We start from the raw sequence: 461,373 nt of genomic DNA on the forward strand, positions 1-461,373 counted from the left end.
CGCCATAGGGCACATGGCCACAATCGGCCACGTAAAGCAGCGACTCGTTGGGCAGCAGGCGCTGGATCTCGGCAAGCACCGACAAGCCGCCGACCCCCGAGTCCATCACGCCGACCGGCGCCCAGCGCTCAGCCATCGCGCTTGCCGCACACGGCGCAGGCCGGGTCACGCTTGACCCGCAGCTCACGCAGGCGCGTGCCAAGGGCATCGATCAACAGCAGGCGGCCAACCAGTGGCTCGCCAAAGCCTGCCAGCAGCTTCATCGCCTCCAGTGCCTGCAAGCTGCCAACCAGGCCTACCAGCGGGCCGATCACGCCGGCTTCGCTGCAGGTCAGTTCGTCTTCGCTGCCGTGGCCGTACAGGCAGTGGTAGCAAGGGCTGTTGTCACGGCGCGGGTCGAATACCGACAGCTGGCCTTCCAGGCGGATCGCCGCGCCGCTAACCAGCGGTTTGCCAGCCGCGAAGCAGGCCGCGTTGACCGCCTCGCGCGTACCGAAGTTGTCGGAGCAGTCCAGCACCAGGTCGACCGCTGCCACGGCGGCGGCCAGGGAGTCTTCATCCAGTGCGTGGCGGTGGGCGACCAGGGTGATCTCAGGGTTGATCGCCTGCAGCCGCTGCAGCGCCGAATCGACCTTGCTCATGCCGACGCTGTCGCTGTCATGGATGACCTGGCGTTGCAGGTTGGTCAGGTCGACGGTGTCGAAGTCGGCCAGGTGCAGTTCACCCACACCAGCGGCCGCCAGGTACAACGCCACCGGCGAGCCAAGGCCACCAAGGCCGACGATCAATGCCTTGCTGTGCTTGAGCCGCAGCTGGCCGTCGATGTCCACCTGGGCCAGCAGGATCTGCCGGCTGTAACGCAACAGTTCCTGATCGGTCAGCATGGCAGGCGCCCCAGTGAAATACGCTCATGGCCACCCAGGTCCTTGCAGCTGGCCACCTCGGTGAAGCCTTGTGCGCTCAGCAGGGCACGCACATCGGCGGCCTGATCGTAACCGTGTTCGAGCAGCAACCAGCCCCCCGGCAGCAGATGCTGCGGCGCCTGGGCGACGATCACCCGCAGGTCATCCAGGCCATCGGTACCGGCCACCAGCGCGCTGCTGGGCTCGAAACGCACGTCACCTTCGACCAGGTGCGGGTCTTCGGCGCGGATGTACGGCGGGTTGCTGAGAATCAGGTCGAAGCGCTGCCCGGCCAGGCTGCCGAACCAGTGGCTGGCAAGCACCTGAACGTTATCCAGGCCCAGGCGCTGGCGATTGCGCTCGGCCAGGGCCACGGCTTCCTCGACGCGGTCCACGGCCGTCACTTGCCAGGCCGGGCAATCGCTGGCCAGGGCCAGGGCGATGGCGCCGGTGCCAGTACCCAGGTCGAGGACCTTGGCGGGCGATGCGGGCTGCAACTGCAGGGCCGTTTCGACCAGCAGTTCGGTATCCGGGCGTGGGATCAGCGTATGAGGCGCCACTTCCAGGTCGAGCTTCCAGAAGCCCTGCTGCCCCAGGATGTAGGCCACCGGCTCACCGCCACGGCGGCGCTGCAGGTAGCCGGCGTAGGTTTCGGCATCCTCGCTGCTGACAATGCGCTCGGGCCAGGTGTGCAGGAAGCTGCGCGACTTGCCGATGGCGGCAGCCAGCAGCAGTTCGGCGTCCAGGCGCTCGCTGGGCGAATCGGGGAGCTGCGCGTTGCGCAGGAGGCTGGCAATGATGGTCATCAGTCCCCCAGGGCAGCCAGTTGGTCGGCCTGGTATTCGGCCAGCAACGGTTCGATCACGGCCTCCACGCCACCGGCAAGGATGTCGTCGAGGGAGTACAGGGTCAGGTTGATGCGGTGATCGGTCACCCGCCCCTGTGGATAATTGTAGGTACGAATGCGTTCGGAGCGGTCACCGGAGCCGACCAGCAGCTTGCGCTCGCTGGCGATGGCGTTCTGCGCGGCGCTGGTCTGCATGTCGTTGAGCTTGGCCGACAGCCAGGACATGGCGCGGGCACGGTTCTTGTGCTGCGAACGCTCTTCCTGGCACTCGACCACGATGCCGGTAGGCAAGTGGGTGATGCGGATCGCCGAGTCGGTCTTGTTCACGTGCTGGCCGCCGGCGCCCGAGGCGCGGTAGGTATCGACGCGCAGGTCTGCCGGGTTGATCTCGATGGCCGCTTGCTCGTCGGGCTCGGGCAGCACAGCCACGGTGCAGGCCGAGGTATGGATACGGCCCTGGGATTCGGTTTCCGGCACCCGTTGAACACGGTGCGCACCGGACTCGAACTTGAGCTTGCCGTACACATTGTCGCCTTCGACTCGGGCAATGATCTCTTTGTAACCGCCGTGCTCGCCCTCGTTCTCGGAGAGGATCTCCAGGCGCCAGCCGCGCTTCTCGGCGTAGCGCGAGTACATGCGGAACAGGTCGCCGGAGAAGATCGCCGCCTCGTCGCCGCCAGTACCGGCGCGGATCTCGAGGAACACGTTGCGGCCATCGTTGGGGTCCTTGGGCAGCAGCATACGCTGAAGGTTGGACTCCAGTTCGACCAGCTGTTCCTTGGCTTCGCGCACTTCCTCCACGGCCATCTCGCGCAGGTCGGGGTCGGCGTCCTTGAGCAGCGCCTGGGCGCCTTCGAGATCGTCCTGCACCTTGCGCCACTCTTTATAGGCGGCGTACACCGGCTCGACTTCGGCATATTCGCGGGAATAGGCGCGGAAGCGGGTCTGGTCGGATATGACTTCGGCGTCACCAAGCAGCGCGGTGAGTTCCTCGAAGCGGTCCTGGAGAATCTCCAGTTTGTTCAGCAGCGACGCTTTCATTGCGGGGATTTGTCCGTCGAGCCCTCGTTGAGGGCAAAGAGTTCCTGGGCCATGGCCAGCGCATCGAGGCGGCCCTCGGCCGAGAGCTTTTTCAGCTGCACGCTGGGCGCATGCAGGAGTTTGTTGGTCAGGCCCCGGGCCAGTTGCGCCAGTACATCCTCGGGGTTGCCGCCATTGGCCAGCAAACGCTGAGCCTTTTGCAGTTCTTCGTCACGCAGGCGCTCGCTTTGCTGGCGGTAGGCACGCAGCACATCGACAGCGGCCAGTTCGCGCAGGCGCAGCATGAAGTCTTCGGCGCCCACCGAAACCAGCTCTTCGGCGGCCTGGGCCGCGCCCTGGCGGCTCTTGAGGTTTTCCGCGACCACTTCGTGCAGGTCATCGACGGTGTACAGGTAGACGTCGTCGAGTTCGCCCACTTGCGGCTCGATGTCGCGCGGCACGGCGATGTCGACCATGAAGATCGGTTTGTGCCGGCGCTGCTTGAGCGCGCTTTCCACCGCCCCCTTGCCAAGGATCGGCAGCTGGCTGGCGGTGGAACTGATGACTATATCGCTGTTGGCCAGTTCCTGCGGGATGTCGGCCAGCAGCACGGCATGGGCACCGAACTGCTCGGCAAGAATGCTCGCCCGCTCCAGGGTGCGGTTGGCCACGACGATGCGGCGCACGCCTTGTTCATGCAAGTGGCGGGCGACCAGGGTGATGGTTTCACCGGCACCGATCAACAGGGCCTGGCTGCGGCCCAGGTCGGTGAAGATCTGCTTGGCCAGGCTGACTGCGGCGAATGCCACGGACACCGGGTTTTCGCCGATCGCGGTGTCGGTACGCACCTGCTTGGCAGCACTGAAGGTGGCCTGGAACAGGCGCCCCAGCAGCGGGCCGATGGTGCCGGCCTCACGCGCCACGGCGTAGGCGGACTTCATCTGGCCGAGGATCTGCGGTTCGCCGAGCACCAGCGAGTCGAGCCCGGAGGCCACCCGCATCATGTGCTTCACCGCATCGTGCTCTTCGTGGATGTAGGCGCTGGCGCGCAGCTCATCCAGGCTCAGCCGGTGATATTCGGCCAGCCATTGCAGAACGGCGTCGGCGGACAGGTGGTCCTGCTCTATATAAAGCTCGCTACGGTTGCAGGTCGACAGGATCGCCGCCTCACGGCTGGCGGTCAGTCGGCAGAGCTGCTGCAGGGCGTCGACCAGCTGCTCTGGGGTAAACGCCACGCGCTCGCGTACGTCTACCGAGGCAGTCTTATGGTTGATACCAAGTGCAAGAAAGGCCATGCAAGGTCGCTGGTTGTGACGGGAAGCCGATAATTGTCCTCTTTCGCAGGTTTTAGAACAACCACCGTTCGCTATTGTCGTGATAGGCCGCGCCGACCCGGCCCCGGGGAGCCCCGGTCCAAGGCCGAGGCAAGCACGAAACCTGTGGGAGCGGGCTTGCCCGCGAAGAGGCCGGAGCAGGTCAAACCAATTTCTCGTGAGTCCCCCTCCCTCACCAGTCTGCTCGCCCCGAGCGATTGCACTGCTGGCGGGTAATATTTCCTACAAAAACACCTTTCAATGAAATCTTTCGACATATTCACAGCGGAGTTATCCACAATCCTGTAGTCCATTTCCCAAATACTGCCCTCTCTATTGCCTTCCCAGATATCAGTGCCTAGCCTTGCCAATCACTGACCGGGCCAAGTTCCCCGTCAGCACTTCAGACCCTGAATAAATTGCCAAGGAGAGGTAAGCATGGCATTTGATGCATATATAAAAATCGACGAAATTTCAGGTGAAGCCCTGGATGAAAAATATAATAAATGGATTGAGGTTACCGGCTACGACTTCGGCGTAAGTCAAAGCACCTCAGCCACTGCAAGCTCCGCCGGTGGTGCCACCTCAGGCCGCACCGCCGTCAGCAACTTCAGATTCACCAAGTTTCTCGACAGTGCCAGTTGCAAACTGATGGAGGCCAGTTGTGCGGGCCTGCATCTGAAAGAAGTGAAACTCGCGTTGTGCCGTGCAGGCGGCGACAAGCTCAAGTATTACGAGGTCATTCTCGAAGAAGTGATCATTGCCGACTACACACAGAGCGCTGCCGATGGTGTGCCGATCGAGGTAGTGCAACTCGATTACGGCCGAATAAAGACTACCTATACTCAACAGAAACGCATCGACGGCTCTGGCGGCGGTAACATCGCTGGCGGCTGGGACCGGATCAGCAACAAGAAATACGCGTGAGGATAACGCCATGACCGAAGCCCGCGCGTTCATCAACCCCAAAATGCAGAACTACCACACACTCAAGGCCGGCCTTGCGCTCAGTGGGCATTCGGCCAGCAAGTTCGACATTCTGAATGCTCACATCTACAACAATGTGGTCAGGAGCGGCGAACTGGTCATTGTTGGCGACTGGTCGACGCCTTCGTGTACCAGCCAGGAGGCGTATCTGATGGCAAAGGCTGCCAGGACGCATATGGGACTGATGCGTAGCGGGCAAGGTGCCGACGAGTTCTTTCTGGAGAATTTCGAGTTGCTCAAAAGTCTGCTTACCCATGCCGCTACAGGCGCAGGCGTGGTCAGCGATGGCTGGAGCAGGCACCTGAAGGCTATTCAGGGCACGTTGCTGGAAATTGAAAAGCTGTATCAGGAGCATATGAGTTCAGGGACGCTCAAGGCTCGCGATCAGTTTTATGCCAGGCGCGCGGCGCTGTTCGCCAGGCTGGATGAGCAGTTGAGTAAAATGGCAGCGTTTGGTGCCGGCTTGCGAAACAAAGGGTCGATCAAAAGAACCCTTGGCCTTTCCACGAAAAGCTATTTGAACGCTGGTGAAATTGCAGGGTATGCCGATAAGGTCGCAGGTGTCGGCAAGGCTGCCAACCTGATAAAAAAAGGAACGTACATTGGAATTGCGCTGGAAGTCGCGAGCACAGGCCTGTCAATCAAAAAAGCATGCACAGAAGGGAGAGAGGAAGAGTGCAGAAGAGCCAAAATTGTCGAGAGTAGTTCCTTGGCAGGTAGCGTAGGTGGAGGCGTGATTGGTGCATATGCAGGCAACATGTTTGGCGTAGCAGCTTGCGGCGTGGTTCTCGGAATCGCATCGGGTGGGCCGGGCGCGTTCGCTTGCGGCGTAGCGGGCGGAGCCTTTGGGGGGATGCTAATCGGGGAGATTGGAAGCCGTGGAGGAGAAATCATGGGTGATTTATTTTACGAGCGAGTGATGAATTGACTACAGCTCATGAAATTTTGGGAGTGGTATTCGCCATACTCATCACCGCGATATTCGTCTCCATGTCGATAACGTTTTATTTATCCCATCGCCTGACTGAAAAAATAGAATCGCAGCTAACCCACTGCAAATTGATCTGCGACAACAAAAAAATATACGCCGGGCTTGGATTTATGGGAAAAGTCTTTCGATTCGGAACAATATCTTTAGTATTGGTTTTCCCTGAGGCCTATGCGCGCAGAGGCCTCGTAGACATCAGGGAAATTGATCAACTGCCAGGCCACACAAAAAAGTTACTTAGCAGACTCGTAACTGTGTGCCTGGCGCTATTTTTTGCACTTCTATTATTTAGGGCATGCCTCTATCTCGCTGACCATCTTCAAAGCCTTTGAATCCATCGTAGAGCCCCGACATCGGGACCGAACCTAACCCCCCACTCCGTTGTCCGACGCTTGCACCACCAAGCTGTAAACCACGACCTTCGCAGGTGGGTTTGCCCCCGCGCTTGTGTCATCATGCTCCGACCGCCGGTTAGTCTTTTTAAGCCTCTCTATGAACAGACCCTACGCATTGCTGCTTGCCTTCGCCCTGCTCCAGGGCTGCCAGAGCCTGGCCCCGCAAAAGGCCGAGCCTCCCGCCGCCGAGGCCGAGGCGAAGAAGCCCGAGGTGTATGGGTCGTTCACGCAAGACACCCTTTATAGCCTGCTGGTGGCCGAGCTGGCCGGCCAGCGCAACCGCTTCGACATCGCCCTGGCCAACTACGCCGACCAGGCCGAGAAGACCCAGGACCCGGGCGTCTCCGAGCGCGCCTACCGCATTGCCGAGTACCTCGGCGCCGACGAGCCGGCCCTCGACAGCGCCCTGATCTGGGCCAAGAACGACCCGGAGAACCTCGACGCCCAGCGCGCCGCCGCCATCCAGCTGGCCCGAGCCGGTCGCTACGACGACTCCATGACCTATATGGAGAAGGTGTTGCAGGGCCAGGGTGACACCCACTTCGACTTCCTCGCCCTGTCGGCCGCCGAAACCGACCAGAGCACCCGCGACGGTCTGATGCAGAGCTTTGACCGCCTGCTGGTCAAATACCCGGACAACAGCCAGCTGGTGTTCGGCAAGGCATTGCTGCTGAACCAGGACGGCAAGTCCCAGGAAGCCCTCGACCTGCTCGAGGCCCACCCGGCGCAGAATGGCGAAATCGCCCCGATCCTGCTGCGCGCCCGCCTGCTCCAGGCCCTGGACCGCGGCCCGGAAGCGCTGCCGCTGCTGCGCGGGGCGATCCGTGACAACCCGGACGACAAGCGCCTGCGCCTGACCTACGCACGCACCCTGGTCGAACAGGACCGCATGGCCGATGCCAAGGCTGAATTCCTCAGCCTGGTTCAGCAGTACCCGGATGACGATGAGTCGCGTTACTCCCTGGCCCTGGTGTGCCTGGAGATGAAAGACTGGGACGAAGCCGAGGTCTACCTGCGCGAGCTGATCGAGCGCGACAGCAACGTCGACGCCGCCCACCTGAACCTGGGCCGCATCGCCGAAGAACGCCACGACCCGGCAGGTGCCCTGCGCGAATATGCCTTGGTCGGCACTGGCCCGGACTACCTGCCGGCCCAATTGCGCCAGGCTGACATCCTCATTGCCAACGGCCGCGGCACCGAAGCATCGCGCCTGCTCGCCGAGGCCCGCGAAACGCAGCCGGACCTGGCCGTGCAGCTGTACCTGATCGAATCGGAAAGCTACAGCAACAACAACAAGGACGCCCAGGCTGACCAGGTGCTGCAGCAAGCCCTCAAGCATTACCCGGACGACCTCAACCTGCTTTATACCCGCGCCATGCTGGCCGAAAAGCGCGATGACCTGCCGCTGATGGAAAAGGACCTGCGCGCCATCATCGCTCGCGAGCCCGAAAATGCCATGGCGCTGAACGCCCTCGGCTACACCCTGGCCGATCGCACCACCCGCTACAGCGAAGCCAAGGTCCTGATCGACAAAGCCCACCAGCTGACCCCGGACGACCCGGCAGTGCTCGACAGCATGGGCTGGATCAACTACCGGCTGGGCAACCTCGCCGAGGCTGAAAACTACCTGCGCCAAGCCTTTGCCCGCTTCCCCGACCATGAAGTGGCCGCCCACCTGGGCGAAGTCCTGTGGGCCAACGGCAAGCGCCGCGAGGCCCGACAAGTCTGGGCCAAGGGCTTCGAAGCCCAGGCCGACAGCCCTATCCTGCGCAAGACCCTCCTGCGCCTGACCGGATCCGAGACTCTTTAACGCCATGTTCCTGCGCCATTGCATTACCTTCACCCTGATCGCCCTGCTGGCCGGTTGCGCCAGCTTCGGGAGCCGCGAAGCCCTGCAGGGCCATGGCGACCCGCAGCAGTGGCGCGCCCATAAAGAGCAGTTGAGCAGCCTCGACGGCTGGCAGATCAACGGCAAGGTCGGCATCCGTGCCCCGCGCGACTCCGGCAGCGGCACGCTGTTCTGGCTGCAACGCCAGGACTATTACGACATCCGCCTGGCCGGCCCGCTCGGCCGCGGCGCTGCTCGCCTGACCGGCCGCCCCGGTGGCGTGGTGCTGGAAGTGGCCAACCAGGGCCGCTATGAAGCCGCCAGCCCCGAAGCCCTGCTGGAAGAACAGCTCGGCTGGCAACTGCCGGTCTCGCACCTGGTCTGGTGGGTGCGCGGCCTGCCCGCCCCCGACAGCAAGAGCAAGCTGACCCTGGACGGCGACAGCCGCCTGGCCAGCCTCGAGCAGGACGGCTGGCAGGTGCAGTACCTGAGCTACACCGAGCAGAACGGCTACTGGTTACCCGAACGCCTGAAGCTGCACGGCAAGGATCTCGATGTGACCCTGGTGGTCAAGGACTGGCAGCCGCGCCAGCTGGGGCACTGACCCCATGTACACGCTCACCCTGCCCGCCCCGGCCAAGCTCAACCTGTGGCTGCACATCATCGGCCGCCGCCCCGACGGCTACCACGAGCTGGAAACCGTGTTCCAGTTTCTCGACCATGGCGACGAACTGAGCTTCGCCCTGCGCGAAGACGGCGTGATCCGCCTGCACACCGAAATCGAAGCGGTGCCCCACGACAGCAACCTGATCGTGCGCGCCGCGCGTAAATTGCAGGAACAGTCCGGCACGCAACTGGGCGCCGATATCTGGCTGACCAAGGTGCTGCCCATGGGTGGTGGCATCGGCGGCGGCAGCTCCGATGCGGCGACCACCCTGCTGGCACTGGCGCACCTGTGGCAGCTGGACTGGGACGAAGACCGCCTGGCCGCGCTGGGCCTGAGCCTGGGTGCCGACGTGCCGGTGTTCGTCCGTGGCCACGCGGCATTTGCCCAGGGTGTGGGCGAGCAACTGACCCCGGTCGACCCCGAGGAACCATGGTATGTCGTGCTGGTGCCGCAAGTGTCTGTCAGCACAGTAGAAATTTTTTCACATCCACAGTTGACACGTGATTCGCTCCCCCTTAAGATGCGCCCCGTTCCCGAGGGAAACAGTCGAAATGACTGCCAACCGGTGGTAGAGCAGAGTTACCCAGAAGTTCGCAACGCGCTGAATTCATTGGGTAAATTCACAGAGGCTCGGCTTACCGGTACTGGAAGTTGTGTGTTTGGGGCCTTCCCAAGCAAAGCCGAAGCTGATAAAGTTCTGGCCCTTCTTTCAGTGACCCAAACAGGGTTTGTGGCGAAAGGAAGCAATGTTTCGATGTTGCATCGCAAGCTGCAAAGTCTGGTCAAGAAGTCGAGCACATAAGTGTTCGCAGCAACAGATACAGGGGCGTCGCCAAGCGGTAAGGCAGCAGGTTTTGATCCTGCCATGCGTTGGTTCGAATCCAGCCGCCCCTGCCATTTTCCTTATACTCATCCAGGTATACCCTCAGCCTTCAGGTACTGCGCGTGTCCAAGATGATGGTCTTTACGGGGAACGCTAACCCCGATCTGGCTCGGCGTGTCGTACGTCAGCTGCATATCCCTCTCGGTGATGTCTCTGTCGGTAAATTCTCCGACGGTGAGATCAGTACTGAGATCAATGAAAATGTCCGCGGTAAAGACGTCTTCATTATTCAGCCGACCTGTGCCCCGACCAACGATAACCTGATGGAACTGGTAGTGATGGCCGATGCCTTCCGCCGCTCCTCAGCATCCCGAATCACCGCCGTGATTCCCTACTTCGGATATGCCCGCCAGGACCGCCGTCCGCGTTCGGCACGTGTAGCCATCAGCGCCAAAGTCGTTGCTGACATGCTCACTGTCGTGGGTATCGACCGTGTTCTCACCGTCGACCTGCACGCTGACCAGATCCAAGGCTTCTTCGATATTCCAGTCGACAACATCTACGGCTCGCCCGTACTGGTCGACGACATCGAAGACCAGCGTTTCGAGAACCTGATGATCGTTTCCCCGGACATCGGTGGCGTTGTGCGCGCACGCGCCGTTGCCAAGTCCCTGGGCGTCGATCTCGGTATCATCGACAAACGCCGCGAAAAGGCTAACCACTCCGAGGTTATGCACATCATCGGCGACGTCGAAGGGCGCACCTGCATCCTGGTAGACGACATGGTCGACACCGCCGGCACCCTGTGCCACGCGGCCAAAGCCCTGAAAGAACACGGCGCTGCCAAGGTTTACGCCTACTGCACGCACCCTGTCCTGTCGGGCCGTGCGATCGAGAACATCGAGAAGTCGGTACTGGACGAGCTGGTAGTGACCAACACCGTTCCGCTGTCCGCCGCTGCTCAAGCCTGTGACCGTATCCGCCAGCTGGATATCGCACCGGTTGTCGCTGAAGCGGTCCGCCGCATCAGCAACGAAGAATCGATCAGCGCGATGTTCCGCTAAGCGGAACGCGTGTTGATGTGAAGCGCCCCGCCCCAGCATTTGTTGGGGCGGGGCTTTTTTGCCATCCCCGTCTGGCGCTGGTCGCAAACGCCTTTCGGGAGGCTATTTTGGAGAAGCAAAATGACTGATTTCATCCTGAACGCCCAAGCGCGTACTGACCTGGGGAAAGGTGCGAGCCGCCGCCTGCGTCACTCCGCCAGCATCCCAGCCGTTGTATACGGTGGCGATAAAGAAGCCCAATCCCTGACCATCGTGGCCAAGGAAATCGCCAAGCTGTTCGAAAACGAAGCTGCCTTCAGCCACGTTATCGAGCTGAACGTCGACGGCGCCAAGCAGAACGTCGTGGTCAAGGCCATGCAGCGTCACCCAGCCAAAGGCTTCATCATGCACGCTGACTTCGTTCGCGTCGTTGCTGGCCAGAAGCTGACCGCCAAGGTTCCAGTTCACTTCGTTGGCGAAGAAGCTCCGATCAAGAAAGGCGGCGAAATCTCGCACGTTGTTTCCGAGATCGAAGTTTCCTGCGAAGCCAAAGACCTGCCTGAGTTCATCGAAGTCGACCTGGCCAACGCTGAAATCGGCGCCATCATCCACCTGTCGGACCTGAAAGCTCCGAAAGGCGTAGAGTTCGTAGCTCTGGCCCACGGTGATGACAAAGCTGTTGCCAACGTTCACGCTCCACGCGTTGCTCCAGAAGCAGAAGGCGCTGCCGAGTAATCCACTCGCGCGCCGGTGTTGATCGGGTTACAGTGCGCCCCGCGCCCTGTAACCCACCAACTCCAAGGAAGAGCCCCTGACGTGACCGCCATCCAGTTGATCGTTGGCCTGGGTAACCCCGGCCCCGAATACGAACAGACCCGGCATAACGCAGGGGCTCTTTTCGTTGAACGCATTGCCAGCGCCCAGCGTGTATCGCTGACCGCTGACAAAAAATATTTCGGCCTGACGGCTAAGTTCAGCCATCAGGGCAACGACGTTCGTTTGTTGATCCCCACCACCTACATGAACCGTAGCGGCCAGGCCGTGGCGGCATTGGCCAATTTCTTCCGCATCAAGCCGGAAGCGATTTTGGTGGCACACGACGAACTCGACCTGCCTCCGGGCGTTGCCAAGCTCAAGCGCGGCGGCGGCCATGGGGGGCACAACGGCCTGCGCGACATCATCGCGCAGCTCGGCAACCAGAACGACTTCCACCGCCTGCGGCTTGGCATCGGCCACCCGGGTGACGCCAAACTGGTCTCCAACTTCGTCCTGGGCCGCGCGCCGCGCGCCGAGCAGGAGAAGCTCGACGCCAGCATCGATTTTGCCCTCGGCGTGCTGCCGGACGTACTGGCCGGCGACTTCGCCAAGGCCATGCGCGAGCTGCACAGCCAGAAGGCCTGATTTCCTAGAGAGGGGAATACCCATGGGTTTCAATTGCGGCATCGTCGGCCTGCCCAACGTCGGCAAGTCCACCCTGTTCAACGCCCTGACCAAGTCTGGCATCGCGGCGGAGAACTTCCCTTTCTGCACCATCGAGCCGAACAGCGGCATCGTGCCGATGCCCGATGCGCGCCTGGCGGCGCTGGCGGAAATCGTCAAGCCTAACCGCATCCTGCCGACCACCATGGAATTCGTCGACATCGCAGGCCTGGTGGCCGGTGCGTCGAAAGGCGAAGGCCTGGGCAACAAGTTCCTCGCCAACATCCGCGAGACCGACGCCATCGCCCACGTGGTGCGCTGCTTCGAAGACGAGAACGTGATCCACGTTTCCAACAGCGTCGACCCCAAACGTGACATCGAGATCATCGACCTTGAGCTGATCTTCGCCGACCTCGACAGCTGCGAGAAGCAACTGCAGAAGGTTGCCCGCAACGCCAAGGGCGGCGACAAGGACGCCCTGGCGCAGAAGGCGATCCTGGAAAAACTGATTCCGCACTTCACCGAAGGCAAGCCTGCGCGCAGCCTGATGAAGAATATGGCAGACGACGAAAAGGCCGTCATCCGTGGCTTCCACCTGCTGACCAGCAAGCCGGTGATGTACATCGCCAACGTCGCCGAAGACGGCTTCGAAAATAACCCGCACCTGGACGTGGTCAAGGCCATCGCCGAGGAAGAAGGCGCGGTCGTGGTGCCGGTGTGCAACAAGATCGAAGCAGAAATCGCCGAGCTGGATGACGGCGAAGAGAAGGACATGTTCCTCGAGGCCCTGGGCCTGGAAGAGCCTGGCCTGAACCGCGTGATCCGTGCCGGTTACGAGCTGCTCAACCTGCAGACCTACTTCACTGCCGGCGTGCAGGAAGTCCGCGCCTGGACCGTACGCGTTGGCGCCACCGCCCCGCAGGCAGCCGGCGTTATCCACACCGACTTCGAAAAAGGCTTCATCCGCGCTGAAGTGGTGGCCTATGACGACTTCATCCAGTTCAAGGGTGAAGGCGGTGCCAAGGAAGCCGGTAAATGGCGCCTGGAAGGCAAGGACTACATCGTCAAAGACGGTGATGTGATGCACTTCCGCTTCAACGTCTAAGCGGCAGTTCACAGTACTGACAAACCCCTTGATGCCTATGGCTTCAAGGGGTTTTGTTTTATGGGGCACACATGCCTTTCCACAATCTCTGGCATCAATGCCAGGTGATCTCCCCCGCCTCCCGGCTCAGTACCAAATCTGCCAACGCCCTCCCCATCTGCACGTTATGCACGCTATTCACCAGCATGCCGATGCCCGGCTCGCCAGCATTGCCGCAGATGTACTCGTCGAGGGTGTCTTCAATTCCGCGTAACAACTGAATGACATAGAGCAATGCCTCGGGTGAAGGCATGTCTTTGTTGATGGTGTAGAACGGCTGGGATGTAACTTTGGTGGGTGGTTCTGGAACAAGTTTTTTCATGATTTCTCTCTCGTTTGTTTGCATGGGCTGCCTTCCCTTTCCCTCTCACAGGATTAGGTGGCAGCTGTACGCGGGGTGAGAGACCGGCCAAACAAGAGCGAAAACCGGCCAGGCACGGGGCCTGCCCGCGCACAGCTACCATGACGGCAATCTCTTGCTTGTGAGCGGGCTCTCACACCCGGTCGTCAAACCACGACGACCCGGGGAAATTAGCCCTGATGCTCATCATCGACAACAGAGAAACGGCAGCGGCGTGCGTAGGATAATTCCCAAGCTATCTTCAACAGAAGCATTTGGTTTCAAGTTCGGAATTGTCTTACACCTGAGGGATTGCCGGGGCTGCTTTGCAGCCCTTTCGCGACACAAGGCCGCTCCTACAAGGGAACGCGATCGCCTGTAGGAGCGGCCTTGTGTCGCGAAAGGGCCGCAAAGCGGCCCCCGACTCCGGAGCCTACCCCATGCACGAACGCCCGCCCCGCCAACGCTTCGACTGGCAACGCTGGCTCCCCGGCCTGGCCACCCTGCTGCACTACCAGCCCGCCTGGCTGCCCAAGGACATCGCGGCCGGCCTGGTGCTCACCACCATGCTGGTGCCAGTCGGCATCGCCTACGCCGAAGCGTCCGGGGTACCGGGCATCTATGGCCTGTATGCCACCATCATTCCGCTGCTGGCCTATGCCCTGTTTGGCCCCAGCCGCATCCTGGTACTCGGCCCGGACTCGGCGCTGGCCGCACCCATCCTGGCAGTCGTGGTGCAATACGCCGCCAGCGACCCACAGCGCGCGATTGCCATTGCCAGCCTGATGGCCCTGGTGGCCGGCGCCTTCTGCGTGATCGCCGGGCTGCTGCGCCTGGGCTTCATCACCGAGCTGTTGTCCAAACCGATCCGCTACGGCTACATGAACGGCATCGCCCTCACTGTGCTGATCAGCCAGCTGCCCAAGCTGTTCGGCCTCAAGGTCGACAGCCAGGGGCCCTTGCGTGACCTCTGGCACCTTGGCCAGGCACTGTTCGCAGGCAATGGGCACTGGCCAAGCTTCATCGTCGGGGCCAGCAGCCTGGTGCTGATCATGCTGCTCAAACCCTTCAAGCGTATCCCCGGCATCCTGATCGCCGTGGTGCTGGCAACCTTGGCGGTGAGCCTGTTCAACCTCGACCAGATGGGCGTCAAAGTGCTCGGCCAGCTGCCCCAGGGTCTGCCCAGCTTCGCCTTGCCGTGGGTCACCGACATCGACCTGGTCGAAGTGGTACTGGGCGGGATCGCCGTGGCGCTGGTGTCGTTCGCCGACACCAGTGTGCTGTCACGCTCCTATGCCGCGCGGCTGAAAACACCCGTCAACCCCAACCAGGAGATGTTCGGCCTGGGTGTGGCCAACCTGGCCTCCGGCTTGTTCCAGGGCATCCCGATCAGCAGCAGCTCGTCGCGCACGCCGGTGGCCGAGGCGGCCGGCTCGAAAACCCAATTGACCGGCATCATTGGCGCGCTGGCGGTGACCCTGTTGCTGCTGGTCGCCCCCAACCTGATGCAGCACCTGCCCAACAGCGCACTGGCTGCTGTAGTGATCGCTGCGGCCCTGGGGCTGTTCGAGTTCGCCGACCTCAAGCGCATCTTCCGCATGCAGCAATGGGAGTTCTGGCTGTCGTTCACCTGCTTCGTCGGTGTCGCGGTGTTCGGCGCCATCCCGGGTATCTGCATTGCCGTGGCAGTGTCGGTGATCGAATTCCTGTGGGATGGCTGGCGCCCGCATTACGCGGTACTCGGGCGGGTCGACGGTACCCGTGGTTACCATGACGTGAAACGTTATCCACAGGCGCGGCGGATTCCTGGGCTGGTGCTGCTGCGCTGGGATGCGCCGCTGTTCTTCGCCAATGCCGAGCAGTTCCAGGGCACGGTGCTGGCCGCGGTGGATGAATCACCGACTCCAGTGCAGCGGCTGGTGATTGCGGCAGAACCGGTCACCAGCATCGATATCACATCGGCGGACATGCTCGCCGAGCTGGATCGGGCGCTGGAGGCGCGTGGCGTGGAGCTGCAGTTTGCCGAAATGAAGGACCCGGTGAAGGACAAGATGAAGCGCTTCGAGCTGTTCGAGCCTTTGGGCGAGAAGGCATTTCACCCCACAGTCGGTGCTGCGGTGGATGCCTATCTGGCGGATACCGGGGTTGACTGGAAGCCTTGAGTTGCCTGTACCGGCCTCTTCGCGGGCAAGCCCGCTCCCACAGGGTTAGGGTGACCCCATGGGCGACGCTGTACCCGCGAAAGGGCCGGTGCAGGAGTGCTATGCAGCCCGAACCCGACCCCGGTCGATCCAGATCAGCATGGCGCTGGCATACAGCGACACCGCCACGAACAGTGCCATACGCACGGCAAAGGCCTTGTACACATCCTGCCCGCCGGCACTGTCCTGCACCGACTGCCCGAGCAGGATCAGCATGGTCGTCAGGCAGCTCACCCAATACGCCGGGCTTTGCTTAGTGTCCACTGCACGGTAGAGCCTGCGCGCCTGCCAGAGGACGAACAGCAGCACCCAGAGGAAGAACATCCACAGGTGCACGAACAGGCTCAACGCCCCCCACAACAGCATCGCCAGCACCCCGGCCAGCAAGGTCGAGCCAATCAGTTCACGGCTGGCATGCCGCGCCCGCGTCTCCCCCGCCTGCTGCCCCAGGCTCACCGCCTTCATGATCAGCGGCATGAACTGGTCCGGGGCGATTAGCGCCAGCAGGAACGCCGGCATGACGATGAGCGTGGCGCGCAGGGCAACCCAACCGACATCCGCACTGTCGGGCAGAGGTGGCGAAGGCTGTACCGGCGCGCCGGCAGGTTCCGGAAACAGCACATGGGCCAGCGCCGTGCCCAGCACCGCCAGCAGCATGCCCTTGGCCAGGGCCTCGACCACCGACAGCGCCAGGCTGAAATCGCTGGTGCCGGCTGCCGCGATCATGGTCAGGCCGATCACCAGCAGGTTGGCCAGCAGGCCATTGCCGCCCTTGAGCGCATAGCGCAAGACCACGAACACCCCCACGCCGACCAGCAATACCCCGCTCACCGGGGCATGGCGCAATAGAGGAATCAGCAGCAGGCCGCTGCCGCAGCAAAGCAACACCAGAATCGCCAGTGCAGGCGCCGCCTTGACCGGCAGCGGCTGGCTGCGCATGGCCAGCAGCAGCACCGCGAACACCGGCGCCAGGATCGGCACCGGCAGGCCCAGGCCGAAACTGCTCGCCAGGCACAGCGCCACGCCCCAGGCCAGGCGCAGCGCGCGCAGGCGACGCAGCTCAATAGGCATACGACAGCCAGCTCATCAGCCACATGAACACGCGGCCCAGCAGGTTCAACGGGTTGCCTTCGCTGGGCAGGGCCATGACTTCGGCCTGGCCACCCACGCGCAAGCCGGAGGTGTCGGCCAGCTGATCACGCTCGAGTTCGACGATCACCGGGAAGCGCTGCGCCGAGCGCAGCCAGTCGCGGCTGTTCTGCACGGTCGGCAGGCTGCCTGGCGGCGCGGGCTGGCCGACGCTCACGCCATAGCCGATGCTGCGAACCTGCCCTTTCAGCACGGTGCCGGGCATGGCGTCGAGCACCACCAGCACCGGCGCACCGGGGCGCAGGCGGCCGAGGTTGTTCTCGGTCATGTCGGCACTTATCCACACGTCGTGGATGGTGATCAGGGTCATCATCGGGCTGCCAGCACCCACGTAGTGGCCCACGTCGGTGCGCAGATCGGTAATCAAGCCGTTGGCATCGGCGCGCACCACGGTACGCGCCAGGTCCAGGCGGGCCTTTTCCACGTTGGCTGCCGCGCTGCGCAACTGCGCGTTGTCGGCATCGGCACCGCCCTGCTGTTCGCGGGCCCGTACCACTTCGGCGCGGGCGGCCGCCACCTGGCTGATGGCCTGATCACGGGTGGCCTGCGCCCCTTCCAGGCGGCGGACCGATACCGTGCCCGGGTCTTCGTCGATCAGCCGCTTGAGCCGCTCGGCATCCTGGCGCGCCTTGCGTTCGTGGGCCTGGGCTGCCACCAGCGCGGCCTGGGCCGAGTCGATGCCTGCGGTACTGGCGCCGATCTGCCGGCGCACGGTATCCAGGTCGGCTTCGGCGCGGGCCAGGGCGATGCGGTACTGCTCCTGATCGAGCTCGAACAGCACATCGCCCTGGCGCACTTCCTGGTTGTTGCCCACGGCCACGCGCTTGATCTGCCCGGCCACTTCGGCGGCCACCGGCACCACGTAGGCCTGTAGCCGGGCTTGTTGGGTGTAAGGCGTGAAACGGTCAGCCAGCAGGTACCAGACCAGGCTGACGACGATCAGGATCAACACCCAGCGCATGCCGCGGTCGGGGGCTGACGGCGTGTCTGCGGCGTCACTCATTTCGGCTCACCTTGTGCGGGGTCGGCGGGGGCTGGCTCGTCGAGCAGGTCGCCCCAATCGGTTCGGTTTTGCATCTGCTGGCGGGTGGCGCGGTCGATCGGTTTGCGCTGGTTGTCCCAGCCTCCGCCCAGCGCCTTGTACAAGCTCACCAGGCTGCTCACCGCATTGCCACGGCTGACCAGGTAACCGTCCTGCTGCTGCAACAGCAGCTGCTGGGCGTCGAGCACACGCTGGAAGTCGGCAAAGCCCTCCTGGTACTGCGAACTGGCCAGGGTCAGCGAACGCTGGGCAGCCTGCGAAGCATCCTGTCGAATGCTGGCGCTCTGCAGCGAACGCACCAGGCCGCTGGCAGCGTCGTCGGCCTCGTGTGCGGCTTCGCGCACGCTTTGCTGATACAGCTCGATCAATTGCTGCAGGCGGGCGTCCTCGACCCGCACGGCGTTCTTGCGCCGGCCGTAGTCGAACGGGTTCCAGATCAGGCTCGGCCCGGCAGCCAGGTCGAAGGTGTTGGGCAGGTGATTGGCCGACAAGAACGTCCAGCCGATGCTGCCAAGCAGGCTCAGCTGTGGATAAAGGTCTGCCTCGGCCACACCTACCAGCGCCGATTGCGCCGCCACTGCCTGCTCGGCGGCGCGGATGTCCGGGCGCCGTTGCAACAGGCTGGCGGGCACGTCCTGCAACACCGCGCGGTCCGGCAGCGGCAACTGCCCGTGGCGCGCCGCAAGCTCGGGCAGCGGCCCCGGCGGCCTGCCGAGCAGCGAGCAGAGCACGTTGCGCAAGGCATTGAGCTGGTTCTCGAACTCGGGGATGGTGGCCAGGGTCGCCAGGTACTGGGTACGCGCCTGTTGCCAGTCGAGTTCGTCGTTCTCGCCGTGACGGAACAGCCGCTCGGTGATCTCCAGGCTGCGCGCCTGGCGCTTGGCGTTGTCTTGCGCAATATCCAGCCGCGCCTCAGCCGTGCGCAGGGCGAAGTAGGTATCAGCCACCTGCGCACGCAGCAGCAGCATGGCATCGGCGTAGTTGGCCTGGGAGGCGAAGTAGACCGCATCGGCGCTTTCGATGGCGCGGCTGAAACGGCCCCAGAAGTCGATTTCCCAGCCGATGTCGAAGCCTGCACTGGATTGCCAGAACACCGAGTCTCGGGCAGTGGAGGTGCCAGACTGGTCCTGCTTCAGGTACAGACTCTGCGCACGCAGCTGCTGCAGCTGTGGATAACGCCCGGTCTGCACGATGGCCAGCTGCGCCCTGGCCTCGGCGATGCGCAGGCCGGCCACGCGCAGGTTGGTGTTGTTGGCATCGGCTTCGGCGATCAGCCCTTCGAGCGTCGGGTCGGCAAAGATCAGCCACCACTGGCGCAGGTCCGGTACCGGCGCAGAGCGCCCGGCCTGCTCCAGCAGTGGCGTGCTCCAGCTGTCCAGCCATGGCTCCTGAGGCTTCTTGAAGTCCGGGCCGACCTGGGTGCAGCCGGCCAGGACCATCAGCAACCCCAGGCCATAGCAACGATTGGGCATGGCGGGCCCTGGCTCAGGTGGCAGGTGGTGCCGGCTGCTCCGGCACCTGCAGCGCGACCCATTGCCAGAACAGCACGTAGGTCACGCCGAGGATCACCGGGCCGATGAACAGCCCAATGATGCCCTTGACCACCATGCCCCCCAACGCCCCGATCAGCACCACCGGCATCGGCACATCCACCCCGCGTCCCAGCAGCAGTGGCTTGAGCACGTTGTCGGCAAGCCCGGCGACGAAGGTGTAGATGGCGAAGACGATGGTCGCCACCGTGAAGCCCTCGACATTGAACACGTAGATGATCACCGGCACCGTGACCAAGGTCGCCGGGGCCTGGGCTATCCCCAGCATGAGGATGACGATGGCCAGCATGCCGGCACCTGGCACACCCTTGACCACGAAACCGACACCGATCAGCAGCATCTGGATGAAGGCGATGCCGATCACCCCTTGGGCAACGGCGCGAATGGTCGCGGTGCACAGCCTTGCAAGCGGTTTGCCCCGTTCTTCGCCGGAGACCCGCATGGCGATGCGCTGCGCGGCGACCTCGCCACGCTCACCAAACGCCATGATGATGCCCGAGACGATGATCGCCCCGACAAACAGCAGGAACGCACCACCGGCACTGGCCGCAGCGCCCAGCACGGTGCGCCCGGCGCCCTTCAGCTGGGGCATCCACTGGTTGAGCACATGTGCCATGTTTTCCGAGGCCGATAGCCACAGCGCATAGACCTTGGGCCCGATCAGTGGCCAGGCCGCCACCGACTCGGGGGGGGCCGGCACACTCCAGGCGCCGCTCTTGAGCAAGGTCACCATGCTGTCCACCGACTCACCAATGGACATCACCACCAGGTAGATCGGTACCAGCAATACGATCAGCACCAACAGCACCACCAGGGTTGCCGCATAGCCGTCCTTGATGCCGGCGCCGCGCTTGATCCGCAAGTACAACGGATACAGCGTCACCGCCAGAATCACCGACCACAGCATCAGTTCCAGGAACGGCTGGAAAACCTGGAAGGAGAAAACCACCAAGGCGGCCACCAGGCCCGCCTTGATCAGCACGTCGAGCAGGCCCCGCGACAGGGCGCTGTCCAGCTTCAAACCCGGCTGCATGCTTCACCTCCGAACGTTAGGTGCGCCCTCATGGCGCTAATCGGTGCCTGCTCCAGGTGTCGGCTGCGGGCTGTTGCCATCTCTCATTTGCCGCGCCAGTGCCATCATCACCAATGGCACCACTGCCATCGACAGGGTGATGGCAAGCACCAGCAGGTCATGCACCTGCTGGGTCAGTACCTGATGCCCCAGCGCCAGCTTGAACACCACGAAGGCAAATTCACCGCCGGACGCCAGCACCACCGCCAGGCACAGTGCCTGGGCATGGTTGAGGCCGCCCACCGTACGCCCGAGCACCAACAGCAGCGGCAGCTTGACCACCACCAGCAGCAGCGTCAGCCCCAGTACGATCAAGGGCATGCCGAACAGCAACTGCAAGTCGGCGCTCATGCCGACACCAACGAAAAACAGCCCGAGGAGCAGGCCCTTGATCGGTTCGATCTGGGTTTCCAGTTCATGCCGAAAGGGCGAATCGGCCATCAGCACACCGGCAAGGAAAGCCCCCAGTGCCATGGACACCCCCACATGCTCCATCAACCAGGCGGTGCCCAGCACCACCAGCAAGGCCGTGGCGGTAGAGAGCTCGGGCAAGCCCGAGCCGACTGTCCATTTGAAAACCGGGGTCAACAGATAGCGGCCAAAGACAATTACCACACCAATACCGCCCGCCACTGCCAGCAGCGGCCAGGAGCCTTCGTCGGCGGTGCTCACATCGCCACCGAGCAACGGCACCACGGCAATCAGCGGAATGGCGGCAATGTCCTGGAACAACAGGATGGCGATGGCCAGGCGACCGTGCGGCTTGCCCAGGTCCTTGCGCTCGGCCAGCACCTGCAGGCCAAAGGCCGTCGATGACAGCGCCAGCCCCAGGCCAAGCACGATGGCCGCCGCTTTTGACTGGCCAAACAGAAAGTAAGCCAACAGGCCCAGTACCACGGCAGTCAGCCCCACCTGCAACGAGCCCACGCCGAACAGCGCCCTGCGCATGGTCCACAGCCGCCGTGGCGACAGCTCCAGGCCGATGACGAACAGCAGCATGACCACGCCCATTTCCGACAGGCGGGCGACGTTGTCGGGGTTGCCCAGCAGGCCCAGCACCGACGGCCCGATCAGGATGCCAGCCAGCAGATAGCCGGGCACCGCGCCCATTTTCAAACGTTGCGCCAGTGGTACCAGAAGCACCACGGCCAGCAGGAACACTACCGTGGCCTGCAGCAGGCTGCCGTCATGAGGCATAAGTTCGCACCCTTGCTACGCACTGCCGAAAGGGATCAGAAGCGTTCTTCGATCACTTTGAAGGGATAGGCCACAGCCTTGTATTTGCCGATCTTGCCGCGCTTGGGCAGCTTCACTACCTGTTCGCGGGTGATGTCCTTGTAGGGGATGCGCGACAGCATGTGGCTGACGATATTCAGCCGGGCGCGCCGCTTGTCGTTGGAATGCGCCATGAACCACGGTGCCCAGGACGAATCCGAGGCGGCGAACATGTCGTCGCGGGCGCGGGTGTAGTCATCCCAGCGGGTATATGACTTGAGGTCCATGGGCGACAGCTTCCACAGTTTGCGCCCGTCGCTGATACGGTCTTGCAGGCGCTTGGTCTGCTCTTCGGCGCTGACTTCCAGCCAGTACTTGATGAGGATGATCCCCGACTCGACCATCATCTTCTCGAACAGCGGCACCACGGCGAGGAACTTGGCGCTCTGCTCTTCGCTGCAGAAGCCCATCACCCGCTCGACACCGGCGCGGTTGTACCAGCTGCGGTCGAAGATCACCACTTCGCCCGCGGCGGGCAGGTGGCGCAGGTAGCGTTGCACGTACATCTGGGTCTTTTCCCGCTCGGTCGGTGCCGGCAATGCCACTACCCGGAACACCCGCGGGCTGACCCGCTCGGTGATGGCCTTGATGGTGCCGCCCTTGCCGGCACCATCGCGGCCCTCGAACACGACGCAGACCTTCAGGCCCTTGGCCACGACCCACTCCTGCAACTTCACGAGCTCCACGTGCAGCTTCCTGAGCTCTTGCTCATACGTTTTGCCGCCCAGTTTTTCTGGCTGCTCTTTCGAATCCTTCTTCTTGGACGGCTTGGCCATGGCGCTCTCCTGAGGGCGAATGAAGAGTCAGTATGGTCGATCCATGACAATTTGCCGTTTCGCCTGTTAGGCAAATTGCCGCGCCCCGTCCCCCTTACTTCGCCAGCTTGTTGTAGCTGGTCATCAGGTTGCGATAGTCCGGAATGTGGTTGGAGAACAGCGTGCCCAAGCCTTCGATATCGTTGCGCCAGTCACGGTGCAGCTCGCAGGCCACGCCAAACCAGGTCATCAGCTGGGCACCGGCTGCCTCCATGCGCCGCCAGGCCGAATCACGGGTCAGTTCGTTGAAGGTGCCGGAGGCGTCGGTGACCACGAACACCTCGAAGCCCTCCTCCAGCGCAGACAACGCCGGGAAGGCCACGCAGACCTCGGTCACCACGCCGGCGATGAGCAGTTGTTTCTTGCCGGTGGCCTTCACCGCCTTCACGAAGTCCTCGTTGTCCCAGGCGTTGATGTTGCCAGGGCGAGCGATGTAGGGGGCGTCGGGGAACTGCTCCTTGAGCTCGGGTACCAGCGGGCCGTTGGGGCCGGTCTCGAAGCTGGTGGTGAGGATGGTCGGCAGCTTGAAGTATTTGGCCAGGTCAGAGAGGGCCAGGACGTTGTTCTTGAAACGGTCCGGGTCGATGTCGCGGACCAGTGAAAGCAGGCCGGTCTGGTGGTCGACCAGCAGGACGGCGGCGTTGTTCTTGTCCAGTCGCTTGTATTGGAAGGCCATGCCGAATCTCCTTGCAACAAAGGTTGGGAGCTTCAGCGTAGGCAAGTATCAGGGGCGGATGGGACCGTCAGTCGGTTTGGCTGGGCAAGCCTGTGCTGGCCTTTTCGCGGGTAAACCCGCTCCCACAGGAGTTTCACCGGGCTTGAGTATGGTGCAGTACTTGTGGGAGCGGGTTTACCCGCGAAGAGGCCAGCACAGGCTCAATACTCGCGCCGCTTGCTGAACGCCCAGCGCCCCGCCAGGAAGGTGAAGGTCGCCACCAGCGCCACCAGCAGCCAGAAGCCGTTCGGGTCGTCCGAGAGCGGCACACCGCCGACGTTCATGCCGAAGAAGCCGGCGATGATGTTGATCGGTAGCGCCAACACGGTGACCACGGTCAGGGTGAACAGGGTGCGGTTGGTCTGTTCGTTGAGCTTGGCGGCGATTTCTTCCTGCAGCAGCTTGATCCGCTCACCCAGGGCGGTCAGGTCGCTGATCACCAGGGTGAACTCCTCGGTGGCCGCACGCAGCTGACGCATGTCCTGCTCCTGCAGCCACTCGGGCGGGCGGTTGAGCAGGCGCAGCAAGGCGCCGGGTTCGAGGGCCAGCAGGCGCTGCAGGCGCACCAGCACCCGGCGCATGCTGCTCAGCTCGGCGCGGTTGTCGCTCAGGCGCTGGGACAGCAGCTGGTCTTCGATGCGGTCGACGCTGGTGGTGGTCTCACGGACGATCTGGGTCAGCAGGTCGCCCTGGTCACGCAGCAGGTGCACCAGCAACTCGATCGGTGAATGGAAGCGCTCGCCCTGCTTCACCGACGAGCGCAGCTTGTCTACCGAATGCAACGGCTGCAGCCGCGCACTCACCAGCAGCCGGCTGCTGGCGCAGGCCCACAAGGTAGACACATCCGACGACACCAGGCCGAAGTTGAACACCACGTCGTTGACCACTGCCAGCAGGGTCGAATCGGCGTGTTCGATGCGCGTCGAGCGCGAGCCTTCGCGCAAGGTTTCGAAGAAGGCGTCCGGCAGCGCCAGGTGCGAACGCAGCCAGCGCTCGCAGGCGGCGTGGGCGAGGTTCAGGTGCAACCAGAGGAATTCGTCCGGGTCTTGCGGCTCGCTGAGCTTGCGCAATACCTGGGCCGAGTCAAGCTCGCGGCCAGGCTGGCCGGGATGGAACGAGAAGCCGTACAGCAGGCCGAACAGGTCGTGTTCCTGCTGGGGATATAGCGCGTGATGGCCCATTCGAACTCGCAATGAGGCAGTGGGGCGAAGACTGAAAGGGTGCGCGCTGCAGATTGCAGTTCAATGACAGTAATTCCAGGTGCGAGGGCCCTTCGAGTCATTTCAGGACGCGGCGATATTGCTGAGTCGGGCTACGGGGTGATACGACTTGCTGAAAGTGGGCCGGTGCGAAAGCCCGAGCCGCTGCATCAATTCGCTGGCTCTCACCGCTTTGCCTGGCGGCAGGACACTCAATAGGCTGGTTACTTGATCGGTCACTTGATCGGTCACTTGATCGGTCACTTGATCGGTAGAGTTCGTCTCAACCAGAGCACCGGTAAAGGATGCTGGAGCAATGGTTCATAAATTCCTGAACTAATTATTTCCCCCCAGCGATTTTTCCCCTGGCCCGCCCCCACCAGAATCGCTTCACCACAATCACAATAACCGTGAGGCCACTCCCGTGGACCAGACACTCCAGGTACGGCAAGCCGCCGCCGACCTCGTCGCCGCCTTTGCCAGCAACGACACCGCCCGCTACTTCGCTTGCTTCAGCGAAGACGCCACCTTCCTTTTCCACACCTTGCCGCAACCCCTGCTGTCCCGCCGTGCCTATGAAGACCTTTGGGCCCAATGGCAGGCCGAAGGCTTTGCCGTGCTCGGCTGTGAGTCCAGCAACGTGCAGGTGAGCCTGCAGGGTGACGTGGCGATCTTCATGCATGACGTGGCCACGCATATCCGCATTGCCGGCGAGGAGCACCAACTGGCCGAGCGCGAGACCATCGTCTTCCGCCGCCACGGCGAACAGTGGCTGGCATGCCACGAGCACCTGTCGATCGTCACCGCAGCCTGATCCGAACTTACGCGGCCTTGCCGCACTGCCATCGCACCCACAAGAGGGCCCGCGCACCGCGCCGGGCCTACAACAACCGCGCTGGAGCATCACCATGAGCCACTCGACCGGTATCGAGACCAATGGCGTCGAACAGATCCCCGACGATCAACGCGACGCCTCCCCGCTTGACCTGTTCCGCCTGATCTTCGGCGGTGCCAATACCTTCGCCACTGCCGTGCTGGGCAGCTTCCCGGTGCTGTTCGGGCTGTCGTTCCAGGCCGGGGTCTGGGCGATCCTGCTTGGCGTCGGCGTGGGCGCGCTGATCCTCGCACCGATGGGCCTGTTCGGCGCGCTCAACGGCACCAACAACGCGGTGTCGTCAGGTGCGCATTTTGGCGTGCACGGGCGCATCGTCGGCTCGTTCCTGTCGTTGCTCACTGCCGTGGCGTTCTTTTCGCTGTCGGTGTGGAGCTCGGGTGATGCCCTGGTCGGCGGCGCCAAGCGCCTGGCCGGGCTGCCGGAAACCGACCTGACCCTGGGCCTGGCCTATGGCCTGTTCGCGGTGCTGGTGCTGGTGGTGTGCATCTTCGGCTTCCGCTTCATGCTGTGGGTCAACAAGATCGCCGTGTGGGCTTCGAGCTTGCTGTTCCTGCTGGGCATCTTCGCCTTCGCCGGGCCGTTCGATGCGGGCTTCGCCGGTAGCGTCAACCTGAGCCAGCCAGGCTTCTGGGCGGCATTCGTAGGCGCCGCGATCCTGGCCATGAGCAACCCGGTGTCGTTCGGTGCTTTCCTCGGCGACTGGTCGCGCTACATCCCGCGGCAAACGCCGAAGTCGCGCATCATGCTGGCGGTGATCGCCGCCCAGGTGGCCACGCTGATCCCGTTCCTGTTCGGCCTGTGCACCGCCACCCTGGTGGCCACCCAGGCACCCGACTACATCGCCGCCAACAACTACGTCGGCGGCCTGCTGGCAGTAGCGCCGAGCTGGTTCTTCCTGCCGGTGTGCCTGATTGCGGTGATCGGCGGCATGTCCACCGGCACTACCGCGCTGTATGGCACCGGCCTGGACATGTCCAGCGTGTTCCCGCGCCTGCTCAGCCGCGCGGGCGCCACCTTGCTGATCGGCGTACTGGCGATCGGCTTCATCTTCATCGGCCGCTTCACCTTCAACCTGGTGCAGAGCGTGTCGACCTTCGCCGTGCTGATCATCACCTGCACCAGCCCATGGATGGTGATCATGATCCTCGGCCTGATCACCCGTCGCGGCTTCTACCACGCCGACGACCTCCAGGTGTTCACCCGCGGCCAGCGTGGCGGCCACTACTGGTTCCTGCATGGCTGGAACTGGCGCGGCATGGGCGCGTGGATCCCTAGCGCGATGGTCGGCCTGTGCTTCGTCAACCTGCCGGGGCAGTTCGTCGGCCCGATGGGCGACCTGGCCGGCGGCATCGACCTGAGCCTGCCGGTAACCCTGGGCCTGGCCGGCGTGCTGTACCTGCTGCTGCTCAACCTGTTCCCTGAACCTGCTGGCGTGTATGGCCCCAATGGCCCGCGCTGGGTGCGCTGCAAAAGCGCCCCGCGCACGCCGGTGACCACCGCCGAATTGGCCTGACTGGATACCGACCATGACCACTTCCCACTACATTGCCGGCCGCTGGGTCGAAGGCCTGGGCAGCGACTGCATCAGCGTCAGCGAACCTGCGCTGGGCCTGCCCTTTGCCGAACTGATGGCCGCCAGCGTGGCCCAGGTCGACCAGGCTGTGGCCGCTGCTCGCGAAGCCCTGCCCACCTGGAAAAAGGTCAGCGCCAGCACTCGCGCGGCCTTCCTGCGCGGCTTTGCCGAACAGCTCGGGCAACGCCGTGAAGCGTTGATCACGCTGCAGATGCGCAACAACGGCAAGCCGCGTCACGAGGCCGAAATCGACCTGGATGATGCGATCGCCACCTTCGCCTACTACGCCGAGCTGGCCGAACAACTGCCGTCGAAAAACCGCGACGTACCATTGGCTGCGCCCGGTTTCACTGCGCGCACCCGCCTGGAACCGGTTGGTGTGGTCGGCCTGATCGTGCCATGGAACTTCCCGCTGGTGACCAGCGCCTGGAAGCTGGCCCCGGCGCTGGCGGCCGGTTGCACCGTGGTGCTCAAACCGTCGGAAGTGACCCCCCTGATCGAACAGGCCTACGGCCAGATCGCCGACACCCTGGGCCTGCCGGCTGGCGTGCTGAACATCGTCAACGGCAAGGCTGAAACTGGCGCCGCGCTGAGCAACCACAACGGCCTCGACAAGCTGTCGTTCACCGGCAGCAACAACGTCGGCAGCCAGGTAATGCGCAGTGCGTCGGCACAGTGCCGGCCGGTGACCCTGGAGCTTGGCGGCAAGTCGGCGATCGTGGTGTTCGACGATTGCGACCCGGACCAGGCGGTGGAGTGGATCGTTGCCGGTATCAGCTGGAACGCCGGGCAGATGTGCTCGGCCACCTCGCGCCTGCTGGTGCAGGACGGCATCGCCGATGCGCTGCTGCCGCGCTTGCAGGCGGCACTGGAAAAACTGCGGGTCGGTAACCCGTTGACCGAAGAGGTCGACATGGGGCCGCTGACCAGCCAGGCGCAGTGGTTGAAAGTTGCCAGCTACTTCGCGACAGCCCGCGAAGAGGGCCTGCAATGCCTGGCGGGCGGGCAGGCGCTGGATCGTGAAGGCTGGTTCGTGAGCCCTACGCTGTATGCCGATGTGCCCAAGGGCAGCCGCCTGTGGACCGAAGAAATCTTTGGCCCGGTGCTGTGCGCACGTCGTTTCAGCACTGAAGAGCAGGCGATTGACGAGGCCAACGACAGCCGTTTCGGGCTGGTCGCCACGGTATGCTCCGCCGACCTGGAGCGCGCCGAGCGCGTGGCCGATGCGCTTGAGGTCGGGCATGTGTGGATCAACTCGGTGCAGGCGGTGTTCGTCGAGACTTCGTGGGGCGGCACCAAGGGCAGCGGGATTGGCCGTGAGCTGGGGCCTTGGGGGTTGTCGGCTTACCAGTCGGTGAAGCATGTGACCCGGTGCCTGGGCTGATGCCTGAAGGCGCCTGCCGCAACATTTTCAGCGCCTGTGAGATCGAGCGCCGCCCGCGCGGCGCATCGCGGATAAATCCGCTCCTACATCTGTTGTAACGTGGCCATGCCTGTGAGGCCATGGTTGTCAGCCTGGTTTGTAAGGCTCAAGACATGCGCCAAGGCATACGACCATGGCGTAACAGGTTCGGTACGTTGCAACAGATGTAGGAGCGGATTTATCCGCGATGCGCCGCGCGGGCGGCGCTCGATCTCATAGCCGCTGAAACGCTCATGGCAAACACATGATGGTCCTCACCCAATCTTCCGCCATTCACTTGCGAGCAAGCTCTCGTAAGAAAATTCCCAACCTGAAACCAAATGCTTCAGCTTAAGCTCGCTTGGGAATTATCCTACGCGCTGCGCTGCCCTTTCTCTGTTGTCGATGTTGAGCATCAGGGCTAATTTCCCTGAGTCGTCATAACTGGCGATTGGGTGTGAGAGCCCAGCTTCATCAGAGATTTCAGTGCTGCTATGGCGGCTGTGCGCGGGCAGGCTTTTAGCCTGGCCGGGTTTTGCTGACTCTACCGGACTCTCACCCCGCGTACGGCTGCCACCCTCGTTCCGTGAGAGGAATGTTGGCGGTGGCTCTTTCAACACTAATAGAGAGAGTCATGCAATGAAGAAAGCAGTCCCCGATCCCCCCACCAAAACCTCTCCCCGCGCGTTCTACACCATCAACAACGACATGCCCTCGCCCGAGGCTCTGGTGTACGTCTCACAGTTGCTGCGCGGTATCGAAGACACGCTGGACGAATACATCTGCGGGAATGCTGGCGAGCCTGGCATCGGGATGTTGGTGAACACCGTTCATAACCTGCAAATGGCCAGGGCGCTGAATGAGCTGCTCCTGAGCCGGGATGCAGGAGAAATCAACCAGCGCTGAGGCTCCTCGGGAGAATGCAGCGGGGCTGCTTTGCAGCCCATTCGCGGGCAAGCGCGCTCCCACGGGAATATCACGGCGTCCCGGACGGCGCTGTACCTGTGAGAGCGGGTTAATCGAGCTGTCGAACCAACGCGAAGAGGCCAGCACAATCCATAGAAATTTCCCCCGCGTGACTTTCCCCTCCCCCAGCAAAGTCCCACTCCCTGGTACCCCCACAATCACAACACCAGGCCGGACCACCATGCACCCCCAACGCACCGCCTTGCACAACGAGTTGCACGCCCGCCCGTCGCTGTACTTCGACGGCCCGGCACATGTCTTCCACCTGGCCCTGCTCGGCGGTGATGCCGCTTGCGCCGCACTGTTGCAACGCTGCTGCCCGGAGGCGATCGACGCCGAGGCGGCTCAAGGCATCACCCACCTGGATGGCCACCCGTTCAAGTGGGAGCGGCACACCGAATTCTTCACCCTGACCCTGGTGGTGCCTTGCTCCGCTGCCAACGCCGAATGGCAAGCGCTGCCGCCGGTACTGGCTGAGGCCATCGCACCGCAAGCCGCCCAAGTGATCAATGCCGTGCAGGTACTGGTGCGCGACGAGCAGGATCTGGACCTGCCGCACTACGGGTTCAGGGACCCGTGCGGCTCCTGCGTTGGCGGTGGCGATGCGGTGGTGTGGAGCGATTTTCGCCTGACCGAGGATGGCACCAACCGCTTCCTGTTCATCAACCGCCGCCTCAACGCGTACCGCCAGGGCCGGATGATCCGCCGCCTGCTGGAGATCGAGACCTATCGCATGATGGCTTCGCTGACCCTGACCACGGCCAAGGCCTTGAGCCAGGAACTGGATGCCTTCGACAAGACCCTGGTGCAACTCTCGGAGCGCAGCGCTGGCGGGGATGGCCACGATTCCAAGGCCCTGCTCGAAGCCATCGCCCACCTGTCGCGGCAGGTGGTCAGCCGCACGGTCAAGACCCGCCACCGCTTCGGTGCCACCCAGGCTTATGCACAGTTGGTGTTCGAGCGCCTCGGCGAGTTACGTGAGAGCCATGTGGGTGACTGCCAGCGCCTGGGGGTGTTCATCGAGCGGCGCTTCAAACCGACCGTGCGTTATAGTGCGGCGACCGAGCAGCGCCTGGAACAGCTGGCGAAGAATGTCGCCAACCTGGGCGACCTGCTGCAAGCACGGGTGCAGGTGGAGATGGAAGAGCAGAATGCAGCAATCCTGCACAGCCTCAATGCTCGCGCCGATGCTCAGGTGAAGATCCAGCGGGCGGTGGAGGGGCTGTCGATCATCGCCATCACCTATTACCTGCTGAACCTGTTCAAGCTGTTGTACGGCGGGCTGAATGTGCTGGGGCTGGGGTTGACGGCGCGGGATGCGCTGCTGGGGATGGCGCCGCCGGTGCTGCTGGTATTGCTGGTGATTCTGATGCGAATCAGGCAGGCCAAACAGCATTGAAGCCGGGGGCGCTGTGCGCCCCTTTCGCGACACAAGGCCGCTCCTACAGGGGATCGCGTACCTCTGTAGGAGCGGCCTTGTGTCGCGAAAGGGCTGCGCAGCAGCCCCCGAAGTCACGCCGATTCGTCGGCCGGACGCGAACCTTCCTGCACCAGCACCATGCTCTGCGGCGACGACAAGGCAATCCCTTCATCACGCAAGCGGCCAAGAATGGTGAACAGCAAGTCACTGCGGGTGCTCGACACCTGCCGCGGCCCCGCCACATACCCACTCACGCCAATGACCATGCCCGCTGAAGTCAGGTCCTTGAACGTCACCGAGCAAGCCGGCGCATCAAGAATCGCTTCATGCTCGTGATAGGCCGCCAGCAGCAAATCACGCACGTGGTTGGCATCGGTCTCCAGCGGCAAGGTCAGGGTGATACCCACCACACCCAGGGCATTGCCCATGGTCACGTTGCGCACGTTCTGCGAAATGAACTGCGAGTTCGGCACGATCACCGTGGAGCGGTCGGACATCTGGATCTCGGTGGCACGCACATTGATCCGGCGGATGTCACCCTCGACCCCTGCCAGGCTGACCCAGTCGCCCACCTTGACCGGGCGCTCGGTGAGCAGGATCAGGCCGGAGATGAAGTTCTGCACGATCTGCTGCAAGCCAAAACCGATACCGACCGACAGCGCACTGACCACCCAGGTCAGGCTGGTCAGGTTGATGCGCAGGGTCGACATCACCAGCATGGCCAGGAACAGGAAGCCGAGGTAACCGACCAGGGTCACCAGCGAGGCCCGCATGCCCGCATCCATGTCGGTTTCCGGCAGCAGCCGCTCGCTCAGCCAACGCTTGACCACACGGATGGCGAACAGCCCACCGAAGAAGATCAGCACCGCCAGCAGGATGTCCTGCGGCACGATGTTGAGGTTGCCGAGCAGCTTGCCGCCGGTGCCATCCCAGTCCCCCAGGCTCAGCAGCAGCTCGCCGGGGCTGGTGCCCGAAGGCATCAATGCCAGCAGCACCGCCACGAACAGCAGCACCGTGCGGCTGATGCCGACCAGGATGGTGCTGGCCTGAGCCTGGTGGCGCGGCGCCAGGCCCAGGGTCGCGGCCAGTGCCAGGCCCCCGGGCTGGCGTGGCGACAGCAAGGCTTCGCAGAGGTCGCTGAGAAAGGTGGTGAGCAGGTAGGCGCACACCGCCACCACGCTGATCCACAGCAGCTTGGCGGTGAGGAAGTAGGCCAGGGTCAGGTAGCCGGCGAGCAGTGCCAGCACAATCAGCCCGACCCACACCACGGTCACGAACGGGATCAGCCCGGCAAGCCCGCTCGGGCGCTCCAGGCCGTGCTTGCGCAGGGTACGGCGATAGCGCAGCAACGCCACCGAGAAGATCACCGCCACCACCAGTGCAGTCAGGCCATTGGTGGCCACGGTCAGCGCCAGGCTGGTGCCGATCACGCTGTTGATGCGCTCCATGGTCAGCATGACCATCAGCGCCAGGGCCAGCAGCTTGGGGAACCAGCCCAGCGCACTGGCCACTTCGTCGTGAATCGGCGGCAGGCGCCAGGACGGCCGTTGCAACATCAGCATGGCGCGGCCCAGGCCGGTGATGAAGGCGCTGAAGACCACCAGGGTGAGGAAGTGATTGGTCAGGCTGGCGACGTCGGAACCCAGCTCAGAGCTGCTTTCCAGGCCCCAGCGCAGCAGCGACACAGAGCCGGAGATGGTACCCAGCGTGGCCAGGCTCACGCTCAGGGCCAGGGCACTGCGCCGCAGGCGGCCTTCTGGCAGGCGATGCACCATGATGCTGGCCAGCAGGCGCTCGAGCAGGCCGCGGACCACGGTCCAGACCAGGATCGCCGCCACCAGGCTGGTGAGGAAGAACCAGCGATGCTTGGCACTGAAGGCGCTGGCGACAGCGTCGATGGCCTCCTCGCGCAGATCGCGCAAGCGCGATACATCGTCGGTGGTGGGGCGGATCAGGCTTTGCCAGAAAGCCGGGCTCAGCGGCGTGGTTGCACGGCTGAGGATCTGCGAGTTGAACTGGCTGCGGCGCAGGTTGACGATCTGCGTGGACAGATCACGGGCCGATTGAGTCAGCTTGGTGGCCTGCTCTTGCTCGGCAACCATCGCCTTCTTTTCGGCATCCAGCTGCTGGCGCTGGCGAGCAAGGGCTTCGGCTTCGTCCGGCTGCACCGGGCCGAGTACCTTGAGCTTGTCGTCGAGTTTTTCCACATCGGCGGTGCGCAAGGTGGCCAGTGCCTCGGCCTGGCGTTGCACCTGCACGGCGGACAAGCGCAACTGCGACAGCAGGTCGTCGTTGGCATTGCTGGTGACGCCCTGGCGGATCTGGTCGAGCCGATCGCTCAGTTGCTCGTAGCTGGCATTTTCTTCCAGCACCGGTACTTCCGCCGCAGCCAGGCTGGACACCGGTGTGGCCGGTGCCGACCACGCCGGCGCAGCCAGCGACAACATCAGGGCCATCACAGCCAGGTAGAATCGGGCAAGGCTGACTCGCCTCATCGAATGTTCCTCTTTACACATCGATCTGGCGGGGGATTCTACGCGGCTTCAGGCAATCAGGAGAGTGCCGTTTCTCGCGCCAGCAGTTGCCGTTTGCGTTCCACACCCCAGCGGTAGCCGCTAATGTCGCCATCACGGCGCACCACCCGGTGGCAAGGGATAGCCACGGCGATGTGGTTGGCCGCGCAAGCCATGGCCACGGCGCGCACAGCCTTCGGTGCGCCGATGCGCTCGGCGATGTCGGTATAGCTGACCCGGCTGCCTACTGGCACTTCGCGCAAAGCCTGCCAGACCCGCTCCTGGAAGGCGGTGCCCTGGACATCCAGCGGCAGGGCCAGCCCCAGTGCCGGCGCCTCGACAAAGCCCACAACTTCGGCGACCAGCCGCTCGTAACCGGCATCTCCGCCGATCAGGTGCGCTTTGGGGAACTGGTCCTGCAATTGTTCGAGCAACACCTCAGGATCATCGCCGAGCAAAATCGCGCAGATGCCCTTCTCGCTCTGGGCCACCAGAATCGCACCCAGTGAGCACTGGCCGATGGCGAAGTGGATGCTCGCGCCAGCGCCACCTGCGCGGAACTCGCGGGGGCGCATGCCCAGGCGTTGGTCGGCGCTTTCGTAGAAACGGCTGTTGGAGTTGTAGCCGGCATCGTAGATGGCATCGGTCACCGAGCTTAGCCCATCGCCCAGCCGCTCGCGCAGGCGCCGGGCGCGAAAAGCGCTGGCGTAAGCCTTGGGCGTGAGGCCGGTTTCGGCTTTGAACAGACGGTGCAGGTGGAAAGGGCTGACAGACAGTTGCGCACCGAGCTGGTCGAGGCTGGGTGGAGTGTCGCTGCTTTCCAGCAGGCGACAGGCGCGGGCAACCAGGTCGGAGCGGCGGTTTTCGCTGGTTTTGGCCGTGCAGCGGCGGCAGGCGCGGTAGCCAGCGGCTTCGGCGCTGGTGGCGTCGTTGAAGAAATCGACGTTTTCACGCTTGGCCATGCGCGATTTGCAGCCGGGGTTGCAGTACACACCAGTGGTGCGCACGGCGTAGACGAAGTGACCAGCGGCAGAAGTGTCACGGGACTCGACGGCTTGCCAGCGTTGGGAGTCAGTTGTGAAGGCTTGCATCGCGGTTTACCTCAGCTTTCTGTTTCGTCTGTTCCGGCCCTTTCGCGGGCAAGCCCGCTCCCACAGGTACAGCGCATGCCCGCAAGCTGGTGATAATCCTGTGGGAGCGGGCTTGCCCGCGAAAGGGCCAGTAAAGCCAGCCCGTCAGTTTCAGGCCCGCCACAGGTACCAGGCAGCCACAGTCCTGTAGGGGCTCCACCCACCACCGAGCGAGCGCATCTGCGCCGGTGTCGGTGCCTTGTCCAACCCCTTCAACCGGCGATATCCCTCGCGTACGCCAAAATCGTCCACCGGCAGGATATCCGAGCGCTCCAGGCTGTAGATCAACAGCATCTCCACCGTCCAGCGCCCGACGCCGCGCAGCGCCACCAGCCGCTCTATCAAGGCATCATCGGCAAGCCTCAGCGCCTCTTCCCGGCACGGCACCACGCCCTCCAGGCTGGCCTGGGCGATGCCGTGTATGGTCGCCAGCTTGCTTGCCGAAAAGCCACACCCGCGCATCACCTCGGGGCTGACCGCCAGCAGTTGCTCCGGGGCCGGAAACGCCTGCTCGGGGAACAGCGCCAGCAACCGCCCAAGGATTGCCTCGGCCGCCCGTGCATGCAGCTGTTGATAGGCAATTGCCCGCACCAGCGCCTCATAAGGTTCACGCCCTGGCGTCGCCTGATGCAGGCACGGCCCGATCGCCTCGATATGCCGCGCCCAGTCCGGGTCCAGCGCAGCCAGGTGGCCAGTGGCTGCGCGGTAGGCGTCAGGCGAAAGGTCGGCGAGGATCATCCGTAGCTCCTGTAGATGCGAGGCAGGTCCAGCTTAGCCCAACCGCTGATCGGGCAAACCCCGGATCTTGCGCGGCTAATTTCTGGTATGCCTTGCCTGCGCCCCTGTGGCAGCAGGCTTGCCCGCGAAAGGGCCGGTACAGGAAAACCCAGATAACTCAGTCAGCAACCGCCCGCAACTTCCCCACCCGCCGATACGACTGCCGGGCAAAGCACACGAACAGCCCCGCCATCAGCGCCAGCGCCATCGGCAAACCATGCGGTGCGACATCCATCGCCGCCCCGCTCACCAGCGGCCCGACCAGGCTGCCGACGCCCCACAGCAGGCCCACGCTGGCATTCGCCGTGACCAGGTCCTGCCCTTTGAAGCGCTGACCGATCAGCACCAGCGCCAGGGTGTAGATACCCCCCGCCACCGCGCCCAGCAGCACCAGCATCGGCCACAGCAGCCAGGTCACCTGCAGCAGCCACGGCAGGGCGATGCCGATGGCCATTGCCACCAGCCCGCACACCAGGTGCAGCCCGGTGCGCTCGACGCGGTCGGCCAGCCAGCCCAGAGGGAGCTGGAACACCATGTCGCCTGCGAACACCACGGTCACCATCAGTGCTGCAACGGCCACGGCAAACCCATGGCTGCTGGCGTACACCGGCAGCAGCGACAGCACTACGGCATCGAAGAACGAGAAGAACAGCACCGCCACACACAGCGCCGGCGCCACGCGGAAGAAGCCCGCCAGGCCGAAGCTTTTCTCGCCCTCATCACCATGCTCCACATGGTCGTTGGGCACGGTCAGCAGGATGCACAGCAGGGCCAGGCCATAACCAATGGTGACCACACCGACGATCCACGGGCTATCGGCGCCAATCAGCGCGATCAATGCCGGGCCGAGCACCTGGAAGCCAGTGAAGCTGGTGGCGTACAGGGCCATGATCTTGCCGCGGTTGTGGTCCGGGCACAGCTCGTTGACCCAGGATTCGCCGAGGATGATCGCGATGCCCATGCCGATGCCCAAGCCCAGACGCAGCACGGCCAGCATCCACAGCGAATCGAACGCCGAATCGAGCAGGGCGATGCTCACGGTGCACAGGCTGAAGCACAGCAGGTAGATGGTGCGCCGGGTCAGGTGCCGGCAGCAGGCGTCGACCATGAACGCCGAGAGCATCATGCCCGCGGCAGGGATAGCCGAGATGATGCCAATTTCAAGGGTACCGGCACCGGCCTCGTGCAGACGCAACGACACCAGCGGCAGGCTGGCCCCCAGGCTGAAGCCCACTACCGATACGGCGAACAGAAGGCCCGCCAGCAAACGCATGTTCATGTACCACTCCAGGCAAAACTGAAAAGACGCGCAGATACAGGCGCCCACACGCACACCGGGAAGGCGGGCGACGCAAGGGCGCGGGGTCAGTTCAGGGCTTGGTGTGGCGAGAAGGTGAAGGCGAACAGCACGCTGCGGCGACGCTTGAGCACCGTATCGCTCGGCCACGCACGACGCATGGCCTGAAGAGCAGGCTGGCGGGCGTGTGGGAGGGATTGGGTACGGCGCATTGCTGTGGCTACTACGCAGGTGAGTTGAAAAGAGAGGCGGCACTCTAGGCGAAGGCAGGCGGAGTCGTCAATTGCCCAGGGGCCTCTGCGAGGCCCTTTCGCGACACAAGGCCGCTCCTACAGGCATCGTGTCAGCCTGACGGTGTGCAATACCTGTGGGAGCGGCCTTGCGTCGCGAAAGGGCTGCACAGCAGCCCCAGCGATATCAGCGCTTACCGGTATTTGGCAGAAACACCGCCAACAGTCCGAACAACGGCAGGAACGAGCACAACCCGTAGACGTACTCGATACCGCGCAAATCAGCCAGGTAGCCCAGCAGCGCCGCACCGATGCCGCCAAAGCCGAACATCAGCCCGAAGAAGACCCCGGCAATCATGCCCACGCTGCCCGGCACCAGCTCCTGGGCATAAACCACGATTGCCGAAAACGCCGAGGCCAGGATGAAACCGATCACCACGCTGAGCACGGTAGTCCAGAACAGGTCGGCATACGGCAGCACCAGGGTGAACGGCGCCACGCCAAGGATCGAGAACCAGATCACCGCCTTGCGCCCGATACGGTCGCCGATCGGCCCGCCAAAGAAGGTACCCGCCGCCACGGCGCCGAGGAACAGGAACAGATGCAGCTGCGAGCTGGCCACCGACAGGTCGAACTTTTCGATCAGGTAGAAGGTGAAATAGCTGGTGAAGCTGGCCATGTAGAAGTACTTGGAGAACACCAGCAGCCCGAGCACGATCAGCGCCGCGATCACCCGCCCGCGCGAAATACCGTGGGTGGCCTGCACCGCCTTGCGCGCCTTGGCCTGGTTCAGGTGTTCCTTGTACCAGCGGCGCAGCATCAGGGTCACGGCAAAGAAAAACAGCGCCGCCACGCCGAACCAGGCCACGTGTGTCTGGCCGAACGGGATGACGATGGCCGCCGCCAGCAGTGGGCCAAAGGCGGAACCGGTGTTGCCGCCAACCTGGAAGGTCGACTGCGCCAGGCCGAAACGGCCACCCGAGGCCAGCCGCGCGATACGCGAGGTCTCCGGGTGGAAGGTCGACGAACCGATGCCGACCAGCGCAGACGCCAGCAGAATCATTGGGAAGCTGCCGACAAACGCCAGCATGACGATCCCCACCAGGGTGCACAGGGTGCCCAGCGGCAACAGGTTGGGCGTCGGCCTGCGGTCGGTGAAGAAACCCACCCAAGGCTGCAACAGCGAGGCCGTGATCTGGAAGGTCAGGGTAATCATGCCGATCTGGGCGAAACTCAGGTCGTAATTGGCCTTGAGCATCGGGTAGATCGCCGGCAGCACCGACTGGATAAGGTCGTTGATCAGGTGCGCCAGGGCGCAGAAGGCGATGATGCGCATTACCAGCGGATTAGCTTGGTTCGCCGAACCTGTGCTGGCGGTGGGGGTGCTGCTGATGGCCATGGGCTTGAATTCCGTCCGCAGGTTTGGGATCCGATTATCAGGAAACAAATAGATACATAGCTACCTTTTTTATTTGGCGGACATCACGTACTTGTAAATGGTTCTCAATATATTTAGCATCTTCAGCCTAACTTCCCCGTAATCGTTGGGCGAAACCGCCCTCATGCGAGCACACTGACCCATGAGCCCGATGCCCGCCACGCAGATTCAGGCCGATCCTCAGCAGGAAGCGCTGGAGTGGTTTTCGCGCCTGCGCCAGCCTGGCTGCGATGAAGGCGAACGCCAGGCATTCGGCCGTTGGTGCCAGGATCCGCTGAATGCACACGCCTATGCCGAACTGGAAGCTTGCTGGCAGCAGTTGCAAGCCCCCCCTGCCCGGCCGCGCCCGCGTTTGCTCAAGGTCCGCCGCCGCTACTTCGGTAAAGCGCTGGCCGTACTATTCCTGCTAATGCTTTGCGCACTGGCTTACCTGTATTGGCCCCTCATGCAGCGCCTGGCCAGCGAACTGCACACCGATATCGGCGAGCGCCGCAGTACACGCCTGGCCGACGGTTCGACCTTGCACCTGGACAGCGCCAGCGCGATGAATGTCGACCTGCGCGGGCGCACACGCCAATTGCACCTGGTACAAGGCCAGGTGTACCTGGATGTAGTGCTCGACGGGCGCGCCATGGAGGTTCAGGTGGACGATGCCCGTATCCAGGTGTTCGGCACCCGCCTGATGGTGGCGCGGCATGGCGATCATGACGAACTGCTGGTGCTCAATGGCAAGGCCATGGTCATCCTGGGCGGCGACCAGCGCATGGTGTCGGCGGGTGAGCGAGTGACCTTCACCGAGGCGCGGATCAACCCGGTGCAGAAAGCCGATGTGAAAACTGCCGATGCCTGGCGCACGGGCCAACTGCATGCCAGCGAAATGCCCCTGGGCCAGGTCATCGAACGCCTGGCTAGCGCCCAAGGCCGAAGGGTCTGGCTAATGGATGAGCAGACCGCTTATCGACGCATCAACGGCGACTTCAACCTCGATCACCCCGGCCAGACCCTGGACGCGCTCGCTGCCGAGCAGCATTTGCAGCTCTACGACGTGCTCGGGCAGTGGCTGATCGTTCGCTAAAACCGGGCTCGGCCGCTAAGTTTTTGAAAGCGTGCAAATTTTTTTGAAAAAGAGTGTTGACACAGGTCCATCACAAGGGAATAATGCGCGCCATCGGCTACATAGCTCAGTTGGTTAGAGCATAGCATTCATAATGCTGGGGTCCGGGGTTCAAGTCCCTGTGTAGCCACCAAACCTGAAAAGGGCTTACCGCAAGGTAAGCCCTTTTCTTTTGCCTGTAAAAAATCCCCTCCCTCTCAGCGCACCCCGGCGACCGCCACGGCCAGCCCCAGGCTGATCAGTGCAAGACCGATCACCCGGTCGACCAGCCGCTGCCTTGCGATCATCAACGCACGCAATCGCGCACTGGAAAAGAACACCGCCACCAGGCTGAACCAGGCCCAGTGGGCGAACGACATGAATGCGCCATAGGCGAAATCCAGCGTCAGCGTTGTACCCGGTTGCACCACCTGGGTGTAGGCACTGATCACGAAGAGCATGGTCTTGGGGTTGAGGGCGTTGGTCAGGAAACCGGTACGCAGTGCCGACGGCCAACCTGATTGCTGCCCTCCCCCCTCCAAGTCGATGCGGGAAGTATTGGTCAGCGACTGGTAGCCCAGGTAGATCAGGTAACCGGCGCCCAGCACCTTCATGCCAAGGAAAAGACCCGGGCTCTGGCTGATGATCACCGCAACGCCGAATACCGTGTACAGCACATGCACCTGCACACCCAGCGCGATACCCACCGCCGCAGCCAGGCCAGCCTTGCGACCCTGGGCGTAACTACTGCGGGTGACCATGGCGAAGTCGGCGCCGGGGCTGACGACGGCAAGCAGGGTGAACAGGGCGACAGCGATGAGTTCGGTCATTGGAAAGGGCCTTCGATAATCGATGAAAATGCACGGATGCGCTGATTATCGATGGCGTGATGAGGCGGCAAAAACGATTTATAGTGCAGAGAATCTGATAGTTTTCCTGACAGATAAGCGCAGCCTTATAGAGCCTTCGCGGGCAAGCCCGCCCCCACAGGCCATGTCAGGCTGAAAGGGATGCCATGAAACTGCCCCCACTCACCGCCTTGCGCTACTTCGATATCGCTGCCGAAACCGAAAGCTTCGTGCGCACCGCCGAGCGCCTGCATGTCACCCACGGCGCAGTCAGCCGCCAGGTGCGCCTGCTCGAAGAAAGCCTGGGCATTGAACTGTTCGAGCGGCGCAACCGGGCGATCTTCCTCACCCCCGCCGGCCGAGAGCTGCATGGCACAACCCAGGCGATCTTCGAACAGCTCGAAGGCACCGTGCAGCGCCTGCAGCAGCAGGAACGCAACAATGTGCTGGTGCTGTCTTGCGAGCCGACCATCGCCATGCGCTGGCTGATCCCGCGCCTGCCGCGCTTTCACGCCGCACACCCGGACCTGCAAATGCACCTGGTGGCTGCCGGGGGCCCGGTGGACTTCGCCCGCGGCGGGGTCGACCTGGCGCTACGTCGCGACGACTTCCATTGGCCGCCGACGCTGCACAGCGTGAAAATCTGTGATGAATGGATAGGCCCTGTCAGCCGCGCCCGTTGCGATAACCTCGACGGCCAACGCCTGTTGCACAGCAGCACCCGCCCCAGCGCATGGCCTACCTGGCTGCGCCTGAGCGGGCGGCAGGCAACCCACAACGAACGCAGCGACTTCGAACACTTCTACCTGTCGCTACAAGCCGCCAGCGCTGGCCTGGGCCTGGCCATCGCCTCGGCATTGATGGTGCGCGACGAGCTCGACAGCGGCCAATTGCAGGCCCCATTCGGTTTCCTGCGCGATGGCTCTGCCTATCACCTGCTCAGCCCGCAGCCACTAAGCGATGGCGGCAAGCGCCAGCGCTTTGCCGAATGGGTGCAGAGTGAAAGCCAGGCCTGCCTCACTCACCTGGGCTTGCTGCAGAATGACGAGGCCGCGCTGCCATCACCGCCCCAGGTGCGATAACCCGCGGTATCGATGTGGATACGCCCGCTCGGGTAGCGCCCCAACCCCATGTTCCAGGCCTGGCCGTACTGCTGCCAGAAGCGGCACAGCGGATTGGGATCGGCCCAGGCCGGCAGCAGAATATCGACTGCGAAAGCGCGGGTATGGGCACTGCCCACGGCGCCACCGGCGCAACGATTGAGATCAGGATCGCGATAGGCGGAGACCACTTCGAACTGGCGCAGCATGTTCCGTTCGTCGAGGGTCTTGATCAGCGAAAGGGTGGAGCGCACTGCCGGCCAGTTACTGGCAGGCGGCACCGCGAACGGCGAGGCATGGCACAGCTTCCAGTCCGAGGCCGAACGCAGCAGCTGATGGATGGGCACCACACCATATAGACGAGCATCCACCAGCATCTCGCGAAACGGCCGGGTCTGATGGTCACCTGCCCACTGCGCGAACATCCACAGGTCACGCTCGTCGGCCAACACCACTGTGCTCCACAGCACACCTGCAGCCAGCAGCATCCCGCTTGCTCTTCTCATCCCCACGCTCCCTGCTCCAGTATGAGCGCGGCCGCCACCCCGGGCGGCCACTTACAAGGAGTTAAGCATGCACAAGACTGTCGCAACGAGCCTCGCCGCCCTCGCCTTCAGCGGCCTGACCATGGCGGATGCACGCATCGACCTGGGCGATGCCCAGCGCGTCACCCGTCTGTTCGCCTTCCCCAACAACTGCCACGTGATCTGTTACCGCGACTGGACGCTGGAGCAGACCGTGGAGCACTACCTGACCCAAAGCGTACGCCGCGACGGCCATGCCAACGCCAAGGTGCACGTCGGCCGCGACAACGGCCGGTTGCATGCCACCATCAGCGATGTACCCGGCAACTATGCCGAGCCCCTGCGCAAGCTGCTCGACAGTGGCGAGTTGGCCTATGACGGTGCCACCCAGCTGAACAAGGACGGTAAATGGTCCTACGACTGGTACCTGTTCCTGCCGCTGGGCATGGCCCTGCAGAACCGCCGCAGTATAGAACTGCTGCACTTCCCGCCGGACTATTCGTTGACTCAAGCCCAGGATTACCTGCGCTCCAACACCACCGACCGCTGGGCCGAACTGCTGACCTTCAATGGCATCGATGCCAGCCAGACCCCGGCCTACCAGACGATCATCGACATCGCCCCGATTGCCGCCCCGGCCAGCGCGGGTGATGCCCTGACAGGCACCTACGGCTACTTCAAGGACTACCAGCTACGCATGGTCCGCGAGATGACCCTGCAAAGCGCCACCAAACCCCTGCCGATGGTCGCCTTTGGCGCCCCGGTGCGCAGCTGGATCCAGCAACAGTACGGGCCGCAGGTGGGCGTGCTGGGCCTTGTCAGCATCAGCCCGCAACCGGGGGCGCAGGTGCCGGTGCTGGGGTCTAACCATCCCAGCGCCATCTGGTATGCGGCGGATAAGGACAGCCATGGTGGCGATCAGGATGCGGCGGATGCGGCGGGCTTGAAGATGATGGGGCAGGACCTTACGGCAGCCTGCTGGCAGGCGGGGATGGGGCGTAATCCGGGGGCCGAGCCGAAGATGACCCTGGATGCCTGCTCGAGCAAATGGCAAGTGACGCAGAAGAAGCAGACCTGCGAGCTGTTTTTCCGCACGATACGCAAGTACACGCCGGAGCAGGCGGCGGCCAAGTGCAATACCGGGGAGATGACCCGAAGCCTGAGGGACCTGCGCAAGCCGGTCGAGGTTGTGCCGCGGGAGCTGTGATCGACTCGCTGGCCTCTTCGCGGGCAAGCCCGCTCCCACAGGAAAGCACCAGGCCCGAATCTGAGGCAGCACCTGTGGGAGCCTCTTCACACGTCCCCCACACATTTCGAGTGCTGCGCTGTAGCTGTGGGGGCCTCTTCACAGGGTCCCCACACATTTCAAGTGCTGCGCTGTACCTGTGGGAGCGGGCTTGCCCGCGAAGAGGCCAGTACTGGTTTACTCAGTCTTCAAGCAGCGTACAGGCCATCACCAAGGCATCTTCACGCCCGCCGGCGACCGGGTAGTAGTCACGGCGGCGGCCGATCTCGTTGAAGCCATAACGCTCATACAGGCGATAAGCCGACTGGTTGCTGGCCCGCACCTCGAGGAAGCACTCACGCCCATTGAGCTGATAGGCCCGCGCCATGAGGTGCTCAAGCAAACGCAGACCAAGGCCGCAGCCCTGATTCTCCGGCTTCACGGTAATGTTCAGCAGGTGCGCCTCGTCGATGATCACATTGATCACCCCATGGCCCACCTGCTGCTGGCCATCGAACATCAACCACACTTCGTAGGATTTGAGCGCATCCTGAAAGATGCCCCGAGTCCAGGGATGACTGAACGCGGCATATTCGATCTTAAGCACGGCATCCAGATCCGCCTCGGTCATCGGGCGGAAACTGATCGAGTCACTCATTCAACGCTCTTCCAGCGCGCCATCAGCTGGCGCATCGCTTGCCAGACGTCCGCCTTGCGCTGCGGCTCGTCCATCAACAGTTCAAGGCCCGGCAAAGCCCAGGCATCGCCCAGGACGTCGACCTTCAGTACTTGGTAATAGGCTTCAGCGTCTGCGCTGGCGGCATAGCGCATGGCCGGCAGGCCAATCAGCCACAGCACGCTGCAGGGGGTTTCTTCAAGGCGCGCCTGGATAAAGCCCTGGACGAAATCACGCGCTGCATCCGGGCCCTGGTCCATGTTGCCGCGCACCAGCAGCGGCCAGCGCACCGGCTCACCGATGATCTGCGGCGCATCCGGCAAGCCGGCGGCGCGCAACATGTCCTTGAGCAGCAGGTAGGACGGATCGCGGCTCTGGAAAGGCTGCCCCGTGGCCAGCTCGACCAGCAACAGACAGTTGCCGGCGCGCAGCAGTTGCAACGAGAAACGCGGCGGCGGTACCGGTGCCGGACGTGGCGCGGGGGCTTCCTGCTCGGCTTCGACCGGCTTGGCAACGGCCTTCGGCGTGCTGCCAGGGCGCGGAATCTCGATTTTCGGGCGCTCGCCGGAACGGGCCTGGGGCGTGGCTGCCGCCTCGCTGGCCGCCGCCACGGATGGCCGGATGTCGAAATCGGCCTCCTCGACCGGTACTTGCGGCAACAGCAGCTCGGGGCGCGAAGGTGCGGCGAACGGCAGTTCGGCACGCGGCAGCCAATGCACCACTTGCATGGCGGAAAGGTAGGCGCGGCGGCGGGGTTCGGTCAGCAAGGCTCGGGGGTCCGGGGTTTGAAACGTCGCACATTCTAACGTGTAAGCCTCGGTTTTTGCAGGGTCTGTCCGACCGAGCGCCGCCCCCGCGGCGCATCGCGGATAAATCCGCTCCTACATCTGTTGCAACGTGCCGAACCTGTTATGCCAAAGTCGTCTGCCTTGGCGCATGACATGAGCCTTAAAACAAGGCTGACAACCATGGCCTCACAGGCGTGGCCACGCTGCAACAGATGTAGGAGCGGATTCATCCGCGATGCGCCGCGCGGGTGGCGCTCGGCCTCACATCCAGCATAAACCTCAAGCCAAACATCTCTCATTACAGACCAAGGGGTGAAATCCTCCCCCCCGGATGAAGTACAATCGCCCCCTTTTTACTTGGCAACGAGTAGACGCCAATGATCGAACCCAAGCGCGTCCTGCGCGCCCTAGCCGAACACTGGGCCCTGATCGAGCCGCTGTGCGAGCGTTTCGACCAGGGCACCCTGAGCCTGGTGGAGCTGCGCCAGCAACTGGGCCGCCAGCAGGTGGAAAGCACGCCGCAGGACATCACCCAGCTGCTCGACGTGTGGATCCGCCTGGATATCCTGGTGCCGGTGGCCAAGAGCCCGAACCGTTTCGAGCTCAACGCCCAGATCCACGACTTCCTCGCCTACCTGCGCCGCGAGCACCGGCTGGGCCTGTGCCTGGAGATCGAGGCCTACCTGCGCCACCTGGAGCGCCTGGCCGGGCACATCCAGGATGCCTTCGACAACCGCGACAGCGACGACCTGGCGCGCCAGCTGCGCTTGCTCGACATGCGCGTGCGCGACGTGCTGAAGAAGCTCGACAACGACGAGCAGGCGCTGGTCGCCGTGGCCGAACGGGCCAAGACCAGCAACCGCCAGATCCCGCTGCGCCAGCGCTACGCTGAAGTGCTGGCGACCTGGGACGAGTACGTCGAGCCGATGATTCAGCTGGTGAACGCCGACGGCGCCTTCGAACAAGGCGTGCGCAAGGTCGAAACCGTGCTGCTGAAGCTGCTCGGCGAACAGGCGCGCCTCGGCCACCTGGTCGATGATGACATGCTGCTGCGCACCCACGCGCGCATCCTGGAAATGCAGACCAGCGCCCAGCTGACCCTGCGCCACGCCCGCGAACTGCTGCTGCCGCTACGTGAAGAAGCGCGCCGGCACAACGCCGTGACCCGCGGCGCCGCGCTGGCGCTGTCGGTGATCCGCCGCAAGGGCATCGACGCCGTGCCGCAAGCCGCCATGCCGCTGTTCACCCGCCCGCAAAGCACCTTCCTCGGCAGTGCCAGCCAGGTCGAGGCCTACGTCTATGCCCTGGCCCGCTTCGAGCCCAAGCCGGCCAAGTTCCCCAAGGCGCACAAGACCCAGAAAGGCCCGCTGCCGCGTGCCCCGCGCACGGTCAAAGAGATGCTCGAACGCTGCGAAGACGCCCTGCCGCTGCCAGACCTGATGGTCTGGCTGCTGGACCAGGAGCCCGAAGGCGCCACCGACGAACTGCTGTACTGGTTCTCGCGCCTGTCGCGGGAAAAGCGCTTCAAGCGTGAACGCCTGGAGCGGCGCGAGTACACCACCCACGAACACCTGGTCAGCCTGCGCTCGTTCGCCCTGACGTCCAGCCGCGAAGCGCAACCTGAAACCAACGCGAGCCCAGCCAATGCATCTTGATCTTTCCGAACTGTCCCAGCTCGCGCCGATCTTCCGCGAGCTGTTCAAGGGCTTCCACGTCAGCCGCCGCGACCCGGAAATGTACGCCCAGCTGTCGAACTTCCAGGACCAGTACCGCACCCTGTTCAAGGCCCTGGGCTTCGAGCTGGTGTGCGACACCCGCGGGTTCTACTACTTCGTCCCCGAGCAGGCCGCCGCGCAGGTCAACAAGACCGCCCAGCGCCTGTCGCTGTTCACCTTCATCATCGTCGAACACCTGGCCGACCAGGGCCGCGACCCGATGGCCGTGCTTGACGGCGGTAGCATCGGCCGCGACGAGCTGCCATCGCTGCTGGACAAGTACCGCGACCTGTTCCTGCAGGCCGAAGTACAGACCGTCGACGAGCTGGAAGAAAAGATCATGCGCCGCATGACCCAGCTCGGCTTTGCCCATGAAGAAGGCGGCATCTACCGCTTCCTGCCACCGATGCACCGCTTCCTCGACGTGTGCCTGTCGGTGCAGCAGGACCGCGACCTGGCTGCCAGCCTGCACAGCGACCTGCCGCTGCCAACCCCGGTACTGGTGGAAGAAGAAAGCCCGGAACAACTCAACCGCACCGACGACCCGCTCGACCTCACCCCGTTCGACGGCGAAGAGAGCGAAGAGGATGCCCTGGCCCGGGCCATCCGCGAAGAGCAACAGGAGATTGACGCATGAGCCAGGAACGCTACGGCATCCGCCGCTTCGCACTGCTCAACACCGCCGGCTACAGCCTCGGCCTGTTCCCGCTGGAGCACCCGCTGTCGGTCTACGGTGCCAACAACCTGGGTAAATCGGCGTCGATCAACGCCCTGCAGTTCCCGATCCTGGCGCGCATGTCCGACATGAGCTTCGGCAAGTACAGCCTGGAGCAGTCACGCCGCTTCTACTTCGCCAGCGACACCTCGTACATCCTCTGCGAACTGAACCTGCCCCACGGCCCGCACGTGATCGGCGTGGTCGGCCGCGGCCCGGGCGGCGGTTTCGGCCACCAGTTCTTCGCCTACAAGGGCGAGCTGGACCTGGCTCACTACCAGAAGAACGACACCTGCCTGCGCCAGAAAGAGCTGTTCACCAACCTTGAGCGCCTGGGCCTGAAGGCCTATGAGCTCAAGCCCGACGAACTGCGCCGGCTGCTGGTCGGCGGCCACACCTCGTGCCCGCTGGACCTGACCCTGATCCCGCTGCGCTCGACCAGCGAGCAGAGCCTGAAAACCTTCCGCGCGCTGTTCATCAACCTGCTGCACATGCGCGAAATCACCGCCGCCAAGCTGAAGCAGCTGTTCCTCGACGCCTTCGAGCACAGCCTGCGCTCGGGCAGCGTCGACTACATCGCCGCCTGCGAAGAAGCCTTCCGCGACGTGCGCCGCATGGAGCAGGACTACAACGCCCTGGTCGCGGCCGGCCCGCTGGTCGAGGCGCTGGCCGGCGGTGTGGCCCAGCGCGACATCTTGCGCGGCAAGCTGCACCGCCTTTCGCCGCTGCTCGACAACCTGCTGGGTACCTGGCAGGAATACGCCATGGCGCGCAAGGAAGAGCTGGTAATCCAGGCCGAGCACTTCCGTGGCGAGCAGGACCGCCTGCAGAACGACCAGCGTGGCGGCACCCAGGAGCTGATGCGCCTGGAGCGTGAAATCACCGGCATCCAGCGCTGGCTCGGCGAGCTGTCGGTGCTCAAGCACCGCTTCGCCCTGGTCGATGACGTCAAGGTTCTGGAACAGCAACTGCTGGCCGCCAAGGACGCCCACGACGAACTGGCCGGCGCCCTCGCGCAGTCGCGCCAATTCAGCGCCGAAGACCTCGACGAGCGCGTGCGCGACCTGGAAAAACGCCTGAAGCAGGTCAAGCAGCAGCTCGACCACGCCGACAACAACAGCTACGCCCGCCTGCGCGAAGAGTTCTCGCAGCAAGACGTCGATCGCCTGATGCGCCTGTTCAACGGCGCGCTGTTCAGCCTGCCGCTGGGCGACCGCGGTATCGAGCTGGACGACAGCGACCTGTGGGTAAAATCCCTGGAGGCCGTGCTCGACGGCTTCAAGGGCGAGCGCTTCGAAGCCCCCGGTCTGTCCATCGATATCTCCAATATCGACCCACCGGCGCTGCAGGCCCTGGCTGACCGCGCAGCCCTGCGCGACCAGAAAGAGCGCCTTGAAAAAGAACTCAAGCAGCTCAAGACCCAGCAGCAGGTCGCCGCCGACCGCACCGCCTCCAAGGCTCAGACCGAAGCGCTGTACCAGGAAGTTCTGGACGCCCAGAAGGCCCTGGAAGACTACCGCCGCAGCGAAACCCTGAGCGCCGAAGAGCCGGAGAAGATGGAGCAACTGGCGCAGCTGGAAGCCGCCCAGGATGAGCTCAAGCGCTCCAGCGACGCCTTCACCGAACGCGTCCAGCAGCTGTCGGCCAAGCTGCAGCTGGTCGGCCGCCAGATCGGTGACCTGGAATCCAAGCAGCGCACCCTGGAAGACGCCCTGCGCCGCCGCCAGCTGCTGCCGGCCGACCTGCCATACGGCACGCCGTTCATGGAAGCGGTCGACGATTCCATGGACAACCTGCTACCGATGCTCAACGACTACCAGGACAGCTGGCAGGCCCTGCAACGCGTCGACAACCAGATCGAGGCGCTGTACGCCCAGGTACGCCTCAAGGGCGTGGCCAAGTTCGACAGCGAAGATGACATGGAGCGCCGCCTGCAACTGCTGGTGAATGCTTACGCGCACCGCACCGACGAGGCCCTGACCCTGGCCAAGGCGCGCCGCGCCGCGGTCACCGACATTGCCCGGACCTTGCGCAACATCCGCAGCGACTACGACAGCCTCGAACACCAGCTGGCCCTGTTCAACCGCGAGATCAACAAGCGCCAGGTGTCCAACCTGGAAAGCTTCCGCGTGGTCCTCGCACCGAACAAGGAAGCGCTCAAGCACATCGACCAGATCATCCACAGCGCTGGCCAGTACGAGGAAGGCGAAACCCTGTCGGTGTTCGACCTGACCCAGAGCGCCGATCAGGACAACAAGAACGAAGAGGCCAAGGAATACCTGGCGCGGCTGGTGGCGGCCAACCACAACCAGCTGGGCCTGAAGGACCTGTTCGAACTGGCGTTCGAGATCACCAAGGTCAATGGCCAGCCGATCATCCACGCCGACATCGACGGCGCGGCGTCCAACGGCACCACCATGACCATCAAGGCGCTGACCAACATGTACCTGTTGCTGCACTTGATGGACCGCGACCTGGCCGGGCGCATTCGCCTGCCGTACTACCTCGACGAGGCGGCGGACATCGACGAACGCAACCAGGCGGCACTGCTGGAGACCAGCCTGCAGCTGGGCTTCGTGCCGATTCTGGCGAGTGTAAAGCCGCAGGTATCGGCGCGCGTGGCGATCGACCTGGAAGGTGGCAGCGGGCCGAATGGCATCTACATCGACGAGGCGGACTGGAAGTACATCAGCCGGCTGGATGAGGTGAAGGCGGTTGTGCGTGAGGATCAGGCCGAAGAGTTGGCCTGAGGAACCTGGGGCCGCTCTGCGGCCCTCCTCGCGACACAAGGCCGCTCCTACAGGGGTATGCGTTCCCTGTAGGAGCGGCCTTGCCGGGGCGCCGGACCGGTCGGAAAGGAGGCCAAAGGCCTCCCGGCAATCTACCAGGCTATCAATGAGCCCAAGGCAAAATCGGAATAGCCGTTACCGCATTCTGCGGGCTGCCCTCGATCATGCGGTCGCTGTACACCAGGTACACCAGGGTATTGCGTTTCTTGTCCAGGAAACGCACCACCTGCATGGTCTTGAACACCAGCGAGGTGCGCTCCTTGAACACCTCCTCGCCATCCTTCAAATCACCCTTGAAGTTGATGGGCCCGACCTGACGGCAGGCAATCGAAGCCTCCGCGCGATCTTCCGCCAACCCCAATCCACCCTTCACGCCGCCGGTCTTGGCCCGCGACAGGTAGCAGGTCACACCCTCGACCTTGGGGTCGTCAAAGGCCTCGACCACGATGCGGTCGTTTGGTCCAAGGAACTTGAACACGGTGGAAACCTGGCCGATTTCCTCGGCCCCAGCCAGCATCGGCAGGGCAAATACTGCCAGGGCGAGCGCCCGCTTGAGCCGCTTCATACCAGCACCAGGTTGTCGCGATGCACCAGCTCCGGCTCGGCGATGTAGCCCAGCACAGCCTCGATCTGATCGGACGGCTGGCCAATGATCTTCTGCGCTTCCAGCGCGCTGTAGTTGGCCAGGCCACGGGCCACTTCGACGCCGTCCGGACCGACGCAAACCACCATCTCGCCACGGCGGAAGCTGCCCTGCACGGTCTTCACGCCGACCGGCAGCAGGCTCTTGTGCGCTTCGCGCAGCGCCTGCACGGCACCGGCGTCGAGCACCAGGGTGCCGCGGGTTTGCAGGTGGCCTGCCAGCCACTGCTTGCGTGCCGCCAACATGCCGCGCTCAGGCGACAGCAGCGTGCCCAGGCGCTCGCCGGCCTTCAGCCGGTCCAGCACGCGCTCGATGCGACCACCGATGATGATCGTGTGAGCGCCGGAACGAGCTGCCAGGCGCGCGGCGCGCAGCTTGGTCTGCATGCCACCACGGCCCAGTGCACCACCGGTACCACCGGCCACGGCATCGAGCGACGGGTCGTCCGCGCGGGCTTCGTAGATCAGCTGGGCTTCTGGGTTGTTGCGCGGGTCGGCATCGAACATGCCGTCGCGGTCGGTGAGAATCACCAGCAGGTCGGCTTCCACCAGGTTGGCCACCAGCGCGGCCAAGGTATCGTTATCGCCGAAACGGATCTCGTCGGTGACCACGGTGTCGTTTTCGTTGATCACCGGCACCACACCCAGGTCGACCAAGGTACGCAGGGTGCTGCGGGCGTTCAGGTAACGCTTGCGGTCGGACAGGTCGTCGTGGGTCAGGAGGATTTGCGCGGTGTGCTTGCCATGCTCGCCGAAGCTCGATTCCCAGGCCTGCACCAGGCGCATCTGGCCAATCGAGGCCGCCGCCTGCAGCTCGTTCATCGCACTCGGTCGCGAAGTCCAGCCCAGCTGGCTCATGCCGGCAGCCACGGCCCCGGAGGAGACCAGTACCAACTCCACGCCTGCTTCACGCAGCGCGACCATCTGCTCGACCCATACGGCCATGGCGCCGCGGTCGAGGCCCTTGCCATCGGCGGTCAGCAGGGCACTGCCAATCTTCACGACCCAGCGCTTGGCGCCCGTCACCTTGCTTCGCATCTTCTTCCAACCTATGTCGAATCTGTAGATACCGTGGATACAAAAACGCCGCTCCTGAGAGCGGCGTTTAGTGTACTGCAACCGATCAGTCGCGCACGTAAATGATTTCCGGGCCGTCTTCGTCGTCCTCGAAATCATCGTCCCAGGCGTCGTCGTCGTCGCCGATGTCGTGCACGCTCTTGACGCCAGTGCGACGCAGGGTACGGGCGTCGTCCAGGGCCTGCAGCTGGGCACGGGCTTCGTCTTCGATGCGCTGGTCGAGGTCGGCCAGCTCTTCGGCGTATGCCGGGTCGTTGGCCAGGCGGTCGGCGCGGTCTTCGAGGTAGCGCATCAGGTCGTGGCTGAGCTTGTCGGTGCCCTGCTTGGAGATAGCCGAGATCACGTAGACCGGGCCTTCCCACTCCAGGCGATCGATCACTTCCTGAACACGCTCATCACGCTCGTCGTCCATGACCATGTCCGACTTGTTCAGCACCAGCCAACGCTCACGCTCGGCCAGCGACGGGCTGAAGCGGGTCAGTTCGTTGACGATCACTTCAGCGGCATCGGCCGGGCTGCTTTCGTCCAGCGGCGCGATGTCCACCAGGTGCAGCAGCACGCGGGTACGCGCCAGGTGCTTGAGGAAGCGGATGCCCAGGCCGGCACCGTCGGAAGCGCCTTCGATCAGGCCGGGGATGTCGGCGATGACGAAGCTCTTCCAGCGGTCGACGCTGACCACGCCCAGGTTTGGCACCAGGGTAGTGAACGGGTAGTCGGCCACTTTCGGCTTGGCCGCCGAAACCGAACGGATGAAGGTGCTCTTGCCGGCGTTTGGCAGGCCCAGCAGGCCAACGTCGGCCAATACCTTCATTTCCATCTTCAGGTCGCGCTGGTCACCCGGCTTGCCTGGAGTGGTCTGGCGCGGCGCACGGTTGGTGCTGGACTTGAAACGGGTGTTGCCCAGGCCGTGCCAGCCGCCTTGGGCGACCATCAGCTTCTGCCCGGGGGTGATCAGATCACCGATCACTTCCTGGGTCGAGGCGTCGATCACGGTGGTGCCGACCGGTACGCGCAGGAACAGGTCATCGCCCTTCTTGCCGGTGCAGTCGGTGCTGCCGCCATTGGAGCCGCGCTGGGCTTCGTGGTGACGGGTGTAGCGATAGTCGACCAGGGTGTTGAGGTTTTCGTCGGCCACCATGTACACCGAACCACCGTCACCACCGTCGCCGCCGTTGGGGCCGCCGTTCTCGATGAACTTCTCGCGGCGGAAGCTCATGCAACCGTTACCGCCGTCACCGGCTTTGACCCGAATGGATACTTCGTCAACAAACTTCATTGGAAACCGCCTCTCGCCTGCGGGCGAGTTGAATACTGAAAAACCTGAGGCTCTTGCAAAAATGAGCGCGGCGGCCCCGTACGACCGTAGAAACCCACGCCGGCAGCCCATACAAACAGCTTTGCAAGAGGCTCACCACAAACGAAAAAGCCCCGTCGCATGACGGGGCTTCTGGAGCGACGTCGCGATTAAGCGGCGACGATGCTCACGTAACGGCGCATGAACTCGCCTTTCTTCTCGAACTTGATCACGCCTTCGATCTTGGCGAACAAGGTGTGATCCTTGCCCATGCCAACGCCGTAGCCAGCGTGGAATTCGGTGCCGCGCTGACGGACGATGATGTTGCCTGGCTTGATAACCTGGCCGCCATACATCTTCACGCCAAGGCGTTTCGATTCTGAGTCGCGACCGTTACGAGTACTACCACCAGCCTTCTTGTGAGCCATGGTTCAATCTCCAAATAAATTCAGGGGAACCGGGCGATTAAGCCTGGATACCGGTGATTTTGATCTCGGTGAACCACTGGCGGTGGCCCATACGCTTCATGTGGTGCTTACGACGACGGAACTTGATGATGCGAACCTTGTCGTGACGGCCTTGCGAAACGACTTCGGCAACCACTTTAGCGCCGGCGACGACTGGTGCGCCGATGGTGACTTCTTCACCGTTGGCAACCAGCAGAACGCGATCGAAGGTCACGGATTCGCCAGTGGCGACTTCCAGTTTTTCGATCTTGAGGAATTCACCTTCAGCGACTTTGTACTGCTTGCCGCCGGTAACGATTACTGCGTAAGACATGGTATTTCTCCGATAATCCTGCTCACCCAGCGCTTTATATGATGAGTATTGGCTGGCATGGCTGCATGGGGCTGGAACGGCCCTGTGCAATTGCGTAAGGCAGGTGCTGCCCAGGAAGTTAGGGTGCGCGATTGTACGCAACCCAGGTTTTGCTTGCAAGTCCCGGCCCCGGGCGGCCGGCACCGCGCCTTGACACACCGGAACCCGCGACCTAGCATGCCGCGCAACCTCACTGGAGCAGCCGATGCAACCCCAAACCTTCTACCGCGCGGTAGCTGAAGATTTCAGCGCCGTCGACGAGATCATCAAGAAGCAGCTGACCTCGCGCGTGCCGCTGGTATCGAAGATCGGCGACTATATCACCTCCGCCGGGGGCAAGCGCCTGCGTCCGCTGCTGGTCCTGCTGTGCGGCAAGGCCCTGGGCCGCGAGGGCGCCGACCTGCGCCTGCTGGCCGCGACCATCGAATTCCTGCACACCGCCACCCTGCTGCACGACGATGTGGTCGACATGTCTGGCATGCGCCGTGGCCGTTCCACCGCCAATGCCCTGTGGGGCAACGCGCCAAGCGTGCTGGTGGGCGACTTCCTCTATTCGCGCTCGTTCGAAATGATGGTCGAACTGGGCTCGATGCCGGTCATGCAGATCCTCTCCAAGGCCACCCGGGTAATCGCCGAGGGCGAAGTGCTGCAGCTGTCGCGGGTACGCGATGCCAGCACCACCGAAGAGGTCTACATGGACGTCATCCGCGGCAAGACCGCGATGTTGTTCGAGGCCTCGACCCACAGCGCCGCAGCGCTGGCCGAAGCCAGCGAAGAGCAGCGCGAAGCCCTGCGCACCTTCGGCGACCACCTGGGCGTGGCCTTCCAGCTGGTCGACGACCTGCTCGACTACGAAGGCGATGCCGAAGCCCTGGGCAAGAATGTCGGCGACGACCTGGCCGAAGGCAAGCCTACCCTGCCACTGATCTACACCATGCGCGAAGGCACGCCTGAACAGGCTGCACTGGTGCGCAAGGCGATCCAGAAAGGTGGCCTGGAGGACCTGGAGCAGATTCGCGAAGCCGTCGAGGCCTCGGGCGCCCTGAAGTACACCGCCGAGCTGGCGCGTGACTACGTCAAACGCGCCATCGCTTGCCTGGAAGTACTGCCAGCCAGCGAATACCGGGATGCGCTGGTCGAGCTGAGCGAGTTTGCCGTCGCGCGTACTCACTGACAGGCCGAGTCGCCATATTCTTCGCGGGCAAGCCCGCTCCCACAGGTACTGCACACGCCTCAATGGCCGCGCAAATTCTGTGGGAGTGGGCTTGCCCGCGATGCTTTTGTCCGGACAAAAACACTTCGTGCGCAAAACCTCATACAATGTGGGCTTTTAACCGCCCGTCTGTTTTAAGGATCCGAAGTGAGCACTCTGCCTCCCTGCCCCAAATGCAACTCCGAATACACCTACGAGGATGGCACCCAGCTGATCTGCCCGGAGTGCGCCCACGAGTGGTCGGCCAATGGCGAAGCCGAAGCCGCCAGCGATGACGTGGTGAAGAAGGATTCGGTCGGCAACGTCCTGCAGGATGGCGATACCGTTACCGTGATCAAGGACCTCAAGGTCAAGGGCTCGTCCCTGGTGGTCAAGGTCGGCACCAAGGTCAAGAACATCCGCCTGTGCGATGGCGACCACGACATCGACTGCAAGATCGACGGCATCGGCGCCATGAAGCTGAAGTCGGAATTCGTGCGTAAGGTCTGATTACAAAATCCGCCAATTGGCGCTTGCTATTCTGATAATAAGAATTATTCTCATTGGAACCGCTTTCCAAGGAGAATAGCCATGACTTATCTGATCGACGCCTGGCTGGACCGCCCCCACCCTTACCTGCGCATCCTCCACCGGGAAACCGGTGAGGTGTGCGCGGTGCTCGAAGAAGAAGCACTGGACGAACTGCGCGACCAGGGAGACCTGGATCTGTACGGGCTGAATTCGAGTGAGCCAGTGGTGCTCAAGGAGCTGGTGCGGAATTTGTTTCTGTTCTGCTATGCACGGGCATTGCGCCCTGGGGGAACCGACTGGAATTGAGGCTGGCAGCGCCGGCCACTTCGCGGGCAAGTCGGAGCGGCGGTTCGGCGCCCCGACTTGCCCGCGAATGGGCCGCAAAGCGGCCCTAGCGGTATTACAGAACGTCGAGCAGCTCGACGTCGAACACCAGGACGCTGTGCGGCGGGATGCTACCAACTCCTTGGGCGCCGTAGGCCAGCTCGCTTGGCACGTACAGGCGCCATTTGCTGCCGGCGTTCATCAGCTGCAGGGCTTCGGTCCAGCCGGCGATCACGCCACCAACCGGGAATTCAGCCGGCTGACCACGGTCGTAGGAGCTGTCGAACACGGTGCCGTCGATCAGCGTGCCGTGGTAGTGGGTGCGCACGTTGCTTTCGCGGGTCGGCTTGGCGCCTTCACCTGCGGTCAGCACTTCGAACTGCAGGCCCGAAGCCAGGGTGGTGATGCCGTCACGCTTGGCGTTCTCGACCAGGAATTCCTTGCCAGCGGCAGCGGCGGCTTCAGCCTTGGCGGCAGCTTCGGCTTGCATCAGGTCGCGGATGACCTTGAAGCTGGCCGACAGGTCGGCTTCGCTGACGCGGCTATCGGCGCCGTTGAAGGCGTCGGTCAGGCCGGCCAGGATGGCTTCCAGGCTCACGCCTGGTGGCGGGTTGTCACGCAGCTGGCCGCCCAGCTGACGGCCGATGCCGTAGCTGACGCGAGTTTCGTCGGTAGACAGGTTGAGTTCGGACATTGTCGTGCTCCACTGCAGGGCGCAGTGCAGCCGCGCCCTTGATGAAAAGGGCGAGCAGCCTAGCACACTGGGGCGCCGCGAGCAGCTACCAGGCCGAACGCTGGGAAATCGGCACCTTCAGGTCTTCTTCCGGGTGCGTGCCCATGCCGCACATCTCGTCCTGCACCGACCAGTGCACGAGGTTCATCGACACCATCGGGATGGTCTGCAGCAACTTGCGCGCATCCTCCACCGAGTGCACGCGCAAGCGCTCACCGCGGGTATCGGACAGGGGGTGGGGATGGCCTTTGACCCGGGCCTCGAGGAGATAGTCGCCACCTTCGATGGCGATCAGGTTCACTTCGTCGACATGGCCGGCCCTGGCCTCGGTATTGAGCTGATGCAGGTTCATGAGAGCACCTCGCTTTGGGAACCACGCATGAGTGCTCATTTTTTGTACGGATCCAGAGATTGCACAAGGCATTCCTGACGCCGCTCGTCAGTTGAACGCTGCGCACGCCCTGCAGGAGCGGCCTTGCGTCGCGAACGGGCTGCGCGGCAGCCCCGGTTTTTCAGCTTCGCAACAGATATTGCCGGGGCCGCTTTGCGGCCCTTTCGCGACGCAAGGCCGCTCCTACAAGGAGTGCGCCAGCCGTCAGTGCTTGGTCAGCTTGTCCAGGTAGCCCATGCAGAAGGCCGAGACCACGAAGGTCATGTGGATGATCACGTACCACATCAGGTAATCAGTGGAGATGTTCTGCGCATCCATGAACACCCGCAGCAGATGGATGGAAGAAATCGCCACGATCGAAGCGGCTACCTTCATCTTCAGCGACGAAGAGTCCATCTTGCCCAGCCAGTTGAGTTTCTCCTTGCTCTCGTCGATGTCCAACTGCGAGACGAAGTTCTCGTAACCGGAAATCATCACCATGACCAGCAGGCCGCCAACCAGCGACATGTCGATCAGCGACAGGATTACCAGGATCAGGTCGGCTTCGCTCAGGGCGAAGACGTTGGGCAGGACGTGGACAACTTCCTGGAAGAACTTCAGCGCCAGGGCCAGCAGGCCGAGGGACAGACCGAAGTAGATGGGAGCGAGCAGCCAGCGCGAGGCATACATCGCGTTTTCGAGAATACGTTCCATGGAGGGTTTTGGACTCGTCAGGTGACTGGAAAATCGGCCGCGAGTATAGCCAGCCACCTGTGACAGCAAAAGCCTGCGGCTGGATGCCGCACCGCCAGGAATGTGTTCAGGTTTCAGGGTGGAACTGATAATCCCCCAGGTTCCGGCAGCGCTCGCCGTTGATCCGCCGCAGCTGAGCCTGCAAGTGCAGGCACCAGATCTGTGGATCATCGGCTACCTGGTACCCATGCAGGGTCAGGCTCTCGACGATGGCACTGAGCACGGACTCGGCCACCATCGGCCCATGGAACGGTCCCTGGGCCTTGATCGCCGAAGGTTGTTCACCGGCCATGCCGGCGGCAAACAGCAAGGTCCACATGCCATTGTCGCCGGCCAGTGGGCGGATGCTGCATTCGATACGGGTCACCAGGCCCAGGCACTGGCGAGTAAGGCTGAGGTTGCGCATGGCCGCGTCCCCCTCCAATAAGCCCTGTTCAGCCTGAAAACCAGGCTGTTTCCATCCTGAACCCTGATACCGTCCTTAAGTTCCAGCATAGAAGAACAGCACAGAAAGATGGAAAACCGGCGCTGAACGGTAGCACATGGCCGCCAGCGCCGTTTTATTGACTCAGGCCGGTTTGGCCTGGGCAATCACCTCTTCCAGGCGTTCCTTTTCTGCCTTCTCGATTTCTTCCTCGCTGATCATTTCGGCAATCTCACGCAGGCGCTCGACCACTCGGGCGTTGACGCTGCCCTCGGTAAACACGCCCTCTTCGTTGAGCTCGCCCGCATCCTGGCCCACCAGCAGGCTCAGCGCCTCGTCAGCCTGGCTCACGGCATAGACGTGGAACATGCCGTTCTCCACCGCCTGCAGCACGCGCTCGTCGAGCATCAGCGTGGCGACGTTGGCGCGCGGGATGATCACCCCTTGCTCGCCCGTCAGGCCACGTGCCTCGCAGAGGCGGAAGAAGCCTTCGATCTTCTCGTTGACCCCACCCACCGCCTGCACTTCACCAAACTGGTTGATCGAGCCGGTGATGGCGAAGCACTGCTTGAGCGGCGTGCGCGACAACGCCGAGATCAGCGTGCACGCTTCGCCCAGCGACGCACTGTCGCCATCGACATAGCCGTAGGACTGCTCCAGAGCGATGCTCGCGGAAATCGCCAGGGGGAATTCCTGGGCATAACGGCTGCCCAGGTACCCGGTGAGGATCATCACCCCCTTGGAGTGGATCGGCTGGCCGAGGTTGACCTCGCGCTCGATATCGACGATGCCGCTGCCGCCCGGGTAGACGGTGGCGGAAATGCGCGCCGGCATGCCGAACGCCGAGTCGCCGACTTCCAGCACGGTCAGGCCGTTGCACTTCCCGATGGCTGCGCCTTCGCTGTCGATCAGAATGATGCCGGCGAGCATGTCATCGAGCACCCGCTGCGAGACACGCCCGGTGCGCGTGGCCTTGGCCTTGAGCGCACGCTCGATGTGCCCGGCGTCGGTCATCTCGTCGCTGGCCAGCTGGCGGATGAAATCGGCCTCGCTGACCAACTGGAACAGGTCACCGATGCGTGCCGACAGGCGCGACTGGTTTTCCGCCAGCCGTGCGCTGTAGGTGGCCAGGCGCGCCACCGCATCGCTGGTCAGCGGCGCCATACCTTCTTCATTGGTGCGGGTGCGCAGCAGCTGGGCAAACTGCTCGAGGTTCTCGTCGACCATCGGCATGTCTTCGTCGAAGTCGACCAGCACCCGGAACATCTCCTGGAAGTCCGAGTCGTGGTCCTGCAGCGCGTAGTACAGCTGGCGCGAACCGATGATCACCAGCTTGACGTTCAGCGGGATCATCTGCGGCGTCAGGCTGACCGTGGCGACACGCCCCAGCTCGCCCAGCGGCGACTCCATTTTCAGCTTGCGCGATTGCAGGGCACGCTTGAGGGCGTCCCAGACGAATGGCTCGCCCAGCATTTTCTCAGCTTCGAGAATCAGGAAGCCGCCATTGGCGCGGTGCAACGCACCTGGGCGCAACTGCCGGTAGGAAGTGTACAGCGCCCCTTGGTCGGTGCTGTATTCGATGCGGCCGAACAGGTTGTCGTAGGTCGGGTGCGGCTCGAACACCACCGGCGCACCACCGTCAGCGTGGTGGCCGACCACCAGGCTCGGCGCGTACTGCTCTTCGAGCAACTTGCGCGCAGCCGCGTCGGTCTTGCTGTCTTCAACCAGCTGCTCGACCACGGTACGCAGCAGGTTGAGCTGCACGGACTGCAAGTAGGCGCAGACAGCCGCGTTCTCGGCGTACTTTTCCGACAGCGGCGCCAGCAATGGCTGCAGGGCCAGGGTGATGGTTTCTTCGTTGAGCTGACGCAGCTGGTTGTTCGACTCGCGTTTCCATTGCGGCAGGCTGGCCAGTTCCTCGTTGAGGCGCTCTTCGAGCAGGGCGATATCCTCATGGAACTGCTCGCGGACTTCTTCTGGCAACTGGGCGAATTCGGCTTCGTCCAGCGCCTTGCCGTCGGCCATCGGGGTAAAGGCGACGTTGCTGGCATCGCGGTACAGGGCCACGTCCTTTTCCAGCGAGGCGCGCTCGATCACATCCAGGGCACGGTCGTAACGCTGGTTGAAGGCGCGGTCGATGGCGCCCTTTTTCTGCTGGTACGACGGGTGCTCGAACACCGCCGGGAAGGTTGACAGCAGGTTGTCGATCAAGCCGCCCATGTCGCTGATGAACTCGGCCGCGCTGCCAGAAGGCAGCTCCAGTGCACGCGGCTCGCGGGTGTCGTCGAAATGGTTGACGTAGAGCCAGTCGGCCGGGGTCTGCTGGCGCTTGCCCTCGGCCTTGAGGTAGCGCTTGACGAACGAGAAGCGACCGGTGCCTGGCTCGCCCATCACATACACGTTGTAACCAGGGCGCGGCATGGCCACGCCGAACTGCAGGGCCTCGACAGCACGCTCCTGGCCCAGGACTCCGCGAAACGGCTCCAGATCGTCGGTATTGGTAAAGGCAAACTGCTCGGGGGAGAAACGCCGGGTCAGGGCTTCAGGCGCGAGACGCAGGCGCGCAGCGACAGGATCGGGCATTGGGTTTCCTTACTTCGGCGGGGCAGATACGCAGCATTCTGGCGCTGCCCGCGCGCGCCTTGCAAGGCTCCACGGGACTTTATGTCGCAGCTGCGACGCTGTCATGGACAAGCAAATTTTTCGCAATCAACAACGCAACCTTTAGATCATGCCTAAACTCCAAGCTGCGCGGGTGGGTGAAACGCTTTCCCGACCTGGCAACCGCGTTGCCAGACAACCCTGACCCTTGGTTAAGACAAAGAGAACAATGCTATGAAACGGATTCTTCTGGGTACTCTGTTCACCGTGGTCTCGCTCAACGCCCTCGCCGAAGCGCCGGGCGGCCCGAACTGCGGCTGGGGCAACATGCTGTTCGAAGGCCAGCGCGGCACGCCGGCCCACTTCCTGGCTTCCACCACCAACGGCACCTCCGGCAACGCCACCTTCGGCATGACCTCCGGTACCAACGGCTGCTCGACCAAGGCTTCGCTGACCTACGGCGGCAAGTCCTGGTTCGCCATGAACGGCATGATGAACGAGCTGTCGGAAGACATGGCCATGGGCCAGGGCGAAGCCCTGACCACCTACGCCGTGGTCCTGGGTGTGGCGCCGGAAGATCGCGGCTACTTCGCCTCGGTCACCCACCAGCACTTCAACCAGATCTTCAGCAGCGCAGACGTGACTGCCGAAACAGTCCACAGCAACACCCTGGCTGTTCTGAAGAACGACCCACGCCTGGCCAAATACGCCACCGAGGCCTGAGTGCAGCTGCTCCCGCCCCTCACGGGGCGGGTTTCGCCTTTTTTCGGCATCGTTAAGAAGTAGTTGCCCGATATGCTCAAACGCCTCGCTTCCCTGGCGCTGTTTGCCTGCGCCCCCGTATATGCCATGCCCGTGCTGGACCCAGGCCGTATCCAGCAACTGGCCAACACCCCTTACTGGATTGCCCTGGGCCACTACGAAACTGCCAAGCTCGGTGGCTGGCGCAGCTATGTGGACGATGACGCCTTCTTCCTCGCCGAGGACGGTGCACACCACCCCGACCAGGAGCTCAAGGCCACCGTCGAAGCGCTGTATGCACCTGCCAGCCTGGGTGACAAGCACGCCCAGTGCGTATTCCCCGCGCGTACCCGCTGGCTGCGTGAACAGCTCGGCCTGCAAGGCCTGCCGCAGCCGGACTGCCAGGAATTCAAAACCTGGTACCAGTCGATCGACCCGCACAGCGCGGCGCTGATTTTCCCGGCGGCCTACCTGAACAGCCCGTCATCGATGTTCGGCCATACCCTGCTGCGCATCGACCAATCCACCACCCGCAGCGACGACACCACGCTGCTGAGTTACGCGATCAACTTTGGCGCCTACATCGAAGGCAGCGACAACAGCATCCTGTATGCCTGGAAGGGCCTGATGGGTGGCTACCCTGGCCTGTTCGCGCTGATGCCTTACCAGGAAAAGCTCTCCGAGTACCGCAGCCTGGAGAACCGCGACCTGTGGGAATACCAGCTGGACCTGACGCCGGAAGAAACCGGGCGCATGGTCGAGCATGTCTGGGAGCTGAAGCAGATCCAGTTCGATTATTTCTTCTTCGACGAAAACTGCTCCTACCGGCTGCTGGAGCTGTTGCAGGTGGCGCGGCCGAGCCTGGACCTGACCTCGCAGTTCCCGCTCACCGCCATCCCCACCGACACGGTTAAAGCGGTGAAGCAGTCCGGCCTGGTGGCCAGCGAGACCTACCGCCCGTCACGCGAACGCGAGCTGCTGGCCCGCGCCGAGCCGCTGGACCATGACGAGAAGCGCCAGGTACTGGCCGTCAGTGCCGATACCGCGCAATTGCAAAGTGCCGAATTCAAAGCCCTGCCCCGCGAGCGCCAGGCGCTGGTGCAGGATGCCGCTTACCGCCTGGAGCGCTACCGGGCCAACGGCCAGGAGCGTGACCCTGGGCAGGCCAAACGCAGCTTCGAGCTGCTGCGGGCGATCAATAGCAACCCGCCGCCAGCGTTGCAGATCGAACGCCCTGGCTTGCCTGAGGACGGCCATGACTCGCGCATCTGGCAACTGGGCGTCGGTACCCGAGAAGACCGTGCCTACGCCGAATATGGCCTGCGCATGGCCTACCACGACCTCAACGACAACGCTTATGGCTTCCCGCTGGGCGCGCAGATCGAGATCCTGCAACTCAAGGTGCGCCAGTACGAAGGCAACGACTGGCAGGTACAGCGCCTGGACCTGGCCACCATCCGCTCGCTGACGCCGCGCAACGAGTTGCTCAAGCCTTGGTCCTGGCAAGTGGCCGGAGGCCTGGAGCGGGTGCCAGGCAAACACGACGACGAGGTGCTGGTGAGCCATGTGAATGGCGGCGCCGGCGGCACCTGGCAACTGGCCGATGGCTTGCTGGGTTTTGCCCTGGGCACGCTGCGGGTCGAACACCACAACGACTTCGCCCAGTTCATCGCCCCGGCGACAGGGTTCAATGGTGGGCTACTGTGGCGCAACGGCCTGGGCAACATGACGCTGGAGGCCAAGGGCGATTACTTCACCAATGGCGAGGTGCGGCGCAGTGTGAGCCTGAACCAGCAGTGGGAGATTAGCCAGAACCTGGGGCTGAGGTTGAGTGCTTCGCGCCAGTTCAGCCACCTGGCGACAGCGCAGAATGAAGTGATGCTGGAGCTTAAGTGGTATCACTACTGACACGGCACTTGCAGGAGCGGCCTTGCCGGGACGCCGGATCGGTCGGAAAGGGCCGCATAGCGGCCCCGGCGATATCAGCTTGAATGCAGAAATTCTGGGGGCTGCTGCGCCCCCCTTTCCGACCGGTCCGGCGTCCCGGCAAGGCCGCTCCCACATTGATCGCATGATGGCCGACAGATGTGAACCAACCGACTCTTTGACACTGTTTTGACAGCTCCCCGACAAATCGCCACCTAGACTTTCCGGTATCTCCCCAAAGGTCCAGGTGGTCATGTCGCGGTACTGGTTCGGCTTGTGCATTGCGTTGTTGCTGGCGGGTTGCGAAACCACCCACGATCAGATGGTCAACCACGGTTATCCCCCCGCCTACGCCGACGGCTACCAGGACGGTTGCAGCAGCGGCCGCCAGGCGGCTGGCCTGATGGTTGGCGACTTCAAGAAGGACGTACCGCGCTACCTGCACAATCGCCAGTACGAAACCGGTTGGGACGATGGTTTCCGCCAATGCCACGCGATGCAGAACAGCGAGGAGCAGCGCCAGTACCATGAGCGCTTCTGGGACGAGCGTGACCGCGAATGGCAGCAGGAGAAAGACCAGGGCGCCGCCCGTGCCTACCGCCGCTGATTTTCACGGCGCCTGCGTCGCAAACTGACATCCACTGAAACCGCCAGCCTGCCATGCTGGTCTCCAGTACAAGGAGGCCATTGCATGAGCCGTGCATTCGTCAACGAAGACCAGGCCGCCGCCCAAGCCGACCAACCGGTAGAGCGGCGCGTCAGCGAGCAGCCCAATTACGTGACCGCCAGCGGCCTGCGCCAGCTGCAACAACGCGTGAGCGAACTGAATGCCTTGCGCAGCGAGTTGCAGGCCGAGGGCGAGCGCGGCGACAAGCAGCGCCTGGCCGATGCCGAGCGGGATTTGCGTTATTTTAGCGCGCGGGTGCAGAGCGCGCAGGTGGTGCCGGCCGCGACTTCACACAGCAAGGTACAGATTGGCAGCCGGGTCAGGTTCGTCGACGAGCAGGGCCAGGAGCAGGTGGTGCAGCTGGTGGGCGAAGATGAGGCGGATGCCGGACGCGGGATGATCAACTGGGGGTCACCACTGGGGCGGGCGCTGCTCGGGGCCGGGCCTGGGGATGAAGTGCTGTGGCGGCGGCCGGCGGGGGATCAGATGATCGAAGTAATCGAGATCGGTTGAGGCCTTGGGGCTGCTTCGCAGCCCATTCGCGACGCAAGGCCGCCCCTACAGGGATCGCGGTCCCTTGTAGGAGCGGCCTTGCGTCGCGAATGGGCCGCAAAGCGGCCCCAGCAGTCTCGGATCAGACCACGCCCTGAGCCAGCATGGCATCGGCAACTTTCACAAAGCCGGCAATGTTTGCACCCTTGACGTAGTTGACCTTGCCATCGGCCTCTTGACCGTAATGCACGCAAGCATGGTGAATCGACTGCATGATGTTGTGCAGCTTGCTGTCCACTTCACCGGCGGTCCACAACAGGCGCATGGCGTTCTGCGACATCTCCAGCCCCGATACGGCCACGCCGCCGGCATTCGATGCCTTGCCAGGGGCGTACAGGATGCCAGCCTCGATGAACAGGTCCACGGCAGCCAGGGTGGTCGGCATGTTGGCACCTTCTGCCACACAGATGCAGCCGTTGCGCAGCAGGGTGCGGGCGTCTTCGATGTCCAGTTCGTTCTGGGTGGCGCACGGCAGCGCGATGTCGCACGGCAGGCTCCACGGCGTCTGGCCCTTGCGGAATTCCAGGCCGAACTGGCCAGCCAGCTCGCTGATGCGGCCGCGCTTGACGTTCTTCAGCTCCATCAGCGCATCCCACTGGGCATCGGTCAGGCCGGCTTCGGCGTACAGGGTACCTTCGGAGTCGGACAGCGAAATCACCTTGCCACCCAGGTCCATGACCTTGCGTGCAGCGTACTGGGCGACGTTGCCGGAACCGGAGATGGCCACGCGGCGGCCGTCGATGCGCAGGTCCTGGCGCTTGAGCATTTCTTCAGCGAAGTACACACAGCCGTAGCCGGTGGCTTCAGGGCGGATCAGGCTGCCGCCGTAGGTCATGCCCTTGCCGGTCAGCACCGAAGTGAACTGATTGGCCAGGCGCTTGTACTGGCCGAACATGAAGCCGATCTCGCGGGCACCAACGCCGATGTCACCGGCCGGCACGTCGCAATCGGCGCCGATGTGGCGGTACAGCTCGCTCATGAAGGCCTGGCAGAAGCGCATGACTTCAGCATCGCTCTTGCCTTTCGGGTCGAAGTCCGAGCCACCTTTGCCGCCGCCCATGGGCAGCGAGGTCAGGGAGTTCTTGAACACCTGTTCGAAGGCCAGGAACTTGAGCACGCTCAGGTTCACCGACGGGTGGAAGCGCAGGCCGCCCTTGTAAGGGCCGATGGCGCTGCTCATCTGGATGCGATAGCCGCGGTTGACCTGGACCTTGCCCTGGTCATCGACCCACGACACGCGGAACAGCACGGCACGCTCAGGTTCGACCATGCGTTCGAGGATACCGGACTGCAGGTAGTGAGGGTTGGCTTCGAGGAACGGCCACAGGGTGCGCAGCACTTCTTCCACAGCCTGGTGGAATTCCGGTTGGCCCGGGTCGCGTTGCTGCAGGCGTGCAAGGAAATTGTCGACAGATTCGATCATGGTAGACATCTCACCAAGAGGATTGGACTTATTGGTTTTTTCTGGAATGTACCAAGAAGCAATCGCACCGGAATAGGGCGAAATGTCGTTTTTTTGAAATTATTTGGTGCGTTTTATATAAATGTATACAAAATCACCCTTCAGTGGTGGCCTCTTCGCGGGTAAACCCGCTCCCACAGGTGTCATGCAAACCTTGGGTACAGCGCCTTACCTGTGGGAGCGGGCTTGCCCGCGAATGAGGCCAACAGCACTTTCCAGCCAGGCACAAAAATGGGGCCGCTAAGGGCCCCATTCTTGTGCATCAGAAAACCGGCTTACTGGGCCAGCTTCTTGTGCCGTACACGGTGCGGCTGGGCAGCGGCATCGCCCAGGCGCTTCTTGCGATCGGCTTCGTACTCGGTGTAGTTGCCCTCGAAGAACACCACGTTCGAGTCGTCTTCGTACGCCAGGATGTGAGTGGCCACACGGTCCAGGAACCAGCGGTCGTGGGAAATCACGATGGCGGCGCCCGGGAAGTCCAGCAGGGCTTCTTCCAGCGAACGCAGGGTTTCGACGTCGAGGTCGTTGGACGGTTCGTCGAGCAGCAGGACGTTGCCGCCCTCCTTCAGGGTCAGGGCCAGGTGCAGGCGGCCACGCTCACCACCGGACAGGTCCTTGACGAACTTCTGCTGGTCGCCACCCTTGAAGTTGAAGCGGCCGACGTAGGTACGCGACGGGATCTCGTAGCTACCGATGCGGATCTGGTCGGAACCGTCGGAGATCTGCTGGAACACTGTCTTGGAACCGTCGAGGTCTTCGCGGCTCTGGTCCACGCAAGCCAGCTGCACGGTTTCGCCGATCTCGATGCTGCCCGAGTCCGGTTGTTCCTTGCCCATCAGCATGCGGAACAGGGTCGATTTACCGGCACCGTTACCACCGATAACGCCGACGATGGCGCCTTTTGGCATGGCGAACGACAGGTTGTCGATCAGCACGCGATCGCCGTAGCCCTTGGTGACGTTCTTGAACTCGATGACCTTGTCGCCCAGGCGCGGGCCGGCCGGGATGTAGATCTCGTTGGTCTCGCTGCGCTTCTGGAATTCCTGCGACTGCATTTCCTCGAAGCGCTGCAGACGGGCCTTGGATTTGGACTGGCGGGCCTTGGCGCCTTTGCGCACCCACTCCAGTTCCTCTTTCATGGCCTTCTCGTGGGCGCTCTGCTGCTTGGATTCCTGCGCCAGGCGGTCCGACTTGGCTTCCAGCCAGCCCGAGTAGTTGCCTTCGTACGGGATACCGGCGCCGCGGTCCAGTTCGAGGATCCAGCCGGCGACGTTGTCGAGGAAGTAACGGTCGTGGGTAATCGCTACCACGGTGCCCGGGAAGTCGTGCAGGAAGCGCTCCAGCCAGGCTACCGAGTCGGCGTCCAGGTGGTTGGTCGGTTCGTCGAGCAGCAGCATGTCGGGCGCCGACAGCAGCAAGCGGCACAGGGCCACACGGCGCTTCTCGCCACCGGACAGGTGTTCGATGCGGGCATCCCAGGCCGGCAGGCGCAGGGCGTCGGCAGCGACGTCCAGCTGACGCTCCAGGTTGTGGCCGTCAGCGGCCTGCAGGATGGCCTCGAGCTTGGCCTGTTCGGCGGCCAGCTTGTCGAAGTCGGCATCCGGCTCGGCGTAGGCAGCGTAGACCTCGTCCAGGCGAGCCTGGGCGTCCTTGATCACGCTGACGGCTTCCTCGACCACTTCACGCACGGACTTGTTCGGGTCCAGTTGCGGTTCCTGTGGCAGGTAACCCACGTTGATGTCGGGCATCGGACGGGCTTCGCCGTCGAATTCCTTGTCGACGCCCGCCATGATCCGCAGCAGGGTCGATTTACCGGCGCCGTTCAGGCCGAGCACGCCGATCTTGGCGCCTGGGAAGAACGACAGGGAAATGTTCTTGAGAATTTCCCGCTTCGGCGGCACGACCTTGCTCAGCCGATGCATGGTGTAGACGTATTGAGCCAAAACCAAGCCCTCTAATCAGATAGGTAAAGACATCGACGATCGCCCCGGCAGTGTGGCCAGGGGGATGTGTTTACGGGGTGTATTGAACAAAGTCGACCATTCTACGCCAACGCGCGGCGTTGCACAGGGTGGTCGGACGGTGGGGTGGGAGCGGTGTGATCCAGAAGGGGCTTTTATTGCCCGTGCCGGCCCCCTTCGCGGGCAAGCCCGCTCCCACAGGTACAGCACATGATTGAAGCCTTATGCAGTAACTGTAGAACCACTACAGCCCAGGACTCAGGCCTCATGCTGTAACGGTATAGCCACAGGTACAGCTCAAGACTCAGGCCTCGCGCAATACCTGTGGGAGCGGGCTTGCCCGCGAAAGGGCCGGCATGGCAGCCGCAGATGGCTCAGACGTGGCGCTGCTTGCCAGCCTTGCCCCGCGGCAGGCGGCAACGGTCGCCCTGCTCGGCCAGGCGCGCGGCATAAGCGGCCTTGACGCTGAAACCACCACTGCGGGCCGGTTGCTCGGCAACCTTGGCAGGCTTGGCTGCAGCAGGCGTGCTCACCACCTTGCTTGCCGGCTTGACGGCAACGGCCGCTGGCGCTGCTTCTACCGCCGGCACCGCCCCCTTGGCGGTCTTGCGCAGTTCAGCCAGCGATGGCGTCTTGTTTTTCGAGGCCGCAGCCGCGTCTGGTTTGACCAGCGAGCGCTGGCACGATTTGCAGGATACGTCCGCGGTCACGGCAGTGCTGACAAGGGTCTGACTGCTGCGCCCACAGGCGGAATCGAGGCCATTGGTGGAAAAGTGAGTAACCAAAACCGAACATCTCCGATGCGTTGTCATTGAAGCGGGCGGCATTCTCGCACAGGATGCAGGGTCTTGCCGAACGGGCCGGCCGCACCACGACCATCGGTGGCGGACAACAGGGCTGGCACATTGCCATAATCACAGGCATGCTAGCCCGTTCGGATGTCCGGCTTTATAGTGCGCCGCCGCGGTCCAGGCTTGTGCAGATACCGGCATACACCGTGCATGTTCCCACCCTGCCATCGCCAGCCCAATCGCAGGACCAACGCTTGACCAATCTCAATCATCCGACTCTGCTGCGCCCCGCTTCGACGGCCCCAGTCGCTTCGCTGCGTGGTTCGGTCAAAGGTGCGCTGGCCCTGCTGGCCTTGATCCTGCTGGGTTTGCTGCTGTGGCAACTGTTCTCGCAGTTCCGCCACACCCAGGCCGACCAGCGCCAGATGAACCTGGACGCCAGTGCCGAACTGGCCGACCACCTGAGCCTGAACATGGCGCTCAAGGCCCAGCAGGCCCTGAATGTGGTCCAGCCCTACGTCAAAGCACCGACGCCCGCCGCCCTGCCGAGCCTGTTGGCAACCCTGCGCGAACGCCTACCCGCCTTGCGCGACGTGGCCTGGCTGGACCATGCCGGGCAACTGCGCAGCGACAGCCTGGCCGGCAGCCCCGACCGCCAACTGATTGACGAACTGGTCGGGCTGAACCAGGGCCGCAACTACTACTTCGCCAACGCGGCGGATAACCGCACCATCTACCTGCTGTTGCGCCAAGCGGCCGAACAGGACCGTGGATACTGGCTACTGCGCCTGTCCCCTGACTATTACCAGGCGCTCACCGTGCACCTGGACGGCCCCGGGCACCCGCTCTGGCTGCTGGAAAACAGCCGCAGCGGCGAGGTACTGGAGCGCCACGCCCCGGTACAGACCAGCGGTGAACCGCTGCAAAGCGTGATGCTCGCGTTCATCGACAACAGCGCCTGGCAATTGCGTGGCCTGTTCGACGCAGGCCTGGCCCAGCAGAAACTGCTGCCGGCACTGATCGGCAAGTGCCTGCTGGCGCTGTTCTGCGCCCTGCTGCCGGTGCTGGCACTGATCAATATGCGCCGCCGCCAGCGCGCCTTGCAGGAAGACCGCCGGCGCTACCACGAAATCTTCGAAGGCACGGGCGTAGCGTTGTGTGTACTCGACCTGTCGAGCCTGCCCGGCCAGCTCGACCGCTATCACCTGCGCAACCTGGCCGGGCTCAAACAGAGCCTGGCGCTGGACCCTAACCTGCGCCGCTCGCTGCTGCTGGAACTGAAGATCACCGAGATCAACCAGGTGGCGCGCCAGCTGCTCAACGTCGAGTGCCACGAAGGGGCCTGGCAACGGCTGATCGACGGCAGCGGTGTGGGCCGCGACAGCATCGGCATGCAACTGATCGACGCCTTGATCGAGCAACGCCCGTCGCTGGAACTGGAAGTGCGCCTGCCGGCACCGCTGGGTGGCGAACTGCACCTGTGGCTGATGGCGCGCCTGCCGCAACAGCGTCGCGACTACCAGGCGGTGATCCTCAGCATCAGCGACATCACCAGCCGCAAGCAGGTGGAGTTGTCGCTGCTGGAGCGCGAAAGCTTCTGGTCCGACGTAGTGCGTACCGTGCCCGACCAGCTGTACGTGCAGGACGTGCACAGCCAGCGGATGATCTTCAGCAACCGCCACCTCGGCCAGACGCTCGGCTACGACCGCACCGAGCTTGCACAGATGGGCGACCGCTTCTGGGAGTTGCTGCTGCACCCTGAAGACGCCGCGCACTACCAGGCTTTGCGCCAGCAACAGCGCGACAGTGCTCACGCCCAGTCGCTGCACACTCAGTTGCGCTTCCGCCACCGCGACGGCGGCTGGCGCTGCTACGAAATCCGCGAGCAGGTGCTGACCCGTGACGAAGATGGCCTGGTCACACGCATCATCGGCGTGGGCAAGGATGTCACCGTGCAGATCGAGGCCAGCCAGTCGTTGCGCGACAGCGAGCAGCGCTACCGCATGCTCGCCGAAAGCATCAGCGACGTGATCTTCTCCACCGACAGCCGCCTGCAACTCAACTACCTCAGCCCCTCGGTACAGGCCGTGCTGGGCTACCAGGCCGACTGGATCTTCGACAACGGCTGGCAGTCGATCATCGCCAACCCCTCCCAACTCACCGGCATCTACAGCCTGATGGAGCGGGTCAGCAAGGCCATGGGCGACAGCGAGCAACTGGCACAACTGCGCAGCCAGCTGCCGACGCAACTGTTCCTGTTCGACTGCCTACGCGCCGATGGCCGCAAGATCCCCATCGAATTGCGCCTGGTGCTGGTGTGGGACGACCAGCAACGCTTCGAGGGCGTGCTCGGCGTGGGCCGCGACATCAGCCAGCAACGCCGTGCGGAAAAAGACCTGCGCATGGCCGCGACGGTTTTCGAACACTCCACTTCGGCGATCCTCATCACCGACCCGGCCGGCTACATCGTGCAGGCCAACGAAGCATTCAGCCGGGTCAGTGGCTACGCGGTCAGCGACGTGCTCGACCAGCTGCCGGCCATGCTGGTGGTCGAGGACCAGCAGGAAAGCCACCTGCGCTACGTGCTCAAGCAACTGCACCAGCGCGGCAGCTGGGAGGGCGAAGTGTGGCTCAAGCGCCGCGACGGCGACCGTTACCCGGCCTGGGTCGGCATTACCGCGGTACTCGACGACGAAGGCGACCTGGCCAGCTATGTATGCTTCTTCACCGACATCAGCGAGCGCAAGGCCAGCGAACAGCGCATCCACCGCCTGGCCTACTACGACGCCCTGACTCACCTGCCCAACCGCACGCTGTTCCAGGACCGCCTGCATACTGCGCTGCAGCAGGCCGAGCGGCAGAAGTCGTGGGTGGTGCTGATGTTCCTCGACCTCGACCGCTTCAAACCGATCAACGACTCCCTTGGCCACGCCGCGGGCGACCGCATGCTCAAGGACATGGCCCTGCGCCTGCTGGCCTGCGTCGACGATGACGACACCGTGGCGCGCATGGGCGGCGATGAATTCACCTTGCTGCTGCAGCCCCGCGCCACCCGCGAGATGGCCCTGAACCGCGCCATCCACGTGGCCGAGAGCATTCTTGGCAGCCTGGTGCGGCCGTTCGTGCTGGAAGGCCGCGAGTTCTTCGTCACCGCCAGTGTCGGCATCGCCCTCAGCCCGCAGGACGGCAACGAGCTGAGCCAGCTGATGAAGAACGCCGACACCGCCATGTACCACGCCAAGGAGCGCGGCAAGAACAACTTCCAGTTCTACCAGACCGAAATGAACGCCAGCGCCCTGGAGCGCCTGGAGCTGGAGAGCGACCTGCGCCACGCGCTGGAACAGAACGAGTTCATCCTCTACTACCAGCCGCAGTTCAGCGGTGACGGCAAGCGCCTGACCGGCGCCGAAGCGCTGCTGCGCTGGCGCCACCCGACCCGCGGCCTGGTGCCGCCGGGGGACTTCATCCCGGTGATCGAAGAACTGGGCCTGGTAGTGGATGTCGGCGACTGGGTGCTGCGCGAGGCCAGCCGCCAGCTCAAGGTCTGGCACAAGAACAAGGTACGCGTGCCGAAGGTGTCGGTGAACATCTCGGCGCGGCAGTTCTCCGACGGCCAGCTGGGCACGCGGATCGCCACCATCCTTGAGGAAACCGGCCTGCCGCCGGCGTGCCTGGAGCTGGAGCTGACCGAGAGCATCCTGATGCGCGAGGTCAACGAGGCGCTGCAGATTCTGGCCAGCCTGAAGAACCTCGGCCTGAGCATCGCGGTCGACGACTTCGGCACCGGTTATTCGTCGCTGAACTACCTCAAGCAGTTCCCGATCGACGTGCTGAAGATCGACCGCACCTTCGTCGACGGCCTGCCCGAAGGCGAGCAGGATGCGCAGATTGCCCGGGCGATCATCGCCATGGCGCACAGCCTTAACCTGGCGGTGATCGCCGAGGGCGTGGAGACCCATGAGCAACTGGAGTTCCTGCGCGAGCATGGCTGTGACGAGGTGCAGGGCTACCTGTTCGGGCGGCCGATGCCGGCCAACCAGTTCGAGGCGCAGTTCGCCAACGAAACCCTGTTCATGTTCCAGTGATGACGCGCTCCTTGTGGGAGCGGCCTTGCGTCGCGAAAGGGCTGCAAAGCAGCCCCAGTCAGTTGTGCTGCGCTGCATAGATCCTTGGGGCCGCTGCGCAGCCCTTTCGCGACGCAAGGCCGCTCCCACAACGATCATGTCCGATGCTGAGACTTCCACCTCTGAAACCGGACTTTCGGGTCAACTCCCAACCCCAGCCAGCCCAGACACGGCGCGGGATGCAACATGAGCCCCATTGGTCCGCGACTTGATGCCAGTTCATATGCCAGGCGCGGATCAATCGGTTAGAATGCCCCCCCAAATTACCCCGATCCTTGAGGACCGCCATGTTCAGCCGTGATTTGACCATTGCCAAGTACGACGCCGAGCTCTTCGAAGCCATGCAGCAAGAAGCCCTGCGCCAGGAAGAGCATATCGAGCTGATCGCTTCGGAAAACTACACCAGCCCGGCAGTCATGGAAGCCCAGGGCTCGGTCCTGACCAACAAGTACGCCGAAGGCTACCCAGGCAAGCGCTACTACGGTGGCTGCGAATACGTCGACGTGGTCGAGCAACTGGCCATCGACCGTGCCAAGGAACTGTTCGGCGCTGACTACGCCAACGTCCAGCCGCACGCTGGCTCGCAAGCCAACGCCGCGGTCTACCTGGCCCTGCTGTCGGCCGGTGACACCATCCTGGGCATGAGCCTGGCCCACGGTGGCCACCTGACCCACGGCGCTTCGGTAAGCTCGTCGGGCAAGCTGTACAACGCCATCCAGTACGGCATCGACGGCAACGGCCTGATCGACTACGACGAAGTCGAGCGCCTGGCGGTCGAGCACAAGCCGAAGATGATCGTTGCCGGCTTCTCGGCTTACTCGCAGGTCCTGGACTTCGCCCGCTTCCGCGCCATCGCCGACAAGGTCGGTGCCTACCTGTTCGTCGACATGGCCCACGTTGCCGGCCTGGTTGCCGCTGGCGTGTACCCGAACCCGGTGCCATTCGCCGACGTGGTCACCACCACCACCCACAAGACCCTGCGCGGTCCACGTGGCGGCCTGATCCTGGCCCGTGCCAACGCCGACATCGAGAAGAAGCTGAACTCCGCCGTCTTCCCGGGCGCCCAGGGCGGCCCGCTGGAGCACGTGATCGCCGCCAAGGCCATCTGCTTCAAGGAAGCGCTGCAGCCTGAGTTCAAGGCTTACCAGCAGCAGGTCGTGAAGAACGCCCAGGCCATGGCCGAAGTGTTCATCGAGCGTGGTTTCGACGTCGTTTCCGGCGGCACCCAGAACCACCTGTTCCTGCTGTCGCTGATCAAGCAGGAAATTTCCGGCAAAGATGCTGACGCTGCCCTGGGCAAAGCCTTCATCACCGTTAACAAGAACTCGGTGCCGAACGACCCACGTTCCCCGTTCGTCACCTCGGGCCTGCGTTTCGGCACCCCAGCCGTCACCACCCGTGGCTTCAAGGAAACCGAGTGCCGCGAACTGGCCGGCTGGATCTGCGACATCCTGGCTGACCTGAACAACGAAGCGGTGATCGACGCCGTACGTGAGAAAGTCAAGGCCATCTGCAAGAAGCTGCCGGTCTACGGCAACTGATTGGCGAAAGCCTGATGTGAAAAAGCCCGGCCTGGTGCCGGGCTTTTTCATGCCTGCCGCCAGGCTCCGGAACTGCTTCCGGATGGGCTGAGCGAACCAGGCCGCCTAACCTGCCGCCTCCTCTGAAAACGAGCAGGAGGCTACACATGGCGAACCACAAAAACCTATCCTTCACTGCCACGCTGCTGGTCAACGGCCATCCGCTTACCGTGCTTAGCGAAGCGGCAGCAGGCATCATCGAGGTGCCCCACCCCGACTCAAGCCTGGGCTCGATGGATGTTTCCCAGGCACTCGGGGTATTGAGCAGCCCGGACGAAGCCTGGGATGCCGCCCGCGAAGCCGGGCACGTCAATTTCCACCTCACCGGCGAAATGTCCACCCCCCGTTTCTACTTCCGGCACAGCGAGCAAGGCTACCGCCTGTACATCCGTGGTGGTGCGCATGACGGGCAAGCTGTGTTCAAGAGCAAATATGGCGTTGCCAGCGTTGCCCCGGTGGCCAGCGCCGCCCCTTCACCATGGCTACTGCGCCTGGCCCATACAGGACAAATCGTCACCCTCGCCGACCTGGCCAACGACTTTGCCATCCTCAACTTCGAATGCGCGGCAAGCGGGCAAGCCCTGGCCACCAACCTGATCGCTGACGGTGAAGGCGGCTACCTCATCACCCGCAGATCAGTGCCTGCTACATCCTTACGCCTGAACATCATCGAGCGCGGAGTTGATTGGGCTCGCCGCTGATCACTACCACTTTCTCAAGGAGGCCAGCCATGGCTGACCACGTCGCATTATCTTTCACCGCCACTCTGCAGGTCGCTGAGGCGCCGATCAACGTTCTGGGCCACATGACCACCGGGCCCGTCACGTTGGCGAGCCCGCACCAGGTGCCGGCATACGCCGTTGAAGGTGCCACCACCCTCGGCATGTTGAACGGCACCGACTCGGACTGGCATCACGGCCAGGAGATCGGGCTGATCACATTCGAGCAAGCCCCCCAGCCAGCGGCGTTGTTACTGTACTTCCGCCATGGCGAAGCGGGTTATCGCATCTATCTGCGCAGCGGCCCCCATTTTGGCGAAGGTGTGTTCACCACCGACGATGGCCTGGTGAACGTACAACCGATCAAAGCAAAAGACCCAAGCCTGTGGACGCTGACCGATGCACAGACGGGTGAGGCATTCGACCTGACGCAGCTTGAAGACGGCCGCAGGGAAATTCAGCTGGCAAGCGCGGACGGGCATCCACTGGAACTCCACAATCTTTACCCAGTAGGGGGCTTTCTGGCTTGTTACCCGGCTGCAAGCCAAGGGACCTTGAGCCTGATCATTCACGAACGCGATGTCGATTGGCTCAATCCGGCCTGATTTGCCGTGCTCACGCCATCAGAGCTGGCGCAATCTCTATGGAAGCGGGCTCACCCGCCACTGTTCGCGGGTGACCCTGGGCCCCTACCGGTGCATGCAAAGCATGCAGCCCCCATTGTCACGTATTAACCTGTGCCACCCTAAGCGCAACAAGCCACAGGCCCCGTCTTGACCAGAGAGCAACTCGAAACCCACCAGATCCCGGTCTACTTTGCCGCAGTACTTGCAGCGATCGCCTTCGGCCTGCTGGCCAGCGATAGCGCCCGCCACCTGCAAAGTCTGGTCACCCCTGCCATCGCCGTGCTGATGTACGCGATGTTCCTGCAAATTCCCTTCCTCGACCTGCGTCAGGGGTTGGGCAACCGCCGCTTCATGGCCGCGCTGCTGCTCGCCAACTTCATTTTCGTGCCATTACTGGTCTGGGCCCTCACGCGCGGCCTGGCCGACCACCCGGCGGTTCTCATCGGCGCCCTGCTGGTACTGCTCACGCCATGCATCGACTACGTGGTGGTGTTTACCCACATCGGCAAAGGCGACTCGCGCCTGACCCTTGCCGCCACACCCGTACTTTTGCTGGTGCAGTTGCTGCTACTGCCGGTGTACCTGGCCTTGATGCTCGGCGACAGCAACGGTGTCACCATCAGCATCGCCCCGTTCATTGAAGCCTTCATGCTGCTGATCGTGCTGCCAATGCTCCTCGCCGTGCTCACTAGCGCCAGCGCCCGACGCTCCCGCGCGGTATCGGCCTGGAACGACGCCTGGGCATGGATGCCGGTACCGGCCATGGCATTGGTGCTGGTGGCGGTGATCGGTTCGCAGATTGCCGTGGTGTTGCGGGACTTCGACCAGTTGCTGCCGGTGATCCCGGTGTATGTCGGCTTCATGCTGCTAGCGCCGCTGCTCGGGTTTGTTTCGGCACGGCTGCTGCGCCTGCCAGTGACCGAGGCACGCTCGGTGACCTTCAGCGCTGCAACGCGAAACTCGCTGGTGGTGTTGCCGTTGGCGCTGGCATTGCCAGAGGGCCTACGTGGGCTGGCAGCGGCTGCCGTGATCACCCAGACGCTGGTGGAACTGGTGAGCGAGTTGATTTACGTCCGCGCCATTCCGGCGCTGATACGACCCCGGTAGGCCATTACGCAATCGTTGTAGGAGCGGCCTTGCGTCGCGAAAGGGCTGCAAAGCAGCCCCAAATTCTCGCCCGCATAAGCCGCACGTCCTCACTCACAACGCCTTCATCTCCGCAATATCCCGCGCCACCTGATCTGCCGAGTGATCAAACATCGCCTGCTCCTGCGCATCCAGGGGCAGTTCGATCACCCGAGCGATCCCCTCCTCTGCCAGCACACAGGGCACCCCCATGGCGATATCGGTGCGCCCATATTCACCTTCAAGAATCGCAACCGCCGGCAGAATGCGGTGCCGCCCATTACCGATCGCATCCACCATCTGTGCTATGGCCACGCCCGGCGCATCGCAAGCACTGCCGAGCTTTTTCAAGCCCAGAATCTCGCCGCCACCTTTACGTGTGCGCTCCACAATCCGCTCGATCTGCTCATCAGACAGGAAGTGCGACAACGGCACCGAGCCGATCTGGCAGTAGCGCATCAGCGGCACCATGCTGTCGCCATGCCCGCCCAGCACCAGCGCCGAGATATCCCGGGCAGAGAACCCCGTCTCCTCGGCAATGAAACACTTCATGCGCGCGGTATCCAGCACCCCGGCCTGGCCGAACACCCTGCCCCGCCCGAGCGGGCTGAGCGACCAGGCCCGATAGGTCAGCACATCGACCGGGTTCGACACCACCAGCACCGTCGCTGCCGGCGCATGACGATTGATGTCCTGCATGATGCCATCGAGAATTGGCAGGTTGATGCTCAAAACATCCTGGCGCGACTGGCCAGGCTTGCGCGGCACGCCCGCAGTGATCACCACCAGCTCCGAACCCTGCAGCATTTCGGCCTTGGACCCGCCGACAACCCGGGTATCAGAACCAGACTCGACCGCCGCCTGCCAGACGTCCAGCGCCTTGCCCTGCGCCATTTCACCCTGCACATCCATCAACACCAGTTCACGGCACAACTCATCCCGGGCGATGATCTGCGCCGCCGCCTCGCCGACCAGGCCGGCACCCACGATTGTCAGTTTGTTCACCAGACACCTCCCAGCGGCGCGCGCCACCAGGTACACGCCTGCGTATAGGAAGAAGTATTGCCCGCCGTGGCCAAAAGGCCACCGGAAGGCGATGCCTGGCTGTAGACACGACCACCTGCGCTTGACAGCGTCCCGTCGCACCGCGAATACTCTGGCCAGATTCATATAGATGACCAAATAACAAGGTGAATCGCTCCATGAACGCTCTGCCTAGCGATGCTCGTTTACCCGGCGCGGCACCTCCGTCCGTCGGCCTCAGCTCCATTCCTCCCAGCTCCGAATCTTCCCTCTCAGGGCAACAGCCTGCGAGCGGCAGTTTTTGGAACGCCGCTTTCTCTCCCGCGAAACCCTAGCTGCACCTGCAACTGTCCCCCTAGCTTGGCATTGCCCGTAGAGGCGCCTGCCACTCCAGCAAAATTCGAGTGCAGATCGAGCGCCAGCCCAACCGAGATTTGTTGAATGACTCCGTTAGATATACAGCTGTTACTGACTGCCTTGATCAGCGTCCTGGTGCTGGTGACGCTCATCGTGTCGCGCCTCAAGATGCACCCGCTGCTGGCCTTGCTGGTGGTGTCCATCGGGGTAGGTTTTGCCACCCGTATGGAGCCAGGCAGCATCGTCTCCCACCTGCTTACCGGCGCCGGAAAGACCCTGGGGGCCGTTGGGGTAGTGATCGCGCTTGGCGCAATGCTAGGCAAGATACTGGCGGACGCTGGCGTCACGGAGCAGGTTGCTGACGTCATCCTCAAGCGCACCTCGGACCGCATGATCCCGTGGGCGATGATGCTGGTTGCCTTTGTGATCGGCATCCCCATGTTCTTCGAGGTAGGCCTGGTGATCATGCTGCCGCTGATCTTCAGCGTGGCGCGCAAGCTGGAAGGCAAGGCTCGCTTCAAAGGCTCGGCGTACGTGTATGTAGGTGTGCCGGTGATTTCGGCGCTTGCCGCCATGCACGGCATGGTACCGCCGCACCCTGGCCCCTTGACCGCCATCGCCGTGCTCAAGACCTCGGTTGGGCCGACCATGCTCTATGGCTTCCTTGCGGCTGTGCCTGCAATGATCCTGGGCGGCCCGCTGTATGGCCTGTTCATTGCGCCGCGCATGAGCACGCGGCCCGACCAGGCGTTGCTGGACCAGTTCACCCTGACTGAAAAAGCCGACGACCAACCCCGCCCCGGCGTATTGATCGGCATGCTGGCCGCGTTGCTACCGGCGCTCCTGATGCTGGTGCACGCCGTGGCCGAGATGGTGCTGCCCAAGGGCAATGCGATGCTGGAAATGGCCAGCTTCCTGGGCAACCCGCTGATCGCCATGCTGCTGGGCGTGCTGTTCGCCGGTGCGAGCCTGGTGCTGGCGCGCGGCGGCGACGCCGAACAGCTGCGCGATGCGCTGGGCAAAAGCCTCAAGCCTATCGCCTCCATCATCATGATCATCGCCGGCGGTGGGGCGTTTCAGGAAATGCTGACCAGCGCCAAGGTTGGCGATGCCATTGTGCACCTCACCCAGCAGTCGGCCTTCCCGCCATTGCTGCTGGGGTGGCTGATCGCGATGTTGCTGTCGGTGTCTACCGGTTCCGCCACGGTGGGTATCGTAGGGGCTGCCGGCTTGCTGGCGCCGCTTGCAGGTGCAGACCCTAGCCTCAACCTGCCTTTGCTGGCCTTGTCCATCGGCTGCGGTTCGCTGTTCTTCAACTATGCCAACCATGCAGGATTCTGGATGGTGAAAGAGTCGTTCGGCATGACCATGGGCGAAGCGACCAAGACCATCTCGGTGGTGCAGTCCATCGTGGCGGTGGTTGGTTTGATCGTGGTGTTGGTGTTGAACGCGGCGATTACAGTGGGTTGAAGCGGATTTAGAAAGGGCCTGGCCGCCGTATTACTCCTGCATACTTTTCGTGAAGTGCGCGCCAGGCTGCCTGAAACCAGAGTACAACACCCGTGATCGCGCCGCCGACCCTGTGGGAGCTGGCTTGCCTGCGATGGGCTGCATAGCAGCCCCCTGCTGCCTCACAGTTTCTCTGCTACCAGGGCATAACACATGGGTATCTGCGCCTCTCCCTGCGTGTAGACGTCGTAAAGATCTTCCCGATTGGAATGCGCGTACTCCTTGAATGCGCAAAGCCTCAGCCCCGCGCCGATGACACCCATGAGCTGATCGCTCAGCCGGTGCATATGCCAGTAAGACTGCTGCCCATTCGCCTCACCCTTACCTTCGTAAACAATCGCGACGGACTCGACCAGCGGCTCGGTCTGGAAGTAGGAAGTGCTGATGCGCCAAGGGTCGCTGGCTTCGGGATCGAGCATTTCCAGAAACGGGTGCGTCTCGTATATCACCAACTTCCCGCCCGGTTTCAGCGTCCTGGCAACGTTGCTGAAGAACACACCAAGGTCAGGCATCCAGTTCACAACACCGATGGTGATCAAGGCGACATCGAAGCGTTCGTTGAACGTTGCCGGCAACTCGTGAATATCGGCCTCAACGAACTCGGGCGAGTACTGGGACCTCTCGGCCAGCTCATGCGCCTGCTTGAGAAATTCCGAAGACTGATCGACACCCACCACTTCCAATGCGCCAAGGGCAAACAGCGATAACGCTTCACGGCCATTGTTGCAGCCCAACTGGATAACGGCCTTGCCCGATACGCCCACCTGTTCCAGGTGTTCAGTCAGGGTCGAATCCAGGCAAGAAAAGCCTTTGTCCGCCACTGCATCGACAAGCCGCGCCCACTCAGCGCTGCGCCGGTGGTGGTCGGCGGAGGCATTCCAGGCGTCACGGTTTCTAGCGATGACATCCTTGTGCGAAATCATCTTGAACCTCAGCTTTGATTGTTGAGGGGTCTGACATTAGCAGCTGCGCCAGCGCTTGGCTGGCGGCAGCGGTGCCTTCTTCAATCGGCTGGATCGCGCACGTCGTTGGGATCGATCATCTTGCCGCATTGCTCACTGGCCAGCCGGCTGATGATCCGGATTGCCTGGTGAATACCTGCAGTGTTGCGGAAGCTCAGTTGAGGGTTGTGTTCGCACTCCAGCACTTCATCGTGCTGGACCAAGGCTTCGCCGAGCAGTTCGAGGGTCCAGGCGTAGCTTTGGATGGTGGATAAGCGTTCCTGGTCAGTCATGGGGCACCTGCCTGGGTTGGGAGGTGGGGCGAGCCAGGTCGCAGATCGGGTAGAAGCGGTGAGGTTTGGGGGCCGGCGCGGGGCGGCGGCGGAGAACGGATGCGAGGATCCTGATCGGATTTCTGGTGGTCATGCATGAGTTCCTTTCGTTGTGGAACTGCCACCGCTCGCGGCCAAGCAAGTTTAGGTGGCAGCAGTACGCGGGTTGGCCGACCGGGACGAAAGGAGCCCGGCACACCCGAAGGTGTCCCGCGCACCACCGCCATAACGCGACATCGCGGGCACAAAAAAAGCGCCTGCGATGAAGACTGGGCGCTGCTGCGCCTTTCGATTCCGACCGGCCAAGGTCGCATCGCCGATGCTTCGACGACTGGGGCAATTTATCCCTATGGGCCCGCTTGCGCAAGGGCGCGTGGGTTGTTCTGAGGCGAGACGTTTTGTAGGAAGAATGCGGGCCTTTATGTCCCTCAGGCGGGACAGATAAGCCTCAACGAGGTCGGCGGACGTCAGGGCTGTTTTTTAGGATTATCCCCAAGTGGCAAAATCATTATCTATAAAATTTTGAGTTTCTTCCCCGTAAACACTGGGCCAAACCGAAGCTCTGGAGATCAGTTATCTTAAAAGCTGCCGATTCTTAAATGGAAAATTGCGGGCTCGAAACCGAGCTGGTGAGGGGGGGAGCGACGGGAGGAGCCCAGGGTGTACAGTCCCAAAAACCTGCGGAAGCTGAGTATTCCTAGATTCCAGATAGCGAGGCGGCGGCGTGGATTTCGACCGTATGCCGGGAAGGTCAAACCACCTGCTTTCGGCAATTTGTTTCAGAAGGCGGCTGAAGTCTTCGCAATCATCCAGGCACAAAAAAGACCTGCATCGCTGCAAGCCTTGATATGTGGTGCGGAGACAGACGGACGGTTGCTGATCATAAGGGCCCGGTTTTCGCGGGGCTGGAATTTGGTGGATTTTATAACTTACCTCATAGGGTATCTATAAACAAATCAGCTCGTTTTAGTCTTCAATGGAATCGAACTGGGAATTCTTGGTTCCAGTGCGGGATACAACCACTCGCTTCAAATGCTAGACGAGCAGAAAACGACCAATAGCTCACAACCATCCAACCAATATAAGCCGTGGCCACCCTAGTTTACTCAGCTTTGCGGCTCCGCTCCTGCATGTTCATCCACGCCGAATACGTCACCATTAACCTATCCCACTCGGCGGAATGCTGATCTCGAAATATGCCCTAATTCCCCGTGGCCTGAAGACTGGTCATAAATCAGTATGATCCTGATTGGTAAGCACCAGTATTCGGGTTGAGCCAGACCTCGGCTATGTTCTGGCGTGCGAGTACCTCATCCGCTGCTGAACCAGCATATTGCCCTAACCTCTTACACCTAGAAATTCTAAAAATCCAATATGGTGATTGTCTCTTTCGCCAGAGTCAATTTGGCGCTTTTCCCACACTTCAACTTTTAGCTAATTGGACTGCTCGGCTCTCAAATTCGGAATTATGGAATTTCATGAACTCTGAGACCTCCCTATAATTGGAGGGAGTAATACTCCCTAAGTTTAGTGTTTTCCGAGCAAGCTTGAAATTTGTTAATATAAAACTATTAATTTCTGGAGATGCATCGAGCTCAAACCGACCACAGCGCTCCCTGAAAGTAATCAAAAAACCATCAAACAACTTATCTATATGACTAGCAAGGATTACTCCATTGCATCCATTTAAATGCTCACCGTCCGCACACTTCGCCCAAGGCTTTATGTGCGATGCTATCAACATTTCCGGCAAATCAATTCCAGTGATCGCGCAATTTTTATAACCCCACACACGCGTGACATTTTTTTTGAACTGCCCTTGACCGAGGCGACATAAAACCTCACGAACAATATTAGATTGAGACTTATTGCCTGCTGACGCACTAATTCTTTCGATATCAGTTTCTAGCTCATTTGCGTACTGACCACTAGCATCTATTAACTCCAGATAAAGCTCACTATAAACAAACGGAACATTGCTTAAGGAAGTAGTTTGACTACCGATGAAAGTATTGAACGTATGCCCTTCCGGCAGCATCTCTCGAGTTATTTCAACAGGGGGAACTAGGGGCACAAGAGGAGCAATAATATATTTTCTTCGCCCAACTTTATCGCTATTAACCTCCCGAATGTAAGTATAAGCACCATGATAATAGTATCGCTTGGGATTAGTGGCGGACCCGGATACAACCTGAATACTATCACCAACTGTAAGCTTAGTAGGCCTTGCCGAGTAGATTGCGACCCCATTAAACGGCCCAAACTCCACGAGCTCATCTTTATTGTATAAATGTCGCTCCATGATAAAGCCTTCTAATATATTGGAGGGGAAGCGCATTTGGCCATGCAAACTTTTACCAGCCCTTTATTAAGACATTGAAAAAACCCAAGTACAAAAACTTAGAAAACTTTTACCGCTCACACTTTTACAGAAGATCAAAAATTTTCTCCACACCTAAACCGCCAGCCAAAAAAACATGCGGAGAGCTACGTCAATAAAAGCACGCCGGCACCACGCACCATCAACCTCTCTTCTTTAGGGACACGTCCAAGTATTCCTTCATGTTCAATATCTCATTGAAATATGAGCCTCGAACCTCATCACTTTTGTCGACTGCAGAAGATAGTGTGAATGGGACAAAAGTTCGCATCGATTTTCCGAACCTCTCCAGTCTCTCCTTCTCCAGCCAGTCAGGAAACAGATAATAGTTGCTATCAATGAACTTATAAAAAAGATCAGTGGAAGTCTTATTATACCTTTCAATTTGCTCCCATAATTTCAAATCATGCTTCTTTAAATCTTCAAAACTCCACCCCATAGACACCATAGTATGTTTTATTGAAGGCATATAGTAAAAATCAAAAAAAACCGACTGCAAAGAACTTCTTATAGATCCTAACTCTTCCAACTGTCTCTTTGAAAGCTCACTCCTGAAAAAATCTTTGCTTTTATAGATGGCCGCCCACAGAGCTAGTAACAAACTACAAAGCCCAAAAAGGAACTGCCCAATTTTTGCAAGAAAATCTGCCCAAGATAGCAACTCTGGTGGCAACGACATAAATTACCCCCTATTTAAATTCGGTTTTCATGACTGAGCATCAACAATCAAAATTGGCAGAACCTTGAAACAATAAGTACATTCTAACACCCCCTCATTCAGGACTAGAAAAATCTTGCCACTTAACAAGTGTTTAGCCATCATTTATTCCAGCCTTATTGCAAAACCACTTGACTCTCAGTGGACAACGGATAATCGTTGACCGTAACGCCTCGAATATCACATGAATGCAACTTACGCACTTCCGAAGTAAGATTTAAGAGCCCAGTAAGCAAGTTGGCTTATCATGCTCTTCAAGGACATCGCTTTTATAACTACTCCACTGCTAGCGATAAACCCTCATGGGCTTTCAGCGTAAGCCCCAGCCATCTAATTATATCTCCACGCAACGACGAATAGAAAACATCAAACTTATGCCACTTACAACTTAAACCATACCACTCAAAACCGGAAGCTCAAACCATACAAACTCATACTATTGCTTGTCACGAGATTTTAGGTGCATTCCTCCCTGAACAACACCTAACCTCAACTACCAAATAGCCTCTTTTACCGCGCTGCTAAAATCTTGGATGTCTTCAGACTCAACAATATCTTCAAAGGGCCCCTCATGAAGCTTCAGTAATCTCGACCGGTCATTATCATCAACAAATGCTTCAGATATAGCCTTGCGTACGTCTTCTTTGAGATTAACAAACTCATTCCATTCATCTTCAAGCCTCTCATACCCTCGAATACTATACTGATATTCGTAATACGCACGATCAACACGCAGTAAACATACAGCTCTACGTTTCCAAAGCCCCTTTCCTGAACCTACGACTTTAACGTCAGTAATACCTGCACACTCAAGAACTTCACTCCAAGTATTTGCCTCGTTGAGAATCTTAATATGATCTTCCATAGGCAAAGCCCAGATGAATGTCACCACATGTCTAAATTGAACGGCGGCCTTCGCAATCTCGCGAGTATCCGGAGTAGCAATAGAAGCCAGCACTGCCGTCTTCAAATCCTCTAGACGCTCTGAGAAATCCTGGTATCGCTTCACTTCATTTGAGCGCTCTTTGCTCTCAAACAATAGTCGTTGAAACAAGTGAGCCCATTGAGCTGTCAAATTGTTACGAATATCCTCCAACCTGGCAAATGGAGTAATACTATTGTTTTGCACTCTATGACTCAAATAATTTATAAACTCAAAAATATATTTTGCAGTCTCATTCCTTTGAATTGATGGAAACTTAATCCTATCAATAACCTCCTTGTTGCTTTTGTTTTTTTCATAAACCAGATGGTCATGATATACCTTCTCGTCGACAAAAGCATAAATTGGAATTCCACTCTCAATCGCCTTCAAAACTTCAAGCTGCGTGATTGAGAACTTTGAGTCAGCAAGCTCAAACAAAGTTGAAGTACTACTTGTTTTTGCTAACACATCAAAATCGAGACATTCTAGAGCTGCATCCACAGCAGTCCCACCAAACCTTTGGCCCAAAATTAGGACCAAAACATCACAATTCACAACCTCATTAACACAGCTGACATGAGTATGAGAGCGCGGATCATATAATATGTCAGAATACTCACTCATGATTGGCTCATACCCATACATCGAGATGAAAGGTCGCAACTCCGACCTCAGCAGCCCCAGATCAAAACACGTTGACGAGATAAAAACTCGAGGTTTGGCCATCTTTTTCCTTGCCCATATAAACGACACACTGAACCTGATTGCAATTTGCCATCAAATTACTACTGAGTCCAGATAGCCTTGGCTTTAGATGAGAGGTAATGCCATAGACACCGATGTCATCAGGCCGGTGCAGGGTGATCTCACTGGCTTGCAGGGCCGGCGCGTTAACAGTGGAAGCAATGCATATAGCTAGACGCTCGAATGCCTGTGACCGATCACAGTACGCCTTGACCATGCCGTAATGACCACTGCCGAACATGTCCTCCAGCGCCTACGACCCTGCGTAACTGAATTGCCTGCCGTTACCGAAATTGCGGCGATCGCGTCTACCCACCAATACCATGTCGGTCACCCCATCTTCCGCCCTCCAGTCCTCGCCCCACGTCATCCCGCCAAGAATGCTGAGTGTTATCAGGGATCAAGGCCCCTGCGACCTGTGGGGATGTCCTTTAACGCGGGACTGGCGACTCCTTACGACCGGGAGCAAGGGCAACTCATGATCTGGCCTCCTGAGCACCGTTACCGGTGGGCGGGTGGAGGCAGCAATGGCTGACGAGACCAGCGCCTGAAGATCCTGAGCCGGGTGCAAGCAGCAATGCGATGACTGGGGCATGCCTGACTGTCAGTCAGGTGCAGTCCATTCCCTGGTCTGCGGCACCATCATCTACATCGCTGTTGCTGGTGACATCGGCGTTTGTCACGCCGATTGTCACGAGGGGGATTGCCGCAAAGCCTTGTGCGATCAGGGCTGCAGCAGTGGTAGAAGTGCCCGTCTCTTTCCAGAAGAAAGAGACGGGCACAGGTTGGCGCAATATTCGGCCAAGCGGATAGGTTGCTGCAGGGCAGCGAGGTACGGTGTGTCTGGCGCACAAGGGCCAAATGTGTAAGAGCATCCATCACATGGGTAGTGACCGGGCGAGCTGCCGGATGCTAATCGCCCTTGGGGAGAACCACCGCAGGAGCGGCGTGACCTTGAAGGTTCGGGTCACCTGGGGTGCTGTCATCGACAGCGCTTGCACGGCCAGTTCTACGCCTGTGGATAAACCCGGTCAAGGGCCGAAACTCAGTGCTCTTGGGGACGTGAAAAGCGCTTATCCATCGGTGGAATTCCGTGGTACCCCCGGACAACGTCGTGGCTTTTGCTTTTCAAAGTGAGGTCCATCCAAACAGGGCGGCTTTGCAGCCCTGTTTGGATGGACCTGCGTGAAAGCGCAGCCAGCGCCGATCTCGTAGGCTCACCCGCGATTGAATGCGCCATGACCATTTGGCAAGACTGTGACGTTGTCGCCTACCGGATGGGCAAACTCATGCGGGGTGACATGGCCCGATCTGTTGGCATCGATGTAGTTACTCCACCACGCCATGATCAACCGACGTTGCTCCAGAAACTGGGCCTTGTGGATGTACGCAGCGCGCACGCGGTTACGCTCCTGATGGCTCATCTGCCGCTCAATCGCCGCATCCGTCCAAAGCCCCGATTCGAGCAAGGCACTACAAGCCATGGTCCTTAAACCATGCCCGCACACGTCTTTGGTGGTGTCGTACCCCATATTGCGCAGCACCTGGTTAACCGTATTCTCCGACAAGGGTTTCCAGTACCTGTGGTCACCAGGCAACACGAGTTCAGAGAAGCGATTCAAGCTGCGCAGCCGTTCAAGGATCTCGATGACTTGAGGCGACAGCGGCACTATCTGAATGTCCCCACTCATCTTGGTCCCGCGTGTGGAATAGCGGACGCCTTCAATCGGCTTACGGGTATCGGGGATCTCCCACATCGCCCGTTGCAGGTCGAATTCATCCCACCGGGCGAAGCGCAGTTCGCTGGAGCGCACAAACACATGCAGCGTCAGCAGCACTGCAAGCCGGGTCAGCTCGCGACCGGTGTAGTTGTCGATCCGATCCAGCAGTTCAGGAAGGCGGTTTAGCGAGAGTGCAGGACGGTGCACGGTACGCGGCGCTTGAATCGAGCCGGCCAGATCGAGCGCCGGATTTTGAGTGATCTGCCGCGCCCGCTTCGCACCCCGCATGATCGTGGAGAGATAGTTCTGCACACGCAGCGCTACATCCATGGTGCCGCGATCCTTGATCCGCTGGGTGACCTCAAGGAGATCATGGGTGTCGAGTCCGGCGATAGGCCGCTGGCCGATTAGTGGAAACACATGGGTACGCAACTTGCTCAGCACCGTCTTGGCGTGCCCCTCAGTCCAGCGCCGGGACATTTCGACATGCCACTCCAAGGCGACAGTTTCAAAGAGAAGACTCGCCCGCTGGGCAGCAATCTTGGCCTTCTGCTTTTCTTCCATCGGATCAAGGTTATCGAGCAACAGTGCCTTGGCCTCATCGCGCTTGGTCCTCGCGACGGCCAACGAAACGATTGGGTACTTGCCGATAATCAGCGTGCCTTCCTTGCCGTTGGGTTTGAAATACCGTAACCGCCAAGTCTTCGAGCCACAGGGCGTGACGTACAGGTACATACCCCCGCCGTCGAACAGTTTGTAGGCGCGATCACGCGGTTTGGCCGTGCGGCATTTGAGGTCGCTGAGCGGAATGGCTAGGCGTGGCATAGGGGTACGTTCTCCATTCAGGAAAGACGCTGTACCCCAAAAATACCCCCGGTTATTGGGGATTTTGTTGGTTCCCGACGGAGGGTCGTGGAAATAAAAAACCGGCCAGAGGGCCGGTTTAGAGGGCTTCCAAAGCATTCAGCGGAATGCAGTGGAGCTGGATGTGGTGCCGGAGACAGGAATCGAACCTGCGACCTTCGCGTTACGAGTGCGCTGCTCTACCGACTGAGCTACACCGGCGTGTAGCGCAACGTACCACTGCCACACCCGTCGCGTAAACCCCTGTTTCCCCGGCCTTATTCCCCTCCCCTCAGGGCGCTTTGCAACCCTTCGGCGCGAGGTCTTCCTCGATATCGGTAGTGCAGGTCCAGCCAGTTGGCGAGCGCGTCAGGGCAAGGCTCTTTCCAACCACATTGGCCGGCGCATCAACCAGAGCGCATGCAATCGTGCCAATCCCGTCAGCCGCTTTGCTGCTCACCGCAATCGCACAGTTCGCCGTCGCCGGCTGGCCGCCCAGGTCGGCCACGTTGTTCACATCCTTGCCTTCGTTCAAGCGCACTTCCATCGCCGTTTTCAGCGCGCTGATTTCCAGCAACCCGGCCGCAGCCTTGGTGCGGGACTGGTGGTTGGTGTACATCGGGATGGCGATGGTCGCCAGAATGCCGATGATCGCGACGACGATCATCAGTTCGATCAGGGTGATACCGCGTTGCCCTTTCATGAACGATTTCCTTTTTGATACGTGTACTCGTGGAGGTCAGGCTCGCCCCCAGATGGCAGCGGCGCAGTAGGCCTGAACAGACACCTTTTGTCACCCCTGCCCGCCAGGGCGTCATCTTCGCTGAACTACTCTAGTGAGCATCACGGACGCACGCCCGCTCATGGACGCGGCAAGCTGTTTCCAGGCTTGTCGCACGAGCACAAAAGGACCTTTGCATGAACTCATCGACGCATCTTTATTCGTGGCGCGGCACTGATGCCAGTGGCGCCACGGTCAGCGGCCAGGTCAGCGGGCGCAGCCTGGCTTATGCACGGGCCGGCTTGCAGCGCCAGGGCATTCGCGTGGTCAGCCTGCGGGCGGCCGGCGGGTTTGAATGGCGTATGCCGAAGGCTCGGGAAAAGGCCGACCCGACGGGCTTCAGCCGCCAGCTGGCGACCTTGCTCAAGGCCGGGGTGCCGCTGTTGCAGGCCTTCGAAGTGATGGGCCGCAGTGGCTGCAGTACGGGGCAGGCAACCTTGCTGGATAAATTGAAACGGGATGTGGCCTCGGGCCTGGGGCTGGCCGATGCGCTGCAACGCCATCCGGCGTGGTTCGATGGGTTGTACTGCAACCTCATTCGTGTGGGCGAGCAAGCCGGCACGCTCGATCGGCAGCTGGAGCAGTTGGCGGGGATGCTGGAGCAACGCCAGCTACTGCGTAAAAGGGTGCGCAAGGCGATGCTCTACCCATTGCTGCTGTTGCTGACCGGTTTGGGGGTTTCGGCGATCTTGTTGCTGGAGGTGATTCCGCGCTTCGAAAGCCTGTTTGCCGGTTTCGATGCGGCGCTACCGGCCTTCACGCAGTGGGTGATCGACTTGTCCACAGGGCTGGGGCGCTATGCGCCGCTGCTGTTGATAACCGCAGTTGGCCTGGGATTCGCCTTTACCCGGCTGTATCAGAGGCATGCGCCAGCACGGCTGTGGATAACTGCACAGGCTTTGCGCCTTCCTGTATTCGGCAGGCTGTTGAGCCAGGCCGCCCTGGCGCGCTTCGCCCGCACCCTGGCCACGTCTTATGCTGCCGGGGTGCCGATGCTGGATGCGCTGGTCACCGTGGCCAAGGCTTGCGGCGACGATCTGCACGAACAGGCGGTGCAGCGCTTGCGCCAGGGCATGGCCAACGGGCAGGCGCTGAATCAGGCGATGGCCAACGAACCACTGTTTCCGCCATTGTTAGTGCAACTCACCGCCATTGGTGAATCCAGCGGCACGCTGGACCAGATGCTGGCGAAGTCCGCCAGCCATTACGAGGAACAGGTCAGCCAGGCGCTGGACCAGTTGACCAGCCTGCTGGAGCCGGCCATCGTGCTGATCCTGGGCTTGCTGGTCGGTGGCCTGGTGGTGGCGATGTACCTGCCGATCTTCCAGTTGGGTAGCTTGATCTGAACATGACTTCATGGACTTTGCTGGCCGAACAGCCGGCCTACTTCATCACGCTGGCGGCTGTGCTCGGCCTGCTGGTGGGCAGCTTCCTCAATGTGGTGGTGCATCGCCTGCCGATCATGCTCGAGCGCCAGTGGCAGCGTGAGGCGCAGGAGGTGCTGGGCTTGCCGACCACCGAGCACGAGCGCTTCAATCTGTCCCTCCCCGCTTCCCACTGCCCCCATTGCAACCACGCGATCCGCGCCTGGGAGAACATTCCCGTAATCAGTTACCTGGCGTTGCGTGGGCGCTGCTCGGCGTGCAAGCAGCCGATCAGTGCACGTTATCCGCTGGTCGAGGTGGCCTGTGCGCTGTTGTCGATGGCAGTGGCCTGGCATTCCGGCACAAGCACCGAGGCCCTGGCACTGCTGCTGCTGACCTGGAGCCTGCTGACGCTGAGTCTGATCGACCATGACCAGCAGCTATTGCCCGATGTGCTGGTGCTGCCGACGCTGTGGCTGGGCCTGATCGTCAATGCCTTCGACACTGTGGTGCCATTGCCCGATGCACTGTGGGGCGCAGTGGCCGGGTACCTGAGCCTGTGGTCGGTGTACTGGGTGTTCAAGCTGGTCACTGGCAAGGAAGGCATGGGCTATGGCGACTTCAAGCTGCTGGCGCTGATCGGGGCCTGGGGTGGCTGGCAGGTATTGCCGGTGACCTTGCTGCTGTCATCGGTGATCGGCGTGGTGGCGGGCCTGTGCCTGCTGCGCGTGCGCAGGCAGTCCGTCGGCACTGCCATACCCTTTGGCCCTTATCTGGCCATTGCGGGGTGGATTGCTGTGCTCTGGGGTGATGAAATATACGCCTCCTACCTGCAACTGTTTGGAATGTGATGACCACCAAGGCCTTCACCCCCTGGATTCTCGGGCTGACCGGCGGCATCGGCAGCGGCAAGAGCGCAGCCGCCGAACGCTTCGTCGAACTTGGCGTGCACCTGGTCGATGCCGATCAGGCGGCGCGCTGGGTGGTCGAACCCGGCCGCCCGGCACTGGCCAGCATCGTCGAGCGCTTCGGCCCCGGCGTGCTGCTGGACGATGGCCAGCTTGATCGCGCGGCCTTGCGCCAGCTGATCTTTGCCGACCCGGCGCAGCGCAAGTGGCTGGAACAACTGCTGCACCCGCTGATCGGGCAGGAGATCTTCAGTTACCTGGCCAAGGCCGAATCGCCCTATGCGGTGTACGTGTCGCCGCTGCTGATCGAGTCGGGCCAGCACCAGAAGGTCCAGCGCGTGCTGGTCATCGATGTGCCGCAAGAGTTGCAGGTGGCGCGCACCCTGGCACGTGACAACACCAGTGCCGAGCAGGTGCAGGCCATTCTCAAGGCCCAGCTGGGCCGGGAGGAGCGCTTGGGCCATGCCGACGATGTGGTGGTCAATGACGGCAACCTGGCCGCACTGCACGAGCAGATTGACCGCCTGCACCACTTTTACCTGACTTTACGAGGAGGCCAGCCATGAGCCAGCCATTGACCGTCGATTGCCCGACCTGTGGCGCACCTGTGGAATGGAACGAGAAAAACACGTTCCGGCCATTCTGTTCCGATCGCTGCAAGCTGATCGACCTGGGGGCCTGGGCGGCGGAGGAGCACAAGATTCCGGTGGCGCCGGATGCCGAGGATGAGCTGTTTTCCGGGGAGCTGGAGCCGCGGCACTAAACTGAGCACGGTCGTTGTAGGAGCGGCCTCGCCGGGGCGCCGGACCGGTCGGAAAGGGCCGCGAAGCGGCCCCGGCAATCTCTGCATGTGTGCTGAAATCCTGGGGCCGCTTCGCGACCCTTTCCGACCGGTCCGGCGCCCCGGCGAGGCCGCTCCTACAACGACCGCACACGTCGACTCAGCGCTCATCATCCTTCCACGGCGCCTGCAGATACCGGGTACGGTTGAATGTTTCCAGCCACTCCGGGCAAAACACCACCAGCGCACTGATCACCATGCCGTTGATGAACGCCTCCGGGAACATCATCAGCCACAGGTAGCCGATAAAATCGCTGAGCCACTCCGGCATCGCAAAGCGACCATCCAGCCATAACACCCCCAACGCCACCGGCACGCAAATCAGCACCGTCAGTGCAGCGGGGAAGAACCCTGAACAGAAGATGTAAACGAACAGGTTACGCGGCTGCGCCCGCTCGACCAGGATCGCGCACACTTCGGTGATCAGCACCGGCAACCCCACCAGCAGCAACCCGTTGACCCCGAGCGCCGCGAAGTCCTGCCGCCCCAGCGCCAGCAAGCCGAGCTGGGCGAAGAAGCCACCGAGCACTGCCAGTGGCCAGTCCAGCAACAAGGTCACCGCCGTCATGCCGATGAAGTGATACGACACGCCTGTATCGAAATCGCGCCTGACCAGCCATAGGGCAAACAGGCAGAACACCGTACCAAACAGCAGGTGCTGGCGGCGCCGGTCGGTCACCAGCTCGACCCAGCGCGTGCGGCTGGCGGCCCAGATCAGCAACGGCACGTAGCCAAGCCAACCTATGGCCAGGCTGGTTGTGGATAAAACCTGCGCGCTGATCACCCGAACAATGCCCCTGTCTGGCCTGTGGATAAAACTGAGTCTACATCGATTCTCGCCAACGCCCGCAGCGGTGGCCGACATTGGCCTGATTCCCACGCACAAACAGCATCTTACCGTCATCGATTAGCGGCTAAGCTTGTTCCCATGGATGACTCAGACTACCTGCGCCTGCTTACCATCCAGGCCGAACAAGCCAATGCCTTTCTATCCAACGCCCGCAAGTGGGAGCGGGAGCGGTGGGTGTGCCAGCGCCTGTTGCAGGGGCTGAACATCCCGTACCGCAGCGAGGACTTCACCCCGGCCGGCCAGGAGCCCCCGGATGTGCTGTTCCGCGATGCCGCCTTTGAAGTGTTTTTCGTGCTCGACGAAGGCCGCCGCCTCAACGACGAATGGCGTGAAGAGCTGCAGCGTCGGCGCAGTGCCTTTTCCCTGGCCCAGCTGGTGCGCCGCGAAGCCCGCCCCCGGCGCATCGCCGCCGCCGAGCTGCTGGGGCGCCTGGCGCCGACCTTGCGCAAGAAGGCGCACAACTACCGCGAGCGCGGGCTGGACCTGAGCGAGCTGGACATCATCGCCTTTGCCAGCCTCAAGCGCGAAGTGCTCGACCTCAACACCCACTTCCCGCCACCCACCGAATACCTGCGCCAGGGCTGGCGTTCGCTGTCGCTGGTCGGGCCGACCTTTGCCCGTGTACTGTTCGCCCACCCCGATGCACCGGACTTCCTGCGCGGTAACCTGGGGCGCAGCATCGTCTTCGACGTGGGGATCAGTCTTTGATCCAGTGCCGAGAGTCTTTGCGATGGCGTAAACTCGGCGCCAGGGATAGAAAGCATTATCATTTGTTTGAAGCGCTTGCATGAACGCTGTGGCGTTCGTGCAGTCACAAACGTCTACCTGACGAGGCCCACCATGACCAGCCGCCTGAACCCGGAAGATCAGCGTCGTGTCGATGAGTATCTGCGAGCCCCCCAGCACCAAGTCGAGCGCCGGCCATTTCGGCCCTGGCTGCTCCTTGCGCTGGTACTGGCCGTGACCATCGGGTTGGGTCTCATCAGCCGCCTGCTGAGTGGACTGGTGCTATGAGCTGCCTTGCGCTCGCCCTCCCCTCACGCAGTTTGCGGCCGGCCCTTGGGGCCACGAATTCCGTAAACCTTATGAGATATTCCCATGACTCATCGCATCGTGATTGTCGGCGGCGGCGCCGGCGGCCTGGAACTGGCGACCCGCCTGGGTAAAAGCCTGGGCAAGCGCAAGCAGGCCGAGATCACCCTGGTCGACGCCAACCTCACGCACATCTGGAAACCGCTGCTGCACGAAGTGGCCGCCGGCTCGCTGAACTCCTCGGAAGATGAACTGAACTACGTGGCCCAGGCCAAGTGGAACCATTTCAACTTCCAGCTGGGGCGCATGAGCGGCCTGGACCGTGAAGGCAAGCAAATCCAACTGGCCGCCACCCTTGATGAAGAGGGCCGCGAGCTGCTGCCTGCGCGCACCCTGGGCTACGACACCCTGGTGATCGCCGTCGGCTCCAACACCAACGACTTCGGCACCTTGGGCGCGGCGCAGCACTGCCTGTTCCTCGACACCCGCAAGCAGGCCGAGCGCTTCCACCAGCAGCTGCTGAACCACTACCTGCGTGCCCACGCTGGCGATGTGGCCAGCGAGCAGATCAGCGTGGCCATCGTCGGTGCCGGTGCTACCGGCGTGGAGCTGGCGGCAGAGCTGCACCACGCGGCCCACGAACTGGCGGCCTATGGCCTGGACCGCATCCAGCCCAAGGACATGCACATCACCATCATCGAGGCTGGCCCGCGCGTGTTGCCTGCGCTGCCGGAGCGCATCAGCGTGCCGGTGCACAAGACCCTGGAAAAACTCGGGGTCAAGGTGCTGACCAACGCCGCCGTCAGTGAAGTGACCGAAGATGGCCTGAAGACCAAAGACGGTGAAGTGATCCAGGCCAGCCTCAAGGTGTGGGCGGCGGGTATCCGTGCACCGGGGTTCCTCAAGGATATCGACGGCCTTGAAACCAACCGTATCAACCAGCTGGTGGTGCGCCCTACCCTGCAGACCACCCGCGACGACAACATCTTCGCCTTCGGTGACTGCGCTGCTTGCCCGCAACCGGGTAGCGACCGCAATGTGCCGCCACGGGCCCAGGCCGCGCACCAGCAGGCTTCAATGCTGGCGCAGAGCCTGAAGGCGCGATTGGAGAACAAGGAACTGCCGACTTACGAGTACAAGGACTACGGTTCGCTGGTGTCGCTGTCGCGCTTCTCGGCGGTGGGCAACCTGATGGGTAACCTGATGGGCAGCGTGAAGCTGGAGGGCTGGCTGGCGCGGATGTTCTACGTGTCGCTGTACCGCATGCACCAGATGGCGCTGTATGGGTTCTTCCGCACGGCCTTGATGATGCTGGGTAGCAAGATTGGTCGGGGCACAGAGCCGCGCCTGAAGCTGCACTGAGGATCGCCGGGGGCGCTTTGCGCCCCTTTCCGACCGGGGCGCCGGACCGGTCGGAAAGGCCTGCGAAGCAGGCCAAAGGATCTGGCAGGATAAATCGAGGCAAAGAAAAAGGGCATCTCATTTGAGATGCCCTTTTTACATGGTGGGTCGTGTAGGATTCGAACCTACGACCAATTGGTTAAAAGCCAACTGCTCTACCAACTGAGCTAACGACCCAAAAATGGTCGGGGTGAGGGGATTCGAACTCCTGACATCCTGCTCCCAAAGCAGGCGCGCTACCGGACTGCGCTACACCCCGGGTCTTTCAAAAAAAAGGGCATCTCATTGGAGATGCCCTTTTCTACATGGTGGGTCGTGTAGGATTCGAACCTACGACCAATTGGTTAAAAGCCAACTGCTCTACCAACTGAGCTAACGACCCGGAAAATGGTCGGGGTGAGGGGATTCGAACTCCTGACATCCTGCTCCCAAAGCAGGCGCGCTACCGGACTGCGCTACACCCCGAGATTGGCTCCGCGACCTGGACTCGAACCAGGGACCCAATGATTAACAGTCATTTGCTCTACCGACTGAGCTATCGCGGAACTGAACTTCGGTACAACTCCGAAGACTGTGTTCGCTTCGGACCCTTTAGCTTCTGCGCTTTCGCGTTGTCGCTGCTGAGGCCGGCTATTCTACATTCTTCGTTTTGCTTGTCAACCACTTTTTTTCATTCAACTTACTGATTTGTAAGTTGTTTTGCGGCCACCGATGTTGCTGGTGATTCGCTTAGTGCCTGACAACGCGGCGTATATTAGGGGCACTCGATTTATGATGCAAGCAAAAAATTCAAAATTTTCAGCAAGTTAACCAACAAGCCCGGAAAGCCCCGATTTTACTGGGCCTGTGCCGGCCCCTTCGCGGGCAAGCCCGCTCCCACAGGTACTGCACAGGCCTTGAAACGGTAGGTAATCCTGTGGGGGCAGGCTTGCCCGCGAAGGGGCCGGCACAGGAAATCACACAAAAAAAAGCCCCGCAGATGCGGGGCTCATTTGCAGCCTTGATCAGGCAAAGACGATTTCGTCGCCTTCGACCTTGGCGGTAATCGCCGCCCCTGGTACGAACTTGCCAGCCAGAATCAGCTGCGCCAGCGGGTTTTCGATCCAGCGCTGGATCGCCCGCTTCAGCGGACGCGCGCCATAAACCGGGTCGTAACCCACGGCGATCAGCTTGTCCAACGCCTCTGGGCTCAGGCTCAGCGACAGTTCGCGCTCGAGCAGGCGGCTGCGCAGGCGGCCAAGCTGGATCTCGGTGATACCGGCGATCTGCTCGCGGCCCAGTGGCTCGAACACCACCACTTCGTCGATACGGTTGATGAACTCCGGACGGAAGTGCGAGCCCACCGCGTCCATCACCGCCGCACGCTGTGCCTCGCGATCCCCCACCAGCTCCTGGATCTGCGCCGAGCCCAGGTTGGAGGTCATCACGATCACCGTGTTGCGGAAGTCCACGGTGCGGCCATGGCTGTCAGTCAGGCGGCCGTCTTCCAGCACCTGCAGCAGCACGTTGAACACATCCGGGTGGGCCTTCTCCACTTCGTCCAGCAGCACCACCGAGTACGGCTTGCGGCGCACGGCCTCGGTCAGGTAACCGCCCTCTTCATAACCGACATAGCCTGGCGGGGCACCAATCAGGCGAGCCACGGAGTGTTTCTCCATGAACTCGGACATGTCGATACGCACCATGGCCTCTTCGGTATCGAACAGGAACTCGGCCAGTGCCTTGCACAGCTCGGTCTTGCCCACACCGGTCGGGCCGAGGAACAGGAACGAACCACTCGGCCGGTTCGGGTCGGACAGCCCGGCACGCGAACGGCGCACGGCGTTGGCAACCGCGGTCACCGCTTCGCCCTGGCCGATTACGCGCTGGTGCAGCAGCTCTTCCATCTTCAGCAGCTTCTCACGCTCGCCTTCGAGCATCTTCGCCACCGGGATACCCGTCCACTTGGACACCACTTCGGCAATCTCTTCCTCGGTCACCTTGTTGCGCAGCAACTGGTTCTCGGTCTTGCCATGCTGGTCGACCATCTGCAGGCTGCGCTCCAGGTCCGGGATAACCCCGTACTGCAGTTCGGCCATGCGGCTCAGGTCGCCTTTGCGACGAGCGGTCTCCAGTTCCTGGCGAGCCTGCTCGATCTTTTGCTGGATCTGCGCCGAGCCTTGCACTTCGGCTTTCTCCGACGCCCAGATTTCCTCCAGGTCGGAATACTCGCGCTCCAGCCGCTCGATTTCTTCGGTGAGCTTCTCGAGGCGCTTCTTGGCCGCCTCGTCTTCTTCCTTCTTCAGCGCCTGGGACTCCACCTTCAACTGGATCAGGCGACGGTCAAGGCGGTCGAGCACTTCCGGCTTGGAGTCGATCTCCATGCGGATGCGGCTGGCCGCTTCGTCGATCAGGTCGATGGCCTTGTCTGGCAGCTGGCGGTCGGTGATGTAGCGGTGGCTGAGCTTGGCTGCGGCAATGATCGCACCGTCGGTGATGGCCACCTTGTGGTGCACTTCATAGCGTTCTTTCAGGCCACGCAGGATGGCGATGGTGTCTTCCTCGCTCGGCTCTTCCACCAGCACTTTCTGGAAGCGCCGCTCCAGCGCCGCGTCCTTCTCGATGAACTGGCGGTATTCGTTGAGCGTGGTAGCGCCAACGCAGTGCAACTCGCCGCGGGCCAGGGCCGGCTTGAGCATGTTGCCGGCGTCCATGGCGCCCTCGCCTTTGCCGGCGCCGACCATGGTGTGCAGTTCGTCGATGAACAGGATGATCTGGCCTTCCTGCTTGGACAGCTCGTTGAGCAGGCCTTTGAGGCGCTCTTCGAACTCGCCACGGTACTTGGCACCGGCGATCAGCGCGCCCATGTCCAGCGCCAGCAGGCGCTTGCCTTTCAGGCCATCGGGCACTTCACCGTTGATGATGCGCTGGGCCAGGCCCTCGGCGATGGCGGTTTTACCCACGCCAGGCTCACCGATCAGCACCGGGTTGTTCTTGGTACGACGCTGCAGCACCTGCACGGTGCGGCGGATTTCGTCGTCACGGCCGATCACCGGGTCAAGCTTGCCTTCTTCGGCGCGCTTGGTCAGGTCGACGGTGTACTTGTCCAGGGCCTGGCGCGACTCTTCGGCATTGGCGTCATTCACCGCCGCGCCGCCGCGCAGGTTGTTGATGGCGTTCTCCAGGGCCTTTTTGCTCACACCCTGGCTGAGCAGCAACTTGCCGAGCTTGCTGTTCTCGTCCATGGCAGCGAGCAGCACCAGTTCGCTGGAAATGAACTGGTCGCCCTTCTGCTGGGCCAGGCGGTCAGCCTGGTTGAGCAGGCGTGCCAGGTCCTGCGACATGTTCACGTCGCCGGTGGGGTTCTGGATTTTCGGCAACTGGTCGAGTTCTTTCACCAATGCCTGGCGCAGGCTGTTGATGTCGAAGCCAACCTGCATCAACAGCGGCTTGATCGAACCGCCCTGCTGTTCGAGCAGTGCCTGCAACAGGTGCACAGGCTCGATGGCGGGGTGGTCCATGCCAACGGCCAGGGATTGGGCATCGGATATTGCAAGCTGAAGCTTGCTGGTCAAACGGTCTATTCGCATGGTGTACCTTCCTTTAAAGGGCAGGTCGGAGCGATGGACAGCGCCTGTTTATGAAGAAACCTGCCTGAGATGACCTTATAGATAAGGCTGATTCTGGAAGATTCAAGCGTAGCGGGGTTGACCGGGGTCAGCTTTCTGGATCAGCGCTGGGGCATTCGCGGATGAATCCGCTCCTACAGGTTTCGCGTTCCCGTGTAGGAGCGGATTTATCCGCGAGAGGCCAGTACAGGCTAGCGCGGGGCCAGCCAGACCAGCGAGGCGAAGCGCCCACCTTGAGGGGTGCGGCGATAGGAGAAGAAGCGGGCATCACTGACCGTGCAGTAGCCACCGCCATAAACAGCCGTCACCCCACGCGCGGCCAGCCGAATGCGCGCCAGCTCATAGATGTCGGCCATCAGCTTGCCCGGCCGCTCGCCGTCGACAAACGCCCTGGCCGCTTCAGGATGCACGGCGGTAAAGGCATCGCGCACTTCCAGCCCGACTTCGAACGCCTTGGGGCCAATGGCCGGCCCGAGCCACACCAGCACCTCTTCTGGCGCCAGCGCCAGGCGATCGAGGGTAGCCTCGAGCACGCCGCCTGCCAGCCCGCGCCAGCCAGCATGGGCTGCGGCCACTCGCGTACCGGCGCGATCGCAGAACAGCGCCGGCAGGCAATCGGCAGTCATCACGGTGCAGGCAATGCCCGGCTGGTTGCTCCAGCTGGCATCGGCCTCGGCCACCACGGCTGGGTCGGCATCGGCCACCACCAAGCCATGCACCTGCTTGAGCCAGGCTGGCTGGATGGTGAATGCGTCGCTCAGGCGACGGCGGTTCTCGACGACTGCGGCCGGGTCATCGCCCACGTGGTCGCCGAGATTGAAGGTTTCATAGGGTGGCAGGCTGACCCCGCCCTCACGGGTAGTGACGCAGGCGCGAACCGAGGCCGGAGCTGGCCAGTCGGGGATCAGCAGCGACTGCGTCAGGCCGTTCATCCGATAAAGCTCTCGCGGTCCTGGTTGAGCAGCGACAGCAGCCAGACGAAGTCATCCGGCAACGGCGATTCCCACTTCATGATTTCACCGGTGATCGGGTGAGCCAAGGCGAGGAAACGCGCATGCAGCGCCTGGCGCGGGAAGGTCTTCACCGCCTCGACCATGGTTGGGCTGGCAGCCGGCGGAATGCGGAAGCGCCCGCCGTAGGTCTGGTCGCCGACCAGCGGGAAACCGACATGGGCCATGTGCACACGAATCTGGTGGGTACGGCCGGTTTCCAGCTTCACGCGCACGTGGGTGTGCGAGCGGAAGCGCTTGAGCACACGGTAGTGGCTGACTGCCGGCTTGCCGCCGTCGGTGACCGCCATGCGCTGGCGCATACCACCGTGACGGCCGATCGGCGCATCGATCTTGCCACCGGCGGTGACCACGCCGATGACGATGCATTCGTAGATGCGGCTGACTTTACGGGCCTGCATCTGCTCGACCAGCTTGGTCTGCGCCTGCAAGGTCTTGGCCACCACCATCAGGCCGGTGGTGTCCTTGTCCAGGCGGTGCACGATGCCGGCGCGCGGCACGTTGACGATGTCTGGCACGTGGTGCAGCAGCGCATTGAGCAGCGTACCGCTGGCATGCCCGGCAGCCGGGTGCACAACCAGCCCGGCAGGCTTGTTGATCACCATGATGTGGTCGTCTTCGTAGACGATATCCAGTTCGATATCTTCTGCGATCCACTCACCCTGGGCCTCTTGCTCGGCCTCCAGGATTAGTTGCGAGCCACCATGGACCGGGTCCCGAGGGCGCACGACCGCGCCATCGACCGTCAGGCGGCCCTCTTTGATCCACGAAGTAAGCCGTGAACGCGAATACTCGGCGAACAATTGGGCGGCGACCTGGTCGAGGCGTTGACCGCCCAGTTCGGACGGGACCTCTGCGCTAAGTTGAATGATCTCGGACATGCTCGATTCGGCGGGCGCACAGCCTTTGGTTTCGGCTGCGAGCTTGTGGTTAAATACGGCTTCTTTTGTCCCGGGGTTGGCCGGGGCGCTCATCATAACAGGACGGCACCGCCCAAGACAGCGGCCGTCAAAGGGACGCAAGCCGCCATGCAAGTGAAACACCTGCTGCTGATCGCCATCCTCGGGCTCACCGCGGCCTGTTCCTCCAATAAGGAAGTCATTGACGAGAACCTCAGTGAGGCCGAGCTGTATCAACAGGCTCAGGCTGACCTGGACAACTCCAGCTACACCAGCGCCGTGAACAAGCTCAAGGCCCTGGAGTCGCGTTACCCGTTCGGCCGCTACGCCGACCAGGCGCAGCTCGAGCTGATCTACGCCAACTACAAGAACTCCGAGCCTGAGGCTGCCAAATCGGCTGCCGAGCGCTTCATTCGCCTGCACCCGCAGCACCCGAACGTCGACTACGCCTACTACCTCAAGGGCCTGACTTCGTTCGACCAGGACCGTGGCCTGCTGGCGCGTTTCCTGCCGCTGGACATGACCAAGCGTGACCCGGGCGCCGCGCGCGACTCGTACAACGAGTTCGCCCAGCTGACCAGCCGCTTCCCCAACAGCCGCTACGCGCCAGACGCCAAGCAGCGCATGATCTACCTGCGCAACCTGCTGGCTTCCTACGAAATCCACGTGGCTGATTACTACCTGAGCCGCCAGGCTTACGTGGCCGCTGCCAACCGTGGCCGCTACGTGGTCGAGAACTTCCAGGAGACCCCATCGGTCGGCGACGGCCTGGCCGTGATGGTCGAGTCGTACCAGAAGATGCACCTGGACGAACTGGCTGCCACCAGCCTGGAAACCCTCAAGCTCAACTACCCGGACCACCCAAGCCTGGTCGATGGCCAGTTCCAGCCCAAGCAGACCGAGTCTGACGGCCGCGGCTGGCTGTCCAAGGCCACCCTGGGCCTGATCGAGACCGAGACCCCGCTGCCGCCGGGCGAAACCCGCGCCAACCAGGACGTGGTCAAGCAGTTCCAGGACGCGCGCGACGAGATGCCGCAAGAGCTGCTGCCTAAGGACGAGAACGGCGACCCGATCGTGCCGGCAGGCCCGAAAGAAGCTGAGAAAGACCGCTCTTGGTTCAGCTACATGACCTTTGGTCTGTTCGACTGACCCAAGCGCAATGAGAAAGGGAGGCCTGAGGCCTCCCTTTTTTTATGGCTGCGTCCTAGACTGTCGGCTTCTACAACCAACAAGCTGGACACCATGGTTCGCCTACTTTTCTGGATCGCCCTGATCGCCGCCGCGTTCTGGCTGTGGCGCAAGTTCAAAGTCAGCCAGCAATCGCACTCCGAGCCGAAGCTCGACGCGCCGCTGAAGATGGTGCGCTGCGCCCACTGTGGCGTACACCTGCCCGATGACCGGGCGCTGCAGCAAGGTAATGAGTGGTATTGCAGCCAGACGCACCTGCAGCAAGGGCCTGGCCAATCGCAGTGATCTGTTAGCTTGGTGAAATTGGGGCTGCTGTGCAGCCCTTTCCGACCGGTCCGGCGCCCCGGCAAGGCCGCTCCTACAAGAGACTGCGATCCCTGTAGGAGCGGCCTTGTGTCGCGAAAGGCCCGCAAAGCGGGCCCAGCAATCTCAGCCCAAACGCCCCTCTGGCTTATAAGGCGCAGGATCAATGATCGGCTCGGCCCCGGTCAGCAAGTCGGTGAACAGCTGACACGAAGCCGGCGCCAGCACCAGCCCGTTGCGGTAGTGCCCGCAGTTCAGCCACAAACCGTCATGCCCAGGCACTGGCCCGATGTACGGAATGCCTTCAGGCGAGCCTGGACGCAGTCCGGCCCAGTGCGCCACCACCGTGGCATCCTTGAGCTCAGGCAGCAGTTCGATGGCCGACGCCTTGAGGCTGGCCAGCGCCTCCTCGGTCGGAGTCTTGTCGTACCCGGCATGCTCCAGCGTACTGCCCACCAGAATGTGCCCATCACGACGCGGAATCGCATAGCGCCCCCTGGCCAGCACCATGCTCGGCAGGAAGTCTTCGGCACATTTGAACAGGATCATCTGGCCCTTTACCGGCTCTACCGGAAGTTCGAGCCCCAAAGTGCGCAGCAGGTCGCCACTCCAGGCACCGGCACTGAGCACCACTTCATCGGCCTTGAGCACACCGTCAGCCGTTTGTACGCCAGTCACGCGGCCGTTCTCATGAACGAAGCCGCTGACCTGGCAGTGCTCGCGCAAGGTCACATTGGGCAGCGCCTGCAACGCCGCCTTGAGCGACTTCACCAGCCGCGGATTGCGCACGTTGGCCACACCGGCCATGAAGATCGCGTGCTTGAAGCCTGGGCCAAGCACCGGCACCGCATCGTAGGCGGCCGAGATGTCCACGGCGCGGAGGGGCCGCTGTTCACGCTCGGCCCAAGCCAAGGCCTCGGCTTCGTCGTCAAGATCGAGCCAATAGAGGCCAGTGGTGTGCACCTCGGGGTCGATGCCAGTGGTTGCGGCCAGGCGCTCGCCCAATTGTGGATAAAAGTCCTGCGACCAGTGCGCCAAAGCGGTCACCGCCGGGCTATAGCGCCAGGGGTACAACGGCGAAACGATACCGCCACCGGCCCAGGAAGACTCGCGCCCAACTTCACCCTGGTCACACACCACCACCTGGCCGACCTTCGCCGCCAGGTTGAACGCGGTCAGCAGGCCGATCACCCCGCCGCCGACCACCACTACTTGCTTGCTCATCTGTCGATCCAACACCTGAAGTAAAACCGCGATGCACGGGCATCATTCAACCTTCAGCTTCCCCAGCAGCGCTCGCTGCTTTCAGTGGCGCCCGGATTGCCCTGCACACCGGCCTGGTCGAGCTGGAAGTCACCACAGCGATCATCGGCCATCAGGCCATCGGGCAGCCGGTGGGCGGTCAGCGTGAAGGTATCGCTGTCGCGCTGGGCCTGCAGGCGGTAATGACGGTTGGCGGCGGGCAACTGCGGGTCGCCTTCGGCGTAATGGCCGGTGCGCACGCGATGGCGTTCCAGGCGCAAGGCGGCGTCATGCAGCAGGCCAACCACTTCGCTGCGTGCGGCTCGCCTGAGCTGGTCGCTGTAACTGGGGTAGGCAATGGCTGCCAGAATGCCGGTCACGGCCACGACAATCAACAACTCGATCAGGGTGATACCTTGCTGCATGTCAGTCTTGCCTCAGTCTTTGTCGCCAGAGAATGCGCTGGGGGGCTTGTGGTTGAGCGGTCGGGATGGCGTAGACGGCTTCGAGGACTTGCCGGGCTGCCAGTTGCTGGCTGACGGCTGTTATTCGGTACAAGGTGACCCACTCACCCTCGGGCATGTGTGCGGCTCGGTCGGTTTCACCCAGGTTCTGTAGCTGAAAGTAACCGCGTTCGTGGTTTTGCCATTGGCCTTGCAGGTCGTGCGGGCGTGGCGGTGGTTTGCAGTCGTTGCACTTCCCTGGCGGCGCGCGCATTAACGCCTCAACGCCAGCTAGCAGCACGGCGTCCGCGTCCTCAAAAGCCTGCAGGCCATCCGTCATGGCGCCGGTCATTCGGGTTTCGATCAGCGCGTCGCGTAAAGCCGAGGCTGCCAGCAAGGCCAGCAGCAGGCTTAGCACCAGAGACAGCAGCAGAACCATCCCGCGTTGACGGCTCACGAATCGGACTCCAGATTACGTAGGGCCACGCTTAGTTCATGGCGCTGCTCAAGTTGTAGCGTCGGTTCGAATAACGTCAGCTTCAGGTCAACCCTTCCCCCTTTGGGCGTATCAACGCGGGTTACCTGTAACTTGCGTACATGCTCGATCAGCGACTGGGACCTTCCTTTCCAGATGAACTGCAGGGTGGAACCACGTAGCTCATAACTATGACGGCTGATTCGCAAGGCCATGAGCGTGCCCGGTTTCGACGGTAAATCATTTTTCACGAGGGCTTCGGTATGGCAATCAGTCAGCAGTGCCCAGTCAGGCTCGCCTGCATGCTCTGATGGCTCGGCGACCACCAACTCCAGGCTGGACGGGCCAATCACCAGTGGCTGGGCAAATGCCTGCCGAGCAATCAGGTCTTCGAAGTCGTCGGGGTTCAGTCGCAGGCAACCGAACATGCCTGCCATGCGGATATCCTGAGCCATACGCAGCAACGCCAGGCGTGCATCATCCTGAAGGCGCAGCGCTGCGCCTTGAAGCCGCCATGCCTGATGGGCAGTGGCAAAGAGCTGACTAGCAGCCGCCAGCACCATCAGCCCGATCGCCAGCGCCAGCATCACCTCCAGCAGGCCGAAGCCGACTTGCATGCGCTTCATGGTCGGCCCCGCTCGTTTTCGCTGTGCACCGCAAATGCCGCCTGCCCATCGCGGCGCGCACTGTCAGTCGCTTGCAATGCCTTCAGTTGCATGGCTGCCGAGGCAAATATGCCAACAGCCACCACAACGACCGACAACAGCACCTCCAGAAGCGTCATGCCCCGCTGTTTCTTGTGCATCCCTGCACCTCCTGCGCCTTTTCCTGCAATTGCCTGGAACTTGGTCGACTGGACCTCATGCCCCATGACCGTGAAGCTATAGCCAAGCACTTCCAGGGAGGAATGCACGGTGAGGCAACGTGGTGTAACACTGATTCAAATGATGTTCGCCCTGGCCATGGCCGCTTTGCTGACGCAACTTGGCATGCCGGCCTACGCGAGGCTGAGCGATGATCTGCATAGAGCGGCCGCAGCCCGGGACCTGGCCCATGCACTGCGCAGCGCGCGCAGCCACGCCATGCTGCAAAGCCAGGCCGTGATTGTGCGACCATTGCAGAAAGATTGGAGCAAGGGCTGGGTTGTACTGCTCGAACATAATCAGCAAGTGCTGCGCGAATACAGGCTGACGCGTTCAACGAGAATCGTCGAAAACACCAAGGGACAGGTGAAATTCAGCGCCCTGGGAATGCCAGTGGGGCGACTAGGCGCGACATTGAAAGTTTGTGAGGGTTCTTCAGCGAGCTGCAAATACGAAGTAGTGATATCAAGTGCAGGCAAGGTCGACCTGCGCACAAATGAAAAAACAAACTCATCGTACGCAGGCCCCTGACTCAGATCAGCGAGCGAACCCGCAGCTCTTTGGGCATGGAGAACGTGATGTTCTCCGGACGCCCATCCAGCTCTTCGGCGCCGGTAGCCCCCCAGGCCTTGAGCTGTTCGATCACGCCTTGCACCAACACTTCGGGGGCCGAAGCACCGGCAGTGATGCCTACCCGTTGCGCCTTTTCAAACCAGACACGCCGCATGTCCTCGGCACCATCAATCAGGTAGGCCGGGGTACCCATGCGCTCGGCCAGCTCACGCAGGCGGTTGGAGTTGGAACTATTAGGGCTGCCAACCACCAGCAATACATCACTCTCGCCAGCCAGCTGCTTGACCGCATCCTGGCGGTTTTGCGTGGCGTAGCAGATGTCGTCCTTGCGCGGGCCGCCAATGTTCGGGAAGCGCGCACGCAAGGCGTCGATGACGCGACTGGTGTCGTCCATCGACAACGTGGTCTGGGTAACGAAGGCCAGGTGGTCCGGGTCGTTCACCTGCAGTTGGGCAACATCGTCTTCGTCTTCGACGAGGTAGATGGCGCCGCCGTTGCTGGGGTCATATTGCCCCATGGTGCCTTCGACTTCCGGGTGCCCTTCGTGGCCGATGAGAATGCACTCACGGCCATCGCGGCTGTACTTGGCCACTTCGATATGCACCTTGGTGACCAGCGGGCAGGTCGCGTCGAACACTTTCAGGCCACGGCCGGCGGCTTCCTGGCGCACAGCCTGGGAAACGCCGTGGGCGCTGAAGATGACGATGACATCGTCAGGCACCTGGTCCAGCTCTTCGACGAAGATGGCGCCACGGTTACGCAGGTCTTCCACCACGAACTTGTTGTGCACCACTTCGTGGCGCACGTAGATCGGCGGGCCGAAGACTTCCAGCGCACGGTTGACGATCTCGATCGCCCGGTCGACCCCTGCGCAGAAACCGCGAGGGTTGGCGAGTTTGATTTGCATGCTCGGCTCCAGGCTTACAGGGCCTTCACCTCGAGGATTTCCACCTCGAAGGTCAGGGTCTTGCCAGCCAGTGGGTGATTGAAGTCGATGGTCACCTGGTCGTCGTCGAAGGCTTTGACCACACCCGGCAGCTCGGTGTTGGCAGCGTCGTTGAAGATGATCAACAGCCCTTCGGACAGCTCCATGCCTTCGAAGTTGGAGCGTGGCATGACCTGCACGTTCTGTGGGTTGGGCTGACCGAAGGCGTTCTCCGGGGCCACTACCACAGTGCGCTTGTCACCGGCCTTGAAGCCGAACAGGGCGCTCTCGAAGCCTGGCAGCAGGTTGCCGTCGCCGACCTTGAAGGTGGCTGGGGCTTTGTCGAAGGTGCTGTCGACGGTGTCGCCGTTTTCCAGGTGCAGCGCGAAGTGCAGGGTGACTTCGGTGTTCTGGCCGATACGGGTGTCAGTCATGGACCGGATCCTCAGACTTCTTGCTCTTGAACATATCCAGCGCCAGCATCACCGCACCAACGGTGATGGCGCTGTCGGCCAGGTTGAAGGCCGGGAAGCGGTAGGTGTTGTGCCAGTGCACCAGGATGAAGTCGACCACGTGGCCAAGCACGATGCGGTCGTACAGGTTGCCGATGGCACCACCCAGCACCAGCGCCAGCGCCACGGCCAGCCAGGTCTCGTTGCGCCCCAGGCGCTTGAGCCAGACGACCAGCACCGAACTGACCACCACGGCAATCAAGGCGAACAGCCAACGCTGCCAGCCAGAGCTATCGGCCAGGAAGCTGAAAGCCGCGCCGGTGTTGTAGGCCAAGGTCCAGCTGAAGTAGTCAGGGATGACGACGACCTGCTGATACATGGTCAGGGCATTGTTGAAGTACAGCTTGGTGGCCTGGTCAAGGACCAGGACCAGCAAGCTCAGCCAAAGCCATGCAAGGCGCCCGAAGCGCCCCGCCGTAGGGTTAGGCATAGTGACGCACCTCGCCTTCGCCGGTCAGGTTGTCGACGCAACGGCCGCAGATTTCCGGGTGCTCCGGGTGGCTGCCGACGTCGGCGCGGAAGTGCCAGCAACGGCCGCACTTGGCGTGACCAGACTTGACCACCTGCAGTTTGAGGCCTTCGACTTCGGTGGCCACGGCTTCGGCCGGCGCCTGGGCAAACGGCACCACGCTGGCGGCCGAGGTGATCAGCACGAAGCGCAGTTCATCGCCCAGCTTGCTCAGGTCGGCGCTCAGGCCTTCCTCGGCGAACAGGGTGACTTCAGCCTGCAGGTTGCCGCCGATGACCTTGGCGGTACGCTGGTTTTCCAGCTCCTTGTTGACCGCGGCTTTGACGGCCATTACGCGGTCCCAGTAGGCGCGGTCCAGCTCGGTGCCTTCCGGCAGCTCGCTGAGGCCCTGGTACCAGCCGTTGAGCATCACCGACTCGTTGCGCTCGCCCGGCAGGTACTGCCAGATTTCATCGGCGGTGAACGCCAGGATCGGCGCGATCCAGCGCACCAGCGCCTCGCTGATGTGGTACAGCGCGGTCTGGCAGGAACGACGGGCAACACTATTGGCGCCGGTGGTGTACTGGCGGTCCTTGATGATGTCGAGGTAGAAGCCGCCCAGCTCCTGCACGCAGAAGTTGTGGATCTTCGAGTAGACGTTCCAGAAGCGGTACTCGCCGTAGTGCTCTTCCAGTTCACGCTGAAGCAGCAAGGTACGGTCCACCGCCCAGCGGTCCAGGGCCAGCATGTCTTCCGGGGCCAGCAGGTCGCGGGCCGGGTCGAAGCCGGACAGGTTGGAGAGCAGGAAGCGCGCGGTGTTGCGGATACGGCGGTAGGCATCGGCGCTGCGCTGCAGGATCTGCTCGGAAACGGCCATCTCGCCCGAGTAGTCGGTCGCGGAAACCCACAGGCGCAGGATGTCGGCCCCCAGGGTGTTGTTGACCTTCTCCGGCTCGATGGTGTTGCCCAGCGACTTGGACATCTTGCGGCCGCTTTCGTCCACGGTGAAGCCGTGGGTCAGCAGCTCGCGGTACGGCGCGTGGCCGTCGATGGCGCAACCGGTCAGCAAGGACGAGTGGAACCAGCCGCGGTGCTGGTCGGAACCTTCCAGGTACAGGTCGGCGCGCGGGCCAGTGGCGTGGCCGATGTCGTGCGAGCCACGCAGCACGTGCCAGTGAGTGGTACCGGAGTCGAACCAGACGTCCAGGGTATCGGCGATCTTGTCGTACTGGCCGGCTTCGTCACCCAGCAGTTCGGCGGCGTCCAGCTTGAACCAGGCTTCGATGCCCTCTTGCTCGACGCGCTTGGCCACGGCCTCCATCAGTTCGACGGTGCGTGGGTGCAGCTCGCCGGTCTGCTTGTGCAGGAAGAACGGGATCGGTACGCCCCAGTTGCGTTGACGCGAGATGCACCAGTCCGGGCGGTTGGCGATCATCGAATGCAGGCGCGCCTGGCCCCAGGCCGGGACGAACTTGGTCTCTTCGATGGCTTTGAGTGCACGCTCGCGCAGCGGCTCGCCGGTGCTCGGCTGCTTGTCCATGCCGACGAACCATTGCGCGGTGGCGCGGTAGATCAGCGGGGTCTTGTGACGCCAGCAGTGCATGTAGCTGTGGCTGATGGTTTCGGTGTGCATCAGCGCGCCGACTTCGCTCAGCTTGTCGACGATGGCCGGGTTGGCCTTCCAGATGAACTGGCCGCCGAAGAATGGCAGCGACTCGACGTACACGCCGTTGCTCTGCACCGGGGTGAGGATGTCGTCGTTGACCATGCCGTAGCGCTTGCAGGTGACGAAGTCGTCTTCACCGTAGGCAGGTGCCGAGTGCACCACGCCGGTGCCGGCGCCCAGTTCGACGTAGTCGGCCAGGTAGACTGGCGACAGGCGGTCGTAGAACGGGTGGCGGAAGTTGACCAGCTCCAGGGCCGAGCCCGGGGCGGTGGCGATCACCGAACCTTCCAGGTTGTAGCGCTTGAGGCACGATTCGACCAGTTCTTCAGCCAGCACCAGCAGGCGCTCGCCGGTGTCGACCAGGGCGTATTTGAACTCCGGGTGGATGTTCAGCGCCTGGTTGGCCGGGATGGTCCACGGGGTGGTGGTCCAGATCACGATGGCAGCTGGCTTGGCCAGCGAGGCCAGGCCAAAGGCGGCGGCCAGCTTGGCCTCGTCGGCGACCGGGAAGGCCACGTCGATGGTCTGGGACTTCTTGTCGGCGTATTCGACTTCGGCTTCAGCCAGGGCCGAACCGCAGTCGAAGCACCAGTTCACCGGCTTGAGGCCCTTGAACACGAAGCCTTGCTTGACCATCTCGGCCAGGGCGCGGATTTCACCGGCCTCGTTGGCGAAGTTCATGGTCTTGTACGGGTTGTCCCAGTCACCCAGCACGCCCAGGCGGATGAACTCGGACTTCTGCCCTTCGATCTGCTCGGCGGCGTACTCGCGGCACAGCTCGCGGGTGCGGTCGGCGGTCAGGTGCTTACCGTGGGTGACTTCGACCTTGTGCTCGATCGGCAGGCCGTGGCAGTCCCAGCCCGGTACGTACGGCGCATCGAAGCCCGACAGGGTCTTGGAGCGGACGATCATGTCCTTGAGGATCTTGTTCAGCGCATGACCGATGTGAATCTTGCCGTTGGCATAGGGCGGGCCGTCGTGCAGGACGAACTTCGGACGATCCTTGCCAATTTCGCGCAGCTTCTGGTACAGGCCAATGCTGTCCCAGCGCTGCAGGATCTGCGGTTCGCGCTGAGGCAGGCCGGCCTTCATGGGGAAGGCGGTGTCCGGAAGGTTTAGCGTGGCTTTGTAGTCGGTCATTTCAGGCTCTTCGTTAGCGGTTGAGCGTGCCAATGTGCACGTGCGGCGGCGATATCCGCATCGATCGCCGACTTCAGCGCCTCCAGGGAGGCGAATCGCTGCTCTTCACGCAGCTTGTGGTGGAATTCCACCGTCAGGCGCCGGCCATACAGATCGCCGGCATAATCCAGTAGATGAATCTCGAGGTGCGGGCGGCCGTCACCGGCCACCGTCGGGCGCACACCAATGTTGCCGACACCCGGCCAGGCCTTGCCGTCGATCTCGATGCTGGCCAGGTAGACCCCGGACAGCGGCACACGGCGGCGCTTGAGCTGGATGTTGGCGGTCGGGGTGCCGAGCTGGCGGGCCAGCTTCTGGCCGTGCAGCACACGGCCAGTAATACGGTATGGGCGGCCCAACAGATGCTCGGCCAGCTCGAAGTTGCCTTCGGACAGAGCCTTGCGTACTTCGGTGCTGCTGACCCGCAGGCCGTCCTGGATCACGGTGTTGGCGGCTTCGACGGTAAACCCGTACTGCTTGCCGGCAGCGACCAGGAAGGTGAAGTCGCCGGCGCGGTCGCAGCCGAAGCGGAAGTCGTCGCCCACTTCGAGGTGACGCACGCCCAGGCCGTCAACCAGGATCGCCTTGACGAACGCATCGGCGCTGAGCTCGCTCAGGCGCTGGTTGAACGCCAGGCACAGGACCCGGTCGATGCCTTCGGCGGCCAGCAGCTCGACCTTGTCGCGCAGGCGTGCCAGGCGGGCGGGTGCAGTGTCCGGGGCGAAATACTCGCGCGGCTGCGGTTCGAAGATCACCACGCAAGTCGGCAGGCCCAGCTCTTGGCCGCGCTCGCGCAGGCGCGCCAGGATAGCCTGGTGGCCGCGGTGAACCCCGTCGAAGTTGCCAATGGTGGCGACACAGCCCCGGTGCTCGGGGCGCAGGTTGTGAAGACCTCGAACCAGCTGCATAACGCGCTTCTTGCTCATAAAGTGGCCGATTATAACCACACCCGGGCGCTGGTGACAGGCAGCAGCGCCAAGGGGTGGCGTGGAATGCGAAAAACCGACGCCTGACCCGCCTTCTAGCTCAATGCAGGGCGTTGCGGGCGAAGTGCCGGGGCCGGAAACCGCACAGGTACAGGCAACCGAAATAGGTCACCACACCCGCTGCGATCAACGCGCCCAGGCGCAGGAACCGTTCAAGCATGTTGCCCTGTTCCCAAGCCGGCAGATAGTGCATGCCTACCAGCAGCACCGCTGCCATCAGGGTGACTGCCAGCACCAGCTTGAGCAGGTACATCGCCCAGCCCGGTTGCGGCTGGAACAGCTGCTGGCTGCGCAGTTTCCAGAACAGCAGGCCCGCGTTCAGGCAGGCGCCCAGGCTGATCGCCAGGGCCAGGCCGGCGTGCTGCAGCGGGCCGACCAGTGCCAGGTTGAACAGCTGCGTGCAGACCAGGGTGAAAATCGCGATCTTCACCGGGGTACGGATATTCTGCTGCGCATAGAAGCCTGGTGCCAGCACCTTGACCAGAATGATCGCCAGCAGGCCGACCGAGTACGCAATCAGCGCGCGCTGGGTCATCGCGGCGTCGAAGGCGCTGAACTTGCCGTACTGGAACAACGCCACGGTCAGCGGCTCGGCGAGGATCGCCAGGGCCAGGGTACACGGCAGCACCAGCAGGAAGCACAGGCGCAGCCCCCAATCCATGATCCGCGAATACTCCTCACGGTCCTTGTTGGCGTAGGTCTTGGCCAGGGTTGGCAGCAGGATGGTCCCCAGGGCCACGCCCAGCACGCCGGACGGCAGTTCCATGAGGCGGTCGGCGTAGTACATCCACGACACCGAACCGGCCACCAGGAAGGAGGCGAAGATGGTGTTGATGATCAGCGAGATCTGGCTCACCGATACCCCGAGGATCGCCGGCAGCATCTGCTTGAGCACCCGCCATACGCCGGCATCGCGCAGGTTCAGGCGCGGCAGCACGAGCATGCCGATCTTCTTCAGCGCTGGCAGCTGGTACAGCAGTTGCGCCAGGCCACCGGCCAGCACGCCCCAGGCCAGGGCCATGATCGGTGGATTGAAGTACGGCGTGAGCAGCACGGCGAAGATGATCATCGCCACGTTGAGCAGGGTCGGCGTGAACGCCGGGACGGAAAAGCGGTTCCAGGTATTGAGAATCGCGCCAGCCAGGGAGGACAGCGAAATCAGCAATATATAAGGGAAGGTCACCCGCAACAGGTCTGTGGTAAGCGCGTACTTCTCGGCACTGTCGACAAAGCCTGGGGCAGTGGCCCATACCACCCAGGGCGCGGCGAGAATGCCGACGGCCGTGACCAGGGCCAGCACCAGGGTCAGCAGGCCGCTGACGTAGGCGATGAAGGTGCGCGTCGCCTCCTCGCCTTGCTGGGTCTTGTATTCGGCCAGGATCGGCACGAACGCCTGGGAAAATGCCCCTTCGGCGAAGATCCGCCGCAGCAGGTTGGGCAGCTTGAAGGCGATGAAGAAGGCGTCGGTGGCGATACCGGCCCCGAAAACACGGGCCAGGATGGTGTCGCGCACGAAGCCCAGCACCCGCGAAATCATGGTGATGGAGCTGACTGCAGCCAGGGATTTGAGCAGATTCATCGAAAAGATTCACGCCAGGGACAGAGGGCGCTGCCAGACAGCGTCCGAATGTGCGATACTCCCGCGCCTTCGCAGGGGAGCCAAAAAATCCCGAGTTTACAGGTAGCACGGCAGAAAGGAATATTTCCCGCCTGTTGCTGCACCACTCGGCGGAACCCTGCAGGTGGCCTTGACATCCGGTCGACTCATCGGCATGATTCGCGGCCTATTTTGTTTGCTATTTACCTAAAGTCTTTCGAGGAGCTCGACGGTGGCCAACACACCTTCCGCCAAGAAACGTGCAAAACAGGCTGAGAAGCGTCGCAGCCACAACGCCAGCCTGCGTTCCATGGTCCGCACCTACATCAAGAATGTAGTTAAAGCCATCGACGCAAAAGACGCCGAAAAAGCGCAAGCCGCTTACGTTCTGGCTGTGCCTGTAATCGACCGTATGGCCGACAAAGGCATCATCCACAAGAACAAAGCTGCTCGCCACAAAGGCCGTCTGAATGGCCACATCAAGGCGCTGAAAGAAGCTGCAGCTGCCTAAGCGACGTTCTTGTCGAAAAAACCGGCCCTAGGGCCGGTTTTTTTATGCCTGTGATTTCTCGCTGATACATCGCACTCCTGTAGGAGCGGCCTCGTGTCGCGAAAGGGCCGCACAGCGGCCCCAGGATTTCAGCTTCGCAGCTACTGATGCAGGGGCCGCTGCGCGGCCCTATCGCGACACAAGGCCGCTCCTACAATCACTTGGCGATCTGGATCTTCGGTGCCCATTGCAGCCAGGCATCTTCCGGCTTTTCGAACAAGGCGAAGGTCTGCTGTGGCCGCGCTGGATTGCCCATCTGCTCGCCCTCAGGCGTGGCGAAGGCAATACCGCCATCGATGAGCGTCTCAAGCGACTCGGTACGTACCGTAGCGCCCTTGAACAGCCCCCAGTCGAAGCCGAACCCACTGCTGTTCCAGAACCGGCTGCCACCGCGCACCAGGGCCGCATAACGCGGTTCGATCAGAATGTGGATCAACACCCGATCCGCGGTCTGCCCCAGCTCGAAACCGGTCACCTTGCCCACCGCCACTTCACGATAGGTAACAGGCACCCCCGGCTTGATCGAACCACGGCGCGGTGCGCTCAGTGTCAACGGCAGACCCACTTCCTCCCCTGCGACTTCAGGCGCTTCGCCCAGCGCAATGAAATCACGCTGCGGCCCCTTGTCCTTCACCGCCGGCTGCACTTCGATGTACTGCCCGCCAATCAAGGTATCGAGGTTCTCGGTACGCACCAGCCCAAGTGCCGGTTTGACCACCCAGAACTGCGTGCCTGCCCGGGCAATGCGATCAGCCGCCTCGGTAATGCGTGCTCGCAGCAGTACCGCCTGCAAGTCTTTTGTCAGGTCCACGCTCTCGACGCTACCGACATCCAGGCCACGGAAGCGGATTGGAGTGCCAGGCTTGAGGCCATCGGCACGCTCTACCCTTATGGTGACCAGGGTACCGGTGCGGTTCACCGCCTCTTGGCTTTCCAGCAGGCGGAAGCGTGGGATACGGCGTTTGAGCGCAACATTGGGCGTGGGCGTATCGAAGGCGATGCCCCCGGCCATGAGCGTCTGCAGCGACTCACTCTTGATCTTGATGCCCGACAGGCCGCCGGTCAGGGTAATACCGCTGACGTTCCAGAACCGCGAGGAGCCGTTGACCAGGTTTTCGTATTCCTTTTCGATATGCACACCAATCAGGATACGGTTGCTGTTGCGAGCAAACTGGTAGCTCTGCACGCTGCCGACCTTGACCTGGCGGTACATCACCGGGCTGCCGATCTCCAGCGAGCCCAGCGTATCGGCGAACAGCACCAGGTGCAGGCCTGGAGCCTTCAGGTCCAGCGGCGGCGCCTTGGGCCGGGCCTCGAACTCGCGCTGCGGCTTGGCGCCTTTTTCGCCCGGGCGAATGGCGATGTAGTTACCTTTGACCAACGCTTCCAGGCCGGTGATACCAGCCAGGGAAATGGACGGTTTGACCACCCAGAACTGCGTACCCTCGACCAGATAGTCCTCGGTCAACGGGTCCAGCGTCAGCTCGGCCGTGGCGCTGCCCAGGTTGTCTTCCATCTTCAGGGTTTTCAACGAACCGACCTGAATACCCTTGTACATGACCGGCGTACGACCGGCCTGCAGGCCTTCATAGTCGCTGAGCTTCACCTTGACGCGGATACCTGCCTGGGCCGCATCGAAGTCTTCATACAAGCGGAACGGCAGGCTCGGGTCGGTTGGCGGGCTGTCCTTGCGATACTCCGGCGTGGCGAAGGCGATACCGCCAGCAACAATGCTCGACAGTGACTCGCTGCGTACCTTCACACCCGACAGGTCAGCGTCGATGCTGATGCCGCTGGCATTCCAGAAACGCGTGTGTTTGCGCACCAGGCTGGCGTAGGCCGGCTCGATGAATACCTTGACCTCGACTGTGCTCTGGTCGTCAGACAGGCGATAGCTTTTTACCCGGCCAACCTGAATCTGCTTGTAGAACACCGGGCTGTCACGGTTGAGCGAGCCCAGGCGGTCGGCCTTGAGCGTGAGGTGCAGACCAGGCTCGCTGTCGGACAGTGGTGGCGCAACCTTAAGTGCAGTAAAGCGCTTGGTCGGCTCGCCTTCACCCGGGCTGACAGCGATGTAATTGCCAGATACCAGCGTCTCCAGGCCCGAGATACCCGCCAGGCTGACACTTGGCTTGACCAGCCAGAACCGTGTGCCCTTGGTCAGGTGCGGTTCGGCGGCCTTGTTCATTTCGATGGTGGCGATCACTCCCTGGTTTTCACCCTTTGCATCCAGCACCAGCTTCGTGACCTTGCCAACCGACATACCCTTGAAGATCACCTCGGTCTTGTTGGCGACAATGCCCTCGCCTGTCTCGAAACGCACTTCGATTTCCACGCCAGCATCACGGTAGGCCTGCCAGGCCAGCCAGCCACCGATCATCAGCGCGATCAGCGGCAGGATCCAGATCGCCGACCAGTTCGACGCTGGGCGGGTTTTAGCCGTTGGCATGTCACTCATGGTCGTCATCCGACTCCGTGTTATCCCAGATCAGTCGGGGATCGAAAGTTAAAGCAGCAAGCATTGTGAGGATCACCACAGTAGCGAAGGCGACAGCGCCCAGGTTGGCTTCGACACTGGCGATACGGCCAAAATTCACCACCGCCACCAGAATGGCGATAACGAAGATGTCCAGCATGGACCAGCGCCCTATGAACTCGATGAAGCGGTACATCAGGATCCGTTGCCTTGCCGACAGCGGCTGACGGCGCTGGACCGAATACAGCAGCAGGCCGATACCCACCAGCTTGAAGGTAGGCACCAGGATGCTGGCAATGAACACCACGGCGGCAATTGGCAGCATGCCGTGCTTGAGCAAGGTGATGACGCCGGACATGATGGTGTCGCCGCTACCCTGCCCCAAGGTACTCACAGTCATGATCGGCAACAGGTTCGCCGGGATGTATAGAATCGAGGCAGTAATCAGCAGCGCCCAGGTGCGGATGATGCTGTTGGGTCGCCGCGCGTGCACGATGGCGCCGCAGCGCGTACAGGTCTGCGAATCGCTTTCTGCATCCTGGCGGTTCAGTTCATGGCACTCATTGCAGACCAAAATGCCTGCATCAATCGCCCGCATGGAGATCCTCCCCCGACAACGCGCTCCAGATCTGGTGTGGCGACATCACCACTTCGAGCCAGACCTGGATCAGCAACAGGCTGATGAAACAGAACAGGCCAAGGCCAATAGTCAGTTCGGCCAGATCCACGAGTTTGACGATCGCCACCAGCACGCCCATGAAATAGACCTCGAGCATGCCCCAGTCCCGCAGGTGGTGATAGATGCGATAGAACAGCAGCCCGTAACTGCGCCCGACATTCAGGCGGATGCTCAGCAGCACGGCCAGCTGGCACAGCAACTTGAGCAAGGGGATGGCCATGCTGCACAGGAACACCACCACGGCCACGCCGCGCATTTCCGAGTTGTACAGACCCAGCACTCCACTCCAGACGGTATCGTCCGAAGTCTGACCAAGCAGGTGCAGCTGCATGATGGGCAGGAAGTTGGCTGGCACGAACAGCAGCAAGGCCGTCAGCACCAAGGCCAGGCTGCGGTTGACCACATTGTGCCGGTGGGCATACAGCTCGTAGCCACAGCGTGGGCATTGGGCTTTTTCGTCATGCTGCAGCACCGGCTTGCGCATCAGCAGGTCGCACTCGTGGCAGGCGACCAGTTCGTCCAGCGGCAACTGCTCTAGGGCTTGGGTTTCGACAGGATCGGGCATCTCGAGATTCTGAATAGGTACGTCGGCTCTATTCTAGTGGTCTCAGCTCAAAATGTGGGAGACGACTAACGCCTGCCATGGATCCAGAAAGACAAAACCCCTACCTGCATACGCAGATAGGGGTTTTGCGAAATGAATCTTGACGATGACCTACTCTCACATGGGGAAACCCCACACTACCATCGGCGATGCATCGTTTCACTGCTGAGTTCGGGATGGGATCAGGTGGTTCCAATGCTCTATGGTCGTCAAGAAATTCTGTAGCCAGATTGTCCAGATGGACAGCCCAGCGAATCCGGATATGTGATGTTGTGGTTCGTTGCGAACTTTCGGTTCGTATCATCTTCACCACCACAATTTGGCGCTTACGCTCAAATTGCTTGGGTGTTATATGGTCAAGCCTCACGGGCAATTAGTATTGGTTAGCTCAACGCCTCACAGCGCTTACACACCCAACCTATCAACGTCGTAGTCTTCGACGGCCCTTTAGGGAACTCAAGGTTCCAGTGAGATCTCATCTTGAGGCAAGTTTCCCGCTTAGATGCTTTCAGCGGTTATCTCTTCCGAACATAGCTACCCGGCAATGCCACTGGCGTGACAACCGGAACACCAGAGGTTCGTCCACTCCGGTCCTCTCGTACTAGGAGCAGCCCCTCTCAAATCTCAAACGTCCACGGCAGATAGGGACCGAACTGTCTCACGACGTTCTAAACCCAGCTCGCGTACCACTTTAAATGGCGAACAGCCATACCCTTGGGACCGGCTTCAGCCCCAGGATGTGATGAGCCGACATCGAGGTGCCAAACACCGCCGTCGATATGAACTCTTGGGCGGTATCAGCCTGTTATCCCCGGAGTACCTTTTATCCGTTGAGCGATGGCCCTTCCATACAGAACCACCGGATCACTAAGACCTACTTTCGTACCTGCTCGACGTGTTTGTCTCGCAGTCAAGCGCGCTTTTGCCTTTATACTCTACGACCGATTTCCGACCGGTCTGAGCGCACCTTCGTACTCCTCCGTTACTCTTTGGGAGGAGACCGCCCCAGTCAAACTACCCACCATACACTGTCCTCGATCCGGATAACGGACCTGAGTTAGAACCTCAAAGTTGCCAGGGTGGTATTTCAAGGATGGCTCCATGAGAACTGGCGTCCCCACTTCAAAGCCTCCCACCTATCCTACACAAGCAAATTCAAAGTCCAGTGCAAAGCTATAGTAAAGGTTCACGGGGTCTTTCCGTCTAGCCGCGGATACACTGCATCTTCACAGCGATTTCAATTTCACTGAGTCTCGGGTGGAGACAGCGCCGCCATCGTTACGCCATTCGTGCAGGTCGGAACTTACCCGACAAGGAATTTCGCTACCTTAGGACCGTTATAGTTACGGCCGCCGTTTACCGGGGCTTCGATCAAGAGCTTCGCTTGCGCTAACCCCATCAATTAACCTTCCGGCACCGGGCAGGCGTCACACCCTATACGTCCACTTTCGTGTTTGCAGAGTGCTGTGTTTTTAATAAACAGTCGCAGCGGCCTGGTATCTTCGACCGGCATGGGCTTACGGAGCAAGTCCTTAACCCTCGCCGGCGCACCTTCTCCCGAAGTTACGGTGCCATTTTGCCTAGTTCCTTCACCCGAGTTCTCTCAAGCGCCTTGGTATTCTCTACCTAACCACCTGTGTCGGTTTGGGGTACGGTTCCCAGTTATCTGAAGCTTAGGAGCTTTTCTTGGAAGCATGGCATCAACCACTTCGCGCTCTAATGAGCACTCGTCATCAGCTCTCGGCCTTAAGATCCCGGATTTGCCTAAGATCTCAGCCTACCACCTTAAACTTGGACAACCAACGCCAAGCTGGCCTAGCCTTCTCCGTCCCTCCATCGCAATAACTGGAAGTACAGGAATATTAACCTGTTTTCCATCGACTACGCTTTTCAGCCTCGCCTTAGGGACCGACTAACCCTGCGTCGATTAACGTTGCGCAGGAAACCTTGGTCTTTCGGCGTGCGAGTTTTTCACTCGCATTGTCGTTACTCATGTCAGCATTCGCACTTCTGATACCTCCAGCAAGCTTCTCAACTCACCTTCACAGGCTTACAGAACGCTCCTCTACCGCATCACCTAAAGGTGATACCCGTAGCTTCGGTGCATGGTTTGAGCCCCGTTACATCTTCCGCGCAGGCCGACTCGACTAGTGAGCTATTACGCTTTCTTTAAAGGGTGGCTGCTTCTAAGCCAACCTCCTAGCTGTCTAAGCCTTCCCACATCGTTTCCCACTTAACCATGACTTTGGGACCTTAGCTGACGGTCTGGGTTGTTTCCCTTTTCACGACGGACGTTAGCACCCGCCGTGTGTCTCCCATGCTCGGCACTTGTAGGTATTCGGAGTTTGCATCGGTTTGGTAAGTCGGGATGACCCCCTAGCCGAAACAGTGCTCTACCCCCTACAGTGATACATGAGGCGCTACCTAAATAGCTTTCGAGGAGAACCAGCTATCTCCGAGCTTGATTAGCCTTTCACTCCGATCCACAGGTCATCCGCTAACTTTTCAACGGTAGTCGGTTCGGTCCTCCAGTCAGTGTTACCTAACCTTCAACCTGCCCATGGATAGATCGCCCGGTTTCGGGTCTATACCCAGCGACTAAACGCCCTATTAAGACTCGCTTTCGCTACGCCTCCCCTATTCGGTTAAGCTCGCCACTGAATATAAGTCGCTGACCCATTATACAAAAGGTACGCAGTCACCTAACAAAGTAGGCTCCCACTGCTTGTACGCATACGGTTTCAGGTTCTATTTCACTCCCCTCTCCGGGGTTCTTTTCGCCTTTCCCTCACGGTACTGGTTCACTATCGGTCAGTCAGTAGTATTTAGCCTTGGAGGATGGTCCCCCCATGTTCAGACAAAGTTTCTCGTGCTCCGTCCTACTCGATTTCATTGATAAGAGATTTTCGTGTACGGGGCTATCACCCACTATGGCCGCACTTTCCAGAGCGTTCCACTAATCTCAAACCAACTTAAGGGCTGGTCCCCGTTCGCTCGCCACTACTAAGGGAATCTCGGTTGATTTCTTTTCCTCAGGGTACTTAGATGTTTCAGTTCCCCTGGTTCGCCTCTTGCACCTATGTATTCAGTACAAGATACTCAGCTTATGCTGAGTGGGTTCCCCCATTCAGAGATCTCTGGATCACAGTCTGTTTGCCGACTCCCCAAAGCTTATCGCAGGCTACCACGTCTTTCATCGCCTCTGACTGCCAAGGCATCCACCGTATGCGCTTCTTCACTTGACCATATAACCCCAAGCAATCTGGTTATACTGTGAAGACGACATTCGCCGAAAATTCGCACGTCGCTCTTTCGAGCAGAACTCACAAATTTTACCTTAGCCTGATCCACCAGCAGTGAAACTGGTGTTCAGTCTATATCTATCACATATCCGAATTTTTAAAGAACGGTCTGACAAAAGTCAGAAATCAACATTCGACCTGAATGCTCATTTCTGAGTTCTGATCAAGTGCTTCTTCAACCATGAATCAAGCAATTCGTGTGGGAGCTCATCAGCAGGCTGATGTCGTCGATTAAGGAGGTGATCCAGCCGCAGGTTCCCCTACGGCTACCTTGTTACGACTTCACCCCAGTCATGAATCACACCGTGGTAACCGTCCTCCCGAAGGTTAGACTAGCTACTTCTGGTGCAACCCACTCCCATGGTGTGACGGGCGGTGTGTACAAGGCCCGGGAACGTATTCACCGCGACATTCTGATTCGCGATTACTAGCGATTCCGACTTCACGCAGTCGAGTTGCAGACTGCGATCCGGACTACGATCGGTTTTGTGAGATTAGCTCCACCTCGCGGCTTGGCAACCCTCTGTACCGACCATTGTAGCACGTGTGTAGCCCAGGCCGTAAGGGCCATGATGACTTGACGTCATCCCCACCTTCCTCCGGTTTGTCACCGGCAGTCTCCTTAGAGTGCCCACCATTACGTGCTGGTAACTAAGGACAAGGGTTGCGCTCGTTACGGGACTTAACCCAACATCTCACGACACGAGCTGACGACAGCCATGCAGCACCTGTGTCAGAGTTCCCGAAGGCACCAATCCATCTCTGGAAAGTTCTCTGCATGTCAAGGCCTGGTAAGGTTCTTCGCGTTGCTTCGAATTAAACCACATGCTCCACCGCTTGTGCGGGCCCCCGTCAATTCATTTGAGTTTTAACCTTGCGGCCGTACTCCCCAGGCGGTCAACTTAATGCGTTAGCTGCGCCACTAAAATCTCAAGGATTCCAACGGCTAGTTGACATCGTTTACGGCGTGGACTACCAGGGTATCTAATCCTGTTTGCTCCCCACGCTTTCGCACCTCAGTGTCAGTATCAGTCCAGGTGGTCGCCTTCGCCACTGGTGTTCCTTCCTATATCTACGCATTTCACCGCTACACAGGAAATTCCACCACCCTCTACCGTACTCTAGCTTGCCAGTTTTGGATGCAGTTCCCAGGTTGAGCCCGGGGCTTTCACATCCAACTTAACAAACCACCTACGCGCGCTTTACGCCCAGTAATTCCGATTAACGCTTGCACCCTCTGTATTACCGCGGCTGCTGGCACAGAGTTAGCCGGTGCTTATTCTGTCGGTAACGTCAAAACAGCAAGGTATTAACTTACTGCCCTTCCTCCCAACTTAAAGTGCTTTACAATCCGAAGACCTTCTTCACACACGCGGCATGGCTGGATCAGGCTTTCGCCCATTGTCCAATATTCCCCACTGCTGCCTCCCGTAGGAGTCTGGACCGTGTCTCAGTTCCAGTGTGACTGATCATCCTCTCAGACCAGTTACGGATCGTCGCCTTGGTGAGCCATTACCTCACCAACTAGCTAATCCGACCTAGGCTCATCTGATAGCGCAAGGCCCGAAGGTCCCCTGCTTTCTCCCGTAGGACGTATGCGGTATTAGCGTTCCTTTCGAAACGTTGTCCCCCACTACCAGGCAGATTCCTAGGCATTACTCACCCGTCCGCCGCTGAATCAAGGAGCAAGCTCCCGTCATCCGCTCGACTTGCATGTGTTAGGCCTGCCGCCAGCGTTCAATCTGAGCCATGATCAAACTCTTCAGTTCAATACTGCTTGGGTTTTTAAGAAACCCTAAACTTGGCTCAGCAATCTCAAATGACTATGTGATTTCTCGCATGGTCACTTGTGATGCTGATAATCTTTGTGACTATCAGTCCGTACTCACAAGCACCCACACGAATTGCTTGATTCGATTTGTTAAAGAGCGTTTGGTTAAGAGATTTTCGTCTCAACCGAGGCGCGCATTCTACGCTTTCCTCAGAGTCTGTCAAGCGTTTATTTTGAAGTTTTTTGCGAGAAACTCGTTTAGCTTCAAACACTTGGCTCGCTGCGATCTCTCGTAGCGGGAGGCGAATAATACAGCGTTTAAAACCGCTGTCAACCTTCATCTCACCCGCTATCGATCACTCGATCGAAGCGCCTCCAACCTCACCTTAACTACCTAACTCATTGAATCTCAAGGAGTTTGTCGTTCCGATGTCGCTGGAAGTGGGGCGCATTATAAGGGGATTCGAAACCCCGTCAACCCTTAATTTCAAGAAACTTCAATATCGCTAAAAAACAAAGCGGGGAGGCCTGTCGGCCTCCCCGCTTCATCTCATCCCTTACAAGCTAGGGAATGCAAACTGCGATGCCTCATGGCTGGCCCGCTGCGGCCAGCGCTGGGTGATCGCCTTGCGACGGGTATAGAAACGCACACCATCCGGGCCGTAGGCATGCAGGTCACCGAACAGCGAACGCTTCCAGCCACCGAAGCTGTGGTAGGCAACCGGCACCGGCAGTGGCACGTTGACGCCGACCATGCCCACTTCGATCTCATCGCAGAACAGGCGCGCCGCTTCACCGTCACGGGTAAAGATGCAAGTACCGTTGCCGTACTCGTGGTCGTTGATCAGCTGCATGGCCTGCTCCAGGCTGTTCACACGCACCACGCACAGCACCGGGCCGAAGATCTCTTCTTTATAGATGCGCATCTCTGGGGTCACGTTGTCGAACAGCGTGCCACCGACGAAGTAGCCATCTTCATTCCCTGCCACACGGAAGCCACGGCCATCTACCACCAGCTTGGCGCCAGCGGCAACACCATCGTCGATGTAACCGACAACCTTGTCTCGGGCTGCAGCAGTTACCAGCGGGCCCATGTCCAGGCCGCACGACGTGCCAGCGCCAATCTTCAGCGCCTTGATCTGCGGCTCCAGCTTGGCGATCAGTGCATCGGCAACCTGATCACCTACACACACCGCCACCGAGATAGCCATGCAACGCTCGCCGCACGAACCGTAGGCTGCGCCCATCAGCGCGCTGACCGCGTTGTCCAGGTCGGCATCAGGCATCAGCACCGCGTGGTTCTTCGCACCACCCAGGGCCTGCACGCGCTTGCCGCGCTTGGTGCCCTCGGCATAGATGTATTCGGCAATCGGGGTCGAACCGACGAAGCTCAGCGCTTTCACTTCCGGTGCTTCGATCAGTGCGTCGACCGCTTCCTTGTCACCGTGCACCACGTTGAGGATGCCCTTCGGCAGACCAGCCTCCAGCAGCAGTTGGGCGATGAACAGGGTGGAGCTCGGATCGCGCTCGGATGGTTTGAGGATGAAGGCGTTACCGCAGGCAATGGCCAGCGGGTACATCCACAGCGGCACCATGGCCGGGAAGTTGAACGGAGTAATACCAGCAACTACGCCCAGCGGCTGGAAGTCGGACCAGGCATCGATGTTCGGGCCGACGTTGCGGCTGTACTCACCTTTGAGCACTTCTGGCGCCGCGCAGGCAAACTCGACGTTCTCGATGCCACGCTTCAGTTCACCAGCAGCGTCTTCCAGGGTCTTGCCGTGCTCTTCGCTGATCATCTGCGAGATACGGGCTTCATTCTGCTCCAGCAATTGCTTGAAACGGAACATCACCTGGGCACGCTTGGCCGGCGGGGTGTTGCGCCAGGCCGGGAAGGCGGCTTTGGCAGAGTCAATGGCCTCCTGCACGGTCGCGCGGCTGGCCAGTTCGACCTTGCGTACTGCCTGGCCGGTAGAGGGGTTGAAGACATCGGCGGTGCGCTCACCCTTGGTAACCAGTTCGCCGTGAATCAGGTGCTGAACAATGCTCATGCAAAACTCCAGATAAAGAAGGTTGAGGCAGGCGCGTAATTGGCTACGCGCCCTACGTCAAAATCGGAAAGATCAGTCGATCTTGTTCAGGGCTTCACCGACCGCGTCGAACAGGCGGTCCAGTTCCTGTGGCTGGGTATTGAAGGTTGGGCCGAACTGCAGGGTGTCACCACCGAAGCGTACATAGAAGCCGGCTTGCCACAGCTTCATGGCCGCTTCGTAAGGACGCACGATGGCATCACCGTCGCGGGCAGCGATCTGGATCGCGCCGGCCAGGCCGTAGTTACGGATGTCGACGATGTTCTTGGTGCCCTTGACGCCATGCAGCAGCTTCTCGAAGTGCGGCGCCAGTTCGGCAGCCGACTGCACCAGGCTTTCCTTCTGCAGCAGGTCGAGCGCGGCGAGGCCGGCGGCACAAGCTACAGGGTGAGCCGAGTAGGTATAGCCGTGGGGGAATTCCACAGCATATTCCGGGGTCGGCTGGTTCATGAATGTCTGGTAGATCTCGCTGGTGGCGATCACCGCGCCCATCGGAATGGCACCGTTGGTGACCTGCTTGGCGATGCACATCAAGTCAGGGGTGACACCAAAGGCCTCGGAACCGGTCATGGCGCCCATGCGACCGAAACCGGTGATGACTTCGTCGAAGATCAGCAGGATGTTGTGCTGGGTGCAGATTTCACGCAGACGCTTCAGGTAACCCTTCGGCGGTGGCAGCACCCCGGCAGAACCGGCCAGCGGCTCGACGATCACCGCCGCGATGTTCGACGCATCGTGCAGCTCGATCAGCTTGAGCATTTCATCTGCCAAGGCGATACCGCCCTCTTCCGGCATGCCTTTGGAGAAGGCGTTCACCGGCAGCACGGTGTGAGGCAGATGGTCGACGTCAAGCAGTTGGCCGAACATCTTGCGGTTGCCGTTGACGCCACCCAGGCTGGTACCGGCGATGTTCACCCCGTGGTAACCCCGGGCACGGCCAATGATCTTGGTCTTGGTGGCCTGGCCCTTCAGGCGCCAGTAGGCACGCACCATCTTCAGCGCGGTGTCGCAGCACTCGGAGCCGGAGTTGGTATAGAAGACGTGATTCAGGTCACCCGGCGTCAGCTCGGCGATCTTCTCGGCCAGCTGGAACGACAGCGGGTGGCCGAACTGGAACGCCGGGGAATAATCGAGGGTACCGACCTGGCGAGCGACCGCTTCGGTGATTTCCTTGCGGGTATGCCCGGCGCCACAGGTCCACAGGCCAGAGAGGGCGTCGAATATCTTGCGCCCCTTGTCATCGACCAGGTAGTTGCCTTCGGCCGCCACGATCAGGCGCGGATCGCGCTGGAAGTTACGGTTGGCGGTGTAGGGCATCCAGTGGGCATCCAGCTTGAGCTGGCTGGCGATACCGGTGGGAGCGGTTTCGGGCATGTTCATCGGCGGTTCCTCGGAAGACGATTAGGCAACGATGGATGTTGTTGCAGCTAAATTCGCACGCGGATAAAGTCTGAAAAAGCCTACATTTCTAATCTTCAGGTAGCGCAAGACTAAACTTATGAGCCGACGTCCCGACCCCCTCGCACAAGTCAGCGATTTCGACATCCGCCTGCTGAAAATCTACCGGAGCGTAGTTGAGTGCGGCGGCTTCTCGGCTGCGGAAAACGTGCTGGGGATCGGCCGCTCGGCCATCAGCCAGCAGATGAACGACCTTGAGCAACGCCTGGGTTTGCGCCTGTGCCAGCGCGGCCGCGCCGGTTTCTCGTTGACCGAAGAAGGCCGCGAGGTCTACCACTCTGCCCTGCAGTTGCTCAGTGCGCTGGAAACCTTCCGCACCGAGGTCAACGGCCTGCACCAACATTTGCGCGGCGAGCTCAACATCGGCCTGACCGACAACCTGGTCACCCTGCCGCACATGCGCATCACCCATGCCCTCGCCGAACTCAAGGACCGCGGTCCGGATGTGCGCATCCAGATCCGCATGATTGCCCCCAGCCAAGTCGAGCAAGGGGTATTGGATGGCAGCCTGCACGTCGGCGTGGTACCGCAGACCAGCCCACTGTCCGGCCTGGAATACCAACCGCTGTACAGCGAACGCTCACAACTTTACTGCGCGGTTGGCCATCCCTTGTTTTACGCCGACAACCAGCAGATCGACGATGAGCGCCTGAACAGCCAGGAGGCGATCGCGCCGACCTTTCGGCTGCCTGCGGAAATCCAGGCGCACTACCAGGCACTCAACTGCACCGCCAGCGCCTCGGACCGCGAAGGCATGGCGTTCCTGATCCTCACCGGGCGCTACATCGGCTACCTGCCCGACCACTACGCGACCTTCTGGGTCCAGCAAGGTCGCCTGCGTGCACTCAAGCCGGCGCAACGCTTCTACGACCTCAGCCTGAGCTGGGTTACCCGCAAAGGGCGGCGGCCGAACCTGGTGCTGGAAAGCTTCCTGGAAAGCCTGGCTGCGACACGCTGATGCCAGCTTCTGACGCTAAGGCTTGTCACGCCAGCACAGGCAGGTAATCTTGTCCGACATTCGTTGCCACAGACCCGTCCGGAATCGTCCATGACCCTAGAAGTCCCTGCGCATCGCCTCGCCGCCTCGGGCAAGCCCGCCGGCCGCATCCGCCAGAAGAACGAACAGGCCATCATCCAGGCCGCCGAAGACGAATTCGCCCGCCATGGGTTCAAAGGCACCAGCATGAACACCATCGCGCTGAAAGCCGGCTTGCCCAAGGCCAACCTGCATTACTACTTCACCAACAAGCTCGGCCTCTACATCGCCGTGCTGAGCAACATCATCGAGCTGTGGGACAGCACCTTCAACGCCCTGAGCGTCGAGGACGACCCAGGCGAAGCGCTGAGCCACTACATCCGCACCAAGATGGAGTTCTCCCGGCGCAACCCGCAGGCCTCGCGCATCTTCGCGATGGAAGTGATCAGCGGTGGCACCTGCCTGACCGAGTACTTCAGCGCCGACTACCGTGAATGGTTCCGCGGCCGGGCCGCCGTGTTCCAGGCGTGGATGGAAGCCGGCAAGATGGACCCGGTCGACCCTGTGCACCTGATTTTCCTGCTCTGGGGCAGCACCCAGCACTATGCCGACTTCGCCACCCAGATCTGCGAGGTCACCGGCCGCAGCCGCTTGACCAAGCAGGACATGGAAGATGCCAGCAACAACCTTATCCACATCATTCTCAAGGGCTGCGGCATCAAGCCGAGTGCCTGACGTTCACCTATGCCTTCTACCCTGCTCGACCTCTGCGAATTTCGCGAGGAAATCCGCAAGAGCCGTTTCATCACCCTCGCCGGCCCGATCAACAGTGCCGCCGAGGCGATGAGCTTCATCGAACGCCACAGCGACCTGGCCGCCACGCACAACTGCTGGGCCTGGAAGATCGGCGGGCAATACCGCAGCAATGACGATGGCGAGCCGGGCGGTACCGCCGGAAGGCCAATACTTGCGGCAATCGAAGCCCAGGACTGCGACCAAGTGGTGGTGCTGGTGATCCGCTGGTACGGCGGCATTCAGCTGGGCACCGGCGGGCTGGCTCGCGCCTATGGCGGTGGCGCCAACAAGTGCCTGCAACAAGCGCCGAAACGCCTGTTGATTCAACGTAGCGAATACCACTGCAGTTGCTCTTTCAGCGAACTGGCACTGGTGAAACTGCGCCTGGCCGATGTGGATGGCCTGGTGCTGGACGAGCAATTCACTGCCAATGGCGTCGACCTTCAGATTGCCGTGGGTGCCGAGCATCAACCTGCCCTGCAACAGCAGCTGGCCGATCTGAGCCGCGGCCGGATCATCCTCGAAGCGCACTGAAACTTGCCCACATCTACTGTGGGCCGGCCTGTGGATAAGCTTGGGGCATTCCCTTACAGCCTACGTCCTGCAAGGCCTGCAGAGCATTGAGCATATTTTGATCACTGTTTGATGACAGCCGTAAACGACTGACCTTTGGCGAGTTATCCCAAATGCGTCAGCCCCGTTACAGCGCGGTCTCCACTGTGCTTGCGCACATTTACTGTGGACCAGCCTGTGGATAACCCGTTAGCCAACACGCCGGACGCCCGCCAGCTAACGGCCAAGTGACACTGTACGTTTTTTAACCAATGGTTAAACAGGCGCATTCAGTAACTCTGCAGTATGCTCAATTCCTTTTTCCTACACCGATAAAGGAATGTTCCTATGGCAACTTCAAGAACTGCCCTCATCATCGGCGCCTCCCGCGGCCTCGGCCTCGGCTTGGTGCACCGCCTGCACGAAGATGGCTGGAACATCACCGCAACAGTACGCAACGCGCAGCAACCTGGCGGCCTTGCCAATGTGCCCGGCGTACGTGTCGAGCAATTGGAAATGAACGACACCGCGCAACTCGACAGCCTCAAGCAGCGCCTGCAAGGCCAGGTGTTCGACCTGGTGTTCGTCAACGCCGGAGTCATGGGCCCCTTGCCGCAAGACCTGGAAAGCGTACAGGCCCAGGCCATCGGCGACCTGTTCATGACCAATGCCGTGGCGCCGATCCGTGTAGCCCGCCGCCTGGCCGGCCAAGTGCGCGAGGGCAGTGGCGTGCTGGCGTTCATGAGCTCGATCCTGGGCAGCGTGACCATCCCGGACGGCGGCGAGATCTGCCTGTACAAGGCCAGCAAGGCTGCGCTCAATTCGATGATCAACAGTTTCGTGGTCGAATTGCAGCGCCCCGACCTCTGCGTGCTGGCCATGCACCCAGGCTGGGTGAAGACCGACATGGGCGGCGAAAACGCCGAAATCGACGTACTCACCAGCACTCGTGGAATGCTCGAACAGATCAAGGCACAAAGCGGCCACGGTGGCCTGCGCTTCATCAACTACAAAGGCGAGCCGCTCACCTGGTGAGGTGAATACCGACCGGCCGGGCGCAATGCCCGGCCAGGCCCTGTAGAATGGCGGCAACCGTACCTGATTTGAGACATCCCCCTTATGTATGACTGGCTGAATGCCCTGCCCAAGGCAGAACTGCACCTGCACCTTGAAGGTTCGCTGGAACCGGAACTGCTGTTCGCCTTGGCCGAGCGTAACAAGATTGCCCTGCCATGGAACGACGTAGAAACGTTACGCAGCGCCTACGCCTTCAATAACCTGCAGGAATTCCTCGACCTGTATTACCAAGGCGCGGACGTGCTGCGCACCGAGCAGGATTTCTACGACCTGACCTGGGCCTACCTGCAGCGCTGCAAGGCGCAGAATGTTATCCACACCGAACCGTTCTTCGACCCGCAGACCCACACCGACCGCGGTATCCCGTTCGAAGTTGTGCTCAACGGCATCAACCAGGCGCTGAAGGACGGTCGCGAGCAGCTGGGCATCAGCAGCGGCCTGATCTTGAGCTTCCTGCGCCACCTCAGTGAAGACGAAGCGCAAAAAACCCTCGACCAGGCCCTGCCCTTCCGTGACGCCTTCATCGCCGTCGGCCTGGACAGTTCGGAAATGGGCCACCCGCCGAGCAAGTTCCAGCGCGTGTTCGACCGCGCCCGCAGCGAGGGCTTTGTGGCCGTGGCCCACGCCGGTGAGGAAGGCCCACCCGAGTACATCTGGGAAGCCCTCGACCTGTTGAAGATCAAGCGCATCGACCACGGCGTACGCGCCATCGAAGATGAACGCCTGATGCAACGCATCATCGATGAGCAGATCCCGCTCACCGTCTGCCCGTTGTCGAACACCAAACTTTGCGTATTCGACCATATGAGCCAGCACAACATCCTCGACATGCTCGAGCGCGGCGTAAAGGTGACGGTGAACTCAGACGACCCGGCCTACTTCGGCGGTTACGTCACAGAGAACTTCCACGCCCTGCACACCCACTTGGGCATGACCGAAGACCAGGCCCGCCGCCTGGCGCAAAACAGCCTGGATGCGCGCCTGGTCTGAAGCCGCTAACCGACCTGCAAGGTCGTCACGCGGGCTATGCGGTTGATCTGCTGCACACCCTCGGCGGAAATCTGCAATACCCGCGTGCCTTCGGGCTCGCGTATCCAGCCAGACTGCAGAAACAGTGTGAGCAATGCCCGGCCAAGGCTGCCGCCCAAGTGCGGCCCTTGGTCGCTCCACTCATTGCAATGGCAGATCACACAGCTGTGCTGCTGCCGCGATGCCAGCGCGTCGATGTAGACCCCTATGGCAGCCAGCTGCGTTCGCCCGTTGTCGCTGACCATCAGCTCCCGCTCGTTGCCCTCCAGCCAGCCCGCCACCACCATCCGGTGGTACAGCTCACCCGCCAGTTCGCCGCCCAGGTGATCACCACAGCGGCGTGCCCTGCGCATCGACATCGGCAGTTGCAGCACCTCTGTACGCGACCCTTTTTCCGACGCCAGCTGGACACTGGCCAACGCCTCGACAGCTACCCCCACCTGCGGGGTAGCGAGGCGGAAGTAGCGTTTGCGGCCGCGCGCCTCAAGCCTGAGCAGGCCCGCCGAAGACAGTAACGAAAGGTGAGCGCAGGCCGAAGACGAGGTAAGCCCGGTCATCATCGCCAGCTCATCGGTCGGCCGCGGTGTGCCATCGATTAGCGCCCATAGCATCGCGCTACGCTTGGGGTCGGCCATCAGGCCGGCAATCTGACTGATACTGCTGACTGCATTCATGTCCCTGTATCTCCCCGCATGATCACGTCTGGTTTCCAGAGGCCAGCCTTGGATACGCTGATCGCCCCCAGTCCAACTGCTCAGAGGGCAGTATAAGCCGCACCCGCGCCCCTTCCGGCAACCCAGCTCATACCACGAAAGGCTCAAGCGGCGTTGGGTGGGGCAACCCTCAAGCGAGTCAAAACTGTACTTGAAGCCACGACAACGTGACGCAGGAAGGAAAATACAGGGCATGGGGAAGAACAGCCCAGGGCGGGCAGCGACTCTGCCGACAGCGCGCTTCCTCAAATAGCGCAAATCAAAGCGAAGCTTCCACAGCAATCCAGGTACTCCCCCTGGAAAGGGCAGACAAGCTTTTGAGAATGTGCCCTGACCGCCAGTCAGAACACCGATTCAGGCCGTGGCGACAAGGGATGGCGGCGCTACACTTGATCCGCTCTCTCCCTCATTCGGAGGTATGCCACGATGAAGATTGTCGTCTGTGCGTCGAACCGCAACCCCAACTGCCCCTGGCAGGTGAGGCTCGACCAGCATGTGGTGAGTTTCCGCAGCGAAGCCGAAGCACGCGCCTTCGTCGCGACCCTGGAAACCCGCCTGCAAGCACCTCACCCACTCATGCCGGACGCGTGGCCTGCAAACGCCGGGTCAACAGCGCGACACTGACCACCAGCGCCCCGCACAAGCTGATCACCAAGGTCATGGGCACTGCGCTACCGTCATGCAGCACGCCGACCAGCGACGCCGCGCCGGCCGCTACACTGAACTGCACGCAACCCATCAGTGCAGAGGCACTGCCTGCCCGAGCGCCCTGGCCGCTCATGGCGCAGGCCGAAGCGTTGGGGATAATGCAACCCAGGCTTGCAATGCAGACGAACAGTGGCACCAGCAATGGCCACAACTGTGCTGGGCGCAAGGCTGCCACGCCCAGCAAGACCAGCCCCGCAGCGAGATAGAGCCAGACTGCACGCACCAACAGGAACGCAGGGCCTCGCTTGGCCAGCAGGCGCGCATTGACCTGGGCTACCAGAATGAAGCCCGCAGCGTTGGTGCCGAACAGCCAGCCGTAGTGTTCCGCTGGTACACCATAGAGCTTGATGAATACGAAAGGCGAACCGGCGATGTAGGCAAACATGCCAGCAATGGCGATACCGCCGGTCAAGGCGTGCCCCATGAACACACGATCGGCCAACAACCGCAGGTATTGGCGCAATGCACCTGACAGCGGCTGGCGCGGCATGTGCGCCGGCAGGCTCTCCGGCAGGCCCAGGCTAACCGCCAACAGGCTGGCAGCGCTGAACAGGCTCAGCGCCAGGAAGATCGACTGCCAACCAGACACGTTCACCAAGACCCCGCCAAGCATCGGCGCAAGGATCGGTGCCAGGCCCATCACCAGCATCAACTGCGAGAACACCTTGGCCGAAGCCACCGGGTCGCACTTGTCACTGACAATGGCCCGCGACAGCACCATGCCGGCGCAACCGCCCAGGGCCTGTACAAAGCGCGCCACGATCAAGGTATCGAGGTTGGGTGCATAGGCACAGGCCAGCGAGGCCAAGGTGAACAGCGCCACGCCGAACAGCAGCGGCTTGCGCCGGCCAAAGCGGTCGGCTACCGGCCCGTAGGCCAACTGGCCGATCGACAAGCCGAGGAAGTAGGCCGCCAGGGTGGCCTGTATGTGTTTTTCATCGGTGGCGAACGCCTGCGCCATGGCCGGGAAGGCGGGCAGGTAGAAGTCGATCGCCAAGGGCCCGAACGCACTCAGTGCGCCCAGAATCAGCACCATTCGCAGGTTCATCAGGAATCCATAGCAGGCTAAGCAAGCCGCCAAGTCTACCTGCTGTGACTACCCTCGGCATGAAAACATTTGCAATAAAATAGCGCCGCTTTGCATCCCGTTCGCCAGCAAGCCAGAGGCCATCCCGTGGCAACGGCTTGCCGACGATGAAGCCAGCTCAGACCACTTCGGCCTGATAGCCTTCTTCCCGGATCGCTGCCAGCACCTGTTCCGGCGCCAGCGCGCTCAGTACCCGCACCTGTTTGCCAGCCAGATCGACTTCTACCTTGGCCTGCGCATCCTGCTCCTGTACCGCGCGAGTCACTGCTTTCACACAATGGCCACAGGTCATGCCTTGAACATTGAACACTTGCATGGGTACTGCCTCCTTCAGGGTTTGAGCCAGTTTCAAGCTTGCCATCGGGGCAAGGTCAAGTTCTGCGTGAAACGGCCGGGCTGGAAATCCGCGCGGACCTCAGCCAAGCTGCGCCTTTGACGATTTGTGCAAGCAGGAGATTCTTCATGTTCAGGACAGCAGTGGGCGTCGTCGGGCTGTTGGCCGCGCTGGCAGCAGTGCCACCGGCCAATGCCGAGGGCAACTCGGACTACAGCGTGCTGATCATTTCCCGGGAGCGCCTGGAAGTGGCAACCAGCTGCGAGATCGGCGTGTACCTCAACGATCAGCTCTCCGGCCGCGTATTCCAGGAACAGTCCACGTCCTTCAACCTGCCGCCCGGCCCGGTCGACGTGCGCCTGCGCCTGCTGCCCGGGCAAATGCCTGGCTGTGCCCCCGGCATCGAGGATCAACGCAGCACGCGGCTCAACCTGCAAGCGGGCCAGATCAGCAAATACCGTATTGCCATGGGCCACAATGGCCTTGAGTTGAAGCGCGCCAGCCTGGGCTATTGACCTTCCCTGCGTGGCAAGGTTGATGCTGATGCTGAAGCCCTGCCAAGGAAGAGAGCCATGCCCGCATCTACCACGTTCGACCTGCCGATCTCCGGCATGACCTGCGCCAGCTGCGCTGGCCGTGTCGAGCGCGCCCTGCGTAAAGTCAGCGGCGCTGATCAGGTCAGCGTCAACCTCGCCACCGAACAAGCCAGGGTCCAGGCCCCCGCCGATAGCCTGCCAGCCCTGGTCGAAGCCGTGCGCGGCGCCGGCTATGGCGTGCCGACCCGAACCGTGGAGCTGCAGATCGGTGGCATGACCTGCGCCAGTTGCGTTGGCCGAGTGGAGCGCGCGCTTGCCAAGTTGCCGGGGGTCGAACAGGTGAGCGTCAACCTGGCCAGTGAACGTGCCCACCTTGAAGTGCTGCAGGCGCTCGATGACTCGCTGCTGATTACCACCGTCGAAAAAGCTGGCTACAGCGCCAGCCTGCCGCAAGTGGCCAAGGATGATCAGCAGGATGCCCAACGGCGACTGCGCAACGAGCGCCTGGCTGTCGCTGCCGCGCTGTTGCTGGCCCTGCCACTGGTGCTGCCGATGCTGGTGCAGCCATTCGGCCTGCACTGGATGCTCCCCGCCTGGGCGCAGTTCGTGCTGGCCACTCCTGTGCAATTCATTCTCGGTGCACGCTTCTATAAAGCCGCCTACAAAGCCGTGCGTGCCGGTGCCGGTAACATGGACCTGCTGGTCGCCCTGGGCACCAGCGCGGGTTATGGCCTGAGCCTGTACCAGTGGGCCAAGGCCCCGGCCGGCATGGCACCCCATCTTTATTTCGAGGCTTCGGCGGTGGTCATCGCCTTGGTATTGCTGGGCAAATACCTCGAAAGCCGGGCCAAGCGCCAGACCGCCAGCGCCATCCGTGCCCTCGAAGCGCTGCGCCCGGAACGTGCCGTGCGCGTCATCGACGGCCGCGAAGAGGACGTGGCAATCGCCCAATTGCGCCTGGGCGACCTGGTCCTGGTCAAACCCGGCGAACGCTTCCCGGTCGACGGCGCAGTGGAAGAAGGCAGCAGCCACGCTGACGAAGCACTGATCAGCGGTGAGAGCCTGCCGGTACCCAAGCAACCCGGCGACAGCGTCTCCGGCGGTGCCATCAACGGCGAAGGCCGGCTGCTGGTGCGTACCCAGGCGCTGGGCACGGAGACCGTGCTGGCCCGGATCATCCGCCTGGTCGAAGACGCACAAGCCGCCAAGGCGCCGATCCAGAAGCTGGTCGACCGGGTCAGCCAGGTGTTCGTGCCGGCAGTGCTGGTGCTGGCACTGCTCACCTTGATTGGCTGGTGGCTGGCCGGTGCACCGCTGGAAACCGCGCTGATCAATGCGGTCGCTGTGCTGGTGATCGCCTGCCCCTGCGCCTTGGGCCTGGCTACGCCAGCAGCGATCATGGCCGGCACCGGCGTCGCCGCCCGCCACGGCATACTGATCAAGGATGCCGAAGCACTGGAGCGTGCCCATGCGGTCAATCGCGTGGTATTCGACAAGACCGGCACTCTCACCTCCGGCAGCCCGCGCGTGGTCCACAGCCAGGCACTGGCCGTTGATAGCGCCGAGCTGCATCGTCTCGCTGGCGCCCTGCAGCGCGGTAGCGAGCACCCGTTGGCCAAAGCGGTGCTGGACGCCTGTACCGAACAAGGCTTGGAGGTACCCGCCGTCAGTGCCAGCCAGTCGCTTACCGGTCGCGGCATTGCCGGGCGCGTCGAAGGCCGCGAACTGGCGCTGGGCAACCGCCGCCTGCTCGACGAAAGCAACCTGCAACCCGGCGAGCTGACCGCCAAGGCTCAAGCCTGGGAAGCCGAAGGCCGCACGCTGTCGTGGCTCATCGAACGCGGCGCGGCTCCTCGCGTGCTAGGTCTGTTCGCTTTCGGAGACAGCCTCAAACCCGGTGCCGAGCAGGCCATCGCCGCCCTGCACGCCCGCCACATCAGCAGCCACCTGCTGACCGGTGACAACCGCGGCAGCGCCAAGGTGGTGGCCGACGCGCTCGGTATCGACGATGTGCATGCCGAAGTGCTGCCGGCCGACAAAGCCGCCACCGTGGCCGCCCTGAAAAAGGACGGCGTGGTGGCGATGGTCGGCGATGGCATCAACGATGCCCCGGCCCTGGCCGCCGCCGACATCGGCATCGCCATGGGCGGTGGCACCGACGTGGCCATGCAGGCTGCAGGCATCACCCTGATGCGTGGCGACCCGCGCCTGGTGCCCGCGGCGTTGGAAATCAGCCGCAAGACCTATGCGAAAATCCGCCAGAACCTGTTCTGGGCCTTCATCTATAACCTGATCGGCATTCCCTTGGCCGCACTGGGCTATCTCAACCCGGTACTGGCCGGCGCCGCCATGGCGCTGTCCAGCGTCAGCGTGGTCAGCAATGCCCTGTGGCTGAAGACCTGGAAACCCACCAGCACCTCCCAGGAGGCCCGATGAACATTGGCCAGGCCGCCCGCCGCAGCGGGCTCAGCACCAAGATGATCCGCTACTACGAATCCATCGGCCTGCTCAAGCCGGCCACGCGCAGTGACAGTGGCTACCGCTTGTACCAGGCCGAGGACTTGCACAGCCTGGCCTTCATCAAGCGCTCCCGTGACCTCGGGTTTTCCCTGGATGAAGTGGGCAAACTGCTGACCCTGTGGCAGGACCGCGGACGGGCCAGCGCCGACGTCAAGGCGCTGGCCATGCAGCACATCGATGAGCTGAATCGGCGCATTGAGGAACTGGTCAGTTTGCGTGACACCCTGGGTGATCTGGTCGCCCACTGCCAAGGGGACGACCGGCCGGATTGCCCGATTCTGAAAGACCTGGCCAAAGGCGCAAGCTGCTGTCAATGAAGGCGTATGGCGTGCTGATATCAGTCCGCCATACTATTTTGGTATGCCATATTAGCCCAAAGCCGACCGAATAGTCGCCAAATGCGACTTCGCCCAATAAATACGGGCACTTTCCCTAAGAATTCCCCGGATGCTGCCGATGTAGTTGTACCTGCCTCGCGTGCAAAAAAATAAATTCCGGGAGCGTCGATGAACATCAAACAGAAACTGACTTGGGCATTCGCGGTCATCGCCGGCTTGCCCATTGTCCTCGTGGCCACCTTGGTGGTGATCAACCTGCGCGGTGAAGCCCGCGACGGCTTCCTCGACAGCAGCAGCCGGGAAATCCGCCAGGTCAGCAACGCGATGAACATCTTCTTCCAAGGCATCGACCAGAACGTCGCCTACCTGGCTTCGCAACCGATGGTGGCGACCACCGGCGGCAACCTGAACAAATTCATGAGCGCCAACCCGTCCTACGAGCTGGGCGATCAGGACAAGCAACTGCTGGAATTCTTCACCCGTCTGGCTGAGTCTCACCCAGGCTATGCCTATGTTTCCTACGGCGTAAGCGATGGCGGCTACGTCGGCTGGCCGGCCGGGCAGAAGTTCGTCAACTACGACCCGCGCCCACGCCCGTGGTACCAGTTGGCCATGGCCAACCCCGGCAAGACCGTGCGCACCGGTGCCTACTACTGGGCCGCCGACGATGCCGTGCTGATCAGCACCGTGCGCGCCGTGGCCAACCAGCTCGGCAACCCGGGCGGCGTGGTCAACATCGACGTTTCGCTCAAGGGCCTGACCGAGATCGTCAAGCAGATCAAACTGGGCGAAAGCGGCTACCTGATGCTGGTGGAAAACAACGGCAACGTGATGGTCGACCCACGCGATGCCAGTCACAACTTCAAGCAACTGGCCAGCTTCGGTGATGGCTATGCCGAACTGGCCAAGGCCGGCAAGGGCCTGGTCGAGGTCGAAATCAACGGCCAGCGCTACATGGCCAACGTCTACCCTGACGAGAAGCTGGGCTGGACCTTCATCGGCCTGATCCAGCAAGGCGAAGTGATGCAGACCACCACCCGCCTGACCTGGCTGATCGGCATCATTGCAGTGGTGCTGGCAGCACTGTTCGCCGCGGTCGGCGCAGCCTTCGCCAAACTCATCGTGCGCCCGATCAACAGCGTCACCAGCGGCCTGGAAGACATTGCCCAGGGCGAAGGCGACCTGACCCGCAACCTCGACGTGCGTGGCCGTGATGAAACCGCGCAGCTGGCCAACTGGTTCAACCAGTTCCTGGGCGCCATCCGCAGCCTGATCCAGCATATCGGCTCGGCCGCCAGCAAGATCCTCAGCACTTCCAGCAGCTCTACCCGAGTTTCCAGCGACATGGCCGAGGCTGCCGGGCGCCAGCGTGAAGCCGTGGACATGGTCTCTACTGCATTCCACGAAATGGTCGCCACCGCCAACGAAGTTGCCCGTTCCTGCAGCCAGGCCGCGCAATCGGCTGACAGCGGCCAGCAACAGGCCCGCGAAGGCCAGCAACAGATCGACGCGGCGGTCAACAGCGTCGACCGCCTGAGCCAGGAGATCGAGCAGTCGGCCCAGTCGATCCAGCAGCTGGAGCGCGACAGCAACGCTATCCAGTCGATCCTCGGCACCATCCGCTCGATTGCCGAGCAGACCAACCTGCTGGCACTCAACGCGGCCATCGAAGCGGCCCGGGCCGGCGAACAGGGCCGTGGCTTTGCCGTGGTGGCCGATGAAGTGCGGGCCCTGGCCAAGCGCACCGCCGACTCTACCGCCGAGATCGATGGCTTGCTGGGCAACCTGGCCAGCCGCACTTCGGAAGTGGCCGAGCAGATGCATGCCAGCCTTGAAGTGTCGCAGCAGTCGGTCAGCCGCATCGGCTTGGCCCGTGACAGCTTCGGGCAGATTCGCGAGTCGGTGGACATCATCCGCGACATGAACACGCAGATCGCCACGGCGGCCGAGGAACAGCACCAGGTGGCCGAGGACATCAACCGCCATATCAGCCAGATTCACGGGGATGCGCAGTTGGTGGCCGAACTGGCACAGGCGGCGCGTCAGGACTCCGAGAGCCTGGCGGGGCTGTCCAATGAACTGGATTCGCTGGTGCGCCGTTTCCGCACCTGAGTCCTGCTGTACCGGCCTCTTCGCGGGCAAGCCCGCTCCCACAGGAGTGTCACTGCCGTTGGGCTATGTGATATCCCTGTGGGAGCGGGCTTGCCCGCGAAGAGGCCGGTATTGGCAACATCAAAACTTCAGTTCCCCAGGCGTCGCCCCGAACAATTGCTTGAAGGCTGCGATGTAAGCCGAAGTCGAATCATACCCACAGCCCAGCGCCGCCTCGGTCACACTGTCCCCCGCCTCCAGCAACGCCAGCGAAGACAGCAGCCGCATCCGCTGCCGCCAATTACGGAAACTCAACCCGGTCTCTCGCTGGAACAAACGCATCAACGTCTTTTCCGAGCAGCCCAGTTGCACCGCCCATTGCTGCAGGGTCTGCACCTGGTCCGGCTCGGCGATCAGGCCATTGCACAGCGCCAGCAACCCTGGGTGACGTGGCAGCGGAAGCGAGAAACCCACCTCGGGCAACGTGCGCAACTGATCGAGCAACACCGCCACCAGGCGCCCTTCGACGCTGTCGCCTTCCGTGTATTCAGCCGGCAACAGGCAGAACTGCTTGATCAGCTCCCGCGCCAAGGGCGTCACCTCCAGCACCCGACATTGCGCCGGCGCCCAAAGGCACGCATCACGGCGGATATACAAGCTGCGCATTTCAGCTTGCCCGGACGTCACTACCTCATGTTCGGCATCGGCCGGTATCCATACGCCCCACTGCGGTGGGGCGAAGTAGCTGCCATCGTCGGTATACACGCCCAATACGCCACTGATAGCGTAGGAAAATTGCACCCAGTCATGGCTGTGGCGAGTGGTCCAGGACCCGGCGCCAAGGCTTTCGGCGCGGGCATAGACGGGCCGAGGTAACCGGTCCAGGGCAGGAATGGCACGGGGATGTCCGATCGTCTGCATAGCGAATTCTTGTAGTTCTGAGCAGACAAGCCTAACAGTTGATTCGTGTTCAGGTCAGGCTCGCTCCATGTGGGAGCGGCCTTGCGTCGCGAAAGGGGCGCGAAGCGGCCCCAGGTTTCAGCACCGCAGCAAATATTGCCGGGGCCGCTCTGCGGCCCTTTCGCGACGCAAGGCCGCTCCCACAGGGTCCGGTTTCAGCGCTCTACGAGCACTGTGATCCCTTGCCCACCCGCAGCACAGATAGATATCAAGCCACGCCCTTTTCCGGCCGTTGCCAGCAACTTCGCCAGGTTGGCCAATATCCGCCCGCCAGTAGCCGCGAACGGGTGCCCTGCCGCCAGCGAGCTGCCCTTGACGTTGAGCTTGCTGCGGTCGATGGCCCCAAGCGGCGCGTCCAGCCCAAGCCGCTCACGGCAATATTCGGCATCCTCCCAGGCCTTGAGGGTGCACAAGACTTGCGCAGCAAAGGCTTCGTGGATTTCGTAATAATCGAAGTCCTGCAAGGTCAGCCCATTACGCGCCAACAGACGGGGCACGGCGTACACCGGCGCCATCAGCAATCCCTCGCGCCCGGTGACGAAATCCACGGCGGCGGTCTCGCCATCGACCAGGTAGGCCAGCACTGGCAGGCCTTGCTGCTGTGCCCATTGTTCACTGCCAAGCAGCACCATCGAGGCGCCATCGGTCAACGGCGTGGAGTTGCCCGGCGTCAACGTGCCCAAGCCGCTGCGGTCGAATGATGGTTTGAGCCTGGCCAGTTGCTCCAAGGTCAGGTCAGTACGCAGATTGTTGTCACGGGTCAGGCCCAGGAAGGGCGTCAGCAGGTCATCTTGCCAACCCTCGCCATACGAGGCCGCCAGTTGCTGATGGCTGTGTAGCGACAGCGCGTCCTGCTCAGTGCGGTCAATCGCCCAGGTTTGCGCCATGCGCTCGCAATGCTCGCCCATCGACAGCCCGGTGCGGGGCTCGCCATTGCGCGGTAGTTCGGGTATCAGGTGACTCGGGCGCAATTGCAGGAACGGCTTGAGTCGCTCGCCCAGTGTCTTGCCGCGGTTGGCCTGCAAGAGGATACGCCGCAGCCCCTCGTTGACGCCGATAGGGGCGTCGGAGGTTGTGTCTACTCCACCGGCGATGCCGCAGTCGATTTGCCCGAGGGCAATCTTGTTGGCCACCAGCAGCGCCGCTTCCAGGCCCGTGCCGCAGGCCTGCTGGATGTCGTAGGCCGGCGTCTGCGGCGACAGGCGCGAGCCAAGCACGCATTCGCGGGTCAGGCTCATGTCCCGCGAGTGCTTGAGCACGGCCCCAGCCACTACTTCACCCAGGCGCAGCCCATGCAGGCGATAACGCTCGATCAAGCCTTCCAGGGCTGCGGTCAGCATCGCCTGATTGCTGGCAGTGGCATAGGCGCCATTGGAGCGGGCGAAGGGGATACGGTTGCCGCCCAGGATCGCGACCCGGCGAGTTGAACGCATGCGCTTGTTCCTCCGGAAACAATTTGATCCGTACAGCCTAGGTGTTTTTACCGCATTCGAACGACCTTGCCACAAAGTTGGTCCACACTTGCAAGCTTGCCTTCAGGGAGACCCGCACATGAGCGATCGCTATCTCGGCTTTGCCAACTCCAACCTCGGTCGCCGCCTGGTCGATGCCCTTGGCCTGCCGCGCCCGGCACCGCTGGAGCGCTGGCAGGCGGGCCGCCTGCGTCCGGTGGAGGGCGCGCTAGTGCTGGGTGGCGGGCCACTGGCGAACCAGGTCGAGGCCATTGCCCCTCGCCTGACCGAAGCGGTGTACAGCTTCAATGGCGACGGCCTGCAGGCTCCCGCCTGGGTCGCCGGACTGGGGCCGAAACTCAAGGCCGTGGTATTCGACGCCAGCCATCTGTCCGACAGCGACCAACTGAAGCAGTTGCGCGAGTTCTTCCAGCCCTTGCTGCGCAGCCTCGCAGCCTGTGCCCACGTGGTGATCCTTGGGCGTGCGCCAGAATCCCTCGACGACCCGCTGGCCAGTGTCGCGCAGCGCGCTCTGGAAGGCTTCAGCCGCTCGCTGGCCAAAGAGCTGCGCAATGGCGCAACCGCGCAGTTACTGTACGTGGCAACGGGCGCGGACGCTCAGCTCGAAGGTGCCTTGCGCTTCTTCCTGTCACCCAAGAGTGCCTTTGTTTCCGGGCAAGTCCTGCGCCTGCAGGCCTGTGCCGCCCAGGTCGAAGACTGGACCCGCCCGCTCGGTGGCCGTCGCGCGCTGGTCACCGGCGCCGCACGCGGTATCGGCGCCGCCATTGCCGAAACCCTGGCGCGCGATGGTGCCGAGGTGATGCTGCTCGACGTGCCCCAGGCCCAGCAGGACCTCGATGCCCTTGCCGCGCGCCTGGGTGGCAAGGCCCTGGGCCTGGACATCTGCGCCAGCGATGCCCCGGCCAGGCTGCTCGAAGCACTGCCAGGCGGCATCGACATCGTTGTGCACAACGCCGGCATCACCCGTGACAAGACCTTGGCCAACATGACGCCGGAGTACTGGGACGCGGTGCTGGCGGTCAACCTCAAAGCCCCGCAGCTGTTGACCCAGGCCCTGCATGACGGTGGCGCGCTGGGCGACAACGCGCGTATCACCCTGCTGGCATCGGTCAGCGGCATTGCCGGCAACCGCGGGCAAGCCAACTATGCCGCGAGCAAGGCCGGCCTGATCGGCTTTGCCGAAGCCTGGGCGGCGAAGCTTGCCGAGCGCGGCGGCAGTATCAATGCCGTGGCGCCCGGCTTCATCGAAACGCACATGACCGCCGCCATGCCCATCGGCCTGCGCGAGGCCGGGCGGCGCCTGAGCTCGCTGGGCCAGGGCGGCCGCCCGCAGGATGTCGCCGAGGCCATCGCCTGGCTCAGCCAGCCGGGTTCGGGGGCGGTCAACGGCCAGGTGCTGCGCGTTTGCGGCCAGGCCTTGATGGGGGCCTGAACATGAGCCGCCAATGGCAAGACCTGCACAGCACGGAATCACGCGTCAGCCTCTACCTGCGCGCCGTCAGCAAACGCAAGATCAGCGGCGATACCCTGCCCACCAGCGGCCTGCGCAGCTTCATCCGCGTACAGCCCGGCAACCTCGCGGCTTACCGCCGCCTCTGCCACTTCACCGACGATGGCCGCTTGCCCGGCACTTACCCGCATGTGATGGCCTTCACCCTGCAACTGCAACTGCTGACCGGCCACGACTTCCCCTTCCCGTTGCTCGGGCTGGTTCATCTGCACAACCGCATCGACGTGCTCCGCCCGCTGGGCGGCATCGACGGGCTGCGCTTTGCTGTGTACGCCGACAATCTGCAGGCGCATGCCAAGGGCGGCACCTTTGACCTGGTCACCGAAGCCGAGGATGGCCTTGGCCTGCTCTGGCGTGAAACCAGCCGCATGCTGGTGCGTGGCCTGAAGCTCGATGGCCAGCAGAACGACAGCGAAGAGAACGAGCCTGGCACCCTGGCGGAAGTTACCCGCTGGTACGCCGACGGTGATATCGGCCGGCGCTACGCCAAGGTCTGCGGCGACTACAACCCGATTCACCTCAGTGCCCTCAGCGCACGCTTGTTCGGCTTCCCCAAGGCCATCGCCCACGGCATGTGGAGCAATGCCATGGCGTTGGCGGCCTTGCGTACGCACATGCCGAACAGTGGCTATCGCTTCGAGGTTGGCTTTCGCAAGCCAGTGCGTTTGCCATCGGAGGTTGTTCTGAGTGCCAGCGAAGCGGGGCCAGCGGGTGAACTGCGGCTGGATGGGCATGGCGGGTTGCTGCACATGGCAGGGCGCTGGGCAGTGCTCTAGCGCCCTGATTGCACTTGCTTTGCATCGGGCCTGCGCAGAAGCTATGCAGCCTTAGGAGACCCCCGATGAACCTGCAAGAACTCACCGAACGCCTGCATCAGATCCGCGACAGTAACGACTGGCGCGGCTTCCACAGCCCGAAGAACCTGGCGATGGCCGCCAGCGTCGAAATGGCCGAGCTGGTGGAAATCTTCCAGTGGCTGAGCGAGGACCAATCGCGTCAGTTGCCCGCCGATCAGCTGGCCCACGCCGGCCAGGAAGTCGGCGATGTAGTTCTGTACCTGTTGCTGCTGTGCAGCGAACTGGGCCTGGACATGGAGCAGGTGGTACGGGCCAAGCTGGCCGATAGCGAGAGGCGTTTCGCGCGATGAACGACCGTCACTTCGATGAACTGGCCACACGCTTTGCCGAGAAGATCTACGGCGGCGCCAAGGGCGCGATCCGCCTGGCTGTGCTCCAGGCCGACCTGGCCGAGGCCCTGCCCGATCGACCGCTGCGGGTGCTCGACATTGGCGCCGGCCTGGGCCACATGGCCTTGTGGCTGGCCCAGCGTGGGCACGCAGTAACGCTGGCCGAACCCGCCGCACCGATGCTCGAAGGTGCCCAGGCGCGCTTCGCAGAAGCGGGGCAAACGGCAACATTCATCCAGGCACCGTGGCAAGAGCTGCTTGGCCAGCTCACCGAACCTTATGACCTGGTGCTGTGCCACGCCGTGCTGGAATGGCTGGCCGAACCGCACAGCATCCTGCCGGTGCTGCATCAACTGACGGCCCCGGGTGGCTGGCTGTCGCTGGCGTTCTACAACCGCGACGCCCTGGTCTACCGCAACTTGCTCAAGGGCCATTTCCGCAAGCTGCGCAGTAACCGCCTGGAAGGTGAAAAGCAGAGCCTGACCCCGCAAAAACCGCTTGATCCACGGGAGCTCAAGGCGCAACTTGAAACCATGTGGCAAGTCGAAAGCGAGAGTGGCGTGCGCGTCTTCCACGACTACATGCCCAAGGAATTCCAGGACAAGGCCGAGCTGCTCGACCTGCTGGAAATGGAACTGGCCCACCGCCGTCACCCAAGCTTCGCCGGGCTCGGCCGCTACCTGCACTGGATGTGCCGCCCCTGCTGATTGCGCCCCTCCGGGAGGGATACATGCCGTACCGTCTGTTGTGCCTGGCCCTGCTGCCGCTCACCCTGGCCGCCTGCCAGGCCAGCAACCCTTACGTGGCCAGCAGCCGCCCATTGCCGCCCGCCCCTGCGCAAGCGGCCAACACTTTCGACGCCAGTGCCTACCCGGCGGCGCCGCGCGATTACGGGCACTACCGCAGCTGGAGCTGGCGCGGCGGCCAGCTGCCAAGCGGCAATGCCGACGCCGACCCGGCGCAAATTGCCGATGCCGTCAGCGGCGCCCTCGACCAACATGGCCTGCGCCCTGCCCGGGGCACCACCGGCGACCTGCTGGTGAGTGCCGACATGCGCCTGGAGCGGCGCCTGCGCCAGGTGCGTGACTATGACACCTACGACCCTTACTACGGCCCGTACCCCTATGGTGGTGTCGGCTTCGGCGGCTACCGCAACGGTTACGGCGCCTACGGCAGCGTGCCGATCGTGCGCACCTACGAAGTGGAGGTGATGGTGGTGCGCATCGACCTGTTCGATGCCCGCAACGGCCAGCCGGTGTGGAGCGCCAGCGCTGAAAGCGGCAGCGACAAAAGCTCGCCGCGCGATCGCGAGACCGCCTTGCGCGAATCGGTTCACAAGGCGCTCAGCGGCTATCCTCCCAGTTAACGCCTAACGGAGAACCATCATGTTGCGCCGCCTCGTTCTACTGTCATTTGCGTTGTTGCTCGCCGCCTGCTCAAGCAACAATGTTCAGCAGGATTTCGACGCCAGCCGCGATTTCGCCGCCTATCGCAGCTGGGCATGGCAGGAGCCGGGCCTGCAATACCGCCCGGACGATCCGCGCATCAAGAGCGACCTGACCGAACAGCGCATCCGCGCGGCAGTCGCCGACCAGCTCGACCAGCGTGGCCTGCGCCCCGCCCAGGGCAACGCCAGGCCTGATGTCACGGTCCGCGCTTACCTGATCGTCGAACAACGCCAGCAACAGATCACCACCAACTATGGCGGCGCCTGGGGCGGGTACTGGAACGGTTACTGGGGCGGCCCGATGTACAACGAAACCCGCAGCGTCGACTACAAAGTGGCAACCATTCAGATCGACATGTTCGATGGCCGTGACGGCAAGCTGGTCTGGCGCGGCAGCGCCGAGCAGATCATGAACAACTACCCGCCTAGCCCCGACGAGCGCAACAGCGCAATCCAGAAGACCGTTGCCCAGGTGCTCGGCAACTACCCACCGGGCCGGGCGAAATAAACCAATCGCATGGGGCCGCTCTGCGGCCCTTTCGCGACACGAGGCCACTCCCACAACGACCTTTTTGCCACCCTACCATGCCCGTTCGTCAGATCGCGTCTACCCTGATTGGGAAACCTGACTGACCGGGTAGAAGTGTTCAACGAACGGGAAAGGCGACTTGCCGATGCAAAGCATTGTTCTCCTGATGTGGCTTGCCTTGTGCACTGAACAAGATATCCGCGAGCGCCAGATCGCCAACCTGCTGACCCTGGGTGCCGCCGCTGGCGCCCTGGTCTGGCTGTTCGCCACTGGCCACAGCTGGATTGGCGCCGATGCCAGCGACGCCGGCTGGGCCTTGGCCATCGTCATGCTACTGACGCTGCCAGGCTACATGCTGGGCCGCTTTGGCGCCGACGATGTCAAGCTGATGGGCGCACTGGCCTTGGCGACCAGCCCGCAATACGTGCTCGGCACCTTCATCGGTGCTGGCGTCAGCGTGGTGCTGTGGCTGCTGACCCGCAGGCGGCTGTGGACGCTGCTCAACCCTAAAGTGAAGAAGCGCCTGGCCACCCTGACCGAGCAAATGGGCGACAAGCAAGCCTTTGTCCCCTACGTACTGGCGGGCTTTCTGCTCACGGCTGTATGGATCCAATGATCATCCCTGTTGTCCGATCTCTTGTACAAACCTTGTACAGAATCGCGAGCAGCGTCTATTTTTAAGCTGCCAGAGCGTCTGGCCCGGGAGCAGGGCCGCTTACGAACAGGGAGTTGATCGTGAACAAGCCATACAGTGAGGTGAAGGTCCTGGTTGTAGATGACCAACCGCTGATAGTCGAACAGTTATGTGAATTCCTCGAAGCCCAGGGCCACCACTGCGTTGCGGCCCACTCCACCGACGAAGCCATCGAGCGCTTCATTGGCGACGCAGCCATCGGCCTGGTGTTGTGCGACCTGCACATGCCCGGTCGCGATGGCATCGAACTGGTTCGTGCCCTGAAGGACATTGCCGGGCGCCAGCGCATGTTCGAAGCGATCATGCTTACCGGCCGCGCCGACAAGCAGGACGTGATCCGCGCCCTGCGCGAAGGCTTTGCCGATTATTACCAGAAGCCCATGGACCTCGACGAACTGCTCGAAGGCCTGCGCCGCCAGGAGCAATTGATGCTGGAACGCAAGGCCAACGTCCAGGACCTGGGCAACCTCAACCAGCGCCTGCAAGACCTGGCCGGCTCCATCGATGAGCTCTACCAGGACCTGGAGAAAGCCCGCGGCCAGGGCGTTCACCGCCGCGCCACGGATGTCGTAGAAGAGGTAGAGGGCGATCTACCGGCGGCCTTCGAGAAACTCTCACCACGGCAACTGGAAGTCGCCAGGCTGGTGAGCAAGGGCAAGACCAATTACCAGATTGCCTGTGAACTGGGGATCACCGAGAACACCGTAAAGCTGTATGTGTCACAGGTGCTGCGTTTGACCCACATGCACAACCGCACCCAGTTGGCGCTGGCGTTGACACCAAGTTCATCGCCTGTGCATCAGCGGTTTACCACCCATTGAGTTCAAGCTTTGCATGACTGCCAATGGTCTAATCGCCGGCAAGCCAGCGCCCAAAGGGATAGCGCTGGCTGGTGGCTGGTGGTAATTCCAAAGGGGCTGATCAGCCGGCCGGCGGAGGCTGCATTCACTCCAACAAGTAGCTGAAGTTCACCATCCAACGCGGCTTTCGGCTCATGCTATCCAACGCCACGTCCGCCAGAGGCTTGGCCACTTCCAGTGCCACATTGCCGTATCGCCCATCCCCAAGCCGCACACCCAAGGCTGCCGAGCGCATCCTGGCATCTTCGAATGGCCCACCGTTGTACCAGGCCTGGGCAGCATCCAGCAGCGCATAAGGCTGCACCAGCCTGACCCAACCAGCGCCGGGCCGGATGCTGTAGTTCAGCTCATACGCCACACCCCAACCTTTGTCCCCAGCGGCCTGGTCCTGCGGGTAGCCATGGCCGAAGTACTGCCCGCCAAAAACCGCACGTTCACTGTCGGGCAGCCGGTCGTCGGTCCAGTACAAGGCGCCTGACAGCACGCCCTTCCAGCGCTGCAACAGTTGGTCGCTCTGCAAGCCGGCGACGCGAAAACGCAGAAAGTCCATGTCGTAATCGGCATCGCTGCGTGCGCCCAGATAATCCAGCCCCTGATACACCCCAGCGCTGACCATGCGTAGCCGCCCGGGCTCGATCTTGCGCCAATCGCCTTCGAACGACAGCGCACGTACGTAGGTGTCGTTGCGCCCCAGGCCACCAGAGCGATCTTCGTCATGCTCACTGACCGAATAAAGATGCCCAGTCACCGCCAGCCATTCATCTGGTGTGACGATCACCGGCTGGCCAAGCCCAATCGCATAACGCTCGCTTTCAATCTGCTGGAAGAACTGCGAACCGTGCTCCAGGCGCACAGGCGTGCGCGGCTCGCTGCGATAGCGCGCGGCCGATAACAGCAACTGGCTGCCCTGCGCATCCAGGTGCTGGCTGTAATCGAGACGCTGGTATTCGGTGTGATCATTACCCGGTGGCAGCAGCACGCTGGCCGTCAACTGCTCGGCAAAGCGGGTCTGGGCATTGCTGGCAACCTTGATAAGCCCCTGCAGGCTGTCGCGGCTGCCATCGCCGAGGGTCAGCGCCGCATCGAAGGGCCTGCGCCAGGCTTTGACGGTAAGCCGCGTGGCGCTCTCGCCGCGCTCGGCCTGGGTCAAATCTGCCTGCAGCGTCACGCCGGGGATGCGCTGGGCCAGGCCGATGAACCGGTCGAGCGTCGCTCGGGTCAGCGGGCGCTCTGCCTGCAGGCGCTGCAGCAACTGGTCGAGATAAGCGCCAGCGGGCCCGATATCCCCGTCACGCCGCACGTCGTGGACATACCCCTCGACCAACACGATGTGCACGCGGCCATCGGCAAAATCCTGATCAGGCAGGTATGCCTGCGAAAGCAGGTAGCCATCGTGCTGGTAGCGCTGGGTCAGGCGTTCGGTGAACTGCTGCAACTCGCCGACCGTCACTTCGCGGCCGATCAATGGCTGATAATGCTCGCGCAGCTCACTCAACGGATAGACCGTACCGCCCTCGAAGCGCACCTTGTGCAACACGAAGCGGGTCTTCAGCGGCAACGTGTCGATCGCAGCCCTGGGCGGTGCCAGGTGCAGGCTTGGGGCAAGCGGGCGGTAGGCCTCGATCGGCAGGTTCGCACCGGGCAGGCGGCGCTCGTATTCATGGCCATCGAGAAACACCGGCAAGGGCCCGGCGATCACCAGGCTAGCCCAGGGCGACAGCATAAGAGGCATCAGCAGAAGACGCATAGGACGCTCCACAATCCCTTGGGTAGCGGGGGCGTCGGCCGGCCTTACCCGTCACTGCAAGCGTAGGTGTTGCCCCGTTAAACGTCGAACGCCTACTCGTTGACCTGAAACGCTACTCGCGCCGTTTCTCCACTTTCATCCAAGGCACTGAGCTCGAACTGCCCGGCCTGTTCAAAGCGAACCAGCACGCTGTCTTGCCCCTCGCTTTCGCCGAGCGGCTGGCCATTGAGGAACCACCAGCGGCGCCCGCCACCGCCGAGGGCAGAGACGTGCAACTGCAAAGGTTCGCTGCTGGTGGCCGGGCGCCGCAGGTTGTCGCCGGGGCGCACACCAACGATGGACAGCGGCGGCGCGCTGGCCGGTACCTGTGGCGGGCAACTGGGGTCCACCGCCGGTAGCCGCATCGCCCGCCGCTCGACGCGGGGCAACCAAGGCTCCAGCGGTGCCGGCCACAAGGCAACGTCGAGTACCTTGGCGCCTGGGCAACTGCCATCCACGCGCAGGCCCTGGGCATTGACCCAGATACGCTCGCGCAGCCCCAGGCCGAGCGGCTGATCGGCTGCCTGCAGGGTTGGCGGTGTGGTGCCATCAAGGGTCCAGGCAAAACGCTGGCGCCGGCAGTTCGGGTCCTGCCGGTTCATGGGCTGGCCCAGCGGCCAGCAAATGGCAGCCACACCAACGCTTGCGGGCACGGGCTCCACCGGCACCCGGATACCCCGCTGGCTGTCGCGGTTGCTCAGCAAGTCATGCACCTGCAGCATCAGCGGGGCCGCCGAGGCCAGGCCGAACTGCCCGGGCACCGGTGTACCATCGGGGCGGCCAATCCACACCCCGATCAGGTAGCGCGGCCCTACGCCGATCGACCAGGCATCGCGAAAGCCATAGCTGGTACCGGTCTTCCAGGCCAGTTGCGGGCGCTGCACCAGCTCGGCATGCGGGTCGCGGTCGGGCCGCGCCTGGCCACTGAGGATGCGCCGGATGATCCAGGCCGCTCCCGGTGACATCAGCCGCCGCTCCAGCAACGGATCCTGCGGTTGCAGGCGCACCTGTGCGCTGTTGCCGCCTCGGGCCAATGCCGCATAGCCGCCGACCAGGTCCTCCAGGCGGCTACCGGCACCGCCCAGAATCAATGCCAGGTTGGGCTCGGCCAGCGGCGGCAGCGCCAGCGGTACACCCGCCATGCGCAACTGCGCGGCGAAGCGCTTGGGCCCGTAGGCTTCGAGCAACTGCACTGCCGGCAGATTGAGCGACAGCGCCAGCGCCGAACTGGCGGACACCGGGCCGCTGAAACCCATCGAGAAATTACCGGGGCGATAGTCGCCGTAACGCCGCGGCACATCCTGCAGCAGCGATTCGGAGTGGATCAGGCCATCATCCAGGGCCAGGCCGTACAGAAACGGCTTGAGCGTCGAGCCTGGCGAGCGCAACGAGCGGACCATGTCGACATGGCCAAAACGGCGCTCGTCGCTCAAGTCGATCGAGCCGAGGTAAGCGCGTACCGCCATGGTCTGCGCCTCGACCACCAGGATCGCCGCCGAAGTGCGCTCCGGCAGGCGCGCGCGCCAGCCCAGCAGCAGGTCTTCCAGGCGCCGTTGCAGCGAGGCGTCGAGGGTGGTGCGAATCAAGGTCGGGCTGTCGGCGGTGTTCAGCCGGCGAGCCAGCAATGGCGCCAGCGCAGGCTCCTGACGCGGGGCCAGCAGCAGCGGCTCTTCGGCGGCCTCCTTGATCTGTTGCGCTGGCCACACCTGATACTCGTCCAGGCGCTGCAGCACCTTGTCGCGGGCACGTTGGGCACGCGCGGGATGGCGGTCCGGGCGCAAGCGGCTCGGTGCCTGCGGCAACACCGCCAGCAAAGCTGCCTCGGCCGGCGTGAGCTGTTGCGGCGACTTGCCCAGATAAGCCCAGCTGGCGGCGGCAACGCCCTGCAAGGTGCCGCCGAACGGCGCACGGTTCAGGTAGATTTGCAGGATCTCGCGCTTGGACAGGTGCCACTCCAGTTGCGCGGTGCGCCACAGCTGCCGCAGCTTGCCGGCCAGGGTGCGGTCGTGTGGATCGAGCAGGCGCGCCACCTGCATCGACAAGGTACTGCCGCCAGACACCACCCGCCCGCCGCGCAGGTTGAGCCAGGCCGCGCGCACCAGGGCCAGCGGGTTGACCCCCGGATGCCGGTAGAACCAGCGGTCCTCGTATGTCAGCAGGGCCTGCAGGTATAACGGCGAAACGTCTTCCGGGGTGATCGGGTAGCGCCATACGCCATCGGCATCGGCAAAGCGCCACAGCGGCGTGCCGTCCTCGGCCAGCACCACCCGTGCCAGGTCGTTGCCCGGCATCGGCAGCGGCCAGATGCGGTCGGCCAGCCACAGCAGGCCGAGCAGCAACAGCAGGCTGATCGCCACTGCGCGCACAACCCTTCCCGCTCGGGTGCGTGGCCGCGCTAAGCTTGGCATCGGGAACCGACCTGGCCAGGTGATGGCCAAAGGCTTGGGAACGGCAAACTCGCCGATTCGTTCATCAGGAAGCAACTATGCATGTAGAAGGTTTTTTCGAGTGGCTTGGCCAGGCACTGGGGTCGTTGATCCGCTTCATCGTCGATGCCCTGAGCGGCCTGTTCAACCTGCTGGCCAATGCCGGGGGCAATTTCATCGATGGCCTGGCGCGCACGTTGGGCATGGACACCTCGCTGGTCAGCATCCTCGCCCTGATCATCGGCCTGATGCTGCTGTACTCGGCAATCCGCGCCTTCATGCGCGCCTCGATCATTCTCGGGATCATCTGGCTGGTGCTGGGGCTGTGGGTGATGAGCTGGGTCATACATTGAACGGCATGGCTTTTGTAGGAGCGGCCTTGTGTCGCGAAAGGGCCGCAAAGCGGCCCCGGCAATATTGGCGACGCCGCTGAATCCGTGGGGCTGCTGCGCAGCCCGTTCGCGACACAAGGCCGCTCCTACAGAAGCGCAACTGCTCTATCTGGCTTTCACGGTCATCTCGCCTTGCCCATCCCCCACCGCCTGCAGGTTCGGCCGGTACATCGATTCCACCTGTGGCGGCGGCACCCGGTAGGTACCTGGGGTTACCGCCCGCGCCAGGTACAACAGGTGCGTGGTGCCATAGCCGTCGAGCTTGAGCGCTGCGACGTAGCGGTCATCACGGTACTCCTGGTGCACCACGCTGGCGTTCTGCATCGATTCACGCCATTGCTTCACCGCGCTGCTGGCGTTATCCAGGCTGGCAGCACTCTGCGCCAGGTTCTGGTTCTCAAGCTCAAGGCCCGCAGGCAGCAGGTCGACTACCAAGGCGTCCGGCACGCGATCGGTGGCCTTGAGTGCCAGGTGCACCAGTACCAGGTCGCCGCTGCGCAGGTTATGCAGGTCCAGCGCCTGGCCGTTCATGCCCAGGTACTCACGGCGGATCTCCATGCCATTGCCACCTGCGACAGGTGCCTGACGTGGGTAACCCGACAGGGTCAATTGCTGATAGAGCGTTTCACTGCCTTCGTTCTGCACGCTCAGCGGCGAAGCCAGCAACGGCCCTTCGAGCTTCATGCCTGCTTCGACGTTGTTGAACTCACGCACTTCACCGGCACTGTCCAGGCGTGCCTTCCACGGCGCTTCCGGCTTGCCCAGCAGGCCACGGCCTGCCAGATACAAGGCGTTGCGCTCCTGGGTCGACAACCAGCGGTTGGCCGCCAGTTCGTCCGACAGGGCGAACAGCCGCTGATCGACCTGGTTGCCGGCCAGCTTGCTCTCCTGCAGCAGCGCCAGGATCAGCGCCTGGTCGCGCAGGCTGCTGCCGTAGTCGGCCATCCAGCCTTTGCTGCGGCTGATACCCAGGCCAGCTTGCAGCGCCTGCTCGGCACGGGGTTTGTCGCCCATGGCGTCCAGCGCCACCGCCAGTTGTACCAGCGGCAAGCCGGAGCGTGCATCGGCACGGCGCTCGAACAGGCTGCGCAGGGCGCCCAGCGGTGCCTGCTGACTGCGCGACAACACCAGCGCGGCATAGGCTTGCACGGCAAAGCGGGTGTGCTCGGCATTCTCGCTGTAGTCGACTTCGATCAGGTTGCGTTCCTGCAGGTAGCGCAGCAGGCGTTCGTTGGCTTTCTTCAAGGCCTCGGCCGGTACGCCATAGCCCTGGTCGCGAGCACGCTGAAGGAAGTCGGTGACATAGGCGGTCAGCCAATATTCTTCTTCACCATCCGAGCTCCACAGGCCGAAGCTGCCGTTATAGCGCTGCATGCCCAACAAGTGCTCGATGCCCATCTCGATCTTGCGCTTGCGCACCTCGGCCGGTTCACCCTTGATGCCCAGGCGCTTGAGGCTGGCGGCATCGGCGTACAGTGATGGGTAGAGGCCGCTGGTGGTCTGCTCCAGGCAACCGTAAGGGTAGGCTTCGAGGGCGCGGATCTGCTCGGCCAGGTTCAATGGCGGGCGGCTCGACAGCGCCAGGCTGGCCTCCAGGCCCGCTGGCTCGAAGGCGGCCAGGTCGCTTTCCGGCAAGGTCCATGGCTGGTCCTTGAGGGCCACGCGGTAATGCTTGAGCACCGCCGGGTAAGCCGGGCGCACACCCAGGGTCCATTGGCGTTCGAAGGTGGTCGCCGGCTCGCCCGGCAGTTGCAGGCCATTGACCCGCACCTGCACCTTGCCCTGCCCCAGGCCACCCAGGGCCTGTACCGGGATCAGCAGCGTGCTGCGCTGGCCTTCGGCCAGGGCGACAGCCTGCTGGGCGCTGGCCGTCAGGCTCAGCTGGCCCTCGGTACTGACCTCGACATTCAACTGCTGGGCACGCCCCGACAGGTTGGCCAGGTCCAACGCCAGGCTGGTGCGGTCACCGCCGGCCAGGAAGCGCGGCGCCGACAGTTCGGCGATCAGCGGCGCAGCCACCACCGTCTTGCCCTCGGCCATGCCGAAGTGTTCATCGGTCCAGGCCTGGGCCATCAGCCGCAGCTCGCCATTGAAGTCGGGAATATCGACCGTCGCCTCGCCTTCACCCTGGTCGTTCAGGGTCACCGGCAGGCTTTGTTGGGCAACGATGGTCACCGTGGTATTGGGGCGCTTGCCACCTTTGGCCATCGCCGCGTCACCGCCGAAGGCCAGGCTGGCCAGGCGGCCCTGGCCGGCTTCGATCAGCTGGCCGTAGATGTCCAGCTGGTCGGCGCCGTAGGCCTTGCGGCCGAACAGGCTGGCGAACGGGTCGGGGGTCTTGAAGTCGGTGATGTTGAGGATGCCAACGTCGACCGCAGACAGCAGCACATGCACCTGCTTCGGCACGCTGCCGTCGGCATTGGCGGCCTTGATCTTCACCGTCAGTGGCTGCTTGGGCCGCATCTTTTCCGGCGCCTGCAGGCTGACCGCGAGCTTGCGCTCGGCACGCGCCAACGGCAGGTGCAGCACGCCGACAGCGCGCTTGGGCGTGGCATTGGCCTTGCGCTCACCCGGGCGGATCACCAGCGCGCTGATGTACAGGTCGTGGCGTGCCCACTGCTTGTCCAGCTGCACATCGAAAGTCTTGCCCTCGGCGGGCACCTCGATTTCCTGCCACCACAACGGGCCATCGCTGGACTCGACCATCAGGTAGCCGCTACCAGCTGCTGGCGGGGTCACGGTGACCTTGGCGGTAGCGCCATCGGCATAGGCGGGCTTGTCCAGCGCCAGCTTTACCTGGTCCGGGCGCACCGCGCCGCCTTCGGCGTTGTCCTGGGCACGATAACCGGCCCAGAAGCGCTCGCTGGAAACCAGTCCGGTCTCAGGGTCTTCCACCTCGACGCGGTACGGGCCCCACTCCACCTGGAAGCTCAACTTGGCCGTCGAGCCTGCTTTGACGCTGATGGTCTCCTCGCTCTGGGTAAGGAACTTCTCGTTGTAGTTGTAGCTCCAGCCATCGCTCTGCGAGTAGTTCCAGTAGTAATCGCGGCGCTCGCGAATCAGGCGCACTTTCAGGTCGTTGGCGGCAAGCTTGTTGCCAGCGCGGTCGGCCACGAGGAATTCGAATTCCACCGGGCCGTCGCTGTCGGTTTCCTCACCGTCGAACAGGCCGCGCAGGCCGGGCAGGCGCTCGGCTGGCCAGATCGGTTGTTCGAGGCGGCGGGTGATCGGCCGGCCACCGGACTCCTGCAGGCTGGCCTGCACGGTCAGTTGCAGCGGAGAACGTGCTTCGGCCCAGTGGCTTTCGATATCGACCACTGCCTTGCCAGCCTGGTCGAGGGTGACTTCGTCGAGCTCCAGGTCCTGGTTCAGTTCGGTTTCGGTGACCGAGCCGAACTGGTAACCCGGCAGTGCCGGCACCGCTTCACGCAGCGGGCGTACATAGGCTTGGCCGCTCAGGCGATTGCCGGCAGCCGGCGCACCATAAAGGTAGCGGCCATTGACCTGGATGCGCGCATCCTCCTCAGGCGACAGCGGTGTATCGCTGCCCTTGAGCTCAAGTGCCAGGCGCTCGGGCAGGAAGTCTTCGACCAGGAACTCGTACACCTGCTTGCGGCCGCCACCCAGGTCGAGCAGCAATTGCCAACGGCCGGTCGGGGCCTCCGTGGCCAGTTGCAATTGATACTGGTACAGGCCGTTGGCGTCGGCCTCCCAGACGAACTTGCGGCTGACCTGCTCATCTGGGCGACGCACTTCCACGCTCACCGGTTGAGCCTTCACCGGCTTGCCATCCTGGTCGCGCAGCAGACCGTTGAGCAGCACCGTTTCACCCGGGCGATAGAGGTCGCGCGGGCCGAAGATGAAGAACAGCAGCGGGTTGGCCTGGGGGCCGGTGATATCGAACTCGGCCAGGTCCAGGGCCGCGGTGTTCAGGCGCAGCAGGGTGGTGTGCACGCCCTGGGTGGCGATCAGGGTGTCGGCCTTGGCCGTGATCGGCAGCTGGGCATGGCCGGCGCCATCGGTCTTGGCCTGGGCCAGCAGCTTGCCCTTGTCGTCATGCAGTTCGAGGTTGACGTCCTTGAGTGCCTTGCCGCCTTCCAGGGCCTGGGCAAACACATCCAGGCGGTCACGGTAGCGGTGGGCGGACACGCCGATGTCGCTGAGGGTGAACAACGTGGCCGGCTGCGAATAGTCGTAAGTGCCCGAGGCACGCATCACTGCCAGGTAAACACCCGGCTCCTGCAGCGGCTTGATCCCGGCGATGGGCAGCAGCACGGTCTCGCGGGTGTTGCGCGCCGGGTTGAGGTCGAATCGGCCGCTGTAGACCAGCTCGGCCATGTCCAGGGTTTCCTTGGACTGGTAGTAGTACAGGCTGCTGTTGCGCCCCCAGCTGGCCAGGAAGTTCGAGAGCATCTCAGGCTTGACCCGGAAGAACTCGACATCGACCTTGGCAACGTTCAGCGCGATCACTGGCAGGCCTTCGGCCAGGCGCGTGGGCAGCAAAGAACCGCGGCTGGCGAAGCCGACGGTGGGTTGCATGTCGCGGGTTTCAAGGCGGCTTACCGAGTCGCTGTCGAGCTTGTTGCCGTTGACCGCCAGCAGGCCCTTGTCGACGGTCAGCACCAGCTTGCGCTGCGGTTCCAGGTGGCGCAGGCGCAGTTCCATCTGGTTGTCTGCGAGTTCCCAGGCACCGTCGACCTTGCCTTTGACGGTGTCGACCAGGTGCACCTTGGAGGCGAAGTCCTGCTTGGCGTCCAGCGGGGCCGAGAAGCTGATCGACAGGGTGCTGGCACCGTCGAGCTGCACTTCCGAGACGTCCAGCACGCTGAGCTCGCGCCCCTCGTAACGCTTGGCAAGGACAGCAGGGTCCTCGCGCTTGGGCGCCGAGGCCTCGACCGCAGCGCTGGCTGCCGGTTTTTCGGCGGGCGCGGGTTTGCCCGGCGTCGAGGAATCACAGGCACTGAGCAAGGCCAGCGCGCAGGCCAGCAACAATCCTTTGTTGAACATGGAGTGGGAACTCTTCGGCAGCGTGTACGTGAGGGCAGCAACTATAGCGCAACGGCGCATTCGGCACTTTCATCGATGCGGCAAGTGAGACCGTGTTCGCGTGGATAGGTTGCCTTGCCGTTACAATGCGCCCAGCCGAATACTGGGGCGCGAAGCGGCCCCCGCAGCCTCAGGAATTGCAATGTCGCAACTGACCACCGACTGGCAGCACCGCCCCACCCACCGCAAGGTCTGGGCCTTGGCCGCGCCGATGATCCTCTCGAATATTTCGGTACCGCTGGTGGCCCTGGTCGACAGCACCGTGATCGGCCATCTGCCCCACGCCCACCAGCTCGGTGCAGTGGCCGTGGGCGCCACGCTGTTCACCTTCATGGTCGGCCTGATGGGCTTCCTGCGCATGGGCGCCACCGGCTTCGCCGCCCAGGCCGCCGGGCGTGCCGACGGCGCGGCGCTGCGCCAGGTGCTGGTGCAGGGCCTGCTGCTCGCCGCAGCCTTCGCCCTGCTGATCGGCCTGCTTGCCCTGCCCTTCAGCCAACTGGCGCTGCACGCCATGCAACCGAGCGAGGCGTTGCAGCAGTCCACCGAAGACTTCTTCCACACGCGCCTGCTTGGCCTGCCGGCGGCGCTGGCCAGCTATGCACTGGTCGGTTGGTTTCTCGGCACCCAGAACGCTCGAGCGCCGCTGGCGATTTTGCTGACCACTAATCTTCTGAACATCGCCCTCAACCTGTGGTTCGTGCTGGGCCTGAACTGGGGCGTACTGGGTTCGGCACGGGCCTCGGTGATCGCAGAATGGAGCGCCGCGCTGCTTGGCCTGGCCCTGACCCGCCCAGCCTTGCGCCACTACCCCGGGCAGATCGCCTGGGCCGCGCTCAAGCACTGGCAGGCCTGGCGGCCTTTGCTGGCGGTGAACCGAGACATTTTCCTGCGCAGCCTGGCGCTGCAGCTGGTGTTCCTGCTGATTACCGTGCAGGGCGCGCGCCTGGGCGAGGCCACGGTGGCAGCCAATGCCCTGCTGCTCAACGGGCTGCTGCTCACTGCCTACGCCCTCGATGGCCTGGCGCATGCCGTGGAGGCCTTGTGCGGGCATGCCATTGGTGCCAGGGATCGAGATACTTTGCGCCGGTCACTGGTGGTGGCCTGCGGTTGGTCACTGATCACCAGCGTGGTGTTTGCCGGCGTGTTCCTGCTGGGCGGGCACCTGTTCATCGACGTGCAGACCAATATCGATAGCGTGCGCGAGGCGGCCTATCCGTACCTGCCTTACCTGGCGCTGCTGCCGTTGATCGCGGTGTGGAGTTACCTGCTCGACGGGCTGTTCATCGGCGCGACCCGGGCGCGGGAAATGCGCAATGCGATGGTGCTGTCGGTGCTGATTGCATTGCCTTTGGGCGTGCTCATGAGTGGGATTGGCAACCATGGGTTGTGGTTGGCGTTCCTCGGGTTCATGGCGTTGCGGGCGGTGACATTGGGGTTGGTGGGGTGGCGGCTGCAGGAAAGAGGGCGCTGGATTGAGTGAAGCCGGGGCCGCTTTGCGGCCCTTTCGCGACGCAAGGCCGCTCCCACAAGGCCTTGCGTACGCTGATCAATGTGGGAGCGGCCTTGCGTCGCGAAATGAGGGCGCAGCCCTCACCTGCAGACTCAAAGCCACACACAATCCCAATGTGGGTAGTCACCCGCATGCTTTACCAGCCCGGCGCGAATTGGATTAGCGATGATGTAGCGAGCCACAGCTTTCACATCCTCCTCCCGGCGAAGGGCCCGATCATGAAAACTGGGCTGCCAGATATGACGCCGGTCAGCGCCCGCCCTGTATAGCGCACAGCTGCTTCGCGACTTGAATGCGCACATCAGTTCACTAAGACTGCTGCCTCTCAATTCGATCAACCAATGCAAATGATCAGGCATCAGCACCCAGGCCAGAGACCGGCATGCCTTGTCTTCGTCACTTTTGCGCAACTGCTGCACAACAGTCCTGGCAAGGTATAGATGAGTGAACAGTGGAAGGCGATTTCGTGTGTTGGTGGTGATGAGGTAAAGGCGTCCGGATTCGGACCAGCGGCCGCGGCGCAATAGGTTTGAGCTGGGACATTCCATGTCGCTCTCCTTTGAACATTGCATCCAAAGGTAGACTCGCTGGGGTTGAGCCTTGGGATAGGATCATTACCGGGTGTGAATTCGGTGAGGGCTTCGCCCTCATTTCGCGACGCAAGGCCGCTCCCACAAAAAAAAGCCATACAATTTTTTGCAGGAGCGGCCTCGCCGATCAGGAGGAGAGGTAGGACGAGCGGGTCAGGCCCAGGCGCAACGCATCGAGGTACTGGGTGCGCTCACGCGCGCTGATCTTGGCGCTGGCCACCTTGTCACGGTAGTGAGTCATCAACTCCTCCGGCGACAGGTGCACGTAGCGCAGCATGTCTTCGATGGTGTCGTGGGTCTCGATACCGGCGTGGTACACGCTGCCATCGGCGTTCTGGTAGATGTTCACCGAGTCGGTGTCACCGAACAGGTTGTGCATGTCACCGAGGATTTCCTGGTAGGCGCCCACCAGGAACACACCCAGCAAGTAGTCTTCACCTTCGTTGACCGCGTGCACTGGCATGCTGGTCTCGATGCTCTGTTCGTCGACGTACTGGTTGATCTTGCCGTCAGAGTCACAGGTCAGGTCCTGCAGCACCGCACGACGCATCGGCTCCTCGTCCAGGCGGTGCAACGGGATGATCGGCAGTACCTGGCCGATGGCCCAGGTGTCCGGCAGGCTCTGGAACACCGAGAAGTTGCAGATGTACTTGTCGGCCAGCTTGTCGTTGAGCTCGTCCAGCACCTGACGGTGCGAGCGCTGGCGGGCTTTCAGCGAGTTGTGCAGGCGCCGGCACACGGCGAAGTAGCACTGCTCGGCCAGGGCCTTTTCCGCCAGGCTGAGCTTGCCATCAGCGTACTGCGCTGCCACGTCGCCCATGTAGTGGGTGGCACGCCAGTAGGTTTCGGTGACCATCTCGATGTCGGTCGGGCCCAGAAGGTCGACCAGCCATTGCACGGTTTCCGGCAGGGCTTCCTTGTTCTCGATGGTCGGCACGTCGTCGTTGTGCCGCTCGACGTCAGTGACCTGAATCACCAGCATGGCGTGGTGCGCGGTCAGCGAGCGGCCGCTCTCGGAGAAGATGTGCGGGTGCGGCAGGCCCTGCGCGTCGCAGAACTCCTTGAGCATGCCCACCACCACGCCGGCGTAGTCGTCCATGTCGTAGTTGATCGAGCTGGCGTTGCGCGAGTGGGTACCGTCGTAGTCCACGCCCAGGCCACCACCGACGTCGATGTGATCGACCGGCAGGCCCAGTGCACGCAATTCGCCGTAGTAACGGATCGCTTCCTTGAAGCCGTGCTGGTAATCGGCCAGGTTGGCGATCTGCGACCCCATGTGGAAGTGCAGCAAGCGGATGCCCTGGTCCAGGCCTGCATCGCGGAAGCGCTGCACCACCGAGATCAGCTGGGCGGCGGACAAACCGAACTTGGACTTCTCACCACCGGTGTCGGCCCACTTGCTCGAAGCCAGCGACGACAGGCGAACGCGCAGGCCGACCTGTGGCTTGACCTTGAGCTCAGCGGCCTCATCGATCACCAGGGCCACTTCCGACTCTTTCTCGATGACGATGAATACGTTGTGGCCGAGCTTCTGGCCCATCAGCGCCAGGCGGATGAACTCGCGGTCCTTGTAACCGTTGCAGACGATGGTGCCGCCCTTCGGCGCCAGCGCCAGCACTGCCAGCAGCTCGGGCTTGGAACCGGCCTCCAGGCCGATCGAGACGTTCTGCGTGGCGATGATGTTTTCTACCACCGCTTCCTGCTGGTTGACCTTGATCGGGTACAGCGCGGTGTACTGGCTCTGGTATTCCAGGCGCGCGATGTTGGCATCGAAAGCGCCGGTCAGCTGGCGCACGCGGTCCTGCAGGATGTCGGGGAAGCGCACCAGCAGTGGCAGCGACAGGCCGCTCTGACGCAGCTCGTCGACCTGCTCGAACAGGTCGATCGGCGCGCTGCCGGGGCCGTTGGGGCGCACTTCGACGCGCCCGGCTTCATTGATGGCGAAATAACCAGCGCCCCAATGGCGGATGCCATAAACACTGCGGCTGTCGGCCACGGTCCATTGGCTACCATCGTCTTTGCGTGTGCGTCGTACGGACATTCAAGTCCCCTATAGGTAAGTCGAAGACACTGCCCCACAAGGAGGCGGGCGCAGTGTAAAAGCCGAAAATGACGATTCGTCCATGCCCTGGGGTAGACCCGGGTCATGGCAACGAGTTTAGAAAGCGTTGGGCAAAAAATCGCGTGGGCGTATCAGCCGCCGGACTTTTTCGCCTTGAAGCCCTGTTTGATCAGCTCGGCGATCAGCAGCTCGACGTGGTCGCCCTGGATCTCGATGACCCCATCCTTCAGCGCACCGCCGGTACCGCAGCGGCGCTTGAGGGTGGTGGCCAGCTCCTTGAGCTGGTCGAGCGGCAGCGGCACACCGGTGACGGTAGTCACGGTCTTGCCGCCACGGCCTTTGCTTTCACGGCGCACACGGGCGATGCCGTCACCTTCGGGGATGACTTGCTGCTTGCAGGTGCAGGCGTCCACCGGCTGGCCACAGTCGGGGCAATGCCGACCGGCATCGGTGGAGTAAACGAGACCGCCAAGGGCGGCGAAGGAAGAAGCTTTCTTGGCCACTTTTGTTCCTCTGTGCTGAGGACAAAAACTGGTCGGCGGGAGCCGACCGCGAAGCCCCACTCTGGCAGGGGCGGCGCTACTGCCGCAAGATCCTGCGACAGCCCGAAAAGGGCGCGCAGTGTAACGATAAATCAGGCCGTTGCTAAGTACTGGAATGCGCCATTTTGCGAATGTTTTGCGACCTTGGGGCTGCTGCGCAGCCCTTTCGCGACGCAGGGCCGCTCCTGCAAGGCTTACGCGCTCACCTGCAGGAGCGGCCTTGTGTCGCGAAAGGACCGCAAAGCGGTCCGCGGCGTCACCTCAAGCTAGCCTTGTAACGCTGCAGTGCCGCCAGAGAATCCGGGCAATACGGCATGCTCCGGCTTTCCTGCTCGGCCTGCTCAACGCTCATGAATTTCGCCTCGATCACCTCTTCCGGCTGCAACTGCAATGGCGCGTCCGACACCGCCGAATACACCGCGCACCACAAGTGGTTGTCCGGCTGGTCGAAATAGAAGCGCTCATGAAAGCGCAATTCGACCCCATCGATGCCCAGCTCTTCGGCCAGCTCGCGGGCCGCCGAGTCGGCATACGCCTCCCCAGCTGCCACCATGCCACCGGCTGCCACATCCCAATACCCCGGATACAGCGCCTTGCTCAGGGCCCGACGGTGTACGCACAGTTCACCGGCACTGTTGAACAACAGAATGAACGTGCAGCGACCGATCAGGCCGCGCTCTCGCAGCTCGGCCCTGGGCAGCGCACCGAGCACCTGGTCGCCAGCGTCTACCCAGGCGACCAGTTCTCGGTCGGAAGCCGCCCGGTGGGCGGCCTCGCTGGCGCTGATGGCCATGCTCAACCCTGCGACAGCAGCTGGCGCAGGTCGATGACCGCGGCGTTGGCCCGGGAAATGTAGTTGGCCATGACCAGCGAGTGGTTGGCCCACATGCCGAAGCCGCTGCCGTTAAGCACCATCGGGCTCCACAGCGGTTCCTGCGAGGCTTCCAGTTCACGAATGATCTGCCGCACGCTGACCGTGGCGTTCTTCTTCGCCAGCACGTCGGCGAAGTCGACCTCGATGGCGCGCAGCAGGTGCGACAGCGCCCAGGCCTGGCCTCGGGCTTCGTAGAACACGTTGTCGATTTGCAGCCACGGAGTTTCCACCAGCTCTTCATCCACCTGCGGCGCCTGGCCGGCGACCACCGACTCGGTCTTCAGGGTGGTATTGAGCTTGACCCGGCCAACACTGGCCGACAGGCGCTGCGACAGCGAACCCAGGCGGGTGGCCACGTCACCCAGCCAGTTGTTCAGGTTGTCGGCACGGGTGTAGAAGATCGCACCCTTGTCGCCAGCTGCAAGGCGGGCCTGATAACGGGAAAGCGACTTGATGCCCTCTTCGAATTCCGATTCGCTCGACGGCAGGATCCAGCTCTTGTTGTCGAAGTTGAAGCGCGGTTCGGCCTTGGCCAGGTCGGCATCTTCGGTGGACTGCGACTGCGAACGGGCAAAGTCCTTGCGCAGGGCCCGGGACAGGTCGCGCACCTGCACCAGCACGCCGTACTCCCAGCTCGGCATGTTGTCCATCCACAGGCCTGGCGGGAAGCGGTCGTTGGAAATGTAACCGCCCGGCTTGTTCAGCAGGGTGCCGGCCACGGTCTTGAGGGTTTCGATGGTGGTATAGCCGACCACCATCTGCTGGCCGTTGCGTTCAGCGGCAGCCTGGGCATTCTGCTGCACCGGGAACAACGCCGGCTCCTCGCTCCAGTACCAGCCCAGACCGATGCACACCAGCAGGTACAACCCGATCAGGGTCCCCAGGGCACGGCTCCAGAGCCCGCCAAAATAGCTACGGGCAGCGGCGCGGCGGCCATCGACACGCTCGCGGGGCTCGGCTTTGGCCTCGCGGTTTTTCCAGTCCAGCATGGCTTTGTCCTTAATCAGTCACGACGGTTCAGGGCTTTGACCACAGGCCAGCGCCAGGGTGCCACGGCAAGCCCGCGTCGCAGCACTATAAAGCAGACACTGCCTTACGCATAAGCGACCAATGAGTCAGTAACTGAATATTCGTTCGCAAGCCTTTGTTGATACGGCGCACGTGCGAGTAGAAAAAGTAGTGCTAGCATACAGCCATCATCGAACCTGCATAGCCCACTAATAAGTAGCCAGGACATGACCCAAGCCGCGGAGCCGAGCCAGGAGCGCCTTTCGCAGGAGCTCGAACAGCTGTTGCAGCGCCTGTCGCGCACGCGCCTGCGCCATGGCGACCAGCCCGATCAGCTGGAGTTGCCACCTGTGCGCAAACCGGTCTACCTGCTGCTGCACGACCATGAGCGCGCCGAGCGCCTCGCCCAGCAGCTGGAGTTCTTCGGCCTGAGCGCGCAGCCGCAGCCCTGCGCCAGTGCCTTTCTGGCTTCGTTGGCCGAGCAACCTCCGGCAGCCATCGTCATGGATGTCGATTTCGCCGGCGCTGGTACTGGCCTGCCGCTGGCGTCACTGGCGCAGCAAGGCCAGGAACAGCCCATACCGCTACTGTTCTTCAGCCTGCACGAAGCCGATACGCCGACCCGCCTGGCCGCAGTGCGCGCTGGCGGCCAGGCGTTTCTGACCGGTACGCTGGAGGCCTCCAGCCTGCTGGAAAAACTCGAAGCCATGACCAGCCACGCACAGCAAGACCCCTTGCGCGTGCTGATCATCGACGACTCACGCACCCAGGCCTTGCATACCGAACGGGTACTGGCCAGTGCCGGGATGCTGACCCGCAGCCTGAACGACCCGATTGGCGCCATGGCGGAGCTTGCCGACTTCCAGCCCGACCTGATCATCCTCGACCTGTACATGCCGACGTGCTCGGGCCCTGAGCTGGCCAAGGTGATCCGGCACAATGACCGTTACGTCAGCGTACCGATCATCTACCTGTCCGCCGAGGACGACCTGGACAAGCAGCTCGATGCCATGAGCGAAGGCGGTGACGACTTCCTGACCAAGCCGATCCGCTCGCGGCACCTGATCACCACCGTGCGCAACCGCGCCGCGCGTGCGCGCCACCTCAAGGCCCGCATGGTCCGCGACAGCCTGACCGGGCTGTACAACCACACTCACATCCTGCAATTGCTCGAAGACTGCAGCTACCGTGCCCGCCGCGAACGGCAGCCGCTGAGCTTCGCCATGCTCGACATCGACCATTTCAAGAAGATCAACGACCGCCACGGTCACCCGATGGGCGACCGGGTGATCAAGAGCCTGGCGCTGTTCCTCAAGCAACGCCTGCGCAAGACCGACTTCATTGGCCGCTATGGTGGCGAGGAGTTCGCCATCGTCATGCCCAACACCTCGCTGGAAGCTGCGCACAAGGTGCTTGACGATATTCGCCGGCGCTTTGCCGAAATTCTCTACCCGGCGCAGCCCGAGGATCTGCAGTGCACTTTCAGTGCCGGGGTGGTTCAGCTGGACGAGGAACTGGATGCGCTGAGCATGGCCAGTACCGCAGATGAAGCGTTGTACCGGGCCAAGCATGCCGGGCGTAACTGCGTGGTCCGCGTCGAGCCTTAGATTGTTGCCACCTGTGCTGGCCTCTTCGCGGGTAAACCCGCTCCCACAGCGTGATCGCTGCCCCATACTCTGTAATATCCCTGTGGGAGCGGGTTTACCCGCGAAAGAGTCAGCACAGGAAAAAGGGATAGCGGCACAGTGCCACTTTTTTTGGCGCCAGCCCCATGTCGTCATCACCCGGTCATGAAACCGCAATAACTTCAGCCACCTACCTCCACTCCCCCGCAGGAAGTTCGCGGCTATGCGCCTGAAGTGGCTGACCAATTTCAACACCCTCTTACTGGTAACCGTGTGTATCGCCCTGGCTGCGACCTTGTGGTGGTCGCAACGCGCCCTGGAGCGGCCCTATCAGCTGATGGAGCGCTACCTGGGCCTGTCGCAGCAGTTCCAGAACCAGACAGCGCGCAACATCCAGGCATATCTGGACAGTGGCGACGCCCTGCGCCACGCCGCTGCCGTTGAGGCCAACAAGCAGCTCGAAGCCTCACTGACCGACTGGCCACCAGCGCTCGCCGGCAAACTGCGCCCGAGCCTCGACACCCTGCAGGCCTTCACCGCCAACGAACTGCTCGCCGCTGGCAAGCTGGCCGGCGACCCACATGCCCTGCTGCTGCAGGCCGAACGCGAGCTGGGGGCCAACTTCGAACAGCTGGCCGCCTATGCCCGCGACAGCGGCAGTAGCGAAGCCGGCCGTTACCTGCTGCCACTGCTCGACGCCAGCGTGCACCTGGGCCGCCTGTCGCTGGCCCGGGACAAACTGGTCAGCAGCGGCCGCGCCGAACTGGCCGACGAAGTCGAGCGCGAGCTGCAACTGATCCGCACCCAGGCCCAGGTCATCGATGGCCTGCCGCTGCTGGGCGTCACCCGTGCCGCCGAATCCAACGCCGACGACTTCGCCGCCATGATGGGCCTGGAATCCCAGGCCAGCGAGCAACAGGAAGACGTGGCAGTCGGCCTCAAGCGCGAGCTGCAAAGCCTGCTCAACCGCTACCCAGCCGAACTGCAGCGCACCCGCGAGCAGATTGAACGGCGCACGGCCCTGGCCGCCAGCACCAACCAGCGGCTGGAAGCCGTGCAACAGGCCATCGCCGGCCTGGAGCCGGAAGTGCGCGGCCAGCACGCGAAGATTGCCGGCGAAGTACGCATCATGCAGGGGTTGATGATCGGTCTGATCCTGCTGATCGCCCTGCTCATCGACACCTTGCAACGGCGCCTGGCCCGAACACTGACCAGCCTGGCCCCAGCCCTGTCGCGCTGGGCCGAAGGCGACTTCGCCGCACCCATTGCGCTGGGCAAGACCAATCGCGAGCTGCACGACATCCAGGAATCGCTCAACCGCTTGCGCCAGTACCTGGTGGAACTGGTCGGCACCATTCGCCATAACGCCGAGCAGGTTGCCGGCAGCAGCCACGCCCTGGCCGGCATGAGCGCCGCCCTGCATGACGGCGCCGAGCGCCAGGCCGGTGATACCGGGCAGATTCGCGATGCGCTCGGCGAGCTGGAGGCGACCATCCAGCAAGTGGCCGGCGACGCCAGCTCCGCCGCCGATGCCAGCCGTGATGCCGGGCGTGCGGTGGAACAGGGCCAGACGGTGATCGGCCAGAGCTTGTCGGGGCTGCGTGCGCTGGTCGACGAGGTGCAGGGCAACGCGCGGATGATCGAACAGCTGGCCGAAGAGTCGGCCACCATTGGCGGCGTGCTGACGGTGATCCGTTCGATCGCCGAACAGACCAACCTGCTGGCATTGAATGCTGCCATCGAAGCGGCCCGCGCGGGTGAGATGGGCCGTGGCTTTGCGGTGGTGGCCGATGAGGTGCGCTCACTGGCACAGCGCACCACCGGGGCAACCGGTGAGATCCAGGCCCTGATCGACCGCCTGCAGCAGGCGGCGCGGGAGTCGGTGGCAGGGATGCGCACCCAGCTCGAACATGCCGAAGCCACTGCCGACCAGGCCCAGGCCGCCGATGGCGCGCTGGATGAGATCGTCAGCGCGATCCGCACGATTGCCGATACGGCAGTGCGCATTGCCGATGTCACCGCGCAGCAGAGTGGTGCGGTGAGCGAGATTCGGGACCACAGCGAGCGGATTCACGAGTTGGGCGAAGACAACCTGCAACGCATTGGTGAAGGGCGTGAGCAGGGTGAGCAACTGCTGAGCCTGGGCGGAGAGCTGAGCAAGGCGGTGCGGGCTTTCAGGGTCTAGCAAGCTGTGGGAGCGGCCTTGTGTCGCGAAAGGGGTGCATAGCGCCCCCAGGATTTGTGCATCACAATTGAAATTGCTGGGGCCGCGTTGCGGCCCTTTCGCGACACAAGGCCGCTCCCACAGGTACGGTGCATGTTTCAAAGTTGCAAGAAGCCTTGCGTCGCCATCCCTTTCAACCTGCGCCAACTCCGTTATCATGCGGGCACGTTCCACCTCGCGAGTCCGCCATGCGCCGCCTGTTTTTCCTGCTGTTCCTGCTGCTGGCCAGCCCTGCCTTCGCCTCGGGCCTGCTCGACAACCGCCCCAGCGCCACCCTCGGCGCCGCTTCGCTGTCCAACAATGCCGATTTCCTGCCGGTGCACGAAGCCTTCAAGCTCAGCCTGGTGCAGGCGGATGCGCAAACGCTCAAGCTGCGCTTCGTTGCCACAGATGGTTACTACCTGTACCGCCACCGCTTCCACTTCCGCACGGAACCGGCAGACATTGCCCTGGGCACGCCGAACATTCCCAAGGGTGAAGCCAAGCACGACGAGTTCTTCGGTGACGTCGAGGTGTACCACGGTGTGCTCGACATCGAGATCCCACGCACAGACGCCCGCGCCTTCACCCTGCTGGTGGGCTACCAGGGCTGCGCCGACAAGGGGCTTTGCTACCCGCCCGAAACCGAGCGACTGAGTATCGATGGCGAAGGTGCCGCCGCAGGCATTGCCTTGCCGGCAGGCAGTGAGCAGGGCTGGAACTGGAAGTCGCTGCTGCTGTTCTTCCTCGCAGGAGTCGGCCTGACCTTCACCCCCTGCGTACTGCCGATGCTGCCAATCCTCTCCGGAGTGGTCCTGCGTGGCCAGGTTGGCGGCCTGCGCGGCCTGGCCCTGTCACTGGCCTATGTGCTGCCGATGGCCGCCAGCTTCGCCGTGCTCGGCGCGCTGATGGGCCTGTTCGGCGCCGGCCTGAACCTGCAGGCACGCCTGCAGTCGGCCTGGGTGCTGGTGCCGTTCGCGCTGTTCTTCGTGGTGTTCGCCCTGGCCATGTTCGGCCTGTTCGAACTCAAGCTGCCACAAGCCCTGAGCAACCGCCTGAACAACGTCGCCAACCACACCAGGGGCGGCTCGCTGCTCGGTGCGGCGGTGCTCGGCGTACTCTCCAGCCTGCTGGTCTCGCCCTGCGTGTCAGCGCCGCTGGCCGGTGCCTTGCTTTATATCAGCGCCAGCGGCGATGCCGTGGGCGGCGCGCTCAAGCTGTTCGCCCTGGGCCTGGGCATGGGTGCACCCTTGCTGTTGATTGCCACGGGGGGCGCAACCTGGTTGCCGAAAAGCGGCCCTTGGCTGAACACCGTGAAAAACGCCATCGGCGTGTTGCTGCTGGGCTTGGCCATCGGCCTGCTCAGCCGTGTGCTACCGGGGCCGGCAACCTTGTTGCTGGTCGGCTTCCTGGCTGCTGGCGTGGCCCTGTTCCTCGGTGCCCTGGAGTTCGTGGTCAAAACACCGCGCCAACGGCTGGCGCAACTGCTGGGCCTGGCTTTGCTGGTTTATGCCCTGGCCTGCTGGTATGGCGCCCTGAATGGCCAGGGTGATCCGCTGCGCCCATTGCCAGCCCCCGTAGTGGCAAGCGCCAGCAGCCAGACGGCGGCAACATCAAGCGCCTGGCAAACCGTGACCACACCGGCCGCGCTGGATGCTGCCCTGGCCGACGCCAAGGCCGCCGGCCAACCGGTGCTGCTGGACTGGTACGCCGACTGGTGCATCAGTTGCAAGGTGATCGAGCACGAGGTGCTCAATGCACCGCAGGTACAGGGCCAGTTGAGCGCCTTCAAGTTGCTGCGTTTCGACATCACCGAGAGCAGCGCCGAACAACGCACCCTGCTCGACCGCTATCAGTTGTTCGGGCCGCCAGCACTGCTGTTCTTTGCGGCGAACGGCAGCGAAATGACCACCGATCGGGTGATTGGCGAGATAAACGCCGGGGAATTTGCACAGATTCTGACGCGCGTGCGCAGCAAACTCGGTCTATAACTTCCCGCGTGCGGGGAATTTTCTCCAAATGAGTGACCAGATTTAATTATTTGGTCACATACTTCGCGCGAACCTCGGGCAACGTGCTGGCTATTGCCGGGAACTGGACACTTGCCGTCGCTTTGCGGCACACTCGCCGCGCTGTGTCGAATTGCCCTACAAATCCAAGGAAACCGCAGATGGCAACCCTACTGGTGCTTCACGGCCCCAACCTGAACCTGCTCGGGACTCGCGAACCGGGCCACTACGGCGCCGTGACCCTGGCCCAGATCAACCAGGACCTGGAGCAGCGTGCCCGCGCCGCTGGCCACCATCTGCAGTACCTGCAGAGCAATGCCGAGTACGAACTGATCGAACGTATTCACGCTGCACGCAACGAGGGTGTGGACTTCATCCTGATCAATCCGGCTGCTTTCACCCACACAAGCGTCGCATTACGTGACGCATTGCTCGCGGTGAGCATCCCATTCATCGAAGTGCACCTGTCCAACGTGCACAAACGCGAACCGTTCCGTCACCACTCCTACTTTTCCGATGTTGCCGTAGGAGTGATCTGCGGCCTGGGCGCCAGCGGTTATCGCCTGGCTCTGGAGTCTGCACTGGAACAACTGGCTGCCAACGCACAGCCCTGATAACGAAAACCCTGGCCTCAGTGGGCCGGGGTTAGAGAGAAACGTTCAGATACGTTTTTAAATTTCGCCCCCTGACCGAACCTTTGGGAGTTGATGATTAATGGATATCCGTAAAGTCAAGAAACTGATCGAGCTGCTGGAAGAGTCTGGCATCGACGAGCTGGAGATCAAGGAAGGCGAAGAGTCGGTCCGTATCAGCCGCCACAGCAAGACCCCGGCTGCCCAGCAGTTCTACGCACCTGCGCCAATGGCTGCCGCGCCTGTCGCAGCTCCAGTTGCCGCCGCTGCTCCAGCCGCCGAAGCCGCTGCTGCTGCACCAGCCCTGAAAGGCACCGTGATCCGTTCGCCGATGGTCGGTACTTTCTACCGCAAGCCTTCGCCGACCTCGCCGAACTTCGCTGAAGTCGGTCAGTCCGTGAAGAAAGGCGACACCCTGTGCATCGTCGAAGCCATGAAGATGATGAACCACATCGAAGCCGATGTCGGCGGTGTCATCGACGCCATCCTGGTGGAAGACGGCCAGCCGGTTGAGTTCGACCAGCCGCTGTTCACCATCGTTTGAATCGCGGAGAGCCAACGATGTCTGGGAAGCTCGAAAAAGTCCTGATCGCCAACCGTGGGGAAATTGCCCTGCGGATCCTGCGTGCCTGCAAAGAGCTGGGCATCAAGACCGTCGCGGTGCACTCCACCGCCGACCGTGAACTGATGCACCTGGGCCTGGCAGACGAGTCGGTCTGCATCGGCCCTGCATCGTCCAAGGATTCCTACCTGCACATCCCGGCGATCATCGCTGCCGCCGAAGTTACCGGCGCCACCGCGATCCACCCGGGCTACGGCTTCCTCGCGGAAAACGCCGATTTCGCCGAGCAGGTAGAGAAGTCCGGTTTTGCCTTCATCGGCCCGAAAGCCGACACCATTCGCCTGATGGGCGACAAGGTTTCGGCCAAGGACGCGATGATCAAGTCGGGCGTTCCAACCGTACCGGGCTCCGATGGCCCGCTGCCGGAAGACGAAGAGGTCGCCCTGGCGATCGCCCGTGACGTCGGCTACCCGGTGATCATCAAGGCCGCCGGTGGCGGTGGTGGTCGCGGCATGCGCGTGGTGCACAAGGAAGAGGACCTGATCGCCTCGGCCAAGCTCACCCGTACCGAAGCCGGTGCTGCCTTCGGCAACCCGATGGTCTACCTGGAAAAGTTCCTGACCAACCCACGTCACGTGGAAGTTCAGGTGCTGTCCGACGGCCAGGGCAACGCCATCCACCTGGGCGACCGCGACTGCTCGCTGCAGCGCCGTCACCAGAAGGTGCTGGAAGAAGCCCCGGCCCCAGGCATCGACGAGAAGGCCCGCCAGGAAGTCTTCAAGCGTTGCGTCGATGCGTGCGTCGAAATCGGCTACCGCGGTGCCGGCACCTTCGAGTTCCTGTACGAGAACGGCCGTTTCTACTTCATCGAGATGAACACCCGTGTGCAGGTTGAGCACCCGGTGTCGGAGATGGTCACCGGTATCGACATCGTCAAGGAGATGCTGAGCATCGCCGCTGGCAACAAGCTGTCGTTCCGCCAGGAAGACGTGGTCATCCGTGGCCACTCGCTGGAGTGCCGGATCAACGCCGAAGACCCGAAGAAGTTCATTCCGAGCCCAGGCAAGGTCAAGCACTTCCACGCCCCGGGCGGCAACGGCGTACGCGTCGATTCGCACCTGTACAGCGGCTATTCGGTTCCGCCGAACTATGACTCGCTGATCGGCAAGCTGATCACCTACGGCAAGGACCGCGACGAAGCCATGGCGCGCATGCGCAATGCCCTGGACGAGATCGTCGTCGACGGCATCAAGACCAACATCCCGCTGCACCGCGACCTGGTGCGTGATGAAGGTTTCTGCAAAGGCGGCGTGAACATCCACTACCTCGAGCACAAACTGGCCAACCAGGAGTGATCGCGTTAGCGTGATGCATGAAAACCCCGGCCCAGTGCCGGGGTTTTTATTGGCCCTCACGGCGGGCACACGACCCTCGCAGCGTCAGCGCTCGCTTGTAGGAAGCACCTCCATGGGCTGCTGCCTCCACCACTTGGCCTGCAGGTCGAGAAAAACATCAATCTCCGTGTTTGCGTCCAGAAACTCACCGAGCTGCTGCAAATGTGCGTTCAGTAATTGCGCAATACGTTTGTCATAGGACGATACGTCGACAAGGTCTTTCGGCCTGCCCTGCCAGTGCCGCAGCAGATAATCTTCATAGGCATGCAGCAACCGGCTGCGCACACTCTCTATAACGATCTCGGCCACGTCATGCTGGTCGATTGCGATTTCAGCCCGCCAGGCTTCATCTTCTCGGTTTAGAGCAGCCCCTCGCATAACGGCAAGCTGGCCAGGTGTAATGGCTGCCCCCATCAGCGTTTGAAACCCGACCGCCAGGTGTTCGTCTAGAACGTCCATAAAAGTGGCCTGAGACTGCAGGCTGGCAGTGAAGGCCTCGCTCCATTGGAACAGTCGCTGTTGCAAGTCATCGTTTTCGCTCATGTCCAGACACCCGAGTCATTGAAGAGGAGCTACAAATTAGTGCCCTCAAGCGCGCGACAAGGGATAAATACTGCTTGGGTTCCTGTGCAAGCGCTGATCATCCTCCACTGCCTGTCCGGCCTGCTCTACAAACCCCCCGCACTCGCGTAAACTGCCAGCCTTCGCGCAGCCTCGGGCTGCCCCTGTCAGATTTACCAAAGGTGCCCGCCATGCCTTGGCTGCAAGTACGCCTGGCCATCAGCCCGGAACAAGCCGAAACCTACGAAGACGCCCTGCTCGAAGTAGGCGCCGTATCGGTCACGTTCATGGATGCCGAAGACCAGCCGATCTTCGAACCCGACCTCAACACCACCCCGCTGTGGTCGCACACTCACTTGCTGGCACTGTTCGAAGCCGACGCCGAGCCTGAAGCGGTGTTCGCCCACCTGCAATTGCTGACCGGCGCCGAACTGCCCGAGCACCAGGCCGAGGTGATCGAGGACCAGGACTGGGAACGCAGCTGGATGGACGGTTTCCAGCCGATGCGCTTCGGCCAGCGCCTGTGGATCGTGCCGAGCTGGCACGATGCCCCGGAAAAGGACGCAGTCAACCTGCTGCTCGACCCGGGCCTGGCCTTCGGCACCGGCACCCACCCGACCACCGCGCTGTGCCTGGAATGGCTCGACGGCCAGCAGTTGCAAGGCACCCAGGTGCTGGACTTCGGATGCGGCTCGGGCATTCTCGCCATCGCCGCCCTGCTGCTGGGCGCTCGCGAGGCCGTGGGTACCGACATCGACGTGCAGGCCATCGAGGCCTCGCGTGACAACGCCCAGCGCAACGGCATCGCCGACGACAAGCTGGCGCTGTACCTGCCCGAGCACATGCCGGCCATGCAGGCCGACGTGCTGGTCGCCAATATCCTCGCCGGCCCGCTGGTTTCGCTGGCGCCGCAGTTGTCCGGCCTGGTTCGCCCAGGCGGCCTGCTGGCGCTGTCGGGTATCCTCGCCGAACAGGGTGAGGAAGTGGCCGCAGCCTACGCTGCCGACTTCGACCTGGACCCGATCGTCGTGCGCGACGGCTGGGTGCGCATCAGTGGTCGGCGCCGCTAAGCGGGCCTAGAATACTTCTCTGCACAGCTCCCGGATTGCCGCATGACCGACAGTTTCGTCACCCAGTGCCCGCATTGCCAGACCAGCTTTCGCGTCACCCATCACCAGTTGAGCGTGGCTCGCGGCGTCGTGCGCTGCGGGCACTGCCTGCAGGTGTTCAATGCGGCCAAGCAGTTGCTGGAGCAAAACCGTGCCGGAGCCAGCGTCGCCCCTGCGTCGCCACCGCCTGCGGTGGTCGAACCGGTCGCGGCGCCAGAACCGGTCGCCAGCGAGCCTCCGCCGGTCGAGGAACAAGACTGGGCCATTACCGCACAGGCGCTTGATGAGCTCGACCTGGACCAGGAACTCGCCCGTCTGGAACGCCGTGGCGAGCCTGGCGAACCGCGCGCGGACGCCAAGGCCGATGCCTTGCAGGCCCGCCGCGACGAACCGGCAGCCGATGAGGCTGGCGACGAACTGTTCGGCACCGCTACCGACGACCGCCATGAGCCGCTTGCGGCCCACGAACCGGCGCCGGTGCTGCTGGACGAGCAGCCACTGGAGCCCGAGCCTGGTGATCGTACCGAGCCGACCCTCGGTGGCAACCTCGACCTCGATCTGGACGACGAACCGCCCACGCAACGTGCTGCCGAGCCAGAGCCTGCACAGCGGTTCGACGAACCCGATGACGATGTCATCCACGAAAAGGGCCTCAGCGCCCGTGATGACGACGACACCGACCTCCATCTGTCGGCCCGCGACGACGACCCGCTCGAGCCAATGCCCGGCGAACGCCTGGAGCCCGGCTTTGCCGCCAGGCCCGAGCGCCCGTCGCGCAAGGAGCCGCTGGTCGACGTGGTTGACGACCCACTGCAACTGGGTTGGGAGAAACCGCAGCCCAACTGGGGCAAGCGCCTGCTGTGGGGTTTCCTGACCCTGCTGGCCGCCGGCCTGCTGGCCTTCCAGTACGTGTGGTTCCATTTCGACGAGCTGGCCCGCCAGGACCAGTACCGGCCGATCTTCCTGCAACTGTGCCCGATGCTGGGCTGCGAAGTTCCGACCCGCGTCGATATCGGCCGGATCAAGAGCAGCAACCTGGTCGTGCGCAGCCACCCGGATTTCAAAGGTGCGCTGATCGTCGATGCGATCATCTACAACCGCGCACCGTTCGCCCAGCCGTTCCCGCTGCTGGAGCTGCGTTTCGCCGACCTCAACGGCCAGTTGATTGCCAGCCGTCGCTTCAAACCCAGCGAGTACCTGTCGGGCGAACTGGCCGGGCGCGGTGAGATGCCCAGCCAGACACCGATCCACATCGCCCTGGATATTCTCGACCCAGGCCCGAAGGCCGTGAACTACAGCTTGAGTTTCCGCTCCCCCGAATGAGCTGCAAGCTGCAAGCTACAGGCGGCAAGAACCCGATAGCCGGCCTGCCCCCTCTTGCAGCTTGAAGCGTGCGACTTGCAGCTCAACGGCATAAGCCGACAGCTGTACAGAATTTATCCAAATCCTTCTTTATCCGGTCACCGAGAGCGGGTATCATGCCAACCCTTTTTCGGACTCCAATGATTCGGCCCCACAACAGGGAACACCTATGTCGGCGGTACGCATCGGCCCATACACACTACGCAACAACCTGATCCTCGCGCCCATGGCCGGGGTCACGGACCAGCCTTTCCGTACACTTTGCAAGCGCCTGGGCGCAGGCATGGTGGTGTCGGAGATGGTCAGCAGCGACATGAGCCTGTGGAACAGCCGCAAGTCCAGCCTGCGCCGCATCCATGAAGGTGATCCCGAGCCGCGCTCGGTGCAGATCGCCGGCGGTGATGCGCAGATGATGGCAGCAGCAGCCCGGGCCAACGTCGAGGCAGGCGCCCAGATCATCGATATCAACATGGGCTGCCCGGCAAAAAAAGTCTGCAACAAAGCTGCAGGCTCTGCTTTATTGAGAGATGAAGCTCTGGTCGCCGAAATCCTCCACGCCGTGGTCGGCGCGGTGGATGTACCGGTGACGCTGAAAATCCGCACCGGCTGGGACCGGGCGAACAAGAACGGCCTGAACGTGGCGAAGATCGCCGAACAGGCCGGCATCCAGGCGCTGGCGGTGCACGGCCGTACACGCGCCGACCTGTACACCGGCGAAGCCGAATACGACACCATCGCTGCCATCAAGCAGGCGGTGTCGATCCCGGTTTTCGCCAATGGCGATATCACTTCGCCAGAAAAGGCCCGGGCGGTGCTGGATGCCACCGGGGTCGACGGCTTGCTGATTGGCCGGGCTGCTCAGGGGCGGCCATGGATCTTTCGCGAGATCGAACATTTTTTGGGGACTGGCCAGCATTTGCCGGCCCCGCAGTTGGACGAAGTGGAACGTATCCTGCTGGAGCACCTGGCCGCGCTGCATGCCTTCTATGGCGATGTGATGGGCGTACGTATCGCCCGCAAGCACGTTGGCTGGTACCTGGCAACACGACCCGGCGGCAAGGAGTTTCGCTCCCGGTTCAACGCTTTGGAAGACACACAAGCGCAGTGCGCCAACGTTCGCGAGTACTTCAGCGAACGTCGACAGAGCCTTGAGACAGAGGACGGACAAGGGGTGGCCGCATGACGATGATGACTGAGACATTAGTGAGTGGAACAACGCCCGTGAGCGACAACGCCAACCTCAAACAGCACCTCAACACGCCGAGCGAAGAGGGCCAGACCCTTCGCGACAGCGTCGAGAAGGCGCTGCACAACTACTTCGCACACCTGGAAGGCGCGACCGTCACCGACGTGTACAACCTGGTGCTCTCCGAAGTCGAGGCGCCCCTGCTCGAAAGCGTGATGAACTACGTGAAGGGCAACCAGACCAAGGCCAGCGAGATGCTCGGGCTCAACCGTGGCACCCTGCGCAAGAAGCTCAAGCAGTACGACTTGTTGTAAGCCAGAATCCCAATCAGAAAAGGCGGCCTCTGCGAAGAGACGCCTTTTTTGCTGACTCCACCGCGTTATTGGAACCCGAAATGACCGACCAGACTACCCGCCTGCCAGTCCGCCGCGCCCTGATCAGCGTCTCCGACAAGACCGGTATCCTCGAATTCGCCCGTGAGCTGCAACAGCTCGGTGTCGAGATCCTGTCCACCGGCGGCACCTACAAGCTGCTCAAGGACAACGGTGTGAACGCGGTGGAAGTGGCCGACTACACTGGCTTCGCTGAAATGATGGATGGCCGGGTCAAGACCCTGCACCCGAAGATCCACGGTGGCATCCTCGGCCGTCGCGGCACCGACGACGCCATCATGAACGAGCACGGCATCAAGCCGATCGACCTGGTTGCAGTCAACCTGTACCCGTTCGAAGCCACCATTTCCAAGCCGGGCTGTGACCTGCCGACCGCCATCGAGAACATCGACATCGGCGGCCCGACCATGGTCCGTTCGGCTGCCAAGAACCACAAGGATGTCGCCATCGTGGTCAACGCCAGCGACTACGCCGGCGTGCTGGAAGGCCTGAAGGCCGGTGGCCTGACCTACGCCCAGCGCTTCGACCTGATGCTCAAGGCGTTCGAGCACACTGCTGCCTACGACGGCATGATCGCCAACTACATGGGCACCATCGACCAGGCCAAAGAGACCCTTTCGACCTCCGCACGCAGCGAATTCCCGCGCACCTTCAACAGCCAGTTCGTCAAGGCCCAGGAAATGCGCTACGGCGAGAATCCGCACCAGAGCGCGGCGTTCTACGTTGAAGCGAAGAAAGGCGAAGCCAGCATTTCCACCGCTGTCCAGCTGCAAGGCAAGGAACTGTCGTTCAACAACGTGGCCGACACCGACGCCGCGCTGGAGTGCGTGAAGAGCTTCGTCAAGCCGGCCTGCGTCATCGTCAAGCACGCCAACCCGTGCGGCGTCGCCGTTGTGCCTGAGGACGAAGGCGGCATCCGCAAGGCCTACGACCTGGCCTACGCCACCGACACCGAGTCGGCGTTCGGCGGCATCATCGCCTTCAACCGCGAACTGGACGGCGAAACCGCCCAGGCCATCGTCGACCGCCAGTTCGTCGAAGTGATCATCGCGCCGAAAATCTCCCAGGCTGCCCGCGACGTGGTGGCGGCCAAGCAGAACGTGCGTCTGCTGGAGTGCGGCGAGTGGCCAGCCGAGCGCGCTGCCGGTTGGGACTTCAAGCGCGTCAACGGTGGCCTGCTGGTGCAGAGCCGCGATATCGGCATGATCACCGCCGATGACCTGAAGATCGTCACCAAGCGTGCCCCGACCGAGCAAGAAATCCACGACCTGGTGTTTGCCTGGAAAGTGGCCAAGTTCGTCAAGTCCAACGCCATCGTCTACGCCAAGCAGCGCCAGACCATCGGCGTCGGCGCCGGCCAGATGAGCCGCGTCAACTCCGCCCGCATCGCCGCGATCAAGGCCGAGCATGCCGGCCTGCAAGTGCAGGGTGCGGTCATGGCGTCGGACGCGTTCTTCCCGTTCCGTGATGGCATCGACAATGCAGCTAAAGTGGGTATCAGCGCCGTGATCCAGCCGGGTGGTTCGATGCGTGACGCCGAAGTCATCGCTGCTGCCGACGAAGCCGGCATCGCCATGGTCTTCACCGGCATGCGCCACTTCCGCCACTAATCAGATGCCGGGTCGATCCCCGGCCTTGTTTGTGGGAGCGGCCTTGCGTCGCGAAAGGGCTGCGCAGCAGCCCCAGATTTTCAGCTTCGCAGCAGAAATTGCCGGGGCCGCTTTGCGGCCCTTTCGCGACACAAGGCCGCTCCCACACGAAAACGGGATCGGCGCCAAACAGAATTCGAGGTTTTGACATGAAAGTTTTGATCATCGGCAGCGGCGGCCGTGAGCACGCCCTGGCCTGGAAAGTCGCCCAGGACCCACGCGTCGAGAAAGTCTTCGTTGCCCCGGGCAACGCCGGCACCGCCATCGAAGCCAAGTGCGAGAACGTCGCCATCGACGTCTGCGCCCTGGAGCAACTGGCCGACTTCGCCGAAAAGAACGTCGACCTGACCATCGTCGGGCCTGAAGCCCCCCTGGTGATCGGCGTGGTCGACCTGTTCCGCAGCCGCGGTCTGGACTGCTTCGGCCCAACCAAGGGCGCAGCACAGCTGGAAGGCTCCAAGGCCTTCACCAAGGACTTCCTGGCGCGTCACAAGATCCCGACTGCCGACTACCAGAATTTCACCGAGATCGAGCCGGCCCTGGCCTACCTGCAGGAAAAAGGCGCACCGATCGTGATCAAGGCCGATGGCCTGGCTGCGGGCAAGGGCGTGATCGTCGCCATGACCCTGCAGGAAGCCGAAGACGCCGTGCGTGACATGCTCGCTGGCAATGCCTTCGGCGAAGCCGGTTCGCGCGTGGTCATCGAAGAGTTCCTCGACGGCGAGGAAGCCAGCTTCATCGTCATGGTCGACGGCCACAACGTGCTGCCAATGGCAACCAGCCAGGACCACAAGCGCGTCGGCGACCAGGATACCGGCCCGAACACTGGCGGCATGGGCGCCTACTCGCCAGCCCCGGTGGTCACCCCGGACGTTCACCAGCGCGTGATGGACCAGGTGATCTGGCCGACCGTGCGTGGCATGGCCGAAGAAGGCAACGTCTACACCGGTTTCCTGTATGCCGGCCTGATGATCGACAAGGCGGGCAACCCTAAGGTCATCGAGTTCAACTGCCGCTTCGGCGACCCTGAAACCCAGCCAGTCATGCTGCGCCTGGAGTCGAGCCTGGTGCTGCTGGTGGAAGCCGCCTTCGCCAAGGCCCTGGACAAGGTCGAAGCGCAGTGGGACCCGCGTCCGAGCCTGGGCGTGGTGCTGGCTGCCGGCGGTTATCCGGGCGACTACGCCAAAGGTGACGTCATCAATGGCCTGGAAGCTGCGGCCAAGATCGAAGGCAAGGTGTTCCATGCCGGCACTTCGCTCAAAGACGGCCAGGTCGTCACCAACGGCGGCCGCGTACTCTGCGCCACCGCCATGGGTGCAAGCGTTGCCGATGCCCAGCAACAGGCTTACCGCCTGGCCAAGGAAGTGAGCTGGAACGGCAGCTTCTACCGCACCGACATCGGCTACCGGGCCATTGCCCGCGAGCGCGGTGAACACCAGCAGTAAGTTGTACCGGGTTACCGCAGCACGCCAAGGCACTTTGCGTCTGCGGTATCCGGCTCGTCGACAGGGCCCTCTGGGGCCTTGCCTTCGGCTTGGCGCGCCGCGCATAGTTAGTATCTGGCACATCGGCTAGGAAGGGATCTCGTAGTGCGTCGGCTTCGGATTGCCACAGCTCTGATCGTCAGCTTGCTGACTTTGCTCTGCCTGTTCCCCGCTTCGGCCGAACAAGGCGGAGGCTGGTCCGTTCTGCTCGATGAACAGGCCAACCTGCAATTGAGCGACGTGCGCTCCGACCGCTATCGCAGCCAGTTCAGCCCAACCACCCTTGCCGAGCTCGATGCCGCACCGGCCGAACAGGCCCTGTGGTTGCACTACCGCCTGGAACCGGGCGATCAGGAGCAACTGCTGCGCATCTTCGCCCCCGACCTGTCCCGCCTCGACCTCTATGCCCTGGATGGCGACAGGCTGCTGCGCCAACTGCACCATGGGCGCCAGGCCGGCAACGCCAGCCCGACCCTGCGCGGCAGCGACCACGTTTTACCCTTGCCCAACAGCCAGCATCCACTGGACATCTACCTGCGCCTGGTCTCGGAGCACCAACTGCGCCCGGCCATCAGCCTGGAGTCCGCAGCGGTAGCCGCGTCCGACCATAGCCAGCCATTGCTGTTCGGCATGCTGTTCGGCGGCCTGGTGATGCTCATCCTGCACAACCTGATCCGCTTCCTCTACACCCGCTCCAGCACCACCTTGTATCTGGCCCTGTATCACGGCCTGATGATGCTCAGCGGCCTGATCCTGCTCAACCTCAGCGGCCCTTGGTGGCACCTGTGGCACAGTGCACAAACCCCGGCCGCCTACCTGACCCTGGTGCTGGCAGGGCTGTCAGGGCTGTATTTCACCCAGCATTTCTTCTCACCCTGCAACTCACCGCGGCTCAACCGCATGCTGCAGGGCGAGATGCTGGTCGCGGCGGTCAGCGGGCTGATCCTGCTGTTCGTCGACACCCTGCCACTCAACCTGATGACCTATGCCCTGCTGGCCATCGGCAGCGTGAGCATGCTGCTGGCCAGCAGCTACCACTGGTACAAGGGCTATGCGCCTGCGCGGCTGTTCACCATCGCCATGCTGGTGTTCAACCTTGGCGGCCTGGTGCTGCTGCCCGCCCTGCTCGGCCTGACTCGTGCCTCGACACCCTGGCTGCTGTGCATCCTTCTGGGCCTGACGGTGGCCAGTGGCCTGCTGCTCAACCTGGCCGTCAGTGAACGCCTGCGGCGCATGAGCGAAGAACGCTTCAGCGCCAGCCGTGCCCTGGCTGCCAGCGATGCCGAGATCAACGCCAAGGCGGAGTTCCTGGCGAAGATCAGCCACGAAATCCGCACTCCCATGAACGGTGTGCTAGGCATGACCGAACTGCTGCTCGGCACTCCGCTGTCGGTCAAGCAACGCGACTACGTACAGACCATCCACAGCGCCGGCAACGAGCTGCTGACACTGATCAACGAGATTCTCGACATCTCCAAGCTCGAATCCCGGCAGATCGAACTGGATGACGTGCAGTTCGACCTCAACGCCCTGATCGAAGACTGCCTGAACATTTTCCGCGCCAAGGCCGAGCAGCAGAACATCGAGCTGATCAGCTTCACCCAGCCGCAGGTACCACGGGTCATCAGTGGCGACCCGACGCGCCTGCGCCAGGCGCTGTCGAGCCTGCTGGAAAACGCCCTGAAGAACACCTCGCAGGGCGAGATCCTGCTGGTGGTGGCACTGGACCAGCGCGGCGAGATCCCACGCCTGCGCATTGCCGTGCAGGACAGTGGCGAGCCGCTGCCAGCTGCCGAGCGCGAAGCCCTGCTGCAGGCCGAACTGCATAGCCACCACTTCCTCTCCAGCAACAAGCTCGGTGGCCACCTCGGGCTGGTCATCGCCAAACAGCTGATCGGCCTGATGCAAGGTGAGTTCGGCATCAAGAGCAGTACCAGCATGGGCAATACCCTGTGGCTGACCTTGCCGCTCGACCCGTCACGCCTTGAGCAGCCACCGGCAGACCTCGACGGCCCACTGCGCGACGCCCGGGTGCTGGTGGTGGACGACAACGACACCTGTCGCAAGGTGCTGGTACAGCAGTGCAGCGCCTGGGGCATGAATGTCAGTGCAGTGCCGTCCGGCAAGGAAGCGCTGGCCCTGCTGCGCACCAAGGCACACCTGCGCGACTACTTCGACGCCGTGTTGCTGGACCAGAACATGCCCGGCATGACCGGGATGCAGCTGGCGGCCAAGATCAAGGAAGACCCGAGCCTGAACCACGACATCCTGGTGGTGATGCTCACCGGCATCAGCAACGCGCCCAGCAAGGTCATCGCGCGCAACGCCGGGGTCAAGCGCATTCTCGCCAAGCCGGTGGCCGGCTATACGCTGAAGACCACCCTGGCCGAAGAACTGGCCCAGCGCGGCCGCGAGCAGGCCGTCCCGGCACCGCTGCCCGGCGCACCTGGTGTGCTTGAGCTGCCGAACGACTTCCGCGTACTGGTGGCCGAAGACAACAGCATCTCGACCAAGGTCATCCGCGGCATGCTTGGCAAGCTCAACCTGGAGCCCGATACCGCCAGCAACGGCGAGGAGGCCTTGCAGGCGATGAAGGCGCAGCGTTACGACCTGGTGCTGATGGACTGCGAAATGCCGGTGCTGGACGGATTCTCCGCGACCCAGCAGCTGCGTGCCTGGGAAACCAGCAACCAGCGCCAACGCACCCCGGTGGTGGCGCTCACCGCGCATATACTGGCAGAGCACAAGGAACGCGCGCGGCTGGCCGGCATGGACGGGCACATGGCCAAGCCGGTGGAGCTGTCGCAGTTGCGCGAGTTGATCCAGTACTGGGCCAACCAACGCGAAGCCAAGGCAGACCCTGCGCACACCTCGTAACCAAACCGGTCGCTCAGTGTAGGAGCGGCCTTGTGTCGCGAAAGGGGCGCGTAGCGGCCCCAGGTTTTCAGCTTCGCTGCCGAAATTGCCGGGGCCGCTCTGCGGCCCTTTCGCGACACAAGGCCGCTCCTACACACCACCCTTATCCCTCAAGGATCATCCCATGCTCCATGAGTTGTTCAGTGTGTACCTGAAGATGCTGGTGCTCTACAGCCCGTTCTTCGTGCTGTCGTGCTTTATCAGCCTGACGCGCGGTCACTCCAGCAAAGAGCGCAAACAACTGGCTTGGAAGGTCGCCTTCGCCGCCCTGGTGGCCAGCGTGCTACTCTATCTGTTCGGGCGGGTGATCTTCGGCATCTTCGGCATCACCGCCGACGCCTTCCGTATCGGTGCCGGCAGCGTGCTGTTCATCTCGGCGTTGGGCATGGCCCAGGGCAAACCGGCCGTGCAGGCCGACAACGTACAGCAGGACGTGACCATCGTGCCGCTGACCATTCCGCTCACCGTGGGCCCCGGCACCATCGGTGCACTGCTGGTGATGGGCGTGGGCCAGCCACACTGGGACGACAAGCTGCTGGCCATCGTCAGCATCGCGCTGGCCAGCTTCACCGTAGGCCTGGTGCTCTACCTTTCGCACGGCATCGAGAAACTGCTCGGTGACCAGGGCCTGCAGATCGTCAGCCGTCTGATGGGGCTGTTCGTCTGCGCCCTGGCGGCGCAGATCATCTTCACCGGGATCAAGGGCTACCTGGTCAGCTAGCCCCTGAGCTCAAGGCGCGACCGGGTACCAGCGCGGGGTGTAGACCCATTGCTCGCCATTGGCACGGTCGAAGGTGCAGGTCGTGGACGAACCGACCAGCACCATCGTGCGCATGTCGACCATCTCCGGCGTCAGCTCGGCCAGGGTCACTACCCTCAGCGTCTGCCCCGGCCGGCCGATGTCGCGCCCCAGTACCACCGGCGTCTGCCCATCCCGGTGCCGGCGCACGACCTCCAGTGCCGTGCCCAGCTGGTGTGGCCTGGACTTGGAGATCGGATTGTAGAAGGCCAACACCAGGTCGGCCTGGGCTGCCAGGTCCAGGCGTTTCTCGATGATCGACCACGGCTTGAGGTTGTCCGACAGCGACATCACGCAGAAGTCATGCCCCAACGGCGCACCGGCTTGCGCGGCGGTCGCCAGCGAAGCCGAGACGCCCGGCAGGATTTCAAGGTCGACGCGGTGCCACGCGGGGTCGCTTGCCCCATGCAGGGCTTCGAGCACCGCCGCCGCCATGGCGAATACTCCCGGGTCGCCCGAAGACACCACCACCACCGAACGGCCCTGAGCTGCCAGCTCGAAGGCATGCCGGGCACGCTGCATCTCTTCACGGTTGTCGGTGCAGTGCTGCACCTGATCGTCACGGAATGGCCCCGCCATGCGCACGTAGGTCTCGTAGCCGAGAATGTCCTCGGCACGCGCCAGCTCGGCTTTTACCGCCGGCACCATCAGCTCGGCAGCACCAGGCCCCAGGCCGATCACCGCCAGGCGGCCACGCTTGCGACCCAGGCGAGCCGTGTCGACCGGCACTGCGGCCGATGCGATGACCAGGCCCGGCTGCTCGATCAGGCGAGCTTCGGGCAAAGCCTCGGCCACCATGCTGGCCAGCGTGCCGTGCATTGCCGCGAAGCGCAGCACAACGCCCAGCTCCGCGGCGGCCTCGTGCAAGGACGGCTCGGCCATTGCCTGATCGGCGACCAGCAGGCAAGCCAGCGAGGGCTCGGCAATGCCGGCCTCACGCAAGGCGCCACGCACCTGCTCGGCCAGCCCGGGGCCGCCTGCAGCCAGAGCCACCACCACGGAACGCGGGTGGATCAACAGCTCATCACGGCTGGCCTCGCGTGCGTCACAGCCGACATGGATGGTACGCCTGGCTGCGTCACTGGCCGGCAGTTGAACCTGCTCAAGCCAAGGCGCGTCACCCTCGATACGCACGCTTTCACCGGCCAGTAGATCGGAGACAAAACGCTTGCCCTGCTCCAGGTCCGCCAGGGCATAGCCTTCTGGCGGGTTGAGCAGGCAGGTGCCGAAGCGCAGTTCACCACTGGTGGTGATCGCTGCAGCCACACCCAGCGCCTCGCCGAGTTCGCGCGCCATGACGTTGACCCCGCTCAGGCCACCCAACAGCGGCACCACCGCGCTACCGTCCTCGGCCACGGCCAGTACGGGCGGCTCTGCACCTTTCTCATCGAGCAGGCTGGCCAGGCTGCGAATGACGATACCGGCGGCGCACAGCGCGATGATCGGCGTGGCCTGCTGGTACAGCGATCGCAGGGTATCGCCGAAGCCGTCGTAATACTGATCGGCGCCCTCGACCCGGCCACGCAGGCCATGAATCGTCGCCTGTGGATAACGCTGCTGTATACGCTGCGCCGTGGCCAGGCTGCCGGCCCCAAGAATGACGATGGCCGGTGCCTGTTGACTGTTCAACCCTGCCATTTTTCCCCCGGCACGATGATCAGCGAGAAGTACGGCGACGACTGCGGGTCTACCTGATCCAGCGGCACGATCTTCTGGTTGGCCATGGTCGCCCGCTCGACATACAGCGCGCGCCCGTCCAGGCCCAGCTCGCCCAGCACCTGGCGTACCTTGGGGAAGTTGCGGCCAAGCTTCATGATCACCGCCGCATCGGCATCTGCCAGGCGGCGCTTGAGCTCTTCGGCAGGCAGCACGCCCGACAGCACCGACAGGCTCTGGTTGCGATACACCAGCGGCGCACCCAATACCGAGGCGCCGCCGAGCATCGAGCAGACGCCCGGGACCACTTCGGCTTCATGCTGCTGGGCGAGGCGGTCGTGCAGGTACATGTACGACCCGTAGAAGAACGGGTCACCTTCGCAGATCACGGCCACATCGCGACCGGCATCCAGATGCTCGGCCACCTGCACGGCAGCCTCATCGTAGAAATCGCTGATCACCTGCTCGTAGGACAATGGCGCGGGCAGCACCTCGGTGGTCACCGGGTACACCAGCGGTAACAGGGTCTGCTCGGCCTGCAGGTGCGCCTCGATGATACCGAAGGCGTTGCCGCGCTTGCCCTTGGCCACGAAATACGCCACCACGGGCGACTCGCGCAGCAGGCGCAGCGCCTTGACGGTGATCAGTTCAGGGTCGCCGGGGCCTACGCCCAGGCCTAGCAGACGTCCGCGCGGCGCCATCATTCCACCTCCGTGGCCAGGGCGTTGACCGCGGCAGCGGCCATCGCGCTACCGCCCAGGCGGCCCTGCATGATCACGAACGGTACGCCGCGGCTGTCGGCGGCCAGCATCGCCTTGGACTCGGCAGCGCCGACAAAGCCGACCGGGAAACCGAGAATCAGCGCAGGTTTAGGTGCACCGGCATCGATCATCTCCAGCAAGTAGAACAGCGCGGTCGGGGCATTGCCGATCACTACCACGCTGCCTTCCAGGTACGGGCGCCACAGCTCCAGGGCCACGGCCGAGCGTGTGTTGCCGGCGTCCTTGGCCAGGCCCGGCACGCTCGGGTCGCGCAGGGTGCAGATCACCTGGTTATTGGCGGGCAGGCGCGCACGGGTGATGCCTTCGGCAACCATGTGTGCATCGCAGAGGATCGGCGCGCCATTGGCCAAGGCTTCACGACCGGCACGGCCGGCACCTGCGGAAAACTGCAGACCGTCGATGGCCTCGACCATGCCGCAGGCATGAATCACGCGCACGGCGAGCTTTTCCAGGTCTGCGGGAATCCGCTCGAGGCGGGCTTCCTCGCGGATGATCCGGAAGGAATTGCGATAGATCTCCTGACCATCGCGGATGTAGTCAATCATCAAGGTGCTCCGTCGGCAGGGCGAGCATGGCGCCTGCTTCATTCAAGGTAAGGTCGGTGCCGCGCAGGGCACCCAGGCCCGGCAGGTGCGCGTCACGCAAATAGAGGTCATAGCGGCCCGGTGAACGGGCCAGCAAAGTGGCCGGGGCAACATGGGCCACGGCACAGGAACGCGGGCAGCCGGACAGGTGCACGCTGGCAGGCGCGCCGCTGCCCAGCAGCGCTGCCAGCTCGACGGCATCGGCCTTGGTCTCGGCCTGGCCCTTGGCGCAGCCACTGCTGCCGGTGCAGGCGACCATGCGCGCCAATGGCTCGGCAGGCTGGCAGAGCAGGCCCAGAGCCGATAGCTCGACACGGGCCTGTTCGAGGCCGGCAGCGGCGATGTTGGTCAGCATCAGGCTTTGCCACGGGCTCAGGCGCAGGCTGCCGTCACCCCATTGCCGGGCCACCCGGGCAGCCCCACGCAACATGGCGGGCGACAGCCGGCCCAGCGGTGGCGCTACGCCCAACGCCAGGCCCTGCTGTTGCGTCACGGCACCCAGCCATGGGCTTTGGCTGTCTTCGCGCTGCCATTCGAGCACGGCCGCATCGCGGCGGACCTGCAAGCCGAGGCCGTTGATAAACGTATCGGCCGGGCAATCTTGCAGCAGCTGGCGCATGCGCGACTGCTCCGGGCTGGCCAGATCGAGGAAACGATCAAGCACCGCGCGCACCAGCGCCAGCCCTTGCTCCAGCGGCACTGCACCCAGTACCTGGTCGTCGGCAGGGCAGCTGGCCAGGCCGAATGCCAGCCATTCGCGCTGCTCCAGGCGCAGTGCCGAGAGCCACAGGTCGTGGGGGTGCTCGAGCATCGCCACGCCTTCACCACCGTCCAGTTGCACGGCGAACTTGGCCGACAGCTGATGGAAGCGCGGCGTGCCTTGCAGCAGGTCGAGGATTTGCCCGGCCAACGGGCGTACATCCAGCAGCATGGCCGGGTCATGCCCGGCCAGCGGGCTGAGCATCAGGTTGCGCACATCATCACTGGCCGCATCACGTGGCCCGAGGCCTGCAGCCAACAGGCTTTCGACCAGCCCGGCATGATCGCTGCCGATGCCACGGATCTGCAGGTTGCCGCGGTTGGTGGCCTCGATCACTCCGCCGGCGAAGCGCTCGGCTGCCGCCGCCACCGCCTCGGCCTGGTCGGCCAGCAGCAGGCCGCCGGGCAGCTTGATACGGCAGATGCCGCCGTCAAGGGCGCGGACGATGCGCCACAACCCCGGGCAGGCCGAGGGACGGGGTGAGGCTACGGGTGTGTTGGCTGGCGTCAAAGGGGCGTCCGGCAATCGCTGAAAATGCGCTTGAGTGTAGAAGGCGCGGTATTATGCCTGCTTTGTCCGGCGGCATGAAAAGCCGGTGGTCGAGCATCAACAGCGATTGAGCAGAAATTTTGGGGGCGCTGTGCGCCCCATCGCGACACAAGGCCGCTCCTGCAGGAAACACCGCACCCTGTAGGAGCGGTCTTGTGTCGCGATGGGCTGCACGGCAGCCCCAGATCCCAAAGAGGTAGCAATGACCCCCTGGCTGACAGTAGTAGGCATCGGCGAAGACGGCTTCAGCGGCCTGGGCAAACAGGCCCGGCGCGCCCTGCTGGGCGCCTCGCGGATCATCGGCAGCCCGCGGCAACTGGCCCTGTTGCCGCGCTGCATCGGCGCCCAGCGACAGGACTGGCCAACCCCGTTCTCTCTCGCCCCGGTACTGGCCCTGCGCGGTGAGCCGGTCTGCGTGCTGGCCAGCGGTGACCCGATGTTCTTTGGCGTCGGCGCCAGCCTGGCGCGGCAACTGCCGGCTGCAGAAATGCAGGTGCTGTCGATGCCCTCTTCCTGCGCCCTGGCCGCCGCGCGCCTGGGCTGGCCACTGCAGGACGTGCACGTGGTGTCGGTGGTCGCACGCCCTTTGGCCGCGCTCAATGCGCACCTGTACAGCGGCCAGCGCCTGCTGGTGCTGAGCAACGCTGGCGATAGCCCTGCGGCCATCGCTGCACTGCTGCGCGAGCGCGGCTTCGGGCCCAGCCGTCTGCACGTACTGGAACACCTCGGTGGCGCGGCCGAACGGCACCTTTGCGCCATCGCCGATGACTGGCCCGCCACTGAAGTGGCCGACCTCAACCTGGTGGCCATCGAATGCCTGGCCAGCCCTAATGCCGTGCGCCTGTCGCGTGTGCCCGGGCTGGCGGACAGCGCCTTCCGCCATGACGGCCAGCTGACCAAGCGCGACGTGCGCGCCATTACCCTGGCGCGCCTGGCGCCGCAGCCCGGCGAACTGCTGTGGGACGTCGGCGCCGGTTGTGGATCGATCGGTATCGAATGGATGCGCGCCCACCCTGCCTGTCGCACCCTGGCCATCGAAGCCGACGAAGGCCGCCAGGGTTTCATCGAATACAACCGCGATGCCCTGGGTGTCCCCGGCCTGCAACTGGTTCGTGGCAAGGCCCCCGAAGCCCTCGCCGAGCTGGAACGCCCTGACGCCATTTTCATTGGCGGCGGCGTCACCCGCGAAGGCGTGCTGCCCCTGTGCTGGGAACGCTTGCGCCCCGGTGGGCGGCTGGTGGCCAATGCGGTCACCCTGCAGAGCGAACTGGCCTTGGCGCATTTCCGTGAACAGCATGGCGGCGAGCTTACCCGCATCCATGTCGCCCAGGCCCAGCCTTTGGGCGCCTTCGATACCTGGCGCCAGGCGTTGCCGATTACCTTGCTCGACGTGGTGAAACCCCTCGATGCGTGAAGAAACCCACGAGCAACCCGCGCCCCTGCGCAGCGGCCTGACCACCGGCAGCTGCGCCACCGCCACCAGCCTCGCGGCTGCCAAGCTGCTGCTGACCGGTCAGTGCGACGACGCCGTGAACATCACCTTGCCCAAGGGCAAGGTGGTGCAGATGCGCCTGGAGTTCTGCCGCCTGGTCGGCGAGCGCGCCGAAGCCGGCACCCTCAAGGATGCCGGCGACGACCCGGACGTCACCCACGGCGCCCTGCTCTACAGCCAGATCCGCTTGCAGGAACAACCCGGCATTCGCTTCGTCGCAGGCTTCGGCGTCGGTACCGTCACCCGCCCCGGCCTGGTGCTGGCGGTGGGTGAGCCCGCCATCAATCCAGTCCCTCGGCGGATGATCAGCGAGCATTTGCAGCAGCTGGCCGACGCCTGCAGCTATCCGGGCGGCTTCGAGGTCACGGTTAATGTACAAGGCGGTGAGGCGCTGGCGCTGAAGACCATGAACCCACGCCTGGGCATCCTTGGCGGGTTGTCGATCCTCGGCACCAGCGGCATCGTCCGGCCCTTCTCTTGCTCGGCCTATATCGCCTCGATCCACCAGGGCATCGATGTCGCCCACACCAATGGCTACACCCATATCGCCGCCTGCACCGGCAACGCCAGTGAAGACACCATGCGCCGGGTCTACAACTTGCCGGAGATCGCCCTGATCGAGATGGGCGATTTTGTCGGTGCCGTCCTCAAGCACGTGCGCAAAGTGCCAGTGCCACGCCTGACCTTGTGCGGTGGTTTCGGCAAGATCAGCAAGCTGGCGGCCGGCCACATGGACCTGCACAGCCGCCATTCGAGCATCGACCTGCCGCAACTGGCCGGCTGGGCAGCGGACATCGGCGCCGACGCCGAGCTGCAAGCGGCGATCATTGCCGCCAACACCAGCCAGCAAGCCTTGGCCCTGGCACACGCCGCAGGCATCGCCCTGGGCGATGCGGTGTGCGCCCATGCCCTGGCCTTTGCCCGCAGTGTGGTGCCGGCACAGGTACACGTCGAAGTGTTCGCCATCGACCGCCAGGGCGGCATCGTCGGCAAGGCCGGTGTGCAATGACGCCCCGTATCCTCCTGCTCGGCGGTGTCACCGAAGCGCTGGCCATCGCCCGCCAGCTCGGCCCCGAGCACATCTACAGCCTGGCCGGTATTGGCCGCGTACCGCAGGACCTGGCCTGCCAGGTGCGGGTCGGTGGCTATGGCGGTGCGCAAGGCCTGGCCGCCTACCTGCGTGAAGCCGGCATCACCCTGCTGATCGACGCCACCCACCCCTATGCCGCACAGATCAGCCGTAACGCTGCCAGCGCCGCGCAGGCAGCCGGCATCCCCTGCTGGGCCTTGCGCCGCCCGGCCTGGCAGGCGCAGGCGGGGGACGACTGGCGTGAGGTGGATGACTGGGCTGCGCTGATCGAGGCACTCAAGCCGTTTCGGCGGCCATTGTTCACCCTTGGGCGCGAGCCGCTGCAACATCTTGAGGAGATTCCGCCAGAGCAGTTCTGGACCCTGCGAGCCCTGGAAGCCTGCCCTGGCAATGAACGCTGCGAGGTGATCGGCGCACGCGGGCCGTTTCAGATCGCAGACGAGCGGGCACTGTTTGAACGACGTCGCATCGATGTGCTGGTGAGCAAGAACAGCGGCAGCGTGGCGACTGAGCCGAAGCTCGAGGTGGCCAGGGACCGCGGTGTGCCGGTACTTGTCCTGAAGCGTCCGCCGCTACCGGAAGTTGACCTTGAGTTCACCCAGACAGGCCCGCTGCTGGCCAAGTTGAAGGCTATGCTTGAAATGGCATGAGAACGTATATCCCGTTGACATATACGCTCGCCAACTTAAACTTCAGTCACAGTTTGCTGCTTCCAAGGAGGCCCATCATGGAGCAAGGTGCAATCTTCAAAAGCAACCGCAGCCAGGCCATCCGCTTGCCGAAATCCGTCGCCCTTCCCGATGAAGTAACCCGTGTCGACATCGTTGCCGTTGGCCGTACCCGCATCATTTCACCTGCAGGGGAATCATGGGACAGCTGGTTTGACAGCAATGACGCAAGCACGGACTTCATGGCCAGCCGCGATCAACCTGCCGACCAGGAACGCGAAGGGTTCTAATGCTCAGGTACATGCTCGACACGAACATTTGCATCTTCACTATCAAGAACAAGCCACAAGTGGTTCGCGAAGCCTTCAACCGCCACCACGGTCAGATGGCAATCAGTACCGTTACGTTGATGGAACTGGTGTACGGCGCAGAGAAGTCAGCACACCCCGAGCACAATCTTTCGATAGTGGAAGGCTTCGCTGCCCGCCTTGAAGTGCTCGATTACGATAGCCACGCTGCGGAGCACAGTGGGCAATTACGTGCAGAGCTGGCACTGGCTGGCACACCAATCGGTCCATTCGACCAGCTGATAGCGGGCCATGCCCGAGCTCGGGGGCTGGTGCTCGTGACCAACAACCTGCGTGAATTCCAACGAGTTCCGGGGTTACGAGTTGAAGACTGGCTGGTTGCTCCTGCAGGCCGGACCTGAAGAGGCGAAATCCCCTACTCATCCCGCCCTCGACGGAAACGAAACGCTCAGAAACTTCCGAGTGGCCATTCGCCCACTCAGCACTTTAGACTCTGCCCTCCCCTCGGAAGGCGTCACTCATATGGAAATGCAATGGTGGATCTGGCTGGTCTTCGGCATCGGCCTGATCCTGCTCGAACTGGTCCTGCCCACGTTCTTCATCATCTGGTTCGGCATCGGTGCCGTGCTGGTCTCGCTCATCGCCCTGGCCGCCCCCGCCCTGCAACTGGACATGCAGGTGCTGCTGTGGGTGCTGTTCTCCTCGGTGACCACGTTCCTCTGGTTCAAGCTGTTCAAGCGCAAGCAACCCGACGTGCGCTGGACTGCCGACAGCGTGATCGGTGAAGTCGGGCTGCTGACCAGCAGCGTCTCGCAATTCCAGAAAGGCCGCGTGCGCTTCCAGAAGCCGCTGCTCGGCAACGAGGAATGGACCTGCGTCGCCGACGGCGACATCCCCGCCGGCGAGCGCGTGCGGCTCGTCGCCATCGAAGGCAACACCGCCCGGGTCGTCCGGGCCTGAATTGGCATTTAAAAGGAAGTTTGCATCATGACCAGTCTCATCGTCGTCGGCGCCATCGCCCTGTTCGTCCTGATCACCGTGTTCAAGGGGGTGCGTATCGTGCCCCAGGGCGAAGAGTGGATCGTCGAGCGCCTGGGCCGCTACCACAGCACGCTCAAACCCGGCCTGAACATCGTTATCCCGTACATGGATGTGGTCGCCTATCGCCTGCCGACCAAAGACATCATCCTCGACGTGCAGGAACAGGAAATCATTACCAAGGACAACGCGGTGATCGTCGCCAACGCCTTGTGCTTCGCCAAGGTGGTCGACCCGCAAAAGGCCTCCTATGGTGTGCAGAACTTCTCGTTCGCCGTCACCAGCCTGACCATGACCTCGCTGCGCGCCATCGTCGGTGCCATGGACCTGGACGAAGCACTGTCTAGCCGTGAGCAGATCAAGGCGCGCCTGCGCGAGGCGATGTCCGAGCAGACCGAAGACTGGGGCGTGACCGTGCGCTCGGTGGAGATCCAGGACATCAAGCCTTCGGAGAACATGCAGCTGGCCATGGAGCGCCAGGCGGCCGCCGAGCGTGAGCGCAAAGCCGACGTGACCCGCGCCGAAGGCGCCAAGCAGGCAGCAATCCTCGAAGCCGAAGCGCGCCTGCAGTCGGCCAAACTGGATGCCGAGGCGCAGATCAACCTGGCCGAAGCTTCGGCGCGGGCGATTTCGCTGGTCAAGGAAGCGGTGGGCAACGAGACCGTGCCGGCCATGTACCTGCTGGGTGAGCGTTATGTGGGCGCCATGGAGAACCTGGCCAACAGCAGCAATGCCAAGGTCGTGGTGCTGCCAGCGGACCTGCAGGAGACCGTACGTGGCCTGATGGGCCGCAACAAGGCTTGAACATTGCCGGGGCTGCTACGCAGCCCCAAACCGCCCCACCTGCGTCACTTCACCGCACCCCGTCATTTTTACCTATACTCCGCCTTACAATACCGCCCACGATTCCTGACCGGATCTCTCCATGCCCCCACGTCGGCACATTGCCTGGATAGCCTGCCTTGCAGTGCTGTTCAACCTGCTGGCCATGCCGCTGTCTTCTGCCGCGCCCAAGGGCCCGGCAGAGCAGCTGCTGTGGGGGGCTTTCTGTTCCAGCCTGGCCGGCAAGGCCAAGCCCGATGTCCAGGCCCTGGCCAAGATCGACCTCGGCACGCAAGGCGATCAGCACTCCAACATGCAGCACTGCTGGTGCTGTTCGGGCGCTGCACCGCTGCTGGCCCTGCCGGGTTACCCGCCGCAACTGCACAACCCGCCCACACTGCTGGCCGGGCATGCACCGCCGCTGATCGATTACCAGCCCACGCCGCGCCAGCTATGGCCTGCGCTCAATCCCCGTGCCTCTCCCCTGGTCTGAGTTCATTACGCTGTCTGCCTGAACCTGAACAGATCGGAGACTCACCATGCTCAAGCAAGCTCTTGTACTGGCTGCCCTGCTGCTGCCCGGCGCCTACGCCAACGCACATGAATACACTGTGGGCGACCTGCACATCGCCCACCCTTGGTCGCTGCAACTACCGCCCAACGCACCTAACGTCGCCGCCTATTTCGTCGTGCACAACAACGGCAAGGCCGATGACCGCCTGCTGAGCGTCGACAGCCCGATCAGCGATGACGCGCAACTGCACGAGCATGCCATGAGCGCCAGCGGCGCCATGAAGATGCAGCAGGTGCAGAGCGTGGTGGTGCCCGCTGGCAAGGACCTGACCTTCGCCCCCAGCGCCTACCACGTGATGCTGATGCAGCCCAAGGACCGCAGCCTGCTCACCGACGGCAAGCGCTTCCCGCTGACCCTGCACTTCGAGAAGGCCGGCGACATCACCGTCGACGTGGCCGTACAGAAGCAGGCGCCAGCGGACCAGCCCCAGGCCCACGAACACGCGCACTGATACCCGCTGACAAGCGCTCGCCAGCATGAGCCTGCCGCGCAACAGCCTCAGCCGTACCACCCGCCCTGAACGCAGGCGCGTCGGTGGCGGCTGGCTGAGCCTGTTCGCCATGTGGATGATCTTCATCGGCCCATTGATTTCCCAATCGATGCCGATGGACCACCACGCCGGCATGAGCATGCCGATGGACATGTCGATGTCCATGCCGGCCGCTCACGCCCATGCCAGCGACAGCCATCACGGCCACGGCGACGATGGCCAACTGCATGTAATGTGGGAAAAGTGTGGCTATTGCAGCCTGCTGTTCAACTGCCCCGCCTTACCGCAAACCCTCAGCCCGCTCAGCGTCGCCAGCGCAGTTCCCCCTACCCTCATCCCCGCCCCCACGCGCCAGGGCCATGCCCGGCAGGCCGTGTTCCCCGGTGCGCGCAGCCGCGCGCCGCCCCTCTCGATCAGCGTCTGACACCACCGTTATCGCACGGAGCCAGGAGGCTTCGCGCACACTCATGACTGATCGACTGGAATCACTATGTCCGGCTGCACCCCTGTTTTAGCCACTTCCCTGCGTGGGACATTCGCCGCACTGTGCGGCTCGCTGCTCGCGCCCATGGCCCTGGCCGCCGACCCTGGCCATGAAGGCCCCGAGGCCGAGCTGAGCCCGATGGTAATCACCGCGCTTGCGCCTAGCTCGCCGCTGACCGTGGTCACCAACCCCAAGGACCCGCGCCAGCCAGTGCCGGCCAGCGATGGTGCCGATTACCTGAAAACCATCCCCGGCTTCTCGGCCATCCGCGCCGGTGGCACCAACGGTGACCCGGTGCTGCGCGGCATGTTCGGCTCGCGCCTGAACATCCTCACCAACGGCGGCGTGATGCTCGGCGCCTGCCCCAACCGCATGGATGCCCCGACCTCCTACATCGCACCGGAAACCTACGACCGCCTCACCGTGATCAAAGGCCCGCAAAGCGTGATCTGGGGGCCAGGCGGCTCAGCGGGCACGATCCTCTTCGAGCGCGAGCCGGAAAAGTTCGGCACCCTCGGCAGCCGGGTCAACGCCAGCCTGCTGGCCGGCTCCAATGGCCGCTTCGACAAGGTGCTCGACGCTGCCGCCGGCAACAGCCAGGGCTACGCGCGCTTCGTCGGCAACCAGTCGCATTCGGACGATTACGACGACGGCAACGGCGACACCGTGCCTTCGCGCTGGGAGAAATGGAACGGCGACGTGGCCCTGGGCTGGACCCCCGACCAGGACACCTTGCTTGAACTCACCGCAGGCAAGGGCGACGGCGAGGCACGCTATGCCGGCCGTGGCATGGATGGCGCGCAGTTCAAGCGCGAAAGCCTGGGCCTGCGTTTTGAAAAGTCCAACCTCGGCGAAGTGCTCGACAAGGTCGAGGCGCAGGTCTACTACAACTACGCCGACCACGTGATGGACAACTACAGCCTGCGTACCCCCTCGGGCACCGGCATGATGGCCGGCCCCATGGCCGCCGCCGTCGACCGCCGCACCTTGGGCGCACGCATCAAGGCCACCTGGCGCTGGGCCGACGTGCAACTGGTCAGCGGCATCGACGCGCAGACCAACGAGCACCGCGCACGCAGCGCCATGGGCATCGACACCTACAAGGACAAACCCTGGGAAAAGGATGCCGATTTCCACAACTACGGTGCGTTCGCTGAACTGACCTGGTACGCCACCGGTGAAGATCGCCTGATCACCGGCGCCCGCCTGGACCGTGCCTCGGCTCGGGACTTCCGTGATGACAGCGCCACCAACGGCAACACCCGCGCCGACACGCTGCCCAGTGGCTTCGTCCGCTACGAGCACGACCTGGCAGCACTGCCGGCCACCACCTACATCGGCCTCGGCCACGCCCAGCGCTTCCCGGACTACTGGGAGCTGTTCTCCCCGGACCAGGGCCCAGCCGGCTCGGTGAATGCCTTCGACAGCATCAAGCCCGAGAAGACCACCCAGCTCGACTTCGGTATCCAGTACCGCGACGAGCGCCTGGAAGCCTGGGCATCGGGCTACGTCGGGCAGATTCGTGACTACATCCTGTTCGACTACCGCACCGGGATGATGGGCATGAGCAGCACGCAGGCGCAGAACATTGACGCCCGCATCATGGGCGGCGAACTGGGTGCGGCCTACAAATTGAGCGAGCGCTGGAAGGCAGACGCCACCCTGGCCTATGCCTGGGGCAAGAACAGCAGCGATGGCAAGGCACTGCCACAGATGCCACCGCTGGAAAGTCGCCTGGGCCTGACCTACAGCCGCGACAGCTGGAGCGCCGGTGCCCTGTGGCGGCTGGTGGCAGCGCAGAACCGCATTGCCGAAAACCAGGGCAACGTGGTCGGCAAGGACTTCGACAAGAGCGCCGGCTTCGGCGTGTTCTCGCTCAACGGCGCCTACAAGGTGAACCACAACCTCAAGCTCAGCGCAGGGGTCGACAACCTGTTCGACAAGGCCTACGCCGAGCACCTGAACCTGGCCGGGAATGCCGGGTTCGGCTACCCGGCCAGTGATCCACAGCCGGTGAACGAGCCAGGCAGGACCTTCTGGACCAAGGTCGATTTCAGCTTCTGACAACAACAACGGGCGCAACTTGGGTTGCGCCCATCTGCTGGTCACACAGGAGGTTCCCATGAGAGGAACACGCATCAATTTCTATAACCTGGCCTGGCGTTGGCACTTCTATGCGGGGCTGTTCGTGGCCCCGTTCATGATCCTGCTGGCGATCACCGGGATCATCTACCTGTTCAAACCGCAACTCGACCCGCTGCTGTACCGTGACCTGATGGTGGTCGAAGCCGGCCACCATCGCCAGGGCGCCGATACGATGCTGGCCGAAGTGCGCCAGGCTTACCCGCAAGGCCATGTCGGCCAGTACCTGCCGCCGATCAATGCCGAGCGCAGCGCGCAATTCGTGGTGCATGACGCTGGCCGCGAACTGAACGTCTTCGTCGACCCGTACAGCGGCAAGATACTTGGCGAGCAGGACGGCAAGCAGAACCTCCAGGCCATCGCCCGCGCCCTGCACGGTGAACTGATGGTCGGCACGGTCGGTGACCGCCTGGTGGAGCTCGCCGCAGGCTGGGGCATCGTGCTGGTGGTGTCGGGCCTGTACCTTTGGTGGCCACGCGGGCGCAACGGTGCCGGTGTGCTGTGGCCACGCTTCGCGGCAAAAGGCCGAGTGTTCTGGCGTGACCTGCATGCGGTGACCGGCTTCTGGGGTTCTGCCCTGCTGTTGCTGATGCTGGTCAGCGGCATGACCTGGACCGGCATGTGGGGCAAACAGTACGCCGATCTGTGGAACCGCTTCCCGGCGGCCATGTGGAACGACGTGCCCAAGTCGGACCAGGAGGCCCGCGTGCTCAACAACGCCCATCGCCAGACCGTGCCGTGGGCGATGGAGAACACCCCCATGCCGCAATCCGGCGCGCATGCCGAGCATGCCGGGCATCACATGATGGACAGTGCGCCAGCCGCGCCACAGGTGACCCTGCAGCAGGTGCAGGACATCGCCACTGCGCGCCAGGTGGAGCCGGGCTACAGCATCACCGCGCCGACCACTGCAGAGGGTGTGTACACCATTGCAGTGTTCGCCGACGACCCGCGCAACGATGCCACCCTGCATGTCGACCAGTACACCGGCAAGGTGTTGGCCGATGTGCGCTGGCAGGACTACAGCCCGGTGGCGCGTGCTACCGAGCTTGGCGTGATGCTGCACGAGGGCAAGATGTTCGGGCCGCTGAACCAGATCATCATTCTGCTGGTATGCCTGATGATCCTGCTGGGTTCGGTGAGCGGGCTGGTGATGTGGTGGAAACGCCGGCCTGAAGGTGGGCTGGGGGTGCCACCGCTGCGCCATGACCTGCCGCGCTGGAAGGCAGCGGTGGGGGTCATGCTGGTGCTGGGCGTGATGTTCCCGCTGGTGGGGGTGTCGATGGTGGTGATGTGGGTGGTGGATAGCCTGGTGGTCCGGCGCCGTCGGGTGCTGGCCAGCGCCTGAGTCTTAACCTGCACTGGCTTCTTCGCGGGTAAACCCGCTCCCACAGGGATAGCACAATACCTGTAGGAGCGGCTTTAGCCGCGAAGAGGCCGGTACAGGAGAATGTTGCACCCCAAAAGTCGAGTCGATCTGTCGCGCCCCTATCTGGCACGAGCGTGTTAGCCTAACCGGCTACCTCTGACAAGAAGACTGACCTTTCAAGGGAATGCAGCTTGATGACGCAAACTCAACCCACCACGCCAGATGACCAGCATCTGCAGCGCAACCTGACCAACCGCCACATCCAGCTGATCGCCATCGGCGGCGCGATCGGCACCGGCCTGTTCATGGGCTCGGGCAAGACCATCAGCCTGGCGGGCCCATCGATCATCTTCGTCTACATGATCATCGGCTTCATGCTGTTCTTCGTCATGCGCGCCATGGGCGAACTGCTGCTGTCGAACCTCAACTACAAGTCGTTCATCGACTTCTCCGCCGACCTGCTCGGCCCCTGGGCCGGCTACTTCACCGGCTGGACCTACTGGTTCTGCTGGGTGGTCACCGGCATTGCCGACGTGGTGGCGATCGCCGCCTACACGCAATTCTGGTTCCCCGAGCTGCCCCAGTGGATACCGGCGCTGACCTGCGTGGCGGTGCTGCTGTCGCTGAACCTGGTCACCGTGAAAATGTTCGGCGAGATGGAGTTCTGGTTCGCCCTGATCAAGATCGTCGCCATCCTCGGCCTGGTCGCCACCGGCCTGTACATGGTCATCACCGGCTTCACCTCGCCCAGCGGTCGCACCGCGCAGCTGGCCAACCTGTGGAACGACGGCGGCATGTTCCCCAATGGCCTGATGGGCTTCTTCGCCGGTTTCCAGATTGCCGTATTCGCGTTCGTCGGTATCGAACTGGTGGGCACCACCGCTGCCGAAGCGAAGAACCCCGAGCGCACCCTGCCGCGTGCGATCAACTCGATCCCGGTGCGGATCATCGTGTTCTACGTGCTGGCACTGATCGCGATCATGGCGGTAACCCCATGGCGCGACGTAGTACCGGGCAAGAGCCCGTTCGTTGAACTGTTCGTGCTGGCCGGCCTGCCGGCGGCGGCGAGCATCATCAACTTCGTGGTGCTGACCTCGGCGGCCTCGTCGGCCAACAGCGGCGTGTTCTCCACCAGCCGCATGCTCTACGGCCTGTCCCAGGAAGGCGATGCACCCACGGCGTTCGAGAAGCTGTCGAGCCGCTCGGTGCCAGCCAACGGGCTGTTCTTCTCCTGCGCCTGCCTGCTGCTGGGCGCGGTGCTGATCTACCTGGTGCCGAACGTGGTCGAAGCGTTCACCCTGGTGACCACCGTGTCGGCTGTGCTGTTCATGTTCGTGTGGACGCTGATCCTGCTGTCGTACCTGAAGTACCGCAAACACCGCGCGGCGCTTCATCAGGCGTCGAACTACAAGATGCCGGGCGGGCGCTTCATGTGCTACGTGTGCCTGGTGTTCTTCGCCTTCATCCTGGTGCTGCTGAGCCTGGAGGCGGATACCCGCTCGGCGCTGATCGTCACGCCAATCTGGTTCCTGCTGCTGGCAGTGACCTACCAGTTCGTGCGTAGTCGCCGTCATCCACGCACCGCCGTGCGTAACGGCTAATGGCCTCGGGGGCTGCTTTGCAGCCCTTCGTAACACGCGTGCAAGCGGGTAAAACGCCCGGCGGGCCAAGCGCTTTTCCTGCACCTGCCTGCTGCTGGGGGCGGTGCTGATCTACCTGGTACCGAACGTGGTCGAGGCGTTCACAGTGGTGACTACCGTTGCGGCGGTGTTGTTCATGTTCGTCTGGGCGTTGATCCTGCTGTCGTACCTGAAGTGATACTGAGTGATACACGGGATAATTGATTGGCAGGCAGGGGCTCTCGATGCAAGAGCGCTCCTGCCACACTCTCCTTAGCGGTGCACTGCCAGGCTCACCAGGATTGGCAGCGACCAGTTCGGATCATCGGCATTACGCGCTTCAAGCTTCACTGTGCCGTTGTACCAACCTGGGGGCAGTTGCGGGTTGTCTTCACGGGCGAAGCGAAGGAGCAACTGCGCACCACCAGAGCCGGGATTGCAGACAACGTAGCTGTTCATGGTGGTGAACCCGGGGCATCCCGCTACTTCCCTCTGTGCCCTGAATTTGACGGACCGCACACTCCCATCCTCTGCAGTCAGTTTTACGGCCAAGGTCGTGGTGCCTTCTCCACCGAAGGTCAGTGCGGTCGGGCCCACGTCACTGGAAAGTGCAACCACTCCTACCCGTAGCCTCGCCTGGGAAGGTGCCACGGTCACACGCGCCTGTGCCTGGTCGGATACATAGATCAGTCGGGCGCCTTGGAACTCAGGGCTGTACCCGCTCAACCGACCTGCCTGCTCACGCCAGAGCCTGGCCATGTCGGCGGTTCTTGAATTACCTAAAGGCCTGCCGTCATAAGTGACTTGAGGATTCGAATAGTACGGCACGTTGTTACCGCACAGGAACGTGTGAGCGCCACCTGCGGTCTGGTAGCCGAAGCGATAATCGTCTCGGCCATCTTCGTTACAGTGGTCACCCCCCGCGTTATGGCCAACTTCATGCCGAAATGCCAGCGGATAATGAATACTATTGAGGCTGTCCCAGCCAGGCTTGTAGGCCATGCCGGCATAGGGTGAGGCGTCGAAGTAACCCACGTTGATATCCTGCTGATAGTCCGGGCGCAGTGGTGTCAACATGCTTTGAACTTGTTTCAGGCCAGTACCATCGACGGGGAGATCGGTTTCGGTCACGCGAACACCTGCCAGGCGCAGTTGCACCCCTGCCACCTGTGAGTTTCGCAACCCCAGGTTGGCCGTTTCCAGTTGTGCCAGCGCGAATGCCACTGGATCGGCATTCAGCACTGCCAGCGCCTTGGTCGAGAAAAGTACCAGGGCATCGATTATTTCTGTGTTGTCAGGCGTATTTGCAGCAGGTGCGGAAGCGGACTCTGCAAGCCCCTCCACGGTATCCGGCTTCATATAATCATAAGGCGGCTCTTCTAGAAATCGGCGCCCACCCGCCTTATCGACATGCAGCGTACCGCGCCGCCCGGGCCGGTCAATGATCGCCGTTATCGCCCCATCCTGGTCAGTGACCACGACCAACGAGCCGTCGACCCTGTCCGTGAGGGGCCCCGAAAGAGTGCCGCTCTCGATCGTATAACCCTGGGTATTGCGTTCCGAATGGCCTTTGATGAAGTGGCTGCCTCCCAGTTCATTTGCAACCGCTGCCACCACCGGACTTTCGCCCTGTGCCAGTTGTGCATCCTGCGTACACCCGCTCAGCAGCATGGGCAGAAGTGATGCCATGAACATGACAGGCTTTGCAGCACTGTAAGTTGTGCCTCTCATTTTTGATCAACTCCGGATATGGGTTCGGGTCAGCACACGATAGCCACGCCATACCCTTGCGCCTACTGGCAAAAATGTCAGGTACAGCCGACTCCTACAGGCGATTGAGGTCCATGAGAGGTGCGCCAGCGACAGGCGCGAACGGGATCTGGAGCGATCGTCTGTCAAAAGTGATCACCCACCCCAGGCCCCAATACTGTGCAGGCCAGAGCGGCAAGCACCATGTTGAACGCACCAAACGCTCCGATTCGTCGCACAAACGCTCTATGACAAGCCTTCCGGCGCTCGGCACAGCCTTTGCAATCTCCGACCTGCCAGCACCACAACCCTCACATCGGAGTGACCAAATGAAGCGACGCAGTCTGATCAAGGCTTTTACCCTCAGCGCATCAATCGCGGCGATGGGCCTGAGCTGGAGCATCCAGGCCGCCGAAACCATCAAGGTCGGCATCCTGCATTCGCTGTCGGGCACCATGGCCATCTCCGAGACCTCGCTCAAGGACATGGCGCTGATGACCATCGACGAGATCAACGCCAAAGGCGGGGTCAACGGCAAGCTGCTTGAACCGGTGGTGGTCGACCCGGCCTCCAACTGGCCGCTGTTCGCTGAAAAGAGCCGCCAGTTGCTGACCCAGGATAAGGTCGCGGTGGTGTTTGGCTGCTGGACCTCGGTGTCGCGCAAATCCGTGCTGCCGGTGTTCGAAGAGCTCAACGGCCTGCTGTTCTATCCGGTGCAGTACGAAGGTGAAGAGATGTCGCCGAACGTGTTCTACACCGGCGCTGCGCCCAACCAGCAAGCGATCCCAGCCGTCGAGTACCTGATGAGCGAGGACGGTGGCAGCGCCAAGCGCTTCTTCCTGCTGGGCACCGACTACGTCTATCCGCGCACCACCAACAAGATCCTGCGCGCCTTCCTGCACAGCAAGGGCGTGGCCGACAAGGACATCGAAGAGGTGTACACGCCGTTCGGTCACGCTGATTACCAGACCATCGTCGCCAACATCAAGAAGTTCTCCGCGGGCGGCAAGACGGCGGTCATCTCCACCGTCAACGGCGACTCCAACGTGCCGTTCTACAAAGAGCTGGCCAACCAGGGCCTGAAGGCCACCGACGTACCGGTGGTGGCGTTCTCGGTGGGCGAAGAAGAACTGCGTGGCATCGACACCAAGCCGCTGGTGGGCCACCTGGCGGCGTGGAACTACTTCGAATCGGTGGATAACCCGGTCAACCAGAAGTTCGTCGCCGACTGGAAGGCCTACGCCAAGGCCAAGGGCCTGCCGGGCGCTGACAAGGCGGTGACCAACGACCCGATGGAAGCTACCTACGTGGGCATCCACATGTGGGCCCAGGCCGCCGAGAAGGCCAAGTCCACCGACGTCGACAAGGTCCGCGAAGCCTTGGCCGGGCAGACCTTCAAGGCACCGTCGGGCTTCACCCTGACCATGGACAAGACCAACCACCACCTGCACAAGCCGGTGATGATCGGCGAGATCCAGGATGACGGGCAGTTCAGCGTGGTCTGGGAGACCGAGCAGCCCCTGCGGGCACAGCCGTGGAGCCCGTTCATTCCGGGCAACGACAAGCGGCCTGACTATGCAGTGAAAGGTAACTGAGTGCATTGGGGCTGCTTTGCAGCCCTATCGCGGATAAATCCGCTCCTACAAGGGCTGCGCAGAACCTGTAGGAGCGGATTTATCCGCGATGAATCCACCGCCGATTTTCAGGACTGCCCGAATGCTCAGACTCCTGCTCATTTTATTCCTGCTGCTACCCCTGGCCACCCAGGCCAGCGAGGGCGAATTCTTCCTCACCGCCAAGCCCGCCGAGCAGGCCAGCCTGCTCGAAGGCTGGGCGGCGCAACCCGATGCCGCACGCCTGCCATTGCTGCAAAACCTGCGCGAGGGCCGCATCGCCGCCGATGACACGCGCAAGGTGCGCCTGAACAACCGCCTGCGCGGCCTGATCGATAACGCCCTGGCCAGCCACCAGTTGCTCAGCGACAACAGCGCGACCCGCCTGGCCGCCGCCCAGCAACTGCAAAAGAGCGCGCAACCGGCGCAGATGGCCTTCCTCGACCGGCGCTTCGCCAGCGAACCGGACGCCGCCGTGCATGCTGCCCTCGGCCTGGCACTGGCCAACCTGCAACTGGGCGCCAGCGAGCCAGCAGTGCGCCTGGCTGCCGTGCGCCTGCTCGGCGAAACCGGTGACCCGCTGGCCCGTACCCGCCTTGAAGCCCTGCTGCAACCTGATGCCGAGAGCGACCCCGGAGTGCGTACCGCCGCCGAAACCAGCCTCGCCCAGGTCAAGCGCAAGCTGCTGATCGGCGAACTGCTTGGCCAGGCCTTCAGCGGCCTGTCGCTGGGCTCGATCCTGCTGCTGGCAGCGCTAGGCCTGGCAATCACCTTCGGCCTGCTGGGGGTGATCAACATGGCCCATGGCGAGATGCTCATGCTCGGTGCCTACAGCACCTACATGGTCCAGGTGCTGCTGCAGCGCTACGCCCCCGGCGCCATCGAGTTCTACCCGCTGATCGCCCTGCCGGTGGCCTTCGCGGTCAGCGCCGGGGTCGGCATGGCCTTGGAACGCACGGTGATCCGCCACCTCTACGGCCGCCCGCTGGAGACCCTGCTGGCCACCTGGGGCATCAGCCTGATCCTGATCCAGGCCATTCGCCTGCTGTTCGGCGCGCAGAACGTCGAAGTCAGCAACCCGGCCTGGCTGTCCGGCGGCATCCAGTTGCTGCCGAACCTGGTGCTGCCCTACAACCGCCTGGTGATCATCGGCTTCGCCCTGGCTGTGGTGCTGCTGACCTGGCTGCTGCTCAACCGCACGCGGCTGGGCCTGAACGTGCGCGCAGTCACCCAGAACCGCAACATGGCCGCCTGCTGCGGCGTCTCCACCGGGCGTGTCGACATGCTCGCCTTCGGCCTCGGCTCTGGCATCGCCGGCCTTGGCGGCGTTGCCCTGAGCCAGGTCGGCAACGTCGGTCCGGACCTGGGCCAGAGCTACATCATCGACTCGTTCCTGGTGGTGGTGCTCGGCGGTGTCGGGCAACTGGCCGGTAGCCTCTGGGCAGCGTTCGGCCTCGGCATCGCCAACAAGCTGCTGGAGCCGCAGATCGGTGCGGTGCTCGGCAAGATCCTCATCCTTGCGTTGATCATTCTGTTCATCCAGAAGCGCCCGCAAGGCCTGTTCGCCCTCAAGGGACGGGTAATCGACTGATGAACCAGCCACTGCTTGTCACCGCTACGCAAAAGGCCGGGCCACGGCTGTCGCTGGCCATTGGCGCGGTTGTCGTCCTGCTGCTGGTGGCCCTGCCACTGCTGTCGCTGCTGCCGGCTGATCACTCGCTGCAAGTCTCGGCCTACACCCTGACGCTGGTCGGCAAGATCCTTTGCTACGCCATCGTCGCCCTCGCACTGGACCTGGTCTGGGGTTATGCCGGGTTGCTGTCGCTGGGCCACGGCCTGTTCTTCGCCCTCGGCGGTTACGCCATGGGCATGTACCTGATGCGCCAGGCGGCAGGTGACGGCCTGCCGGGGTTCATGACCTTCCTGTCGTGGACCGAGCTGCCCTGGTACTGGGCCGGTACTCAGCACTTCGCCTGGGCCCTATGCCTGGTGGTCCTGGCACCTGGTCTTTTGGCGCTGGTGTTTGGCTTCTTTGCCTTCCGCTCGCGGATCAAGGGCGTGTACTTCTCGATCATGACCCAGGCCCTGACCTTCGCCGGCATGCTGCTGTTCTTTCGCAACGAGACCGGCTTTGGCGGCAACAACGGTTTCACCAGCTTCCGCACCATCCTCGGCTTCGACATCGCCGCCCAAGGCACCCGCGCGGTGCTGTTCCTGCTCACCGTCGGCCTGTTGCTGGCCAGCCTGTACCTGTGCTGGCGCCTGACCCAGAGCAAGTTCGGCCGCCTGCTCACCGCTGTGCGCGACGCGGAAAACCGCCTGATGTTCTGCGGCTACGACCCACGTGGCTTCAAGCTGCTGGTGTGGGTGCTCAGCGCCGTGCTGTGCGGCCTGGCCGGGGCGCTGTACGTGCCGCAGGTGGGCATCATCAACCCCAGCGAAATGTCGCCGACCAACTCCATCGAAGCCGCCGTCTGGGTAGCCCTGGGCGGGCGCGGCACGCTGATCGGCCCGCTGCTCGGCGCCGGCCTGGTCAATGGCATGAAGAGCTGGTTCACCGTGGCCTTCCCAGAGTTCTGGCTGTTCTTCCTCGGTGCGCTGTTCATCCTCGTCACCCTGTACCTGCCCAAGGGCGTGGTCGGCCTGTTGAAGAAAAGGAGCCAGCCATGAGAGGCGTGCCCCCGGTACATCCCGAATTCATGCTTGAACCGGTATTCGACAACCTCGGCAACGGCCGCGAAGCGATCGGCCTGGGCCAAACCCGCAAGGCCGGCCTCGACACCCGCCACGGCACGGTGCTGAGCCTTGAGGACATCAGCGTCAGCTTCGACGGCTTCAAGGCCCTCAACGCGCTGAACCTGTACATCGGCGTTGGCGAACTGCGCTGCATCATCGGCCCCAACGGCGCCGGCAAGACCACGATGATGGACGTGATTACCGGCAAGACCCGCCCCGACACCGGCAGCGCCTTCTTCGGCGACACCCTCGACCTGACCCGCATGAGCGAATACCAGATCGCCCAGGCGGGTATCGGCCGCAAGTTCCAGAAGCCCACGGTATTCGAGGCATTGTCCGTGTTCGAGAACCTGGAGCTGGCACTGAAGACCGACAAGTCGGTGTGGGCCAGCCTGGCCGCGCGCCTTGGCGGCGAACAGCGCCAGCGCATCGAAGAAGTGCTGACCACCTTGCGCCTGCTGCCCCTGGCCCAACGCCAGGCGGGCCTGCTGTCGCACGGGCAGAAGCAGTTCCTCGAGATCGGCATGCTGCTGGTGCAGGAGCCACAACTGCTGTTGCTCGACGAACCGGTGGCGGGCATGACCGATGCCGAGACCGAATTCACCGCCGAGCTGTTCAAGGGCCTGGCCGGCACGCATTCGCTGATGGTGGTGGAGCATGACATGGGTTTCGTCGGCAGCATCGCCGACCACGTGACCGTGCTGCACCAGGGCAGTGTGCTGGCGGAAGGCTCGCTGGAACAGGTGCAGGCAGATGAGCGGGTGGTCGAGGTGTATCTGGGCCGCTAGACATGGATACCTGCGCCGGCCTCTTCGCGGGCAAGCCCGCTCCCACAGGTTCGGCGCTGGTCTCGAGAACTGCGCGGTCCCTGTGGGAGCGGGTTCACCCGCGAAAGGGCCGGCACAGGCAACGAAGAATTCCCAGGAACCCAACATGCTAAAGATCGACACCCTGCACCAGTACTACGGCGGCAGCCACATCCTGCGCGGCCTGTCCTTCGAAGCCAAGGTCGGCGAAGTCACCTGCCTGCTCGGCCGCAACGGTGTGGGCAAGACCACCCTGCTACGCTGCCTGATGGGCCTGGTGCCAGCCCGCGACGGCAGCGTCGAGTGGGAAGGCAAGCCGATCACCACGCTCAAGCCCCAGCAGCGGGTCCACGCCGGGATCGCCTACGTGCCCCAGGGCCGCGAGATCTTCCCGCGCCTGACCGTCGAAGAAAACCTGCTGATGGGCCTGTCGCGTTTCCCGGCCCGCGAAGCGCGGGAAGTGCCTGCATTCATCTACGAGCTGTTCCCGGTGCTGGAGCAGATGAAGCAACGCCGTGGCGGCGACCTGTCCGGCGGCCAGCAGCAACAGCTGGCCATCGGCCGCGCCCTGGCCAGCCGCCCTCGGTTGCTGATTCTCGACGAGCCGACCGAAGGCATCCAGCCCTCGGTGATCAAGGAAATCGGCGCGGTGATCCGGCGCCTGGCCGAACGTGGTGACATGGCGATCCTGCTGGTCGAGCAGTTCTACGACTTTGCCGAAGAACTGGCCGACCAGTACCTGGTCATGGCCCGTGGCGAGATCATCCAGCGCGGCCGCGGTGAAAACATGCAAGCCGAAGGTGTGCGCGGGCTGGTAACCATTTAATCTGCCACCAACGACCCTGCGAGACGCTGTCATGAGTTACCTAATCCGCGACGCCCTGCCCGCCGACGTGCCGGGCATCCTCGACATCTACAACGACGCCGTGCGCAACACCACGGCAATCTGGAACGAAACCCCGGTGGACCTGGGCAACCGCCAGGCCTGGTTCGAAGCACGGGCGCAACAGGGCTATCCGATCCTGGTGGCGGTGGATGAGAGCGGTGTGCTGGGTTATGCATCGTTTGGCGACTGGCGGCCGTTCGAAGGTTTTCGCCTGACCGTGGAACACTCGGTGTATGTCCGCGGTGACCAGCGCGGCAAGGGCCTGGGGCCGGTGCTGATGGAGGCGCTGATCGAGCGTGCGCGTGGGTGCGGCAAGCACGTGATGGTCGCGGCCATCGAAAGCGGCAATGCCGCTTCGGTGCGCATTCATGAGCGGATGGGCTTCGTGGTGACCGGGCAGATGCCGCAGGTGGGGGTGAAGTTTGGCCGCTGGCTGGACCTGACCTTCATGCAACTGGTGCTGAACCCAGGTGCTGATCCAACCTGAAATGCGGTCCTTTGTAGGAGCGGCCTTGTGTCGCGAAAGGGCTGCGTAGCAGCCCCAGCAATCTTGCAGAGGGGCAAAAATCTGGGGCTGCTACGCAGCCCTTTCGCGACACAAGGCCGCTCCCACAAGAGGACCTGTGAGGTGCCTTACATCTGGGTAAACCTGCCCAGCCGCTGCCTCAACATGCTGTTCTCACTGCGCAGCTGCTGCACTTCCTGCAGCAGTTCCAGCGCCAGCGCCACCCCTTCCCACTCCAGTTCCAGCTCCTGATGCAGCTTCGCCGCGCGCTTGGCCAAGAGCGGCGCCTGATCGTCGAACAGCCAGTCCTCCGGCGTTCGCCCCGAAGGTTCGACAATGCCGTGTTCGACAATCTCGATCACGTAGTCAGCCGTGATGTCGGCTTCCTGACACAGGGTACGCATGTCCAGTTGAACGATCAGGGTGCTGCTCATGATCACTTACTCCATTGTGTCCTCGGGTCGAACGCCGCTTTCTCGGAAAGCTGGGTCCATAGTTCACGGGTAGCAGCGTCGGACGCTGGCGGCATGACCACTTTCAGCTGCGCGTAAAGGTTGCCGCGCTCGCCGTTCTTGTTGGCCAGGCCCATACCCGGTACGCGCAGGCGCTGGCCGCTCTGGCTGTCGGGGCGGATGGTCAGGTTGATCTTGCCGGTCAGGGTCGGTACCGCCACCTTGGTGCCCAGGGCAGCCTCCCACGGTGCCAGCGGCACGGTGATGATCAGGTCATGGCCTTCGACATCGAACAGCGGATGCGGTGCCATGCGCACGGTCAGGAACAGGTCGCCGTTGGCGCCGCCACCAACACCGGGCGCGCCCTGGCCCTTGAGGCGGATGCGCTCGCCGTCGGTGACCCCGGCCGGGATCTTCACGTTCAGGGTCTTGGTGGTGAACCCGGTGCGCTGGCCGGCCGCATTGGTTTGCGGCACCTGGAAGCTGATCTGCTTGGATTCCTTGCTCAGGGTTTCTTCCAGGAAGATCGCCAGTTCCAGTTCCACGTCCTGCCCTCGCCTGCCGGCGCTGCGTTGTTGTTGCCGGGCACCGCCACCGAACGGGTTACCGCCGCGGGCACCGAAGATCGAGCTGAAGAAGTCAGAGAAGTCGCCGCCCTCGAAGCCACCGCCAGCTGCACCTGCGCCGCCACGGCTCTGCCAGCCTGGCGGGGCCTGGAACGGCCGGCCATGCTGGCCGCCGTACTTGCGGATCTCGTCGAATTCGGCGCGTTTCTGCGCGTCACCCAGCACCTCGTAGGCCTCGTTGGCCTCCTTGAACTTGTCCTCAGCGTCGCGCTCCTTGCTGACGTCAGGGTGATACTTGCGCGCCAGCTTGCGGTACGCGGCCTTGATCGCCTTTTCGTCCGCCGTGGGCTCTACGCCGAGTATCTTGTAATAGTCTTTGAAGTCCATCGTTGGATCACCAATGTGAATTTGCGTGTTGCATCTGAAGATAGGGGTCAAGCATAGCCTTTCAAGGTTCGCTTGGGGTTGCCTCGAGGCAGACGATCGGTCTTGATTCTGTAGCCAACTGGCATAAACTGCGCGGCCGTTTTGCCTCCGGAAGCTTTTTCCCATGTCTGACGTATCGCCGGCCCGCGCTCTGGGTATCGACTTCGGCACCTCCAACTCCACGGTCGGCTGGCACCGCCCGGGCGTCGAGTCGCTGATTGCCCTGGAAGACGGAAAGATCACCCTGCCGTCGGTGGTGTTCTTCAATATCGAGGAGCGCCGCCCGGTGTATGGCCGCCTGGCGCTGCACGAGTACCTGGAAGGCTACGAAGGCCGGCTGATGCGCTCGCTGAAGAGCCTGCTGGGCTCCAAGCTGATCAAGCATGACACCAGCGTGCTGGGCAGTGCCCTGCCGTTCAAGGACTTGCTTGGCATGTTCATCGGCGAGCTGAAAAAACGCGGCGAAGCGGCCGCCGGTCGTGAATTCGACCAGGTGGTGCTGGGCCGCCCGGTGTTTTTCGTCGACGAAGACCCGGCCGCCGACCAGGAAGCCGAGGACACCCTGGCCGAGGTAGCGCGCAAGATCGGCTTCAAGGACGTGTCATTCCAGTACGAGCCGATTGCCGCGGCGTTCGACTACGAGTCGGGCATCAGCCGTGAAGAGCTGGTGCTCATCGTCGATATCGGCGGTGGTACTTCGGACTTTACCCTGATCCGCCTGTCGCCCGAACGCCACCTGGTGGCCGAGCGCCAGAGCGACATCCTCGCCACCGGCGGCGTGCACATCGGCGGTACCGACTTCGACAAGCAGCTGAGCCTGCAGGGCGTGATGCCCCTGTTCGGCTATGGCAGCCGAATGAAGAGCGGCGCGCTGATGCCCACCAGCTACCACCTGAACCTGGCTACCTGGCACACCATCAACGCCCTGTACTCGCAGAAGTCGCAGCTGGCGCTGGGCAGCATGCGCTACGACATCGAGGACACGCTGGGCATCGATCGCCTGTTCAAACTGATCGAAGAGCGCGCCGGGCACTGGCTGGCGATGGAAGTGGAAGCCAGCAAGATCGAGCTGACCGAGCAAGTCAGCCGTCGCGTCGACCTCAGCCGCGTGGAACGTGAACTGGGTGTGGACCTGACCCGGGAGCTGTTCGAGCAAGCCATCGAAGGCCTGCTGGAGCGGGTGCGCGGCAGTGTGACCGAGTTGCTGGGCAAGGCCGGCGTGAGTGCAGGCCAGGTCGATACGGTGTTCTTCACCGGCGGTTCGAGCGGGATTCCGGCGTTGCGCAACAGCGTGGCGGCAATGCTGCCGAATGCGCGGCATGTGGAAGGCAACATCTTCGGCAGCATTGGTAGCGGGTTGGCTATCGAGGCGCGCAAACGCTACGGCGCGGCCTGAGCCATTTTTGGGGCTGCTGCGCAGCCCTTTCGCGACACAAGGCCGCTCCCACAGGATTACCTACAGCCCAGCAGCCATGGTGATCCTGTGGGAGCGGCCTTGTGTCGCGAAAGGGCCGCAAAGCGGCCCCGGCGATCTGTCAGACCAGCTCAGCCCGTCGCAGCTCACTCTTCAGATAGGCGTAATACACCGGCCCCGCCACCACTCCGGGCAGCCCGAACGCCGCCTCAAACACCAGCATCGCCAGCAACAGCTCCCAGGCCTTGGCGCTGATCTGCCCACCGACGATCTTCGCGTTGAGGAAATACTCGACCTTGTGGATCACGATCAGGTAACCCAGCGCCGCCGCCGCCACCCAGATCGACAATGACAGGCCGACGATGGTGATCAAGGTGTTGGACATCAGGTTACCGATCACCGGCAGCAGCCCAAGCAGGAACGTCAGCACGATCAGCGTCTTGGTCAGCGGCAGGTGCACGCCGAACAACGGCATCACCACCACGAGGAAAATGCCGGTGAACGTCGTGTTCAGCAGTGAAATCTTGATCTGCGCGAAGACGATATTGCGAAACGCCTGCACCAGTAGGTTCAGCCGCTCGAACAGGGCTGCAGCCAGCGGCTTGCGCCGGGAAAGGTCGGGGATGCGCTGCAAGGCGATGATCGCGCCGAGGATCATGCCGATCAGCAGCGTCACGAACATGTGCGCCATGCCCTTGCCTACCAGTTGCAGGTCGCTCAGGTGGCTCTTGATCCAGTCGCCGATGGCTACCTTGAACTCCGCCGCGCTGGCCGGCAGGTAAGCCTCGATGAAGGGTGGCAGCTGGCTGCGAGCGCGCTCGACCAAGCCCATGAACTTGTCCAGCGACGCGCCTGGGTTTTCGGCTTCGTGCAGCAGGAAGCTGAAGGCACCGGCAATCAACAGGGTCAGGACACTGACCACCAGCGTGCCGAGCAGCGCCACCGCCAGCCAGCGCGCACGCTGCCCGGCGATCAGCGGCTGCAGGCGTGGGGTGAGCATGTTGACCAGCTCGAACACCAGCAGGCCGGCGAGCAGGCTGGGCAGCAACTTCAGGGGCAAGGCCAGCAGCAGCCCGGCCATGACGATGATCAAGCTGGCCAGGGTGACCTGACGGGGGGTGAAAGTCATACAGCCTCGACGGCAGACGGCGGGAATGCCCGCAGTCTGCCAGCCTTCAGGGCACAGGCATAGGCGCAGGTCACTTCTTCTTCAGGCAGTCGCTCATGAACGCCTTGCGCTCGTCGCCCTTCAAGGCTTTGGTGCTGGCGTCGGCGTTGCAGGTCTTCATCTTGTCCTGCTGCGACTGCGGCACGTCCTTCTTCAGGCAGGTGCTCATGAACGCCTTGCGCTCATCACCCTTGAGGGCCTTGGTAGTGGCGTCGGCGTTGCAGGTTTTCATCTTTTCCTGTTGCGCCGTGTTGGCGGCAAATCCTTGTGCGCTGAACAATACAGCTAACACCAGCAGTGGCATTTGCAGCATTTTCATGGAGTAGTCTCCTTTCTCCGCGCCCTGTGCACGGGGTCAGGCTGAGTGTAGACAAGAATTCTTACATCCCCTGCCGGGCCTGCCGCCGGTATTGCTCCGGGGTACAGCGGGCCTGGCGCTGGAACATGGCGATGAACGCCGAGGCGCTGCTGTAGCCGAGGTCGAAGGCTATCGCCTGGATCGGCAGGCCGGCTTCCAGAGCCTCGATGGCGCGCAAGAAGCGCAGGCGCAGGCGCCATTCACCAAAGCTGATACCCAGCTCGCGCAGGAACTGACGGGCCAGGGTACGCTCGCTGACATGCACCCGCGCGGCCCAGTCGGCCAGCGGGCGATTGTCGCCAGGGTCGGCCGCCAGGGCATCAAGCACTTGGCGCAGTCCGTCGCTGCGGGCGAAGGGCAGGTAGCAGGTCTGGGTCGGCGCCAGCAGCAACTGGTCGAGCAGCACCTGTACCAGGCGCTGGTCACGTTCGTCCTGGGCCACCCGCAGGTTGCGGCGGGCAAAGTCGCCGAGGATGGCCTTGAGGATGTCGCTGATCACCAGGCTGCACGGTTGCGCCGGCAGCGCCGCGCACAGGCTGCTTTGCAGGTAGACCGAGCGGTAGACGATGGCCTGGGGGTTGTAGCACCCGTGCTCGGTGCCCGGCGGTACCCACACGGCGTAGTGCGGGGGCGACAGGAAGCGCTGGCCGGCTACGTCCAGATGCATCACCCCGTGGGCGGTGTAGTTGAGCTGGCCCCAGGCGTGACGATGGGGCGCACTGTGGGTGTCGGCGCCGAACTCGTCGTGGCGGAAGTACACCGGGGCCGGTAGTTGGGCGAACTGGGGGATGTCGAGGTATTTGCGTTGCATGCTGTCTGCTTCACGGGGCAGGTTGTCTGGATGCAAGTATAGGCTTGCGAACAGACAACCGATAATAGCCCTCCATCGGGGCCTGCTGCGCAGGCCTTTCGCGACGCAAGGCCGCTCCCACATCTGCAATCGATCATCACCTGTGGGAGCGGCCTTGTGTCGCGAAAGGGGCGCACAGCGCCCTCAGTACACTCCGCGGCACTTCAGAGAATCACAGCAACATGAATTACCTGTTCCCCCTCACCGCCATCCTCATCTGGGCCGGCAACACCGTGGTCACCAAGCTGTCCGCCGGTGCCATCCACCCCGCCGAAATCGGCTTCTACCGCTGGCTTCTGGCTGGCGCGCTGTTCACCCCGTTCCTGCTGCCCGCCGTGTGGCGCAACCGTGCGGCCATCCGCCCGCACCTGGGCAAGGTGGCCATCCTCGGCGTGCTGGGCATGGCCGTGTACCAAAGCCTGGCGTACTTTGCCGCCGGCATCACCAGCGCCACCAACATGGGCATCATCCTTTCGCTGATGCCGCTGATGTCGCTGGCCCTGTCCATCGCCTGGCTGGGCCAGCGCTTGAGCTATGGCGCCCTGGCAGGTGCGGTGGTGTCGTTCGTCGGTGTGCTCGAAGTGGTGTCTGCCGGCCAGCCCGGCATCCTGCTGGAACAAGGCCTGAACAGCGGCGACCTGCTGATGCTGGTGGCGACCCTGGCCTACGCGCTGTATAGCTTCCTGTTGAAGAAATGGCAGTTGCGCCTGCCACCGTTGCAGCTGCTGTACCTGCAAGTGCTGGTGGCCATCCTGGTGCTGCTGCCGTTGTTCCTGCTCTCGGAAAAAACCGGCCTGAACGGCCACAACATCGGCCTGGTGCTGTACGCCTGCGTGCTCGCCTCGATGATCGCCCCGTTGGTGTGGATGCAGGCCGTGCATCGCCTGGGGCCAAGCCGTACCACGCTGTTTTTCAACCTGCTACCGGTGGTGACCGCGGTGATCGCCGCCGTGGTGCTCGGCGAGCAGCTGGCCAGCTATCACCTGATCGGTGGTCTGCTGACCTTGGTCGGGGTCATTCTGGCCGAGCGCTGGACCACGCCGGTACGCCGCTAGAGCCCGGCTGCCTTGAGCCGCGCCGCATGTTCGGTGAACAGCCGCAGCGGCTCGGCGCCCTTGCCCACGGCGCCCAGCGACTGGTTGACGATGTCCAAGTGATCAAGCGGGAAGTCATCACCGATCACCTGACCCAGGTGCGAACTGAAACGCCCGACCATGCCATCGCAATGGCCCCTTTCCTTGACGAAACTGCGCGCGAACAGCCGGCAGAAGCGGCTGCTGCCGTCGAACCGATTGCGCCCCTGGTCGGTCAGCCCGGGCTGCAAGGTGCCGGACCAGGAGTAGTAGCGCACGCCGTTCACCTCATACGCCCCCTCCCCGCCCCAGGTCTGCGGTAGCCCCTGTGGATAAGTCTGGTTGAACAAGGCCACGCCGGCGCTGGTCAGGGACTGGTGCGAAGCATGCACATCGACCGGCAGCGGGTCGCGGCGCCAGCCGGTTTCCAGCCATACCAGCAACACCGCCAGGCCATGCAGGATGGCCTTGAGGATGCGCCCCTGGGGTGAATCACCAGGCGCCGTACGCTCAAGGTGATCGGCCAGCTCCGAGCCATGGTTGGGCCCCGCCACCGAAGTCACCGATGCCACCCTGTCGGGCCGCTTGGCCGCCGCATATCGGGCGCTCAGCGCCCCCTGGCTGTGGCCGATGAGGTTGACCTTTGCCGCACCGGTGCGCTGGCAGATGTCTTCGATGATCGCCAGCAACTGTTCACCCCGCACTTCGCTGGAATGCAGCGGCGAGACCTGCACCGGGAACACTTGCGCGCCGCCCTTGCGCAGGGCCCGGACAATGCCGAACCAGTATGGATAGAGCAGCACCCGGACGAACCCAAGCATGCCCGGCACCAGCACCAATGGGTATCGCGTGGCCAACTCCTGCTGCATGGCTTGAGCCCCTTTGCGTGGACGATCGGCCAACACTAGCGCCGCTTCGATGACGATCGCAATCGAACTCCTGACGCGCCGCGCGGTTCCAAACCAGAACAGACCCTTTGCAAGGAGCGGGACCATGTACAAGCAGACCCTGGCAGTCCTTCTGGCGAGCGCGGCCCTGGCCGCCTGCAGCAGCCACCCGGAAAACCCGGTGGACCATGTCACCTACCGCGACGAGCCGCTGGTCAAGCAAGTGGAAAACGGCATGACCATGCAGAAGGTCATCGCCATCGGCGGAAGCCCGTCGAACGTGATCGACTTGCCGCACGGGGGTACCTGCAACGACTACATCCTCAACCGCGACGGCCACCAGCAGCCGTATTACGTGCGTTTCGACGCCACCGGCCATGTCGATGCCAAGGGTTTCAAAACCTGCAAGCAACGAGAAGAGGACAGCAAAGCCGCCCACGGCGCCTGAACCTCCCGCCTACCTTGACCCACCGTCCTGATCTGTTTGGAGACAATCATGAGCAACGTTGAACTGACCGATGTGCAAACCCTGCGCAAGCGTGCCCGCCAGCATGTCGAGCAAGGTGCGGTGACCGAGGGTTACCATGCCGACCGCAAGGAAATCCTGCGGCTGCTCAATGAGTCGCTGGCCACCGAGCTGGTCTGTGTGCTGCGCTACAAGCGCCATTACTTCATGGCCAGCGGGATCAAGGCCAGTGTGGCGGCCAGCGAGTTCCTGGAGCATGCCAACCAGGAAGCCGAGCACGCCGACAAGCTGGCCGAACGCATCGTGCAGTTGGGCGGCGAGCCGGACTTCAACCCGGACAACCTGACCAAGAATTCCCATGCGCAGTATGTAGCCGGCAGCTCGCTGAAGGAGATGGTGCTGGAGGACCTGGTGGCGGAGCGGATTGCCATCGACAGCTATCGCGAGATCATTCAGTACATTGGTGATAAAGACCCGACTACCCGCCGCATCTTTGAAGACATCCTGGCCCAGGAAGAAGAGCACGCGGACGACATGTCCGATCTGCTTCAAGGGTTGTAATTGTTGGGGGCGCTTTGCGCCCCCTGCTATTTCTGCTTTTTCACCGCAGCCGGCGCCTTGCCGGCTTTCATCTGCTCCAGCAGCGGCGTGCACTGATTAGGCTGATCGCCACTGCTTGGCGCCACTAGCGCCAGCAACCCTGCAGCCGGCCCGGCAATCACGCCCAGCGCAACCATCCCCGCGCCGCGCAGCGCCAACGGCACCGCCTGCACCCCGGCACTTGGCTTGGCGAATGGACCACGCACATACAAGGGCGAACGCAGCGAGAACAACCGCAGCCCTTTGGATTCCGGGGTGATCTTCAAATCCAGCTGCTCGCTGGCAAAGTTGGCCGTACCGTTGATGTAGATGATCGCGTTCTCGGTATCGAAGATGAACAACCGTGTGGTCGCCAGGCCGTCCTTGATCCCCACGTCCGCCGCCGCGCAGTTGATCTTCACGTCTTCATCGCCGAACAGCTTGCCAACCACGTAGTTGCCGACGTTGAGCCCGGCAATCTCCATCAGGCTGCGGCTGATGGCGCCGTCATTGATCAGCATGCGCAAATTGCCGTTGGCCGTGCCCAGCAACGCCGCCACCGAGTTGCCACGGCCACTGATGTCGGCATCGCCGTTAAGCTCGCCGAAACTGGTCTGCATCGGCGCAAACCCCGGGAACAGCTGCTTGAGCTTGAAGCCACGCGCAGTCAGCTGGGCGCGACCCTGCAGCGGCACGTTGCGGCCGTCCAGGCGGATGTTGGATGCCAGGCTGCCGCCAGCCACACCAAAGCGCAGCGGCTCCAGGCGCAGCAGGCCGTCTTCGAGGATCACGTGGGCAGACAGGTCGTTGAATGGCAGCTTTTCACTGTGCACGATGCGCTTGCCGGCAAAGCTGACGTCGGCGTCCATGGCGCGCCAGCGTTCGGTGCGGAACTCCTCCACCGGCAGCACTTTGTCGGCCGGCTGCTTGCTGGCACCGCCGCGGGCCTTCTGTTCGGCATTGGAGTCGGCACCGATCAGCGGGGCCAGGTCCTTGAACAGCAGCTGGTTGGACACCAGATTGCCAGACAGCTTGGGCCGTGGCTGGCTGGCGACGAAGGCCAGGTCGCCATGGATGTCGCTGTCGCCGATCTTGCCGTTGAAACCCTGGTAATTGAAGGTCGCGCCTTCGGCTGCATGCAGGTTGGCGCTGAGCCGGCCATCTGTGGAATAGGCCGGGGTGTCGGGCAGCGTCACACCGGTCAGCGGGTAGAGGTTGCCCAGGCTGGCACCAGACAAGCGCAGGCGCAGGTCCAACGCGCCGAGGTTGCGTGGGTCGGTCAGGGTACCGGCGAGCACCACATGGGTATCGGCGATGCGCACATCAGCCTGCAACGGGAATGGCTGGCTGGCGTCCTGCAGCGCCAGCAGGCCGCCGATCTTGCCGGTGCCGGATACCGGCTGGCCTTTGTAGCGGCCTTCGGCCTTGAGCCCGAACGCGTAATCCTGGGCGCCTCCGGCCTTTTCGGCGCTGGCCTTGCCGACGATGTCACTGAAGGGGATCGGTTTTCCGAGCGGGTCGATCTGCACCTTCATGCTGGTTTTCAAGGTCTGGTCGTCGAAGCTGACATTGCCTTGGTCAAAGCCGATGGCACCGATGTCCAGCTGCCACTTGGATGGCTGCTCGTTGTCGTCCTTGGGCCCGAAGTCGAAGTTCCAGTTGGCGCGGCCATCGGCCTGGCGCACAAGGCTGGCAGTGGGCTTGGTCAGGTCGATGCGCGGGATGCTGATTTGCTGGAACAGCAGCGGCAGCGGCGCCAGGCGCAGTTCAACACGCTCCAGGCCAACCATCTGCGGCGTCTTGAGCCAGTCTGGGTTGCCCAGGGTCAGGTCTTCGGCAATCAGGTGCGGCCATGGCACCCAGGCGCGCCAGCCACCTTCCTCCGGCTCGGTACGCCAGTGCACGGCGAGGTTGCCGTTGATCGCGAATGGCCGGTGCAATGCCTCGGAAACTTTCTCGTTGAGCAGCGGCTTGACGCGGTTCCAGTCGAAGGTGGCGATGATCACCACCAGGATCGCCAGCAGGGTCAACAGGGTGGTTAAGGTCCAGATGAGGATTCTGGCGGGACGCGTCATTGCGTGATTCTCCTGACGGCATGGCACAAAGCAGGCGTAACGATGGCACTCAGTATCTCGGACTCATGAAAACCCGCTGGGTTTTATTGGAGACGGTCATGATAGCGAGTTTTTTCGGGTTTCTTGCTCGGCTTCTGCGCTTGGCCGGGGGCTTGCGCCACCTCGCGTCATTAATGGCAAATAGCCTTATCAGCCTCTGAAATAGCCGAGATAGAGCTACCGAGGAACGCTATCAATACTGTCGATTGTTACCATTACCCGTATGAACTTCTCTCTGGCGGCACCGGGCGTAGCATTGGCTTCGTACCCACTTTCCAGCCCCCGAGAGGAGCACCGAACCATGAAACGCACACTGCTGAGCCTGACCCTGTCCATCCTTGCTGCCAACGCCTTTGCCCTGCCAGCTGCCGATCAGCACCTGACCGCCGAATCGCGCTCCAGCGCCGCAGAAATCGCCCAACCGCTGAACACCGTTGCCGAAGGTGGTTCGGATCGTCTGATCGAACGCAGTGGCCGTGTTGCCGAAGGTGGCTCGGACCGCTTGATTGAACGCAGTGGCCGCGTCGCCGAAGGTGGCTCGGACCGTCTGATCGAACGCAGTGGCCGTGTTGCCGAAGGTGGCTCGGATCGTCTGATCGAACGCTCTGGCCGTGTTGCCGAAGGTGGCTCGGATCGTCTGATCGAACGCTCTGGCCGTGTTGCCGAAGGTGGCTCGGATCGTCTGATCGAACGCTCTGGCCGCGTCGCCGAAGGTGGCTCGGATCGCCTGATTGAACGCTCTGGCCGTGTTGCCGAAGGTGGCTCGGATCGCCTGATCGAACGCTCTGGCCGCGTGGCTGAAGGTGGCTCGGATCGTCTGGTTGAAATCAGCCATGTGAGCTGATCGCCATGACCGAAAAGAACAACCTCTGTCACACTGCTTGCTCCCCTCCCAGCCCGGTCCATTGACCGGGCTTTGTTTTTTTATCTAGAGTGCCCAGCCTCACCCTCACAGAAGCCCGCTCCATGCTGCCGCGCGCCGAACAGAAGCTACAGACCCGCCAGGCCCTGCTGGACGCCGCCTGCCAGCTCATGGAGAGCGGCCGTGGCTTTGGCAGCGTCAGCCTGCGCGAAGTGGCCAAGGCCGCAGGCATCGTGCCCACTGGCTTTTATCGGCACTTTTCAGACATGGACGCCCTGGGCCTGGCATTGGTGGCCGAAGTCGACGCCACATTCCGCCAGACCATCCGCCTGGTGCGGCAAAACGAATTCGAACTCGGTGGCATCACCGATGCTTCCGTGCGGATCTTCCTCGACGTGGTCGCCGCCCACCGCGCCCAGTTCCTGTTCCTCGCCCGTGAGCAGTACGGCGGTTCGCACGCCGTGCGCCAGGCCATCGCCCGCCTGCGCCAGGACATCAGCGACGACCTGGCCACGGACCTTGCGCGAATGAAGCGCTGGCAGCATCTGGACAACGCTGCGCTGGCGGTGATGGCCGACCTGGTGGTGAAGACCGTATTCGCCACCCTGCCGGAGCTGATCGACAGCCCCGAGCCGGGTTATCCACAGGTGCTGAGCGCTCGGGAAAAGATCACCCAGCAGTTGCGTTTCATCTTCGTCGGCGCGCGCCACTGGCAAGGGCTGGGCAACCCACAACCCTAGTTCTGCTACCATGGCGCCCTGCCCGAAAGCGACGAGCGCCAACATGCCCAACCCCCGCCCCACCCTGCCCGAACTGGCCCGCTTCAACCAGCACTTCGCCGAACGCATCGTGCCGCTGTGGCAAGGTCCGGGCTGGAACGCCGATATGGCCCTGCCCTACGAGGCGCTGGACGCCCAGCACCGTCCGTTGCCGGTGCAGCGCTACCGGGCCATGGCCTGTGCTCGTCAGCTTTACCTGTTCAGCTGCCGCATCGAACAACCGGGCGCGGCCGAGCGGGCGGCGGCGCTGTTCCGCTCGTTGCAGAAGCACTTCCACGATGCCGAGCATGGCGGCTGGTTCTACAGCATCGATGCCGAGGGCAAGCCGCTGGACCGGCGCAAGGACCTCTACACCCACGCCTTCATCGTCTTTGCCTGCGCGCACTACTGGGGCAAGGTCGGCGAAGGCTTGGTGGAGGCCACCCTCAATGCCGCACTGGAAGTGGTAGACGAACAGTTCGCCCGGGATGATGGCTTGTATGAAGCCAGCCTCGGCGAAGACTGGGCCGACCTCGGCAGTGGCCCGCTGCAGAACCCGCAAATGCACCTGGCCGAGGCCTTCCTGCAGGTGCTGGCAGTACGCGAGGACGAGCACGTGCAGCAATCGCTGCTCAAGCTTTGCGAATCGTTGCAGGCGCACTTCATCGAACCGCAGCATGGGCTGATGCTGGAAAAGCCACGGGGCGCTGTGGATAACTGGTTTGAACCAGGGCACCAGTTCGAATGGTTCTACCTGCTGGAGACCTCGCCGCTGCTGCGGGGGATACCGCTGCATGCATCCATTGACCAGGCCTTCGGCTATGCCGAGCTATGCGGGGTGAACAATGCGGCAGTGTTGGCCACGCTCGATGTGGAAGGCAACGTGCTCGATGCGACTCAGCGGATCTGGGCACAGGCAGAATATCTGCGTGCGCTGGCGCTGCGCCCTGGCAATGAGGCGAAGCTGCTGGTGCAGTTGAAGGCGATGGAACAGCAGTTCCTGCATGCAGGTGGCTGGTATGAGTGCCGGGATGGTGAAGGGGCGGTGAGCCGGCACGATATGCCTTCGACGACCCCCTATCACTTGGCAACCTGCCTGGAAGGCTTGCAGCGCCTGGCTTGAGGCATTCCCTGTAGGAGCGGCCTTGCCGGCGCCCCGGCAAGGCCGCCCCTACAATGCTCAGCCCTTGGCCGAACGGTCGATCGAGAACCCTGCCCAGTCCTGGCTCACTGGCATCAACTCAAGGCTGTTGATGTTGATGTGGGCCGGCTGATTGAGGATCCAGAAGATGGTCTCGGCGATGTCTTGCGGCTGGATCGGCTCGGCGCCAGCGTAGGTGGCATCGTACTTGGCCTGGTCACCGCCGAAGCGCACCAGCGAGAACTCGCTCTCGCACAGCCCCGGCTCGATGTTGCTCACCCGCACCCCGGTGCCGCGCAGGTCGCAGCGCAAGCTCAGCGAGAACTGGCCGACAAACGCCTTGGTCCCGCCATACACGTTGCTACCCGGGTACGGATAATTGCCCGCCACCGAACCAACGTTGAGGATCGAGGCGCCACGGCCGTGGGCGATCAGGCGCGGCAGCAGCAAGCGAGTGGTGTACATCAGCCCCTTGATGTTGGTGTCGACCATGGTTTCCCAGTCGTCCAGGCTGCAGTTCTGCGCCGCATCCACACCCAGCGCCAAGCCGGCATTGTTGACCAGGCCACGAATTTTTTCGAAGCCTGCCGGCAGGTTGGCGATGGCCTGCTCCATGGCCTTGCGGTCACGCACGTCGAGTACCAGGCCGTGTACTTCGGTCTTGGCCGACAGTTCGGCGCACAGGGCATCCAGGCGGTCCTTGCGACGACCGGTGAGCACCAGTTTCCAGCCAGCTTCGGCGAAGCGCCGGGCAGTGGCCTCGCCAAAACCGGAAGTCGCGCCAGTGATGAATACGGTGGACGTCATGCTCTGTTCCTCGCGGTAGGTTGTCATCGGCAGGTTTGCAGCATGCCCGCGCCGGGCGCCGGCAGCAAGCCGTTCAGGTCGCTGTTCATTTTTTGTTCATATGCGCCAAACCCTTGCGGCAGAGGGCTCGGCGCCATCTATGCGCATGTTATCCACAAGGCTTTCCCCACAGATTGGGGGCAACTTGTCCACTGCGCGGAACCCTTTCAGCGAGTTGCGGTCGGTGGATATCTTCGCGGTGATGGCGCAACGCTTTCAAGCATGCTGGCTACAGCGGTCTGTCCAAGGCTTTCCCACAGATTTATCCACAGGTATTGATGCACTTTCGGCGAGGCGTGGCCTGCGCAGAAAATGCCTGTGGAATCATCCACAAAGGGCAACTGATCAAATTATGACCAGACCCTTGCAGGCCTTGGAAATAAAGGGATGGAGCGAGGTGCCACCATGTTTTCCACAGGCGGTTCCACATTAATGGTGGAAAAGATTCAGCCTGTGGAAACAAGGGCTTGCGAGGGGATCGTAGAGTGGCTCGAGAAAGATACGCGACAAGTTGTCCACATCGTGAACGGGGTAGCTTTGCAGCCCTTTCCGACTGCTCCGGCGCCCCGGCAAGGCCGCCCCTACAGGGGATCGCGCAATTCTGTAGGAGCGGCCTTGTGCCGCGAGGCCGCAAAGCGGCCCCAGAATCGACTCAGTGCCCGCCCAAGTACGCGTTCCTCACCTCTTCGTTGACCAACAACTCCTGCCCCGTCCCGCTCATGCGGATCTGCCCGTTGACCATCACATACGCCCGGTCCGACAACTTCAGTGCATGGTTGGCATTTTGCTCCACCAGGAAGATGGTCATGCCGGTCTTGGCCAGTTCACGCAGGGTCGCAAAGATCTGCTTGACCACGATCGGCGCCAGCCCCAGCGATGGCTCGTCCAGCAGCAACAACTTCGGCCGGCTCATCAGCGCACGGGCAATGGCCAGCATCTGCTGCTCGCCACCGGACATGGTCATGGCCCGCTGGTTGCGGCGCTCCTTCAAACGCGGGAACAGTTCGAACATGCGCTGCATGTCTTCAGCGGCGTATTTGTCGCCGATGGGGATAGTCCCCATCATCAGGTTCTCCTCGACGGTCATGTCGGGGAACACCCGGCGCCCTTCCGGCGACTGGGCGATGCCGTTGGAGGCGATGTAGTGCGACGATTTGCGGGTGATGTCGGTGCCACGGTAGACGATATGCCCCGACGCCGCCCGCGGCTGGCCGAAGATCGACATCAGCAGGGTCGACTTGCCGGCGCCGTTGGCACCGATCAGGCTCACCGTCTCACCCTCGTTGATGTGCATCGAAACCTTTTTCAGCGCCTGGATCGGCCCGTAGAACACATCCAGGTCCTTCAGTTCGAGAATGGGTGCACTCATACCAGTTCCTCTTCGTCGGCACCCAGGTAGGCGGCGATCACCGTCGGGTTGTGGCGGATTTCCTGCGGCGCGCCTTCGGCGATCACGTTGCCGTGGTCAAGCACGACAATGTGGTCGGAAATGCTCATGACCATGCCCATGTCGTGTTCGATCAGCACCACGGTGATGTCGTGCTCGTCGCGCAGCACGCGGATCATGCCGCTCAGGGCTTCGGTTTCCTGCGGGTTGAGGCCGGCAGCCGGTTCGTCCAGGCAGATGATCTTCGGCCGGGTGCACATGGCCCGGGCGATTTCCAGGCGGCGCTGCTGGCCATACGACAGCTCACCGGCCAGGCGGTTGGCGCAGTCGACCAGGTCGACCACCTCCAGCCAGTAGAACGCGTGGTCCAGGGCATCGCTCTCGGCCTTGCGGTAGGCCTTGGTGTTGAGCACCCCGGCCAGCAGGTTGCGGTTGACCCACATGTGCTGAGCCACCAGCAGGTTTTCCACCACCGACATTTCCTTGAACAGGCGAATGTTCTGGAAGGTTCGCGCCAGGCCTGCGCGGTTGACCAGGTGGGTGCCGCCGAACATCTTGTAGTACAGGCGGTTGGCAAAGCGCGCCGGGGACACGAAATCCGTCGCCTGGAAGCGCTCGCCGAGCAGCTGGATGACATTGGTGTGGCTGCCGCGCACGTTCAGCTCGATGCGCCCGCCGCTGGCCTTGTAGAAGCCGGTCAGGCAGTTGAACACGGTGGTCTTGCCGGCACCGTTGGGACCGATCAGGGCGAAGATCTGGTTGCGTTTGACCTTCAGGCTGACGTCGCTGAGCGCCTTGATGCCGCCGAACTGCATCATCAGGTTGTCGACCGAGAGAATGATTTCGTCGCTCATGGCGCCACTCCTTTACGCGGGGTCACACCGGTACGGCTGATGCGGATCAGCCCACGCGGTCGCCAGATCATCATCAGCACCATCAGCACGCCGAACAGCAGCACGCGGTACTCCGAGAAGCTGCGCAGCAGCTCCGGCGCCACGGTCAGCACGAACGCCGCGATCACCACGCCGACGGTCGAGCCCATGCCGCCGAGCACGACGATGGCGAGGATCAGCGCAGACTCGAAGAAGGTGAACGACGACGGGTTGACGAAGCCCTGGTAGGTGGCGAAGAACACCCCTGCCAGGCCCGCGGTGGAAGCACCCAGGGTGAAGGCCGAGAGTTTGACCAGCACGTGGTTCAGGCCCATCGAGCGGCAGGCGATCTCGTCTTCGCGCAGTGCTTCCCAGGCCCGGCCTACAGGCATGCGGGTGAGCCGGTGCTTGATGTACAGCACCGCCAGCACGACCATGAACAGCACGGCGTAGATGAACACGAACTTGAGGTTGGCGTTGTAGTCGATGCCGAGGAACTCGTGGATCGGCACCCCGCCGTCCTTGGCCCTGCGGCCGAACTCCAGGCCAAAGAAGGTCGGCGACGGCGCCGGCATGCCGTTCGGGCCGCCGGTGAAGGACAGCCAGTTGTTCAGCACCAGGCGGATGATTTCGCCGAAGCCCAGGGTCACGATCGCCAGGTAGTCACCGTGCATCCGCAACACCGGGAAGCCGAGTATGCACCCCGCCAGCGCGGCGGCAATGGCCGCCAGCGGCAGCACGCTCCAGAAGCCCAGGCCGAGGTACTGGTAACCCAGTGCCAGGCCGTAGGCACCGATGGCGTAGAACGCCACGTAACCCAGGTCGAGCAGCCCGGCCAGGCCGACCACGATGTTCAGGCCCAGGCCCAGCAGCACGTAAATCAAGCCGAGGATGACCACGGTCAGCAGGTACTTGTTGGCGAACACCGGGAACACGATGGCGATCACGATCAGCGCCGGAATGATGTAGCGCAGCCGCGACTTGTAGTTCGGGGCATTGACGTGCACCCCCGAACCGCCGCTGTCGAAGCCTTCGAGCATGCGCCGCCCGGGGCCGGTCTGCACGTACAGGCTGAGCAGGAAGCGCCCGAGCATCACCCCGCCGACCAGCCACGCCACCCGGCGCGGTTCGGCGTTGAAGGTGTAGCCGTCGAGCACCACGCCGACGATCGGGCCAAAGACGATGAGCGCCAGCAGGCCGGCGACGATGGTCTCGAGCAGGCTGCGTTTGATATCGAAACCTTTGGTTTCAGAGGCAGAGGCAATTTTGGCAATCGACATGTTCACACCTTAGCCACGAGCGGGCGACCCAGCAGGCCTTGTGGGCGGAAGATAAGGATCATCACCAGCAGCGAGAAGCTGAACACGTCCTTGTAGTCGGAGTTGATCAGGCCAGAGAACAGCGACTCGGAAATACCCAGGATGATCCCGCCGAGCATGGCCCCGGGCAGCGAGCCGATGCCGCCCAGTACCGCGGCAGTGAACGCCTTGATACCGATGATGAAGCCGGCGTAGAAGTCGAAAGTGCCGTAGTTCAGGGTGATCAGCACGCCGGCCAGGGCGGCCATCACCGCACCGATGACGAACACGTAGGAAATCACCCGGTCGGTGTTGATCCCGAGGATCGAGGCCATCTTGCGGTCTTGCTGAGTGGCGCGGCACATGCGGCCGAGCTTGGTGTACTTGATCACGTAGGTGAGCAGGCCCATGCCGACGAACGCCGCCACCAGGATGAAGATCTTGGTGTAGGTCAGTTGCACGAAGCCGGTGCCGACTTCGATGCGCATGGCGCCTTCGAGCAGGGTTGGCACGCCTTGCTGGCGGGCGCCCTGGCTGATCTGTGCGTAGTTCTGCAAGATCAGCGAAATGCCGATGGCACTGATCAGCGGTGCCAGGCGGGTGGAGTTACGCAGGGGTTTGTAGGCGATGCGCTCGATGGTGAAGCCATACACACCCGTGACGACGATGGTGAACAACAGCGTGCCCAGCATCAGCAGGGGGAACGACTCGATACCGAAGTAAGCCAGCAATGCCAGGCTGATCGCCGCGAGGTAAGCGGAGATCATGTACACCTCGCCGTGCGCGAAGTTGATCATGCCGATGATGCCATAGACCATTGTGTAGCCGATGGCGATCAGGCCATAGACCGACCCGAGGGTCAGGCCGTTGACCAGTTGCTGCAGGAAAATACCATCCATAACGCAATCTCACCTGAGCGAGACTGCACGAGCGCTGACTACGACAAGCCACGGATGAAGCGGCCCTAGCAATGCAGAACCGTGCACGTCTCCGAATAAGGACAGGTACCGCAGGGGCAATGGCCCGGACGGGCGTCCGGGCCAGGTGCCGTTATTATTTTTGTTTTTCCAGCTGGTGGTACTTGCCGTCCTTGTCCCACTGGTAGACCACGTAGTCGGAGACTTTCAGGTCGCCCTTGCTGTCCCACTCCTTCTTGCCCATGACGGTTTCGACCGGGTTGGCCTTGAGCCACTTGGCGGCGTCTTCGCCCTTGTTCGACTTGGCGCCGTTGAAGCCGGCGGCCAGGGCCTGAACCGAGGCGTAGGCATACAGGGTGTAGCCTTCCGGCTCGGTACCAGCCTTGCGGAACTCCTCGACCACTGCCTTGCTTTCCGGCAGCAGGCGCGGGTCGGCGCCGAAGGTCATGTACACGCCATCGACGTACTGCGCGCCGCCGGCGGTGGACACCAGTTCGTCGGTGACGATGCCGTCATCGGACATGAACTTGACGTCCTTCAGGCCCTGCTCGCGAAGCTGGCGCACCAGCGGGCCGGCTTCTGGGTGCAAGCCACCGAAGTAGACCACGTCAGCTCCAGCGGCACGGATCTTGGTAACCACGGCGCTGAAGTCCTTCTCGCCACGGGTCAGGCCTTCGTACAGCACCGGCTTGACGCCACGCTTCTCCAGCTGCGCCTTGGTGGCATCGGCCAGGCCTTGGCCGTAGGTGTCCTTGTCGTGCAGCACCGCGACCTTCTTGCCCTTGAGCACGTCGACGATGTAGTTGCCGGCAACGATGCCTTGCTGGTCGTCACGGCCGCACATGCGGAACATGGCGGAAAGGCCACGCTCGGTGACCTGCGGGTTGGTAGAGCCCGGGGTAATGGCGATCACACCGGCTTCGTCATAGACCTCGGAAGCGGGGATGGTGTTGGAGGAGCAGAAGTGACCGACCACGCCGATCACCTTGTCCTGGTCTACCAGGCGGTTGGCCACGGCCACGGCCTGTTTCGGCTCGCAGGCATCGTCGCCTTTCACCAGGACGATCTTCTCGCCATTCACGCCACCGGCGGCGTTGATCTTGTCGGCCGCTGCCTGCGCACCTTTCATGTACTGCTCGCCAAACGCTGCGTTAGCCCCGGTCATGGGGCCCGCGACGCCGATCTTGACGTCGGCCTGAACATACGAAGAAACACCCAGTGCCGTAGCTACGGCCAGAGCCAGGAAACCTTTCTTGTAAAACGTCTGCGACATGAGGTGGTGCTCCTAGAGTTTTTTTTGGTTGGCACTACAACTTCTCAGCCCTGTGCTCAGAGCAAGGGCCGTGCCATCGGTTTTGTCTTCCGGGAAAACACACTGTGAAGGTCGCCACCAGGCGACCGACGGCCTTTTCTTTATTGAGCGTGCAACCGTCTGCCACGCGGCAGGCGCCACCACACGTACAGACAAGGAGCAACCGTCGAGTGCCATCATTGCAACCCTGGCAAGTGTTTACGTGCAACCGCCCTGTAACAGTGGACGTCACCGAAGTGCACACCGCTGGTGCGCGACTGCTACAGGCGGCACTGTTTCAAGGCTAGCTGGTGCACGGAAAAACACCTGATTTGGCCATTACGCGGCCTCTGGGGCTGCAGGCTCGGCCGTGAAGAGGCCGGCCCAGACACAACAACGGCAAAAAGACTGGCACAATGTTCACCATTCGCCGTTTCCGGAGCCCCTTTGATGAGCGAGAGCGCATTCGCCGAGCGCATCGTGCACAACCTGCTCGACACCGACTTCTACAAGCTCACCATGATGCAGGGCGTGCTACACAACTACCCAGACGCCGACGTCGAGTGGGAATTCCGCTGCCGCAACGGCGAGGACCTGCGCCCCTTTCTTGGCGAGATCCGCCATCAGCTCGACCTGCTTGGCGACCTGACCCTGGATGATGGCCAACCGGCCTTCCTCGAACGCATCAGCTTCCTCAAGCCCGACTTCCTGCGCTTTCTGCGCCTGTTCCGCTTCAACCTGCGCTATGTGCGCATCGGCATCGAGAACGACCAGCTGTTCCTGCGCCTGAAAGGCCCATGGCTGCACGTGATCCTCTTCGAAGTGCCGCTACTGGCGATCATCAGCGAAGTGCGCAACCGCCACCTGCACCCACGCATGCGCCTGGCCGAGGCCCGCGATCAGCTGTATCGCAAGTTCGACTGGCTGCGCGCCCACGCCAGCGATGACGAACTGGCCGACCTGCAGGTGGCCGATTTCGGCACCCGCCGGCGCTTTTCCAGCCGCGTGCAGGAGGAAGTGGTGCGGGTGCTGCGCGACGACTTCCCAGGCCGCTTCGTCGGCACCAGCAACGTCGACCTGGCATGGAAACTGGATATCAAGCCGCTGGGTACCATGGCCCACGAGTGGATCATGGCCCATCAACAGCTCGGCCCGCGCCTGATCGACAGCCAGATCGCCGCACTGGACTGCTGGGTCCGCGAGTATCGCGGCCTGCTCGGCATCGCCCTGACTGACTGCATCACCATGGATGCCTTCCTCAACGATTTCGACTTGTACTTCGCCAAGCTGTTCGACGGCCTGCGCCATGACTCGGGTGAGCCGGTGGCCTGGGCGGAAAAGGCCATTGCCCATTACCAGAAGCTGGGTATCGACCCGATGACCAAGACCCTGGTGTTCTCAGATGGCCTGAACCTGACCCGCTCGCTGGAAATCTTCCGTGCCCTGCGCGGGCGCATCAACGTCAGTTTCGGCATCGGCACCAACCTCACCTGCGATATCCCGGGTGTGGCGCCGATGAACATCGTGCTTAAAATGACCGACTGCAACGGCTCGCCGGTGGCAAAGATCTCGGACGAAGCCGCCAAGACCCAGTGCCGCGACGAGAACTTCGTCGCCTACATGCGTCACGTATTCAAAGTCCCCAGCAAGGAGTAACCCATGCAAGCGGTTCAGCAAGAGATTGCCCAGGCGCTGAAGGTACAGCCGCCGTTCGCCGACGCCGCTGCGCTCCAGGCCGAAGTCGCCCGGCGCGTGGCGTTCATCAAGGACTGCCTGGCCAATGCCCGGCTCAAGACCCTGGTGCTGGGCATCAGCGGCGGCGTCGACTCGCTGACCGCCGCCCTGCTCGCCCAGCGCGCCGTCAGCGAGCTGCGCGCCGAAACTGGCGACAAGGCCTACACCTTCATCGCCGTACGCCTGCCGTATCAGGTGCAACATGACGAGCACGATGCCCAGGCCTGCCTGGAGGTGATCAAGGCCGATGAAGTGCACACGGTGGATATCGCCCCGGCAGTGCGGGCATTGGCGGCTGAAGTGGTGGAACTGAAGAATGGCTCGCCGACCCTGGTGGACTTCGTCGTCGGCAACGTCAAGGCGCGCACGCGCATGGTTGCCCAGTACACCATCGCCGGTGCCCGTGCGGGCCTGGTGATCGGGACCGACCACGCTGCCGAGGCGGTGATGGGCTTCTTTACCAAGTTTGGCGATGGTGCCTGCGACCTGGCGCCGCTAAGCGGGCTGGTGAAGAACCAGGTGCGGGCGATTGCGCGCAGCTTTGGTGCGCCGGAGTCGCTGGTGGAGAAGGTGCCGACTGCAGACCTTGAAGACCTGGAGCCGGGCAAGCCGGACGAGGCCTCCCATGGCGTGACCTACCAGCAGATCGATGCCTTCCTGCATGGGCTGCCGGTGGATCAGGAGGCGTTCGACATCATCGTCGCCACCTACCGCAAGACCCAGCACAAGCGCGAACTGCCGTTCGCTCCGTGAAAACAACCGGGGCCGCTATGCGGCCCCGGTCTTCACTGCATGCTTACTTGAGCGTGACAGTGCCTTTCATCATCGAGATGTGGCCAGGGAACGAGCAGAAGAAGCCGTACTTCTGATCAGCCGCCAGCTTGGACACATCGAAAGTCAGCTTGTCTGTCTCGCCAGCGCCAATGATCTTGGTATGAGCGATGATGCGCTCATCACCGTCCTTCAGGTAGTTCTTCTCAATCCCTGCGGCCAGACCGTCGGTAGCGATCGGCTGCATGTCAGCTTCCTTGCTGATGACCACGTTGTGCCCCATGACGTTCTTCGGCAGGTTGCCGGAGTGAGTCAGGTTGACGGTGAATTCCTTGCAGCTCTTGTCGACGACGATGTCCTTGGTGTTGAAGGACATCTGGTCGGTGGAGTCGACAGTCACCGAGCACTCGGCGGCGAAGACAGAGGCGCTGGCGAGGGTCAGCAGGGATACCGCTACAGCTTTCGCAAACATCATGAATCTCCTTGGCAGGGTTTTATCAATTGCGAGACTGCCTGAACCCGTTCAGCCCCCTGCTGATATGGGTCAAGGGGGTGTCAAGTGGCCAGCCAGTTGAATTGTTCAATGGATTGTATACAACCAATCTAAGGGCACATCATGCCCTTTTAATAGACGATGGGACAACCTCTCATTTAGGAGCAATCGCAATGTCCCTTTCAAGTTTCATGAACAGCCTGCTCGCCGCCTACGCCCAAGGGGCCACGGGCGCCAGCTGTGAATTCTCCCGCCCCGAGTGAAGCCGGCATTGGAGACGATAGACAATTCGCTTTACCCTGTCAGCGATATGACTGGAGAAGCACGATGTCTGTACGTTCCGTTTGTGTGTTCTGTGGTGCCAGCATCGGCGCCAACCCCGCCTACCGTGAAGCGGCCGTTGCGCTTGGCCAAGCCATTGCCCGCCGCGGCCTGACCCTGGTCTACGGCGGTGGCGCAGTCGGCCTGATGGGCACTGTCGCCGATGCGGCCATGGCTGCTGGCGGCGAAGTGATCGGGATCATTCCCGAGAGTCTGATGAATGCTGAAATCGGCCACAAAGGCCTGAGCCGACTGGAAGTGGTCGACGGCATGCATGCGCGCAAGGCGCGCATGGCCGAGCTGAGCGACGCGTTCATCGCCCTGCCGGGCGGCCTGGGTACGCTGGAAGAGTTGTTCGAGGTATGGACCTGGGGGCAACTGGGCTATCACGCCAAGCCGCTGGGGCTGCTCGATGTGAATGGCTTCTACGAGAAACTCGGCGGGTTCCTCGACCATATCGTCGAAGAAGGCTTCGTGCGGCCACAGCATCGGGCCATGTTGCTGCTGGCGCAGCAGGCGGATGAGTTGCTGGACGGAATGGAGCGCTTCGAGTCGCCGGTGCTGCCGAAGTGGGTCGACCAGAAGCCTGATTGACGGCTGAAATCCCGGGACCGCTTTGCGGTCCTTTCGCGACACAAGGCCGCTCCTACAAGGGATATGCATTTCGCTGTAGGAGCGGCCTTGTGTCGCGAAAGGGCTGCGCAGCAGCCCCAAAATGGATCAGTTAACGCGGGATGACCGGCTGACGCGGCTTCTTGCCCTTGCCGCCACCACCTTTGGCCGCTTCCTTGCGCTCCTTGGCCGCCTGCTGGTTGCGGGCAAACGCCTCGGCCTTGGCCTTCTCGCGCTTGTCCCACGGCTTGCTGCCATCGCTGCCACGTGGCGGCAGGCCGGTGTGCTGGGTCAGGATCTTCTGCTCCTTGCCCACTTTGTGGCTGCCAGCCGGGGTCGAGTTCTTGCGGCGCGCGCTCTGGTAGGTGTCGGTCTGCGGCTGGTGCAGCGGGATCAGCTGGTGCTTGCCCGGCCCGATCAGGTCGGCACGGCCCATGCGCTGCAGGGCTTCACGCAGCATCGGCCAGCCTTTCGGATCGTGATAGCGCAGGAACGCCTTGTGCAGCCGGCGCTGCTCGTCGCTCTTGACGATCTCCACCCCTTCGCTCTTGTACGTGACCTTGCGCAGCGGGTTCTTGCCCGAGTGGTACATGGCCGTGGCCGAGGCCATCGGCGACGGGTAGAACGCCTGCACCTGGTCAGCGCGGAAGCCGTTACCCTTGAGCCACAAGGCCAGGTTCATCATGTCTTCATCGGTGGTGCCCGGGTGCGCGGCGATGAAGTACGGGATCAGGTACTGCTCCTTGCCCGCCTCTTTCGAGAACTTCTCGAACATGCGCTTGAAGCGGTCGTAGGTGCCGATGCCCGGCTTCATCATCTTGTCCAGCGGGCCACGCTCGGTGTGCTCCGGGGCAATCTTCAGGTAGCCGCCAACGTGGTGGGTGACCAGCTCCTTGACGTACTCCGGCGATTCCACAGCCAGGTCGTAGCGCAGGCCCGAGGCGATCAGGATCTTCTTAACCCCCGGCAAGGCGCGGGCCTTGCGGTACAGCTCGATCAGCGAGCTGTGGTCGGTATTGAGGTTCTCGCAGATGCCCGGGAACACACACGACGGCTTGCGGCAGTGCTTCTCGATGTCGTGGCTCTTGCAGGCGATGCGGTACATGTTGGCGGTCGGGCCGCCAAGGTCGGAGACCACGCCGGTGAAGCCCGGCACCTTGTCACGCATCTCCTCGATCTCGTGCAGGATCGACTCGTGGGAGCGGTTCTGGATGATGCGGCCTTCGTGCTCGGTGATCGAGCAGAAGGTGCAGCCACCGAAGCAGCCACGCATGATGTTGACCGAGAAACGGATCATCTCGTAGGCCGGGATGCGTTCCTTGCCATAGGCCGGGTGCGGCACACGGGCGTAGGGCATGCCGAACACGTAGTCCATTTCCTCGGTGCTCATGGGAATGGGTGGCGGGTTGAACCACACATCCACTTCGCCATGCTTCTGCACCAGGGCGCGGGCGTTGCCGGGGTTGGTCTCCAGGTGCAGCACGCGGTTGGCGTGAGCGTAGAGCACCGGGTCGTTACGCACTTTCTCGAACGACGGCAGGCGGATCACCGACTTTTCCCGGGTCACGCTCGGGCTGTCGAGAATCTGCACCACCTTGGCTTCGTTCGGGTCTTCCTGGTCGCCCTTGGCCTGCTCGATGGCACAGGCCTGGGTGTCCTGGGTGTTCACGTACGGGTTGATGATCTTGTCGACGCGGCCCGGGCGGTCGATACGGGTAGAGTCGATCTCGTACCAGCCTTGCGGCGTGTCACGGCGCACGAATGCGGTGCCGCGCACGTCGGTGATGGTTTCGATCTTCTCGCCATTGGACAGGCGCTGGGCCACTTCGACCACCGCGCGCTCGGCGTTGCCGAACAGCAGGATGTCGGCGCTGGCGTCGATCAGGATCGAGTGGCGAACCTTGTCCTGCCAGTAGTCGTAGTGGGCAATGCGGCGCAGTGAAGCCTCGATGCCGCCGAGCACGATCGGCACATGTTTATAGGCTTCCTTGCAGCGCTGGCTGTAAACCAGGCTGGCGCGGTCCGGGCGGCTACCTGCCAGGCCACCAGGGGTGTAGGCGTCGTCGGAACGGATCTTCTTGTCCGCGGTGTAGCGGTTGATCATCGAGTCCATGTTGCCGGCGGCCACGCCGAAGAACAGGTTCGGCTCACCGAGCTTCATGAAGTCGTCTTTGGACTGCCAGTTCGGCTGGGCGATGATGCCCACGCGGAAACCCTGGGCTTCCAGCAGGCGGCCGATGATGGCCATGCCGAACGACGGGTGGTCGACGTAGGCATCACCGGTCACGATGATGATGTCGCAGGAATCCCAGCCGAGCAGATCCATCTCCTCCCTGCTCATTGGCAGGAAAGGTGCTGGCCCGAAGCATTCGGCCCAGTACTTGGGATAGTCGTAGAGTGGTTTGGCTGCTTGCATGTCAGTGACCGGTTCTGGTGTGCAGGGAAATCGCGGGCGCGGAATATAGCACAAATTTTGACCAAATCCGACGATAGCTGTCGGATTCTTTAGGATCGCAAGAGCACACGGCCCACCTGTGGGAGCAGGTTTACCCGCGAATGCGGCAGCGAGGCTGACATCGCATTCGCGGGTAAATCGCAGCGGCGAACCGCCGCTCCCACAGGGAACCCATTGCGGCTCAGGGCTTATTCGTCGTCGTCGAAGTTGTACATGCCCGGGGCGAGGTTCTCGAAGCGGGTGTACTTGCCGATGAACGCCAGGCGCACAAAGCCGATGGGGCCGTTACGCTGCTTGCCGATGATGATTTCCGCCACACCCTTGTGCTCGGTCTCGGGGTGGTACACCTCGTCGCGGTAAACGAACATGATGACGTCGGCGTCCTGCTCGATTGCACCGGATTCACGCAAGTCGGAGTTCACCGGGCGTTTGTTTGGCCGCTGCTCCAGGGAGCGGTTCAGCTGCGACAGCGCGATCACTGGGCAGTTGAATTCCTTGGCCAAGGCCTTGAGGGAACGGGAGATCTCGGAAATCTCGTTGGTCCGGTTGTCACCAGCCGAACCCGGGATCTGCATCAACTGCAGGTAGTCGACCATGATCATGCCGATTTCACCGTGCTCACGGGCCAGGCGGCGGGTGCGCGCACGCATTTCCGACGGGCTGATGCCGGCGGTATCGTCGATGAACAGCTTACGATCGTTGAGCAGGTTCACCGCCGAGGTCAGCCGCGGCCAGTCGTCGTCATCCAGCTGGCCAGAACGCACCTTGGTCTGGTCGATACGGCCCAGCGACGAAAGCATACGCATGATCAGCGATTCACCTGGCATCTCGAGGGAGAACACCAGCACGGCCTTTTCGCTGCGCAGTACGGCGTTTTCCACCAGGTTCATGGCGAAGGTGGTCTTACCCATCGACGGACGGCCGGCGACGATGATCAGGTCCGCAGCCTGCAGGCCGCTGGTCTTCTCGTCGAGGTCGGTATAACCGGTCGAGATACCCGTGATGTCGCTGTCGGAGTTGAACAGCGTGTCGATGCGGTCGATGGCCATGGTCAACAGCTCGTTGACACCCACCGGGCCGCCGGTTTTCGGCCGCGCCTCGGCGATCTGGAAGATCTGCCGCTCGGCATCATCGAGGATTTCTTCGGCGTTGCGCCCTTGCGGGTTGAAGGCGTTGTCAGCGATGTCGGTACTGATGCTGATCAGCTGGCGCAGCGTAGCCCGCTCGCGAATGATCGCGGCGTAAGCCTTGATGTTGGCTACCGACGGGGTGTTCTTGGCCAGTTCGGCCAGGTACGCCAGGCCGCCGATCTGGGACGACAGGCCTTCCTTGTCGAGCTGCTCGTGCAGGGTCACCACGTCGAATGGCTGGTTGGCGTCAGCCAACTTGTGCACGGCACGGAAGATCAGGCGGTGGTCATGCCGGTAGAAATCGCCATCCGACACCTGGTCCAGCACCCGCTCCCAGGCGTTGTTGTCCAGCATCAGGCCACCGAGCACGGCCTGTTCGGCCTCGATGGAATGCGGCGGCACCTTCAGGGCAGCGGTTTGCAGGTCGAGCTGTTCGGAGTTGGTGATCTCGTTCATGGCCACGAAAGAATTCTGGAGGATGAAAAAGACAAAGGGCACGGCCTGAATGAACAGGACCGTGCCCGATGTTAACCGGCTATCCCGTTAGGGACCACCAGTCAGCGCAGCTTAGGCAGCTACGACGACCACACGTACGGTGGCTTCAACGTCGCTGTGCAGGTGCACGGCTACGTCGTATTCGCCAACCTGACGGATGGTGCCGTTCGGCAGACGAACTTCAGCCTTGGCCACTTCAACGCCGGAGGCGGTCAGGGCGTCAGCGATGTCGTGGGTGCCGATCGAACCGAACAGCTTGCCTTCGTCGCCAGCGGTGGCAGTGATGGTCACTTCCAGCTCGGCCAGTTGGGCAGCGCGGCTTTCAGCCGACGATTTACGGTCAGCAGCTGCTTTTTCCAGCTCGGCGCGACGCTCTTCGAACGCAGCCAGGTTGGCGGCGTTGGCAACGGTGGCCTTGCCGAATGGCAGCAGGAAGTTACGGCCGTAACCAGCCTTAACTTTAACTTTGTCGCCCAGGTTGCCCAGGTTAGCGACTTTTTCCAGCAGGATCAGTTCCATTTGGTAAAACCTCTTAACTTTTAACCTTCACCGTTCGCGGAGTCTTTCCCCGGAGGGGACTTGCGACCGCGAAAATCAATCAGGCTGTCGACAATGGCCAGGACCATCAGCAACGGGTAGATCAGCTGCATGATCAGCGGCAACGTCACGTACATGCCCACCAGCCAGAACCCGGCCAGTCGCCCCTGTGCCACCAGCCCGTGCATCAAGGCGATGCCGGCCAGCACCAGAACCAGGCTCGACGCCGATGCCAGGATGATGAACTGCGACCCGATAAACGGAGCCACCACCATCACTGCCACCAAGACCGCCATGGTCTGTTTCGGCAACTTCAGCTCGCGAAACTCGCGGCCGAAGCCTCCAGGGTTGTACAACGCTGCCTGCCAATAACGCGCCAGCACCAAGGCCAACACGCTGAACAATTGCACCGTCACTGCTGTGGAAGCGACCAGCACAGGGCGGATCAGCTCACCGGAGAGCACCGGCTCCCCTTCGATCTTCGGCATGGCTTCGGCAAACGCCTTGACCAGCACATCGAAGGTCTGCGCCAGGGCCATGTCGAGCACGAGGCTGAAAACCACGGCTAACACGGCACTGGCGACCAGCACACGGCTCCAGGGATGCTCGGCGCGCAACAGCGCAGCCAGGCCCAGGGCACCGGCAATCACCAGGAAGGTGATCGGATCGCCCATGAACCACACGGCCAGCCCGGCCAGCAGGCCGCCGGCGATGACCGTTGAAGCATCCTTGAACCCACGCCGCAGCAGCACAAGGCTGCCGGCAGCGGCACTCAACCAGAACAGCAGCGGCAGTACCGCGCTGATGACCACCACCAGGGTGGCCTGCACACGACCGCGCATGATGAAACTTGCTAACGCTCGCATGCTAATCCCTTACTGCTTGTCGACGACCCGGTCTCAGCGGCCGTGGCTGTCGGTGTAGGGCAGCAGGGCCAGGAAGCGGGCGCGCTTGATAGCGGTAGCCAGCTGACGCTGATAACGAGCTTTGGTACCGGTGATACGGCTTGGAACGATCTTGCCGGTTTCGGATACGTAAGCTTTCAGGGTGTTGAGATCTTTGAAGTCGATCTCTTTCACGTCTTCAGCAGTGAAGCGGCAGAATTTACGACGACGGAAGAAACGTGCCATTTAATAGGCTCCTCTAAAGGTCCGTGGATTACTCGTCAGCGTTATCGCTGGAGTCGCTGTCATTGCTGTCGTCGCCATCGGCGGATTCAGCATGCTCAGGACGCTCACGACGCTCACGGCGCTCGCTGCGGTTTTCTTCAGCCTTCAGCATCTCGGACTGGCCGGTTACGGCTTCGTCGCGACGGATGACGAGGTTACGGATAACGGCATCGTTGTAGCGGAAGTTGTCTTCCAGCTCGGCCAGGGCCTTGCCGGTGCACTCAACGTTCAGCATCACGTAGTGAGCCTTGTGAACATTGTTGATTGCGTAGGCCAGTTGACGACGGCCCCAGTCTTCCAGGCGGTGGATTTTGCCGCCATCTTCTTCGATCAGCTTGGTGTAACGCTCAACCATGCCGCCGACTTGCTCGCTCTGGTCCGGGTGAACCAGGAAGATGATTTCGTAATGACGCATGAATGCTCCTTACGGGTTAGTAGTCTGCCAGGGAATCTGGTCAGACAAGGAGTGAATGACACTGTATGTCTTGCACGGAGGGGAGGCACATGAGCGCCTGCCAGCTCGGCAAGGGGCGCAATTGTAGAGAAGGCGGGACGCACAAGCAAGGTGATTGGTGATTATTTGAACAGCCTGAAACATATTCACAGGCTACCGGCTCTTTCGCGGGCAAGGCCGCTCCCACAGGTACTGCACAGGGCTCACGCATTGTGCGCCCCCTGTGGGAGCGGGCTTGCCCGCGAAGACGCCGTTACAGGCTGAAAATCAGCGCTTGGCCTGACGCTGGCGTACGGCTTCGAACAGGCAGACGCCCGTCGCGACCGACACGTTAAGGCTGCTCACGCTACCGCTCATCGGCAACTTCACCAGGAAATCGCAATGCTCGCGGGTCAGCCGGCGCATGCCCTTGCCTTCTGCACCCATGATCATCACCAGTGGGCCGGTCAGGTCCTGCTGGTAAATCTCCTGCTCGGCCTCGCCAGCGGTACCCACCACCCACAGGCCACGCTGCTGCAGTTTCTCCAGCGTACGCGCCAGGTTGGTCACGGCCACCAGCGGAATCACCTCAGCCGCCCCGCAGGCCACCTTGCGCACCACAGGCGTCAAGGTTGCCGACTTGTCCTTGGGCACGATCACCGCTGTGGCGCCGGCCGCATCGGCAGTACGCAAGCAGGCACCAAGGTTGTGCGGATCGGTCACGCCGTCCAGCACCAGGATCAGAGGCGGTGTTTCGCTGCGCTCGAGCAACTCCTCGAGCATCAACTCGCCCCACACCTGGCTCGGGCTGACCTCGGCAACCACGCCCTGGTGCACGCCCTCGACCCAGGCGTCCAGCTCACGGCGCTCGGCCTGACCAACCGGCACGCGGTTTTCTGCGGCCAGCTCCAGCAGCGCCTGGATGCGCGGCTCACTGCGCCCTTCCGACAGCCAGATCTGCTTGACCCGCTTCGGATGGTGCTGCAGCAATGCCTGCACGGCGTGCACGCCGTAGATCTTTTCCAGCTGACTCATGACTTGCTCTTGCTCTTGCGTGGCGCACCGGATTTCGGCGGGCCTTTACGATGCTTGGTCGGCTTGCCCGAAGGCTTGCCACCCTTCTCTGCCTTGCTGCCTGCGCTGCTGCGGGCGTCAGTCATCAACGCCTTTTTCATCTCACGGCTTTTGCGCACTTCAGCGTTGCGTTGCACGGCATCTTTGGGGAAGTACGCCTCGGAGGCCTCGCCCTTGCGGCTGCGCGGCTTAGGCGTGGCTTTCGCTTCCATGGCTGGCTGCGGCTCGGCCTTGTCGGCCTTGCCAGCGGCTGGAGCCGGGGTTGCGCTTGCACCGCGCTGCTTGCGACCAATCGGGCCGCTGAGGGTCGCCTCGGCGACTTCGAAGTCGATCTTGCGTTCGTCGAGGTCGACGCGCATGACCTTCACTTCGATGGTGTCGCCCAGGCGGAAGCTGCGCCCGGTACGCTCACCCGACAGGCGGTGGTGCACCGGGTCGAAGTGGTAGTAGTCACCCGGTAGCGCACTGACGTGCACCAGGCCTTCGACGTAGATGTCGGTCAGCTCGACGAACAGGCCGAAACCGGTGACCGCGGTGATCACACCCGGGAAGGTCTCGCCGACGCGGTCCTTCATGAACTCGCACTTGAGCCAGTTGACCACATCACGCGTGGCTTCATCGGCACGGCGCTCGGTCATCGAGCACTGCTCGCCCAACTGCTCGAGGGCATTCACATCGTACGGGTAGATACGCGCCTTGGGGATGCTCATGGCGCCAGCACGCTTGACGTGCGGGGTATCGACCTTGGAACGGATGACGCTGCGGATGGCGCGGTGCACCAGCAGGTCCGGGTAACGACGGATCGGCGAGGTGAAGTGAGTATACGCTTCGTAGTTCAGACCGAAGTGGCCATTGTTGTCGGTGCTGTACACCGCCTGGCTCAACGAACGCAGCATCACGGTCTGGATCAGGTGGAAGTCCGGGCGGCCGGAGATGCTCGCCAGCAGCGCCTGGTAATCCTTCGGCGAAGGATCCTTGCCTTTGTGCAGCGACAGGCCCAGCTCGCCGAGGAAGGCGCGCAGTTTTTCCAGACGCTCTGGCGGCGGACCATCGTGCACGCGGTACAGCGCCGGCACTTCGTGCTTCTGCAGGAACGCTGCAGTGGCGACGTTGGCCGCCAGCATGCACTCTTCGATCAGCTTGTGGGCATCGTTGCGCACGGTCGGGCGGATTTCCGCGATCTTGCGGTCCTCACCGAAGATGATGCGGGTTTCCTGGGTCTCGAAGTCGATGGCGCCCCGGGTATGGCGGGCATCCACCAGCACCTTGTACAGGTTGTACAGGTTCTTCAGGTCTGGCAGGACCTCCTTGTACTCCTCGCGCAGCGCCTTGCCCTCACGGGTGCGGGCATGTTCGAGCATGCTGCTGACCTTGTTGTAGGTCAGACGGGCGTGGGAGTGGATAACGCCTTCATAGAACTGATAGTCGACCATCTGGCCGGCTTTGTTCATGGTCATTTCGCAGACCATGGCCAGGCGATCGACGTGCGGGTTCAGCGAGCACAGGCCGTTGGACAGCTCCTCGGGAAGCATCGGCACCACGCGCTCGGGGAAGTACACCGAGTTGCCGCGCTGCTGGGCTTCGTTGTCCAGGGCCGAACCCAGGCGCACGTAGCTGGATACGTCGGCGATTGCCACGTACAGGCGCCAGCCACCGGAGAACATGCGCAATTTGCCCAGCGGTTCGCAGTAGACGGCGTCATCGAAGTCGCGGGCGTCCTCGCCGTCGATGGTGACGAACGGCAGGTGGCGCAGGTCGATGCGCTTCTCTTTGTCCTTCTCTTCGACTTCGGAGCGGAACTTGCGCGCTTCCTTGACCACATCGTTGGGCCAGACATGTGGAATGTCGTAGCTGCGCAGGGCAACGTCGATTTCCATGCCGGGCGCCATGTAGTTGCCAATCACCTCGACCACATCGCCCTGCGGCTGGAAGCGTGGCGTGGGCCAGTGGGTGATCTTGATTTCGACGAACTGGCCGATCTTGGCGCCACCGTTACGCCCGGCGGTGACCAGCACTTCCTGCTGGATCTTCGGGTTGTCCGGGGTCACGTAGCCAATGCCGCCTTCTTCGAAGTAGCGGCCAACCACGCTTTCATGGGCGCGGGAGATAACTTCAACCAGCACGCCCTCGCGGCGGCCACGGCGGTCGACGCCCGAAACGCGGGCCAGGCCGCGGTCGCCGTCGAACACCAGGCGCATCTGCGCCGGGCTGAGGAACAGGTCTTCGCTGCCGTCATCCGGGATAAGGAAGCCAAAGCCGTCACGGTGACCGGAAACGCGGCCACAGATCAGGTCCAGCTTGTCTACCGGGGCATAAGTGCCGCGCCGGGTATAGATAAGCTGGCCGTCACGCTCCATGGCACGCAGGCGGCGGCGCAGGGCTTCGATCTGGTCTTCTTCGTGAAGACCGAACTCTGCCGCCAGCTCCTCGCGCGCGGCCGGCTCACCACGGTCGGCGAGGCGCTGCAGGATCAGCTCACGGCTGGGAATGGGGTTGTCGTATTTTTCCGCTTCGCGAGCGGCCTCGGGATCGAGGGATTGCCAATCGGCCATCAGAAGGGGTTCACCTTGGGGTATATAGATAGGAATTCTGGCATGTGTGTATTGAAACCGGAAATGTCAGCCTTGGACAGCCCCCGCTGCTGTGTATAGAGAGGGGGAATAGGCCTTCGGAATCAACAAGTTGAATTTTTTGAAATTTTTTTTGCCTGGGGGGTTTACAGCCCCACGGACCGTCCGTATAGTGCGCACCACAACGACGGACAAGCCCGAAGTTGTAGTAGAGATGAACGGCGCTGTAAAGCATCTTTTAATCTCGAATGTGTGCCCAGGTGGCGGAATTGGTAGACGCGCTGGTTTCAGGTATCAGTGACCGCAAGGTCGTGGAAGTTCGAGTCTTCTCCTGGGCACCAAATATTTTCAAGTAACAGATGACCAAGGATCTGTTACTACTGTGTGAAAGCGAACGATAGTCGCCTTCTCCAGATGATGTAAAGCTTTGCCCAGGTGGCGGAATTGGTAGACGCGCTGGTTTCAGGTATCAGTGACTTAACGGTCGTGGAAGTTCGAGTCTTCTCCTGGGCACCATACAAAAACCCACTAGCTTGCTAGTGGGTTTTTTCTTGCCTGCGATTTTTATATCCCCTCCCCCAATTGCCACCACAACCCCTGCGGAAGTGGCGGTTCGGCGCCCCGACTTGCCCGCAAAGAGGCCAGCACTGCAGACAAACCTTTACAGGTTAAACCTTGGTCTGCCCATGAATTTCTCGTCACTCGGCCACTTGAGAAACGATTTCGTTTACCATTGTTTCCGAATATGTAGCCGTAAGCGAGGAAGTACCCGCATGACGATCCGCCCGCAACCGCTGATGCGTACCCTGGCTGCCGCAGTTCTGAGCCTGGTGATCGGCGCTCCGGCCGCCCTGGCAGATGAACCGGTCACCCTGACCATGTACAACGGCCAGCACAAGGAAATCGGCGAAGCCATCGCCAAGGCCTACGAGGCCAAGACCGGCATCCACATCAATATCCGCAAGGGCAGCAGCAACCAGCTGGCCAGCCAGATCATCGAGGAAGGCGACCGCTCGCCGGCCGACATCATCTATACCGAAGAGTCGCCGCCTCTGAACAACCTGGGCGAGCTGGGCCTGCTGGCCAAGATCGATGACGCCACTGCGAACATGATGCCCAAGGAGTACGTAGGCGCCAACGGCACCTGGATGGGCATCACCGCCCGCACCCGCATCGTGGTGTTCAACCCGAAGAAGGTCGATGAGAAAGACCTGCCGACCACCGTCATGGACTTCGCCAACCCGGAGTGGGAAGGCCGCGTAGGCTATGTACCGACCAGCGGCGCCTTCCAGGAGCAGGCTGTGGCCATCCTGAAGATGCACGGGCGTGAGGCCACCGAAGAATGGCTGACCGGCCTGAAAGCATTCGGCAAGGCTTACACCAATAACATGGTCGCCCTCAAGGCCGTGGAAAAAGGCGAAGTCGCCGCGGTACTGGTGAACAACTACTACTGGTATGCGCTTGAACGTGAGCGCGGCAAGCTGGACACCAAGCTCTACTACCTGGCCGATGGCGATGCCGGCAACCTGGTTACCATTTCCGGCGCCGCCGTGGTCAAGGCCAGCAAGCACCCGAAAGAAGCCCAGGCCCTGCTCAACTGGATGGCCAGCGAAGAAGGCCAGCGCGTGATCACCCAGACCACCGCCGAGTACCCGCTGCACAAGGGCATGGTCTCTGACCGCGGCCTGAAGCCATTCGAAGACCTGCGCCCGCCGAAGATCTCGCCAGCCGACCTGGGCAATGCCGAGGAAGCGATCGAGCTTGAACGCGAGGTCGGCCTGCTCTGATGACTGCCGCCCTGTCCGAGCCGGTGCCGGTACGTTTCGTGCCGCGCCGCAAGCGCCCCTCGATCTGGGTGGTGCTGCCTGTGCTGTTCCTGGTGGCGATGAGCTTGCTGCCGCTGCTGTACGTCGCCATGAAAGCCTGGGAAGCCGGCTGGCGGGAAGCCCTGCACCTGCTCTGGCGCCCGTTCGTCTGGGGCCTGATGCGCAACACCCTGATGCTGATGGCCGGGGTGACGCTGGCGTGCATGGTGGTCGGCCTGGCCCTGGCCTGGTTGCTCGAGCGCAGCAACCTGCCCGGCCGCCGGCTGTGGGGCGTGGTGCTGTGCCTGCCGTTCGCCGTGCCGTCGTTCGTCAGCAGCTTCACCTGGGTGTCGCTGAGCTCGGACTTTGAAGGCTTGGGCGGGGCGATCCTGGTCATGGCACTGTCCAAATACCCACTGGTGTTCCTGCCGGTGGCAGCGACCCTGCGCAACCTGGACACTTCGCTTGAAGAGTCGGCGCGCACTTTGGGTTACAGCCGTTGGGGCGTGTTCCGCAAGATCACCCTGCCGCTGCTATGGCCGTCGATGCTTGGCGGCGCGCTGCTGATCGCCCTGCACATGCTGGTCGAGTTCGGCGCACTGTCGATCCTCGGCCTGCAGACCTTTACCACGGCGATCTACCAGCAGTTCGAGCTGGAGTTCAGCAACGCCAACGCTGCGATGCTCTCGGCCGTGCTCTTGGCACTTTGCCTGCTGATGCTGTGGCTGGAACTGCGCGTGCGCGGCAAGGCCCGCCATGTGCGTATCGGCCAGGGCGTGGCGCGTCGCGGGCAACCGGTGCGGCTGCGTGGCTGGATGCCGTTGGCGCAACTGTTCTGCCTGGGCCTGGCGATTCTCGGCAGCGGTATTCCGCTGGCCATGCTGGGTTACTGGCTGAGTGTGGGGTCGTCGGCAGCCTTCCCGGTGGCGGCGATAAGCAAGGCGCTGCTCACCTCGCTGTCGGTGTCGCTGGGCGGTGCAGGCTTCTGCGTGCTGCTGGCGCTACCGGTCAGCTTCCTGGTGGTGCGCTACAAGGGGCGCCTGGCATTGTGGGCCGAGCGCCTGCCGTACCTGCTGCACGCCCTGCCCGGCCTGGTGATCGCCCTGTCGCTGGTGGTGTTCTCGCTGCACTACGTGCCGGCGCTGTACCAGACCACCGCGCTGCTGCTGCTGGCTTATGCGCTGTTGTTCCTGCCACTGGCCCAGGCGCCGGTACGCACCGCGCTGAACAAGGCTTCACCGACCCTCGAAGAAGCGGCCCGCACCCTGGGTGCCAGCAGCTTCGCGGCGTTCTGCCGGGTGACCCTGCCGATCATCTTCCCGGCCATGGCGGCGGCATTTGCTCTGGTGTTCCTCGATGCCATGAAGGAGCTTACAGCTACCCTGCTGCTCAGCCCGACTGGCATGACCACCTTGGCTACAGAGGTCTGGGCGCATACCGCTAACGTCGAGTTCGCCGCAGCGGCACCTTATGCAGCGTTGTTGATCGTGGTGTCGGGGTTGCCGGTCTACCTGCTGACCACACGGATGTATCTCAACAAGGCGTGAAAACGAAGCTCAGGCTGCCTCGCGGCCTGGGCTACTTCCTTTGATATTGCGCAGCATGCGCTTCACGATCGCCCCATGTGCTAACCCGACTGGCAGCATGTACAGGCGTCCAAAGGTATTGAAGCACTTTACCGACGTTGTCACGCTCAAGCGCTGCCCGTCCACGCCCATGCAGACCATCACCGCCAGGTGCGTATCGCGAGAAGTCAGGACCAGTTGCTGATCGCTGATGGCCTCGATGGTGAAGAAGTCCAGGCGCTCGCCGACAGCTGGTACACGCGCTGGATCGCAGGGAGAGAAGCCGTGGATATCGGCGACGTTGAAACGACGTGAGATGAAGTCGCGAAGGCGAAAGGCCTTGGCCAACCAGCCCGGGACATGCGAGGTCATGGCGCAGTAGGCTTGCAGGGCGGTCATCGGGGCAGTGAGCTGTACGCTGTCACTGTGTAGGAAATCGAGGTCAGCCTGGGCGGCGACCAGCTGGGCGGACATGAGCAACTCCCTTTGTCATGTGTCGCCGACAGCATAGCAACATGACTCGCTATAGGAGCGGCCTTGCAGGGGCGCCGGACCGGTCGGAAAGGGCCGCAGGGCGGCCCCGGCAATTTCAGCTTCGACACAGAGATCCTGGGGCTGCTTCGCAGCCCTTTTCGACCGGTCCGGCGCCCCGGCAAGGCCGCTCCCACAAGAAACCGTGCAGGTTTCAAGCCCTGAACTGACCCAGACTGGCGCGTAATTGGGCCGCCAAGTCATCCAGCACCTTGCTGCTGGCCGTAGTCTGCATTACCACCTCAGCCGAACGCTCGGCCTGGGCATGGATGTTTTCCACTCGCCCACGCACTGCCTGAGCGCCGTGGGCTTGCTGCTCGGCTGCACGGGTGGCCAGGCCGATAGCCGCATGCACCTGCTCCACTGCGGCCTGCACCGACTGCTGGCGACGCTCGTTGTCACGCAGCACCAGCAGCCCTTCGCTGGCCTTGAGCCCGGCCTGGCCGATGGTCGCAACCGCTTCCTTGGCGCCTTTCTGCAGGGCGGCAATGTGCGCCTGAATATCGCCGGTAGAGCTTTGGGTCTTGCTCGCCAGCGCCCGCACTTCATCGGCCACTACAGCAAACCCGCGCCCAGTCTCGCCAGCGCGCGCGGCCTCGATTGCAGCGTTGAGGGCCAGCAGGTTGGTTTGCTCGGCAATCCCATGGATGACGGTCAGTACCACTTCGATCTGCTCGCTCTGCTTGGCCAGGCGCTCGATCACCTGCGAGCCCGTTTCGACCTGCCCGGCAAGGTTCTCGATCAGGCTTGCCAGTTGCGTCGAGGAACGGCTGTTCTCATCAGTCGCCTGGCGAATGTCCACCACCTGCTGCAATGCCGCCTGCATGGCATGACTTTCGGCCTGGGCCTCGTCAGCCATGCTCGACAGGTCGCGCAGGCTGGCAGCCACTTCGTCACGCTGCATCGCCGCCGCAGCATCGGCCCCGGCGTTGCGCTGGGCCATTGCACCGATCTCGACTCCGGTACGCTGGGCCACCTCGCCCGCCTCGCGGACGATGGGCTGCAGCTTGTCGACGAAGCGGTTTACCGCTGAAGCCATGTCGCCGATCTCGTCGCGGCTGTCGAGGGTCACGCGCTTGGTCAGGTCGCCTTCGCCGGCAGCCAGGTCATTGAGTGCGGCGATCAGCAGGCGCAACTTGCTCAGCACCTTGCGACCTAGCACCAAGGCCACCACCAGAAGCACGCCCAGGCCCACCACCACCAGCCCCAGGCCAATGCGCCAGCGCAGCTCGGCAGCCGCATCACGCACGGTCTGCGCGGTGTTGGCCTGCATTGCAGTGGCGCTGGACTGTGCGGTTTCCAGGCGCTCACGTAGAGCCTTGCCACTGTCGGCAGCGGCAGCGCCCAGGCTATCGCCGACCAGTTGCTCACCGCTGGCGATCAGGGCATTGAAACGCTGGTCGAGCGCCTTGAGCTCCTGGTCAACGCCGGCGGTGGAAACACCCATCAGGACTTTGCCGATCTCGGCACCGTTGGGGTTGATCGAGGCTTCGACGAAATACACCGACGGATCGCGGCGTGCAGCCTCGAGTACTTTGTCCAGTGCACGCTCGCCCTGGCCCTTCTCGATAAGCGCCTGGTTGATCGGGTTCTGCCGATTCAGGTAGCGGGTCAGGTGCTGGCCCTGGGCGTCGTCGTAGATCACGAAAAGCACGTTGGGGTTGCGCTGGGCGCGGCGGGCGAAGTCCGAGAGCATCGGCACGTCATTATCCCAGATCGCCCGCGGGGCGACCGAGGCCAGCAGTTCGGCCATGTCGTTGGCCGAGTCCTTGAGGTTTTTCTCCAGAGTTGCGCGCAGTTGCTGCTGTTCGTCCTGCAGCCGCGTGGAAAGGCCTGCGCTCAGGCGCTGACGGGTGCTGCTGGAAAGGCTTTCGAGCCCACCGCGCACATCCTGCCCGGCCTGCTCCAGCTCGCCAGCGAGTTGGCGGCTGTCTTTGCCAAGGCGCTCGCCCAGGTCGGCCTCCAGGGCAGTCACGGTGCTGCGGGTCAGCGCAACGGCAACCAGCACTTGCACCAAAAGGGCGATACCAAGGGCAACAAACACAGGCCGCAAGAGGCGGCTTCGTAACAGTGAAAGGATGGCAGACACGGTCTAACCCTCGTGTTTTCTGGCGCCACTATTTTGATGGCATCTACAGAAACTTCTTACAGCAAGGGTTGTGCCGTACACAGCAGGGAAATGTGCCAAGGTCTAGCAGGTCGCCAGCCCCACACCACAAATGAAAACGCCGCGATCCTTTTCAGGACCGCGGCGTCAGATCAGCCTGGAGGGCAGATCAGGCGAACGGATGACGCAGAACGATAGTCTCGTTACGGTCCGGGCCAGTCGAAATGATGTCGATCGGCGCGCCTACCAGCTCTTCGATGCGCTTGATGTAGTCACGCGCAGCTTGCGGCAGCTCTTCCAGGGTTTTCACACCCAGGGTCGATTCGCTCCAGCCTGGCATCTCTTCGTACACCGGCTCCAGGCCGATGTAGCTGTCGGCATCGGAAGGGGCGTCGATGACGGCACCGTTCTCGTTCTTGTAGCCAACGCAGATGTTGATGGTTTCCAGGCCGTCCAGCACGTCCAGCTTGGTCAGGCAGATGCCCGAGATGCTGTTGACGTCGATAGCGCGACGCAGGATAACGGCATCGAACCAGCCACAACGACGGGCACGGCCGGTGGTCGAACCGAACTCGTGGCCACGCTTGGCCAGGGCGGCGCCAGTCTCGTCGAACAGTTCGGTCGGGAACGGACCGGAACCAACGCGAGTGGTGTAGGCCTTGGTGATACCCAGGATGTAGTCCAGGTACATCGGGCCAACGCCGGAACCGGTGGAGATACCGCCAGCGGTGGTGTTGGAGCTGGTGACGTACGGGTAAGTACCGTGGTCGATGTCCAGCAGCGAGCCCTGAGCGCCTTCGAACATGATGTCCTTGCCGGCGCGGCGCAGGTTGTGCAGCTCTGCGGTGACGTCGAGCATCATCGGCTTGAGCTGTTCAGCGTAGGCCATGCACTCGTCCAGGGTTTGCTGGAAGTCGATGGCCGGCTCTTTGTAGTAGTTCACCAGCTGGAAGTTGTGGTAGTCCAGCAGCTCACCCAGCTTCGCGGCGAAACGCTCGCGGTGGAACAGGTCGCCAACGCGCAGGCCGCGGCGTGCGACCTTGTCTTCGTAGGCTGGGCCGATGCCGCGGCCGGTGGTGCCGATCTTGGCTTCGCCACGGGCTTTTTCACGGGCCTGGTCCAGGGCCACGTGGTACGACAGGATCAGCGGCGCAGCCGGGGAGATACGCAGGCGCTCGCGCACCGGTACGCCTTTCTCTTCCAGCTTGGTGATTTCACGCATCAGGGCGTCCGGGGCAACGACCACGCCGTTGCCGATCAGGCACTGTACGCCTTCACGCAGGATGCCCGAGGGAATCAGGTGCAGAACGGTTTTTTCACCGTTGATCACCAGGGTGTGGCCCGCGTTGTGGCCACCTTGGTAGCGCACTACGGCGGCAGCATGTTCGGTCAGCAGATCGACGATCTTGCCTTTGCCCTCATCACCCCACTGGGTGCCCAGGACGACGACATTCTTACCCATTACATTGGTCCTCATTCACGCAAACTTGGTTGCCGGCCTGTTGCCGACGCAGAAACTCACTGGGCCAGCGGCAGAACCTGCCAGCGCCCGTCTTGCTGAATCAATTGCCGATCACAATCCGCCTCGAGAGCAGCACTCAACGGTTGGCCAGGCAGAGCCTGGACCACACGCTGGCCCTCGCTGCGCAACTGGCAGACCTGCTGCCAGAGGGCCGCGTCGCCACTGTCCGGCATCCAGATGCCGCCAGTTGGCAATACGACCTCCGCTCGCCCCAGTGTGACCAGGGTCTTCAAATCCGTGGAGAAACCGGTGGCCGGACGTGCCCGGCCAAAATCGGCGCCGATGTCGTCATAGCGGCCGCCCTGAGCGATCGATTGACCCTCGCCCGGGACGAACACAGCGAACACCACGCCAGTGTGATAGTTGTAGCCGCGCAGCTCGCCCAGGTCGAAGTACAGCGGCAGGTCCGGGTAGCGCGACGCCAGGCGATCAGCGATCGCCAGCAGGTCGTCGAGCGCTGCCAATACGCTGGCCGGGGCACGCCCCAGACGCACGCGGGCTTCGGCCAGCACTTCGCGGCCACCGCACAGTTCGACCAGGGCGCGCAGCATGTTGCCCAGGTCTTTGGGCAGGTCGGCGGTCAGCGCCTGCACTTCATCGACCGACTTGCGCTGCAGGGCGTCGAACAGCTGCTGTTCGACCGCGCCGGACAGGCCGGCGGCACGGGCCAGGCCGCGGTAGATACCGACGTGGCCGAGGTCCATGTGCACATCGGCAACATCGGTCAGTTGCAGCGTGGCGAGCATCAGGCTGATGACTTCGACATCGCTGGTCGGGCTGGCGTCGCCGTACAGCTCGGCACCCAGCTGAATCGGGCTGCGCGAGGTGGACAGGGCACGCGGCTGGGCGTGCAGCACGCTACCGGCGTAGCACAGGCGGCTCGGGCCTTCGCGGCGCAGGGTGTGGGCGTCGATGCGCGCCACCTGCGGGGTGAAGTCGGCGCGGAAGCCCATCAGGCGGCCCGACTGCGGGTCGACCACCTTGAAGGTGCGCTGATCCAGGTCCTGGCCGGCGCCGGTAAGCAGCGACTCCAGGTACTCGATATGCGGGGTGACGACCAGCTCGTAGCCCCAACTCTGGAACAGGTCCAACACCTGACGGCGCGCGATCTCGATACGCGCAGCCTCAGGTGGCAGTACTTCCTCGATGCCATCTGGCAGCAGCCAGCGGTCTACCGTTGCCATTACGCCATTTCCCCTCTGGTCCGGGCGGCTTGCCAGCAGGCGAGCCGTCAGTAAAGCCGGTATCGCGCACAGCAGCGGGCAGCACTGATCCCAGCGCAGCCACCGTACCCGATACCCTCGAATTGCCTTGCGAGCTGACCAATCCGTCAACTGGCGCTTTGCCAATCAACCTTGCAGACGCAAAAAAGCCGGGAAATTTCCCGGCTGCCTCATCATACACCCCTTTTCATTCAGGATGCACCCCGCCTGGTGTTTTAGCTGCCAGGCGGGGCGCCCCTGCACGAAAATCAGGGCCTGAGCATCACGGCTTGCTCTTGTCCAGGAAGCGGAAGAACTCGTTCTTCGCGTCCAGGACCAGCACGTCGCTCTTGCTCGAGAAGCTCTCGCGGTACGCCTGCAGGCTACGGTAGAACGCATAGAAATCGGCGTCCTGGGTGTAGGCCTTGGCGTAGATGGCGGCCGACTGGGCATCACCATCACCGCGGGTCTCTTCCGCTTCGCGATAGGCCTCGGCCAGCAGCACACGGCGCTGACGGTCGGCATCGGCGCGAATACCTTCGGCCAATTCGTTACCTTTGGCGCGGTGCTCGCGGGCTTCACGCTCACGCTCGGTGCTCATGCGGTCGAACACACTGCGGTTGACTTCCTTCGGCAGGTCGATGGCCTTGACGCGCACGTCGATGACCTCGATACCCAACTCCTTGCTGGCCATGCGGTTCAGCGAAGCGGTGATGTCAGCCATCAGCGCGTCACGTTCACCGGAAACCACCTCGTGCAGGGTACGTTTACCGAACTGGTCACGCAGGCCGCTTTCCAGACGACGCGACAGACGCTCGTCGGCGATCTGCTTCATGCCGGAAGTGGCAGTGTAGAAGCGCTCGGCATCCTTGACGCGCCACTTGGCGTAGGCGTCGACCATCACTGCCTTCTTCTCCAGGGTCAGGAACCGCTGGGTCGGGGCGTCGAGGGTCATCAGGCGTGCGTCGAACTTGCGTACCTGGTTCACGTACGGAATCTTCACATGCAGGCCCGGCTGGACATCCGCCTGGACCACCTTACCGAAGCGCAGCAATACCGCACGCTCGGTCTGGGACACGATGTAGAAGCTGTTCCAGGCCACAATGGCCAAGACCACAGCGGCGATCAGGGCGATCAGCGATCGGTTGCTCATCAGCGGCTCTCCCTAGTACGCAGCGGCTGCTGTTGCTGTTGCAGGTCCTGCGCCGCACGCGAGGCCGCATCGTTGACCGACGGGCTGACGCTGGTGCTTGGCGCGGCCGCGTTGCGGCTGCCTTCGACCATCTTGTCCAGCGGCAGGTAGAGCAGGTTGTTCTGCCCATCCTTGGCCGTGACCAGGACTTTGCTCGAATTGCTGTAGACCTCTTGCATGGTCTCCAGATACAGGCGTTGACGGGTCACGTCTGGCGCCTTGCGGTACTCGCCAACCAGTTTGGTGAAGCGGTCGGCCTCACCCTTGGCACGGGCGATGACTTCGTCGCGGTAACCGTTGGCGTCCTCGATGATGCGCTGGGCCTGACCACGGGCTTCCGGCACCACGCCATTGGCGTAGGACTCGGCCTGGTTGCGGGCACGCTGCTCGTCTTCGCGGGCGCGGATCACGTCGTCGAAGGCTTCCTGCACTTCACGCGGGGCTGCCGCGCTCTGTACGTTGACCTGGGTGACGGTGATACCGGTACGGTAGTTGTCGAGGAAGCGCTGCAGGCGTTCGCGGATATCCACGGCCATCTGCTCACGACCTTCGGTCAGTACCTGGTCCATCGAGGTGGAACCCACCACATGGCGCAGGGCGCTGTCGGTCGCATGCTGCAGGCTGACCTCAGGCTGGTCGACGTTGAGCACGAAGTCCTGCAGGTTGCTGATCTTGTACTGGACGGTCAGCGGCACCTCGACGATGTTCTCGTCCTCGGTGAGCATCTGCCCCTGCTTGGTGTAGGCACGCTCGCGCGTGACGTTTTCCATGTACTTGCGATCGATTGGCGGGAAGTAGATGTTCAGGCCGGGACCGACCGTCTCATAGTACTTGCCGAAGCGAAGCACCACGGCCTGCTCCTGCTCGTCGACCACGTACACGGCGCTGTACAGCCAGATTGCGGCGAGCACCGCCAGGCCGATGCCCAGCAGGCCGAAGCCACCACCTTTGCCGACATTGCGGTCACCGCCGCCACGTTTTTTGCCACTGCCGAACATGCCGTTCAGGCTGTCCTGCAGCTTGCGGAAGGCCTCGTCCAGATCCGGTGGACCCTTCTTGTCGCCACCACCGCCGCCACCGCGACGGCCGCCCCAGGGATCCTGATTGTTCGAGTTGCCACCCGGCTCGTTCCAAGCCATAGCGCTCTCCATCTGATAAAGCAAAGACGCGCCCACGGCGCGCCGTCCAATGCTACAGAATGCCTGCCACTGCTGCCCGGCGACCTCACCGAGCATTTATTGCAAAGTGTGTTGCTCGACAAACACTTGCGGCTCCATGCCTTCACGACTGACCAGGCGATTCAACTCGACCCTGGGCAGCCGAACACTCAGCAGGCTGCGCCCTTCTTCGTCATGCTCTTCACTCCGCACGGCACCCAGGGCAAAGAATTGCGCGCGCAAGCGGGCAAAACGCTGCTCCAGACACAGGGTACCGACAAACAGATCATCCCCCAGCAACTCGGCAATCGCCTGGCCGACCAGCTCCAGGCCACGTCCATCTCGGGCCGATACCCAGACCCGCTGCGGCTTGCCATCGGCATCGCGCTGAATCTGCGGCTCGACATCTTCAAGCAGGTCGAGTTTGTTATAGACCTCGAGGATCGGCAAGCCTTCGGCACCGATCTCACCCAACACGGCCAGCACTTGCTCGATCTGCTCCATGCGCTCAGGCTCATGGGCGTCGATCACATGCAGCAGCAGGTCCGAGTTGCTCGATTCTTCGAGCGTAGCCCGAAATGCCTCGACCAGCTTGTGCGGCAGGTGGCGAATGAAGCCCACGGTGTCGGCCAGCACGATCGGCCCCAGGTCGGCCAGTTCGAGCCGGCGCAAGGTCGGGTCGAGCGTGGCGAACAACTGGTCAGCTGCGTACACCTCGGATTCGGTCAGCGCATTGAACAGTGTGGACTTGCCGGCGTTGGTATAGCCGACCAGCGACACCGAGGGGATATCCGCCCGCTTGCGGCCACGACGGGCCTGCTCACGCTGGCTGCGTACCTTTTCCAGGCGCCCCTTGATCTGGCGAATACGTACCCGCAGCAGGCGGCGGTCGGTTTCCAGCTGGGTCTCACCCGGGCCACGCAGGCCGATACCACCCTTTTGCCGCTCAAGGTGGGTCCAGCCGCGCACCAGCCGCGTGCTCATGTGGTCGAGCTGGGCCAGTTCGACCTGCAGCTTGCCTTCATGGGTACGCGCCCGCTGGGCGAAGATATCGAGGATCAGCCCCGTACGGTCAAGCACGCGACACTCGAAAACTCGCTCGAGGTTGCGCTCCTGACTGGGCGTGAGGGTGTGATTGAAAATCACCAGGTCTACCTGTTCGGCTTTGACCAGGTCGCGCAATTCCTCGACCTTGCCGCTGCCAATCAGGTATTTGGCCGTAGGCTGATGCCTGGCTACCGTGGCCAACGAGACGATGTCGGCTCCGGCCGACAGTGCCAGTTCCTGAAACTCCTGCGGGTCTTCGCGCGCCTCAGGGTTCTGACCTTCCAAGTGAACGAGCAGCGCCCGCTCACCACCACCGTGGCGCTCAAAGAACAATGCAGGCTCCTATCAGGCGTTGCCTGGCTCGCTGTCGCCGTGTTCGGAATCGGACGGGCTTGGCAGGCGAACCGGACGGGCAGGAACCACGGTCGAGATAGCGTGCTTGTAGACCATCTGGCTGACGGTGTTCTTCAGCAGTACCACGAACTGGTCGAAGGATTCGATCGAGCCCTGCAGCTTGATCCCGTTGACCAGATAGATCGATACCGGGACCTTTTCTTTTCTCAGTTGGTTCAAGTAAGGGTCTTGTAGCGAATGCCCTTTTGACATATGCCGCACTCCTGTAAGGATAAATAATAGAAAATCAGAAAAATTGATAAGTCAGGCCGCCCCTTCGCAAGAATAGACGGCTATCAGCAGGGACTCAGCTCAATATGGAGACGGCCCCAAGGTATTTCAAGGTGCGGGACAGATTGTCGCAGGCCAGGCTGTCGAGCCAATGCACATCAGGCCAGCCACGCAACCAGGTGAACTGCCGCTTGGCTAGCTGTCGAGTGGCAATGATACCGCGTTCTCGCATCTCATTCTCAGTCAGCTTGCCGTCGAGGTAGTCCCAGACCTGCCGATACCCCACTGCCCGTATAGACGGCAGCCCGGCGTGCAAGTCACTTCTGGCTCGCAGCGATCGGACCTCGTCGACGAAGCCCTGTTCCAGCATCTGCGAAAATCGTAGCGCAATTCGCTGATGCAAAATGTGACGATCCGCAGGCGCAATTGCCAAACTCGCGACAGTATAGGGCAAATGCCCGCCCGCGCCTGCGTCTGCGCCGCTACTTTCCGCGAATTGACGCTGGCGATGAGCCGTCATGCTCTCGCCACTCACCCGATACACCTCCAGCGCCCTGATCAGCCGCTGCGGGTCGTTAGGGTGAATACGCGCTGCCGACTCCGGGTCCACTTCCGCCAGTTGCCGATGCAATTCGGCAAGGCCCAGCGCCTCGGCCTGGGCCTCGAGTTCTGCGCGCACCGCGGCATCGGCTGCCGGCATGTCCGCCAGGCCTTCGATCAGGGCCTTGTAATAGAGCATGGTGCCGCCGACCAGCAGCGGAATCTTGCCACGCGCGGTGATTTCGGCCATCGCCTCCAGGGCGTCAGCACGAAACTGTGCCGCAGAGTAACTCTCGGCCGGGTCGCGAATGTCGATCAGCCGGTGCGGATAGGCCGCCAGAATCTCTTTGGAAGGTTTGGCCGAACCAATGTCCAGGCCGCGGTAGACCAGCGCCGAGTCGACGCTGATCAGCTCGCAAGGCAGGACCTTGGTCAGCTCGATGGCGAGATCGGTCTTGCCGGCCGCCGTCGGGCCCATGAGGAATATCGCAGGGGGCTTGCCGCTCATGTCATCGACCGCGCAGGAAAAGTTTGTCCAGATCGTCCAGACCCATCTGGGTCCAGGTCGGGCGACCATGGTTGCACTGACCGCTGCGCTCGGTGTTTTCCATGTCGCGCAGCAGGGCGTTCATCTCGGGAATGGCCAAGCGCCGGTTGGCGCGCACGGCGCCGTGGCAGGCCATGGTGCCGAGCAGTTCGTTGAGGTGCGCCTGGATACGGTCGCTGGTGCCGTATTCCATCAGGTCGGCGAGCACATCCTGCACCAGGCGATTGGCCTCGGCCTGCTTGAGCAGTGCCGGAATCTGGCGAATCGCCAATGTTTCAGGGCCCAGGCGCTGCAGTTCGAAGCCCAGGCGCTGGAACCACTGGCTGTGCTCTTCGGCACAATCGGCCTCACGCTGGCTCAGCGCCAGGGTTTCCGGCACCAGCAACGGCTGGCCGCTGAGGCCTTCGCTGGCCATGGCCACCTTGAGGCGTTCGTACATGATGCGCTCGTGGGCCGCGTGCATGTCTACCAGCACGAGACCCACGGCATTCTCGGCGAGGATGTAGATGCCCTTGAGCTGGGCCAGGGCATAGCCCAACGGCGGGATATCGCCTTGGCTTTCCGGCAGCGCCGATGCGGCTGGCGCGCCCTCGTTCAACGGCTTGTAGAACTCGCGGTAGACCGCCTGGGACTCGGCGGCCGGCAGCGGCTGCGACGGGCGCGGTGTGTACTGGTACTGGTAACCGGCGCCACTGCCGCCATTGGAAATGGAATGCTGCGGGGCCTGCGGCTGTTCAAGCACCGGCGAGGCCAGGCGCATTTCGCCCTGAGGGCCGAACTCGCCCACCTGCAGGCCTGTCGGGCGAGCCACCTCAGGCACGGCGGCAGGCGCTGCCAGCTGGTCTTCCGGGCGCACGTCAGCCAAGGCACGGTGCAGCGTGCCATAGAGGAAGTCGTGAACCGAGCGGCCCTCGCGGAAGCGCACTTCGTGCTTGGTCGGGTGCACGTTGACGTCGACACCGTTCGGCTCGAGCTCGAGGAACAGCACGAAGGTCGGGTGCCGGCCATTGAACAGCACGTCGCGATAGGCCTGGCGCACCGCATGGGCAACCAGCTTGTCGCGCACCGCACGGCCATTGACGAAGAAGTACTGCAAATCGGCCTGGCTGCGCGAGAAGGTCGGTAAACCGACCCAACCCCACAGGCGCAGGCCGTTGCGCTCGACATCGATCGGCAGCGCCTGCTCCATGAAGCCCGGGCCGCAGATGGCACCGACCCGTCGCGCACGGGCTGTTTCGTCATGCGCCTCATGCAGGCTGAGGATGCTCTTGCCGTTGTGGCGCAGATGGAAGCCGACATCGAAGCGGGCCAGGGCCAGGCGACGGATGACTTCCTGCAGGTGGTCGAATTCAGTCTTCTCGGCCTTGAGGAACTTGCGCCGGGCCGGGGTATTGAAGAACAGGTCGCGCACTTCCACCGAGGTACCGACCGGATGTGCCGCGGGTTGCACACGCGGGGTCATGTCTCGGCCTTCGGTCTCTACCTGCCAGGCTTCACCAGCACTGGCGGTACGCGAAGTCAGGGTCAGGCGCGCCACCGAGCTGATCGATGCCAGGGCCTCACCACGGAAGCCCAGGCTCAGTACGCCTTCAAGGTCTTCCAGTTCGCGAATCTTGCTGGTGGCGTGACGAGCCAGGGCCAGCGGCAGGTCGTCGGCGGAAATGCCGCTGCCATCGTCACGCACCCGCAGCAGCTTCACACCGCCCTGCTCGACTTCCACATCGATGCGCCGAGCACCGGAGTCCAGGCTGTTTTCCAACAGTTCCTTGGCCACCGACGCCGGGCGCTCGACCACCTCACCCGCGGCAATCTGGTTAGCCAGCCGCGGGCTGAGCAGCTGGATGCGCGAACCACCACTCATTGCGCAGCCAGCGTGGTAGCGGGGATATCGAGGTGCTGGCCGACTTTCAGCTCATCGGTCTTGAGGCTGTTGGTGCTGCGCAGGCTGGTCACGCTGACCTGGTAGCGCACGGCGAGCATCGCCAGGGTTTCGCCCGGGCGCACGGTATGCTCACGCGGGCCCTGGGCGATCTTGCCACTGTCACGCAGCCAGGCAACGTAAGTGCCAGGCGGCGGGTTCTGCTGGAAGTACTGGCGTACGCCGGTATGAATCGAACGCGCCAACGCTTGCTGATGGCTGGCAGTGGCCAGTTTGGCAGCTTCGTTGTTGTTCGAGATGAACCCTGTTTCAACGAGGATCGACGGGATATCCGGCGATTTCAACACCATGAAGCCTGCCTGCTCCACCCGCTGCTTGTGCAGCGACGTCACGCGGCCCATGTTGCCAAGCACCTTCTGCCCGACGTTCAGGCTGGAGCTCAGAGTGGCAGTCATCGACAGGTCGAGCAGCACGCCCGCGAGCATGCGGTCCTTGTCGTCGAGGCTGACGTTGCCGGCGCCACCGATCAGGTCGGAACGGTTTTCCGTGTCGGCCAGCCAGCGCGCAGTCTCGGAGGTGGCACCACGGTCGGACAGGGCGAACACCGAGGCGCCGAATGCGGCGCGCGACGGTGCGGCGTCGGCGTGGATCGAAATGAACAGGTCGGCGCCCTTCTTGCGGGCGATCTCGGTGCGCTTGCGCAACGGGATGAAGTAGTCACCGGTGCGCGTCAGCTCGGCACGGTAGCCCTTCTCGGTGTTGATCTGGCGCTGCAACTCCTTGGCGATCTGCAGCACGATGTCTTTCTCGTGCTGGCCGCGCGAGCCGGAAGCGCCCGGGTCTTCACCGCCATGGCCGGCATCGATGGCGACCACGATGTCGCGCTTGCCGCTAGGCACCGGCGGCAGCTTGATCGCAGGCTGGGCCGGGGTCACTGGTACGGCAGGCGTGGTCGCCGGGGTTTGCACCGGCGTTGGCGGCGGGGTCGGCGCCGTGGCGGCGATGGCGTCGGCTTCCTGGTCGTACAAGTCGACCACCAGGCGGTTGCCATACTGGGCATTCGGCGCCAGGGTAAAACTCTTGGGCGTGACCGATTTCTTCAGGTCGACGACCACACGCAGGTCAGTTGGGGTACGTTGCGCCGAGCGCACGCTACTGATCGGTGTATTTGCGGTCGACACGTTCAGCGGCGCGGCCAAGGTCGCACCATTGATGTCGATCACAAGGCGATCGGGTGCGCTCAGGGTGAAGACGCTATGCTGCACGGGGCCAGACAGATCGAAGACCAGCCGCGTGTTGTCCGGCGCGCGCCACAGGCGCACGCTCTTGACTTGAGTGACGGCCAGAGCGTCAACGGTCACCGCTGTCAGCAGCAATCCAACCACAGCGACCAGTGCGCGTATGCGCATACCTACCCCACTTACTGTTTATAGTGTTCGGCCAGTGCAGTGCACCAGGCCTCGCCGCGAGCCCCCTGCGGCGTAAGGTCAAGCGAGCGGCCGCCCGCTTGGGGGCTTATGGTAATGGTCAGGTCGGGCTTTGGCAAAACGCCCGCACCCTTTTGTGGCCATTCGAACAGGCACAGCGGATCGCCCTCGAAATAGTCACGAATACCCATGAACTCCAGTTCTTCAGGGTCGACCAGGCGATACAGGTCGAAATGGAAGGCGCGCACATCACCGATTTCGTAGGGTTCTACCACGGTGAAAGTCGGACTTTTCACTGCACCAGTATGGCCCAGGCCACGGATCAAGCCACGAGAGAGCGTGGTCTTGCCCGCCCCCAGGTCGCCTTCCAGAAAAATCACGCCACGACCGCCGGTCACCTCGGCCAGTTTTGCGCCGAAATCGACCGTGGCCGCTTCATCGGCCAGAAACAGGGTTAAGCCAGACACGCAGAATGCTCCTCCAACAACTCACGAATGACCGGCGCCAGATCACTGGCTGCCAGGCCTCTACCTTTGACGCCCAGACGTTCGCCTGCACAGGCGTGCAGCCATACCCCCAGGCCCGCCGCGCTCCAGGCGTCCAGCCCCTGGGCCAACAACGCTGCCAGCACACCAGTCAGCACGTCACCCAAGCCGGCACCGGCCATCGCCGGGTGGCCTCGCTCACACAGCGCCAGTTGGCCGGAGGGGTTCGCCACCAATGTACCGGCGCCCTTGAGCACGCAGACACTGGCATAGCGGCGTGCCAGCTTGCGCGCCGCGCCTGGGCGATCGGCCTGCACTGCCTCGGTGGATATGCCCAACAGCCGCGCCGCTTCCCCCGGGTGCGGGGTGAGGATGCTGCCGCTGGGCAGTGCCAGCGGCGTGCGGGCCAGCAGGTTCAGGGCATCGGCGTCCCATACCTGTGGCCGCTCGGCGTTGGCCACTGCCGACAACAGGCTGCGGCCCCAGGCCGCCTGGCCCAGGCCGGGGCCCACCACCAACACCGTGGCACGCTCCAGCACGCCGACCAACTGGTTGGCCGAATCAACGCCCAGGCACATGCTTTCCGGCATGCGCGCCAGCCCGGCCACGACGTGCTCCGGGCGCGTCGCCACGCTGACCAGCCCTGCTCCACAGCGCAGCGCGGCCTCGGAACTGAGCAGTACCGCGCCACCGGTGCCCAGGTCGCCACCGACGACCAGCACATGGCCGAAGTCGCCTTTATGGGCATGCGCATGACGTGTCGGCAGGCGTGCGACGGTCACGCTGCTGAGCAATTGCGGGGCATTGCTGGGGTGTTTGGTCTGCGGCATGGGGTCAAAGGCTCCAATGTCTGGCAGAATTATACGCACCTGAGCCCGTATTGCCTGCCCATCCATGTCCGTCTGTACTCCTGACCTCGCCCAACTGGCCCAATCCATCAAGACTTGGGGCCAAGAACTCGGTTTTGCCCATGTCGGCATCGCCGGTGTCGACCTTGGCGAACACGAACAGCACCTGCAACGCTGGCTCGACGCTGGCTACCAGGGCGAAATGGAGTACCTCGGCGCCCACGGCAGCAAGCGCGCCCACCCCGACCAGCTGATTCCCGGCACGGTACGCGTGGTGTCGCTGCGCATGGACTACCTGCCCGGCGACACACAGATGGCGCAACGCCTGGCCCAGCCGGAAAAAGCCTACGTGTCGCGTTATGCCCTGGGGCGTGACTACCACAAGCTGGTGCGCAAGCGCGTGCAGTTTCTGGCAGACCGCATCCAGGAAGCGATCGGCCCGTTCGGCTACCGCGCCTTCGTCGACAGCGCCCCGGTGCTGGAGAAGGCTCTTGCCGAACAGGCAGGGCTGGGCTGGATCGGCAAGAATACCCTGCTGCTCAACCGCAAGGCCGGCAGCTACTTCTTCCTTGCCGAACTGTTCGTCGACTTGCCGCTGCCGGTGGACGAGGCGCATACCAGCGAACACTGCGGGCGCTGCCAGGCGTGCCTGGATATCTGCCCGACCAAGGCTTTTGTTGGCCCCTACGTGTTGGATGCGAGACGCTGCATCTCTTACCTGACCATCGAGTTGCGCGGGCCTATCCCGGTCGAATTGCGTTCCATGATGGGCAATCGAGTATTTGGCTGCGATGACTGCCAGATCGTCTGCCCATGGAACCGCTTTGCCAATCACAGCAAGGAGCAGGACTTCCAGCCGCGGCACGGGCTGGAAAATGCCGAGTTGGCTGAAATGTTCCTGTGGGACGAGCGCACGTTCCTGCGCAAGACCGAGGGCGGGCCGCTGCGCCGGGCGGGGTATGAGCGGTTTTTGCGCAACCTGGCGGTGGGGCTGGGAAATGCGCCTTCCACGATTCCGGTCATCGAGGCGTTGAAGGCTCGACGGGAAGATGAGTCGGAGCTGGTGCGCGAACATGTGGAGTGGGCGCTGGACCGGCACGGCATCCACTAGGCACCGCCATACTCTGCTTTCAAAGCCGTCGCGCCCCCTGTGGGAGCGGGTTTACCCGCGAAGCAGACAACGCGGTGCATGGCACCAGCTGCGCCGGTGTTCGCGGCTAAAGCCGCTCCCACAAGGATTGCATTCAGGTTACTGCTGGTCGTTGTAGTGGAACTTGGGCATTTCCCAATGGAAACGGATCGCCAGCAAGCGCACCAGGAAGCCACCGAACAAGGTCAGAAGCATCGCCTGCTCCGCCGGGAGCTTGAAATACACGCAGCCCAGATAGAACCACGCCGCGGCGAACGACACGCTGGCATAGAGCTCGCGACGGAACACCAGCGGGATGTCGTTGCAGAAGATATCCCGCAGGATCCCGCCAAACACCCCGGTGATCACCCCGCTGATCGATGCCACCAGCATGCCTTGCCCCATCTCCAGCGCGGTCATGCAGCCGATCAGGGTAAAGGCCACCAGGCCCAACGCATCCAGCACCAGGAACAGCGAGCGCAAACGGCGCATCATCGGCGCGATGAAGATCGTCAGCAGCGCAGCGAGGCTGGTCAACACCAGGTACTCCGGATGTTTCACCCAGGTCAGCGGGTAGTGCCCGAGCAGCACGTCGCGCACCGAACCGCCACCCAGGGCGGTCACGCAGGCAATCAGCACCACGCCAAACCAGTCCATGCCGCGGCGGCCGGCGGACAGGGCGCCGGTCATGGCCTCGGCGGTGATGGCGATCAGGTAGAGCATCAACAACATGGCGCGGGTCCGTGCGGGAAAGGCGCGCAGTCTAACCAGTTGCCGTAGGCACCAAAAGAGGGCGAGAGCACATTATCTGCGCCCTTTCGGCTCATACCTTGATGAAATGCTCGCGGTAGTGACGCAGTTCGGCGATCGACTCACGGATATCGTCCAGCGCCAGGTGGGTGCTGCCCTTCTTGAAGCTGTCACGCACATCCGGCGCCCAGCGCGCGGCAAGCTCCTTCACGGTGGAGACATCGAGGTTGCGATAGTGGAAGTAGTTCTCCAGGCCGCGCATGTGACGATAGAGAAAACGACGATCCTGGCAGATGCTGTTGCCGCAGATCGGCGACTTGCCTTTCGGTACCCATTGCTCGAGGAAGGCGATGGTCTGCGCTTCGGCTTCGGCCATGCTGACCTTGCTGTCGCGCACGCGCTGGGTCAGGCCCGAGGCGCCATGGGTGCGGGTGTTCCACTCGTCCATGCGCGCCAACACTTCGTCACTGTGGTGGATGGCGATCACCGGGCCTTCGGCCAGGGTGTTCAGCTCGCTGTCGGTGACGATAGTGGCCATCTCGATGATGACGTCGTGGTCCGGGTCCAGTCCGGTCATTTCCAGATCGATCCAGATCAGGTTCTGTGGGTTCTGCATGAAGGGGCTCCTCGTATAGGCCGTCATATTAGCCTAGCGACGTCAGCCTGCGCATGCGCGGCGCAAAGGTAACCAGAATGGTCCGTGGCCTGGCGTGCTAAACTGCCTGCCGTTTTCAACTTGCCCCACCTTGGAAGGTCCATGGCCAAACGCCAGCTCAATCGTCGCCAGAACTGGCGTATCGAAAAAATCCAGAACGAACGCGCCGCTCGCGCCGCCAAACGCGAGCAGCACGTGCTGCAAGAGCTGGAGGGCGGCGACCTGGGGCCGGAGCAACTGGGCCTGGTCATCGCCCACTTCGGCGTGCAGGTCGAGGTGGAAGCCCAGGACGGCGAAGTCGCCGGCCAGGTATTCCGCTGCCACCTGCGGGCCAACCTGCCGGCGCTGGTGACGGGTGACCGCGTAGTCTGGCGTGCCGGCAACCAGGGCATTGGCGTAATTGTCGCCCAGATGCCACGCAGCACCGAACTGTGCCGGCCGAACAACCATGGCCAGCTCAAACCGGTTGCGGCCAACGTCGACCTGATCGTGATCGTCTTCGCCCCGGCGCCGGAGCCGCACCCGAACCTGATCGACCGTTACCTGGTGGCTGCAGAGCATGCCGGTATCCGCCCGCTGCTGCTGCTGAACAAGGCCGACCTGATCGACGCCGAAAACGGCCCGGGCCTGCATGCGCTGCTCGAGGTCTACCGCGAACTGGGTTACCCGCTGCTGGAGGTGTCTGCGCACCACGGCGACGGCATGCAACGCCTGCAGCAGATGCTCGACGGGCACATCAGTGTGTTCGTCGGCCAGTCGGGCGTGGGCAAGTCGTCGCTGGTGAACAGCCTGCTGCCGGATGCCGGCACCCGCGTGGGAGACCTGTCCGAGTGGTCTGGCCAGGGCCAGCACACCACCACCACGGCGCGCTTGTATCACTTCCCCAACGGCGGCGACCTGATCGACTCGCCGGGCATCCGCGAATTTGGCCTGGGCCACGTCAGCCGAGACGACGTGGAAGATGGTTTCATCGAGTTCCGCGACTTGTTTGGCACATGCCGCTTCCGCGACTGCAAGCATGATCGCGAACCAGGATGCGCACTGCTCAAGGCCCTTGAAGATGGCCGCATCAAGCCGCAGCGGATGAACAGCTACCGCTCGATCATTGCCAGCCTGCCGGAAGATAGTTACTGATTTGTAGGAAATATTACCGGGGCGCGTAGGACGCCTCCGGTTTTTCTGCCATCTCTTGCCCTATCCCTCACTTTCCCTGAAGGTCATGTCTTCTATCAGGGAGGGCAACCGCGATGCCGGTTTTTATCAGTTACCGCCACGAAGAGCGGCTTGACGCCTTCATCCTCAACGAACGCCTGCTACTTGAGGGCATTACCGCACAGCTGGTGGAGTTTGGCGCCGACGGGCACACTCGCGAAGACGCGCATGGCAGCGCCTGCCAGCAGATAAACGATGCAACCCACTGGATCGGCCTGCTACCCACAGAAACATGCGATGACTGGTGGACTGTCCGGCTACTGGAGGCGGCAGTGGCAGCCAATCGGCGGGTGAGTTTCTACCATTGTAGGTGCGGCGAGCCACCCGAGCACCTTGGCAGGTGGCCAGTGATGCGAGAACGTAAGCATATCGACCTGTTCGTGCGGGCCTATCACGATGAGTGCACGTTTCAGCGGGCGATGATTCTGCCAGCGGAGCATAGGTCGAGTGTCGACCGGGATAATGCGGATTTCTTTCATGCCGATCTCAAGGCCAAGATCAGGCGGGGATTTTGAGTTTTCTGGGGTTTCTCTGCAGCCCTTCGCGGGCAAGTCCGCACCCACAAGTATGCGATTCATGTGTGGGAGCGGGTTTGCCCGCGAAGGGCCGCAAAGCGGCCCAGGCGGTTACTGATCCTTCTGCTCGTCCATCTTCAAGGTCCCATCCTCGAAGATGTTCAGCTTCTGGCGCAGTTCACGCGGCTGCATCGGGGCCTGGGCAGCGGCGTCCCCAGCCGCCGGTGCTGCCGGAGCTGCCGCCCCGGGTGCTGCACCCGCTGGCGGTGCCGGCTGGGCTGGCGCGTCGGGCGCACCCTGCTCACCCTCGATGTTGCGCTGCGCCTTCTTGGTCAGGACGATGATGTCGATACGGCGGTTGACCGGGTTGAACGGGTTCTTGCGGTCGAACAGCGACGACGAGGCATAGCCCACTACCCGCGCCACCTGGTCATCCGGGTAGCCGCCGGCAACCAAGGCACGACGCGCAGCGTTGGCCCGGTTGGCCGACAGCTCCCAGTTACCGAAGTCGCCAGTGCCGGAGTACGGCTTGGCATCGGTGTGGCCACTGATGCTGATCTTGTTCGGCACTGCCTTGATGGTGTCGGCCATGGCCAGCAGGATGTCTTCGAAATAAGGCTGCAGGCGTGCGCTGCCGATGTCGAACATCGGCCGGTTCTCTGCATCCATGATCTGGATCCGCAGGCCGTCCTGGGTGATCTCGAAGAGAATCTGGTCCTTGAACTTCTGCAGCTGCGGGTTTTCCTCGACCTTGTTCTGCAGTTCCTGCAGCAGCAATTCGAGGCGCTCGCGCTCGACCTGTTCGGCCATGGTCTCGACCTGGTCCTTGTCCAGCTGAATGCTGGTATCAGGCGTAGGCTCGGACTTCACTTCCGGGTTGATGGTCTTTTCCGGCGCCATCTGCGGCGAACCGCCCAGGTCGATGACGTATGGTGTGCCACTCTCGGAAAAACCGATCGGGTCCTTGAAGTAGCCGGCAATGGCGATCTTCTGCTCAGGCGTAGCCGTGGATAGCAGCCACAACACCAGGAAGAACGCCATCATCGCCGTGGCGAAGTCGGCGAAGGCGATCTTCCAGGCGCCACCATGGTGCCCGCCACCGAAGCGCTTGACGCGCTTGATGATTATCGGCTGATTGTTCTCCATGACTCAGCGACCGCGAACCGCTTGTTCCAGCTCGGCGAAGCTTGGGCGATGCTTCGGATACAGCACCTTGCGCCCGAACTCGACGGCCAGCGAAGGCGGCATGCCAGAAGCCGAGGCCACCAGCGAGGCCTTGATCGATTCATAGAGGTTTAGCTCCTCCTTGGCATCGTGCTCAAGGCACTTGGCCAGTGGGCCGAAGAAGCCATAAGCGGCGAGAATACCGAAGAAGGTACCGACCAGCGCCGCACCCACGTGCATGCCGATGGCCTTCTGGTCGCCATCACCCAGCGACGCCATGGTCACCACGATACCCAGTACCGCCGCCACGATACCGAAACCAGGCATGCCGTCGGCAATACCGGTGACCGCGTGCGACGGGTGCTCGAGCTCTTCCTTCATGCTCAGCAGCTCCATGTCGAACAGGCCTTCGAGCTCGTGGGGTGCCATGTTGCCGGTGGACATGATGCGCAGGTAGTCGCAGATGAATGCGGTCATGCGCTCGTCCCCCAGTACTGCCGGGTACTTGGCAAAGATCGGACTGGCTGCGGCGTCTTCGATATCGCTCTCGATCGCCATCATGCCTTCGCGACGGCTCTTGTTGAGGATTTCATATACCAGGCCCAGTACTTCCAGATAGAAAGCATGGGAGAAGCGCGAGCCGAACATCTTCATCGACTTCTTGATTACATGCATGGTCATGTAACCAGGGTTGGCCTGCATGAAGGCGCCAAAGGCTGCACCGCCGATGATCAGCACTTCGAACGGCTGGATCAGCGCCGCGATCTTGCCGTGGGAGAGTACATATCCGCCGAGCACGCTCGCGAATACGACGATGATGCCGATAATTTTAGCCATAGGTTCAAAGCACTTGCTGTCGTGGTCAGGGTGAGGGACGGGAGCTTTAAAACTCTTCTTCTACTTATCGGCAGAACTGCGCCAGACTATAGCCACTAAAAGCGAAAAGCCAGTTCGGACTGATGTCAAAATGCCAATGGAATCCAAGGTGCCCACTCAGAATCCGCGTACGGTAGAAGCCTGGGTCAAGCTGCTCGACGGTGTCCGTGTACCGGTACCGAAGCAGAGTTACGACCGGGTCATGAGCGCCATCAACGACAATCGCCGCTCGTTGCGCGACATCGCCGAACTGATGCAGGACAGCCCCGCCCTGGTGCTGTCGGTGATGCGCGAGGCCAATCACTCCGCCAACGCCAGCCAGGCCGAGCCCGCCGAAAGCCTGGAGGTCGCCCTCAACCGCCTGGGCCTGGCACGCAGCAAGGAACTGCTGATGCGCCTGCCGGCCCTGCCGGAAGACGACATTCCGCCAGTGCTGCGCCAATTTCTGTTGATCAGCCAGCACGCCGCGCAACAGGCCAGCGGCCTGTTCGCCAGCCGCCTGGCGCGCCTGTGGCAGGAGATCCACTGGGGCAGCCTACTGTTCCTCGCCCCTCTTTGGCCGCTGGCCCTGGCCCACCCCAAGCTGTTGGACGCCTGGGAGCTGCGGGTTATCCACAAGGGCGAGATCGCAGCCGACGTGGAGCAGGAATTGTTCGGCGTGCGTATCTTCGCTCTATGCCAGGCCATGGCCGAACACTGGCGCTTGCCCAAATGGGTGACCCAAGGCTATCGCCTGCTGCTCGAAGAACGCGACCAACTGGCCATGGTTCTTAGCATCGCCCGCGAAGAAGACCTGCTCAGCCAGCAGCATCGCCTGGACGAGGCACCCGGCTTGCGCCGCTGGTTCAACGAGCCGGCCAACACCGTACTACTGGCCAATAACCTGGCCCTGGCAGCCCAGGTCGGTTGGGACAACCCTCATTTGTTACGCTGGCAGCAGCTGACCGCACTGTATCTGCAGACTTCACTGGAAGACGTACAACAGCAGGTGCACCAACAGGCTGCCGCCAGCGCCCGGCGTCACGCCAGGCATGCGCTGTTCCACCCGGCCGAAGCACTGATCTGGCCTTGGCACCAGCGCCGCCCGCACCCGGACATGCTGACGCCACCGCCCCCCTCCAGCGAAGACCTCGGGCGCTGGCGCAAGCTGTGCCAGGAGTTGCTGGCCCAACCAAGCCCGTTCACCAACGCGGTACACCTGGCGACCCAGGCGCGCGACGCCATGCTCGCCTGCGGCATGCAGCGCATCATGCTGCTGACACTGGACCGTGCCAGCGACTATCTGCGCGTGCAGCAAACCGCCGGCCTGCCCAAGGAGGCCGCAGCCATGGCCTTGCCTGTCGCGCAGAACAAACTGCTGCAAAAGCTCGTGAGCAAGGCCGGGCAGTTGCGCCTGACGCCTGACAATCACGCCCAGTTCTCGGCATTGCTACCCGCGCCGCTACGGGCTTTCTTCCGCAGCGAACACGTGCTGCTGCGTTCGTTGGCGGTCAGTGACCAGGTGCTGATGCTGGCCGTGGCCGACCAGGGCGGCAAGCCGCTGGCCGATGTCAGCGTGCAGGCTTTCGGCAAGACTTCGCAATGTATCGAACGTGCGCTGGCGGTGTTTGCCAACCGCGGCGCCTGAGCCTTGCGCTACAATCGCCCCTCTTTCCACACTGGAGAACGTGGATGACTGATTTTTCCGGCCTGCCTTTGGTGATCGAAGCCGAAGACCTGCTGCCGCGCCTGGATTCACCTCAGCTGATCCTGGTCGACCTGAGCAGCGCCAACCGCTATGTCAGCGGGCATATCCCCGGCGCCCGCTTCGTCGAGGGCAAGCGCACCCAGCTTGGCCTGCCTCCGGCACCCGGCCTGCTGCCGGCCCTGGCCGACCTGGAAAAACTGTTCAGCGAGCTCGGCCACCGCGACGACGCAGTCTACGTGGTGTACGACGATGAAGGCGGCGGCTGGGCCGGCCGCTTCATCTGGCTGCTCGATGTCATCGGCCATACCCGCTACCACTACCTCAACGGCGGCATCCAGGCCTGGTCGGCGGACAAACTCTCCACCGACGTGCCAGCACCTGGCAACACGCCCGTGCACCTGCATCTGCACGGCGAACCGACCGCTACCCGCGAATACCTGCAAAGCCGCCTGGGCGCCGATGACCTGGTGATCTGGGACGCCCGCGGCCCGCAGGAATTCAACGGTGAAAAGGTCCTGGCCGCCAAGGCTGGGCACATTCCCGGCGCCATCAATTTCGAGTGGACTGCCGGCATGGACCTCAACGATCACCTGCGCATCCGCGCGGACATCGCTGAAGTACTCCAGCAAAAGGGTATCACCCCGGACAAAGAAGTGATCACCCACTGCCAAACCCACCGCCGCTCCGGTTTCACCTACCTGGTGGCCAAGGCCCTCGGCTACCCACGCATCAAGGCTTATGCCGGTTCGTGGAGCGAATGGGGCAACCACCCGGACACGCCTGTCGAAGTTCAAGGACAATCAACACAATGAAATCCCGTCTGTTCATCCTCAGCCAGTACCTGCTGCCGCACCACTTGCTGTCGCGCCTGGCTGGCTGTGTCGCCGAGTGCCGTGCACGCTGGTTCAAGAACGCCTTCACCGCCTGGTTCGCCAAGCGTTACCAGGTGAACATGAGCGAAGCGCTGGTCGAAGACCTCACCGCCTACGAGCACTTCAACGCCTTCTTCACCCGCGCCCTGAAGCCAGGCGCCCGCCCGCTGGACGAAACGCCGGGCGCGATCCTCTGCCCGGCCGACGGTGCCGTCAGCCAGCTGGGCCCGATCGAGCACGGTCGTATCTTCCAGGCCAAAGGCCACAGCTACAGCGCCCTCGAACTGCTCGGCGGCGACCCTGCACTGGCTGCGCCGTTCATGGGTGGCGAGTTCGCCACCATCTATCTGTCGCCGAAGGATTACCACCGCGTGCACATGCCGCTGGCCGGTACCCTGCGCGAGATGGTCTATGTGCCGGGCCGTCTGTTCTCGGTCAACCAGACCACTGCCGAGAACGTGCCGGAGCTGTTCGCCCGCAACGAGCGTGTGGTGTGCCTGTTCGATACCGAGCGCGGGCCAATGGCCGTGGTGCTGGTCGGCGCAATGATCGTTGCTTCGATCGAGACCGTGTGGGCCGGCCTGGTCACGCCGCCGAAGCGCGAGCTGAAGACATTCCGCTACGACGAAAGCAGCCGTGCACCGATTCACCTGGAGAAAGGCGCCGAGCTGGGCCGCTTCAAACTGGGCTCGACCGCGATCGTGCTGTTCGGACCAGAGCAGGTGAAATGGGCCGAAAACCTGGGCGCAGCTTCGGCTGTGCGCATGGGTGAACTGCTGGCTAACCCTGCCCAGGCTTGACCCTGGACGAAAAAAAAGGCCCTGCATGTGCAGGGCCTTTTTTTGTCCGGCGTATCAGCCTCGGGCGTCGCGGTCGCGCAGGCCCAGCAGGTACAGCACGCCATCCAGCCCCAGGGTGGAAATCGCCTGCTTGGCCGACTGGCGCACCAGCGGCTTGGCGCGGAACGCCACACCCAGGCCGGCCAGCGACAGCATCGGCAGGTCGTTGGCGCCATCGCCCACGGCGATGGTCTGGTCCAGCTGCAGGCCTTCTTCGTTGGCCAGTTGCTGCAGCAGGTCAGCCTTGCGCTGGGCATCGACAATCGGCTCCACGGCCACGCCGGTCACCTTGCCATCGACCACTTCCAGTTCATTGGCGAATACGTAATCAATGCCCAGGCGCGCCTGCACCTGCTTGGCGAAGTACGAGAAGCCACCGGACAGGATCGCCGTCTTGTAGCCCAGGCGCTTGAGCTCGGCGAACAGGTTTTCAGCACCTTCAGTCAGGCGCAGGGAAGCACCGATCTCGTCGAGCACACCGACATCCAGGCCTTTAAGCAGCGCCATGCGCTCCTTGAAACTGGCGCGGAAATCCAGCTCGCCACGCATGGCGCGCTCGGTGATCGCGGCAACCTGTTCGCCCACACCGGCCGCCTTGGCCAGCTCGTCGATGACTTCAGCCTCGATCAGCGTCGAGTCCATGTCGAATACCGCCAGGCGGCGGTTGCGGCGGAACAGGTCATCCTTCTGGAACGCGATGTCGATGTTCAGCTCTTCGGCCAGCGCGAAGAAGTCGGCACGCAATGCCTGGGCGTCGCTCGGCACGCCGCGCACGGAAATTTCCAGCGCCGCCTTGCCCTTCTCGCTCGGAGCACCCAGCGCAACCCGCGCCGACAGGCGCTCGATGCGCTCGATGGTCAGGTCGTACTGGCTGATGACTGCGCTGACGCGTTGCAGTTGCTCGGGGGTGATCTTGCGGCTGAGCAAGGTCACGATATGCCGCGCTTCGCCCTGGGCATCGGCCCAGTGCTGATAGTCGGCCTCGGAGATCGGCGTATAACGCGCTTGCAGGTTCAGCTCGTGGGCCTTGGACTGCACGCTTTGCAGTAGACTGGTGGCCACTTCGTTGTCGGGGATATCGACCAGAATGCCGAACGACAGGGTGCCGTGCATCACCGCCAGGCCGATGTCGAGGATGTTCACACCGCCCTGGAGCAGGACGCCGGTAATGGCGGCGGTAAGACCGGGACGGTCCTCACCGGTGATGTTGATCAGAACGATTTCGCGCACAACCTGGCTCCGACTTCGATGAAAAATGCGCATTCTACCGATTTTCCATGACCATCGGGCGCCAACTCTACTTTGCCGACAAAACACTGCTCGCTATACTGCCCAACACTTTTATGCCATTAAGAGCCGAGCTCTGTGAACCGGCCCACGCCCGTCAAAACCGACAACTTCTTCATCATGATCTTCCGAGCCCTGCGCCAACGTCGCGTGCCCCTGGCACTGCGCATCGCCACCACCAACATTTTCCTGGTGGCGCTGGCGCTGGTGATCTACGCCTGCGTGATGGGCCTGCAGTTCAAGCAGGCCATGCACGAGCAGGCTGACGCCCTCGGCCAGAGCCTGACCACCCAGACCGCCACCTCGGCAACCGAGCTGCTGGTGTCCAATGACATCCTCAGCCTCAACGTGCTGTTGGGTAACCTGGTGAAGAACCCGCTGGTGGCCCATGCGGCCATCTACAGCGTGGACAACCGCATCCTCGCCGAGGCCGGTCAACGTCCACGCAACAGCCTGCTGGGTGAAGCTGAAGGCCTGTACCAGACCAAGATCACGTTCCAGGACGTGACCGCCGGTCAGCTGCGCATCAGCCTGGACATGAGCCAGTTCCAGCAGCCGATGCTGATCAGCCTGCAAAGCATGGGCATCCTCGCCGCCATCCTGCTGGCCCTGGCGCTGAGCCTGAGCCTGCGCCAAGGCCGCCACATCACCCTGCCGCTGTTGCAGCTACGGGTGTGGCTGCGTGACCCGCACCCATACACCCCGGCCATCGACCGTCAGGACGAGATCGGCGACATCGCCCGCCAGCTGCACGCCCGCCTGGCGCCGCCACCTCCGCCCGAGCCGGAACCGGAAGAGGAAGAGTACGAAGACGAGTTCGACGCGCCGCACGACGAAGCTCCAGCCAAGCCGGCCCAGCGCGCCAGGGCCGTGGTCCAGGCGGACGAGGATGACGACGAAGCCTTCGCCGGGCTGCTGGATGACGAGGAGCAACCGGCGCCCAAACCTGCCGTGGTCGAATCCGACGAGCCACAGAATACCGCCGTGCTAGCCGTTCAACTGGGCTCCCAGGAGCAACTGCGTCGCTTGCCGCGCACGCGCCTGACCGAGCTGCTGGAGCGCTACCGTGGCTGCCTGGAGCAGGCTGCATCGCTGTATGAGGGCGAAATCCACACCCTCAACGATGGCAGCACCCTGGTGCTGTTCCACAGCCGCGACTGCGGCGAGGATTACCTGACCAACGCAATCTGCTGCGGCGAGCTGCTACGTGCGCTGGGCCATGCCCTGCAGATCGAAGTGGCCGACAGCGGTATCACCCTGCAACTGCAGCTGGGCCTGGCCCTGGGCGACGATCTGCAAGGGCTGGAGCAGGTCGACCTGCTGATGGCCGAGAAGGCCCAGGATGCCCTGGCGCTGTCGCAGCACAGCCGCAACCTGCTGCTGGTGGAGCGGCAGATCAGTGATGACGAGCTGATCCGCAAGCGCGCCCGTATTCGGCCGATTGCCAGCCCTGAAGGCGCTTGCTGCGTGGAGCGGTTGATGGAGCCTTACCCGTCGATGCTGGAGCGCCAGCTGGCGCGGATGCACGAGCGCCGGGCTTGATTTGAGATCCTTGGGGCCGCTCTGCGGCCCTTTCGCGACACAAGGCCGCTCCCACAAGGGATCGCAGTCTCTTGTAGGAGCGGCCTTGTGTCGCGAAAGGGCTGCGGAGCGGCCCCAGCAATTTCAGCCATGTCTAGTCCTGAAATAGGTTTACACCTGTTCAGGTAGGCCGACAGGCCTCAAAACGCCCGATGCACTGCATCGGGCGTTTTGTTTTTCAGGGCCATATAGGGCCGTTCTGTGTTGTAGATCTGCACTGCCTCGTCAACCATCTGTCTCGCCTGCTCAAGATCTTCAGGGCTGCTCAACAGCAGCTCCATCTTGAGGATTCCGTTGATTCGCTCGGCCAGCGCGTTCTGGTAGCAGTCATACCCATCAGTCATGGAGCACTGAACATCGTGCCGTTGGTGCAGTGACTGGTACAGCGCCGAGCAATATTGGATGCCTCGATCCGAATGGTGGACTAATGGCTGGCGACGACGTCGCTTTCGTAATGCCTGCTTGAAGGCTTGCGCCACTGACTCGGCATGCAGGCTTTCATGGACGTGGTGGCCAACAATTTTCCTGGAGTACGCATCCGTTACCAGGCTCAGGTACAGCGGGCCGTTACGTGCGGGCAGGTAAGTAATATCGGCAACCCAGACGTGCTCCGGCCTTGTCGGAACGACTTGGCTTGGGCCCGGCTTGAGTAAGTTGGGATGGCGGTAGAAGCGATGAAAGCTTTGTGTTGTCTTGTGGTAGGCCCGCTTAGGCAGCACCAGCAAACGGCGCTCTCCCAAGACTTGGAACAGCCTATCTCGGCCAACTTGGAACCGTTTGTCAGGTTGGCAATGCAGCAGATAGTGCAGCTTGCGTGTACCCAGACGAGGCTGGCGCATCCGGACTTGCTGAACAAACTCAACCACCTGATCTGCCTGGCGCTCTTTGCCATCAGCAGTTCGGTTGCGCTTGTAGTAAGCCTGTCGACTGATGCCTAGAAACTGACAAGCCCTGGCAATGCTCAGTCCTGCGACTTGACCTTGCGAGAGGACTTGCCGGATCGCTTTTTTACGACCGAAACACCATAGTCATTTTTCAGAACATCAACGACCGTCTCAAAAAACTGGGCCTTCTGGCTCATCAGTTCCAACTGTTGCTCAAGCTCTTTGATCCGCTGCTCTGGAGTGAGCGTTTTGGGGTCAGACATCGCGCAGCTCCTCTCGTCGCGGATCGAGGCCCCCTGGCTCCAATCCTGCCGACCGTGCTTACGCAACCATACCAGAACCGTCGACCGACCCTGGATGCCATACCGCACCTGGGCCTGTTTGTAGGTCAGTTCGCCTTTTTCAATCTGATCAACCACCGCCAATTTAAAAGACAGTGAGTAATCTCTCTGTGTGCGCTTTACACCTTGCTCCATCTGACTCTCCGGAAATTCGGGATGGGAGGTGTAAACCTTATTCAGGACGGGACACCACCCACAAAAAAGCCCGCGAAGATGCGGGCTTTTTTGTGGGTGGCTACTCGATCAGAACCGATAGACTTCCATATCGGTGCGAATCGGCGAAGCCATCGGGATCTTCGACTTCTCTGGCTCTTTCTTGACCTGTACCGGTGCTGCCTGTTTCTTGGGTGCTTCTTCAGCAACCGCAGGCTGATTGGCCAGCGGCTTGACCGCCACGCTCAACTGTTCGGCCAGTTTCTGCAGCAACTGCCCCTGGGCTTGGACCTGGGACGATTCGCTACCCTCATGCGGCTGCTCAAGGTGAACGATACGGTTGTCACGCACATGGCCACGGCGGTCGAGCAGGCGCCATTGCGCATCGAGAATCGCCGGCTGGTTCTTGCCCGAGTCCAGGCGGGTGATCGACAGCAGCACCTGCACGTCCGGGGAGAAGCCAGTGCTGGCCGGGGCCAGCACCACACGCTGGCTGTCCAGGCGCCAGGCCAGCTGACGCACCAGCAATTGATCGATGTCCGCCGACAGGCTACCGGCCCAGCGACCGTCAGTGGCAGAACTCAGGCTGCCATCAGCCTGACGCTGCAAGAAGGTTTCGCGCTGCAGATAATCGGCAACCGAGACCGGGCCGAGCACCACGGCCATGCCCGCACTCTGCGAAGGCTGGCCAGGATCACCGCTGTCGAGTTGGTACAGGGCAACCGGCTGGTGCATGCTGCACCCGCTCAGCCCCAGCAAACCCGTCATCAACAGCGCAAATGGAAGGCGCAGGAATTTCATTCAACCCATCCAGGCGGTCGCTACCAGGCAAACCGCAGTGATACTGATAGAGATTCAATCGGGCACACGGCCACGCCGGCACCGCAGGGGCACTATCATCCGCGAAATATCGGCTCGACTCCAGCATTTCTGCCTGGAACGGCGTTGAAATTGCCGTTCCAGACATTTCGTCGGATTATGCCGGCATTTCCACCTGCAAGCTGTCGACCCGCTGGAAGCCGCGTGGCAGCTTGCTACCGCGCCGGCCACGCTCGCCCTTGTAGTGTTCGAGGTCGTCGGCTTTAAGAGACAGGGTACGCTTGCCGGCTTGCAATACAAGGGTTGCACCCTCGGCAATCACCGCCAGATCGGTGACAAATTCTTCACGACTGGCAACCCGATCACCGGGCACACCGATGATCTTGTTGCCCTTGCCTTTGCCCAGCTGTGGCAGGTCGGAAACCTTGAACACCAGCAAACGACCTTCGGTGGTCACCGCCGCCAGCCAGTCCTGCTCACGGTCGGCCACCGGGCGCGGGGTCATGACCTTGGCACCGTTGGGCAAGCTGAGCAGCCCTTTGCCGGCCTTGTTCTTGGCCTGCAGGTCTTCACCTTTGACCACGAACCCGTAACCGGCGTCCGAAGCCACCACATACAGTGCATCATCGTCAGGCAGCAGCACGCATTCGAAGGTCGCCCCAGGCGGTGGCGTCAGGCGGCCGGTCAATGGCTCGCCCTGGCCACGCGCCGATGGCAGGGTATGCGCGGCCACCGAATAACTGCGCCCGGTGGAATCAATCAACACGGCAAACTGGTTGGAGCGCCCGGCAGCGGCGGCCTTGAAGCCGTCGCCGGCCTTGTAGGACAGGCCGGTAGCGTCGATGTCGTGGCCCTTGGCGCAACGCACCCAGCCCTTTTCCGACAGCACCACGGTGACCGGCTCGGTCGGCATCAGCTCGTTTTCAGACAAGGCCTTGGCTTCGGCGCGCTCGACGATTGGCGAGCGGCGGTCGTCGCCATAGGTTTCGGCGTCCTTGATCAGCTCGCTACGCACCAGCTTGCGCAGCTTGGCGTCGCTGCCCAGCAGCGCTTGCAGCTTGGCCTGCTCCTTGAGCAGTTCGTCCTGTTCGCCACGGATTTTCATCTCTTCCAGACGCGCCAACTGCCGCAGGCGTGTCTCAAGGATGTAGTCGGCCTGGATCTCGGTGAGCTGGAAACGTTCGATCAGCGCCTGCTTGGGGTGCTCTTCGGTACGGATGATGTGGATCACTTCATCCAGGTTGAGGAACGCGGTGAGCAAACCTTCCAACAGGTGCAGGCGCTTCTCGACCTTGTCCAGGCGGTGCTGCAGGCGGCGGCGAACGGTGTTGGTGCGGAACTCCAGCCACTCCAGCAGCAGCGCGCGCAGGTTCTTCAGCTGCGGGCGGCCGTCGAGGCCGATGATGTTGACGTTGACCCGGTAGCTGCTTTCCAGGTCGGTGGTGGCGAACAGGTGCTGCATCAGTTCGTCGGCATCGACGCGGTTGGAGCGTGGAATGATGACGATGCGGCAAGGGTTCTCGTGGTCCGACTCGTCACGCAGGTCGGCGACCATCGGCAGCTTCTTGGCCTGCATCTGCGCGGCGATCTGCTCCAGCACCTTGGCCCCGGAGACCTGATGCGGCAGCGCGGTAACCACAATGTCGCCATCCTCGACGCGGTACACGGCGCGCATGCGGATAGAGCCGCGGCCGCTTTCGTAGATCTTCTGGATTTCCGCACGCGGGGTGATGATTTCGGCCTCGGTCGGGTAGTCCGGGCCCTGAATGTGTTCGCACAGCTGCTCGATGGTAGCCTTGGGCTCGTCGAGCAGGCGCACACAGGCGCTGGCCACTTCACGCAGGTTGTGCGGTGGCACATCGGTGGCCATGCCCACGGCGATACCAGTGGTGCCGTTGAGCAGGATATTCGGCAGGCGCGCCGGCAATACCGCAGGCTCCTGCAGCGTGCCGTCGAAGTTCGGCACCCAATCGACGGTGCCCTGGCCCACTTCGCTGAGCAGCACTTCCGAGTAACGCGACAGGCGTGCCTCGGTATAACGCATTGCGGCGAACGACTTCGGATCGTCCGGTGCACCCCAGTTGCCCTGGCCGTCTACCAGGGTGTAGCGGTAGCTGAACGGCTGCGCCATCAGCACCATGGCTTCGTAGCAGGCCGAATCGCCGTGGGGGTGGAACTTGCCGAGCACGTCGCCGACGGTACGGGCGGACTTCTTGTGCTTGGCGTCGGCATCGAGCCCCAACTCGCTCATGGCGTAGACGATGCGTCGCTGCACCGGCTTCAGGCCGTCGCCGATGTGCGGCAAGGCCCGGTCCATGATCACGTACATGGAGTAGTTGAGGTAGGCCTGTTCGGTGAAGTCAGCCAACGAGCGGCGTTCGACGCCGTCCAGGCTGAGTTCCAGTGAGTCGCTCATGCGGGCCTCGTCATTTCAGGTTCTGGCGCAGCAGCATGGTGCCGCCGCGCTGGGTAAATTCAAGTTGTTTGAGGGCGCTCATGCCCAGCAACACGGTCTGCCCGTCCAGGCCCGGCACCACCAGGGCGCGTACATTCTGTAGCCGGATATCGCCCAGTTGCAGGGTGCCCAGCCGCGTTCGGTAGCCTTCGGTACGGCCGTTGGCGGTGCTCAGCACCACCGGGCTACCGCGCTGCAGGTTCAGGTCCTTGGCCAGCGCCTCGGGTATCGCCACGTCGGTGGCACCGGTGTCGAGCATGAAATGCACCACCTGGCCGTTGATCGCGCCGTCCACCACGAAGTGGCCCTGGCCATTACCCAGCAAGCGCACTTCGATGAAACCGTCGCCATGGGACGACTGCACCTGCGTGTTCGGGTTGCGCTCGTGTTCTTCCCATTGCCCGAAGAAGCGTGTGGCCAGGAACAGCCCCGCCGCCCAGGCGACGATCATCAGTACCTTGCCCGCGCGCTTGCCCGGTGGCTGGCTCATGGAGTGGCGCTCCAGCCGCCTTGTGGCGCTTCAAAGCGCCAGACGATCGGCCGGCTTTCGCCATCGGCACGGTCGCCATTGTTGTTGTCCAGGCCGATCCAGGCGCCTTTGGCATCGATCACCAACGCTTCGGCCAGGCCGTACGGCTGGTCGTAGCGGCGCTCTGGTACCAGGGCCTCGGCGGCGAATGACCAGCACTGCTCGATCTTGCCGCTCGTGGCATCACGCCGGCACACGCGGTAGGCGTTGCGTTCGAGGGTAAACAGCTTGCCCTCGAACCAGGCGAGGTCGGCGAAATCGCGGGACAGCGCCCGGGGGTTGGGCATCTGCGGCGGCTGCATTTCGACCCCAGCTTCGCTCAGCAACACGCAACTGCGCCCGCAGGTCCACACCGACTGCTGGCGCTCGATGGCCACGAGGCCGCGCCGTTCGCGCTCGGCTGCCAGCCAGAGGCGGTCGCCCGCCGGGTTAATTGCCAGGCCCTCGAACAGGGCATTGAAGTTGAGCAGCATGCCGCTGGCCCGGGCCTGACGCACCATCGCCGGGTCAATCTTCAGCCACGCCGGCTCACCCTCGGCAGGCAACTGCAGCACCGCCGCATGGGCCTCGCTGACCAGGTAGAGGTTGCCCGCCTGGTCACAGGTGATGCCTTCGTAATCCAGTTCGCCACCACGCACGTAGGACGCCGCCCAGCTACGCGACTTCAACCCCCACGGCAGGCCGCTCTCGGGCACTGGTGGTGGTGTGAAGGTCAGCGGCTGGGCACGCCATACGGGGCTCTGCTGGTCGAAGCGGTAGATGCGGTCGTCATCACGATCGGATACACCCCACAGCCCGCCCCGGCACTCGGCCAGGCCGGACAGGTTGCCACCGCGCATGCCCTCGATCGGGTACTCAGAGGCAAGCTTCAGTTCCGGCCAGTTGCCCGCCAGGCTCGGCAGGGCAACCAGCGCCAGGCAGGCCGCGACCAGCAGACGAATCAAACCAGGACCTCAGCCAGGTTGCCTTTGGTTTCCAGCCAGTTCTTGCGGTCGCCGGCGCGCTTCTTGGCCAGCAGCATGTCCATGATCTCGGTGGTGCCCTGCACATCGTCCAGGGTCAGCTGGACCAGGCGCCGGGTGTTCGGGTCCATGGTGGTTTCACGCAGCTGCGGCGGGTTCATCTCACCCAGCCCCTTGAATCGGGTGACCTGCGGCTTGCCGCGTTTCTTCTCGGCTACCAGCCGGTCGAGGATGCCATCACGCTCGGCTTCGTCGAGGGCGTAGTAGATTTCCTTGCCCAGGTCGATACGGTACAGCGGCGGCATGGCGACGTAGACGTGGCCGGCCTCGACCAACGGGCGGAAGTGCTGGACGAACAGTGCGCAAAGCAAGGTAGCGATGTGCAGGCCGTCGGAGTCGGCGTCGGCGAGGATGCAGACCTTGCCGTAGCGCAGCTGCGACAGGTCGGCCGCGCCTGGGTCGACACCGATGGCAACGGCGATGTTGTGCACTTCCTGGCTGGCCAGCACTTCGCCGCCGTCCACTTCCCAGGTGTTGAGGATTTTGCCGCGCAGCGGCAGGATGGCCTGGAACTCCTTGTCACGGGCCTGCTTGGCCGACCCACCGGCAGAGTCACCCTCGACCAGGAACAGTTCGGCGCGCATCGGGTCCTGCCCGGCGCAATCGGCCAGTTTGCCTGGCAACGCCGGGCCCTGGGTGATGCGTTTGCGCTCGACCTTCTTGCTGGCCTTGAGACGCCGGCCAGCGTTGCTGATGGCCAGCTCGGCCAGTTGCATGCCCAGCTCGGGGTGGGCGTTGAGCCACAGACTGAAGGCGTCCTTGACCACACCGGAGACAAACGCCGCAGCCTCGCGAGACGACAGGCGCTCTTTGGTCTGGCCGGAGAACTGTGGTTCCTGCATCTTCATCGAAAGGACGAAGGTGATGCGCTCCCAGACGTCTTCCGGTGCCAGCTTGACCCCACGCGGCAGCAGGTTGCGGAATTCGCAGAACTCGCGCATGGCGTCGAGCAGGCCCTGGCGCAGACCATTGACATGAGTACCGCCCTGGGCGGTAGGGATCAGGTTGACGTAGCTTTCCTGAACGCTGTCGCCGCCTTCAGGCAGCCACAGCAGGGCCCAGTCCACAGCCTCCTTGTTACCCGCCAGGCTGCCGCAGAACGGCTCGTCGGGCAGGCGCTGGAACTCGCTGACCGAGTCGACCAGGTACGAACGCAGGCCATCTTCGTAGTGCCACTCGACCTTCTCGCCGCTAGCCTTGTCCTCGAAGCTGACCAACAGGCCCGGGCACAGTACGGCCTTGGCCTTGAGCACGTGCTTGAGGCGGCTGATGGAGAACTTCGCCGAATCGAAATATTTCGGGTCCGGGCTGAAGTACACGCTGGTACCGGTGTTGCGCTTGCCGACCGTACCGACCACTTCCAGCTCGCTGGCCTTGAAGCCATCGGCAAAGGTCATCTGGTACTCGTTGCCGTCACGTTTGACGCGCACGCGCACCTGGGTCGACAAGGCGTTGACCACCGAAATACCCACGCCGTGCAGGCCGCCGGAGAACTGGTAGTTCTTGTTGGAGAACTTGCCGCCGGCGTGCAGCTTGGTGAGGATCAGCTCGACGCCCGACACGCCCTCTTCAGGGTGGATGTCCACCGGCATGCCACGGCCATCGTCACTGACTTCCAGCGAATGGTCGGCGTGGAGGATGACCTGCACCGAGCGGGCGTGGCCGGCCAGGGCTTCGTCAACGCTGTTGTCGATGACTTCCTGGGCCAGGTGATTAGGCCGGCTGGTATCGGTGTACATGCCCGGGCGTTTACGCACCGGGTCGAGGCCGGAGAGGACTTCGATGGCGTCTGCGTTATAGGCGCTAGCGCTGGGATTGGCCATGGGTTCTCGTCGTCAGTCTGGTGAATGCAAAAAGATCAAAATACAGAAAAATCGAGTGCCGCATACTGCTGCCGGGCAATACCGGCAAACGCCAGCAGGCCTGGCAGTTGTTCGGCAAAGCCTTGGTAACTGTGGTCGCCACCGGCCTGGATGCGTAGCGCGCAAGCCCGGTAATAATGCTCGGCGTGACGGTAGTCCAGTGTTTCATCGGCTGTCTGCAGCCACACTTGATAGCGGCCTGGGTCGGTCGGTGCCGGGACTTCCAGCTCGGCCAGGGCTTGCACATGGTCCAGGGTCAGCTCCCACGTCTCGCCAGTGTAGTGGTTGCGCTGGGCACCCAGATAACCGTCGAAGCGCTTGTGCGGGGTGACTGCCGGGTTGACCAGCAGGGCTTTCAGCCCATGGCGCTCGGCCAGATGGGTGGCATAGTAGCCGCCGAGCGAACTGCCGACCAGCAGGGGCGCCCCGAGCTCGGCGATGGCGGCTTCGAGCTGGACCATGGCCTGGCGCGGGTGGTGGTGCAAGCTCGGGACGCGCAACTGCTGCGACAGGCCCATCTGCCGCATGACAGCCTCGAGCTGGCGCGCCTTGGTGGAAAGCGGTGAGCTGTTGAAGCCATGGATATAGAGGATGGAACCCGACATGCTGCCCCCGGAATCTTTGGCTTCGCGCCCGATCGAGTGGGCGCAGGGACGCGCAGTGTAGCGTGTTCGCCGGGCTTTGGCGCCAGATGGCCAATTTCGCAACAATTTCTTCAAAAAGCTGGGACTGCTACGCAGTCCCACAATCATCAATATCCCGAGCTGTTGAAGTCGAGCCTCACTTCGAAATCAGCGGCTCGCTCCACACCGGTCTCCACACGCCCATCGGCATGCAGGCGCAACCAGCGATACCCCGGCTGCTCTTCGCTGACCTTGAAGTCCTCGCTACCTGCCGCGAACTGGATGCAGGTCGACGGCGTGGCCAGCAGGCGCAAGCCATCGCGTTCTTCATCCCATTCCTGGTGAATGTGCCCCCAAAGCAATGCCTTCACTTGTGGATAACCGTGCAGGCGCTGCAGGAGTTGATCGGCATTACGCAAACCGATCGGGGCGATCCAGGCACAACCGATATCCACCGGCTGATGGTGGCAACACACCAGGCAATGGCGCTCACCGGCCGACGACAACGCATCATCGAGGGCCAACAGCTGATCCGGTTCGAGCAACCCGTGGGTAGCACCAGGCACTGCCGTGTTCAGCATGACCACGCGCCAGGCGCCAATGTCAGTGACGGCCTGTACCAGCGCCGGGGCCACCTGGGCCATGACCCTCGCTTCATCATGGTTGCCTGGCAACCAGCGGGTTGGCGCGGCAAACTCGCAGGTCAACTCACGAAACGCTTCATACGACCCGACGCTACCATCCTGGGACAGGTCTCCGGTACACAGCAGCAGGTCGACCTGCGGCTGCTCACGGCGCACCTGGGCCACCACATGGCGCAAGCTGTCACGGGTATTGAGGCCCAGCAAGGTGCCCGCCGGGTTGGCGAACAGGTGGGCATCGGTCAGTTGCACCACATGCACGGGCGCAGGGGAAGGGTCTGGGTGCGGCAACGGCCGTCTCCTCGAACGGGTACTGCACGAATTATGGCGCTGGAACGGTTGCGAGCAAACACTCGCAGCCGACCCAGGTCACATTTCAGCGCACACTTGCCAGTTCGTGGCCGCAGGCCAGGCAATGGCTGAGCCATTCCCCGAGGAACAGATTGAGCTGAGCCTTCTCATCCGGCTGGTGCATGGCCTCGTTGGGGTACGGGTAAATGCTGCGCAGGCGGCGGGTGTGCTCGGCGCTGACCACTTCGGCCATGCGCGCATCGTGATAGACCTGCACCTCAAGGTGAGGCACTGGCAGCCAAGGCAGGCTGTGCTCCTGGCGCACCCGCAAGGTGGTGGTATAGGGGCAGGCCAGCAGCACATCAAGCACCAGCACACCGAGCATCTGGTCGCCCTGGGTCATGCCGATGCGCCGCGAACTCTGGGTGGTACGCATATCGGGCAGCAAGCGCATGAGCCGGGCATAGTTGGCCTCGCAGGCTGCTTGCAGCCCGGCCAGATCGACCCGATAACGCTCACGCAGCAGGTTCACTTCCACATACCTCGGACTTCGTCTTTGTTCAGCGCCAGCCATTGCAGGCTGATGATGGTCGCCGCGTTGCAGATATGCCCGTCGCGTACCGCCTGCAGCGCATCGTCGAACGACCACACCCGTACCCGGATGTCCTCGCCCTCTTCTTCCAGGCCATGCAGCCCGCCGGCACCTTCACTGGTGCAGCGGCCCAGGTACAGGTGGACGTACTCATCACTGCCACCTGGCGAAGGGAAGTAGCGGGTTATCGGCCACAGGGCGCCTATTGCCAGCCCGGCTTCTTCCTCGGCTTCGCGATGGGCGACTTCTTCCAGCTCTTCTTCCCTGTCGATCAGCCCCGCGACCATCTCGATCAGCCAAGGGTTTTCGATCTTGCCCAGGGCGCCGACACGGAACTGCTCGATCAACACCACCTCATCACGCAGCGGGTCGTAAGGCAGCACACAAACCGCATCGTGACGTACGAACAGCTCGCGGCTGATCTCACGCCCCATGCCGCCAGCGAACAATTCATGGCGTAGCTGCACCCTGTCGAGCTGGTAGAAGCCCTTGAAGCAGTTGGCCCGCTTGACGATCTCGACCGCCTTGGGCACCGAATTCAACGTGTCTGACATGGAAATCCTCATTTACCTCAATTACCGCATCGCGCCATCCTACTCTGCACGGTTGCCCGTTTCACCCCTTTCCGGCAACCGTTCGCGCACTCGGGACAGCACGCCTTCACTCTGTTAGCTTAGTGGCGAACTGAAGGCCGCGCAGACGGTCAAAGGCCGACTTTTCCCTGTTCTGCAAGGATCATCATGACACTTGTCAAACTGACTTCCGTGGCCGTGCTGGCACTCGCTCTGGGTGCCTGCCAGAGCCTGTTCGCACCCAATTACCGGACCCCACTCGAGGTCAAGCGTGATGCCTGGGAGCACGTCAAACCCGGCTGCAGCGCAAGCGACTGCCCGCTGGTGAACATCGACACCGTCCACTTCCCTGCTCAGCCCAAGCTCGATGCCATTGTCGAAAAGCGCCTGCTGCAACTGACCGAAGACAATCAGCATGGCACCGCGCCAAGCACCCTGCAGGCCTACGAGCAGCAATACCTGGCCAGTGCCGACAAACGCAACAGCAGCTACCTGCAAGCCAAGGTACGCGAGCAGCATGACGGGCTGGTGATCATCGAGCTGTCCAGCTACCTCGACAGCGGCGGCGCCCACGGCATGCCGGGGCGCGGCTTCATCAACTATTCGCGCAAGCTGGACAAGGTGCTGACACTGCAGGACATGCTGGTGCCAGGCCAGGAGGAGACCTTCTGGAAGACCGTGGAAGAGTCTCACCGCGCCTGGCTGATCAGCGTGGGCATGGACAAGGACGCCGAGTTCGTCAAGACCTGGCCCTTCAAGCGTTCGCCGCACATCGCCCTGACGTACGGCGCGCTAGTGGTGAAGTACGAGGTCTATGCCATTGCGCCCTACTCCATGGGCCACGTGGAGCTGAAGATCCCTTACCCACGCCTGAACGGCGTACTCAAGCCTGAGCTGTTTCCCGGCCGCGGCTGAAGCTCAGCAGACCATGCAGACCACCTGCCAGCAGCAGTGCTGGCAGGGTAGCCCCCAGCTCCGGGGCCTTGGCGGCGATCACGTGATAGGCCGCCACGCCCACCACCCAGGCCAACAGCGCCTGCCAGTGCAAACCATCGACCTGTACCGGCAGGCGGCGGCGACGGATCACGTAGTGGTCCATCAGCACCACGCCGAACAGCGGCGCGAACACCGAGCCGATCAGCAGCAGGAAGTTCTCGTACTGGGCCAATGGCGCCAGCAAGGCGATCAGCGTGCACAGCACACCAATGGCCAAGGCCAGGTGCTCGACCTTCAGCGGCAGCAGCACGCCGGTGGAAACAGCCGCCGAGTGGATGTCGGCGAACGCCTTTTCCGACTCGTCCAGCAGAATCAACAGCAGCGGGATACCCATGCCGGCACCTGCCAGGGCGAGCAGCAGCGCATTGACTTCGCCACTGGCGGCAAAGGCCAGGGTATAGGCCACGCCCAGGCTCATCAGCCAAGTATTGCCGATGAAGTAGCCCACGACGGTTCCGCCGAATACATGCTTGCCGTTGCGGGCAAAGCGCGAGTAGTCGGCAATCAGCGGCAACCATGACAACGGCATGGCGATGGCGATGTCGAAGCCTACCGCCAGCGACATCGAACCATCCCCGGCGCGGCTCCATAGCTCAGTCAGGTCGGCCTTGGCGAACAGGTTCCAGGTCAGCCACAGGCACGCCCCCAGCAGCAGCCAGATACCCCAGGCGCGCAGCACCTTGCGCACGAACGCCAACGGCCCGCTGACCGCCAGCAAGGTGGCCAGGCCACCGAAGCACAGGGTCCAGAGCATCGGGCTGTTCCAGGCACTGTCTTCACCGAACGCACGGGCACCCAGCAGACTGGCGGCATCGCGCATGACGATGATCTCGAACGCACCCCAGCCCACCAGTTGCAGCAGGTTGAGCAGTGCCGGCAAGCGCGCGCCATGGCGGCCCAGGCTCAGCTTCAGGGTGCCCATGGCCGACAGGCCGGTGTCACTGCCGATGACCCCGGCAGCACCCAGCAACAGCACACCGACACCGGTGCCAAGGGCGATGGCCAGTATTGCGCCAGCCAGGCCAAGGCCTGGGGCCAGCATGGCGCCGACCTGCAGGACCATCAGGCCAATGCCGAGGGAGAACCATAGCGAGAACAGGTCACGGGCGCCGAAGATGCGCTGGTGGGTGGGGACCGGGTGGTCGGGGGAGAATTGGCTGGGTGATGTCATTTTTGGCGCTCGCCGGCAATGTTGTTGGTGTTCTTGGCGAGGACTTCGTCCTCGAATCGCGACACAAGGCCGCTCCCACAAGAACAGCGCAGGCATCCAGCCTTGCGCAGCCCCTGTGGGAGCGGCCTTGTGTCGCGAAAGGGCCGCAAAGCGGCCCCAGCGTTCTTACACTTTGTGGTAAAGCTGGCTGCCTTCCTGGCGGAACCGCTCGGCCTGCTCGCGCATGCCTTGCTCGACCGTCACGTCCACGGCCTCGATCTTGGCCGCGTACTCACGCACTTCCTGGGTGATCTTCATCGAGCAGAACTTCGGCCCGCACATCGAGCAGAAGTGCGCGACCTTGGCCGATTCCTTCGGCAAGGTCTCGTCATGGAAAGCGCGCGCGGTATCCGGGTCCAGCCCGAGGTTGAACTGGTCTTCCCAGCGGAATTCGAAACGCGCCTTGGACAAGGCATTGTCACGAATCTGCGCACCCGGGTGACCTTTGGCGAGGTCCGCAGCATGGGCGGCGATCTTGTAGGTGATGATGCCCGTCTTGACGTCATCCTTGTTCGGCAGGCCCAGGTGTTCCTTGGGCGTGACGTAGCAGAGCATGGCGCAACCGAACCAGCCGATCATTGCCGCACCGATACCCGAGGTGATGTGGTCGTAGCCCGGGGCGATATCAGTGGTCAGCGGGCCGAGGGTATAGAACGGCGCCTCGTCGCAGCATTCCAGCTGCTTGTCCATGTTCTCCTTGATCAGCTGCATCGGCACGTGGCCGGGGCCTTCGATCATGCACTGCACGTCATGCTTCCAGGCGATCTTGGTCAGCTCGCCGAGGGTTTCCAGCTCACCGAACTGGGCCGCGTCGTTGGCGTCGGCGATCGAACCTGGGCGCAGGCCGTCGCCAAGCGAGAAGCTGACGTCGTAGGCCTTCATGATTTCGCAGATCTCGTCGAAGTGCGTGTACAGGAAGTTTTCTTTGTGATGCGCCAGGCACCACTTGGCCATGATCGAACCACCGCGGCTGACGATACCGGTGACGCGCTTGGCGGTCAGCGGCACATAGCGCAACAGCACACCGGCGTGGATGGTGAAGTAGTCCACGCCTTGCTCGGCCTGTTCGATCAAGGTGTCGCGGAACAGCTCCCAGGTCAGGTCTTCGGCCACGCCGTTGACCTTTTCCAGGGCCTGGTAGATCGGCACGGTACCGATCGGCACCGGCGAGTTGCGGATGATCCACTCGCGGGTTTCGTGAATGTGCTTGCCGGTGGACAGGTCCATGACGGTGTCCGAGCCCCAGCGGATGCCCCAGGTCAGCTTGGCCACTTCTTCCTCGATCGAGGAGCCCAGTGCGCTGTTGCCGATGTTGCCGTTGATCTTCACCAGGAAGTTGCGGCCGATGATCATGGGCTCCACTTCCGGGTGGTTGATGTTGGCCGGGATGATCGCTCGGCCACGGGCGACTTCCTGGCGGACGAACTCTGGGGTGATTTCTTTCGGAATGTTGGCACCGAAGCTGTGGCCGGCGTGCTGCTCGTTCAGCAGGCCAGCAGCGCGGGCTTCCTGCAGCTTCATGTTCTCGCGGATGGCCACGTATTCCATCTCGGCTGTGATGATGCCCTGGCGGGCATAGTGCATCTGCGAGACGTTGGCGCCAGCCTTGGCACGGCGAGGGTTGCGCACGTGGGCAAAACGCAGCTTGGCCAGTTCCGCATCGTTCAGACGCTGCTGGCCGAAGTCGGAGCTCAGGCCGCCCAGGCGCTCGGTGTCACCACGCGCCTCGATCCAGGCCGAACGCACGTCAGCCAGGCCCTTGCGCACATCGATGATGACGTTGGGGTCGGTGTACGGGCCGGAGGTGTCGTAGACCAGCACCGGCGCATTGCTTTCGCCACCGAAGTCGGTCGGGGTGTCGTCCAGGCTGATTTCGCGCATGGGTACGCGGATGTCCGGGCGCGAGCCTTCGACATAGACCTTGCGCGAACGCGGAAACGGTTGCACGGACTGCTGATCGACTTGCGCCGATTCGCTGAGGTTGATCGTTTTTTCTTGTTTGGTCATCACAGGCTCTCCAGACGGCTTCCTAGCAGTGGAATGTCGGGGTGAACCTGAACGACGCGGACGCACCCTTGACGGATGCAGTGCCGGATATGGGGGTGCCTGAAGCTGCATGCAGCTGCGACATTCCCGGACCTGGCACAAGAGGCTCCCCGGGAAGGCGAGCAATCTTGTTCCCTACGCAGGCGCTAACCTGATCAGGTTCAACGGGATCCGCACCTCTGCGATCTCAGCCTTTGCTTCAAGGCACCCCGACAAGAACATGCGCAGTCTAGACTGGAGTGGTCGGCAAAGCCAAGCGGGTAAAACGCAGGGGAGATGAAAGGCGCAACCTATGATTGTTGGCGGATGCGCATGGCACTACACTGGCCCGTCGCTCGATACTCAACAGTTCAGTAATTAAATTTCGTACAAGGATTGCCTCTATGCTGCGCAAACTTTCACTGGCGATAGCCGTGTCTTGTGCGTCCAACGGAGTGGCCTGGGCAGCGGATTTGCCGACTCCGGTAAAAACCGACCTGGTCAGTGTTTATCAGGAAGCGGTCGACAACAACGCCGATCTTGCAGCCGCCCGTGCCGATTATGGCGCCCAGAAAGAAATCGTGCCGCAGGCCCGTGCCGGCTTGCTGCCCAACCTCTCGGCCGGTGCCGAGATGCTCAACACCCGCACCAAGATCGACCAGCCGTCGGCCACCGCCAACCGCAGCGGCAACACCTGGAGCGCGACCCTCGCGCAGCCGATCTTCCGTGCCGATCGCTGGTTCCAGCTGCAAGCCGCCGAAGCGGTGAACGAACAGGCAGCCCTGCAATTGTCGGCTACCGAACAAAACCTGATCTTGCAGACCGCGCAGGATTACTTCTCGGTACTGCGCGCCCAGGACAACCTGGCGGCTACCAAGGCCGAGGAAGCTGCCTTCAAGCGCCAGCTGGACCAGTCCAACGAACGTTTCGATGTCGGCCTTTCCGACAAGACCGACGTGCTGCAGTCCCAGGCCAGCTACGATACCGCCCGGGCCAACCGGATCATCGCCGAGCGCCAGGTACAGGACGCCTTCGAGGCCCTGGTCACCCTGACCAACCGCGAATACAGCTCGATCCAGGGTGTGGTCCACACGCTACCGGTTAAAGTGCCGACCCCCAACGACGCCAAGGCCTGGGTAGAAACCGCAGGCCGCCAGAACCTCAACCTGCTGGCCACCAACCACGCCGTTGCCGCCGCCGAAGAAACCCTGCGCCAGCGCAAGGCCGGCCACGCACCGACCCTGGATGCGGTGGCCAAGTACGAAAAAGGCGACAACGACAGCCTGGGCTTCACCAACCCGTCACCGTTCGGCCAGCGCTACAGCGGCGATGTGGAACAGACCAGCGTCGGCCTGCAGCTGAACATCCCGATCTACAGCGGCGGCCTGACCAGCTCGCAGGTCCGCGAGGCTTATCAGCGCCTGAGTCAGAGTGAACAGCAGCGTGAGAGCCTGCGCCGCCAGGTGGTGGAGAACACCCGCAACCTGCACCGTGCGGTGAATACCGATGTGGAGCAGGTGCAGGCGCGCAAGCAGTCGATCATTTCCAACCAGAGTGCGCTGGAAGCCACTGAAATCGGCTACCAGGTCGGTACCCGCAACATCGTCGACGTGCTCGACGCCCAGCGCCAGCTGTACACCTCGGTGCGTGACTACAACAACAGCCGCTATGACTACATTCTCGACAACCTGAGCCTGAAGCAGGCTGCCGGGACCTTGAGCCCGCAGGACCTGCAGGACCTCAAGCAGTATCTGAAACCGGACTACAACCCGGACAAGGACTTCCTGCCACCGGACCTGGCTGCCGCAGCAGCCAAGAACTTCGAGCGCAGGCCTTGAGATGAGCGCTGGATTCTTCGCGGGTAAACCCGCTCCCACAGGTATCACACAGGGCCTGAGGCCAATGGTGAACCTGTAGGAGCGGGTTTACCCGCGAAGAAGGCCACACAAAAATCAGCGGATGAGCGTGCCCAACCCATCCAGCAAGCGCTGCAAGGCGCCCTGGTTGGCCCGCATCACCGCCCTGCCCGCTTCGCCCATGCGCTGCGCATCCTGCGGCAGTTCGATCAAGCGCCGCACCGCCTCGGCCAACCCGTCGGCATCATCAACCTGCTGCAACGCCCCCGCCTCGCGCAGCATGGCGCTGATTTCGAGGAAGTTGAACACATGTGGCCCCATGAGCACCGGCAATGCCAATGCCGCAGGCTCCAGTGGGTTATGGCCGCCCGTGGCCACCAGGCTGCCGCCGACAAAGGCGATATCGGCCAGGGCATAGAGGAACAGCAACTCGCCCATGGTGTCGCCGAGCAATACGCGGGTCTGAGCTTCGACCGCAGTTCCGGCAGAGCGGCGCACAGTGGTGAACTGGGCGGCACACAAAGCATGTACCGCATCGAAGCGCTCGGGGTGGCGCGGCACCAAAAGCAGTAACGCATCACCATGTACCTGCAGCAACTTCTGATGCGCCTGCAGGATCAGTGCGTCTTCACCTTCGTGGGTACTGGCGGCGATCCACACCGGGCGCTGCCCTGCGCCCCATTGTTCGCGCAGCGCCTTGGCGCGCGGCAACAGTTGATCGTCTATTTTCAGGTCGAACTTGATCGAGCCGGTTACCTGCACGCATTCAGCCCGTGCCCCCAGAACACGAAAACGTTGCGCCTCGGTTTCGGTCTGAACCGCAATCAGGCTCATCTCGGCGAGCATTGGGCGGGTCAGGTTGGCGAAACGCGCATAACCACGGGCGGAACGCTCGGACAAACGGGCGTTGGCCAGGGCCACCGGAATGCCACGTTTGGCGCACTGGTGAATGTGATTGGGCCACAGCTCGGTTTCCATGATGATGCCCAGCCTGGGCTTCACATGATCCAGAAAACGCCCCGCTGCCCACGGCAGGTCGTAGGGCAGGTAGCAATGCTGGACGCGCGGCTCATCGGCGAACATCGCGCGAATGCGCTCGGAGCCGGTCGGGGTCATGCAGGTAAGCGTGATCGGCAGGTCCGGGTAGGCCTTGAGCAGCGCACGCACCATCGGTGCGGCGGCGATGCTTTCGCCAACCGACACTGCATGTACCCAGATCCCACCCTGGCGCATGGCCGGCAGGTTGCGGGCAAAGCGCTCGCCGATGCGCTGGCCGTAGGCCGGTGCCTTGCGAGCGCGCAGGTACAGGCGCAGCGCAACCAGCGGCAGGCCCAAGTGAAACAGCAAGGTATAGAGTGTTCTGTTCATGGCGGCGGAGTTTACCCGATCGCGCGCAGGTGCACCGCAAAGCGCTCGGCCAACCATTGCGCGGCCGGGCCCAGCGGTTCATCGCGGCGCCAGGCCAGTTCCGCCACCAGCGCTGGCGGGCGCCATTCGCTGTCGAGTTCGACCATGTGCGCCTGGTAGGTTGGATACTGCACCACATGCCGCGGCAACCAGGCCCAACCCAGCCCACGCATCAGCAATTCGGCCATGGCATAGAAGCTGTCGGCGCGCCACACGTGCGGGCTGATCGCCTCCCCGCCAGGGTAGCCACTTTGCTGCGGGGTGATCAGCAGTTGCCGGTGCCGGGCCAGTTGCTGACGGGTAACCCGGCCCTCGCGCGCCAGCGGGTGGCCGACCGCGCACACCGTGACCATTTCCACGCTGCCCAAGGCACGCCGCTCCAGCGCCGCCGGCATGCGCTCGTGATGGAAGAACAACCCCAGGTCGGCACGCCGCTCGGCCAGCTTGCGCGCCACGTCGCCTTGGGCGCCGCTGGCCAGTTGCACCTCCAGATAGGGATAACGGCTGGCCAGTTCGTCAAGGCTGTCGATCACCGGCTGATAAGGCATGGCCTCATCCTGGGCGACCCTGAGCAGTGCTTCCTGGCCACGCATCAGCGCCAGCGCGCGGCCATCCAGGCGCTCGCACTGACGCAACAGTTCACGGGCATCCTCGAGCAACGCCGTACCGTTTTCGGTCAGTTTTGGCTGCCGCCCGCTACTGCGCTCGAACAGCGTGACACCCAGGTCGGTTTCAAGCAGTGCGATGGCATTGCTGATGGCCGACTGCGCCTTGCGCTGTTCGCGTGCCACCGCGGAAAACGAGCGCAATTCGGCAACACGCAGGAAAGTACGCAGCTGCTCAAGGTTCCATTGCTCAGCCATCAACCTATCTCCCAGTAAGATAGGTAATGACTTTACCGCATCTGGGCAACCGCTAGAATGCCTAGCCAGTAACCGGAGGATCCTGCCATGAACGCCTATACCTATCTCGCCATCGCCATCTGCGCCGAAGTCATCGCCACTGCCTCCATGAAGGCGGTCAAGGGGCTGAGCACGCCGTTGCCGTTGCTGTTGATGGTGGTCGGCTATGGGATCGCGTTCTGGATGCTGACCTTGGTGGTGCGCAGCATTCCAGTGGGCATCGCCTATGCGCTCTGGTCCGGGCTGGGCATCGTGCTGATCAGCGTGGCTGCGCTGGTGGTCTATGGGCAGAAGCTGGATGTGCCGGCAATGCTGGGCATGGCCATGATCGTCGGCGGCGTGGTGGTGATTCAACTGTTCTCCAAGACTGCCGGGCACTGAGGCAGGCTGTATACTTGCCAGCTGTCCCAGTCTTCGAGGTACCGCCATGCCATCCGCCATTTCCACTGACGTGCTGATCGTCGGCGCCGGGGTCGCTGGCCTCTGGCTCAATGCCCGCCTGCGCCGCCTGGGTTACTCGACAGTGCTGGTGGAGCGCGCCAGTCTTGGTGGCGAGCAGACCATCAAGTCCCAGGGCATCATTCACGGCGGTACCAAGTATGCCTTGCACGGTGCACTGACCGGCGCCTCGGAAGCCATCGCCGACATGCCGCGACGCTGGCGCGAAGCGATCAGTGGCAGCGGCGAACTAGACCTGACCCGCACCCGCCTGCTTTCGGATGCCCATTACCTGTGGTCGCCAGGCACCCTGGCCGGTAACCTGACCAGCTTCTTCGCCAGCAAGGCCGTGCGTGGCCGGGTCGATCAGGTAAAAGGCGAGCAATTGCCGCCAGCCCTGCAGGACCGCGCCTTCAAAGGCAAGGTCTACCGCCTGGCAGAACTGGTGGTCGATGTGCCCAGCCTGCTCGCCAACCTGGCCGAACTGGCCGGTGACAGCCTGCTCGCAGGCGAACATATCGAACCGTTGCGCGAGGGCGACGAACTGGTCGGCCTGTGCGTCGACGCCCGCGAAATCCGCGCCCAGCGCATCGTTCTCAGCGCCGGTGCTGGCACCGCAGACTTGCTGCATGCCCTTGGCCTGCAGCAACCTGCCATGCAGACCCGGCCGTTGCACATGGTCCTGGCCAAGGGGCCAAACCTCAAGCCGTTGTATGCGCACTGCCTGGGCGGTGGACCAAAACCGCGTGTGACCGTCACCACCCACCCTGCCGCGGATGGCCAGTGGGTCTGGTACCTTGGCGGCGATATCGCCGAGGCCGACGGCGTAGCCCGCGAACCCGCCGCGCAGATTGCCGCGGCGCAGAAAGAAATCGCCAGCCTGCTGCCCTGGGTCGATCAAAGCCAGGTGCGCTGGGCGACCCTGCGCGTCGATCGCGCCGAGCCCGCGCAGTCCGGCCTGGTCCGCCCCGACAACGCCTTCCTCGCCGAGCAGCAGCGCCTGCTGGTGGGTTGGCCGACCAAACTGGCATTGGCACCGGACTTCAGTGACCGCGTACTGGCCAGCCTCGAGCGCGATGGTGTGCGCCCAACGGCCCAGGCCGACCTCGCCGGCTTGCCGCGCCCGGCCCTGGGTGTGCCAGCCTGGGAGCAACTGCTGCCATGACCTTGCCAACCTTGCATGGCTTGCACCGCCCCCTGGGCAGCACCGGTTTCAAGGTTTCGCCGCTGGGTCTGGGCACGGTCAAGCTGGGCCGCGACCAGGGCGTCAAATACCCCAATGGCTTCACCATCCCTGGCGATGACGAAGCCCGCCTGCTGCTGGCCCAGGCCCGCGAACTGGGTATCAACCTGATCGACACCGCCCCGGCCTATGGGCGCAGTGAAGAGCGCCTTGGGCCGCTGCTACGCGGCCAGCGTGATGAGTGGGTGATTGTCAGCAAGGTGGGTGAAGAGTTCGACAACGGCCAGTCCAGCTTCGACTTCAGCGCCGCCCACACCCGCCGCTCGGTGGAGCGCAGCCTGCGCCGCCTGGAAACCGACCGTATCGAACTGGTGCTGGTGCACTCCGATGGCAATGACCTGGAAATCCTCGAGCAGCAGGAGGTCTACCAGACCCTCGCCGAACTCAAGCAGGAAGGCAAGATTCTCGGTTATGGGCTTTCCGGCAAGACCGTCGCCGGTGGCCTGAAGGCGCTGGAACAAGGCGATTGCGCCATGGTCACCTACAACCTCAACGAGCAGGCAGAACGCCCGGTGCTGGACTACGCTGCCGAACACGGCAAGGCCATTCTGGTGAAGAAGGCGTTGGCCAGCGGGCATATCTGCCTTGCCCCAGGGGTCGACCCGGTGCAGGCCAGCTTCGAGCTGTTGTTCGCCCACCCGGGCGTGAGCAGTGCTATCGTCGGCACCATCAATCCGTTGCACCTGGCCCACAACGTGGCCACCGTCGCCCGCATCCTGGGCCGGCATTGAGTTGCCACCCAGCCAAGCTGGGCCTGGAGACTGACCCGACGCAAGGAGGAGCCTCGTGGCGCGTACGCTGATCCGCAAGAACCCGAGCAACTTCAAGACACTGCCGCTGCATGTCGAAGCCACCCCCGAAGGCCTGGTCTACCAGAGCATCGGCATGCCCCTGAACTTCGCCCAGACCCAACAGCGACGGCGCGCCATCCAGCTGGCCGACCAGCAGCGCTTCGTGGTCGAACTGGCCAACCTGGGTGTTTCCGTGCGCCTGACCCTGCATTGGCAGCACCGTGATTACTGGGTGCTGGTGAGGCAACGCCGCCAGGACCGCGGTGACGTGGTACTGAAGCTGATTTCCGGGTATGTCCCCGCCCAGGAGCTCAACCTGCCGCTGCACACCGCCGTCCAGGAAGTGGCTGAAGAATGCTTGCTGGAGACCCCGGAAGGCTGGTTGAGCGGGCGCTTCAACGACACCTGGCTGCCAGCACCCTATGCCGCCGCGCTGCATTACCGCGAAGCCTTGCCCTTCGTGCTGACGCCGGAGTCGGGGGCTGCCCGCCCGGTGCACTGCGGCAATCTGATGTTGCTGGAACGGCCACGGGCCTATGTGCACTTGCCGACCGCTTCACTGCAGCTGATCTACGACATGCGCCTGCAGGTACCCAGGGAAGCCAAGAAACTCAGCCTGTTCCACGTCGATGAGCGGCTGGAGGGCGACCAGCTGGTAGCGCGGCTCAACCGCAAGCGGCCGGATCTGTACCTGATGCCGGTACAGGATGGGCAGCCGTTGGCCGAGCTGTACACGCTGAAAAAAGATGAGCTGGTGCCGGCGAGTACCCGCGGGCTGTACCTGGCCGAGAGCTTTGCCAGGCAGGAAGGCTGGGTGGTGGCCGATGAGCGGGTTCGCTGGAAGGACTGGGTCAAGCAGCAAGGGCTGGTGGAGCGCAAGGTGGCGCCGGCTTCGCATTTGCAGCGCTTTGGCGACAAGGCGCGAGCACTGCTGGAGCGCGCCCGCACTTCACTTCATAAGTAGCTGTTGGGGGCTGCTTTGCAGCCCCAAGGCTTGATCAGTTCTTGCGGATCTTCTCGACGATGGCCGTGGTCGAGCTGTTCTCGACCAGCCCCAGCACCTTCACGGTGCCGCCATAGCTCTTGACGATATCGGCACCCACCACCTGATCGATACCATAGTCGCCACCCTTGACCAGCACATCCGGCTTGACCTGGCTCAGCAGGTTTTCCGGCGTGCCTTCAGGGAAGCTGATCACCCAGTCCACCGCCCCGAGGCCGGCCAGCACAGCCATGCGCCGGTCAACGCTGTTGATCGGACGGCCCGGCCCCTTCAGGCGGCTGACCGACGCATCGTCGTTGACCGCGACGATCAGGCGATCACCCTGTGCCCGCGCTTGCTCCAGGTAGGTGACATGCCCGGCGTGCAGAATATCGAAGCAGCCGTTGGTGAAGACGATCTTCTCGTTGTGCGCCCGTGCATCGTCGATGGCCAACAGCAGTTGCTCCAGGCCCAGCACACCGCGCTCGGAGCCTTCCTCACGCTGGATCGCCCGGCGCAGCTCCGGGGCGCTGATTGCCGCGGTCCCCAGCTTGCCGACCACGATGCCTGCAGCCAGGTTGGCCAGGGCCACGGCGTGCGGCAGGTCTTCGCCTGCGGCAATGGCTGCCGCCAGGGTAGAGATCACGGTATCGCCGGCACCGGTCACATCGAACACTTCGCGCGCCCGGGCTGGCAAGTGCAGCGCAGGCTGGCCGGTGCGCAGCAGGGTCATGCCGTGCTCGCCACGGGTCACCAGCAGCGCCCCAAGGTCCAGGTCCTGCAGCAATTGCAGGCCTTTTGCGACCAGCTCGGCCTCATCGGCGCAGCGGCCGACGATGGTCTCGAACTCGCTGAGGTTCGGGGTGATCAGGCTGGCGCCACGGTAGATGGAAAAATCCTTGCCCTTGGGGTCCGCCAGCACCGGGATACCCTTGGCACGTGCGGCCTGGATAAGGCTCTGGTGGTTCTTCAGCGCGCCCTTGCCATAGTCGGACAGTACCAGGACCTTGACGCCTTCAAGCAACGTGTCGACTTCAGCACCCAGCGACAGCGGGTCGGTGGCGAACGGCTCTTCGAAATCGATGCGCAGCAATTGCTGGTGACGGCTCATGACCCGCAGCTTGACGATGGTCGGCTGGTGCGCGATGCGCTGGAAGACCGAACGTACGCCAGCGGCCTGCAGGCTGTTGGCGAGGCTGTCGGCGGCTTCGTCCTGGCCGGTGACACCGATCAGCGCGGCTGGTGCGCCGAGGGCGGCGATGTTCAAGGCAACGTTGGCCGCGCCGCCGGGGCGATCCTCGATCTGATCGACCTTGACCACCGGTACTGGCGCTTCAGGCGAGATACGCGAGGTACCGCCATGCCAGTAGCGGTCAAGCATGACATCGCCGACCACCAGTACCGGGGCTTGATCGAAACGCGGCATGGACAACTTCATGGGCAACCCATATGGAAATAATGAACAGGGGCAGGATATTAGCACAGGGTAGGCGACGGCTTTACGGCCAGATACACCCTGGAAAATTCCCGTGACAATCGGGGCCGATACGGCCCCGATCAAGGCGGGTCAGGTAATATCGGCCTTGGCCGGCTCATCCAGGCCCATGGCATGCAGCCGGGCATAATGGCCATTGGCTGCGAGCAGTTCGGCATGGGTGCCGCGCTCGACCAGACGACCCTGGTCCATCACCAGGATCAGGTCGGCCTTCTCGATGGTCGACAGACGGTGCGCGATCACCAGCGTGGTGCGGCCCTGCATGACATGATCCAGGGCCGCCTGAATGTGCCGCTCGGACTCGGTATCCAGCGCCGAAGTCGCTTCGTCGAGGATCAGCAGCGGCGCATTCTTCAGCAGTGCCCGGGCAATCGCCAGGCGTTGGCGCTGGCCACCTGAGAGCAGCACGCCGTTTTCACCGACTTCGGTATCGAAGCCTTTTGGCAGGCGGTCGACAAACTCCTTGGCATAGGCGTCTGCGGCTGCCGCTTCGATATCGGCACGTGGGGCGCCCGCCAGGTCGCCATAAGCAATGTTGTTGGCCACGGTATCGTTGAACAGGGTGACGTGCTGGGTCACCTGGGAAACATGGCGGCGCAGGTTGCGCAGGCGATAGTTTTCGATCTCCACGCCATCGAGCAGGATCTCCCCCTGATCGTGGTGGTAGAAGCGCGGGATCAAGGCCGCCAGGGTCGACTTGCCACTGCCCGAGCGCCCGACCAGGGCGATCATCTGCCCAGGCTCGGCGACAAAGCTGATATCGCTCAGCACTTCGCGCTCGGTGCCAGGGTAGGTAAAGCTCAGGTTGCGCACTTCGAGGCGGCCTGCCACACGGTCCTTCTCGACGGTACCCGTGTCGACCTCAGGCTCCTCGTCCAGCTGCTCGAAAATGCTTTCGGCACCGGCCAGGCCTTTCTGGATGGTCGAACTGACTTCCGACAACTGACGGATCGGCTTGGGCAGCAGGCCTGCCGCCGTGATGTAGGCCACCAGGTCACCAGCAGTGGATTCACCCCGCAGGAACAGCACCAGGAACATCAGCGCCGCCATGGCGGTGTAGATCACCAATTGCAGCAGCGGCGTGTACAGCGAGCCGGTCTTGGTCATGTGCAGCTGCTTGTCGGTATTGCTCTGGCTGGCGTTGCCGAAGCGCTGCCGTTCGTAGGCTTCACCGCCGAAGCTGCGGACCACGCGGTAACCCTGGATGGTCTCGGACGCGACATGCGTCACATCGCCCATGGCGGACTGGATCTTCTTGCTCTGCTTGCGGAATTTCTTGCTCGCAACGCTGACCATCACTGCGATTACCGGCAGGATGGCGACCATCACCAAGGTCAGGTGCCAGTTCATCCACAGCAGGTAACCGAACAGGAACACCACTGTCAGACCTTCACGGATAACGACCTTGATCGCATCGGTGGCAGCACCGGTGACCATGGTCACGTTGAAGGTGATCCGCGAGATCAGGTGGCCCGAATTGTGGTTGTCGAAGTAGCGGTTGGGCAGTACCAGCAGCTTGTTGAACAGCTCCACGCGCAGGTCATGCACCAGGCACAGGGAAACCTTGGCCAGGAAATAGTTGCCCAGGAACGAGCCCAGGCCTTGCCATGCCGCGATCAGGATGATCAGCAGCGGCACCGCCTGCAGCAACTGCAGGTCGCGCAGGTAGGGGACAGTGGGGAACAACACCGCTTCCGGGTTGCTCAGCCCGTCGACGAAATACTTGAGTATCCCGGCCAGCATGGGCTGGGTCGAAGCAAAGATCACGAAACCGACAATGCTCAGCAGGAAAATGCCGACATAGGGTTTCACATAGCTCAGCAGCCGGAAGTAGATCTTCAGGCTGGAAGATTCGCGGTTCTCTGGCGTACTCATGGTCATCGATACGATATAAAGAGCCCGAATACTATCACACGCTCAGGCATTGAGCCTCCGGCAGCCTGCTGAGGTATCATGGCTGCCATTTTCGAAGGAGCCCGCATGCGCGCACTTGCCTACTCTGACTACCAAGCCTTGCGCAGAGATGCCGAAGTCCTAGAAGCAGACGCTTTCGGCGACAAGGTGCTACGCCTGACCGACGGCAACTTCATGAAGCTGTTTCGCCGCAAGCGGCTGATTTCATCGGCAGCACTGCTTCCCTATGCCAAGCGCTTTGCCAACAATGCGCGGGTTCTGCGTAATCGCGGCATTCCGTGCCCCGAAGTACTTGCTACCTATCGGATCGGCGATATCGCCCGCGACGTGGTGCACTATCAGCCACTGCCAGGCCTGACTCTGCGCCAGCTGATTGCCGATCCGGCACGGTTCAAGGAGGAAGACCTGCTCCGACAGTTCGGTCGGTTCGTCGCGAAGTTGCATAACCAGGGGATCTACTTTCGTTCCCTGCACCTAGGCAATGTCGTGATGACTCCGCAGAACGAACTCGGCCTGATCGACATTGCCGATATGAAAACCCTACGCCGCCCGCTACGCAAAAGCCTGTGCCTGCGTAACTTTCAGCACATGCGCCGCTACAAGGACGACCACGCTTGGCTGATGCAGCGTAATGGGGACCTGTTTCTCGAAAGTTACCTTGAGCACAGTGAACACCGCTGGCAGCGCCATACACTCCAGGAGCATCTGGCGACCAGCAGCAAACCTTAATCGTCAGCCAACAGCTTTCGGGGCTTTCTCAGACTTGCCCAGGCACAGCGACAGGACGAACGGCATCCAGACGACCATCCACATGGCGCGTGCGCGGCCGAATACGGTGAACACGTCAAACTGCATGGCCACTGTGGCGAAGACCCAGATCATCAGGATCGCCATGCCCAGACTTTCGGTGCGATGGCGCCACGCGCGATAGCCCAGCCATAGCCACAGCCAGATCCACAGCGCGGTGAATATCACCCCGTACTGCACGGCGGTATCGAGGATCAGGTTGTGGCAGTGGTTGAAGACCCCTACGGCCGACACCTCATAGGTACTGCTCAGCCCGATGCCCAGCCAGGGGCGTTGCTGAATCAGTGCCAGCGCACTTTTCATCAATTCGAGGCGCTCGGAATCGCCGCGCATCAGAATTGACGGTTCGAACGCGACCAATGCCACCCCAGCCAATAGCGCCAGCACGGCAAGCACGCGATAAAAACGCCCGCCCCCCAGCAAGAGCACGACACCGGCCACGGCAGCCAGCGACACGATGGCGCCACGGCTGGCGGTCAAGACCACGAACGCTACCGAACATGCCTGCACCAGCCCCCAGACAATCCGCCCGCGCAAGCGCTGTGGCCACCATGTGCAGCTCAGCACGACCAGCGCCGCTATGGTATAGGCCGCCGGGTTGGGGTTATCCATGAAGCCGCCAAAGCCGTACATCCGGTCAATGTCACGCAGTGGATAGGCAATGATGGCGGCCAGCGAATACAGGCCCGCCAGCCCGCCCCAGAGAATCATCATGGTCTGTAGCTGGCGATTGAAGGTGCGGCCCCAGACGATCCAGCCAAGCAGCAGCATCAGAAACAACAGCTCGCGCTTGATGTGGGTCAGGTAGCGCGCGGCATCCTGGCTCCATGCCAACGACACCAGTGACCAGGCGAACAGCAGCAGAAACAGCCACAACTCCCGCCGGTTCAGTACCGTGTAGCGGAACTCGTGAAAATGACGCACCAGCAGGTAGAGGCAAGGCAGGTAGACAAAGGCAATCAGCAACCAGTTGTAGAACTTCATGGTCGGAGTCAGCATCACTCCGGCAACACTCCAGAACAGACCGAGTGCCAGCACCAGGCCGGCGGTACCCAAATGGGTAGATATCGTCCGCAGTTGCTCCGCGCCTTGTGACACGACAGAGCAAATGCTTAGACGCTGCGGTAAAAACTGACTCACTTCACATCCTTTGCTTTAACATGCTTGAAGACAAAATACCTAAAGCGTTTCCAGGTCACCCGGTTCCAGCGATACACGGGAATGCTGGCGAACAGGGTCCGAGCAAACGGCTTGTCGAACACCACTGATTCCTTCAGCGCTTTGTTAATGATTGCCAGGCGCCCCGACTCATAGGCGGGGTTATTGATGTAGGGCTCAATGACCTTCAGGTCGTACACCAACTGGCTTTTGTAGGCGGTCTTCGAAATGTTGGTTTCGTGGCGCCTGTACAGGGTCACGCAGTCCGGCAGGATGTCGACCTGATACCCCGCCTCGGCAATACGCAGGGTCATCTGAAAATCCTGCACCTTGATCGACGGGTCGTACCCCCCCACCTTATCGATGGCTTCACGCCGATACATGGCAACTGGCGCGCCAACGGCGTAGGCATCGGCCAGCAACTGATCGAAGCTCATTCGCCGGACCTGGCCGCCGACCACACCTTTGTTCTTGATCTGCTTACCAGTCGAGTCGATGTAGATCACGCTGGCACCCAGCAGGCCGACTTCTGGGTGCTCCTGCATGTACGCGACCTGCCGGCGCAAGCGACCGGCCAGCATCACGTCATCGGAATCGTGGGTGATCACGAACTCGCCACGGGCATGGCTCAACGCATTGTTGAGCGCTGCGCTGACACCCTGGTTTTCCTGATGGTAGAACTGGAACCCGTGGATCTGCCGCAGCGCTTCGATTCTCTCGGCACTGCTATCGGTGGAGCCGTCGTTGACGACGATCACCTCGAAATTATCGTAATCCTGGCTGAGGATGCTGTTAATGCACTCCTCTATGTAAAGCTCATGATTGAAACATGGCACCAGAACTGAAACTAAAGGCCAGCTCATTTCCACACCCGCCCCCTGGCAGCTGGTTTTACCGTTAAGAGCCGAACGTGCGCCGGCTCACTGAACTCATTGCAACAGCCAGGTATTGTAATGGCAGGCATAGTGTCATCGACCATTGAATGGATACCGCTTTTGTCAGCGCGCACGTCAAATTCCAAGCGCCGCACGCAATCTTTCCAACCACCCTATTGGCGCCTGCTTGCGCAGTGCAGGCTCAAGCTCCCGCACGATTCGTGCGCCGACAGCGGCGAAGCTGAACTGCGTCACTGCCAGATCGCGACCATTGGCCGCAATTCGCGCGGCGAGGTCGGGATCGTTGCGCAGCACGGCCAGCTTTTCCTGCAATTGCGGGATGTCGCTGTAGAGCACCACGTTGTGCATATCCTGCAAACCCAGGGCGCGGTTCTCTACCTCTCCTTGATCATAGGCAAACAGCACGCAGCCACAGGCCATGGCCTCAAAATTCTTGATCATGTACTCGCCCATGCCGACATCGGCACTGACGAAAAAGCGAATGCGATTGAGGGTGTTGCAGTAGTCTTCACCCGACTTGGTGCGTGTCACCACCAGGTTTTCGACCCGCCCCAACTCATCGAGCAGCGCCTTGCGCCCGCTGTAGGCGACACTGTTGGTGCTGCCGACGAATGCCAGTTCAATGTCACGCTCACGGCCTTGATCGGTCAGCAGTTGCTCGTCGTAACCCTTGGGCACGAACACCGCGTCGAAACCTTCCTGGCGCAGGCGCTCGCTGACCATGTAGCCCGAACTGATCACCCGTGCCCACGGCAGCTTGCGGTAATGCGCGCTGAACTTGCCTGTGTATTTGCAAGGGATGTAATTCTGGTAGGCGTCGTGCTCCAGAATGACCAGGTTCGGCACCGTGCGAATGAAGGCGACCTGACGGATTTCTTGCTTGAAGCGCAGGAAAAAGACAATGCGGTCATAACGCTCGACCTGCACTTCACGCTTGAAATAACGGCGCAGGTTGCGCTGGTCTTCGCTGGTCAGCCAGCGCAGGTCGCATTCACAGTTGGCCGCGACGCCGTCGTACAGGCGATCGAGGATCGCACGCTGTTCCTTCTGTACCAGAAATAGGATCTTCATTGCTTTCCTTGGGCGCTATGCGCCATCGCGGTCAGGTTTACAGCTCACGCCGCCAGAACAATTCGTGCCGGCGCACGGCCTTGCGGAAGAACTCGTTCTCTCCGTAAGGCGACGCTCGACGCCCTGCCAGCCAGCGCTGCAACAACCGGCGCAGGCGACGCTTGAACGGCGCCCGGGGCTGCAGGTCGTGCATCATGCCCAAGGCCATGGCCTTGTCACGCTGGGTAGCTACATCCAGCAGCAACGCGCACGGCGCCCAAGCCTGCTCGGCGCTCAGTTGCGGCGGCAAGGCCACGCCATCGCCGCTGTCGCCCATTGGCCAGCGGTCGTTGTCATGCAGGTGGTTGGCGTAGCACAGCAGCGTCTGCGGCTGCCAGGCCAGGCCTTGCAAGGCCTCCATGACTGCTGCCTGGGCACAGACATGATCAGGATGCGGATCGAGCTGCGGATGCGGCATGACCAGCACTTCGGGCCTGGCCATTTCCAGCAGGGCCCGCAGATCAGCCAGCAGGTTGTGCCAGGTTGGCGCACCATCGCGGTCGGCCGGCAGCGGGAACGGGTTGAACTGGCGGAACGGGCGAATATCGACCATGTCCGCTTCACGGGACGCGGCAGGCTGATCAGGGGCCGCCTGCATGGCGGGCAGCTGCAGGCAGAAATACCCTAACTGCACGCAGCGGGACTCTGGCACACCAGCCCAACGCGGTACGGCGATGCTGTCCCAGGCGCGCAGGCGGCCCTTCAAGCGGGCAGCCTCTGACTTGCCAAGGCCCATCTGCTGATAGTGCTCGGCCTCGATCTCACCCGCAGTCAGGGTCACCACCCAGGTTTCGTCCGCCTGGCTGTACAAGCCATAAGCAGCCAGCTCGGCATCATCGGCATGCGGCGCGATGACCATCACGCGGCGGCGCTGCAGCTCGACGCTGGGGGTTATCCACAGGCGTGGCTCACCCTGCAGCCGGCAATATCGCCCGCGCAGATGTAGCGTGCCCGCCTGCAAAGGTGCCGCCATCCCGGTGAGGTTGAGGAAGCGCAGCCCATCGACACCGCGTTCGAACGTTTGCCGATCATCAGCTTCGCCGCCGCGCAGCTCTACATGTGGATCGAGGAAGCGCCCCAGCCAGCCACTTTTCACCCGCACTTCAAGGATCAGGGTTTCATCACCCTGCAACGCCGTGTCCACCTTGAGCAGCCCATCGCGCAGCACAGCCGGCGCTTCGTGGCTCAGTTCGCCGAAGCGGTAGGCGTAATCCTCGCCTGGCGCATAGAACAGGTGATCGGCGAACCAGGCTTCGTGCGCAGCCCAGAGCAGCGGCAACAGCAACAGCGGCAGCCACCACCAGGAGAAGACGCCCAGCGCCAGCAGCACGGCCAGGCTGGCCAGCAAACCCAGGCGCTTGTTGCGCCGGTGGCGCTTGAGTAACTGCTGCTTGCGGCTCACGCCTGGAATACCGGCACAGGGTTGCACCAACGGTCCTTGTACTCCCGGTCGGCACGGCCGAACGAGAAACGCAGGGGTTTGTTACGCGCACGGGCATCTTCCCAGGCTGCCTGGGTGTTGAGGAAGCTCAGCACACTACCCGGGCTGAAGGCCTTGGTTTCCGGGTCGACACCGCCGTTGATGTATTCGACGCTGATCCACTCGGGTGCCTCGACGCGATACACCAGCTGAATGGCGATCGGCTTGTCATCGAGCATCAGCACCGAGCCGATCAGCAGTTCACGCAGGCGCTCCAGCACATCGGCCATGCGCTCGGCACCGGTGGCCGGGAAGCCCCAGCGGCGCTGGAACAGGTCGCAGTACATGGCAGCGATCTGCTGCGCGCTGAAGTCGCTGATCGGGCGCACCACGCCACCCGCTTCTTCCAGCAGGCGCAATTCGCGGCGCTGGTTGTAGCGGAACTTCTTCGACAGGTCTTCATGGGCACGGGCCATGGCCAGCTGCTCCTTCTGCACCTTGAGGCCTCTGAAACGGCCCTGGTTCAGTTCGGACAGGTAGCGTGCGGCATGGCGCAACGGCGCGCCGGCATCAGCCGCCGCCGGCAGGATGATCTCGGCATTGCCAAGGTCGAACAGGGCCTTCTTGCCCGCACGCTTGAGCACGTCCTTGGAAAGCGCCAGATGACGGCCCCAGGTCGCAATGGCCGCGGTCAGCTCACCCGCCTGGTACCAGCCCAGATAGCGCACGGGAATCTGTGCCAGGTCCGCCAGTTGCTCGACCACCAATGGGTGCGTCGCTACGCTGCCACCAAAGCGCGCCCACGCCTCTGCGTAGGCTGTCGCGTCGATGACCCGCCAGCCGCGCTCGCGGATGGCTTGAACATGATTGAGCATCAAGCCTTCCCCACCAGCTCACGAACTTGTGGCAACTGCCAGAACGCTTCGCGCACAGCCTGGTCGGAGAAACGCTCGTGCAGCCGCCGCAGCATATGCGTGGCACAGGCTTCACGCTGCTGTGCATCCAGCGCAGCCATGTGCCGCAGGGCCTGCGCCAGTTGCGCGGCATCGGCCAGTGGGAACAGCACGCCAACCCCTTCGACCACTTCGCGCGCACCGCCGCAAGCCGTGGCCAGCACCGGTACGCCGGCGACCATGGCTTCAAGCAGGACCATGCCGAACGGCTCATGGTCGGAGCTCAGGGCAAACACATCGAAGGCCTGGAAATAACGACGGGCATCCGCCACCTGGCCGAGAAAGTCCACCTGCCCGGCAATGCCAAGCTCGCCAGCCAGCGCCTTGAGCTCGGCCTCCAGGCGGCCCTTGCCAAGGATGGCCAGGCGTGCGCCGGCAGGCAGGCCTGGCAGCGCCTCGGCAAAGCCACGCAGCAGAGTCGCCTGATCCTTGTCAGGGTGCAGGCGACCGACATTGCCGACCACCCATGCCTGGGCATCCAGGCCCAACGCCGCACGGGCCTCGGCACGGGGTACCAGGGCCGCTTGCAGGGCGTCGATATCGATACGGTTGTACAGCGTCTGGATACGCTCGGCAGGCCACTGCGGCAGACACCGGCGCATGTCGTCACGCACCGCATCCGACACGCCCAGCAGGCTCAGGCGCTTGCTGAACAGGTTGGCGAAAATCCGCCGGCCCTTGCGTTCGTAGTCGCCAAATGCATGGTGCACACCGATCACCGGCAAGCCGGTGCCCAGCAGCGCGACATAGATCGGCTTGAAACGGTGAGCGATGCAGAAGCTGAAATTGCGCTCGGCCGCGATGCGCCGCAGGGCACGAATCGCACCGAGTTTCAGACCACGCACGGCCTTGGAGCTGAATTCGAGAAACAGCACCTCGTCCGACGCACAGCCGGCCGCAACCTGCGGGTCGGCGGCGCCAGTGAGGAACACAGTGGTGACCTTGTAGCCGCTGCCCTGGAACAGGCTGGCGTACTGACGGGCACAATCGAGGAATGGCCCGTCATAGCCATGGCAGAACTGCAGGATCCGCGCTTCAGAGCGGCTGGTCATAGGCGGCTGCGCCGTCCTTCACGACCAGGATGTCTTCCATGATCAGGTACTGCAGGTCCGAACCGAAGAACATGTTCAGCGCATCGGTCGGCGAGCAGATCATCGGCTCGCCACGGCGGTTCAGCGAGGTGTTCAGCGAGACGCCGTTGCCGGTCAGGTCTTCCAGCGCCTTCATCATGTCGTAGTAACGCGGGTTGTACTCGCGCTTGAGCACCTGGGCACGCGAGGTACCGTCCTCGTGGACCACTTCCGGCACACGGGTCTTCCACTCTTCAGCCACTTCGAAGGTGAAGGTCATGAACGGCGCCGGGTGGTCGACCTTGATCATCTGCGGGGCGACGGTGTCGAGCATCGACGGGCAGAAAGGTCTCCAGCGCTCGCGGAACTTGATCTGGTGGTTGATGCGGTCAGCCACACCTTCGACGCTCGGGCAGCCGATGATCGAACGGCCACCCAGCGCGCGCGGGCCGAACTCCATGCGGCCCTGGAACCAGGCCACCGGGTTGCCATCGACCATGATCTGGGCGATCTGCTGCGGCATGTTGTCGAGCTTGCGCCACTTCGGCTGGTCCGGGTGACGGGCACAGGCGGCGATCACGTCTTCATTGGAGTACGAAGGGCCGAGGTAGACGTGCTCCATCTTCTCGACCGGCACGCCACGGGCGTGGGACACATAGGCGGCCGCACCGACCGCAGTGCCGGCGTCGCCGGAAGCCGGCTGAACGAACAGCTCTTTCACGTCCGGGCGGGCAATGATCTTCTGGTTGAGCTTGACGTTCAGCGCACAGCCGCCGGCGAAGGCCAGCTTGCCGGTTTCACGCAGGGTGTCGCCCAGGTAGTGGTCGATCATCTGCAGCGCCAGTTTCTCGAACAACGCCTGCATGCTGGCCGCGTAGTGGATGTACGGCTCGTCGGCGATGTCGCCTTCGCGCTTGGGCCCCAGCCATTCGATCAGCTTCGGCGAGAAGTAGAAGCCCTTGCCCTTCTCTTTATAGCGGCGCAGGCCGATGACGTTGGCGTACTCGGTGTTGATCACCAGCTCGCCGTTTTCGAAGCTGGCCAGACGGGAGAAGTCGTACTTGCTGGCATCGCCGTAGGGCGCCATGCCCATGACCTTGAACTCGCCATCGAGCATTTCGAAACCGAGGAACTCGGTGATCGCGCCGTACAGGCCACCCAGCGAATCCGGATCGAAGAATTCCTTGATCTTGTGGATCTTGCCGTTTTCGCCGTAGCCGAAGAAAGTGGTGGCGTACTCACCCTTGCCGTCGATGCCAAGGATCGCGGTCTTCTCTTTGAAGCCCGAGCAGTGGTAAGCGCTGGAAGCGTGTGCCAGGTGGTGTTCGACCGGCTCGATCTTGACCTTTTTCGGGTCGAAGCCCAGTTGCTCCAGGCACCAGACGATCTTCTTGCGGTAGCGCTTGTAGCGACGATTGCCCATCAGGATCGCGTCGAGGGCGCGGTCCGGGGCATACCAGTAGCGTTTGGCGTAGTGCCAGCGGGCCTTGCCGAACAGGCTGATCGGGGCGAACGGAATGGCCACCACGTCGACGTCGGATGGCTTGATGCCGGCTTGTTCCAGGCAGAATTTCGCCGACTCGTAGGGCATGCGGTTCTTCGCATGCTTGTCACGCACGAAGCGCTCTTCTTCGGCGGCGGCAATCAGTTTGCCGTCGATGTACAGGGCCGCGGAAGGGTCATGGCTAAGGGCGCCGGACAGGCCAAGAATCGTCAATGCCAAGGGATTAGCCTCTTCATTCGGTAGAGATGCGCCAGCGGCCTCATGGGCGGGTGGCGGCTAAAGGGCGAGATTATAACGCAAACATCGCAGGCTGCGCGGCCGTTGTAGGAGCGGCCTTGCCGGGGCGCCGGACCGGTTGTAAAGGGGCGCGAAGCGGGCCCGGATTTCAGCTTCGCAGCAGAAACCGCCGGGGCTGCCTCGCAGCCCTTTCACGACACGAGGCCGCTCCTACAAGGGCTCGCACTGCCGGCTATTCGGCGATCAGCCAGTCCATGCGGAAGCTGCCGGCAGTCTGCGCCAGCTCCTTGGCCAGCCAGGGCAACAATTCGCGCAGTTCTTCCTCCAGCCCCCAAGGCGGGTTGGCGATTGCCAGGCCAGAGCCATTGAGGCCCTGCGGGCTGTCCTGATGATGCACATACAGCTCGACCCGCAGCAGCTTTGGCGCGCCGGTACTGGTCAGGTCCTGATAGAAGCGGGTCAGCGAGCGCTGGTCCTTGATCGGGTACCAGATGGCTGCGACGGTCTGGCGCATGCGGCCGATCGCCTCTTTCATCGAGGTGGTGCAGCGCTTGAGCTCGTCGGCCTGCTCGAAAGGCGGGTCGATCAGCATGATTGCGCGCTTTTCCTGCACGGGCAGCAAAGCCCGTGGCACATGCCAGCCTTCACCCAAGTGCACGACCACGCGCGGGTCTTTCTTCATGTTCTCTTTGAGCAGCGGCCCGTCTTCGGGGTGCTTTTCGTTGAGCAGTGCACGGTCCTGCTCGCGCATCAGGCGGCGGGCCAGCTCGGGCGAACCCGGGTAGTAGCGCAGCTCACCATCGGCATTCAGGCGCTTGATGATACGCAGGTAGTCCGCAGCCATGGCCGGGATGTCATCGCGGTTCCACAGGCGTGCGACACCTTCGAGGTATTCGCCGGTGCGGGTCGCCTGGTCGCCTTGCAGGTCGTACAGGCCGAGGCCTGCGTGGGTGTCGATGTAGGCGAACGGCTGCTCCTTGCGCGACATCAGGGCGATGAGGCGGGTCAGCACGATGTGTTTGAGGACGTCGGCATGGTTGCCGGCGTGGAAGGCGTGACGATAGTTCATGGCAACTCCTGCGAAGGCGGCAAGTTTACCTTGCCTTGCGGGCGGAGTCAGGTCCGGACTGCTGATCGGCGGCACCTGCTTCGCGGGTAAACCCGCCCACAGGGACTCCACGGCACTCAAGTGCTGCGCAGCTCCTGTGGGAGCGGGTTTACCCGCGAAGCAGGCGCCGCCGATTCAACGGCAATTACTTGTCGGCGTGGTACGCCGCATCAGCGGTTTCGAAGCGCTGCACCATCGCCTGCGACGGGCTGCCCAGCTTGCTCACCACGATGATGGCGATGCTCGCCAGCAGGAAGCCCGGGATGATTTCGTACAAGCCCCAGGTATCGATCTGCTTCCACAGGATCACTGTCAGCGCACCGACCACGATGCCGGCCAGCGCACCATTACGGGTCATGCCCTTCCACAGTACCGAGATCAGCACCACCGGCCCGAAGGCAGCACCGAAGCCGGCCCAGGCGTAGGCCACCAGGCCCAGCACGCGGTTTTCCGGGTTGGCAGCCATGGCAATGGCGATCAGGGCCACGGCCAGCACCATCAGGCGGCCGACCCAGACCAGTTCACCCTGCGAAGCATTCTTGCGCAGGAAGGCCTTGTAGAAGTCCTCGGTCAGGGCACTGGAGCAGACCAGCAACTGGCAGCTCAGGGTACTCATGACCGCTGCCAGGATGGCCGACAGCAGCACACCGGCGATCCATGGGTTGAACAGGATCTTGGCCAGCTCGATGAACACGCGCTCATGGTTCTCGGTGACCGGGCCCGCCAGGTCAGGGTGTGCAGAGAAGTAGGCGATACCGAAGAAGCCTACGGCGCAGGTACCGCCCAGGCACAGGATCATCCAGGTCATGGAAATGCGGCGAGCCTTGGCGATCGACTTCACCGAGTCGGCAGCCATGAAGCGCGCCAGGATGTGCGGCTGACCGAAATAACCCAGGCCCCAGCCCATCAGCGAGATGATGCCGACGAAGGTTGCACCCTTGAGCATGTCGAAGTTGGCCGGATTCTGCGCTTCGATAGCGAGGAAGGTGGTATCGAAGCCACCGGTGGAGATCAGCACGATCACCGGCGTGAGGATGAGCGCAAAGATCATCAGCGAGGCTTGCACGGTATCGGTCCAGCTCACTGCCAGGAAACCGCCGACGAAGGTGTAAGCGATGGTTGCTGCAGCACCGGCCCACAGGGCGGTCTCGTACGGCATGCCGAAAGTGCTTTCGAACAGGCGAGCACCGGCAACGATGCCAGAGGCGCAATAGATGGTGAAGAACACCAGGATGACGATCGCCGAGATGATCCTCAGCACGCCGCTGTTGTCTTCGAAGCGGCTGGAGAAGTAGTCCGGCAAGGTCAGCGCATCACCATTGTGCTCGGTCTGCACGCGCAGACGGCCGGCGACGAACAACCAATTCAAGTAGGCGCCGACGGTCAGGCCGATGGCGATCCAGGCTTCGGAGAGGCCGGAAAAGTAGATGGCGCCCGGCAGGCCCATCAGCAGCCAGCCGCTCATGTCGGAAGCACCGGCAGAGAGCGCGGTGACCACGCTGCCCAGGCTGCGCCCGCCGAGAATGTAGTCGGAAAGGTTGTTGGTGGCGCGATAGGCCGCGAAGCCGATCAGCACCATTGCCGCGATGTAGATCACGAACGTGATCGTTAGTGGATTGCCCATGTGTGTGCCCTGGCGTTTGTTTTTATCTCATGCGCAACCGCCTTCAAGACGGTTGCACCCAGGCGGCGAATGCTATGCAACAACGCAAAGTCGGTGCAACCATTTTTCATTTGCAAGTTGCACCCCGCCGTGCAGTTTCGGAAAAAACCTGTTTTTTGCTTCTTTTTGGAGCAAAAACGGCGTTTCCCATAAGAAAATGCACCGTAATGGTTTCTTTTTAGCCTGTAGGAAATATCACCAGACGAGTTGCACCTTTTCCTTAAAAAAATCGGGTTGCACCTGGTTGCACCCGAAAACGGCTACAGCTAATCTTGGCGCAGCTTAAGCCACAACCGTGGCAATAATGAGGATAAGAAAATTGGCGACGACCACCCTTGGGGTCAAACTTGACGACCCGACCCGTGAGCGACTCAAAGCAGCTGCGCAGTCCATCGACCGCACGCCGCACTGGTTGATCAAGCAAGCGATCTTCAATTACCTGGAGAAGCTCGAGGGTGGCGCAACCCTGACCGAACTCAACGGTCACGCCAACAACCTGGCCGATGACGCTGGTGAAGTGCAGCCAGACCACGCCCACCAATGCTTCCTCGAATTTGCCGAAAGCATCCTGCCGCAGTCGGTACTGCGTTCCGCAATCACCGCCGCCTACCGCCGCCCCGAGCAGGAAGTGGTGCCGATGCTGCTGGAGCAGGCGCGCCTGAGCGCCCCGCTGGCCGAAGCCACCAACAAGCTGGCCGCCGGCATCGCGGAGAAACTGCGCAATCAGAAGAGTGCTGGCGGCCGTGCCGGCATCGTCCAGGGCCTGCTGCAGGAATTTTCCCTGTCGTCCCAGGAAGGCGTTGCCCTGATGTGCCTGGCCGAAGCCCTGCTGCGCATCCCTGACAAAGGCACCCGCGACGCCTTGATCCGCGACAAGATCAGCAACGGCAACTGGCAGCCGCACCTGGGCAACAGCCCGTCGCTGTTCGTCAACGCCGCCACCTGGGGCCTGCTGCTGACCGGCAAGCTGGTATCCACCCATAACGAAGCCGGCCTCACCTCCTCGCTGACCCGCATCATCGGCAAGAGCGGCGAACCGATGATCCGCAAGGGCGTCGACATGGCCATGCGCCTGATGGGTGAGCAGTTCGTGACCGGTGAGACCATCGCCGAAGCCCTGGCCAACGCCAGCCGCTTCGAAGCCAAGGGCTTCCGCTACTCCTACGACATGCTTGGCGAAGCCGCACTGACCGAGCATGACGCACAGAAATACCTGGCGTCCTACGAGCAGGCAATTCACTCGATCGGCAAAGCGTCCCATGGCCGCGGCATCTATGAAGGCCCGGGCATCTCGATCAAGCTGTCGGCCCTGCACCCACGCTACAGCCGCGCCCAGTACGAGCGCGTGATGGAAGAGCTGTACCCACGCCTGCTGTCGCTGACCCTGCTGGCCAAGCAGTACGACATCGGCCTGAACATCGACGCCGAGGAGGCCGACCGCCTGGAGCTGTCCCTCGACCTGCTCGAGCGCCTGTGCTTCGAGCCGGCCCTGGCTGGCTGGAACGGTATCGGCTTCGTTATCCAGGCCTACCAGAAACGCTGCCCGTACGTGATCGACTACGTCATCGACCTGGCCAAGCGCAGCCGCCACCGCCTGATGATCCGCCTGGTAAAAGGCGCCTACTGGGACAGCGAGATCAAGCGCGCCCAGGTCGAAGGCCTGGAAGGCTACCCGGTCTACACCCGCAAGGTGTACACCGACGTATCCTACGTAGCCTGTGCCCGCAAGCTGCTGGCCGTGCCGGAGGCGATCTACCCGCAGTTCGCCACCCACAACGCCCACACGCTGTCGGCCATCTACCACATCGCCGGCCAGAACTACTACCCGGGCCAGTACGAGTTCCAGTGCCTGCACGGCATGGGCGAACCGCTGTACGAACAGGTTGTAGGCAAGATCGCCGACGGCAAACTGAACCGTCCATGCCGTGTGTACGCCCCTGTCGGCACCCACGAAACCCTGCTGGCCTACCTGGTCCGCCGCCTGCTGGAAAACGGCGCCAACACCTCGTTCGTCAACCGTATCGCCGACCACTCGATCTCCATCCAGGAACTGGTCGCCGACCCGGTCACCAGCATCGAACGCATGGGCACCCAGGAAGGCAGCATCGGCCTGCCGCACCCACGTATCCCGCTGCCGCGCGAGCTCTATGGCAGCGACCGCGCCAACTCGGCCGGCATCGACATGGCCAACGAACACCGCCTGGCGTCGCTGTCCTGCGCCATGCTGGCCACTGCCAACAACGACTGGAAAGCCACCCCACTGCTGGCCTGCGCCGCCAGCGAAGTTGCTGCCGTACCGGTACTCAACCCGGCGGACCACCGCGACGTGGTCGGCCACGTGCAGGAAGCCACCGTTGCCGACGTCGACAATGCCATCCAGTGTGCACTGAACGCCGCGCCGATCTGGCAGGCCACCCCACCGGCCGAGCGTGCTGCAATCCTCGAACGCACCGCCGACCTGATGGAAGCCGAAATCCAGCCGCTGATGGGCCTGCTCATCCGCGAAGCCGGTAAGACCTTCGCCAACGCCATCGCCGAAGTGCGCGAAGCCGTGGACTTCCTGCGCTACTACGCGGTGCAGGCACGCAATGACTTCAGCAACGACGCCCACCGCCCGCTGGGCCCGGTGGTGTGCATCAGCCCGTGGAACTTCCCGCTTGCGATCTTCACCGGCCAGGTAGCCGCAGCCCTGGCTGCCGGTAACCCGGTGCTGGCCAAGCCTGCCGAGCAGACCCCGCTGATCGCTGCCCAGGCCGTGCGCCTGCTGCTGGAAGCCGGTATTCCGGAAGGCGTGCTGCAACTGCTGCCAGGTCGCGGCGAAACTGTCGGCGCCGGCCTGGTCGGTGATGAGCGCGTCAAAGGCGTGATGTTCACCGGCTCCACCGAAGTCGCCCGCCTGCTGCAGCGCAACGTCGCTGGCCGCCTGGACAACCAGGGCCGGCCGATCCCGCTGATCGCCGAAACCGGCGGCCAGAACGCAATGATCGTCGACTCCTCGGCGCTGACCGAGCAGGTGGTGATCGACGTGGTGTCCTCGGCCTTCGACAGTGCCGGCCAGCGTTGCTCGGCCCTGCGTGTACTGTGCCTGCAGGAAGACTCCGCCGACCGCGTGATCGAAATGCTCAAGGGCGCCATGGCCGAGAGCCGCCTGGGTTGCCCGGACCGCCTGGCCGTGGACATTGGCCCGGTGATCGACGCCGAAGCCAAGGCTGGTATCGAGAAGCACATCCAGGGCATGCGCGAGAAAGGCCGCGCGGTCTACCAAGTCGCAATCGCCGATGCAGCCGAGATCAAGCGTGGCACCTTCGTGATGCCAACCCTGATCGAGCTGGACAGCTTCGACGAGCTGAAGCGTGAGATTTTCGGCCCGGTGCTGCACGTGGTGCGCTACAACCGTCGCAACCTCGACCAGCTGATCGAGCAGATCAACGCCTCCGGCTACGGCCTGACGCTCGGCGTGCACACCCGCATCGACGAGACCATCGCCAAGGTGGTGGAAACCGCCAACGCCGGCAACATGTACGTCAACCGCAACATCGTTGGCGCCGTGGTGGGCGTGCAGCCGTTCGGTGGTGAAGGCCTGTCCGGCACCGGTCCGAAAGCCGGCGGCCCGCTGTACCTGTACCGCCTGCTGTCGACCCGCCCGGCCGACGCCATTGGCCGTCACTTCCAGCAGCAGGATGGTGAAGGCCAGCCGGACCGTGCCCTGCACGACCAACTGATCAAGCCGCTGCACGCCCTGAAGGCTTGGGCCGAGAGCAACCAGCAGGCCGAACTGGCCGCACTGTGCAACCAGTTCGCCGGCCAATCGCAGAGCGGCATCGCCCGCCTGCTGCCCGGCCCGACCGGCGAGCGCAACACCTACACCATCCTGCCGCGCGAGCACGTGCTGTGCCTGGCAGACAACGAGGCCGACCTGCTGGCGCAGTTCGCAGCCGTGCTGGCCGTCGGTAGCTCGGCGGTGTGGGCTGACGGCGAGCCAGGCAAATCCCTGCGCGGCCGCCTGCCGAAGGAACTGCAGGCCAAGGTCAAGCTGGTGGCAGACTGGAACAAGGATGAAGTGGCGTTCGACGCTGTCATCCACCATGGCGACTCGGATCAGCTGCGTGGCGTGTGCCAGCAGGTGGCCAAGCGTGCCGGGGCGATTGTCGGTGTACACGGGCTGTCCAGCGGCGACCACCAGATTGCGCTGGAGCGCTTGGTGATCGAGCGCGCGGTGAGTGTGAACACTGCGGCGGCGGGCGGTAACGCCAGCCTGATGACCATTGGCTAACGCCAGGGGCTGCTGATGAAAAAGGAGAGCTTCGGCTCTCTTTTTTATGGGCGCATGTCTTGAGATGGTTGGCGCCTGATAGATCGAGCGCCTCCCCCGCGCTGCGCATCGCGGATAAATCCGCTCCTACATTTGTTGCAACGCGGCCATGCCTGTCAGGTCATGGTTGTCAGCCTTGTTTGTAGGGCTCAATTCATGCGCCAGGGCGGGCAACCATGGCGCAACAGGTTCGGCACGTTGCAACAGATGTAGGAGCGGATTTATCCGCGATGCGCCGCGCGGGCGGCGCTGGATTTCATAGGCGCTGAAACAACCAAGACAGGCACCTGTATGCCCCCACCCTTTCTATAGCCATATCACCCAAACCTATTAACCTCCCTCCACCCTGCCCCACCACCTAGACTCGGCTGACGCCCGCTCAAGGACCGCCCCCATGCCCGAGACCCTGCTCAGCCCCCGCAACCTCGCCTTCGAACTTTACGAAGTCCTCGACGCCGAGGCCCTGACCCAGCGCCCGCGCTTCGCCGAACACAGCCGCGAAACCTTCGACGCGGCGCTGTCCACCGCGCGTACCATCGCCGAGAAGTTCTTCGCTCCGCACAACCGCAAAGCCGACGAGAACGAGCCGCGCTACGTAGACGGCCGTGCCGAGCTGATCCCTGAAGTGAAACCCGCCGTCGACGCGTTCCTCGAAGCCGGCTTCCTCAACGCCAACCGCGATTTCGAAGTTGGTGGCATGCAGTTGCCCAGCCTGGTCTCGCAGGCCTGCTTCGCCCACTTTCAGGCCGCCAATGCCGGCACCACGGCCTACCCGTTCCTGACCATGGGCGCGGCCAACCTGATCGAGAGCTTCGGCACCGACGAGCAGAAGCGCCTTTACCTGCAGCCGATGATCGACGGCCGCTACTTCGGCACCATGGCGCTGACCGAACCACACGCAGGCTCTTCGCTGGCCGATATCCGTGCCCGCGCCGAACCCGCGGGCGACGGCACATATCGCCTCAAGGGCAACAAGATCTTCATCTCTGGCGGCGACCACGAGCTGTCGGAAAACATCGTGCACATGGTGCTGGCCAAGCTGCCGGACGCACCGCCTGGTGTTAAGGGTATTTCGCTGTTCATCGTGCCTAAGTATCTGGTCAACGACGACGGCAGCCGTGGCCCACGCAACGATGTGCTGCTGGCCGGACTGTTCCACAAGATGGGCTGGCGCGGTACCACCTCCACCGCGCTGAACTTTGGCGACAACGGCCAGTGCGTCGGCTATCTGGTCGGCCAGCCGCATCAGGGCCTGGCGTGCATGTTCCAGATGATGAACGAGGCGCGCATCGGTGTTGGCATGGGTGCAGTGATGCTCGGTTACGCCGGTTACCTGTATTCGCTGGAATACGCTCGCCAAAGGCCACAAGGCCGCCTGGCGGACAACAAGGACCCGCAAAGCCCGGCCGTGCCGATCATCGAGCACACCGATGTAAAACGCATGCTGCTGGCGCAGAAGGCCTATGTGGAAGGCGCCTTCGACCTGGGTTTGTACGCTGCGCGACTGTTCGACGACACCCATACTGCCAGCGACGAGAACGTACGCAAACAGGCCCAGGAGCTGCTCGACCTGCTGACCCCGATCGTCAAGTCCTGGCCCTCGGCCTTCTGCCTCAAGGCCAACGAACTGGCAATCCAGATTCTCGGCGGCCACGGCTACACCCGCGAGTACCCAGTGGAGCAGTACTACCGCGACAACCGCCTGAACCCTATCCACGAAGGCACCGAGGGCATCCAGTCACTTGACTTGCTGGGCCGCAAGCTGGCGCAGAACAACGGTGCAGGCCTCAAGCAACTGATCCGGCTGATCGCCGCCACCGCCGAACGCGCCAGCCATCATCCGGGCCTGGACACCCTGCGCCAACCACTGGAGCAACTGGTCAACCGCCTGCAGTCGGTAACGCTTGCCCTGCTCGGCGACCTGGCCCAGGGCAAGATCGCCGGTGCCTTGGCCAACTCTGCCCTGTATCTCAAGGCCTTCGGCCACTGCGTAATCGGCTGGCGCTGGCTGGAACAAGCCATCCACGCCGAACTAGGCTTGCTCAAGGGCAACCCCGTCGACCGCGATTTCTACCTCGGCAAACTGCAGGCCGCACGTTATTTCCTGACCTGGGAAATTCCTGGCTGCCATAATGAGCTGGCATTGCTCGAGGCGCGCGACGACACGTGCCTTGCCATGCAAGACGGGTGGTTCTAGGGGGAGCCACCGTGAAAACGGAGGCTTGTGCATGTTCGATTCCAGCGCCCTGCTGCGCCAGCGCTTTGCCGCGCTACGCAGCACGGCCGAGTTGTTTTCCCTGCGCCATGTGAAACAGTCGCACCAGGCGCTTTCGGTTCGCCGCAATGTGGCCGAACCACCCCACTTCAGCCAGGACGAGGGCGCCATGCTCACGGTGCGGGTCAATGGCGTGGAGGCCTATGCGGCCACCGCCGACCTGTCACAGGCCGGCCTGCAAAGGGCACTGGAGCAGGCCGAGGCACTGGCCCGGCAGGTTGCCCGGCACAGCCTGCTCGACCTGCGCGAGCAGCCGGTGACCAGCGCCCGCCACGACCATGTTTCGCCCAATTTTGACCAACCCGTGCCAAACCTGGCCGACTGCCTTGGCCTGCTCGCCGCTGAATCGGCCAGCGTGCCGAAGGACACCCGCCTGGTGGACTGGCAGGCCAGCCTGGGCCTGAGTCTGGTCGAGCAGACCTACCTGAACTCGGCCGGCGCCGAGCTGCGCCATGCCCAGCGCTTCCTGTTCCCGGGCCTGAGCGTCACCGCCAGCGACGGCCAGGACAGCCAGAGCCGCAGCCTGGGCCGCGACAACTTCGGCCAGCAAGGCGGTTTCGAGATCATCGAACGCTGCGGCCTGGTCGGCGCCGCCCGTCAGGTCGCCGACCAGGCGCTGCAGCTGCTGCTGGCGCCGAACACCCCAAGCGGCCCGCGTGACCTGCTGCTGATGCCCGACCAGATGATGCTGCAGATCCACGAGTCCATCGGCCACCCACTGGAGATGGACCGCATCCTCGGCGACGAGCGCAACTACGCAGGCACCAGCTTCGTCAAAGCCAGTGACTTCGGCCACCTGCAGTACGGCTCCAGCCTGCTCAACGTGACCTTCGACCCGACCATTGGCGAAGAACTGGCCAGCTACAGCTTCGATGATGACGGCACAGCAGCGAGCAAGCAGTTCCTGATCCGCGATGGCCTGCTGCTGCGCCCGCTGGGTGGTGCGCTGTCGCAGTTCCGCTCGGGCCTGGACGGAGTTGCCAACAGCCGCGCCTGCGGCTGGAACCGCGCGCCGATCGACCGCATGGCCAACCTCAACATCGAGCCCGGCGATCAGCCTCTCGACCAGCTGATCCAGGGCATCGAGCACGGCATCCTGATGCGCACCAACCGCTCGTGGTCCATCGACGATGCACGCAACAAGTTCCAGTTCGGCTGCGAATGGGGCCAACTGATCGAAAACGGCGAGCTCAAGGGCATCGTCAAGAACCCCAACTACCGTGGCATCTCCGCACAGTTCTGGCGCAACCTGGCGGCGGTCGGCGACCGCAGCACCTTCCAGGTCCTGGGCACGCCCAACTGCGGCAAGGGCGAACCCAACCAGGTGGTGCGGGTCGGGCATGCCTCGCCCGCCTGCGTATTCCGCCAGATCGACGTATTCGGAGGGGACGCCTGATGAAACACCTTTTCCAGACCCTGGTCGCCGCCGTGCAAGATGCCCTGCAACCTGGCGAGCAGTTCACCCTGGGCTTCAGTGCCGAGCAGTCGCAGTTCGTGCGCTTCAACCACGCCAAGGTGCGCCAGGCCGGCGAGGTGAGCCAGGCCAGCGCGCAACTGCGGTTGATCCGTGACGGCCGCCAGGCAGAACAGCAGGTGACCCTGAGTGGTGACGCACAGCTTGACCTGCAACGCCTGAGCGCAGCCCTGGAGCAGTTGCGCCAGACTCTGCCGCTGCTGGCCGTCGACCCGTACCTGCGCCTGGACGACAACGCCTGGCACAACCTCAGCCAGCAGGATCAACCGCTGCCCGAGCTGGATCAGGTACTGGCTCTGCTCGACCGTGAGGCTGGCGACCTGGACCTGGTTGGCATCTACGCCGCCGGCCCGATCTGCCGAGGCTTTGCCAGCTCGTTCGGAGCATTTGGCTGGCACCAGGCCAACAGCTTCAACTTCGACTGGAGCCTGTTCCACAGCAATGGCCAGGCCGTGAAAGCCAACTATGCCGGCCAGCAGTGGAGCGCCGACGATTTCACCGCCCGCCTGCGCCAGGCTCGGGAGCAGTTGGGTTTCCTCGGCCGCCCGGCCGTTACCCTGAAACCTGGCAGCTACCGTGCCTACCTGGCGCCTGCGGCCATGGACGAAATCGCCGGCATGCTCTGCTGGGGCGGTTTCTCCGCGCAGGCACTGGCCACGGGCAACAGTGCCCTGCAGCGCCTGTACAACGGCGATGCGCAACTGCACCCGCTGGTCAGTTTCAGCGAGCAGGTCAGCGGCTCGCTGAGCCCGGCATTCTCCGACGAGGGCTCGCCGCGCCTGGATGTACCGTTGATTCAGCAGGGTAAAGCGTTGCAGCGGCTGGTCAGTGCCCGCAGCGCAGCGGAATTCGAGCTGCTGGCCAATGGTGCCGACAGCTACGAGTCGCCGTGCGCGCTGAGCCTGGCACCGGGCAGCTTGCCCAGCGAGCAGGTCCTTGAGCGGCTGGGCACCGGGCTGTACATCAGCAACCTGTGGTACCTGAACTACTCTGACCTGCCAGCCGCACGCATGACCGGGCTGACCCGCTTCGCCACGTTCTGGGTGGAAAACGGCGAGATCCAGGGGCCGGTGAGCACCATGCGCTTCGATGACAGCCTGTACAGCCTGCTTGGCAGCCAGCTGGAGGACCTGACCCAGGAGCGCGAGATGATCCTGTCGACCAGCACCTACGGGCAGCGCAGTACCGGGTCGAGCCATCTGCCGGGGGCGCTGGTCAAAGGGCTGACCCTGACATTGTGATTGGCATTACCGGCCCTATCGCGGCTAAAGCCGCTCCTACAGGGGATATGCGATTCCTGTAGGAGCGGCTTTAGCCGCGATAGGGCCGGCACAGACAAAAGAGGACGTCATGCCAGATCGAGCACCGCTGGACCCCACCACCGCCCGCTGGATCCCCTGGGTGGTGGCCATCGCTTTCTTCATGCAGTCCCTGGACGGCACCATTCTCAACACTGCCCTGCCGGCCATGGCCCGCTCACTGGCCGAAGACCCGCTGCGCATGCAGGGCGTGATCATCGCCTACATGCTCACCGTGGCCCTGTTGATCCCCGCCTCTGGCTGGATTGCCGACCGCTTCGGCACCAAGCGCATCTTCTTCAGCGCCATCCTGCTGTTCAGCTTCGGCTCGCTGCTGTGTGCCACGGCCAACAGCCTCGGTTTCCTGATTTTCGCCCGCATCGTGCAGGGACTGGGCGGTGCGCTGATGCTGCCGGTCGGGCGCCTGGTGGTGCTGCGCGCCTACCCGCGTACCGAACTGGTGAGGATCATGAGCTTCATCACCATCCCCGGCCTGCTCGGCCCGCTGCTGGGCCCGACCCTGGGCGGCTGGCTGGTGGAAATCCTCAGCTGGCACTGGATCTTCCTGCTCAACCTGCCAGTCGGTGCGCTGGGCTGCTATGCGGTATGGAAGTTCATCCCCGACCTGCGCGGGGTCGAGCGCACCCGCTTCGACGGCCCCGGCTTCATCCTGTTCGGCGCCGCGATGGTGCTGATCACCATCGCCATGGAGGGCCTGGGCGAGCTGCACCTGCCACACCTGCGGGTGATGTTGCTGTTGTTCGCCGGCATGGCCTGCCTGGCCGCCTACTGGCTGCGCGCCGGCCGCGACCCAGAGCCGCTGTTCTCGCCCAGCCTGTTCCGCGTGCGTACCTTTGCCATCGGCATCCTCGGCAACCTGTTCTCGCGCCTGGGCAGCGGCGCCCTGCCGTTCCTGGTGCCGTTGTTGCTGCAGGTAGCGCTGAGCTATTCGCCGGCCCAGGCCGGCATGAGCATGATTCCGCTGGCCGCCTCGGCGATGATCGCCAAGTCCGTCGCCCGGCCACTGATCGAGCGCCTGGGTTACCGCATCGTGCTGACCGGCAACACCTTGCTGCTGGGCATCCTGCTGGCCAGCCTGGGCCTGGTCGATGAACAGACGCCTTATGCCGTGCTGCTGGTGCAGCTGGCCCTGCTCGGTGCGGTCAACTCGATGCAGTTCACGGCGATGAACACGGTGACCCTGATCGACCTCGACGACGCCAGCGCCAGTAGCGGCAACAGCCTGCTGTCGGTGGTCGCACAGCTGTCGCTGAGCCTCGGCGTGGCCTGCGCCGGTGCCTTGCTCGGCGGTTTCACCGCAGCGGGCAGTGCCGAAGGCGTGGAGACCACCTTGGGCGCCTTCCAGCTGACCTTTGTGACCATCGGGGTGATGGCCATGCTGGCGGCGGCGATCTTCCTGCAACTGTCGCCGACGGACGGAAGGCGTGCCCGTCGTCCGGAACAACACATGGAGTCGTAGGGCGAATGGCCATGAGGCTGGTAGACTGTGCGGCATTTTTCGCTTCGCACCGCAGGCCCGCCTCGTGACCACCGAATCCACCGCCTTTGCCACCTTGCCGCTGTCCTCTGCCATGCTGGCCAACCTGGACGCCCTCGGCTATGCCTCGATGACGCCGATCCAGGCCCAGAGCCTGCCGGTCATCCTGCGTGGCCAGGACCTGATCGCCCAGGCCAAGACCGGCAGCGGCAAGACCGCCGCCTTCGGCATCGGCCTGCTCAACCCGATCAACCCGCGCTACTTCGGCTGCCAGGCGCTGGTGCTGTGCCCCACCCGCGAGCTCGCCGACCAGGTGGCCAAGGAGCTGCGCCGCCTGGCGCGCGCCGAGGACAACATCAAGATCCTCACCCTCTGCGGCGGCGTGTCGCTGGGCCCGCAGATTGCCTCGCTGGAACACGGTGCGCACATCATCGTCGGCACGCCGGGGCGCATCCAGCAACACCTGGACAAAGGCACCCTGGTGCTCGACGGCCTGAACACCCTGGTGCTGGACGAAGCCGACCGCATGCTCGACATGGGTTTCTTCGACGCTATCGCCAGCATCATCGGCAAGACCCCGTCGCGCCGCCAGACCCTGCTGTTCTCGGCCACCTACCCGGCCGGCATCGAGCAGCTGGCTGCCGACTTCATGCGCAAGCCGCAACAGGTCAAGGTTGAAAGCCTGCACGCCGACAACCAGATCGAGCAGCGTTTCATCGAGATCGACCCGCAGCAGCGCCTGGATGCCGTCACCCGTGTGCTTGGCCACTACCGCCCGCAATCGTGCGTGGCGTTCTGCTTCACCAAGCAGCAGTGCGAGGACGTGGTTGCCCACCTGACCGCCAAGGGCATCGTCGCCCAGGCCCTGCACGGCGACCTGGAACAGCGTGACCGCGACCAGGTGCTGACCATGTTCGCCAACCGCAGCAGCTCGGTGCTGGTAGCCACTGACGTGGCGGCCCGCGGCCTGGATATCGATGGCCTGGACATGGTCATCAACGTCGAGCTGGCCCGTGATGCCGAGATCCATGTGCACCGCGTGGGCCGCACCGGCCGTGCTGGCGAGAAAGGCGTCGCGGTCAGCCTGGTGGCGCCGGCCGAAGGCCACCGTGCCCAGGCCATTGAAGACCTGCAGAAAAGCCCGCTGCGCTGGGACCAGCTGGATAGCCTGAAGAACCAGGGCGGCGCGCCACTGCTGCCGCTGATGAGCACGCTGTGCATCGCCGCCGGGCGCAAGGACAAGCTGCGCCCGGGCGACATTCTGGGCGCGCTGACTGGTGATGCCGGGATCCCGGGCAAGCAGGTGGGCAAGATCGCCATCTTCGACTTCCAGGCCTTTGTTGCTGTGGAGCGGGCACTGGCCAAGCAGGCCATGCAGCGGCTGAACAGCGGCAAGATCAAGGGCCGCGCCCTGAAAGTCCGTATCGTCTGACCTATTTTGGGGCCGCTTCGCGGCCCTTTCCGACCGGTCCGGCGCCCCGGCAAGGCCGCTCCTGCAGGAATATGCGATCCCCTGTAGGAGCGGCCTTGCCGGGGCGCCGGACCGGTCGGAAAGGGCTGCAAAGCAGCCCCGGCAATTCTGAAGAGGTAACACCGTGCACTCCACCGACGTGATCATCCTCGGCGCCGGCGCCGCCGGCCTGATGTGCGCCCAGCTCAGCGCCCGCCGTGGCCGCCGGGTGCTGCTGCTCGACCACGCCAACAAGCCCGGCAAGAAGATCCTCATGTCTGGCGGCGGCCGCTGCAACTTCACCAACATGTACACCGAGCCGGGCAACTTCCTCTCGCACAACGCGCACTTCTGCAAGTCGGCCCTGGCTCGCTATACCCAATGGGACTTCATCGAGCTGGTAGCCAAGCATGGCGTGCCGTACCACGAGAAGAAACTCGGCCAGCTGTTCTGCGACAACAAGGCCAGCGACATCCTCGACATGCTCCTGGCCGAATGCGACGACGCCGGCGCCGAGATCCGCATGCACACCAGCATCGAACAGATCGAGAAGACCGAAACCGGCTACCTGCTGCAGACCAGTGGCGGCCAGTTCGCCTGCCAATCGCTGGTGATCGCCACCGGCGGCCTGTCAATCCCGACCCTGGGTGCCACCGGTTTCGGTTACCAGGTGGCCCGTCAGTTTGGCCACACCCTGCTGCCGACCCGCGCCGGGCTGGTGCCGTTCACCATCACCGAGCCCCAATTGAAGGCGCTGTGCACCGAGTTGTCGGGCACCTCGCTGGACTGCACCGCCAGCTGCAATGGCACCAGTTTCCGCGAGAACCTGCTGTTCACCCACCGCGGCCTCAGTGGCCCGGCGATCCTGCAGATCTCGTCGTTCTGGGAGGCTGGCGACACGGTGGAGATCAACCTGCTGCCAGATCGCGATGCACTGACCTGGCTGCAGCAGGTGCAAGCCGAGCGCGCCAACGCCGAACTGAAGACCGTGCTGGGCGAGGTGTTCACCCGCAAGCTGGCCAACCTGCTGGCCGAGCAGTGGTTCGAATCCCGGCCGTTGAAGCAGTACACCCCGGCGGAACTGGCGCAGATCGCCGAAAAACTGGCGAACTGGCAGGTGGTGCCGGCCGGCACCGAAGGCTACCGCACCGCGGAAGTCACCCTCGGTGGCGTGGACACCCGCGAAGTGTCGTCCAAGACCATGGAATCGCTGAAAAGCCCCGGCCTGTATTTCATCGGCGAAGTGCTCGACGTCACTGGCCACCTGGGCGGTTTCAATTTCCAGTGGGCCTGGGCATCCGCCAACGCCGCTGCGCAGTTCGTGTAGAGTAGAATCCATTCAGCAGCACGGAACGCTTCTTGCTGGCCGTGCTGCAATGCATTCATTCGATCACTGCCTAGCAGGCCATCATGTCATCGAGTTCGTTCCGTCAGTCACTGCGTCGCCTGTGGGGCCAAGACAAGTTCAGCTACAGCATCCGGGTCACCATCGCCCTCACCGGCAGCCTGGCCCTGTGCTGGTACCAGAACGAGATGGCGCTGCTGATTCCGCTGTTCCTCGGCATCATCGCCAGCGCCCTGGCCGAGACCGATGACAGCTGGCAAGGCCGCCTCAGCGCCCTGGCCGTTACCCTCACCTGCTTTGCCATCGCCGCGCTGGCGGTCGAGTTGCTGTTCCCCTACCCGTGGATCTTCGTCATCGCCCTGGCGCTGGCCGCGTTTGGCCTGACCATGCTCGGCGCCCTTGGCGAGCGCTATGGCGCGATTGCTTCGGCAACGCTGATCACTTCGGTGTACACCATGATCGGCGTGGACCAGCGTGGCGGAATGGTCACCGACTTCTGGCACGAGCCGATGCTGCTGGTGGCGGGCGCGGCCTGGTACGGCTTGCTCTCAGTGCTGTGGCAGGCGCTGTTTTCCAACCAGCCGGTGCAGCAGAGCCTGGCCAAGCTGTTCTTCGAACTTGGCAGCTACCTCAAGCTCAAGGCCAGCCTGTTCGAGCCGATCCGCAACCTCGATGTCGAGGCCCAGCGCCTGGCGCTGGCCCAGCAGAATGGCAAAGTGGTGGCGGCGCTCAACGCGGCCAAGGAAATCATCCTGCACCGGGTCGGCAACAGCCAGCCGAATTCCAAGGTCAGCCGCTACCTCAAGCTGTACTTCCTGGCCCAGGACATCCACGAACGGGTCAGCGCCTCGCACTACCCCTACAACGCCCTGAACGAAGCGTTCTTCCACAGCGATGTGATGTTCCGCTGCCAACGCCTGCTGCGCAAACAAGGCGCATCCTGCCAGGAGCTGGCCCGCTCGATCCGCCTGCGCCAGCCTTTCGTGCTGGCCACAGGTTTCGCCGAGGCACTGGAAGACCTCAACGCCTCGCTTGAACACCTGCGCATCCAGAGCAACCCGGCCTGGCGTGGCCTGCTGCGTTCGCTGCGTGCCCTGGCCGCCAACCTGGCGACCCTCGACCGCCTGCTCAGCGCCGCCAGCAACCCCGACAGCCTGGCCGATGCCAGCGACAGCAGCCTGCTCGACCGCTCGCCACGCACCCTGAAGGACGTATGGACGCGCCTGCGCACCCAGCTGACGCCGACCTCGCTGCTGTTTCGCCACGCCCTGCGCCTGCCACTGGCGCTGTCGATCGGTTACGGCATGGTGCACCTGATCCACCCGACCCAAGGCTACTGGATCATCCTCACCACACTGTTCGTCTGCCAGCCCAACTATGGCGCCACCCGGCGCAAGCTGGTGCAGCGGATCTTCGGCACGGCGGTCGGCCTGACCGTCGGTTGGGCGCTGTTCGACCTGTTCCCCAACCCGGTCATCCAGTCGCTGTTCGCCGTGGCTGCGGGCGTGGTGTTCTTCGTCAACCGCACCACCCGCTACACCCTGGCCACGGCTGCAATCACGCTGATGGTGCTGTTCTGCTTCAACCAGATCGGCGATGGCTATGGCCTGTTCCTGCCGCGCCTGTTCGACACCTTGGTCGGCAGCCTGATCGCCATCCTCGCAGTATTCCTGTTCCTCCCCGACTGGCAGGGCCGGCGGCTGAACAAGGCGCTGGCCAACACCCTGGCCTGCGCCAGCGTTTACCTGCGCCAGATCATGCAGCAATACGCCCACGGCAAGCGCGACGACCTCGCCTACCGCCTGGCCCGGCGCAACGCCCACAACGCCGATGCGGCGCTGTCGACCACACTGGCCAACATGCTCATGGAGCCTGGGCATTTCCGTAAGGAAGCCGATGTCGGTTTCCGCTTCCTGGTGCTGTCGCATACCTTGCTCAGTTACCTGTCAGGGCTGGGCGCGCATCGCGATACAGCCTTGCCGGCAGAGGTGCAGGAGCAGTTGATCGATGGCGCCGGGCAAAGCGTGGCCAATAGCCTGGACGAAATTGCCAATGGCCTGGCGGCGCGGCTGCCAGTAGCGATTCACAGTGACGCCGAAGAGGCGCTGGCCAATGCCCTGGAGCAAATGCCGGAAGAGCTGGATGAACATCAGCGGTTGGTGCAGACGCAGCTGGCGTTGATCTGCCGGCAGCTGGGGCCTTTGCGCACGCTGGCTGCACACCTGATCAAAGAGGCACCGTCAGCCTGAGTTATTCCTGTTCCGGCCTATTCGCGGGTAAACCCGCGAATAGGCCGGAACAGAGCGTCGAGATCAGAAGCCATGCTGGTGTAGCAGCCTTGCATAGCTGCCATCAGCTTTCATCGCCGCGATAGCTTGCTCGAACCGTTCGACGATCTGCTGGTGATCAGGGTGCTTCAGGCTGACCAGAATATGCAGGCTATTTTCCCCCAGCAGCGGCTCCATCAGCGTCACGCCATCGCGCACCTGCTGCGGCTCGCGCTGCAGGTTGTAGCGCGCCACGTATTCGTCCTCAACTGCCAGGTTCACCCTTCCGGCTGCCAGCATGCGCACGGCGGTAGAGAAATCGCGCACCTCCACCTTATTCAAGCGAGTATCGCCATCAAACGCCGGTGAATAGGCATAGTCGCGCACGACCGCAATGCTGTAGGGATAAAGGTCAGCCTGATGCTTGTAACGGAACGTGTCGCCCTTGCGCTTGAGCAGGCGAATGCGATTGCTCAGGTAGCCCTCGGAAAACTGCCCGATCTGTTTACGCGCATCGTTATACCAGGCGCTGATCAGCACGTCATAGCGCCCGTCGCCAATGCCCATCAATGCCCGCGCCCACGGCACTTCCTCGTAGCCGCTGGCATACCCGGCGCGGGCCAGTGCCGTGGTGACCAGGCTGGTAGCCAGACCGCCGCCAGGCATCCCGCTGTCAGTGAACGGTGGCCAGTTGTCGGCTACCAGCCGCAGCCTGTCCTGGCCAAATGCAGGTGCTGCCAGGAGCGCACCCAACAAACCTAACGCGCAAAGCAGTGGCCGCATGCAGAAGTCCTTTTGCAGTGGGAGGCACACGCTGTGGAAGGCGAATCGCAGATGAGAGTACACAAAGGCCGCTGTGTGGGGCAGCGGACAATAATGTCATTTAGCCTCTATTTTGGCCGTGACTGGAAAATTTGCGATGATCCGTCATCAATTTCAGGAGTTACCACCATGTCCATCCACTGGCTCTGCAAGCATCACTCCGACCTCGACAAACATGAGCTCTACGCCATTCTGCAACTTCGTACCGCCGTATTCGTGGTCGAACAGCGCTGTGCCTATCAGGAAGTCGATGGCCAGGACCTGGCGGGCGACACCCTGCACCTGATGGGCTGGCAGGATGACAAGCTGGTGGCCTACCTGCGCCTGCTCGATCCGCAGTTGCAGGGTGGCGATGTGGTCATCGGGCGGGTAGTGACTTCACCTGACGCGCGCGAACTGAAACTCGGGCATCCGTTGCTGATGAAAGGGCTGGAAGCAGCCGGCCACTGCTGGCCTGGGACGCCGGTTTACCTGTCGGCCCAGGCACATCTGCAGGGTTTCTATGCCCGGCACGGTTTCGAGGTGGTGGGCGAGCAATACCTGGAAGACGACATCCCGCATATCGGCATGCGCAAGGTCACGGATACCCCAGTACTTCCCTGATCTGCCGCAGGTGGCGGATGATCCACTGCTTGTCGATCGCCCCCCAGTCATGGATGCGGTAATGCCCGGCATGGTTGCGCGCACCTTCCTGCTGCTCGAACTCGCAGACGATATCCAGGTCGGCAAGTGCGGCAATAGTGTCCTGTGCCGTGCGCCGCGGCATGCCGGTGGCCTCCATCAGCGCCGGCACGCTGGTGGCGGTCTGGCTGTCGATCAGCCAGGCCACGTACAGGCGGCGGTAGAAACTGCTCTTGGTCTTGCTCACATCCATGCTGCGTGATCCTTACAGGTTGCCCGGCAACTCCCGATAGGTCAGGTAGACGCGCAGGTCGAATTCCAGTTGGTGGTAAGCCGGCTCCATGTGCCGGCAGAGCTGGTAGAACGCCTTGCTGTGATCGCGCTCGCGCAAGTGCGCCAGCTCGTGCACCACGATCATGCGCAGGAACTCCGGCGCCGCCTCCTTGAACAGCGAGGCGATACGGATTTCCTTCTTCGCCTTGAGCTTGCCGCCCTGCACCCGCGATACCGCAGTATTGAGCCCCAGGGCCCTGTGGGTCAGGTCCAGGCGGTTGTCGAACAGCACCTTGTCCAGGTTTGGCGCACTGCGCAGGTATTGCTGGCGCAGGTCCTGGGCATAGCCGTACAGCGCCTTGTCGCTCTGCACGTCATGGCGGCCGGGGTAGCGGCGCTGCAGGTACTCGCCCAGGCGGTCGCTGTCGATCATCTGCCGCACCTGCTCCTGCAGGTGCGGTGGGTAGGCTTGCAAATAGCGTAATACGGTCATGGCATGGCATTCGGCGTAACGAATGCCGATTCTAGCCAATCACGGCCGCAGCCAGGGAAAAATCGCCGGGAAGCCAGTGGCATCAACAGCCGTCATCGGGTGCGCGACCAGAAAGCCCTGCACGTAAGCGCAACCGTTTGCCTTCAGCCACGCAGCCTGGGCCTGTGTTTCAACACCCTCTGCGATCACGGTGATGCCGTAGTCCGCGCACAGGCCGATGACGCTGCGCACCAACGCGGTATCCGCCGCCGAGTCCGGCAGGCGCGCCACCAGATGGCGGTCCAGCTTCAACGTGTCGATAGGCAGGTCGCGCAACATGCGCAGCGAGCAGTCGCCAGCACCGAAATCGTCCAGTGCCACACGCACGCCCAGCTCGCGCAGGCGGTGAATCTGTTTGATCGCCGTGTCGATGTTGTACATCAGCGAGGTCTCGGCCACTTCGACCTCAAGTTGCGCCGGGTCGAGCTGGTAATCCTGAATCACCCGCTGCAATTCATCGACCAGGCTAGGCATGGAAAACTGCGCCCGGCTCAGGCTGATACCCAACACCAGCTCTGGGGCGAAACACTGGCACCAGGCCTGACGCTGCGCGGCCCCCTGGCGATAGATCCAGCTGGCCAGACGGTTGATCAGCCGTGCTTCCTCCAGCAAGGGTATGAACAGCCCTGGCGGCACATCGCCAACGCTCGGATGCTGCCAGCGCAGCAGGGCCTCGAAACCTCGTAGCTGGCCATCGGCAAAGGCCACCTGGGGTTGGTACACGAGGCTGAAATCCTGGGCCTCGATGGCATTGCGCACGCTGTCCTCAAGCATCAGCCGTGAGCGGGCGCGACCGTTGAGTTCCTGATCATAGAAGCGATACTGCTGGCGACCGGCCTGCTTGGCTGCGTACATGGCCGTGTCGGCGGCGCGCAGCAGGCCTTCGACATTGCCGCCACAGTCGGGATAGGTGGCGATACCAATGCTGACCCCCAGGCACACATCCAGCCCCTCCACCTGCTGCTGGATCGACACCCGCTCGAGCAGCTTCTCGGCATGGCGCCCGGCCTGTTCCGGGTAGGGCAAGCCGTCGAACAGCGCGGTGAACTCATCACCGCCCATGCGCGCCAGCAGCGCCTCGCTGCCGAGGCAGTCCTTGATCTGCTCGGCCACCCAGCGCAGCACCCTGTCTCCGGCCTCATGGCCCAACGAGTCATTGATCCGCTTGAAGCCGTCCAGGTCCATGTACATCAGGGCCTGAACCTTGTTCGAGCGCTCGCCGCGCAGCAATACGCCTTCGGCGGCCTGGTAGAACCCGCGGCGGTTGAGCAGCCCGGTCAAGGGGTCGGTCACCGCCTGGTATTCGAGTTGCTGATGCAGGTTGCGCTCCACCGACATGTCCAGCACCGTGACCACCATGGCCTGCTGCTCCGCCGGCAACGGCGCGCATGACAGTGCCACAGGCACCAGCTGCCCACCTGGGAGGCGCAGGTGGGCATCATGAACCCGCACGATCTGCCGCGCGAGGTAGGCGTTGTGGAACTCGGATTCGCTCCACAGGGTGGCGTTGGCCAACTGCAGCAGATCGAGCAGGTTGGCACCCTGCAGTTGCTCGACCGGGGTATGCATCAAGCGCGAGATCGCCGGGTTGGCAAAGCTGATGACGCCCTCGGCATCCACCACCAGGATGCCTTCGGCGGCATTCTCGAGGATCGAGGCATTGAACGCCCGGGCGGCTTCCAGCTCGCGCGTCAGCCGCTGCAGCATGCGCCGGTTACGCTGCTGGTCCAGCTGTGCCTGCACCTTGGGCTTGAGTATCTGTGGGTCGAACGGTTTGAACAGATAATCCACAGCACCGCTGGCATAACCCTTGAGCACGGCAGCATCGGACTGCTCGTTGGCGGTGAGGAATATGATCGGGGTTAGCCGGGTTCGCTGGCTGCCGCGCATCAGGCGCGCCACTTCGAAACCGTCCATTTCGGGCATCTGCACATCGAGCAGCACCAGATCGACCTCGTGCTCAAGCAACGTACCCAAGGCTTCCATCCCCGAGCTTGCGGTCAATACGTGCCAATCGTTGCGCGCCAGCAAGGCCCGCATGCTAATGAGGTTTTCCGGGTAATCGTCTACCACCAGGAGAACCGACTTGCCATCCAGTGGTTGAGGGTAAGCGCCATCCATGCTGCTTCTCTTGTTTGACCGACTTCGACGTGCTATTGGATCCGATTAATACTCTAGACCTGCGGTTCCGACAAGCAATGCAATCAGATCGCTATCAGTGAATAAGTTTCACGGTAGCCGACTAACGGTACCCTTGCAGCATTTTCGACGCATAAAAAAACCCGCATCGCTGCGGGTTTTTCAGGGCTGGACCTGTGGATCAGTTGACCTTGGCGGCCAGCTCACCTTTCAGATAGCGCTGGAACATGCCTTCCAGGGAGATCGGCTTGATCTTCGAGGCATTGCCGGCAGTGCCGAAAGCTTCGTAACGGGCGATGCACACGTCACGCATGGCCTTCACGGTTTCACCGAAGAACTTGCGTGGGTCGAACTCGCTTGGGTTCTGAGCCATCAGGCGGCGCATGGCACCAGTAGAGGCCAGGCGCAGGTCGGTGTCGATGTTGACCTTGCGCACGCCGTGCTTGATACCTTCGACGATCTCTTCGACCGGTACGCCGTAGGTTTCTTTGATGTCGCCGCCGTACTGGTTGATGATCGCCAGCCACTCTTGCGGTACCGAGGAAGAACCGTGCATCACCAGGTGGGTGTTAGGGATGCGCTTGTGGATTTCCTTGATGCGGTCAATGGCCAGCACGTCACCGGTAGGTGGCTTGGTGAACTTGTAAGCACCGTGGCTGGTACCGATGGCGATGGCCAGGGCGTCCACCTGGGTCTTCTTGACGAAGTCGGCGGCCTCTTCCGGGTCGGTCAGCATCTGGCTGTGGTCCAGCACGCCTTCGGCACCAATGCCGTCTTCTTCACCGGCCATGCCGGTTTCCAGCGAACCCAGGCAGCCCAGCTCGCCTTCCACCGAAACGCCGCAGGCGTGGGCCATGGCCACGGTCTGCTGGGTAACGCGGACGTTGTACTCGTAGTCGGTCGGGGTCTTGCCGTCTTCGCCGAGCGAGCCGTCCATCATCACCGAGCTGAAGCCCAGCTGGATGGAACGCTGGCACACGTCAGGGCTGGTGCCGTGGTCCTGGTGCATGCACACCGGGATGTGCGGGAATTCTTCGATGGCGGCCAGGATCAGGTGGCGCAGGAACGGGGCACCGGCGTATTTGCGGGCGCCGGCCGAAGCCTGGACGATCACCGGGGAGTCGGTCTTGTCAGCCGCTTCCATGATGGCGCGCATCTGCTCGAGGTTGTTGACGTTGAAAGCCGGAACGCCGTAACCGAACTCGGCGGCGTGGTCCAGCATCTGGCGCATGCTAATGAGTGCCATTGTGTATCTCTCTCCCGACAAGCGTCGTTTGTTTCGTGCAAGCCTGCCGCAGGGGCGGTTGCTGTTCAAGTAGTGTGGGCCGCCTGTGCGGCCCGGCCAGTCACGGTGCCTTGCAGCCCCGCCCAATCAGATCGTTGGTTGCCACCCAGTACACCAGGCCTTCTTCGCCCTTGGTGTGGAAGGCCAGCACGCCATCGCTGTACAGCGCGCCAGAGGCGCCCGGCTCGGACTTGAGCCTGTAGACCTGGTCGCCGCCGCCGAGGCGTACGTCAACCTGGTCCCGTTGAGCATCCGCGAAGCGCCACAGCACTTCGGTCTGGGTGTCGCAAACCCAGCGGGTCCAGTTGTCCGCCGGGGCGGAAGGTGCAGGTTGTATCAGCGAGCATCCTGCCAGTGTCGCCAGGGCCATCGAGGCCAGCAGCGCTTTCATTACATATCCTCTAGATGACCACATAGCGGTCGCTTGGTTGCCTGCCCCGACGAAACGCTCGGTGCCGCTATTCGCTTCAAGGGCAACCCGGCGCCTGGCGCTGGTGTTCTTCGTCATACTTTTCCAGGCCTTCCGGGCCTACGCGCTTGCTGATGACCGGCACAGTCTCGGCCTGCCACTCGGACTGGTAGCAACCGCCCTTGGGCGGCTGCGCCGGGTCGGCATCCGACGACGGCCCGCTGGAGCAGGCGCCCAGCAGGCCGGCCAGGATCATCACAGGCAATTGTTTGACCATCAGGCCGCTCCCTTTGCCAGGCGCCACCATTGTCAGGCTTTTGCCCGCTCTTCCAGGATCGCCACGGCTGGCAGCACTTTGCCTTCGACGAACTCGAGGAAGGCACCGCCACCGGTAGAAATGTAGGAGATATCCTTGCTGACGCCATATTTGTCGATAGCGGCCAGGGTGTCGCCACCACCGGCGATGGAGAACGCAGCGCTTTCAGCGATGGCCTTGGCCAGCACCTTGGTGCCGTTGCCGAACTGATCGAACTCGAACACGCCGACCGGGCCGTTCCACAGGATAGTCTTCGACGACTTCAGCAGCTCGGCGAAATTGGCGGCAGTCTGCGGGCCGATATCCAGGATCATGTCGTCGGCAGCTACGTCAGCGATAGCCTTGACGGTCGCTTCGGCAGTTTCGGCGAACTCTTTGGCAACCACGACGTCGACCGGCAGCGGCACGCTGACCTTGGCGGCGATGGCTTTGGCGGTTTCGACCAGGTCAGGCTCGTACAGCGACTTGCCAACCGGGTGGCCGGCAGCGGCCAGGAAGGTGTTGGCGATGCCGCCACCGACGATCAACTGGTCACAGACGCTGCTCAGGCTGTTCAGCACGTCCAGCTTGGTCGACACCTTGGAGCCGGCGACGATGGCCGCCATTGGCTTGGCCGGGGCCTTCAGGGCCTTGCCCAGCGCGTCCAGCTCGGCCGCCAGCAGTGGACCGGCGGCAGCGACCTTGGCGAACTTGGCCACGCCATGGGTGGAGCCTTCGGCACGGTGAGCGGTGCCGAACGCGTCCATGACGAACACGTCGCACAGGGCGGCGTACTGCTGTGCCAGCTCGTCGGCGTTTTTCTTCTCGCCCTTGTTGAAGCGCACGTTCTCGAACAGCACCAGGTCACCTGCGTTCACTTGAACGCCGCCCAGGTAGTCGGCAACCAGCGGCACTTCGCGGCCCAGGGCCTTGCTCAGGTAGTCGGCAACCGGCTTGAGGCTGTTCTCGGCAGAGAACTCACCTTCGGTCGGGCGGCCCAGGTGCGAGCAGACCATTACCGCCGCACCCTTTTCCAGGGCCAGCTTGATGGTCGGCAGCGCTGCCAGGATACGCGCATCGCTGGTTACCACACCGTCCTTCACAGGCACGTTGAGGTCTTCGCGGATCAGTACGCGCTTACCTTGCAGGTCGAGGTCGGTCATCTTCAACACGGTCATGAATGCAGTCCTTCAGGGCTGTTTGCTGCGGGTTGGGTGGACGACGTGCAGATAATGTTCGGCAACGTCGAGCATACGGTTGGCGAACCCCCATTCGTTGTCGAACCAAGCCAGCAGGTTCACCAGGCGAGGGCCTGAAACGCGGGTCTGGCTGGCATCGACGATGGCCGAATGCGGGTCATGGTTGAAATCACAGCTGGCGTGAGGCAGCTCGGTGTAGGCCAGCAGGCCTTTGAGCGGGCCGCTCTGCGCGGCCTCGCGCAGCACCCGGTTGACCTCGGCCGCACTGGTGTCGCGGGCAGTCTGCAGGGTGATGTCCAGGCACGAGACGTTGACGGTCGGCACGCGTACCGCTTTGGCCTGGATTCGCCCGGCAAGTTCCGGAAGCAGGCGTTCGATGCCGCGCGCCAGACCAGTGGACACCGGGATCACCGACTGGAAGGCCGAACGCGTGCGGCGCAGGTCTTCGTGGTGATAGGCGTCGATCACCGGCTGGTCGTTCATCGCCGAGTGGATGGTGGTGATCTGCACGTACTCAATGCCGAATGCCTGGTCCAGCACGCGCAGCAGCGGTACGCCGCAGTTGGTGGTGCAGGAGGCATTGGACACCAGGCGTTCGCTGCCGGTCAGGCAGCCCTGGTTGATGCCATAGACCACCGTGGCATCGACATCGGCCTCGCTGGCCATGGGCTGCGAGAACAACACGCGCGGCGCGCCGGCATCGAGGAAACGCTGGCCATCGGCGCGGGTGTGGTAGACACCAGAGCACTCCAGCACCAGGTCGACACCCAGGTCGGCCCAGTCGATGCCTTCAGGGGTGGCACTGCGCATGACTTTCACGCAGTCGCCATTGATATGCAGACAGTCGCCATCGACCTTCACCTCGCCGGGGAAACGCCCGTGGGTGGAGTCGAAGCGTGTCAGGTATTCGATGCTGGCCTGATCGGCCAGGTCGTTCAGCGCAACGATCTCGAAACCGGCCTTTGCCCCCCGCTCGAACAGTGCGCGCAGGACACAGCGGCCGATGCGGCCATAACCGTTGAGTGCAACTTTGTAAGGACGCGGGTGGGGCATTGGTGGCTCGCTAACGCATGATGGCTATTGGGGCCGCATTGCGGCCCATCGCGACGCAAGGCCGCTCCTGCAGGGTACGGTGTACGCCATACCTTGCAGGAGCGGCCTTGTATCGCGAAACGAGGGCAACGCCCTCGCCTCGCACAGTCAGAATCAGTCTTCCAGCAGTTCTTCGGCGGTGCCCAGGATGTTTTCCAGGGTGAAGCCGAATTCCTCGAACAGTGCAGCGGCCGGAGCCGACTCTCCGTAGGTGGTCATGCCGATGATACGACCTTCCAGGCCAACGTACTTGTACCAGAAGTCAGCGTGGGCGGCTTCGATGGCGATGCGCGCTGCAACTTCGACCGGCAGTACCGACTGCTTGTAGGCAGCATCCTGAGCATCGAACACGCTGGTGCAAGGCATGGAAACCACGCGCACCTTGCGGCCCTGCTCGGTCAGCTTGGCTTGCGCCTGCACGGCCAGGCCCACTTCGGAACCGGTGGCGATCAGGATCAGCTCAGGCTCGCCGGCGCAGTCTTTCAGCACGTAACCACCACGGGCGATGTCGGCGATCTGCTGGGCGTCGCGGTCCTGGTGCTGCAGGTTCTGACGCGAGAAGATCAGCGCCGATGGGCCGTCCTTGCGCTCCAGGGCGTTTTTCCAGGACACGGCCGATTCGACCGCGTCGGCTGGGCGCCAGGTATCCAGGTTCGGCGTGCTGCGCAGGCTGGTCAGCTGTTCGATCGGCTGGTGAGTCGGGCCGTCTTCGCCCAGGCCGATGGAGTCGTGGGTGTAGACGTGGATCACACGCTGCTTCATCAGCGCCGACATGCGCACGGCATTGCGGGCGTATTCCATGAACATCAGGAAGGTCGCGCCGTAAGGCACCAGGCCGCCATGCAGGGCAACGCCGTTCATGATCGCGGTCATGCCGAACTCGCGCACGCCGTAGAACACGTAGTTGCCGCTGGCATCGTTGGCTTCGACGCCCTTGCAACCTTTCCACAGGGTCAGGTTGGAACCGGCCAGGTCAGCCGAACCGCCGAGGAACTCAGGCAGCATCGGGCCGAAGGCATTAAGCGCGTTCTGGCTGGCCTTGCGGCTGGCGATGGTTTCACCTTTGGCAGCCACTTCGTTGATGTAGGCCTGGGCCTTCTCGCTGAAATCGGCCGGCAGCTCGCCGCTTTCACGACGCTTGAACTCGGCAGCCAGTTCCGGGAAGGCCTTGGCGTACGCGTCGAAACGCTGGTTCCAGTCGGCTTCGGCCTTGGCACCGGCAGCTTTGGCGTCCCACTCGGCGTAGATGTCGGCCGGGATTTCGAACGGACCGTGGTTCCAGTTCAGTTCCTTGCGGGCCAGGGCGATTTCGTCGTTGCCCAGCGGTGCACCGTGGCAGTCTTCCTTGCCCTGCTTGTTCGGCGAGCCGAAACCGATGATGGTCTTGCAGCAGATCAGGGTCGGACGGTCGCTCTTGCGCGCAGTGTCGATGGCCATCTTGATTTCGTCGGCATCGTGGCCGTTGACGTTACGGATGACCTGCCAGTTGTACGCTTCGAAGCGCGCCGGGGTGTTGTCGGTGAACCAGCCGTGCACTTCACCATCGATGGAGATGCCGTTGTCGTCGTAGAAGGCGATCAGCTTGTTCAGGCCCAGGGTGCCGGCCAGCGAGGCGACTTCGTGGGAGATGCCTTCCATCATGCAGCCGTCGCCGAGGAACACATAAGTGTTGTGGTCGACGATGTTATGGCCGTCACGGTTGAACTGGGCGCCCAGGACCTTCTCAGCCAGAGCAAAGCCCACGGCGTTGGCCAGGCCTTGGCCCAGCGGGCCAGTGGTGGTTTCTACGCCTGGGGTGTAGCCGAACTCGGGGTGGCCCGGGGTGCGGCTGTGCAGCTGGCGGAACGATTTGAGGTCATCGATGGTGACGTCGTAGCCGGTCAGGTGCAGCAGCGAGTAGATCAGCATCGAACCGTGGCCGTTGGACAGCACGAAGCGGTCACGGTCAGCAAACTTCGGGTTGCTCGGGTTGTGTTTCAGATAGTCGCGCCAAAGCACTTCGGCGATATCCGCCATGCCCATGGGGGCACCTGGGTGGCCGCTGTTGGCCTTTTGCACGGCATCCATGCTGAGGGCACGAATGGCGTTGGCACGTTCACGACGGCTGGGCATCGCTTATCTCCTGGGGCTTGAAAGAGGTGGTGTTACGAAAAAAGGCGGCCATTTTCGCCCACTGCGGGGGCCGGGGGCAATGACGGATGGTCGCAGTTGGGGGATTTTCCTGTGATTGGCCTGCATTACGGCGAAAAAACCGCCAGGCTCACCCGCCCATCAGCCAATATCAAAACTTTTTGATATTGATCTTGCGGGGGCAGCCTTGCCTGTCTAGACTGCCGCCCCATGAACCTTCGCGCGCAACCGATCCCTCAGCAAAGCGACACACTGGCCGCCCTGTGCAAGGCCAGTGGCGATGAGCTGCGTCTGAACGTGTTGCGCGCCCTGGCCAGTGATTCGTTCGGCGTGCTGGAGCTGGCGCAGATCTTCGACGTCGGCCAGTCAGGCATGAGCCACCATCTCAAGGTGCTGGCCCAGGCCGATCTGGTGGCCACGCGACGCGAAGGCAATGCGATCTTCTACCGCCGCGCCCTGCCCGATAGCCAGCGCTTCGGCGGGCGTCTGCACATGGCCCTGCTCGACGAGGTCGACGACCTGACCTTGCCGGAAGATGTCCAGGCACGCATCGCTCAGGTGCAGCAACGCCGCGCCGCCACCAGCCAGGACTTCTTCCTGCGCGTGGAAGAGAAATTCCGCGCCCAGCAAGACCTGATCGCCGGTTTGCCGCAATATCGCGAGAGCCTGCTGGCGCTGCTCGACAAGCTGAACTTCGCGCCGGCCGCCAGCGCGCTGGAAGTCGGCCCTGGCGATGGCGGCTTCCTGCCAGACCTGGCACGGCGCTTCGCCAAGGTCACTGCCCTGGACAACAGCCCGACCATGCTCGAGCTGGCACGACAGGTCTGCGAACGCGAACGTCTGAGTAATGTAAACCTGCAGTTGGCCGATGCACTGGGTGCAACGGATGTGGAAGCCGACTGCGTTGTGCTGAACATGGTCCTGCACCATTTCAGCGACCCGGCCCTGGCCCTGCGCCAGCTGGCCAAACGGGTGAAGGCGGGCGGCAGCCTGCTGGTCACCGAACTGTGCAGCCATGACCAGGGTTGGGCGCGGGAAGCCTGCGGCGACCTCTGGCTCGGTTTCGAGCAGGACGACCTGGCCCGTTGGGCCACTGCAGCCGGGCTGGCCCCCGGGGACAGCCTCTATGTGGGCTTGCGTAACGGTTTCCAGATCCAGGTCCGCCATTTTCAGCGGACGGCTGGCGACACTCACCATCGGTAAATTTTAGGAACCCGTCGAGATGAGCGAATACTCCCTTTTCACCTCCGAGTCCGTGTCCGAAGGGCATCCGGACAAGATCGCCGACCAGATTTCGGACGCGGTCCTTGATGCCATCATCGCCCAGGACAAATACGCCCGCGTTGCGTGCGAAACCCTGGTCAAGACCGGTGTCGCCATCATCGCCGGCGAAGTCACCACCTCTGCCTGGGTCGACCTGGAAGAGCTGGTGCGCAAGGTCATCATCGACATCGGCTACAACAGCTCCGACGTCGGCTTCGACGGCGCCACCTGCGCCGTGATGAACATCATCGGCAAACAGTCGGTGGACATCGCCCAGGGCGTCGACCGCTCCAAGCCGGAAGACCAGGGTGCGGGCGACCAGGGCCTGATGTTCGGCTACGCCAGCAACGAAACCGACGTGCTGATGCCAGCGCCTATCTGCTTCTCGCACCGTCTGGTCGAGCGCCAGGCCGAAGCACGCAAGTCCGGCCTGCTGCCGTGGCTGCGCCCGGACGCCAAGTCGCAGGTCACCTGCCGCTACGAGAACGGTAAGGTAGTCGGCATCGACGCCATCGTTCTGTCGACCCAGCACAACCCTGAAGTCTCGCAAAAAGACCTGCAGGAAGCGGTGATGGAGCTGATCGTCAAGCACACCCTGCCGGCCGAGTTGCTGCACAAGGGCACCCAGTACCACATCAACCCGACCGGCAACTTCATCATCGGTGGCCCGGTGGGTGACTGCGGCTTGACCGGCCGCAAGATCATCGTCGACTCCTACGGCGGCATGGCCCGTCACGGTGGTGGCGCGTTCTCCGGCAAAGACCCATCCAAGGTCGACCGCTCCGCCGCCTACGCCGGCCGCTACGTGGCCAAGAACATCGTTGCCGCTGGCCTGGCCGAGCGTTGCGAGATCCAGGTGTCCTACGCCATCGGCGTGGCCCAGCCGACCTCCATCTCGATCAACACCTTCGGCACCGGCAAGGTCTCCGACGACAAGATCATCCAGCTGGTGCGCGAGTGCTTCGACCTGCGTCCGTACGCCATCACCAAGATGCTCGACCTGCTGCACCCGATGTACCAGGAAACCGCTGCTTACGGTCACTTCGGCCGCGAACCGCAGCAGAAGACTGTCGGCGACGACACCTTCACCACCTTCACCTGGGAGCGCACCGACCGCGCCCAGTCGCTGCGTGACGCTGCCGGCCTGTAATTTTCCTACAGCGGTAAATGAAAGCCCCTGCCGAGTGATCGGCAGGGGCTTTTTCATGACATATCGGCTGACAACTGCGCGACGCAACGCTCGCTCCCGCTGCCTAGGCTGAGGCTTCCCCTCCGCCAAGCAAGGATGCTGGCCATGCCGTTGCTGCTCTTGTTCCTGATTTTTCTATCGTACAACGCGCAAGCCGCTGGCTGCCCAAGCTGGTCGGCCGAACGGGCGCGTGCGGAAGTCACCAGCCTGCGCGCGACGGTTCGCCAGTGGGATGACCACTACCACCGCCTGGGCGCATCCCTGGTGCCCGACGAAGTCTATGACCAGAGCCGACAACGCCTGCTGCATCTGCAAGGGTGTTTCGCACTGGAGGGCGAGCTGGATTCGCTGGCCAGCGCACGCGGGCCGATTGCCCACCCGATCCGCCACACCGGCGTCGACAAGCTGCCGGACGAACAGGCCGTGACCAAATGGATGGACGGCAAGACAGGTGTCTGGCTGCAACCGAAGATCGATGGCGTCGCGGTGACCCTGGTCTATCGGAAAGGCAGGTTGGTCCAGCTGCTCAGTCGCGGTGACGGCACCCAGGGCCATGACTGGAGTCGGCATATCGATGCGCTAGAAGGCATAACCCGGCACTTGCCAAGCCCGCTGGACCTGACCCTGCAAGGGGAGCTTTACATGCGCCTGGCTGAACATGTGCAAGCGCAGGCCGGCAGCGTCAACGCTCGCGCCACTGTCGCGGGGCTGTTGGCGCGCAAGCAGCTGGGCCATGAACAAGGCGCAGCCATTGCACTGTTCGTCTGGGATTGGCCGCATGGGCCGAGCGATCAAGGCGAGCGTGTAGCGCAGCTGGCTACGCTGGGCTTCCCCGACAGTCAACGCTTCAGCGTGGCAATCAACAGTGCTGACGAGGCTGCACACTGGCGCCTGCACTGGTATCGCACTGCCCTGCCCTTTGCCACGGACGGGGTGATCCTGCGCCAGAACTCACGGCCATCCGCCGAACGTTGGCAGGCCAATGCACCTTACTGGATTGCGGCCTGGAAATATCCCTTTAGCCAAGCATTGACCGAGGTACGTGACGTGCACTTTCGCATCGGCCGCACGGGCAGAATCACACCCATCCTGAAGCTGCAGCCGGTGCAACTCGACGACCGGCGCATCGCCCAGGTGAGCCTGGGCTCCCTGGCTCGCTGGCAGGCTCTCGACATTAGCCCGGGTGATCAGGTAGCCATCAGCTTGGCGGGGTTGACCATTCCGCGTTTCGAGCAAGTTGTGCACCGTGCCACCGAACGCCGTACCGTAACAACGCCTGCGCTGGATCAATACGGCCCCCTGACCTGCTGGCAGGCTGGTGAACAGTGCGAAGAACAGTTCGTTGCCCGCCTCACCTGGCTCAGTGGCAAACAAGGCCTGGCCATGCCGGGCACTGGGCCCGCCACCTGGCGACGACTGGTACAGGCCGGGCTGGTAACGTCGCTGGCAGACTGGCTGGCGCTGGACGCCGAACGACTGGCTGAGCTACCTGGCATCAGCGAAACCAGCGCCAGGCGCCTGCAACGAAGCTTCGAGGCCGGCCGCAGCAGGCCGTTCGCCCAGTGGATCAGCGGTCTGGGCGTGCCGATTCCGCGCAATTCACCACTCGAAGGCGATTGGTCAGCCCTCGCCAGGCGCTCATCTGCGCAATGGCAAGCCTTGCCCGGTATTGGCGCAAGCCGCGCCAGCCAGCTACAAGCTTTTTTTGCTGAGCAGCCTGTGCAGGCCCTGGCTCAGCAACTGAGTGAAAGCGGCATCGAGGGGTTTCCTGACGTTGCCACCCGTGAGAGGCAATGAGTTTTAACAAAATCCGCTGTAGGTAAATGCCACGATTACCCCAGAAATATCCAACAAGGGTTCCTAAATCGTCAAAAGCAAGGCAGGATTTGCCCCATCTTTTGCTGCCCCGCCCCCTCAAGGAGGCTCTGATGAAATTGATTTCCACCCTGGCTCTGTTGACCACACTTGGACTCGCTGCCGGTGTTGCCCAAGCCGCCCAGCCCGACGCGGGCCTGACCGGTTGCGCCGCCAAGCGCAGTGCCATCGAGAACCAGTTGAAAATCGCCCGCGACCACGGCAACAGCGACCAGGTGGCAGGGCTCGAGGAAGCATTGCGTGGCGTTGACAATTGCACCGACGCCAGCCTGCGCAAAGAGCGCGAGCAGAAAGTGCTCGATGCTCGTCACGAAGTGGCACAGCGCGAGAAAGACCTGAAAAAGGCCGAGAAAAAAGGCGACGCGGAGAAGATCAACAAGCGCAAGGACAAGCTTGCCGAGTCCCGCAAAGAACTGCAGGAAGCCGTGGACGACCTGGACCGCTGATCTTGCCTGATCGCCTGTTGACGCAGGCGATCAATGATTGCGGAATTCGGTATGGCACGCCTTGCACGCCGCCTCGACCTTGTCCATCGGTGCCTTCAATTGCGCCGCATCCAACGGCTGGGCCCGCGTCACGTCGACCAGCTCACCGGTCACGCCCTCAAGTTGCCGGGCAAGGTCATGGAAACGCGCCTGCCGCTCCCACACCTCCGCTCGCGCGCTACTGTCGCCCTCATCGCGCACCTGGGGAAAATGCTGCCACGGCGCGTGGGCCAGGCCATCGAGCTTCAATGCGCCATCGGCGAACTTCACCCCATCGAAGGGCAACCGGCCGCGCAACATGCCACCCAAGTCTTCGCTGGTCTTGAGCATGTCCTTGAAGATTGCCTTGCGCTTGCCCAGCGGCGAGTTCGGGTCGACCCGGTCACAGGCCGTCAGGGCAAGGGCAGCAAGCAGTACTACGGTCAATCGCTTGAACATCACGGTCACTTCAGCCTACGCAAAGGGGCGGCCAGTATCGCCGCCTGTCAGGCAAAGACCAATAGCCACATAAAACACAAGGGCGAATCTTCATGTTCGCCAGCCATAGGTACCCACTGATGAAATCTGCCCTGCGCCATTTGGCCTGGACACTCCCGGCACTCGCTTTGCTGGTCGGCTGCAACGGCGGCGAGAACGCCAAGCCCGAGCCTCACGCCATCGCCACCTATGCCCCGGCCACCTGGAAAGACCTGCCTGCGGTCAGCGATGAAGACCTGATGGCCGGCTTCTATGCCTGGCGCAGCGGCTGCGAGAAGCTCAAACGCGACCCGGTGTGGGCCGCCACCTGCGAAGCAGCCGGCAGCAACACGGCCAGCGCCGCCCAAGTACGTACCTTCCTGGAGCAGAACCTGCAGGTCTATGGCCTGCGTTCGGCCGATAACAACGCCAACGGCCTGATCACCGGTTACTACGAGCCCGTCTACCCTGGCAGCCTGAAGCGCACCGAAGCGGCACACGTGGCAGTTTATGGCGTACCCGATGACATGATCGTGGTCGACCTGGCCAGCGTGTACCCCGAACTCAAGGGCAAGCGCCTGCGTGGCCGCCTGGACGGTCGCGTGCTCAAGCCCTACGACACCGCCGAGGTGATCAGCCGCGACGGCGTCAAGGCGCCCGTGCTGGCCTGGCTGACCGATCCGATGGACCTGCAGTTCCTGCAGATCCAGGGCTCAGGCCGGGTCCAGCTGGAAGATGGTCGCCAGCTGCGCCTCGGCTATGCCGACCAGAACGGCCACCCCTACCGCCCAATCGGCCGCTGGCTGGTGGAGCAAGGCCAGTTGAAAAAAGAAGACGTGACCATGGGCAGCATCCACGCCTGGGCCATGGCCAACCCGCAGCGCGTACCGGAACTGCTGGCCAGCAACCCCAGCTACGTGTTTTTCAGTGCCCGCCCGGACAGCAACGAAGGGCCGCGCGGTTCGCTGAACGTGCCGCTGACAGCAGGCTACAGCGTGGCCATCGACCGCAAGGTGATCCCCCTGGGCAGCTTGCTGTGGCTGTCGACCACACGCCCCGACGGCACGCCGGTGGTGCGCCCGGTGGGTGCTCAGGATACCGGTGGGGCTATTGCTGGCGAAGTGCGAGCGGACCTGTTCTGGGGGACCGGGCCTGAGGCCGGTGAACTGGCGGGCAACATGAAACAGCAGGGGCAGATCTGGATGTTGTGGCCTAAAGGCAAGCCGCTGCCTGAAGTGCCGAAAGTGCTCTGATATTTGCCGGGTGCTTCGCGGGCAAGCCCGCTCCCACAAGTACTGCACAGATCTCCAGGCCTGTGGAGACCCTGTGGGAGCGGGTTTACCCGCGAATCAGGCGACTCGGTATCAGACCGATACCACGAAGAAGGCCACGATGATCGCCAGCCCGGCAAACCACACCAGCGACCGCAAAGCAGCCCAATCGGCCAGGTAGCAGATGATGTACAGCAAACGGCTGGTGATATACATCACCCCCAGCACATCCTGGGTCACCTGCTCGGCATTGCCGACGATATCCGCCACCAGTACTGCCGCAGCAAAAGCCGGGAAGGCCTCGTAGCCATTCTGCTGCGCAGCATGGGCACGCCGTGGCAGGCCCGACAAGGTGTCGAGAAAGGCGCGCGGATCATGATTGTCCTTCAGGCCGAAACGACCACTGCTCACCTTGGCCATCAAGGCACACAGCGGGTTCAACAGCAGCGCGATCAGGATGCACCACAGGGCAACGGTCATGCTCATGACTCCTTGTTCGAAAATGGGTTAGAGCTTCATCACCAGCATGCCCGCCAGGACCAGCCCGCAAGCTAGGAGTCTCGGCCCGCCAAAAGGTTCTTTGAGGTAGCGCATGCCCAGCAGCACCACCAGGATCACACTCAACTCGCGCAAGGCCGCCGCTTCGGCCACCGAGCCCAGGTGCATGGCCCACAGCACCAGTGCGTAGCTGAACAGCACGCAAAAGCCCACCGCCAGCCCCAGCCGCCACTGTGTACGCCAGAACAGCACGAACGGCGCCCGCCGCGCCACGCCGGCCAGCAGCGGGAATGGCCAGGCACTGAGCAGCGTCAACCACACCAGGTAGTCCCAGGGTTTACCCCACAACCGCACCGCCTGGCCGTCGAACCAGGTGTAGCAGCCGATGCACAGACCGATCAACGCCACCACCGGCAACATCGACCAAGGCAACCGGTCGCCCCCGCCGCCCTGCCACAACAGGCAAGCCATGCCACATGGGATCAGCAGGATGCCGATGATCTGCTGCTGGCTGAGCGACTCACCGGCAAACGCCAGGGTCAGCCCCAGCACCACCAGCGGCGACAGCCCGCGCATCAGAGGATAGACCAGCCCCAGGTCACCGACCCGATAGGCCTGGATCAGCAGAAACCGGTATACCTGTTCGGCCAGCGCCGACGCCAGCAGCCAAGGCCAGATCCCGGCAGGCGGGAACTCGGTGAAGGCCACGGCGAGCACGGCAAACACCAGCGCCACTACATCCATGCTGGCAATCACCAGCAGGCGCTCGCCGCTGAATTTGATCAGGGTGTTCCAGGTCGCGTGCAGCAGGGCGGCGACCAATACCAGGGAAGTTGCCAGCACGCCTTTGGGTCCTTGTGACGTTTTTGAGGGATGAATATATAGCGTTGGGGGGCGAGTTGCCTGTGATGTGTTCGCCGATGGAGATTCAGCGCCCTTGAGACCGAGCGCCGCCCGCGCGGCGCATCGCGGATAAATCCGCTCCCACATTTGTTGCAACGTGGCCATGCCTGTCAGGCCATGGTTGTCAGCCGGTTTGCAAGCCTCAAGTCATGCGCCAGGGCTGGCAACCATGGCGTAACAGGTTCGGCACGTTGCAACAAATGTGGGAGCGGATTTATCCGCGATGCGCCGCGCGGGCGGCGCTCGATCTCACAGGCGCTGAAAATGTTGTGGCATGCGCCTGGCCGCCATAATGCGTCCTCTAGCAGTGAATACCCGGAACGATTCCAACAATCCCGGTCAAATCCTGTGTCCCGAGACCCTTGCCAGATCATCAAAGAACTGCCCGAGTCATTCGGGTAACGACTTGGAAGCCATTGTCACAGGAATCGGGATGCTTGAATTAGTTGCCGCGTTTATCTGCCTCACCACCCTCCTCACCTATGTAAATTACCGTTTCATCGGCCTGCCGCCCGCCATCGGCGTGATGGTCACGGCGTTGCTGTTCTCCCTGATGTTGCAGGGCCTGAGCCTGATCGGCTTTCCTGGCCTGGAAGAACGCGTCGAAGGCCTGATGAACCAGATCGATTTCAATGACCTGCTGATGCACTGGATGCTGGCGTTCCTGCTGTTCGCCGGCGCACTGCACGTCAACCTCAGCGACCTGCGCAGCTACCGCTGGCCGATCGGCCTGCTGGCCACCCTGGGTGTGCTGATCGCCACCGTAGTGATCGGCTACCTGTCGCACTGGGTGTTTGCCCTGTTCGGCTGGCAGGTGCCACTGATCTATTGCCTGCTGTTCGGCGCACTGATCTCCCCGACCGACCCGATCGCCGTGCTGGGCGCACTGCGTACCGCCAACGCCTCCAAACCCCTGAAAACCACCATCGTTGGTGAATCGTTGTTCAACGACGGTACCGCTGTCGTGGTGTTTACCGTGCTGCTGGGCATCATCCAGCTGGGCGAAACGCCGAGCATCTCAGACACCGCCCTCCTGTTCGCCCGCGAAGCCATTGGCGGCGTGCTGTTCGGCGGCGTGATCGGCTATGCCACCTACCGCATGATCAAGAGCGTCGAGCAGTACCAGGTCGAGGTCATGCTGACCCTGGCATTGGTGATCGGCGGTTCGGCAATGTGCTACGAGCTGCACGTTTCGGCGCCGATCGCCATGGTGGTCGCCGGCCTGATCATCGGCAACCTGGGGCGCAACCTGGCGATGAACGACATGACCCGCCGCTACATGGACGGTTTCTGGGAACTGATCGACGACATGCTCAATGCCCTGCTGTTCGCCCTGATCGGCCTGGAGCTGTTGCTGCTGCCGTTCAACTGGCTGCACCTGGCGGCGGGCGGCGTGCTGGCACTGGCCGTGCTGCTGTCGCGCCTGCTGACCGTGGCGCCGGCGATCGTGCTGTTGCGGCGCTGGCGGCCCGTGCCGAAAGGCACCGTACGGGTACTGACCTGGGGTGGGCTGCGTGGCGGGGTTTCGGTGGCCCTGGCGCTGTCGCTGCCTTTGGGCGAGGAACGTGACCTGCTGCTGTCGATCACCTACATCGTGGTGTTGTCATCGATCCTGGTGCAGGGCTTGAGCATTGGCCGGGTGGTGCGCAAGGTCAGCACACAGCCTTGAGCATGCCGGGGCCGCTTTGCGGCCCAATCGCGACACTAGGCCGCTCCTACAATGGATTGCGTGCTTCTGCAGGAGCGGCCTTGTGTCGCGATTGGGCTGCAAGGCAGCCCCAGAATAGTCACTCGACCGCGGAGTCCGGGAACTGATCCTGGACATACTTGATCTCGGTTCGCCCATGGGCTGCCGGCAAGCCATCGTCGCCCAGGTTGACGAAGACCATCTTGTCGACTGTCAGGATGCTCTTGCGGGTGATCTTGTTGCGCACTTCGCACTTGAGGGTGATCGACGTACGGCCAAACTCGGTGGCAGTGATGCCCAGTTCGATGATGTCGCCCTGGCGCGAGGCACTGACGAAGTTGATCTCCGACATGTACTTGGTCACCACGCGCTGGTTGCCCAGCTGGACGATGGCATAGATTGCCGCTTCTTCGTCGATCCAGCGCAGCAGGCTGCCGCCGAACAGCGTGCCGTTGGGGTTGAGGTCTTCGGGTTTTACCCATTTGCGGGTGTGAAAGTTCATCTGTACTCCTGACCTGCTTGGCTAACGTGAAGTAATGATGGCAGAGCGGCCGCCAGCGCTCCATTGAACATCGACTATCGTCGCGATAAATCGACAGAAAGCCTTGGGTGTGTCACACAGCCACGGCTATAATCGCTGCCGATTCTCATGGCTGCCCGCAGTGGCGGCCATCCCGCCACCCATCCGAGGGGCGCTGCAGCAGGCTCGGCCTGTCAGGCTCGGTTGGGGCGTTGTCCGCTGAAGCGGACGCTCAACGCACAACGGCGCCCATTCGCACACTACGAATGGAGGCTCTCATGAGCGCTGTAAACACGCCTGCTGGTTTTTCCGACTTCAAGGTCGCCGACATTTCCCTGGCCGACTGGGGCCGCAAGGAAGTCATCATCGCCGAATCGGAAATGCCCGCACTGATGGGTCTGCGCCGCAAGTATCAAGCCGAGCAACCGCTCAAGGGCGCCAAGATCATCGGCTGCATCCACATGACCATCCAGACTGCCGTACTGATCGAGACCCTGGTCGCCTTGGGCGCCGAAGTCCGCTGGTCGTCGTGCAACATCTTCTCCACCCAGGACCAGGCCGCTGCCGCCATCGCTGCTGCCGGCATCCCGGTGTTCGCCTGGAAAGGTGAAACCGAGCAAGAGTACGAGTGGTGCATCGAGCAGACCATCCTGAAAGATGGCCAGCCTTGGGACGCCAACATGGTGCTGGACGACGGTGGTGACCTGACCGAAATTCTGCACAAGAAATACCCGGCCATGCTGGACAAGATCCACGGCGTGACCGAAGAAACCACCACCGGCGTGCACCGCCTGCTGGACATGCTGGCCAAGGGCGAGCTGAAAGTCCCGGCGATCAACGTCAACGACTCGGTCACCAAGAGCAAGAACGACAACAAGTACGGCTGCCGTCACAGCCTGAACGATGCCATCAAGCGCGGCACCGACCACCTGCTGTCGGGCAAGCAGGCCCTGGTGATCGGCTACGGTGACGTGGGCAAGGGCTCGGCCCAGTCGCTGCGCCAGGAAGGCATGATCGTCAAGGTCACCGAAGTCGACCCGATCTGCGCCATGCAGGCCTGCATGGACGGCTTCGAAGTCGTTTCGCCGTTCAAGGACGGTATCAACACCGGTACCGAAGCCGGCATCAACGCCGACCTGCTGGGCCGCATCGACCTGATCGTCACCACCACCGGTAACGTCAACGTCTGCGACGCCAACATGCTCAAGGCCCTGAAGAAGCGTGCCGTGGTCTGCAACATCGGCCACTTCGACAACGAAATCGACACCGCCTTCATGCGCAAGAACTGGGCATGGGAAGAGGTCAAGCCGCAGGTCCACAAGATCCACCGCACCGGCGCTGGCACCTTCGACCCGCAGAACGACGACTACCTGATCCTGCTGGCCGAAGGCCGCCTGGTGAACCTGGGCAACGCCACTGGCCACCCAAGCCGCATCATGGACGGTTCGTTCGCCAACCAGGTGCTGGCGCAGATCTTCCTGTTCGAGCAGAAGTTCGCCGAACTGCCAGCCGCCAAGAAGGCCGAGCGCCTGACCGTGGAAGTGCTGCCGAAGAAACTCGACGAAGAAGTGGCCCTGGAAATGGTCCGCGGCTTCGGTGGCGTGGTCACCCAGCTGACCCCGCAACAGGCCGAGTACATCGGCGTGACCGTCGAAGGCCCGTTCAAGCCGCACGCCTACCGCTACTAAGCGGCAGGCTTGAAGCTAACCGCTTCAATGCCAAACCTGAACGATGCCCAAGCCAGATCGGCCATCACCGATCTGGCTTTTACTTGCAGCGTGCTGCTTGAGGCTTGCTGCTCGAGGAACGCCAGATGTCCCAAGAACGCCGTTACAGTTTCGAGTTCTTCCCAACCAAGACCGACGCCGGTCACGAAAAGCTGATGGGCGTTGCCCGCCAGCTGGCCGCGTACAACCCGGACTTCTTCTCCTGCACCTATGGTGCCGGTGGCTCCACCCGCGATCGCACGCTGAACACCGTGCTGCAGCTGGAAAACGAAGTTAAGGTCCCAGCCGCACCGCACCTGTCATGCGTCGGCGACACCAAGGACGAGCTGCGCGCCTTGCTGGCCGAGTACAAGGCTGCCGGCATCAAGCGTATCGTCGCCCTGCGTGGCGACCTGCCTTCGGGCATGGGCATGGCCAGTGGCGAACTGCGTTATGCCAGCGACCTGGTCGAGTTCATCCGCCAGGAAACCGGCGACCACTTCCACCTGGAAGTTGCCGCCTATCCGGAAATGCACCCACAGGCGCGCAACTTCGAGGTCGACCTGGGCAACTTCGTGCACAAGGTCAAGGCCGGTGCCGACAGCGCCATCACCCAGTATTTCTTCAACGCCGACAGCTACTTCTACTTCGTCGAACGCGCACAGAAGATGGGTGTGGACATCCCGGTGGTGCCCGGCATCATGCCGATCACCAACTACAGCAAACTGGCACGCTTCTCCGATGCCTGCGGCGCCGAGATCCCGCGCTGGATCCGCAAGCAACTGGAAGCCTATGCCGACGATACCGCCAGCATCCAGGCCTTTGGCGAAGAAGTCATCACCCGCATGTGCGAGCAACTGCTGCAAGGCGGCGCACCAGGCCTGCACTTCTATACCCTTAACCAGGCCGAAGCGAGCCTGGCGATCTGGAACAATCTGAAGCTGCCACGCTGAAACTTTTTGACAGCAACAGATTCAGAAACAATTGAGGCTTTAGTCGTAGACTAGGGCCTTGATTATTTACTGGTTCTGACAGGTGTCCTCTGCAATGCAACATTTCTTGCCATCACGTCACCAGCTCGTGTACCTGGCATTCGGCCCGGCCACCTATCACCAGGAAGCCTGTTTCAGCATCGTCAGCGCCCTCGCGCATCTGGGAAACAGTGCCAACCCAGCCATCGACATCCAGGTCTATACCGACAATGCCGAGCCTTACGGCAAACTGCCGGTGGTTGTCCATCTGCTCGACGAGGCTACTCGCAACGCCTGGAACAAGCCCCACGGCTATCACTTCCGCAGCAAGCATGTGCTGATGCGCCAAGTGCTACAGCAACATCCTCAGGCCGTGCTGATCGACACCGATACCTTCTTCCGCAAGTCGCCACTGCAGCTGTTCCAGCGGGTCAAACCCGGCACTCTGCTATGCAACGCCATCGGCGCGCGCTACGGCGAAAATCAGAAGTGCCTGCTGTACACGAACCTGCTCAGCATTCTCGAATCGCGCGGCCTGGCTGACTGCCAGATGCCACTGGTCAACTCGGGCGTGATCGGGCTGTGCGCCGAGGACATCGATGTCCTGGACCGCTCCATTGCCATGATGGACGAGTTCTATCCGTTGGTCCGCACCGCCTACACCCTGGAAGAGTTCTGCCTGGCGGTGGCCGCTTATCGCAAGTTGGAGCTGGCCGAATGTACCGACGTCATTCACCACTACTGGAGCCGCAAGGCCCAGTTCCGCGCCAAGATCCAGGCCTGGCTGCATAAGCACGGCGATGACCCACTGGGCGCAGCGGCCCTTGCCGATGTGCTATTGGTCAACGACCAGCTGCCACGCCCACCAACCCTGCAACGCCTGTGCTACAAGGCCTTGAGCTTGACCATGCCCAGCCGGGAGCGGCAGTTCGTGCGCGAACTGCTATATGGCTGCTACCCGTACCCCAACGAGTTCGATCGCGCCTGTGCTACGGCATGGTGGGACAAGGCACTGGAGAACCTCAACGAACGCTACGGGCGCATCGAACCCGAGCAGTTGCGCCAGTGCTTGCGCCACCCAAGCCTGCGCCTGTCACTGGGCGGCCGACGCAAGGATATCGAGGCACACCTGCTGCGTTCCTCCCATCGCTGATGCTGCCACTCGAGGGGGGGCTATCTTCACTGGCCTTGCCCTTGGTGAGCACGTAATCTCGCGCCATGCCACACATCGCCCATCTGCTGTGCACCCTGCTGCTCGCCTGCCTGAGCCCGATGGCGCTGGGCGAGCGGCTGCGCCTGGTCAGCGACGACTGGGCACCGTATGTGTACCGTGATGGCGACCGGGTCAGGGGGATTGATTACGAAGTCACCACCGAAGTGTTCCGCCGCCTGGGTGTGGAGGTGGACTGGCAGCTCCTGCCGTGGAAGCGTTGCCTGGCCTTGGTGGAGCAAGGGCTTGCTGACGGGGTGATGGACGTTTTTCAGGTCGAGTCGCGTAAAACGTACCTGGTCTACCCGGCTGAGCCCATGTCCGATGTCGAGTTCGTGCTGTTTCAGGCCAGTGACCGGCGCCATGCCATCCACCAGCTGAATGACCTTGCCGGCCTGACCGTCGGCACTTCGCCGGGCTACGCCTACGACACGGCATTCAACGAATCCACAGATTTTCGCCGCGAAACCGCGCCGAGCCACGAAGCCAATTTCGGCAAGCTCATACGCGGGCGCATCGATCTGCTGGTCACCGACCGCATGGTCGGGCGTTACTTGCGCCATCAGCTTGGCCTCGAACAGCAAGTGGAAGAGCTGCCCCTTGTCATCAGCCGTCAGCCGCAATATCTGGGCCTGGCACGCAAACCCGGGCGCGAACAACTGGCGCTGGCGTTTACCGAAGAGCTGCGCCGCTTCAAGCAGGAACCGGCATTCGAGGCGATTATCGAACACTACATCGGCGACGCTGGTGATCTTGTCGGCGCCGTTGAGCAGCAGGAAAGCAGCACGCTGCGCTAGCTCTGTTATACTCGGGCCTTCCCGCCCGGCTCACGCCCGGACGCTCGGCCTCGCAACAGGCATCCCGATCGGCATTGACGCACCTTTGCGTCCACCCTCCGCTTCCCGGATGTGCAGTGAAAGCCCAGCTGGACCGGACGCGATCGCATCCCTTGGATGCCCGTCGCGCCAGGCAGAACATCCCAACGGGCCCAGCCCCCACGAGAACAGGATTGCCCATGTCCTTTGCTTCCCTCGGTCTCTCCGAGGCTCTTGTCCGCGCTATCGAGGCAGCGGGCTACACCCAGCCGACCCCGGTGCAACAGCGGGCCATTCCCGCCGTGTTGCAAGGCCGCGACCTGATGGTTGCCGCACAGACCGGTACTGGTAAGACCGGCGGCTTCGCCTTGCCGATCCTCGAGCGCCTGTTCCCGGCCGGCCACCCCGACAAGTCCCAACGGCACGGCCCGCGCCAACCTCGCGTACTGGTCCTGACCCCGACCCGCGAACTCGCCGCCCAGGTTCACGACAGTTTCAAGGTGTACGCCCGCGACCTGCCACTGGTCAGCGCCTGCATCTTCGGCGGTGTTGGCATGAACCCGCAGATCCAGGCCATTGCCAAGGGTGTCGACGTGCTCGTCGCCTGCCCGGGGCGCCTGCTCGACCTGGCCGGCCAAGGCAAGGTCGACCTGGCCCACGTGGAAATCCTGGTCCTCGACGAAGCCGACCGCATGCTCGACATGGGCTTCATTCATGACGTCAAGAAGGTCCTCGCCCGCCTGCCAGCCAAGCGCCAGAACCTGCTGTTCTCGGCAACCTTCTCCAAGGACATCACCGACCTTGCCGACAAGCTCCTGCACAACCCGGAGCGCATCGAGGTCACCCCGCCGAACACCACCGTCGAGCGTATCGAACAGCGCGTCTACCGCCTGCCGGCCAGCCACAAGCGCGCCTTGCTGGCGCACCTGATCACGCTGGGTGCCTGGGAGCAGGTGCTGGTGTTCACCCGCACCAAGCACGGCGCCAACCGCCTGGCCGAGTACCTGGAAAAGCACGGCCTGACCGCCGCCGCTATCCACGGTAACAAGAGCCAGAACGCCCGCACCAAGGCACTGGCCGATTTCAAGGCCAACAATGTGCGCGTGCTGGTGGCCACCGACATCGCCGCCCGTGGTCTGGACATCGATCAGCTGCCCCACGTGGTCAACTTCGAGCTGCCGAATGTCGAGGAAGACTACGTGCACCGCATCGGCCGTACCGGCCGTGCCGGGCGCTCGGGCGAAGCCATCTCCATGGTCGCGCCGGATGAAGAGAAGCTGCTCAAGAGCATCGAGCGGGTCACCAAGCAGAAGATCCCCGATGGCGACTGGATGGGCTTCGATGCCAGCCAGGTAGAGGCCGAAAAGCCTGAGGTGCGCGAGCGCCAGCAGAACAGCGGCCGCGGTGGTCGCAACCAGCAGCAGGCCCGTGGCGAAGGCAGCAAAGACGCCAATGGCGGCCGCAAGGACAAGGGCAAGGACAAAGGCAAGGCCAAGCAGCAGGCTGCAGACAAGCCGGCGGACAAGGAAAAGTCCGGCGACAAGCAGCAACCGCGCAAGCCGCGTGACAAGAAGCCGCGCCAGCAGCAACAGGCCAGCAACGCCCCTGCAGCGAAAGCATCTGCCGACCGTGATCCGGAAGAGTTCCTGGACGACGATATCGACAACTTCGGTAACCGCGCCGACTACGTCAGCCCTTACCAGAACGGTAAAGGCCAAGGCCGCAACCGCCGTCCAGGCGGCGCAGGTCAAGGCCAGGGCCAAAGCCAAGGCAGCGGCCAGCGCAGCAACAACGGCGGCGGCCAAGGCCAGGGCCGCAATGCGGGCGGCCAGCAGCGCAGCGCCAGCGGCGACAAGCGCCCGCGCAACAACAATGGTGGCGGTGCCCGTCGCGACAACAATGGCGGTGGCCGTAACCGCTCGGCCGGCCGTGACGATGCCTCTCGCCAGGAGCCAGCAGTACGCAGCACCCGCGAACAGCACCAGCCGGTGATCATCCGCAAGGAATCCAAGCTCGATCGTTACCCGACGCCCGAGCAACTGGACGACCTGCCGAGCCGCCCTCGCGGCGAGCGCCCTGCACTGCTCACCCGCAAGGGCTGAGCTGAGCATCAGGCATAAAAAAACGCCGCCCAATGGGCGGCGTTTTTTATTGCCTGAGCAATGTTTACTTCTGCTTCACACCTTCGACACTGATGTCCAGGTCCAGGGTCTGCGAAGTCGGGCCTGGGCCTTTGATGCCGAAGTCGTTCAGGTTCAGGGTGGTAGTAGCGTTGAAGCCTGCGCGCTCGCCGCCCCACGGGTCCTTGCCCTCACCGTTGAAGGTGGCCTTGAAGGTCACCGGCTTGGTCACGCCGTGCAGGGTCAGGTCGCCGGTCACGTCCGCAGTCTTGGCACCGGTCGATTTGACGGCGGTGGAGACGAACTTGGCATCCGGATACTTGCTGACGTCCAGGAAGTCTTTGCTGGCGATGTGCTTGTCACGCTCGGCATGGTTCGACCAGACACTGGCAGTCTTCAGGTCGACGTTGATCTTGCTGGCCTCAGGCTTGGCGCTGTCCCAGGAGAAGTCGCCGCTGAAGTCCTTGAAGGTGCCATGGATGAAGCTGTAGCCCAGGTGGCTGATCTTCCAGTCGACGAACGCGTGCTGGCCTTCCTTGTCGATCTTGTACTCGGCAGCCATGGCCTGGCCGGCGGAGAACAGAGCGGTACCGAGCGCCAGAGCGGCAAAAGTCTTTTTCAACATCCTTACTTCCTTCCTATGCAATTGAGGTTGAGAGTCAAGCTTTGCGGCCCAGCATGCGGGCCAGGGTCGCGTCACGGTCGATGAAATGGTGTTTCAGGGCGGCCAGGGCGTGCAGCACGGCGAAGATCACCAAGCCCCATGCCAGCCACAGATGAATGACGCCGGCCAGGTCCGCCTGATCAGGCAGGTCGCTGATCAGCGCCGGCACGTCGAACAGGCCGAATACCGGGATGCCGACTCCGTCAGCAGTGGAAATCAGGTATCCGGCGATCATTACCGCAAACAGCCCCAGGTACAGTGCCAGATGCCCCAGCTTGGCCGCCACGCGGGTCAGTGCCCCGTGGTTGGCCGGTGCCGGTGGTGGCGGGCTGATGAAACGCCAGACCACGCGCAACAACATCACCGCCAGCAATACCAGGCCGATGCTCTTGTGCAGGTCAGGGCCGGCCTTGCGCCACGGGTCGTAGTAGTCGAGACCGACCATCCACAGCCCCAGGCCAAACAAGCCGAAAACTGCCAAGGCAACGCCCCAGTGCAGGACGATGCTGACCACGCCATAGCGAGAAGGTGAATTGCGCAGTTGCATGATGACGTGGTTCCCCGTGAAAGCTGTGCACAGACTAACGCGTAACGTATCGAATAAAAGATTAAAAAATTGCTTTGGATTATCTAAAAATCCGATAGTTAGTGTGCGAGTTTCCTATTAAGGAAACATTAACAATAGTCGGAGAGTTAGACGTTTCCAGTGCCGGCCTCTTCGCGGGTAAACCCGCTCCCACAAGTGCTGCGACATGTGGAAGCGGGTTTACCCGCGAAGAGGCCAGTGCTGGTATCAGTCTGCTTTGGCCTGGTTATCGGTCACAGGCTTCTTGGCAGGCGCGGACTTGGCCGTGGCCTTTTTTGTCTCGACCGCCTTGTGCGCCTGCTTGGCCGCAGGTTTTGCCGCAGGCTTGTGCGCCGGTGCATGCTTGGCCGGTGCTGCCTTGGTCGCGGCGGGCTTGGCCGGCTCTTCCTTGGCGATTTCTGCAGGTGCGGGGGTAGCAGGGGCAGCTGCAGGAGCAGGAGCCGGTGCGACTTCCTCGACCTTGGCAACCGGCGCAGCCTTCACTTCAGGCTTGTCAGCGCCACCAAACAGGCGCGAGAAGAACCCGCCGCTGTCTTTCTTCGCCACCGCTGCGCCCGCCGTCGCCGCTGCCGCAACGGTTGCGGCCTTGGCCGGGTCGAACGACTTGCCAGCGAGCAGGTCCTGCACCTGGCTGGCAGCGCGCTGGCCACTGCGCAGAGCCCCTTCAAGGGTACCCGGATACAGCGCATCAGTGTGCTCACCGGCAAAGGTGATGCGCTGCACCGGGCGCTCCCACAGGCGCCAGTACTTGCTGATCTGCCCCGGGCCATAAGCCAGGTAAGCACCACCGGTGCCAGCATCGACGCTGTAACGCTTGACCTCGTAACCGGTGAATGCGCCACGGGCCTGTGGATAGAACGCATGCAGGCGGATCAGTACCTGGTCGACCATCTGTTTGTCGCCAAAGGCCTGCAGCAGGCGCGCATTGTCGCCCGACAGGTTGATCACCACATTGGCGCCGCCTTTGAGCGCCGGCTCGATCCACAGCATGCCGAGGCCGGCGTTACTGAAGATCTCGCCCGACATGCGTGCGCGGCTTTCCCATACAGGCTGTTTGAACTTGAGCATCAGCTGGTCGCGCCAGCCGTAGTTGGTCCCTCGCAGCGCTGCCACGTGCTGAGTGTCCAGGCCAGGGGTGATCTGGATCTTGGCCAGCGCCCGCAACGGCACCGCCATCACCAGGTAATCGGCCTTGTAGTCCGTGCTGCCGACCTTGACCGTGACACCGTCCTTGTCCTGCACGATCGCGGTGACTGGCGAGCTGGTCTTGATGGTCTTCAGCTGCTTGACGAATGCCTGCGCCAGCACCGGGCTGCCGCCAGGCAGCCGCGCGGCACGCAGATCGCGGTCGCTGACCCCACGGTAGACGCGGTTCTGCTGGGCGAAATAGAGCAGCGAGAGGCGCGATGGCTCATCGTAACGGGTGCGGATCTGCTGGTTGATCAGCTGACGCGCGGTGGTCGGCAGTTGCAGCTTGTCGAGCCAGGTGGCCACGTTCATCTGGTCGAGGGCGAACAGGGTGCTGGTCGCCTGCGGGTTGAGCGGGTCGTCGATCGAGCGGGCCAAGTCGTCGAGGGTCTTCTCGTAACGCTTGAGCGCCTCGGCGGTAGCTGGTTGCTTGGTGGCCAGGTCGGTGCCGCTGAAGTACTCACCGTCGATCAGGTAACCCGGTGTACGCACGAACTCTGGCGCCGGCAGTGTTTCAAGCTTGAAACGGTCAAGGTACTGGTTGAGCACCGGCTGAGCCTTGGCATTGCCGATCCACTCGCTGGTGGCCAGGCCCGAACGCCCACCCATGCCCGACTTGGCCTCAAGCAGGGTGACCTGCCAGCCTTTGTTTTGCAGCTCGTAGGCTGCGGTCAGCCCTGCCAGGCCGCCACCGACCACGATTGCCGACGGTGTCTTGTCCTTTGCCAGCGCGGCGCCGCTGGACACACCGATCAATACCAACGCGCACAGGCGCACCCAAGCAGCAGCCATGTCGGCGAACTCCGAGTTGAAATTGCAGGGATGAGAAGAGGCAGGAATGCCCCGAGAGACGATGCGCTAAGAATACGTCAGGTATTCGGACCCTGCCAGCACAGCGACATCAAGTGCCTTTGGCAACTGGCATTTTTGTCAGTAGTCAGGCCTCTGGCCACTAGGCGAAGCTGACGGAGGTAGCTGAAAAAACCGACAAAAGGAGCTGCACTATGACCTATGAGGAGCATTTTGCGCAGGTAGACAGGCAATTCTTGTGGCACAACCAGACCTTACTCACCCCCTCAGGCCTGAAAATCCGTTCCAACGGCACGTCATGGACCGGTCTGCATGAAGCCTTCAAAGGCGAAGACGGCACCGAGCTGGTGATTGGCGAGCACAGCGACGTTGAGATCGCCTTCGATCAGGAGGTCGAGTGCCTGCGGCTGCGGGCCATTTCGGCGCCTGACCATTTCCACTTCACAGGCCGGCACCGTCCACATCCGCAAGCTGGAATGGACCCGCACCAGCCGTCATTGACCACTAGCGGTTGTCCTGCCCCCTGGCTTTGCTTAGGCTTACGCGGTCAAAGCAGGCAGTAAAGCCAGGAGAAGCGCCGATGGGCCTCAACGATCAGTGGATGCAACGCGACCTCAAGGTCCTGTGGCACCCCTGCACCCAGATGAAAGACCACGAGCAACTGCCGCTGATCCCAATCAGGCGTGGTGAAGGCGTATGGCTCGAAGACTTCGATGGCAAGCGCTACCTGGATGCCGTGAGCAGCTGGTGGGTCAACGTGTTCGGCCACGCCAACCCGCGCATCAACCAGCGCATCAAGGACCAGGTCGACCAGCTGGAACACGTGATCCTCGCAGGCTTCAGCCATCAGCCGGTGATCGAGCTGTCCGAGCGCCTGGTGGCCATGACACCAGCCGGCCTGGACCGGGTGTTCTATGCCGACAATGGCTCGTCGTGCATCGAAGTGGCGCTGAAGATGAGCTTCCATTACTGGCAGAACATCGGTAAACCGGCGAAAAAGCGCTTCGTCACCCTGACCAACAGCTACCACGGCGAAACCATTGCCGCGATGTCGGTAGGCGACGTGCCGCTGTTCACCGAAACCTACAAGGCACTGCTGCTGGACACCATCAAGGTGCCAAGCCCGGACTGCTACCTGCGCCCCGAGGGCATGGGCTGGGAAGAGCACTCGCGCAACATGTTCGCTGCGATGGAGCAGACCCTCGCCGAGCACCACGAAACCCTCTCGGCCGTGATCGTCGAACCGCTGATCCAGGGCGCCGGTGGCATGCGCATGTATCACCCGGTGTACCTCAAGCTGCTGCGCGAAGCCTGCGACCGCTATGACGTGCACCTGATCCACGACGAGATCGCCGTCGGTTTCGGCCGTACCGGCACCATGTTCGCCTGCGAGCAGGCCGGCATCCGCCCAGACTTCCTGTGCCTGTCCAAGGCCCTGACCGGTGGCTACCTGCCGCTGGCTGCCTGCCTGACTACCGACAAGGTGTACCAGGCCTTCTACGACGATTACCCGACCCTGCGCGCGTTCCTTCACTCGCACAGCTACACCGGCAACCCGCTGGCCTGCGCCGCAGCCCTGGCGACGCTGGACATCTTCGAACAGGACAACGTGATCGAGGCCAACAAGGCCCTGGCCACGCGCATGGCCAGCGCCACTGCGCACCTGGCCGATCATGCCCACGTCGCCGAAATTCGCCAGACCGGCATGGCCCTGGCTATCGAGATGGTCCAGGACAAGGCCACCAAGGCCGCCTATCCGTGGCAGGAGCGTCGAGGCCTGAAAGTGTTCGAGCACGCCCTGACCCGCGGCGCCCTGCTGCGCCCGTTGGGCAGCGTGGTGTACTTCCTACCGCCGTACGTGATCACCCCGGAGCAGATCGACTTCCTGGCCGAAGTGGCCAGCGAAGGCATCGACATCGCCACCCGCGACAGCGTCAGTGTCGCCGTACCGGCCAACTTCCACCCCGACTTCCGCGACCCAGGCTGAGTCCCGGCACTTGCGCCATCCCTTGTAGGAGCGGCCTTGTGTCGCGAAAGGGCCGCAACGCGGCCCCGGCAATTTCTGCTGCGAAGCTGACAACCTGGGGCCGCTTCGCAGCCCTTTCGCGACACAAGGCCGCTCCTACAGGGGACGATGTCCCTTCCATATTCCGAGCTGAACCATGAGACTGTCCCGCTTCTTCATCGACGCCCCCCTGAGCCTTGGCGAGCATGACTTGCCCGAAGCCCAGGCCCACTACATCGGCCGCGTCCTGCGCATGGCCCCTGGCGACGCCGTGCAACTGTTCGACGGCAGTGGCCAGGAATTTCTCGGCCAGTTGCTCGAGGTCGGCAAGAAGACCGTGCGCGTCAGCCTCGATCAGGCCCTCGCCGGCCAGCCCGACTCGCCGCTGCACGTGCACCTCGGCCAGGGCCTGTCCCGTGGCGAGCGCATGGACTGGGCGATTCAGAAGGCCACCGAGCTTGGCGCCAACGCAATTACCCCGATCGTCAGTGAACGCTGTGAAGTGCGCCTGAAGGACGAGCGTGCCGACAAGCGCCTGGCCCACTGGCGCCAGGTGGCGATCAGTGCCTGTGAACAATGCGGCCGTTCGACCTTGCCGGTCATTCACCCGCCAGTGACCCTGGCCGAATGGCTCAAGGGCAGCGACGCCGACCTCAAGCTGGTCCTGCACCCGGTCGCCGAACCGCTGACCAGCCATGACAAACCGGCAACGCTGGCCTTCCTGATCGGCCCGGAAGGCGGCCTGAGCGACGCGGAAGTCGAGCAGGCCAAGGCCGCAGGCTTCCATGCTGCACGCCTCGGCCCGCGGGTCTTGCGCACCGAGACCGCGCCAGTGGTGGCGCTATCGGTGGCTCAGCAGTTGTGGGGCGATTTCTAACGCACGTACAGCGACACCGCCACGAAGTGCATGAGGCTGCCGGCAATCACGAACAGGTGCCAGATGCCATGCCAGTGGCGGAAGCGGCTGTCGAAGGCGAAGAAGATGATGCCCACGGTATAGAACACGCCGCCGGCCGCCAGCCAGGCGAAGCCGGCGGTACCGAGGCTTTGCAGCAATGGCTTGACCGCCACCAGCACGATCCAGCCCATCACCGCATAAATGATGATCGACAGGATGCGCGCCTCCGAGCGCGGCTTGATCTCCTGCAGCATGCCGATCACCGCCAGCCCCCAGACCACGCCGAACAGGCTCCAGCCCCAGGGCCCGCGCAGGCTGACCAGGCAGAATGGCGTGTAGCTGCCAGCGATCAACAGGTAGATCGACAGGTGATCGAGCTTGCGCATGATCACCTTCGCCCGCCCTCGGGTGCTGTGGTAGAGCGTGGAAATGCTGTAGAGCAACAGCAAGGTGCTGCCGTAGATTGAGAAGCTGACGATCTTCCAGGGGTCGCCCTGCAGGCCCGCGACGACGATCAGCCAGATGGCACCGATACAGGCCAGGACAGCACCGACCAGGTGGGTCCAGGCATTGAAGCGTTCACCGTAGTACATGCAAACACAGACCTCCTGATCCGAGCTGGGTTCCTGTTCCGGTCCTTTCGCGGCTGTTAGACGCCTCGCTAAACCCTCTCCCACAGGAATTGCACAAGCTTCAAAGGCAGTGCAATACCTGTGGGAGCGGGTTCACCCGCGAAAGGGCCATCAGCCCGTGCATCCTACCCAAGGGCAGGTTGCAGTTCCGCGTCACGCACCAACCGTTCCAGCCCGACCAGGTCCGGCACCCGCGCCACTTGTTCCCCCACCTGCACCGCGGCCAGTTCCAGGCTGCCCAGCGGCACATCTACATAATTGAGCTGATTATCGAGCTTGCACGAGCGTGGGATGTCCTGCAGCAGCACGGCCAGATAACGCAGGCCGGTATCCCCCAGCGCATTGAGCACCACGATCCGCGCCCGTTCGCCGCACGGTGTTTCACCACCACAGGCTGCCTCGAAGCCGATCAGCGGCAAATGTTGCTGGCGCCAGTCGATCCAGCCCAGGTGCCAGGCCGGGTCGCCCGGATCGCACACCAGGTTACGCTGGCCGATCAGCTCGACCACTGCGACGTTGGGCAACACCAAGGTGCGGTCGCCCAACGGCAACAGCAGGCCGGTAAGGCTGCTGCGCTGCCCTGCAATCAGTTCAAGCATGGCTATGGCTCCAGTGGGCGATGCTCTGCAGCAGCACCGACTCCTGATAAGGTTTGCCCAGGTAATCGTTGACGCCAATGGCCATGGCCCGGTCGCGATGCTTCTGCCCGGTGCGTGAAGTGATCATGATGATCGGCAGGTCTTTCAGGCGCTCGTCGCGGCGAATGCGAGTGGCCACTTCGAAACCGTCCATGCGCGGCATCTCGATGTCCAGCAACAGCACGTCCGGCCGGTGCTCTTCCAGCAGGGCCATGGCATCGACACCATCCTTGGCGGTCATCACGTTCATGCCATGGCGCTCCAGTAGCCGGCTGGTGACCTTGCGCACGGTGACCGAGTCGTCCACCACCATCACCAGCGTAGCCCGCCGCGGTGCCGGGCCGAACAAGGTGCGCTGCACCCCGCTGCCACCAGGCAAGCGGGCCAACCGCCGCTGCTGGCCACGCAGCTGCCCCAGCAGGTCAAGGATCAGCACCACCCGGCCATCACCGAGCAAGGTCGCACCCGACAGCCCCGCCACCGCGGCAAACTGCGGGCCGAGGCTCTTCACCACGATTTCACGGCTCGGCGACAGGCTGTCCACCTGGATGGCGAACGACTGCTCCTGGGAGTGCACAAGCAACACCGGCAAAGGCACGCTCTGCCCCAGCAGCACGGGGCGCGGCAGACCTTGCAGCAGCTCGCCCAGGTAACGTAAAGCGTACTCATGGCCGCCGTACACATATCGCGGGGCATCCAGTTGGTAACAGGCGGCCAGTTCGGCCGGCGGTACACGCACAATGCCCTCGATGGTGTTGAGCGGGATGGCGTACTGCTCTTCGCCCAGATGCACCATCAAGGCGCGGTTGATCGACACGGTGAACGGCAAGCGGATCAGGAAGCGTGCGCCCTTGCCCAGGGCCGACTCGATGGTCATCGAACCGCCCAGCTGCTTGACCTCTTCATGCACCACGTCCATGCCCAGGCCGCGCCCGGAAATCTGAGTGATCTTCTCGGCCGTGGAAAAGCCCGGGCGCAGGATGAACTGCAGGATCTCGTGATCGCTCAGCTGTGCCTGCGGGTCCAGCAGGCCGCGTTTGATCGCCTTGCGCCGCACCGCTTCCAGCGGTACTCCGGCGCCATCGTCGGTCATCTCGATGACGATGTCGGCGCCTTCATGCAGCAGGTTCAGGTGAATGGTGCCCTGCTCCGGCTTGCCTGCGGCCAGGCGTGCCTCGCGGGCTTCCAGACCATGGTCGACGGCATTGCGCAGCATGTGCTCCAAGGGCGCGACCATGCGTTCGAGCACGCTGCGGTCCAGCTCGCCCTCGGCGTTGCCGACCACCAACTCGACTTGCTTGCCCAGTTCGCTGGCCACCTGGCGCACCACCCGCTGCAAGCGCGGCACCAGGCGTTCGAATGGCACCATCAGGGTCGCGGTCAAGCCTTCCTGCAACTGGCTGTTCACCCGCGCCTGCTGCTGCAGCAGGCTATACGCCTCCTGGGCACGCTGGGTCAGGGTTTCCTTGAGGTCGAGCAGGTCGGAGGCCGACTCGAACAGTGCCCGCGACAATTGCTGCAACTGCGAATGGCGGTCCATTTCCAGCGGGTCGAAGTCTTCGTAGGCATCCCCCTCGAACGCCTGCCGGCTGCTGATCCGCCCCTGGGTCTCGATGTCCAGGCGCAGCAGCTGGTCGCGCATGCGCTCCAGGGTGGTTTCCATCTCGTTGAGGGCGAACTGGGCGTCATTGACCTGCTGTTCGATACGACCGCGAATCACCGAATGCTCGCCGGCCAGGTTGCCCAGATCGTCGAGCAGTTCGGCGTCGACCTTGACCATGTCGCCAGGCGCCCGCTCCGGTGCCGCAGCCGGTATTTCGGCCGGGGCGGTGTCGGCCGGGGCCTGACCGGCAGCGCTGTCGGTCAGCGCGGCGCTGCTGAAGTTGCGAATGTAGTCGATCAGCGCGGTAGCGGCGTGCAACGGCTGGCCCAGGCGCACCGCGTCGAGCATGTGCGCCAGCCGGTCATGGCAGTTCTGCAGCAGCGCAAACAGCGGCCCGCTCGGCGGCAAACGCCCGGCGGCGAGCAGTTCGTAGAGAAATTCCAGTTCATGGGCCAGGTCGCCGATGGCGGTGATCTCGACCATGCGCGCACCACCCTTGAGGGTGTGCAGGTCACGCAACAGGTTCTCCACCTCGACGCTGTTGCGCGGGTCGGCCTGCCAGCGTGCCAGGGCGGCGGCGGCGCTTTCGACGATGTCCGAGCTTTCTTCGAGGAAGACTTCCAGCAGCTCCTTGTCGCCCGGGCTTTCCGCCTCATCAGCCAGCGCCGGCAGATCAGACAGTGGCGTAACGGTGTCGCGGCTCACCAGGCCAGTGGCATCCGGCGCCAGGGCGCCATCCAGCAGACCGCGCAAGGCATCCACGCAATCAGGTCGCGGGCTGACGTCCTGCCCTGCAGCCACTTCGTCGAGCATGTCCAGCATGGCTTCGTGGGCTTGCTGAGCAACTGCGAAGAAGCGCGGGCTGGCGCCCAGGCTGCCCTCCTCCACTGCGCCGTATAGGTCGAGCAGCGCCTCGCAGACTGCATCCATCTGCCACAAGTCGGCCAGGTGCGCGGCGTGACCAAGGCTGGTCAGCTCATCGAGCAATGTATCCAGGGGTTCGCGCTGCCCTGGCTGCTGCTGCCAGCGCGACAGTAAAGATTCGGCATCCAGCAGGATATCCATGGCCTGGGCCAGGAAGCTGGCGATCAACTGTGGGTCGCGCTTGCCATGGCGGGGCTGTTGGTGTTCGGCATGCAGATTGGCCAGGCGCAAATCCACTGCTTCGCCGACCTGCTCGATCAATTGGGCCGCCCCCGGGATGGCGGCCAGCGGCGTACTGCCCAACTGCAGCAAGCCCTGCTGGAACAGGCCATGAGCGGTTTGCAGCCATTGCATCTCCGCCGCCTGCAACGGTAGCTGGTGGCCCCGATACTCGCGTACCAGGCGGTCGAAGGCGGTGGCCAGTTCGGCGATCGGCATGACCCCGGCCATGGCTGCACTGCCCTTGAGGGTGTGCAGGGCGCGTTGCAGGCTGTCGCTGACTTCGCTGCCCTGATCGCCTGCGCCCTGCAGGAAGCCTTCGAGGCTGGCCAGGTGGCCCTGGGCTTCGTTGCGGAAGATATCCAGCAGCTGCGGGTCGAGGCCATCGATGTCGGCGCTGACGGGCGTGTCATTCTCGGCCAGGGCGTGCAGGTGACTCGCCAGCTGTTCGATCTCGGTCAACTGCGGTAACTGGCCAGCGGCAAAGTCGGCCAGCAGGTCCGGCAAGTGAACGAACACCTGCTGCAGTGCAACCGCGCCCTCAGTGGTCAGGGCGATGCGCCCCTCCAGCACACGGTTGAGCAGGTGCTCCCCTCCCCAGGCCAGCTCGGTGACCGCCTCGGCATGCACCATGCGCCCGCTGCCCTTGAGCGTATGCAGGTCTCGGCGCACTTCGATCAGGGCGTCGCGCAGACGGTTGTCGGCGCGCCAGCGCAACCAGTGCCGTTCGATCTCTGGCAACAATTCGCCGGCTTCTTCGAGGAACACCTCACGCAATTCGTCATCGACGCCATCACTACCGTCCTGTGCGCCGGCAGGGCCAGCATGGGTGCACTGCACGCCCAGTGCCGTCAGGCTGGCACGGGCCATGTCGAGGAACGGTTGAGCATCGGCCAGCGGGTCTGCGACCCTCCATTGCAGGTAGCACTCGGCGGCGCTGAGGGCCTCGGCCAGGTGGGCCAGCTCGTCCGCCGGCGGCTCCACTTCCAGGTGCTGCAACCAACCTTGCACATAGCCCGCGCACCCTGCGAAGACTTCGGCAGCGGCCGGCAGCATCAGCATCGCCAGGGCGCCGCGCACCTGCTGCAAGAGCCCCGGAAGCGGCTGCAGGCGTTGCCTCGGCCAGCCGGACTCCAGGCAATCGCCGATCAGGTCCTTGGCCTGCTGCAACACCGATAGCGACTCGTTCAGCACCAGCTGGCGGATCTCGGCCAGGTCGGAGCCGGGCAGGCCGCCCTGCCCGCTTTCTTCCGGCAGGACCATGCCGTTGAGCGTGGCCTCCACATACAACAGGGCACCGGCCACATCCATCGATACCGCGTCGTCCACTTCGCGCTCGCCCTGGGCCAGGTTCTGCAGCGCCAGCACCTGGTCGATGATCACCCGTCGAGGTTGCTGGAAACCCAGAACTGCCAGGGTGTCGGCCACATGCCGCAGGGGCGCGAGCAGCGCCTCCAGGTCTTCCTTGTGCTGGCGGTCGCCGCGCACGAACTGGTCCAGCCGCTCCTTGATCCGTACCAGGTCGTCACACAATGCACTGACCACCGAGCGCAAGGCGTCGCGCCCGGGCCCGGCCTGCATCTGTTCGCGCCAGTTGCCCAGCGACAGGTCGAGGTTGGCCAGGTCATCGGAGCCGGCAAAGCGCTGCGCAGCACCGCTGATCAGGCTGGCCTGGGCCAAGGGTTCGACACCACGGCAGGCGCGCAGCTGGTTAAGCAGCGGCAGCATTACCAGTGGCAGGTCATGGCGCGCACCGCGCAACCGCTCCAGGTAGGACGGCAGTTGCTCCAGGCCGCGGAACAGCGGCCCCAAGCAGTCACCGCGGGGGCTCACCTGGCCCTCGGCCAAGGCCTTGGCCAGCAGCTCCAGCTCTTCGGCCAGGCGCGTGGCACCGCGCAGCTCAAGCATGCGCAGGCAGCCATGCACCTGGTGCAGGTTATCCACCACAAAGGCCAGCATCGACAAATCGTCGGTTTCACCGGCAAAGCGCTCCAGGGCCTGACGGGCCTGGCTCAGGCAATCGAAGATGGCGGCGCGGGTCCAGGCCAAGGCTACGGTATCGTGGCGCTCGGGGCTTGCGGCGGCAGAAGCCATGGCTTTTCCTCAGCGGCGCTCGGCGGGTGCCGGCAGGGTGAAACCGGAGACCGAGCGGCGCATCTCGCTGGCCATCCGTGCCAGGTGGCGAATGCTGTCGGCGGTGGCGCCGGAGCCGGCGGAGGTCTGCGCGGTGATCTGCTGGATCACCGCCATGGTGTGGGAAATCTGCCCGGCAGACGATGTCTGCAACTGGGCTGCGTCAGAGATGCTGTGGATAAGTTCGGCGAGGTTCTGCGATACACCTTCGATCTCGGCCAGCGCTACGCCAGCATCCTGGGCCAGGCGCGCACCGCGCACCACCTCGGCGGTAGTCTGCTCCATGGAGATCACCGCCTCGTTGGTGTCCGCCTGAATGGTCCGCACCAGCGCTTCGATCTGGCGGGTCGCCGAGGACGAGCGCTCGGCCAGGCGCTGCACCTCGTCGGCGACCACGGCAAAGCCGCGGCCAGCTTCACCCGCCAACGAGGCCTGAATCGCCGCATTCAGCGCGAGGATATTGGTCTGGTCGGCAATATCATCGATCAGGCTGACAATGTCGCCAATTTCCTGGGAAGACTCGCCCAGGCGCTTGATCCGCTTGGCGGTGTCCTGGATCTGCTCGCGGATGTTGTCCATGCCGTTGATGGTGTTGTGCACCACCTCGTTACCCTTGTTGGCGATTGCCACCGAGCGCTCGGCGACCTTGGCCGACTCATAGGCATGCGCGGAAACCCGGTCGATCGATTCGACCATGTCACCGACCGCTTCCGACGCCTCGCTGATCTGTGCGGCCTGGTGTTCCGAGGCCTTGGCCAGCTGGCGTGCGGTGTTCTGCGTGTCCTGCACGGCTGCGGCAACCTGCTCGGCACTGTGGTTGATGGTGGCCACCAGGTCGCGCAGCTGGTCGACGGAGTAGTTGATCGAGTCGGCGATGGCACCGGTGAAGTCTTCGGTCACCGACACGGTGACGGTCAGGTCGCCGTCGGCCAGCTCTTCGATCTCATCGAGCAAGCGCATGATCGCCTGCTGGTTACGTTCGTTCTTTTCTGCGGTTTCATGCAACTGCCGGTGGGTGGTGCGTACCATCACCAGGCCGATCAGGATGATCGATGCCAGCGCCAGCAGGCCCAGCGCGTAACCACCGACGGTATCGAGGGTGCGGCCGCTGGCCAGGTTTTCGAAACCGTTGGCCAGGTGCGAGGCCTCATCGAGCAAGGTCTGCGACAGGCTGAAGATATTGCCGGCCGCTTCGCGTACGCGGAACAGTTCGGGCGAGGTTTCGAGGATTTCATCGACAGAACCGGCCACGAACTGGAACAACTCGGCAATTTCTGCCAGGCGGGCGCGGGCATCAGCGTCCTCGACGCGGGTCACCTGGATGGCCGGGTTGCCGCCCAGCATGCCCTCGAGCACCTGGCCGAAGCGGCTGGCATCCCGGCCGAAGGTATCGGCAGCCTGGGCCGCTGTGTCATCGCCAGCCAGTACCGTGTTGACCGAACCGAGAATGCGCTCGGCCAGCAGCAACTGGCGCTGGGCTACCACCACCTGGTTGGCCGGGGCGCCGCTCTGCAGCAGGATCTCAACCACTTTCTCGTACTCGACCTGCAGCTGCGGCACGGTTTCGGCGAGGGTCGCCGCCACCTGGTGCAACGACAGCACGGTCTGTTCGCTGGCAAGAATGGTGTCCGTGTTCTTGCGCAGGTTTTCCCAGTCCTGGCGCACGGCTTCCATTTCATCGCGCACCGCAGCGGGCGCGGCAGGCAGGCCGGTGGATTTGTCGCCTTCGCGCAGGTAGCTCCAGCGCCGCTCGAAATCGTTGCGCGCATCCGACAGCAGCTTGAACGCCAGGGCCTTGCCCGCCGCCGCCTCGGTGGCATTCTTGGCGATGCGCTGGGACAACACTCGCAACTCGCCAGCGTGGCCGATGTACTGCTTGTCGTGATTGGCCTGGGTGTTGAGGTAGGCGAAGTTGGCGAACAACAGGATGATCGACAGAATCAGGATCACGAACAGCACGGTGATCTGCACGATGCTGCGTGTGCGCGGGGTCATGCTGGCGGGGGCGACTGGGGTGGCCGGCTTGTTCACGTTCGAAAGTCCTATAGCGCCACGTCAAGAAAGCCCGGCGCCTGGGCCAGGGCGAAGGGGCTGAAGATCGCCCAGTTGCGTTCCCGCGGGAAGTGCCCCTGCACGAAGCGGGCGGCAGCTCGCAGCAGCGGCTGCGGTGGCGACAGCTCCAGGCTGCTCAGGGCGAAATGTTGCAGGCCCAGCACCTCGTCGACCAGCAGGCCGACGAACAGGTCCTCATGGTCCAGTACCAGCACCCGCCGCTGCTTGCCTGGCGCAGCAGGGCCAAGGCCGAAGAAGCTGCTCAGGTCCATTACCGGCAACAGCCGGCCGCGCAGGTTGGCCACGCCACACACCCACGGCTGCACACCAGGCACACGGCTGCTGCGCGGTTCACGCAACACCTCGGCGACTTCGCCCATTGGGGCGACGAACCACTGCCCGGCAATGCGAAAACCGATGCCGCTCCATTGCTGCAGGCGGGTATCCTGCGGCGGCTGGTCGGCCACCAGCAGGCGGCAACGCCGGTCGATGTCCAGCAACAGCTCGAAGGCGGTCAGCGACGCCCCCTGCGGGCGGGTGGTCAAGCGCCCAGTACTTCTTTGAGCTTGGCGATCAACGCGTCTTCTTCCACAGGCTTGGTCAGGAAGTCGCGGGCGCCCTGGCGCGTGGCCCAGATTCGGTCGGTTTCCTGGTCCTTGGTGGTTACCACCACCACGGGGATGGCGCTGGTTTCCGGGTCCTTGCTCAACTGGCGGGTGGCCTGGAAGCCGTTCATGCCAGGCATGACGATGTCCATCAGCACCGCATCCGGCTTCTCCTGGCGGGCCAGGGCCACACCGTCGGCACCGTTGTTGGCCTTGAGCACCTGGTGACCGTGCTTTTCCAGCCATTCGGTCAATCTGTACATCTCTGTCGGCGAGTCGTCGACAATCAGAACTCGGGCCATGCTGTTTCCCCATCAGGAAATTGAAGGCCGCGCCAGCGCGGCGCGGTCAGGGTGCGGGTTGTTCGGGCGCGGCGAAACCAGGTACATGGGCCCTGATCGCGTCGAGCAGTTCTTCCTTGCTGAATGGTTTGGTCAGGAACTGGTCGGAACCGACCACCCGGCCGCGAGCCTTGTCGAACAGGCCATCGCGAGACGACAGGAGAATCACCGGGATGTCCTTGAAGGCACTGTTGTGCTTGATCACCGCACAGGTCTGATAACCGTCCAGACGGGGCATCAGCACGTCGACGAAGATGATCTGTGGCTGGTGGTCGATGATCTTGGCCAGGGCATCGAAGCCGTCACTGGCGGTGATCACCTCGCAGCCCGCTTCGCCGAGCAACATCTGCGCGGTGCGGCGGATCGTGCGGGAATCGTCGATCACCATCACCTTCAGGGGCTGTTCCATAAGTCGCGCTACCATCGCTGCACAGTGTGGGCAGCAAGCCACCGATGGCTTGCAGCTTGAAGCTGAGGGCATTTTTAGCACACTCCGGGGGCCCGTTCCATCTGCCGCCCCCTTGACCCACGGCGCTCACAGCGCCACCCTGAGCCACTTTTCCATCGATTCACTGCGGCCACGGGCCGCCAAGAGGAACCACCCCATGAGCGTTCGCCTCGGCATTGTCATGGACCCGATCGCGTCCATCTCCTACAAGAAGGACAGCTCGCTGGCCATGCTGCTGGCCGCCCAGGCCCGCGGCTGGGAACTGTTCTACATGGAGCAGCGCGACCTGTACCAGGCGCAGGGCAAGGCCCGCGCCCGCATGCGCCCGCTCAACGTGTTCGCCGACCCGGCGCGCTGGTTCGAGCTGGGTGACGAGCAGGACAGCCCGCTGGCCGACCTGGACGTGATCCTGATGCGCAAGGACCCGCCGTTCGACATGGAGTTCGTCTACAGCACCTACCTGCTGGAACAGGCCGAGGCCGAAGGCGTGCTGGTGGTCAACCGCCCGCAGAGCCTGCGCGACTGCAATGAAAAACTGTTCGCCACGCTGTTCCCGCAGTGCACGCCGCCGACCCTGGTCAGCCGCCGCCCGGACATCATCCGCCAGTTCGCCGCCGAGCACGGTGACGTGATCCTCAAGCCGCTGGACGGCATGGGTGGCACCTCGATCTTCCGCCACCGGGCGGGCGACCCCAACTTGTCGGTGATTCTGGAAACCCTGACCGCACTGGGCGCCCAGCAGATCATGGCGCAGGCTTACCTGCCGGCGATCAAGGACGGCGACAAGCGCATCCTGATGATCGACGGCGAACCGGTCGACTACTGCCTGGCGCGCATTCCGGCCAGCGGCGAGACCCGCGGCAACCTGGCCGCCGGTGGTCGCGGCGAAGCCCGCCCGCTGAGCGAGCGCGACCGCTGGATCGCCGCCCAGGTCGGCCCGACCCTGCGTGAAAAGGGCCTGCTGTTCGTTGGCCTGGACGTGATCGGCGACTATCTCACCGAAATCAACGTCACCAGCCCCACCTGCATCCGCGAGATCGACGCCGCCTTCAACACCGATATCGGTGGCAAACTGATGGATGCCATTGATCGCCAGCTCAAGGCGCGCTGACCGCCGACGCGAAGCAAATGCGCGGAGTGGGGTATGATGCCGGTCCTTTTCGACTGAGCTGCTGCCCCGCCCTGCGGTTGCTGGATACCTGATGACGCTGCCTGCCGACATCCCCGCCGACCTGCTGCCACCGCGCATTCGCCCGGTGGACCGGCTTGGCTTTACCCTGTTCCTGGCTGCCCTGGTGCACCTGGCGCTGATCCTTGGCGTCGGCTTTACCGTGGTCAAACCGGCTGAAATCCGCCAGACCATGGACATCACCCTGGCCACCTTCAAAAGCGAGAAAGCGCCGAAGAAGGCTGATTACCAGGCTCAGGACAACCAGCAGGGCAGCGGTACCCTGGAAAAGAAAGCGGTCCCCACCACCACCGAGGTGGCGCCGTTCCAGGACAGCAAGATCAACAAGGTCACTCCGCCCCCTGCTGCCAAACCCGAAGTAGCCCCACCGCCCACGCCAGAGAAGTCCGCGGTGGCGACCAAGGCGCCGAAAGCGCAGAAGATCGAGCCCAAGCCGAAGGAAAGCAAGCCACAGCCAAAGCAGGCGGCGGCCACGCCAGACTTTGACAGCTCACAACTGTCGAGCCAGATCGCCAGCCTTGAAGCGGAGCTTTCCAACGAACAGCAGATGTACGCCAAGCGCCCGCGCATTCACCGCCTGAATGCGGCTTCGACCATGCGCGACAAGGGCGCCTGGTACAAGGAAGAGTGGCGCAAGAAGGTCGAGCGGGTCGGTAACCTGAACTACCCCGACGAGGCACGCCGGCAGCAGATCTACGGCAATTTGCGGATGATGGTGTCGATCAACCGCGATGGCTCGCTGTATGAGGTGCTGGTACTGGAGTCGTCCGGGCAGCCTGTGCTGGACCAGGCGGCGCAGCGCATCGTGCGGCTGGCGGCGCCATTTGCGCCGTTTACCGGGGACCTGGCCGAGTTCGACCGGCTGGAGATCATCCGCACCTGGCGCTTTGCCCGCGGCGACCGCCTGTCCAGTAACTGATCTGAAATTGGCGGGGCGCCGGACCGGTCGGAAAGGCTGCACAGCAGCCCCAAAACAGCCAAGCCGAGCACCTTGTCAGCCTCGCTACCTGGCGCCACACTATCCCCCATGAAAAACCTCAGCCCGAGCTACCTCAAGCATCAGTTCCTGATCGCCATGCCGCACATGGCTGATCCGAACTTCGCCCAGACCCTCACGTACATCGTCGAGCACAACGCCAATGGCGCCATGGGCCTGGTGGTCAACCGACCACAGGAGCTGAACCTGGCCGACATTCTCGAGCAGTTGCGCCCGAACGAGGTCCCGCCGGCCAGCACCTTGCAGGTCCCCATCTACCAGGGTGGCCCGGTGCAGACCGACCGCGGTTTTGTCCTGCACAGCAGCGAATGCAGCTATCAGGCAACCGTCGAGCTGCAGGGCCTGTCGCTGTCCACCTCGCAGGACGTACTGTTCGCCATCGCCGAAGGTGCCGGCCCGCAAAAAAGCCTGATCACCCTCGGTTATGCCGGCTGGGAAGCGGGCCAGTTGGAAGCTGAACTGGCCGACAACGCCTGGCTCAACTGCCCGTTCGACCCGGACATCCTCTTCGCCATGGCCAGCGAACAGCGCCTGGGCGCTGCAGCCCGCAGCCTGGGCATCAACCTCAGCCTGCTGACCAGCCAGGCGGGGCACGCCTGATGGCCGAACTACGTCTACTGCTGGGCTTCGACTACGGCAGCAAACAGATCGGTGTGGCCGTCGGCCAGGTGATTACCGGCCAGGCCCGCGAGCTTTGCGTGCTCAAGGCGCAAAACGGCGTGCCGGACTGGAATCAGGTCGAGAAGCTGATCAAGGAATGGAAGCCCGATGCCATTGTCGTCGGCCTGCCGCTGAACATGGATGGCACGCCCAGCGACATGAGCGAGCGCGCCGAAAAGTTTGCCCGCCGCCTCAATGGCCGCTTCAACCTGCCGGTGCACACCCACGACGAACGCCTGACCACCTTCGAAGCCAAGGGCGAGCAGATGGCCCGTGGCGGCCGCCACGGCAGCTACCGTGATAACCCGGTCGACGCCATTGCCGCCGCCCTGCTGCTGCAAGGCTGGCTGGAGGCCAATACCTGATCTTTCCGCGTTTACGTCGGGGCAACCACAACGCCCCCGGCGCCCCAGGAGATACGCAATGAGCCTACCCAATCCCGCCGACCTGATCCGGCAGATGGCTGTCGACCTTCGCGCCCATCTGGCCCGCCGCAACATCACCGAGCCGCGCTTCATCGGCATCCGCACTGGCGGTGTCTGGGTTGCCCAGGCCCTGCAGCAGGAAATGGCCGACCAGACCCCTCTCGGCACGCTGGACGTGTCGTTCTATCGCGATGACTTCAGCCAGAACGGCCTGCACCCCCAGGTGCGCCCGTCGGAGCTGCCGTTCGAGGTCGAAGGCCAGCACCTGGTGCTGATTGACGATGTGCTGATGAGTGGCCGCACCATCCGCGCCGCACTCAACGAACTGTTCGATTACGGCCGCCCGGCCAGCGTTACCCTGGTCTGCCTGCTCGACCTGGATGCCGGCGAACTGCCCATTCGCCCCAATGTGCTCGGCGCCACCCTGTCGCTGGCCGCCCATGAACGGGTAAAATTGACCGGACCCGCACCGCTCGCCCTCGAGCGCCAGGACCTCGCCACCGCTTCCGCCCTTTAAGAGTCCCCTCGCGATGACGCCAATCGACGCCAAGCGCCCGCTGCAGCTCAATGATCAGGGCCAGCTACGCCATTTCCTCTCGCTCGACGGTTTGCCCCGCGAACTGCTCACCGAGATCCTCGACACCGCCGACTCATTCCTTGAAGTCGGCGCCCGGGCCGTGAAGAAAGTCCCGTTGCTGCGCGGCAAGACCGTGTGCAACGTGTTCTTCGAGAACTCGACCCGTACCCGCACCACCTTCGAACTGGCCGCACAGCGCCTGTCGGCCGACGTGATCAGCCTGAACGTGTCGACGTCCTCGACCAGCAAGGGCGAGACCCTGTTCGACACCCTGCGCAACCTGGAAGCCATGGCCGCCGATATGTTCGTCGTGCGCCACTCCGATTCCGGCGCCGCGCACTTCATCGCCGAGCACGTGTGCCCGGACGTCGCCGTGATCAACGGCGGTGACGGCCGCCACGCGCACCCGACCCAGGGCATGCTCGACATGCTGACCATCCGTCGCCACAAGGGCAGCTTCGAGAACCTCTCGGTAGCAATTGTCGGCGACATCCTGCACTCGCGCGTGGCCCGTTCCGACATGCTTGCGCTGAAAGCGCTGGGCTGCCCGGACATCCGCGTGATCGGCCCGAAAACCCTGATCCCGATCGGCATCGAGCAGTATGGCGTGAAGGTCTACACCGACCTGGCCGAAGGCCTGAAAGACGTCGACGTGGTGATCATGCTGCGCCTGCAGCGTGAGCGCATGGCAGGCGGCCTGCTGCCCAGCGAAGGCGAGTTCTACCGCCTGTTCGGCCTGACCACCGCGCGCCTGGCCGGCGCCAAGCCCGATGCCATCGTCATGCACCCAGGTCCGATCAACCGCGGCGTGGAGATCGAATCGGCGGTTGCCGACGGCAAACACTCGGTGATTCTCAACCAGGTCACCTACGGCATCGCCGTGCGCATGGCCGTGCTGTCCATGGCCATGAGCGGGCAGAACGCGCAACGTCAATTCGACCAGGAGAACGCCCTGTGACCATCAGTATTCTTGGCGCCCGGGTCATCGACCCTGTCAGCGGCCTGGACCAGGTCACCGACCTGCACCTGGACGGCGGGCGCATTGCCGCCATCGGCGCCGCCCCGGCCGGTTTCAGCGCCAGCCGTACCATCGCCGCTGACGGCCTGATCGCCGCGCCCGGCCTGGTCGATCTCGGCGTCTCCCTGCGCGAGCCTGGCTACAGCCGCAAGGGCTCCATCGCCAGTGAAACCCGCGCCGCCGTGGCCGGTGGCGTCACCAGCCTGTGCTGCCCGCCGCAGACCAAGCCGGTGCTGGATACCTCGGCAGTGGCCGAGCTTATCCTCGACCGCGCCCGCGAAGCCGCCAACAGCAAGGTCTACCCGATCGGTGCCCTGACCAAGGGCCTTGAAGGCGAACAGCTGGCCGAACTGGTTGCCCTGCGCGACACCGGTTGCGTAGCCTTCGGCAATGGCCTGAAGGAAATCCCCAACAACCGTACCCTGGCCCGTGCCCTGGAATACGCCGCCACCTTCGACCTGACCGTGGTGTTCCACTCCCAGGACCGCGACCTGGCCCAGGGTGGCCTGGCCCACGAAGGCGCGATGGCCAGCTTCCTCGGCCTGCCCGGCATTCCCGAGACCGCAGAAACCGTGGCCCTGGCGCGCAACCTGCTGCTGGTGGAACAGACCGGCGTGCGTGCGCACTTCACCCAGATCACCAGCGCCCGTGGTGCACGGCTGATCGAGCAGGCCCAGCAGCTGGGCCTGCCGGTGACGGCAGACGTGGCGCTGTACCAGCTGATCCTCACCGACGAATCGCTGCGCGAGTTCTCCAGCCTGTACCACGTGCAGCCGCCACTGCGCACCGCCGCCGACCGCGACGGCCTGCGCGCAGCGGTGAAATCGGGGGTCATTCAGGCGATCTCGAGCCACCACCAGCCCCATGAGCGCGATGCCAAGCTGGCACCGTTCGGCGCCACCGAACCGGGCATCAGCAGCGTCGAACTGCTGCTGCCGCTGGCCATGACCCTGGTCGAGGACGGCCTGCTCGACCTGCCAACCCTGCTCGCCCGCCTGAGCAGCGGCCCGGCCAAGGCCATGCGCCTGCCGGCCGGCGAACTGAAAGTCGGCGGCGCGGCCGACCTGGTGCTGTTCGATCCCAAGGCCTCGACGATTGCTGGTGAGCAATGGCTGTCGCGCGGCGAAAACTGCCCATTCATCGGCCACTGCCTGCCGGCTGCCGTGCGTTATACCTTGGTCGATGGGCACGTCTGCCACGAGGCCTGAGTAACCCCTGTGGGAGCGGCCTTGTGTCGCGAAAGGGCCGCAAAGCGGCCCCAGCAATCCATGCATGTTGCCGAGATCCTGGGGCCGCTACGCAGCCCTTTCGCGACACAAGGCCGCTCCCACACTGTTCATATTCAGCCGTTACCCTTTGGCAACCATTCATCCCCCGCGGTTGAAATCTTCCCCCCCACCCCCATATGAGTCTGCATCAGGCAATTTTGCCCCGCTGCGTGGAGACTCTCCCCTTGACCACCATCGTTTCTGTCCGCCGTAACGGCAAAGTCGTCATGGGCGGCGACGGCCAGGTATCCCTCGGCAACACCGTGATGAAAGGCAACGCCAAGAAGGTCCGTCGCCTGTACAACGGCGAAGTGATCGCCGGTTTCGCCGGTGCTACCGCCGATGCCTTCACCCTGTTCGAGCGCTTCGAAGCCCAACTGCAGAAACATTCCGGGCACCTGGTGCGTGCAGCCGTCGAGCTGGCCAAAGAGTGGCGTACCGACCGCTCCCTGAGCCGCCTGGAGGCCATGCTGGCCGTGGCCAACAAGGATGCATCGCTGATCATCACCGGCAACGGTGACGTGGTCGAGCCGGAAGACGGCCTGATCGCCATGGGTTCCGGTGGCGGCTATGCCCAGGCCGCAGCCCGCGCCCTGCTGAACAAGACCGACCTGTCGGCCCGGGAAATCACCGAGGCTGCCCTGAACATCGCCGGTGACATCTGCGTGTTCACCAACCACAACCTGACCATCGAGGAGCAGGACCTGGCCGAGTGATCAGTTGTTCTGGCGTCCCGCTCGTAGCGGGACTTTTCCACGCCGAACACTCCGCCTCAGGACCGTATTGATCATGTCCATGACCCCCCGCGAGATCGTCCACGAACTCAACCGCCACATCATCGGCCAGGACGACGCCAAGCGCGCCGTCGCCATCGCCCTGCGCAACCGCTGGCGGCGGATGCAGCTTCCTGCCGAGCTGCGTGCCGAAGTGACGCCGAAGAACATCCTGATGATCGGCCCTACCGGCGTCGGCAAGACCGAAATCGCCCGCCGCCTGGCCAAGCTGGCCAACGCGCCGTTCCTCAAGGTCGAAGCAACCAAGTTCACCGAAGTCGGCTACGTCGGCCGCGACGTCGAGTCGATCATCCGTGACCTGGCCGATGCTGCGCTGAAAATGCTGCGCGAGCAGGAAATCGTCCGCGTACGCCACCGCGCCGAAGACGCCGCCGAAGACCGCATCCTCGACGCCCTGTTGCCGCAGGCGCGGGTCAGCAGCTTCAGCGAGGAAGCCGCGCAGACCAGCACCGATTCCAACACCCGCCAGCTGTTCCGCAAGCGCCTGCGCGAAGGCCAGCTGGACGACAAGGAAATCGAGATCGAAGTTGCCGAGAACATGGGCGTCGAAATCGCCGCGCCACCCGGCATGGAAGAGATGACCAACCAGCTGCAAAGCCTGTTCGCCAACATGGGCAAGGGCAAGCGCAAGAGCCGCAAGCTGAAGGTCAAGGAAGCACTGAAGATGGTGCGCGACGAGGAAGCCAGCCGCCTGGTCAACGAGGAAGAGCTCAAGGGCAAGGCCCTGGAAGCGGTCGAGCAGCACGGCATCGTGTTCATCGACGAAATCGACAAGGTGGCCAAACGTGGCAACGTCGGCGGTGCCGATGTATCCCGTGAAGGCGTGCAGCGCGACCTGCTGCCGCTGATCGAAGGCTGCACCGTCAACACCAAGCTGGGCATGGTCAAGACCGACCACATCCTGTTCATCGCCTCCGGCGCGTTCCACCTGAGCAAGCCAAGCGACCTGGTGCCGGAGCTGCAAGGCCGCCTGCCGATCCGTGTCGAGCTCAAGGCGCTGACCCCGGAAGACTTCGAGCGCATCCTGCAAGAGCCACATGCCTCGCTGACCGAGCAGTACAGTGCGCTGCTGAAGACCGAAGGCCTGAACATCGAGTTCGCTGCCGACGGCATCAAGCGCCTGGCCGAAATCGCCTACCAGGTCAACGAGAAGACCGAAAACATCGGTGCCCGCCGCCTGCACACCCTGCTCGAGCGCCTGCTCGAAGAGGTGTCGTTCAGTGCCGGTGACCTGGCCAGCACCCACGACGAAGCACCGATTCTCATCGATGCGGCGTATGTGAATGGCCACCTGGGTGAGCTGGCACAGAACGAAGACCTGTCGCGCTACATCCTGTAAGACCGCAGGGGGCCGCTTTGCGGCCCTTTCGCGACACGAGGCCGCTTCTACAAGGGAAAGCTAATTCCTGTAGGAGCGGCCTCGTGTCGCGAAAGGGCTGCGCAGCAGCCCCCTTGCACAATGGCCTGAATCACTCGAAGCTTGCACCATCAGCTCTCAAGAGACTCCAGACCATGGCCCGCCTGCCCACCGCCATCAACCTGCACAAAGCCTCCAAGACCCTCAGCCTCACCTACGCCCCCGGCGAGGTCTATCACCTGCCCGCCGAATTCCTGCGCGTGCACTCGCCTTCCGCCGAGGTCCAGGGCCACGGCAATCCCATCCTGCAATTTGGCAAGATCAACGTCGGCCTGGCCGGCCTGGAACCTGCTGGCCAATATGCACTGAAACTCACCTTCGACGACGGCCATGACAGCGGCCTGTTCACTTGGGAGTACCTCGAGCAACTGTGCCTGCGCCAGGAGCAGCTATGGGCCGAGTACCTCGATGAACTGCACAAGGCCGGCAAGTCCCGCGACCCGGCCGAATCGGTGGTCAAACTCATGCTCTAGCTCAAGCTTCCCAGGCTTTAGAGCGCATTTTCTAATCTCATCTGTTTGAATGCCTTACAGACAACTCCTCAACGGGTTGTCTTGCGCATTACATGAAAGTCGGGTAACCAATGGAGCTGGCAAGTTCCCTGCATCGCCTAGAGGGCAATCAGGCACTGGCCGGTATGTAGAGGTCGCGAGCGAAAGCAGGCTGTCTTCACACGCAGAATCCCCCGCAGCTCATCGCCGAATGCATCCGGCCCGCAGCACCGCTGTTCCTTATCACTGGTCACCCGAGTAGTAGTACCGGGCTGTCCGCTGTGCATTGCGCCACAGCAATCCGGTACTCGTCTCAGGACAACGGAGCGTCGTAGATGAGTAACAAGAACAACGATGAGTTGCAGCGGCAAGCCTCGGAAAACACCCTGGGGCTGAACCCGGTCATCGGCATCCGCCGCAAGGACCTGCTGAGCTCTGCGCGTACCGTGCTGCGTCAGGCCGTGCGCCAGCCGCTGCACAGTGCCAAACATGTGGCGCACTTCGGCCTGGAGCTGAAGAACGTGCTGCTGGGCAAGTCCAGTCTCGCCCCGGAAGGCGACGATCGCCGCTTCCAGGACCCGGCCTGGAGCAAGAACCCGCTTTACCGCCGCTACCTGCAGACTTACCTGGCCTGGCGCAAGGAGCTGCAGGAGTGGATCGGCAACAGCGACCTGTCGCCCCAGGACATCAGCCGCGGGCAGTTCGTCATCAACCTGATGACCGAAGCCATGGCGCCGACCAACACCCTGTCCAACCCGGCGGCGGTCAAGCGCTTCTTCGAAACCGGCGGCAAGAGCCTGCTGGACGGCCTGTCCAACCTGGCCAAGGATGTGGTCAACAACGGCGGCATGCCCAGCCAGGTCAACATGGAGGCCTTCGAGGTCGGCAAGAACCTTGGCACCAGCGAAGGCGCCGTGGTCTACCGCAATGATGTGCTGGAGCTGATCCAGTACAGCCCCATCACCGAACAGGTGCATGCCCGCCCACTGCTGGTGGTGCCCCCGCAAATCAACAAGTTCTACGTCTTCGACCTGAGCCCGGAAAAGAGCCTGGCGCGCTTCTGCCTGCGTTCGCAGCAGCAGACCTTCATCATCAGCTGGCGCAACCCGACCAAGGCCCAGCGTGAATGGGGCCTGTCTACCTACATCGATGCCCTCAAGGAAGCGGTCGACGCGGTACTGGCGATTACCGGCAGCAAGGACCTGAACATGCTCGGCGCCTGCTCCGGCGGCATCACCTGCACCGCCCTGGTCGGCCACTACGCCGCGCTGGGTGAGCAGAAAGTCAACGCCCTGACCCTGCTGGTCAGCGTGCTGGACACCACCATGGACACCGAGGTCGCGCTGTTCGTCGACGAGCAGACGCTCGAGGCTGCCAAGCGCCACTCTTACCAGTCCGGGGTGCTCGAAGGCAGCGACATGGCCAAGGTGTTCGCCTGGATGCGGCCCAACGACCTGATCTGGAATTACTGGGTCAACAATTACCTGCTCGGCAACGAGCCACCGGTGTTCGACATCCTGTTCTGGAACAACGACACCACGCGCTTGCCCGCCGCCTTCCACGGCGACCTGATCGAGCTGTTCAAGAACAATCCGCTGATCCGCCCGGATGCACTGGAAGTGTGCGGTACTGCCATCGACCTGAAGAAAGTCCAGTGCGACATCTTCAGCGTCGCCGGCACCTCCGACCACATCACCCCTTGGCAGTCGTGCTACCGCTCGGCGCACCTGTTCGGCGGCAAGATCGAGTTCGTGCTGTCCAACAGCGGCCATATCCAGAGCATCCTCAACCCGCCAGGCAACCCCAAGGCCCGCTTCATGACCGGCGCGGACCGCCCGGGCGACCCGGTGGCCTGGCAGGAGAACGCCGACAAGCATGCCGACTCCTGGTGGCTGCACTGGCAAACCTGGCTGGGCGAACGCGCCGGCGAGCTGAAAAAGGCCCCGACGCGCATGGGCAACCGCGCCTATGCCGCTGGCGAGGCTGCACCGGGGACCTACGTCCACGAGCGTTGAGTCGCAATGCCGTGGCGCGCGGAGCGTGCCACGGTGCATTATCAAGCCACAGAGCCACGCGCATGCCGCTACCCTACATATTCCGCACCGTCGAGCTGGACGACCAATCCATCCGTACCGCGGTGCGCCCGGGCAAGCCGCACCTGACGCCGCTGCTGATCTTCAACGGCATCGGCGCCAACCTGGAGCTGGTGTTCCCGTTCATCGAGGCACTGGACCCGGACCTGGAAGTCATCGCCTTCGACGTCCCCGGCGTGGGGGGCTCGTCCACCCCACGCCACCCTTACCGCTTTCCCGGCCTGGCCAAGCTGACCGCACGCATGCTCGACTACCTGGACTATGGCCAGGTCAATGTCATCGGCGTGTCCTGGGGCGGCGCCCTGGCCCAGCAGTTCGCCCATGACTACCCCGAACGCTGCAAGAAGCTGGTGCTGGCAGCCACCGCCGCAGGTGCGGTGATGGTGCCGGGCAAGCCCAAGGTGCTGTGGATGATGGCCAGCCCAAGGCGCTACGTGCAGCCATCGCATGTCATCCGTATCGCGCCGATGATCTATGGCGGCGGTTTTCGCCGCGACCCGGAGCTGGCCATGCACCATGCGGCCAAGGTGCGCTCGGGCGGCAAGCTGGGCTACTACTGGCAGCTGTTCGCGGGGCTGGGCTGGACCAGCATCCACTGGCTGCACAAGATCCAGCAGCCGACCCTGGTGCTGGCCGGCGACGACGACCCGCTGATCCCGCTGATCAACATGCGCCTGCTGGCCTGGCGAATTCCCAATGCCCAGCTACACATTATCGACGACGGCCATCTGTTCCTGATCACCCGGGCCGAGGCCGTCGCCCCCATCATCATGAAGTTTCTCCAGCAAGAACGTCAGCGCGCGGTCATGCATCCCAGTCCGGCCTCTGGTGGCTGAATTGTTGCTTGCTGTTGCAAGGGCACGACTGATGAGTACGACCGTGGCCTGACAAGGGAGTTGTTGCCATGAAAGAAAAGCCGGCCAAAGGAACGTCAACGCTCCCCGCCACCAGCATGAACGTGCAGAACGCCATCCTTGGCGTGCGCGGTCGCGACCTGATTTCCACCTTGCGCAGCGTAGGCCGCCACGGCTTGCTCAACCCGTTGCACACCGCCCGCCACCTGATGGCTCTGGGCGGCCAGCTGGGCCGGGTGATGCTCGGCGACACGCCCTATCAGCCAAGCGCGCGTGATGCACGTTTCACCGACCCTACGTGGAGCCAGAACCCGTTCTACCGGCGCGGCCTGCAGGCCTACCTGGCCTGGCAGAAACAGACCCGCCTGTGGATCGAGGAAAGCCACCTGGACGACGATGACCGGGCCCGTGCGCATTTTCTGTTCAACCTGATCAACGACGCCCTGGCACCGAGCAACTCGCTGCTCAACCCGCTGGCGGTCAAGGAGCTGTTCAACACCGGCGGACAGAGCCTGGTGCGGGGCTTTACTCACTTGCTCGACGACTTGCGCCACAACGACGGCCTGCCGCGTCAGGTCGATGAGCGCGCCTTCGAGGTCGGCGGCAACCTGGCTGCCACCCCCGGCGCCGTGGTGTTTCGCAACGAGCTGCTGGAACTGATCCAGTACAAGCCGATGAGCGAAAAACAGCATGCCCGGCCTGTGCTGGTGGTGCCGCCACAGATCAACAAGTTCTACATCTTCGACATGCAACCGACCAACAGCTTCGTCCAGTACATGCTGAAGAACGGCCTGCAGGTGTTCATGGTCAGCTGGCGCAACCCCGACCCACGCCACCGTGAGTGGGGCCTTTCGAGTTATGTACAGGCGCTGGAAGAAGCGCTCAACGCCTGCCGCAGCATCAGCGGCAACCGCGACCCGAACCTGATGGGGGCCTGCGCTGGCGGGCTGACCATGGCCGCGCTGCAGGGCCACCTGCAAGCCAAGCACCAACTACGCCGGGTACGTAGCGCCACTTACCTGGTCAGCCTGCTCGACAGCAAGTTCGACAGCCCTGCCAGCCTGTTCGCCGACGAACAGACCATCGAGGCGGCCAAGCGTCGCTCTTACCAGCGCGGTGTGCTGGACGGCGGCGAGGTGGCACGGATCTTTGCCTGGATGCGGCCCAACGACCTGATCTGGAATTACTGGGTCAACAACTACCTGCTCGGCAAGACCCCGCCGGCCTTCGACATTCTCTACTGGAACGCCGACAGCACACGCCTGCCAGCCGCCCTGCATGGCGACCTGCTGGACTTCTTCAAGGTCAACCCGCTGACCCACCCCGCAGGCCTGGAGGTGTGCGGCACACCGATCGATCTCAAGCAGGTCGACCTCGACAGCTTCACCGTCGCTGGCAGCAACGATCACATCACGCCATGGGACGCGGTGTATCGCTCGGCCTTGCTGCTCGGTGGCGACCGGCAGTTCGTGCTGGCCAACAGCGGGCACATTCAGAGCATCATCAACCCACCCGGCAACCCCAAGGCGTATTACCTGGAAAACCCCAAGCTCTCGAGCGACCCACGCGCCTGGTTCCATGACGCACAGCGCCGCGACGGCAGCTGGTGGCCGCTGTGGCTGGAGTGGATCACGCCACGTTCCGGCCCGCTCAAGGCGCCACGCACGGAGCTGGGCAACGCGACCTATCCACCGCTGGGCCCTGCGCCAGGCACCTATGTCCTGACCCGATGAGCAAGCCGACTGGATGAAGACCCGCGACCGTATCCTTGAATGCGCCCTGCAGCTGTTCAACTCACAGGGCGAACCGAATGTATCGACACTGGAGATCGCCAACGAACTGGGCATCAGCCCGGGCAACCTGTACTACCACTTTCACGGCAAGGAACCCTTGATCCACGGGTTGTTCGACCGCTTCGAGGAAGCGCTGATGCCGTTGCTCGACCCACCGCTGGAGGTGCGCCTGGAGGCCGAGGATTATTGGCTGTTCCTGCACCTGATCGTCGAGCGCATGGCGCAGTACCGCTTTCTGTTCCAGGACCTGTCCAACCTGACCGGGCGCCTGCCCAAGCTGGCACGGGGCATGCGCAGTCTGATCAATGCGCTCAAACGCACGCTGGCGGCACTGCTGGCCAGCCTCAAGGGCCAGGGGCAAGTGGTCAGTGAGACACAGGCGTTGGGGCAGCTGGTGGAGCAAATCACCCTGACCTTGATGTTCTCGCTGGACTACCAGCGGGTGCTGGGGCGCGAGGGCGATGTAGGGATCGTGGTGTATCAGGTGATGATGCTGGTGGCGCCGCATCTGCAGGAGCAGGCACGGGCGGCTGCCGAGGAGTTGGCGGTGCGGTACCTGGAGGGGTAAGCCGGTAGGAGATGTATTGCTGCACCGCCGCCTTCGCGGGTAAACCCGCTCCTACAAGGGACAGCGCTGATGCTTGATCCGGCGCTATATCTGTGGGAGCGGGTTTACCCGCGAAGGGCGTTACACCGCTATCAGAGCAGAGACCCGGTGCTGGCCGGAGCCGAAGGCGGGTTGCTGGCCGGGGCCGCAGTCGGCGCCGGGGCTGCAGTTGCGGCTGGAGCGGCGCTGGCCACCGGTGCTGCCGGCTTGGCGGCCGCAGGTTTGGCCGGGGCCTTCTTCACCGCTGGCTTCTTCGCTGCAGCAGGCTTGGCTGCAACAGGCTTGGCTGCCGGTTTTGCCGCTGGCTTGGCCGCTGGTTTGGCTGCAGGCTTGGCCGCTGCAGTTTTCGCTGCAGGTTTAGCCGCCGTCGTTTTGGCTGCTGGCTTGGCCAGTGGTTTGGCCGCTGCCTTGCTCGCCGCCGGCTTGGCCGCTGCGGAGCGCGAGGAGATCGGGGTGACCGAGGCGCCGGTCAGTTTTTCGATCTGCTTGGTCAGGCTGTCGACCTGCTGGTGCAGGGCCTTGATCTCGTTGCGGCTCGGTACGCCCAGACGGGAGATGGCGCTGTTCAGGCGCTTGTCGAAGGCCTCTTCGAGTTCGCTCCACTTGCCCAGTGCACGGTCCTTCACGCCAGACACACGCGAAGTGGTCGAGGACTTGGCGCTTTCAGCCACGTCTTCAGCGGTTTTCTTGGCTTGCTTCTCGGCCTTCTCGCCATCCTTCACCAGCGAGTCGAACAGCTTCGGCCCGTCCTGGTCGACCTTCGAATAGATACCCAGCCCCGCCAGCCAGATCTTGCGGGAGTACTTCTCGATCCCGCCGATCCAGGAGCTGCCTTCTTTGTCGGAATTCTTCTTGCCAGCCATCCTGCTCTCCTTATGGTTTGTGCGCGACGCGCTCGAGCAGCTCATGCAGCTGTTCAAGCTTGATGGACAACGCCTCAACGTCATGTTTAGACGGAATGCCAAGGCGATTCAAGGCGCGACCTACCCGTGCGTCGAAAGCTTTTTCGATCTTGTCGAGTTGAATTTCGACCTTGCCGCGTACGCGACTGACCTCTTGGGTGGCTTCGTCGATCTGGTTATTGGCGGCATCCAGCTCTTTGTCGATGCGCTTCTTGCCGCGTTTCTCGACACCTTCACCGGCTTTCACCAGTTCCTGAAAGTAGTCGGAGCCTTCCTGACCGACCCGCGCATAAGCGCCGATGCCCGCCAGCCAGATCTTGCGCGCGTAGCCGCGCACCTCGCCCAAGGTGCTCTGGGCGTCGTCTTTCTTCTTCACATTCACTTTGGCCATGTTCTGTACCTCATGCTCATGAGTGGAGGGAGGAACCGCCCATGGAGGTTGGGCTTGTGCACAAGGTAGGGAAGAAAATTAGAAACCTCACCCTAAGCTCCTGCTTGCCCTAATCATCTACCGCGGGCAGCGCGCACCGACACGCTAGCGTCGCCACCTCCACTTGACCGCAGCCGATGCCATGACCGACACCCCTACCGCCCGCGAAGAAACTTTCAAGCAAAAGGTTGCAGCCTGTTTCGCAGAACGCCCGAGGCTGCGCGATGTTCTGTCCCACGAAGGGTTCAGGGTGCTCATCGACCATTACCCATGGATACGCGGTAACCACCCACAGCTGACCTCGCTCGATGACTTCGTCATCCTCCCCTCTCTGGACGGTGTTACTCCACAGCGTGCGCTGCTGGATGTTCTGCTGGATCACCTCCTCGCAGGCAGCCGCCTTCAGTTGACCGCCGCGGACCTGCCAAGCATCGCCCCACCTCGGGTGTTTCACGCACAGGAGCAAGGTACGGACAAGGCCAGACATCCCGAAATCACCTTGAACCTGGCCAGGCTGAACGAAGGCCTGGAGAGCGTGGTGGGTGCATGCCTGGAACGGTTCCAACAAGCCCAGATCGGTTTCTGGAACGGCCTCGACGAAGCCAGCCAGGTCAGCCGCATGCGCTGGCTTGAGCACACGATCCAGGCCGCACTGCTCTGCAACCTGCAGAATCAGGGGCTGAGCGCAGCTGAAAGGGCCACCCTGTACGCCCTGCTCGCCGATATTCCCGAAGGTTTTTCCATCTGCGCGGTGAACGTGAATCTGACGACGGCAGACAACAACCGGCCTGTGACACTGCCGGATCTGCTGCTGTCCACCACCCAAAGCCCGCAAGGACGGGTCCTGTGGTGCAAGCCAGGTGGCAGGGTTCGCAGCTTCAGCGACCTGCCGGCCTTTGCCAGCGCACTCGAGGAAGAACTGGCGCAGCGTTATCAGTTCGATGGGCTGTCCTGGGCCCAGTCCGCCGTGGTGGGAGACCCATTTGCCTTCCAGGCCAGGCAGTTGCTCAACACCATGCTCGGTGACATCAGGCGTTTGCGCCTTGGGCACCTGACCTCGGTCGGCGAACTGCAGGACCATCTGCACCAGCTGACTGACCCAAGCGTGTACTTCCTGAACCAGGCACACTCGGCACAAGGCCTGCCCAGTGTCGGCCTGCCGGCCTGGCTATCCAGCGCCGATGCCGGCAGCCGCTATGCCTACCACACATCATTGCTCAAGCTTGCCGCACGCCAGGGGCAGTCCAAGGGTTTGACATCACTCGGCGATATCGACGACCTCCAGCGCTACGCCAACCGCCGCCTGCGCGAGCAACTGCAAAGCCGTTACCCGACAATTGCACAGCATGACCCCGACCAGGTACTCATCAGCGTTTCACAGGCCATCATCGGCAGCAGCGTCCAAGGCTCGCAGTCGCTGCACTTGCGCAACGAAACCCTGACCAACCTGGCCATCTCCCGATTACACCTGGGCGCTGGCGAAGTGATGACCGGCGTCACCGTTCCCGGCGGCGCAAACACCCACGCATGGCTGAGCCTCGAACAGATCAGGGCATTGATTCACGAAGTCGACGTCGGCGGCCAGTACCCCCATTACCTGGAGGCTATCGTCGCTGTTGAACCACGCAGGCAAGAGCGGATCCGGCAATACGCCAGGGAATGGCGAGGCGACCTGCTGTTCAGTACCCTCAAGGCCAACATCCAGGGGCAGCTGAGCGAACCCGCGAGCGATGCGCTGCTGGCGTTCTGCCAAGGCAGCAATGATGCCCAGCCACTGCATATCGCCCCCCTGGCCTTTCTGTGTGCCCCCGGCACTTCGGTCAGTGACAGAGCCCACGGCATGTTCCTGATCAAGCTCCCCGCCAGCCATGGCTGGGTGCTGTACCGACCGTTCTATGCCGACCAGAACCTGCTGCAGTTCACCGGTCTCGATCAGATGATGGCCGCCATCCGCCGCGAAGGTGAGTTGCAGCAGAGTATCCTGGACTGGCTGAATGACAACGTACGCGAGGTCTATGGTAACGGCGGTTTCACTCACCCCCACCTGCACCCAACGCTGGAAGCGCTGGCCGGCCTGCTGGGTGGTGAAAGCCTGGTGGTGGACAAGCTCATCGAGCAGCTCAGGCAGCCGGTCACGGCCCGGTTCGCCCCGTGGGCTACCGATCTGGACGCCCAGTTGTTCGATGCCAGGATCGAAGCCATGCGCTTGGCTGCGTCGCGCAGCAGCCTGTCCAACGCGCAAGAGAAGTCGGCACTGGTCAGCCAGGTTGCATGGTCGCTGTTCAACACCGTCAGCCTGCTCTGGCACGGCCCCCTGGCCAGCCTGACGTGGCTGATGCTGGCGCTCTCGGCCGCCAAGGATGACCTGTCGGCGCTGGCCAACGGAACCGACGAAGCACGGATCGTGGCAGCGACCGATCTGCTGACCGACCTGGCAATGCTCCTGACCCACCGCGGTGCGCCCACTGTCGCCGATCACCCGTCGACGCCGCAACTTCGCTTCGTTGAACCGTCCGAACGGGAAATTACCAGCGAAGAAACTCCGGCGCAGGTACATAGCCCCGCACCAGTGCGGCTTTACAGCTGGCACGACAATCAGCGCGTGGGCAACCTGTCACCGTCAGCTCGCCAGTCGCTGGTCAAGCTTCAGGCCAGTCGCTCGCTGGAGGGGCTCACACCGCTATCCGAGGGACGCCTGCGTGGTCTGTATGAAATCGCCGGCCGCCATTTCGTGAAGCTACAAGGGGCGGCATACGAAGTACAAGAGACCTGGGGCGGCATACAGATCGTCGGCCCCGACCAGAGCAACGACGAGTGGGCTTCACAATGGCAGGGCACGCCCGACAACTATCACATCGTTGGCCGTGAACGCAGCCGAGGCCCTTGGCTGGCACGCTGGAATGGCGAATGGGCAATCAACCTGAACCTCGCTGGAGGCATGCCCAGGACCAGCAAGGCCATTAATGCTGAAAACCAACAGCGTTATACCCAACTTCGCGAAACCGCTTCCCACAATTCCCAGGAACTGGCGAAGCTGGAGCCCTTGATGGAGCGCAACCGCCAGCAACTCACCGACTATGATGATCTCGCCACCGAATACAGCCTGGCGTTCCTGGCCCTGCCTGCGCAAGAACGTGCAAACCCGCCAGCGGCACTGGTGTTGCACAAACAGGAGCTGCTGGCCCGACGCAGGCAGCTTGCCACCGAGCTCAGGGCTTCCTCGCTGTTCCTGGAGAAGCAGGGCGTGCTGCTGGAGGCGAACGTGCGCACTTTCATGGAACTGAGCGAACCACGCTTCCTCAGGCTCGACATCACCGGCACCAACGCCAGGCGGTACAGCACGTGGCTCGAGGCCGCCATCGACAACGACATGTTGTTGTGCCGCCGCCTGCTGGAACAGGTCGACCATGAACAGTTGGTCGCGCAGGCCAATGGGCTGCACCGGTTGCCGCAGGGTGCCGAGCAGCTACAACGCTATGTCGCCTATCGAACCAGCGTGCGCGATTCACTCCAGGCCACGCGCCGACTGCTCGTGGTCAGCCAGCGGCTGGACCGGGCCATACCGGAAGCACTGGAAAACCCCAAGGTCGACTATGCGGACAAAGCCGGCAAACTCGACCGGGTCATCAAGCGGCGTACCTACTCGACGCTGGTGATACGCGCGCAGCTACTCAGCGACCTGGCCTACCTGACCGTGGACAAGACAGTGCTGACGCCTGAAGCGGCCGACAACCTGCTGCCATTGCGGGAGGTACTCAGCAACAACGAATTGAGCCGAACGATCTGGAGCCACGATGGCCTGGCCATGGCCGAGGGGTCTTCCGAAGACAAGGCCGAGGTGCTGGACGACGTCTTGCGCAGGTATCGCGCGATCCTCGACAAGGCCCACTACATGCAATCTTTCAGCGATCCGGCGCTGGACCGGGCAATCCTGGATGAGTACATCAACGAACTGACCAAAGTGTCCAACACGACCGAGGCACAACTGAGCGCTGCGCTGGCCGACCTCGAGAAAGGCATCCTGCCACCACCACCACGGGCACTGCACCGTGCCACGCCAGGCAAGCGTACAGTGATCCGCGTAGGGCGCCGTCCGGCGCTGGTGGAGGCACAAGGCGACCACGCGGTCCAACGCAACCCGATCAACCAGCAACCGGCGGGCAATTACGAACGAAGCGGTGACGAATGGCATGAACAGGCTGCCGAGCCGCGAACTGACGAGCCCGACATTGCGCAGCTTCGCCTGGATGCCAGGCAGCTGTTGGCGCAGGTCGATGAAAAAATCGCCTTCGCGGCACGCTATGCAGACCAGCCCAATAGCCTGAATGACTTCCTGGACTGGCCAATCAACGACATGGAGGAGTTGTCACAGCGATTGGCCGCCATCGACAGTGACCTGGTCAGCCAGCTACGCCAGGCGACGGCACGGGTCGGCGAGAGGAAGCAGCAACTGCTCACCAACGCCTACCTGAACACCCGGCATCCGGACAGCACGGCCTTACGCTATCTGCTGGAGCAGCGGCGAGTCTCAATCGCACCGAGCGTGCTCCGCAGGCCGCTTCGCCACGCCAACGACTACCTTGATGTCTATGAGATCAGGGACATTCAAGCACCGCGTGCAGTGCTGTGGGAAGCACACTTCCACTACCGTAGCCCGGATGCCAAAGCCCATGATTTCGTCAAAGGGCACCTTAAATTCCGGGACCCTCGTGAAAAAAGCCGTGACGCCAGCCTGGAACTGGCGCCCAACGCCAAGGAACGTATCGCCATCTACCGGGGCGACCTGCGCCTGGCCCAGATCGCAGACATCATTCCGTTCCCGCCTGCATCACAGTAGACGTCAAATGGCGGCAATCTTCACGCCAGGGCCTTGTCCAGCGCCCGTTCGATCTCGCCCTTGATGGTGCCGCCCATCATGGACAGCATCATGCCGAGCTTCAGTTCGACGCGGATGCTGTCCTCGCCAATGTGCACGCTGCCGTTGGCGCCGCTGCGCGCCACATCGACCCGGTCACCGTTCCAGGTGGCCTTGAGGTCGTATTCGCGGCTGAGCTTGTCGACCAGCGCTTCGGCCTTGGCGCGGGCAGCCTCGCGGCCGAGGGAATGTTTGCGTTCGACGCTGATCTGGGTCATGCGGGTGTTCCTGGGTATGTAGACATAATCTGCATTATGCCCGCCCCTGCCCCAAGGCACACCCCGCCAAGACAAATCCGCCCGTTCGCCCTAGAATGGCGGTAATTTTTTCCGGTGAAGCGATATGAACGACCAGCGCAAAGGCGACCACGCCGAACCCACCACCCATTTCGGCTACCAGGACGTCCCTGAAAGCCAGAAGGCGAAGAAAGTCGCCGAAGTGTTCCACTCTGTGGCCGCCAAGTACGACCTGATGAACGACGTGCTCTCCGGCGGCATGCACCGCCTGTGGAAGCGGTTCACCATCGAGCTGTCGGGCGTGCGCGCCGGCAACCGCGTGCTGGACATCGCTGGCGGCACTGGCGACCTGGCCGCCAAGTTCTCGCGCCTGGTCGGCCCGACGGGCCAGGTGGTGCTCGCCGACATCAACGATTCGATGCTCAAGGTCGGCCGAGACCGCCTGCTCGACCGCGGCGTGGCCGGCAACATCGAGTTCGTCCAGGCCGACGCCGAAAAGCTGCCGTTCCCGGACAACCACTTCGACTGCGTGACCATCGCCTTCGGCCTGCGCAACGTCACCCACAAGGACCAAGCCATCCGCTCGATGCTGCGCGTGCTCAAGCCGGGCGGGCGCCTGTTGATCCTGGAGTTCTCCAAGCCGACCAACAAGCTGATGTCCAAGGCCTACGATGCTTACTCGTTCGCCTTCATGCCGCTGGCCGGCAAGCTGATCACCAATGACTCCGAGAGCTACCGTTACCTCGCCGAGTCGATCCGCATGCACCCCGACCAGGAAACCCTGAAAAGCATGATGGTCGAGGCCGGTTTCGACCGCGTCACCTACCACAACATGACCAGCGGTATCGTCGCCGTGCACCGGGGAATCAAGCCCTGATGTTGCTGGCCGGGCTGCTCGCCAGTGTCGAACATGGCCTGAACCGCGTCCTGCGCATGGACAGCACGGCTTTGCCGCGCCTGGCCGCGCTGGAAGGCAAGGTCATCGAGATCGACTGCCGCCAACCGGCCCTGCAGGTGTTCATCCTCCCCGATGAAGAAGGCCTTATGCTTGCCGCCCACTGGGAGGGCGAGGTCGACTGCAGCCTGCGCGCCCCAGCCGGCAGCCTGGTGCAACTGGCCGTGGCCAGGGACAAGACTGCCGTGTTGCACAGCCCGCAGGTCGAACTGCATGGCGACAGCGCCGTGCTGCTCGACCTGTTCGGCGTGCTGCAAGACCTGGAGCTGGACTGGGAACACGAACTGCAGCGCTGGCTTGGCCCGGTCGCCACGGCGATGCTCGCCGGCCACATCCGCCTGCGTGCACGCTGGACCCGCCAAGGCCTGGCACGGTTCAGCCAGAACCTGTCGGAATACCTGGCAGAGGAATCACGCACCCTGGTGGGCCAGCGCGAAGCCGAAGCCGCTTTCAGCCAGCTCGACACCCTGAAGCTCGATATCGAACGCCTCGAGGCGCGCCTGCAGCGCCTCTCCCGATCCCTTGATACCAGCGATAACGCATGAAGCTGCTCGCCGTCCGCCGTCTTTTTCGCATCCAGCGTGTGGTAATCCGCTACCGTCTCGATGACCTGTTGTTCGATCAGCCCCTGTTGCCCTGGTGGCTGGCCAGCCTGCGCCTGCTGATGCCATGGCGCTGGCTGCCGCGCAAACCCTCCGAACTCAGCCGTGGTGCACGCCTGCGCCTGGCGCTGCAGGACCTGGGGCCGATCTTCATCAAGTTCGGCCAGTTGCTGTCCACGCGCCGCGACCTGCTGCCCACCGACATCGCCGACGAGCTGATGCTGCTGCAGGACCGCGTACCGCCGTTTGACCCGAAACAAGCCGTGGCGATGATCGAAGATCAGCTCGGCGCCAAGGTCGGCGAAGTGTTCAGCCGCTTCGACGTCGAGCCGCTGGCCTCGGCCTCGGTGGCCCAGGTGCATGCCGCCCGCCTCAAGAGCGGCGAAGAGGTCGTGGTCAAGGTGGTACGCCCGGGCCTCAAGCCGGTAATCGCCCAGGACCTGGCTTGGCTGTTCCTCATCGCCAAGGCTGCCGAGCGCGCCTCGGCCGATGCCCGCCGCCTGCACCCGGTGGAAATCGTCGGTGACTACGAAAAGACCATCTACGACGAGCTCGACCTGCTGCGCGAGGCGGCCAACGCCAGCCAGCTGCGGCGAAATTTCGAAGGTTCCGAGCTGATGTACGTACCCCAGGTGTACTGGGACCTGTGCCGGCCGAAAGCGCTGGTGATGGAGCGCATCTACGGCGTGCCGGTGACCGACATGGCGACCCTGGCCGACCAGCGCACCGACATGAAGATGCTGGCCGAGCGTGGTGTCGAGGTGTTCTTCACCCAGGTGTTCCGCGACAGCTTCTTCCATGCCGACATGCACCCGGGCAACATCTTCGTCAGCACGGTCAAACCGTGGAGCCCGCAGTACATCGCCATCGACTGCGGCATCGTCGGCAGCCTCACCGCCGAGGACCAGGATTACCTGGCGCGCAACCTGATCGCCTTCTTCAAGCGCGACTACCGCCGCGTTGCCCAGTTGCACATCGACTCGGGCTGGGTACCGGCGCACACCAAGGTCAATGAGTTCGAAGCGGCAATCCGCACCGTGTGCGAGCCGATCTTCGAAAAACCGTTAAAGGATATTTCCTTTGGCCAGGTGCTGATGCGCCTGTTCCAGACCGCACGGCGCTTCAACATGGAAGTCCAGCCACAGCTGGTACTGCTGCAGAAGACCCTGCTCAACATCGAAGGCCTCGGCCGTCAGCTGTACCCGGACCTGGACCTGTGGAGCACCGCCAAGCCGTTCCTGGAACGCTGGATGCGCGAACGCATGAGCCCCAAGGCCGTGTTCGGCAACATCCATGGCCAGGTCGAGCAGCTGCCGCACCTGGCCGGTATGGCCCGCGACCTGCTTGAGCGCCTGTCGCAGCCGCATCTGGAAGACCCGCAACTGCCGGAGCGCCGTCGCCAGGGCGACCGCTGGGCACTGCGCCTGCTCGGCGCCGGCTTGCTCGGTGGTGGTGCGGTACTGGCCACCGGAGCCGCCGACGCCGCCAGCCTGGCCGCCCCGGCCGCCTGGCCAGCGTGGCTGATGCTGGCCGCAGGCCTTTACCTGATCGTGCGCCAATAGCCAGCCGCGCTGCTGGCTGGCACACTAGCGCAAAGGGCCCGGTACAGGACGGGCCCGCTTTGGAGTCGACGATGAAAGACTGGCTGGACGAGATCAAGTGGAACAGCGATGGCCTGGTACCGGCGATCGCCCAGGACCACAAGACCGGACGCGTGCTGATGATGGCCTGGATGAACCGCGAATCGCTGGCGCTGACCGCCGCCGAGCAACGTGCCATCTACTGGTCGCGTTCCCGTGGCAAGCTGTGGCGCAAGGGCGAAGAGTCCGGCCATGTGCAAAAGCTGCATGAAATGCGCCTGGACTGCGATGCCGACGTGATCATCCTGATGGTCGAGCAACTGGGTCATATCGCTTGCCATACTGGCCGTGAAAGCTGCTTCTACCGCGTCTACGAGGACGGCCAGTGGAAAACCGTCGACCCGGTTCTGAAAGACCCGGATGCCATCTACAGCGCAGGACACTGACATGAGCGACACCCTAAACCGCCTGGCCGAAGTGCTGGAAGAGCGCAAACAAGCGGCTCCCGACAGCTCCTACGTGGCCAGCCTGTACCACAAGGGCTTGAACAAGATCCTCGAAAAGCTCGGCGAAGAGTCGGTCGAGACCATCATCGCGGCCAAAGACGCCGCCGTGAGCAAGGATTACAGTGATGTCATCTATGAAACCGCAGACTTGTGGTTCCATAGCCTGGTCATGCTCAGCGCGCTGGGCCAGCACCCGCAAGCCGTGCTAGATGAACTGGAGCGCCGTTTCGGGCTGTCCGGGCACGATGAGAAGGCGGCACGGCAGCCATCTGCCTGATGTATTTCTGGGGGCGCTGTGCGCCCCTTTCGCGACGCAAGGCCGCTCCCACAAGGGACCGGCGTAACACGGACCTTGTGGGAGCGGCCTTGTGTCGCGAAAGGGCTGCAAAGCAGCCCCAGAAGGTTCACTGATAATTTTCAGGAGTACGAAATGGGTATCTTTGACTGGAAACACTGGATCGTCCTGCTGGTCGTCGTGGTCCTGGTGTTCGGCACCAAGAAGCTGAAGAACTTCGGCAGCGACCTGGGCGAATCAATCAAGGGCTTCCGCAAGGCCATGAACGACGAAGAAAACAAGCCGGCCGAACAGACCCCGCCGCCAGCCCAGCCAGTCCCCCCCGTGCAGAACACTGCCCAGCAACCACAGGGCCACACCATCGAGGGCCAGGCCCAGCCGGTCCAAGAGCCGCAGCGGAAAGACTGACCCATGTTCGGCATCAGCTTCAGCGAGCTGCTGCTCGTCGGCCTGGTCGCCCTGTTGGTGCTCGGCCCCGAGCGCCTGCCTGGCGCCGCGCGTACCGCGGGGCTGTGGATCGGGCGGCTGAAACGCAGCTTCAATGCGATCAAGATGGAGGTCGAGCGCGAAATCGGCGCCGACGACATTCGCCGCCAGTTGCATAACGAGCACATCCTGCAGATGGAAGAGGAAGCCAAGCGCATCCTCAACCCGCAGCTGCCGCCGGCACAGCCGCCAGTCGCCACCCAGCCTACCGCTGCGCCAACGCCAGCACCGGCAGCGCCGACGACCACGCCTGAACCGCCCGAACAGCCTCAACCGCCGCGAGCCCCATGAGCGAAAATCCGGAACACGACCAGCCGATGCCGCTGGTCTCGCACCTGACCGAACTGCGTACCCGCCTGCTGCGCTGCGTGGCGGTCATCTTCCTGATCTTTGCCGGGCTGTTCTCCTTCGCCCAGCAGATCTACACCTTGGTGTCGGCGCCGCTGCGTGATCACTTGCCAGCCAATGCGACGATGATCGCCACCGACGTGGCCTCGCCGTTCTTGACGCCGTTCAAGCTGACCATGATCGTCTCGCTGTTCCTGGCGATCCCGTTCATTCTTCAGCAGATCTGGGGCTTCATCGCGCCAGGCCTGTACCGCCATGAAAAACGCATCGCCATTCCGTTGCTGGTGTCGAGCATCCTGCTGTTCTACGCCGGCATGGCCTTCGCCTATTTCCTGGTGTTCCCGCTGATGTTCAAGTTCTTCGCCGCTGCCACCCCGGCAGGCGTTGCGATGATGACCGACATCGCCAACTACCTCGACTTCGTCATGACCCTGTTCTTCGCCTTCGGTGTCGCGTTCGAGATCCCGGTGGCTGTGGTGTTGCTGGTGTGGATCGGCGTGGTCGACGTGAAGTACCTGAAAAAGGTCCGACCGTATGTGATCATCGGCTGCTTCGTGGTCGGCATGATCCTCACCCCGCCGGACATCTTCTCGCAGACCCTGCTCGCAGTGCCGATGTGGCTGCTGTTCGAAATTGGCGTGCTGTGCGGCAGCCTGATCCGCAAGCGCAGCCATGCTGACGACGAAGCCACCAACGACCATAACGACCAGCCGCCAGCGACCCAACCGTGAACCTGTTACTCCTTGAAGAGGCCGACTTCGTCTCGGCCGACCGCGTCGTCCTCGCTGATCGGCGTTTTACCCACATGCAGGACATTCACCGCGTCGCGGTGGGCGACACGTTGCGCGTGGGCCGTATCAACGGCCTGATGGGCAAAGCCACGGTGCTGCGCCTGGAAAAGCACGAAGCCGAGCTCGAGGTCGCCTTCGACCAGCAGCCACCGACCAAGCTGCCGCTGACCCTGGTGTTGGCCGTGCCGCGGCCGAAGATGCTGCGTCGGCTGTTCCAGACCGTGGCGACCCTGGGTGTGCCGCGGCTGATCCTGGTCAACAGTTACAAGGTCGAGAAAAGCTTCTGGCAAACGCCCTTTCTCAACCCTGAAACCATTCGCGAGAACCTGATTCTCGGCCTGGAACAGGCCCGTGACACGGTGCTGCCCGAGGTGATCATCGAGAAGCGCTTCAAACCGTTCGTCGAAGACCGCCTGCCTGCCATCGCCGATGGCACCCTCGGCCTGGTCGGCCACCCTGGCCCCTACCCGGCCTGCCCACGCGCAGTCGAAGGGCCAGTCACCCTGGCGATCGGGCCCGAAGGTGGCTGGATCCCTTACGAAGTGGACTTGCTCGGCAAGGCTGGCCTGGCCCCCGTTCAGCTGGGTGATCGCATTCTGCGTGTGGAAACTGCTGTAACTGCCTTGCTCTCAAGGATTTTCTGACGAGCGGGTCAACCTCCCCCTATCAAGTTTCCCCGGCGCAAGCCGATGGTGTTGGCAACACTACAATAATCAGTGCTGCCACACTGCCGGGGAGTCAAACATGTACCAATGGTTTTCCCAATCGCTGGGGAATGTAAGCGTCAATCGCAAGTTGGGACTGGGCTTCGGTCTGGTGTTGTTGCTGACCCTGGCCATCACCTTCACCGGTTGGCAAGGCCTGGACAGCGTCACCGAACGAGGCGACAAGCTGGGCAACATTTCGGTGATCCACCAGTACACTCAGGAGCTGCGCATAGCCCGCCAGCACTACCAGCGTGACCGCAACGATGCGGCCATCGCAGAGCTGGAAAAGGCCCTGGGCAACCTCGAACGCCAGATCACCTTCATGCTCGGGCAGATCGAGCAACCCACTGACCGTCAGCGCCTGCAACAGCAACAAGCTGCCGTCAGCCAGTACCTGCAGGCCTTCAATGACCTCAAGCAAGCCGCTCAACGCCGCGACGCCGCTCGCGGCGTATTGGGTGACAGCGCTGACAAGGCCGTCGAGCTGATCAACCGGGTGCAGCAGCGCCTGCTGCAGGGCGGCGACATCACCCAGTATCAGCATGCCGTGGAAGTCAGTGCACTGGTGCAACAGGCTCGCTTCCAGGTGCGTGGCTACACCTACAGCGGCAACGCCGAGTACCAGCAGACTGCACTGACAGCCATCGACCAGGCCCTCACCGAACTCAAGGCACTGCCCACCAGGTTGCCGGCTGAATACGCCGCTAGCCTTGACGATTCAGCCACCGCACTGGCCGCCTACCGCGATGCCGTGAACCAGTTCGCTACGGCCCAAGGCGCCAGCGAACAGGCGCTGCAACGCATGACCGATCAAGGCTCGGTACTGCTGCAGACCAGCGAGGCAATGACCATTTCGCAGACCGAAGTCCGCGATGCCGGCACGCGCCAGGCGAAGATCATGCTCGGCAGTGCTACCGCACTGGCCTTGGTGCTGGGCCTGCTCGCAGCCTGGGCCATCACCCGGCAGATCATCATCCCTTTGCGCCAGACACTGGCTGCCGCCGAGCGCGTGGCCAACGGCGACCTGCGCCAGGACCTGCATTCGACCCGCCGCGACGAACTCGGCCAGCTTCAAGCCAGCATGCAGCGCATGACCCAAGGCCTGCGCGAGCTGATCGGCGGCATCGGCGATGGCGTCACGCAGATCGCCAGCGCCGCCGAAGAGCTGTCGGCAGTCACCGAGCAGACCAGCGCCGGGGTCAACAACCAAAAGGTCGAGACCGACCAGGTAGCGACCGCGATGAACGAAATGGCCGCCACCGTGCATGAAGTGGCGCGCAATGCCGAGCAGGCCTCGGAAGCCGCAGCCATGGCCGACCAGCAGGCGCGCGAGGGTGATCGTGTGGTCAGCGAGGCGGTCGCGCAGATCGAGCGCCTGGCCGGCGAGGTGGTCAACTCCAGCGAAGCAATGAACCAGCTCAAGGCTGAGAGCGACAAGATCGGCAGCGTGCTCGACGTGATCAAGTCGGTGGCCCAGCAGACCAACTTGCTGGCGCTCAATGCCGCCATCGAAGCGGCGCGTGCGGGTGAGGCCGGGCGTGGCTTTGCGGTGGTGGCTGACGAGGTGCGCAGCCTGGCCCAGCGCACCCAGCAGTCCACCGAAGAAATCGAAGAACTGATCGCCGGCCTGCAAAGCGGCACCCAGCGCGTGGCCAGCGTGATGGACGCCAGCCGTCAGCTGACCGACAGCAGCGTCGAATTGACCCGCCGCGCCGGTAGCTCGCTGGAAACCATCACCCACACGGTTTCCTCGATTCAGGCCATGAACCAGCAGATCGCCACAGCGGCCGAGCAGCAGAGTGCTACCGCCGAAGAGATCAACCGCAGCGTGATGAATGTTCGGGATATTTCCGACCAGACTTCCGCTGCAAGTGAGGAGACAGCCAGCTCCAGCGTCGAGCTGGCTCGGCTGGGTACTCATCTGCAAGGGCTGGTTGGGCGGTTCCGGCTCTGATACCTCATTGTCTGCGCTGAATTTTCCTACATAAGTTTCAGGTCAAGTCCTACAGGCCTTCCGCCGATTGGCAGGGATGAGATGCCGGCACTACGCCAGCACCCCATCCCTACCAACTGGACGGAGACCTGCCATGTTCGGCTACCTCAATCACAGGCTCGGCAACATCAGTGTCGGCGCCAAGCTCGCCCTGGGCTTCGCCGTGGTCCTCACGCTTACCCTGGCCACCACGGTCAGCGGCTGGCGCGCCCTGGACGGCGCCATCAGCCGCTCGGAACAACTCAGCGAGATCGGCCAGATCAATGATCTGGTCAAAGACCTGCGCGCCGAGCGCATCACCTATCGAGTACTGGCGGACGACGCCAGCAAGGCGCAGATCGCCGGTATTCTGCAGCAGCTGGATGCCCTGCTGACCACCCTGCAGCAGCGCAGCAGCGTCGATGAGTCACGTCAGATGCTGTCCCAGAAACTGCAATTGCTGCAGCGCCTTCGCGAAAACTTCACCGCCCTGCAGCGCAGCGTCGACGAGCGTCGCGCGCTTCGCACAGGCATGCAGGAGCAAGAGCAGAAACTGAACGACGTCATCGACGCGCTGCAGACCCAGGCCCTGCTGAAAATGCCTGCTGACAGCCAGGGCGGCGTGCTGGGCCTGATGGATACCTTGAGCCGCCAAGTCGATACCGCCAACCAGCAGAGCCTGGTGCCAGCCTACACCTTCGTGCCGCTCACGGACTTCGCCAAGGTCGGCGATACCGCCTTGAACGCCGCCGATACCAGCCTCGGCCAGCTGCTCAAGGGCCTTGCCCCGCTAGGCCTGCCGCGCACGCTGACAGAACAGCCAGGCATCGAGCTGGGCAAGTACCGCACCAGCCTGGACCAGTATCGCCGCACGGCTCTGCAGGTCGAACAACTTCAGAATGAAATGGAGCAGATGGGCAACGAGCTCAGGGCGGTCAGCCTGGAGCTGGCCGAAAGAAAGATTGAGCAACGCGACAACGAGGCCATCGCCGCCCGCTCCTTGCTCACCAGCGTGGCACTGCTGGCCCTTGTCGTGGGCATCGTCGCTGGCTGGCTGATCACCCAGCAGATCACTCAACCGCTGCGCCAGACACTGGCATTGGCCGCGCGTATTGCCAAAGGTGATCTGAGCCAGCTCGAACCGGTACAGCGCCGCGACGAGATGGGACAGTTGCAGACCCGTATGGGCGAGATGACCGTGAGTCTGCGCGAGCTGATCGGAGGGATCGACCAGGGGGTCGGCCAACTTTCCTTGGCCGCCTCACAGCTGGCAGCCAGCAGTGAGGACACCAAGCTGCGCATCAACCAGCAGCGCGAGGAGACCGACCAGGTGGCCACAGCCATGAACCAGATGAGCGCCACGGTACAAGAGGTTGCGCAGAATGCTGAACACGCCTCGTTGGCGGCGACAAACGCCGACCAGCAAGCACAATTGGGTGACCAGGTGGTAGCCGAAGCCATCGGCCGCATCGAACAGCTGGCGCGGCAGATGGACGATTGCCTGGGCGCCATGCAGCACCTGGCCAGCGAAAGCCAGCGCATCGGCAGCATCCTCGACGTGATCAAGTCAGTGTCGGAGCAGACCAACCTGCTGGCATTGAACGCGGCAATCGAAGCCGCCAGGGCGGGCGAAGCGGGCCGTGGTTTTGCCGTGGTCGCCGATGAGGTGCGCGGGCTGGCGCAGCGCACCCAGCAGTCCACCGAGGAAATCGAGCAACTGATCGACAGCCTTCACAGCGGCACGGATGAGGTTACCCGCCTGCTCGATGACAGCAAGCGACTGACCGAGCAGAGCGTGGAGCTGAGCCGCAGGGCCGGGCAGGCCTTGGGGCAGATCACCGATACGGTTTCGAGCATACAGGGGATGAACCAGCAGATTGCCACGGCCAGCGAGGAACAGAGCGTGGTGGCCGAGCAGATCAACCGAAGTGTGCTGAATGTGCGTGACGTGTCTGATCAGACCAGTGCGGCCAGTGAGCAGACGGCCACTTCGAGCGGGGAGCTGGAGCAGTTGGGGCGGCAATTGCGGGGGATGGTGGGGCGGTTCAGCCTTTAAGACCGAACCGTCCTCTTCGCGGGTAAACCCACAGGGTTCTCCACTGGCCTTGGCGCGGTGCAGTACCTGTGGGAGCGGGTTTACCCGCGAAGAGGGTGGTGCGGTTAAAGCACCTGGCGCAGGAACGCCTGCGCGCGTGGGTCCTTCGGCGAAGCAAAGAACGCGGCTGGTGCCGAATCTTCCAGCAACTTGCCATGGTCGAAGAACAGCACCCGGTCCGCCACTTCGCGGGCAAAGCCCATTTCGTGGGTGACGCAGACCATGGTCATGCCTTCCTGGGCCAGGGTCTTCATCACGTCCAGCACCTCGCCAACCATCTCCGGGTCGAGCGCCGAGGTCGGCTCGTCGAACAGCATTACCTTCGGGTCCATCGCCAACGCACGGGCAATCGCCACTCGCTGCTGCTGGCCACCCGAGAGCCGCGACGGGTACTCGTTGGCCTTTTGCGAAATACCCACTTTCTCCAGCAACGCTCGCGCCTTGGCTTCACGCTCGGCCTTGTTGCGCTTGCGTACCACCTTCTGCGCCAGGCACAGGTTCTCCAGCACGGTCATGTGCGGGAACAGGTTGAAGTGCTGGAACACCATGCCGACTTCGCGGCGGTAGGCGTTGATGTCGGTCTTCGGGTCGGCCAGCTGCAGGCCGTCGATGGCCACATGGCCTTCGTCGAAATGCTCCAGGCCATTGAGGCAGCGCAGGAAGGTCGACTTGCCCGAACCCGACGGGCCGAGCACCACCACCACTTCGCCCTTGGCGACTTGCGTGGTGACGTTATCCACAGCCCGTACCACATGGCCACGGGTGTCGAAGACTTTCAGCAGATCACGGACTTCAATCACTTTGCGCAAGCCTCCGCTCGAGCCGGCTGGCGATATGCGACAGCGGCAGGTTGATCAGCAGGTACAGGCCTGCCACGCAGAACCAGATCTCGAAGGTCGAGAACGACGTAGTGATGGCCTCACGGCCGCTCTTGGTCAATTCGGTGATGGCGATTACCGACACCAGCGAGGTGTCCTTGACCAGGCTGATGAACTGCCCGGCCAGCGGCGGCAGCACACGCTTGAACGCCTGCGGCAGGATCACGTGGCGCATCGACTGGCCAGCGTTCAGGCCCAGCGAGCGCGCCGCCTCGTTCTGCCCCTTGGCAATCGACTGTACGCCAGCGCGGACGATTTCTGCCACATAAGCGCCGGTGAACAGTGCCAGCGCGGCCACCCCGGCGAACTCGCGGGACAGGTTGAGCACGGTGCCGATAAAGAAGTAGAAGATGAAGATCTGTACCAGCAACGGTGTGCCACGCACCAGTTCGACATAAACGGTCGACAGGTCACGCAAGGTCGGGTTGTTCGACAACCGGCACAAGCCGGCGAACAGGCCGATCACCAGGCCCAGCGCGCCAGACACCACCGAGATCCACAAGGTGGTCCACAGGCCCCAGGCCAATGGGCCGGCCGCCCAGTGGCGGGTAACGCCGACCTGATCGCCTTCAGCGACGTCGTCGCCGCGGCTCAGTTGCAGGCTGTCCTTGGCCACGTCCAGCACTTGCTCGTCGCCGTTTTCGTCCTTGAGCGTGACACGCGCGGTGTCACCGGAAACGACGATCTCCTGCACGCTGCCGTATCCAGCGGCACGCTGTACTTCCTCGGCCTTGTAGGCGAAGTACTGCGGTACGCGGTTCCAGCGCCACTCGTAGGAAATCATCGAGGTGGCCATGTACAGGCTGAACGCCAGGCCCACCAGGACCAGGGCGGTCAACCCGTGCCAGGGCCACTGGGCTTTCTTGTGTTTGATCACGTGGGGTACTTCCGTAAATGCGAACGCGCAGGGTTTGCCTGCGCGTCGGGGTCAAAAGCCGGGCTTGTGGCCTGGGCCTTATTCCATTTCCTTCAGCCAGTCCTTGTTCTTGAACCACTTGTCGTGAATACGATCGTAGGTCCCGTCATGCTTGATCTGGTGCAGGAAGTTGTTGATGAAGTTGATGCTGTCGTAGTCGCCTTTCTTCAGGCCGAAGGCCAGCGGCTCGTAGGTGAACGGTTCTTCGAGGAACAGCAGCTTGCCGGCACCGGCCTTCTCGACCGCCACCACGTTGTACGGTGCGTCGTAGACGAAGGCGTCAGCCTTGCCGTTGACCACATCCATCACTGCTTCCTGCTCGTTGTCATAGCCGTGGTACTTGGCTTTGCCGATCAGTTTTTTGGAAACCATCTCGCCGGTGGTACCGAGCTTGGAAGTCAGGCGGTACTTCTCGTTGTTCAGGTCTTTGTACGACTTGATCTCACCAGCCAGCTCCTTGCGAATCAGCAGGGTCTGGCCAACCACGATGAAGGGTTCGCTGAAGTTCAGGCGCAGGTTGCGTTCCTGGGTCAGGGTCATGCCGCTGCCGATGATGTCGAACTTGTCGGTCAGCAGGGCCGGGATGATACCGTCATAGGCGGTGGAAACAGCCTCGAACTTGACGCCCATGGATTTGGCCATGGCTTTGAGGATATCGACTTCAAAGCCGATGATCTCGCCGCGCTTGTTGGTCATCTGGAACGGCATGTAGGTTGGGTCCATGCCCACCCGCAGGGTGCCGCGCTTGACCGCTTCATCGATGGCGCCGGCCTGGGCCGCAGTTACTGCGACCAGGGCGGTGACACCGACCAGCAGTCGCGAAAGGTATTTCTTGATCATCACCAAGTCCCCTAGCAAGAAAAGAAGCGAATCTTATTGTCTTGGCACAGCCGTACCGGCAGATGCGCATTATCGGAGAGGGATGCTAACGCATGGCGGCCCTGGGACCTAGAGCCGGGGGGGACTTTGTTGGCCAAAATCCAATATGCAGGGACATTGCTGGCGAGGGCTTCACCCTCGTTTCGCGACACAAGGCCGCTCCTACAAGGAAATGCATATCCCTGTAGGAGCGGCCTTGTGTCGCGACAGGGCCGCAAAGCGGCCCCAAGCCCTATCAGGCGCCGACGAGTGCCGGTTGGCCTTCATTCTCCGGGTGCAGTGGCAGCAGCGGCGAATGCGGGTCGTTCTTGATCGAGGCACGCCACACATCGATCCACGCCGCATTGTGCTGCGCCCAGACCTGCTCGTGCAGGCGGCTCAAGGCCACCGGGTCGCTGAGCAAGGCCAGGCGGGTATTGAGGTCCAGCCCTTTCGGCCCGGTTTCAAGCGCCTTGGCCACGCGCTCTGCACGCAGCGCCTCGATCGGCGCAGCCTGACCATGACGGGCAGTGGCCATGGCACAGGCCAGGGCATTCTGCCGTGGGTCGACCACCGCACGCACGAAGCCGTCATGCAGGGCATGCCAGCGGTTTTCGTGGGTGTACTGGTCGGTCGCCAACAGCTCTTGCGGCGTGGCGTATTCCTCGGGGATGAGGAACAGCTTCTCGTCCTTGGCTGCCAGGCCCAGGCGCGTGCGGCTGGAGATGACCGATACCGGGATCGACAGCACCAGCGAGCCAACGATCGGCGCCAGCCACCACAGGAAGCTCGGGTTCAGCCACGCCACCAACCCGGCCCAGGCGAAGCCCAGCAGGGTCTGTGGGCCATGGCGGCGCAGCGCTTCGCTCCACGGGGTGGAGTCGTCGTCACGCTGCGGCGAGTTCCAGGTCGCCGCCCAGCCGAGGAACGCGGCCAGCACGAAGCGGGTGTGGAAGATCATCCGTACCGGCGCCAGCAGCATGGAGAACAGCATTTCCATCAGCATCGACAGGGTGACCTTGAAGCGCCCGCCAAACTCGACGGCGCCCTTGGCCCAGATCAGGATGACACTAAGCAGCTTGGGCAGGAACAGCAGCACGATGGTGGTGGAGAACAGCGCCACGGCCTTCTCCGGATGCCATTGCGGCCACAGCGGGTAGAGCTGGTACGGTTCGATGAAGTACTGCGGTTCCATCAGCGTGTTGGTCGCCAGCAGTGCGGTAGACAGCACCAGGAACAGGAACCACAGCGGCGCCGACAGGTACGACATCACGCCGGTGAGGAACACCGCACGGTGCACCGGGTGCATGCCCTTGACCAGGAACAGGCGGAAGTTCATCAGGTTGCCGTGGCACCAGCGGCGGTCGCGCTTGAGCTCGTCGAGCAAGTTCGGCGGCAATTCTTCGTAGCTGCCCGGCAGGTCATAGGCAATCCACACGCCCCAGCCGGCGCGGCGCATCAGCGCGGCTTCGACGAAGTCGTGGGAGAGAATGGCCCCGGCGAACGCGCCCTTGCCCGGCAACGGCGCCAGGGCGCAGTGCTCGATGAACGGCTTCATGCGGATGATCGCGTTATGGCCCCAGTAGTGCGACTCGCCCAGCTGCCAGAAGTGCAGGCCGGCAGTGAACAGCGGGCCGTAAACGCGGGTGGCGAACTGCTGCATGCGCGCATACAGGGTGTCCATGCCCGAGGCTTTCGGCCCGGTCTGGATGATGCCGGCGTCCGGGTTGGCCTCCATCAGGCGCACCAGGCTGCTCAGGCACTCGCCGCTCATGACACTGTCGGCGTCGAGCACGACCATGTACTTGTACTCGCCACCCCAGCGACGGCAGAAATCGTCGAGGTTGCCGCTCTTGCGCTTAACGCGACGGCGGCGACGGCGGTAGAAGATGCGGCCAAAGCCCTTGGTCTCGCGACACACGTCCAGCCAGGCCTGTTGCTCGGCCACGGCGATGTCGGTGTCGTTGGTATCGCTGAGCACAAAGAAGTCGAAGCGGTCGAGGTTGCCGCTGGCAGCCACCGACTCGAAAGTCGCCCGCAGGCCTGCGAACACACGCGGCACGTCTTCGTTGCAGATCGGCATCACCAGCGCGGTACGCGCCTCGGGTGCAATCGGCTCGTTGCCTGCACTGCTACCCGAAATCTTGTACTTGTCACGCCCGGTGAGCAGCTCGAGGAAGCCCATCAGGGCGGTCCAGAAACCTGCCGAGACCCAGCAGAACAGGATACCGAACAGCACCAGGATGGACGTCTGCAACGCATACGGCCAGACCTGCACCACGGTGTCCCACAGCGGCTGCTTGACGATTTCGTCCAGGTCGACGAACGACCAGCCCTGGTACGGCAGGATGCCCTTCATGTAGAAGCCGGCGACGATGGTCTGGCCGATCATGAGGGTGAGCAGGATATAGCGGCGGATCGAGCCGACCGTACGCCAGCGCGCCGCCGGCAGTTCACGCTTGGGTGGCTGCGGGGCATTGGGGCGGCCGGTCATGCGCCGCCACATGCGGATCAGCACGTTGGTGCGCCAAGGCTCGGGCACGACTTTGGTGCGTTTGATCGGCGGCGCGATCTTCAGGCACAGGCGGCCGCTGCCGTCGACACCGAGCATCTCGGCGTCTTCCAGCTCGGCAGCGCTGCCCACGGTCAGGCGGGTGCCAACCGAGGCCTGCACGGCCTCGGTGGCGTTGGCGGCCGGGTTGGCCGCCAGGCGTTGGTGCAGCTCACCGAACGACGTGCAGCTGGCGAGTTCCGCGCGCTGCTCATCGCTCAGTGGGAGGTGGGCCAGGTATTCGCCAAGCGATTCTGGCCTTGCGCTTGAGTTACTCATCGGCAGGCAACTGATAGCTCCAGGTCTCGGTCAGCACTTTTTCAGTGGTGGCCGGGGTCCCGTTGGTGGGCGCCGCATCGGCGGCAGGTTGTTCGGCCTTGGCTGGCTCCGCCTTGGCGGTCTTCTCATGCTTGGCGTGCTTGGCCGCAGCCTTTTCCTGCTTGGTTTCAGCAGCAGGCTTGGCCGGCTCGACCGGCACGTCACGCACCAGCGCAGCGCGCATTTCGGTGGACTTGTTGGCTTCCTTGACCTTCAGACGCAGGGTCAGGCGCCAGCCCTTGGTCTCCGGGTTATAGCGCAGATTGTTCTCGACCACTTCGGCATTGTCGCCAACGCTGATCTGGCTGCGCACTGCGGTGTCTTCCGGCAGGGCGGCCAACGCCGGGCCGGCGAAGTCGACCAGGAAGGCGACGCTGCCGTCTGGCTGGCGGATCAGGTTGGACTGCTTGACGTCACCAGTGGAGCGCAGGGTCTGCTTGACCCAGCCCAGGTCAGGGGCCTGGAACTGCTGCTCGTCGATGGTCCAGTGCAGGCGGTAGGCGTATTCGAACGGCTTGCCTGGCTCAGGCAGCTTCTCCGGGCTCCAGAAGGCAACGATGTTGTCGTTGGTTTCGTCGGCAGTCGGGATCTCCACCAGGTCGACGGTGCCTTTGCCCCAGTCGCCCTTCGGCTCGATCCAGGCGCTTGGGCGCTTCTGGTAGTTGTCGTCGAGGTCTTCAAAGTCGCTAAAGGCGCGCTGACGCTGCATCAGGCCGAAACCACGCGGGTTCTCGACACTGAAGTTGCTCACGGCCAGGTGTTTCGGGTTGTTCAGCGGGCGCCACAGCCACTCACCGTTGCCGGCATGGATCGACAGGCCTTCGGAGTCATGCAGGGCCGGGCGATAGTTCAGCACCTTGGACGGCTGGTTCGGGCCGAACAGGAACATGCTGGTCAGCGGGGCGATGCCCAGGCGGCTGACTTGGTCACGCAGGAACACGCGCGACTGAACGTCGACCACGGTGTCGGTGCCTGGGCGCAGGATCAGCTTGTAAGCGCCGGTGGAGCGCGGCGAGTCCAGCAGGGCGTAAATCACCAGGTGCTTGTCGGCCGGCTTGGGCTTCTCGACCCAGAACTCGGTGAAGCGCGGGAACTCTTCACCCGACGGCAGCGCGGTGTCGATGGCCAGGCCACGGGCCGACAGGCCATACACATGGCCCTTGCCGACCACGCGGAAGTAGCTGGCCCCCAGCAGGGTCATGATCTCGTCCTGCTTGTCGGCCTTGTTGATTGGGTAGAGCACGCGGAAACCGGCGTAACCGAGGTTCTTGACGGTTTCCGGGTCGTGCGGCACGTCACCGAACTCGAAGCGGCTCGGGTCGTACTTGATTTCCTCGACATTGGTAGCGGTGATCTCGTTGATCTTCACCGGGGTGTCGAAGTGCATGCCCTGGTGGTAGAAGGACAGCTTGAACGGCGTCTTGTCCTTGGCCCACTCGGCCTTTTCCTGCAGGAAGTGAATCTTCTGGTAGTCCGCGAACTTCATGTCGCGGAACGCAGCCGGCAGATTGCTTTTTGGTGCTTCGTATTTCTGGCCGGCCAGATCCTTTGCCTTGGCTGCAACATCGTCAAGATTGAATGCCCACAGCTGGCCCGCGCTCATCAGGCCGACCAGTGCCACACTGGCCATCAGGGCCTTGCGCAGCCCGGTGCCGGGGATTCTAGATGCTTTTTGGGGACTAACAATCACGAGCAACCCTCGCCGAAAACAGATCATGAAACCAACGGCCAGCGACAAATGCCGGGTTGGCGAGCACTGTTCGGACCCCATGAGGGCGTAATGATTCCCCAAACAGGTCCAGACAATGCTCGAGTCAGAGTGAAACGAACCTGCGAACGCAGGCTCACGCAGCGCGCGATTATCCAGCAGGATGCGTTACAACGCATCAGGCCGGACCAACTATTTATCGTACAAAACCCCTTGTTTTCCTATAAACAAAGGGTTTTTTGACCTCATATTTGTAACAAGAATGTCACTGGGCCATCATTGACCAGGTGCACCTGCATATCGGCACCGAAGCGCCCACTTGCCACATCCGTATGCTGGCCACGCGCCTTGTGCAAAAGATAGTCGAACAATTCGGCCCCGAGCGCCGGTGGCGCCGCGGTCGAGAAGCTCGGGCGCATCCCGCTGCGGGTATCGGCCGCCAGGGTGAACTGGGACACCAGCAGCAAACCGCCACCGACATCCTTGAGTGACAGGTTCATCTTGCCCTGCTCGTCACTGAACACCCGATAATTGAGCAGCTTGTGCAACAGTTTGTCGGCATGTTCGCGAGTATCTTCAGGCTCGACCGCCACCAGCACCAGCAAACCCTGGTCGATTGCACCGACAATTTCCCCGCCAACCTCTACGCGTGCGCCACGCACGCGCTGCAACAAGCCCCTCATGCTTCTTCCAGCGGCAGGTCGAGCAGACGGCGGGCCATCTGGTCGGCTGCACGCACCAGGGCATCGGTGATACCAGGCTCAGAGGCAGCATGGCCGGCATCACGGATCACCTTCAGTTCGCTGTTCGGCCAAGCCTGGTGCAGCGCCCAGGCATTGTCCAGCGGGCAGATGACGTCGTAGCGACCATGAACGATCACCGCCGGCAGGTGGGCGATCTTCGGCATGTCGCGAATCAGCTGGTCTGGCTCCAGGAAAGCGTTGTTCATGAAGTAATGGCATTCGATGCGGGCAATCGACAGCGCGCGCTGCGGCTCGGAGAAGCGGTCGACCACCAACGGGTTGGGGCGCAGCGTGGCGGTACGGCCTTCCCAGGTGGACCAGGCCTTGGCCGCGTGCATCTGGGCGATCTGGTCGTTGCCGGTCAGGCGCTTGTGGAAGGCCTTGACCAAGTCACCACGCTCTTCCGGCGGGATCGGCGCGATGTAGTCTTGCCAGTAATCCGGGAACATGCGGCTGGCGCCAGCCTGGTAGAACCACTCGATTTCCTGCGGGCGGCACAGAAAGATGCCGCGCAGGATCAAGCCGTGCACGCGCTCGGGGTGAGTCTGGGCATAGGCCAGAGCGAGGGTCGAGCCCCACGAGCCGCCGAACAGCACCCATTTGTCTATCCCCAGGTGCTTGCGGATGCGTTCCAGGTCCTCGACCAGGTGCCAGGTGGTGTTGTTCTCCAGGCTCGCGTGCGGCGTGGAGCGGCCACAGCCGCGCTGGTCGAAGGTGATGATGCGGTACAGGTTGGGGTCGAAGTAGCAACGGCTCTGGGCGTCGCAACCCGCGCCTGGGCCACCGTGGATGAACACCACGGGCAGACCTTCCGGCGAGCCGCTTTCATCGACATACAGCACATGCGGCGCTTCTACGGCCAGATCGTGCCGGGCGTAGGGTTTGATCTGCGGGTAGAGGGTCTGCATCGCGCACTCCGTGTGAGGATTAAGTCTGCCGTTGGGCATCATAAACCTGAATTGCGCTTTGAGCATGCCCTCGTACTGCAGAGCGTCAAAGTTCGCTCAATCACCGAATAAACATATCTACCGCATGCTGGCCAAGCGTATGGACATAGTCACTGAGCCTTCCACTGCTTATAGGTTCATCATGACCATGGATAAAGAAAACAGTATCGCGTACGCGCTGATCGCAGAGAAAACCCCCGAATGGATGAAAACCGCGCCGCCATCTAGCCATGCCCTGATGAAACAGGTGATCAGCGGCAATGCCGATAAACTGCAACAGGCTTGCCAGGCTGAACCTGCCATTGCCAAGGCACTGGCAACCGAGCATGCGCGCGTGCAGGCCGCCACGGTTGAAGTACAGGCCCTGTACAAGAACCTGCCGGGCCTGAAAGCATTCGCCAGCGAACTGTTGAACACCGCCATCAAAGACACCTTCGGCTTCGAGCTGGATGTCTGCACCCACTATCTGCTGGACGTCAGGCACCTCGACCAGCAACCGGGACAAGACATAAGGGCTTACAAACAGGCCACCCATTCCTTGCTGGAAACTGCGCTGCGAAACTTCGAAGCCAGTGCAGCCGAGCCCGGAGGGATGGATAACGCCAACGCCCTGCTCAAGAAGTCGGTCATCCTCGACTCCAAAGGCTTCATGGGCACGGTACCAATCCCCAATACCCTCGACATCGCACCCGAGCGTTTTGCCCGCCTGTGCCGCGAGCTGGACATCGGTGGCAAGTACCAGGCAAAACTGCACTCCATTCACTACAGCGACATCAAGACCGGCGCGACCAACCAGGCGACCTACGAAAAAATTGCCGCGCTCGAACGCTGCCTCTTCACGCAAAGCCTGCACCTTGCCCGGCTACACAACAACATCAGCCACAGCCTCTATGAGGCAGCCCTGGCACTGCCTCTGGACGCTCCGGTGCAGTCACCCACCCTCACGTTCAGTGTCCTTTCGTTGTGGGATGTGCAACTGACGCGCCTGCGCCTGTTCGAATACAGGCCAAGCGGAGGGAAAGCCTCGGTGGCGCTTTACATTCCTGGCGACGCCGAGACACCGCTGAAAGAGTTCGCATCACAGACAGAAGCCGAGCTATGGCTGCGTGATCGCTTGCTCGACAGAACCGAATACCTCGAACACTGCATGAAGGAACGCGACAAGGCCCTCCTGCAGACCAAATTGCTGGACAGGCTGAAGCCTTACACGCTGACGGTGAAAGGTACTCATGAACGTACCGCAGACCCTCACGCGGTGTTGCACCTGCAAGCACTTCAATTGAGCGGCCCCCTGTTGCAGGGTTTGGTTACGGAGAAAGTCTTCCGCCATGAAGAAGACGCAGCCTTCCACGCCATTCCGACGACCCTGATCGATACCATCACTGCGGTGTCTTATCGGGAGCACTTGCTGCAAAAAGCCCTGACTGCGCTCAATATCGCCGGTTTCTTCCTACCCGTCGTCGGCGAGGTCATGCTGGGTGTATGCGCCTTGCAACTGGCTTATGAGGTCTACGAGGGTATCGAAAGCTGGGCACATGACGATCAACAGCAGGCTTACCAATACCTGCTGGACGTGGTGGCCAACGTGGCGGAGATGGCAGCGTTCACCCTGGCCATAAAAGCCGTCGGAGGCGGTGTGGGCGCTGCTGTCGGCGGAGCAGCCGAGCCAGCACCGTTGACCGAGCCCATTCCAGTGGAAACACCTTCATTCATCGAAGAGCTCGACGATGTGGAGCTTCCCGAGGGCAAGACCAAGCTGTGGCGCGCCGACCTTGCACCCTACGCCCAACCAATCGACATACCCGAGACTCTTCAACCCGACAACCTGGGACTGCGCCATCATCAAGGCAGAAGCTGGCTGAAAATCGACGGCCAGGCTTACTCGGTCACGCGGTCGGCCGCAGGCGAAGGCTACCGCATCGAACATCCGACCCGTCCGGATGCCTATCAGCCGCCGCTGCGTCACAACGGCGCCGACATCTGGCTACATCCATTGGACCGACCCGAGCAATGGCAGGTAAATGAACTGCTGGGCCGTTCGGGAGTACGCCACGAGCAAATCGAAGGCGATACCGCAAGACGCCTTTTGCGCATAAGCGACGTCGATGAGGATACCCTGCGCAAAGTGCTCTGCGACAACCAGCGTTTGCCTGGGCAGCTGGACGATACGTTTGCCCGCTTCAAGCTGTACCAGGCCATCGAGCGGGCCAACCCCTTGGCATTACCTGGAGAGATCCAGCGCGACTTCCAGCAACAGTATCAGCGTCTTCCCGCAAGCGAGGGGCGTGGTGCCGAAATGATCCGTACGCGCTATCCGAAGCTCCCTTTCCCCGTTATCGACGAACTGCTGGGTAATGCCACCGCCAGCGAACTGGGTGAGCTGGGCAATGGCAAGGTCCCGAGGCGCCTGGCCGATGAAGTACGCCTGCTGCAGCAGCAGATCAGGCTCAATCGAGCTTACGAAGGGCTGTACCTGGACCGCTTGCGCAATTGGGACACCGATTGCCTGGCACTCCAAACCCTTGAGCGATTGCCCGGTTGGCCAACGGATATCAGCATTACCCTGAAACAGCGCATGTACTCACCCAGCCAAAGTATCAGCACCGGCCCCGTCGATGCTTTACCAGGCACAACGATAATCAGTGCTCACGCCGGCTATATAGTCATACGCAGCGAAAGCCCCGAGGCACCGCTGAACGCCCACGCCTCGTTGTATGGCGCATTATTCGAAGCGTTCAGCGAAACACAGCGCGCGGCGCTCGGAATCGACGATGGGCACGCACTCAAAGCGATGGTTCAGCAAGCCGACCCGTTGCCGCGCCCAGCGCTGAGAAAGGTATTGGGTATGCAGCAGGTACCCCCCGATTTCCGATCGCCAATGCGCCTGGCCAACGGCCGTATAGGCTACCCCCTAGGCGGCAATCGCACGCGCAACAGCAGTATTTCGCGACAAACGCTGCTCGCCAGGATCAGGCAAGTCAGCCTGTACGCCCCCCAGCCGCGCTTTGCTGAACAAATTATGGCTGTACTGGAAGGTCGCAATCTCGACCGCACAGCCATCAACGACCAGCTCGACAACCTGCTGGAACAACGCCGCCAATTGCAGTCCAGCCTGAGCAACTGGCGGCAGAGGGCGGCCGTACTGCCGGATCACAGCGCTGCCGACTTCGACCAGTTGGCAAATGCGATCACGCAATACTGGTATGATCACGCCTTTGCAGCACATGGCAGCCTGACTACGCCGCTGCGCCTGGAGCGTTTGTCGCTGCTGGACTTTCCTCTTGATTTACCCACATTTTTCACCACAGCCGTCAGCGATCTGCAACTGCTCGAAACCCAACCTGAACGCTATGAAAGCGTGCGTGAACACACGCCGCGCTTGAACAGCATGCTGCGGCAATTCGCCAACCTGAGAACACTCGAGATCAGCCGCGCTTACCGGCAAGAAGCGACGCCTTCACCGTTCTTGTTCAGCTTGCCGCTGATCGCAGAGCAGTTGCCCTCTTTGCAAGCGTTGAGCCTGACCCACCAGAACATCCAGATTTCCACGGCAGATATCGAAAGCCTCGTGGGCCTCGCCGACCTTAGACACCTGGACATCAGTGGCAATCGTTTATCCGACGACAGCCCACCCGACTTCAGCCGGTTGAGCCTGGATTACCTGGGCCTCAACAACATGCAGCTGGAACACTGGCCAGATGGACTGCCCTACAGCACCGCCTCACGCATGCGGCAGATTTCCCTTCAAAATAACCAGATCACGTTGCTGCCCCACTTCCTGCTGGAGAGCGTTCACGGCCTTAACGAACATCTCCAAGTGCTCCTGCAAGGCAACGCCATCAGTCATGACCATATGCTGGCAGTGATGCTCGACCAGAATGGTTTTGGGGCGCACTTGGAGTGGGACCAGCCTGATGACTTCCGTGACCTTCTGGCTCGGCATCTCGAACGGCGTCAACAGCTGTACGACCATATGGACAACTACGTCAATGCCTCCTCCTCGGCCACAACAATCAGTCAGGCAGTGCTGGCCGGCAGAATGAGGATCGCTACGGCACTCAGGCAGTTCTGGAGTAGCCAGGAACTCCGTCGGCTTAGCATCCCGCTGCGCCTGTCAGGTATTGCATTGGAACTGCTCCCAGCTCGGTTACCCGCGTTCTTCACCGAGCGGATCAGCAACCTTAGCCTCGAAAATATCAGCGGTACCACCGCGCAACTACAAGACCTGCTCAGTCGCTTCCCGCAGATGACAAGCTTGACTCTGGAAAATTACGTGCGCGCACAACAGGATTTGCCGACGGCTCTACGGCAGGCCCCCCAGCTCACCTACCTGGCACTGCGCAACACCGGGCTGGAGGTCAACCAGGCCTTCATGGATGCATTGGCACCATTGGGCAGGCTCGAAATACTGGACCTCAGCAACAACCGTGTTGGCACGATAACCCAGGCACCACGCACACTCACGCGCATCCGGCGTCTCGACCTCAACGAAATGCGCCTTGACCAATGGCCAACCTGGGTTGATGACCTGCTACCACTGGAAATGCTGGATCTGAGCGATAACCAGATCACCGAGCTACCTACCCGCATCTGGCAGAACCTCGATAACGACGAGCTCGTCAGCACACTGGGTCTCCACGGGAACCCATTGTCAGCGGAAACGGTTCATCGCGCACGTGCATCATCGGAAAGCCGCAGCAGCTTCACGATAAGGCTCGATGCCCCTGAAGAATGGGACGAAGCGCTGCTCAACGAGTTCCTCGACGCCTCTTCGAGCTCGCTCATCGACGATATTCCCAGGCTCACGGACTGGCTTCTGGCATCAGAGGTTGAGAACGAGGCATTGCGCGACACCTGGGAACAACTTGAACAATCGGGTGATGTCCAGGACCTGCTCGCCCTGGTGGGCCGCCTGAAAAACGCGTCCACCTACCGCAGTGAGGACACCCGCGTGGAGTTCTGCGTACGGGTACGGAAGGTACTGGTCAGAGCATTGCTCCACCCTGACGAGCGGGCACTCTTCAATATCCAGGCCAGTGAAGCCCTGACAAAGGAAGATGGTAGCCGCACCTGCTATGACGGCGCGCTGCTGACCTTCAAGAAGATCGAGTTCTACATTGCCAGCGAGCAATTGGATTTCGACGGCGCGGACAACGAGGCCAACCTTTACCGTGAACTTCGCCGTCTGTATCGCCTGCATACGGTAGATGAAGTGGCCACGCGCGAAGCCGGCGACCGGGATGTCGCCGAGGTGCGCCTGACCTACCTGCGCGAACTCAACGGTCCGCTACAGCTAGGCCAGCCTGTCGACAGGCTGCTCTATGCAATCAATCCCAGTATCGAGGAGTTGATCGATGCCGAGTTGCAGGTTCAGCGTGGTGAACACGGCGAGGGCTTCCTGCGCTTTGCCGGCGCCAATGAAGTGTGGGTCCAGCACTTGCGCCAGGTTCATGCGGAGCGTTTCGCGCAGATAGAAAGCAACTATAGGGCCCAGGTAATTGAATTGCAGGAGAGAGACCCTGAGCGTCCGCTGGATACCCTGACTGAAGCATTCAATGCCCTCGAGAAAAGTCGGCAAGCCCGCGAATCCCATCTGATCCTCGAACTCACCGCCTTCGCCGACCCTGATCGCAAGCCACGCTCTTCGAGTGAATGACCGTGATTAACGACCGTAGCGCTCACGCCCCCATGACAATGTCGTTTCGAGTAACTTGCGCAGCACCTCCTGGGTGTTCTGCGCAAGTTCTTCGCGATAGGCGAATGGCTCGCGCTCTTCCATGTAAGTGCTTTGAGCAAGCTCCAGCTGCACTGCGTGGATGTGATTCTGCGGGTTACCGTAATGCCGGGTGATGTGACCGCCCTTGAAGCGCCCGTTCAGCACATGGCTGTAGGCTGGTGCCTGCGCACAAACGCCACGCAGCCGTTCAGCCAGTTCCGGATCGCAGCTGGCACCATTGAACGTACCCAGGTTGAAGTCCGGTAACTTGCCGTCGAACAGGTGCGGGATCAGCGAGCGGATCGAGTGGGCATCCCACAGCAGTGCGTAGCCGAACTCATCGCGCAGGCGCGCCAGCTCATCCTGAATGGTCTGGTGATACGGCCGCCAGATCTGCTCCAGGTAGGTTTTGCGCTCATCGGCGGAAGGCACCTGGCCCTCCTTGAACAGCGGCTCGCCCTCGAACAGCGTGGCCGGGTACAAGCCAGTGGTCGCGCCAGCGTACAGCGGCTTGTCGTCATCCGGCCGGTTCAGGTCGATCACGAAACGCGAATACTCCGCCGCCACTACGCTGGCCCCCAGTTCACGGGCGAAGTCGTAAAGGCGCGGGATATGCCAGTCGGTATCGGGCAGGCTGCGTGCCGGTTCGACCAGGCCATTGCGCACGGCCGGGGTCAGTTCCAGGCCTGCGTGGGGCATGCTGATCAACAGGGGCAAACGGCCCTGCTGGAAACTCAGTACCTTGTCCATCTTGCCTCGCTCAGTTGGATATCTCGTTGCCCTTGCGCACCACGCGCTTGGGCAAGTCGCCGCCCAGCCAGTAGGCCAGGTCAGCGGGACGGGCGATCTGCCAGGCGACGAAGTCGGCGACCTTGCCGACCTCCAGCGAGCCGTGGCTGTCACCCAGGCCAAGTGCCGTGGCAGCATGCAAGGTGACGCCGGCCAGAGCCTCTTCCGGGGTCATGCGGAACAGCGTGCAGCCCATGTTCAGCATCAGGCGCAGCGACAAGCCTGGCGAGGTACCTGGGTTGAGGTCGCTGGCCAAGGCAATCTTCACGCCGTGGTGGCGCAGCGCATCCATCGGCGGCAGCTGGGTTTCGCGCAGGAAATAGAAGGCACCCGGCAACAGCACGGCGACCGTGCCGGCGGCGGCCATGGCAATCGCGTCTTCTTCGGTCATGAACTCCAGGTGGTCGGCCGACAACGCCTGGTAGCGTGCTGCCAGGCTGGAACCATGCAGCGAAGACAGCTGCTCGGCATGCAGCTTCACTGGCAGGCCCAGTTCTTGCGCCTTGATGAACACCTTTTCGACCTGTGCCGGGGAGAACGCCAGGTGCTCGCAGAAGGCGTCCACCGCATCCACCAGGCCTTCAGCGGCCAAAGCTGGCAGCATCTCGTCACAGATGTGCGCAATGTAGTCGTCCGCCCGGCCGGCGTATTCCGGCGGCAAGGCATGGGCTGCCAGGCAGGTGGCGCGCACCGCCAGCGGCAGCTCGTCGGCCAGGCGCCGGGCCACGCGTAGCATCTTGCGCTCGTTGGCCAGGTCCAGGCCATAGCCGGACTTGACCTCAAGGGTGGTCACGCCATCACGCATCAACGCCTGGACCCGCTGGCGAGCACTGGCGAACAGCTCATCCTCGCTGGCCGCGCGGGTGGCCCGCACGGTGCTGGCGATACCGCCGCCCTGGGCGGCAATCTCGGCATAGCTGACGCCCTGCAGGCGCTGCTCGAACTCGCCGCTGCGGTTGCCACCGAACACCGCATGGGTGTGGCAGTCAATCAGCCCTGGGGTGACCCAGGCGCCGCCCAGGTCCACCGTGCGGTCAACGTCGAACGGCTGCAACTCGGCACGCGGGCCAATCCACTCGATAAGCCCGGCACAGGTGACGATGGCCGCATCCTCGATGATCGAGTAACGGCCCTCGGCCATGGTTGCCGCGTGGCAGTGCTGCCAGAGGGTTCTCATGTGCAATCTCCTTGACTAGCGGTGCAGCTCGACCGGGACGTGCTTGCCTGCGCGCGGCTTGCACCACAGCAGGTAGGACGCCACCAGGAACACCACCCAGACCACACCGACCAGCAAGGCCGCCTGGGTATCCGGGAAGTAACCGAGCACACCGAAAATGAACACCATGAAGGCAATGGCCATGGCCGGGCCATAGGGCCAGAACGGTACCGGGAACTTCAGCTGGGCCGCCTCTTCACGGCTCATGCTGCGGCGCATGGCCACCTGGGTGACCAGGATCATCAGCCACACCCAAACGGTGGCGAAGGTAGCGATGGATGCGATCAGCAGGAACACGTTTTCCGGGATCAGGTAGTTGAGCAACACCCCGACCAGCAACGCCGCGCCCATCACCACCACGGTCATCCATGGCACACCGTGCTTGGACAACTTGCCAAAACTGCGCGGCGCGTGGCCTTGCTGGGCCAGGCCATACATCATGCGGCCGGCACCGAAGATATCGCTGTTGATTGCCGAAATCGCGGCCGAGATCACCACGATGTTCAGCACGGCAGCAGCCGAGCCAATGCCCAGGTGGCTGAAGATCTGCACGAACGGGCTGCCTTCGCTGCCGATTTGCGGCCACGGGTACAGGCACATCAGCACGAACAGGGTGAGCACGTAGAACAGCAGGATGCGCAGGGGCACGGCGTTGATCGCCTTGGGGATGACGCGCTGCGGGTCCTTGGCTTCACCGGCGGTGACACCGATGATCTCGATGCCACCGAAGGCGAACATCACCACGGCGAAGGAGGCGATCAGGCCGCCGATGCCATTGGGCATGAAGCCGCCATGCTCGATCAGGTTACTGATGCCCACGGCATGTTCGCCACTCACCTGGCTGAAGCCGAAAGCCATGATGCCGAGGCCGGCCAGGATCATCGCCACGATGGCGCCTACCTTGAGCAGCGACAGCCAGAATTCCATTTCGCCGAAGACCTTGACGTTGCACAGGTTGAGGCCGCCGATCACGAAGACGATGCCCAGCACCCAGATCCAGCGGGCCACTTCGGGGAACCAGAAGCCCATGTAGATACCGAAGGCGGTGATGTCGGCGATGGCGACGATGACCATCTCGAAGGCGTAGGTCCAGCCGAGGATGAAGCCGGCCATGGGGCCGAGGTAGGTGGTGGCATAGTGGCCAAAGGAGCCGGCCACCGGGTTGTGCACGGCCATTTCGCCGAGGGCGCGCATGACCATGAACACCGCAGCGCCGCCGATCAGGTAGGCCAGCAGCACAGCCGGGCCGGCCATCTGGATGGCCGAGGCGGAGCCGTAGAACAGGCCGGTGCCGATGGCAGAGCCGAGGGCCATGAAACGGATGTGGCGGGCCGTTAGCCCGCGCTTTAGACCTTGAGCTTGTTGCATGTCACGTCCTTAAATTGTTTTTGTGGTCGTGAGGTCGATGGGGGCTGCCTTGCAGCCCATTCGCGGGCAAGCCCGCTCCCACAGGGACTGCACAAACCTTGAAGGCTGCGGTACTCATTGTGGGAGCGGGCTTGCCCGCGATGGGCCGCGAAGCGGCCCCAGGGGCGTCAGAGGCTAGGCAGGACACCAACAGGCAGCAGCCCGGTCAGGCTACCCTTGGCCAGCAGCTCGACGGCTGCCTCGATGTCCGGCGCGAAGAAGCGGTCACGGTCATAGTGCGGCACTTCACGGCGCAGCGCCTGGCGCGCCTGCTCCAGCTTCGCCGAAGTCTTCAGGCCTTTGCGCAGGTCCAGCCCCTGACACGCACCCAGCCATTCGATGGCCAGCACGCCACGGGTGTTCTCAGCCATTTCCCACAGGCGCTTGCCAGCGGCAGGGGCCATCGACACGTGGTCTTCCTGGTTGGCCGAGGTCGGCAGGCTATCGACACTGTGCGGGTGCGACAAGGCCTTGTTCTCGCTGGCCAGGGCGGCAGCGGTGACCTGGGCGATCATGAAGCCGGAGTTCACCCCACCGTTTTCCACCAGGAATGGCGGCAGCTGGGACATGTGCTTGTCCATCATCAGCGAGATGCGGCGCTCGCTCAGCGAACCGATTTCGGCGATCGCCAGGGCGATGTTGTCGGCGGCCATGGCCACCGGCTCGGCGTGGAAGTTGCCACCGGAAATCACGTCACCTTCGGCAGCGAACACCAATGGGTTGTCCGACACGGCGTTGGCCTCGATGCCCAGCACCTCGGCAGCCTGGCGGATCTGGGTCAGGCAGGCGCCCATGACCTGCGGCTGGCAGCGCAGCGAGTATGGGTCCTGGACCTTGTCGCAGTTCTTGTGCGATAGCGACACTTCGCTGGAGTCGCCCAGCAGGTCACGGAAGCACGCGGCGGTGTCGATCTGGCCACGCTGGCCACGCACTTCGTGAATGCGTGCATCGAACGGCGAACGCGAACCCAGCGCAGCTTCGACGCTCAGGCCACCACAGGCGATAGCGGCGGCATACAGGTCTTCGGCGTGGAACAGGCCACGCAGGGCGTAGGCAGTAGATGCCTGGGTGCCATTGAGCAGGGCCAGGCCCTCTTTGGCGGCCAGGGTCAGCGGCTCGAGGCCGGCGATGGCCAGGGCTTCGGTAGCCGGCAGCCACTGGCCCTGGTAACGCGCCTTGCCTTCACCGAGCAATACCAGCGACATGTGCGCCAGTGGTGCCAGGTCGCCAGAAGCGCCTACCGAGCCCTTGAGCGGGATGTGTGGGTAGACTTCGGCGTTCACCAGGGCGATCAGCGCATCGATGACCTTGCGGCGGATACCGGAGAAACCACGGCTGAGGCTGTTGATCTTGAGGACCATGATCAGCCGCACCAGCGCGTCGTCCAGCGGCGCGCCGATACCGGCGGCGTGGGACAGCACCAGCGAACGCTGCAGGTTCTCGAGGTCGTGGCTGGCGATACGGGTCGAGGCCAGCAGGCCGAAACCGGTGTTGATGCCGTAGGCGGTACGGTCTTCGGCAATGATCTGCTCGACGCAGGCAACGCTGGCGTCGATGGCCGGCGCGGCGCTGGCGTCCAGCTGCAGGCGCACGGGCGCGGCATGGATGGCGCGCAGCTGGGCCAGGGTCAGGGTGCCGGGCTTGAGGGTCAGTTCGGTCACTTCGCTACTCCAATTCTGTCGGGGGCCCGCAGGCCCCTCTTGTTGTTCAGTATCACTCAAAGCGCAGCGATCAGCCCGTGATCATTGGCAGGTCGAGGCCCTGCTCCTTGGCGCAGTCGATGGCGATGTCGTAACCGGCATCGGCGTGGCGCATCACACCGGTCCCCGGGTCGTTGGTCAGTACGCGAGCAATACGCTCGGCGGCTTCATCGGTACCGTCGCAGACGATGACCATGCCCGAGTGCTGGGAGAAGCCCATGCCCACGCCGCCGCCATGGTGCAGCGAAACCCAGGTGGCGCCGCCTGCGGTGTTGAGCAGGGCGTTGAGCAGCGGCCAGTCGGATACTGCGTCGGAGCCGTCGCGCATGGCTTCGGTCTCGCGGTTCGGGCTGGACACGGAACCTGAGTCCAGGTGGTCGCGGCCAATCACCACCGGCGCCGACAGCTCGCCGCTGCGGACCATTTCGTTGAAGGCCAGGCCCAGCTTGGCGCGCAGGCCCAGGCCAACCCAGCAGATACGTGCCGGCAGGCCCTGGAAGCTGATGCGCTCGCGGGCCATGTCCAGCCAGCGGTGCAGGTGGGCGTCGTCCGGGATCAGTTCCTTGACCTTGGCGTCGGTCTTGTAGATGTCCTCGGCTTCACCGGACAGCGCCGCCCAGCGGAACGGGCCGATGCCGCGGCAGAACAGCGGACGGATGTAGGCCGGGACGAAGCCTGGGAAGTCGAACGCGTTGGCCACGCCCTCTTCCTTGGCCATCTGGCGGATGTTGTTGCCGTAGTCGAAGGTCGGGATGCCCTGCTTCTGGAAGTCGAGCATGGCTTGCACGTGCACGGCCATCGACTGCTTGGCAGCCTTGACCACAGCAGCAGGCTCGGTCTGCGCGCGGTCACGGTACTGTTCCCAGGTCCAGCCGGCAGGTAGGTAACCGTTGAGCGGATCGTGGGCGCTGGTCTGGTCGGTGACCATGTCCGGGCGCACGCCACGCTTGACCAGCTCTGGCAGGATTTCGGCGGCGTTGCCGTGCAGGGCGATGGAGATCGCCTTGCCTTCGGCGGTGTACTTGGCAATGCGCGCCAGGGCGTCGTCGAGGTCTTTGGCCTGCTCGTCGACGTAGCGGGTTTCCAGACGGAAGTCGATGCGGCTCTGCTGGCATTCGATGTTCAGCGAGCAGGCACCGGCCAGGGTTGCGGCCAGCGGCTGGGCGCCGCCCATGCCGCCGAGGCCGGCGGTCAGTACCCATTTGCCTTTCAGGCTACCGCCGTAGTGCTGGCGACCGGCTTCGACGAAGGTTTCGTAGGTGCCCTGGACGATGCCCTGGCTGCCGATGTAGATCCAGCTGCCGGCGGTCATCTGGCCGTACATGGCCAGGCCCTTGGCGTCCAGTTCGTTGAAGTGTTCCCAGTTGGCCCAGTGCGGCACCAGGTTGGAGTTGGCGATCAGTACGCGCGGGGCGTTGCTGTGGGTCTTGAACACGCCGACCGGCTTGCCCGACTGCACCAGCAGGGTTTCGTCGTCTTCCAGGCGGGTCAGGGTTTCGACGATCTTGTCGTAGCAGGCCCAGTTGCGCGCGGCGCGACCGATGCCACCATACACCACCAGCTCTTTCGGGTTTTCCGCGACCTGCGGGTCGAGGTTGTTCATCAGCATGCGCAGTGGCGCTTCGGTCAGCCAGCTTTTGGCGGTCAGCTTGTTGCCACGTGGGGCACGGATTTCAACGTCACGGTATTTGTTGTTGTCGGTCACGGGAAGGTCCTCGGCGGTTGTCCGCGGGCAGATGTGTCGTGGTCGATATACAAACACATCTTTACTTGTATGTACAAGCATGGACAACCAAAAATGTCGGACCACTCCTCCGAATTCATGAATGCACTGGGGCCGCCTTGCGGCCCTTTCGCGACACAAGGCCGCTCCTACAGGAAATTGCATTCACCTGTAGGAGCGGCCTTGTGTCGCGAAAGGACTGCGCAGCAGCCCCAGCTATCTCAATGTGAAATAAGCTCGATCAGGCAGAACCGCCCCTGTACATCCAGCCCGAGCAATTCATCATTGCCCTCAACCCGCAGGCAGTCATACAACCCAAGCCGCTGCATATCGTGCCCAGCAATTGCCACTTCAACTTGCCCGCTGGCAGCAAACAGCAACACCGTCGACGCCGAGCTGTACAAACGGCTGGTACCGTCAAACCACTGCAAGCGCGCGCGATAGCGCTGCGGCGCGTAGATCAGGTTGAAATCGCGGATCGCCCCACCGAGCAGGTTGCAACTGACCTGGCTCTCGCCACTGAAGGCAAACGCATCGAACGGCAGCAATGGCCGGCTGGCCTGGCCGTCGACCAGCAGACGCATGCCATCGCCCTGCAGCACACTGATGATCCGCTGGTAACCGGCGAACACGGAAAACCCGCCCGACTCCTCGATATCGGCAATCGAAAGGCGCCAGCCGAAGCCATCGAGCCCCTCGCCGTTGTCGCGGGTGATCTCCTCGGTGAAGCCGCCACCGTTTTTCCAGGGCATACGCGGGTAATCCTGCGCACGCAGCAACTGCAACTGAGTCATTTACTGAAACGTCCTTCAAGGCGGTGACGGGAACCGGGGTGAATCAGCCGCGCAGCGGTCACTGGCTGGCGACCGGACCAGGTGCGACGGCGGATCAGCAGGCAGGGTTCGCCGCGCTCGATCTGCAACAGGCGACACTCTTCGGGCTCGGCAAGAATTGCCTCGACCACGTGCTCGCCCTCGGTCAGCGGCGCAACCTGGGACAGGTAGGCGTAAGGCGTCTGCCGGGTGAAGTCCTGCTTGAGGTAGTCGGGGGCGATGGCCGCGTTGACATAACGATCCTCGATCTGCACCGGCACGCCATTCTCGTAATGCACGATCAACGAGTGGAATACCCGCTGCCCTTCACGCATGTCCAGGGCCAGGGCGCGCTCGGAACCGGCGGCCTCTTCAGCCAGCTTGATCACCTGGCAGCTATGCTGGTGGCCACGGCCGGCGATCTCGTCGGCAATGTTGTTGACCTCGAACAGCGCCGAGCGGGACTTGGGTTCGGCGACGAAGGTGCCAACACCCTGCATGCGCACCAGCAGGCCTTCAGCGGTGAGTTCACGCAAGGCACGGTTGATGGTCATGCGGCTGAAGCCCAGTTCACTGACCAGTTCGCTCTCCGAAGGCACCCGGTGATGCGGCGGCCAGCTGCCGTTTTCGATCTGCTGGATGATCATCTGCTTGACCCGGGCATACAGCGGCGCCGGGCCCTCGCCCATCTGGGCAACCAGCGCGGAGACAGGAGGTGTCGGCACGGCGTTGAGTCCTTAGGCAATGGAATGAGCGGTAGCTTGCCGCAGTTTACCCGGCAGGCAAACGCCTGTATATGTATATACAAGTTAAACAATAACAGGATTTTTGCCGATGTCCGCCTATTTCGCCGAACGCGCCCTGCTGCCCACTGGCTGGGCCAGTAACGTCCGCTTCGAAGTGTCCAGTGACGGCTTGCTCAGCCGGATCGAAGCCGACGCCTCGGCCGACGGCGCCGAACGCCTGGCCGGGCCATTGCTGCCAGGCATGCCCAACCTGCACTCGCATGCGTTCCAGCGGGCCATGGCGGGGCTGGCGGAAGTCGCGGGCAACCCTAACGACAGCTTCTGGACGTGGCGCGAGTTGATGTACCGGCTGGTCGGCAAGATCACCCCGGAACAACTGCAGGTAATTGCGCGCCAGCTGTATATCGAGATGCTCAAGGCCGGCTACACCTCGGTGGCCGAATTCCACTATGTGCACCATGACCAGGCAGGCAAGGCCTATGCCGACCCCGCCGAGCTGTCCCGACGCATCAGTGCGGCCGCAGCCAGCAGCGGCATCGGCCTGACCTTGCTGCCGGTGCTGTACAGCCACGCAGGCTTCGGCGGCCAGGCACCCAACGAAGGGCAACGGCGCTTCATCAACTCCACCAAACAGTACCTGCAACTGCAGGCTCAACTGGCGCCGGTGCTGGCCGCGCAGCCCGCGCAACAGCTGGGCTTGTGCTTCCACTCGCTGCGCGCGGTCACTCCCGGCCAAATCGCCGACGTGCTGGCTGCCAGCAATCAGCAATGCCCGGTTCATATCCACATCGCCGAACAGCAGAAGGAAGTCGATGACTGCCTGGCCTGGAGCGGGCTGCGGCCGCTGCAGTGGCTCTATGAACATGTCGATGTGGACCCGCGCTGGTGCCTGGTGCATGCCACCCATGCTGAAGCGGATGAAGTCACGGCCATGGCGCGCAGCGGTGCGGTGGCGGGTTTGTGCCTGACCACCGAAGCCAATCTGGGCGATGGTATTTTCCCGGCAGTGGACTTCCTCGCTCAGGGCGGGCGCATGGGTATTGGCTCGGACAGCCATGTGTCGCTGAGCGTGGTCGAGGAGCTGCGTTGGCTGGAATATGGTCAGCGCCTGCGAGACCAACGGCGCAATCGCTTGTACCGCGGCGATCAGCCGATGGTCGGGCGCACGCTGTACGACGCGGCACTGGTCGGCGGGGCTCAGGCGCTGGGGCAGCCGATTGGCGAGCTCGCGGTGGGCAAACGGGCCGACTGGCTGGTGCTGGATGGGCAGGACCCGTATATCGCCATGGCCGAGGGGGACGGGATTCTCAACCGCTGGTTGTTCGCTGGCGGGGATCGTCAGGTGCGCGACGTGATGGTCAACGGGCAGTGGGTGGTGCGTCAGGGGCAGCATGCCCATGAAGAGGAAAGCCGCCAGGCGTTTGCCGCAGTGTTGCGAGCGCTACTGAGCTGAATGCAGAGGGGCCGCAATAGCGGCCCCCGTCTTTTCAATGCATCTGCACGATCTGCTTGTCTGGTGTACGCCAGATCAGCCGGCTGGTGTCATAGCCCTGCTGGCGGGCCTTGGCCATCAGGCTCTCGCGCTCCCACACTGGCAGTGTCGGTGTGCGCGACAGGATCCACAGGTACTTGCGGTCCGGGCTGCCGACGATCGCCGTGCGGTAGTGATCGTCCACGTACAGTATCCAGTACTCGCCCCTGGCCACGCCCGGGACCAGGCGGGTGAACCAGTTGTCGAACTCGACCCACAGCCTGTCGGTATGGCCCGGCTCCTGGATATTGGCGTGCCCCTCGGCGCGCAGCCATTCATCCCCCATCGTGCGGCAGCGGTTGAGCACGCCGTACGAGCCATCGGGCTTGAGGTTGTAATGCGCTTCAGACTGCGCACACTCGGCCTGGTATTTCATCGGCAGGCGCGCCAGCTCGTACCACTTGCCCTGATAGCGCTTGAGGTCGACATTACCAGCGGTCTTCGGTACCAGCGGGTCGTTGGCGGAGGTGGCGCAGCCACCCAGCAGCATGACCAGGCACAGCCCCAGCAGCAGATGCAGACGCCTCATTTGAGGCCCTGCCCGGAGTACATCAGCACTTTGTCGGCCGCGTACTGCACGCTGATAAAACTCTTCTCGTCCCCCCAGGTGCAGCTGCTCATGCCCAACGCGCCGGAGCACTCGGTGGGCGTGCCGAGCAGTTGCTCGACCTCGGCCTTGTTCATGCCGGCCTTGAGCTTGGAATAGTTTTCCTGATTGATCTTGCTGCACGCAGTCAGGACGACGCACAAGGACAACAGGGCGAGGGAACGCAACGACATGAAGGGACACTCCTGGAAAATAGACACAGGCGAGTGGCCTGCAGTGAGCTTCGACGGGAAAATCCCTCCCTGGTTCCCTGGCTACCCTCCTTTCGTTGTACGCCGTTGGTCGGCTTCCCCTGCGCAAACGATTAATGTTTTCCCGCACCGCGACGACACAGCGAGCACGCTGTGGCGAGTTGCCGCAGCCCCCTCCTATGCCTTGCCTTGTGCAGACCAGAAAAATGACCAAGAACCTCAAGTTCAGCCACAAGATCCTGCTGGCCGCCGCCCTCGTGGTGGCCGTTGCTTTTACCTGTTTCGTGCTGTTCAACGACTATCGACAGCGCCAGTCACTGCGCAGTGACACGCAGACCAACCTGCAGGACCTGGGCAGCCTCACCGCCGGCAACATCCGCAACTGGCTCGACAGCCGTATCCAGCTGCTCGACTCGCTGGCCCAGCAAATCGCTGTCGATGGGCCGAGCAAAGCCAGCCTTGACCGCAGCCTGGCCCTGCCGGTGTACGGCAAGAACTTCCAGCTCACCTATTTCGGCGGCCAGGACGGCAGCATGCAGTCGGTACCCGTTGGCAACCGCGCAGCCGACTACGACCCGCGCGTTCGTGGCTGGTACAAGGCGGCCAGCGCCAGCGGCCAGACCATCGTCACCGAACCGTACATCTCGGCATCCGCCGGCAAGCTGGTGATCACCCTGGCCACCCCGGTGCAGCAAGCAGGCCGACTGGTGGGTGTCAGCGGCGTCGACACCGACCTGCAGACCATCAGCAACCTGATCAACGCCCTGAACTTCGACGGCCAGGGCCATGCCTTCATCGTCAACGGCGAAGGCAAGATCCTCATCCACCCTAAGGCCGAGCTAGCCCTGAAAACCCTGGCCGATGTCTATCCGCAGGGCACTCCGCAAATTGGCAGCGGCCTGAAGGAAGTCGAGATCGATGGCCGCAGGCAGTTCATCAGCTTCACCCACGTCGACGGCGTGCCGTCGGCGGATTGGTACGTGGCCCTGGTACTCGACCAGGATGCAGCATTCGCCATGCTGGGCGAACTACGCACCTCAGCCATCGTCGCCACCCTGATCGCAGTGGTGGTGATCATTGCCCTGCTCGGCCTGCTGATACGTGTGCTGATGGAGCCGCTGCACCTGATGGGCCGCGCCATGCATGACATCGCCGAAGGCGAAGGCGACCTGACCCGACGCCTGAGCATCCATGCCCACGATGAGTTCGGCAGCCTCGGCCAATCGTTCAACCGCTTTGTCGAGCGTATTCACGAGTCGATCCGCGAAGTGGCTTCGGCCACCGGCCAGGTCAACGCCGTGGCCGCCAAGGTGGTGAGCGCTTCGAATGCCTCGATCAACAATGCCGACCAGCAGTCCAGCCGCACCAGCAGTGTGGCGGCAGCGATCAATCAGCTGGGCGCCGCCGCCCAGGAAATCGCCCAGAACGCCGCACTGGCCTCGCAGCACTCCAGCGAAGCACGCGGCCTGGCCGAAGATGGCCAGCAAGTGGTCGGGCGCACCATCGATGTGATGAACCAGCTTTCGGCGCGAATCAGCGATTCGTGCGGCAACATCGAAACACTCAATGCCCACACAGCCAACATTGGCCAGATCCTCGATGTGATCAGCGGTATTTCCCAACAGACCAACCTGCTGGCGCTCAACGCCGCGATCGAAGCAGCCCGTGCGGGCGAGGCCGGGCGTGGCTTTGCCGTGGTTGCCGACGAGGTACGCAACCTGGCGCACCGTACGCAGGAGTCGGCACAGCAGGTGCAGCGCCTGATCGAAGAGCTGCAGGCCGGTGCGCAAGTGGCGGTCAGCACCATGAACCAAAGCCGCCAGCACAGCGAGCACAGCGTGGGCATTGCCAACCAGGCCGGCGAGCGCCTGGGCAGCGTGACCCAGCGCATTGGCGAGATCGATGGCATGAACCAGTCGGTGGCCACCGCCACTGAAGAACAGACGGCCGTGGTCGAGTCGATCAATGTCGACATCACCGAGATCAATACGTTGAATCAGGAAGGGGTGCACAACCTGCAGAGCACCTTGCGTGCCTGCACCGACCTGGAGCATCAGGTCGAGCGGTTGAAGCATCTGGTGGGCAGTTTCCGGATCTGAAACCGCTGGGGCCGCTGTGCGGCCCTTTCCGACCGGTCCGGCGCCCCGGCAAGGCCGCTCCTACAAGAGACCGCGATTACCTGTAGAGCGGCCTCGCCGGGGCGCCGGACCGGTCGGAAAGGGCTGCGAAGCAGCCCCACTGGCACTAGAACCTGGACCCAGGCTCCAGCAGGAAGTCCATCTCTTCACTGGTGCTCGGCCGCCCCAGCACCAGGTTTCGGTGCGGGAAGCGCCCGAACCGGGCAATCACCCGCTGGTGCTGCTCGGCGTAATCGAGGAAGCCTTCGAACAACCGCCGGTTATCCTCCGGCTGTTCTTCCAGCAGCACCTGGTAACGCTCGACACACAGGTTCTGCCAGTCCAGCACCTCGGCATGCTCCAGCACCAGCAGCACGAACACCCGCTGGATCGGCAGCAACTGGTAATCCCAGTTCTTCTGCAGGCCCTGCATGGCCACCACCTGGGCACGCCGATCACCTTCGAAAGCGCGCGGCCTGTCGCGGTAGAGCATGCGCGGCAGCTGGTCCAGCAGAATCAGCAAGCCGAGCCAGCCTTGAGGGCTCTGCTGCCACTCGTCGAGCCCACCCGCCAGGGCGTGCTCGACCAGGTCGCCAAACAGCGCCTGGGCGTCAGCGTCGTGCTGCTTGCCGAACCACAGCGTGCTCTTCTCGTCAGCCACGGCCTGGGGGCTGGTGCCCCAACCGAACCACCACTCCAGCAACGGCTGCCAAGGTGCGAGCATGACTTACTCCTTGTGGTAGGCGGTGACGCGCTCGACCTCTTCCTTCGAGCCGAGGATCACCGACACGCGCTGGTGCAGGCTTTCAGGCTTGATGTCGAGGATGCGATCGTAACCGTTGGTAGAGGCGCCACCGGCCTGTTCAATGATGAACGACATCGGGTTGGCTTCGTACATCAGGCGCAGCTTGCCCGGCTTGCTCGGCTCACGGGCATCACGCGGGTACATGAACAGACCGCCACGGGTCAGGATACGGTGCACGTCGGCCACCATCGAGGCGATCCAGCGCATGTTGTAGTTCTTCTTCAGCGGGCCGGTCTCGCCAGCCAGCAGTTCGCCCACGTAGCGCTGCACCGGGGCTTCCCAGTGACGCTGGTTGGACATGTTGATGGCGAACTCGGCGGTGGTTGCCGGAACCTGGATGTTCTCGTGGGTCAGGACGAAGCTGCCCAGCTCGCGGTCCAGGGTGAAGCCCTTGACGCCGTTGCCCAGGGTCAGGATCAGCATGGTCTGTGGGCCGTAGATGGCGTAACCGGCGGCGACCTGCTCGGTACCTGGCTGCAGGAACGCTTCTTCGTTCAGGCTTTCGTTCTGGCTCAGGTACTGGCTAGGGCAACGCAGTACCGAGAAGATGGTGCCGACCGAGACGTTGACGTCGATGTTCGACGAGCCGTCCAGCGGGTCGAAGACCAGCAGGTAGGCGCCTTTCGGGTACTTGCCCGGGATCTGGTAGGCGTTGTCCATTTCTTCGGACGCCATGCCGGCCAGGTGGCCGCCCCACTCGTTGGCTTCGAGCAGGATGTCGTTGGAGATCACGTCCAGCTTCTTCTGGACTTCGCCCTGCACGTTTTCAGTGCCCATGCTGCCCAGCACGCCGCCGAGGGCGCCTTTGGACACGTGATGGCTGATTTCCTTGCACGCACGCGCCACCACTTCGATCAGGAAGCGCAGATCGGCAGGGGTATTGTTGCTGCGGGTCTGCTCAATCAGATAGCGACTCAGGGTAACGCGGGACATGTATGGCTCCGAAAGGATTGGGGGAGAAAAACCCCCGCAGTTTACAGGGAGAGTTGCAGCCTAGCGAGCAAAGAGACTCGACTTCCGGCGTTGAGTTCAGCCAGTGCTCGGCCAATGGTCGGTTGCCTTGCACACACTCGGCCACCTGCACAGACTCTGTGGGAGCGGCCTTGTGTCGCGAAAGGGCCGCGTAGCGGCCCCGGGGTTTCAGCTGAGTTGCATTGATCGTGGGGCTGCTACGCAGCCCTTTCGCGACACAAGGCCGCTCCCACAATGACGGCGCGCGGCTCATCAATCCAAAGCCTTCCAGATCTCGGTGGCATATTCGCGAATGGTCCGGTCCGAGGAGAACCAGCCCATCCGCGCCGTGTTCAGCACCGCCATGCGCCACCACTCCTGCGGCGTGTGCCACAGCTCTTCGACGCGTCGCTGGGCATCCCAGTAGGCATCAAAATCGGCACAAACGAGGAAACGGTCGTAGGCCACCAGCCCGTCGATCAACCCGGCGTAGCGTGAAGGGTCGTCAGGTGAGAACACCCCGCTGCGAATGGCCTGCAGCACATCGCTCAAGCGATTCGACGCAGCGATAGCGGCGTTGGCACCGAAATCACCGGCCCGCTTGCGTGCTTCCACCTGCTGCGCAGTCAGGCCGAAGATGAACATGTTGTCCGCCCCCACCTGTTCGCACATCTCGACGTTGGCACCATCGAGCGTGCCGATGGTCAGCGCGCCGTTGAGGCCGAACTTCATGTTGCTGGTGCCGGACGCCTCGTAACCGGCCGTGGAGATCTGCTCCGACAGGTCCGCCGCCGGGATGATGCTTTCGGCCAGGCTGACGTTGTAGTTGGGCAGGAACACCACCTTGAGCAGGCCGCGCACGGTCGGGTCGTTGTTGACCACCCGGGCGATGTCGTTGGCCAGCTTGATGATCAGCTTGGCCTGGTGATAGCTGGCCGCCGCCTTGCCGGCGAAGATCTTCACCCGCGGCACCCAGTTGGTGCCGGGGTCGTTGCGCATCGCCTGGTACAGCGCCACGGTGTGCAGCAGGTTGAGCAGCTGGCGCTTGTATTCGTGAATGCGCTTGACCTGCACGTCGAACAGCGCCTCCGGGTTGACCGTGACGCCAATCCGGTCCTGGATGATGCTGGCCAGGGCGCGCTTGCTGTGCAGGCGCTGAGCGGCGAACTGTTTGCGGAAGCTGGCCTTGTCGGCGAACGGCACCAGCCCGGCCAGGCGCCCTTCGGGGTCGTCCTTGAGGTCCGGCCCGAGCGCCTCGACCAGCATCTCGGTCAACTGCGGGTTGGACTGGTACAGCCAGCGGCGGAAGGTGATGCCGTTGGTCTTGTTGTTGATCCGCTGCGGGTAAAGCTTGTGCAGCTCGGCGAACACCGTGCTCTTCATCAGTTTGCTGTGCAGCGCCGACACACCATTGACGCTGTGCGAGCCGAGGAACGCCAGGTTGCCCATGCGTACCCGGCGGCCGTTGTCTTCTTCGATCAACGACACGGCCCGCAGCACGTCGAAGTCGTGCAGGCCTTTGGCGCGCAGGCTGTCGATGTGGTAGGCATTGATCAGGTAGATGATCTGCATGTGCCGCGGCAGCATGCGCTCCATCAGCGCCACCGGCCAGGTTTCCAGGGCCTCGGGCAGCAGCGTGTGGTTGGTGTAGGCCAGGGTACCGACCGTCAGCTCCCACGCGGTGTCCCACGGAATTTCGTGCTGGTCGACCAGCAGGCGCATCAGCTCGGCAACGGCGATTGACGGGTGAGTGTCATTGAGCTGGATGGCTGCCGCGTCCGGCAGGTTGAGCAGGTTCTCGTGCATGTTCAGGTGGCGGCGAAGCAGATCCTGCAGCGAGGCCGAAACGAAGAAGTATTCCTGACGCAGGCGCAGTTCCTGGCCGGCTTCGGTGCTATCGGCCGGGTACAGCACCCGCGAGATGCTCTCGGCCCGCGCGACTTCGGCAACCGCGCCGAGGTGGTCACCGGCATTGAAGCGCTCCAGGTGCAATTCTTCCAGCGCCCGCGCCCGCCACAGGCGCAAGGTATTGACGCTGGCTCCGCGCCAGCCAACCACTGGTGTGTCGTAAGCTACCGCCCGCACGGTTTCCCCCGGCCACCACACCTGACGCTGCTTGCCGTGGGTGTCATGCACCGTTTCGACGCTGCCACCAAAGCTGATCGGGTAAATCACCTCGGCGCGCTCGAATTCCCAGGGGTTGCCGAAGTCCAGCCAGTTCTCGGTCTGCTCCTGCTGCCAGCCATCGACCATGGCTTGACGGAACAGCCCGTGCTCGTAGCGGATACCGTAACCGTGGGCAGCAATACCCAACGTCGACATGCTCTCCATGAAGCACGCCGCCAGGCGGCCCAGGCCGCCGTTGCCCAGTGCGGCATCCGGCTCGAGCAGGCGAATGCGCTCCAGGTCGACGTTCAGGCCTTCCAATGCCTCGCGGGCGATGTCCAGCAAGCCGAGGTTGCTCAGGCTGTCATAGAGCAGCCGGCCAATGAGAAATTCCAGGGAAAGGTAGTAGACCCGCTTCTGGCTACGTCGGTAGGCCTGGCGGGTATGGTCCATCCAGTGGTCGACCATGTGATCGCGTGCTGCCAGGGCGATGGCCTCGAACCAGTCGTGGTCGAAGGCATGCTCCGGGTCCTTGCCGACCGCGTAGGTCAGCTTATCCAGTACGGCAGCGCGAAAATCCGCGACTTCGGCGTCACGTGCTTTAGGTTCCTGGGACATGCGGCATCCTCGGGCAAGTTGACGAAAGCGGAGGGAGATTGTTGAGCCTAGACGCTTCGACCAAGAGCGACAGCCAGTGTTCGTGGTTTTCATGAACCTTTGCGCATTCGGTCAAAAGGTTGTTCATAAATTGAACAATTCCGGTATGATCGCGCGCCCCAAGACCGTGATTCACCCCCATAACGATGAAAACGACCCTGATCGCCGCGGCCGAAGTCGACCGCCTGGAGACCTGGCAGCGCTATACCAGCAACATGTGCCATGGCTGCCATTCGACCTGTTGCACCCTGCCGGTGGAGGTGAAGATCAAGGATCTGATCCGCATTGGCGTGGTGGACGAGTTCGAAAAAGACGAACCGCCTAAAAACGTGGCCAAGCGCCTGCAGAAGGAAGGCATCATCGAGCGCTTCAACCAGAAGTCGGGGATCTTCACCCTGACCCGGATGAGCAACGATGACTGCATGTACCTGGATCGCAAGAGCCGGCTGTGCACCATCTATGACAAACGCCCCGATACCTGCCGCAACCACCCCAAGGTCGGGCCGCGGCCGGGGTATTGTGCCTATAAGCCCAAGGTGGTTGGCCGCTGATCATCAGCCTGTTCCGGCCTCTTCGCGGCGGTTCGACGCCTCGATAAACCCGCTCCCACAGGGTTTGCGCAATCCCCAATGCCTGTGCAGTACCTGTGGGAGCGGGTTTACCGAGGCGTCGAACCGCCGCGAAGAGGCCAGCACAGTCAGTACAAATTCTGCAGGCAAACAAAAACGCCCCCGGCCTTTCGACCGGGGGCGTTTTCATTCAGCCAGAACTAGATCAGCTGTTCTTGGCTTTCTTGGCGGCGCGGGTACGCTCGCTTTCGTCCAGGATCTTCTTGCGAAGACGGATGGACTTCGGCGTTACTTCGCACAGCTCGTCTTCCTGGATGTATTCCAGAGCCTGTTCCAGGGTGAAGCGAACAGGTGGAACCAGGGCGATGACTTCGTCTTTACCCGAAGCACGCATGTTGTCGAGCTTCTTGCCCTTGGTAGGGTTGACGCCCAGGTCGTTGTCGCGGCTGTTCTGGCCGATGATCTGACCGTTGTAGATCTCTTGACCGTGCTCGACAAACAGCTTGCCACGCGCCTGCAGGGTTTCCAGCGAGTAGGTCAGCGCCTTGCCGGTTTCGACCGAAACCAGTACGCCGTTCTGACGGCCGGACATGTGGCCGGACTTCACAGCGTCGTAGCGATCGAAGATCGAAGTCAGGATGCCTGCACCGTTGGTCAGGGTCAGGAACTGGTTACGGAAACCGATCAGACCACGAGCCGGGATGTTGTATTCCAGGCGTACACGGCCTTTGCCATCCGGGACCATGTTGGTCAGGTCGCCTTTACGCAGACCCATCTCTTCCATGACCTTGCCCTGGGATTCTTCAGGGATGTCGATGGTGACGTTTTCGAACGGTTCCTGCTTAACGCCGTCCACTTCACGGATGATCACTTCCGGACGGCCCAGGGCCAGTTCGAAGCCTTCGCGACGCATGGTTTCGATCAGTACCGAGAGGTGCAGCTCGCCACGGCCCGAGACCTTGAACTTGTCTGGGGAGTCGGTTTCTTCAACGCGCAGGGCAACGTTGTACAGCAGCTCTTTGTCCAGACGGTCCTTGATGTTACGGCTGGTGACGAACTTGCCTTCCTTGCCGCAGAACGGCGAGTCGTTGACCTGGAAGGTCATCGAAACGGTAGGCTCGTCAACGGTCAGCGGCTTCATCGCTTCAACGGCAGTCGGGTCGCAAAGGGTGTCGGAGATGAACAGCTCATCGAAACCGCTGATGCAGACAATGTCGCCAGCCTGGGCTTCTTCGACGTCGACGCGGTGCAGGCCGTGGTGGCCCATCAGCTTGAGGATACGGCCGTTACGCTTCTTGCCGTCAGCGTCGATGGCGACAACCGGGGTGTTCGGCTTGATGCGACCACGGGCGATACGGCCAACACCGATCACACCCAGGAAGCTGTTGTAGTCCAGTGCGGAGATCTGCATCTGGAACGGGCCGTCACGGTCAACAGCTGGCGCTGGAACGTGGTCGATGACAGCCTGGTACAGGGCAGTCATGTCTTCGCCCATGGCGGTGTGGTCCAGACCGGCAATGCCGTTCAGGGCCGAGGCGTAGACCACTTTGAAGTCCAGCTGCTCGTCGGTAGCGCCGAGGTTGTCGAACAGGTCGAAGATCTGGTCCAGAACCCAGTCAGGACGCGCGCCCGGACGGTCAACCTTGTTGATCACGACGATTGGCTTCAGGCCGGCTTCGAAGGCCTTCTTGGTCACGAAGCGGGTTTGCGGCATTGGGCCGTCCTGGGCGTCGACCAGCAGCAGCACGGAGTCGACCATCGACATTACACGCTCAACCTCGCCACCGAAGTCGGCGTGGCCGGGGGTGTCGACGATGTTGATGTGGTAGCCGTTCCAGTTGATGGCGGTGTTTTTCGCCAGAATGGTAATACCGCGCTCTTTTTCCTGGTCGTTGGAGTCCATGACGCGCTCGTCGTTGAGCTCGTTACGCTCCAGAGTGCCGGACTGACGCAGGAGTTTGTCGACCAGAGTGGTTTTACCATGGTCAACGTGGGCGATGATGGCGATGTTACGCAGATTTTCGATCACAAGTGTATCTCGATCAGAGGATTCGGTTGCCGCCCATTGTAGGCGGCCAATATGTACTGTTTAAGGCTCAGCGGGCCCGGCGGTCGGGAGGGCGATGGCGGATGCTGCCGCCATACAGCCCTGGCGTCTTATGTCGGACGATAAACACGCACATTGGCATGTCCCTCACTGAGCAGGTGGTGTGCGTGCAAACGGCTCATCACACCTTTGTCGCAATACAGCAAGTACTGGCGCGTAGGGTCCAGGTGCTTGAACTTGCTGTTGATGGCGTAGAACGGCATAGCCTGGACTTCGATACCGTCCAGTGCCAGAGGTTCGTCTTCCTGGGCATCGGGGTGACGAATGTCGATGACGATCTGGCCTGGCAGCGCCTCGGCCACTTCTTCGACTTCGATGTCCTTGCCCAACTCGTCGATCACGTGGTCGATGGAGATGAACTTGGCACGCTCCAGGGCGCGCTCCAGCACGGCCATGTCGAACTGCTTTTCTTCGTGCTCCATGCGGTGACGCTTGGCATGGGTGGTCGGGTTCACCGAGATCACTCCGCAGTATTCCGGCATGTGCTTGGCGAAGTCGGCGGTGCCGATTTCGGTGGCCTGGTCGATGATGTCCTGCTTGTGGCTGGCCAGCAACGGGCGCAGCACCAGCTTGTCGGTGGCCGAGTCGATGATCGACAGGTTCGGCAAGGTCTGGCTGGAAACCTGGGAAATCGCCTCGCCGGTGACCAGCGCTTCGATCTGCAGGCGATCGGCCATGTGCGCGGCGCCGCGCAGCATCATGCGCTTGAGGGTCACGCCCATGTAGCTGTTGTCGACCTTGTTGAGGATCTCGCCAACCACTTCTTCGAACGGCACGCTGATGAACAGCACGCGCTGGCTGCTGCCGTACTTTTTCCACAGGTAGTGGGCGACTTCCATCACGCCCAGCTCGTGGGCACGGCCGCCGAGGTTGAAGAAGCAGAAGTGGGTCATCAGGCCGCGGCGCATCATCTGGTAGGCCGCCACGGTGGAGTCGAAACCACCGGACATCAGCACCAGGGTCTGCTCCAGGGCACCCAGCGGGTAGCCGCCGATGCCGTTGTGCTGATTGTGGATCACGTACAGGCGCTGATCGCGGATTTCCATGCGCACCACGACCTCAGGCGTCTTCAGGTCGATGCCGGAGGCGCCGCACTGCTGGCGCAGCTGGCTGCCGACGTAGCGGTCGACGTCCATCGAGGTGAAGTCGTGGTGGCCGCCGCGCTTGCAGCGCACCGAGAAGCGCTTGCCAGCCAGCAGGTGGCCAAAGTGCTGCTTACACTTGGCGACGATGTCGTCGAAGTCGCCCAGCGGGTACTCCTCGACCTGCAGGAAGTGGGTGATACCCGGGGTGCAGGTGAGGCGCTCGATCATCTCGCGCTGGACCTTTTCGTCCTCGACGCGGGTGACCACCTCGAGATTATCCCAGACACCATCGACCGCGAGCTCAGGATCGAGGTCCTTGAGCACGTTGCGGATGTTCTTGCCGAGCTGGCGGATGAAACGCTTGCGCACCGGCCGGCTCTTGATGGTGATTTCTGGGAAGACTTTGACGATAAGTTTCATTGGTTAACAGCGCGCGCAGGGCCTGCCGAAAATGAGGGGCGCGAATTATATCGGAAATTGCTCAGGTTTTGACCAACTTTTGATCAGAAGCTTTCAGATAAGTGCGGGAGGCGAGATTGGCGGCGCTTGTACCGGCCCTTTCGCGGGTAAACCCGCTCCCACAGGTTCATCACTGCCCTGTGGGAGCGGGCTTGCCCGCGAAAGGGCCCTTAAAGAAAGCACAGCTCGCAAGCCGCGCACCAATTTGGTGCCTTATGCAGTTTTACTGCCTCCTAAGGGTGCATTTTTCTGGGCCGCCAGCCCACCAAATGCCCGCAAACGCCCCCTTTTATCTCGCCCTCGCCATTTTCGGGCACTGGCATGCAATTTGCTCCCTTGTGAGGCAGGTAAGCTTGGCCGACTATCCGCGCCCGGCAACACCCTTTTTCCAGAGCAGCGGCCCACCGCGCTCTAGACCCTCCGGAGGACAACATGTCGAAGTCGGTTCAACTCATCAAAGATCATGACGTCAAGTGGATTGATCTGCGTTTCACGGACACCAAGGGCGTACAGCATCACGTGACCATGCCGGCGCGTGATGGCCTGGACGAAGACTTCTTCGAAGTCGGCAAGATGTTCGACGGTTCCTCCATCGCTGGCTGGAAAGGCATCGAAGCTTCCGACATGATCCTGATGCCGGTCGACGAGACCGCCGTTCTGGACCCGTTCACCGAAGAACCGACCCTGATCATCACCTGCGACATCGTCGACCCGTCGAGCATGCAGGGCTACGATCGCGACCCACGTGCGATCGCCAAGCGCGCCGAAGAGTACCTGAAGAGCACCGGCATCGGTGACACCGTATTCGCAGGCCCGGAGCCGGAGTTCTTCATCTTCGACGAAGTGAAGTTCAAGTCGGACATCTCCGGCTCGATGTTCAAGATTTTCTCCGAGCAAGGCTCGTGGATGTCTGACGCTGACGTGGAAGGCGGCAACAAAGGCCACCGTCCAGGCGTGAAAGGCGGCTACTTCCCGGTTCCGCCGTTCGACCACGACCACGAAATCCGTACCGCCATGTGCAACGCTCTGGAAGAAATGGGCCAGACCGTTGAAGTTCACCACCACGAAGTGGCGACTGCCGGCCAGAACGAAATCGGCGTCAAGTTCAACACCCTGGTGAAGAAAGCTGACGAAGTACAGGCCCTGAAGTACGTCGTGCACAACGTTGCCGACGCTTACGGCCGTACCGCCACCTTCATGCCGAAGCCACTGTACGGCGACAACGGCTCGGGCATGCACGTACACATGTCGATCTGGAAAGAAGGCAAGAACACCTTCTCCGGTGAAGGCTATGCCGGCCTGTCCGAAACCGCTCTGTACTTCATCGGCGGTATCATCAAGCACGGTAAGGCCCTGAACGGCTTCACCAACCCGTCGACCAACTCGTACAAGCGCCTGGTTCCAGGCTTCGAAGCCCCGGTAATGCTGGCCTACTCGGCTCGCAACCGTTCCGCCTCGATCCGTATTCCTTACGTCGGCAGCCCTAAAGCCCGCCGTATCGAAGCACGCTTCCCGGACCCATCGGCCAACCCGTACCTGGCCTTCGCGGCCCTGCTGATGGCTGGCCTGGACGGCATCCAGAACAAGATCCACCCAGGCGATGCTGCCGACAAGAACCTCTACGACCTGCCACCAGAAGAAGCCAAGGACATCCCGCAAGTATGCGGCAGCCTGAAAGAAGCCCTGGAAGAGCTGGATAAAGGCCGTGCGTTCCTGACCAAGGGCGGCGTGTTCTCCGACGACTTCATCGATGCCTTCATCGAGCTGAAGAGCGAAGAAGAAATCAAGGTCCGCACCTTCGTGCACCCGCTGGAATACGAGCTGTACTACAGCTGCTGATCTGATCGGCGCCTGGCGTCGATGACCTGATCAAGACGGCCTCCTTCGGGAGGCCGTTTCTGTTTCTGCCTTCAGTAATTTCGGAAGGCTCCTACCCGCGTGACGCGCCAGCTTCTGCACACTCGGACCTTCACTCCACGGAGGTTCATCATGCGCTCGTTACCCCTCGTTGCAGCCGCCGCCCTTGCTCTGACCGGCTGCGCGGCATCAGAACCCAGCCACCCTGCCCTCGGCCCGCTGCTTGAGACTATCGAGCGCCGCCTAGACTTGGCGCAAGCCGTCGCCTTGCACAAGTGGGACAAGCGCCAACCGGTCCAGGCAAGCCCGCGTGAACAGCAGGTGCTTTCGAATGTTCGTGCAGCCGCACCCGCACATGGCCTGGCCCAGGAACGAGCCGAGGCGTTCTTCGCCGACCAGATCGAGGCCAACAAGCTGGTGCAGTACACAATGCTTTTCCATTGGCATCGCCTGGGTGCTGCGCCAGACACACCACGCAGCGACCTGCAGCAGGAGATCCGCCCCCAGCTTGATCAGCTGCAGACTTTGCTGCTCAAGCAACTGGCCGATTTTGAACAGCAGAAACCGCAACACTGCGCCGCCATGGTGGCGGATGCCGTAGCCAAGCGCCCCGTGGACCACCTGACCCAGCGAGCGCTGATTCGCGCGACCGGCCAACTGTGCGATAAATCCTGAGATCTCTATGCTCTATATTGGTGCACCTGAAGGACTGGCGCCCTTCAGTGCAGCCCAAAAGAGGTCACAAGAATCGATAAATCAGGGCATTCTGGTCCGAATCTGCGCATATTCAGGCCTTTATCAGCAAAATCCGCTTCTTTTCGGAGCCTTGGTTTGTTTCTTGCAGTTTCTTGGGAAGAGACTGGCACCAGCGGATCCACCGCGCGCCCGGCCATGGCCGTGCCATGCCTGACAAGCGCCAAAAGAGGTCACCGACGCCTTATGACCATCAGCGATGCACAGCACCGTCTGCTTCTGGACAACCTGACCACCGCCACGCTGCTGCTCAATGCCGAGCTGCGCCTGGAGTACATGAACCCGGCTGCGGAGATGCTCCTGGCGGTCAGTGGCCAGCGCAGTCATGGGCAGTTCATCAGTGAGCTGTTCACCGAATCGACCGAGGCGCTCAATTCGCTGCGCCAGGCCGTGGAACAGGCGCACCCATTTACCAAGCGTGAAGCACAACTGACCTCGCTGACCGGGCAGACCATCACCGTCGACTATGCAGTGACGCCAATCCTGCACCAGGGCAATACCTTGCTGCTGCTGGAAGTGCACCCGCGAGATCGCCTGTTGCGCATCACCAAGGAAGAAGCCCAGCTGAGCAAGCAGGAAACCACCAAGATGCTGGTGCGTGGCCTGGCCCACGAGATCAAGAACCCGCTTGGCGGCATCCGTGGCGCAGCACAGCTGCTGGCCCGCGAGCTGCCCGAAGAGGGGCTGCGCGACTATACCAACGTGATCATCGAGGAAGCCGACCGCCTGCGTAACCTGGTCGACCGCATGCTCGGCTCGAACAAACTGCCGTCGCTGGCCATGACCAACATCCACGAAGTGCTGGAACGAGTCTGCAGCCTGGTCGAGGCAGAAAGCCAAGGCTGCATCACTTTGGTGCGCGACTACGACCCTAGCCTGCCGGACGTATTGATCGACCGCGAGCAGATGATCCAGGCCGTGCTCAACATCGTGCGCAATGCGATGCAGGCGATCAGCTCGCAGAACGAGCTGCGCCTGGGCCGCATCACCCTGCGCAGCCGCGCGGTGCGCCAGTTCACCATCGGCCATGTGCGCCATCGCCTGGCAGCACGTATCGAGATCATCGACAACGGCCCGGGCATCCCCGCGGAACTGCAGGACACGCTTTTCTATCCCATGGTCAGTGGGCGCCCGGACGGTACCGGGCTCGGCCTGGCCATTACCCAGAACATCATCAGCCAGCACCAGGGCCTGATCGAGTGTGAAAGCCACGCAGGGCACACCGCCTTCTCGATCTTCCTGCCCCTGGAACAAGGAGCCACCGCCTCATGAGCCGAAGTGAAACCGTATGGATCGTCGATGATGATCGCTCCATCCGCTGGGTCCTGGAAAAAGCCCTGCAACAGGAAGGCATGACCACCCAGAGCTTCGACAGTGCCGATGGTGTCATGGGCCGCCTGGCTCGCCAGCAGCCGGATGTGATCATTTCCGACATTCGCATGCCTGGTGCCAGCGGCCTCGACCTGCTGGCGCAGATCCGCGAGCAGCACCCGCGCCTGCCGGTCATCATCATGACCGCCCATTCCGACCTGGACAGCGCCGTGGCGTCCTACCAGGGCGGCGCCTTCGAGTACCTGCCCAAGCCCTTCGACGTCGACGAAGCAGTGTCACTGGTCAAACGTGCCAATCAGCACGCCCAGGAACAGCAGGGCCTCGATGTACCGCAGGCGTTGGCCCGCACCCCGGAAATCATCGGCGAAGCGCCGGCGATGCAGGAAGTCTTCCGCGCCATCGGCCGCCTGAGCCATTCCAACATCACCGTGCTGATCAACGGCGAGTCCGGTACCGGCAAAGAGCTGGTGGCGCACGCCCTGCATCGCCACAGCCCTCGCGCCGCATCACCCTTCATCGCCCTGAACATGGCGGCCATTCCGAAGGACCTGATGGAGTCGGAGTTGTTCGGCCACGAGAAAGGCGCCTTCACCGGTGCGGCCAACCTGCGCCGCGGTCGCTTCGAGCAGGCCGACGGCGGCACCTTGTTCCTCGACGAGATCGGCGACATGCCGGCCGACACCCAGACCCGCCTGCTGCGGGTGCTGGCCGATGGCGAGTTCTATCGCGTTGGCGGCCATGTGCCGGTGAAGGTCGATGTACGTATCATCGCGGCGACCCACCAGAACCTGGAGTCGCTGGTAACGGCCGGCAAGTTCCGTGAGGACTTGTTCCATCGCCTGAACGTGATCCGCATCCATATCCCACGCCTGGCCGACCGCCGCGAAGACATCCCGGCGCTGGCCCGCCACTTCCTCGGGCGTGCCGCTCAGGAACTGGCCGTCGAGCCGAAACTGCTCAAACCGGAAACCGAAGAATTCATCCGCAACCTGCCGTGGCCGGGCAACGTGCGCCAGCTGGAAAACACCTGCCGCTGGATCACCGTGATGGCCTCCAGCCGTGAAGTGCTGATCGGCGACCTGCCGCCGGAGCTTCTGAACCTGCCGCAGGACGCAGCGCCGGTGACCAACTGGGAACAGGCTCTGCGCCAATGGGCGGACCAGGCCCTGGCACGCGGGCAGTCGAACCTGCTCGACAGCGCGGTGCCCAGCTTTGAACGGATCATGATCGAGACCGCGCTCAAGCACACCGCAGGGCGGCGGCGTGATGCGGCGGTGTTGCTGGGCTGGGGCCGCAATACCCTGACCCGCAAGATCAAGGAGCTGGGGATGAACGTGGACGGCGGGGATGAAGACGAGGGTGAGGACCACTGATCTAGCTGTTCACCTGCAAGATCCCTGGGGCTGCTAAGCAGCCCTTTCGCGACGCAAGGCCGCTCCTACAAGAGACCGCGATCCCCTGTAGGAGCGGCCTTGTGTCGCGAAAGGGCCGCAAAGCGGCCCCAGCCATTTCAGCCTTCCCATGCACCGATCCTGTGCCCGATGCACCTCCCCAAGGCACAAATCACCTCAAAATACGGCCAAATCACCCTGAAAGCCCAGTATTCGCGGGCTTTTAAAAACTGGCACGCCCCCTGCAGTAGCTAATACATATCCAGTTTCGGGGGCCCTGGTACAGGCAGGCCGGGTGACCCCTCTTTTATTCGCAGTAACGCCAGTTTTGGGGACCTCGGTACAGGCAGGCCGGGCCATCCCCCCTTTAATTCGCTGTAACCCCTTTTGGGGACCTCGGTACAGGCAGGCCGGGATATCCCCTCTTTTATTCGTGCAGCTTCACCTGCACCCGCCAACGTCCAGCGTCCTCTGCACCGGCCCATTCACCGTGCAGGGGGCGTGCGGCAATCACTGTCAGCAACAGCCCCTTGTCGCTCTTCTGCAAACGCCAGCCGACCGGCTTGCCCTGCAGGTCCAACTGACCACGCTGCGCCTTGCCCTCGGCCTCGAACAGCACGGCCACGGTCCCTTCGACGTTCTCACCATGCAGCCTGGGCTCTTCGTTGAACCACAGGTCCAGGCCATCCTGTACCACCGCGACCTGCTCCAGCACACGCTCATCCGGGGCAGTCAGGCGGCCGATCATCAGCCCCACCAGCACGCCGAATAGCGCCAGGGAAAGCAGCATGCGCGGCCAGGCCTTCGAACGCAGGTCGGGATCGGGGGTAGAATGCTCGTCATCTTCACGTTTGGAGCCGTGCATGTTTCACGTCATCCTTTTTCAACCAGAAATTCCGCCGAATACCGGCAACATCATCCGCCTCTGCGCCAACAGCGGTTGCGCCCTGCACCTGATCGAGCCGATCAGCTTCGAACTGGACGACAAGCGCCTGCGCCGTGCGGGGCTGGATTACCACGAGTATGCCACGCTCAAGCGCCACGAAAGCCTGGCCGGATGCCTGGAAAGCCTGGGCAACCCACGCCTGTTCGCCTTCACCACCAAGGGCTCGCATCCTTTCCACGAAGTGGCTTATCAGCCCGGTGATGCGTTCCTGTTCGGGCCAGAGAGCCGAGGCCTGCCGGCTGAGGTGCTGGACAGCCTGCCGGCCGAACAGCGCCTGCGCCTGCCGATGCGGCCTGGGTGCCGCAGCCTGAACCTGTCCAACACAGTGGCGGTGACGGTGTACGAGGCCTGGCGGCAGAATGGGTTTGCCGGGAGCTGATCTATAGCCTGTGCTGGCCCTTTCGCGGGTGAACCCGCTCCCACAGGGCCTGCACATGTTTCAACTTGTGGGAGCGGGCTTTTCGAGGCGTCGAACCGCCGCGAAAGGGCCGGTACAGGCAACAAAAAAGCGCCCCGAGAGGCGCTTTTTTGTTGCCGGCAGAATTACTGCACGGTCGGTGCTTCGCCAGCTTCCTGCATGCGCTGCATTTCTTGCGCGTACAGGGCGTCGAAGTTCACCGGCGACAGCATCAGGGCCGGGAACGAACCACGGGTCACCAGGCTGTCCAGGGTCTCGCGGGCGTACGGGAACAGAATGTTCGGGCAGAACGCGCCAAGGGTGTGGCTCATCGAAGAAGCATCGAGGTTCTTGATGAGGAAGATACCCGCCTGCTGAACTTCAGCAATGAAGGCTACTTCGTCGCCGTTCTTGACGGTCACCGACAGGGTCAGCACCACTTCGTGGAAGTCGCCTTCCAGTGCCTTCTGCTTGGTGTTCAGGTCCAGGGCAACGCTCGGCTCCCAGGTCTGACGGAAGATCTGCGGGCTTTTCGGGGCTTCGAACGACAGGTCACGCACATAGATGCGCTGCATGGAGAACTGCGGGCTGTTGTCTTCTGCAGCAGCGCCGTTGGTCTGTTGGTCAGTCATGGCAGATCCTTATCCTAATGTTTTTGAATGCAGTGCAAATCAGGCCGCCAGCAGCGCGTCGAGCTTGCCGGCGCGCTCCAGGGCATAGAGGTCATCGCATCCACCGACGTGGGTGCTGCCGATCCAGATCTGCGGCACCGAAGTACGGCCGGCCTTCTGGCTCATCTCGGCACGAACCTGCGGTTTGCCGTCGACCTTGATTTCCTCGAAGGCTACGCCTTTGCTCTCGAGCAGGTATTTGGCGCGCATGCAGTAGGGGCAGTAGTCGCTGGAATAGACGATGACAGGCTTCATATCACTTCACCAGGGGCAGGTTATCGGCTTTCCAGCTGGAAACGCCACCGCTCAGTTTGGCGGCGGTGTAACCGGCCTTGATCAGCTCGCCGCAGACCGCGCCGGACTGCTGGCCCATCGCGTCGACCACGATCAGGGTCTTCTCTTTGTGCTTCTCGAGCTCGGCCATGCGGTTGGCCACTTTGTCCTGCGGAATGTTCAGCGCACCGACGATGTGGCCGGCGGAATATTCCTTGGACGTACGAATGTCGATGACCAGCGCCTTGTCGGCATTGACCAGCGCGGTCAGCTGGCCGTTGCTCAGGCTCTGGCCGCCACGGCGCAGTTCATTGACGAGCAGTGCGACCAGCAGAACCACGAAGATCGCCACCAGGATGTAGTGATCTGTCGCGAATTGAATCAGGTGAGCAACCATCAGCGGTGTTCCAGGCGATTGAAAATGCCGGCCAGTATACACAGCCCCCCAGTGCCACCAAAGCCCGAAGGGTCGGTGGTAAAGGTACCTTCATGTTGCCGGGCTGCCCGCGTCGGTCGGGCAACCGGACGATTATTAGCCCCTGATGGCGCATTTGCCCTAAAATGCGTGTCTTTATCATCTTTGAACAACCGTGAGTTTGATTGATGACGAGTACGCCCAAACCCCTGGTGCTGATCATCCTGGATGGATTCGGCCACAGCGAAAGCCCCGAATACAACGCCATCTTCGCCGCCAACACGCCGGTCTATGACCGCCTGCGCGCCACCCAGCCGCATGGCCTGATTTCCGGCTCCGGGATGGATGTCGGCCTGCCGGACGGGCAGATGGGCAACTCCGAAGTCGGCCACATGAACCTCGGCGCCGGGCGCGTCGTCTATCAGGACTTCACCCGGGTGACCAAGGCCATCCGCGATGGTGATTTCTTCGAGAACCCGGTGCTCACCGGCGCGGTGGACAAGGCAGTGGGCGCCGGCAAGGCCGTGCACATCCTCGGCCTGTTGTCCGACGGTGGCGTGCACAGCCATCAGGACCACCTGATCGCCATGGCCGAGCTGGCCGCCCAGCGTGGGGCCGAAAGGATCTACCTGCACGCCTTCCTCGACGGCCGTGACACCCCGCCTCGCAGTGCGCAGTCGTCGATCGAATTGCTCGACGCGACCTTCGCCAAGCTCGGCAAGGGCCGCATCGCCAGCCTGATCGGCCGCTACTTCGCGATGGACCGCGACAACCGCTGGGACCGCGTCAGCGCCGCCTACAACCTGATCGTCGACAGCGTTGCCGATTACACCGCCGACACCGCACTCGCTGGCCTGGAAGCAGCCTACGCCCGCGACGAGAACGATGAATTCGTCAAAGCCACGCGCATTGGCGAGGCGGTCAAGGTCGAGGACGGCGATGCCGTGATCTTCATGAACTTCCGCGCCGACCGCGCCCGCGAGCTGTCGCGTGCCTTCGTGGAGCCGGACTTCAACGAATTCCCGCGTGCGCGCCAGCCGAAAATGGCGGCCTACATCGGCCTCACCCAATACTCGGCTAAAATCGCAGCGCCTGCAGCCTTCGCTCCGTCCAGCCTGAACAACGTGCTCGGCGAGTACCTGGCGAAGAACGGCAAGACCCAGCTGCGCATCGCCGAAACCGAAAAGTACGCGCACGTCACGTTCTTCTTCTCCGGTGGCCGCGAAGAGCCGTTCGAAGGCGAAGAGCGCATCCTGATCCCGTCGCCGAAGGTTGCCACCTACGACCTGCAGCCTGAAATGAACGCACCTGAAGTGACCGACCGCATCGTCGAGGCTATCGAGCAGCAGCGTTTTGACGTGATCGTGGTCAACTACGCCAACGGCGACATGGTCGGCCATACCGGCGTGTTCGAGGCCGCAGTAAAAGCCGTCGAAGCCCTGGATACCTGTGTCGGGCGCATCGTCGAGGCGCTGGAAAAGGTCGATGGCGAAGCCCTGATCACCGCCGACCACGGCAATGTCGAGCAGATGGAAGACGCGTGCACCGGCCAGGCGCACACGGCGCACACCAGCGAGCCGGTGCCGTTCATCTATGTCGGCAAGCGCAAAGTGAAAGTCCGCGAAGGTGGCGTGCTGGCTGATGTAGCGCCGACCATGCTGAAGCTTCTGGGCTTGGAAAAACCGGCAGAAATGACCGGTACTTCGATCCTGGTAGACGCCTGATTCGGTGTGCCGGGGCCACTTTGCAGGCCCATTGCACATGAATTCCGGACAAACGCCCCGCTGCCCCGGCAGCGAGGCGTTTTTTTTGCCTGCCCGCACGGGCATACTAGGCCAGTCTCCATCCTTGGTACGCCAAACCCCATGCTACGCGCCCTGATCCCTTTAGCCCTGTCCTGCCTGCTCAGCCCGGCCTTTGCCGATGAGCGCGCGCAGACCCAGCAGCAACTGGACGCCACCCGCCAGGACATCGCCGAGCTCAAGAAGACGCTGGGCAAGCTCCAGGAAGAAAAAGCCGGCGTGCAAAAAGACCTCAAGGCCACCGAGACCGACATCGGTAACCTGGAGAAGCAGGTGGAGGCCCTGCAACAAGAACTAAAAAAGACCGAGGGCGAGCTGGAGCGCCTTGATACCGAGAAAAAAAAACTCCAGAGCGCCCGCGTTGAACAACAACGACTGATTGCCATCCAGGCCCGTTCGGCCTACCAGAACAACGGCCGCGAGGAATACCTCAAGCTGCTGCTCAACCAGCAGAACCCAGAGAAATTCGCTCGCACCCTGTCCTATTACGACTACCTGAGCAAAGCGCGCCTCGAACAGCTCAAGGCGTTCAACGAGACGCTACGCCAGCTGGCCAATGTCGAGCAGGACATTTCCCGCCAGCAGGAACAGCTGCTGGCCCAGCGCACCGACCTCGACACCCGCCGCCAGGCGCTGGACACCGAGCGCAGCAAGCGCCAGCAGGTACTGGCCAAGCTCAACAGCGACGTGAAAGACGGCGACCAGAAGCTGCAGGCCCGCCAACAGGACCAGGCCGACCTGGCCAAGGTGCTCAAGACCATCGAGGAAACCCTGGCCCGCCAGGCCCGCGAAGCCGAAGAAGCGCGCAAGAAAGCCCTGCTCGCCCAGCAGGAAGCCGAGAAGCGCCGCCAGCAGGAGGCCCTGGCCGCCCGTGCGGACAAAGACAAAGAAGAAGCGGAGCCGCCGAAAAAGGCCCGCACTACCCTCGGCCCGCTGGTTTCCAGTGACGGTGCCAGCTACGGCGGTGCATTTTCTGCCGCGCGGGGAAAACTTCCCTGGCCGGTCAATGGTCGATTGCTGGCACGCTTCGGTGATGCACGCGGCAATGATGTCCGGGCCAAGTGGGACGGCGTGATGATCAGCGCCAGCCCTGGCACCCAGGTACATGCGGTGCACGGCGGGCGCGTGGTGTTTGCCGATTGGTTGCGTGGCGCTGGACTTCTGGTCATTCTCGACCATGGTAATGGTTACCTGAGCCTGTACGGCCACAACCAGAGCCTGCTCAAGAGTGCCGGCGACATCGTCAAGGCCGGCGAAGCCATTTCCACCGTTGGCGACAGCGGTGGCCAGGACAGTGCAGGCTTGTATTTCGCCATCCGCCAGCAGGGCCGGCCGACCGACCCTTCGCAGTGGTGCCGCGGCTGACACATTACATACGGTGTAGCACCAGGCGCTGCACCGATGCTCCGCAGGGAGCGTTTACAGGATCAGGAGTTCGTTCGACATGCTGCACTCGCCTCGCCTTACCCAGCTGGCCCTGACCATCGCTCTGGCGATCGGTGCGCCCCTGGCCAGTGCCGCGGAGCCGGCGAAAGCGTCGCCAGCCAAGGCTGCCGCAGTGCCGGCCACCGAGGTGACCGCCAAGGCGCCACTTCCGCTGGAAGAGCTGCGAACCTTTGCCGAGGTCATGGACCGCATCAAGGCCGCCTACGTCGAACCTGTGGACGACAAGACCCTGCTGGAAAACGCCATCAAGGGCATGCTCAGCAACCTTGACCCACACTCGGCCTACCTCGGCCCTGAGGACTTCCAGGAGCTGCAGGAAAGCACCAGCGGCGAATTCGGCGGCCTCGGTATCGAAGTGGGCCAGGAGGACGGCAATATCAAGGTCGTGTCGCCGATCGACGACACCCCGGCCTCGCGTGCCGGCGTGCAAGCCGGCGACCTGATCGTCAAGATCAACGGCGCCCCGACCCGCGGCCAGACCATGACCGAAGCGGTCGACAAGATGCGTGGCAAGATAGGCGAGAAGATCACCCTGACCCTGGTGCGCGACGGCGGCAGTCCGTTCGACGTGACCCTCGCCCGCGCGGTGATCCAGGTCAAGAGCGTGAAGAGCCAACTGCTGGAAAGCGGCTATGGCTACATTCGCATCACCCAGTTCCAGGTCAAGACCGGTGACGAAGTCGGCAAGGCCCTGGCCAAGCTGCGCAAGGACAACGGCAAGAAGCTGCGCGGGGTTATCCTTGATCTGCGCAACAACCCCGGTGGCGTACTGCAGGCGGCAGTGGAAGTGGCCGACCACTTCCTGACCAAGGGCCTGATCGTCTACACCAAGGGCCGCATCGCCAACTCCGAGCTGCGCTTCTCCGCCGACCCGGCCGACGCCAGCGAAGGCGTACCGTTGGTTGTGCTGATCAACGGCGGCAGCGCCTCGGCCTCGGAAATCGTCGCCGGTGCCCTGCAAGACCACAAACGCGGCGTGCTGATGGGTACCGACAGCTTCGGCAAGGGCTCGGTACAGACCGTGCTGCCACTGGCCAATGACCGTGCGCTGAAGCTCACCACCGCGCTCTACTACACCCCCAACGGCCGCTCGATCCAAGCCCAGGGCATCGTCCCTGACATCGAAGTACGCCCGGCCAAGCTGACCGCCGACGCCAGCGACAACGACACCTTCAAGGAAGCCGACCTGCAGGGCCACCTGGGCAACGGCAACGGCGGCGCCGACCGCCCGACCGGCAGCAGCAAGCGCCAGGAGCGCCCGCAGGACAGTGACTACCAGCTGAGCCAGGCCCTGAGCCTGCTCAAGGGCCTGAACATCACCAAGGGCGACTGATCCACCCCATGCGTTATCTGCTGTGTCTGCTGTTCTGCCTGATGGCCGGGGTCGCGCAAGCGGCGCCGGCCGGCAAGGCCTACCTGAGCATCATCATCGACGACCTGGGCCAGAGCACCGAGCGTGACAACCGTACGCTCGCCCTGCCCGGGCCGGTGACCATGGCGATCATGCCCGACACTCCACATGCCACCGACTTTGCCCGCCAGGCGCACAAGGCCGGTAAGACGGTGATCCTGCACATGCCCATGGACCCGGCCACCGGGCCCTACGCCTGGCACCCGGGCATCCCCATCGAAGAGCTGGCACGACGCCTGGACGCAGCCCTGGCCAAAGTCCCGTACGCTGCCGGTATCAACAACCACATGGGTAGCCGCATGACTGCCCAGCGTGAGCCGATGGCCTGGCTGATGGGTGAACTGCAACGCCGGCACCTGTTCTTCGTCGACAGCCGCACCAGCGCGGCCACGGTCGCTGCGGCCGAAGCTCAGGCGCAAGGCTTGGCGCATGTTTCACGGGATGTGTTCCTCGATGACGTGCGCACAACCGAGGCAATTACCGGACAACTGCAACAAAGTATCGCCCTGGCACGCAAGCAGGGCTCGGCGGTGCTGATCGGGCACCCTTATCCACAGACCCTGGAAGTGCTGGAGCGCGAGTTGCCGAAGCTCAAGAGTCAGGGCATCGAGCTGATCCGACTCAAGCAGATGATTGCCGTGCGCAGCAATCTGGCGATGCCAGGGCATGGCAAGAACGGCCGTTACGCCAACCGATGATATCGCTTTTGCAGGAGCGGCCTTGTTTCGCGAAAGGGCTGCTAAACAGCCCGCCACAACTACTGCACCCAGCCTGGAATTCTGGGCCGCTGCGCGCCCTTAAGGCGAAACAAAGCAGCTACTACAAGGGATCGCACAACCTTAAAGACATAAAAAAACCCCGCTCAGATGAGCGGGGTTTTTTTGCTTGCCTCAAGGGCGATCAGCTGTACACACGCCCCAGCAACTGGCGGTGGCTTTCGAACTGGTCCAGCACATCACGCACGATCTGCTCCGGAGCAAAGCCCATCAGGTCGTACTCCTGGCTGCCGTCGTGCAGGTACACCTCGGCACGGTAGAAGCGCTGGCGCACTTCCGGCTCGCCTTCCACCGGCGCTTCGCTCGGCGCGGCCATATAGCCGTCCAGGCTCACTTCGTAAACGAACGGGTTACCCTCGTCCATCATCACCCGCAGACCCATCATGTTGCGCGACTGGCCAACACGGGTTTCCACCTCAAAGCCCAGGGTCTGCAACTGCGCGGCAGCTTCTTTGAGTGCCGGGCTGACCTGCTTGTCCATGAAACGCTGCACCACGGCCTGGGTCGGCTGCAGATCCAGCTGGCTCAGGCGCTCGCTGAAGCCGCGGCGGCCACGGGCAGCCAGTTCGGCGCGCTCGCCTTCGACGGCGACGTCCTGTTTCATGGCCTTGTACAGGCCGAACATGAACAGCACCAGTACCACCGAGAACGGCAGCCCCGCCAACACCACCATGGTCTGCATGGCTTCGAAATTACCGGCGAACAGCAGGCCGATGGTGACCAGGGTGATGATCACCGACCAGAACACCACCATCCAGTGCGGGGCGTCTTCGTCGACCTTGCCACCTTTGCACGAAAGGTTGGCCATCATCACCGCGCCGGAGTCGGCCGGGGTGAGGAACAGCACGAAGCCGACGAACACCGCCACACCGATCACGATCTTGGCCGCCGGGAAGTATTCCAGCAACTGGTAGATCGACATCGAAGGCTGTTCAAGCGCTGTCTTGCCCAGCTCCACGGCACCGTGGTTGATCACCAGGTCCAGCGCGGTGTTGCCGAAGATCGACAGCCAGGCCAGGGTGAAGCCCAACGGGATCAGCAGCACGCCGCTGACCAGTTGGCGCACGGTACGCCCCTTGGAGATTCGGGCAATGAACATGCCGACGAATGGGCCCCAGGAGATCCACCAGGCCCAGTAGAACACGGTCCACAGGCCCAGCCAGCGCTCGGACTTGCCGGCCTCGCCTTCATACACATAGAGGTCGAAGGTCTTCAGCACGATGCCGTTGAGGTAGTCGCCGACGTTCTGCACGAAGCCGTTGAGCAGGTGCAGGGTCGAGCCGCCCAGGAGGACGAAGATCAGCAGGCCGCTGAACAGCATGATGTTCAGGTTGGACAGGCGGCGGATGCCGTTTTCCACACCCGAGACCGCTGCCACGGTGGCAACGCCCGCCATGACCAGGATCACTACCAGCAGGTTGGTCTTGCTGTGGTCCATGCCGAACAGGTATTCAAGGCCCGAGGCCACCTGCATCGAGCCGATCCCCAGGTTGGTGACCAGGCCCAGCAGGGTGACGAACATGCCGAAGATGTCTACGGCATTGCCCGCAGCGCCCTTGACCCAGCGCTCACCGACCAGCGGGTACAGCGCCGAGCGCAGGGCCAGCGGCTGATTGTGGCGGTAGGCGAAGTAACCCACGGCCAGGCCGACCAGGGCGTAGATCGCCCAGCCGTGCAGGCCCCAGTGCAGGAAGGTCAGCTGCAAACCCTGGCGCGCGGCCTCGAGGCTGGCAGGCGTACCTTCCGGTGGGTTGAAGTAGTGGTCCAGCGGTTCGGAGGCGCCGAAATACAGCAGCGAGATACCGATACCGGAGGAGAACAGCATGCCGGCCCAGGCGCCGTAGCTGAAGTCGGGCTGGTCGTCCTTGCCGCCAAGCTTGAGCTTGCCGTAGTCGGAGAAGGCCAGGTAGACGACGAACAGCAGGTAACTGCAGATCACCAGCATGTAGTACCAGCCGAAGGTGCGCGTCAGCCATTTCTGGGCCACGCCCAGCACCTGGCCGGCGGTTTCGGGTACAGCGATCAACAAGGCAGTCAGAACGAGGATCATCAGCGCGGAGGTGAAGAACACCACGCGGTTGACCCGTACCCTCTCGGCGGGGGGCTTGGTAAGTGAGGCAGAACTCATTGCACGAATGCTCCGGGCAGTGCGGCTGTGGAGGCTAATCAGTCTTTCCCGAGCAATTGGTGGAATATCCCCACTGCATCAGGTGTTATAAAAGCACCCTGGAAACCGTGATCCCGAATCGATACGTTGCAAAAAAACAGACAGGTGGCCTGCTGAAAATGCCACGCCCCAACTGAGGTGCGCGCATTCGTCACAGATCACCCCGCCCGCTCCAAGGGCCTGTCGCAGGCCGGCGGCCGTACGGCAGAATCTGCATTTCGCATCGCTCATGCCCGTCAACGCCTTGTATTCCGGGGGTTACGCGATTTCCTGGGGTGTCAATCCGTGCCTCATTGATCGCTTGAAAGAGTGTCAATGGCACAAATTGTCGCAGAGCTTATTCTTTATTGATTGAACGTTCAATCAAAACAAAATAGACTGGCCTTCGCCGAGTCAGCCGCCTGTCGTCTGCTCGCTGGGCCTGAGGAGATAGCAAGATGCCCAAGGTCGGTATGCAACCCATCCGCCGCCAGCAGTTGATCGAAGCCACGTTGCAGGCGGTCGATCAGGTCGGACTGGGGGACGCCAGCATTGCGCTGATTGCCCGTTTGGCCGGTGTGTCGAACGGCATCATCAGTCACTACTTTCGGGACAAGAACGGCCTGATCGCAGCGACGATGGGTTACATCATGAACATGCTCAACGAAGGCGTTAGAGCACGTCGCCAGGCCCTGACGGACGACAGCCCGCGCGCCCACCTGAAAGTGATCATCGAGGGCAACTTCGATGCCAGCCAGGTGAACGGCCCGGCAATGAAAACCTGGTTGGCCTTCTGGGCTTCCAGCATGCACCAGCCCGATTTGCACAGGTTGCAGCGGATCAACGATCACCGCCTGTATTCCAACCTGTGCTGCCAGTTCCGCCGCGCCCTGCCGCTCTACCATGCGCGCAAGGCAGCCCGCGGCCTGGCGGCCCTGATCGATGGCCTGTGGCTGCGTGGTGCCCTGTCGGGAGATGCATTCGACACCGACCAGGCAATACGGATTGCATACGAATACATGGATCTACAACTGGCTAAACAGCACACCCTGGACACAACCGACCAGGCCGCTGATCAAGCACGCACGGCGCTTGCCAACCCGGCAGGAGCGTGACGCGCAGCCAACCACACACTGCACTTGCGAGGACACTATGGCCCGTTTCGGAACGCAAAAACTCTACATTGATGGCGCTTACGTCGACGCTGGCAGCGATGCCACCTTCGAAGCCATCAACCCGGCTACCGGCGAAGTCCTCGCCCACGTGCAACGTGCCACCGAGGCTGACGTCGAGAAGGCCGTTGAAAGCGCCGAGCGCGGCCAGAAGGTCTGGGCAGCAATGACCGCCATGCAGCGTTCGCGCATCCTGCGCCGCGCCGTCGACATCCTGCGTGAGCGCAACGATGAGCTGGCCATGCTGGAAACCCTGGACACCGGCAAGTCGTACTCGGAAACCCGCTACGTCGATATCGTTACCGGCGCCGACGTGCTCGAGTACTACGCTGGCCTGGTACCGGCCATCGAAGGTGAGCAGATCCCGCTGCGCGAATCGTCCTTCGTCTACACCCGTCGCGAGCCGCTGGGTGTGACCGTCGGTATCGGCGCCTGGAACTACCCGATCCAGATCGCCCTGTGGAAATCCGCCCCGGCCCTGGCTGCTGGCAACGCGATGATCTTCAAGCCATCGGAAGTCACTTCGCTGACCACCCTGAAACTGGCCGAGATCTACACCGAGGCCGGCCTGCCGAACGGCGTATTCAACGTCCTGACCGGCAGCGGCCGCGAAGTCGGCACCTGGCTGACCGAACACCCGCGTATCGAGAAAGTCTCCTTCACCGGCGGCACCACCACCGGCAAGAAAGTCATGGCCAGCGCCTCGAGCTCGTCGCTCAAGGAAGTCACCATGGAACTGGGCGGCAAGTCGCCACTGATCATCTGCGCCGACGCCGACCTGGACAAGGCCGCCGACATCGCCATGATGGCCAACTTCTACAGCTCCGGCCAGGTGTGCACCAACGGCACCCGCGTGTTCATCCCGGCTGAAATGAAGGCCGCCTTCGAAGCCAAGATCGCCGAGCGCGTTGCCCGCATCCGCGTTGGCAACCCAGAAGACGAGAACACCAACTTCGGCCCACTGGTCAGCTTCCAGCACATGGAAAGCGTGCTCGGCTACATCGCCAAAGGCAAAGAAGAAGGCGCCCGTGTGCTGTGTGGCGGCGAGCGACTGACTACCGGTGATTTCGCCAACGGTGCCTTCGTCGCGCCGACCGTGTTCACCGACTGCAGCGACGACATGACCATCGTCAAGGAAGAAATCTTCGGCCCGGTGATGAGCATCCTCACCTACGAAACCGAAGAAGAAGTCATCCGCCGCGCCAACGACACCGACTACGGCCTGGCCGCTGGTGTCTGCACCAACGACATCTCCCGCGCCCACCGTATCATCCACCAGCTGGAAGCCGGTATCTGCTGGATCAACGCCTGGGGCGAATCGCCAGCCGAAATGCCGGTTGGCGGCTACAAGCAGTCGGGCGTCGGCCGTGAGAACGGCGTCAGCTCGCTGGCTCAATACACTCGCATCAAGTCGGTCCAGGTCGAGCTGGGCGGCTACAACTCGGTTTTCTAAGCCCTGTCTAGCCACGCCCGTGCCACTGCGCACGGGCGTTCCCGCTCCCTGATCACCGCCAACACGAGGGTACTTCCATGTCCCAAGAATTCGATTACATCATCGTCGGCGCAGGCTCCGCCGGTAACACTCTGGCTACCCGCCTGACCGAAGACGCTGGCGTCAGCGTACTGCTGCTGGAAGCCGGTGGCCCCGACTACCGCTTCGACTTCCGCACCCAGATGCCAGCCGCCCTGGCCTTCCCGCTGCAAGGCCGCCGCTACAACTGGGCCTACGAGACCGACCCGGAGCCGTTCATGGACGGTCGCCGCATGGAATGTGGCCGCGGCAAGGGCCTGGGTGGCTCGTCGCTGATCAACGGCATGTGCTACATCCGCGGCAACGCCATGGACTTCGACGGCTGGGCAGAACTGCCAGGCCTGGAAGACTGGACCTACCTGGACTGCCTGCCGTACTTCCGCAAGGCCGAAACCCGCGACATCGGCCCGAACGACTACCACGGCGGCGAAGGCCCGGTCAGCGTGGCCACGCCGAAAGCCGGCAACAACCCGCTGTTCCACGCCATGGTCGAAGCCGGCGTGCAGGCCGGTTACCCGCGCACTGAAGACCTCAACGGTTACCAGCAGGAAGGTTTCGGTCCGATGGACCGTTCGGTGACCAAGAACGGCCGCCGTTCCAGCACCGCCCGTGGTTACCTGGACCAGGCCAAGAAGCGCCCGAACCTGACCATCGTCACCCACGCTCTGAGCGACCGCGTGCTGTTCGACGGCAAGCGTGCCGTTGGCGTGACCTACCTGGTCGGCGACAGCGAAGAGCGCGTCGAAGCCCGCGCCCGCAAGGAAGTGATCGTCAGCTCCGGTGCCATTGCTTCGCCGCAACTGCTGCAGCGCTCCGGCGTAGGCCCGCGCGCCCTGCTGGAAAGCCTCGACATCCCGGTCGTGCACGACCTGCCGGGCGTCGGCGAGAACCTGCAGGACCACCTCGAGCTGTACCTGCAGTACGCCTGCACCCAGCCCGTGTCGCTGTACCCATCGCTGCTGTGGTGGAACCAGCCGGCCATCGGTGCCGAGTGGATGTTCAAGGGTACCGGTATCGGCGCCAGCAACCAGTTCGAGGCCGGCGGTTTCATTCGCACCCGTCCTGAGTTCAAGTGGCCGAACATCCAGTACCACTTCCTGCCGGTGGCGATCAATTACAACGGCTCCAACGGCGTGAAGGAACACGGCTTCCAGGCGCACATGGGCTCGATGCGTTCGCCTGCCCGTGGTCGTATCCAGGCCAAGTCGAAAAACCCGCGCCAGCACCCGAGCATCCTGTTCAACTACATGTCCACCGAGCAGGACTGGCAGGAATTCCGCGACGGCATCCGCCTGACCCGCGAGATCATGGCCCAGCCGGCGCTGGACCCGTATCGCGGTCGCGAAATCAGCCCTGGCGCCCACGTGCAAACCGATGAAGAGCTGGACAAGTTCATCCGCGAGCACGCCGAAACCGCCTTCCACCCTTCCTGCTCGTGCAAGATGGGCACCGACGACATGGCTGTGGTCGACGCCGAAGGCCGTGTACACGGCATGAAAGGCCTGCGCGTGGTCGATGCTTCGATCATGCCGCTGATCATCACCGGCAACCTCAATGCCACCACGATCATGATCGCCGAGAAAATCTCGGACAAGATCCGTGGCCGCAAGCCGCTGCCACGCAGCACCGCCAAGTACTATGTGGCGGGCGATGCACCGGTGAAGGGCAAGCCGATGCGTGAAGTGAAGCAGGCGTAAGCCTGCTCCGGCCCATTCGCGGGCAAGCCCGCTCCCACAGTTCATCACAGGGCTCTGGTGTTGTGATCATCCTGTGGGAGCGGGCTTGCCCGCGAAAGGGCCCACCCAGGCAACACAAGAAAAGGCACCCATCGCGGTGCCTTTTCTACATCTGCAGAAACGCTTTACATGCTGCCAATTCATCAGGTTAGAATCGATTGGCACGCGACTTGCCAAGTCAAGGAGCGAAGCCCCCTTCCCGCGATATCCCGGAGTACCTGCCTTTGGATGCAAGCACCATCAACAGCCTGTTTCTGATCGGCGCATTGCTGGTGGGCGCAAGTATCCTGGTCAGCTCGCTGTCGTCGCGCCTGGGCATCCCTATTCTGGTCATCATCCTCGCCGTCGGCATGGTCGCCGGTGTCGATGGTGGCGGCATCATTTTCAACAACTACCCGACCGCCTACCTGGTGGGCAACCTTGCACTGGCAGTGATCCTGCTCGACGGTGGCTTGCGCACACGGGTGGCGAGCTTCCGCGTGGCACTGTGGCCTGCGCTGTCGCTGGCCACGGTCGGCGTGATGATCACCACCGCGCTCACTGGCCTGGTGGCCGCCTGGCTGTTCCACCTGAGCCTGATCCAGGGCCTGCTGATCGGCGCCATCGTCGGCTCCACCGACGCTGCGGCAGTGTTCTCGCTGCTTGGCGGCAAAGGCCTGAACGAGCGGGTCACCGCCACCCTGGAAATCGAGTCGGGCAGCAATGACCCGATGGCAGTGTTCCTCACCGTCACCCTGATCGACATGATCGCCAGCGGCCAGACCGGCCTGCACTGGAGCCTGCTGACCCACCTGCTGCGCGAGTTCGGCATCGGCAGCCTGCTGGGGCTGGGCGGTGGCTGGCTGATGCTGCAACTGGTCAACCGTATCAACCTGGCCGGCGGCCTGTACCCGATCCTGGTGGTGGCCGGCGGCCTGGTGGTGTTCTCGCTGACCAACGCCCTGCATGGCAGCGGTTTCCTCGCCGTGTATTTGTGCGGCCTGGTGCTGGGCAACAAGCCGATCCGCAGCCGCCACGGCATCCTGCACATGCTCGACGGCATGGCCTGGCTGGCGCAGATCGGCATGTTCCTGGTGCTTGGGCTGCTGGTCACGCCCCACGACTTGCTGCCGATTGCCCTGCCGGCACTGGGCCTGGCGCTGTGGATGATCCTGGTGGCGCGGCCGCTGTCGGTGGTTGCTGCACTGTTGCCGTTCAAGGCTTTCCATGGCCGCGAAAAGGGCTTCATCTCCTGGGTTGGCCTGCGCGGTGCGGTGCCGATCATTCTGGCGGTGTTCCCGTTGATGGCCGGCCTGCCCGACGCCCAGCTGTTCTTCAACCTGGCGTTCTTCATCGTGCTGGTATCGCTGTTGGTGCAGGGCACCAGCCTGCCGTGGATGGCCAAGCTGCTGAAGGTCACCGTACCACCAGACCCGGCGCCGATTTCCCGCTCCGCGCTGGAAGTGCACATCACCAGCGAGTGGGAGCTGTTCGTCTACCGCCTGGGTGCGGAAAAGTGGTGCATCGGCGCCGCTCTGCGCGAGCTGAAAATGCCCGAAGGCACGCGTATTGCCGCGCTGTTCCGGGCCGAGCAACTGCTGCACCCGTCCGGCAGCACGGTACTTGAAGTAGGTGACATGCTTTGTGTGATCGGCCACGAACACAACCTGCCGGCGTTGGGCAAACTGTTCAGCCAGGCACCCCAGCGTGGCCTGGACCTGCGTTTCTTCGGCGACTTCGTGCTTGAAGGCGATGCCGAGCTGGGCGCGGTGGCCGCCCTTTATGGCCTCAAACTGGACGGCCTGGACGCAAAAATGCCGCTGGCTCAGTTCATCCGACAGAAGGTCGGAGGCGCTCCAGTAGTAGGCGACCAGGTCGAATGGCATGGCACAATCTGGACCGTAGCGACCATGGACGGGAACAAGATCCAGAAAGTCGGCGTCAGATTCCCCGAGGGAACGCGACCCGGACCAGGATTGTTCCTCTAAACTCCGTATCTGCCTGATCCACAAGTAGTCTGCCTATGTCCTTGCGCGTGTACCTTCGCACAGCCCTGCTCGGGTTGTGCCTGTCCCTTTCTTTCGCGGTCGACGCGGCAGAAGCCCCGACCACCGCCAGCATCCAGAACAGCCTCGACAAGATCGCCGAGCGTAAGCTGCCCGAAGCCGACCAGAAGGCCCTGCAGCAGGTGCTCGAGCAAACCTTGAGCCTGCTCAACAGCAAGGAAGACAGCGAGAAGAAGCTTGCCGCGCTCAAGCAGCAGCTGGCCAGCGCCCCCAAGGAAACCAGCGACAGCCAGAAAGAACTGGCCAGGCTCAAGGAGAGCAAGCCGCAACCGGTCGCCCAGCGCTATGCCAACCTGACCGTGCCACAGCTGGAGCAGATGCTCAGCGAGCGCAACACCCAGCAGGGTGAGCTGCAGAAGGCGCTGTCCGAAGCCAACAGCCTGATCATCAACTCGCAGACCCGCCCCGAGCGGGCCCAGGCCGAGATCAGCAACAACCAGACCCGCACCCAGCAGATCAACAACAGCCTCAAGAGCGGCAAGGACGGCGGCAAGTCGATCAACGCCGACCAGCGCAACCAGCTCAATGCCGAACTGGCCTCGCTCAATGCGCTGACCCTGCTGCGCCGCCAGGAGCTGGCCGGCAACGGCCTGCTGCAAGACCTTGGCAACGCCCGCCACGACCTGCTGATCGAGCGCGCCGCACGCCTGGAGCAGGAAATCCAGGACCTGCAGACGCTGATCAACGAAAAGCGCCTGGCCCAGTCCCAACAGACCGTCACCCAGCAGTCGATCGAGGCGCAAAAAGCCGGTGGCAGCAGCCTGCTGGCCACTGAAAGCGCTGCCAACCTCAAGCTCTCCGACTACCTGCTCAAAAGCACCGACCGCCTCAACGAGCTGACCCAGCAGAACCTGCGCACCAAGCAGCAGCTCGACAGCCTGACCCAAGCCGACCAGGCGCTGGATGAGCAGATCAATGTGCTCAAGGGCAGCCTGCTGTTGTCGAAGATCCTCTACAAGCAGAAGCAGGCGCTGCCGCACCTGAAGCTTGACCGCGACCTGGCCGACCAGATCGCCGATATCCGCCTGTACCAGTTCGAGATCAATCAGCAGCGCGAGCAGATGAGCAGCCCGGTGGCCTACGTCGACAAGCTGTTGGCCAACCAGCCGCAGGAAGATGTCACACCGCAGCTGCGCAAGGCCCTGCTGGAAGTGGCGATCACCCGCAGCGACCTGCTCGAACGGCTTAACCGCGAGCTGTCGGCACTGCTGAACGAATCGATCACCCTGCAGCTCAACCAGAAACAACTGCTCGGCACCGCCCAAGGGCTGCGCAATACCCTCGACGAGCAGATGTTCTGGATCCCCAGCAACAAGCCACTGGATTGGGACTGGCTCAGTTTCGTGCCAACCCGTTTGCCCGAACAGATCGCCAGCCTGCCCTGGGGGTCGGGCATCAAGGAAGTGGCCGATGGACTGAGCCAGCGCCCGTTGCTGTTC

At 62.7% G+C, this 461,373-nt stretch carries 390 protein-coding genes, 10 tRNA genes, 3 rRNA genes, 10 pseudogenes and 2 riboswitches (2 of these 415 only partly in view); of the genes and pseudogenes, 200 read left to right on the forward strand and 213 right to left on the reverse strand.

Translation table 11 applies throughout. The features are described 5' to 3' along the window. The 5 genes in view from murI to hemA are tightly spaced (each overlapping or abutting the next) and all read right to left on the reverse strand, a layout consistent with a single transcriptional unit that may run on beyond the window. Positions 1-136, reverse strand: the 5' end (the start) of a protein-coding gene (murI, locus tag BUQ73_RS22535) for a glutamate racemase (RefSeq protein WP_079229746.1). It extends 662 nt beyond the left edge of the window; the window shows 136 of its 798 coding nt (coding positions 1-136); it begins with the start codon at positions 134-136; the stop codon falls past the left edge of the window. After that, on the reverse strand, positions 129-884 hold the full coding sequence (locus BUQ73_RS22540) for a molybdopterin-synthase adenylyltransferase MoeB (protein WP_027918308.1): 756 nt from the start codon (positions 882-884) through the stop codon (positions 129-131). Before BUQ73_RS22540 ends, murI begins: the two co-directional genes overlap by 8 nt. Further along, on the reverse strand, positions 878-1,708 hold the full coding sequence (gene prmC / locus BUQ73_RS22545; RefSeq protein ID WP_079229747.1) for a peptide chain release factor N(5)-glutamine methyltransferase: 831 nt from the start codon (positions 1,706-1,708) through the stop codon (positions 878-880). The genes BUQ73_RS22540 and prmC overlap by 7 nt, the downstream gene beginning before the upstream one ends. Beyond that, positions 1,708-2,790: a peptide chain release factor 1 gene (gene prfA, locus BUQ73_RS22550; protein ID WP_027918306.1), complete on the reverse strand. Its 1,083-nt coding sequence runs from the start codon at positions 2,788-2,790 to the stop codon at positions 1,708-1,710. Before prfA ends, prmC begins: the two co-directional genes overlap by 1 nt. Beyond that, positions 2,787-4,064: a glutamyl-tRNA reductase gene (gene hemA, locus BUQ73_RS22555; protein WP_079229748.1), complete on the reverse strand. Its 1,278-nt coding sequence runs from the start codon at positions 4,062-4,064 to the stop codon at positions 2,787-2,789. Before hemA ends, prfA begins: the two co-directional genes overlap by 4 nt. A gap of 456 nt (positions 4,065-4,520) precedes the next feature. Between hemA and BUQ73_RS22560 the strand changes: the two genes are divergently transcribed. From BUQ73_RS22560 to ychF, 10 genes are all read left to right on the forward strand, one after another. Continuing rightward, the gene (locus BUQ73_RS22560; RefSeq protein ID WP_079229749.1) at positions 4,521-5,009 is read left to right on the forward strand and encodes an Hcp family type VI secretion system effector; all 489 of its coding nucleotides are present in this window, start codon (positions 4,521-4,523) and stop codon (positions 5,007-5,009) included. Between the two features lie 10 nt (positions 5,010-5,019). Continuing rightward, positions 5,020-5,997: a hypothetical protein gene (locus BUQ73_RS22565; protein ID WP_079229750.1), complete on the forward strand. Its 978-nt coding sequence runs from the start codon at positions 5,020-5,022 to the stop codon at positions 5,995-5,997. Between the two features lie 552 nt (positions 5,998-6,549). Then, positions 6,550-8,262 carry a tetratricopeptide repeat protein gene (locus BUQ73_RS22570; RefSeq protein WP_079229751.1) on the forward strand — a complete coding sequence of 571 codons (1,713 nt, stop codon included), beginning with the start codon at positions 6,550-6,552 and terminating at the stop codon, positions 8,260-8,262. A gap of 4 nt (positions 8,263-8,266) precedes the next feature. After that, a complete protein-coding gene (gene lolB / locus BUQ73_RS22575) occupies positions 8,267-8,884 on the forward strand; it encodes a lipoprotein insertase outer membrane protein LolB (protein WP_079229752.1) in 618 nt (205 codons plus the stop codon). 4 nt (positions 8,885-8,888) lie between these two features. Then, positions 8,889-9,749, forward strand: a complete 861-nt coding sequence (gene ispE / locus BUQ73_RS22580) for a 4-(cytidine 5'-diphospho)-2-C-methyl-D-erythritol kinase (protein WP_079229753.1) — start codon at positions 8,889-8,891, stop codon at positions 9,747-9,749. 20 nt (positions 9,750-9,769) lie between these two features. Then, positions 9,770-9,844, forward strand: a tRNA-Gln gene (locus tag BUQ73_RS22585). A gap of 48 nt (positions 9,845-9,892) precedes the next feature. Beyond that, positions 9,893-10,834: a ribose-phosphate pyrophosphokinase gene (locus tag BUQ73_RS22590; protein WP_003247410.1), complete on the forward strand. Its 942-nt coding sequence runs from the start codon at positions 9,893-9,895 to the stop codon at positions 10,832-10,834. A gap of 120 nt (positions 10,835-10,954) precedes the next feature. Next, the gene (locus tag BUQ73_RS22595; protein WP_079229754.1) at positions 10,955-11,548 is read left to right on the forward strand and encodes a 50S ribosomal protein L25/general stress protein Ctc; all 594 of its coding nucleotides are present in this window, start codon (positions 10,955-10,957) and stop codon (positions 11,546-11,548) included. A gap of 81 nt (positions 11,549-11,629) precedes the next feature. After that, complete coding sequence (gene pth / locus BUQ73_RS22600) at positions 11,630-12,214, forward strand: aminoacyl-tRNA hydrolase (protein ID WP_009686183.1); 585 nt, start codon at positions 11,630-11,632, stop codon at positions 12,212-12,214. A 22-nt stretch (positions 12,215-12,236) separates the two neighbouring features. Next, the gene (ychF, locus tag BUQ73_RS22605) at positions 12,237-13,337 is read left to right on the forward strand and encodes a redox-regulated ATPase YchF (protein WP_027918298.1); all 1,101 of its coding nucleotides are present in this window, start codon (positions 12,237-12,239) and stop codon (positions 13,335-13,337) included. 94 nt (positions 13,338-13,431) lie between these two features. Here ychF and BUQ73_RS22610 read toward each other — a convergent pair whose 3' ends face one another. Next, entirely contained in the window at positions 13,432-13,698 is a 267-nt protein-coding gene (locus tag BUQ73_RS22610) for a hypothetical protein (RefSeq protein WP_079230610.1), read from the reverse strand. A 458-nt stretch (positions 13,699-14,156) separates the two neighbouring features. On the opposite strand from BUQ73_RS22610, the gene BUQ73_RS22615 reads away from it, so the two are divergent. Then, entirely contained in the window at positions 14,157-15,878 is a 1,722-nt protein-coding gene (locus BUQ73_RS22615) for a SulP family inorganic anion transporter (RefSeq protein ID WP_079229755.1), read from the forward strand. Positions 15,879-15,977: 99 nt separating this feature from the next. On the opposite strand, the gene BUQ73_RS22620 is transcribed toward BUQ73_RS22615, so the two are convergent. The 9 genes from BUQ73_RS22620 to BUQ73_RS29045 form a co-directional block, all read right to left on the reverse strand. Further along, positions 15,978-16,988 carry a DUF2955 domain-containing protein gene (locus tag BUQ73_RS22620; RefSeq protein WP_079229756.1) on the reverse strand — a complete coding sequence of 337 codons (1,011 nt, stop codon included), beginning with the start codon at positions 16,986-16,988 and terminating at the stop codon, positions 15,978-15,980. Further along, positions 16,978-18,069, reverse strand: coding sequence for an HlyD family secretion protein (locus tag BUQ73_RS22625; RefSeq protein WP_079229757.1), 1,092 nt, complete (start codon positions 18,067-18,069; stop codon positions 16,978-16,980). The genes BUQ73_RS22620 and BUQ73_RS22625 overlap by 11 nt, the downstream gene beginning before the upstream one ends. Beyond that, on the reverse strand, positions 18,066-19,580 hold the full coding sequence (locus BUQ73_RS22630) for an efflux transporter outer membrane subunit (RefSeq protein ID WP_079229758.1): 1,515 nt from the start codon (positions 19,578-19,580) through the stop codon (positions 18,066-18,068). Before BUQ73_RS22630 ends, BUQ73_RS22625 begins: the two co-directional genes overlap by 4 nt. A gap of 13 nt (positions 19,581-19,593) precedes the next feature. Beyond that, positions 19,594-20,691, reverse strand: a complete 1,098-nt coding sequence (locus tag BUQ73_RS22635) for an AI-2E family transporter (protein WP_079229759.1) — start codon at positions 20,689-20,691, stop codon at positions 19,594-19,596. A gap of 36 nt (positions 20,692-20,727) precedes the next feature. Further along, a complete protein-coding gene (locus BUQ73_RS22640; RefSeq protein WP_079229760.1) occupies positions 20,728-21,927 on the reverse strand; it encodes a monovalent cation:proton antiporter-2 (CPA2) family protein in 1,200 nt (399 codons plus the stop codon). A gap of 35 nt (positions 21,928-21,962) precedes the next feature. Continuing rightward, a complete protein-coding gene (gene ppk2 / locus BUQ73_RS22645) occupies positions 21,963-22,781 on the reverse strand; it encodes a polyphosphate kinase 2 (protein ID WP_079229761.1) in 819 nt (272 codons plus the stop codon). A gap of 94 nt (positions 22,782-22,875) precedes the next feature. Further along, positions 22,876-23,496 (reverse strand): isochorismate family cysteine hydrolase YcaC, encoded by a 621-nt coding sequence (ycaC, locus tag BUQ73_RS22650; RefSeq protein ID WP_010951959.1) that lies wholly within the window; start codon positions 23,494-23,496, stop codon positions 22,876-22,878. A gap of 200 nt (positions 23,497-23,696) precedes the next feature. Continuing rightward, the gene (locus BUQ73_RS22655) at positions 23,697-24,716 is read right to left on the reverse strand and encodes a transporter (protein WP_079229762.1); all 1,020 of its coding nucleotides are present in this window, start codon (positions 24,714-24,716) and stop codon (positions 23,697-23,699) included. Positions 24,717-24,818: 102 nt separating this feature from the next. After that, positions 24,819-24,998 (reverse strand): Fic family protein, encoded by a 180-nt coding sequence (locus tag BUQ73_RS29045; protein ID WP_079229763.1) that lies wholly within the window; start codon positions 24,996-24,998, stop codon positions 24,819-24,821. Between the two features lie 160 nt (positions 24,999-25,158). On the opposite strand from BUQ73_RS29045, the gene BUQ73_RS22665 reads away from it, so the two are divergent. The 5 genes from BUQ73_RS22665 (at position 25,159) to BUQ73_RS22685 (ending at position 30,969) form a co-directional block, all read left to right on the forward strand. Then, entirely contained in the window at positions 25,159-25,548 is a 390-nt protein-coding gene (locus tag BUQ73_RS22665; protein ID WP_079229764.1) for a YybH family protein, read from the forward strand. Between the two features lie 94 nt (positions 25,549-25,642). After that, entirely contained in the window at positions 25,643-27,142 is a 1,500-nt protein-coding gene (locus BUQ73_RS22670) for a purine-cytosine permease family protein (RefSeq protein WP_079229765.1), read from the forward strand. Between the two features lie 13 nt (positions 27,143-27,155). After that, a complete protein-coding gene (locus BUQ73_RS22675) occupies positions 27,156-28,586 on the forward strand; it encodes an aldehyde dehydrogenase family protein (protein ID WP_079229766.1) in 1,431 nt (476 codons plus the stop codon). A gap of 657 nt (positions 28,587-29,243) precedes the next feature. Next, positions 29,244-29,510, forward strand: coding sequence for a hypothetical protein (locus tag BUQ73_RS22680; RefSeq protein ID WP_079229767.1), 267 nt, complete (start codon positions 29,244-29,246; stop codon positions 29,508-29,510). Between the two features lie 241 nt (positions 29,511-29,751). Next, complete coding sequence (locus BUQ73_RS22685; RefSeq protein ID WP_079229768.1) at positions 29,752-30,969, forward strand: DUF3422 domain-containing protein; 1,218 nt, start codon at positions 29,752-29,754, stop codon at positions 30,967-30,969. A gap of 113 nt (positions 30,970-31,082) precedes the next feature. On the opposite strand, the gene BUQ73_RS22690 is transcribed toward BUQ73_RS22685, so the two are convergent. The 5 genes from BUQ73_RS22690 to BUQ73_RS22710 all read right to left on the reverse strand — a co-directional run bounded on the left by BUQ73_RS22690 (position 31,083) and on the right by BUQ73_RS22710 (position 38,336). Continuing rightward, complete coding sequence (locus BUQ73_RS22690; RefSeq protein WP_079229769.1) at positions 31,083-33,485, reverse strand: DUF3772 domain-containing protein; 2,403 nt, start codon at positions 33,483-33,485, stop codon at positions 31,083-31,085. Positions 33,486-33,541: 56 nt separating this feature from the next. After that, positions 33,542-34,594, reverse strand: coding sequence for a bifunctional DNA-binding transcriptional regulator/O6-methylguanine-DNA methyltransferase Ada (ada, locus tag BUQ73_RS22695; RefSeq protein WP_079229770.1), 1,053 nt, complete (start codon positions 34,592-34,594; stop codon positions 33,542-33,544). Positions 34,595-34,744: 150 nt separating this feature from the next. Next, positions 34,745-35,371 carry a DNA-3-methyladenine glycosylase family protein gene (locus tag BUQ73_RS22700; protein ID WP_079229771.1) on the reverse strand — a complete coding sequence of 209 codons (627 nt, stop codon included), beginning with the start codon at positions 35,369-35,371 and terminating at the stop codon, positions 34,745-34,747. 157 nt (positions 35,372-35,528) lie between these two features. Then, positions 35,529-36,689 carry an MFS transporter gene (locus BUQ73_RS22705; RefSeq protein WP_079229772.1) on the reverse strand — a complete coding sequence of 387 codons (1,161 nt, stop codon included), beginning with the start codon at positions 36,687-36,689 and terminating at the stop codon, positions 35,529-35,531. 435 nt (positions 36,690-37,124) lie between these two features. Continuing rightward, positions 37,125-38,336 (reverse strand): MFS transporter, encoded by a 1,212-nt coding sequence (locus BUQ73_RS22710; RefSeq protein WP_027918281.1) that lies wholly within the window; start codon positions 38,334-38,336, stop codon positions 37,125-37,127. A 181-nt stretch (positions 38,337-38,517) separates the two neighbouring features. Here BUQ73_RS22710 and BUQ73_RS22715 point away from each other — a divergent pair, with 181 nt between their 5' ends. Both BUQ73_RS22715 and BUQ73_RS22720 read left to right on the forward strand, forming a co-directional pair. Then, positions 38,518-39,450, forward strand: a complete 933-nt coding sequence (locus tag BUQ73_RS22715) for a FecR family protein (protein ID WP_237772727.1) — start codon at positions 38,518-38,520, stop codon at positions 39,448-39,450. Positions 39,451-39,545: 95 nt separating this feature from the next. Beyond that, a tRNA-Met gene (locus tag BUQ73_RS22720) sits at positions 39,546-39,622 on the forward strand. Positions 39,623-39,686: 64 nt separating this feature from the next. Here the strand turns inward: BUQ73_RS22720 and BUQ73_RS22725 are convergent. Beyond that, complete coding sequence (locus BUQ73_RS22725; RefSeq protein WP_079229774.1) at positions 39,687-40,298, reverse strand: LysE family translocator; 612 nt, start codon at positions 40,296-40,298, stop codon at positions 39,687-39,689. Between the two features lie 185 nt (positions 40,299-40,483). On the opposite strand from BUQ73_RS22725, the gene BUQ73_RS22730 reads away from it, so the two are divergent. Further along, positions 40,484-41,398: a LysR substrate-binding domain-containing protein gene (locus BUQ73_RS22730; RefSeq protein WP_079229775.1), complete on the forward strand. Its 915-nt coding sequence runs from the start codon at positions 40,484-40,486 to the stop codon at positions 41,396-41,398. Here the strand turns inward: BUQ73_RS22730 and BUQ73_RS22735 are convergent. Further along, on the reverse strand, positions 41,338-41,922 hold the full coding sequence (locus tag BUQ73_RS22735; protein WP_079229776.1) for a D-Ala-D-Ala carboxypeptidase family metallohydrolase: 585 nt from the start codon (positions 41,920-41,922) through the stop codon (positions 41,338-41,340). The two genes, BUQ73_RS22730 and BUQ73_RS22735, sit on opposite strands and share 61 nt — an antisense overlap. Before the next feature lie 67 nt (positions 41,923-41,989). On the opposite strand from BUQ73_RS22735, the gene BUQ73_RS22740 reads away from it, so the two are divergent. Next, a complete protein-coding gene (locus BUQ73_RS22740) occupies positions 41,990-43,147 on the forward strand; it encodes a hypothetical protein (RefSeq protein ID WP_079229777.1) in 1,158 nt (385 codons plus the stop codon). 220 nt (positions 43,148-43,367) lie between these two features. Here the strand turns inward: BUQ73_RS22740 and rimI are convergent, their stop codons facing one another. Both rimI and BUQ73_RS22750 read right to left on the reverse strand, forming a co-directional pair. Next, a complete protein-coding gene (gene rimI / locus BUQ73_RS22745; protein WP_025337640.1) occupies positions 43,368-43,823 on the reverse strand; it encodes a ribosomal protein S18-alanine N-acetyltransferase in 456 nt (151 codons plus the stop codon). Further along, positions 43,820-44,608: an energy transducer TonB gene (locus BUQ73_RS22750; RefSeq protein WP_079229778.1), complete on the reverse strand. Its 789-nt coding sequence runs from the start codon at positions 44,606-44,608 to the stop codon at positions 43,820-43,822. The genes rimI and BUQ73_RS22750 overlap by 4 nt, the downstream gene beginning before the upstream one ends. Before the next feature lie 398 nt (positions 44,609-45,006). On the opposite strand from BUQ73_RS22750, the gene mksB reads away from it, so the two are divergent. From mksB to mksF, 3 genes are read left to right on the forward strand one after another with little or no spacing between them, the layout of a single operon-like run. Further along, positions 45,007-46,284, forward strand: a complete 1,278-nt coding sequence (gene mksB / locus BUQ73_RS22755; RefSeq protein WP_027918274.1) for an Mks condensin complex protein MksB — start codon at positions 45,007-45,009, stop codon at positions 46,282-46,284. Continuing rightward, complete coding sequence (gene mksE / locus BUQ73_RS22760; protein WP_027918273.1) at positions 46,274-46,981, forward strand: Mks condensin complex protein MksE; 708 nt, start codon at positions 46,274-46,276, stop codon at positions 46,979-46,981. Before mksB ends, mksE begins: the two co-directional genes overlap by 11 nt. Continuing rightward, on the forward strand, positions 46,978-49,809 hold the full coding sequence (gene mksF, locus BUQ73_RS22765) for an Mks condensin complex protein MksF (RefSeq protein WP_079229779.1): 2,832 nt from the start codon (positions 46,978-46,980) through the stop codon (positions 49,807-49,809). The genes mksE and mksF overlap by 4 nt, the downstream gene beginning before the upstream one ends. A gap of 142 nt (positions 49,810-49,951) precedes the next feature. Here the strand turns inward: mksF and BUQ73_RS22770 are convergent, their stop codons facing one another. From BUQ73_RS22770 to rplU, 5 genes are all read right to left on the reverse strand, one after another. Beyond that, positions 49,952-50,413, reverse strand: a complete 462-nt coding sequence (locus BUQ73_RS22770) for a CreA family protein (RefSeq protein WP_079229780.1) — start codon at positions 50,411-50,413, stop codon at positions 49,952-49,954. Further along, entirely contained in the window at positions 50,410-51,528 is a 1,119-nt protein-coding gene (gene proB / locus BUQ73_RS22775; RefSeq protein WP_079229781.1) for a glutamate 5-kinase, read from the reverse strand. Before proB ends, BUQ73_RS22770 begins: the two co-directional genes overlap by 4 nt. 85 nt (positions 51,529-51,613) lie before the next feature. Next, positions 51,614-52,843: an Obg family GTPase CgtA gene (gene cgtA, locus BUQ73_RS22780; RefSeq protein WP_079229782.1), complete on the reverse strand. Its 1,230-nt coding sequence runs from the start codon at positions 52,841-52,843 to the stop codon at positions 51,614-51,616. Positions 52,844-53,031: 188 nt separating this feature from the next. Beyond that, the gene (gene rpmA, locus BUQ73_RS22785) at positions 53,032-53,289 is read right to left on the reverse strand and encodes a 50S ribosomal protein L27 (RefSeq protein WP_003247464.1); all 258 of its coding nucleotides are present in this window, start codon (positions 53,287-53,289) and stop codon (positions 53,032-53,034) included. 37 nt (positions 53,290-53,326) lie between these two features. Continuing rightward, positions 53,327-53,641, reverse strand: coding sequence for a 50S ribosomal protein L21 (gene rplU, locus BUQ73_RS22790; RefSeq protein ID WP_003247466.1), 315 nt, complete (start codon positions 53,639-53,641; stop codon positions 53,327-53,329). A gap of 244 nt (positions 53,642-53,885) precedes the next feature. On the opposite strand from rplU, the gene BUQ73_RS22795 reads away from it, so the two are divergent. From BUQ73_RS22795 to BUQ73_RS22805, 3 genes are all read left to right on the forward strand, one after another. Further along, positions 53,886-54,854 carry a polyprenyl synthetase family protein gene (locus BUQ73_RS22795; protein WP_027918268.1) on the forward strand — a complete coding sequence of 323 codons (969 nt, stop codon included), beginning with the start codon at positions 53,886-53,888 and terminating at the stop codon, positions 54,852-54,854. Between the two features lie 186 nt (positions 54,855-55,040). Continuing rightward, positions 55,041-55,382: a zinc ribbon domain-containing protein YjdM gene (locus BUQ73_RS22800; protein WP_043208469.1), complete on the forward strand. Its 342-nt coding sequence runs from the start codon at positions 55,041-55,043 to the stop codon at positions 55,380-55,382. A gap of 81 nt (positions 55,383-55,463) precedes the next feature. Then, the gene (locus tag BUQ73_RS22805; protein ID WP_060512530.1) at positions 55,464-55,709 is read left to right on the forward strand and encodes a hypothetical protein; all 246 of its coding nucleotides are present in this window, start codon (positions 55,464-55,466) and stop codon (positions 55,707-55,709) included. A gap of 94 nt (positions 55,710-55,803) precedes the next feature. Here BUQ73_RS22805 and BUQ73_RS22810 read toward each other — a convergent pair whose 3' ends face one another. The 5 genes from BUQ73_RS22810 to BUQ73_RS22830 all read right to left on the reverse strand — a co-directional run bounded on the left by BUQ73_RS22810 (position 55,804) and on the right by BUQ73_RS22830 (position 60,590). Continuing rightward, positions 55,804-56,421, reverse strand: coding sequence for an FKBP-type peptidyl-prolyl cis-trans isomerase (locus BUQ73_RS22810; protein WP_079229783.1), 618 nt, complete (start codon positions 56,419-56,421; stop codon positions 55,804-55,806). A gap of 85 nt (positions 56,422-56,506) precedes the next feature. Beyond that, the gene (locus tag BUQ73_RS22815) at positions 56,507-56,812 is read right to left on the reverse strand and encodes a DUF6482 family protein (RefSeq protein WP_079229784.1); all 306 of its coding nucleotides are present in this window, start codon (positions 56,810-56,812) and stop codon (positions 56,507-56,509) included. Between the two features lie 243 nt (positions 56,813-57,055). Beyond that, entirely contained in the window at positions 57,056-57,544 is a 489-nt protein-coding gene (locus BUQ73_RS22820) for a TIGR00645 family protein (protein ID WP_003247486.1), read from the reverse strand. A 106-nt stretch (positions 57,545-57,650) separates the two neighbouring features. After that, positions 57,651-57,989, reverse strand: a complete 339-nt coding sequence (locus BUQ73_RS22825) for a hypothetical protein (RefSeq protein WP_079229785.1) — start codon at positions 57,987-57,989, stop codon at positions 57,651-57,653. Positions 57,990-58,151: 162 nt separating this feature from the next. Then, the gene (locus BUQ73_RS22830) at positions 58,152-60,590 is read right to left on the reverse strand and encodes a Lon protease family protein (RefSeq protein ID WP_079229786.1); all 2,439 of its coding nucleotides are present in this window, start codon (positions 60,588-60,590) and stop codon (positions 58,152-58,154) included. 252 nt (positions 60,591-60,842) lie between these two features. Here BUQ73_RS22830 and BUQ73_RS22835 point away from each other — a divergent pair, with 252 nt between their 5' ends. From BUQ73_RS22835 to BUQ73_RS22850, 4 genes are all read left to right on the forward strand, one after another. Next, positions 60,843-61,331 (forward strand): DUF3015 domain-containing protein, encoded by a 489-nt coding sequence (locus BUQ73_RS22835; RefSeq protein ID WP_054887210.1) that lies wholly within the window; start codon positions 60,843-60,845, stop codon positions 61,329-61,331. Positions 61,332-61,403: 72 nt separating this feature from the next. Then, a complete protein-coding gene (locus BUQ73_RS22840; RefSeq protein WP_079229787.1) occupies positions 61,404-63,257 on the forward strand; it encodes a DUF4105 domain-containing protein in 1,854 nt (617 codons plus the stop codon). A 271-nt stretch (positions 63,258-63,528) separates the two neighbouring features. Beyond that, positions 63,529-63,882: a hypothetical protein gene (locus BUQ73_RS22845; RefSeq protein ID WP_060484560.1), complete on the forward strand. Its 354-nt coding sequence runs from the start codon at positions 63,529-63,531 to the stop codon at positions 63,880-63,882. Positions 63,883-63,966: 84 nt separating this feature from the next. Further along, positions 63,967-64,455: a GreA/GreB family elongation factor gene (locus tag BUQ73_RS22850; RefSeq protein WP_079229788.1), complete on the forward strand. Its 489-nt coding sequence runs from the start codon at positions 63,967-63,969 to the stop codon at positions 64,453-64,455. Between the two features lie 121 nt (positions 64,456-64,576). On the opposite strand, the gene gdhA is transcribed toward BUQ73_RS22850, so the two are convergent. The 3 genes from gdhA to BUQ73_RS22865 form a co-directional block, all read right to left on the reverse strand. After that, a complete protein-coding gene (gene gdhA, locus BUQ73_RS22855; RefSeq protein WP_079229789.1) occupies positions 64,577-65,917 on the reverse strand; it encodes an NADP-specific glutamate dehydrogenase in 1,341 nt (446 codons plus the stop codon). Positions 65,918-66,231: 314 nt separating this feature from the next. Beyond that, entirely contained in the window at positions 66,232-67,899 is a 1,668-nt protein-coding gene (ettA, locus tag BUQ73_RS22860) for an energy-dependent translational throttle protein EttA (protein WP_027918256.1), read from the reverse strand. Positions 67,900-68,291: 392 nt separating this feature from the next. Then, on the reverse strand, positions 68,292-68,702 hold the full coding sequence (locus BUQ73_RS22865) for a hypothetical protein (protein WP_079229790.1): 411 nt from the start codon (positions 68,700-68,702) through the stop codon (positions 68,292-68,294). Positions 68,703-68,962: 260 nt separating this feature from the next. Between BUQ73_RS22865 and BUQ73_RS22870 the strand changes: the two genes are divergently transcribed. The 5 genes from BUQ73_RS22870 (at position 68,963) to BUQ73_RS22890 (ending at position 76,864) form a co-directional block, all read left to right on the forward strand. Continuing rightward, a complete protein-coding gene (locus BUQ73_RS22870) occupies positions 68,963-72,793 on the forward strand; it encodes an EAL and GGDEF domain-containing protein (RefSeq protein ID WP_079229791.1) in 3,831 nt (1,276 codons plus the stop codon). Between the two features lie 326 nt (positions 72,794-73,119). Continuing rightward, entirely contained in the window at positions 73,120-74,373 is a 1,254-nt protein-coding gene (glyA, locus tag BUQ73_RS22875; RefSeq protein WP_027918253.1) for a serine hydroxymethyltransferase, read from the forward strand. Between the two features lie 146 nt (positions 74,374-74,519). Then, on the forward strand, positions 74,520-75,113 hold the full coding sequence (locus BUQ73_RS22880) for a hypothetical protein (protein ID WP_079229792.1): 594 nt from the start codon (positions 74,520-74,522) through the stop codon (positions 75,111-75,113). 29 nt (positions 75,114-75,142) lie between these two features. Further along, positions 75,143-75,736, forward strand: a complete 594-nt coding sequence (locus BUQ73_RS22885) for a hypothetical protein (RefSeq protein WP_079229793.1) — start codon at positions 75,143-75,145, stop codon at positions 75,734-75,736. 168 nt (positions 75,737-75,904) lie between these two features. Further along, a complete protein-coding gene (locus tag BUQ73_RS22890; RefSeq protein ID WP_079229794.1) occupies positions 75,905-76,864 on the forward strand; it encodes an arsenic resistance protein in 960 nt (319 codons plus the stop codon). A 93-nt stretch (positions 76,865-76,957) separates the two neighbouring features. On the opposite strand, the gene BUQ73_RS22895 is transcribed toward BUQ73_RS22890, so the two are convergent. After that, positions 76,958-77,887 (reverse strand): malate dehydrogenase, encoded by a 930-nt coding sequence (locus BUQ73_RS22895; protein WP_079229795.1) that lies wholly within the window; start codon positions 77,885-77,887, stop codon positions 76,958-76,960. Between the two features lie 459 nt (positions 77,888-78,346). Between BUQ73_RS22895 and BUQ73_RS22900 the strand changes: the two genes are divergently transcribed. Beyond that, positions 78,347-79,732, forward strand: a complete 1,386-nt coding sequence (locus tag BUQ73_RS22900) for a GntP family permease (RefSeq protein WP_079229796.1) — start codon at positions 78,347-78,349, stop codon at positions 79,730-79,732. Between the two features lie 161 nt (positions 79,733-79,893). Here the strand turns inward: BUQ73_RS22900 and BUQ73_RS22905 are convergent, their stop codons facing one another. From BUQ73_RS22905 to BUQ73_RS22950, 9 genes are all read right to left on the reverse strand, one after another. After that, positions 79,894-80,694, reverse strand: a complete 801-nt coding sequence (locus BUQ73_RS22905; RefSeq protein WP_079229797.1) for a class I SAM-dependent methyltransferase — start codon at positions 80,692-80,694, stop codon at positions 79,894-79,896. A gap of 80 nt (positions 80,695-80,774) precedes the next feature. Then, entirely contained in the window at positions 80,775-81,005 is a 231-nt protein-coding gene (locus tag BUQ73_RS22910; protein ID WP_079229798.1) for a hypothetical protein, read from the reverse strand. 1,462 nt (positions 81,006-82,467) lie between these two features. Continuing rightward, complete coding sequence (locus BUQ73_RS22915; protein ID WP_202818627.1) at positions 82,468-83,346, reverse strand: HNH endonuclease; 879 nt, start codon at positions 83,344-83,346, stop codon at positions 82,468-82,470. A 220-nt stretch (positions 83,347-83,566) separates the two neighbouring features. Continuing rightward, complete coding sequence (locus tag BUQ73_RS22920; RefSeq protein ID WP_079229800.1) at positions 83,567-84,103, reverse strand: hypothetical protein; 537 nt, start codon at positions 84,101-84,103, stop codon at positions 83,567-83,569. 532 nt (positions 84,104-84,635) lie between these two features. Then, complete coding sequence (locus tag BUQ73_RS22925; RefSeq protein WP_079229801.1) at positions 84,636-85,793, reverse strand: DUF4062 domain-containing protein; 1,158 nt, start codon at positions 85,791-85,793, stop codon at positions 84,636-84,638. After that, the gene (locus BUQ73_RS29050; protein ID WP_416171801.1) at positions 85,753-86,052 is read right to left on the reverse strand and encodes a hypothetical protein; all 300 of its coding nucleotides are present in this window, start codon (positions 86,050-86,052) and stop codon (positions 85,753-85,755) included. The genes BUQ73_RS22925 and BUQ73_RS29050 overlap by 41 nt, the downstream gene beginning before the upstream one ends. Before the next feature lie 976 nt (positions 86,053-87,028). Next, complete coding sequence (locus BUQ73_RS22940) at positions 87,029-88,357, reverse strand: tyrosine-type recombinase/integrase (protein WP_079229802.1); 1,329 nt, start codon at positions 88,355-88,357, stop codon at positions 87,029-87,031. A gap of 164 nt (positions 88,358-88,521) precedes the next feature. Beyond that, positions 88,522-88,597: transfer RNA gene (locus BUQ73_RS22945), tRNA-Thr, on the reverse strand. A 70-nt stretch (positions 88,598-88,667) separates the two neighbouring features. Beyond that, the gene (locus BUQ73_RS22950; RefSeq protein WP_079229803.1) at positions 88,668-89,078 is read right to left on the reverse strand and encodes a pilin; all 411 of its coding nucleotides are present in this window, start codon (positions 89,076-89,078) and stop codon (positions 88,668-88,670) included. A 215-nt stretch (positions 89,079-89,293) separates the two neighbouring features. Here BUQ73_RS22950 and BUQ73_RS22955 point away from each other — a divergent pair, with 215 nt between their 5' ends. Genes BUQ73_RS22955 through yacG form a run of 4 tightly spaced genes read left to right on the forward strand, consistent with a single transcriptional unit; the run spans position 89,294 to position 92,191 of the window. Further along, the gene (locus tag BUQ73_RS22955) at positions 89,294-90,502 is read left to right on the forward strand and encodes a type II secretion system F family protein (RefSeq protein WP_079229804.1); all 1,209 of its coding nucleotides are present in this window, start codon (positions 89,294-89,296) and stop codon (positions 90,500-90,502) included. 2 nt (positions 90,503-90,504) lie between these two features. Further along, positions 90,505-91,371 (forward strand): prepilin peptidase, encoded by an 867-nt coding sequence (locus tag BUQ73_RS22960; RefSeq protein ID WP_079229805.1) that lies wholly within the window; start codon positions 90,505-90,507, stop codon positions 91,369-91,371. Beyond that, entirely contained in the window at positions 91,371-91,994 is a 624-nt protein-coding gene (gene coaE, locus BUQ73_RS22965) for a dephospho-CoA kinase (protein ID WP_079229806.1), read from the forward strand. Before BUQ73_RS22960 ends, coaE begins: the two co-directional genes overlap by 1 nt. Then, the gene (gene yacG / locus BUQ73_RS22970; RefSeq protein WP_027918234.1) at positions 91,991-92,191 is read left to right on the forward strand and encodes a DNA gyrase inhibitor YacG; all 201 of its coding nucleotides are present in this window, start codon (positions 91,991-91,993) and stop codon (positions 92,189-92,191) included. The genes coaE and yacG overlap by 4 nt, the downstream gene beginning before the upstream one ends. 178 nt (positions 92,192-92,369) lie before the next feature. On the opposite strand, the gene BUQ73_RS22975 is transcribed toward yacG, so the two are convergent. Continuing rightward, positions 92,370-93,053 (reverse strand): energy-coupling factor ABC transporter permease, encoded by a 684-nt coding sequence (locus tag BUQ73_RS22975; protein WP_079229807.1) that lies wholly within the window; start codon positions 93,051-93,053, stop codon positions 92,370-92,372. Between the two features lie 144 nt (positions 93,054-93,197). Here BUQ73_RS22975 and BUQ73_RS22980 point away from each other — a divergent pair, with 144 nt between their 5' ends. The 3 genes from BUQ73_RS22980 to BUQ73_RS22990 all read left to right on the forward strand — a co-directional run bounded on the left by BUQ73_RS22980 (position 93,198) and on the right by BUQ73_RS22990 (position 95,513). Then, a complete protein-coding gene (locus BUQ73_RS22980; protein WP_027918232.1) occupies positions 93,198-93,827 on the forward strand; it encodes a DUF1780 domain-containing protein in 630 nt (209 codons plus the stop codon). Positions 93,828-93,959: 132 nt separating this feature from the next. Beyond that, entirely contained in the window at positions 93,960-94,133 is a 174-nt protein-coding gene (locus BUQ73_RS22985; protein WP_003247547.1) for a DUF3094 family protein, read from the forward strand. 84 nt (positions 94,134-94,217) lie between these two features. Next, positions 94,218-95,513: an NAD(P)/FAD-dependent oxidoreductase gene (locus BUQ73_RS22990; protein ID WP_079229808.1), complete on the forward strand. Its 1,296-nt coding sequence runs from the start codon at positions 94,218-94,220 to the stop codon at positions 95,511-95,513. 140 nt (positions 95,514-95,653) lie between these two features. Here BUQ73_RS22990 and BUQ73_RS22995 read toward each other — a convergent pair. The 8 genes from BUQ73_RS22995 to rluD form a co-directional block, all read right to left on the reverse strand. Beyond that, a tRNA-Lys gene (locus BUQ73_RS22995) sits at positions 95,654-95,729 on the reverse strand. A gap of 5 nt (positions 95,730-95,734) precedes the next feature. After that, positions 95,735-95,811: transfer RNA gene (locus tag BUQ73_RS23000), tRNA-Pro, on the reverse strand. A gap of 47 nt (positions 95,812-95,858) precedes the next feature. After that, positions 95,859-95,934: transfer RNA gene (locus tag BUQ73_RS23005), tRNA-Lys, on the reverse strand. A gap of 6 nt (positions 95,935-95,940) precedes the next feature. Continuing rightward, a tRNA-Pro gene (locus BUQ73_RS23010) sits at positions 95,941-96,017 on the reverse strand. 4 nt (positions 96,018-96,021) lie between these two features. After that, positions 96,022-96,097, reverse strand: a tRNA-Asn gene (locus BUQ73_RS23015). Between the two features lie 459 nt (positions 96,098-96,556). Then, positions 96,557-99,121: an ATP-dependent chaperone ClpB gene (gene clpB / locus BUQ73_RS23020; RefSeq protein WP_079229809.1), complete on the reverse strand. Its 2,565-nt coding sequence runs from the start codon at positions 99,119-99,121 to the stop codon at positions 96,557-96,559. 230 nt (positions 99,122-99,351) lie between these two features. Beyond that, positions 99,352-100,092, reverse strand: coding sequence for a peptidoglycan editing factor PgeF (gene pgeF / locus BUQ73_RS23025; protein WP_079229810.1), 741 nt, complete (start codon positions 100,090-100,092; stop codon positions 99,352-99,354). Further along, a complete protein-coding gene (rluD, locus tag BUQ73_RS23030) occupies positions 100,089-101,051 on the reverse strand; it encodes a 23S rRNA pseudouridine(1911/1915/1917) synthase RluD (protein WP_027918228.1) in 963 nt (320 codons plus the stop codon). The genes pgeF and rluD overlap by 4 nt, the downstream gene beginning before the upstream one ends. A 147-nt stretch (positions 101,052-101,198) precedes the next feature. Here rluD and BUQ73_RS23035 point away from each other — a divergent pair, with 147 nt between their 5' ends. Together BUQ73_RS23035 and BUQ73_RS23040 are read left to right on the forward strand one after the other, a co-directional pair. Further along, a complete protein-coding gene (locus BUQ73_RS23035) occupies positions 101,199-102,218 on the forward strand; it encodes an outer membrane protein assembly factor BamD (protein ID WP_079229811.1) in 1,020 nt (339 codons plus the stop codon). A 93-nt stretch (positions 102,219-102,311) separates the two neighbouring features. Then, positions 102,312-102,542, forward strand: a complete 231-nt coding sequence (locus BUQ73_RS23040) for a PP0621 family protein (protein WP_079229812.1) — start codon at positions 102,312-102,314, stop codon at positions 102,540-102,542. Between the two features lie 144 nt (positions 102,543-102,686). Here the strand turns inward: BUQ73_RS23040 and thiO are convergent, their stop codons facing one another. Genes thiO through BUQ73_RS23065 form a run of 5 tightly spaced genes read right to left on the reverse strand, consistent with a single transcriptional unit; the run spans position 102,687 to position 105,525 of the window. Further along, positions 102,687-103,784 (reverse strand): glycine oxidase ThiO, encoded by a 1,098-nt coding sequence (thiO, locus tag BUQ73_RS23045; RefSeq protein ID WP_079229813.1) that lies wholly within the window; start codon positions 103,782-103,784, stop codon positions 102,687-102,689. 53 nt (positions 103,785-103,837) lie between these two features. Further along, positions 103,838-104,227, reverse strand: a complete 390-nt coding sequence (locus BUQ73_RS23050; protein WP_079229814.1) for a type IV pilin protein — start codon at positions 104,225-104,227, stop codon at positions 103,838-103,840. Between the two features lies 1 nt (position 104,228). Beyond that, a complete protein-coding gene (locus BUQ73_RS23055) occupies positions 104,229-104,702 on the reverse strand; it encodes a hypothetical protein (RefSeq protein WP_079229815.1) in 474 nt (157 codons plus the stop codon). Next, positions 104,699-105,346, reverse strand: coding sequence for a PilW family protein (locus BUQ73_RS23060; protein ID WP_079229816.1), 648 nt, complete (start codon positions 105,344-105,346; stop codon positions 104,699-104,701). The genes BUQ73_RS23055 and BUQ73_RS23060 overlap by 4 nt, the downstream gene beginning before the upstream one ends. Further along, positions 105,343-105,525, reverse strand: coding sequence for a prepilin-type N-terminal cleavage/methylation domain-containing protein (locus BUQ73_RS23065; protein WP_079229817.1), 183 nt, complete (start codon positions 105,523-105,525; stop codon positions 105,343-105,345). Before BUQ73_RS23065 ends, BUQ73_RS23060 begins: the two co-directional genes overlap by 4 nt. A gap of 109 nt (positions 105,526-105,634) precedes the next feature. Here BUQ73_RS23065 and BUQ73_RS23070 point away from each other — a divergent pair, with 109 nt between their 5' ends. Next, positions 105,635-106,114, forward strand: coding sequence for a GspH/FimT family pseudopilin (locus BUQ73_RS23070; protein WP_079229818.1), 480 nt, complete (start codon positions 105,635-105,637; stop codon positions 106,112-106,114). A gap of 1 nt (position 106,115) precedes the next feature. On the opposite strand, the gene ispH is transcribed toward BUQ73_RS23070, so the two are convergent. The 6 genes from ispH to murJ all read right to left on the reverse strand — a co-directional run bounded on the left by ispH (position 106,116) and on the right by murJ (position 113,451). Beyond that, positions 106,116-107,063, reverse strand: coding sequence for a 4-hydroxy-3-methylbut-2-enyl diphosphate reductase (ispH, locus tag BUQ73_RS23075; RefSeq protein ID WP_079229819.1), 948 nt, complete (start codon positions 107,061-107,063; stop codon positions 106,116-106,118). 14 nt (positions 107,064-107,077) lie between these two features. Beyond that, complete coding sequence (gene fkpB, locus BUQ73_RS23080) at positions 107,078-107,515, reverse strand: FKBP-type peptidyl-prolyl cis-trans isomerase (RefSeq protein ID WP_012270371.1); 438 nt, start codon at positions 107,513-107,515, stop codon at positions 107,078-107,080. Beyond that, entirely contained in the window at positions 107,508-108,023 is a 516-nt protein-coding gene (lspA, locus tag BUQ73_RS23085) for a signal peptidase II (RefSeq protein WP_027918217.1), read from the reverse strand. The genes fkpB and lspA overlap by 8 nt, the downstream gene beginning before the upstream one ends. Next, positions 108,016-110,847 (reverse strand): isoleucine--tRNA ligase, encoded by a 2,832-nt coding sequence (gene ileS, locus BUQ73_RS23090; protein ID WP_079229820.1) that lies wholly within the window; start codon positions 110,845-110,847, stop codon positions 108,016-108,018. The genes lspA and ileS overlap by 8 nt, the downstream gene beginning before the upstream one ends. Beyond that, positions 110,844-111,794, reverse strand: coding sequence for a bifunctional riboflavin kinase/FAD synthetase (gene ribF, locus BUQ73_RS23095; RefSeq protein ID WP_079229821.1), 951 nt, complete (start codon positions 111,792-111,794; stop codon positions 110,844-110,846). Before ribF ends, ileS begins: the two co-directional genes overlap by 4 nt. A 118-nt stretch (positions 111,795-111,912) precedes the next feature. Then, positions 111,913-113,451, reverse strand: a complete 1,539-nt coding sequence (murJ, locus tag BUQ73_RS23100; protein ID WP_079229822.1) for a murein biosynthesis integral membrane protein MurJ — start codon at positions 113,449-113,451, stop codon at positions 111,913-111,915. A gap of 250 nt (positions 113,452-113,701) precedes the next feature. Between murJ and rpsT the strand changes: the two genes are divergently transcribed. Continuing rightward, positions 113,702-113,980, forward strand: coding sequence for a 30S ribosomal protein S20 (gene rpsT / locus BUQ73_RS23105; protein WP_003247625.1), 279 nt, complete (start codon positions 113,702-113,704; stop codon positions 113,978-113,980). A gap of 196 nt (positions 113,981-114,176) precedes the next feature. On the opposite strand, the gene BUQ73_RS23110 is transcribed toward rpsT, so the two are convergent. The 8 genes from BUQ73_RS23110 to BUQ73_RS23145 all read right to left on the reverse strand — a co-directional run bounded on the left by BUQ73_RS23110 (position 114,177) and on the right by BUQ73_RS23145 (position 126,321). Continuing rightward, positions 114,177-116,477 (reverse strand): PqiB family protein, encoded by a 2,301-nt coding sequence (locus BUQ73_RS23110; protein ID WP_079229823.1) that lies wholly within the window; start codon positions 116,475-116,477, stop codon positions 114,177-114,179. Beyond that, positions 116,470-117,093 carry a paraquat-inducible protein A gene (locus BUQ73_RS23115; RefSeq protein WP_079229824.1) on the reverse strand — a complete coding sequence of 208 codons (624 nt, stop codon included), beginning with the start codon at positions 117,091-117,093 and terminating at the stop codon, positions 116,470-116,472. Before BUQ73_RS23115 ends, BUQ73_RS23110 begins: the two co-directional genes overlap by 8 nt. After that, positions 117,080-117,739, reverse strand: coding sequence for a paraquat-inducible protein A (locus BUQ73_RS23120; RefSeq protein WP_079229825.1), 660 nt, complete (start codon positions 117,737-117,739; stop codon positions 117,080-117,082). The genes BUQ73_RS23115 and BUQ73_RS23120 overlap by 14 nt, the downstream gene beginning before the upstream one ends. Positions 117,740-117,876: 137 nt before the next feature. Then, a 5S ribosomal RNA gene (gene rrf / locus BUQ73_RS23125) occupies positions 117,877-117,992 on the reverse strand. Between the two features lie 138 nt (positions 117,993-118,130). Continuing rightward, a 23S ribosomal RNA gene (locus tag BUQ73_RS23130) occupies positions 118,131-121,023 on the reverse strand. Between the two features lie 289 nt (positions 121,024-121,312). Beyond that, positions 121,313-122,849: ribosomal RNA gene (locus BUQ73_RS23135) — 16S ribosomal RNA — on the reverse strand. The 16S, 23S and 5S rRNA genes sit together here, the layout of an rRNA operon. A gap of 559 nt (positions 122,850-123,408) precedes the next feature. After that, positions 123,409-124,902: a CoA-acylating methylmalonate-semialdehyde dehydrogenase gene (locus BUQ73_RS23140; protein WP_079229826.1), complete on the reverse strand. Its 1,494-nt coding sequence runs from the start codon at positions 124,900-124,902 to the stop codon at positions 123,409-123,411. Between the two features lie 72 nt (positions 124,903-124,974). Further along, entirely contained in the window at positions 124,975-126,321 is a 1,347-nt protein-coding gene (locus BUQ73_RS23145) for an aspartate aminotransferase family protein (RefSeq protein ID WP_079229827.1), read from the reverse strand. 118 nt (positions 126,322-126,439) lie between these two features. Between BUQ73_RS23145 and BUQ73_RS23150 the strand changes: the two genes are divergently transcribed. The 5 genes from BUQ73_RS23150 (at position 126,440) to BUQ73_RS23170 (ending at position 130,789) form a co-directional block, all read left to right on the forward strand. Further along, complete coding sequence (locus tag BUQ73_RS23150; RefSeq protein WP_079229828.1) at positions 126,440-127,357, forward strand: LysR family transcriptional regulator; 918 nt, start codon at positions 126,440-126,442, stop codon at positions 127,355-127,357. Between the two features lie 90 nt (positions 127,358-127,447). Beyond that, positions 127,448-128,110 (forward strand): TetR/AcrR family transcriptional regulator, encoded by a 663-nt coding sequence (locus BUQ73_RS23155; protein WP_079229829.1) that lies wholly within the window; start codon positions 127,448-127,450, stop codon positions 128,108-128,110. 9 nt (positions 128,111-128,119) lie between these two features. Then, positions 128,120-128,704 (forward strand): IMPACT family protein, encoded by a 585-nt coding sequence (locus BUQ73_RS23160; protein WP_079229830.1) that lies wholly within the window; start codon positions 128,120-128,122, stop codon positions 128,702-128,704. A gap of 366 nt (positions 128,705-129,070) precedes the next feature. Further along, positions 129,071-129,757, forward strand: a complete 687-nt coding sequence (locus tag BUQ73_RS23165) for an SDR family oxidoreductase (RefSeq protein WP_079229831.1) — start codon at positions 129,071-129,073, stop codon at positions 129,755-129,757. An 84-nt stretch (positions 129,758-129,841) separates the two neighbouring features. After that, complete coding sequence (locus tag BUQ73_RS23170) at positions 129,842-130,789, forward strand: adenosine deaminase (protein WP_027920845.1); 948 nt, start codon at positions 129,842-129,844, stop codon at positions 130,787-130,789. A 5-nt stretch (positions 130,790-130,794) separates the two neighbouring features. On the opposite strand, the gene BUQ73_RS23175 is transcribed toward BUQ73_RS23170, so the two are convergent. Further along, positions 130,795-131,502, reverse strand: a complete 708-nt coding sequence (locus tag BUQ73_RS23175; RefSeq protein WP_079229832.1) for an ArsR/SmtB family transcription factor — start codon at positions 131,500-131,502, stop codon at positions 130,795-130,797. A 465-nt stretch (positions 131,503-131,967) separates the two neighbouring features. On the opposite strand from BUQ73_RS23175, the gene BUQ73_RS28785 reads away from it, so the two are divergent. Continuing rightward, a complete protein-coding gene (locus tag BUQ73_RS28785) occupies positions 131,968-132,165 on the forward strand; it encodes a hypothetical protein (protein ID WP_079229833.1) in 198 nt (65 codons plus the stop codon). Here the strand turns inward: BUQ73_RS28785 and BUQ73_RS23185 are convergent. Both BUQ73_RS23185 and BUQ73_RS23190 read right to left on the reverse strand, forming a co-directional pair. Continuing rightward, positions 132,116-133,297: a multidrug effflux MFS transporter gene (locus BUQ73_RS23185; protein WP_079229834.1), complete on the reverse strand. Its 1,182-nt coding sequence runs from the start codon at positions 133,295-133,297 to the stop codon at positions 132,116-132,118. The genes BUQ73_RS28785 and BUQ73_RS23185 overlap by 50 nt on opposite strands. Positions 133,298-133,454: 157 nt before the next feature. Beyond that, on the reverse strand, positions 133,455-133,652 hold the full coding sequence (locus BUQ73_RS23190; protein WP_079229835.1) for a heavy-metal-associated domain-containing protein: 198 nt from the start codon (positions 133,650-133,652) through the stop codon (positions 133,455-133,457). Positions 133,653-133,798: 146 nt separating this feature from the next. On the opposite strand from BUQ73_RS23190, the gene BUQ73_RS23195 reads away from it, so the two are divergent. From BUQ73_RS23195 to BUQ73_RS29060, 5 genes and pseudogenes are all read left to right on the forward strand, one after another. Then, positions 133,799-134,185: a hypothetical protein gene (locus BUQ73_RS23195; protein WP_079229836.1), complete on the forward strand. Its 387-nt coding sequence runs from the start codon at positions 133,799-133,801 to the stop codon at positions 134,183-134,185. 57 nt (positions 134,186-134,242) lie between these two features. Beyond that, positions 134,243-136,642, forward strand: coding sequence for a heavy metal translocating P-type ATPase (locus tag BUQ73_RS23200; protein ID WP_079229837.1), 2,400 nt, complete (start codon positions 134,243-134,245; stop codon positions 136,640-136,642). After that, on the forward strand, positions 136,639-137,043 hold the full coding sequence (gene cueR, locus BUQ73_RS23205) for a Cu(I)-responsive transcriptional regulator (protein WP_079229838.1): 405 nt from the start codon (positions 136,639-136,641) through the stop codon (positions 137,041-137,043). Before BUQ73_RS23200 ends, cueR begins: the two co-directional genes overlap by 4 nt. A gap of 345 nt (positions 137,044-137,388) precedes the next feature. Beyond that, a pseudogene (locus BUQ73_RS29055) lies at positions 137,389-138,270 on the forward strand (cache domain-containing protein); the annotation flags it as partial. A 201-nt stretch (positions 138,271-138,471) separates the two neighbouring features. Further along, complete coding sequence (locus tag BUQ73_RS29060; protein ID WP_416171835.1) at positions 138,472-139,176, forward strand: methyl-accepting chemotaxis protein; 705 nt, start codon at positions 138,472-138,474, stop codon at positions 139,174-139,176. Positions 139,177-139,296: 120 nt separating this feature from the next. On the opposite strand, the gene BUQ73_RS23215 is transcribed toward BUQ73_RS29060, so the two are convergent. Together BUQ73_RS23215 and BUQ73_RS23220 are read right to left on the reverse strand one after the other, a co-directional pair. Beyond that, entirely contained in the window at positions 139,297-140,076 is a 780-nt protein-coding gene (locus tag BUQ73_RS23215) for an AraC family transcriptional regulator (protein ID WP_079229840.1), read from the reverse strand. 194 nt (positions 140,077-140,270) lie between these two features. Continuing rightward, positions 140,271-141,548 (reverse strand): acetyl-CoA C-acetyltransferase, encoded by a 1,278-nt coding sequence (locus BUQ73_RS23220; RefSeq protein WP_079229841.1) that lies wholly within the window; start codon positions 141,546-141,548, stop codon positions 140,271-140,273. A 118-nt stretch (positions 141,549-141,666) separates the two neighbouring features. Between BUQ73_RS23220 and BUQ73_RS23225 the strand changes: the two genes are divergently transcribed. The 8 genes from BUQ73_RS23225 (at position 141,667) to BUQ73_RS23260 (ending at position 147,774) form a co-directional block, all read left to right on the forward strand. Then, complete coding sequence (locus BUQ73_RS23225; RefSeq protein ID WP_079229842.1) at positions 141,667-143,019, forward strand: 3-oxoacyl-ACP reductase; 1,353 nt, start codon at positions 141,667-141,669, stop codon at positions 143,017-143,019. 2 nt (positions 143,020-143,021) lie between these two features. Next, on the forward strand, positions 143,022-143,873 hold the full coding sequence (locus BUQ73_RS23230) for a MaoC family dehydratase (protein ID WP_079229843.1): 852 nt from the start codon (positions 143,022-143,024) through the stop codon (positions 143,871-143,873). A 65-nt stretch (positions 143,874-143,938) separates the two neighbouring features. Further along, on the forward strand, positions 143,939-144,244 hold the full coding sequence (locus BUQ73_RS23235) for a MazG-like family protein (RefSeq protein ID WP_079229844.1): 306 nt from the start codon (positions 143,939-143,941) through the stop codon (positions 144,242-144,244). Continuing rightward, complete coding sequence (locus BUQ73_RS23240; RefSeq protein WP_079229845.1) at positions 144,241-144,990, forward strand: methyltransferase domain-containing protein; 750 nt, start codon at positions 144,241-144,243, stop codon at positions 144,988-144,990. Before BUQ73_RS23235 ends, BUQ73_RS23240 begins: the two co-directional genes overlap by 4 nt. A gap of 23 nt (positions 144,991-145,013) precedes the next feature. Then, the gene (locus BUQ73_RS23245; protein WP_060485301.1) at positions 145,014-145,649 is read left to right on the forward strand and encodes a DUF4136 domain-containing protein; all 636 of its coding nucleotides are present in this window, start codon (positions 145,014-145,016) and stop codon (positions 145,647-145,649) included. Between the two features lie 19 nt (positions 145,650-145,668). After that, positions 145,669-146,238 carry a DUF4136 domain-containing protein gene (locus tag BUQ73_RS23250; protein ID WP_079229846.1) on the forward strand — a complete coding sequence of 190 codons (570 nt, stop codon included), beginning with the start codon at positions 145,669-145,671 and terminating at the stop codon, positions 146,236-146,238. A gap of 166 nt (positions 146,239-146,404) precedes the next feature. Beyond that, positions 146,405-146,875: an A24 family peptidase gene (locus BUQ73_RS23255; protein WP_079229847.1), complete on the forward strand. Its 471-nt coding sequence runs from the start codon at positions 146,405-146,407 to the stop codon at positions 146,873-146,875. A gap of 119 nt (positions 146,876-146,994) precedes the next feature. Beyond that, a complete protein-coding gene (locus tag BUQ73_RS23260; protein ID WP_079229848.1) occupies positions 146,995-147,774 on the forward strand; it encodes a response regulator transcription factor in 780 nt (259 codons plus the stop codon). 124 nt (positions 147,775-147,898) lie between these two features. Here BUQ73_RS23260 and BUQ73_RS23265 read toward each other — a convergent pair whose 3' ends face one another. Together BUQ73_RS23265 and pbpC are read right to left on the reverse strand one after the other, a co-directional pair. Next, positions 147,899-149,560 carry a ShlB/FhaC/HecB family hemolysin secretion/activation protein gene (locus BUQ73_RS23265; RefSeq protein ID WP_079229849.1) on the reverse strand — a complete coding sequence of 554 codons (1,662 nt, stop codon included), beginning with the start codon at positions 149,558-149,560 and terminating at the stop codon, positions 147,899-147,901. Between the two features lie 92 nt (positions 149,561-149,652). Then, positions 149,653-152,007, reverse strand: a complete 2,355-nt coding sequence (pbpC, locus tag BUQ73_RS23270; RefSeq protein WP_079229850.1) for a peptidoglycan glycosyltransferase PbpC — start codon at positions 152,005-152,007, stop codon at positions 149,653-149,655. A gap of 77 nt (positions 152,008-152,084) precedes the next feature. Between pbpC and BUQ73_RS23275 the strand changes: the two genes are divergently transcribed. After that, a complete protein-coding gene (locus tag BUQ73_RS23275) occupies positions 152,085-152,378 on the forward strand; it encodes a hypothetical protein (protein WP_009685776.1) in 294 nt (97 codons plus the stop codon). A 144-nt stretch (positions 152,379-152,522) separates the two neighbouring features. Here the strand turns inward: BUQ73_RS23275 and BUQ73_RS23280 are convergent, their stop codons facing one another. Next, the gene (locus tag BUQ73_RS23280) at positions 152,523-157,424 is read right to left on the reverse strand and encodes an alpha-2-macroglobulin family protein (protein WP_079229851.1); all 4,902 of its coding nucleotides are present in this window, start codon (positions 157,422-157,424) and stop codon (positions 152,523-152,525) included. A 181-nt stretch (positions 157,425-157,605) separates the two neighbouring features. Between BUQ73_RS23280 and BUQ73_RS23285 the strand changes: the two genes are divergently transcribed. After that, a complete protein-coding gene (locus BUQ73_RS23285) occupies positions 157,606-158,943 on the forward strand; it encodes an MATE family efflux transporter (protein ID WP_079229852.1) in 1,338 nt (445 codons plus the stop codon). A 122-nt stretch (positions 158,944-159,065) separates the two neighbouring features. On the opposite strand, the gene BUQ73_RS23290 is transcribed toward BUQ73_RS23285, so the two are convergent. The 5 genes from BUQ73_RS23290 to BUQ73_RS23310 form a co-directional block, all read right to left on the reverse strand. Beyond that, a complete protein-coding gene (locus BUQ73_RS23290) occupies positions 159,066-159,521 on the reverse strand; it encodes an REP-associated tyrosine transposase (RefSeq protein WP_079229853.1) in 456 nt (151 codons plus the stop codon). A gap of 169 nt (positions 159,522-159,690) precedes the next feature. After that, positions 159,691-161,604 carry an arginine decarboxylase gene (gene speA, locus BUQ73_RS23295; protein WP_079229854.1) on the reverse strand — a complete coding sequence of 638 codons (1,914 nt, stop codon included), beginning with the start codon at positions 161,602-161,604 and terminating at the stop codon, positions 159,691-159,693. 152 nt (positions 161,605-161,756) lie between these two features. Continuing rightward, positions 161,757-162,128, reverse strand: a complete 372-nt coding sequence (locus BUQ73_RS23300) for a translation initiation factor Sui1 (RefSeq protein WP_027920822.1) — start codon at positions 162,126-162,128, stop codon at positions 161,757-161,759. A gap of 295 nt (positions 162,129-162,423) precedes the next feature. Next, positions 162,424-162,960, reverse strand: coding sequence for an NUDIX hydrolase (locus BUQ73_RS23305; protein ID WP_079229855.1), 537 nt, complete (start codon positions 162,958-162,960; stop codon positions 162,424-162,426). A 2-nt stretch (positions 162,961-162,962) separates the two neighbouring features. Then, entirely contained in the window at positions 162,963-164,030 is a 1,068-nt protein-coding gene (locus tag BUQ73_RS23310) for a DUF2333 family protein (RefSeq protein ID WP_079229856.1), read from the reverse strand. Between the two features lie 246 nt (positions 164,031-164,276). Here BUQ73_RS23310 and BUQ73_RS23315 point away from each other — a divergent pair, with 246 nt between their 5' ends. The 6 genes from BUQ73_RS23315 to accC all read left to right on the forward strand — a co-directional run bounded on the left by BUQ73_RS23315 (position 164,277) and on the right by accC (position 172,435). After that, positions 164,277-165,656 (forward strand): diguanylate cyclase, encoded by a 1,380-nt coding sequence (locus tag BUQ73_RS23315; RefSeq protein WP_079229857.1) that lies wholly within the window; start codon positions 164,277-164,279, stop codon positions 165,654-165,656. A gap of 355 nt (positions 165,657-166,011) precedes the next feature. After that, positions 166,012-167,859 (forward strand): methyl-accepting chemotaxis protein, encoded by a 1,848-nt coding sequence (locus BUQ73_RS23320; RefSeq protein ID WP_416171836.1) that lies wholly within the window; start codon positions 166,012-166,014, stop codon positions 167,857-167,859. Positions 167,860-168,086: 227 nt separating this feature from the next. Beyond that, the gene (locus BUQ73_RS23325) at positions 168,087-169,868 is read left to right on the forward strand and encodes a protein-disulfide reductase DsbD (RefSeq protein WP_079229859.1); all 1,782 of its coding nucleotides are present in this window, start codon (positions 168,087-168,089) and stop codon (positions 169,866-169,868) included. A gap of 179 nt (positions 169,869-170,047) precedes the next feature. Beyond that, positions 170,048-170,500 carry a type II 3-dehydroquinate dehydratase gene (gene aroQ, locus BUQ73_RS23330; RefSeq protein WP_027920816.1) on the forward strand — a complete coding sequence of 151 codons (453 nt, stop codon included), beginning with the start codon at positions 170,048-170,050 and terminating at the stop codon, positions 170,498-170,500. A 100-nt stretch (positions 170,501-170,600) separates the two neighbouring features. After that, a complete protein-coding gene (accB, locus tag BUQ73_RS23335) occupies positions 170,601-171,062 on the forward strand; it encodes an acetyl-CoA carboxylase biotin carboxyl carrier protein (protein WP_079229860.1) in 462 nt (153 codons plus the stop codon). A gap of 17 nt (positions 171,063-171,079) precedes the next feature. Further along, entirely contained in the window at positions 171,080-172,435 is a 1,356-nt protein-coding gene (gene accC, locus BUQ73_RS23340) for an acetyl-CoA carboxylase biotin carboxylase subunit (RefSeq protein ID WP_079229861.1), read from the forward strand. A gap of 84 nt (positions 172,436-172,519) precedes the next feature. Here accC and BUQ73_RS23345 read toward each other — a convergent pair whose 3' ends face one another. Further along, entirely contained in the window at positions 172,520-173,017 is a 498-nt protein-coding gene (locus tag BUQ73_RS23345; RefSeq protein ID WP_079229862.1) for a hypothetical protein, read from the reverse strand. A gap of 209 nt (positions 173,018-173,226) precedes the next feature. Between BUQ73_RS23345 and prmA the strand changes: the two genes are divergently transcribed. The 8 genes from prmA (at position 173,227) to BUQ73_RS23385 (ending at position 183,854) form a co-directional block, all read left to right on the forward strand. Next, positions 173,227-174,105 (forward strand): 50S ribosomal protein L11 methyltransferase, encoded by an 879-nt coding sequence (gene prmA / locus BUQ73_RS23350; RefSeq protein WP_027920813.1) that lies wholly within the window; start codon positions 173,227-173,229, stop codon positions 174,103-174,105. Between the two features lie 42 nt (positions 174,106-174,147). After that, positions 174,148-175,467 (forward strand): DUF3426 domain-containing protein, encoded by a 1,320-nt coding sequence (locus BUQ73_RS23355; RefSeq protein ID WP_079229863.1) that lies wholly within the window; start codon positions 174,148-174,150, stop codon positions 175,465-175,467. A gap of 208 nt (positions 175,468-175,675) precedes the next feature. After that, complete coding sequence (dusB, locus tag BUQ73_RS23360; protein ID WP_027920811.1) at positions 175,676-176,689, forward strand: tRNA dihydrouridine synthase DusB; 1,014 nt, start codon at positions 175,676-175,678, stop codon at positions 176,687-176,689. After that, entirely contained in the window at positions 176,686-177,006 is a 321-nt protein-coding gene (gene fis / locus BUQ73_RS23365; protein WP_008093076.1) for a DNA-binding transcriptional regulator Fis, read from the forward strand. Before dusB ends, fis begins: the two co-directional genes overlap by 4 nt. A gap of 80 nt (positions 177,007-177,086) precedes the next feature. Beyond that, the gene (gene purH, locus BUQ73_RS23370) at positions 177,087-178,694 is read left to right on the forward strand and encodes a bifunctional phosphoribosylaminoimidazolecarboxamide formyltransferase/IMP cyclohydrolase (RefSeq protein ID WP_027920810.1); all 1,608 of its coding nucleotides are present in this window, start codon (positions 177,087-177,089) and stop codon (positions 178,692-178,694) included. A gap of 188 nt (positions 178,695-178,882) precedes the next feature. Further along, positions 178,883-180,178, forward strand: a complete 1,296-nt coding sequence (gene purD / locus BUQ73_RS23375; protein ID WP_079229864.1) for a phosphoribosylamine--glycine ligase — start codon at positions 178,883-178,885, stop codon at positions 180,176-180,178. 144 nt (positions 180,179-180,322) lie between these two features. Further along, the gene (locus BUQ73_RS23380; RefSeq protein ID WP_079229865.1) at positions 180,323-183,094 is read left to right on the forward strand and encodes a hybrid sensor histidine kinase/response regulator; all 2,772 of its coding nucleotides are present in this window, start codon (positions 180,323-180,325) and stop codon (positions 183,092-183,094) included. 163 nt (positions 183,095-183,257) lie between these two features. After that, positions 183,258-183,854, forward strand: a complete 597-nt coding sequence (locus tag BUQ73_RS23385) for a MarC family protein (RefSeq protein ID WP_079229866.1) — start codon at positions 183,258-183,260, stop codon at positions 183,852-183,854. Positions 183,855-183,863: 9 nt separating this feature from the next. On the opposite strand, the gene cobJ is transcribed toward BUQ73_RS23385, so the two are convergent. From cobJ to cobG, 4 genes are read right to left on the reverse strand one after another with little or no spacing between them, the layout of a single operon-like run. Then, complete coding sequence (cobJ, locus tag BUQ73_RS23390) at positions 183,864-185,570, reverse strand: precorrin-3B C(17)-methyltransferase (RefSeq protein ID WP_079229867.1); 1,707 nt, start codon at positions 185,568-185,570, stop codon at positions 183,864-183,866. After that, the gene (locus tag BUQ73_RS23395; RefSeq protein WP_192858671.1) at positions 185,558-186,292 is read right to left on the reverse strand and encodes a precorrin-2 C(20)-methyltransferase; all 735 of its coding nucleotides are present in this window, start codon (positions 186,290-186,292) and stop codon (positions 185,558-185,560) included. The genes cobJ and BUQ73_RS23395 overlap by 13 nt, the downstream gene beginning before the upstream one ends. Then, the gene (locus BUQ73_RS23400; RefSeq protein WP_079229868.1) at positions 186,289-186,915 is read right to left on the reverse strand and encodes a precorrin-8X methylmutase; all 627 of its coding nucleotides are present in this window, start codon (positions 186,913-186,915) and stop codon (positions 186,289-186,291) included. The genes BUQ73_RS23395 and BUQ73_RS23400 overlap by 4 nt, the downstream gene beginning before the upstream one ends. Continuing rightward, complete coding sequence (gene cobG, locus BUQ73_RS23405; protein ID WP_079229869.1) at positions 186,908-188,239, reverse strand: precorrin-3B synthase; 1,332 nt, start codon at positions 188,237-188,239, stop codon at positions 186,908-186,910. The genes BUQ73_RS23400 and cobG overlap by 8 nt, the downstream gene beginning before the upstream one ends. Positions 188,240-188,465: 226 nt before the next feature. On the opposite strand from cobG, the gene cbiE reads away from it, so the two are divergent. The 14 genes and pseudogenes from cbiE to BUQ73_RS28290 form a co-directional block, all read left to right on the forward strand. Beyond that, complete coding sequence (gene cbiE / locus BUQ73_RS23410) at positions 188,466-189,677, forward strand: precorrin-6y C5,15-methyltransferase (decarboxylating) subunit CbiE (protein ID WP_079229870.1); 1,212 nt, start codon at positions 188,466-188,468, stop codon at positions 189,675-189,677. Next, entirely contained in the window at positions 189,670-190,764 is a 1,095-nt protein-coding gene (locus tag BUQ73_RS23415) for a cobalt-precorrin-5B (C(1))-methyltransferase (RefSeq protein WP_079229871.1), read from the forward strand. Before cbiE ends, BUQ73_RS23415 begins: the two co-directional genes overlap by 8 nt. Then, positions 190,761-191,495: a cobalt-precorrin-6A reductase gene (locus BUQ73_RS23420; RefSeq protein ID WP_079229872.1), complete on the forward strand. Its 735-nt coding sequence runs from the start codon at positions 190,761-190,763 to the stop codon at positions 191,493-191,495. Before BUQ73_RS23415 ends, BUQ73_RS23420 begins: the two co-directional genes overlap by 4 nt. Before the next feature lie 77 nt (positions 191,496-191,572). Beyond that, the gene (gene vapB, locus BUQ73_RS23425) at positions 191,573-191,803 is read left to right on the forward strand and encodes a type II toxin-antitoxin system VapB family antitoxin (RefSeq protein ID WP_079229873.1); all 231 of its coding nucleotides are present in this window, start codon (positions 191,573-191,575) and stop codon (positions 191,801-191,803) included. After that, positions 191,803-192,222, forward strand: a complete 420-nt coding sequence (gene vapC, locus BUQ73_RS23430) for a type II toxin-antitoxin system tRNA(fMet)-specific endonuclease VapC (protein ID WP_079229874.1) — start codon at positions 191,803-191,805, stop codon at positions 192,220-192,222. The genes vapB and vapC overlap by 1 nt, the downstream gene beginning before the upstream one ends. Before the next feature lie 121 nt (positions 192,223-192,343). After that, entirely contained in the window at positions 192,344-192,781 is a 438-nt protein-coding gene (locus tag BUQ73_RS23435) for an NfeD family protein (RefSeq protein ID WP_054887815.1), read from the forward strand. A gap of 27 nt (positions 192,782-192,808) precedes the next feature. Continuing rightward, positions 192,809-193,663 (forward strand): SPFH domain-containing protein, encoded by an 855-nt coding sequence (locus tag BUQ73_RS23440; protein ID WP_079229875.1) that lies wholly within the window; start codon positions 192,809-192,811, stop codon positions 193,661-193,663. A 121-nt stretch (positions 193,664-193,784) separates the two neighbouring features. Beyond that, the gene (locus BUQ73_RS23445) at positions 193,785-194,174 is read left to right on the forward strand and encodes a DUF2946 domain-containing protein (RefSeq protein ID WP_079229876.1); all 390 of its coding nucleotides are present in this window, start codon (positions 193,785-193,787) and stop codon (positions 194,172-194,174) included. 46 nt (positions 194,175-194,220) lie between these two features. Next, positions 194,221-194,706 (forward strand): copper chaperone PCu(A)C, encoded by a 486-nt coding sequence (locus tag BUQ73_RS23450; protein ID WP_027920795.1) that lies wholly within the window; start codon positions 194,221-194,223, stop codon positions 194,704-194,706. 25 nt (positions 194,707-194,731) lie between these two features. Then, positions 194,732-195,169, forward strand: coding sequence for a DUF2946 domain-containing protein (locus BUQ73_RS23455; protein WP_079229877.1), 438 nt, complete (start codon positions 194,732-194,734; stop codon positions 195,167-195,169). Between the two features lie 66 nt (positions 195,170-195,235). Continuing rightward, positions 195,236-197,293, forward strand: a complete 2,058-nt coding sequence (locus BUQ73_RS23460) for a TonB-dependent copper receptor (RefSeq protein ID WP_079229878.1) — start codon at positions 195,236-195,238, stop codon at positions 197,291-197,293. A gap of 58 nt (positions 197,294-197,351) precedes the next feature. Next, positions 197,352-198,719, forward strand: coding sequence for a PepSY-associated TM helix domain-containing protein (locus BUQ73_RS23465; protein WP_079229879.1), 1,368 nt, complete (start codon positions 197,352-197,354; stop codon positions 198,717-198,719). Between the two features lie 215 nt (positions 198,720-198,934). After that, complete coding sequence (gene cycA, locus BUQ73_RS23470) at positions 198,935-200,341, forward strand: D-serine/D-alanine/glycine transporter (RefSeq protein ID WP_079229880.1); 1,407 nt, start codon at positions 198,935-198,937, stop codon at positions 200,339-200,341. A gap of 73 nt (positions 200,342-200,414) precedes the next feature. Beyond that, positions 200,415-200,555, forward strand: a pseudogene (locus BUQ73_RS28290) (D-serine/D-alanine/glycine transporter); the annotation flags it as partial. A 77-nt stretch (positions 200,556-200,632) separates the two neighbouring features. Here the strand turns inward: BUQ73_RS28290 and BUQ73_RS23475 are convergent. Continuing rightward, positions 200,633-202,090 (reverse strand): hypothetical protein, encoded by a 1,458-nt coding sequence (locus BUQ73_RS23475; protein WP_152031598.1) that lies wholly within the window; start codon positions 202,088-202,090, stop codon positions 200,633-200,635. Positions 202,091-202,437: 347 nt separating this feature from the next. Here BUQ73_RS23475 and urtA point away from each other — a divergent pair, with 347 nt between their 5' ends. The 6 genes from urtA to BUQ73_RS23505 all read left to right on the forward strand — a co-directional run bounded on the left by urtA (position 202,438) and on the right by BUQ73_RS23505 (position 208,636). After that, positions 202,438-203,703, forward strand: a complete 1,266-nt coding sequence (urtA, locus tag BUQ73_RS23480) for an urea ABC transporter substrate-binding protein (RefSeq protein WP_079229882.1) — start codon at positions 202,438-202,440, stop codon at positions 203,701-203,703. An 88-nt stretch (positions 203,704-203,791) separates the two neighbouring features. Further along, positions 203,792-205,312 (forward strand): urea ABC transporter permease subunit UrtB, encoded by a 1,521-nt coding sequence (urtB, locus tag BUQ73_RS23485; RefSeq protein ID WP_416171802.1) that lies wholly within the window; start codon positions 203,792-203,794, stop codon positions 205,310-205,312. Next, the gene (gene urtC, locus BUQ73_RS23490; protein WP_079229884.1) at positions 205,312-206,391 is read left to right on the forward strand and encodes an urea ABC transporter permease subunit UrtC; all 1,080 of its coding nucleotides are present in this window, start codon (positions 205,312-205,314) and stop codon (positions 206,389-206,391) included. Before urtB ends, urtC begins: the two co-directional genes overlap by 1 nt. Continuing rightward, positions 206,388-207,245 (forward strand): urea ABC transporter ATP-binding protein UrtD, encoded by an 858-nt coding sequence (gene urtD, locus BUQ73_RS23495; protein WP_192858672.1) that lies wholly within the window; start codon positions 206,388-206,390, stop codon positions 207,243-207,245. Before urtC ends, urtD begins: the two co-directional genes overlap by 4 nt. 145 nt (positions 207,246-207,390) lie before the next feature. After that, positions 207,391-208,089: an urea ABC transporter ATP-binding subunit UrtE gene (gene urtE / locus BUQ73_RS23500; protein ID WP_060486116.1), complete on the forward strand. Its 699-nt coding sequence runs from the start codon at positions 207,391-207,393 to the stop codon at positions 208,087-208,089. Positions 208,090-208,120: 31 nt separating this feature from the next. Then, positions 208,121-208,636 carry a GNAT family N-acetyltransferase gene (locus tag BUQ73_RS23505; protein ID WP_079229885.1) on the forward strand — a complete coding sequence of 172 codons (516 nt, stop codon included), beginning with the start codon at positions 208,121-208,123 and terminating at the stop codon, positions 208,634-208,636. 146 nt (positions 208,637-208,782) lie between these two features. Here BUQ73_RS23505 and BUQ73_RS23510 read toward each other — a convergent pair whose 3' ends face one another. Continuing rightward, positions 208,783-209,088, reverse strand: a complete 306-nt coding sequence (locus BUQ73_RS23510; RefSeq protein ID WP_027920784.1) for a chaperone modulator CbpM — start codon at positions 209,086-209,088, stop codon at positions 208,783-208,785. A 2-nt stretch (positions 209,089-209,090) separates the two neighbouring features. Further along, positions 209,091-210,059 carry a curved DNA-binding protein gene (gene cbpA, locus BUQ73_RS23515; RefSeq protein WP_079229886.1) on the reverse strand — a complete coding sequence of 323 codons (969 nt, stop codon included), beginning with the start codon at positions 210,057-210,059 and terminating at the stop codon, positions 209,091-209,093. Between the two features lie 163 nt (positions 210,060-210,222). Here cbpA and BUQ73_RS23520 point away from each other — a divergent pair, with 163 nt between their 5' ends. Then, on the forward strand, positions 210,223-211,494 hold the full coding sequence (locus BUQ73_RS23520; RefSeq protein WP_079229887.1) for an Hsp70 family protein: 1,272 nt from the start codon (positions 210,223-210,225) through the stop codon (positions 211,492-211,494). Between the two features lie 139 nt (positions 211,495-211,633). Here the strand turns inward: BUQ73_RS23520 and BUQ73_RS23525 are convergent, their stop codons facing one another. From BUQ73_RS23525 to BUQ73_RS23535, 3 genes are all read right to left on the reverse strand, one after another. Then, positions 211,634-212,641 carry an AI-2E family transporter gene (locus tag BUQ73_RS23525; RefSeq protein WP_079229888.1) on the reverse strand — a complete coding sequence of 336 codons (1,008 nt, stop codon included), beginning with the start codon at positions 212,639-212,641 and terminating at the stop codon, positions 211,634-211,636. 70 nt (positions 212,642-212,711) lie between these two features. Further along, complete coding sequence (locus BUQ73_RS23530; RefSeq protein ID WP_027920780.1) at positions 212,712-212,999, reverse strand: PsiF family protein; 288 nt, start codon at positions 212,997-212,999, stop codon at positions 212,712-212,714. A gap of 61 nt (positions 213,000-213,060) precedes the next feature. Then, positions 213,061-213,849 (reverse strand): AraC family transcriptional regulator, encoded by a 789-nt coding sequence (locus BUQ73_RS23535; RefSeq protein WP_079230613.1) that lies wholly within the window; start codon positions 213,847-213,849, stop codon positions 213,061-213,063. 221 nt (positions 213,850-214,070) lie between these two features. Here BUQ73_RS23535 and BUQ73_RS23540 point away from each other — a divergent pair, with 221 nt between their 5' ends. Next, on the forward strand, positions 214,071-214,943 hold the full coding sequence (locus tag BUQ73_RS23540) for a DMT family transporter (protein ID WP_079229889.1): 873 nt from the start codon (positions 214,071-214,073) through the stop codon (positions 214,941-214,943). Here the strand turns inward: BUQ73_RS23540 and BUQ73_RS23545 are convergent. Next, positions 214,940-215,830, reverse strand: a complete 891-nt coding sequence (locus tag BUQ73_RS23545; protein ID WP_079229890.1) for an esterase/lipase family protein — start codon at positions 215,828-215,830, stop codon at positions 214,940-214,942. The two genes, BUQ73_RS23540 and BUQ73_RS23545, sit on opposite strands and share 4 nt — an antisense overlap. A 124-nt stretch (positions 215,831-215,954) precedes the next feature. Between BUQ73_RS23545 and osmE the strand changes: the two genes are divergently transcribed. Continuing rightward, a complete protein-coding gene (gene osmE, locus BUQ73_RS23550) occupies positions 215,955-216,296 on the forward strand; it encodes an osmotically-inducible lipoprotein OsmE (protein ID WP_027920776.1) in 342 nt (113 codons plus the stop codon). 48 nt (positions 216,297-216,344) lie between these two features. After that, entirely contained in the window at positions 216,345-216,875 is a 531-nt protein-coding gene (locus BUQ73_RS23555; protein ID WP_079229891.1) for a ferritin-like domain-containing protein, read from the forward strand. 26 nt (positions 216,876-216,901) lie between these two features. Here BUQ73_RS23555 and BUQ73_RS23560 read toward each other — a convergent pair whose 3' ends face one another. Then, complete coding sequence (locus BUQ73_RS23560) at positions 216,902-218,968, reverse strand: AsmA family protein (RefSeq protein ID WP_079229892.1); 2,067 nt, start codon at positions 218,966-218,968, stop codon at positions 216,902-216,904. Positions 218,969-219,308: 340 nt separating this feature from the next. Here BUQ73_RS23560 and BUQ73_RS23570 point away from each other — a divergent pair, with 340 nt between their 5' ends. The 3 genes from BUQ73_RS23570 to BUQ73_RS23580 all read left to right on the forward strand — a co-directional run bounded on the left by BUQ73_RS23570 (position 219,309) and on the right by BUQ73_RS23580 (position 221,750). Next, the gene (locus BUQ73_RS23570; protein ID WP_079229894.1) at positions 219,309-219,851 is read left to right on the forward strand and encodes a phage infection protein; all 543 of its coding nucleotides are present in this window, start codon (positions 219,309-219,311) and stop codon (positions 219,849-219,851) included. A 122-nt stretch (positions 219,852-219,973) separates the two neighbouring features. Next, a complete protein-coding gene (locus BUQ73_RS23575; RefSeq protein ID WP_079229895.1) occupies positions 219,974-220,609 on the forward strand; it encodes a TetR family transcriptional regulator in 636 nt (211 codons plus the stop codon). A gap of 43 nt (positions 220,610-220,652) precedes the next feature. Next, complete coding sequence (locus tag BUQ73_RS23580; protein WP_079229896.1) at positions 220,653-221,750, forward strand: AGE family epimerase/isomerase; 1,098 nt, start codon at positions 220,653-220,655, stop codon at positions 221,748-221,750. A 57-nt stretch (positions 221,751-221,807) separates the two neighbouring features. Here the strand turns inward: BUQ73_RS23580 and BUQ73_RS23585 are convergent, their stop codons facing one another. The 6 genes from BUQ73_RS23585 to BUQ73_RS23610 form a co-directional block, all read right to left on the reverse strand. Continuing rightward, a complete protein-coding gene (locus BUQ73_RS23585) occupies positions 221,808-222,575 on the reverse strand; it encodes an SDR family oxidoreductase (RefSeq protein ID WP_079229897.1) in 768 nt (255 codons plus the stop codon). Between the two features lie 691 nt (positions 222,576-223,266). Further along, the gene (locus tag BUQ73_RS23590) at positions 223,267-223,983 is read right to left on the reverse strand and encodes an ABC transporter ATP-binding protein (RefSeq protein WP_079229898.1); all 717 of its coding nucleotides are present in this window, start codon (positions 223,981-223,983) and stop codon (positions 223,267-223,269) included. Further along, positions 223,980-224,855: an ATP-binding cassette domain-containing protein gene (locus BUQ73_RS23595; protein WP_027920768.1), complete on the reverse strand. Its 876-nt coding sequence runs from the start codon at positions 224,853-224,855 to the stop codon at positions 223,980-223,982. Before BUQ73_RS23595 ends, BUQ73_RS23590 begins: the two co-directional genes overlap by 4 nt. After that, positions 224,852-226,153 (reverse strand): high-affinity branched-chain amino acid ABC transporter permease LivM, encoded by a 1,302-nt coding sequence (livM, locus tag BUQ73_RS23600; protein ID WP_079229899.1) that lies wholly within the window; start codon positions 226,151-226,153, stop codon positions 224,852-224,854. Before livM ends, BUQ73_RS23595 begins: the two co-directional genes overlap by 4 nt. Positions 226,154-226,155: 2 nt before the next feature. After that, a complete protein-coding gene (locus BUQ73_RS23605; protein WP_054887845.1) occupies positions 226,156-227,070 on the reverse strand; it encodes an ABC transporter permease subunit in 915 nt (304 codons plus the stop codon). Between the two features lie 154 nt (positions 227,071-227,224). Beyond that, positions 227,225-228,361 carry an ABC transporter substrate-binding protein gene (locus tag BUQ73_RS23610; RefSeq protein WP_079229900.1) on the reverse strand — a complete coding sequence of 379 codons (1,137 nt, stop codon included), beginning with the start codon at positions 228,359-228,361 and terminating at the stop codon, positions 227,225-227,227. A gap of 468 nt (positions 228,362-228,829) precedes the next feature. Between BUQ73_RS23610 and pncB the strand changes: the two genes are divergently transcribed. Both pncB and nadE read left to right on the forward strand, forming a co-directional pair. After that, a complete protein-coding gene (gene pncB / locus BUQ73_RS23620; RefSeq protein ID WP_027920764.1) occupies positions 228,830-230,035 on the forward strand; it encodes a nicotinate phosphoribosyltransferase in 1,206 nt (401 codons plus the stop codon). A 3-nt stretch (positions 230,036-230,038) separates the two neighbouring features. Next, on the forward strand, positions 230,039-230,866 hold the full coding sequence (gene nadE, locus BUQ73_RS23625; RefSeq protein WP_079229902.1) for an ammonia-dependent NAD(+) synthetase: 828 nt from the start codon (positions 230,039-230,041) through the stop codon (positions 230,864-230,866). A 43-nt stretch (positions 230,867-230,909) separates the two neighbouring features. On the opposite strand, the gene azu is transcribed toward nadE, so the two are convergent. Further along, positions 230,910-231,356, reverse strand: coding sequence for an azurin (azu, locus tag BUQ73_RS23630; RefSeq protein WP_079229903.1), 447 nt, complete (start codon positions 231,354-231,356; stop codon positions 230,910-230,912). 348 nt (positions 231,357-231,704) lie between these two features. Between azu and BUQ73_RS23635 the strand changes: the two genes are divergently transcribed. Then, a complete protein-coding gene (locus BUQ73_RS23635) occupies positions 231,705-232,292 on the forward strand; it encodes a TIGR00730 family Rossman fold protein (RefSeq protein WP_079229904.1) in 588 nt (195 codons plus the stop codon). 130 nt (positions 232,293-232,422) lie between these two features. On the opposite strand, the gene BUQ73_RS23640 is transcribed toward BUQ73_RS23635, so the two are convergent. The 8 genes from BUQ73_RS23640 to rnr form a co-directional block, all read right to left on the reverse strand. Further along, positions 232,423-234,726: a YgiQ family radical SAM protein gene (locus tag BUQ73_RS23640; protein ID WP_079229905.1), complete on the reverse strand. Its 2,304-nt coding sequence runs from the start codon at positions 234,724-234,726 to the stop codon at positions 232,423-232,425. A gap of 227 nt (positions 234,727-234,953) precedes the next feature. After that, positions 234,954-236,351 (reverse strand): replicative DNA helicase, encoded by a 1,398-nt coding sequence (dnaB, locus tag BUQ73_RS23645; RefSeq protein WP_079230614.1) that lies wholly within the window; start codon positions 236,349-236,351, stop codon positions 234,954-234,956. Positions 236,352-236,462: 111 nt separating this feature from the next. Then, positions 236,463-236,909 carry a 50S ribosomal protein L9 gene (gene rplI / locus BUQ73_RS23650; RefSeq protein WP_012316464.1) on the reverse strand — a complete coding sequence of 149 codons (447 nt, stop codon included), beginning with the start codon at positions 236,907-236,909 and terminating at the stop codon, positions 236,463-236,465. Between the two features lie 20 nt (positions 236,910-236,929). Beyond that, positions 236,930-237,793 (reverse strand): hypothetical protein, encoded by an 864-nt coding sequence (locus BUQ73_RS23655; protein WP_079229906.1) that lies wholly within the window; start codon positions 237,791-237,793, stop codon positions 236,930-236,932. A gap of 33 nt (positions 237,794-237,826) precedes the next feature. Continuing rightward, complete coding sequence (rpsR, locus tag BUQ73_RS23660; protein WP_003249563.1) at positions 237,827-238,057, reverse strand: 30S ribosomal protein S18; 231 nt, start codon at positions 238,055-238,057, stop codon at positions 237,827-237,829. Between the two features lie 28 nt (positions 238,058-238,085). Then, the gene (rpsF, locus tag BUQ73_RS23665; protein WP_013974420.1) at positions 238,086-238,511 is read right to left on the reverse strand and encodes a 30S ribosomal protein S6; all 426 of its coding nucleotides are present in this window, start codon (positions 238,509-238,511) and stop codon (positions 238,086-238,088) included. Between the two features lie 306 nt (positions 238,512-238,817). Further along, positions 238,818-239,564: a 23S rRNA (guanosine(2251)-2'-O)-methyltransferase RlmB gene (gene rlmB, locus BUQ73_RS23670; protein WP_027920757.1), complete on the reverse strand. Its 747-nt coding sequence runs from the start codon at positions 239,562-239,564 to the stop codon at positions 238,818-238,820. Next, positions 239,561-242,155, reverse strand: a complete 2,595-nt coding sequence (gene rnr, locus BUQ73_RS23675; protein ID WP_079229907.1) for a ribonuclease R — start codon at positions 242,153-242,155, stop codon at positions 239,561-239,563. The genes rlmB and rnr overlap by 4 nt, the downstream gene beginning before the upstream one ends. A 272-nt stretch (positions 242,156-242,427) precedes the next feature. Here rnr and BUQ73_RS23680 point away from each other — a divergent pair. From BUQ73_RS23680 to BUQ73_RS23695, 4 genes are all read left to right on the forward strand, one after another. Then, a tRNA-Leu gene (locus tag BUQ73_RS23680) sits at positions 242,428-242,514 on the forward strand. Between the two features lie 88 nt (positions 242,515-242,602). Then, positions 242,603-242,689 (forward strand) — tRNA-Leu (locus BUQ73_RS23685). Between the two features lie 257 nt (positions 242,690-242,946). Beyond that, positions 242,947-243,960 carry an extracellular solute-binding protein gene (locus tag BUQ73_RS23690; RefSeq protein WP_079229908.1) on the forward strand — a complete coding sequence of 338 codons (1,014 nt, stop codon included), beginning with the start codon at positions 242,947-242,949 and terminating at the stop codon, positions 243,958-243,960. After that, on the forward strand, positions 243,960-245,525 hold the full coding sequence (locus tag BUQ73_RS23695) for an ABC transporter permease (RefSeq protein ID WP_027920754.1): 1,566 nt from the start codon (positions 243,960-243,962) through the stop codon (positions 245,523-245,525). Before BUQ73_RS23690 ends, BUQ73_RS23695 begins: the two co-directional genes overlap by 1 nt. A gap of 9 nt (positions 245,526-245,534) precedes the next feature. Here BUQ73_RS23695 and BUQ73_RS23700 read toward each other — a convergent pair whose 3' ends face one another. From BUQ73_RS23700 to BUQ73_RS23760, 14 genes and pseudogenes are all read right to left on the reverse strand, one after another. Next, a complete protein-coding gene (locus BUQ73_RS23700; RefSeq protein WP_079229909.1) occupies positions 245,535-246,017 on the reverse strand; it encodes a DUF2867 domain-containing protein in 483 nt (160 codons plus the stop codon). Positions 246,018-246,228: 211 nt separating this feature from the next. Then, positions 246,229-246,744 (reverse strand): annotated as a pseudogene (locus BUQ73_RS29065) (methyl-accepting chemotaxis protein); the annotation flags it as partial. A gap of 390 nt (positions 246,745-247,134) precedes the next feature. Continuing rightward, positions 247,135-247,827, reverse strand: a pseudogene (locus tag BUQ73_RS29070) (methyl-accepting chemotaxis protein); the annotation flags it as partial. A 523-nt stretch (positions 247,828-248,350) separates the two neighbouring features. Further along, entirely contained in the window at positions 248,351-249,643 is a 1,293-nt protein-coding gene (locus BUQ73_RS23710; protein WP_079229911.1) for an adenylosuccinate synthase, read from the reverse strand. A 56-nt stretch (positions 249,644-249,699) separates the two neighbouring features. Beyond that, entirely contained in the window at positions 249,700-250,887 is a 1,188-nt protein-coding gene (locus tag BUQ73_RS23715; protein ID WP_079229912.1) for an ATP phosphoribosyltransferase regulatory subunit, read from the reverse strand. A gap of 301 nt (positions 250,888-251,188) precedes the next feature. Beyond that, a complete protein-coding gene (gene hflC, locus BUQ73_RS23720) occupies positions 251,189-252,058 on the reverse strand; it encodes a protease modulator HflC (RefSeq protein WP_079229913.1) in 870 nt (289 codons plus the stop codon). Next, positions 252,058-253,236: an FtsH protease activity modulator HflK gene (gene hflK, locus BUQ73_RS23725; RefSeq protein WP_027920750.1), complete on the reverse strand. Its 1,179-nt coding sequence runs from the start codon at positions 253,234-253,236 to the stop codon at positions 252,058-252,060. Before hflK ends, hflC begins: the two co-directional genes overlap by 1 nt. Positions 253,237-253,332: 96 nt before the next feature. Next, positions 253,333-254,634 (reverse strand): ribosome rescue GTPase HflX, encoded by a 1,302-nt coding sequence (gene hflX / locus BUQ73_RS23730; protein WP_060510652.1) that lies wholly within the window; start codon positions 254,632-254,634, stop codon positions 253,333-253,335. A gap of 12 nt (positions 254,635-254,646) precedes the next feature. Beyond that, positions 254,647-254,907, reverse strand: coding sequence for an RNA chaperone Hfq (gene hfq, locus BUQ73_RS23735; protein ID WP_027920748.1), 261 nt, complete (start codon positions 254,905-254,907; stop codon positions 254,647-254,649). A gap of 94 nt (positions 254,908-255,001) precedes the next feature. Continuing rightward, positions 255,002-255,973 (reverse strand): tRNA (adenosine(37)-N6)-dimethylallyltransferase MiaA, encoded by a 972-nt coding sequence (gene miaA, locus BUQ73_RS23740; protein WP_079229914.1) that lies wholly within the window; start codon positions 255,971-255,973, stop codon positions 255,002-255,004. A 1-nt stretch (position 255,974) separates the two neighbouring features. Then, positions 255,975-257,873, reverse strand: coding sequence for a DNA mismatch repair endonuclease MutL (mutL, locus tag BUQ73_RS23745; RefSeq protein ID WP_079229915.1), 1,899 nt, complete (start codon positions 257,871-257,873; stop codon positions 255,975-255,977). Continuing rightward, on the reverse strand, positions 257,870-259,300 hold the full coding sequence (locus tag BUQ73_RS23750) for an N-acetylmuramoyl-L-alanine amidase (RefSeq protein WP_079229916.1): 1,431 nt from the start codon (positions 259,298-259,300) through the stop codon (positions 257,870-257,872). The genes mutL and BUQ73_RS23750 overlap by 4 nt, the downstream gene beginning before the upstream one ends. An 11-nt stretch (positions 259,301-259,311) precedes the next feature. Continuing rightward, complete coding sequence (gene tsaE, locus BUQ73_RS23755) at positions 259,312-259,785, reverse strand: tRNA (adenosine(37)-N6)-threonylcarbamoyltransferase complex ATPase subunit type 1 TsaE (RefSeq protein WP_079229917.1); 474 nt, start codon at positions 259,783-259,785, stop codon at positions 259,312-259,314. Further along, a complete protein-coding gene (locus BUQ73_RS23760; RefSeq protein WP_079229918.1) occupies positions 259,773-260,633 on the reverse strand; it encodes an NAD(P)H-hydrate dehydratase in 861 nt (286 codons plus the stop codon). Before BUQ73_RS23760 ends, tsaE begins: the two co-directional genes overlap by 13 nt. A gap of 64 nt (positions 260,634-260,697) precedes the next feature. On the opposite strand from BUQ73_RS23760, the gene queG reads away from it, so the two are divergent. Next, positions 260,698-261,762 (forward strand): tRNA epoxyqueuosine(34) reductase QueG, encoded by a 1,065-nt coding sequence (gene queG / locus BUQ73_RS23765; RefSeq protein ID WP_079229919.1) that lies wholly within the window; start codon positions 260,698-260,700, stop codon positions 261,760-261,762. Between the two features lie 138 nt (positions 261,763-261,900). On the opposite strand, the gene BUQ73_RS23770 is transcribed toward queG, so the two are convergent. Further along, a complete protein-coding gene (locus BUQ73_RS23770) occupies positions 261,901-262,512 on the reverse strand; it encodes a trimeric intracellular cation channel family protein (RefSeq protein WP_027920741.1) in 612 nt (203 codons plus the stop codon). 91 nt (positions 262,513-262,603) lie between these two features. Beyond that, positions 262,604-263,146, reverse strand: coding sequence for an oligoribonuclease (orn, locus tag BUQ73_RS23775; protein WP_079229920.1), 543 nt, complete (start codon positions 263,144-263,146; stop codon positions 262,604-262,606). A 141-nt stretch (positions 263,147-263,287) separates the two neighbouring features. Between orn and rsgA the strand changes: the two genes are divergently transcribed. Then, a complete protein-coding gene (rsgA, locus tag BUQ73_RS23780) occupies positions 263,288-264,319 on the forward strand; it encodes a small ribosomal subunit biogenesis GTPase RsgA (protein WP_027920739.1) in 1,032 nt (343 codons plus the stop codon). A 113-nt stretch (positions 264,320-264,432) separates the two neighbouring features. Beyond that, positions 264,433-264,912 carry a molecular chaperone Tir gene (locus tag BUQ73_RS23785; RefSeq protein WP_079229921.1) on the forward strand — a complete coding sequence of 160 codons (480 nt, stop codon included), beginning with the start codon at positions 264,433-264,435 and terminating at the stop codon, positions 264,910-264,912. A gap of 111 nt (positions 264,913-265,023) precedes the next feature. Here BUQ73_RS23785 and motB read toward each other — a convergent pair whose 3' ends face one another. After that, the gene (motB, locus tag BUQ73_RS23790) at positions 265,024-266,058 is read right to left on the reverse strand and encodes a flagellar motor protein MotB (RefSeq protein WP_079229922.1); all 1,035 of its coding nucleotides are present in this window, start codon (positions 266,056-266,058) and stop codon (positions 265,024-265,026) included. Between the two features lie 3 nt (positions 266,059-266,061). After that, positions 266,062-266,913: a flagellar motor stator protein MotA gene (gene motA / locus BUQ73_RS23795; RefSeq protein ID WP_079229923.1), complete on the reverse strand. Its 852-nt coding sequence runs from the start codon at positions 266,911-266,913 to the stop codon at positions 266,062-266,064. Positions 266,914-267,043: 130 nt separating this feature from the next. On the opposite strand from motA, the gene BUQ73_RS23800 reads away from it, so the two are divergent. The 3 genes from BUQ73_RS23800 to asd are packed head-to-tail and all read left to right on the forward strand — an operon-like array spanning position 267,044 to position 270,311. Continuing rightward, a complete protein-coding gene (locus BUQ73_RS23800) occupies positions 267,044-268,579 on the forward strand; it encodes an HDOD domain-containing protein (protein ID WP_079229924.1) in 1,536 nt (511 codons plus the stop codon). A gap of 44 nt (positions 268,580-268,623) precedes the next feature. Next, entirely contained in the window at positions 268,624-269,451 is an 828-nt protein-coding gene (locus BUQ73_RS23805) for a rhodanese-like domain-containing protein (RefSeq protein WP_079229925.1), read from the forward strand. Further along, positions 269,448-270,311, forward strand: a complete 864-nt coding sequence (gene asd, locus BUQ73_RS23810; RefSeq protein ID WP_079229926.1) for an archaetidylserine decarboxylase — start codon at positions 269,448-269,450, stop codon at positions 270,309-270,311. The genes BUQ73_RS23805 and asd overlap by 4 nt, the downstream gene beginning before the upstream one ends. Before the next feature lie 54 nt (positions 270,312-270,365). On the opposite strand, the gene serB is transcribed toward asd, so the two are convergent. Next, entirely contained in the window at positions 270,366-271,580 is a 1,215-nt protein-coding gene (gene serB / locus BUQ73_RS23815; RefSeq protein WP_079229927.1) for a phosphoserine phosphatase SerB, read from the reverse strand. A 135-nt stretch (positions 271,581-271,715) separates the two neighbouring features. Between serB and BUQ73_RS23820 the strand changes: the two genes are divergently transcribed. Continuing rightward, positions 271,716-273,179, forward strand: coding sequence for an AhpA/YtjB family protein (locus BUQ73_RS23820; protein ID WP_079229928.1), 1,464 nt, complete (start codon positions 271,716-271,718; stop codon positions 273,177-273,179). A 179-nt stretch (positions 273,180-273,358) separates the two neighbouring features. On the opposite strand, the gene BUQ73_RS23830 is transcribed toward BUQ73_RS23820, so the two are convergent. The 10 genes from BUQ73_RS23830 to BUQ73_RS23875 form a co-directional block, all read right to left on the reverse strand. After that, positions 273,359-274,578, reverse strand: a protein-coding gene (locus BUQ73_RS23830) for an IS3 family transposase (RefSeq protein ID WP_152031600.1) whose coding sequence is annotated in 2 segments (ribosomal slippage) — positions 273,359-274,230 and positions 274,230-274,578 — 1,221 coding nt in all. Because the reading frame shifts where the segments join, the coding sequence is not laid out codon by codon here. 108 nt (positions 274,579-274,686) lie between these two features. Further along, entirely contained in the window at positions 274,687-275,397 is a 711-nt protein-coding gene (locus BUQ73_RS23835; protein ID WP_079229930.1) for a PqiC family protein, read from the reverse strand. Between the two features lie 175 nt (positions 275,398-275,572). Then, on the reverse strand, positions 275,573-277,831 hold the full coding sequence (parC, locus tag BUQ73_RS23840; RefSeq protein WP_079229931.1) for a DNA topoisomerase IV subunit A: 2,259 nt from the start codon (positions 277,829-277,831) through the stop codon (positions 275,573-275,575). Positions 277,832-277,841: 10 nt separating this feature from the next. After that, entirely contained in the window at positions 277,842-278,360 is a 519-nt protein-coding gene (locus BUQ73_RS23845; protein WP_079229932.1) for a retropepsin-like aspartic protease family protein, read from the reverse strand. Next, positions 278,357-279,343, reverse strand: a complete 987-nt coding sequence (locus tag BUQ73_RS23850; RefSeq protein WP_079229933.1) for an esterase-like activity of phytase family protein — start codon at positions 279,341-279,343, stop codon at positions 278,357-278,359. The genes BUQ73_RS23845 and BUQ73_RS23850 overlap by 4 nt, the downstream gene beginning before the upstream one ends. Next, positions 279,340-281,244 (reverse strand): DNA topoisomerase IV subunit B, encoded by a 1,905-nt coding sequence (parE, locus tag BUQ73_RS23855; RefSeq protein WP_027920726.1) that lies wholly within the window; start codon positions 281,242-281,244, stop codon positions 279,340-279,342. The genes BUQ73_RS23850 and parE overlap by 4 nt, the downstream gene beginning before the upstream one ends. 35 nt (positions 281,245-281,279) lie before the next feature. After that, positions 281,280-281,888 (reverse strand): YqiA/YcfP family alpha/beta fold hydrolase, encoded by a 609-nt coding sequence (locus tag BUQ73_RS23860; protein WP_079229934.1) that lies wholly within the window; start codon positions 281,886-281,888, stop codon positions 281,280-281,282. 146 nt (positions 281,889-282,034) lie between these two features. Beyond that, a complete protein-coding gene (gene cpdA, locus BUQ73_RS23865; protein ID WP_079229935.1) occupies positions 282,035-282,838 on the reverse strand; it encodes a 3',5'-cyclic-AMP phosphodiesterase in 804 nt (267 codons plus the stop codon). Between the two features lie 85 nt (positions 282,839-282,923). Then, positions 282,924-283,376 (reverse strand): DUF1249 domain-containing protein, encoded by a 453-nt coding sequence (locus tag BUQ73_RS23870; RefSeq protein WP_027920723.1) that lies wholly within the window; start codon positions 283,374-283,376, stop codon positions 282,924-282,926. Beyond that, positions 283,367-283,984, reverse strand: a complete 618-nt coding sequence (locus BUQ73_RS23875; protein WP_079229936.1) for an NUDIX domain-containing protein — start codon at positions 283,982-283,984, stop codon at positions 283,367-283,369. Before BUQ73_RS23875 ends, BUQ73_RS23870 begins: the two co-directional genes overlap by 10 nt. A 186-nt stretch (positions 283,985-284,170) precedes the next feature. Here BUQ73_RS23875 and BUQ73_RS23880 point away from each other — a divergent pair, with 186 nt between their 5' ends. Further along, positions 284,171-284,917, forward strand: coding sequence for an RsiV family protein (locus BUQ73_RS23880; RefSeq protein WP_079229937.1), 747 nt, complete (start codon positions 284,171-284,173; stop codon positions 284,915-284,917). On the opposite strand, the gene cytX is transcribed toward BUQ73_RS23880, so the two are convergent. Both cytX and thiC read right to left on the reverse strand, forming a co-directional pair. Next, entirely contained in the window at positions 284,886-286,169 is a 1,284-nt protein-coding gene (gene cytX / locus BUQ73_RS23885; protein ID WP_079229938.1) for a putative hydroxymethylpyrimidine transporter CytX, read from the reverse strand. The genes BUQ73_RS23880 and cytX overlap by 32 nt on opposite strands. Positions 286,170-286,334: 165 nt before the next feature. Then, a complete protein-coding gene (gene thiC, locus BUQ73_RS23890; protein ID WP_027920719.1) occupies positions 286,335-288,215 on the reverse strand; it encodes a phosphomethylpyrimidine synthase ThiC in 1,881 nt (626 codons plus the stop codon). A gap of 154 nt (positions 288,216-288,369) precedes the next feature. After that, a riboswitch (TPP riboswitch) is annotated at positions 288,370-288,476 on the reverse strand. Positions 288,477-288,637: 161 nt separating this feature from the next. On the opposite strand from thiC, the gene BUQ73_RS23895 reads away from it, so the two are divergent. Next, positions 288,638-290,071 carry a TolC family outer membrane protein gene (locus BUQ73_RS23895; RefSeq protein WP_079229939.1) on the forward strand — a complete coding sequence of 478 codons (1,434 nt, stop codon included), beginning with the start codon at positions 288,638-288,640 and terminating at the stop codon, positions 290,069-290,071. A gap of 114 nt (positions 290,072-290,185) precedes the next feature. On the opposite strand, the gene waaA is transcribed toward BUQ73_RS23895, so the two are convergent. Then, positions 290,186-291,457, reverse strand: coding sequence for a lipid IV(A) 3-deoxy-D-manno-octulosonic acid transferase (gene waaA / locus BUQ73_RS23900; protein ID WP_079229940.1), 1,272 nt, complete (start codon positions 291,455-291,457; stop codon positions 290,186-290,188). A gap of 11 nt (positions 291,458-291,468) precedes the next feature. Then, positions 291,469-292,359, reverse strand: a complete 891-nt coding sequence (locus BUQ73_RS23905; RefSeq protein ID WP_079229941.1) for a LysR family transcriptional regulator — start codon at positions 292,357-292,359, stop codon at positions 291,469-291,471. Positions 292,360-292,446: 87 nt separating this feature from the next. On the opposite strand from BUQ73_RS23905, the gene BUQ73_RS23910 reads away from it, so the two are divergent. From BUQ73_RS23910 to BUQ73_RS23925, 4 genes are read left to right on the forward strand one after another with little or no spacing between them, the layout of a single operon-like run. Continuing rightward, positions 292,447-292,779: a DMT family transporter gene (locus BUQ73_RS23910; protein WP_079229942.1), complete on the forward strand. Its 333-nt coding sequence runs from the start codon at positions 292,447-292,449 to the stop codon at positions 292,777-292,779. Positions 292,780-292,825: 46 nt separating this feature from the next. Next, positions 292,826-294,001, forward strand: coding sequence for an NAD(P)/FAD-dependent oxidoreductase (locus BUQ73_RS23915; RefSeq protein WP_079229943.1), 1,176 nt, complete (start codon positions 292,826-292,828; stop codon positions 293,999-294,001). Further along, entirely contained in the window at positions 293,998-294,810 is an 813-nt protein-coding gene (locus tag BUQ73_RS23920; RefSeq protein WP_079229944.1) for an aldo/keto reductase, read from the forward strand. Before BUQ73_RS23915 ends, BUQ73_RS23920 begins: the two co-directional genes overlap by 4 nt. Positions 294,811-294,865: 55 nt before the next feature. Beyond that, a complete protein-coding gene (locus BUQ73_RS23925; RefSeq protein WP_079229945.1) occupies positions 294,866-295,834 on the forward strand; it encodes a metal ABC transporter ATPase in 969 nt (322 codons plus the stop codon). A 34-nt stretch (positions 295,835-295,868) separates the two neighbouring features. Here BUQ73_RS23925 and hldE read toward each other — a convergent pair whose 3' ends face one another. Both hldE and msbA read right to left on the reverse strand, forming a co-directional pair. Further along, entirely contained in the window at positions 295,869-297,290 is a 1,422-nt protein-coding gene (gene hldE, locus BUQ73_RS23930) for a bifunctional D-glycero-beta-D-manno-heptose-7-phosphate kinase/D-glycero-beta-D-manno-heptose 1-phosphate adenylyltransferase HldE (RefSeq protein WP_079229946.1), read from the reverse strand. Between the two features lie 129 nt (positions 297,291-297,419). Next, entirely contained in the window at positions 297,420-299,222 is a 1,803-nt protein-coding gene (gene msbA / locus BUQ73_RS23935) for a lipid A export permease/ATP-binding protein MsbA (RefSeq protein ID WP_079229947.1), read from the reverse strand. 105 nt (positions 299,223-299,327) lie between these two features. Between msbA and BUQ73_RS23940 the strand changes: the two genes are divergently transcribed. Continuing rightward, positions 299,328-299,990 (forward strand): toluene tolerance protein, encoded by a 663-nt coding sequence (locus BUQ73_RS23940; protein WP_079229948.1) that lies wholly within the window; start codon positions 299,328-299,330, stop codon positions 299,988-299,990. Positions 299,991-299,993: 3 nt separating this feature from the next. Here the strand turns inward: BUQ73_RS23940 and BUQ73_RS23945 are convergent, their stop codons facing one another. The 9 genes from BUQ73_RS23945 to putP form a co-directional block, all read right to left on the reverse strand. Then, positions 299,994-301,124 (reverse strand): O-antigen ligase family protein, encoded by a 1,131-nt coding sequence (locus tag BUQ73_RS23945; protein ID WP_079229949.1) that lies wholly within the window; start codon positions 301,122-301,124, stop codon positions 299,994-299,996. Positions 301,125-301,204: 80 nt separating this feature from the next. Beyond that, positions 301,205-302,089: a glycosyltransferase gene (locus BUQ73_RS23950; RefSeq protein WP_079229950.1), complete on the reverse strand. Its 885-nt coding sequence runs from the start codon at positions 302,087-302,089 to the stop codon at positions 301,205-301,207. A 147-nt stretch (positions 302,090-302,236) separates the two neighbouring features. Beyond that, complete coding sequence (locus tag BUQ73_RS23955) at positions 302,237-303,193, reverse strand: glycosyltransferase (protein ID WP_079229951.1); 957 nt, start codon at positions 303,191-303,193, stop codon at positions 302,237-302,239. Between the two features lie 37 nt (positions 303,194-303,230). Beyond that, positions 303,231-304,634: a PIG-L deacetylase family protein gene (locus tag BUQ73_RS23960; protein WP_079229952.1), complete on the reverse strand. Its 1,404-nt coding sequence runs from the start codon at positions 304,632-304,634 to the stop codon at positions 303,231-303,233. Beyond that, the gene (locus tag BUQ73_RS23965; protein WP_079229953.1) at positions 304,631-305,527 is read right to left on the reverse strand and encodes an antimicrobial resistance protein Mig-14; all 897 of its coding nucleotides are present in this window, start codon (positions 305,525-305,527) and stop codon (positions 304,631-304,633) included. The genes BUQ73_RS23960 and BUQ73_RS23965 overlap by 4 nt, the downstream gene beginning before the upstream one ends. Continuing rightward, complete coding sequence (locus BUQ73_RS23970; RefSeq protein ID WP_079229954.1) at positions 305,527-306,657, reverse strand: glycosyltransferase; 1,131 nt, start codon at positions 306,655-306,657, stop codon at positions 305,527-305,529. The genes BUQ73_RS23965 and BUQ73_RS23970 overlap by 1 nt, the downstream gene beginning before the upstream one ends. Beyond that, entirely contained in the window at positions 306,641-308,398 is a 1,758-nt protein-coding gene (locus tag BUQ73_RS23975; RefSeq protein ID WP_016501928.1) for a carbamoyltransferase, read from the reverse strand. The genes BUQ73_RS23970 and BUQ73_RS23975 overlap by 17 nt, the downstream gene beginning before the upstream one ends. 250 nt (positions 308,399-308,648) lie before the next feature. Further along, positions 308,649-309,485: a 23S rRNA (adenine(2030)-N(6))-methyltransferase RlmJ gene (locus BUQ73_RS23980; protein WP_060484690.1), complete on the reverse strand. Its 837-nt coding sequence runs from the start codon at positions 309,483-309,485 to the stop codon at positions 308,649-308,651. Between the two features lie 184 nt (positions 309,486-309,669). After that, positions 309,670-311,148: a sodium/proline symporter PutP gene (gene putP / locus BUQ73_RS23985; protein ID WP_079229955.1), complete on the reverse strand. Its 1,479-nt coding sequence runs from the start codon at positions 311,146-311,148 to the stop codon at positions 309,670-309,672. Between the two features lie 358 nt (positions 311,149-311,506). Here putP and putA point away from each other — a divergent pair, with 358 nt between their 5' ends. The 8 genes from putA to yccS all read left to right on the forward strand — a co-directional run bounded on the left by putA (position 311,507) and on the right by yccS (position 327,088). Further along, positions 311,507-315,460 (forward strand): trifunctional transcriptional regulator/proline dehydrogenase/L-glutamate gamma-semialdehyde dehydrogenase, encoded by a 3,954-nt coding sequence (gene putA, locus BUQ73_RS23990; RefSeq protein WP_079229956.1) that lies wholly within the window; start codon positions 311,507-311,509, stop codon positions 315,458-315,460. 433 nt (positions 315,461-315,893) lie between these two features. Beyond that, positions 315,894-317,696: an acyl-CoA dehydrogenase gene (locus BUQ73_RS23995; protein WP_079229957.1), complete on the forward strand. Its 1,803-nt coding sequence runs from the start codon at positions 315,894-315,896 to the stop codon at positions 317,694-317,696. A 31-nt stretch (positions 317,697-317,727) separates the two neighbouring features. Continuing rightward, positions 317,728-319,170, forward strand: coding sequence for a TldD/PmbA family protein (locus BUQ73_RS24000; protein ID WP_079229958.1), 1,443 nt, complete (start codon positions 317,728-317,730; stop codon positions 319,168-319,170). Beyond that, complete coding sequence (locus tag BUQ73_RS24005; protein ID WP_079229959.1) at positions 319,170-320,489, forward strand: TldD/PmbA family protein; 1,320 nt, start codon at positions 319,170-319,172, stop codon at positions 320,487-320,489. The genes BUQ73_RS24000 and BUQ73_RS24005 overlap by 1 nt, the downstream gene beginning before the upstream one ends. A gap of 109 nt (positions 320,490-320,598) precedes the next feature. Further along, positions 320,599-322,026 carry a multidrug transporter subunit MdtD gene (gene mdtD, locus BUQ73_RS24010; RefSeq protein WP_079229960.1) on the forward strand — a complete coding sequence of 476 codons (1,428 nt, stop codon included), beginning with the start codon at positions 320,599-320,601 and terminating at the stop codon, positions 322,024-322,026. A gap of 112 nt (positions 322,027-322,138) precedes the next feature. After that, a complete protein-coding gene (dbpA, locus tag BUQ73_RS24015) occupies positions 322,139-323,476 on the forward strand; it encodes an ATP-dependent RNA helicase DbpA (RefSeq protein WP_237772799.1) in 1,338 nt (445 codons plus the stop codon). Between the two features lie 163 nt (positions 323,477-323,639). Beyond that, entirely contained in the window at positions 323,640-324,821 is a 1,182-nt protein-coding gene (locus BUQ73_RS24020; RefSeq protein WP_079229962.1) for an NAD(P)/FAD-dependent oxidoreductase, read from the forward strand. 83 nt (positions 324,822-324,904) lie between these two features. Then, positions 324,905-327,088 (forward strand): YccS family putative transporter, encoded by a 2,184-nt coding sequence (yccS, locus tag BUQ73_RS24025; RefSeq protein ID WP_027920694.1) that lies wholly within the window; start codon positions 324,905-324,907, stop codon positions 327,086-327,088. A 63-nt stretch (positions 327,089-327,151) separates the two neighbouring features. On the opposite strand, the gene BUQ73_RS24030 is transcribed toward yccS, so the two are convergent. Next, entirely contained in the window at positions 327,152-327,889 is a 738-nt protein-coding gene (locus BUQ73_RS24030) for a substrate-binding periplasmic protein (RefSeq protein ID WP_079229963.1), read from the reverse strand. 168 nt (positions 327,890-328,057) lie between these two features. On the opposite strand from BUQ73_RS24030, the gene BUQ73_RS24035 reads away from it, so the two are divergent. Beyond that, complete coding sequence (locus BUQ73_RS24035; protein ID WP_027920692.1) at positions 328,058-328,531, forward strand: GNAT family N-acetyltransferase; 474 nt, start codon at positions 328,058-328,060, stop codon at positions 328,529-328,531. Here BUQ73_RS24035 and BUQ73_RS24040 read toward each other — a convergent pair. The 9 genes from BUQ73_RS24040 to tkt form a co-directional block, all read right to left on the reverse strand. Then, a complete protein-coding gene (locus tag BUQ73_RS24040; protein ID WP_012312450.1) occupies positions 328,506-328,802 on the reverse strand; it encodes a winged helix-turn-helix domain-containing protein in 297 nt (98 codons plus the stop codon). The two genes, BUQ73_RS24035 and BUQ73_RS24040, sit on opposite strands and share 26 nt — an antisense overlap. A 12-nt stretch (positions 328,803-328,814) precedes the next feature. Then, positions 328,815-329,315 (reverse strand): M48 family metallopeptidase, encoded by a 501-nt coding sequence (locus BUQ73_RS24045; protein WP_079229964.1) that lies wholly within the window; start codon positions 329,313-329,315, stop codon positions 328,815-328,817. Positions 329,316-329,354: 39 nt separating this feature from the next. Further along, positions 329,355-331,475, reverse strand: a complete 2,121-nt coding sequence (locus BUQ73_RS24050; RefSeq protein ID WP_079229965.1) for a putative bifunctional diguanylate cyclase/phosphodiesterase — start codon at positions 331,473-331,475, stop codon at positions 329,355-329,357. Between the two features lie 199 nt (positions 331,476-331,674). Next, positions 331,675-332,739 (reverse strand): class II fructose-bisphosphate aldolase, encoded by a 1,065-nt coding sequence (fba, locus tag BUQ73_RS24055; protein WP_008093958.1) that lies wholly within the window; start codon positions 332,737-332,739, stop codon positions 331,675-331,677. Positions 332,740-332,839: 100 nt separating this feature from the next. After that, complete coding sequence (locus BUQ73_RS24060; RefSeq protein WP_027920689.1) at positions 332,840-333,169, reverse strand: MliC family protein; 330 nt, start codon at positions 333,167-333,169, stop codon at positions 332,840-332,842. 76 nt (positions 333,170-333,245) lie between these two features. Then, a complete protein-coding gene (locus BUQ73_RS24065; protein WP_079230615.1) occupies positions 333,246-333,464 on the reverse strand; it encodes a hypothetical protein in 219 nt (72 codons plus the stop codon). Between the two features lie 32 nt (positions 333,465-333,496). Next, complete coding sequence (locus BUQ73_RS24070) at positions 333,497-334,660, reverse strand: phosphoglycerate kinase (RefSeq protein ID WP_027920687.1); 1,164 nt, start codon at positions 334,658-334,660, stop codon at positions 333,497-333,499. Between the two features lie 12 nt (positions 334,661-334,672). After that, entirely contained in the window at positions 334,673-335,734 is a 1,062-nt protein-coding gene (gene epd / locus BUQ73_RS24075) for an erythrose-4-phosphate dehydrogenase (RefSeq protein WP_079229966.1), read from the reverse strand. A 153-nt stretch (positions 335,735-335,887) separates the two neighbouring features. Next, positions 335,888-337,885, reverse strand: a complete 1,998-nt coding sequence (gene tkt / locus BUQ73_RS24080) for a transketolase (RefSeq protein ID WP_079229967.1) — start codon at positions 337,883-337,885, stop codon at positions 335,888-335,890. Between the two features lie 228 nt (positions 337,886-338,113). Here tkt and BUQ73_RS24085 point away from each other — a divergent pair, with 228 nt between their 5' ends. From BUQ73_RS24085 to BUQ73_RS24100, 4 genes are all read left to right on the forward strand, one after another. After that, the gene (locus BUQ73_RS24085) at positions 338,114-339,106 is read left to right on the forward strand and encodes an ArsR/SmtB family transcription factor (protein WP_079229968.1); all 993 of its coding nucleotides are present in this window, start codon (positions 338,114-338,116) and stop codon (positions 339,104-339,106) included. Between the two features lie 19 nt (positions 339,107-339,125). Continuing rightward, on the forward strand, positions 339,126-340,316 hold the full coding sequence (gene metK / locus BUQ73_RS24090) for a methionine adenosyltransferase (RefSeq protein WP_060484682.1): 1,191 nt from the start codon (positions 339,126-339,128) through the stop codon (positions 340,314-340,316). Positions 340,317-340,460: 144 nt separating this feature from the next. Further along, positions 340,461-342,152, forward strand: a complete 1,692-nt coding sequence (ligB, locus tag BUQ73_RS24095) for an NAD-dependent DNA ligase LigB (RefSeq protein WP_079229969.1) — start codon at positions 340,461-340,463, stop codon at positions 342,150-342,152. Between the two features lie 131 nt (positions 342,153-342,283). Continuing rightward, a complete protein-coding gene (locus BUQ73_RS24100) occupies positions 342,284-342,676 on the forward strand; it encodes a DUF1090 domain-containing protein (RefSeq protein ID WP_079229970.1) in 393 nt (130 codons plus the stop codon). Between the two features lie 30 nt (positions 342,677-342,706). On the opposite strand, the gene BUQ73_RS24105 is transcribed toward BUQ73_RS24100, so the two are convergent. Then, positions 342,707-343,153 carry a c-type cytochrome gene (locus BUQ73_RS24105; RefSeq protein WP_079229971.1) on the reverse strand — a complete coding sequence of 149 codons (447 nt, stop codon included), beginning with the start codon at positions 343,151-343,153 and terminating at the stop codon, positions 342,707-342,709. Between the two features lie 119 nt (positions 343,154-343,272). On the opposite strand from BUQ73_RS24105, the gene BUQ73_RS24110 reads away from it, so the two are divergent. Beyond that, positions 343,273-344,424, forward strand: a complete 1,152-nt coding sequence (locus BUQ73_RS24110; RefSeq protein WP_079229972.1) for a murein transglycosylase A — start codon at positions 343,273-343,275, stop codon at positions 344,422-344,424. 111 nt (positions 344,425-344,535) lie between these two features. On the opposite strand, the gene BUQ73_RS24115 is transcribed toward BUQ73_RS24110, so the two are convergent. Both BUQ73_RS24115 and BUQ73_RS24120 read right to left on the reverse strand, forming a co-directional pair. Further along, positions 344,536-344,922 carry an MAPEG family protein gene (locus BUQ73_RS24115; protein WP_079229973.1) on the reverse strand — a complete coding sequence of 129 codons (387 nt, stop codon included), beginning with the start codon at positions 344,920-344,922 and terminating at the stop codon, positions 344,536-344,538. A 27-nt stretch (positions 344,923-344,949) separates the two neighbouring features. After that, positions 344,950-345,783 carry an EamA family transporter gene (locus BUQ73_RS24120; RefSeq protein WP_079229974.1) on the reverse strand — a complete coding sequence of 278 codons (834 nt, stop codon included), beginning with the start codon at positions 345,781-345,783 and terminating at the stop codon, positions 344,950-344,952. A gap of 493 nt (positions 345,784-346,276) precedes the next feature. On the opposite strand from BUQ73_RS24120, the gene BUQ73_RS24125 reads away from it, so the two are divergent. After that, a complete protein-coding gene (locus BUQ73_RS24125; protein WP_079229975.1) occupies positions 346,277-347,512 on the forward strand; it encodes a cation:proton antiporter in 1,236 nt (411 codons plus the stop codon). A 118-nt stretch (positions 347,513-347,630) separates the two neighbouring features. On the opposite strand, the gene BUQ73_RS24130 is transcribed toward BUQ73_RS24125, so the two are convergent. Continuing rightward, positions 347,631-348,032 carry an acyl-CoA thioesterase gene (locus tag BUQ73_RS24130; RefSeq protein ID WP_027920675.1) on the reverse strand — a complete coding sequence of 134 codons (402 nt, stop codon included), beginning with the start codon at positions 348,030-348,032 and terminating at the stop codon, positions 347,631-347,633. Positions 348,033-348,211: 179 nt separating this feature from the next. After that, positions 348,212-348,308: riboswitch (S-adenosyl-L-homocysteine riboswitch) on the forward strand. Between the two features lie 20 nt (positions 348,309-348,328). Here BUQ73_RS24130 and ahcY point away from each other — a divergent pair. The 5 genes from ahcY (at position 348,329) to BUQ73_RS24155 (ending at position 354,854) form a co-directional block, all read left to right on the forward strand. Then, positions 348,329-349,738, forward strand: coding sequence for an adenosylhomocysteinase (gene ahcY / locus BUQ73_RS24135; protein ID WP_079229976.1), 1,410 nt, complete (start codon positions 348,329-348,331; stop codon positions 349,736-349,738). Positions 349,739-349,863: 125 nt separating this feature from the next. Next, positions 349,864-350,709, forward strand: a complete 846-nt coding sequence (metF, locus tag BUQ73_RS24140; protein ID WP_027920673.1) for a methylenetetrahydrofolate reductase [NAD(P)H] — start codon at positions 349,864-349,866, stop codon at positions 350,707-350,709. A gap of 94 nt (positions 350,710-350,803) precedes the next feature. Beyond that, positions 350,804-351,880 (forward strand): hypothetical protein, encoded by a 1,077-nt coding sequence (locus tag BUQ73_RS24145; RefSeq protein ID WP_079229977.1) that lies wholly within the window; start codon positions 350,804-350,806, stop codon positions 351,878-351,880. 65 nt (positions 351,881-351,945) lie between these two features. After that, a complete protein-coding gene (locus BUQ73_RS24150; RefSeq protein ID WP_079229978.1) occupies positions 351,946-352,734 on the forward strand; it encodes a substrate-binding periplasmic protein in 789 nt (262 codons plus the stop codon). A gap of 218 nt (positions 352,735-352,952) precedes the next feature. Continuing rightward, positions 352,953-354,854: a DEAD/DEAH box helicase gene (locus BUQ73_RS24155; protein ID WP_192858673.1), complete on the forward strand. Its 1,902-nt coding sequence runs from the start codon at positions 352,953-352,955 to the stop codon at positions 354,852-354,854. Positions 354,855-354,918: 64 nt separating this feature from the next. Here the strand turns inward: BUQ73_RS24155 and BUQ73_RS24160 are convergent, their stop codons facing one another. From BUQ73_RS24160 to BUQ73_RS24170, 3 genes are all read right to left on the reverse strand, one after another. After that, complete coding sequence (locus tag BUQ73_RS24160; RefSeq protein ID WP_027920669.1) at positions 354,919-355,497, reverse strand: YceI family protein; 579 nt, start codon at positions 355,495-355,497, stop codon at positions 354,919-354,921. Positions 355,498-355,531: 34 nt separating this feature from the next. After that, positions 355,532-356,083, reverse strand: a complete 552-nt coding sequence (locus tag BUQ73_RS24165) for a cytochrome b (protein ID WP_079229979.1) — start codon at positions 356,081-356,083, stop codon at positions 355,532-355,534. A gap of 246 nt (positions 356,084-356,329) precedes the next feature. Further along, the gene (locus tag BUQ73_RS24170; protein ID WP_079229980.1) at positions 356,330-358,102 is read right to left on the reverse strand and encodes a flavin monoamine oxidase family protein; all 1,773 of its coding nucleotides are present in this window, start codon (positions 358,100-358,102) and stop codon (positions 356,330-356,332) included. Positions 358,103-358,314: 212 nt separating this feature from the next. Here BUQ73_RS24170 and BUQ73_RS24175 point away from each other — a divergent pair. From BUQ73_RS24175 to BUQ73_RS24185, 3 genes and pseudogenes are all read left to right on the forward strand, one after another. After that, positions 358,315-358,621, forward strand: a pseudogene (locus BUQ73_RS24175) (hypothetical protein). 79 nt (positions 358,622-358,700) lie between these two features. After that, a complete protein-coding gene (locus BUQ73_RS24180) occupies positions 358,701-360,107 on the forward strand; it encodes an adenosylmethionine--8-amino-7-oxononanoate transaminase (RefSeq protein WP_079229981.1) in 1,407 nt (468 codons plus the stop codon). Positions 360,108-360,282: 175 nt separating this feature from the next. Further along, the gene (locus tag BUQ73_RS24185; protein WP_027920665.1) at positions 360,283-361,002 is read left to right on the forward strand and encodes a 16S rRNA (uracil(1498)-N(3))-methyltransferase; all 720 of its coding nucleotides are present in this window, start codon (positions 360,283-360,285) and stop codon (positions 361,000-361,002) included. Here the strand turns inward: BUQ73_RS24185 and trhA are convergent. The 7 genes from trhA to BUQ73_RS24220 all read right to left on the reverse strand — a co-directional run bounded on the left by trhA (position 360,999) and on the right by BUQ73_RS24220 (position 370,579). Then, entirely contained in the window at positions 360,999-361,616 is a 618-nt protein-coding gene (gene trhA / locus BUQ73_RS24190) for a PAQR family membrane homeostasis protein TrhA (RefSeq protein WP_079229982.1), read from the reverse strand. The genes BUQ73_RS24185 and trhA overlap by 4 nt on opposite strands. Positions 361,617-361,780: 164 nt before the next feature. Then, on the reverse strand, positions 361,781-362,254 hold the full coding sequence (locus BUQ73_RS24195; protein ID WP_027920663.1) for a chemotaxis protein CheW: 474 nt from the start codon (positions 362,252-362,254) through the stop codon (positions 361,781-361,783). After that, positions 362,247-367,133, reverse strand: coding sequence for an Hpt domain-containing protein (locus BUQ73_RS24200; protein ID WP_079229983.1), 4,887 nt, complete (start codon positions 367,131-367,133; stop codon positions 362,247-362,249). Before BUQ73_RS24200 ends, BUQ73_RS24195 begins: the two co-directional genes overlap by 8 nt. A gap of 9 nt (positions 367,134-367,142) precedes the next feature. After that, positions 367,143-369,167: a methyl-accepting chemotaxis protein gene (locus tag BUQ73_RS24205; RefSeq protein WP_237772800.1), complete on the reverse strand. Its 2,025-nt coding sequence runs from the start codon at positions 369,165-369,167 to the stop codon at positions 367,143-367,145. Between the two features lie 47 nt (positions 369,168-369,214). Then, positions 369,215-369,769, reverse strand: a complete 555-nt coding sequence (locus tag BUQ73_RS24210; RefSeq protein WP_008094837.1) for a chemotaxis protein CheW — start codon at positions 369,767-369,769, stop codon at positions 369,215-369,217. Continuing rightward, positions 369,766-370,131 (reverse strand): twitching motility response regulator PilH, encoded by a 366-nt coding sequence (gene pilH, locus BUQ73_RS24215; RefSeq protein ID WP_060509717.1) that lies wholly within the window; start codon positions 370,129-370,131, stop codon positions 369,766-369,768. Before pilH ends, BUQ73_RS24210 begins: the two co-directional genes overlap by 4 nt. Positions 370,132-370,177: 46 nt before the next feature. Further along, positions 370,178-370,579, reverse strand: a complete 402-nt coding sequence (locus BUQ73_RS24220; RefSeq protein WP_060509720.1) for a response regulator — start codon at positions 370,577-370,579, stop codon at positions 370,178-370,180. A 196-nt stretch (positions 370,580-370,775) separates the two neighbouring features. Between BUQ73_RS24220 and gshB the strand changes: the two genes are divergently transcribed. The 14 genes from gshB (at position 370,776) to BUQ73_RS24290 (ending at position 384,762) form a co-directional block, all read left to right on the forward strand. Next, positions 370,776-371,729: a glutathione synthase gene (gshB, locus tag BUQ73_RS24225; protein ID WP_079229985.1), complete on the forward strand. Its 954-nt coding sequence runs from the start codon at positions 370,776-370,778 to the stop codon at positions 371,727-371,729. A 91-nt stretch (positions 371,730-371,820) separates the two neighbouring features. After that, positions 371,821-372,726 carry an energy transducer TonB gene (locus tag BUQ73_RS24230; protein WP_079229986.1) on the forward strand — a complete coding sequence of 302 codons (906 nt, stop codon included), beginning with the start codon at positions 371,821-371,823 and terminating at the stop codon, positions 372,724-372,726. 108 nt (positions 372,727-372,834) lie between these two features. Then, entirely contained in the window at positions 372,835-373,404 is a 570-nt protein-coding gene (locus BUQ73_RS24235; protein ID WP_079229987.1) for a YqgE/AlgH family protein, read from the forward strand. After that, complete coding sequence (gene ruvX / locus BUQ73_RS24240) at positions 373,404-373,829, forward strand: Holliday junction resolvase RuvX (protein ID WP_023378332.1); 426 nt, start codon at positions 373,404-373,406, stop codon at positions 373,827-373,829. The genes BUQ73_RS24235 and ruvX overlap by 1 nt, the downstream gene beginning before the upstream one ends. Before the next feature lie 58 nt (positions 373,830-373,887). Further along, entirely contained in the window at positions 373,888-374,406 is a 519-nt protein-coding gene (gene pyrR, locus BUQ73_RS24245; protein WP_079229988.1) for a bifunctional pyr operon transcriptional regulator/uracil phosphoribosyltransferase PyrR, read from the forward strand. Between the two features lie 13 nt (positions 374,407-374,419). Then, the gene (locus BUQ73_RS24250; RefSeq protein WP_027920654.1) at positions 374,420-375,424 is read left to right on the forward strand and encodes an aspartate carbamoyltransferase catalytic subunit; all 1,005 of its coding nucleotides are present in this window, start codon (positions 374,420-374,422) and stop codon (positions 375,422-375,424) included. Further along, positions 375,421-376,692 (forward strand): dihydroorotase, encoded by a 1,272-nt coding sequence (locus BUQ73_RS24255; RefSeq protein ID WP_079229989.1) that lies wholly within the window; start codon positions 375,421-375,423, stop codon positions 376,690-376,692. The genes BUQ73_RS24250 and BUQ73_RS24255 overlap by 4 nt, the downstream gene beginning before the upstream one ends. A 245-nt stretch (positions 376,693-376,937) precedes the next feature. Then, positions 376,938-377,468: an ATP-dependent protease subunit HslV gene (hslV, locus tag BUQ73_RS24260; protein ID WP_027920652.1), complete on the forward strand. Its 531-nt coding sequence runs from the start codon at positions 376,938-376,940 to the stop codon at positions 377,466-377,468. A 73-nt stretch (positions 377,469-377,541) separates the two neighbouring features. After that, positions 377,542-378,885 (forward strand): ATP-dependent protease ATPase subunit HslU, encoded by a 1,344-nt coding sequence (gene hslU, locus BUQ73_RS24265; protein WP_079229990.1) that lies wholly within the window; start codon positions 377,542-377,544, stop codon positions 378,883-378,885. A gap of 173 nt (positions 378,886-379,058) precedes the next feature. Further along, a complete protein-coding gene (locus tag BUQ73_RS24270; RefSeq protein ID WP_079229991.1) occupies positions 379,059-379,436 on the forward strand; it encodes a gamma-butyrobetaine hydroxylase-like domain-containing protein in 378 nt (125 codons plus the stop codon). Between the two features lie 353 nt (positions 379,437-379,789). Further along, entirely contained in the window at positions 379,790-381,469 is a 1,680-nt protein-coding gene (gene phaC / locus BUQ73_RS24275; RefSeq protein WP_079229992.1) for a class II poly(R)-hydroxyalkanoic acid synthase, read from the forward strand. A 62-nt stretch (positions 381,470-381,531) separates the two neighbouring features. Further along, positions 381,532-382,383: a poly(3-hydroxyalkanoate) depolymerase gene (gene phaZ / locus BUQ73_RS24280; RefSeq protein WP_027920648.1), complete on the forward strand. Its 852-nt coding sequence runs from the start codon at positions 381,532-381,534 to the stop codon at positions 382,381-382,383. A 68-nt stretch (positions 382,384-382,451) separates the two neighbouring features. Next, on the forward strand, positions 382,452-384,134 hold the full coding sequence (gene phaC / locus BUQ73_RS24285) for a class II poly(R)-hydroxyalkanoic acid synthase (protein ID WP_079229993.1): 1,683 nt from the start codon (positions 382,452-382,454) through the stop codon (positions 384,132-384,134). 13 nt (positions 384,135-384,147) lie between these two features. After that, a complete protein-coding gene (locus BUQ73_RS24290) occupies positions 384,148-384,762 on the forward strand; it encodes a TetR/AcrR family transcriptional regulator (RefSeq protein ID WP_060484670.1) in 615 nt (204 codons plus the stop codon). A gap of 131 nt (positions 384,763-384,893) precedes the next feature. Here BUQ73_RS24290 and BUQ73_RS24295 read toward each other — a convergent pair whose 3' ends face one another. Further along, entirely contained in the window at positions 384,894-385,664 is a 771-nt protein-coding gene (locus BUQ73_RS24295; RefSeq protein WP_079229994.1) for a phasin family protein, read from the reverse strand. A gap of 10 nt (positions 385,665-385,674) precedes the next feature. Next, positions 385,675-386,094 (reverse strand): phasin family protein, encoded by a 420-nt coding sequence (locus tag BUQ73_RS24300; RefSeq protein WP_079229995.1) that lies wholly within the window; start codon positions 386,092-386,094, stop codon positions 385,675-385,677. A 181-nt stretch (positions 386,095-386,275) separates the two neighbouring features. Here BUQ73_RS24300 and BUQ73_RS24305 point away from each other — a divergent pair, with 181 nt between their 5' ends. Then, a complete protein-coding gene (locus BUQ73_RS24305; RefSeq protein ID WP_237772729.1) occupies positions 386,276-390,970 on the forward strand; it encodes a dermonecrotic toxin domain-containing protein in 4,695 nt (1,564 codons plus the stop codon). Positions 390,971-390,990: 20 nt separating this feature from the next. Here BUQ73_RS24305 and BUQ73_RS24310 read toward each other — a convergent pair whose 3' ends face one another. Continuing rightward, complete coding sequence (locus tag BUQ73_RS24310; RefSeq protein ID WP_079229996.1) at positions 390,991-391,266, reverse strand: polyhydroxyalkanoic acid system family protein; 276 nt, start codon at positions 391,264-391,266, stop codon at positions 390,991-390,993. 124 nt (positions 391,267-391,390) lie between these two features. Between BUQ73_RS24310 and ubiE the strand changes: the two genes are divergently transcribed. From ubiE to BUQ73_RS29090, 13 genes and pseudogenes are all read left to right on the forward strand, one after another. Beyond that, positions 391,391-392,161, forward strand: a complete 771-nt coding sequence (gene ubiE, locus BUQ73_RS24315) for a bifunctional demethylmenaquinone methyltransferase/2-methoxy-6-polyprenyl-1,4-benzoquinol methylase UbiE (RefSeq protein ID WP_027920641.1) — start codon at positions 391,391-391,393, stop codon at positions 392,159-392,161. Further along, the gene (locus BUQ73_RS24320) at positions 392,161-392,784 is read left to right on the forward strand and encodes a ubiquinone biosynthesis accessory factor UbiJ (RefSeq protein WP_079229997.1); all 624 of its coding nucleotides are present in this window, start codon (positions 392,161-392,163) and stop codon (positions 392,782-392,784) included. Before ubiE ends, BUQ73_RS24320 begins: the two co-directional genes overlap by 1 nt. Further along, complete coding sequence (gene ubiB, locus BUQ73_RS24325) at positions 392,781-394,403, forward strand: ubiquinone biosynthesis regulatory protein kinase UbiB (protein ID WP_079229998.1); 1,623 nt, start codon at positions 392,781-392,783, stop codon at positions 394,401-394,403. The genes BUQ73_RS24320 and ubiB overlap by 4 nt, the downstream gene beginning before the upstream one ends. A gap of 71 nt (positions 394,404-394,474) precedes the next feature. Next, positions 394,475-394,867, forward strand: a complete 393-nt coding sequence (gene hisI / locus BUQ73_RS24330) for a phosphoribosyl-AMP cyclohydrolase (RefSeq protein ID WP_079229999.1) — start codon at positions 394,475-394,477, stop codon at positions 394,865-394,867. Position 394,868: 1 nt separating this feature from the next. Then, positions 394,869-395,204: a phosphoribosyl-ATP diphosphatase gene (locus BUQ73_RS24335; protein WP_013974545.1), complete on the forward strand. Its 336-nt coding sequence runs from the start codon at positions 394,869-394,871 to the stop codon at positions 395,202-395,204. A gap of 153 nt (positions 395,205-395,357) precedes the next feature. Then, on the forward strand, positions 395,358-395,630 hold the full coding sequence (locus tag BUQ73_RS24340; RefSeq protein WP_033693915.1) for a twin-arginine translocase TatA/TatE family subunit: 273 nt from the start codon (positions 395,358-395,360) through the stop codon (positions 395,628-395,630). Positions 395,631-395,633: 3 nt separating this feature from the next. Further along, positions 395,634-395,993 (forward strand): annotated as a pseudogene (tatB, locus tag BUQ73_RS24345) (Sec-independent protein translocase protein TatB); the annotation flags it as partial. A gap of 2 nt (positions 395,994-395,995) precedes the next feature. Beyond that, positions 395,996-396,787, forward strand: a complete 792-nt coding sequence (tatC, locus tag BUQ73_RS24350) for a twin-arginine translocase subunit TatC (RefSeq protein ID WP_079230001.1) — start codon at positions 395,996-395,998, stop codon at positions 396,785-396,787. Next, the gene (locus tag BUQ73_RS24355) at positions 396,784-397,491 is read left to right on the forward strand and encodes a 16S rRNA (uracil(1498)-N(3))-methyltransferase (RefSeq protein ID WP_079230002.1); all 708 of its coding nucleotides are present in this window, start codon (positions 396,784-396,786) and stop codon (positions 397,489-397,491) included. The genes tatC and BUQ73_RS24355 overlap by 4 nt, the downstream gene beginning before the upstream one ends. 100 nt (positions 397,492-397,591) lie before the next feature. Next, a pseudogene (locus BUQ73_RS29075) lies at positions 397,592-398,605 on the forward strand (methyl-accepting chemotaxis protein); the annotation flags it as partial. A 198-nt stretch (positions 398,606-398,803) separates the two neighbouring features. Then, positions 398,804-399,508, forward strand: a complete 705-nt coding sequence (locus BUQ73_RS29080) for a methyl-accepting chemotaxis protein (protein ID WP_416171837.1) — start codon at positions 398,804-398,806, stop codon at positions 399,506-399,508. A gap of 133 nt (positions 399,509-399,641) precedes the next feature. Then, positions 399,642-400,679: pseudogene (locus tag BUQ73_RS29085) on the forward strand (methyl-accepting chemotaxis protein); the annotation flags it as partial. A 198-nt stretch (positions 400,680-400,877) separates the two neighbouring features. Next, positions 400,878-401,448, forward strand: a pseudogene (locus tag BUQ73_RS29090) (methyl-accepting chemotaxis protein); the annotation flags it as partial. A 238-nt stretch (positions 401,449-401,686) separates the two neighbouring features. Here the strand turns inward: BUQ73_RS29090 and BUQ73_RS24370 are convergent. From BUQ73_RS24370 to pip, 7 genes are all read right to left on the reverse strand, one after another. Further along, positions 401,687-402,421, reverse strand: coding sequence for an amino acid ABC transporter ATP-binding protein (locus BUQ73_RS24370; RefSeq protein ID WP_079230617.1), 735 nt, complete (start codon positions 402,419-402,421; stop codon positions 401,687-401,689). Further along, positions 402,414-403,376 (reverse strand): amino acid ABC transporter permease, encoded by a 963-nt coding sequence (locus tag BUQ73_RS24375; RefSeq protein ID WP_079230005.1) that lies wholly within the window; start codon positions 403,374-403,376, stop codon positions 402,414-402,416. Before BUQ73_RS24375 ends, BUQ73_RS24370 begins: the two co-directional genes overlap by 8 nt. A gap of 78 nt (positions 403,377-403,454) precedes the next feature. After that, positions 403,455-404,252, reverse strand: coding sequence for a transporter substrate-binding domain-containing protein (locus BUQ73_RS24380; protein ID WP_060509796.1), 798 nt, complete (start codon positions 404,250-404,252; stop codon positions 403,455-403,457). A gap of 277 nt (positions 404,253-404,529) precedes the next feature. Continuing rightward, a complete protein-coding gene (mdoH, locus tag BUQ73_RS24385) occupies positions 404,530-407,103 on the reverse strand; it encodes a glucans biosynthesis glucosyltransferase MdoH (protein WP_079230006.1) in 2,574 nt (857 codons plus the stop codon). Beyond that, entirely contained in the window at positions 407,096-408,832 is a 1,737-nt protein-coding gene (locus BUQ73_RS24390) for a glucan biosynthesis protein G (protein ID WP_202818628.1), read from the reverse strand. The genes mdoH and BUQ73_RS24390 overlap by 8 nt, the downstream gene beginning before the upstream one ends. Positions 408,833-409,095: 263 nt before the next feature. Beyond that, a complete protein-coding gene (gene dtd / locus BUQ73_RS24395; RefSeq protein WP_079230007.1) occupies positions 409,096-409,533 on the reverse strand; it encodes a D-aminoacyl-tRNA deacylase in 438 nt (145 codons plus the stop codon). Further along, on the reverse strand, positions 409,530-410,501 hold the full coding sequence (gene pip, locus BUQ73_RS24400; protein WP_060509781.1) for a prolyl aminopeptidase: 972 nt from the start codon (positions 410,499-410,501) through the stop codon (positions 409,530-409,532). Before pip ends, dtd begins: the two co-directional genes overlap by 4 nt. A gap of 181 nt (positions 410,502-410,682) precedes the next feature. On the opposite strand from pip, the gene BUQ73_RS24405 reads away from it, so the two are divergent. After that, a complete protein-coding gene (locus BUQ73_RS24405) occupies positions 410,683-416,196 on the forward strand; it encodes a dermonecrotic toxin domain-containing protein (RefSeq protein WP_161492855.1) in 5,514 nt (1,837 codons plus the stop codon). Between the two features lie 6 nt (positions 416,197-416,202). Here BUQ73_RS24405 and hutG read toward each other — a convergent pair whose 3' ends face one another. The 7 genes from hutG to hutC form a co-directional block, all read right to left on the reverse strand. Next, on the reverse strand, positions 416,203-417,006 hold the full coding sequence (gene hutG, locus BUQ73_RS24410; RefSeq protein WP_079230009.1) for an N-formylglutamate deformylase: 804 nt from the start codon (positions 417,004-417,006) through the stop codon (positions 416,203-416,205). A gap of 10 nt (positions 417,007-417,016) precedes the next feature. Continuing rightward, complete coding sequence (gene hutI, locus BUQ73_RS24415) at positions 417,017-418,222, reverse strand: imidazolonepropionase (protein ID WP_079230010.1); 1,206 nt, start codon at positions 418,220-418,222, stop codon at positions 417,017-417,019. 15 nt (positions 418,223-418,237) lie between these two features. Continuing rightward, a complete protein-coding gene (locus BUQ73_RS24420) occupies positions 418,238-419,629 on the reverse strand; it encodes an amino acid permease (RefSeq protein ID WP_079230011.1) in 1,392 nt (463 codons plus the stop codon). A 167-nt stretch (positions 419,630-419,796) separates the two neighbouring features. Then, positions 419,797-421,329, reverse strand: coding sequence for a histidine ammonia-lyase (gene hutH, locus BUQ73_RS24425; RefSeq protein WP_079230012.1), 1,533 nt, complete (start codon positions 421,327-421,329; stop codon positions 419,797-419,799). A gap of 70 nt (positions 421,330-421,399) precedes the next feature. After that, on the reverse strand, positions 421,400-423,073 hold the full coding sequence (gene hutU, locus BUQ73_RS24430; protein WP_060484306.1) for a urocanate hydratase: 1,674 nt from the start codon (positions 423,071-423,073) through the stop codon (positions 421,400-421,402). 239 nt (positions 423,074-423,312) lie between these two features. Further along, positions 423,313-423,885 (reverse strand): HutD family protein, encoded by a 573-nt coding sequence (locus BUQ73_RS24435; protein ID WP_079230013.1) that lies wholly within the window; start codon positions 423,883-423,885, stop codon positions 423,313-423,315. Next, positions 423,882-424,592 carry a histidine utilization repressor gene (gene hutC / locus BUQ73_RS24440; RefSeq protein ID WP_177326729.1) on the reverse strand — a complete coding sequence of 237 codons (711 nt, stop codon included), beginning with the start codon at positions 424,590-424,592 and terminating at the stop codon, positions 423,882-423,884. The genes BUQ73_RS24435 and hutC overlap by 4 nt, the downstream gene beginning before the upstream one ends. A 145-nt stretch (positions 424,593-424,737) precedes the next feature. On the opposite strand from hutC, the gene BUQ73_RS24445 reads away from it, so the two are divergent. Further along, complete coding sequence (locus BUQ73_RS24445) at positions 424,738-426,102, forward strand: formimidoylglutamate deiminase (protein ID WP_079230014.1); 1,365 nt, start codon at positions 424,738-424,740, stop codon at positions 426,100-426,102. A gap of 34 nt (positions 426,103-426,136) precedes the next feature. On the opposite strand, the gene BUQ73_RS24450 is transcribed toward BUQ73_RS24445, so the two are convergent. Together BUQ73_RS24450 and bamE are read right to left on the reverse strand one after the other, a co-directional pair. Further along, positions 426,137-426,709, reverse strand: coding sequence for a lipocalin family protein (locus BUQ73_RS24450; protein ID WP_079230015.1), 573 nt, complete (start codon positions 426,707-426,709; stop codon positions 426,137-426,139). Next, on the reverse strand, positions 426,706-426,960 hold the full coding sequence (gene bamE / locus BUQ73_RS24455) for an outer membrane protein assembly factor BamE domain-containing protein (RefSeq protein ID WP_079230016.1): 255 nt from the start codon (positions 426,958-426,960) through the stop codon (positions 426,706-426,708). The genes BUQ73_RS24450 and bamE overlap by 4 nt, the downstream gene beginning before the upstream one ends. A 224-nt stretch (positions 426,961-427,184) precedes the next feature. Between bamE and BUQ73_RS29095 the strand changes: the two are divergent. Both BUQ73_RS29095 and BUQ73_RS29100 read left to right on the forward strand, forming a co-directional pair. Further along, positions 427,185-428,174: pseudogene (locus tag BUQ73_RS29095) on the forward strand (cache domain-containing protein); the annotation flags it as partial. 177 nt (positions 428,175-428,351) lie between these two features. Next, positions 428,352-429,077 (forward strand): methyl-accepting chemotaxis protein, encoded by a 726-nt coding sequence (locus BUQ73_RS29100; protein WP_416171838.1) that lies wholly within the window; start codon positions 428,352-428,354, stop codon positions 429,075-429,077. Positions 429,078-429,222: 145 nt separating this feature from the next. Here the strand turns inward: BUQ73_RS29100 and BUQ73_RS24465 are convergent, their stop codons facing one another. From BUQ73_RS24465 to BUQ73_RS24475, 3 genes are all read right to left on the reverse strand, one after another. Beyond that, positions 429,223-429,819, reverse strand: a complete 597-nt coding sequence (locus tag BUQ73_RS24465; RefSeq protein WP_079230018.1) for a DUF924 family protein — start codon at positions 429,817-429,819, stop codon at positions 429,223-429,225. A gap of 3 nt (positions 429,820-429,822) precedes the next feature. Beyond that, complete coding sequence (locus BUQ73_RS24470; protein WP_079230019.1) at positions 429,823-430,833, reverse strand: class 1 fructose-bisphosphatase; 1,011 nt, start codon at positions 430,831-430,833, stop codon at positions 429,823-429,825. Positions 430,834-431,124: 291 nt separating this feature from the next. Continuing rightward, positions 431,125-433,575: a glycogen/starch/alpha-glucan phosphorylase gene (locus BUQ73_RS24475; protein ID WP_079230020.1), complete on the reverse strand. Its 2,451-nt coding sequence runs from the start codon at positions 433,573-433,575 to the stop codon at positions 431,125-431,127. A gap of 185 nt (positions 433,576-433,760) precedes the next feature. Here BUQ73_RS24475 and BUQ73_RS24480 point away from each other — a divergent pair, with 185 nt between their 5' ends. After that, on the forward strand, positions 433,761-434,165 hold the full coding sequence (locus BUQ73_RS24480; RefSeq protein WP_003249225.1) for a YkgJ family cysteine cluster protein: 405 nt from the start codon (positions 433,761-433,763) through the stop codon (positions 434,163-434,165). 223 nt (positions 434,166-434,388) lie between these two features. Here BUQ73_RS24480 and typA read toward each other — a convergent pair whose 3' ends face one another. Both typA and thiI read right to left on the reverse strand, forming a co-directional pair. Continuing rightward, positions 434,389-436,212, reverse strand: coding sequence for a translational GTPase TypA (gene typA / locus BUQ73_RS24485; RefSeq protein ID WP_079230021.1), 1,824 nt, complete (start codon positions 436,210-436,212; stop codon positions 434,389-434,391). Between the two features lie 128 nt (positions 436,213-436,340). Beyond that, entirely contained in the window at positions 436,341-437,795 is a 1,455-nt protein-coding gene (gene thiI / locus BUQ73_RS24490) for a tRNA uracil 4-sulfurtransferase ThiI (RefSeq protein WP_079230022.1), read from the reverse strand. A 471-nt stretch (positions 437,796-438,266) separates the two neighbouring features. Here thiI and glnA point away from each other — a divergent pair, with 471 nt between their 5' ends. The 4 genes from glnA to ntrC all read left to right on the forward strand — a co-directional run bounded on the left by glnA (position 438,267) and on the right by ntrC (position 443,149). After that, positions 438,267-439,673: a type I glutamate--ammonia ligase gene (glnA, locus tag BUQ73_RS24495; protein WP_079230023.1), complete on the forward strand. Its 1,407-nt coding sequence runs from the start codon at positions 438,267-438,269 to the stop codon at positions 439,671-439,673. A 150-nt stretch (positions 439,674-439,823) separates the two neighbouring features. Beyond that, positions 439,824-440,366, forward strand: coding sequence for a chorismate mutase (locus BUQ73_RS24500; RefSeq protein WP_079230024.1), 543 nt, complete (start codon positions 439,824-439,826; stop codon positions 440,364-440,366). 264 nt (positions 440,367-440,630) lie between these two features. Continuing rightward, complete coding sequence (glnL, locus tag BUQ73_RS24505; protein WP_079230025.1) at positions 440,631-441,716, forward strand: nitrogen regulation protein NR(II); 1,086 nt, start codon at positions 440,631-440,633, stop codon at positions 441,714-441,716. Then, a complete protein-coding gene (ntrC, locus tag BUQ73_RS24510; protein ID WP_060484298.1) occupies positions 441,713-443,149 on the forward strand; it encodes a nitrogen regulation protein NR(I) in 1,437 nt (478 codons plus the stop codon). Before glnL ends, ntrC begins: the two co-directional genes overlap by 4 nt. A gap of 445 nt (positions 443,150-443,594) precedes the next feature. Here ntrC and BUQ73_RS24515 read toward each other — a convergent pair whose 3' ends face one another. Further along, positions 443,595-444,032, reverse strand: a complete 438-nt coding sequence (locus BUQ73_RS24515) for a hypothetical protein (RefSeq protein WP_079230026.1) — start codon at positions 444,030-444,032, stop codon at positions 443,595-443,597. Here BUQ73_RS24515 and trmL point away from each other — a divergent pair. Next, positions 444,031-444,492 (forward strand): tRNA (uridine(34)/cytosine(34)/5-carboxymethylaminomethyluridine(34)-2'-O)-methyltransferase TrmL, encoded by a 462-nt coding sequence (gene trmL, locus BUQ73_RS24520; protein ID WP_054884254.1) that lies wholly within the window; start codon positions 444,031-444,033, stop codon positions 444,490-444,492. The two genes, BUQ73_RS24515 and trmL, sit on opposite strands and share 2 nt — an antisense overlap. A gap of 164 nt (positions 444,493-444,656) precedes the next feature. Here trmL and secB read toward each other — a convergent pair whose 3' ends face one another. The 3 genes from secB to BUQ73_RS24535 are packed head-to-tail and all read right to left on the reverse strand — an operon-like array spanning position 444,657 to position 445,851. Continuing rightward, complete coding sequence (gene secB, locus BUQ73_RS24525) at positions 444,657-445,142, reverse strand: protein-export chaperone SecB (protein ID WP_012312355.1); 486 nt, start codon at positions 445,140-445,142, stop codon at positions 444,657-444,659. A gap of 39 nt (positions 445,143-445,181) precedes the next feature. Further along, the gene (gene grxC, locus BUQ73_RS24530) at positions 445,182-445,436 is read right to left on the reverse strand and encodes a glutaredoxin 3 (protein WP_003249204.1); all 255 of its coding nucleotides are present in this window, start codon (positions 445,434-445,436) and stop codon (positions 445,182-445,184) included. Position 445,437: 1 nt separating this feature from the next. Next, complete coding sequence (locus BUQ73_RS24535; protein WP_027921024.1) at positions 445,438-445,851, reverse strand: rhodanese-like domain-containing protein; 414 nt, start codon at positions 445,849-445,851, stop codon at positions 445,438-445,440. 206 nt (positions 445,852-446,057) lie between these two features. Between BUQ73_RS24535 and gpmI the strand changes: the two genes are divergently transcribed. The 4 genes from gpmI to BUQ73_RS24555 all read left to right on the forward strand — a co-directional run bounded on the left by gpmI (position 446,058) and on the right by BUQ73_RS24555 (position 451,226). Then, positions 446,058-447,593 (forward strand): 2,3-bisphosphoglycerate-independent phosphoglycerate mutase, encoded by a 1,536-nt coding sequence (gpmI, locus tag BUQ73_RS24540; protein ID WP_079230027.1) that lies wholly within the window; start codon positions 446,058-446,060, stop codon positions 447,591-447,593. A 141-nt stretch (positions 447,594-447,734) separates the two neighbouring features. Next, on the forward strand, positions 447,735-449,036 hold the full coding sequence (locus tag BUQ73_RS24545) for a murein hydrolase activator EnvC family protein (protein WP_079230028.1): 1,302 nt from the start codon (positions 447,735-447,737) through the stop codon (positions 449,034-449,036). Positions 449,037-449,115: 79 nt separating this feature from the next. Next, entirely contained in the window at positions 449,116-450,450 is a 1,335-nt protein-coding gene (locus tag BUQ73_RS24550; RefSeq protein WP_079230029.1) for a S41 family peptidase, read from the forward strand. Positions 450,451-450,458: 8 nt separating this feature from the next. After that, positions 450,459-451,226, forward strand: coding sequence for a divergent polysaccharide deacetylase family protein (locus tag BUQ73_RS24555; RefSeq protein ID WP_079230030.1), 768 nt, complete (start codon positions 450,459-450,461; stop codon positions 451,224-451,226). 202 nt (positions 451,227-451,428) lie between these two features. Here BUQ73_RS24555 and BUQ73_RS24560 read toward each other — a convergent pair whose 3' ends face one another. Continuing rightward, entirely contained in the window at positions 451,429-453,375 is a 1,947-nt protein-coding gene (locus tag BUQ73_RS24560; protein WP_237772801.1) for a BCCT family transporter, read from the reverse strand. A 533-nt stretch (positions 453,376-453,908) separates the two neighbouring features. On the opposite strand from BUQ73_RS24560, the gene betI reads away from it, so the two are divergent. From betI to mscK, 5 genes are all read left to right on the forward strand, one after another. Next, positions 453,909-454,565: a transcriptional regulator BetI gene (gene betI, locus BUQ73_RS24565; protein WP_079230032.1), complete on the forward strand. Its 657-nt coding sequence runs from the start codon at positions 453,909-453,911 to the stop codon at positions 454,563-454,565. Positions 454,566-454,602: 37 nt separating this feature from the next. Continuing rightward, positions 454,603-456,075, forward strand: a complete 1,473-nt coding sequence (betB, locus tag BUQ73_RS24570; protein WP_079230033.1) for a betaine-aldehyde dehydrogenase — start codon at positions 454,603-454,605, stop codon at positions 456,073-456,075. 77 nt (positions 456,076-456,152) lie between these two features. Continuing rightward, positions 456,153-457,850, forward strand: a complete 1,698-nt coding sequence (gene betA, locus BUQ73_RS24575; RefSeq protein ID WP_079230034.1) for a choline dehydrogenase — start codon at positions 456,153-456,155, stop codon at positions 457,848-457,850. 263 nt (positions 457,851-458,113) lie between these two features. Further along, positions 458,114-459,856, forward strand: coding sequence for a potassium/proton antiporter (locus tag BUQ73_RS24580; protein ID WP_079230035.1), 1,743 nt, complete (start codon positions 458,114-458,116; stop codon positions 459,854-459,856). A gap of 35 nt (positions 459,857-459,891) precedes the next feature. Continuing rightward, a protein-coding gene (gene mscK / locus BUQ73_RS24585; protein WP_079230036.1) for a mechanosensitive channel MscK crosses the window boundary here: on the forward strand, positions 459,892-461,373 show its beginning. It continues 1,827 nt past the right edge of the window; the window shows 1,482 of its 3,309 coding nt (coding positions 1-1,482); it begins with the start codon at positions 459,892-459,894; the stop codon falls past the right edge of the window.

The sequence above is a fragment of the Pseudomonas putida genome (assembly GCF_002025705.1).
Lineage (GTDB): Bacteria > Pseudomonadota > Gammaproteobacteria > Pseudomonadales > Pseudomonadaceae > Aquipseudomonas > Aquipseudomonas putida_J.

Coding starts and splice junctions, on each gene's coding strand:
- BUQ73_RS22540 (WP_027918308.1), bottom strand. CDS start 884: ATGCTGACCGATCAGGAACTGTTGCGTTACAGCCGGCAGATCCTGCTG.
- prmC (WP_079229747.1), bottom strand. CDS start 1,708: ATGACCATCATTGCCAGCCTCCTGCGCAACGCGCAGCTCCCCGATTCG.
- prfA (WP_027918306.1), bottom strand. CDS start 2,790: ATGAAAGCGTCGCTGCTGAACAAACTGGAGATTCTCCAGGACCGCTTC.
- hemA (WP_079229748.1), bottom strand. CDS start 4,064: ATGGCCTTTCTTGCACTTGGTATCAACCATAAGACTGCCTCGGTAGAC.
- BUQ73_RS22560 (WP_079229749.1), top strand. CDS start 4,521: ATGGCATTTGATGCATATATAAAAATCGACGAAATTTCAGGTGAAGCC.
- BUQ73_RS22565 (WP_079229750.1), top strand. CDS start 5,020: ATGACCGAAGCCCGCGCGTTCATCAACCCCAAAATGCAGAACTACCAC.
- BUQ73_RS22570 (WP_079229751.1), top strand. CDS start 6,550: ATGAACAGACCCTACGCATTGCTGCTTGCCTTCGCCCTGCTCCAGGGC.
- lolB (WP_079229752.1), top strand. CDS start 8,267: ATGTTCCTGCGCCATTGCATTACCTTCACCCTGATCGCCCTGCTGGCC.
- ispE (WP_079229753.1), top strand. CDS start 8,889: ATGTACACGCTCACCCTGCCCGCCCCGGCCAAGCTCAACCTGTGGCTG.
- BUQ73_RS22595 (WP_079229754.1), top strand. CDS start 10,955: ATGACTGATTTCATCCTGAACGCCCAAGCGCGTACTGACCTGGGGAAA.
- ychF (WP_027918298.1), top strand. CDS start 12,237: ATGGGTTTCAATTGCGGCATCGTCGGCCTGCCCAACGTCGGCAAGTCC.
- BUQ73_RS22610 (WP_079230610.1), bottom strand. CDS start 13,698: ATGAAAAAACTTGTTCCAGAACCACCCACCAAAGTTACATCCCAGCCG.
- BUQ73_RS22615 (WP_079229755.1), top strand. CDS start 14,157: ATGCACGAACGCCCGCCCCGCCAACGCTTCGACTGGCAACGCTGGCTC.
- BUQ73_RS22620 (WP_079229756.1), bottom strand. CDS start 16,988: ATGCCTATTGAGCTGCGTCGCCTGCGCGCGCTGCGCCTGGCCTGGGGC.
- BUQ73_RS22625 (WP_079229757.1), bottom strand. CDS start 18,069: ATGAGTGACGCCGCAGACACGCCGTCAGCCCCCGACCGCGGCATGCGC.
- BUQ73_RS22630 (WP_079229758.1), bottom strand. CDS start 19,580: ATGCCCAATCGTTGCTATGGCCTGGGGTTGCTGATGGTCCTGGCCGGC.
- BUQ73_RS22635 (WP_079229759.1), bottom strand. CDS start 20,691: ATGCAGCCGGGTTTGAAGCTGGACAGCGCCCTGTCGCGGGGCCTGCTC.
- BUQ73_RS22640 (WP_079229760.1), bottom strand. CDS start 21,927: ATGCCTCATGACGGCAGCCTGCTGCAGGCCACGGTAGTGTTCCTGCTG.
- ppk2 (WP_079229761.1), bottom strand. CDS start 22,781: ATGGCCAAGCCGTCCAAGAAGAAGGATTCGAAAGAGCAGCCAGAAAAA.
- ycaC (WP_010951959.1), bottom strand. CDS start 23,496: ATGGCCTTCCAATACAAGCGACTGGACAAGAACAACGCCGCCGTCCTG.
- BUQ73_RS22655 (WP_079229762.1), bottom strand. CDS start 24,716: ATGGGCCATCACGCGCTATATCCCCAGCAGGAACACGACCTGTTCGGC.
- BUQ73_RS22670 (WP_079229765.1), top strand. CDS start 25,643: ATGAGCCACTCGACCGGTATCGAGACCAATGGCGTCGAACAGATCCCC.
- BUQ73_RS22675 (WP_079229766.1), top strand. CDS start 27,156: ATGACCACTTCCCACTACATTGCCGGCCGCTGGGTCGAAGGCCTGGGC.
- BUQ73_RS22680 (WP_079229767.1), top strand. CDS start 29,244: ATGAAGAAAGCAGTCCCCGATCCCCCCACCAAAACCTCTCCCCGCGCG.
- BUQ73_RS22685 (WP_079229768.1), top strand. CDS start 29,752: ATGCACCCCCAACGCACCGCCTTGCACAACGAGTTGCACGCCCGCCCG.
- BUQ73_RS22690 (WP_079229769.1), bottom strand. CDS start 33,485: ATGAGGCGAGTCAGCCTTGCCCGATTCTACCTGGCTGTGATGGCCCTG.
- ada (WP_079229770.1), bottom strand. CDS start 34,594: ATGCAAGCCTTCACAACTGACTCCCAACGCTGGCAAGCCGTCGAGTCC.
- BUQ73_RS22700 (WP_079229771.1), bottom strand. CDS start 35,371: ATGATCCTCGCCGACCTTTCGCCTGACGCCTACCGCGCAGCCACTGGC.
- BUQ73_RS22705 (WP_079229772.1), bottom strand. CDS start 36,689: ATGAACATGCGTTTGCTGGCGGGCCTTCTGTTCGCCGTATCGGTAGTG.
- BUQ73_RS22710 (WP_027918281.1), bottom strand. CDS start 38,336: ATGGCCATCAGCAGCACCCCCACCGCCAGCACAGGTTCGGCGAACCAA.
- BUQ73_RS22715 (WP_237772727.1), top strand. CDS start 38,518: ATGAGCCCGATGCCCGCCACGCAGATTCAGGCCGATCCTCAGCAGGAA.
- BUQ73_RS22725 (WP_079229774.1), bottom strand. CDS start 40,298: ATGACCGAACTCATCGCTGTCGCCCTGTTCACCCTGCTTGCCGTCGTC.
- BUQ73_RS22730 (WP_079229775.1), top strand. CDS start 40,484: ATGAAACTGCCCCCACTCACCGCCTTGCGCTACTTCGATATCGCTGCC.
- BUQ73_RS22735 (WP_079229776.1), bottom strand. CDS start 41,922: ATGAGAAGAGCAAGCGGGATGCTGCTGGCTGCAGGTGTGCTGTGGAGC.
- BUQ73_RS22740 (WP_079229777.1), top strand. CDS start 41,990: ATGCACAAGACTGTCGCAACGAGCCTCGCCGCCCTCGCCTTCAGCGGC.
- rimI (WP_025337640.1), bottom strand. CDS start 43,823: ATGAGTGACTCGATCAGTTTCCGCCCGATGACCGAGGCGGATCTGGAT.
- mksB (WP_027918274.1), top strand. CDS start 45,007: ATGATCGAACCCAAGCGCGTCCTGCGCGCCCTAGCCGAACACTGGGCC.
- mksE (WP_027918273.1), top strand. CDS start 46,274: ATGCATCTTGATCTTTCCGAACTGTCCCAGCTCGCGCCGATCTTCCGC.
- mksF (WP_079229779.1), top strand. CDS start 46,978: ATGAGCCAGGAACGCTACGGCATCCGCCGCTTCGCACTGCTCAACACC.
- BUQ73_RS22770 (WP_079229780.1), bottom strand. CDS start 50,413: ATGAAGCGGCTCAAGCGGGCGCTCGCCCTGGCAGTATTTGCCCTGCCG.
- proB (WP_079229781.1), bottom strand. CDS start 51,528: ATGCGAAGCAAGGTGACGGGCGCCAAGCGCTGGGTCGTGAAGATTGGC.
- cgtA (WP_079229782.1), bottom strand. CDS start 52,843: ATGAAGTTTGTTGACGAAGTATCCATTCGGGTCAAAGCCGGTGACGGC.
- rpmA (WP_003247464.1), bottom strand. CDS start 53,289: ATGGCTCACAAGAAGGCTGGTGGTAGTACTCGTAACGGTCGCGACTCA.
- rplU (WP_003247466.1), bottom strand. CDS start 53,641: ATGTCTTACGCAGTAATCGTTACCGGCGGCAAGCAGTACAAAGTCGCT.
- BUQ73_RS22795 (WP_027918268.1), top strand. CDS start 53,886: ATGCAACCCCAAACCTTCTACCGCGCGGTAGCTGAAGATTTCAGCGCC.
- BUQ73_RS22805 (WP_060512530.1), top strand. CDS start 55,464: ATGACTTATCTGATCGACGCCTGGCTGGACCGCCCCCACCCTTACCTG.
- BUQ73_RS22810 (WP_079229783.1), bottom strand. CDS start 56,421: ATGTCCGAACTCAACCTGTCTACCGACGAAACTCGCGTCAGCTACGGC.
- BUQ73_RS22815 (WP_079229784.1), bottom strand. CDS start 56,812: ATGAACCTGCATCAGCTCAATACCGAGGCCAGGGCCGGCCATGTCGAC.
- BUQ73_RS22820 (WP_003247486.1), bottom strand. CDS start 57,544: ATGGAACGTATTCTCGAAAACGCGATGTATGCCTCGCGCTGGCTGCTC.
- BUQ73_RS22825 (WP_079229785.1), bottom strand. CDS start 57,989: ATGCGCAACCTCAGCCTTACTCGCCAGTGCCTGGGCCTGGTGACCCGT.
- BUQ73_RS22830 (WP_079229786.1), bottom strand. CDS start 60,590: ATGCCCGATCCTGTCGCTGCGCGCCTGCGTCTCGCGCCTGAAGCCCTG.
- BUQ73_RS22835 (WP_054887210.1), top strand. CDS start 60,843: ATGAAACGGATTCTTCTGGGTACTCTGTTCACCGTGGTCTCGCTCAAC.
- BUQ73_RS22840 (WP_079229787.1), top strand. CDS start 61,404: ATGCTCAAACGCCTCGCTTCCCTGGCGCTGTTTGCCTGCGCCCCCGTA.
- BUQ73_RS22845 (WP_060484560.1), top strand. CDS start 63,529: ATGTCGCGGTACTGGTTCGGCTTGTGCATTGCGTTGTTGCTGGCGGGT.
- BUQ73_RS22850 (WP_079229788.1), top strand. CDS start 63,967: ATGAGCCGTGCATTCGTCAACGAAGACCAGGCCGCCGCCCAAGCCGAC.
- gdhA (WP_079229789.1), bottom strand. CDS start 65,917: ATGATCGAATCTGTCGACAATTTCCTTGCACGCCTGCAGCAACGCGAC.
- glyA (WP_027918253.1), top strand. CDS start 73,120: ATGTTCAGCCGTGATTTGACCATTGCCAAGTACGACGCCGAGCTCTTC.
- BUQ73_RS22880 (WP_079229792.1), top strand. CDS start 74,520: ATGGCGAACCACAAAAACCTATCCTTCACTGCCACGCTGCTGGTCAAC.
- BUQ73_RS22885 (WP_079229793.1), top strand. CDS start 75,143: ATGGCTGACCACGTCGCATTATCTTTCACCGCCACTCTGCAGGTCGCT.
- BUQ73_RS22900 (WP_079229796.1), top strand. CDS start 78,347: ATGACTCCGTTAGATATACAGCTGTTACTGACTGCCTTGATCAGCGTC.
- BUQ73_RS22905 (WP_079229797.1), bottom strand. CDS start 80,694: ATGATTTCGCACAAGGATGTCATCGCTAGAAACCGTGACGCCTGGAAT.
- BUQ73_RS22910 (WP_079229798.1), bottom strand. CDS start 81,005: ATGACTGACCAGGAACGCTTATCCACCATCCAAAGCTACGCCTGGACC.
- BUQ73_RS22915 (WP_202818627.1), bottom strand. CDS start 83,346: ATGGAGCGACATTTATACAATAAAGATGAGCTCGTGGAGTTTGGGCCG.
- BUQ73_RS22920 (WP_079229800.1), bottom strand. CDS start 84,103: ATGTCGTTGCCACCAGAGTTGCTATCTTGGGCAGATTTTCTTGCAAAA.
- BUQ73_RS22925 (WP_079229801.1), bottom strand. CDS start 85,793: ATGGCCAAACCTCGAGTTTTTATCTCGTCAACGTGTTTTGATCTGGGG.
- BUQ73_RS29050 (WP_416171801.1), bottom strand. CDS start 86,052: ATGTTCGGCAGTGGTCATTACGGCATGGTCAAGGCGTACTGTGATCGG.
- BUQ73_RS22940 (WP_079229802.1), bottom strand. CDS start 88,357: ATGCCACGCCTAGCCATTCCGCTCAGCGACCTCAAATGCCGCACGGCC.
- BUQ73_RS22950 (WP_079229803.1), bottom strand. CDS start 89,078: ATGAAAGGGCAACGCGGTATCACCCTGATCGAACTGATGATCGTCGTC.
- BUQ73_RS22955 (WP_079229804.1), top strand. CDS start 89,294: ATGAACTCATCGACGCATCTTTATTCGTGGCGCGGCACTGATGCCAGT.
- BUQ73_RS22960 (WP_079229805.1), top strand. CDS start 90,505: ATGACTTCATGGACTTTGCTGGCCGAACAGCCGGCCTACTTCATCACG.
- coaE (WP_079229806.1), top strand. CDS start 91,371: ATGACCACCAAGGCCTTCACCCCCTGGATTCTCGGGCTGACCGGCGGC.
- yacG (WP_027918234.1), top strand. CDS start 91,991: ATGAGCCAGCCATTGACCGTCGATTGCCCGACCTGTGGCGCACCTGTG.
- BUQ73_RS22980 (WP_027918232.1), top strand. CDS start 93,198: ATGGATGACTCAGACTACCTGCGCCTGCTTACCATCCAGGCCGAACAA.
- BUQ73_RS22985 (WP_003247547.1), top strand. CDS start 93,960: ATGACCAGCCGCCTGAACCCGGAAGATCAGCGTCGTGTCGATGAGTAT.
- BUQ73_RS22990 (WP_079229808.1), top strand. CDS start 94,218: ATGACTCATCGCATCGTGATTGTCGGCGGCGGCGCCGGCGGCCTGGAA.
- clpB (WP_079229809.1), bottom strand. CDS start 99,121: ATGCGAATAGACCGTTTGACCAGCAAGCTTCAGCTTGCAATATCCGAT.
- pgeF (WP_079229810.1), bottom strand. CDS start 100,092: ATGAACGGCCTGACGCAGTCGCTGCTGATCCCCGACTGGCCAGCTCCG.
- rluD (WP_027918228.1), bottom strand. CDS start 101,051: ATGTCCGAGATCATTCAACTTAGCGCAGAGGTCCCGTCCGAACTGGGC.
- BUQ73_RS23035 (WP_079229811.1), top strand. CDS start 101,199: ATGCAAGTGAAACACCTGCTGCTGATCGCCATCCTCGGGCTCACCGCG.
- BUQ73_RS23040 (WP_079229812.1), top strand. CDS start 102,312: ATGGTTCGCCTACTTTTCTGGATCGCCCTGATCGCCGCCGCGTTCTGG.
- thiO (WP_079229813.1), bottom strand. CDS start 103,784: ATGAGCAAGCAAGTAGTGGTGGTCGGCGGCGGGGTGATCGGCCTGCTG.
- BUQ73_RS23050 (WP_079229814.1), bottom strand. CDS start 104,227: ATGCAGCAAGGTATCACCCTGATCGAGTTGTTGATTGTCGTGGCCGTG.
- BUQ73_RS23060 (WP_079229816.1), bottom strand. CDS start 105,346: ATGAAGCGCATGCAAGTCGGCTTCGGCCTGCTGGAGGTGATGCTGGCG.
- BUQ73_RS23065 (WP_079229817.1), bottom strand. CDS start 105,525: ATGCACAAGAAACAGCGGGGCATGACGCTTCTGGAGGTGCTGTTGTCG.
- ispH (WP_079229819.1), bottom strand. CDS start 107,063: ATGCAAATCAAACTCGCCAACCCTCGCGGTTTCTGCGCAGGGGTCGAC.
- fkpB (WP_012270371.1), bottom strand. CDS start 107,515: ATGACTGACACCCGTATCGGCCAGAACACCGAAGTCACCCTGCACTTC.
- lspA (WP_027918217.1), bottom strand. CDS start 108,023: ATGCCTAACCCTACGGCGGGGCGCTTCGGGCGCCTTGCATGGCTTTGG.
- ileS (WP_079229820.1), bottom strand. CDS start 110,847: ATGACCGACTACAAAGCCACGCTAAACCTTCCGGACACCGCCTTCCCC.
- ribF (WP_079229821.1), bottom strand. CDS start 111,794: ATGCAGCTGGTTCGAGGTCTTCACAACCTGCGCCCCGAGCACCGGGGC.
- murJ (WP_079229822.1), bottom strand. CDS start 113,451: ATGAATCTGCTCAAATCCCTGGCTGCAGTCAGCTCCATCACCATGATT.
- BUQ73_RS23110 (WP_079229823.1), bottom strand. CDS start 116,477: ATGAGTGACATGCCAACGGCTAAAACCCGCCCAGCGTCGAACTGGTCG.
- BUQ73_RS23115 (WP_079229824.1), bottom strand. CDS start 117,093: ATGCGGGCGATTGATGCAGGCATTTTGGTCTGCAATGAGTGCCATGAA.
- BUQ73_RS23120 (WP_079229825.1), bottom strand. CDS start 117,739: ATGCCCGATCCTGTCGAAACCCAAGCCCTAGAGCAGTTGCCGCTGGAC.
- BUQ73_RS23140 (WP_079229826.1), bottom strand. CDS start 124,902: ATGAGCATTGTTCAGCACCTGATTCACGGCGAACTGGTTACCAAGGGT.
- BUQ73_RS23145 (WP_079229827.1), bottom strand. CDS start 126,321: ATGAACATGCCCGAAACCGCTCCCACCGGTATCGCCAGCCAGCTCAAG.
- BUQ73_RS23150 (WP_079229828.1), top strand. CDS start 126,440: ATGAGCCGACGTCCCGACCCCCTCGCACAAGTCAGCGATTTCGACATC.
- BUQ73_RS23155 (WP_079229829.1), top strand. CDS start 127,448: ATGACCCTAGAAGTCCCTGCGCATCGCCTCGCCGCCTCGGGCAAGCCC.
- BUQ73_RS23160 (WP_079229830.1), top strand. CDS start 128,120: ATGCCTTCTACCCTGCTCGACCTCTGCGAATTTCGCGAGGAAATCCGC.
- BUQ73_RS23165 (WP_079229831.1), top strand. CDS start 129,071: ATGGCAACTTCAAGAACTGCCCTCATCATCGGCGCCTCCCGCGGCCTC.
- BUQ73_RS23170 (WP_027920845.1), top strand. CDS start 129,842: ATGTATGACTGGCTGAATGCCCTGCCCAAGGCAGAACTGCACCTGCAC.
- BUQ73_RS23175 (WP_079229832.1), bottom strand. CDS start 131,502: ATGAATGCAGTCAGCAGTATCAGTCAGATTGCCGGCCTGATGGCCGAC.
- BUQ73_RS28785 (WP_079229833.1), top strand. CDS start 131,968: ATGAAGATTGTCGTCTGTGCGTCGAACCGCAACCCCAACTGCCCCTGG.
- BUQ73_RS23185 (WP_079229834.1), bottom strand. CDS start 133,297: ATGAACCTGCGAATGGTGCTGATTCTGGGCGCACTGAGTGCGTTCGGG.
- BUQ73_RS23190 (WP_079229835.1), bottom strand. CDS start 133,652: ATGCAAGTGTTCAATGTTCAAGGCATGACCTGTGGCCATTGTGTGAAA.
- BUQ73_RS23195 (WP_079229836.1), top strand. CDS start 133,799: ATGTTCAGGACAGCAGTGGGCGTCGTCGGGCTGTTGGCCGCGCTGGCA.
- BUQ73_RS23200 (WP_079229837.1), top strand. CDS start 134,243: ATGCCCGCATCTACCACGTTCGACCTGCCGATCTCCGGCATGACCTGC.
- cueR (WP_079229838.1), top strand. CDS start 136,639: ATGAACATTGGCCAGGCCGCCCGCCGCAGCGGGCTCAGCACCAAGATG.
- BUQ73_RS29060 (WP_416171835.1), top strand. CDS start 138,472: ATGGTCGCCACCGCCAACGAAGTTGCCCGTTCCTGCAGCCAGGCCGCG.
- BUQ73_RS23215 (WP_079229840.1), bottom strand. CDS start 140,076: ATGCAGACGATCGGACATCCCCGTGCCATTCCTGCCCTGGACCGGTTA.
- BUQ73_RS23220 (WP_079229841.1), bottom strand. CDS start 141,548: ATGCGTTCAACTCGCCGGGTCGCGATCCTGGGCGGCAACCGTATCCCC.
- BUQ73_RS23225 (WP_079229842.1), top strand. CDS start 141,667: ATGAGCGATCGCTATCTCGGCTTTGCCAACTCCAACCTCGGTCGCCGC.
- BUQ73_RS23230 (WP_079229843.1), top strand. CDS start 143,022: ATGAGCCGCCAATGGCAAGACCTGCACAGCACGGAATCACGCGTCAGC.
- BUQ73_RS23235 (WP_079229844.1), top strand. CDS start 143,939: ATGAACCTGCAAGAACTCACCGAACGCCTGCATCAGATCCGCGACAGT.
- BUQ73_RS23240 (WP_079229845.1), top strand. CDS start 144,241: ATGAACGACCGTCACTTCGATGAACTGGCCACACGCTTTGCCGAGAAG.
- BUQ73_RS23245 (WP_060485301.1), top strand. CDS start 145,014: ATGCCGTACCGTCTGTTGTGCCTGGCCCTGCTGCCGCTCACCCTGGCC.
- BUQ73_RS23250 (WP_079229846.1), top strand. CDS start 145,669: ATGTTGCGCCGCCTCGTTCTACTGTCATTTGCGTTGTTGCTCGCCGCC.
- BUQ73_RS23255 (WP_079229847.1), top strand. CDS start 146,405: ATGCAAAGCATTGTTCTCCTGATGTGGCTTGCCTTGTGCACTGAACAA.
- BUQ73_RS23265 (WP_079229849.1), bottom strand. CDS start 149,560: ATGCGTCTTCTGCTGATGCCTCTTATGCTGTCGCCCTGGGCTAGCCTG.
- pbpC (WP_079229850.1), bottom strand. CDS start 152,007: ATGCCAAGCTTAGCGCGGCCACGCACCCGAGCGGGAAGGGTTGTGCGC.
- BUQ73_RS23275 (WP_009685776.1), top strand. CDS start 152,085: ATGCATGTAGAAGGTTTTTTCGAGTGGCTTGGCCAGGCACTGGGGTCG.
- BUQ73_RS23280 (WP_079229851.1), bottom strand. CDS start 157,424: ATGTTCAACAAAGGATTGTTGCTGGCCTGCGCGCTGGCCTTGCTCAGT.
- BUQ73_RS23285 (WP_079229852.1), top strand. CDS start 157,606: ATGTCGCAACTGACCACCGACTGGCAGCACCGCCCCACCCACCGCAAG.
- BUQ73_RS23290 (WP_079229853.1), bottom strand. CDS start 159,521: ATGGAATGTCCCAGCTCAAACCTATTGCGCCGCGGCCGCTGGTCCGAA.
- speA (WP_079229854.1), bottom strand. CDS start 161,604: ATGTCCGTACGACGCACACGCAAAGACGATGGTAGCCAATGGACCGTG.
- BUQ73_RS23305 (WP_079229855.1), bottom strand. CDS start 162,960: ATGGCCATCAGCGCCAGCGAGGCCGCCCACCGGGCGGCTTCCGACCGA.
- BUQ73_RS23310 (WP_079229856.1), bottom strand. CDS start 164,030: ATGCTGGACTGGAAAAACCGCGAGGCCAAAGCCGAGCCCCGCGAGCGT.
- BUQ73_RS23315 (WP_079229857.1), top strand. CDS start 164,277: ATGACCCAAGCCGCGGAGCCGAGCCAGGAGCGCCTTTCGCAGGAGCTC.
- BUQ73_RS23320 (WP_416171836.1), top strand. CDS start 166,012: ATGGAGCGCTACCTGGGCCTGTCGCAGCAGTTCCAGAACCAGACAGCG.
- BUQ73_RS23325 (WP_079229859.1), top strand. CDS start 168,087: ATGCGCCGCCTGTTTTTCCTGCTGTTCCTGCTGCTGGCCAGCCCTGCC.
- aroQ (WP_027920816.1), top strand. CDS start 170,048: ATGGCAACCCTACTGGTGCTTCACGGCCCCAACCTGAACCTGCTCGGG.
- accB (WP_079229860.1), top strand. CDS start 170,601: ATGGATATCCGTAAAGTCAAGAAACTGATCGAGCTGCTGGAAGAGTCT.
- accC (WP_079229861.1), top strand. CDS start 171,080: ATGTCTGGGAAGCTCGAAAAAGTCCTGATCGCCAACCGTGGGGAAATT.
- BUQ73_RS23345 (WP_079229862.1), bottom strand. CDS start 173,017: ATGAGCGAAAACGATGACTTGCAACAGCGACTGTTCCAATGGAGCGAG.
- prmA (WP_027920813.1), top strand. CDS start 173,227: ATGCCTTGGCTGCAAGTACGCCTGGCCATCAGCCCGGAACAAGCCGAA.
- BUQ73_RS23355 (WP_079229863.1), top strand. CDS start 174,148: ATGACCGACAGTTTCGTCACCCAGTGCCCGCATTGCCAGACCAGCTTT.
- dusB (WP_027920811.1), top strand. CDS start 175,676: ATGTCGGCGGTACGCATCGGCCCATACACACTACGCAACAACCTGATC.
- fis (WP_008093076.1), top strand. CDS start 176,686: ATGACGATGATGACTGAGACATTAGTGAGTGGAACAACGCCCGTGAGC.
- purH (WP_027920810.1), top strand. CDS start 177,087: ATGACCGACCAGACTACCCGCCTGCCAGTCCGCCGCGCCCTGATCAGC.
- purD (WP_079229864.1), top strand. CDS start 178,883: ATGAAAGTTTTGATCATCGGCAGCGGCGGCCGTGAGCACGCCCTGGCC.
- BUQ73_RS23385 (WP_079229866.1), top strand. CDS start 183,258: ATGCTCCATGAGTTGTTCAGTGTGTACCTGAAGATGCTGGTGCTCTAC.
- cobJ (WP_079229867.1), bottom strand. CDS start 185,570: ATGGCAGGGTTGAACAGTCAACAGGCACCGGCCATCGTCATTCTTGGG.
- BUQ73_RS23395 (WP_192858671.1), bottom strand. CDS start 186,292: ATGATGGCGCCGCGCGGACGTCTGCTAGGCCTGGGCGTAGGCCCCGGC.
- BUQ73_RS23400 (WP_079229868.1), bottom strand. CDS start 186,915: ATGATTGACTACATCCGCGATGGTCAGGAGATCTATCGCAATTCCTTC.
- cbiE (WP_079229870.1), top strand. CDS start 188,466: ATGACCCCCTGGCTGACAGTAGTAGGCATCGGCGAAGACGGCTTCAGC.
- BUQ73_RS23415 (WP_079229871.1), top strand. CDS start 189,670: ATGCGTGAAGAAACCCACGAGCAACCCGCGCCCCTGCGCAGCGGCCTG.
- BUQ73_RS23420 (WP_079229872.1), top strand. CDS start 190,761: ATGACGCCCCGTATCCTCCTGCTCGGCGGTGTCACCGAAGCGCTGGCC.
- vapB (WP_079229873.1), top strand. CDS start 191,573: ATGGAGCAAGGTGCAATCTTCAAAAGCAACCGCAGCCAGGCCATCCGC.
- vapC (WP_079229874.1), top strand. CDS start 191,803: ATGCTCAGGTACATGCTCGACACGAACATTTGCATCTTCACTATCAAG.
- BUQ73_RS23435 (WP_054887815.1), top strand. CDS start 192,344: ATGGAAATGCAATGGTGGATCTGGCTGGTCTTCGGCATCGGCCTGATC.
- BUQ73_RS23440 (WP_079229875.1), top strand. CDS start 192,809: ATGACCAGTCTCATCGTCGTCGGCGCCATCGCCCTGTTCGTCCTGATC.
- BUQ73_RS23445 (WP_079229876.1), top strand. CDS start 193,785: ATGCCCCCACGTCGGCACATTGCCTGGATAGCCTGCCTTGCAGTGCTG.
- BUQ73_RS23450 (WP_027920795.1), top strand. CDS start 194,221: ATGCTCAAGCAAGCTCTTGTACTGGCTGCCCTGCTGCTGCCCGGCGCC.
- BUQ73_RS23455 (WP_079229877.1), top strand. CDS start 194,732: ATGAGCCTGCCGCGCAACAGCCTCAGCCGTACCACCCGCCCTGAACGC.
- BUQ73_RS23460 (WP_079229878.1), top strand. CDS start 195,236: ATGTCCGGCTGCACCCCTGTTTTAGCCACTTCCCTGCGTGGGACATTC.
- BUQ73_RS23465 (WP_079229879.1), top strand. CDS start 197,352: ATGAGAGGAACACGCATCAATTTCTATAACCTGGCCTGGCGTTGGCAC.
- cycA (WP_079229880.1), top strand. CDS start 198,935: ATGACGCAAACTCAACCCACCACGCCAGATGACCAGCATCTGCAGCGC.
- BUQ73_RS23475 (WP_152031598.1), bottom strand. CDS start 202,090: ATGAGAGGCACAACTTACAGTGCTGCAAAGCCTGTCATGTTCATGGCA.
- urtA (WP_079229882.1), top strand. CDS start 202,438: ATGAAGCGACGCAGTCTGATCAAGGCTTTTACCCTCAGCGCATCAATC.
- urtB (WP_416171802.1), top strand. CDS start 203,792: ATGAATCCACCGCCGATTTTCAGGACTGCCCGAATGCTCAGACTCCTG.
- urtC (WP_079229884.1), top strand. CDS start 205,312: ATGAACCAGCCACTGCTTGTCACCGCTACGCAAAAGGCCGGGCCACGG.
- urtD (WP_192858672.1), top strand. CDS start 206,388: ATGAGAGGCGTGCCCCCGGTACATCCCGAATTCATGCTTGAACCGGTA.
- urtE (WP_060486116.1), top strand. CDS start 207,391: ATGCTAAAGATCGACACCCTGCACCAGTACTACGGCGGCAGCCACATC.
- BUQ73_RS23505 (WP_079229885.1), top strand. CDS start 208,121: ATGAGTTACCTAATCCGCGACGCCCTGCCCGCCGACGTGCCGGGCATC.
- BUQ73_RS23510 (WP_027920784.1), bottom strand. CDS start 209,088: ATGAGCAGCACCCTGATCGTTCAACTGGACATGCGTACCCTGTGTCAG.
- cbpA (WP_079229886.1), bottom strand. CDS start 210,059: ATGGACTTCAAAGACTATTACAAGATACTCGGCGTAGAGCCCACGGCG.
- BUQ73_RS23520 (WP_079229887.1), top strand. CDS start 210,223: ATGTCTGACGTATCGCCGGCCCGCGCTCTGGGTATCGACTTCGGCACC.
- BUQ73_RS23525 (WP_079229888.1), bottom strand. CDS start 212,641: ATGACTTTCACCCCCCGTCAGGTCACCCTGGCCAGCTTGATCATCGTC.
- BUQ73_RS23530 (WP_027920780.1), bottom strand. CDS start 212,999: ATGAAAATGCTGCAAATGCCACTGCTGGTGTTAGCTGTATTGTTCAGC.
- BUQ73_RS23535 (WP_079230613.1), bottom strand. CDS start 213,849: ATGCAACGCAAATACCTCGACATCCCCCAGTTCGCCCAACTACCGGCC.
- BUQ73_RS23540 (WP_079229889.1), top strand. CDS start 214,071: ATGAATTACCTGTTCCCCCTCACCGCCATCCTCATCTGGGCCGGCAAC.
- BUQ73_RS23545 (WP_079229890.1), bottom strand. CDS start 215,830: ATGCAGCAGGAGTTGGCCACGCGATACCCATTGGTGCTGGTGCCGGGC.
- osmE (WP_027920776.1), top strand. CDS start 215,955: ATGTACAAGCAGACCCTGGCAGTCCTTCTGGCGAGCGCGGCCCTGGCC.
- BUQ73_RS23555 (WP_079229891.1), top strand. CDS start 216,345: ATGAGCAACGTTGAACTGACCGATGTGCAAACCCTGCGCAAGCGTGCC.
- BUQ73_RS23560 (WP_079229892.1), bottom strand. CDS start 218,968: ATGACGCGTCCCGCCAGAATCCTCATCTGGACCTTAACCACCCTGTTG.
- BUQ73_RS23570 (WP_079229894.1), top strand. CDS start 219,309: ATGAAACGCACACTGCTGAGCCTGACCCTGTCCATCCTTGCTGCCAAC.
- BUQ73_RS23575 (WP_079229895.1), top strand. CDS start 219,974: ATGCTGCCGCGCGCCGAACAGAAGCTACAGACCCGCCAGGCCCTGCTG.
- BUQ73_RS23580 (WP_079229896.1), top strand. CDS start 220,653: ATGCCCAACCCCCGCCCCACCCTGCCCGAACTGGCCCGCTTCAACCAG.
- BUQ73_RS23585 (WP_079229897.1), bottom strand. CDS start 222,575: ATGACGTCCACCGTATTCATCACTGGCGCGACTTCCGGTTTTGGCGAG.
- BUQ73_RS23590 (WP_079229898.1), bottom strand. CDS start 223,983: ATGAGTGCACCCATTCTCGAACTGAAGGACCTGGATGTGTTCTACGGG.
- BUQ73_RS23595 (WP_027920768.1), bottom strand. CDS start 224,855: ATGAGCGACGAAATCATTCTCTCGGTCGACAACCTGATGATGCAGTTC.
- livM (WP_079229899.1), bottom strand. CDS start 226,153: ATGTCGATTGCCAAAATTGCCTCTGCCTCTGAAACCAAAGGTTTCGAT.
- BUQ73_RS23605 (WP_054887845.1), bottom strand. CDS start 227,070: ATGGATGGTATTTTCCTGCAGCAACTGGTCAACGGCCTGACCCTCGGG.
- BUQ73_RS23610 (WP_079229900.1), bottom strand. CDS start 228,361: ATGTCGCAGACGTTTTACAAGAAAGGTTTCCTGGCTCTGGCCGTAGCT.
- pncB (WP_027920764.1), top strand. CDS start 228,830: ATGAGCGAGAGCGCATTCGCCGAGCGCATCGTGCACAACCTGCTCGAC.
- nadE (WP_079229902.1), top strand. CDS start 230,039: ATGCAAGCGGTTCAGCAAGAGATTGCCCAGGCGCTGAAGGTACAGCCG.
- azu (WP_079229903.1), bottom strand. CDS start 231,356: ATGTTTGCGAAAGCTGTAGCGGTATCCCTGCTGACCCTCGCCAGCGCC.
- BUQ73_RS23635 (WP_079229904.1), top strand. CDS start 231,705: ATGTCTGTACGTTCCGTTTGTGTGTTCTGTGGTGCCAGCATCGGCGCC.
- BUQ73_RS23640 (WP_079229905.1), bottom strand. CDS start 234,726: ATGCAAGCAGCCAAACCACTCTACGACTATCCCAAGTACTGGGCCGAA.
- dnaB (WP_079230614.1), bottom strand. CDS start 236,351: ATGAACGAGATCACCAACTCCGAACAGCTCGACCTGCAAACCGCTGCC.
- rplI (WP_012316464.1), bottom strand. CDS start 236,909: ATGGAACTGATCCTGCTGGAAAAAGTCGCTAACCTGGGCAACCTGGGC.
- BUQ73_RS23655 (WP_079229906.1), bottom strand. CDS start 237,793: ATGCGAGCGTTAGCAAGTTTCATCATGCGCGGTCGTGTGCAGGCCACC.
- rpsR (WP_003249563.1), bottom strand. CDS start 238,057: ATGGCACGTTTCTTCCGTCGTCGTAAATTCTGCCGCTTCACTGCTGAA.
- rpsF (WP_013974420.1), bottom strand. CDS start 238,511: ATGCGTCATTACGAAATCATCTTCCTGGTTCACCCGGACCAGAGCGAG.
- rlmB (WP_027920757.1), bottom strand. CDS start 239,564: ATGAGTCAGCTGGAAAAGATCTACGGCGTGCACGCCGTGCAGGCATTG.
- rnr (WP_079229907.1), bottom strand. CDS start 242,155: ATGGCCGATTGGCAATCCCTCGATCCCGAGGCCGCTCGCGAAGCGGAA.
- BUQ73_RS23690 (WP_079229908.1), top strand. CDS start 242,947: ATGACGATCCGCCCGCAACCGCTGATGCGTACCCTGGCTGCCGCAGTT.
- BUQ73_RS23695 (WP_027920754.1), top strand. CDS start 243,960: ATGACTGCCGCCCTGTCCGAGCCGGTGCCGGTACGTTTCGTGCCGCGC.
- BUQ73_RS23700 (WP_079229909.1), bottom strand. CDS start 246,017: ATGTCCGCCCAGCTGGTCGCCGCCCAGGCTGACCTCGATTTCCTACAC.
- BUQ73_RS23710 (WP_079229911.1), bottom strand. CDS start 249,643: ATGGGTAAGAATGTCGTCGTCCTGGGCACCCAGTGGGGTGATGAGGGC.
- BUQ73_RS23715 (WP_079229912.1), bottom strand. CDS start 250,887: ATGGCAACGGTAGACCGCTGGCTGCTGCCAGATGGCATCGAGGAAGTA.
- hflC (WP_079229913.1), bottom strand. CDS start 252,058: ATGAGCAACCGATCGCTGATCGCCCTGATCGCCGCTGTGGTCTTGGCC.
- hflK (WP_027920750.1), bottom strand. CDS start 253,236: ATGGCTTGGAACGAGCCGGGTGGCAACTCGAACAATCAGGATCCCTGG.
- hfq (WP_027920748.1), bottom strand. CDS start 254,907: ATGTCAAAAGGGCATTCGCTACAAGACCCTTACTTGAACCAACTGAGA.
- miaA (WP_079229914.1), bottom strand. CDS start 255,973: ATGAGCGGCAAGCCCCCTGCGATATTCCTCATGGGCCCGACGGCGGCC.
- mutL (WP_079229915.1), bottom strand. CDS start 257,873: ATGAGTGGTGGTTCGCGCATCCAGCTGCTCAGCCCGCGGCTGGCTAAC.
- BUQ73_RS23750 (WP_079229916.1), bottom strand. CDS start 259,300: ATGCGCATACGCGCACTGGTCGCTGTGGTTGGATTGCTGCTGACAGCG.
- BUQ73_RS23760 (WP_079229918.1), bottom strand. CDS start 260,633: ATGCCGCAGACCAAACACCCCAGCAATGCCCCGCAATTGCTCAGCAGC.
- queG (WP_079229919.1), top strand. CDS start 260,698: ATGTCCGTCTGTACTCCTGACCTCGCCCAACTGGCCCAATCCATCAAG.
- BUQ73_RS23770 (WP_027920741.1), bottom strand. CDS start 262,512: ATGTTGTTGATGCTCTACCTGATCGCCATCACCGCCGAGGCCATGACC.
- orn (WP_079229920.1), bottom strand. CDS start 263,146: ATGCAGAACCCACAGAACCTGATCTGGATCGATCTGGAAATGACCGGA.
- rsgA (WP_027920739.1), top strand. CDS start 263,288: ATGGCCAAACGCCAGCTCAATCGTCGCCAGAACTGGCGTATCGAAAAA.
- BUQ73_RS23785 (WP_079229921.1), top strand. CDS start 264,433: ATGCCGGTTTTTATCAGTTACCGCCACGAAGAGCGGCTTGACGCCTTC.
- motB (WP_079229922.1), bottom strand. CDS start 266,058: ATGGAGAACAATCAGCCGATAATCATCAAGCGCGTCAAGCGCTTCGGT.
- motA (WP_079229923.1), bottom strand. CDS start 266,913: ATGGCTAAAATTATCGGCATCATCGTCGTATTCGCGAGCGTGCTCGGC.
- BUQ73_RS23800 (WP_079229924.1), top strand. CDS start 267,044: ATGCCAATGGAATCCAAGGTGCCCACTCAGAATCCGCGTACGGTAGAA.
- BUQ73_RS23805 (WP_079229925.1), top strand. CDS start 268,624: ATGACTGATTTTTCCGGCCTGCCTTTGGTGATCGAAGCCGAAGACCTG.
- asd (WP_079229926.1), top strand. CDS start 269,448: ATGAAATCCCGTCTGTTCATCCTCAGCCAGTACCTGCTGCCGCACCAC.
- BUQ73_RS23835 (WP_079229930.1), bottom strand. CDS start 275,397: ATGAAATTCCTGCGCCTTCCATTTGCGCTGTTGATGACGGGTTTGCTG.
- parC (WP_079229931.1), bottom strand. CDS start 277,831: ATGAGCGACTCACTGGAACTCAGCCTGGACGGCGTCGAACGCCGCTCG.
- BUQ73_RS23845 (WP_079229932.1), bottom strand. CDS start 278,360: ATGAGCCAGCCACCGGGCAAGCGCGCGGGCAAGGTACTGATGATCGTC.
- parE (WP_027920726.1), bottom strand. CDS start 281,244: ATGGCCAATCCCAGCGCTAGCGCCTATAACGCAGACGCCATCGAAGTC.
- BUQ73_RS23860 (WP_079229934.1), bottom strand. CDS start 281,888: ATGTCGGGTTCCATCCTCTATATCCATGGCTTCAACAGCTCACCGCTT.
- BUQ73_RS23875 (WP_079229936.1), bottom strand. CDS start 283,984: ATGTCAGACACGTTGAATTCGGTGCCCAAGGCGGTCGAGATCGTCAAG.
- BUQ73_RS23880 (WP_079229937.1), top strand. CDS start 284,171: ATGACACTTGTCAAACTGACTTCCGTGGCCGTGCTGGCACTCGCTCTG.
- cytX (WP_079229938.1), bottom strand. CDS start 286,169: ATGACATCACCCAGCCAATTCTCCCCCGACCACCCGGTCCCCACCCAC.
- thiC (WP_027920719.1), bottom strand. CDS start 288,215: ATGACCAAACAAGAAAAAACGATCAACCTCAGCGAATCGGCGCAAGTC.
- BUQ73_RS23895 (WP_079229939.1), top strand. CDS start 288,638: ATGCTGCGCAAACTTTCACTGGCGATAGCCGTGTCTTGTGCGTCCAAC.
- waaA (WP_079229940.1), bottom strand. CDS start 291,457: ATGAACAGAACACTCTATACCTTGCTGTTTCACTTGGGCCTGCCGCTG.
- BUQ73_RS23905 (WP_079229941.1), bottom strand. CDS start 292,359: ATGGCTGAGCAATGGAACCTTGAGCAGCTGCGTACTTTCCTGCGTGTT.
- BUQ73_RS23910 (WP_079229942.1), top strand. CDS start 292,447: ATGAACGCCTATACCTATCTCGCCATCGCCATCTGCGCCGAAGTCATC.
- BUQ73_RS23915 (WP_079229943.1), top strand. CDS start 292,826: ATGCCATCCGCCATTTCCACTGACGTGCTGATCGTCGGCGCCGGGGTC.
- BUQ73_RS23920 (WP_079229944.1), top strand. CDS start 293,998: ATGACCTTGCCAACCTTGCATGGCTTGCACCGCCCCCTGGGCAGCACC.
- hldE (WP_079229946.1), bottom strand. CDS start 297,290: ATGAAGTTGTCCATGCCGCGTTTCGATCAAGCCCCGGTACTGGTGGTC.
- msbA (WP_079229947.1), bottom strand. CDS start 299,222: ATGAGTACGCCAGAGAACCGCGAATCTTCCAGCCTGAAGATCTACTTC.
- BUQ73_RS23940 (WP_079229948.1), top strand. CDS start 299,328: ATGCGCGCACTTGCCTACTCTGACTACCAAGCCTTGCGCAGAGATGCC.
- BUQ73_RS23950 (WP_079229950.1), bottom strand. CDS start 302,089: ATGAGCTGGCCTTTAGTTTCAGTTCTGGTGCCATGTTTCAATCATGAG.
- BUQ73_RS23955 (WP_079229951.1), bottom strand. CDS start 303,193: ATGAAGATCCTATTTCTGGTACAGAAGGAACAGCGTGCGATCCTCGAT.
- BUQ73_RS23965 (WP_079229953.1), bottom strand. CDS start 305,527: ATGCTCAATCATGTTCAAGCCATCCGCGAGCGCGGCTGGCGGGTCATC.
- BUQ73_RS23970 (WP_079229954.1), bottom strand. CDS start 306,657: ATGACCAGCCGCTCTGAAGCGCGGATCCTGCAGTTCTGCCATGGCTAT.
- BUQ73_RS23980 (WP_060484690.1), bottom strand. CDS start 309,485: ATGAACTATCGTCACGCCTTCCACGCCGGCAACCATGCCGACGTCCTC.
- putP (WP_079229955.1), bottom strand. CDS start 311,148: ATGGGCAATCCACTAACGATCACGTTCGTGATCTACATCGCGGCAATG.
- BUQ73_RS23995 (WP_079229957.1), top strand. CDS start 315,894: ATGCCCGAGACCCTGCTCAGCCCCCGCAACCTCGCCTTCGAACTTTAC.
- BUQ73_RS24000 (WP_079229958.1), top strand. CDS start 317,728: ATGTTCGATTCCAGCGCCCTGCTGCGCCAGCGCTTTGCCGCGCTACGC.
- BUQ73_RS24005 (WP_079229959.1), top strand. CDS start 319,170: ATGAAACACCTTTTCCAGACCCTGGTCGCCGCCGTGCAAGATGCCCTG.
- mdtD (WP_079229960.1), top strand. CDS start 320,599: ATGCCAGATCGAGCACCGCTGGACCCCACCACCGCCCGCTGGATCCCC.
- dbpA (WP_237772799.1), top strand. CDS start 322,139: ATGCTGGCCAACCTGGACGCCCTCGGCTATGCCTCGATGACGCCGATC.
- yccS (WP_027920694.1), top strand. CDS start 324,905: ATGTCATCGAGTTCGTTCCGTCAGTCACTGCGTCGCCTGTGGGGCCAA.
- BUQ73_RS24030 (WP_079229963.1), bottom strand. CDS start 327,889: ATGCGGCCACTGCTTTGCGCGTTAGGTTTGTTGGGTGCGCTCCTGGCA.
- BUQ73_RS24035 (WP_027920692.1), top strand. CDS start 328,058: ATGTCCATCCACTGGCTCTGCAAGCATCACTCCGACCTCGACAAACAT.
- BUQ73_RS24040 (WP_012312450.1), bottom strand. CDS start 328,802: ATGGATGTGAGCAAGACCAAGAGCAGTTTCTACCGCCGCCTGTACGTG.
- BUQ73_RS24045 (WP_079229964.1), bottom strand. CDS start 329,315: ATGACCGTATTACGCTATTTGCAAGCCTACCCACCGCACCTGCAGGAG.
- BUQ73_RS24050 (WP_079229965.1), bottom strand. CDS start 331,475: ATGGATGGCGCTTACCCTCAACCACTGGATGGCAAGTCGGTTCTCCTG.
- fba (WP_008093958.1), bottom strand. CDS start 332,739: ATGGCACTCATTAGCATGCGCCAGATGCTGGACCACGCCGCCGAGTTC.
- BUQ73_RS24060 (WP_027920689.1), bottom strand. CDS start 333,169: ATGAAAGCGCTGCTGGCCTCGATGGCCCTGGCGACACTGGCAGGATGC.
- BUQ73_RS24065 (WP_079230615.1), bottom strand. CDS start 333,464: ATGGTCAAACAATTGCCTGTGATGATCCTGGCCGGCCTGCTGGGCGCC.
- BUQ73_RS24070 (WP_027920687.1), bottom strand. CDS start 334,660: ATGACCGTGTTGAAGATGACCGACCTCGACCTGCAAGGTAAGCGCGTA.
- epd (WP_079229966.1), bottom strand. CDS start 335,734: ATGCCCCACCCGCGTCCTTACAAAGTTGCACTCAACGGTTATGGCCGC.
- tkt (WP_079229967.1), bottom strand. CDS start 337,885: ATGCCCAGCCGTCGTGAACGTGCCAACGCCATTCGTGCCCTCAGCATG.
- BUQ73_RS24085 (WP_079229968.1), top strand. CDS start 338,114: ATGAACCTTCGCGCGCAACCGATCCCTCAGCAAAGCGACACACTGGCC.
- metK (WP_060484682.1), top strand. CDS start 339,126: ATGAGCGAATACTCCCTTTTCACCTCCGAGTCCGTGTCCGAAGGGCAT.
- ligB (WP_079229969.1), top strand. CDS start 340,461: ATGCCGTTGCTGCTCTTGTTCCTGATTTTTCTATCGTACAACGCGCAA.
- BUQ73_RS24100 (WP_079229970.1), top strand. CDS start 342,284: ATGAAATTGATTTCCACCCTGGCTCTGTTGACCACACTTGGACTCGCT.
- BUQ73_RS24105 (WP_079229971.1), bottom strand. CDS start 343,153: ATGTTCAAGCGATTGACCGTAGTACTGCTTGCTGCCCTTGCCCTGACG.
- BUQ73_RS24110 (WP_079229972.1), top strand. CDS start 343,273: ATGAAATCTGCCCTGCGCCATTTGGCCTGGACACTCCCGGCACTCGCT.
- BUQ73_RS24115 (WP_079229973.1), bottom strand. CDS start 344,922: ATGACCGTTGCCCTGTGGTGCATCCTGATCGCGCTGCTGTTGAACCCG.
- BUQ73_RS24125 (WP_079229975.1), top strand. CDS start 346,277: ATGCTTGAATTAGTTGCCGCGTTTATCTGCCTCACCACCCTCCTCACC.
- BUQ73_RS24130 (WP_027920675.1), bottom strand. CDS start 348,032: ATGAACTTTCACACCCGCAAATGGGTAAAACCCGAAGACCTCAACCCC.
- ahcY (WP_079229976.1), top strand. CDS start 348,329: ATGAGCGCTGTAAACACGCCTGCTGGTTTTTCCGACTTCAAGGTCGCC.
- metF (WP_027920673.1), top strand. CDS start 349,864: ATGTCCCAAGAACGCCGTTACAGTTTCGAGTTCTTCCCAACCAAGACC.
- BUQ73_RS24145 (WP_079229977.1), top strand. CDS start 350,804: ATGCAACATTTCTTGCCATCACGTCACCAGCTCGTGTACCTGGCATTC.
- BUQ73_RS24150 (WP_079229978.1), top strand. CDS start 351,946: ATGCCACACATCGCCCATCTGCTGTGCACCCTGCTGCTCGCCTGCCTG.
- BUQ73_RS24155 (WP_192858673.1), top strand. CDS start 352,953: ATGTCCTTTGCTTCCCTCGGTCTCTCCGAGGCTCTTGTCCGCGCTATC.
- BUQ73_RS24160 (WP_027920669.1), bottom strand. CDS start 355,497: ATGTTGAAAAAGACTTTTGCCGCTCTGGCGCTCGGTACCGCTCTGTTC.
- BUQ73_RS24165 (WP_079229979.1), bottom strand. CDS start 356,083: ATGCAACTGCGCAATTCACCTTCTCGCTATGGCGTGGTCAGCATCGTC.
- BUQ73_RS24170 (WP_079229980.1), bottom strand. CDS start 358,102: ATGGCTGCTGCTTGGGTGCGCCTGTGCGCGTTGGTATTGATCGGTGTG.
- BUQ73_RS24180 (WP_079229981.1), top strand. CDS start 358,701: ATGGGCCTCAACGATCAGTGGATGCAACGCGACCTCAAGGTCCTGTGG.
- BUQ73_RS24185 (WP_027920665.1), top strand. CDS start 360,283: ATGAGACTGTCCCGCTTCTTCATCGACGCCCCCCTGAGCCTTGGCGAG.
- trhA (WP_079229982.1), bottom strand. CDS start 361,616: ATGTACTACGGTGAACGCTTCAATGCCTGGACCCACCTGGTCGGTGCT.
- BUQ73_RS24195 (WP_027920663.1), bottom strand. CDS start 362,254: ATGCTTGAACTGATTGCAGGGCAGCGCAGCAGCCTTACCGGCCTGCTG.
- BUQ73_RS24200 (WP_079229983.1), bottom strand. CDS start 367,133: ATGGCTTCTGCCGCCGCAAGCCCCGAGCGCCACGATACCGTAGCCTTG.
- BUQ73_RS24205 (WP_237772800.1), bottom strand. CDS start 369,167: ATGACCCCGCGCACACGCAGCATCGTGCAGATCACCGTGCTGTTCGTG.
- pilH (WP_060509717.1), bottom strand. CDS start 370,131: ATGGCCCGAGTTCTGATTGTCGACGACTCGCCGACAGAGATGTACAGA.
- BUQ73_RS24220 (WP_060509720.1), bottom strand. CDS start 370,579: ATGGAACAGCCCCTGAAGGTGATGGTGATCGACGATTCCCGCACGATC.
- gshB (WP_079229985.1), top strand. CDS start 370,776: ATGAGCGTTCGCCTCGGCATTGTCATGGACCCGATCGCGTCCATCTCC.
- BUQ73_RS24230 (WP_079229986.1), top strand. CDS start 371,821: ATGACGCTGCCTGCCGACATCCCCGCCGACCTGCTGCCACCGCGCATT.
- BUQ73_RS24235 (WP_079229987.1), top strand. CDS start 372,835: ATGAAAAACCTCAGCCCGAGCTACCTCAAGCATCAGTTCCTGATCGCC.
- ruvX (WP_023378332.1), top strand. CDS start 373,404: ATGGCCGAACTACGTCTACTGCTGGGCTTCGACTACGGCAGCAAACAG.
- pyrR (WP_079229988.1), top strand. CDS start 373,888: ATGAGCCTACCCAATCCCGCCGACCTGATCCGGCAGATGGCTGTCGAC.
- BUQ73_RS24250 (WP_027920654.1), top strand. CDS start 374,420: ATGACGCCAATCGACGCCAAGCGCCCGCTGCAGCTCAATGATCAGGGC.
- hslU (WP_079229990.1), top strand. CDS start 377,542: ATGTCCATGACCCCCCGCGAGATCGTCCACGAACTCAACCGCCACATC.
- BUQ73_RS24270 (WP_079229991.1), top strand. CDS start 379,059: ATGGCCCGCCTGCCCACCGCCATCAACCTGCACAAAGCCTCCAAGACC.
- phaC (WP_079229992.1), top strand. CDS start 379,790: ATGAGTAACAAGAACAACGATGAGTTGCAGCGGCAAGCCTCGGAAAAC.
- phaZ (WP_027920648.1), top strand. CDS start 381,532: ATGCCGCTACCCTACATATTCCGCACCGTCGAGCTGGACGACCAATCC.
- phaC (WP_079229993.1), top strand. CDS start 382,452: ATGAAAGAAAAGCCGGCCAAAGGAACGTCAACGCTCCCCGCCACCAGC.
- BUQ73_RS24290 (WP_060484670.1), top strand. CDS start 384,148: ATGAAGACCCGCGACCGTATCCTTGAATGCGCCCTGCAGCTGTTCAAC.
- BUQ73_RS24295 (WP_079229994.1), bottom strand. CDS start 385,664: ATGGCTGGCAAGAAGAATTCCGACAAAGAAGGCAGCTCCTGGATCGGC.
- BUQ73_RS24300 (WP_079229995.1), bottom strand. CDS start 386,094: ATGGCCAAAGTGAATGTGAAGAAGAAAGACGACGCCCAGAGCACCTTG.
- BUQ73_RS24305 (WP_237772729.1), top strand. CDS start 386,276: ATGACCGACACCCCTACCGCCCGCGAAGAAACTTTCAAGCAAAAGGTT.
- BUQ73_RS24310 (WP_079229996.1), bottom strand. CDS start 391,266: ATGACCCAGATCAGCGTCGAACGCAAACATTCCCTCGGCCGCGAGGCT.
- ubiE (WP_027920641.1), top strand. CDS start 391,391: ATGAACGACCAGCGCAAAGGCGACCACGCCGAACCCACCACCCATTTC.
- BUQ73_RS24320 (WP_079229997.1), top strand. CDS start 392,161: ATGTTGCTGGCCGGGCTGCTCGCCAGTGTCGAACATGGCCTGAACCGC.
- ubiB (WP_079229998.1), top strand. CDS start 392,781: ATGAAGCTGCTCGCCGTCCGCCGTCTTTTTCGCATCCAGCGTGTGGTA.
- hisI (WP_079229999.1), top strand. CDS start 394,475: ATGAAAGACTGGCTGGACGAGATCAAGTGGAACAGCGATGGCCTGGTA.
- BUQ73_RS24335 (WP_013974545.1), top strand. CDS start 394,869: ATGAGCGACACCCTAAACCGCCTGGCCGAAGTGCTGGAAGAGCGCAAA.
- BUQ73_RS24340 (WP_033693915.1), top strand. CDS start 395,358: ATGGGTATCTTTGACTGGAAACACTGGATCGTCCTGCTGGTCGTCGTG.
- tatC (WP_079230001.1), top strand. CDS start 395,996: ATGAGCGAAAATCCGGAACACGACCAGCCGATGCCGCTGGTCTCGCAC.
- BUQ73_RS29080 (WP_416171837.1), top strand. CDS start 398,804: ATGGCCGCCACCGTGCATGAAGTGGCGCGCAATGCCGAGCAGGCCTCG.
- mdoH (WP_079230006.1), bottom strand. CDS start 407,103: ATGAGTAACTCAAGCGCAAGGCCAGAATCGCTTGGCGAATACCTGGCC.
- dtd (WP_079230007.1), bottom strand. CDS start 409,533: ATGAGGGGCTTGTTGCAGCGCGTGCGTGGCGCACGCGTAGAGGTTGGC.
- pip (WP_060509781.1), bottom strand. CDS start 410,501: ATGCAGACCCTCTACCCGCAGATCAAACCCTACGCCCGGCACGATCTG.
- BUQ73_RS24405 (WP_161492855.1), top strand. CDS start 410,683: ATGACCATGGATAAAGAAAACAGTATCGCGTACGCGCTGATCGCAGAG.
- hutG (WP_079230009.1), bottom strand. CDS start 417,006: ATGGACAAGGTACTGAGTTTCCAGCAGGGCCGTTTGCCCCTGTTGATC.
- hutI (WP_079230010.1), bottom strand. CDS start 418,222: ATGAGAACCCTCTGGCAGCACTGCCACGCGGCAACCATGGCCGAGGGC.
- BUQ73_RS24420 (WP_079230011.1), bottom strand. CDS start 419,629: ATGCAACAAGCTCAAGGTCTAAAGCGCGGGCTAACGGCCCGCCACATC.
- BUQ73_RS24435 (WP_079230013.1), bottom strand. CDS start 423,885: ATGACTCAGTTGCAGTTGCTGCGTGCGCAGGATTACCCGCGTATGCCC.
- hutC (WP_177326729.1), bottom strand. CDS start 424,592: ATGGGCGAGGGCCCGGCGCCGCTGTATGCCCGGGTCAAGCAGATGATC.
- BUQ73_RS24445 (WP_079230014.1), top strand. CDS start 424,738: ATGTCCGCCTATTTCGCCGAACGCGCCCTGCTGCCCACTGGCTGGGCC.
- BUQ73_RS24450 (WP_079230015.1), bottom strand. CDS start 426,709: ATGAGGCGTCTGCATCTGCTGCTGGGGCTGTGCCTGGTCATGCTGCTG.
- bamE (WP_079230016.1), bottom strand. CDS start 426,960: ATGTCGTTGCGTTCCCTCGCCCTGTTGTCCTTGTGCGTCGTCCTGACT.
- BUQ73_RS24465 (WP_079230018.1), bottom strand. CDS start 429,819: ATGCTCGCACCTTGGCAGCCGTTGCTGGAGTGGTGGTTCGGTTGGGGC.
- BUQ73_RS24470 (WP_079230019.1), bottom strand. CDS start 430,833: ATGTCCCGCGTTACCCTGAGTCGCTATCTGATTGAGCAGACCCGCAGC.
- BUQ73_RS24475 (WP_079230020.1), bottom strand. CDS start 433,575: ATGTCCCAGGAACCTAAAGCACGTGACGCCGAAGTCGCGGATTTTCGC.
- BUQ73_RS24480 (WP_003249225.1), top strand. CDS start 433,761: ATGAAAACGACCCTGATCGCCGCGGCCGAAGTCGACCGCCTGGAGACC.
- thiI (WP_079230022.1), bottom strand. CDS start 437,795: ATGAAACTTATCGTCAAAGTCTTCCCAGAAATCACCATCAAGAGCCGG.
- glnA (WP_079230023.1), top strand. CDS start 438,267: ATGTCGAAGTCGGTTCAACTCATCAAAGATCATGACGTCAAGTGGATT.
- BUQ73_RS24500 (WP_079230024.1), top strand. CDS start 439,824: ATGCGCTCGTTACCCCTCGTTGCAGCCGCCGCCCTTGCTCTGACCGGC.
- glnL (WP_079230025.1), top strand. CDS start 440,631: ATGACCATCAGCGATGCACAGCACCGTCTGCTTCTGGACAACCTGACC.
- ntrC (WP_060484298.1), top strand. CDS start 441,713: ATGAGCCGAAGTGAAACCGTATGGATCGTCGATGATGATCGCTCCATC.
- trmL (WP_054884254.1), top strand. CDS start 444,031: ATGTTTCACGTCATCCTTTTTCAACCAGAAATTCCGCCGAATACCGGC.
- BUQ73_RS24515 (WP_079230026.1), bottom strand. CDS start 444,032: ATGCACGGCTCCAAACGTGAAGATGACGAGCATTCTACCCCCGATCCC.
- secB (WP_012312355.1), bottom strand. CDS start 445,142: ATGACTGACCAACAGACCAACGGCGCTGCTGCAGAAGACAACAGCCCG.
- grxC (WP_003249204.1), bottom strand. CDS start 445,436: ATGAAGCCTGTCATCGTCTATTCCAGCGACTACTGCCCCTACTGCATG.
- BUQ73_RS24535 (WP_027921024.1), bottom strand. CDS start 445,851: ATGGTTGCTCACCTGATTCAATTCGCGACAGATCACTACATCCTGGTG.
- gpmI (WP_079230027.1), top strand. CDS start 446,058: ATGACGAGTACGCCCAAACCCCTGGTGCTGATCATCCTGGATGGATTC.
- BUQ73_RS24545 (WP_079230028.1), top strand. CDS start 447,735: ATGCTACGCGCCCTGATCCCTTTAGCCCTGTCCTGCCTGCTCAGCCCG.
- BUQ73_RS24550 (WP_079230029.1), top strand. CDS start 449,116: ATGCTGCACTCGCCTCGCCTTACCCAGCTGGCCCTGACCATCGCTCTG.
- BUQ73_RS24555 (WP_079230030.1), top strand. CDS start 450,459: ATGCGTTATCTGCTGTGTCTGCTGTTCTGCCTGATGGCCGGGGTCGCG.
- betI (WP_079230032.1), top strand. CDS start 453,909: ATGCCCAAGGTCGGTATGCAACCCATCCGCCGCCAGCAGTTGATCGAA.
- betB (WP_079230033.1), top strand. CDS start 454,603: ATGGCCCGTTTCGGAACGCAAAAACTCTACATTGATGGCGCTTACGTC.
- betA (WP_079230034.1), top strand. CDS start 456,153: ATGTCCCAAGAATTCGATTACATCATCGTCGGCGCAGGCTCCGCCGGT.